The 417100-nt window shown below is 60.0% G+C and carries 346 protein-coding genes, 8 tRNA genes, 1 other RNA gene, 5 pseudogenes and 1 riboswitch; of the genes and pseudogenes, 208 read left to right on the plus strand and 152 right to left on the minus strand.

Annotated elements, in window-relative coordinates:
• Positions 1-582 precede the first annotated feature (582 nt).
• The 3 genes from ACB042_RS05775 to ACB042_RS05785 all read right to left on the minus strand — a co-directional run bounded on the left by ACB042_RS05775 (position 583) and on the right by ACB042_RS05785 (position 3476).
• Positions 583-1323: a YebC/PmpR family DNA-binding transcriptional regulator gene (locus tag ACB042_RS05775; RefSeq protein ID WP_005337681.1), complete on the minus strand. Its 741-nt coding sequence runs from the start codon at positions 1321-1323 to the stop codon at positions 583-585.
• Between the two features lie 102 nt (positions 1324-1425).
• Positions 1426-3192 carry an aspartate--tRNA ligase gene (gene aspS / locus ACB042_RS05780; RefSeq protein ID WP_005337684.1) on the minus strand — a complete coding sequence of 589 codons (1767 nt, stop codon included), beginning with the start codon at positions 3190-3192 and terminating at the stop codon, positions 1426-1428.
• 32 nt (positions 3193-3224) lie between these two features.
• Positions 3225-3476, minus strand: a complete 252-nt coding sequence (locus tag ACB042_RS05785) for an FmdB family zinc ribbon protein (protein ID WP_005337686.1) — start codon at positions 3474-3476, stop codon at positions 3225-3227.
• Positions 3477-3638: 162 nt separating this feature from the next.
• Here ACB042_RS05785 and ACB042_RS05790 point away from each other — a divergent pair, with 162 nt between their 5' ends.
• The 6 genes from ACB042_RS05790 (at position 3639) to ACB042_RS05815 (ending at position 9835) form a co-directional block, all read left to right on the plus strand.
• Positions 3639-4487 carry a DUF72 domain-containing protein gene (locus ACB042_RS05790; RefSeq protein ID WP_371178020.1) on the plus strand — a complete coding sequence of 283 codons (849 nt, stop codon included), beginning with the start codon at positions 3639-3641 and terminating at the stop codon, positions 4485-4487.
• Between the two features lie 275 nt (positions 4488-4762).
• A complete protein-coding gene (gene cmoA, locus ACB042_RS05795) occupies positions 4763-5509 on the plus strand; it encodes a carboxy-S-adenosyl-L-methionine synthase CmoA (RefSeq protein WP_371178021.1) in 747 nt (248 codons plus the stop codon).
• Entirely contained in the window at positions 5506-6483 is a 978-nt protein-coding gene (gene cmoB / locus ACB042_RS05800) for a tRNA 5-methoxyuridine(34)/uridine 5-oxyacetic acid(34) synthase CmoB (protein WP_201950298.1), read from the plus strand. The genes cmoA and cmoB overlap by 4 nt, the downstream gene beginning before the upstream one ends.
• 52 nt (positions 6484-6535) lie before the next feature.
• Positions 6536-7324 carry an ATP-dependent zinc protease gene (locus ACB042_RS05805; protein WP_371178022.1) on the plus strand — a complete coding sequence of 263 codons (789 nt, stop codon included), beginning with the start codon at positions 6536-6538 and terminating at the stop codon, positions 7322-7324.
• Between the two features lie 3 nt (positions 7325-7327).
• Positions 7328-8866, plus strand: a complete 1539-nt coding sequence (locus tag ACB042_RS05810; protein WP_005337699.1) for an inactive transglutaminase family protein — start codon at positions 7328-7330, stop codon at positions 8864-8866.
• A gap of 3 nt (positions 8867-8869) precedes the next feature.
• On the plus strand, positions 8870-9835 hold the full coding sequence (locus ACB042_RS05815; protein ID WP_005337700.1) for an alpha-L-glutamate ligase-like protein: 966 nt from the start codon (positions 8870-8872) through the stop codon (positions 9833-9835).
• 248 nt (positions 9836-10083) lie between these two features.
• Here the strand turns inward: ACB042_RS05815 and ACB042_RS05820 are convergent, their stop codons facing one another.
• The gene (locus ACB042_RS05820; RefSeq protein WP_005337701.1) at positions 10084-10686 is read right to left on the minus strand and encodes a peroxiredoxin C; all 603 of its coding nucleotides are present in this window, start codon (positions 10684-10686) and stop codon (positions 10084-10086) included.
• Positions 10687-10832: 146 nt separating this feature from the next.
• On the opposite strand from ACB042_RS05820, the gene ACB042_RS05825 reads away from it, so the two are divergent.
• From ACB042_RS05825 to ACB042_RS05835, 3 genes are all read left to right on the plus strand, one after another.
• On the plus strand, positions 10833-11741 hold the full coding sequence (locus ACB042_RS05825; protein ID WP_005337702.1) for a hydrogen peroxide-inducible genes activator: 909 nt from the start codon (positions 10833-10835) through the stop codon (positions 11739-11741).
• Positions 11742-11932: 191 nt separating this feature from the next.
• The gene (locus ACB042_RS05830; protein ID WP_005337703.1) at positions 11933-12382 is read left to right on the plus strand and encodes a C40 family peptidase; all 450 of its coding nucleotides are present in this window, start codon (positions 11933-11935) and stop codon (positions 12380-12382) included.
• Positions 12383-12693: 311 nt separating this feature from the next.
• Positions 12694-12870 carry a hypothetical protein gene (locus tag ACB042_RS05835; RefSeq protein ID WP_005337704.1) on the plus strand — a complete coding sequence of 59 codons (177 nt, stop codon included), beginning with the start codon at positions 12694-12696 and terminating at the stop codon, positions 12868-12870.
• A gap of 152 nt (positions 12871-13022) precedes the next feature.
• Here the strand turns inward: ACB042_RS05835 and dsdC are convergent, their stop codons facing one another.
• A complete protein-coding gene (dsdC, locus tag ACB042_RS05840; protein WP_371178023.1) occupies positions 13023-13967 on the minus strand; it encodes a DNA-binding transcriptional regulator DsdC in 945 nt (314 codons plus the stop codon).
• A 222-nt stretch (positions 13968-14189) separates the two neighbouring features.
• Between dsdC and dsdX the strand changes: the two genes are divergently transcribed.
• The 3 genes from dsdX to ACB042_RS05855 all read left to right on the plus strand — a co-directional run bounded on the left by dsdX (position 14190) and on the right by ACB042_RS05855 (position 17360).
• On the plus strand, positions 14190-15527 hold the full coding sequence (gene dsdX, locus ACB042_RS05845) for a D-serine transporter DsdX (RefSeq protein ID WP_279486856.1): 1338 nt from the start codon (positions 14190-14192) through the stop codon (positions 15525-15527).
• 16 nt (positions 15528-15543) lie between these two features.
• Positions 15544-16875, plus strand: a complete 1332-nt coding sequence (locus ACB042_RS05850) for a D-serine ammonia-lyase (protein WP_371178024.1) — start codon at positions 15544-15546, stop codon at positions 16873-16875.
• A gap of 308 nt (positions 16876-17183) precedes the next feature.
• Positions 17184-17360 carry a hypothetical protein gene (locus tag ACB042_RS05855; protein ID WP_005337712.1) on the plus strand — a complete coding sequence of 59 codons (177 nt, stop codon included), beginning with the start codon at positions 17184-17186 and terminating at the stop codon, positions 17358-17360.
• A gap of 72 nt (positions 17361-17432) precedes the next feature.
• Here ACB042_RS05855 and icd read toward each other — a convergent pair whose 3' ends face one another.
• Together icd and ACB042_RS05865 are read right to left on the minus strand one after the other, a co-directional pair.
• Positions 17433-18686 (minus strand): NADP-dependent isocitrate dehydrogenase, encoded by a 1254-nt coding sequence (icd, locus tag ACB042_RS05860; protein WP_204483122.1) that lies wholly within the window; start codon positions 18684-18686, stop codon positions 17433-17435.
• 156 nt (positions 18687-18842) lie between these two features.
• On the minus strand, positions 18843-19718 hold the full coding sequence (locus tag ACB042_RS05865; RefSeq protein WP_252412228.1) for an AraC family transcriptional regulator: 876 nt from the start codon (positions 19716-19718) through the stop codon (positions 18843-18845).
• A gap of 129 nt (positions 19719-19847) precedes the next feature.
• On the opposite strand from ACB042_RS05865, the gene manA reads away from it, so the two are divergent.
• The 7 genes from manA to ACB042_RS05900 all read left to right on the plus strand — a co-directional run bounded on the left by manA (position 19848) and on the right by ACB042_RS05900 (position 31123).
• Positions 19848-21047, plus strand: a complete 1200-nt coding sequence (manA, locus tag ACB042_RS05870) for a mannose-6-phosphate isomerase, class I (RefSeq protein ID WP_371178025.1) — start codon at positions 19848-19850, stop codon at positions 21045-21047.
• An 861-nt stretch (positions 21048-21908) separates the two neighbouring features.
• Positions 21909-23549 (plus strand): methyl-accepting chemotaxis protein, encoded by a 1641-nt coding sequence (locus ACB042_RS05875; RefSeq protein ID WP_371178026.1) that lies wholly within the window; start codon positions 21909-21911, stop codon positions 23547-23549.
• A 523-nt stretch (positions 23550-24072) separates the two neighbouring features.
• Positions 24073-25965, plus strand: a complete 1893-nt coding sequence (locus ACB042_RS05880; RefSeq protein ID WP_371178027.1) for a PTS fructose transporter subunit EIIC — start codon at positions 24073-24075, stop codon at positions 25963-25965.
• Positions 25966-26369: 404 nt separating this feature from the next.
• Complete coding sequence (locus tag ACB042_RS05885) at positions 26370-27860, plus strand: SulP family inorganic anion transporter (RefSeq protein ID WP_371178028.1); 1491 nt, start codon at positions 26370-26372, stop codon at positions 27858-27860.
• 19 nt (positions 27861-27879) lie between these two features.
• On the plus strand, positions 27880-28725 hold the full coding sequence (locus ACB042_RS05890; protein WP_371178029.1) for a universal stress protein: 846 nt from the start codon (positions 27880-27882) through the stop codon (positions 28723-28725).
• 220 nt (positions 28726-28945) lie between these two features.
• Positions 28946-29698 (plus strand): DNA/RNA non-specific endonuclease, encoded by a 753-nt coding sequence (locus ACB042_RS05895; protein WP_371178030.1) that lies wholly within the window; start codon positions 28946-28948, stop codon positions 29696-29698.
• 321 nt (positions 29699-30019) lie between these two features.
• On the plus strand, positions 30020-31123 hold the full coding sequence (locus ACB042_RS05900; protein ID WP_181223693.1) for a YdcF family protein: 1104 nt from the start codon (positions 30020-30022) through the stop codon (positions 31121-31123).
• Positions 31124-31204: 81 nt separating this feature from the next.
• On the opposite strand, the gene ACB042_RS05905 is transcribed toward ACB042_RS05900, so the two are convergent.
• Positions 31205-31579 carry a DUF805 domain-containing protein gene (locus ACB042_RS05905; RefSeq protein WP_129503665.1) on the minus strand — a complete coding sequence of 125 codons (375 nt, stop codon included), beginning with the start codon at positions 31577-31579 and terminating at the stop codon, positions 31205-31207.
• 366 nt (positions 31580-31945) lie between these two features.
• On the opposite strand from ACB042_RS05905, the gene ACB042_RS05910 reads away from it, so the two are divergent.
• Positions 31946-33871: an FAD/NAD(P)-binding protein gene (locus ACB042_RS05910; protein ID WP_157162302.1), complete on the plus strand. Its 1926-nt coding sequence runs from the start codon at positions 31946-31948 to the stop codon at positions 33869-33871.
• The gene (locus ACB042_RS05915; RefSeq protein ID WP_279486848.1) at positions 33868-35073 is read left to right on the plus strand and encodes a cytochrome c; all 1206 of its coding nucleotides are present in this window, start codon (positions 33868-33870) and stop codon (positions 35071-35073) included. Before ACB042_RS05910 ends, ACB042_RS05915 begins: the two co-directional genes overlap by 4 nt.
• A gap of 88 nt (positions 35074-35161) precedes the next feature.
• Here ACB042_RS05915 and ACB042_RS05920 read toward each other — a convergent pair whose 3' ends face one another.
• The 3 genes from ACB042_RS05920 to ACB042_RS05930 all read right to left on the minus strand — a co-directional run bounded on the left by ACB042_RS05920 (position 35162) and on the right by ACB042_RS05930 (position 37089).
• On the minus strand, positions 35162-35497 hold the full coding sequence (locus tag ACB042_RS05920; protein ID WP_005353195.1) for a DUF3634 family protein: 336 nt from the start codon (positions 35495-35497) through the stop codon (positions 35162-35164).
• Between the two features lie 106 nt (positions 35498-35603).
• Positions 35604-36572 (minus strand): nucleoside hydrolase, encoded by a 969-nt coding sequence (locus ACB042_RS05925; RefSeq protein ID WP_371178031.1) that lies wholly within the window; start codon positions 36570-36572, stop codon positions 35604-35606.
• A 223-nt stretch (positions 36573-36795) separates the two neighbouring features.
• Positions 36796-37089 (minus strand): hypothetical protein, encoded by a 294-nt coding sequence (locus ACB042_RS05930; RefSeq protein WP_005353197.1) that lies wholly within the window; start codon positions 37087-37089, stop codon positions 36796-36798.
• A gap of 212 nt (positions 37090-37301) precedes the next feature.
• Here ACB042_RS05930 and ACB042_RS05935 point away from each other — a divergent pair, with 212 nt between their 5' ends.
• The 4 genes from ACB042_RS05935 to ACB042_RS05950 are packed head-to-tail and all read left to right on the plus strand — an operon-like array spanning position 37302 to position 41081.
• Complete coding sequence (locus ACB042_RS05935; RefSeq protein WP_021230685.1) at positions 37302-38747, plus strand: coniferyl aldehyde dehydrogenase; 1446 nt, start codon at positions 37302-37304, stop codon at positions 38745-38747.
• Positions 38748-38758: 11 nt separating this feature from the next.
• Complete coding sequence (locus ACB042_RS05940) at positions 38759-39379, plus strand: TetR/AcrR family transcriptional regulator (protein WP_064337669.1); 621 nt, start codon at positions 38759-38761, stop codon at positions 39377-39379.
• On the plus strand, positions 39360-39878 hold the full coding sequence (locus tag ACB042_RS05945) for a hypothetical protein (RefSeq protein ID WP_040094758.1): 519 nt from the start codon (positions 39360-39362) through the stop codon (positions 39876-39878). The genes ACB042_RS05940 and ACB042_RS05945 overlap by 20 nt, the downstream gene beginning before the upstream one ends.
• Before the next feature lie 18 nt (positions 39879-39896).
• Positions 39897-41081 (plus strand): iron-containing alcohol dehydrogenase, encoded by a 1185-nt coding sequence (locus ACB042_RS05950; protein ID WP_371178032.1) that lies wholly within the window; start codon positions 39897-39899, stop codon positions 41079-41081.
• 3 nt (positions 41082-41084) lie between these two features.
• Here ACB042_RS05950 and ACB042_RS05955 read toward each other — a convergent pair whose 3' ends face one another.
• Positions 41085-41390 carry a hypothetical protein gene (locus ACB042_RS05955; RefSeq protein ID WP_371178033.1) on the minus strand — a complete coding sequence of 102 codons (306 nt, stop codon included), beginning with the start codon at positions 41388-41390 and terminating at the stop codon, positions 41085-41087.
• A gap of 194 nt (positions 41391-41584) precedes the next feature.
• Here ACB042_RS05955 and ACB042_RS05960 point away from each other — a divergent pair, with 194 nt between their 5' ends.
• From ACB042_RS05960 to ACB042_RS06005, 10 genes are all read left to right on the plus strand, one after another.
• Complete coding sequence (locus tag ACB042_RS05960; protein WP_005337747.1) at positions 41585-41845, plus strand: GNAT family N-acetyltransferase; 261 nt, start codon at positions 41585-41587, stop codon at positions 41843-41845.
• Positions 41832-42422: a nucleotidyltransferase family protein gene (locus tag ACB042_RS05965; protein WP_371178034.1), complete on the plus strand. Its 591-nt coding sequence runs from the start codon at positions 41832-41834 to the stop codon at positions 42420-42422. Before ACB042_RS05960 ends, ACB042_RS05965 begins: the two co-directional genes overlap by 14 nt.
• Positions 42423-42492: 70 nt before the next feature.
• Positions 42493-44316 carry a SulP family inorganic anion transporter gene (locus tag ACB042_RS05970; protein WP_005361668.1) on the plus strand — a complete coding sequence of 608 codons (1824 nt, stop codon included), beginning with the start codon at positions 42493-42495 and terminating at the stop codon, positions 44314-44316.
• Between the two features lie 121 nt (positions 44317-44437).
• On the plus strand, positions 44438-45799 hold the full coding sequence (locus tag ACB042_RS05975; protein WP_371178035.1) for an MATE family efflux transporter: 1362 nt from the start codon (positions 44438-44440) through the stop codon (positions 45797-45799).
• Positions 45796-46407, plus strand: a complete 612-nt coding sequence (locus ACB042_RS05980; protein ID WP_371178036.1) for a hypothetical protein — start codon at positions 45796-45798, stop codon at positions 46405-46407. The genes ACB042_RS05975 and ACB042_RS05980 overlap by 4 nt, the downstream gene beginning before the upstream one ends.
• A 276-nt stretch (positions 46408-46683) precedes the next feature.
• Positions 46684-46899, plus strand: coding sequence for a YdcH family protein (locus ACB042_RS05985; protein ID WP_005337763.1), 216 nt, complete (start codon positions 46684-46686; stop codon positions 46897-46899).
• Between the two features lie 162 nt (positions 46900-47061).
• The gene (locus tag ACB042_RS05990; RefSeq protein WP_371178037.1) at positions 47062-48255 is read left to right on the plus strand and encodes an extracellular solute-binding protein; all 1194 of its coding nucleotides are present in this window, start codon (positions 47062-47064) and stop codon (positions 48253-48255) included.
• A complete protein-coding gene (locus tag ACB042_RS05995) occupies positions 48252-50390 on the plus strand; it encodes a diguanylate cyclase domain-containing protein (protein ID WP_371178038.1) in 2139 nt (712 codons plus the stop codon). The genes ACB042_RS05990 and ACB042_RS05995 overlap by 4 nt, the downstream gene beginning before the upstream one ends.
• A gap of 138 nt (positions 50391-50528) precedes the next feature.
• Positions 50529-51188: a YceH family protein gene (locus ACB042_RS06000; RefSeq protein WP_108541993.1), complete on the plus strand. Its 660-nt coding sequence runs from the start codon at positions 50529-50531 to the stop codon at positions 51186-51188.
• Between the two features lie 85 nt (positions 51189-51273).
• A complete protein-coding gene (locus ACB042_RS06005) occupies positions 51274-51831 on the plus strand; it encodes a HutD family protein (protein WP_042057881.1) in 558 nt (185 codons plus the stop codon).
• Positions 51832-51957: 126 nt separating this feature from the next.
• On the opposite strand, the gene azu is transcribed toward ACB042_RS06005, so the two are convergent.
• Positions 51958-52398 carry an azurin gene (gene azu / locus ACB042_RS06010; protein WP_005337768.1) on the minus strand — a complete coding sequence of 147 codons (441 nt, stop codon included), beginning with the start codon at positions 52396-52398 and terminating at the stop codon, positions 51958-51960.
• 335 nt (positions 52399-52733) lie between these two features.
• Here azu and ACB042_RS06015 point away from each other — a divergent pair, with 335 nt between their 5' ends.
• The 7 genes from ACB042_RS06015 to ACB042_RS06045 all read left to right on the plus strand — a co-directional run bounded on the left by ACB042_RS06015 (position 52734) and on the right by ACB042_RS06045 (position 63408).
• Positions 52734-53780 carry an FAD:protein FMN transferase gene (locus ACB042_RS06015; RefSeq protein ID WP_371178039.1) on the plus strand — a complete coding sequence of 349 codons (1047 nt, stop codon included), beginning with the start codon at positions 52734-52736 and terminating at the stop codon, positions 53778-53780.
• Positions 53781-53880: 100 nt separating this feature from the next.
• Positions 53881-54843, plus strand: a complete 963-nt coding sequence (locus ACB042_RS06020; protein ID WP_371178040.1) for an IS1595 family transposase — start codon at positions 53881-53883, stop codon at positions 54841-54843.
• A gap of 136 nt (positions 54844-54979) precedes the next feature.
• The gene (locus ACB042_RS06025; protein ID WP_005361691.1) at positions 54980-56626 is read left to right on the plus strand and encodes a tetratricopeptide repeat-containing response regulator; all 1647 of its coding nucleotides are present in this window, start codon (positions 54980-54982) and stop codon (positions 56624-56626) included.
• Between the two features lie 66 nt (positions 56627-56692).
• Positions 56693-57655 carry an ion channel gene (locus tag ACB042_RS06030; protein WP_371178041.1) on the plus strand — a complete coding sequence of 321 codons (963 nt, stop codon included), beginning with the start codon at positions 56693-56695 and terminating at the stop codon, positions 57653-57655.
• Between the two features lie 235 nt (positions 57656-57890).
• The gene (xthA, locus tag ACB042_RS06035; RefSeq protein ID WP_323910177.1) at positions 57891-58697 is read left to right on the plus strand and encodes an exodeoxyribonuclease III; all 807 of its coding nucleotides are present in this window, start codon (positions 57891-57893) and stop codon (positions 58695-58697) included.
• 397 nt (positions 58698-59094) lie between these two features.
• Positions 59095-60294: an efflux RND transporter periplasmic adaptor subunit gene (locus ACB042_RS06040; RefSeq protein ID WP_335838096.1), complete on the plus strand. Its 1200-nt coding sequence runs from the start codon at positions 59095-59097 to the stop codon at positions 60292-60294.
• Between the two features lie 9 nt (positions 60295-60303).
• A complete protein-coding gene (locus ACB042_RS06045) occupies positions 60304-63408 on the plus strand; it encodes an efflux RND transporter permease subunit (RefSeq protein ID WP_371178042.1) in 3105 nt (1034 codons plus the stop codon).
• Positions 63409-63468: 60 nt separating this feature from the next.
• Here the strand turns inward: ACB042_RS06045 and ACB042_RS06050 are convergent, their stop codons facing one another.
• The 3 genes from ACB042_RS06050 to ACB042_RS06060 all read right to left on the minus strand — a co-directional run bounded on the left by ACB042_RS06050 (position 63469) and on the right by ACB042_RS06060 (position 66325).
• Complete coding sequence (locus ACB042_RS06050) at positions 63469-64554, minus strand: HlyD family secretion protein (protein WP_005361696.1); 1086 nt, start codon at positions 64552-64554, stop codon at positions 63469-63471.
• Positions 64551-64949 (minus strand): hypothetical protein, encoded by a 399-nt coding sequence (locus ACB042_RS06055; protein ID WP_225315416.1) that lies wholly within the window; start codon positions 64947-64949, stop codon positions 64551-64553. The genes ACB042_RS06050 and ACB042_RS06055 overlap by 4 nt, the downstream gene beginning before the upstream one ends.
• Positions 64950-65140: 191 nt before the next feature.
• Entirely contained in the window at positions 65141-66325 is a 1185-nt protein-coding gene (locus ACB042_RS06060; RefSeq protein WP_123172752.1) for an OmpP1/FadL family transporter, read from the minus strand.
• A 392-nt stretch (positions 66326-66717) separates the two neighbouring features.
• On the opposite strand from ACB042_RS06060, the gene ACB042_RS06065 reads away from it, so the two are divergent.
• The 4 genes from ACB042_RS06065 to ACB042_RS06080 all read left to right on the plus strand — a co-directional run bounded on the left by ACB042_RS06065 (position 66718) and on the right by ACB042_RS06080 (position 72611).
• Positions 66718-67218 (plus strand): hypothetical protein, encoded by a 501-nt coding sequence (locus ACB042_RS06065; RefSeq protein WP_080768687.1) that lies wholly within the window; start codon positions 66718-66720, stop codon positions 67216-67218.
• 296 nt (positions 67219-67514) lie between these two features.
• A complete protein-coding gene (locus ACB042_RS06070) occupies positions 67515-69011 on the plus strand; it encodes an efflux RND transporter periplasmic adaptor subunit (protein ID WP_371178043.1) in 1497 nt (498 codons plus the stop codon).
• A gap of 73 nt (positions 69012-69084) precedes the next feature.
• On the plus strand, positions 69085-72213 hold the full coding sequence (locus ACB042_RS06075) for an efflux RND transporter permease subunit (protein ID WP_371178044.1): 3129 nt from the start codon (positions 69085-69087) through the stop codon (positions 72211-72213).
• Positions 72214-72257: 44 nt separating this feature from the next.
• Positions 72258-72611, plus strand: coding sequence for a copper-binding protein (locus ACB042_RS06080; RefSeq protein WP_371178045.1), 354 nt, complete (start codon positions 72258-72260; stop codon positions 72609-72611).
• Between the two features lie 118 nt (positions 72612-72729).
• Here ACB042_RS06080 and ACB042_RS06085 read toward each other — a convergent pair whose 3' ends face one another.
• The 5 genes from ACB042_RS06085 to ACB042_RS06105 all read right to left on the minus strand — a co-directional run bounded on the left by ACB042_RS06085 (position 72730) and on the right by ACB042_RS06105 (position 77574).
• Positions 72730-73647, minus strand: coding sequence for an iron-siderophore ABC transporter substrate-binding protein (locus ACB042_RS06085; RefSeq protein WP_236302341.1), 918 nt, complete (start codon positions 73645-73647; stop codon positions 72730-72732).
• 83 nt (positions 73648-73730) lie between these two features.
• Positions 73731-74534, minus strand: a complete 804-nt coding sequence (locus ACB042_RS06090) for an ABC transporter ATP-binding protein (protein ID WP_076495127.1) — start codon at positions 74532-74534, stop codon at positions 73731-73733.
• Positions 74534-75571, minus strand: a complete 1038-nt coding sequence (locus ACB042_RS06095) for a FecCD family ABC transporter permease (RefSeq protein ID WP_371178046.1) — start codon at positions 75569-75571, stop codon at positions 74534-74536. The genes ACB042_RS06090 and ACB042_RS06095 overlap by 1 nt, the downstream gene beginning before the upstream one ends.
• 7 nt (positions 75572-75578) lie before the next feature.
• Positions 75579-76595 (minus strand): FecCD family ABC transporter permease, encoded by a 1017-nt coding sequence (locus tag ACB042_RS06100; protein ID WP_371178047.1) that lies wholly within the window; start codon positions 76593-76595, stop codon positions 75579-75581.
• 175 nt (positions 76596-76770) lie between these two features.
• Entirely contained in the window at positions 76771-77574 is an 804-nt protein-coding gene (locus ACB042_RS06105; protein ID WP_371178048.1) for a siderophore-interacting protein, read from the minus strand.
• A gap of 324 nt (positions 77575-77898) precedes the next feature.
• Here ACB042_RS06105 and ACB042_RS06110 point away from each other — a divergent pair, with 324 nt between their 5' ends.
• The gene (locus ACB042_RS06110) at positions 77899-79416 is read left to right on the plus strand and encodes an HD domain-containing phosphohydrolase (protein ID WP_167566457.1); all 1518 of its coding nucleotides are present in this window, start codon (positions 77899-77901) and stop codon (positions 79414-79416) included.
• Positions 79417-79516: 100 nt separating this feature from the next.
• Here ACB042_RS06110 and ACB042_RS06115 read toward each other — a convergent pair whose 3' ends face one another.
• Together ACB042_RS06115 and dnaQ are read right to left on the minus strand one after the other, a co-directional pair.
• The gene (locus ACB042_RS06115; RefSeq protein ID WP_371178049.1) at positions 79517-80782 is read right to left on the minus strand and encodes a TIGR03503 family protein; all 1266 of its coding nucleotides are present in this window, start codon (positions 80780-80782) and stop codon (positions 79517-79519) included.
• Positions 80779-81513: a DNA polymerase III subunit epsilon gene (gene dnaQ, locus ACB042_RS06120; protein WP_064336501.1), complete on the minus strand. Its 735-nt coding sequence runs from the start codon at positions 81511-81513 to the stop codon at positions 80779-80781. The genes ACB042_RS06115 and dnaQ overlap by 4 nt, the downstream gene beginning before the upstream one ends.
• Before the next feature lie 79 nt (positions 81514-81592).
• Between dnaQ and rnhA the strand changes: the two genes are divergently transcribed.
• Positions 81593-82057 carry a ribonuclease HI gene (gene rnhA / locus ACB042_RS06125; RefSeq protein ID WP_005353268.1) on the plus strand — a complete coding sequence of 155 codons (465 nt, stop codon included), beginning with the start codon at positions 81593-81595 and terminating at the stop codon, positions 82055-82057.
• On the opposite strand, the gene ACB042_RS06130 is transcribed toward rnhA, so the two are convergent.
• Positions 82045-82767 carry a methyltransferase domain-containing protein gene (locus tag ACB042_RS06130; RefSeq protein ID WP_216961837.1) on the minus strand — a complete coding sequence of 241 codons (723 nt, stop codon included), beginning with the start codon at positions 82765-82767 and terminating at the stop codon, positions 82045-82047. The two genes, rnhA and ACB042_RS06130, sit on opposite strands and share 13 nt — an antisense overlap.
• Positions 82768-82839: 72 nt before the next feature.
• Here ACB042_RS06130 and gloB point away from each other — a divergent pair, with 72 nt between their 5' ends.
• Positions 82840-83604 carry a hydroxyacylglutathione hydrolase gene (gloB, locus tag ACB042_RS06135; RefSeq protein WP_362786974.1) on the plus strand — a complete coding sequence of 255 codons (765 nt, stop codon included), beginning with the start codon at positions 82840-82842 and terminating at the stop codon, positions 83602-83604.
• Between the two features lie 70 nt (positions 83605-83674).
• Positions 83675-85228: a LysM peptidoglycan-binding domain-containing protein gene (locus tag ACB042_RS06140; RefSeq protein WP_331378094.1), complete on the plus strand. Its 1554-nt coding sequence runs from the start codon at positions 83675-83677 to the stop codon at positions 85226-85228.
• A gap of 160 nt (positions 85229-85388) precedes the next feature.
• On the opposite strand, the gene astE is transcribed toward ACB042_RS06140, so the two are convergent.
• Positions 85389-86414 (minus strand): succinylglutamate desuccinylase, encoded by a 1026-nt coding sequence (gene astE, locus ACB042_RS06145; RefSeq protein ID WP_019446601.1) that lies wholly within the window; start codon positions 86412-86414, stop codon positions 85389-85391.
• Between the two features lie 294 nt (positions 86415-86708).
• The gene (locus tag ACB042_RS06150; RefSeq protein ID WP_005337823.1) at positions 86709-86918 is read right to left on the minus strand and encodes a DUF1127 domain-containing protein; all 210 of its coding nucleotides are present in this window, start codon (positions 86916-86918) and stop codon (positions 86709-86711) included.
• 525 nt (positions 86919-87443) lie between these two features.
• On the opposite strand from ACB042_RS06150, the gene ACB042_RS06155 reads away from it, so the two are divergent.
• Positions 87444-88337, plus strand: coding sequence for a DNA replication terminus site-binding protein (locus tag ACB042_RS06155; protein ID WP_201989088.1), 894 nt, complete (start codon positions 87444-87446; stop codon positions 88335-88337).
• A 155-nt stretch (positions 88338-88492) separates the two neighbouring features.
• Here ACB042_RS06155 and ACB042_RS06160 read toward each other — a convergent pair whose 3' ends face one another.
• From ACB042_RS06160 to ACB042_RS06170, 3 genes are all read right to left on the minus strand, one after another.
• Complete coding sequence (locus tag ACB042_RS06160; protein WP_371178050.1) at positions 88493-92368, minus strand: SNF2-related protein; 3876 nt, start codon at positions 92366-92368, stop codon at positions 88493-88495.
• Between the two features lie 431 nt (positions 92369-92799).
• A complete protein-coding gene (locus tag ACB042_RS06165; protein WP_371178051.1) occupies positions 92800-93885 on the minus strand; it encodes an ATP-binding protein in 1086 nt (361 codons plus the stop codon).
• On the minus strand, positions 93882-94610 hold the full coding sequence (locus ACB042_RS06170) for a response regulator (RefSeq protein WP_100653372.1): 729 nt from the start codon (positions 94608-94610) through the stop codon (positions 93882-93884). Before ACB042_RS06170 ends, ACB042_RS06165 begins: the two co-directional genes overlap by 4 nt.
• A gap of 157 nt (positions 94611-94767) precedes the next feature.
• Between ACB042_RS06170 and ACB042_RS06175 the strand changes: the two genes are divergently transcribed.
• Complete coding sequence (locus tag ACB042_RS06175) at positions 94768-95925, plus strand: efflux RND transporter periplasmic adaptor subunit (protein ID WP_371178052.1); 1158 nt, start codon at positions 94768-94770, stop codon at positions 95923-95925.
• Between the two features lie 15 nt (positions 95926-95940).
• Complete coding sequence (locus ACB042_RS06180; protein ID WP_371178053.1) at positions 95941-99087, plus strand: multidrug efflux RND transporter permease subunit; 3147 nt, start codon at positions 95941-95943, stop codon at positions 99085-99087.
• A gap of 86 nt (positions 99088-99173) precedes the next feature.
• On the opposite strand, the gene ACB042_RS06185 is transcribed toward ACB042_RS06180, so the two are convergent.
• Positions 99174-99263, minus strand: a tRNA-Ser gene (locus tag ACB042_RS06185).
• Between the two features lie 439 nt (positions 99264-99702).
• On the opposite strand from ACB042_RS06185, the gene ACB042_RS06190 reads away from it, so the two are divergent.
• The 3 genes from ACB042_RS06190 (at position 99703) to ACB042_RS06200 (ending at position 103703) form a co-directional block, all read left to right on the plus strand.
• On the plus strand, positions 99703-100611 hold the full coding sequence (locus tag ACB042_RS06190) for a L,D-transpeptidase family protein (RefSeq protein WP_371178172.1): 909 nt from the start codon (positions 99703-99705) through the stop codon (positions 100609-100611).
• A gap of 39 nt (positions 100612-100650) precedes the next feature.
• Positions 100651-101640 carry a DUF481 domain-containing protein gene (locus ACB042_RS06195; RefSeq protein WP_371178054.1) on the plus strand — a complete coding sequence of 330 codons (990 nt, stop codon included), beginning with the start codon at positions 100651-100653 and terminating at the stop codon, positions 101638-101640.
• 350 nt (positions 101641-101990) lie between these two features.
• Positions 101991-103703, plus strand: coding sequence for a methyl-accepting chemotaxis protein (locus ACB042_RS06200; protein ID WP_069527875.1), 1713 nt, complete (start codon positions 101991-101993; stop codon positions 103701-103703).
• 76 nt (positions 103704-103779) lie between these two features.
• On the opposite strand, the gene htpX is transcribed toward ACB042_RS06200, so the two are convergent.
• From htpX to bioB, 5 genes are all read right to left on the minus strand, one after another.
• Positions 103780-104652, minus strand: a complete 873-nt coding sequence (gene htpX / locus ACB042_RS06205) for a protease HtpX (RefSeq protein WP_005337890.1) — start codon at positions 104650-104652, stop codon at positions 103780-103782.
• A gap of 113 nt (positions 104653-104765) precedes the next feature.
• Positions 104766-105443: a dethiobiotin synthase gene (gene bioD, locus ACB042_RS06210; protein WP_252656436.1), complete on the minus strand. Its 678-nt coding sequence runs from the start codon at positions 105441-105443 to the stop codon at positions 104766-104768.
• Positions 105444-105502: 59 nt separating this feature from the next.
• Positions 105503-106318: a malonyl-ACP O-methyltransferase BioC gene (gene bioC / locus ACB042_RS06215; RefSeq protein WP_371178055.1), complete on the minus strand. Its 816-nt coding sequence runs from the start codon at positions 106316-106318 to the stop codon at positions 105503-105505.
• Entirely contained in the window at positions 106311-107507 is a 1197-nt protein-coding gene (gene bioF / locus ACB042_RS06220) for an 8-amino-7-oxononanoate synthase (protein ID WP_371178056.1), read from the minus strand. The genes bioC and bioF overlap by 8 nt, the downstream gene beginning before the upstream one ends.
• Positions 107504-108592, minus strand: coding sequence for a biotin synthase BioB (bioB, locus tag ACB042_RS06225; protein ID WP_371178057.1), 1089 nt, complete (start codon positions 108590-108592; stop codon positions 107504-107506). The genes bioF and bioB overlap by 4 nt, the downstream gene beginning before the upstream one ends.
• Positions 108593-108785: 193 nt before the next feature.
• On the opposite strand from bioB, the gene bioA reads away from it, so the two are divergent.
• Positions 108786-110060, plus strand: coding sequence for an adenosylmethionine--8-amino-7-oxononanoate transaminase (gene bioA, locus ACB042_RS06230; protein ID WP_371178058.1), 1275 nt, complete (start codon positions 108786-108788; stop codon positions 110058-110060).
• A 176-nt stretch (positions 110061-110236) separates the two neighbouring features.
• On the plus strand, positions 110237-111049 hold the full coding sequence (locus ACB042_RS06235; RefSeq protein WP_371178059.1) for a HAMP domain-containing protein: 813 nt from the start codon (positions 110237-110239) through the stop codon (positions 111047-111049).
• A gap of 9 nt (positions 111050-111058) precedes the next feature.
• Here the strand turns inward: ACB042_RS06235 and ACB042_RS06240 are convergent, their stop codons facing one another.
• A complete protein-coding gene (locus tag ACB042_RS06240) occupies positions 111059-111403 on the minus strand; it encodes a hypothetical protein (protein ID WP_005359354.1) in 345 nt (114 codons plus the stop codon).
• Positions 111404-111603: 200 nt separating this feature from the next.
• On the opposite strand from ACB042_RS06240, the gene asnS reads away from it, so the two are divergent.
• From asnS to ACB042_RS06260, 4 genes are all read left to right on the plus strand, one after another.
• Positions 111604-113004, plus strand: coding sequence for an asparagine--tRNA ligase (gene asnS / locus ACB042_RS06245; protein ID WP_005337914.1), 1401 nt, complete (start codon positions 111604-111606; stop codon positions 113002-113004).
• A 110-nt stretch (positions 113005-113114) separates the two neighbouring features.
• Complete coding sequence (locus tag ACB042_RS06250; RefSeq protein ID WP_371156267.1) at positions 113115-113870, plus strand: substrate-binding periplasmic protein; 756 nt, start codon at positions 113115-113117, stop codon at positions 113868-113870.
• A 374-nt stretch (positions 113871-114244) separates the two neighbouring features.
• A complete protein-coding gene (locus ACB042_RS06255; RefSeq protein ID WP_005337916.1) occupies positions 114245-115588 on the plus strand; it encodes an anaerobic C4-dicarboxylate transporter in 1344 nt (447 codons plus the stop codon).
• A 173-nt stretch (positions 115589-115761) separates the two neighbouring features.
• Complete coding sequence (locus ACB042_RS06260; RefSeq protein WP_371178060.1) at positions 115762-116418, plus strand: hypothetical protein; 657 nt, start codon at positions 115762-115764, stop codon at positions 116416-116418.
• 124 nt (positions 116419-116542) lie between these two features.
• Here the strand turns inward: ACB042_RS06260 and ACB042_RS06265 are convergent, their stop codons facing one another.
• Positions 116543-117682 (minus strand): M20 family metallopeptidase, encoded by a 1140-nt coding sequence (locus ACB042_RS06265; protein ID WP_371178061.1) that lies wholly within the window; start codon positions 117680-117682, stop codon positions 116543-116545.
• A 134-nt stretch (positions 117683-117816) separates the two neighbouring features.
• Entirely contained in the window at positions 117817-119193 is a 1377-nt protein-coding gene (gene dcuC, locus ACB042_RS06270) for a C4-dicarboxylate transporter DcuC (protein ID WP_005350454.1), read from the minus strand.
• A gap of 285 nt (positions 119194-119478) precedes the next feature.
• Between dcuC and ACB042_RS06275 the strand changes: the two genes are divergently transcribed.
• The 8 genes from ACB042_RS06275 to ACB042_RS06310 all read left to right on the plus strand — a co-directional run bounded on the left by ACB042_RS06275 (position 119479) and on the right by ACB042_RS06310 (position 126832).
• Positions 119479-119793 carry a hypothetical protein gene (locus tag ACB042_RS06275; RefSeq protein ID WP_005337929.1) on the plus strand — a complete coding sequence of 105 codons (315 nt, stop codon included), beginning with the start codon at positions 119479-119481 and terminating at the stop codon, positions 119791-119793.
• Between the two features lie 317 nt (positions 119794-120110).
• On the plus strand, positions 120111-120461 hold the full coding sequence (locus tag ACB042_RS06280; RefSeq protein WP_005337930.1) for an ArsC family reductase: 351 nt from the start codon (positions 120111-120113) through the stop codon (positions 120459-120461).
• A 19-nt stretch (positions 120462-120480) separates the two neighbouring features.
• On the plus strand, positions 120481-121608 hold the full coding sequence (gene dapE / locus ACB042_RS06285) for a succinyl-diaminopimelate desuccinylase (RefSeq protein ID WP_371178062.1): 1128 nt from the start codon (positions 120481-120483) through the stop codon (positions 121606-121608).
• Positions 121605-122294 (plus strand): M15 family metallopeptidase, encoded by a 690-nt coding sequence (locus tag ACB042_RS06290; protein ID WP_371178063.1) that lies wholly within the window; start codon positions 121605-121607, stop codon positions 122292-122294. Before dapE ends, ACB042_RS06290 begins: the two co-directional genes overlap by 4 nt.
• A complete protein-coding gene (locus ACB042_RS06295) occupies positions 122291-122437 on the plus strand; it encodes a hypothetical protein (RefSeq protein WP_005337933.1) in 147 nt (48 codons plus the stop codon). Before ACB042_RS06290 ends, ACB042_RS06295 begins: the two co-directional genes overlap by 4 nt.
• Before the next feature lie 279 nt (positions 122438-122716).
• Complete coding sequence (locus tag ACB042_RS06300; RefSeq protein WP_279489399.1) at positions 122717-124444, plus strand: potassium/proton antiporter; 1728 nt, start codon at positions 122717-122719, stop codon at positions 124442-124444.
• A 43-nt stretch (positions 124445-124487) separates the two neighbouring features.
• A complete protein-coding gene (locus ACB042_RS06305) occupies positions 124488-125591 on the plus strand; it encodes a beta-N-acetylglucosaminidase domain-containing protein (protein WP_371178064.1) in 1104 nt (367 codons plus the stop codon).
• A 32-nt stretch (positions 125592-125623) separates the two neighbouring features.
• Positions 125624-126832 carry a sodium:proton antiporter gene (locus ACB042_RS06310; RefSeq protein ID WP_005350441.1) on the plus strand — a complete coding sequence of 403 codons (1209 nt, stop codon included), beginning with the start codon at positions 125624-125626 and terminating at the stop codon, positions 126830-126832.
• 73 nt (positions 126833-126905) lie between these two features.
• Here the strand turns inward: ACB042_RS06310 and ACB042_RS06315 are convergent, their stop codons facing one another.
• On the minus strand, positions 126906-127538 hold the full coding sequence (locus tag ACB042_RS06315; protein WP_042080279.1) for a LysE family translocator: 633 nt from the start codon (positions 127536-127538) through the stop codon (positions 126906-126908).
• A gap of 232 nt (positions 127539-127770) precedes the next feature.
• Between ACB042_RS06315 and ACB042_RS06320 the strand changes: the two genes are divergently transcribed.
• Positions 127771-129393: a methyl-accepting chemotaxis protein gene (locus ACB042_RS06320; RefSeq protein ID WP_371178065.1), complete on the plus strand. Its 1623-nt coding sequence runs from the start codon at positions 127771-127773 to the stop codon at positions 129391-129393.
• A 118-nt stretch (positions 129394-129511) separates the two neighbouring features.
• On the opposite strand, the pseudogene ACB042_RS06325 reads toward ACB042_RS06320, so the two are convergent.
• The 7 genes and pseudogenes from ACB042_RS06325 to ACB042_RS06355 form a co-directional block, all read right to left on the minus strand.
• Positions 129512-130839, minus strand: a pseudogene (locus ACB042_RS06325) (IS4 family transposase).
• Between the two features lie 125 nt (positions 130840-130964).
• On the minus strand, positions 130965-132440 hold the full coding sequence (locus ACB042_RS06330; RefSeq protein ID WP_371178066.1) for a YfcC family protein: 1476 nt from the start codon (positions 132438-132440) through the stop codon (positions 130965-130967).
• 162 nt (positions 132441-132602) lie between these two features.
• A complete protein-coding gene (gene fabV, locus ACB042_RS06335; RefSeq protein WP_304520705.1) occupies positions 132603-133796 on the minus strand; it encodes an enoyl-ACP reductase FabV in 1194 nt (397 codons plus the stop codon).
• 150 nt (positions 133797-133946) lie between these two features.
• Entirely contained in the window at positions 133947-134534 is a 588-nt protein-coding gene (locus ACB042_RS06340; protein ID WP_371178067.1) for a histidine phosphatase family protein, read from the minus strand.
• 154 nt (positions 134535-134688) lie between these two features.
• Positions 134689-135342 carry a transcriptional regulator gene (locus ACB042_RS06345; protein ID WP_005334376.1) on the minus strand — a complete coding sequence of 218 codons (654 nt, stop codon included), beginning with the start codon at positions 135340-135342 and terminating at the stop codon, positions 134689-134691.
• A 64-nt stretch (positions 135343-135406) separates the two neighbouring features.
• Positions 135407-136696, minus strand: coding sequence for a serine dehydratase subunit alpha family protein (locus tag ACB042_RS06350; RefSeq protein WP_236340597.1), 1290 nt, complete (start codon positions 136694-136696; stop codon positions 135407-135409).
• A gap of 22 nt (positions 136697-136718) precedes the next feature.
• Positions 136719-137102 (minus strand): Rid family detoxifying hydrolase, encoded by a 384-nt coding sequence (locus ACB042_RS06355; RefSeq protein WP_005344164.1) that lies wholly within the window; start codon positions 137100-137102, stop codon positions 136719-136721.
• 251 nt (positions 137103-137353) lie between these two features.
• Between ACB042_RS06355 and ACB042_RS06360 the strand changes: the two genes are divergently transcribed.
• The 3 genes from ACB042_RS06360 to ACB042_RS06370 all read left to right on the plus strand — a co-directional run bounded on the left by ACB042_RS06360 (position 137354) and on the right by ACB042_RS06370 (position 141404).
• Positions 137354-138649 (plus strand): amino acid permease, encoded by a 1296-nt coding sequence (locus tag ACB042_RS06360; RefSeq protein WP_021229327.1) that lies wholly within the window; start codon positions 137354-137356, stop codon positions 138647-138649.
• Between the two features lie 193 nt (positions 138650-138842).
• Positions 138843-140849, plus strand: coding sequence for a methyl-accepting chemotaxis protein (locus ACB042_RS06365; RefSeq protein WP_371178068.1), 2007 nt, complete (start codon positions 138843-138845; stop codon positions 140847-140849).
• 267 nt (positions 140850-141116) lie between these two features.
• Positions 141117-141404 (plus strand): hypothetical protein, encoded by a 288-nt coding sequence (locus ACB042_RS06370; RefSeq protein WP_021229329.1) that lies wholly within the window; start codon positions 141117-141119, stop codon positions 141402-141404.
• An 80-nt stretch (positions 141405-141484) separates the two neighbouring features.
• On the opposite strand, the gene ACB042_RS06375 is transcribed toward ACB042_RS06370, so the two are convergent.
• Positions 141485-141673, minus strand: coding sequence for a hypothetical protein (locus ACB042_RS06375; protein WP_005334402.1), 189 nt, complete (start codon positions 141671-141673; stop codon positions 141485-141487).
• 236 nt (positions 141674-141909) lie between these two features.
• Here ACB042_RS06375 and ACB042_RS06380 point away from each other — a divergent pair.
• Positions 141910-143907 (plus strand): annotated as a pseudogene (locus ACB042_RS06380) (alkyl/aryl-sulfatase).
• The gene (locus tag ACB042_RS06385) at positions 143904-144428 is read left to right on the plus strand and encodes a hypothetical protein (protein WP_371178069.1); all 525 of its coding nucleotides are present in this window, start codon (positions 143904-143906) and stop codon (positions 144426-144428) included. The pseudogene ACB042_RS06380 and the gene ACB042_RS06385 overlap by 4 nt, the downstream one beginning before the upstream one ends.
• A gap of 84 nt (positions 144429-144512) precedes the next feature.
• Here the strand turns inward: ACB042_RS06385 and speA are convergent, their stop codons facing one another.
• A complete protein-coding gene (speA, locus tag ACB042_RS06390; protein ID WP_005344160.1) occupies positions 144513-146414 on the minus strand; it encodes a biosynthetic arginine decarboxylase in 1902 nt (633 codons plus the stop codon).
• A gap of 1014 nt (positions 146415-147428) precedes the next feature.
• Here speA and pepT point away from each other — a divergent pair.
• Both pepT and ACB042_RS06400 read left to right on the plus strand, forming a co-directional pair.
• Positions 147429-148652 (plus strand): peptidase T, encoded by a 1224-nt coding sequence (gene pepT, locus ACB042_RS06395; protein ID WP_371178070.1) that lies wholly within the window; start codon positions 147429-147431, stop codon positions 148650-148652.
• 210 nt (positions 148653-148862) lie between these two features.
• Positions 148863-150572: a lysophospholipid acyltransferase family protein gene (locus tag ACB042_RS06400; protein ID WP_371178071.1), complete on the plus strand. Its 1710-nt coding sequence runs from the start codon at positions 148863-148865 to the stop codon at positions 150570-150572.
• 114 nt (positions 150573-150686) lie between these two features.
• Here ACB042_RS06400 and ACB042_RS06405 read toward each other — a convergent pair whose 3' ends face one another.
• From ACB042_RS06405 to ACB042_RS06420, 4 genes are all read right to left on the minus strand, one after another.
• A complete protein-coding gene (locus ACB042_RS06405; RefSeq protein WP_019445942.1) occupies positions 150687-150995 on the minus strand; it encodes a SelT/SelW/SelH family protein in 309 nt (102 codons plus the stop codon).
• Positions 150996-151071: 76 nt separating this feature from the next.
• The gene (locus ACB042_RS06410) at positions 151072-152196 is read right to left on the minus strand and encodes an adenosylhomocysteinase (protein WP_005361782.1); all 1125 of its coding nucleotides are present in this window, start codon (positions 152194-152196) and stop codon (positions 151072-151074) included.
• Between the two features lie 182 nt (positions 152197-152378).
• Entirely contained in the window at positions 152379-153116 is a 738-nt protein-coding gene (locus tag ACB042_RS06415; RefSeq protein WP_371178072.1) for a hypothetical protein, read from the minus strand.
• Positions 153116-153676, minus strand: a complete 561-nt coding sequence (locus tag ACB042_RS06420) for a YceI family protein (protein WP_279486809.1) — start codon at positions 153674-153676, stop codon at positions 153116-153118. The genes ACB042_RS06415 and ACB042_RS06420 overlap by 1 nt, the downstream gene beginning before the upstream one ends.
• A 109-nt stretch (positions 153677-153785) precedes the next feature.
• Between ACB042_RS06420 and ACB042_RS06425 the strand changes: the two genes are divergently transcribed.
• The gene (locus ACB042_RS06425) at positions 153786-154685 is read left to right on the plus strand and encodes a LysR family transcriptional regulator (protein ID WP_371178073.1); all 900 of its coding nucleotides are present in this window, start codon (positions 153786-153788) and stop codon (positions 154683-154685) included.
• A 58-nt stretch (positions 154686-154743) separates the two neighbouring features.
• Here ACB042_RS06425 and ACB042_RS06430 read toward each other — a convergent pair whose 3' ends face one another.
• Positions 154744-155172, minus strand: a complete 429-nt coding sequence (locus ACB042_RS06430) for a hypothetical protein (protein WP_371178074.1) — start codon at positions 155170-155172, stop codon at positions 154744-154746.
• Positions 155173-155239: 67 nt separating this feature from the next.
• Here ACB042_RS06430 and ACB042_RS06435 point away from each other — a divergent pair, with 67 nt between their 5' ends.
• Entirely contained in the window at positions 155240-156970 is a 1731-nt protein-coding gene (locus tag ACB042_RS06435) for a formate--tetrahydrofolate ligase (RefSeq protein WP_371178075.1), read from the plus strand.
• Positions 156971-157094: 124 nt separating this feature from the next.
• On the opposite strand, the gene ACB042_RS06440 is transcribed toward ACB042_RS06435, so the two are convergent.
• A complete protein-coding gene (locus ACB042_RS06440; protein ID WP_371178076.1) occupies positions 157095-158750 on the minus strand; it encodes a methyl-accepting chemotaxis protein in 1656 nt (551 codons plus the stop codon).
• 411 nt (positions 158751-159161) lie between these two features.
• Positions 159162-159818, minus strand: coding sequence for a GTP cyclohydrolase I FolE (gene folE / locus ACB042_RS06445; RefSeq protein WP_115522773.1), 657 nt, complete (start codon positions 159816-159818; stop codon positions 159162-159164).
• Between the two features lie 308 nt (positions 159819-160126).
• On the opposite strand from folE, the gene moeA reads away from it, so the two are divergent.
• Positions 160127-161353 carry a molybdopterin molybdotransferase MoeA gene (gene moeA, locus ACB042_RS06450; protein WP_371178077.1) on the plus strand — a complete coding sequence of 409 codons (1227 nt, stop codon included), beginning with the start codon at positions 160127-160129 and terminating at the stop codon, positions 161351-161353.
• Positions 161350-162105: a molybdopterin-synthase adenylyltransferase MoeB gene (gene moeB, locus ACB042_RS06455; RefSeq protein ID WP_216961767.1), complete on the plus strand. Its 756-nt coding sequence runs from the start codon at positions 161350-161352 to the stop codon at positions 162103-162105. The genes moeA and moeB overlap by 4 nt, the downstream gene beginning before the upstream one ends.
• Before the next feature lie 70 nt (positions 162106-162175).
• Here the strand turns inward: moeB and ACB042_RS06460 are convergent, their stop codons facing one another.
• From ACB042_RS06460 to moaA, 16 genes are all read right to left on the minus strand, one after another.
• A complete protein-coding gene (locus ACB042_RS06460; RefSeq protein WP_371178078.1) occupies positions 162176-162952 on the minus strand; it encodes an alpha/beta fold hydrolase in 777 nt (258 codons plus the stop codon).
• A gap of 85 nt (positions 162953-163037) precedes the next feature.
• Complete coding sequence (gene modC, locus ACB042_RS06465) at positions 163038-164138, minus strand: molybdenum ABC transporter ATP-binding protein (RefSeq protein WP_371178079.1); 1101 nt, start codon at positions 164136-164138, stop codon at positions 163038-163040.
• On the minus strand, positions 164135-164815 hold the full coding sequence (modB, locus tag ACB042_RS06470) for a molybdate ABC transporter permease subunit (RefSeq protein ID WP_005334429.1): 681 nt from the start codon (positions 164813-164815) through the stop codon (positions 164135-164137). Before modB ends, modC begins: the two co-directional genes overlap by 4 nt.
• 111 nt (positions 164816-164926) lie before the next feature.
• Positions 164927-165655, minus strand: coding sequence for a molybdate ABC transporter substrate-binding protein (gene modA, locus ACB042_RS06475; protein ID WP_043821148.1), 729 nt, complete (start codon positions 165653-165655; stop codon positions 164927-164929).
• Between the two features lie 87 nt (positions 165656-165742).
• Positions 165743-166216: a molybdopterin synthase catalytic subunit MoaE gene (gene moaE, locus ACB042_RS06480; RefSeq protein ID WP_371178080.1), complete on the minus strand. Its 474-nt coding sequence runs from the start codon at positions 166214-166216 to the stop codon at positions 165743-165745.
• 2 nt (positions 166217-166218) lie between these two features.
• Positions 166219-166464: a molybdopterin synthase sulfur carrier subunit gene (gene moaD, locus ACB042_RS06485; RefSeq protein WP_005353453.1), complete on the minus strand. Its 246-nt coding sequence runs from the start codon at positions 166462-166464 to the stop codon at positions 166219-166221.
• Positions 166461-166985, minus strand: a complete 525-nt coding sequence (gene moaC / locus ACB042_RS06490; RefSeq protein ID WP_371178081.1) for a cyclic pyranopterin monophosphate synthase MoaC — start codon at positions 166983-166985, stop codon at positions 166461-166463. The genes moaD and moaC overlap by 4 nt, the downstream gene beginning before the upstream one ends.
• 9 nt (positions 166986-166994) lie before the next feature.
• On the minus strand, positions 166995-167501 hold the full coding sequence (gene moaB / locus ACB042_RS06495) for a molybdenum cofactor biosynthesis protein B (RefSeq protein ID WP_120415734.1): 507 nt from the start codon (positions 167499-167501) through the stop codon (positions 166995-166997).
• 242 nt (positions 167502-167743) lie between these two features.
• A complete protein-coding gene (locus ACB042_RS06500; RefSeq protein ID WP_005353459.1) occupies positions 167744-168334 on the minus strand; it encodes a cytochrome c3 family protein in 591 nt (196 codons plus the stop codon).
• Between the two features lie 11 nt (positions 168335-168345).
• Positions 168346-168801: a nitrate reductase cytochrome c-type subunit gene (locus ACB042_RS06505; protein ID WP_069526770.1), complete on the minus strand. Its 456-nt coding sequence runs from the start codon at positions 168799-168801 to the stop codon at positions 168346-168348.
• On the minus strand, positions 168801-169676 hold the full coding sequence (napH, locus tag ACB042_RS06510; protein ID WP_371178082.1) for a quinol dehydrogenase ferredoxin subunit NapH: 876 nt from the start codon (positions 169674-169676) through the stop codon (positions 168801-168803). Before napH ends, ACB042_RS06505 begins: the two co-directional genes overlap by 1 nt.
• Positions 169673-170410 (minus strand): ferredoxin-type protein NapG, encoded by a 738-nt coding sequence (napG, locus tag ACB042_RS06515; RefSeq protein WP_058059905.1) that lies wholly within the window; start codon positions 170408-170410, stop codon positions 169673-169675. Before napG ends, napH begins: the two co-directional genes overlap by 4 nt.
• A gap of 16 nt (positions 170411-170426) precedes the next feature.
• Positions 170427-172916 carry a nitrate reductase catalytic subunit NapA gene (gene napA, locus ACB042_RS06520; protein WP_371178083.1) on the minus strand — a complete coding sequence of 830 codons (2490 nt, stop codon included), beginning with the start codon at positions 172914-172916 and terminating at the stop codon, positions 170427-170429.
• Positions 172917-173017: 101 nt separating this feature from the next.
• Positions 173018-173272, minus strand: a complete 255-nt coding sequence (locus ACB042_RS06525) for a chaperone NapD (RefSeq protein WP_031227438.1) — start codon at positions 173270-173272, stop codon at positions 173018-173020.
• 29 nt (positions 173273-173301) lie between these two features.
• Positions 173302-173844, minus strand: coding sequence for a ferredoxin-type protein NapF (napF, locus tag ACB042_RS06530; protein WP_139436526.1), 543 nt, complete (start codon positions 173842-173844; stop codon positions 173302-173304).
• A 240-nt stretch (positions 173845-174084) separates the two neighbouring features.
• The gene (gene moaA, locus ACB042_RS06535) at positions 174085-175080 is read right to left on the minus strand and encodes a GTP 3',8-cyclase MoaA (protein ID WP_043821348.1); all 996 of its coding nucleotides are present in this window, start codon (positions 175078-175080) and stop codon (positions 174085-174087) included.
• A riboswitch (molybdenum cofactor riboswitch) is annotated at positions 175068-175208 on the minus strand. (Overlaps the previous gene by 13 nt.)
• A 78-nt stretch (positions 175209-175286) precedes the next feature.
• Between moaA and narQ the strand changes: the two genes are divergently transcribed.
• From narQ to ACB042_RS06550, 3 genes are all read left to right on the plus strand, one after another.
• Positions 175287-176999 (plus strand): nitrate/nitrite two-component system sensor histidine kinase NarQ, encoded by a 1713-nt coding sequence (narQ, locus tag ACB042_RS06540; protein ID WP_236357018.1) that lies wholly within the window; start codon positions 175287-175289, stop codon positions 176997-176999.
• Entirely contained in the window at positions 176999-177637 is a 639-nt protein-coding gene (gene narL / locus ACB042_RS06545) for a two-component system response regulator NarL (protein WP_005334471.1), read from the plus strand. The genes narQ and narL overlap by 1 nt, the downstream gene beginning before the upstream one ends.
• Before the next feature lie 103 nt (positions 177638-177740).
• Complete coding sequence (locus tag ACB042_RS06550; RefSeq protein WP_005334473.1) at positions 177741-178316, plus strand: LON peptidase substrate-binding domain-containing protein; 576 nt, start codon at positions 177741-177743, stop codon at positions 178314-178316.
• A gap of 249 nt (positions 178317-178565) precedes the next feature.
• Here ACB042_RS06550 and ACB042_RS06555 read toward each other — a convergent pair whose 3' ends face one another.
• The gene (locus tag ACB042_RS06555) at positions 178566-180662 is read right to left on the minus strand and encodes an ATP-binding protein (protein WP_371178084.1); all 2097 of its coding nucleotides are present in this window, start codon (positions 180660-180662) and stop codon (positions 178566-178568) included.
• A gap of 31 nt (positions 180663-180693) precedes the next feature.
• Positions 180694-181878 (minus strand): FIST signal transduction protein, encoded by a 1185-nt coding sequence (locus ACB042_RS06560; RefSeq protein WP_139740203.1) that lies wholly within the window; start codon positions 181876-181878, stop codon positions 180694-180696.
• Positions 181879-181991: 113 nt separating this feature from the next.
• On the opposite strand from ACB042_RS06560, the gene yvcK reads away from it, so the two are divergent.
• Positions 181992-182906, plus strand: a complete 915-nt coding sequence (yvcK, locus tag ACB042_RS06565; protein ID WP_005334480.1) for a uridine diphosphate-N-acetylglucosamine-binding protein YvcK — start codon at positions 181992-181994, stop codon at positions 182904-182906.
• Positions 182907-182945: 39 nt separating this feature from the next.
• Here yvcK and ACB042_RS06570 read toward each other — a convergent pair whose 3' ends face one another.
• From ACB042_RS06570 to lpcA, 3 genes are all read right to left on the minus strand, one after another.
• A complete protein-coding gene (locus ACB042_RS06570) occupies positions 182946-183281 on the minus strand; it encodes an Hpt domain-containing protein (RefSeq protein ID WP_019446543.1) in 336 nt (111 codons plus the stop codon).
• A 291-nt stretch (positions 183282-183572) separates the two neighbouring features.
• Entirely contained in the window at positions 183573-184382 is an 810-nt protein-coding gene (locus ACB042_RS06575) for a class II glutamine amidotransferase (RefSeq protein ID WP_236562085.1), read from the minus strand.
• A gap of 164 nt (positions 184383-184546) precedes the next feature.
• Positions 184547-185125 carry a D-sedoheptulose 7-phosphate isomerase gene (gene lpcA, locus ACB042_RS06580; RefSeq protein WP_371178085.1) on the minus strand — a complete coding sequence of 193 codons (579 nt, stop codon included), beginning with the start codon at positions 185123-185125 and terminating at the stop codon, positions 184547-184549.
• Positions 185126-185380: 255 nt separating this feature from the next.
• Here lpcA and fadE point away from each other — a divergent pair, with 255 nt between their 5' ends.
• A complete protein-coding gene (fadE, locus tag ACB042_RS06585; protein ID WP_139740201.1) occupies positions 185381-187837 on the plus strand; it encodes an acyl-CoA dehydrogenase FadE in 2457 nt (818 codons plus the stop codon).
• Between the two features lie 179 nt (positions 187838-188016).
• Entirely contained in the window at positions 188017-189291 is a 1275-nt protein-coding gene (locus ACB042_RS06590; protein ID WP_111901417.1) for an amidohydrolase, read from the plus strand.
• An 81-nt stretch (positions 189292-189372) separates the two neighbouring features.
• Here the strand turns inward: ACB042_RS06590 and ACB042_RS06595 are convergent, their stop codons facing one another.
• Together ACB042_RS06595 and ACB042_RS06600 are read right to left on the minus strand one after the other, a co-directional pair.
• Positions 189373-189720 carry an RnfH family protein gene (locus ACB042_RS06595; protein ID WP_005353535.1) on the minus strand — a complete coding sequence of 116 codons (348 nt, stop codon included), beginning with the start codon at positions 189718-189720 and terminating at the stop codon, positions 189373-189375.
• Positions 189713-190147, minus strand: a complete 435-nt coding sequence (locus ACB042_RS06600) for an SRPBCC family protein (RefSeq protein ID WP_005334496.1) — start codon at positions 190145-190147, stop codon at positions 189713-189715. The genes ACB042_RS06595 and ACB042_RS06600 overlap by 8 nt, the downstream gene beginning before the upstream one ends.
• Before the next feature lie 169 nt (positions 190148-190316).
• Between ACB042_RS06600 and smpB the strand changes: the two genes are divergently transcribed.
• From smpB to fdhF, 5 genes are all read left to right on the plus strand, one after another.
• Entirely contained in the window at positions 190317-190805 is a 489-nt protein-coding gene (smpB, locus tag ACB042_RS06605) for an SsrA-binding protein SmpB (RefSeq protein ID WP_005334498.1), read from the plus strand.
• 166 nt (positions 190806-190971) lie between these two features.
• Positions 190972-191331, plus strand: a transfer-messenger RNA (tmRNA) gene (gene ssrA, locus ACB042_RS06610).
• Positions 191332-191624: 293 nt separating this feature from the next.
• Positions 191625-195869, plus strand: coding sequence for an ATP-binding protein (locus tag ACB042_RS06615; protein WP_371178086.1), 4245 nt, complete (start codon positions 191625-191627; stop codon positions 195867-195869).
• Positions 195862-197073 carry an EAL domain-containing protein gene (locus tag ACB042_RS06620; protein WP_005353540.1) on the plus strand — a complete coding sequence of 404 codons (1212 nt, stop codon included), beginning with the start codon at positions 195862-195864 and terminating at the stop codon, positions 197071-197073. The genes ACB042_RS06615 and ACB042_RS06620 overlap by 8 nt, the downstream gene beginning before the upstream one ends.
• 526 nt (positions 197074-197599) lie before the next feature.
• Positions 197600-201766: a formate dehydrogenase subunit alpha gene (fdhF, locus tag ACB042_RS06625; protein WP_371178087.1), complete on the plus strand. Its 4167-nt coding sequence runs from the start codon at positions 197600-197602 to the stop codon at positions 201764-201766.
• A gap of 95 nt (positions 201767-201861) precedes the next feature.
• Here fdhF and ACB042_RS06630 read toward each other — a convergent pair whose 3' ends face one another.
• The 3 genes from ACB042_RS06630 to ACB042_RS06640 all read right to left on the minus strand — a co-directional run bounded on the left by ACB042_RS06630 (position 201862) and on the right by ACB042_RS06640 (position 207518).
• Entirely contained in the window at positions 201862-202719 is an 858-nt protein-coding gene (locus ACB042_RS06630; RefSeq protein WP_371178088.1) for an aldose 1-epimerase, read from the minus strand.
• Positions 202716-204167, minus strand: a complete 1452-nt coding sequence (locus ACB042_RS06635; protein ID WP_120415720.1) for a sugar porter family MFS transporter — start codon at positions 204165-204167, stop codon at positions 202716-202718. Before ACB042_RS06635 ends, ACB042_RS06630 begins: the two co-directional genes overlap by 4 nt.
• 72 nt (positions 204168-204239) lie before the next feature.
• Positions 204240-207518: a DUF5107 domain-containing protein gene (locus ACB042_RS06640; protein ID WP_371178089.1), complete on the minus strand. Its 3279-nt coding sequence runs from the start codon at positions 207516-207518 to the stop codon at positions 204240-204242.
• A 119-nt stretch (positions 207519-207637) separates the two neighbouring features.
• On the opposite strand from ACB042_RS06640, the gene ACB042_RS06645 reads away from it, so the two are divergent.
• Positions 207638-208834 (plus strand): ROK family protein, encoded by a 1197-nt coding sequence (locus tag ACB042_RS06645; RefSeq protein ID WP_371178090.1) that lies wholly within the window; start codon positions 207638-207640, stop codon positions 208832-208834.
• A 39-nt stretch (positions 208835-208873) separates the two neighbouring features.
• Here ACB042_RS06645 and ACB042_RS06650 read toward each other — a convergent pair.
• Positions 208874-208949: transfer RNA gene (locus ACB042_RS06650), tRNA-Thr, on the minus strand.
• Between the two features lie 89 nt (positions 208950-209038).
• Entirely contained in the window at positions 209039-209779 is a 741-nt protein-coding gene (locus ACB042_RS06655) for a phosphatase (RefSeq protein ID WP_371178091.1), read from the minus strand.
• A 469-nt stretch (positions 209780-210248) separates the two neighbouring features.
• Between ACB042_RS06655 and ACB042_RS06660 the strand changes: the two genes are divergently transcribed.
• The 5 genes from ACB042_RS06660 to ruvC all read left to right on the plus strand — a co-directional run bounded on the left by ACB042_RS06660 (position 210249) and on the right by ruvC (position 218220).
• A complete protein-coding gene (locus ACB042_RS06660; RefSeq protein ID WP_005334507.1) occupies positions 210249-210902 on the plus strand; it encodes a TetR/AcrR family transcriptional regulator in 654 nt (217 codons plus the stop codon).
• 48 nt (positions 210903-210950) lie between these two features.
• Positions 210951-213290, plus strand: coding sequence for an acyl-CoA dehydrogenase (locus ACB042_RS06665; protein ID WP_236280821.1), 2340 nt, complete (start codon positions 210951-210953; stop codon positions 213288-213290).
• Positions 213291-213455: 165 nt separating this feature from the next.
• Positions 213456-216518: an efflux RND transporter permease subunit gene (locus ACB042_RS06670; protein ID WP_371178092.1), complete on the plus strand. Its 3063-nt coding sequence runs from the start codon at positions 213456-213458 to the stop codon at positions 216516-216518.
• Between the two features lie 15 nt (positions 216519-216533).
• Entirely contained in the window at positions 216534-217583 is a 1050-nt protein-coding gene (locus ACB042_RS06675; RefSeq protein ID WP_371178093.1) for an efflux RND transporter periplasmic adaptor subunit, read from the plus strand.
• Between the two features lie 115 nt (positions 217584-217698).
• Positions 217699-218220 (plus strand): crossover junction endodeoxyribonuclease RuvC, encoded by a 522-nt coding sequence (gene ruvC, locus ACB042_RS06680; RefSeq protein WP_005334512.1) that lies wholly within the window; start codon positions 217699-217701, stop codon positions 218218-218220.
• A 143-nt stretch (positions 218221-218363) separates the two neighbouring features.
• Here ruvC and ACB042_RS06685 read toward each other — a convergent pair whose 3' ends face one another.
• Both ACB042_RS06685 and malX read right to left on the minus strand, forming a co-directional pair.
• Positions 218364-219554, minus strand: a complete 1191-nt coding sequence (locus ACB042_RS06685) for a MalY/PatB family protein (RefSeq protein WP_371178094.1) — start codon at positions 219552-219554, stop codon at positions 218364-218366.
• A gap of 87 nt (positions 219555-219641) precedes the next feature.
• Entirely contained in the window at positions 219642-221213 is a 1572-nt protein-coding gene (gene malX, locus ACB042_RS06690) for a maltose/glucose-specific PTS transporter subunit IIBC (RefSeq protein WP_371178095.1), read from the minus strand.
• A gap of 281 nt (positions 221214-221494) precedes the next feature.
• On the opposite strand from malX, the gene ACB042_RS06695 reads away from it, so the two are divergent.
• On the plus strand, positions 221495-222532 hold the full coding sequence (locus tag ACB042_RS06695) for a Mal regulon transcriptional regulator MalI (RefSeq protein WP_371178096.1): 1038 nt from the start codon (positions 221495-221497) through the stop codon (positions 222530-222532).
• A 124-nt stretch (positions 222533-222656) separates the two neighbouring features.
• On the opposite strand, the gene ACB042_RS06700 is transcribed toward ACB042_RS06695, so the two are convergent.
• Positions 222657-223901 (minus strand): NADH:flavin oxidoreductase/NADH oxidase family protein, encoded by a 1245-nt coding sequence (locus ACB042_RS06700; RefSeq protein ID WP_371178097.1) that lies wholly within the window; start codon positions 223899-223901, stop codon positions 222657-222659.
• 220 nt (positions 223902-224121) lie between these two features.
• Between ACB042_RS06700 and ACB042_RS06705 the strand changes: the two genes are divergently transcribed.
• The 9 genes from ACB042_RS06705 (at position 224122) to ACB042_RS06745 (ending at position 229396) form a co-directional block, all read left to right on the plus strand.
• Entirely contained in the window at positions 224122-224586 is a 465-nt protein-coding gene (locus ACB042_RS06705) for a MerR family transcriptional regulator (RefSeq protein ID WP_371178098.1), read from the plus strand.
• 96 nt (positions 224587-224682) lie between these two features.
• Complete coding sequence (locus ACB042_RS06710) at positions 224683-224946, plus strand: hypothetical protein (RefSeq protein WP_371178099.1); 264 nt, start codon at positions 224683-224685, stop codon at positions 224944-224946.
• A gap of 357 nt (positions 224947-225303) precedes the next feature.
• Entirely contained in the window at positions 225304-225762 is a 459-nt protein-coding gene (locus tag ACB042_RS06715) for a hypothetical protein (RefSeq protein ID WP_371178100.1), read from the plus strand.
• A gap of 56 nt (positions 225763-225818) precedes the next feature.
• Positions 225819-226535, plus strand: a complete 717-nt coding sequence (locus ACB042_RS06720; RefSeq protein ID WP_371178101.1) for a sugar isomerase domain-containing protein — start codon at positions 225819-225821, stop codon at positions 226533-226535.
• A gap of 105 nt (positions 226536-226640) precedes the next feature.
• Entirely contained in the window at positions 226641-227180 is a 540-nt protein-coding gene (locus ACB042_RS06725; protein ID WP_236340498.1) for an AAA family ATPase, read from the plus strand.
• Between the two features lie 27 nt (positions 227181-227207).
• Complete coding sequence (locus ACB042_RS06730; RefSeq protein WP_371178102.1) at positions 227208-227666, plus strand: hypothetical protein; 459 nt, start codon at positions 227208-227210, stop codon at positions 227664-227666.
• Between the two features lie 49 nt (positions 227667-227715).
• Positions 227716-228240: a hypothetical protein gene (locus ACB042_RS06735; protein WP_371178103.1), complete on the plus strand. Its 525-nt coding sequence runs from the start codon at positions 227716-227718 to the stop codon at positions 228238-228240.
• Positions 228241-228289: 49 nt separating this feature from the next.
• The gene (locus tag ACB042_RS06740) at positions 228290-229081 is read left to right on the plus strand and encodes a hypothetical protein (RefSeq protein ID WP_371178104.1); all 792 of its coding nucleotides are present in this window, start codon (positions 228290-228292) and stop codon (positions 229079-229081) included.
• 48 nt (positions 229082-229129) lie between these two features.
• A complete protein-coding gene (locus ACB042_RS06745; protein ID WP_371178105.1) occupies positions 229130-229396 on the plus strand; it encodes a hypothetical protein in 267 nt (88 codons plus the stop codon).
• Between the two features lie 40 nt (positions 229397-229436).
• Here the strand turns inward: ACB042_RS06745 and ACB042_RS06750 are convergent, their stop codons facing one another.
• The 5 genes from ACB042_RS06750 to ACB042_RS06770 are packed head-to-tail and all read right to left on the minus strand — an operon-like array spanning position 229437 to position 232291.
• Positions 229437-229928: a Dps family protein gene (locus ACB042_RS06750; RefSeq protein ID WP_005334596.1), complete on the minus strand. Its 492-nt coding sequence runs from the start codon at positions 229926-229928 to the stop codon at positions 229437-229439.
• 4 nt (positions 229929-229932) lie between these two features.
• Complete coding sequence (locus tag ACB042_RS06755) at positions 229933-230370, minus strand: PaaI family thioesterase (protein WP_258721808.1); 438 nt, start codon at positions 230368-230370, stop codon at positions 229933-229935.
• Positions 230371-230419: 49 nt separating this feature from the next.
• The gene (locus ACB042_RS06760) at positions 230420-230761 is read right to left on the minus strand and encodes a carboxymuconolactone decarboxylase family protein (RefSeq protein WP_005353600.1); all 342 of its coding nucleotides are present in this window, start codon (positions 230759-230761) and stop codon (positions 230420-230422) included.
• A gap of 4 nt (positions 230762-230765) precedes the next feature.
• Positions 230766-231752 (minus strand): SLAC1 anion channel family protein, encoded by a 987-nt coding sequence (locus ACB042_RS06765; RefSeq protein ID WP_139493462.1) that lies wholly within the window; start codon positions 231750-231752, stop codon positions 230766-230768.
• Between the two features lie 35 nt (positions 231753-231787).
• Positions 231788-232291, minus strand: coding sequence for a NifB/NifX family molybdenum-iron cluster-binding protein (locus ACB042_RS06770; RefSeq protein ID WP_213390308.1), 504 nt, complete (start codon positions 232289-232291; stop codon positions 231788-231790).
• A gap of 757 nt (positions 232292-233048) precedes the next feature.
• On the opposite strand from ACB042_RS06770, the gene ACB042_RS06775 reads away from it, so the two are divergent.
• From ACB042_RS06775 to ACB042_RS06825, 11 genes are all read left to right on the plus strand, one after another.
• Positions 233049-234956, plus strand: a complete 1908-nt coding sequence (locus ACB042_RS06775) for a fructose-specific PTS transporter subunit EIIC (protein ID WP_371178106.1) — start codon at positions 233049-233051, stop codon at positions 234954-234956.
• Positions 234957-235535: 579 nt separating this feature from the next.
• Positions 235536-236942, plus strand: coding sequence for a hexose-6-phosphate:phosphate antiporter (gene uhpT / locus ACB042_RS06780; RefSeq protein WP_005334609.1), 1407 nt, complete (start codon positions 235536-235538; stop codon positions 236940-236942).
• Positions 236943-237161: 219 nt separating this feature from the next.
• Positions 237162-237467, plus strand: a complete 306-nt coding sequence (locus tag ACB042_RS06785; protein WP_005334611.1) for a PTS fructose transporter subunit IIB — start codon at positions 237162-237164, stop codon at positions 237465-237467.
• Positions 237467-238234, plus strand: coding sequence for a PTS sugar transporter subunit IIA (locus ACB042_RS06790; RefSeq protein ID WP_371178107.1), 768 nt, complete (start codon positions 237467-237469; stop codon positions 238232-238234). Before ACB042_RS06785 ends, ACB042_RS06790 begins: the two co-directional genes overlap by 1 nt.
• A gap of 106 nt (positions 238235-238340) precedes the next feature.
• On the plus strand, positions 238341-239264 hold the full coding sequence (rluE, locus tag ACB042_RS06795) for a 23S rRNA pseudouridine(2457) synthase RluE (protein ID WP_371178108.1): 924 nt from the start codon (positions 238341-238343) through the stop codon (positions 239262-239264).
• The gene (locus tag ACB042_RS06800; RefSeq protein WP_371178109.1) at positions 239264-239755 is read left to right on the plus strand and encodes an NUDIX hydrolase; all 492 of its coding nucleotides are present in this window, start codon (positions 239264-239266) and stop codon (positions 239753-239755) included. The genes rluE and ACB042_RS06800 overlap by 1 nt, the downstream gene beginning before the upstream one ends.
• A 157-nt stretch (positions 239756-239912) precedes the next feature.
• Positions 239913-241019, plus strand: coding sequence for a tRNA 2-thiouridine(34) synthase MnmA (gene mnmA / locus ACB042_RS06805; RefSeq protein ID WP_043850388.1), 1107 nt, complete (start codon positions 239913-239915; stop codon positions 241017-241019).
• A gap of 23 nt (positions 241020-241042) precedes the next feature.
• Entirely contained in the window at positions 241043-241657 is a 615-nt protein-coding gene (hflD, locus tag ACB042_RS06810) for a high frequency lysogenization protein HflD (RefSeq protein WP_069528207.1), read from the plus strand.
• Between the two features lie 121 nt (positions 241658-241778).
• The gene (gene purB, locus ACB042_RS06815; RefSeq protein WP_064340945.1) at positions 241779-243149 is read left to right on the plus strand and encodes an adenylosuccinate lyase; all 1371 of its coding nucleotides are present in this window, start codon (positions 241779-241781) and stop codon (positions 243147-243149) included.
• A 139-nt stretch (positions 243150-243288) separates the two neighbouring features.
• On the plus strand, positions 243289-244419 hold the full coding sequence (locus ACB042_RS06820; RefSeq protein ID WP_371178110.1) for a JmjC domain-containing protein: 1131 nt from the start codon (positions 243289-243291) through the stop codon (positions 244417-244419).
• 183 nt (positions 244420-244602) lie between these two features.
• Positions 244603-245016: a hypothetical protein gene (locus tag ACB042_RS06825; RefSeq protein ID WP_151285804.1), complete on the plus strand. Its 414-nt coding sequence runs from the start codon at positions 244603-244605 to the stop codon at positions 245014-245016.
• A 96-nt stretch (positions 245017-245112) separates the two neighbouring features.
• Here ACB042_RS06825 and ACB042_RS06830 read toward each other — a convergent pair whose 3' ends face one another.
• The 6 genes from ACB042_RS06830 to ACB042_RS06855 all read right to left on the minus strand — a co-directional run bounded on the left by ACB042_RS06830 (position 245113) and on the right by ACB042_RS06855 (position 251095).
• Positions 245113-245652, minus strand: coding sequence for a GNAT family N-acetyltransferase (locus tag ACB042_RS06830; protein WP_005353625.1), 540 nt, complete (start codon positions 245650-245652; stop codon positions 245113-245115).
• Positions 245653-245658: 6 nt separating this feature from the next.
• Positions 245659-247299 (minus strand): GNAT family N-acetyltransferase, encoded by a 1641-nt coding sequence (locus tag ACB042_RS06835; RefSeq protein WP_371178111.1) that lies wholly within the window; start codon positions 247297-247299, stop codon positions 245659-245661.
• Complete coding sequence (locus ACB042_RS06840; RefSeq protein WP_371178112.1) at positions 247299-247913, minus strand: glutathione S-transferase family protein; 615 nt, start codon at positions 247911-247913, stop codon at positions 247299-247301. The genes ACB042_RS06835 and ACB042_RS06840 overlap by 1 nt, the downstream gene beginning before the upstream one ends.
• 36 nt (positions 247914-247949) lie before the next feature.
• Positions 247950-248588, minus strand: a complete 639-nt coding sequence (gene pdxH, locus ACB042_RS06845; RefSeq protein WP_144716109.1) for a pyridoxamine 5'-phosphate oxidase — start codon at positions 248586-248588, stop codon at positions 247950-247952.
• Positions 248589-248759: 171 nt separating this feature from the next.
• On the minus strand, positions 248760-249083 hold the full coding sequence (locus ACB042_RS06850; RefSeq protein WP_144716110.1) for a hypothetical protein: 324 nt from the start codon (positions 249081-249083) through the stop codon (positions 248760-248762).
• A complete protein-coding gene (locus tag ACB042_RS06855) occupies positions 249080-251095 on the minus strand; it encodes a reprolysin-like metallopeptidase (protein ID WP_323930260.1) in 2016 nt (671 codons plus the stop codon). Before ACB042_RS06855 ends, ACB042_RS06850 begins: the two co-directional genes overlap by 4 nt.
• 527 nt (positions 251096-251622) lie before the next feature.
• On the opposite strand from ACB042_RS06855, the gene ACB042_RS06860 reads away from it, so the two are divergent.
• From ACB042_RS06860 to ACB042_RS06870, 3 genes are all read left to right on the plus strand, one after another.
• Positions 251623-251904 carry a putative quinol monooxygenase gene (locus ACB042_RS06860; protein WP_144716112.1) on the plus strand — a complete coding sequence of 94 codons (282 nt, stop codon included), beginning with the start codon at positions 251623-251625 and terminating at the stop codon, positions 251902-251904.
• A gap of 138 nt (positions 251905-252042) precedes the next feature.
• The gene (locus ACB042_RS06865; RefSeq protein WP_371178113.1) at positions 252043-252327 is read left to right on the plus strand and encodes a GNAT family N-acetyltransferase; all 285 of its coding nucleotides are present in this window, start codon (positions 252043-252045) and stop codon (positions 252325-252327) included.
• A gap of 112 nt (positions 252328-252439) precedes the next feature.
• Positions 252440-252688 carry a DUF3297 family protein gene (locus ACB042_RS06870; protein ID WP_005338226.1) on the plus strand — a complete coding sequence of 83 codons (249 nt, stop codon included), beginning with the start codon at positions 252440-252442 and terminating at the stop codon, positions 252686-252688.
• A gap of 127 nt (positions 252689-252815) precedes the next feature.
• Here ACB042_RS06870 and ACB042_RS06875 read toward each other — a convergent pair whose 3' ends face one another.
• Positions 252816-254093 carry an FAD-binding oxidoreductase gene (locus ACB042_RS06875; protein WP_040096050.1) on the minus strand — a complete coding sequence of 426 codons (1278 nt, stop codon included), beginning with the start codon at positions 254091-254093 and terminating at the stop codon, positions 252816-252818.
• Between the two features lie 45 nt (positions 254094-254138).
• Positions 254139-254741: an HTH-type transcriptional regulator PuuR gene (gene puuR / locus ACB042_RS06880; RefSeq protein ID WP_371178114.1), complete on the minus strand. Its 603-nt coding sequence runs from the start codon at positions 254739-254741 to the stop codon at positions 254139-254141.
• A 416-nt stretch (positions 254742-255157) separates the two neighbouring features.
• Between puuR and ACB042_RS06885 the strand changes: the two genes are divergently transcribed.
• From ACB042_RS06885 to ACB042_RS06915, 7 genes and pseudogenes are all read left to right on the plus strand, one after another.
• Positions 255158-256621, plus strand: a complete 1464-nt coding sequence (locus tag ACB042_RS06885) for an NAD-dependent succinate-semialdehyde dehydrogenase (RefSeq protein ID WP_371178115.1) — start codon at positions 255158-255160, stop codon at positions 256619-256621.
• 124 nt (positions 256622-256745) lie between these two features.
• Entirely contained in the window at positions 256746-258035 is a 1290-nt protein-coding gene (gene gabT / locus ACB042_RS06890) for a 4-aminobutyrate--2-oxoglutarate transaminase (RefSeq protein WP_371178116.1), read from the plus strand.
• Positions 258036-258401: 366 nt separating this feature from the next.
• Positions 258402-259750: pseudogene (locus ACB042_RS06895) on the plus strand (APC family permease).
• Positions 259751-260288: 538 nt separating this feature from the next.
• Positions 260289-260555, plus strand: a complete 267-nt coding sequence (locus ACB042_RS06900) for a hypothetical protein (protein WP_021230505.1) — start codon at positions 260289-260291, stop codon at positions 260553-260555.
• On the plus strand, positions 260555-261901 hold the full coding sequence (locus ACB042_RS06905; protein ID WP_021230506.1) for an APC family permease: 1347 nt from the start codon (positions 260555-260557) through the stop codon (positions 261899-261901). The genes ACB042_RS06900 and ACB042_RS06905 overlap by 1 nt, the downstream gene beginning before the upstream one ends.
• Positions 261902-262208: 307 nt before the next feature.
• Positions 262209-263357 (plus strand): sodium:phosphate symporter, encoded by a 1149-nt coding sequence (locus ACB042_RS06910; RefSeq protein ID WP_005359054.1) that lies wholly within the window; start codon positions 262209-262211, stop codon positions 263355-263357.
• A 174-nt stretch (positions 263358-263531) separates the two neighbouring features.
• Positions 263532-264002, plus strand: a complete 471-nt coding sequence (locus ACB042_RS06915) for an FKBP-type peptidyl-prolyl cis-trans isomerase (RefSeq protein ID WP_005347462.1) — start codon at positions 263532-263534, stop codon at positions 264000-264002.
• A gap of 54 nt (positions 264003-264056) precedes the next feature.
• Here the strand turns inward: ACB042_RS06915 and ggt are convergent, their stop codons facing one another.
• Together ggt and rdgC are read right to left on the minus strand one after the other, a co-directional pair.
• On the minus strand, positions 264057-265838 hold the full coding sequence (gene ggt / locus ACB042_RS06920) for a gamma-glutamyltransferase (RefSeq protein ID WP_371178117.1): 1782 nt from the start codon (positions 265836-265838) through the stop codon (positions 264057-264059).
• A gap of 191 nt (positions 265839-266029) precedes the next feature.
• Complete coding sequence (gene rdgC / locus ACB042_RS06925; protein ID WP_005347467.1) at positions 266030-266941, minus strand: recombination-associated protein RdgC; 912 nt, start codon at positions 266939-266941, stop codon at positions 266030-266032.
• 177 nt (positions 266942-267118) lie between these two features.
• On the opposite strand from rdgC, the gene ACB042_RS06930 reads away from it, so the two are divergent.
• The 3 genes from ACB042_RS06930 to ACB042_RS06940 all read left to right on the plus strand — a co-directional run bounded on the left by ACB042_RS06930 (position 267119) and on the right by ACB042_RS06940 (position 272632).
• The gene (locus tag ACB042_RS06930; RefSeq protein WP_005338252.1) at positions 267119-267547 is read left to right on the plus strand and encodes a GNAT family N-acetyltransferase; all 429 of its coding nucleotides are present in this window, start codon (positions 267119-267121) and stop codon (positions 267545-267547) included.
• Between the two features lie 103 nt (positions 267548-267650).
• Positions 267651-268877, plus strand: coding sequence for an exonuclease SbcCD subunit D C-terminal domain-containing protein (locus ACB042_RS06935; protein WP_371178118.1), 1227 nt, complete (start codon positions 267651-267653; stop codon positions 268875-268877).
• The gene (locus ACB042_RS06940; RefSeq protein ID WP_216958680.1) at positions 268874-272632 is read left to right on the plus strand and encodes an AAA family ATPase; all 3759 of its coding nucleotides are present in this window, start codon (positions 268874-268876) and stop codon (positions 272630-272632) included. The genes ACB042_RS06935 and ACB042_RS06940 overlap by 4 nt, the downstream gene beginning before the upstream one ends.
• 92 nt (positions 272633-272724) lie before the next feature.
• Here ACB042_RS06940 and ACB042_RS06945 read toward each other — a convergent pair whose 3' ends face one another.
• Positions 272725-273489 (minus strand): class III extradiol ring-cleavage dioxygenase, encoded by a 765-nt coding sequence (locus ACB042_RS06945; RefSeq protein ID WP_216958682.1) that lies wholly within the window; start codon positions 273487-273489, stop codon positions 272725-272727.
• Positions 273490-273656: 167 nt separating this feature from the next.
• Positions 273657-273899, minus strand: coding sequence for a hypothetical protein (locus ACB042_RS06950; RefSeq protein WP_371178119.1), 243 nt, complete (start codon positions 273897-273899; stop codon positions 273657-273659).
• A gap of 308 nt (positions 273900-274207) precedes the next feature.
• Here ACB042_RS06950 and pykF point away from each other — a divergent pair, with 308 nt between their 5' ends.
• The 5 genes from pykF to ACB042_RS06975 all read left to right on the plus strand — a co-directional run bounded on the left by pykF (position 274208) and on the right by ACB042_RS06975 (position 283267).
• Positions 274208-275620 carry a pyruvate kinase PykF gene (gene pykF / locus ACB042_RS06955; RefSeq protein ID WP_031227651.1) on the plus strand — a complete coding sequence of 471 codons (1413 nt, stop codon included), beginning with the start codon at positions 274208-274210 and terminating at the stop codon, positions 275618-275620.
• Between the two features lie 150 nt (positions 275621-275770).
• Entirely contained in the window at positions 275771-279100 is a 3330-nt protein-coding gene (gene mscK / locus ACB042_RS06960) for a mechanosensitive channel MscK (protein WP_128836218.1), read from the plus strand.
• 407 nt (positions 279101-279507) lie between these two features.
• The gene (locus ACB042_RS06965) at positions 279508-279912 is read left to right on the plus strand and encodes a hypothetical protein (RefSeq protein ID WP_371178120.1); all 405 of its coding nucleotides are present in this window, start codon (positions 279508-279510) and stop codon (positions 279910-279912) included.
• Between the two features lie 53 nt (positions 279913-279965).
• Positions 279966-281996 (plus strand): M13 family metallopeptidase, encoded by a 2031-nt coding sequence (locus ACB042_RS06970; RefSeq protein WP_371178121.1) that lies wholly within the window; start codon positions 279966-279968, stop codon positions 281994-281996.
• A gap of 338 nt (positions 281997-282334) precedes the next feature.
• Positions 282335-283267 carry a diguanylate cyclase domain-containing protein gene (locus ACB042_RS06975; protein WP_371178122.1) on the plus strand — a complete coding sequence of 311 codons (933 nt, stop codon included), beginning with the start codon at positions 282335-282337 and terminating at the stop codon, positions 283265-283267.
• Between the two features lie 99 nt (positions 283268-283366).
• Here ACB042_RS06975 and crr read toward each other — a convergent pair whose 3' ends face one another.
• The 4 genes from crr to cysK all read right to left on the minus strand — a co-directional run bounded on the left by crr (position 283367) and on the right by cysK (position 287359).
• Positions 283367-283876: a PTS glucose transporter subunit IIA gene (gene crr / locus ACB042_RS06980; protein WP_005338264.1), complete on the minus strand. Its 510-nt coding sequence runs from the start codon at positions 283874-283876 to the stop codon at positions 283367-283369.
• Positions 283877-283918: 42 nt separating this feature from the next.
• Positions 283919-285646 carry a phosphoenolpyruvate-protein phosphotransferase PtsI gene (gene ptsI / locus ACB042_RS06985; protein ID WP_021229076.1) on the minus strand — a complete coding sequence of 576 codons (1728 nt, stop codon included), beginning with the start codon at positions 285644-285646 and terminating at the stop codon, positions 283919-283921.
• Between the two features lie 46 nt (positions 285647-285692).
• Positions 285693-285950, minus strand: coding sequence for an HPr family phosphocarrier protein (locus ACB042_RS06990; protein WP_005338266.1), 258 nt, complete (start codon positions 285948-285950; stop codon positions 285693-285695).
• Positions 285951-286390: 440 nt separating this feature from the next.
• Complete coding sequence (cysK, locus tag ACB042_RS06995) at positions 286391-287359, minus strand: cysteine synthase A (RefSeq protein WP_047440293.1); 969 nt, start codon at positions 287357-287359, stop codon at positions 286391-286393.
• 159 nt (positions 287360-287518) lie between these two features.
• Between cysK and ACB042_RS07000 the strand changes: the two genes are divergently transcribed.
• The 18 genes and pseudogenes from ACB042_RS07000 to exeN all read left to right on the plus strand — a co-directional run bounded on the left by ACB042_RS07000 (position 287519) and on the right by exeN (position 306501).
• Positions 287519-288361, plus strand: coding sequence for a MoxR family ATPase (locus ACB042_RS07000; protein WP_005350058.1), 843 nt, complete (start codon positions 287519-287521; stop codon positions 288359-288361).
• Positions 288362-288364: 3 nt separating this feature from the next.
• Entirely contained in the window at positions 288365-289528 is a 1164-nt protein-coding gene (locus ACB042_RS07005) for a VWA domain-containing protein (RefSeq protein ID WP_279485906.1), read from the plus strand.
• Positions 289529-289582: 54 nt separating this feature from the next.
• The gene (locus ACB042_RS07010; protein ID WP_371178123.1) at positions 289583-290704 is read left to right on the plus strand and encodes a beta-ketoacyl-ACP synthase III; all 1122 of its coding nucleotides are present in this window, start codon (positions 289583-289585) and stop codon (positions 290702-290704) included.
• 49 nt (positions 290705-290753) lie between these two features.
• The gene (locus ACB042_RS07015; RefSeq protein WP_371178124.1) at positions 290754-292199 is read left to right on the plus strand and encodes an HD domain-containing phosphohydrolase; all 1446 of its coding nucleotides are present in this window, start codon (positions 290754-290756) and stop codon (positions 292197-292199) included.
• A 290-nt stretch (positions 292200-292489) separates the two neighbouring features.
• Positions 292490-294058 carry an ExeA family protein gene (locus tag ACB042_RS07020; protein ID WP_371178125.1) on the plus strand — a complete coding sequence of 523 codons (1569 nt, stop codon included), beginning with the start codon at positions 292490-292492 and terminating at the stop codon, positions 294056-294058.
• Complete coding sequence (gene gspB / locus ACB042_RS07025) at positions 294058-294753, plus strand: type II secretion system assembly factor GspB (protein ID WP_371178126.1); 696 nt, start codon at positions 294058-294060, stop codon at positions 294751-294753. The genes ACB042_RS07020 and gspB overlap by 1 nt, the downstream gene beginning before the upstream one ends.
• 227 nt (positions 294754-294980) lie before the next feature.
• Positions 294981-295814, plus strand: coding sequence for a GspC family type II secretion system variant ExeC (exeC, locus tag ACB042_RS07030; protein ID WP_005359021.1), 834 nt, complete (start codon positions 294981-294983; stop codon positions 295812-295814).
• A 21-nt stretch (positions 295815-295835) separates the two neighbouring features.
• Entirely contained in the window at positions 295836-297875 is a 2040-nt protein-coding gene (exeD, locus tag ACB042_RS07035; RefSeq protein WP_371178127.1) for a GspD family T2SS secretin variant ExeD, read from the plus strand.
• Positions 297875-299380 carry a GspE family T2SS ATPase variant ExeE gene (gene exeE / locus ACB042_RS07040; protein WP_368149815.1) on the plus strand — a complete coding sequence of 502 codons (1506 nt, stop codon included), beginning with the start codon at positions 297875-297877 and terminating at the stop codon, positions 299378-299380. The genes exeD and exeE overlap by 1 nt, the downstream gene beginning before the upstream one ends.
• A gap of 1 nt (position 299381) precedes the next feature.
• Positions 299382-300602, plus strand: a complete 1221-nt coding sequence (gene exeF / locus ACB042_RS07045) for a GspF family T2SS innner membrane protein variant ExeF (protein WP_005338296.1) — start codon at positions 299382-299384, stop codon at positions 300600-300602.
• A gap of 97 nt (positions 300603-300699) precedes the next feature.
• On the plus strand, positions 300700-301131 hold the full coding sequence (gene exeG, locus ACB042_RS07050) for a GspG family T2SS major pseudopilin variant ExeG (protein ID WP_005338297.1): 432 nt from the start codon (positions 300700-300702) through the stop codon (positions 301129-301131).
• Between the two features lie 38 nt (positions 301132-301169).
• On the plus strand, positions 301170-301742 hold the full coding sequence (gene exeH, locus ACB042_RS07055; protein WP_236367994.1) for a GspH family T2SS minor pseudopilin variant ExeH: 573 nt from the start codon (positions 301170-301172) through the stop codon (positions 301740-301742).
• Positions 301743-301824: 82 nt separating this feature from the next.
• Entirely contained in the window at positions 301825-302184 is a 360-nt protein-coding gene (gene exeI / locus ACB042_RS07060; RefSeq protein WP_005338301.1) for a GspI family T2SS minor pseudopilin variant ExeI, read from the plus strand.
• A pseudogene (gene gspJ, locus ACB042_RS07065) lies at positions 302181-302828 on the plus strand (type II secretion system minor pseudopilin GspJ); the annotation flags it as partial. The gene exeI and the pseudogene gspJ, both read left to right, overlap by 4 nt.
• Before the next feature lie 112 nt (positions 302829-302940).
• Positions 302941-303942 (plus strand): GspK family T2SS minor pseudopilin variant ExeK, encoded by a 1002-nt coding sequence (gene exeK / locus ACB042_RS07070; protein WP_371178128.1) that lies wholly within the window; start codon positions 302941-302943, stop codon positions 303940-303942.
• Positions 303943-304064: 122 nt separating this feature from the next.
• Positions 304065-305249 (plus strand): GspL family type II secretion system protein ExeL, encoded by a 1185-nt coding sequence (gene exeL / locus ACB042_RS07075; RefSeq protein ID WP_371178129.1) that lies wholly within the window; start codon positions 304065-304067, stop codon positions 305247-305249.
• Positions 305246-305737: a GspM family type II secretion system protein ExeM gene (gene exeM, locus ACB042_RS07080; protein ID WP_371178130.1), complete on the plus strand. Its 492-nt coding sequence runs from the start codon at positions 305246-305248 to the stop codon at positions 305735-305737. Before exeL ends, exeM begins: the two co-directional genes overlap by 4 nt.
• A complete protein-coding gene (exeN, locus tag ACB042_RS07085; RefSeq protein WP_371178131.1) occupies positions 305734-306501 on the plus strand; it encodes a GspN family type II secretion system protein ExeN in 768 nt (255 codons plus the stop codon). Before exeM ends, exeN begins: the two co-directional genes overlap by 4 nt.
• 139 nt (positions 306502-306640) lie before the next feature.
• On the opposite strand, the gene ACB042_RS07090 is transcribed toward exeN, so the two are convergent.
• Positions 306641-306728 (minus strand) — tRNA-Ser (locus ACB042_RS07090).
• A 208-nt stretch (positions 306729-306936) separates the two neighbouring features.
• Here ACB042_RS07090 and ACB042_RS07095 point away from each other — a divergent pair.
• The 3 genes from ACB042_RS07095 (at position 306937) to ACB042_RS07105 (ending at position 310383) form a co-directional block, all read left to right on the plus strand.
• Positions 306937-307593 carry a Bax inhibitor-1/YccA family protein gene (locus tag ACB042_RS07095; RefSeq protein ID WP_005338308.1) on the plus strand — a complete coding sequence of 219 codons (657 nt, stop codon included), beginning with the start codon at positions 306937-306939 and terminating at the stop codon, positions 307591-307593.
• A gap of 249 nt (positions 307594-307842) precedes the next feature.
• Complete coding sequence (gene yccS, locus ACB042_RS07100) at positions 307843-310008, plus strand: YccS family putative transporter (protein ID WP_257697777.1); 2166 nt, start codon at positions 307843-307845, stop codon at positions 310006-310008.
• 24 nt (positions 310009-310032) lie between these two features.
• Positions 310033-310383, plus strand: coding sequence for a TusE/DsrC/DsvC family sulfur relay protein (locus ACB042_RS07105; protein WP_019446869.1), 351 nt, complete (start codon positions 310033-310035; stop codon positions 310381-310383).
• Positions 310384-310496: 113 nt separating this feature from the next.
• Here ACB042_RS07105 and ACB042_RS07110 read toward each other — a convergent pair whose 3' ends face one another.
• The 3 genes from ACB042_RS07110 to ACB042_RS07120 all read right to left on the minus strand — a co-directional run bounded on the left by ACB042_RS07110 (position 310497) and on the right by ACB042_RS07120 (position 312976).
• A complete protein-coding gene (locus ACB042_RS07110; protein ID WP_371178132.1) occupies positions 310497-311411 on the minus strand; it encodes a Gfo/Idh/MocA family protein in 915 nt (304 codons plus the stop codon).
• A 128-nt stretch (positions 311412-311539) separates the two neighbouring features.
• Complete coding sequence (locus ACB042_RS07115) at positions 311540-311791, minus strand: hypothetical protein (protein ID WP_371178133.1); 252 nt, start codon at positions 311789-311791, stop codon at positions 311540-311542.
• Between the two features lie 234 nt (positions 311792-312025).
• Positions 312026-312976 (minus strand): transposase, encoded by a 951-nt coding sequence (locus ACB042_RS07120; protein ID WP_371178134.1) that lies wholly within the window; start codon positions 312974-312976, stop codon positions 312026-312028.
• Positions 312977-313227: 251 nt separating this feature from the next.
• On the opposite strand from ACB042_RS07120, the gene ACB042_RS07125 reads away from it, so the two are divergent.
• The 3 genes from ACB042_RS07125 to ACB042_RS07135 all read left to right on the plus strand — a co-directional run bounded on the left by ACB042_RS07125 (position 313228) and on the right by ACB042_RS07135 (position 316708).
• Positions 313228-314727, plus strand: coding sequence for a histidine-type phosphatase (locus ACB042_RS07125; RefSeq protein ID WP_371178135.1), 1500 nt, complete (start codon positions 313228-313230; stop codon positions 314725-314727).
• 372 nt (positions 314728-315099) lie between these two features.
• Positions 315100-315576: a hypothetical protein gene (locus ACB042_RS07130; protein WP_236301740.1), complete on the plus strand. Its 477-nt coding sequence runs from the start codon at positions 315100-315102 to the stop codon at positions 315574-315576.
• A 322-nt stretch (positions 315577-315898) separates the two neighbouring features.
• The gene (locus ACB042_RS07135; RefSeq protein ID WP_371178136.1) at positions 315899-316708 is read left to right on the plus strand and encodes a GIY-YIG nuclease family protein; all 810 of its coding nucleotides are present in this window, start codon (positions 315899-315901) and stop codon (positions 316706-316708) included.
• Positions 316709-316835: 127 nt separating this feature from the next.
• Here ACB042_RS07135 and ACB042_RS07140 read toward each other — a convergent pair whose 3' ends face one another.
• From ACB042_RS07140 to ACB042_RS07150, 3 genes are all read right to left on the minus strand, one after another.
• Positions 316836-319199: a YgiQ family radical SAM protein gene (locus ACB042_RS07140; RefSeq protein ID WP_371178137.1), complete on the minus strand. Its 2364-nt coding sequence runs from the start codon at positions 319197-319199 to the stop codon at positions 316836-316838.
• Between the two features lie 175 nt (positions 319200-319374).
• Entirely contained in the window at positions 319375-322491 is a 3117-nt protein-coding gene (locus tag ACB042_RS07145; RefSeq protein ID WP_371178138.1) for an efflux RND transporter permease subunit, read from the minus strand.
• Positions 322491-323540, minus strand: a complete 1050-nt coding sequence (locus tag ACB042_RS07150; RefSeq protein WP_040065810.1) for an efflux RND transporter periplasmic adaptor subunit — start codon at positions 323538-323540, stop codon at positions 322491-322493. The genes ACB042_RS07145 and ACB042_RS07150 overlap by 1 nt, the downstream gene beginning before the upstream one ends.
• Before the next feature lie 197 nt (positions 323541-323737).
• Here ACB042_RS07150 and ACB042_RS07155 point away from each other — a divergent pair, with 197 nt between their 5' ends.
• Both ACB042_RS07155 and ACB042_RS07160 read left to right on the plus strand, forming a co-directional pair.
• Positions 323738-325276: a diguanylate cyclase gene (locus ACB042_RS07155; protein WP_371178139.1), complete on the plus strand. Its 1539-nt coding sequence runs from the start codon at positions 323738-323740 to the stop codon at positions 325274-325276.
• Between the two features lie 46 nt (positions 325277-325322).
• Positions 325323-326198: a patatin-like phospholipase family protein gene (locus tag ACB042_RS07160; protein WP_100654262.1), complete on the plus strand. Its 876-nt coding sequence runs from the start codon at positions 325323-325325 to the stop codon at positions 326196-326198.
• 68 nt (positions 326199-326266) lie between these two features.
• On the opposite strand, the gene ACB042_RS07165 is transcribed toward ACB042_RS07160, so the two are convergent.
• Together ACB042_RS07165 and ACB042_RS07170 are read right to left on the minus strand one after the other, a co-directional pair.
• Complete coding sequence (locus tag ACB042_RS07165; RefSeq protein ID WP_236272529.1) at positions 326267-327607, minus strand: APC family permease; 1341 nt, start codon at positions 327605-327607, stop codon at positions 326267-326269.
• 200 nt (positions 327608-327807) lie between these two features.
• Positions 327808-328074 (minus strand): DNA-binding transcriptional regulator, encoded by a 267-nt coding sequence (locus ACB042_RS07170; RefSeq protein ID WP_005338367.1) that lies wholly within the window; start codon positions 328072-328074, stop codon positions 327808-327810.
• Between the two features lie 258 nt (positions 328075-328332).
• On the opposite strand from ACB042_RS07170, the gene ACB042_RS07175 reads away from it, so the two are divergent.
• The 3 genes from ACB042_RS07175 (at position 328333) to ompA (ACB042_RS07185) (ending at position 331563) form a co-directional block, all read left to right on the plus strand.
• Complete coding sequence (locus tag ACB042_RS07175; RefSeq protein ID WP_371178140.1) at positions 328333-328929, plus strand: hypothetical protein; 597 nt, start codon at positions 328333-328335, stop codon at positions 328927-328929.
• A gap of 308 nt (positions 328930-329237) precedes the next feature.
• A complete protein-coding gene (gene ompA, locus ACB042_RS07180) occupies positions 329238-330257 on the plus strand; it encodes a porin OmpA (RefSeq protein ID WP_013723997.1) in 1020 nt (339 codons plus the stop codon).
• Positions 330258-330564: 307 nt separating this feature from the next.
• Entirely contained in the window at positions 330565-331563 is a 999-nt protein-coding gene (ompA, locus tag ACB042_RS07185) for a porin OmpA (protein ID WP_144715934.1), read from the plus strand.
• A gap of 99 nt (positions 331564-331662) precedes the next feature.
• On the opposite strand, the pseudogene ACB042_RS07190 reads toward ompA (ACB042_RS07185), so the two are convergent.
• Positions 331663-332486 (minus strand): annotated as a pseudogene (locus tag ACB042_RS07190) (hypothetical protein).
• Positions 332487-332610: 124 nt separating this feature from the next.
• On the minus strand, positions 332611-334326 hold the full coding sequence (locus ACB042_RS07195; protein WP_058055721.1) for an NAD-dependent malic enzyme: 1716 nt from the start codon (positions 334324-334326) through the stop codon (positions 332611-332613).
• Between the two features lie 274 nt (positions 334327-334600).
• Here ACB042_RS07195 and ACB042_RS07200 point away from each other — a divergent pair, with 274 nt between their 5' ends.
• Entirely contained in the window at positions 334601-335365 is a 765-nt protein-coding gene (locus tag ACB042_RS07200) for an ABC transporter substrate-binding protein (protein WP_144715932.1), read from the plus strand.
• 87 nt (positions 335366-335452) lie between these two features.
• On the opposite strand, the gene ACB042_RS07205 is transcribed toward ACB042_RS07200, so the two are convergent.
• The 9 genes from ACB042_RS07205 to ACB042_RS07245 form a co-directional block, all read right to left on the minus strand.
• Positions 335453-335863, minus strand: coding sequence for a hypothetical protein (locus tag ACB042_RS07205; RefSeq protein WP_013723543.1), 411 nt, complete (start codon positions 335861-335863; stop codon positions 335453-335455).
• A 159-nt stretch (positions 335864-336022) separates the two neighbouring features.
• Entirely contained in the window at positions 336023-336994 is a 972-nt protein-coding gene (locus ACB042_RS07210; RefSeq protein ID WP_005334792.1) for a formate dehydrogenase subunit gamma, read from the minus strand.
• Positions 336991-337617 carry a formate dehydrogenase FDH3 subunit beta gene (fdh3B, locus tag ACB042_RS07215; protein WP_005334799.1) on the minus strand — a complete coding sequence of 209 codons (627 nt, stop codon included), beginning with the start codon at positions 337615-337617 and terminating at the stop codon, positions 336991-336993. The genes ACB042_RS07210 and fdh3B overlap by 4 nt, the downstream gene beginning before the upstream one ends.
• Positions 337618-337621: 4 nt before the next feature.
• The gene (locus ACB042_RS07220) at positions 337622-340498 is read right to left on the minus strand and encodes a formate dehydrogenase subunit alpha (RefSeq protein WP_371178141.1); all 2877 of its coding nucleotides are present in this window, start codon (positions 340496-340498) and stop codon (positions 337622-337624) included.
• A 23-nt stretch (positions 340499-340521) separates the two neighbouring features.
• The gene (locus ACB042_RS07225; RefSeq protein WP_371178142.1) at positions 340522-340725 is read right to left on the minus strand and encodes a transcriptional initiation protein Tat; all 204 of its coding nucleotides are present in this window, start codon (positions 340723-340725) and stop codon (positions 340522-340524) included.
• Between the two features lie 117 nt (positions 340726-340842).
• Positions 340843-341460, minus strand: a complete 618-nt coding sequence (locus ACB042_RS07230; RefSeq protein ID WP_100653243.1) for a molecular chaperone — start codon at positions 341458-341460, stop codon at positions 340843-340845.
• A 9-nt stretch (positions 341461-341469) separates the two neighbouring features.
• Positions 341470-343206 carry a 4Fe-4S binding protein gene (locus tag ACB042_RS07235; RefSeq protein ID WP_371178143.1) on the minus strand — a complete coding sequence of 579 codons (1737 nt, stop codon included), beginning with the start codon at positions 343204-343206 and terminating at the stop codon, positions 341470-341472.
• A 103-nt stretch (positions 343207-343309) separates the two neighbouring features.
• Complete coding sequence (locus ACB042_RS07240; protein ID WP_371178144.1) at positions 343310-343903, minus strand: DUF3306 domain-containing protein; 594 nt, start codon at positions 343901-343903, stop codon at positions 343310-343312.
• A complete protein-coding gene (locus tag ACB042_RS07245; RefSeq protein WP_279505546.1) occupies positions 343896-344474 on the minus strand; it encodes a DUF3305 domain-containing protein in 579 nt (192 codons plus the stop codon). Before ACB042_RS07245 ends, ACB042_RS07240 begins: the two co-directional genes overlap by 8 nt.
• A gap of 511 nt (positions 344475-344985) precedes the next feature.
• On the opposite strand from ACB042_RS07245, the gene ACB042_RS07250 reads away from it, so the two are divergent.
• The 3 genes from ACB042_RS07250 (at position 344986) to ACB042_RS07260 (ending at position 347675) form a co-directional block, all read left to right on the plus strand.
• A complete protein-coding gene (locus ACB042_RS07250) occupies positions 344986-345627 on the plus strand; it encodes a hypothetical protein (RefSeq protein WP_371178145.1) in 642 nt (213 codons plus the stop codon).
• A gap of 308 nt (positions 345628-345935) precedes the next feature.
• Positions 345936-346793, plus strand: coding sequence for a formate dehydrogenase accessory sulfurtransferase FdhD (locus tag ACB042_RS07255; RefSeq protein ID WP_371178146.1), 858 nt, complete (start codon positions 345936-345938; stop codon positions 346791-346793).
• 15 nt (positions 346794-346808) lie between these two features.
• Positions 346809-347675, plus strand: coding sequence for a helix-turn-helix transcriptional regulator (locus ACB042_RS07260; RefSeq protein ID WP_162519626.1), 867 nt, complete (start codon positions 346809-346811; stop codon positions 347673-347675).
• An 80-nt stretch (positions 347676-347755) separates the two neighbouring features.
• Here ACB042_RS07260 and ACB042_RS07265 read toward each other — a convergent pair whose 3' ends face one another.
• Both ACB042_RS07265 and ACB042_RS07270 read right to left on the minus strand, forming a co-directional pair.
• Positions 347756-349858, minus strand: coding sequence for a HAMP domain-containing sensor histidine kinase (locus ACB042_RS07265; RefSeq protein ID WP_162519652.1), 2103 nt, complete (start codon positions 349856-349858; stop codon positions 347756-347758).
• A 25-nt stretch (positions 349859-349883) separates the two neighbouring features.
• On the minus strand, positions 349884-351239 hold the full coding sequence (locus tag ACB042_RS07270; RefSeq protein ID WP_058055711.1) for a sigma-54 dependent transcriptional regulator: 1356 nt from the start codon (positions 351237-351239) through the stop codon (positions 349884-349886).
• A 255-nt stretch (positions 351240-351494) separates the two neighbouring features.
• Between ACB042_RS07270 and ACB042_RS07275 the strand changes: the two genes are divergently transcribed.
• The 6 genes from ACB042_RS07275 to ACB042_RS07300 all read left to right on the plus strand — a co-directional run bounded on the left by ACB042_RS07275 (position 351495) and on the right by ACB042_RS07300 (position 357330).
• Positions 351495-352337, plus strand: a complete 843-nt coding sequence (locus ACB042_RS07275) for a substrate-binding domain-containing protein (RefSeq protein ID WP_371178147.1) — start codon at positions 351495-351497, stop codon at positions 352335-352337.
• Positions 352338-352401: 64 nt separating this feature from the next.
• Positions 352402-353103 carry an ABC transporter permease gene (locus tag ACB042_RS07280; protein WP_005347674.1) on the plus strand — a complete coding sequence of 234 codons (702 nt, stop codon included), beginning with the start codon at positions 352402-352404 and terminating at the stop codon, positions 353101-353103.
• Positions 353104-353137: 34 nt separating this feature from the next.
• Complete coding sequence (locus ACB042_RS07285) at positions 353138-353833, plus strand: energy-coupling factor ABC transporter ATP-binding protein (RefSeq protein ID WP_005334830.1); 696 nt, start codon at positions 353138-353140, stop codon at positions 353831-353833.
• A complete protein-coding gene (gene mobA, locus ACB042_RS07290) occupies positions 353805-354449 on the plus strand; it encodes a molybdenum cofactor guanylyltransferase MobA (protein WP_115521203.1) in 645 nt (214 codons plus the stop codon). The genes ACB042_RS07285 and mobA overlap by 29 nt, the downstream gene beginning before the upstream one ends.
• A complete protein-coding gene (locus ACB042_RS07295; RefSeq protein WP_371178148.1) occupies positions 354446-356209 on the plus strand; it encodes a bifunctional molybdopterin-guanine dinucleotide biosynthesis adaptor protein MobB/molybdopterin molybdotransferase MoeA in 1764 nt (587 codons plus the stop codon). The genes mobA and ACB042_RS07295 overlap by 4 nt, the downstream gene beginning before the upstream one ends.
• A gap of 62 nt (positions 356210-356271) precedes the next feature.
• On the plus strand, positions 356272-357330 hold the full coding sequence (locus ACB042_RS07300) for an FUSC family protein (RefSeq protein ID WP_371178149.1): 1059 nt from the start codon (positions 356272-356274) through the stop codon (positions 357328-357330).
• A gap of 76 nt (positions 357331-357406) precedes the next feature.
• Here ACB042_RS07300 and ACB042_RS07305 read toward each other — a convergent pair whose 3' ends face one another.
• The 9 genes from ACB042_RS07305 to ACB042_RS07345 form a co-directional block, all read right to left on the minus strand.
• Positions 357407-358780: an HD-GYP domain-containing protein gene (locus ACB042_RS07305; protein WP_371178150.1), complete on the minus strand. Its 1374-nt coding sequence runs from the start codon at positions 358778-358780 to the stop codon at positions 357407-357409.
• An 87-nt stretch (positions 358781-358867) separates the two neighbouring features.
• Positions 358868-359422: a DUF3332 domain-containing protein gene (locus ACB042_RS07310; protein WP_005334841.1), complete on the minus strand. Its 555-nt coding sequence runs from the start codon at positions 359420-359422 to the stop codon at positions 358868-358870.
• A 180-nt stretch (positions 359423-359602) separates the two neighbouring features.
• The gene (locus ACB042_RS07315; protein WP_139460456.1) at positions 359603-360904 is read right to left on the minus strand and encodes a methyl-accepting chemotaxis protein; all 1302 of its coding nucleotides are present in this window, start codon (positions 360902-360904) and stop codon (positions 359603-359605) included.
• Between the two features lie 90 nt (positions 360905-360994).
• Positions 360995-361474 carry a GNAT family N-acetyltransferase gene (locus ACB042_RS07320; RefSeq protein WP_139741054.1) on the minus strand — a complete coding sequence of 160 codons (480 nt, stop codon included), beginning with the start codon at positions 361472-361474 and terminating at the stop codon, positions 360995-360997.
• Positions 361475-361571: 97 nt separating this feature from the next.
• Positions 361572-362015: a DoxX family protein gene (locus ACB042_RS07325; protein ID WP_139741053.1), complete on the minus strand. Its 444-nt coding sequence runs from the start codon at positions 362013-362015 to the stop codon at positions 361572-361574.
• Positions 362012-362764, minus strand: a complete 753-nt coding sequence (locus ACB042_RS07330) for a DNA-binding domain-containing protein (protein WP_100653228.1) — start codon at positions 362762-362764, stop codon at positions 362012-362014. The genes ACB042_RS07325 and ACB042_RS07330 overlap by 4 nt, the downstream gene beginning before the upstream one ends.
• Positions 362757-363605: a DUF692 domain-containing protein gene (locus ACB042_RS07335; protein ID WP_371178151.1), complete on the minus strand. Its 849-nt coding sequence runs from the start codon at positions 363603-363605 to the stop codon at positions 362757-362759. Before ACB042_RS07335 ends, ACB042_RS07330 begins: the two co-directional genes overlap by 8 nt.
• A gap of 72 nt (positions 363606-363677) precedes the next feature.
• Positions 363678-363941, minus strand: a complete 264-nt coding sequence (locus ACB042_RS07340) for a DUF2282 domain-containing protein (protein ID WP_005334862.1) — start codon at positions 363939-363941, stop codon at positions 363678-363680.
• Between the two features lie 433 nt (positions 363942-364374).
• Positions 364375-364575 carry a YbfA family protein gene (locus ACB042_RS07345; RefSeq protein ID WP_005334863.1) on the minus strand — a complete coding sequence of 67 codons (201 nt, stop codon included), beginning with the start codon at positions 364573-364575 and terminating at the stop codon, positions 364375-364377.
• Between the two features lie 213 nt (positions 364576-364788).
• On the opposite strand from ACB042_RS07345, the gene ACB042_RS07350 reads away from it, so the two are divergent.
• Positions 364789-365082 (plus strand): hypothetical protein, encoded by a 294-nt coding sequence (locus ACB042_RS07350; protein ID WP_005347702.1) that lies wholly within the window; start codon positions 364789-364791, stop codon positions 365080-365082.
• A 48-nt stretch (positions 365083-365130) separates the two neighbouring features.
• On the opposite strand, the gene ACB042_RS07355 is transcribed toward ACB042_RS07350, so the two are convergent.
• Positions 365131-365204, minus strand: a tRNA-Cys gene (locus tag ACB042_RS07355).
• A 57-nt stretch (positions 365205-365261) separates the two neighbouring features.
• Positions 365262-365337 (minus strand) — tRNA-Gly (locus tag ACB042_RS07360).
• A 249-nt stretch (positions 365338-365586) separates the two neighbouring features.
• Here ACB042_RS07360 and ACB042_RS07365 point away from each other — a divergent pair.
• From ACB042_RS07365 to ACB042_RS07415, 11 genes are all read left to right on the plus strand, one after another.
• Positions 365587-369024 carry an ATP-binding protein gene (locus ACB042_RS07365; RefSeq protein WP_371178152.1) on the plus strand — a complete coding sequence of 1146 codons (3438 nt, stop codon included), beginning with the start codon at positions 365587-365589 and terminating at the stop codon, positions 369022-369024.
• A gap of 415 nt (positions 369025-369439) precedes the next feature.
• Positions 369440-371125, plus strand: coding sequence for an ABC transporter substrate-binding protein (locus ACB042_RS07370; RefSeq protein ID WP_005353816.1), 1686 nt, complete (start codon positions 369440-369442; stop codon positions 371123-371125).
• 118 nt (positions 371126-371243) lie between these two features.
• Entirely contained in the window at positions 371244-372227 is a 984-nt protein-coding gene (locus ACB042_RS07375) for an ABC transporter permease (RefSeq protein ID WP_005353818.1), read from the plus strand.
• Between the two features lies 1 nt (position 372228).
• A complete protein-coding gene (locus ACB042_RS07380; RefSeq protein ID WP_005347708.1) occupies positions 372229-373149 on the plus strand; it encodes an ABC transporter permease in 921 nt (306 codons plus the stop codon).
• Entirely contained in the window at positions 373146-374165 is a 1020-nt protein-coding gene (locus ACB042_RS07385) for an ABC transporter ATP-binding protein (RefSeq protein WP_019446723.1), read from the plus strand. The genes ACB042_RS07380 and ACB042_RS07385 overlap by 4 nt, the downstream gene beginning before the upstream one ends.
• 11 nt (positions 374166-374176) lie before the next feature.
• On the plus strand, positions 374177-375169 hold the full coding sequence (locus tag ACB042_RS07390; RefSeq protein WP_005353824.1) for an ABC transporter ATP-binding protein: 993 nt from the start codon (positions 374177-374179) through the stop codon (positions 375167-375169).
• A gap of 114 nt (positions 375170-375283) precedes the next feature.
• Positions 375284-377017: a glycoside hydrolase family 9 protein gene (locus ACB042_RS07395; protein ID WP_371178153.1), complete on the plus strand. Its 1734-nt coding sequence runs from the start codon at positions 375284-375286 to the stop codon at positions 377015-377017.
• A complete protein-coding gene (locus ACB042_RS07400) occupies positions 377010-377882 on the plus strand; it encodes a BadF/BadG/BcrA/BcrD ATPase family protein (protein ID WP_139442167.1) in 873 nt (290 codons plus the stop codon). The genes ACB042_RS07395 and ACB042_RS07400 overlap by 8 nt, the downstream gene beginning before the upstream one ends.
• Positions 377867-379732, plus strand: a complete 1866-nt coding sequence (locus tag ACB042_RS07405) for a beta-N-acetylhexosaminidase (protein WP_371178154.1) — start codon at positions 377867-377869, stop codon at positions 379730-379732. The genes ACB042_RS07400 and ACB042_RS07405 overlap by 16 nt, the downstream gene beginning before the upstream one ends.
• 212 nt (positions 379733-379944) lie before the next feature.
• The gene (locus ACB042_RS07410; protein ID WP_371178155.1) at positions 379945-381498 is read left to right on the plus strand and encodes a methyl-accepting chemotaxis protein; all 1554 of its coding nucleotides are present in this window, start codon (positions 379945-379947) and stop codon (positions 381496-381498) included.
• Between the two features lie 66 nt (positions 381499-381564).
• Positions 381565-381921 carry an MGMT family protein gene (locus tag ACB042_RS07415; RefSeq protein ID WP_371178156.1) on the plus strand — a complete coding sequence of 119 codons (357 nt, stop codon included), beginning with the start codon at positions 381565-381567 and terminating at the stop codon, positions 381919-381921.
• A 16-nt stretch (positions 381922-381937) separates the two neighbouring features.
• On the opposite strand, the gene ACB042_RS07420 is transcribed toward ACB042_RS07415, so the two are convergent.
• Entirely contained in the window at positions 381938-382102 is a 165-nt protein-coding gene (locus tag ACB042_RS07420) for a hypothetical protein (protein ID WP_005334891.1), read from the minus strand.
• Between the two features lie 108 nt (positions 382103-382210).
• Positions 382211-384832, minus strand: a complete 2622-nt coding sequence (gene topA / locus ACB042_RS07425; RefSeq protein WP_100653220.1) for a type I DNA topoisomerase — start codon at positions 384830-384832, stop codon at positions 382211-382213.
• 354 nt (positions 384833-385186) lie between these two features.
• Between topA and astB the strand changes: the two genes are divergently transcribed.
• From astB to ACB042_RS07450, 5 genes are all read left to right on the plus strand, one after another.
• Positions 385187-386524 (plus strand): N-succinylarginine dihydrolase, encoded by a 1338-nt coding sequence (astB, locus tag ACB042_RS07430; protein WP_371178157.1) that lies wholly within the window; start codon positions 385187-385189, stop codon positions 386522-386524.
• Between the two features lie 241 nt (positions 386525-386765).
• Positions 386766-386850 (plus strand) — tRNA-Tyr (locus tag ACB042_RS07435).
• A 39-nt stretch (positions 386851-386889) separates the two neighbouring features.
• Positions 386890-386974: transfer RNA gene (locus tag ACB042_RS07440), tRNA-Tyr, on the plus strand.
• A 44-nt stretch (positions 386975-387018) separates the two neighbouring features.
• Positions 387019-387103, plus strand: a tRNA-Tyr gene (locus ACB042_RS07445).
• Between the two features lie 142 nt (positions 387104-387245).
• Positions 387246-387536 carry a hypothetical protein gene (locus ACB042_RS07450; RefSeq protein WP_042082561.1) on the plus strand — a complete coding sequence of 97 codons (291 nt, stop codon included), beginning with the start codon at positions 387246-387248 and terminating at the stop codon, positions 387534-387536.
• Here ACB042_RS07450 and ACB042_RS07455 read toward each other — a convergent pair.
• Positions 387510-390827, minus strand: coding sequence for an ATP-binding protein (locus ACB042_RS07455; protein WP_371178158.1), 3318 nt, complete (start codon positions 390825-390827; stop codon positions 387510-387512). The two genes, ACB042_RS07450 and ACB042_RS07455, sit on opposite strands and share 27 nt — an antisense overlap.
• A gap of 248 nt (positions 390828-391075) precedes the next feature.
• On the opposite strand from ACB042_RS07455, the gene ACB042_RS07460 reads away from it, so the two are divergent.
• Positions 391076-391714 carry a response regulator gene (locus ACB042_RS07460; protein WP_371178159.1) on the plus strand — a complete coding sequence of 213 codons (639 nt, stop codon included), beginning with the start codon at positions 391076-391078 and terminating at the stop codon, positions 391712-391714.
• Here the strand turns inward: ACB042_RS07460 and ACB042_RS07465 are convergent.
• From ACB042_RS07465 to ACB042_RS07480, 4 genes are all read right to left on the minus strand, one after another.
• Positions 391711-392916 carry a hypothetical protein gene (locus tag ACB042_RS07465; protein ID WP_371178160.1) on the minus strand — a complete coding sequence of 402 codons (1206 nt, stop codon included), beginning with the start codon at positions 392914-392916 and terminating at the stop codon, positions 391711-391713. The two genes, ACB042_RS07460 and ACB042_RS07465, sit on opposite strands and share 4 nt — an antisense overlap.
• Positions 392903-395320, minus strand: coding sequence for a TcfC E-set like domain-containing protein (locus ACB042_RS07470; RefSeq protein ID WP_371178161.1), 2418 nt, complete (start codon positions 395318-395320; stop codon positions 392903-392905). The genes ACB042_RS07465 and ACB042_RS07470 overlap by 14 nt, the downstream gene beginning before the upstream one ends.
• Before the next feature lie 64 nt (positions 395321-395384).
• Positions 395385-395873 (minus strand): CS1 type fimbrial major subunit, encoded by a 489-nt coding sequence (locus ACB042_RS07475; protein WP_042082566.1) that lies wholly within the window; start codon positions 395871-395873, stop codon positions 395385-395387.
• Positions 395874-395918: 45 nt separating this feature from the next.
• Positions 395919-396623, minus strand: a complete 705-nt coding sequence (locus ACB042_RS07480) for a hypothetical protein (RefSeq protein WP_371178162.1) — start codon at positions 396621-396623, stop codon at positions 395919-395921.
• Positions 396624-396902: 279 nt separating this feature from the next.
• Between ACB042_RS07480 and ACB042_RS07485 the strand changes: the two genes are divergently transcribed.
• From ACB042_RS07485 to ACB042_RS07495, 3 genes are all read left to right on the plus strand, one after another.
• A complete protein-coding gene (locus ACB042_RS07485; protein WP_371178163.1) occupies positions 396903-397640 on the plus strand; it encodes an EAL domain-containing protein in 738 nt (245 codons plus the stop codon).
• A 256-nt stretch (positions 397641-397896) separates the two neighbouring features.
• On the plus strand, positions 397897-399258 hold the full coding sequence (gene yegQ / locus ACB042_RS07490; protein WP_005353849.1) for a tRNA 5-hydroxyuridine modification protein YegQ: 1362 nt from the start codon (positions 397897-397899) through the stop codon (positions 399256-399258).
• Position 399259: 1 nt separating this feature from the next.
• A complete protein-coding gene (locus ACB042_RS07495) occupies positions 399260-399508 on the plus strand; it encodes a YfhL family 4Fe-4S dicluster ferredoxin (protein WP_371178164.1) in 249 nt (82 codons plus the stop codon).
• A 75-nt stretch (positions 399509-399583) separates the two neighbouring features.
• Here the strand turns inward: ACB042_RS07495 and ACB042_RS07500 are convergent, their stop codons facing one another.
• A complete protein-coding gene (locus tag ACB042_RS07500; protein WP_371178165.1) occupies positions 399584-399976 on the minus strand; it encodes a DUF1090 domain-containing protein in 393 nt (130 codons plus the stop codon).
• A 158-nt stretch (positions 399977-400134) separates the two neighbouring features.
• On the opposite strand from ACB042_RS07500, the gene ACB042_RS07505 reads away from it, so the two are divergent.
• A complete protein-coding gene (locus ACB042_RS07505; RefSeq protein WP_005334901.1) occupies positions 400135-400488 on the plus strand; it encodes a DsrE/DsrF/TusD sulfur relay family protein in 354 nt (117 codons plus the stop codon).
• Positions 400489-400663: 175 nt separating this feature from the next.
• On the plus strand, positions 400664-401746 hold the full coding sequence (locus ACB042_RS07510) for a diguanylate cyclase (protein ID WP_371178166.1): 1083 nt from the start codon (positions 400664-400666) through the stop codon (positions 401744-401746).
• Between the two features lie 34 nt (positions 401747-401780).
• Here the strand turns inward: ACB042_RS07510 and ACB042_RS07515 are convergent, their stop codons facing one another.
• Entirely contained in the window at positions 401781-403004 is a 1224-nt protein-coding gene (locus tag ACB042_RS07515) for an MFS transporter (RefSeq protein WP_371178167.1), read from the minus strand.
• A gap of 196 nt (positions 403005-403200) precedes the next feature.
• Positions 403201-404208 carry a protease SohB gene (gene sohB / locus ACB042_RS07520; RefSeq protein WP_103250804.1) on the minus strand — a complete coding sequence of 336 codons (1008 nt, stop codon included), beginning with the start codon at positions 404206-404208 and terminating at the stop codon, positions 403201-403203.
• A gap of 222 nt (positions 404209-404430) precedes the next feature.
• Between sohB and ACB042_RS07525 the strand changes: the two genes are divergently transcribed.
• The gene (locus ACB042_RS07525) at positions 404431-405186 is read left to right on the plus strand and encodes a YciK family oxidoreductase (protein ID WP_040069067.1); all 756 of its coding nucleotides are present in this window, start codon (positions 404431-404433) and stop codon (positions 405184-405186) included.
• 132 nt (positions 405187-405318) lie between these two features.
• Positions 405319-406233: a LysR family transcriptional regulator gene (locus tag ACB042_RS07530; protein WP_127005871.1), complete on the plus strand. Its 915-nt coding sequence runs from the start codon at positions 405319-405321 to the stop codon at positions 406231-406233.
• 15 nt (positions 406234-406248) lie between these two features.
• On the opposite strand, the gene ACB042_RS07535 is transcribed toward ACB042_RS07530, so the two are convergent.
• A complete protein-coding gene (locus ACB042_RS07535; protein WP_103250803.1) occupies positions 406249-407421 on the minus strand; it encodes an MFS transporter in 1173 nt (390 codons plus the stop codon).
• Between the two features lie 181 nt (positions 407422-407602).
• Between ACB042_RS07535 and ACB042_RS07540 the strand changes: the two genes are divergently transcribed.
• Together ACB042_RS07540 and ACB042_RS07545 are read left to right on the plus strand one after the other, a co-directional pair.
• Positions 407603-408745 (plus strand): MalY/PatB family protein, encoded by a 1143-nt coding sequence (locus ACB042_RS07540; RefSeq protein ID WP_371178168.1) that lies wholly within the window; start codon positions 407603-407605, stop codon positions 408743-408745.
• 81 nt (positions 408746-408826) lie between these two features.
• Positions 408827-410251 carry a TAXI family TRAP transporter solute-binding subunit gene (locus ACB042_RS07545; RefSeq protein WP_371178169.1) on the plus strand — a complete coding sequence of 475 codons (1425 nt, stop codon included), beginning with the start codon at positions 408827-408829 and terminating at the stop codon, positions 410249-410251.
• A gap of 124 nt (positions 410252-410375) precedes the next feature.
• Here the strand turns inward: ACB042_RS07545 and ACB042_RS07550 are convergent, their stop codons facing one another.
• Complete coding sequence (locus tag ACB042_RS07550) at positions 410376-411290, minus strand: LysR family transcriptional regulator (protein WP_005353868.1); 915 nt, start codon at positions 411288-411290, stop codon at positions 410376-410378.
• A 170-nt stretch (positions 411291-411460) separates the two neighbouring features.
• Here ACB042_RS07550 and ACB042_RS07555 point away from each other — a divergent pair, with 170 nt between their 5' ends.
• The 4 genes from ACB042_RS07555 to ygjK all read left to right on the plus strand — a co-directional run bounded on the left by ACB042_RS07555 (position 411461) and on the right by ygjK (position 416938).
• The gene (locus tag ACB042_RS07555) at positions 411461-412717 is read left to right on the plus strand and encodes an adenylosuccinate synthetase (RefSeq protein WP_005362191.1); all 1257 of its coding nucleotides are present in this window, start codon (positions 411461-411463) and stop codon (positions 412715-412717) included.
• A gap of 196 nt (positions 412718-412913) precedes the next feature.
• Positions 412914-413450 (plus strand): YbhB/YbcL family Raf kinase inhibitor-like protein, encoded by a 537-nt coding sequence (locus tag ACB042_RS07560; protein ID WP_005353872.1) that lies wholly within the window; start codon positions 412914-412916, stop codon positions 413448-413450.
• 11 nt (positions 413451-413461) lie between these two features.
• Positions 413462-414262: a helix-turn-helix transcriptional regulator gene (locus ACB042_RS07565; protein ID WP_371178170.1), complete on the plus strand. Its 801-nt coding sequence runs from the start codon at positions 413462-413464 to the stop codon at positions 414260-414262.
• Between the two features lie 195 nt (positions 414263-414457).
• Positions 414458-416938 (plus strand): alpha-glucosidase, encoded by a 2481-nt coding sequence (ygjK, locus tag ACB042_RS07570; protein ID WP_371178171.1) that lies wholly within the window; start codon positions 414458-414460, stop codon positions 416936-416938.
• The last annotated feature ends 162 nt before the right edge of the window (positions 416939-417100 follow it).

Below are 417100 nucleotides of genomic sequence, written 5' to 3' on the forward strand. Positions count from 1 at the left end.
GAGCGGCCGCATCATGCGTTGAAATACAGAACCCCCGATGCGGTACATAGGGGGTTCTGAGTAGAGAAATGCTAGTTGAAAATGTGTAAACCTATTTCAGGACTAGACACCACTTATCACAGAGCTCCTCTCTCCAGCCGATTGCGGTAGTGCAGCCCCTAACTTCCCAACCAACCAACTCGCCCCAGCCAATCCGCTATCAACATCCCAACCTGTCACTCTGTATTGATGGGCACCTGTGATAACAAGAGCACGCTCCATCACCTCCTATCCCCTACCCTCAACGAATTACCCTGACGGGCAGATGTGAGCAGTCAACGCCATCTCAAGAGCTAAAGGTGTGATAAACAGGATAAGCGGAACCTCGCTAACGCAACGCAGCAGAACTGCCGACTGGCGTACGTGCAGGGCCAACCGACTGGCATGAATAGAGCAATGATAATGCGCAGAGAAAGCGGGAAAGATTGTCAGTGAAGAGAATTGTTGTGCCGATTGCTCAACCGACACATCAGCAGTTGCCACGATGCAAAGATAAAAAAATGGCAGCCATCAGGCTGCCATCGGGAGAGCACGATTCAGCGATCAGAGGGTCGCAGCGACTTCATCGGAGATGGAGCCGTTGTGGTAAACCTCTTGCACGTCGTCCAGATCTTCCAGCATGTCAATCAGACGCATCAGCTTGGGTGCAGTCTCGGCATCCAGCTCCGCTTCGGTGGAGGGGATCATGGTCACTTCGGCGCTCTGGGCCTTGAAGCCGGCAGCTTCCAGACCGTCCAGCACGGTACCGAAGTCGTTCGGGGTGGTGTACACCTCGATGGTGCCATCCTCTTCGGTGACCACGTCATCGGCGCCCGCTTCCAGCGCGGCATCCATCAGGGCATCTTCGTCTACGCCCACGAAAGTCAGCAGACCTTTCTTGCTGAACAGATAGGCAACGGAGCCGTCGGTACCCAGGTTGCCACCGCACTTGCTGAAGGCGTGACGCACTTCGGCTACGGTACGGTTACGGTTGTCGGTCAGGCACTCTACCATCACGGCAGAGCCAGCCGGGCCGTAACCTTCGTACACGATGGTCTCGAGCTGTTCGCCATCGCCACCACCGGCGCCACGCTGAATGGCACGGTTGATGGTGTCGCGGGTCATGTTGTTGGTCAGGGCGGCAGTCACCGCAGCACGCAGACGCGGGTTGTTGGCCGGATCGGCATCACCCAGACGCGCGGAGGTAGTGATTTCGCGGATCAACTTGGTGAAGATCTTGCCACGCTTGGCGTCCTGAGCGGCCTTGCGGTGTTTGATGTTGGCCCATTTACTGTGACCTGCCATAGAGACTCTCCGTTATTTTTTAAATGTCAGTAACACTGATCATGACTAACCCAAGGGAAACACAGAGGCCGCACGGCGGCGGCCTCCGGTGCCGGTATCGGCTTACTCGTCGCCCTTGACGGTGGTTGCAATCGCCAGCTCACCCAGTTGGGCGGCATTGGCAAGGCTGGGGGCGTCTGTCATCAGACAGGCAGCCGCGGTCGTTTTCGGGAAGGCGATGACATCCCGAATGTTTTCGGTGCCGGTCAGCAGCATGCTGAGACGGTCCAGACCGAAGGCCAGACCGGCGTGCGGCGGGGTGCCGTACTTCAGGGCATCCAGCAGGAAGCCAAACTTCAGGCGTTGCTCGGCCGGGGTGATACCCAGGATATCGAACACGGTGGATTGCATCTCGCTGTTGTGGATACGGACAGAGCCGCCACCCACTTCGTAGCCGTTGATCACCATGTCGTAGGCGTTGGCGTAAGCACCCACAGGGTTGGCTTTCAGCTCGGCCGGGCTCATGTTGCTCGGCGCGGTGAACGGGTGGTGCATGGCGGCCAGACCACCTTCACCATCTTCCTCGAACATCGGGAAGTCGATGACCCACAGCGGTTTCCAGCTGTTCTCCAGCAGACCCAGATCGCGACCCACTTTCAGACGCAGGGCGCCCATGGCATCGCAGACCACTTTCTTGCTGTCAGCGCCAAAGAAGATAATGTCGCCGTCGGCTGCGCCGGTACGGGCCAGGATCTCGCGCACGATGGCGTCAGAGAGGAACTTGGCAACCGGAGACTGCACGCCTTCGATACCATTGGCCGCTTCGTTGACCTTCATCCAGGCCAGGCCCTTGGCACCGTAGATGCCGACAAACTTGGTGTATTCGTCGATCTGCTTGCGAGAGAGCTCGGCACCGCCCGGGACTTTCAGGGCAGCCACACGGCCTTTCGGATCGTTGGCGGGGCCCGCGAACACGGCGAACTCGACAGCAGTCAGCAGATCGGCCACATCGACCAGTTCCATCGGCAGACGCAGATCCGGCTTGTCGGAGCCGTAGCGACGCATGGCTTCGTCGAAGGTCATGATCGGGAAGTCGCCCAGATCCACGTTCAGGATGTGCAGCCACAGTTTGCGGATCATCTCTTCCATCACTTCACGCACTTGCGGCGCGGTCATGAAGGAGGTCTCCACGTCGATCTGGGTGAATTCCGGCTGGCGGTCAGCACGCAGGTCTTCGTCACGGAAGCACTTGACGATCTGGTAGTAGCGATCGAAGCCGGACATCATCAGCAACTGCTTGAACAGCTGGGGTGATTGCGGCAGAGCGTAGAACTTGCCCTTGTGCACGCGGCTCGGCACCAGATAGTCACGGGCGCCTTCCGGGGTGGCCTTGGTCAGCATCGGGGTCTCGATATCGAGGAAGCCGTGCTCGTCCATGAAGCGGCGTACGAAGGCGCTGGCCTTGGCACGGGTCTTCAGGTACTTGGCCATCTCGGGACGACGCAGATCCAGGTAGCGATACTTGAGGCTGATCTCTTCGCTGTTGACCTGATTGAAGTCCAGCGGCAGCGGCTCGGCACGGTTGATGATGTTGAGTTCGTGAGCGAACACTTCGATGGCGCCAGTGGCCATATCGCTGTTGCGCTGGGACTCGGGACGGGTGCGCACCACGCCGGTCACCTGGATGCAGAACTCGCCGCGCAGCTCGGAGGCCAGGGCGAACGCGTCCGGCTTGTCCGGATCGAAGAACACCTGAACGATCCCTTCCCGGTCGCGCATATCGATAAAGATCAGACCGCCGAGATCACGACGACGATGAACCCAACCGCACAATGTAATGGTCTGCCCTGCATGGGCCTCATTGACCTGTCCGCAATAGATAGAGCGCATGGACTTCTTCCTTCGAAATTGTAGAGAGACGGTTAACCTTGGGCCGCCGGGCACGACTGGCAAGCACCGTCTGTCTCACAGCTGGCCAGATTCTTTTTCTTACCCGGTTTGAAATCAGTCTCGTACCATCCGGTTCCCTTGAGCCGGAAGCCTGCCGCCGATATCAGCTTGACCAGATTCGGCTTGCTACAGGCCGGACAGTCGGTCAGGGGGGCATCGGAAAGCTTTTGCAGTTTTGCCAATTCATGGCCACAGACGTCGCAACGATATTCGTAGATAGGCATGGGTCACAAGAAATTGAAAAACAAAAGGGCTGGCATTATAGAGGAAAACCCCCTTTTGGGTAAAATGGCCAGCAGCCTCCTTTCGCCAGTTTTTTGCACTCGATGGCAAAAAGCGGGCAAAAAATCGGCACGAATGCACCAAGAGCGAAGAGAATAGCCATCATGAGCCTCTATTTGGGCCTGCCACAGTGGTCCCACCCCAGCTGGCCCGGCCAGTTGCTGGGCCTTGGCGCCAAGCCTGCCGAACACCTCGCCCACTACGCCACCGTGTTCAATTCGGTGGAGGGCAACACCACCTTCTACGCCCTGCCGCCCCCCGATACGGTACAGCGCTGGGCCGATGCGGTGCCCGATCACTTTCGTTTCAACTTCAAATTTCCGCAAACCATCAGCCACCAGAGCGATCTGGTGAGCGCAGACAAACAAGTCGCCGACTTTATTCGCCTGCTCGCCCCGCTGCACGACAAGCTGGGGCTGCTCACCCTGCAGTTGCCCGCCCGTTTTGGGCCAGAGGGGCTGGCCAGACTGGCGGCCTTCATCGATCGGCTGCCGCGGGCGTTTCGCTACGCCCTCGAGGTGCGTCACCCCGACTTTTTCGCCAAGGGGGAGGCCGAGCGGGCCTTGAACCGGCTGCTGATGGAACAGGGTGTGAACCGGGTGATGCTCGACAGCCGGCCACTCTTCTCGGTGCCAGCAACCACGCCAGCCCTTGTCGATGCCCAGGGCAAGAAACCGCGCCTGCCGGTGCATCTGCTGGCCACCGCCAACGCCCCCATGGTGCGCTTTATCGGCCTGCCGGACCCGGCGGCCAATCACCCCTTCCTACCCAGCTGGCTCCCCCACTGGCGCCAGTGGCTCGCGGAGGGGAAAGAGCTCTACCTCTATATACATACTGCCGACAACGCCCAGGCACCTGAGCTGGCCCGCCAGATCACCCGCTTGCTGGAGCAGGAGATGGCCCCCTGGCCGGGGGAAAACGATCGCGCACGGCAGGGAGTGCTGCGCTTTTAGCCAACCCATTCTGCGGCCATCGTTTCGCTGCAAAAAAAGTGCTTTTTTGTGGCGTGGCAAGCCCTGGCGTCAAGACAAACGGCCATCAATCCTCTACACTACCGCCCCAAGTAAGGGTCCGGAACATGGCCCGTACGAACAGGAACGGTCCAAAGGATTTCACGACCAGCCACCCCGTTCGTAAACAGGTGATAAATCTACTCTGATGGGTGTCACCCAACGACTCAATTGAACAATACAGCCGGGTGATGTCCCGACTGTCAGGTTGCGCCAGCATGCATACCAAAGATCAAATTTTTGCCGCCCCGATCGCCCGATTGGGAGACTTCTGTTTTGACGAACAGGTCGTCGACGTATTTCCCGATATGATCCAGCGCTCGGTGCCGGGTTACAGCAACATCATCTCCGCCATCGGCATGATGGCCGCCCGCTACGCCCAACCCGAGAGCCGACTCTATGATCTCGGCTGCTCACTGGGCGCCGCGACCCAGGCGATGCGTCGCCATGTCAGCCAGCACGGCTGCCGCATCACCGCGGTGGATCTCTCCCATCCGATGATCGAGCGCGCCCGCGCCCACCTCTCCGGTTTCAAATCCGAGGTGCCGGTGGAGCTGGTGGAAGCAGATATCTGCGACATCGAGATCGAGAACGCCTCCGTGGTGGTGCTCAACTTCACTCTGCAATTTGTCGAGCCAGAAAAACGGGCCGCCCTGATCCAGCGCATTCACGATGGTCTGCGCCCGGGCGGGATCCTGATCCTGAGCGAAAAGTTCCGCTTCGAAGATGAACCGGTCAACGAGCTGCTTATCGATCTGCATCTCGACTTCAAGCGGGCCAATGGCTACAGCGAGCTGGAGATCAGCCAGAAACGCACCGCCCTTGAGAACGTGATGCGCACCGACAGCCTGCCGGTGCATCAGGCCCGTCTGCGGGATGCCGGTTTCGTCCATCAGGATCTCTGGTTCCAGTGCTTCAACTTCGGCTCCATGATTGCCATCAAATCCAGCGACGCCCAGCCATGATCGACTTTGCCAATTTCTATCAACTGATTGCCAAAAACCGGCTGAGCCACTGGCTGCATACCCTGCCCGCCCAGCTGCACGCCTGGCAACATGACAACCAGCATGGCGACCTGCCGCGCTGGAATCGCGCCCTCAACAAGCTGCCGCAGGTGGCTCCCGGCAACATCGAGCTGAAAAGCCGGGTCGAGATTGGCTCGGCCGAGAGCCTTGGCGAAGGTGAGCGCAAGAAGGTCGAGAGCCTGCTGCGCCACTTCATGCCCTGGCGCAAGGGGCCGTTCACCGTGCACGGCATCCATATCGATACCGAGTGGCGCTCTGACTGGAAGTGGGATCGGGTGCTGCCCCATATCAGCCCGCTCGAAGGCCGTTACGTGCTGGATGTGGGCTGCGGCAGCGGTTACCACCTCTGGCGCATGGTGGGTGAAGGGGCTCGGCTTGCAGTCGGCATCGACCCGAGCCCGCTGTTCCTCTGCCAGTTCGAGGCCATTCGCCACTTCGCAGGCAATGATCAGCGCGCCCACCTGCTGCCGCTCGGTATTCAGGAGCTGCCGGAGCTGCGTGCCTTTGATACCGTCTTCTCCATGGGGGTGCTCTATCACCGCAAATCCCCCATCGAGCACATCGAGCAGCTGCGCAATCAATTGAAAGATGATGGCGAGCTGGTGCTGGAGACGCTGGTGATTGATGGCGGGGTCAACGACGTGCTGATGCCCACCGATCGTTACGGCAAGATGCGCAACGTCTGGTTTATTCCCTCAAGCCACGCCCTCAAGCTGTGGGTCGAGCGCTGCGGCTTCACCGACGTGCGGATAGTAGACGAGAATATGACCAGCACCGACGAACAGCGTCGTACCGACTGGATGATTAATGAATCCCTGAGTGACTATCTGGATCCAGACAATCCGGCACTCACGGTAGAAGGACACCCGGCGCCGAAACGTGCCGTACTGATTGCCCGCAAGGCCAAAGACTAGCCGATGGCGATTCAGGAAGTTACACTGACCCAATTCCAGGAAGCACAGTTAAATGAATGACATGAAAAGCAAATTAAAAGGAATGACCCTGCTCTCCCTGCTTAGTCTCGGCGGGTGTGTCAATATGGAAAAAGCGCCTCAGGTCCCTGTTCTGACGCTGGCCGAGCTTCGTAGCGAGCTGAGCCAGAGCGAGCAACGCCTGCAAACATCCATGGAACAGCAACAGAAGCAGTATGTGCAGCAACAGCACCTGCTGGTTCAGCTCAACACAGATGTCACCAATATGAAAGAGTCCGTCAAGCAAGTAGACCACAAGCTCGCCACCCTCCCCTCCGAGCCGCCCAAGCCGATGGCCATCCCCACCGAGAAGTGCCCGGCCCCCAATCAGGGTCACACCATCGATGGCAAGCTGATGGTCGGTGAAGCCGAGTGGATCTGGGTTGATGCGGCCAACGACGCCTTCCAGGCGCGGGTCGATACCGGTGCGACCACCTCCTCCATCAGTGCGCAGGAGATCACCATTTTCGAGCGCAACGGCAAAAACTGGGTGCGCTTCTTCCTGAGCCATCAGGAAGTAGACGACAAGATCCAGATCGAAGCGCCGCTGGTACGCCATGTACGGGTGCGTCAGGCCTCTGCCGACGATCTGGACCGCCGTCCGGTAGTGCGTCTGGCCGTGCGCATTGGCGACATGACCGAGAAAGCCGAATTTACCCTGAAAGACCGTAGCGACATGACCTTCCCTGTGCTGCTGGGTCGCGAATTTTTGAAAGACATCGCCGTGGTTGATGTGGCCCGCGAATATATCCAACCCAAACCCAAGCTCAAGGATGTGAAATAATCCATGGTTTCCCGTAAGCCGTTCTATTTGCTGGTAGCCCTGCTGTACATTGTCGGCCTGGGGATGACGATCTATCACCATATCGCGTTGGATGTACCGCTGACGCCCGGTGAAAAGCGCCAGATCTGGTCCATCGAAGCCAAGCTGGAGTTTGAGGCGACCGGTGAGCCGGTGATCGCCTCTCTGGCCATTCCGGGCACCCAGCCCGGTTTCACCCTGATGAACGAGAACGCCGCCAGCCCGGGCTACGGCCTCTCCTTTGTCGAGAAAGATGGCGATGCCCGCGCCGAGTGGTCCATCCGCACCGCCTCCGGCCGTCAGGAGCTCTACTACCGCGTCGACATGATGGCGGATGCCCACGCCAAACCGGCCGCCAATCCGCAGCCGCCTGCCATCGAGAAGCAGATCGAGAGTGAGCCTTATGCCACCGCGATGAAGCAGATCCTCGAGCGGGCACAGGAGCGCTCTGCCGACGGCTACACCCTGACTCGCGAGATCATCAAGGAGATCGAGAAGCAGGAGCAGAACGCCGAGCTGCTGAAAAAGCACAAGAGCCGCGCCAACCTGATCGCCGAGCTGCTCAACAATGCTGACGTGCCGACCCGCGTGGTGCATGCCCTGAATCTGGAAGATGGCCGCCGTCGTCAGGAGCTGGTGGATTACCTGCAGGTATTCAACAGTCCGACCGACTACAAGCTGTTCAACCCGCAAACCGGTGAACAGGGTCGTCCGGCCAACCTGCTGCTGTGGGAATACAACTCCGGCGCCCTGCTGGACGTAACCGGTGGTCACAACTCCCGTGTCAGCTTCTCGATGATCGAACAGGAGCAGCCGGTCAGCGTGGCACTGGCGCAGAAGTTCGAAAAATCAGAGATGATGAACTTCTCCATCCACAGCCTGCCGCTGGAAGAGCAGACCCTGTTCAAGGGCTTGCTGCTGATCCCGATCGGCGTGCTGATGGTGGTGTTCCTGCGGGTGCTGGTGGGGATCAAGACCTCAGGTACCTTTATGCCGGTGCTGATCGCGGTCGCCTTTATCCAGACCTCGCTGGTCACCGGTCTCATCGGCTTCCTGCTGATCGTCGGCACCGGTCTCATCATCCGCTCCTATCTGTCTCGGCTTAACCTGCTGCTGGTCGCCCGAATATCGGCCATCATCATCATGGTTATCTCAATGATAGGTATCTTCTCCGCGTTCGCCTTCAAGCTGGGGCTGACCGACGGCATGAAGATCACCTTCTTCCCGATGATCATCCTCTCCTGGACCATCGAACGGATGTCCATCCTGTGGGAAGAAGAGGGCCCGAAAGAGGTGTTCCGCCAGGGCGGCGGCTCTCTGCTGGTTGCCGTCATCGCCTATCTGGCTATGGATAACGAGCTTATTCGTCACCTCACCTTCAACTTCCTCGGCCTGCAGCTGGTGCTGATGGCGACCGTGCTGTTGATGGGTAACTACACCGGCTACAAGCTGAGCGAATTGAAGCGCTTCAAGCCGCTGGTGGACGAGATGAAATCTGGCGTCACCCCGGGTAAGGACAAGTAACCGATGTGGTTCTGGGAAAAATACACCACCCCGTGGAGCCTGTCCCAATCAGGCATCCTCGGCATGAACAAGCGCAACCACTCCTACATCAGCCGCTACAATCCGCGCAGCCTCTATCCGCTGGTGGATGACAAGCTGCAGACCAAGCAAATTGCGCTGGATGCAGGGGTTACCGTGCCTGAGCTGATCGGTACCATCCGTGCCCAGCACGATGTGGGTCGCATCACCGAGCTGGTAAAAGATTGGCCGGGCTTCTGCATCAAGCCAGCTCGTGGCTCGGGCGGCAAGGGGATCCTGGTGATCCTGCGTCAGGAAGATGGCCTCTTCTATAAACCCAACGGCAGCGCCTCCAACGGTCAGGATCTGGAGCGCCATGTCTCCAACATTCTGGCGGGGCTCTATTCCCTCGGCGGCAAGCCCGACGTGGCACTGGTGGAAGGCCTCATCAACTTTGATGATGTGTTCGACGGCTACTCTTTTGAAGGGGTACCCGATGCCCGGGTCATCATCTTCAAGGGGTTCCCGGTGATGGCGATGATGCGCCTCTCCACCGCCGCCTCCGACGGCAAGGCGAATCTGCACCAGGGCGCTGTGGGGGTGGGTCTGTGCCTGCGTACCGGTCGTGCCCTGCGGGCAGTGCAGTTTGGCAATCCGCTGCGCCACCATCCGGATACCGGCCTCGACCTCTATGAGCTCAAGGTCCCACACTGGGATACCCTGCTCACCCTCGCCGCCTCCTGCTACGAGATGTCGGGTCTGGGCTATATCGGCACCGACATGGTGCTGGACAAGTTCCGCGGCCCCATGCTGCTGGAGCTCAACGCCCGTCCCGGTCTTGCCATCCAGATCGCCAACGGTCGCGGCCTGGTGCCCAATCTCAAGACCATCGAGAAGCTGGGGCAGGTGAAGATGAACGTGGAGCAGCGGGTCAATTTCGCCAAGGATCACTTCGGGATCTTTGAGGAATAGCTCCTCCGCTTGTGAACTGAGCGCGCCTATGGCGCGCTTTTTTATGGCTCATGTTTGTCTGTCGGCATATCCCCCATCCAGCCATAGGGGCAGCACCTCATTTCGAAACAACGAGTACGCCAGCGAACGGCTGCTTGGAATAGCGATGGAGTGAGAAGAGTGTGACCGCAATGTCAGGGGATGGATAAATCTCAGGTATAAAAAAACCGGCGCCAAGACGCCGGTTCTTCAAGGAGAATACGACCCGATTACAGGGAGTCAGCATTCTCGGACAGGTATTTGGCAACGCCGTCCGGAGAGGCTTGCATACCTTTTTTGCCTTTTTCCCACTGAGCCGGGCACACTTCGCCGTGCTCTTCGTGGAATTGCAGGGCATCGACCATGCGCAGCATCTCGTCGATGTTGCGGCCCAGCGGCAGATCGTTGACAACCTGATGGCGAACGACACCGTTCTTGTCAATCAGGAAGGAGCCACGGAACGCCACGCCGGCTTCCGGATGCTCAACGTCATAGGCTTTGCAGATTTCGTGTTTCACGTCGGCGATCAGCGGGTACTTGACCTGACCGATACCGCCATCTTCCACTTTGGTGTTGCGCCATGCATTGTGGGAGAATTGGGAATCGATGGAAACACCGATCACTTCCACGCCACGCTTCTGGAACTCTTCATAACGGTGATCGAAGGCAATCAGCTCGGACGGGCAGACGAAGGTGAAATCGAGCGGATAAAAGAAGACAACGGCAGCTTTGCCTTTGATGTGGGATGACAGGTTGAATGAATCAACGATCTCGCCATTACCCAGAACAGCTGCGGCGGTAAAATCGGGTGCGGGACGGCCTACCAATACCATATTCAATTCCTCTTTATGTGAAGTGAACAATCCGGTGAGGATTGGGCTACCTAGAGCCAAGTCCATCTAATTCAAGCGACAAACTATAGACCCGGTGGTAGATTAGTTAAATCAAATTAAATAGATAGCATTAATCGGGTTTTTCTATGCAACGTTGGCCCAGCCTCAAACAGCTGCAATATCTGGTCGCTCTCGATGAGCACAAGAACTTCAACCGCGCCGCCAAGGCCTGTCATGTCAGCCAGTCGACCCTGAGTACCGGGATCCAGACGCTGGAGGACATGATGAACCTGCAACTGGTGGAGCGGGACCACAAGAGCTTCATTATGACCCCGGTCGGCATGGAAATCGTCGAGCGCGCTCGCAATTTGCTCTCCGATGCACGGGATCTCATGGAGCTCGGGCAACATCAGGGCGGCGTGATGCAGGGGACGGTACGTCTTGGCTGCATTCCCACCATCGCCCCCTTCTTGCTGAGCAAGCTGCTGAAAGAGTGCAGCAAAACCTATCCTGACCTCGAATTGTTGCTGCGTGAAGACACCACCAGCAATCTGCTCAAGCAGCTGGAACAGGGTCAGCTCGACTTGCTGATCCTCGCCCTGCCCATCGAGATAGGTGGATTTCACTGCAAGACCGTCGGTCAGGATCCGTTCCACATGGTGATGCCCGCCAGCATGGCGGCCGGTCTGCATACCCCGTTCGACTACAAGGAGCTGCCCAACCAGAGCATCTTCCTGCTGGAGCGGGAGCACTGCCTCACCGAGCACGCAGTGAGCGCCTGCCGCCTGCGGGACAAGAGCAAGATCAACCCGTTTGCCGCCACCAGCCTGCACACCCTGGTGCAGATGGTGGAAGCGGGTCTTGGCACCACCTTCCTGCCGCAGATGGCCATCGATGCCGGCATTCTTGCCAACTCCGATCTGGTGGCCATCCCGCTGCCGGGAGAGACCTCCTATCGCGAGATTGGGCTGGTCTGGCGCCCTAGCACCACCCGGGTACAGACCTTCTACAAACTGGCCGAGCTGCTTAAACCGCTGATCAGCCACAACGAGTGACAACAAACGCCAGCCCTCGGGTTGGCGTTTTTCAGTTCCCCGCCACATTTTTCCTCTCGGAGACTAGGTCTGGAGCCAGATCCCTGTTTATGATGGAAAAGTTGTCGCGCCCCCTACCGCCAGAACGATTTGGCAGGACATGGCGCTCGATAAATGTCTCGTTTGGTAGACCCGTCCGTGGAGAGAGCCCGATGTATCGCAAGCTGCTGCTATCCCTGCTGACTCTGCTGCTGGCCGCCTGTTCCAGCACGCCGGAGCCGCCTCCGGCCCCCCGGCAGAGCAGTGCCTTTGATGGCTTCTACCAACAGTGGCGCGGTGTTCCCTACCGCATGGGCGGCGCCAGCCGCGCCGGGCTAGACTGCTCCGCCTTCACCCAGCTCGCCTACAGTCAGGTGCTGGGCTTCAACCTGCCAAGAACCACCGAATCTCAGGCCAGCATTGGCAAACCGGTGGATCGCTACCGGCTGCAACACGGGGATCTGGTCTTCTTCAAAACCGGCTGGCAACAGTACCATGTGGGGGTCTACACAGGTGCCGGCGAGTTTATTCACGCCTCCACCAGCAAGGGAGTGATCCGCTCCCGCCTCGACAACGTCTACTGGAACAGTCGCTACTGGCAGGCACGTCGGGTGACCCAGTAGCCGGCCACACGCCAGCTTGCGGCACAAGTTGCGTGCCGATACTCTCCGTCAATCCCTGTCGCGATGTCGGGACACACAACCCGCGCTTATAACTCAATTGGCCCCAAAGCCTGCATATCACACCATTTTGTGATAAGGTGGTGGCCAATTTTTAACACTTTCGCCTTTTTCTCATACGCTCTCTGTCCTGATTGACAACAAGCGCGGCGATAACAAGCAACGCGCGGCGAAAGTGGAGTGTGGCGCAACACTGCCGGACGGGTGGCCCACAGCTGCAGTATCAAGGGTTAAATAGATAAGGAGATCGTGCAATGAAACAGTATCAAAGCTGGCTGGGGCAATACCTGATGAGTCGCCGTGACGGTGACCACGCCATGGCATGCGAGATGGCGAGTTCCATCTGCGAGTTCTGGCAGCAGCAGGGTGATGAAAACGAACTGGACAAGTGGCAGCAGATTTACCAGAACCATCTGGAAAAGACCACCTGATCCCGACCGTTGCCTTGCTGCCAGCCACCCGGTGTTGGCAGCAAGGCTATTCCGCTGACCCCCTCTCCTATTTTCCCGCCATGTTAAACCGCTACCTCCGTTAACTCGCATGTTGCCGCCTTCATTTTGGTCTCTCGCCTGACAACCGCAGCTCATTCCATCTCGGCAGCCATTTCCTGCGCCCAGTCGATAAAGGCCTGGATCTTGGGACACGCCCGATTGGGCAGGGTCGCCATGTAATAACGCTGCTCGCACTTGATCTCCAAGCCGGGGAAAGGGGCCACCAGCTCGTTCTGTGCCAGTCGCTTGCTCACCAGATTCTTGCGCCCCATGGCGATCCCGGCGTGATTCATGGCGGCGATGATGGCGAGATCCGAACGATCAAAACCCATGCTCAGCTGACATGCCTCGAGGCTGACCCCGGCGTGGCGAGCCCAGCAGCTCCATTCATCGGTATCCGAGTCAAATCCCCATGCCTGCCGATCATGAAGCAGACGGCACAAGGACAAGTTGGCGGGATTGCCGACAAGCCCGTGCTGCTCGGCATATTCCGGGCTGCAGACCGGCAGCATGAACTCATCCATCAGCGGGTGGATGGCAAGCCGCTCCGGGCTCTTCTCATCGAAATAGAGGGTCAAATCGATGCCATAACCATGCAGGTTGATGTTCTCGTTACCGGTGATGATATTGAGCTCGATCTGCGGATGCAGGCGGGAGAAATCCGCCAACCTGGGCGCCAGCCAGCACTGGGCGATGGAGGGACGCGAATAGATGGTCAGGGTACCGGAGAGCTCCTGATTCTTGATCTCCAGGATCTCCTGATTGATGAACTCCAGCGAAGATTTGAGCGCCCAGAACACCCGCTGCCCATCCGCCGTCAGTACCACCTTGCGGTGAAAACGCTCAAAGAGCTTGAACCCCAGCTCCTCTTCCAGCGCGCTGATCCGGTGACTCACGGCACTGGGACTCAGCGACAATTCATCAGCTGCCATGGCAAAGGATCCGTGGCGGGCGGCTGCCTCGAAGGTGTGCAGCTTGGCCAGCTGGTAGCCGCTCAGCAGCTTGTTGCGCGATATGTAATTATCCCCGTTATACATTCATCCCCCTCTTCGCAATGGCCGCCGATGATACACCTACAGGCCACCTTCAGGATGAAACCAAAAGACCCAAAGAGTGTGATTTCGATAAATTGTGACCAATGTAGCGCCTTTGAATCACCTCAGTTCACCCAAGTGGTCGATTTCATCATTTGTCAGCCCCGCCTCATTTTCATTCAATAGCGCATAAACAATCACACACAACAGATGTCGAGGCGCAGTATGAGTTCAGAGGTATGGGTCATCGCTACCTTGCTAAGTAGCATCGTTCTTATCGTGGTCACCATAGTGAAGGGCAAGGTGCATCCTTTCCTTGCCCTGCTGCTGGCCAGCTTCTATGTCGGCACCCTGATGGGGATGGAGCCCCTCAAGATGGTCAGCGCCATGGAAGATGGCATTGGCGGCACGCTAGGCTTTCTCGCCGCCGTCATCGGTCTTGGCACCATACTTGGCAAGATGATGGAGGTGTCGGGGGCTGCAGAGCGCATCGGTCTCGCCCTGCAGAGATGCCGCTGGCTTTCGCCTCAGGTCATCATGGTGCTGGTGGGTCTGGTGTGCGGCATCACACTGTTTGTCGAAGTCGGGGTGGTGCTGCTGATTCCGCTGGCCTTCTCCATCGCCCGCAAGACCAGAACCTCGCTGCTCAAGCTGGCCATTCCGCTCTGCACCGCCCTGATGGCCGTGCACTGCATAGTGCCGCCCCACCCGGCAGCCCTTTACGTCACCAATCAGCTGGGGGCTGACGTCGGCTCGGTCATCGTCTATGGCCTCGCGGTCGGCCTCTTTGCCTCGCTGGTGGGCGGTCCGCTGTTCCTCAAGCTGCTGGGTAACCGGATTCCATTCAAGGAGGTACCCGCTGCCTTTGCCGACATCAAGGCCCGCGATGAGGCAACTCTCCCGACCTTAAGCGCCTCGCTCTTTACCGTGCTGCTGCCCATCATGCTGATGCTGGCCAAGACGGTCGCCGAGCTCAATATGGAGCATGCCAGCCACCTCTACACCGTGCTGGAGTTTATCGGCAACCCCATCACCGCCATGTTTATCGCCGCCTTCACCGCCTACTACGTGCTGGGGATCCGCCAGCAGATGAAGATGGAGGGGTTGCTCAACAAGACCGAGGAGTGCTTCTCCTCCATCGCCAATATCCTGCTCATCATCGGTGCGGGCGGCGCCTTCAACGGGGTGCTCAAGGCAAGCGGGCTGGGCGATAGTCTGGCCACTATCCTCTCCCAGTTGGATATGCACCCGATTCTGCTGGCCTGGCTGGTGGCCATCGTGCTGCACGCTGCCGTGGGCTCCGCCACCGTCGCCATGATGGGCGCCACTGCCATCGTCTCCCCCATCATGGCGCACTACCCGGATATCAGCCCGGAGATCATGACCCTGGCCATCGGCTCCGGTGCTATTGGCTGCACCATGGTGACTGACTCTCTGTTCTGGCTGGTCAAGCAGTATTGCGGCGCCACCCTGAACGAAACGCTCAAGTACTACACCACCGCCACCTTGGTCGCCTCCCTGATGGCGCTGGCCGGTACCTTCCTGCTCTCCTTTATCGTGTAACAAGACCGAGAACACTATGAAAAACATCGACGTCCAACAGCTCACAGCGCAATTTCCACTGGTGCAATCCCTGATCGCGCTTGAGCCAGTCACCTGGTTCAACCCCAACACCACCACTCTGGCTGCCGGTCTGCCCTATGTGGGGCTCGATAACCGCAATGTGGCAGACGCTTCCGCCCGCTTGGCCCGCTTTGCCCCCTACATGTGCGAGGCCTTCCCCGAGACCCGCGCCAGCAACGGCATCCTGGAGTCCGAGATCGCCGCTATTCCGGCGATGCAAGCTACGCTCAACCAGCGCTACGGGGTCGAGGTCACCGGTCGACTACTGCTGAAAAAAGACAGCCACCTGCCCATCTCAGGCTCCATCAAGGCCCGTGGCGGTATCTACGAGGTGCTGACTCACGCCGAACAGTTGGCGATCAAGGCTGGTCTGCTGCGGGAAGAGGATGACTACCGCAAACTGTTCAGCGACGAGTTTCGCCAGTTCTTCAGCCAGTACAGCATCGCAGTGGGCTCCACCGGCAACCTCGGCATGTCTATCGGCATCATGAGCGCCAAGCTCGGCTTTACCGTCACCGTCCACATGTCAGCCGATGCGCGGGAGTGGAAGAAGCGCAAGCTGCGCGAACACGGCGTCATCGTGGTCGAATATGCCGAAGATTACGGGGTGGCAGTGGAACAGGGACGCAAAGAGGCCGAGCGCGATCCCAACTGCTTCTTTATCGACGACGAGAACTCCCGCACCCTGTTCCTCGGCTACTCGGTGGCGGGCGAGCGGGTGAAAAAGCAGTTCGACCAGATGGGCATCAAGGTAGATGCCGACCACCCGCTGTTTGTCTACCTGCCTTGCGGCGTGGGTGGCGGCCCGGGCGGCGTGGCCTTTGGTCTCAAGCTCGCGTTCGGAGACAACGTCCACTGCTTCTTCGCCGAGCCCACTCACTCCCCCTGCATGTTGCTGGGGGTCCACACCGGATTGCACGATGCCATTGCGGTGCAGGATCTGGGCATCGATAACCTCACCGCAGCCGACGGCCTCGCGGTAGGTCGCGCCTCCGGCTTCGTCGGCCGCGCCATGGAACGACTGCTCGATGGCTTCTACACCCTGAGCGATCAGGAGATGTATGACCTGCTCGGACTGCTGGCGCGCGATGAGCTGATCACACTCGAGCCCTCCGCTCTGGCTGGTATGGCCGGCCCGTGGCGGGTGGCAGCCCATCCCGAGTGGCTCACCGTGCGAGGTTTCGATGCCGCAACCATGGCACAGGCCACACATCTGGTGTGGGCCACCGGCGGTGGCATGGTGCCCGCCGAAGAGATGGCAAAGTACCTGGCCAGCGCCAAGATCTAGGCTGTTTTGCCACATTTATCTGCAAATCAACCCGCCATCACGGCGGGTTTTCTGTTGTGGGAACAAGGGGATGGGGCTGTTCTGTCGCAGTCCATGGCGACAATTTCCCCAAGTTGGTCAGTTTGTGCTAAAATGGCGCTCATTTTTTGACATCTCGCGTCACGTTCGCCGCCAGATTGCCCATCGGGCTCTCTGCCCGGGTCGTGACTTTGCACCATCATGCCTGATGATGTTCCCCCCAGGATGAGCCGACAGGCTCCCGTCAAGGTGGGCACCCTCAAGGGCACATGAGATAAGGAGATCGGGTAATGAAACAATATCAAAGCTGGCTGGGAGATTATCTGATGAGCCGACGTGACGGAGATCACGCGATGGCTTCGGAACTTGCCAACACCATCTGCGCCTTCTGGAAGGCCCAGGGTGATGAAGCAGAAACCAGCAAATGGCAGCAACGCTATCAGCAACACGTAGAGCAGGCGCAATAAGCACCTGCACTCTTTCGCGATAAAAAAACCGGCGCACATGGCGCCGGTTTTGCGTTTCTGGCAAGCAGCAGATTACATCTGGTCGATCATGTCCTGAGCAAACTGGGAGCAGGAGCGCAGGGTGGCCCCTTCCATCAGACGCTCGAAGTCATAGGTGACGGTCTTGTTGCGGATCGCCGCTTCCATGCCCTTGATGATGAGATCGGCCGCTTCAACCCAACCCATGTGGCGCAGCATCATCTCGGCGGAGAGGATCAGGGAGCCCGGATTGACCTTGTCCTGACCGGCATACTTAGGTGCAGTACCGTGGGTCGCCTCGAACAGGGCCACACCGTCACCGATGTTGGCACCCGGCGCGATACCGATACCGCCTACCTGAGCGGCCAGCGCGTCGGAGATGTAGTCGCCGTTGAGGTTCATACAGGCGATGACGTCATACTCGGCCGGGCGCAGCAGGATCTGCTGCAGGAAGGCGTCGGCGATGACATCCTTGATGACGATGGTCTTGCCGGTTTTCGGGTTCTTGAAGGAGCACCATGGGCCGCCATCGATCAGCTGGGCACCGTACTCGTTCTGGGCCAGGGCATAGCCCCAATCCTTGAAGGCACCTTCGGTGAACTTCATGATGTTGCCCTTGTGCACCAGAGTCACGGAGTCACGATCGTTGTCGATGGCATACTCGATGGCGGCACGCACCAGACGCTCGGTACCGGCCTTGGACATCGGCTTGATGCCGATACCACAGGACTCGGGGAAGCGAATTTTCTTCACGCCCATCTCGTTTTGCAGGAAGGCGATCACCTTGTCCGCTTCGGCACTGTCGGCCTTCCACTCGATGCCGGCGTAGATGTCTTCGGCGTTTTCGCGGAAGATCACCATGTCGGTCAGATCAGGACGTTTCACCGGGCTCGGGGTGCCGTCGTAGTAACGCACCGGGCGCAGGCAGATGTAGAGATCCAGCTCCTGACGCAGGGCTACGTTGAGGGAGCGAATACCGCCACCGACCGGCGTGGTCAGCGGGCCCTTGATGGCCACGCAATATTCACGAATGAAATCCAGGGTTTCGGCCGGCAGCCAGGCACCTTCGCCATAGACATGAGTCGATTTCTCGCCGGTATAGATCTCCATCCAGGCGATCTTGCGCTCGCCCTTGTAGGCTTTCTCGACCGCAGCATTCACCACATTCAACATGGCCGGGGTTACGTCAACACCGATGCCATCCCCTTCAATAAACGGAATGATCGGATGGTTGGGAACCTGCAGCTTGCCGTTGGCATCGACTGTGATTTTCTGACCTTGGGTCGGGATTACTACTTTACTTTCCATCGGCATCTCCTAACTTCCGTTTGTTATCAACTTGTTTGTTGCGCGCGGCCATCTTAGCCCATTCATTTTCATAATAAAACGACAAGAAAGCATGTCAGACCAAAGAGGTAGCCACCCGCCAGTGCGCCGTCACCACGCCTTCCCGACCCAGCCCCGTTATCCCTCCAGCTCGCTGGCCGCCGCCTGCGGCTGACTCAGGGAACGGTACTGGGAAGGGGTCAAGCCGGTCTTCTGTTTGAACACCCGGCAGAAGTAGTTCACGTCACTGTAACCGCAGCGACTGGCCACCTCTTCAAGACGAAAGCGGTACTTTTTCAGCATGAATTTGGCCCGATCGATCCGCACCCAGCTGATGTAATCGGCAAGGCGCATATGACCCTGCTCGCGGAACAGGTGGGAGAGATGGCTGGCTGAAACGTTGAAGCGGTGGGCAATGGAGTCACGGGTGATGGGACGGTGAAAGTTCTCCTGGATATAGATGCAGATCCCGTGAAAGAGCTCTGCCCCCCGTGGCCGATCCGTGGCGGACTCCAGCAACAGCTGACGGGCACTCGCCAGCAGGGCCTGCAGCAGGTGATCATCGGTGGGGGAGCGACCGGGATCCTCGGTCAGTACGTTCAGCGCCGCCAAAATGTGTTCGATCACATGGCCCGCCCGCGCCATGATGCTGTGCTTTTGCACATCGAAGAAATCGGGATCTTCACGGCGCTTGCTCACCAGGCTGAACCCCAGCTGGCGTTTGCCAAACAGCAGGCTCAGCACCGAGCAGTCGGTGGTCCAGAGCGGCTTGTTCCAGCCGTTGGGAGGGATATAGAGCGCCTGTCCCGGCAATACACTGATCTCTCTGACCCCCTCCTCCCTGTCCCAAATTTGGTTGAGATACTCGCCGCTAAAGACCAGCTCGAGGCGGGGAAAGTTGACCTGATAGCTGAAACCGGGTGGCACCCCCTGTTCACTGGCAAACCAGATTTGGTCAAATGGAACCTGTTCGCTCAGGGCTCCGTCGAGCAGTTGGCTGAAGATGAGAGACATGGTGATCCTGATCAAGAGAGAGGCAAGCGGTTGCGGCGCGCACGACCGCCCATGTTATAGTCCGGTCCACAGCAGTAATGCCACCCTTTTCTGCACCCGATTTTCTTCAAACTAGACGAGGCGTCCCTTATGAGCAGTAGCGATCTGCCCTCCTTTCTGTTGATGCAAAACCCGATTCAAGGCTATGACTGGGGCAGTCATGACTCCCTCACCACCCTGTTTGGCATTCCCAACCCACAAGGCAAACCCCAGGCCGAGCTGTGGATGGGCGCCCATCCCAACGGCTGCTCCGAGGTAACGCTGGCGGGCAGTGTGCAAAAGCTCTCTTCGGTGATCGACCGGGCCCCGGCCGCCGCGCTGGGTGAGGCCACCTTCGCCCGTTTTGGCAGCCTGCCGTTCCTGTTCAAGGTGTTGTGTGCCGAGAAGGCTCTCTCCATTCAGGTGCACCCGAGCAAGGCTCAGGCCGAAGCGGGCTTTGCCAAAGAGGAGGCCGCAGGCATCGATATCAAGGCGAGCAATCGCAACTACAAGGACCCGAACCATAAGCCGGAGCTGGTCTTTGCCCTCACCCCCTATCAGGCGATGAACGGCTTTCGCGCCATTCCCGCCATTCTGGCACTGTTCGAGCGGGTCAATCTGGCGGCCATCGCCGATCTGACCGCAGCCCTTGCCGCCAGCCAGAATGAAGCGGGCCTGCAGCACTTCTTCCACCAGCTGCTGGTACTGGAAGGGGCGCGTAAGGACGAGGCGTTGGAAGGGCTGCTGGCCTATGCCGCCGCCCATCAGGATGAGGAGACGTTTGCCCTCATCACCAGTCTGGCGGCCCAGTACCCGGGAGATGTGGGCCTCTTCTCGCCGCTGCTGCTCAACGTGGTGACGCTTGAGCCCGGTCAGGCGATGTTCCTCGATGCCTGTACCCCGCACGCCTATGTGCGCGGCACGGGTCTCGAGATCATGGCCAACTCGGACAACGTGCTGCGCGCCGGCCTCACCCCCAAATACATCGATGTGGCAGAGCTCTTGGACTGCACGCGCTGCCAGGCCAAACCGGATGACCAGATCCTGCTGGCCCCCCGCTGTGATGGCGCGGTACAGCACTTCGACGTGCCGGTACCTGACTTCACTTTCAGCGTCTACCCAGCTGGCGAGCATCAGCTCACCACTGCCAGCGCCGAGATCCTGTTTGCCATCGATGACACAGTGACCCTCAAGCAGGGCGAACAGTCACTGCGTTTGGAAAAGGGGCAATCTGCCTTTATTCCTGCAGCGACTGGCAATTATCAACTGCTGGCCGAAGGGCGGGTCGCCCGCGCCGGCAACCGCTGCTAATCAACATAAGAGCCGACTCTCGTTGGAGGGGGAAGATGCCTCCCCCTCCCAACAGAGCAATATGGCCTACCAGTCAAGTCAGTCTGTATCTCTACTGCTCTCTTATGCCTACTTTCCTTCAGGCATCTCGCTCTGAAGCCCATCCCTGACTGCATCCTGCCCACAACCAGCTCCACAGGTTTGTCGCCTGAGCTTGGCGCACCCCTGATGCAGATGACTGGGTCTGCTGATACGAAGAAAATTCCAGCCTGCACAAGCAACGGCGACACTCTGAGTATCCGAAAATGGAGGCAATAAAAATAACAACTCTACTCTCTACTATTTTCACCCCCTGATGAAAGCTAAAACAGCACATAGATGCATCGCCATTAAACCTTTCCCCAGCCATCATCATTCGGTCTGTAAACATTTGGCACACGTAGTCATACAGAACCATTGGTAATGAAAATGAAAGGAATCTATTTTGAATTTTCGAGATGCGGCCCTATTTTTTAGTCGTTCTATAATTTAATTCCAAGCAGACCATTCGATCTTTGCTGAGAATAACAGCATAAGAAATCAAAATTAAAACACTGATATATAAACAGATTTACTTTTAACTCTACTTTAAATTGACGTAATCCGTAAAAAAGCCAGGCCGCATTAACTGACAATCCAATCAATTTAAAGGCAGGATAATGAGAGATTTGATATTTATTTTTTGATATGCCAGCCAAACCTCATTGCAGTAAAGAAATAAACCTTAAATACCCTCTGTGATTAAGATCTCTTTTATTTGATTTATTTTTAAGGTATCACATCTATTCGCCGCTATAAATTTCACACAAAGATCCCCTGACAAAAATAGATAAAAGAGGATATATGCTGACAAAAATGACAATTGGGCAAAAGCTGACCATGGCGTTTACCACTCTCGCTTTGTTGATGCTGGGTTTTGCCTGGTTTGCCACTTTACAACTCTCCAATATTTACCGTGACGCCAGTGAGGTCAGCGACAATATCGTTCCCTCCATCCGGGCATCCAGCCAGATGCATGTGTCCTTGCTGGACGCGCGCCGTGCCGAACTGAATATGGTGATAGATGCACTGGGCAAGGATCTCGACTCCCTCAACAGCAGCACACAGTCTTTCGAAGCGGCAAAGAGTCAGTACATGGCCGCCGAGCAACGGTATGGATCGATGCCTTTTGTGTCGGAGCGAGATCGCAACATGTTTGCAGAGCTGAAAACTGCAGCAGCCAAATATTTTTCAGCCCATGGTGACTTGGAAACAGCCATACGGCAGGGAGATATTGCCAAGGTGCAGTCGCTGATCAAAAACGAATCTCGTGCAGCCCTCGAGCAGGCAGGACAGGATGGTCTGGAGCTGCGCAAGGAGAACGATCGGGTCGCCAACCTGCTGACCAAGCAGAGTGAGGCTTCCTATGAACGGGCAAAACTGCTGAGCACTACAGTCGGTGCGCTAACCTTGCTGTTCGTCGTTATTGTGGCCTGGCTGCTGATCCGGCAGATCCGCAATCCTGTGATGACCCTGCTGGAGCAGACCCGCCAGGTGGCGGCAGGCAACCTCACCAGCCAACTCGACATGAAGCAATTCTCCCATGACGAGCTGGGTAAGCTGGCTGAGGGGTTCAACGAGATGCAGTCCAATCTGCGCATGCTGGTCAACGAGGTCTCCAGCTCGGTAGTGCAGCTGGGCGCGGCCGCCGAAGAGATCAGCGCGGTGGCACAGCAATCGGCCAACAACATGGGCGCCCAGCAGCATGAGCTCAATCAGCTGGCCACAGCCATGAACGAGATGCAAGCCACGGTACAGGAGGTGGCCCGCAACACCAACGACGCCGCCAGCGCAGCGACGTCGGCCAGCGACACAGCCGCACAAGGCAGTGAGACCGTCAATGACTCAATCGGCAGGATTGAAAAGGTGGCTACCGCCATCGAAGAGACTGCTCTGGTGATCCGCCAGCTGGGTGATGACAGCCGAAATATCGGCATGGTGCTTGAAGTCATTCAGGGGATTGCCGAGCAAACCAACCTGCTGGCACTGAATGCGGCAATCGAGGCAGCCCGAGCCGGTGAACAAGGTCGTGGTTTCGCCGTAGTTGCAGATGAAGTCCGCACTCTGGCCAAACGAACCCAAGACTCCACTTCCCAGATCAACCACATCATCTCCGAACTGCAGCAGCGTGCTAACGAAGCGGGCGTCACCATGCAACAGAGTCAGGATATGATGTCCGAGACGGTCCACACTGCTCGCGAAGCGGGAGCCTCTATTGCCGAAATAAGCAGCTCGGTTAACAGTATCTCCCACATGAATATTCAGATTGCCACCGCAACTGAAGAGCAGGGGGCGGTAAGCGAGGAGCTCAATCGCAATGTAGTCAACATCAGCAATGCCTCGGAAGAGGTGGCGACCGGCGCCAAACAAATGGCTCAGGCTTGCAACGACCTCAACCTGTTGGCAACACAACTGCAAGAGGTTGTACGCAAGTTTCGGACATAACACCCGATTCTCCTCCCCTCATTAATCAGCTCAATAAGGCTGAAGCACTAAACAGCCCGCCATTCATAAAAGTGGCGGGCTTTGTCAAACAAGGAACCATACAAAACCCGAAGACACCCATGCTGCACATAACAAGTGATCAGTAGATGGATTAACTCACATCAAGAGCAGCCCTCCCTCTTTCTGATTGTTCTCTCAACGCGTTTTGCCAGCACCTTCACATTTTCCGCCCTCAAAGCAGCACACAAATCTCCATACCTCCGAAGGCGAAACCTTTTCGTTGCACTCATGTAAGTAGCAAGATCAATTCATAATTCATTGTTTTTATTTAAAAAAAATAAAGCATCGGTATGAGTTGGCTTTTATGATGATATGCGAGCTGAGTCACATGGCGACTTTCACAGCACAAAAATCCAGTAAACGGCACATTTGTCCGATTTCGGCACCGCGCCAACGGGAGAACAATATCCAGGTCAATTGTTCCCCCCATCATGCGGCTCGGCAACGGAGCCAGGAGAGTAATATGTTACCCACCATGACCAACGGCAGACTAATCTGCCTGGAGTTGAAGGCCACCAGCAAGGAGGCTCTATTCGACGAGATGGCACAGATGCTGGCGCGCGATGGCGCCGTGTCTGATCAACAGCAATTCGTCAAGGATATCTGGGCCCGCGAGCAGCTGGACTGCACCGGCTTCGAGCAGGGTGTCGCCCTGCCCCACGCCAAGAGCAAGGCGGTCAGTCGTCCGGCCATTGCCATCGGTGTCAGCCGCCAAGGTATCGAGTACGGCGCCGAAGATGGCAAGCCGACCCAGCTGATCTTCATGATCGCCTCCCCGGATGGCGGCGCCAACCACCACATCGAAGTGCTGGCCGAGCTCTCTACCCGTCTGCTGGAGCCGGGCTTTATCGAGCAGATGAAAGCGGCCACTACCGTCGAGCAAGCCCTGACTCTGCTCAAGCAAGGCCCGAAAGCGGAAAAACCGGCGCCAGCCGCCAAACCGGAGGCCTCTGCTCCGGTTGAACCCACCGATCGCACCTTCAAGGATCGCCTCAATACCATGAAGCAGCACCTGCTGTTTGGTACTTCCCACATGATCCCCTTCATCGTGGCGGGCGGTGTGCTGCTCTCCCTGTCGGTGATGATGAGCGGCAAGGGCGCCGTACCGGAAGCGGGCTTCCTCAAAGACATGGCGACTATGGGTATCGCCGGTCTGACCCTGTTTACCGCAGTACTGGGTGGCTACATCGCCTACTCGCTGGCTGACAAGCCGGGCCTAGCCCCGGGCATGATCGGCTCCTGGATTGCCGTTCAGCACTATCAAACCGGTTTCCTCGGCGCCATTCTGGTGGGCTTTATCGCAGGTTTCGTGGTCAATCAACTCAAGCGGATCAAGCTGCCTGACTCCATGACCTCCCTCGGTTCCATCTTCATCTATCCGCTGATCGGTACATTCCTAGTGTGTGGCATCGTGATGTGGGGGATCGGCGCCCCGATCGCCGCCATGATGGAAGGGATGAACTACTGGCTCTCCAGCATGGCGGGCTCCGGTAAAGTGATGCTGGGTGCCATTCTGGGTGGTATGACTGCCTTCGATATGGGCGGCCCGGTCAACAAGGTTGCGACCCTGTTTGCCCAGACTCAGGTCAACACCCAGCCCTGGCTGATGGGCGGTGTCGGCATCGCCATCTGTGTGCCGCCGCTGGGTATGGCACTGGCGACCTTCATGTCTCCGAAGCGTTACAAGAAAGAGGAGCGTGAATCCGGCAAAGCGGCCGCCATCATGGGCATGATCGGTATCAGTGAAGGGGCCATCCCGTTTGCCGCTGCTGACCCCATGCGTGTTATCCCGGCCATCGTCGCAGGCGGCATCGTCGGCAACATCACCGGCTTCATGATGCACAGTATCAACCACGCCCCCTGGGGTGGCTGGATTGTCCTGCCGGTTGTTGAAGGCAAGATGGGTTACATCCTGGGCACCATCCTCGGCGCCCTGACCACTGCCATCATCGTCAACATTCTGAAAAAACCGGTGAGTGAAGAGGAAGAGGTCACCACCACAGATAGCGACTATCAGGTGATTGAAGGGGAAGGGGAAGCGGACGTACTGGCCATCACCGCCTGCCCGTCCGGTGTGGCCCACACCTTCCTCGCCGCCAAGAGCCTGCAAAAGGCCGCCGCCAAACAGGGGATCAAGATCAAGGTCGAGACCCAGGGCGCCAACGGCATCATCAACCGCATCACCGCCAAGGATGTCGCCAACGCCCGCTGCGTCATCTTCGCCCATGACGTGGCGATCAAGAACCGCGAGCGCTTCACCGATATCGAGGTCATCGACGTGAAAACCAAGGAGGCGATCCACAACCCAGAAGCGCTGCTGGCCCGCACGCTGGGCAACAAGGCAAACGCCGCCTGATAGCAGTCAGACCAACCAGTACAAGGGGCCCATCGCGGGCCCCTTTTCGTTGCCTGCCGGGCAACTCATCATTAGGGAGTCCACTCCTGTTTACCTCAGAGTGCAACCGCACGCTGTTGTGGCCCATCGTTCAGATGTCAACGAACAGATTGGCTAACGCCCCCGGCACGGATCTGCTATTATCCGCGGCCTTATGATCAAGACCCATACTGGCGTGACTGTAACGCCGCCATAACCCCGCCCTTTGCGGCACCTGCCGCCTGACTCTGGTTATCACAACCGGAGCGTGTTTGTTTATCCGTCATATACCAATACAACAATGTGATCCTGCCCGAACGCCATCTGACCCCCAAGTCAGTGGATGCTCTGTGCTATGGCTCCTCAACAAGCGAGAAAATCCCCCCATGCTGGAACGTGCAAGACAAGAGTGGTTCTCCAACATCCGTGGTGACCTGTTAGCCGGCACAGTAGTGGCACTGGCGTTGATTCCGGAGGCCATCGCCTTCTCGATCATCGCCGGTGTCGACCCCAAGGTCGGCCTCTATGCCTCCTTCTGTATCGCCGTGGTTATCGCCTTTGTCGGCGGTCGCCCCGGCATGATCTCGGCCGCCACCGGCGCCATGGCGCTGCTGATGGTGACCCTGGTGAAAGAGCACGGCCTGCAATATCTGCTGGCGGCCACCCTGCTCACCGGGGTACTCCAGATCGCAGCGGGTTACCTGAAGCTCGGCAGCCTGATGCGGTTTGTCTCCCGCTCAGTTGTCACCGGCTTCGTCAACGCCCTGGCGCTCCTCATCTTTATGGCCCAGTTGCCTGAGCTCACCAACGTCACCTGGCAGGTCTACGCCATGACGGCGGCGGGCCTTGGCATCATCTATCTGTTCCCGCTGATCCCGCTGGTGGGCAAGCTGGTGCCTTCTCCGCTGCTCTGCATCGTGATCCTGACGGCAGTCGCCATCACCATGGGCATCGATATCCGCACCGTGGGCGACATGGGCGAGCTGCCCGATACCCTGCCCATCTTCCTGTGGCCGGAAGTACCGCTCAATCTCGAGACACTGGCCATCATCTTTCCATATTCCGCAGGTCTGGCCGTGGTCGGTCTGCTCGAATCCATGATGACGGCGGCCATTGTCGATGACCTCACCGATACCAGCAGCGACCGTAATCGCGAGTGCAAGGGCCAAGGAATTGCCAATATCGGCGCGGGCCTGATGGGTGGCATGGCGGGCTGCGCCATGATTGGTCAGTCCATCATCAACATCAAATCCGGTGGCCGTGGCCGCCTCTCCACCTTTGTTGCTGGCACTCTGCTCATCCTGATGGTGGTCTTCATGGATGAGTGGATCCGCCAGATCCCCATGGCAGCATTGGTGGCCGTGATGATCATGGTCTCTATCGGGACGTTTTCCTGGGAGTCGGTTCGCAATCTCAAAAAGTACCCGCTCTCCACCAATATCGTGATGATCGCAACTGTGGCTGTGGTCGTCGCTACCCATAACCTGGCGCTCGGGGTATTTGTCGGGGTGCTGCTCGCATCCCTGTTCTTTGCCAACAAGGTTGCCCGCTTCATTCTGGTCAAGAGCGACAGCGAGCGCCATGGCGAGGTACGTACCTATCAAGTTCGGGGCCAGGTTTTCTTCGCCAGTGCCGAGCAGTTCTTTGCCGGATTTGACTTCAAGGAGGTGGTTGAGAAAGTGGTGATCGACCTCACCCATGCCCACTTCTGGGACATCACCGCCGTCACCGCACTGGACAAGGTGGTCATCAAGTTCCGCCGTGAGGGCACAGACGTTGAGCTGATTGGTTTGAACGAAGCAAGCGCCACTATCGTTGACCGCTTTGGTGTGCACGACAAACCGGAAGAAGTTGAAAAGCAGCTGGCTGGCCACTGATCACAAAAAGGAATTCATCATGACAAACATTTTCGCCTGTATCGATGGCTCCCCGGCCATGACAGCGGTGTGCGATGCGGCGGCATGGGCCGCTACCAACACCGGGTTACCCGTCACCCTGCTGCACGTACTGGAAAAGAACGAGTTTGAAGGGCAGGCCGATCTCTCCGGCAATATTGGACTTGGCAGTCGCGAGCAGCTGCTCAAGGAGCTCGCCGAGCTGGATCACCAACGCAGCCGTCTGGCCCATGAGCAGGGACGGATGCTACTCGAGAGCGGCAAAGAGTATCTTGCTGGCTTGGGGATGTCAGAGGTCGATACCCTGCAACGCCACGGCCAACTGGTCGAGACAACCCAGGCACTCTCATCCGGTATGCGAATGTTGGTCATGGGCAAGCGGGGCATGACCCATGCCCACGAGCTGATTGGCAGCCATATCGAGAACGTCATCCGCACCCTGACCAACCCCATCATGGTGGCGCAGCCGGGCTTTCAGGCCCCAAGCCGCTTCCTGTTTGCCTATGACGCCAGCCCGACCGCCAAGAAGGTGCTGGAGTTGATCGCAAGTAGTCTGCTGCTCAAGGGGCTTGAGTGTGAGCTGGTGATGGTCGGCGAACCGGGTGACGAGCACGAACGCCAGCTGGCAGAGGCCAAGCAGGTGTTGAAAAGTGCGGGTATCAGGGGTGAAGCAATGCTGCTGCAAGGCGATGTGGTGCCCGTTATCTGCCAGTATGCCACCGATGTGGGCTGCGAGCTTATCGTGATGGGGGCCTATGGCCACTCACGCATTCGACAGTTCATCGTGGGGAGCACCACCACGGGGATACTGAAAACCAGCCATACCTCTCTGCTATTGCTGAGATAGCGACCATTCAAGGGGCCCATCACGTGCCCCTTTTCGTTGCCGACCGAGCAACCGCACATCATCCCACCGACCAAGCCACTGATTTAAAACATATTAACCAGTCACATCACGGATCTTGGCGAGCCGTCACAGAACGGTGAAGTGTAAAAAAACAGCAATTGAAGCGCTAGTCAGATCTCATGTCAAATGGCTCCGCCTACTAAACTGGAGCATCACAAAAATGATAAAAATCAATAAATTGGTTCTGGCTGTTACCCTCACCCTCACTGCCACCCCCTTGCTGGCCGCCCACTGGACGTGTGGCGACCACGTGCGCTTTGGTCTGCCCTCCGAATCGGATCAGAAGCTCTGCCGTGAAGGATATGCCGTCGGCTACAACTACGACTACAAGGTGGCGGACTGGGTCTCCTACCGAATGACCGCCCAGAGCGCACAGGGCACAGTGCCGCGCAAGGATGCCTTCGCCGAGGACAGGGAGATCCCGGTCGCCTATCGCGCCACCCTCTCCGACTACAAGGGCTCGGGCTACGATCGTGGCCATCAGGCCCCGGCAGGGGACATGAAATCGAACAAGAACACCATGAAAGAGAGCTTCCTGCTGAGCAACATGACACCGCAGATCGGGGTGCTCAACCAGAAGGCGTGGCGCGTGCTGGAGGACAAGGTGAACAAGTGGGCGGTCTCCCGCAAGGATGTGCAGGTGATCACCGGCCCCATCTTTACCGGCTCTGAAGAGTCCATCGGTCAGGGTGTGGCGATCCCGAGTGCCTACTACAAGATCGTGATGGACCCGGCCAGACTGCAGGCCATCGCCTTTATCCTGCCGCAGGAAGAGGTGCCCATCAGCCAGATCGCCGACTACCGGGTCTCGGTACGTGAGGTGGAGGAGCAGACCCAACTCAACTTCTTCAGCGATATGCCCGAAGAGCAGCAAGAGACGCTGGAAGCCCGCATCTCCCCGATGTGGAACTGACCGCGAATACTCATCAGCAGATAGATTGACACCCCAGCTCTCTTGAATCGCGATAGAGGGAGGGGCCAGCACCCCTCCCAGCAGGGGGAGTTACGCTCCCCCTGTCCCTTTCAGATGGCTGCTGACCCGTTGCGGCCATTTTTGCGGCCACAGGTATGGCATCACCCGACGACCCGCCCCGACTCACAGTTTGCCACGCCGTTAACTGGTATATTGCCCTCTCTTTGGCACTAACAGACTGAATTGACGCACATTTGCCTTATCCCATCGGCCCGCAAACCGGAGCCCACGGCGCGATTCAGCCCGACAGAGGACCTTTTGATGAAACAGACCCTTCTTGCCCTCACCCTCGGCGGCCTGCTCGCGCTCTCGCCCCTCACCCTGCAAGCGGCCGAGAGTTCGATGCAGATGGAGCACGACCTCAATACCCTGGTCAGCAAACGCCAGGCGGTGGACATGCTGCTCGGCGAAGCGCTGCAGATCTACAAGTCGCCAGCCAAGATCTCCCACGCCGGTTTTACCGCCAAGATGCCGAGCAATATGGAGCTGGTGACCGAGCGGCTGCTGGCCGCCTACCAGCTGGAACCCTACCGCACCGACCTGCTCATCTCGGCGGCCAACGCCCAGATCTACAACGGCAACCTGAGCCGCGCCATCACCTTGCTGGAGCAGGCGCAGGCCGTCGCCCCCGATGATCTCGACATCAACAGCTATCTCGCCATCTGGCAGCTGGTGAAGGGCAACAAGGATGCCTCCCGCAGCTATCTGGCGAAAGTGGCGGATCGCAACAGTGGCCGCGCCGCCGATCTGGAGGAGATCATCGCCCGGGTGCAGCGGATCACCGCCGCCCCGCTGCAGACCGAACTGACCGAGGATCAGGTCAAGGCCAGCAGGGAGGGCAAACGCGCCATCGTCACCCTGGGCTACGCCCTCAATCCCGACGGCAGCATGGACAAGATCCTGCTGGGCCGCCTGCAAACCACCCTTGAGCTGGCCAAGGCCGACCCGGAAGCGCTGATCATCCTGACCGGCGGCGTGCCCCAGAACCGCCAGACCGAGGGCAAGCTGATGGCTGACTGGCTGGCCAACCACGGCATCGACCGCAGCCGCCTGATTGAAGAGAACTACGCCACCAGCACGGTGGACAACGCCCTCTACAGCGCCTATGCCCTCGCCCGCCACCAGATTGACTATGCGGTGCTGGTAAGCTCCGCCAGCCATGTGCGCCGCGGCCAGACGGTGCTGGAAATCGCCTGCGACCAGATTGGCCCGGCCAACATCAAGGTGGCGAGCGTCAGCTACCCCGACAAACCCCTCGAGGAGCTGGCCACCCCGAGCGAGAGCGAGCTGCTCGGCATCTACCGCGACGCCCTGCGCACCTACGGCATGTGGAGCTACCGCTCCGCCCCGCTGATCGAGCGTTGATCGGCCATCAAAACGAAAAAGAGAGGGAGGCGTGATGCCTCCCTCTCTTTTATTGACCGATGATTGGCCAAGCCTCGCCCGTTAGCTGACGATAAAGCCCTGTGAGGGGCCCGCTTTGGGATCATCACCGAAGCGGTTTGGCCCCTGCTGGCCATTGCAGACCATAAAGTAGATAAGCACCAGGGTGCCGATAATGGGGATAAGCCCGAGCAGCAGCCACCAAGCGCTGCGGTCGGTATCGTGCAGACGACGGGCCGCCACCGCCAGCGATGGCAGCAGCACAGCAAGCGAATAGATGGAGCTGATCAGCTCATTGTCGCCGCCAATCAGCTTGTCCACCATGCCGAGCAGCAGCATAACGATGACGTTGCACAGCACAAACATCCAGTATTCGGTGCGACGGGCCCGCCCGCTGAATACCGCATATTGCTTGAGGACCGAGATATACCAGTTCATTGCGCCTCCTGAGTGGCCTTTATGCCTATGAATAAAAAGAGCGTCGATAAAACAAGTAGTTAAGAGCTTAGCGCGATCATCCCCCGGAGTCGACAATGATGCCCGAACGCCTCCCAAACTAATCAGCTGCGGCAATCATTGACCGACCGAGCCGAAAGATAATTTGCCCTGCAACAGGGCAAATCACCCCCATCAGCGCATCACTCTCGTCACAAGCAGGAAAATGGTGCTTAATAATCCATTAGCAATCGTATGGACTCAGCGTGAGGATAGCGGTAGATTCGGCGCCCAATCCTGAACAGGATCTGTGTCTCCCTCCCATAATGAATCCACTTATTCATTACTTCTCCTAACACAGGGATAGCCATGAGTATTACACGCAGAGATTTTCTCAACGGCGTTGCCATCACAATTGCGGCAGGCGTCGCTCCCATCAATCTGCTCAAGGCTGCCGAAGGCGGCAGCACGCTGGCGGATAAAACCCTGGCCTACCCGCCCGCCCTCACCGGCCTGCGCGGCAACCACCCGGGCTCTTTCGAACCGGCCCACAGCATCGCCCGTGACGGCAAGCAGTATGATTTTGCCAATATTCCCCTTGAAGGGGAGGTCGATCTGGTGATCGTCGGCGCCGGGATCAGCGGTCTGGCCGCTGCCTGCTTCTATCAGCAACTGCTCGGCACGGATAAGAAGATCCTGCTGCTCGACAACCACGATGACTTCGGTGGCCACGCCAAGCGCAACGAGTTCACCACCCCCGATGGCCTGCGGCTGGGTTACGGCGGCAGTGAATCCCTGCAATCACCGCGTTCGGTCTACAGCCCGGTGGCGCTCGGTCTGCTCAAGGCGCTGGAGGTCAACATCGACGAGCTGGCCGCCGGTTTCCAGCAGACCTTCTATCCGGATCTGGGGCTGAGCCGCGGCGTCTATTTCGACGAGAAGCACTTTGGCGTCAACAAGATAGTGAACGGGGATCCGGGCCACAACGTGGCGGACGATATCCCCCGCGATCGCCTGAACGGTCGTCCGCTGGCAGAGTTTATCGGTGACTTCCCGCTGGATGATGCCGACAAGGCCGCCCTGTTGGCCCTGCACGAAGCGAAGATAGACTACCTGAGCGGCATGACCCGCGAGCAGCAGGACGAGTGGGTGACCCGCAACAGCTACACCACCTTCCTGCGCGATAAAGTGGGCCTCAGCGAGCGGGCGATCACTTACTTCCAGCAGCGCACCAACGACTTCCAAGCGGTCGGCATCGACGCCACCGCCTGCGCCGATGCGCGCCTCTGCGCCTTGCCGGGGTTCGACGGCCTCAATCTGACGCCGCTGGATGCCGAGGAGCAGGCGGAGCTGGACGATCCCTACATCTTCCACTTCCCCGATGGCAACGCCGGTCTCACCCGCCTGATGGTACGCAAGCTCATTCCGCAGGTGGCGCCGGGTCACACCATGCAGGATGTGGTGTTGGCCAAGTTTGACTACAGCAAGCTCGACCTGCCGGAGCACAAGGTGCAACTGCGCCTTGGCAGCACGGCGTTGCAGGCCAAAAACGTGCGCCTAGCCGATGGCAAGCTGGCGGTGGATGTCACCTACATCAAGGAGGGGAAACTGCACCGGGTGCGGGCCAAGCAGTCGATCATGGCTGGCTACAACATGATGATCCCCTACATGGTGCCCGAGATGCCGGAGCCCCAGAAGGAGGCGCTGCGCCAGAACGTCAAGGCGCCGCTGGTCTACACCAAGGTGGTGATCAAGAACTGGCAAGCCTTCGTCAAGCTGGGGGTGCACGAGGTCTACTCTCCCGCCGCACCCTACAGCCGAGTCAAGCTCGACTATCCGGTCAGCATGGGTGGCTATGAGCATCCCAAGAGCCCGGATCAGCCGATGTGCCTGCACATGGTCTATGTGCCGACCCTGCCGGGCAGCGGCCTCTCGGCCCGCGAACAGTCCCGCAAGGGGCGCGCCATGATCCTCGGCATGCCGTTCGAACAGCATGAGCAGATGATCCGCGAGCAGTTGCAGGGGATGCTCGGCAGCGCCGGTTTCAACCATGAGCAGGATATCCTCGCCATCACGGTCAACCGCTGGTCTCACGGTTACTCCTATGTCACCAACACCCTGTTTGATGACGAAGCGCAGTGCGAAAAATGGATTGAACTGGGTCGCCAGCCGATCGGCAACATCACCATCGCCAACTCGGATGCAGGCTGGAGCCCCTACGCCCACGCCGCCATCGACGAAGCGTGGCGCGCCGTCAACGAGCTGGTAGCCATGAGCAAGGGAGGTGCCCAATGAGCCGCGCCCTGTCACTGACCGCCAGCGCCCTGCTGCTGGCCCTGCCCGCCCTTGCCGCCAACGCAGCCCCCGCCATGTCGGCAGGCGAATACGTGGCCAAGCTCGGCGATTGCGCTGCCTGTCACACCAGCGAAACCAGCAAGCCGCTGGCGGGCGGCAAAGGGTTCCCGACCCCCATCGGCACTGTATTTGCCACCAACATCACCCCGGACAAGACCCACGGTATCGGCAACTACAGCCTGCCGGAGTTCATCAAGGTGATGCGTGAAGGGGTGGCCCGCGATGGCCATCGCCTCTATCCGGCCATGCCCTACACCGCCTACGCCAAGATGAGCGATAAGGATCTCGAAGATCTCTATCACTATCTGATGAAGGAGGTGCAGCCGCTGGACATCGCCAACAAGGAAAGTGACATCCCCTGGCCCCTCAACATGCGCTGGCCGCTGATGGGCTGGAACTGGATCTACCACGATGACAGCCGCTTCACCCCGGTGGCGGGCAAGAGCGAAGAGTGGAACCGCGGCGCCTATCTGGTGCAGGGTGCCGGTCACTGCGGCAGCTGCCACACCCCACGCGGATTGGGGATGCAGGAGAAAGCGCTGACCGAGGCGGATCCCGTCTACCTGAGCGGGGCGGCGCTGGATGGCTGGTATGCCCCCGATATCCGCGGCAGCCGTTACAGCAAGCAGGCGCTGATCGACCTGCTGAAAACCGGCCGCAGCCAGCATGAAGCGGTCGCGGGCCCCATGGGGGAAGTGATCACTCACAGCAGCCAGTATTTCAGCGACGCCGATCTGGCCAGCATCGCCACCTATCTGACCGATCTGAAAGATGAACCGGTGGCGGAGAAAGGGGCCCGCGCCTACGCCAGTGCAAGCGGCAAGGCGGACTACGCCATGTACTGCTCCACCTGTCACGGGGTCAACGGCCAGGGCAATGACCACGTCATCCCCTCGCTGGTCAACAACCGCACCGTGCTGGCGAGCGATCCGTCGAGCCTGATCAATGTGCTGCTGCACGGTGCCGAAACACCGGTCACCCACGACCATCTGGGTTACCACATGCCGGGCTATGGCTGGACCATGGATGACGAGCGGCTCGCCGAGCTGGTCAACACCCTGCGCGCCTCCTGGGGCAATGAAGGCACCGCCGTCAAGGCGGCGGCGGTCAAGACCCAGCGCGAGCTGCACGGCAAGGAGTAAGGGCTGTCAGCCCTCTCTTGGCCAAGTGCCATAAAAAACGGGCCTCCACTGGAGGCCCGTTTGCTATTGATGAACCAGGTTCCGGTGCTTATCCCTTGCGGGATTTTGGCCCCGGCAGTGGCGCCGTTGGCTGGCGGTAATCGCCATAGGGGAAGATATTGCGAAACCGCTGGGCCACCGGCTCGGGGATGGATCGGGAGAAGATCAGCTTGACGCCATCGCCATCGCGCTGCCCCACAATGCGACCGCGCACCGTGTCGTGGCGCAGGATCTGCTTGGCATGCTCAATAAAGGCGGGTGACACCTTGCCCTGCTTGACCACTACCTTGCCGGGGGCAAGACGGATCTCGAACAGGGCGCCACGCCCCAGCTTCATCAACCACCAGATCAGCGCAATCGCCACTATCAAGGAAATCCAGGCCATCTTCATCCCTCCCAAGCTCTTGATATAAGGCAGTATAAGCGGCCGTGCGCTCCGATTGTTTGGCGCCGATCACAGCTCCCGCGTCAGCGCAATAGCGCCTCTTTGCTCAGCAATCCTTGCCCCAGCCCACCAGCGTCTCGCGATAGAGCGCCAGCAAGGCTTCATCGCGCACCGCCACCCCGACCTGCTGCGGGCGATAGGCTGCCCAGTCATCGTGGGAATGGCGTTTGCCATCGAACTTTTGCAGGGTGTGGCCGATGGCAGGGCCGCTGGCAATCACCCGCACCGGCCCCTCGCGCAGGGTAAAGAGGGTCGGGTCAATGACATAGGCGATGGCGGACGGATCGTGAACGTGGCAACCGGAGAGCCCCAGCTTCTCGGAGTAGAAGCGCAGGTAGAAGCGGCTCACATCCCACAGGAAGCGGCCCGGCTCCCCCGCCTTGTCTCTGAGTTCATCCAGATAGGCGCTGCTGAAGAAGCTCTGCTGGGTCACATCCAGCCCGATGATCACCACAGGCCAGTCGGCGGTAAAGACCCGGTCGGCGGCATCGGGATCGTCGTGGATATTGGCTTCGGCATAGGGGGTGACGTTGCCGCGATGGCCGTTGACGCCAAAGGCGCCGCCCATCACCACCACCTGTTTCACCAGCGAAACAATCTCGGGCGCCTGTTGTAGCGCCAGCGCCAGATTGGTCAGCGGGCCGATAGTGACGAGGGTGATCTCCCCTGGCGCGGCTTTCACCGCCTCGACAATATATTGCCAAGCGGGGCGAGGATCCGGAGCGATAGTCACCTCCCCCGCCTCCATGTCGCCAAAGCCGCTCGGGCCGTGGACTATGGTGGTGGGGCCGACCGGCTCGCGCAGCAGCGGGGTGGCAGCGCCTTTGGCCACATCCGCCTTCATGCCGTACTTCTGCTTGAGCCAGAGGGCGTTGCGGGTGCCATTGTCGATGGTGGCGTTACCAAAAACTGTGGTGATGGCGAGCAGCTCGATGGCGGGGTGGGCCTCGGCAAACAGGATGGCCATGGCATCGTCGATACCCGGGTCGGTATCCAGAATGATTTTATGGGTCATGAGAAATTCCTACGGTGACAAACCCTGCGACAAAAGGGAGAGTCTACCCGGCTGACGCCCCCGTATCCCGGTATGGGATCACAGACCGGGCCTTTGCTCCAGGCAGCGGGGGCGCTGCTGGCGACAATCTGCACAAAAAACGGCGCGGCCCTGTTGCCAGCGCCGCGCCCTTTATCGTTGTTCGTTATCTGCTATCTGGCAGTGATCTGCCTGACTACGCCCCTTAGTGCTTGCGATGCCAGCGCGGTGAGGTCGCCTTCTCCCCCCAGGGGGTGACGCAGGGGAGCAGCGCCCCTTCAATCACCATCTCGCTGCCTGCCAGCGCTTCGGCGATCTTCTGGTGCAGCACCCGCAGTACCTTGCCCTCGTGCTCGGCCAGAGAGTGGCCCGCGGCAAAGAACTCCGGCTGATATTGCAATGCCAGCTTCTGGGCGAATTCGTAGGTGTTGAAGCAATCCGGCATCCGCTCAACCACATCTTCAAGCCGGGCCAACAAGCTGTTCAGTTCCCTGGTCATAGTGCTCTCTCCGTGTAGGTTCATAGCCAAAAACTACCCCTTATTAGATAAGCCACCAACGAGCAAACCACAAAAGTGTGGGGAGACACACAGTTCTCTCTTGCGTCTGGCTCGCGGTGAACGGCAGACAGCTTGCCAGCTTTACATTCCGGTAACAAACAGCTAGATTTAGACCGACTAATCAGTCGGTCATTTTTCATGCGGAGAACAACATGGGTGCGGCGCAGCTTCAACACACTCCTGAGGATATCCTCGCCATCAAATTGTCCCTGCCGGATCAGCTGGCACGGCTCAAGCGGGCGAGTCTGGCTCATCCCATGCCTACCCTGGCCGAGCGCCGGGCGCAGCTGACCAAACTCAAACAGGCGTTGCTCGCCCACAAGGGGCAGCTGTGCAAGGCGCTGGCGGCAGATTATGGTCAGCGCAGCCACTACGACAGCCTGATCGCCGATGTGCTGCCCTGCATCATGCAGATCAACTACACCCAGAAGCGGCTCAAGCGCTGGATGCAACCCCACCGCCGTCACACCGGCCTGCTGCTGGCCCCCGCCAAAGTAGAGGTGCACTTCCAGCCGCTCGGGGTGGTCGGCATTATCGTGCCGTGGAACTTTCCGGTGATGCTGAGCCTCGGCCCCCTCATCACCGCCATCGCGGCGGGCAACCGGGCGATGCTGAAACTCTCCGAGTTCACCCCTCATACCAATGCCGTGCTGCGCACCATGCTCACCAGCGTGTTTGACGAAAACGAGATCGCCATCATCGAGGGAGATGCCCAGATGGCGGCGGCGTTCAGCTCACTGCCGTTCGATCACCTGCTCTTTACCGGCTCCACCATGGTGGGCAAGCTGGTGATGGCCGCCGCCGCGCCCCAGCTCACCCCCCTCACCCTTGAGCTGGGTGGCAAGAGCCCCTGTCTCATCGCCCCCGACATGCCGGTCGCCACCGCGGTCGAGCGGATGATCTTCGGCAAGAGCCTCAACGCCGGGCAGATCTGCGTCGCCCCCGACTATGTGCTGCTGCCCCGCAGCGAGGTGGATAACTTTATCGCCGCCTATCGCCGCCACTTCAGCAAGCTCTACCCGCAGGGGCTCAATAGCGCCGACTACGGCGCCATCATCAACGACCGCCAGTATCAACGTCTCGTCAGCTGGCTGGATGAAGCCGAGCAGGCGGGTGCCCAGCTCCACCCCTGTGGCAGCCCGGCCCGCGACGACCAGCGTCGCCTGCTGGTGCCCCACCTGCTGACCGGGGTGCCGGGTCAGTGTCAGGTGATGCAGCAGGAGATCTTCGGGCCGCTGCTGCCGCTCATCCCCTACGACACCCTGGAGGAGGCGCTCGCCTATGTGGCTGAGCGGCCCCGCCCGCTGGCCCTCTATCTGATGAGCTTCGACCCCGAGCTGCAAGCGCGAGTGACCCGGGAGACCCACTCCGGCGGCATGGCGATCAACGAGAGCCTGTTTCAGGTGGCGGCCGACGATGTGCCGTTTGGCGGCATCGGCGCCTCCGGCATGGGCCACTACCACGGCCACGAGGGGTTTCTTACCTTCTCCAAGGCGAAAACCGTGCTGACCCGCGGCAAGTTCACCACCGGCTCCCTGATCCATCCCCCCTACCACAGCTGGATCCAGAAGCTGATGATGGCCTTCTTCCTGCGCTGATGGAGATGACCATGAACCAGGCTATCCCGCAGCCACAAAACATGACCGACAAGCGCCGCCAGATCCTGGATGCCGCCCTCGCCCTCTGCGCCGAAGATGGCCTGCAGGGGGCCGCCACCGCCCGTATCGCCAAGGCGGCCGGGGTGGCCAACGGCACTCTGTTCCACCACTTTCCGAGCAAGGAGGCGCTGATCCTCGCCCTCTATCAGGATGTAAAGACCCGGATGGGGAGCGCCATCCATGAAGCAGATCCCACCCTGCCGCTGTACGACCAGACCCGCCACTACTGGCAGCTGGCGATGGAGTGGATGCAGGCTAACCCCAATGAGCTCAAATTTGTGCTGGGCTTCTTTCACTCTCCGCTGCTGGCCAGACCGGCCCGCAGCCAGATCCTGAACGATGCCCTGCGCTTTCTGCCTGCCCTGCTGGCAAAGGGGCAGGCCAGCGGCGAGCTGATGCAAGCTCCCGCGCCACTGTTGCTGGAGGTGTGTCAGGGCCAGTTCCTCGCCTGCGCATCACTGTTTGTCGATCAACCGGAGCTGGGAGAGGACGACTACTGGCAAGCCAGTGCGTTCGCCCTCTTCTGGTCAGCCATCTCAGGAGCCAATCCTCATGCAAACACGGATGTTTGAACCTGCGGCAGCCCTTGGCCGCCGCCTCTGGATCACCACTCTGCTCTGGGTGGTGGGTCGTACCCTCTGCCGCGCCGCCCGCACCGACGAGGCAGTACGCCGTGAATTGGCGCCGTTGCCGGACGGGCTGGCTATTCGCCTCGAAGTGGGCGGCATCGGCTACGCCATGAACATGCACAAACAGGGGGGGCGCTGGTATCCCGGTGCGCCAGCCGCCCCTCATGCCACCATCCATCCGCTGCGGGTACGCTTCAAGCATCCCAATATCGCCTTTCGCGCCCTGAGTTTTCGGCTCGGGGTCAATCAGGCATTTGGCGAAAACCGGCTGCTGGTGGAGGGAGACCTGACCGTTGCCATGCATCTGGTGCGGGGGCTTGAGCAGTTGCAGTCCCTGATCCTGCCCGCTTTTATCGCGCGGCCGCTGCTGCGCCACTATCCCGCCCCGACCAACAAGATCGGCCGGGCCTGCAACATCTATCTGGGTCTGGTGACCGGCTAACGCGCAAGGAGCCTTGAAATGAGCCGCTATTACGATTTCTTCTGCCCGGTCAAACTGCTGGCCGGTGAACAGGCGCTGGAGCAACTGGCCAGCGAGCTGACCAGCCTCGGGGCCCGTCGCCCGCTGCTGCTGACCGACAAGGGGGTCAATGCCACCGGCCTTGCCACCCTGCTGGCCAATGTGCTGGCCGAAGGGGAGCTGCCGGTCGCCGCCATCTGGGACGAGATCCCGGCCGACTCTTCCACCGCCGTGGTGGAGCGGATCGCCAAACGCTATCGCGAGCTCGACTGCGACAGTCTGGTGGCGCTGGGGGGCGGCTCGGTCATCGACACCGCCAAGGCGGTCAACATTCTCACTTCCATGGGGGGGGATCATCTGCTCGACTACTCGGGCGCCGGTTGCCTGACCCGTCCCCTCAAGCCGCTGGCGGTGGTGCCCACCACGGCGGGCACAGGCTCAGAAGTGACGCTGGTGGCGGTGATAAAGGATGAGGCGAGCGGGCGCAAGGTGCCCTTCACCTCCCCCTTCCTGCTGCCCCAGCTGGCGGTGCTCGACCCGCGCCTGACCCAGGGACTGCCCCTCAATATCACCGCCGCTACCGCCATGGACGCCATGACCCACGCCATCGAGGCCTTTATCGGCACAGCGAAAAACCCAGTGAGCGATGCGCTGGCCCTGATGGCGGTGGAGAAGATCGCCAGCGCCCTGCCGCAAATCATCCACGACCCGCAAAACAAACAGCTGCGGCTGCAACTGGCGGAAGGCTCCACGCTGGCTGGCATGGCTTTTTCCAACTCCATGGTGGGGCTGGTGCACGCCCTCGGCCACAGTCTGGGAGCCCGCTGCCATCTGCCCCATGGGCTGTGCATGAACCTCTTTTTGCCCACCGTGCTCGACTACAACCGCCCCGAGGTGGATAGCGAGCTGGCCCGGCTGCTGTTGCCGCTGGTGGGGGCAGAGCGCTTTGCCGCCACCCCGCCCCATCAGCGGGCGGAGGCGACCATCACAGCCATTCGCACCCTGCGCGACACCTTGTGGCAAGCGGTCAAGCTGCCGCGCACCATGAGCGAGGCAGGGGTAAGCGATCGCTCGCTACTGACCGAGATCCGCGATCTGGCGGTCAACGACGGCGCCCTGCTGTTCAATCGCAAGGACGCCGACCGTGAGCAGTTACTCACCCTGCTCGAGCGAGCCTGGGCCTAGTGGCTAATCGGCCGCAACCTCACAAATAAACTGGAATGGCGCATCAGGATGGTGCGCCAACAATGAAAAGAGTTGATCAAAATCCTCTTGGTTCTTTTTGCTCGCGTGGTTGTGGCTATACCAAATAGCCCCCGTATCCCCCATCCACAATGAGATTCTCCTGGCCAACAACAGCCGAATTTTTCTATTTTTACCTGCCGTTTCAAACTGAACCTTGAGTTCAGGGTTGGATGCATCAGAAATCGCAATCTGCCGCTGATCCGGGCTGTTCTGACTTTGAGCCAACACCTTCCGGGTAACTTTCAACATTACCGTGTCCATTTTTACCTCTTCCGAACTTGCTGATTATTGCCACATCGATTCGTGCCAAGACAAAAGCCAGAGAGCAAGAGCTGGCTCAATAATCCTGATAACAATCGATACATCATCCACTATCTGTTCTATACCTTGGCTAACAGTTATGTTGTGCCGAGAGACCCAACTTTATGCCAGAGGTGCCCACCATGAGCGACATCATCCATCAGGCCAACCAGCAGCAGTTCATCTGTATGGTGGAGGGGAAAGAGTCGAGACTGCGCTACCGGCGGCTCGATGCCAAGACCATCGACGCCTACAGCACCTTCGTGCCCCCCGAGCTGCGGGTGCAGGGGATTGCCGATCAGCTGGCACGCGCCTTCTTCAACTGGACTCAGGCGGAGGGGCTCACTATAGTGCCGAGCTGCCGCTACATTGATGTCTGGTTACGCCGCAATGCCAACAACTGAACCTCTGAACTCCGCCCTCGAACAGCAATTCCAAGCCAAAACAGAAGCCCTGCTGCGGGCCGATCCGCAGCGGATGGCCTGCCTGCAAGCCGCGGCCGAGCTCAATCTGCCCGACTGGGCGCTGGGGGCCGGTTTTATCCGCAACCTCATCTGGGATCACCTTCACCACAAGGCGGTGCCCACCCCGCTCAACGATATCGACCTTATCTATCTCGATAAAAGCGACCCGCAAGGGCTGGCCGAAGCGGAGCACGAAGCTTGGCTCGCCAAACGCCTGCCCGGCCAGCAGTGGGAAGTGCGCAATCAGGCTCGCATGCACACTCGCCAGCTGGTAGCGCCGTTTGCCAGCAGCCTTGAGGCGCTCAGCCACTGGGTCGAGGTGCCCACCTGCATCGGCGTACGCCTCACCCGAGATGGCGAGTTCGAGTGGCTTGCCCCCTACGGCTTTGCCATCAACTGGTCGCTGCAAGTGAGTGCCAACCCCAAATGTCGCCAGGACAAACAGATTTTTACCCAGCGCATCAAGGAGAAACGCTGGCAGGCTATCTGGCCTGACCTTCAGGTAAACTGGCCATAACCTGATTGCAATCTTTCGATAACCTTGGGCACACTAGGGAAAAGCTGGTTGTAACTCAATGGGTTAAATAATGCGCGACTTCTTCTCTCTCGAACGCTGGCTACCGGGCCTCGCCGCCCTGCTGCATTACCAGCGCGCCTGGTTGATGCCAGATCTTCGCGCCGGACTCTCGGTGGCGGCAGTGGCACTGCCCGTCGCCATCGCCTATGCCGAGCTTGCCGGGGTGGGTGCCATCGTCGGTCTCTACTCCTGCATCCTGCCCATGCTGGTCTACGCCCTGTTTGGCACCTCCCGCCAGCTGATTGTCGGCCCTGATGCCGCCACCTGTGCGGTCATCGCCGCCGTGGTGACGCCGCTAGCCGCAGGCGACCCCACCCGTCACTGGCAACTGGTGATGACCATGACCGCCATGACCGGCTTCTGGTGCCTGATTGCCAGCCGCTTCAAGCTGGGAGTGCTGGCGGACTTTCTCTCCCGCCCGATCCTGATGGGGCTGCTCAATGGTGTGGCCATCACCATCATGGTGGGCCAGCTCTCCAAGATCTTCGGCTTCACTTTCAGCGAACGTTACCTCATCGAGCGGATCGCCAGCGGGGCCACCTATATCACCCAGACCCATCTGCCCACTCTGGCCATGAGTCTGGTAGCCCTGCTCACCTTGCTGCTGGCCAAGCGCTACAAACCGGCATGGCCCTCCTCCATGGTGGCCATGGTGGTGACCGCTGCGCTGGTGTGGGGCTTTAATCTCGGCCAGTTTGATATCGCCACCCTGGGGACGGTGGGCTCCGGCCTGCCCGCGTTCCAGATGCCGGAATTTCCCCCCGGTCTGATGCGGGAGCTGGTGCTGCCTGCCCTTAACCTGGCCATGGTGAGCTTCGTCTCCATGATGCTGACCGCTCGCAGCTTTGCAGCCAAAAACGGTTATGAGATAGACGCGGACAAGGAGTTTCGAGCCCTCGGTATGGCGAACCTCGCCTCGGCGGTCTCGCAAGGCTTTGCCATCAGCGGCGCGGATTCACGCACCGCGGTCAACGATGCCAACGGCGGCAAGAGCCAGCTGGTCTCCATCATCGCCGCGGCGGTGATCGCCCTCATCACCTTCTATCTGACTGCGCCGCTCAAATATATTCCCACCGCCGCCCTCGGGGTGGTACTGGTGATGGCCTCTCTGTCGCTCACCGACTTTCGCGGACTGTGGGCGCTGCGTAACTCCGATCGCTCCGCCTTCTGGCTGGCGCTGGTCACCTTTATCAGCGTGCTCACTATGGGGGTGATCCCGGGGATCACCCTTGCCGTGTTGCTGGGGCTATTCCAGTTCCTGCGCAATGTGATGCGCCCCACCGACCAGTTGCTCGGCATGGATGACGAGGGGGTAGTGCGTACCCTGGGGGATAACGAACAGGCCAAGGCGATCCCGGGTATTCTGGTCTATCGCTTCAACTCGCCGCTCACCTACTTCAACGCCCCCTACTTCAAGCGGCGGGTGCTGGCCCTGCTGGTGCAGGATCCCCGAGCCCCGAAGTGTCTGGTGATCGATGCGGTCGCCTGCTTCACCCATCAGGACATCAGCGTGATGAGCATGGTGGGAGAGCTGCACAAAGAGCTGAAACGGCGCGGCATCCATATGGTGATGGCGGGTCGCCACGGCCAGATGACTCACTGGCTAAAGCAGGCTGGCGTACGGGTGGGCGATGAAGGGATCATCCTCTGCCCCGACATGTATCAGGCGCTGCGCCTGACCCGCTGCTATCGCGAGCCGGTGTTCAAGGATGATGCGGTGGTGGAGAGCACCACTGATGCCATCCGCTCGAATTGGCCGCAGGATGATGCCCTGCCCGACTCGGCGCGCCTCACCCTGCCAAGCGAACAGGAGGCGGGCGCCACGCCTGCCTGATCCCTTGGCCTGCTCCCCTGGCCGGTGCAATCCTGCACAAGGATTGCACCGGCCTTGGCCTTGGTGTTAAATGCGCCCCCAGAGGACACTCCCCCGTGCCCTCCCAGCTGTTGGACATGCCATGCAATCTCAATCCCACGCAGGCCCGGGCACGCTATTTGCGCTGACCTGGCCGCTCTTTATCGATCTCGCCCTGCACTTTCTGACCGGTGCCCTCAACACCTTCATGGTGGGTCACGTCTCCTATCAGGGAGTGGCGGCGCTGGCGGTCGGCAATCAGGTGTTCGATCTCGCCATCACATTGTTCAGCTTCGTCAGCATCGGTACCAGCGTGGTGATCACCCAGTATCTGGGGTCAGGCGATCGGGAGAAGAGTCGGGTGGTGATCCACACCGCCATCGGCTTCAACCTGCTGATCGGTCTGGTGGCCGCCATCGGCGTGATAGCAGGCGCCAGCACCATGCTGGCGCTGATGAACCTGCCTGCCAACCTGATGAGCGACGGGACGCTTTACTTGCAGATCATCGGTCTCTGCCTGTTACCGGAGGCCGCGGCCCTCTGTCTGGCAGCCACCCTGCGCGCTCACGGCCACACCCGTCAGGCGATGTATGTGACCCTCATCGTCAACCTCATCACCTTCGTCGGCAACCTGCTGCTGCTCTACGGCTGGTTCGGCCTGCCCCAGCTTGGCGTCGCCGGTGTCGCCATCAGCACGGTCGCGGGCCGACTGGTCGGCGTGGTGCTGCTGGTGTGGCTGGTAGCCCGCAAGACCGGCATTCGACTGGTGGTGCGCGATATCGTCCACCCCAGCCGGGAGATGCTGGGCAAGGTGCTCCATATCGGCCTGCCGGCGGCAGGGGAGAACCTCTCCTGGATGCTGCAGTTTATGGTGGTGACAGCCTTTGTCGGACTGCTGGGGGACAAGGCGCTGGCGACCCAATCCTACTTCTTCCAGATCTGCCTGTTTATTTTGCTGTTTGGCCTCTCCATCGGCCTTGGCAACGAGATCATCATCGGTCATCTGGCAGGAGCCAGGCAGTTCGATCGCGCCTATCAGCAGTTGCTCAAGAGCCTCAAGCTGGGGTTGGCAGTTACCTGCGTCATCGCCGTGGCGGCGGCCCTCAATGGCCGTACCATCATCAGCCTCTTTACCGATGATGCCGACATCATCACCCAGGTGGCGCAGCTGTTTCTTATCAGCCTTATCCTCGAGCCCGGCCGCACCTTCAATCTGGTGGTGATCAACGCCCTGCGGGCCACCGGGGATGCCCGTTTCCCCCTCTACATGGCGTTGCTCTCCATGTGGGGAATTGCCGTGCCACTCTCCTATTTCCTCGGTATCATGCAGGGTTATGGACTGGTCGGTATCTGGCTGGCGCTGGCCTGCGACGAGTGGGTGCGCGGTCTGGCCATGTTCTGGCGCTGGCGCAGTCGTCGCTGGCAAAACAAAATTCTTGTTGAAACAAAAGCGGAATCACAATGAAGAAGATAGGACTCTTGCTGGCTGCCATCCTGCTCAGCCCCCTGGCCATGGCACAAACTGCCTCTGCCGCTCCCAAGGCTCAAGCCACCCAGACCTGGTATGTGGCCCCCATCGCCATCGATGAAACCAGCGACGCCCAGAAGGCGCTGACCAAGGACTTCATGGCCCAGATGATCAAGACCATCAAGATCAACGAGTACCAGACCGGCAAGGCGGTGGGCAACACCAAGAAGCCCAAGTGGCTGATCCGCACCAAGCTGATCCCCGCCAGCAACGAGCCGCTGGTCGGCAAGAAACACCCGCAGGGTCTCACCTACGGCAAGGGCAATCCGACCCAGGAAATCGTCGGCGAGCTGCTGATGAACGGCACCCTGGTGGCCCACATCGGCCAGGGCTGGCGCGAGCCTATCGTCCCGGGCACGCCGGTGGCTGACAAACTCTCCATCGCCAACTATCGCTACGCCATCGGGGATCAGGCCAAGTCGGCGGATCTGGAGGAGCTGGCCGCCCAGATTGGCTTTGAGGCGGGCAAGGTGATACACCGCGACGGCAAGCCGCTGCCCGAGAAGAAAAAGAAAAAAGAGCAGGCGGATGAAGATAAAGAGTAACGTTGCCTGCATCCATAAAAAGGGGCCACTCGGCCCCTTTTTTGATCCTGCACCCTCACGCCAACCCTGCCCCTGTTGTGACTTGTCGCACAGTTTGGCTCACCATTCAGATTGACAAATCACTTATCTTGTTTTGATTCAACAAGTTATAAATATCCCGCCGAATACCCCAAATCATTGCCCCCAAATCCGATCAGGATCACATTTATCCCCGGCACTAAGGGGTAGCTTTGGTCTTACAGGCACAATCAAACGAAACCAAGGAGGCTCCATTACATGTTCCCAGAGTACAGAGAACTCATCTCGAAACTGAAGAGCAGTGATGTCCATTTCCAGAAGAAGTTTGACTTGCACAACGACCTGGATGCGGAGATTAGAAAGTTGGAAAAGCATCACGCCAGCGACTATAGCGCCGAGGTGAGAGATCTGAAAAAACAGAAACTCAAACTGAAAGAGGAGATATACGACATCCTCAAACAACATCCACAATAGATGCCTCGAAGAATATGCGGATAAGCAATTTATCCCCCAGCCCGGCCCACGCGCCGGGCTTTTTGTTGTTTCAGTCAATTAGTTGACACCCGAGCCTACCGATCTTGCCGGTAGTTTGTTACATTTTTCCCTTGGAATTCAGGGAATAACGGTGATGATAACATGAGCAGAAAACGATCTTTTTATCATCTCTTGCTGCTTTGCCTGTTCGCATTGAGCCACCCCCTGCAGGCTCAGGAGCCTGAACTGGAGCTGTGGCACTCCCAGCAAGCCGGTTACGTGATCGACGACGTGATCGCCCGCTTCAATCAGGAGGGGAACCACAGAGTGCGGGTCACCCAGATTGAGCCGGGCAAGATCAAGGCGGATCTCCTGCTGGCAGCTCAGGCCAGGGGGCTGCCCGATCTGATGCTGATCCCCTCCGATTTTATCGGCCTCTATCGCCAGATGACCCTCGCTCCCCTCCCGGCCGAGTGGTTTTCCCCCGCGCTGATGGCCAGCGCCTTGCGTTATGTCACCCTGGATCGGCAACGCTGGGGCATGCCCATGATGCAGGGCAACCATCTGATGCTGTTTTACAACAAGGCGCTGGTCTCGACTCCGGTGACCCAATGGCAGCAACTGACAGCTATCACCTCGGCCCTCAAGGCCAAGGGGGTCTACCCCGTCAGCTGGCCCTATCACGACATGTACTACTTCGCCGCCTTTTTACACACCTTTGGCGGCTCGCCGGTGACCGAAGGGCGCATCACCCTCGACAACCCGGCCATGGTGCAGGCACTGGAGGCCTACCGCACCGTCGTCAGCGAACAGTGGGTCGATCCCGAGTGCGACTATGACACCGCCCTCGCCCGCTTCAATGAGGGCAAGAGCGCCTACCTCATCAATGGGGACTGGGCCTTCAACGATCTGGTGAAGAACATGGGGGATAAGCTGGGCGTTGCCCTGCTGCCCCGCTGGCAAAGCCATCCCATGCACTCCATGAGCGGCGCCTACGTGATGGGAGCCTCCCGCTGGGCGATGGATGATGAGGATCGGCAACCCGTCATCAAGGCACTGATAGCCTTTATCCAGCGTCAGGATATTCAGCAGTTCATCTATCATCAGGGGGCGCTGCTGCCGGTCAATCAGCAGGCTTTTACCGCCATCAGCCGCCGTCCCACGCCTCAGGAAAAAGTGCTGCTGGAGCAGTTTACCCTCAGTACCCCCATGCCCTCCGACAGCGCCATGTCCATCGCCTGGCAAGCGATGGAGAAAGGGTTCGAGCGCTTTAAAGAGGGGATCAGTGCCGCCGACACCGCCCGCTATATGCAGCAGTTGGCCGATCAGCAGTACAGGCAGGTCAAAGCACCATGAAACATCGCACCTTTCGGCTTGGACCGACCCTCATCATCATCCTGTTCACCGTCGCCCTGCTGCCGGCGCTGCTGGCCAGCACTGTGCTGCTGATCCGCCAGCACCAGATCATCGCCCAGAGCGAGCAGTCACAGCTGGAGCGGGCCCTCACCAGCATGACCCGCGAGGCCCGCTTTCGCAGCGAGCTGATCGGCACCCAGATCAATCAGCTCAGCCAGGATCGAGTACTCCATCAGGCCCTCGACAACTTCCTCTTCTCCAGCCATGCCCGGCTGGCGCTTGCCACCTTTATCAAATCCAACATCCTGCTGACCTCGGCCTACCTCATCGATGACAAGGGGTTGGTGGTGGAGTACATCAATGGCCAGGCCTCCCACCTCGAGTCGAGCGACCTGATGCCGCAGCTGATGGCCTGGGGCAAGACCCGCGAGGCGAAACAGGGCAAGCATCTGCTGCTGCCCGTCGATGATCCCGTGCTGGTCGACGACATGGAGCAAAACCGCAGCGGCGGGCTGGCGCTGGTAGCCCCCATCTATCGCAACCACCAGCGAGCAGGGGTGATGCAGACCCCTTCCGGCTTTGTGATGGCCATCCTCCCCTGGCGACAGATGGCCCAGTTGCTGGAGCCCTATCTCAAGGGGAGCGAATATCTGGTGATCTCCCAGGGCGAGAACCCTCTTTACGAAGGGGCTCACCAGAGCGCCAACGCCATGGATGACAGGGAGCCAAGCAAGTTGGCGCAGCCCCTGGCCATTGGCTGGCCCCAGCTGGAGCAGGAGATCACCCCCACCATCACCCTCTACAGCTACAGCAATGACAGGGTCAGCGAGCTCAATAAATCCCAGCAGTTGCTGACCGTCAGCATCGCCCTCATGTTGCTGCTGGTGGCCATCGGCTGCGTCTGGCTCACCCGCTGGCTCACCCGACCGCTGCGCTCTCTGGCCGCGCTGGTGCGCAGCTATGGCAAGGGCAATTACCAGCAACGGCAGGCGCCGCTGCGCTTTGTGGAGTACGACGAGGTGCGCCAGTTGCTGCAGGAGATGGCCAGCACCATCTCGGATCAGGTGCGGGCGCTCTATCAGCAAAATGAACAGCTGCAGCAGGCCAATAGCGAGAAAGAGGCCTTCAACCAGCGGCTGCTCGGCTTCAACGATGAACTGGAGCAAGAGGTTGCCTCGCAAACGACCGCCCTGCGCTCGGCCCTGAGCCGGGAGGAGCGCAGCCGCCATATCCTGCAATCCTGGCTGCAGTTCGGTCTGCACCAGCAGCTGGATATCGATATTGCCGAGCTGGCCAGCTCTGCCCTGCTGCAGCTCTCGCAGCTCTATCCCGGCCACCGCTGGGGGCTGGTGATCCGCCGCGATGGCCAGCCCCACTACTCCCTGACCCAGGGGGTCGATGCCCCCTTGCGGGATGCCTTGCAGGAGAAACTGGCTCAACTGATGGATGAGGAGGTCAAACACTCCGAATGCCAGTGGGATAACGCACTCTGGAAGATCATGACCCTGCCCGGTAGCCAGAGCGGCGTGCTGTTTGGCTATCTGATGGTGAGCGCCGAAGGGCTGGAGTCCGAAGACAGGGCCATCTTGCGGCTGTTTGCCAAGCAGTTGGCGGTGGGCATCGAGGGGCGCCTTTTCACCGACGAGCTGGCGCGGGTCGCCCGCACCGACAACCTCACCGGACTACCCAACCGACAGGCGTTCGAAGAGACCTTCCACCACTATCAGGCGGTGCTGGCGCGCCATCCGGAGCGTCACCTCGCCCTCTTCATGCTCGACCTCAACGGCCTCAAGCGCACCAACGACCAGTATGGGCACGAGGCAGGCGACGCCCTGCTGATCCAGATGGCTCGCCAACTGCGCACCCTCTGCCGTCAGGATGAGAAGATTTTCCGCATCGGCGGCGACGAGTTCGTGCTGCTGGCGGAGGCGGATCACCTCGCCAGCCAGCTGCTGGCAGGTAGACTTGAGGCAAGCCAGCAGCACGCCATCGTGCAACATGGGGAGCACAGCTTCCCGCTGCGTTTTGCCATCGGCTGGAGCAGCAGCGACCAGACCCCGCTGGCGGAGCTGAGCCGGGTGGCGGACGACGCCATGTATGCCAATAAGGCGCGCTTCTATCAGGGGCAGCGCTAAAAGCGGAGACCTCTGGCGTTGGCGAGCCTTTCGCCAACGCCCTGATCAGCTCGCAAAAATGGCGCGCAACGCTAGACGCGGCGCGGACCATGACTAAGATAGGGGCTCTTGATGTCTCGATTTGGAAGGGAGTTGGAAATGGAGTTAGTACTTGGCCCACTGGAAGCCCGCGTCATCGGCTGTCTGATTGAAAAAGAGATCTGCACCCCGGATCAATATCCCCTCTCCCTTAATGCACTGGTCAATGCTTGCAACCAGAAGAGCAACCGCGAGCCGGTGCTGGATCTCTCCGAGCTCGATATCCGCGCCGTGGTAGACGAGCTGATCCGCAAGCGGCTGGTGGTCAACACTGCAGGCTTCAACGCCCGGGTGCCCCGCTATCAGCACAGATTCTGCAACACCGAGTTTGGCGAGCTGAAATTCAGTGCCCAAGAGCTTGGCATCGTCTGCGAACTGCTGCTGCGCGGCCCGCAAACCCCGGGGGAGCTGCGCTCGCGCACCAACCGCCTCTGCAGCTTCGATGATGTCACCGAGGTGGATGCGGTGCTGACCCAGCTCATCGAGCGTGGCCCCTACGTGGTCAAGCTGCCGCGCGAGCCGGGCAAGCGCGAATCCCGCTATGCCCACCTGTTTAGCGGCGAAGTGGATATTCAGGCGATGATGGATGCTGCCCCCGCCGCGGCCTATGCCTCCCCTGCCGCCGACCGTCTGAGCGAGCTGGAGCAGGAGGTAAACGAGCTCAAGAGCCGTCTCGCCGCCATGGAAGCGCGGCTGGCTGCGCTGGATGGTCAGGGCTGATCGCCTTTACCATCGCCAATCTCTATCAGGGAGCCGGGGCAGATGTCCCCGGCTCCCTGCGTTTTTTTATCGTGAGGAAGTGCCCGTGATCACCCTGATTAAAGAGTCTGACCACCAGAAGATGCCCTGGAAAAACCAGCAGGGCACTACCAGCCAGATCCTCATCTCCCCCAAGGGGAGCAGCCTTGCCAAACTCGACTTTGACTATCGACTGAGCTCGGCCCCCATCAAGAGCGCGGGCCCCTTCTCCCCCTTTCCCGGCTATCAGCGCATTTTGCTGCCGGTGAGCGGGGCAGGCTTTGTGCTCAACGGCCACCCCTACGCCACCTTCGAGGCGGCGCACTTTAGCGGCGATGAGGAGACCCACTGCGAGTTGCTGAAAAAAGAGGTGACCGATCTGGGGCTTATCTACCATCCGGATCGCATCAGCGCCAACGTGCGGGTGCTGAACCTCCCCTTCCCGCTGACCCTTACCCTCGAGCCAGAGAAGACCTACCTCTGTCACCTGCTGAGCGGCCAGCTGGCCGTGCAGGGCAAAGAGGTGGCTATCAACGAGACGCTGGTAGTGACCGGGGAAGAGAGCATTCACTTCGAATGCCAGAAGAAGACCGCCATCGCCTTCTTTACCCTGCAGGCCAAATAGCGCTGGCGTGGGCTCGCAGCCATGCCATGCCATGCCATGCCACGCCACACACAAACAGCAGAAATGAAAAAGCCGGGAAATCCCGGCTTTTGCTATTGAGGCAACCAGCTCGTGCCGGTCAGCGCCTTAGTTGACCTTGAAGGAGCCCTTCATCATGGCGAAGTGGCCGGGGAAGGAGCAGAAGAAGGTGAGATCCTTGCCCGCCAGACCGTCGGTCTTGAAAGTGACGCTGCTGCTCTCGCCGCCGCCGATCAGCTTGGTGTGAGCCAGCACACGGGGATCATCCTTGGGCAGATAGCCGTTCTCGGCCCCGGCGCTCATCCCGGCAGTCGCCACGGTCTGATAGTCGGCGGTGCTGGCCAGCACCCAGTTGTGACCCATGGCGGTCACAGGCAGCTTGCCGGTGTGGTTCAGGGTGACCGTCACCTCCTTGCAGGTGGCCGGCACGCTCATCTCTTTGAGGTTGTACTGCATGGCATCATTGCCTTCGATGACCAGTGCACACTCATCCGCCAGTACGGGGGCAGCCAGGGTACTCAGAAACAGCAGGGTAATCGCCTTTTTCATCATCTTCTCCTTTGATTGGCAATGGATGGCAACGACTTGGCGGATGCGGTGAACGCTTCGCAAAGATGCCGTCTAAATCGACCTTCATTTTACTCAATTGTCTTCAATCGGCTATGGCTTTTGGCTAAAGCTGCGGGCCAGGTCACCAGACGGTGCTCTACTCGCCACTATCTCCCTCACGGATGGACGATACGACCCGCTCCCGCCATAGGTTCAAACCTGTTTAATTTTTTCTGCTCTTTTCCCTCCGATTGCCCCTATCAGGGCTCGCCCGGCGGGCGCCCCTTGGCTAAGCTAGCGCCCCGATATGAACCTTCTCCAGATGAGAGCGCCGGATGATTGCGATAACCCCCGTGGCGGCCCTGCGCGGCCTGCTGCTGACCCTGCTGCTGGCGCTGGCCGGCTGCCAGCCCACCCCGCCAGCCCAGACCCGTATTCAGGGCAAGACCATGGGCACCTACTATGTGGTGACCCTGAGCGATAGCTACCCCGGTGGGGAGCCCGCCCTCAAAAGCGACGTAGAGAGCCTGCTGGCCCGGATGAACAAGGAGATCTCCACCTACGATCCGGGCTCGCTCATCTCCCGTTTCAATCAGGGGCCCGCCAATACCCCGTTTGCCATCCCGCCCGCCATGGCCATCATAGTCCAGCAGGGGATTGATGCCGGTAAGTTGACCGACGGCAAGCTGGATGTGACCGTGGGGCCTCTGGTCAATCTGTGGGGCTTTGGCCCGGACAAACGGCCGGTCAAGCGGCCCGATGAGGCAGCCATCGCCGCCGCCCGCCACAAGGTGGGGATCGACAAGCTGAGCCTGACCCCGCAGGGGGATCACTTCCTGCTCGAAAAAACGATCCCGGATCTCTATCTCGACCTCTCCACTCTCGGCGAGGGGGCTGCCTCTGACGAGATTGCCGCCCTGCTCGAAGGCAAGGGGGTACACAACTACCTGATCGAAGTGGCCGGTGCGGTGCGCAGCAAGGGCAACAACAGCAAGGGCTCGCCATGGAAAGTGGCCATCGTCGAACCCTCCGATCAGCCGGGGGCGTTTTCCGATATCGTCATCCCCAACGGCATGGCGCTCAGCACCGCGGGCAGCTATCGCAACTACTACGAGCTGGATGGCCAGCGTTACTCCCATATCATCGATCCCGCCACCGGCCAGCCGGTCACCCACAAGCTGGTCTCCGCCAGCGTCATCACCCCGACCGCGCTGGAGGCCGATGCTCTCGATACCGCGCTGATGGTGATGGGGCCTGAAGCGGGGATGGCATTTGCCAAACAGCACCAGCTGGCGGTCTATCTCATCATCAAGACCGAACTGGGGTTCAAGGCTGAGTACACGCCGCAATTTGCTCCCTATCTGGCAGAGAAAAAACGGTGAGTTCAAGGCCCTGGCAACAGGGCCTTTTTCTTTGGCTCTGTCCCAATTACGTGTTGAAAGGCTAATCTTGAAGTAGGCCATCACCTTGAGGTCTACCATCATGGATACCCCAGCCTTTCAACACCTGCTGTCTCTGTTTCCCCAGTTAACCCTGCGCCAGCGTCGTGTTGCTCAGCAGGAGCTCACTGCACCCCACACCATTACCTCGCTCAATACTCAGTTACCGGCATGCAGTGGCTGCCCCCATTGTCAGGCCGATGTTACCCAGCTGGCGCCTTGGGGATGGAGTTGGGGGCTGCGCCGCTACCGTTGCAAACTGTGTCTGCGCACCAGCACCGTTCTGACCAAGACGCCCTTGGCCAGATTGCGTAAAGCACAGTGCTGGGAAGACTACGCGCAAGCCCTCATCGAAGGACTGACTGTCCGCCAGGCTGCGCGGTGCTGTGGGGTCAGCAAAAACACCGCGTTCCTCTGGCGTCACCGCTTCTTGCGCGCGATGGCAACCCATCAGGCCACCCGGGAAGAGGGCATCGTTGAGGTTGATGAGACCTTCTTCCTTGAATCGTTCAAGGGGCAGCGGGGACTGCCGCGTCCACCACGTCATCGCGGTGGTAAAGGTCGAACTCGTGGAACCGGGCCAGATTACATCCCGGTGATGGTGGTACAAGACCGTGCAGGCCACCATGCGGATTTCCAGTTGGAGAAAATAGATGCCGAGACGGTCATCGCGGTGTTGAAGCCGCTGGTGTCACCGGATGCGGTGCTGTGTAGCGATGGAGCGGGTGTGTATGCCTGTTTCAGCAAAGAACGGGGTGTAACCCATCAGGTGGTGCGCAATCGTCAAGGCGAACGGGTGGTCGGTGCGTATCACATCCAGCACGTAAACGGGTATCACCATCGGTTGAAAGAGTGGATGGAGCGGTTCCATGGCGTGGCGACGCACTACCTGAAGAACTACTTGGGTTGGCGCCGGATGCTGGAGCGTTACGGGAGGGGTGTGAATATCAAAGCATGTTTGCATGAGGCGCTGGGGCGCCCCATGCAACACGTAATTGGGACATAGCCTTTTCTTTCACTCATCGCGGTCAAAAGGCGGACAAACGGAGATGGTTCGCAATCGACAACTTGGCCAATTGCCTCTTCGGGCGCTTTGGTGGCACACTTTCTCCCATCAGCCCGCAGCGCCTCGACCCAGACAGATGCAGACACCTGAACAAGAGCCAGAAAAAAAGAGCCCAGCCAAGCCACAACGCATTCTGATGGTCAATGAGCAGCGCTCGTTTCAGGTGATGATGAAGGCGATGCTGCTCAATCTGGGTATCAGCAACATCACCTACTCCAATACCGCCGAGGATGCGCGGCGCCGCTGCCAGAAGGGCAGTTTCGACATCTATCTCATCGATTACGATCTCGGGGTTGGCGAAAATGGTCGCCAGCTGCTCGAAAGCCTGCGCGACAAAGATCTGATCCCGCCCCAGAGCGTGGTGATCATGGTGAGTGGCGACAGCTCCCGCGCCATGGTACTGAGCGCGCTGGAAGCCGAGCCCGACGAATACCTGATGAAGCCCTTCTCTCAGGAGCAGTTCTCGTTTCGCTTGAAGCGTGCCCTCGCCCGGCGCAATGCGCTGGCCAGCGTCTTTACCGCGCTGGCCGATGACAATCTGGCAGCCCTCATTACCGCCTGTGCCGAGCGGGCCGATGCGGTGCCCCGTTTTGCCAACTACTGCCGCTGCCTGCAGGCCGATACCCACCTCAAGCTGGGTCAGGCACAAGAGGCACGCGCCCTGATGCGCCAGCTGCTGGCCGGGCAGGAGAACAGCTGGGCCCGCCTGACGCTGGGCAAGGCGTGCAACACCCTGGGGCTCCACGAAGAGGCGGTCAGCCATCTGCAGGCGACCCTCAAAAATACCCCGCTGATGGTGGAGGCTCACCTCTGGCTGGCGGAATCCCTGCTGGCCCTTGGCAATGACGAGCAGGCGCAGCAGGAGCTCAGACGGGCGGTGGATATCTCCCCCCAGTCGGTGCAACTCTCCCGTCGGCTGGCGGAGGTGTGCCTGCAGCGCCACGACTACGCCCAGGCCAAGGATGTGCTGATGTCGCTGATCGACCTGTCGCGCAACTCCATCCACCGCACGCCCCATTATCTGGGGGCCTATATCCAGACCCTGACCCTCTACGCCCTCAACAGCAACGACAGCTACCACATCGCCAACCTGCAAAAGCAGGTCAATTCTGCCCTGTCGCGCATCCGCGATTCGCTGATGATGTCGGAGTTCAACTACCCGGTGTTCGAGCAGATCTGTCAGGCCCGGGTGCAGATTGCGCTGGGGGAGCTGCTCAAGGGCAAGAAGATGCTCTATCGCGCCAATCAGAACTGGCTCGATGAACCGGCCACCATGCCCCCCGCCCTGCTTGGCGAGACCATCCTTGCCCTCTATCAGCTCGGCGAGTTTGAATATGCAGAGAGCCTGCAGGGGCTGCTGGCAGAGGACGAAGATCGGCTGCTCACCACCTGCATTCAGGCAACCCGGGATGACAAGACGGTGCTGGAGCGGCGTCAGCGCTACCAGCAGCTCAACGATCTGGGGATCAAGGCCTATCAGAGCGGCGAGCTGGAGCAGGCCCTCGGCCATTTTCGCGAGGCCCTGCGCCGCGCCCCCGCCAATACCGGTGCGGCTCTCAACAAGATCCAGGTGCTGCTGCAACTGATGCAGAAAAACCGCAAGAGTCCGGAATTTGGTGCCGAGTGCAAAGACACCCTGGACGTGCTCGACGGCATCCCCCTCAACCCGGCCCAGCAGGAGCGTTTTCGCAAGCTGCGTCAGGAGTTCAACCAGTTCAGCTAAGACGCCGCCGCGCCCCCCTTTCCCCGCCTATGCTGAAACCAGTTCGGCAATGAGAGGGAAATGAAGATGGCGATGTGTCGTTATCTGGTGGCCGATGGCCGCCACTGCAGTGAAGAGGCTGGCGAGCACGATCTCTGCCACTGGCATGATCCCCACCATACCCATCAGGGAGCTCACACCGCCGAGGCGCTTGAACAGTACGTCCGCGCTGGCGGACTCTGCCACGGCCTGCAGCTGTCACGGGCCAATCTGGCTGGCCTCAATCTGGTCAACAAGGAGTCCGATCAGGGATTTTTGCTGGAGCAGTGCAACCTCTATCGCGCCAACCTGCGCGGTGGTCACCTCTACGGCCTGCGCATGAAGGGCGGCAGCCTGATGAAGGCCGATCTCAGTGATGCCAACCTCCAGTGCGCCACCCTCGATGACGTCAACCTGCTCGGCATCCGCTGGCACAACACCCGGCTCGACAACATGCAGACCGGCAAACGGGTGATGCAGGATCGCAAGGGGCGCCGCGAACGGGATCCCAAACAGGCGCGCATCTGGTTCAAGGAGGCGGAAGAGACCTACCGGGATCTGCGCAAAGCCTCCGAGGCACAGGGGATCTTCACCATGTCCGGCAACTATATCCAGCAGGAGCTCACCATGCGCCGCCTGCAACTGCCGTTCTGGTCGACCCAGCGCTTCACCTCCTGGGTGGTCGATCTCTTCTGCGGCTATGGCGAGGCCCCGATGCGGGTGGTGCTCTTCTCGTTGCTGCTCATCTTTATCTGCAGCATTTTTTACTTCTTCTGCGGACTGCATTTTCAGGGCGAGCACCTCATCTACCAGCCCGGTGCCCCGCTCGAGCAAAATGCCATCTTCCTGCTCGAATGCCTCTACTACAGCGTGGTCACCTTCACCACGCTGGGGTACGGCGACTTCACTCCGGTCGGGCTCTCCAGGATCTTCGCCGCCTTCGAAGCCTTCACCGGCAGCTTTACGCTGGCGCTGTTTGTGGTGGTATTCGTCAAAAAGATGACCCGCTGAAAACCTGTCCACGATCCTACTGCGAGGTGTGATCAAGGCTCATGTGCTGCTCGGAATCCTCATGTATACATATACAATCCGGTTCCTGCGCTGCGCTTCACCTTGCTGACAACCTCTCGCGACGGATCGTGAACAGGTTACCAAGCAGCTGCACCAGTCACAGCCCCCGAACTTGCATCCACCGCCGATTCCTAGTCCAATAGCCACTTATAAAAATGACATGAGCATCCCGGACATGAAGATCATCTCTTTCAATATCAACGGCCTGCGCGCCCGTCTGCACCAGCTGCAAGCCATCATCGACAAGCACCAGCCCGATGTGATCGGCCTGCAGGAGATCAAGGTGCACGATGAAGCCTTCCCGCTGGCCGATGTGGAGGCCATGGGCTATAACGTGGAGTTTCACGGCCAGAAGGCCCACTACGGGGTCGCCATCATGAGCAAGCAGAAGCCGGTCAAGGTGGAGAAAGGCTTCCCCACCGATAATGAAGAGGCCCAGCGCCGGATGATCATGGCCACCTTCGAGCGCGAAGACGGCTCTCTCATCAAGGTGATGAACGGCTACTTCCCGCAGGGTGAAAGCCAAGATCACGAGACCAAGTTCCCGGCCAAGCAGAAGTTCTACGAGGATCTGCAGCACTACCTCGAGACCAACCACACCCCGGACGACCAGCTGGTGCTGATCGGGGATATGAATATCTCCCCCACCGATCTCGACATCGGCATCGGCGAGGCAAACCGCAAACGCTGGCTGCGGGATGGCAAATGCTCCTTCCTGCCCATCGAGCGCGAATGGATGGAGCGACTGAAAGGGTTCGGCCTGACCGACACCTTCCGCGCCGCCAACCCCACCGAGTGCGAGCGTTTCTCCTGGTTTGACTACCGCTCCAAGGGCTTTGACGAGAACCGCGGCCTGCGCATCGACCTCATCATGGCCTCCGACGCCCTCAAGGACAAGGTGACCGAGACCGGCATCGACTACGAGCTGCGCGGCATCGAGAAACCCTCCGACCACGCTCCCATCTGGGCCTGCTTCGCCTGATGCGGCGCAAGATTAACCGATGAGCCGCGACGAATTCGTAAATTGTGAAGCGGCTCGCGGTTGCCCGCGATAAAAGGGCGTAAAAAACCCATCCAGACAAGGTGCCTTATGGCACCTTATTTTTTGCAGCAAGGAGTGGCTGGCGTGATACGGTTGCGAAGAGCCCGGGCCCGGGATGAACATCCCCGAAGCCCCCCGCCCAAATCGGAAAAGTCAGACTTTTTTCGTCAATCGGCAACCCTAATTGCCACTTTGAGAAGGTTGTGTTCAAGGTTGCCGCCCTATCATCTCCCATTCCAATCATAAATAAGTTGTTTTTTTAATCATGAAGTTAATGATGTGTATGGAGAAACATGCTGAACGCAGCAGCCGAAATCGATCCAACAGGAGTGTGATGATGAAGGTGCCCAATGCCGGAAGAGAGGTTTACAAACGCAGCTTGCTGACCCTGGCGCTGATCAGCGGTCTGAGCGCCTGTGGCGGCGAGACGAACCAGACGGCCCAGACCATGCCCGCCGTCCCTGTGGTGGTCGCCGAGGTCAAGCTGACCGATGTGCCGCTCACCACCGAGATGGTGGGAGAGACCGCCGGTTTTCGCGAGATTGATGTGCGCTCCCGGGTCAGTGGCATCCTGCTCAAGCGCACTTATGTGGAAGGCCAGCCGGTTACCGCCGGTCAGGAGCTGTTTCTGATTGACCCGGAGCCCTACAAGGTGGCGCTGGAGCAGGCCAAAGGGACTTTGGCTCAGGAGCAGGCCCGTCTCAACAAGGCCCGTGCCGATCGGGATCGCATCATTCCCCTCTTCAAGCGTCAGGTGGTGAGTCGCAAGGACTATGACGACACCATCGCCAACTATGAAGCGGCCATCGCCAGTCATCAGGCCGCTCAGGCCAAGGTGAAAGAGGCGGAGCTCAACCTCAGCTACACCCAGGTGACCGCCCCCATCAACGGCATGGCGAGCAAGAGCTCCCAGTCCGAGGGGAGCCTTATCTCCACCAGCGGCGACAACGGCCTGCTCACTACCATCACCCAGTTTGATCCGCTCTACGTCAACTTCTCCTACTCGGAGCAGGATCGCCTCAACTTCGAAAACTCGGTAAAGAAAGGGGTGATTGAAGCGAAGGATGCCACCACCTGGCGCACCCATATTCGTCTGGCCGATGGCTCCCTCTATCCGGAGGCGGGCAAGCTCAACTTCTCCGACAACCGGGTCGATCCCCAGACCGGCACCATCCGTGCCCGTGCCATCTTCGACAACAAGGACGGCGTACTACTGCCCGGCCAGTTTGTCCGCATGACCATCGATCTGGGCCTGCGCAAAAACGCCATCGTGGTGCCGCCGCGCGCCATCGTCCAGTCCCAGGCTGACCGCATGGTGATGGTGGTCGATGCCGACAACAAGGTGGTGCCCCGTCCGGTGACCCTGGGCGCGGCAGTCGACTCCGGCGTGCTGATCGAGAGCGGCCTGCAGGCTGGTGAGCGCTATATCGTCGAAGGCTTGATGAAGGCTCGCCCCGGCGCCGTGGTAAAACCTGTCTCTGCCGACGAGATGAAGGCGATCACCGGCAAGGTGGTCAGCCAGTCTGCGGCCAAGTAAGGAGCCCGTATGTTTTCCAAGTTCTTCATAGAACGCCCCATCTTCGCCAGCGTGATTTCGATCATTATCGTGCTGGGCGGGTTGGCGGCGATGCGGGCGCTCCCCATCGAGCAATATCCCCAGATCACCCCGCCGGTGGTCTCGGTCACGGCGTTTTATCCGGGCGCCACCCCGGAGGTGATCTCCCAGACCGTGGCTGCGCCGCTGGAGCAGCAGATCAACGGCGTCGAGCGGATGATCTACATGCAGTCGGGGTCGGCCTCCAACGGCCAGATGAACCTCAACGTCTACTTCGAGATCGGCACCGATCCGGATCAGGCCACCATCAACGTCAACAACCGGGTCTCGGCCGCCATGGCCCAGCTGCCGGAAGAGGTGAAAAAGCAGGGGGTGACGGTCAAGAAGAAATCGACCTCCATCCTGCAGGTGGTCACCCTCCAGTCACCGAACGGCTCGTTTGATACCACCTATCTGTCGAACTACGCCCTGCTCAACATCATCGACGAGCTCAAGCGGATTCCCGGCATCGGTGATACCACCTTGTTTGGCGGTACCGACTATGCGATGCGTATCTGGCTGCGGCCGGATCGACTGGCCCAGCTCGAGCTCACCCCGAGCGACGTGATTGGCGCCATTCGCGAACAGAACACCCAGTTCGCTGCGGGCAAGATCGGAGCCCAACCCACCACGGCCCCCATCGACTTCACCTACACGGTGCAGACCAAGGGGCGCCTTGAGGATGTGAAGGAGTTCCAGAACATCATCGTCCGCTCCATGCCCGATGGTTCCAAGATCCGGGTCCGCGATGTCGCCCGGGTCGAGCTGGGGGGCAAGGATTATGATCTGGTCGCCCGCGCCAACGGCAAACCGGCCATCGGTATCGCCACCTATCTGCAGCCGGGCGCCAACGCCGTCGCGGTTGCCGATGCGGTACACGCCACCATGGAGCGACTCAAGGAGCGCTTCCCGCAGGATATCGAGTACCAGATCCCCTACGACACCACCGAGTTCGTGAAGATCTCCATCGAAGAGGTGGTACACACCCTGTTCGAGGCGATCGTACTGGTGTTCGTGGTGGTCTATCTGTTCCTGCAGAACTTCCGCGCCACCCTGATCCCCTGTATCGCGGTGCCGGTGTCGCTCATCGGGACCTTCGCCGGCATGCTGGTGCTCGGTTTCTCCATCAACCTGCTGACCCTGTTCGGCATGGTGCTCGCCATCGGTATCGTGGTAGATGACGCCATCGTGGTGCTCGAGAACGTCGAGCGGATCATGAGCGAGAAGAAGTGCTCCGCCAAGGAGGCTGCCATCCTCGCCATGCAGGAGGTCTCCGGTCCGGTGGTCGCCATCGTGCTGGTGCTCTGCGCCGTGTTCCTGCCGGTCGCCTTTATGGGCGGCATGACCGGGGTGATGTACAAACAGTTCGCCATCACGGTCGCGGTCTCGGTCGCCATCTCCGGTCTGGTGGCACTGACTCTCTCCCCGGCCCTCTGTGCCGTGTTGCTCAAGGAGGGGCACCACAAACCGGCCCGTTTCTTCGTCTGGTTCAACAATAAATTTGACCAGCTGACCCGCGGCTATGTACGGGGTGTGGCCTTCCTCAACCGTCGGGTGGGGGTCGCCTTTGCCATCATCGCCGTGCTGATCCTCTCCATCTACGGCCTCTTCCTGAAAGTGCCGGGCGAACTGGTACCGAACGAAGATCAGGGCTACCTCATCTCCGCCGTCATGCTGCCGGATGCGGCCGCGATGAGCCGGACCCAGGCGGTAGCGGATCAGTTCGACAAGATCGCCATGGCCAACCCCCATGTGAAGGATGTGATCACCTTCTCGGGCTTTGACATTCTATCCAATGCCATCATCAGCAACAGCGGCATGACCTTCATTACCCTGAAGGACTGGAGTGAGCGTCAGGGGGCCGGACAGGACTCCTTCTCGCTGGCCAAGACCTTCCAGGGCTTGAGCCTGATGGGGCTGGCGGATGGCTTTGTCGCCTCCTTCAACCCGCCTCCCATTCAGGGGATGTCCACCACAGGTGGCCTTGAGGCCTATCTGCAAAACCGTGGCACCGGCAACGCCCAGGCCTTCTCCGGCGAAGTACAGCGCTTCCTCGAAGCGGCCAAGGCGCGCCCGGAGTTTGCCAGTGTCACCAGTACCTACCGCGCCAACGTGCCACAGGTCTATCTGGACCTGGATCGCGAAAAAGCCAAGGCACTGGGGCTGCCGATCAACGCGGTATTCGACACCATGCAGGCCACCTTCGGTCAGGTCTATGTCAACGACTTCAACCAGTTCGGCCGTACCTACCGGGTGCAGTTGCAGTCCGAGGCAGACTATCGCGCCAAGAAGAGTGACATCCGCAACGTCTATGTCCGCTCCGACAAGGGGGAGATGATCCCGCTCAGCAGTCTGGTGACGGTGCGTGATGCCACCGGCCCCGAACTGGTCGAACGCTTCAACATCTTCCAGGCCGCCAAGATCATGGCCCAGCCCGCCCCTGGCTACAGCTCGGGTCAAGCCATCGCCGCGCTGGAAGAGGTCGCCAATGAGGCTCTTGGCAACGACGCCAAGCTGGAGTGGACCGGCTCAGCCTATCAGGAGAAAGCGGCCGCAGGCAGCGCAGGCATGGCCTTTGGTTTCGGTATCGTGATGATCTTCCTGATTCTGGCCGCCCAGTATGAACGCTGGAGCCTGCCGTTTGCGGTGATCACCGCCGTACCGTTCGCCCTGTTCGGTGCCCTGCTCGCCACCTGGCTGGTGGGGCTGACCAACAACGTCTACTTCCAGATCGGGCTGGTGACCCTGGTGGGCCTTGCCGCCAAGAACGCCATCCTGATCGTGGAGTTCGCGGTGATGAAGCACGAAGAGGGGATGAGCCTCATCGAGTCGGCACTGGAGGCGGCACGCCTGCGTTTCCGCCCCATCGTGATGACCTCGCTCGCCTTCATCCTCGGCTGTGTGCCGTTGGTCACCTCCAGCGGGGCCGGTGCGGCAAGCCGTCACGCCCTCGGCTGGCCGGTCATCGGTGGCATGCTGGCGGCCACCTTTATCGCCATCTTCTTTATCCCGCTCTTCTTCCGCCTCATCATGAGAGGATCGGAAAAAAGGGCCTGACTATTCCGGTAAAGCTCACCAAGCCCCTCCCTCACGGAGGGGCTTTTTTATGTCGGTCCATTACATCGCAAACAGATAGGCCTTCATCGCCTTGAGGCGTACGGTGGCGGCACCGATGATGTCGATAAAGCCAAGAAGCGGATGGGGTTTATGTGCCGAAATCCAGGCTGAGCCGGTTGCCCCAATTGGCAAGTCCACACCATCCGGCACCAGCATGTCGAGCACCACTGTCCGGCCATGGCTCGACATGTTGTTGCCCACATGCTGCCGTACATCCTGATCCCCCTGCGCAACACTCATCTGGGCCTCCCCCGTACCAGTAAGTACTGAGTGCACCCGTGCCCGAAAGATGCGCCCGGGATAGGCATCTACATAAAACTCGGCAAACTGGCCTGGTGCTATGTTGCGAAAACTCTGATCCGGAATGCGAAACTCCAGAAACTTGCGAGAAGTGTCGTATAGGTGCATGTTGCCGGTACGGGAACCGCTGGCAATATTGACTATCGAGACCTGGCCATCAAACGGAGCCCTGATCACCTTCTCTTCATTCCGTCGCTCCTGCAAGGCCAGCTCTGTCTCTAGATTCAACACCTGAGCTTCAATCGCCTGAACCTTCGCTTCACTGGCACTCAGTTGCGCCAGATCGCCATCAATTTGGGTCTGCAGCTGGTCACGGCTCTGAATACTGGCAAAGTTACCCAACTGGGTCAGCCGAGCCAATTCCTTGTGATTGAGGTTCAGTCGTGACTGGATCGCTCGCTGCTGGCTTACCTCTGACGCCACCTGGGCATGCTGGGCGTCAATCTGATAGCTCAACGCCTGAGACTTACCGTTACTCTCCCAGTCCGCAAGACTATAAATGGGCTGACCACGTGCAACACGCTGATTATGCGCAACATAAATCTGATCTATCTGATGAAACTGGTTGATGCCTAGTAATGGTCCCAACACCGCATGAGGTGCCTTAACTGTCGCTGAATCGGTAAAATCCACCGGAGCCAAATGGCGAGAAGTAGTCAACAAACCAAGCGCCAATAACGCGCCAATTGCGGTACTCCAAAAACCAGTTTTTAGGTTCCAAGGCAATATGTTCAGCTTGACCAGCAACCACACGATCAGGATATAGGGCAGCAGGATCTCTTTCATGATGCCTCCCCCTCATGACGACCACGTCGAATACCATGGCCGATAATAAGGCTCATCCGCTCGCTCAGCACATCCCAACGAGCAAAGGCGATGATGACGGCAAGCACCCACCAGGTCTTGTCGATAAACAGTCCGCACAAGGAGAGCGCAAACACCAGGGTGATATGCACCGACTCAGACACCTTGGCACGATGCACAGCGATCTCATGCAGTTGCCACAGCAGATAGACCAGATAGAGGACCACATAGAGAGTGATCACAGTAATCACCCCCATAAAGATCTCGGAATCAAGCAGTACCATGATGGCTGGCAAAGCATGGTTGAACTTGGTCGCCTCAATTGGATAGATGTGGGCACCTTTCGAGAAGAAGACAACCAGAGCGACCGTGACCAATATAAACGTCAGGCGCCAAAGCCACCGCGCTAACGCAGAGGTTGATTGTGATGACATTTGATGTTGTTCCTTGAGTAACGGATGAGCAAACAAGTGGACCTCACGAGCCACCCAGCTAATAACGCGCCGGATCGGCGCGACGGCTAGGATGGAGAAGCCCCCAACCAGTGAAGGCTTGCAAGGCTCACAACTCAGAACTGGTGTTGCACACCGATGTTGAAGAAGTTCAGGTAGCTGTTGTTGTAGCTGCCGGACAAGTGCGGGCGACCGATCCCGTCCTGATCCACTGGCATATCACCCAGCCAGGCCAGGGTATAGCTGGCTTCCACCTTGGTGGCTGGGCTCAACTGATAACTGGCCCCCAGACCCCAGCGCCAACCAGAACCCACTGGAAGCATCACAGTACGGTACTCATCACTCACGGCACTACTGTCATAGCCTATTCCGCTGCTCAAACGCAGTGCAGGGGTGACATCAACCTGTGCCCCCAGGCTGGCATGCCATGTATCCTTGTAATTCATATCAATGGTTTGGCTGCCCATGGCAGATGCCACACCGATATCGCCAAAACGGGACCACTGCTGCCAGTTGGCACTGGCCAGCAAGGCCCACTGGTCGTTGAGCTGGTGATAGCCACTTAGCGTAATGGTCTGCGGAATCATGATCTCGACCCCTAGACCTGCCACATCAGCACGTGGGAAGAGCTGATCTTCCAGCTCCCACTTCAGTTCGGAGAAGTAGCTCAGGCCGATACGGGAGTGCTGATCCAGCTCGTAAAGTACCCCGAAGGAGGCGCCATACGCCCAGTCGCTGTTGGAAAATTCCCGCCCTTCCCCCATCCCGGACGTCAGATCCACAGAGGCTTCCAGCGAACCATTCATGGCGATCAGGCTGGCTCCCACTGACCAATTTGAGTCAATGCGGTACGCCAGACTCGGAGCAAAGGCGATGCCGGTCAGCTTGGCCGACTGGGTATAACCACGACCATCCCAGCCATCGCCATAATCGATACCCAGACCGTGACTGCCAAAAACGCCGATACCTGCGACCCATTGATCGTCGATGGCATGAGTCAGATAGAGACTGCCGAGCGGCGCGGTCTGCAGGGCATTTCCACCGTTGTTACCGCCGTTGTCCAGATCCAGCTCAAGGTCGCCGTATACCACACCGCCATTGACCTGCAACTGGGTACCTTCCAGTTTGGTCATACCGGCCGGGTTGCTTGCGATAGTATCTGCCCCTTGGGCACGGGCGGCAGACCCTGCGTTGGCCAGCGCACTGTTGGCAGTGCTGGTCTCGTAGAGGGCAAGGCCGCCAGCCATGGCTGATGGACTCAGCAAAGCGGCAAGCATCAGCGACAGCAGTCGTGGCTGCATTTCAATACTCCTGAATAGTGAACATGGTGAGCACCCGGCAAGGTGTGCTGCTCAAAAACACGGTTTGACTCTTTGATTGTCAGCATCCGGGAGACCTGCGGCTTTATACTGCTCGCTCATGGCGTCACGGGATGGATAAGGTCGGCAAGCACTCCTGCCGCAATCATTTATGCCGGAGCAAAAGAGTGAACCATCACGTCATCGTGGTAACTGACAGGGGGCATCCTAACGGGATGAGGGGCATGCTTCATTAGGGTTTGGCATACGCAATGGTTAAGCATTGCTTAAATATCCCCCCCAACACAGCACCTCTATTACATCACCGGCGCCATTGACCTTCACCTCGTGGCAAGGTTTACAGTCCCGCCATCTGCTCCCGAAGGATGCCCGGATTGTCACTCACCCAGCTTGCTGCAAGATTGCCCTCTGTTGCTCTGGCCCGGCTATTGCTGGCGCTGCTGCTCGTCTGCAATCTGACTCTCTGCATCAGCTGGCATGGTTCTCCCCTCTCCTCCGAGCCGACCCCAAGCAGCGCCCAGTCGATGGTGATGTTCGATTCATCCATGGCGATGGCGGATGGCGATATCTCTCATGCAATGCCTGCTATGGATCACCCGGGCGATGTCATGCCTCTCTCCTGCCATCAGGGAGACGAGGGGTCAGCCATGGGCGATGAGTGCCAGATGCAGACCGGCGTCAATGCTCTCTCCTTCGGCGCGATGACTCTGCTTGGGGTACTGGTCGCTCTGCTGCTCTTTCCCTTGCTACTTGGCAACAACGTCGCAGCGTCACTGCTTGATAACTGGTTGCGGGATCCCTTCCTGCGATCCCGCGGTACTCACCCTCCCTCCTGGCCGCGCCGACACCTGATGCTGTCGGTGCTGCGCCACTAGAAAGATCTTCTCTTGCGGCAGCGGCAAGCCTTGGCTTGCCCGTCTCCTGCCGCCTTGCCTGACCCTGTGCCCTGGCCAAACCGGCCCGCTCACAGGGAGCCGTGCGCGCTGATACAGCTGCGCCCCGTTTGCCGCCAGCCCCTTGGGTGATGCCTTGCACCTCACCCGACCGGCGGCCTGCACAAGAGAAGACGTATTATGTCACCAGCCCACTTTTCACCGTTCAAGGTTGCTGCCTTCGCGGGCGCCTTATCCTCCTGCACTTTCTGCATGCAGATCCGCGCCGGAGGCCAGTCATGAACAAGACCGTCCTGATGTCGGCCCTGCTGCTCGCCCTCGGCGCTGGTGGCGGCTACTGGGCCGCCAAACAGACCTCCGATGGCGCCAGCGCCAAAGAGAAAACGCCGCTCTACTGGGTCAACCCCATGGATCCCCGCGACAAGCGCGACGGCCCAGCCAAGGACAACATGGGGATGGACTTTATCCCCGTCTATGAGGAAAAACAGGGCGGCTCACCGGGCACCGTCACCATCAGCCCCGAGATCCAGCAGAACCTGGGGGTGCGACTGGCTAAGGTCGAGCGACTGCCTATCCACCAGCAGATCGAGACGGTGGGCTATGTCGGGTATGACGAGGATCGGCTGGAGGCGATCAACGCCCGCATGGCGGGCTGGATCCGCACCCTCGCCATCAAGAGTGAAGGGCAGCAGGTGAGCAAGGGGAGCCTTATTTACGAGCTCTACGCGCCGGATCTTGTCAACGCCCAGCACGAATACCTGCTCGCCCTCAACACCGCCAACCCACTGCTGCTGCGCGCCGCCGAGGGCAAGCTCAAGTCCCTGCAGGTGCCGGCGGATCAAATCGCCGCCCTCAAGCGCACCCGTCAGGTGCGCGAAACCATCAGCATTTACGCCCCCAGCAGCGGCTATGTCTCCGAGCTCAAGGTGCGAGAAGGCCAGTATGTGGAGCCCGCTGCGGCGCTGTTTAACATCAGCACCCTCCAGCAGGTGTGGGTCAGTGCCGAGGTGTTCGAGCGTCAAGCCGCCCAGCTGAAAGTGGGGGATCCGGTCACCATGACCCTCGACTATGCCCCCGGCCGCAGCTGGCAAGGTAAGGTGGATTACCTCTATCCGACCCTGGATGCCGCTACTCGCACCCTCAAGGTGCGGCTGCGCTTTGACAACCCGGACGAGTTTTTGAAACCCAATATGTTTGCCAAGGTGAGCATTCGCACCGGGCAGGGAGAGCCGCAATTGGTGGTGCCGAGCGAAGCGGTGATCCGCACCGGCAGTCAGGACAGGCTGGTGTTGGCGCTGGGGAATGGCAACTTCAAGTCGGTCGCCGTCACTCTCGGCCCCCAGTTTGGCGACAAGGTTGCCATCAAGGCGGGGGTGGAAGCGGGTGACAACATCGTCAGCTCGACCCAGTTCCTGCTCGACTCCGAGTCGGCCATCGATTCGGACTTCCAGCGCATGACGGCGGTGCGCCCTGCACAGGTGTGGACCCAGGGCGAGGTTGAAAGCATCGATCTGGCCAACCGTACCCTGATGGTCTCCCACCAGCCCATCCCCGAGTGGCAGTGGCCCGCCATGGAGATGGAGTTCACCGTCGCCGAAGGAGTCGACATCAGCAAGCTGGTCGAGGGGCAGACCCTGCACCTGCAGGTGATGCAGGAGGGGGATGAGTACCGCATCACCACCATCCATCAGGAGAAGGCACCCGCTACTGACGGCGAAGGCATGGACCATAGCCAGCATCAGATGGCGATGCCAGAGATGGAGAAGAAGTCATGATCCCTGCCATCATTCGCTGCCTGACAGGCAACAGCTCTCCGCTCTCTGCACCCAATGAGCAAGGAGCCCAACCATGATCTCCTCGATTATTCGCTGGTCCATCGGCAACCGCTTTCTGGTGCTGCTATTGACCCTCATGCTCACCGCATGGGGGCTCTGGTCGGTCAAGCAAACCCCGGTGGATGCCCTGCCGGACCTCTCCGACGTGCAGGTGATCATCAAGACCTCCTACCCGGGCCAAGCGCCCCAGGTGGTGGAGGATCAGGTCACCTACCCGCTCACCACCGCCATGCTGGCGGTGCCGGGCGCCACCACGGTGCGCGGCTACTCTTTCTTCGGCGACTCCTTCGTCTATGTGCTGTTTGACGACAACACCGACCTCTACTGGGCCCGCGCCCGGGTACTGGAGTATTTGAGTCAGGTTGCCCCGAACCTGCCCGCCTCCGCCCGTCCCCAGCTCGGCCCCGATGCCACCGGGGTGGGCTGGGTCTATCAGTACGCGCTGGTGGACAGAACCGGCAAGCACGACCTCAGTCAGCTCACCTCGCTGCAGAACTGGTTCCTCAAGTACGAGTTGCAGACGGTTGAGGGGGTCTCCGAGGTCGCCACAGTCGGTGGCATGGTGCGCCAGTATCAGGTGCGGGTCGATCCGGACAAGCTGCGCGCCTACGGCATCCCGCTCTCCCTTATCGAGACAGCCATCAAACAGGGCAATCAGGAGACAGGCGCTTCCGTCATCGAGATGGCGGAAGCGGAGTACATGGTGCGCTCCAACGGCTATCTGAAAAGCGTCGAGGATCTGAAGCAGATCCCGCTCGGCACCACGGTACGCGGCGCCCCGCTGCTGCTGGGTGACGTGGCGGATGTGGTCACCGGCCCCCAGATGCGGCGCGGCATCGCCGAGCTCAACGGCGAAGGGGAAGTGGTGGGCGGCATTATCGTCATGCGCTACGGCGAGAATGCCCAACACACCATCGATGGGGTCAAGGCGCGGCTGGCGGAGCTAAAAAGCAGCCTGCCAGAGGGGGTGGAGATCGTCACCGTCTACGATCGCTCCGACCTTATCCAGCGCGCTATCGACAACCTCTCCGGCAAGCTGCTGGAGGAGTTCGCGGTGGTGGTGCTGGTCTGCCTCGCCTTCCTGTTCCACCTGCGCTCGTCCCTGGTGGTGGTCATCTCCTTGCCCATCGCCATTCTGGTGGCCTTTATCGTGATGCATCTACAGGGGATCAACGCCAACATCATGTCGCTCGGGGGCATCGCCATCGCCATCGGCGCCATGGTGGATGGCGCCATCGTGATGATCGAGAACGTCCACAAACATATGGAGCGGGAGGCGCTCACCGACAAGAACCGCTGGCGCATCATCACAGAGGCGAGCATAGAGGTGGGGCCCGCCATCTTCTTCTCCCTGCTCATCATCACCATCAGCTTCCTGCCGGTGTTCGCGCTGGAGGCGCAGGAGGGGCGGATGTTCCACCCGCTCGCCTACACCAAGACCTACGCCATGGCCGCCGCTGCCGCGCTCGCCATCACGCTGGTGCCGGTGATCATGGGTTACTTCATCTGTGGCAAGGTGCTGGCGGAGCAGGCCAACCCGCTGAACCGTGGCTTAAGCCAGGCATATGTGCCGCTGCTCAAAGCCGTGCTGGCCCGTCCGAAAACCACTCTGGCTGTCGCCGCCGTGGTGACAGTGGCGGGCTTCTGGCCACTCAAGTACTTGGGCTCCGAGTTTATTCCGCCGCTCGATGAGGGGGACATCATGTATATGCCCACCACCGCAGCCAATATCTCGGTGGGCAAGGCGCGAGAGATTTTGCAGCAGACCGACAAGCTCATTCGCACCGTGCCCGAGGTGCAGAACGTGTTCGGGAAGGCGGGGCGCGCCGAATCGGCCACCGACCCCGCCGATCTGGTGATGATGGAGACCAGCATCCAGCTCAAGCCCCGCGATCAGTGGCGCCCCGGCATGACCCCGGAGAAGCTCAAGGAGGAGCTAGACTCCCTCATCCGCTTCCCCGGCCTCACCAACGCCTGGGTGCCCCCCATCAAGACCCGCATCGACATGTTGGCCACCGGCATCAAGACCCCGGTCGGTATCAAGATAGCGGGGCCGGATCTCAAGGTGATTCAACAGCTCGGCCAGCAGCTGGAACAGATCGTCGGCAAGGTGGAGGGCGCCTCATCGGTCTACGCTGAGCGGGTGGCCGGTGGCCGCTACGTCAAGGTGGATATCGACCGGCTGAAAGCAGCACGCTATGGCCTCAACATCGCAGATGTGCAGGCGGTGCTCGCCACCGCGGTGGGCGGCATGGAGGTGGGCCAGACCATCGAGGGGCGCGAGCGCTATCCCATCAACCTGCGCTATCCCCAGAGCTATCGTGACTCGGTGGCGAGCCTTGAGCTGCTGCCGGTGGTGACCCCGAGCGGGGCGCGCATCGCGCTGGCGGACGTGGCCCGGGTCTACATCAGCGACGAGGCCCCCATGCTGCGCAGCGAGAATGCACGCCTCAACGGCTGGGTCTACGTCGACATTCGCGGCCGCGATATCGGCTCCTTCGTCGATGAGGCCAAGGCCGAGGTGAACAAACAGCTGGTGCTGCCGGCAGGCTACGCCCTCACCTGGTCTGGCCAATACGAGTACATGGAGCGGGCCAAGGCGCGCCTCGCCTACGTGGTGCCGCTCACGGTCGCCATTATCGTGCTGCTGCTCTATCTGGCGTTTCGCCGCGTTCAGGAGGTACTGCTCATTCTCACCACCTTGCCGCTGGCGGTGGTGGGGGGGATCTGGACCCTCTGGCTGCTCGACTTCAACCTCTCGGTGGCGGTCGGGGTGGGCTTTATCGCTCTGGCGGGGGTGGCGGTGGAAACCGGCGTCTTGATGCTGGTCTACCTCAACCACGCCTGGGACGATCTCGTTGCCAGCGGCAAGCCGGACAAGGCTGGTCTGCATCGGGCGGTGATCCACGGCGCCGCCCTGCGCCTGCGTCCCAAGATGATGACGGTGGTGACCATTATCGCCGGCCTCTTGCCTATCATGTGGAGCCACGGCACCGGATCCGAGGTGATGCAGCGCATCGCCGCCCCCATGATCGGCGGCATGGTGAGCGCGCTGGTGCTGACCCTCTTGGTGCTGCCCGCGGCCTACTACCTGTGGCGCAGTCGCAGCCTTGGCAAGGGCGCGAACCCGCAATCCGAATAACCCGATTTCACGCTCCATATTGACTGAACGATGAGGAAACCATCATGAACTACAAGACGCTGACCCTGACCCTGCTGCTTGGCCTTGCCACCCAGACCAACCTGCAAGCCGAAGAGATGATGCACCATGAAGGACACGAGATGAGCCAGACGGGTGAGATGAGCGAACAGGCCGCAATGGTGATGACCAAGGGGGTCATTACCCGCCTCGATGAGGGGAGCGGCAAAGTCGGCATCAAGCACGAGGCGATCGAGAATCTCAAGATGCCCGCCATGACCATGGTCTTTCAAGTGGCAGCTCCGGCCCAGCTCAAAGGGCTCAAGGTGGGGGATGCCATCCACTTTCATGCCGAAAGCCAGAGCGGCAAGCTCACAGTGACAGCCATCCAGCCGCAATAAACGGCTCTGGCTCGCCGAAGAGGTCACGATAGACAGTGACAACGCAAGAGGGAGGCATCAGCCTCCCTCTTCTTTGGTCAACCTGTTCATGTGGTCAACCTCTGGCACGCGATGGCACTCAGCTGCGGGTTGCCAGCAACTGCTCCACATCCTCGATCACCTTGAGGGCCGCCTGCGGGCCGCCGCTCGAAGTCCAGAGCGACCCGTCCACGGCGCCAAAGCGCTTGGCCTTGATCACCGGCAGCTGCTGGAACGCCGGGGTCTGCTCCGCCTGACGCATGGCATCCACCGCATCACCACTGGCGCTCAGAGTGCCGACCACCAGCCAGTCAGCATCCAGCAGATTGAGGGACTCCAGACTCAGCGCCGGTGAGTGGGGTGCGCCAGTACCCTGCTGCTTGCTTGGGCGTACCAGCCCCATCGACTCAACCACGCTGCTGGCAAAGGTGCCCTGATACATAAAGCTCGGCCCCTTGGGGTTCCAGCGCACTATGCTGATGCTCTCCCCCTGATGCTTGGCCAGCTTGCTGCGGGCCTGAGTCAGCCGCTCGGCATACTGCAGCAAGAAAGTATCCCCTTGCTGGTCGCGGTTGAGGGTGTGGGCGGTGCGGCGGAAGCTATCCTGCCACGGCTCACCCCACTTGCTGGTCACCACGGTCGGCGCGATCTCCCCCAGCAAGGTCAGCAGCTCGGGACGGGTCTGGCCGGTCAGGATAAGGTCGGGCTCCAGCGCAATCAGCGACTCCAGATTGGGACTGTCGAGATCGCCGATCACCTGGATCCCCATGCCCGCCTTGTTCAGCAAATAGCGGGGCAAGGTGGGTTGACCACGGCCATTGACGGCGCCGATGGGGGTCAGCCCCAGAGTCAGGGTGCTGTCGAGTTCGAGCTCGCTCAGCACCACCACCCGCGTTGGCTGGGCTGGCACCTGCACCTTCTGGCCAAACGCATCGGTCACTTCACGCATCTCCTGCGCCTGAACCAGCGGCGCGGCCAGCATCAGGATGGCTGCTGCCAGGGCGGCAAAACGCTTCATCATCTTACTCCTTCTCGTTGCGCGGCCCGGATAATCGGCCACGAGGATACACTCGGTGGGCCCACAGAGCAGGCCCATATGACTCAACTCGCCGAACGCAGGGTGCGGCCATGTTCGTGGCGACGGGGCACGATAATGGGCGCCCCGTCGCCGGGGGCATGCAGAATGTCGACACTGGTCTGGTAGAGCCGGTCGATTAGATCCTTGGTCACCACCTCCCGGGCCGGGCCCATAGCGGCAATGGTCCCCTCGCCGATGGCGATCAGCTCGTCACAGTAGCGGGCCGCCATCGCCAGATCGTGGATCACCAGCAGCACGGTTTTGCCCTCGGCAGTGATGCGATGGATCGCCTCCATCACCTCGGTCTGGTGACCGATATCGAGGGCGCTGGTGGGCTCGTCGAGCAGCACCATGTCGCTGTCCTGCGCCAGGATCATCGCAAGCCAGGCCCGCTGCGCTTGCCCGCCGGAGAGAGACGCGGCGCTCTGCTGCCAGATGCTTTCAAGCTGCATCCGCTCGCAGGCAATACGCACCATGCGGGCATCCTCCTCACCCCACTGATTGAACCAGCCCTGATGAGGGTGGCGGCCATACTGCACCAACTGCTCCACCAGAATGCCGGCAGGCAGGGTCGGCCGCTGGGGCAGATAGGCGAGCTCCCGCGCCAGCCCCTTCATGGGGTAGCTGGCAAGCGGCTTGCCCTTGAGCAGGATTTCGCCGCGTTGGGCTTTCATCTGGCCGGATAGCAGCTTGAGCAGGGTCGATTTGCCGCAGCCGTTGGGGCCGACGATCCCCACCAGCTTGCCTCTCGGCACGCTGAAAGAGATGTCCCGCAAAATGGGGGTCTGCTGATAGGCGAAGTGGAGGCGATTTACGGTGAGCGTCATCAGTCAGCCCTCTGGCGATCGTTAACGAGAAGAAACAGCAGCAACAGGCCGCCGAGAATGCGGGTCATGATGCCGGTCGCCACCTCGTGGGGGCTGGCCAGCACCCGGACCAGGGTATCGCTGGCAAGCAGCAGCAGGGCGCCGCTAAGCGCCGCCAGCCAGAGCGGCACCACCCGGTCTTTCACCAGCCAGGAGGCAAGAATGGGGGCCGCCATGGCGATAAAGACCACGGGGCCGCCGATGGCGGTGCCGAGCGCCGCCACCAGAATGGCCTGGGCCAGAATGCCCAGTTGTACCCGATCGCCGTTGACGCCAAGCCCTCTGGCCATCTCGGGGCCAAAGCGCAGCACCGCCAGCGAGCGGGAGAGATAGACGATCCAGGGGCAGAGCAGCAGCAACAGGATGGCAATCGGGGTGATGGTGCTGTAACCCACGGCGATAAAGCTGCCCATATTCCACAGATAGAGGGAGCTCAAGTGCAGCAGGGCCTGGCTGGACATCACAAACTGGCCGAGCGCCTCGAACAGTTCGGAGAGACCGATACCGATCACTACGAACAGATAGCCCTGCTCACCCGGTTTGCGGCAGAGGGCATAGAGCACCAGCGCCGCGAAGATGGCGCCGATGGGGGCCGCCCACCAGGGCCAGCTGCCCACGGTCAGGTAGAGGGAGAAGATGATGATGGCCAGAGAGGCGCCGTTGTTGACCCCCACCATGTCGGGTGTGGCCAGCCGGTTGCGAACCAGAGTCTGCACCAGACAGCCGGAAAGCCCCATGGCCGCCCCCGCCACCACGACCCCAAGGATACGCGGCAGCCGGATCTTGAACAGGGTGAGCTGCTCAAGCCGCGTCCCCTCCCCCAGCAGAGTGTTGACCACCCCGGCAAAGCCGAGTTTGCCGCCGCCAACGCTCAGGGCCAGCAGAGCAAGCGCCAGCAGCGCCATGGCCAGCAGAGCCAGCCAGCGCCAGCTCGGCAGATGGATCAGCAAAGAGCGGTTGCCGGCCCGCAGGCAGAGCATATCGGTAGGTGTGCGCATCAGCCCCTCACTTGACAGTCAGCAGGGTACGAAAGCCCCCGCGATGAACAATGGTGATCAGTACAGGCGCGCCAATCAGGGCCAGAATAACCCCGTTTGGCAGCTCGAACGGCTGGATCAGCCAGCGCGCCAGAATGTCGGCCAACAGCAGAAACAGCATGCCGAACAGGGCGGAGAAACAGACCTGCACCGACAGCTTCACCGGCTCCACCAATCGGCCACAATAGGCGGCCAGAAAGCCGACAAAGCCGATAGGGCCGGCGATGGCGATGGCACTGGCGGTAAACAGGGTGGCGGCCAGCAGCACGCCAATTCGCACCCGGTTTGGGCGGATCCCCAGCGCCTGGGCCTGACTATCCCCCATCTGCATCAGGGTCAGCTGGCGACAGAGCAGCAAGGTGATGACAAACGCCGCCAGCACGAAGGGCAGCACGGCGATGATGGCATCGAGATTGGCCGCCGACAGGGAGCCGAGGTTCCAGAAGCGGTACTGCTCCAGCACCATCTTGTTGGAGAGCAGCAGAAAGCTGGAGAGACCGCCGAAGGTGGCGGAGAGCGCCACCCCGACCAGAATAAGCTTCAGCGGATTGGAGCGGCCAATCATCATGCCTAGCCCCAGCACAATCACGTTGCCGAGCAGCGCGCCGAGGCCGGCCCAGAGCAGATAGCCGTAGGCGGACTCCACCCCGAACCAGGTGAGCCCCACCACCAGCGCAAAGACGGCCCCGGCGTTGACCCCGAGCAGACCGGGCTCCGCCAGCGGGTTGCGGGTCGCGCTCTGTAACAAGGAGGCCGCCAGAGATAAAGAGGCGCCGACCACCATGGCACAGAGGGTGCGCGGCAGTCGCAAGGTATTGAGCACCATGGCGAGCTTATCGTCACTCGCCCAAGGCGCGTCACCCATCAGGTAGCCGAACACCTCGCGGGCACCATAAACACCCGCACCGGTGGCGAGCGAGAGGCAAAACAGCGTGCAGAGAAGGAACAATGCCAGCCAGAACAGAGGGGTCTGGTACTTAACCACCCTTTACGACTCCTTGCGTTGGGTCTGACAACATGCAGCCAAACCGACGTGAAAACAGGGCGCTCTTGTGTCAACGGAAATAACAACGCCGCCCGGACGAATACCCGGACGGCGCAATACTAAATGCAAATCATTTTTATTTGCAAGAGTAAATCAGGTATTCTTTCGCATCCGCTTAATTATCCATCACATCGTGACGGGTCTGGTGATAGGCCTCTTCACTCTTGCCCCGACGCCAGTACGGCACGGCGTAGAGCGACTGGCGATCCACCTCAAGCACGGAACGAAAATGGCGGCGCAGCGGCAGCACCAACGCCTCTTCCCCACCCAGCCAGAAGAAGCCGCCATCGCGCACCAGCGGCAGAGCAATCACATGCTCCAGCAGGCCGCTGGACTCGGGCTCGCCGACAAACCAGTGACAGCGCACCCCGACCGGTAGCGTCAATGGTTGAGCATCGGCCTGATCCGGCACCAGAATCGCAATTTCCCCGCTGGCATCTGCAGGCATCACCTCACACATCGCCATGATGGCGGGCAAGGCGGTGAGATCCCCCACCAGGCAGTAGTGATCGGCCGGTTGCAGCATGGGATTGGGGCCACCCGGCCCGGAGAGGATCACCTTCTCTCCCGGCTTGGCATGGGTGGCAAAGGCGCTGGCGGGCCCGCCGTCACCGTGCAGCACGAAGTCGATATCAATTTCCTGCTCATCACGGCGAAACGCGCGGATGGTGTAGGTGCGGATCACCGGCTTGTCAGCCGGGTCACTCCAGCGCGGGCCGCTCGGGGTCATGGCAGGCAGCACCGGCTCTACCTGATGGGGCTGGGCCAGCATCACCTTGATATGGGCCCCACCGCAGGTAAAGGGATAGTCAGCCAACTCGCTGCCACCAAAGGTGATGCGACGCAAATGGGGGGTGATCTGGGTGATGGCTTTGACAGTCAGCAGACGGGGACGATTGGGAGGCAGAGATGGGGACACGATGGGGCTCCTCGTTGAGTGTGTCGCCCATGCTACACGCAAATAGGAATCACTATCAAATAAGATTATTTCTCGTCTAATAGCTACAAATCGAATTCAAACGCCCCCAACTACTGGCGTCCACACCCCAATCCAGACATAGGCTTTATGCACGCTAGCTCCATGATTGGGCAAAGAAAGCAGCCGGACAACGCCACCGTCACAAAGGGTTCCATTTGCTTATTTCGACCATAGTTTTTCGAGATCAAATTTTATTTCCCAATAAGTTTCCTATCCTTAGTGAAGCAGTTAATGTAAGCACAGGATGCCAAACAGGATTGTATGATGGATGACCAGATCCTGATTATTGATGATGACGATCTCTCCCTCCCCGACGCACAGCAAGCGGGCTGGAAGGTGATGATTGTTGACGATGAGCCTGAAGTGCATCGCATCACCAAAATCACCTTGAACAAATTCGAGTTTGACAATCGCCCCATCGATTTTCTGCATGCCTATTCCGCGGCGCAGGCCAAAGAGTTGCTGGCCACCACCCCGGACGTTGCCCTGTTGCTGCTGGACGTGGTGATGGAGGTCGACCACGCCGGCCTCGATGTCGTCAAATACGTCCGTGAAGACCTGCAAAACAAGATGGTACGCATCGTGTTGCGTACCGGCCAACCCGGCCAGGCGCCGGAAGATGACGTGGTCACCAATTACGACATCAACGACTACAAGGATAAAACCGAGCTCACCTCCCAGAAGCTGCGTACCCTGCTGCGTGCGAGTCTGCGTTCATATAGAGATATCCGCACTCTGGAAAGCAACCGTCAGGGGCTGGAAAAAGTCATCGAAGCCTCCAAGGGGATCTTTGAGAAACGGGCCCTGCGCCAGTTTGTCGAAGGCGCCCAGGAGCAGCTCAGCGCCTTGCTCCATCTGGGGGAAACCCAGATATACGACGTCAAGCAATACGCCTATGAGGTGAAGGATCAAGTATTGGAGCCCCTGCTCCCCGGCCATCCCGCCATGCTCCTTACAGAAGCGCCGGAGATCCTGCGCCAGGCTATGAGCAAGCGCAGCAACGTCTATAACGCCACCCAGATGGTGCTCTACTGCCAGAATCCGCGCCACCACCTGCTGTTCCACATCGAGACCACCCGCCAGCTCAGCCAGATCGATACCAGTCTGCTGACCCTGTTTACCGAAAACATCATAGTGGCGCTGGAGAATATCCGGCTCAATGAGGTGATCGCCGACAACCAGCGGGAGATCATCTATCGCATCGGCGAACTGGTCGAAACCCGTTCAAAAGAGTCAGGGCTGCACGTCAAACGGGTCGCGCTCTATACCGAACAGTTCTGCCACCTGATGGGCATGAGCGAAGAGCAGAGCGAGCTGGTGAAACGTGCCTCGCCGCTCCATGACATTGGCAAGGTGGGAATTCCCGATGCCATCTTGCACAAGCCGGGCAAGCTGACACCGGAGGAGTGGGAGATCATGAAAACCCACGCCCAGCTCGGGCAGGATATGCTCTCCGGCAGCGATCTGGCGCTGTTTCAGATTGGTGCCACCATCGCTGGCAATCACCATGAGAAATGGAATGGCAGTGGCTATCCCCGTGGTCTGAAAGGGACGGATATTCCGCTGGAGGGGCGGATTGTGGCGCTGGCTGATGTATTCGATGCCCTGGGTTCGGACCGCTGCTACAAGAAGGCGTGGCCGCTGGACAAGGTGCTGGCCCTGATTGAAGAGGAGAAGGGGCAGCATTTCGACCCCCAGCTGGTCGAGCTGATGATGGCCAATCTGGACAAGTTCCTCGAGATCCGCGAGCAGAACAAGGATGTCTATATCGGCGAACACTGATAGCCAGCTTGTTCTGTTTATGAACTAAAAAACCGCCCTGCTTATCAGGGCGGTTTTCTATATCTGGCATCACGTCACTTCAGAGCGAGAAGTACGAGAGTTACTGCTCTGGCAGATTGAGATCCAGCTTGGCAGCAGGTTGTCCAGCTTGCTGACTCTCGGCCTGTGCAGCGGCCAGAGCACGCTTCAGGGCACGCCGTTTTTGTATCACCACAAACCCGACCCCACCCAATACCGCCAGCAGCACACCACCACCCGCCAATGCCCAGATCAGCCAGCCCATTTCCTCCTCTGCCGGAGCTTCATGGGTCGCCTCGGCACTGGAGGCCGGTGCGGCGGCCGACACCACCTCTACAGGAGGCGGCGGTGGCGGGAATACATTGAAGGTTTTCACCGGCAACTCGATTTTCAGCTCACGGCCGAGGCGAGTGGTGCCATAGAGGGTTGCTTTCACCTCATGCTGACCGACCTCCTTGATGTTGGAGAGATCGATATCAAGCTTGGGATCGCTGGCGATCTCGCTGAACTCGTAGAGGCCGCCCACATTGCTGGTCACACTCCCCTTGACCACCACGGAAGTAGGATCCAGCTCATCACGGTCGATTAGCAGTGAGAGCTTGGCACCCAGCTCATCCGAAGGCGGCGACAAGTTATAGCTGAACGGATAGGGGTAAAGCAGCACATCTTGATAACGGGCACGGACAAACACCTGATTGCCCGTGCTGAACATGGCGCGGTACTTGCCACCGGGAATATCCTGCAGCGTCACTTCCGCCGTCATGATGCCATCGCCTGGCACCTCATCTAGCCCCTTGCCATCATCGCGATAGTGGCCAAGCACTTGATCCAGCACGATCTCTTTCTTATCGGCATCGCTGAACGATTGCAGCTTGACGGTCATGCCAAGGTCAGAGAGATAGTATTTATCTTTCGGCGGCTGACCATTGATCAGCAACCACGCCTTGAGCTTGACCACCTCCCCCTGATAGAGCTGCATCGGCAGGGCGGCGATATCGAGCCGGATATCGGAGAGAATGCGCACCCGGTTGTCGGGATCTACCTCGCCAATCGCCTGCCAGGGGCCCGGCATGGGATTGCGCAGGGTAATGAGATCATGCTCCGGCAACGCCAGCCAACCCACATCTGCGGGTTTGACCTTGCCCACGTAAAGCTTGCTGCCATCGGGGCGAACCAGGATCACGGACGGGGTGCCCGGCTTGCGCTTGATGATGAAGGTTATCTCCTTAACCCCATAATCGATGCGAAAGCGGTTATCCAGCAGCGGAATATCGGAAGGGGCAAATACCTCGGTCGCCGTCGCCCCCAGCGAGAGCAACAGCAGCAGACCGGCACACCACTTGCTCATTGCCGCCACAGACAACTTCCTCCTTTCTTCTGTACCAGGTCCAGTCTCGCCTCGTGCAGGGCCTGAACCTCGGTGCTGGCACGCACCACCTTGAGGGCGGGTCGGTTGCTCTCCAACCGGCGAATACTGGTGTCCTGATTGCTTTCGTTTTCGTTGCTTTCGGTGGCCAGATTGAGTTTGGTCTGGCCGCCGGTCATCAGCAGGTAGACGTCCGCCAGGATCTCCGCATCTAGCAAAGCCCCGTGCAGGGTACGGTGGGAGTTGTCGATGCCGTAACGATCGCACAGCACATCCAGGTTGTTGCGCTTGCCGGGGAAGAGATCCCGCGCCATCGCCAGGGTATCTGTGATGGTGCAGATATCCGCCGTCTTGAAGTTGAGTCCGAGCTTGCTGAACTCGTAGTCCATGAAGCTCACGTCAAACGGCGCGTTGTGGGCAATCAGTTCGGCGCCGCGGATGAACTCGAGGAATTCGTCGGCAATCTGGCTGAACGACGGTTTGTCACGCAGAAACTCGTCGGTGATACCGTGCACCTGGATCGCTTCCGGGTCGACCAGACGATCAGGCTTGATATAGACGTGATAGTGGTTACCGGTCAGCTTGCGGTTGATCACCTCCACACAGCCGATTTCGATAATGCGGTGCCCCAGATAGACAGGGCCACCCGCCGTATTCATACCTGTGGTTTCAGTATCCAGAATGATCTGGCGATTCAGTTGGGGTGTGTTCATGATCCAATCTATGTCAAACTTCGGCTTTACTTACTCGCTAGTTTACCCCAAGCCTCATGTTAAAACAGATTGATTGCTCATGTTAAAACAGATTGATGTCTATACCGACGGCTCCTGCCTCGGCAATCCGGGTCCGGGTGGTTACGGGGCCGTGATGGTCTACGGCAAGCACCGCAAAGAGATTTCTGCCGGATTCAAGTTGACCACCAATAACCGGATGGAGCTGATGGCTGCCATCATGGGGCTGCGCACCCTCAACGAACCGTGCAAGGTGCGCCTCACCACCGACAGCCAGTATGTGCGCCAGGGGATCACCCAGTGGATCATCGGCTGGAAGAAGAAAGGGTGGATGACCGCCAACCGGCAACCGGTCAAGAACGTCGATCTCTGGAAGGAGCTGGATGCGGAAGTGGGTCGCCACCAGATTGAGTGGCTCTGGGTGAAGGGTCACTCCGGCCACCCGGAGAACGAACGGTGCGACGAACTGGCCAGAGAGGCCGCCTGCGGCAAGGATCTGGCCGAGGATACCGGCTACCAGCCCTGACGGGCCATTCCCGGTGTAGTGAGGGACTTTGGCAGTTGCCAGCGCCGCCGCACCGGGATCAGTGGAAAGCGCCTTTTACGGGCCGCAATCACGTATACCGATGCAAATGCCCTGCAATAATCCCGCCCGATACTCTCCCGCCACCAACTGTGCCAGCTCTGTTTACCCATAAACGAGTAACCGAAACGCTCGTCGAACATCACCTCGCATCCCAGCAGATGCAGCCAGTCCGTCACCCGCCCCGGGGTAAACATCCGTGCCGACCAAGGCATTCTGCGCCGCAAGAACGGCACACAATGACCGATCCCGACCAGACTCATGGGGTTATAGCCACTGATGATCAGCCAGCCATCGTCGGTCAATACTCTTTCGGCTTCGCGCAACACTTGGTGGGGATCGGCGGAGAAATCGAGGCAGTGAGCCAGCAGGCAGGCATCGACGCTGCCGGTCCGCACCGGCAGATCGAGGGGATCGCCATACATGTCGAGCAGCCGTCCGCCGGGGGCGACCCCGATCTGATGACGAATGGAGGAGCGCTTGCAGGAGAGTTCAGCGCTCAGGGCGCCAATTTTCAGCAGATGATACCCAAACAGATTGGGGCACCAGTTGTCGAGCCGATCCTGGATCTCGGCCGCCACCCAGTCCCCCATAGGCAATGCAGACCAGCTGGTCGGGATCTCGATTTGTTGTTCGGTACGTGCCACCTGCATAATAGGGCTCAACTCGGGGTTTCGAACGCCATCCTGTTATATAAGATACCCTCCCTAAAGAGAAGCAGACTCATGTATCCAGTGATCACAGTTCCAGCCTTTAATGACAACTACATCTGGTTGATCCGCCACGAAAATCACTGTCTGGTGGTCGATCCGGGCGATGCCGCCCCCGTGCTGGAGCGGCTCGAGGCATTGGGGCTGGTGCTCGATGCCATCCTGCTGACCCATCACCATAACGACCATGTCGGGGGCGTCACCGACCTGCTTGCCCACTTCCCCCACGCCCGGCTCTATGGCCCCAAACTTGACCCGATGCCGGATCACCACGGTCAGTGGCTGGAAGATGGCGATCAGATCAACTGGCACGGCCTCGCCCTCGAGGTGATCCATGTGCCCGGGCACACTCGCGGCCACATCGCCTACCACGGCAACGGCATGCTCTTTTGTGGCGATACCCTCTTCTCGGCCGGTTGTGGCCGCCTGTTTGAAGGGACGCCGGAACAGATGTACCACTCGCTGCAACGACTCGCCGCCCTGCCCGATGAAACACTCATTTATTGTGCCCACGAGTACACACTCTCCAACCTGCGTTTTGCATATGCGGTCGAGCCGGACAACCCGGCGATCCGCCGCCAGATCGGGCTGATCAGCAAACTGCGGCAACAAGGGCTGCCAAGCCTGCCAACCCGGCTGGGTGACGAACGCACTTTCAACATTTTTCTGCGCTGCGAACAGGATTCAGTGAAATTTTCTGCTGAAAAGCATGGGCTAAAATGCGTGGAAAATCCGGTAGATACCTTCACCATCCTGCGTCAGTGGAAGGACGTTTTTTGAACAAACCTTGATCAGGGGGCCATTGCCCCTTATGATGCGAGCTGTTTTTCCTAAAAATGACCGGAACGAGATGAAGGTACGAACGGCCTTATTGGCAGCGCTGTTGCTCAGCGGCTGCCAAAACCTGAGCCATCAGGATGACCGGGCGCTAACGGCAATCGAGCCGATCAAGTCCCCCCAGGTCAAGAAAAAAGCGCATAAAAAACACTCTTCCCATTTCCTGTTTGGCGATGAACAGCTGGACGAAATGGAAGATACGGACAATCTGTGGGTGCGTATCAGCGATGATATGCAACTGGAAACTCCGGACAACCCGCGCATCCGCCAGCAACGTGAGTGGCTGTTGCGCAATGATAAGCATCTGGCGACCATTGCCAGCCGGGCTGAACCCTACCTCTATCTGATGGTAGAGGAGATTGAACGGCGTGAGCTGCCAATGGAGCTTATTACTGTCCCGATGATCGAAAGCATGTTTGATCCTCATGCCCGATCCCGCAGCAATGCCGTCGGACTCTGGCAGTTTGTGCCAGCGACAGGCAGAAACTTCGGTCTGCGCCACGACAACTGGTATGACGGACGGCGCGATGTGCTGGCCTCCACCAATGCGGCGCTCGACTATCTGGAGTACCTGAACCGCTTCTTTGACGGTGACTGGCTGCAAACGCTGGCCGCCTACAATGCCGGTGAAGGTCGGGTGCGCAACGCCATCCAGCGTAACCAGCGCGCAGGCAAACCGACCGACTACTGGTCGCTCGATCTGCCGCGCGAAACCCGGATGTATGTGCCCAAGATCCTCGCCATGGCTGACATGATCAGCAATGCGGACAAGTACAATATCCAGTTGCCGGTGCTCGCCAACGAGCCGAAGCTGCGAGTGGTGGAGACCGGCAGCCAGATCGATCTGAATGTAGCCGCCCAACTGGCAGGTCTGCGCACGTCACAGCTCAAGGAGGTCAATCCGGCCCTGAGCCGTGGCGTGATGTCGCCCCGTGGCCCTTACCGCCTGCTGGTACCGGTAGAATATGCCGATACCCTGGAACTGGCACTGGCCGATCTGCCCAAGAGCGAGCGTATTCGTACCCGCTCCTATCAGGTCACCAGTGGCGATACCCTGTCGCGTATCGCCCAGAATCATGGGGTCAGCGTGAACGAGCTGAAGCTGGCCAACAATCTGCGCAGCAACAACCTGCGTCGCGGTCAGCAACTGGTGATCCCGACCCACGGTCAGGTCAGCAGCAAGGCCAGCTCCGCCAGCAAACCGCAGCAGCTGGCAAGCCGTGGCAGCAGCCAGAAGGCCAAAATCAGTTACAAGGTGCGCTCGGGTGACAACCTGTGGAGCATCAGCCAGGCACACGGCGTCTCCCACGAAGAGCTCGCCAAGTGGAACGGTCTGAATGCCAAGTCGGCGCTCAAGCCAGGCATGAAGCTGGTGGTCTATCCCAAGCAAGGGAAGAAGAGCGACAAATCGATGGTGTATCAGGTTCGCCGTGGCGACTCCATCTCCTCCATCGCGGCTCGCTTCCAGGTGGCCATCAACGATGTGATGCGCTGGAACCAGCTGGATAAAGGGGATTACCTCAAGCCCGGTCAGGAGCTGACCCTGTTTGTGAAGAACAACAGCTAAGCCTCACCGCTTGAACCCGATAAAAAACGGGGCCAGTCATCTGACTGGCCCCGTTTTTTATTACTGCGGCTAACCGCTGCTGTGTCTGAGCCACCGACTAAAACAATGGCTTGGCGCCGCCTGCGGATGCATCACCGCTCTGCAGGCAAAACTATCACCGCTATTCCCAGAGCCTTGTCGGCACCACCATCAGCACGGTGCGCTGGCCGATCGCCACATTGGCATTGGGGAAGACCACCGCCTCACGCGGCTTCTCAACGGTGTAACGCAGCTCACCATCCTCGGCCAGCACGAACCCTTGGGGGAATTCGGTGAAGTTGTCCACATCGCTGGCGAACAGGAAGCGAAAGTCCGCCGATTTTTTGGTGATCACCCGATCGATGGCAAACAGGGTGAAATCATCCGCCCGCCACGGCTCCAGCGCCACCTCATCCTGAGTGACCAGCTCCTGCAGCGCTTGGCGGGTTTCGATAAAGCGGGTCATATCGTTCTCGCCAAACGGGCGCACCTTGCCCAACTCCACCGTAAAGGCGTGGGCACCATGCTGGCGGGAGCTGTAGTAGCTGAAGGTCGTGGTCGGGCTGGCGGAGAGCAGAATAGTACGCACCCCGCAGGCGCCGAGGAACTGCACCTGCTCGCGGCAGTGAGGGCGCTCGTGGGGGAAGGGGTAGACGGCAAACTTCTCGTGGCGCGAACCGCGAATGGCGGTGTGCAGATCGTAGTGGTAGCGGGGACGAGCCGGATCGGCAAAGAAGCGGCTCACATACTGCTCGAGGCGCATGGCGCGGATCCGCTCCCGATTGCAGAGCCCCTCCCCCTTGCTGTGTGCTCCGGAGAAGAGCCGGTTCATGTTCTCCTCCACCTCCCGCAGCCCCAGATTCATCGCCGCCGGATTGCCAAACAGGAACAGCACCCGATGGCGGGCGCTCAGCTCGCCTGAGAGCAGACGACTCAGCAGCTGGTTGCAGATCTCGATGGGGGCAGTCTCGTTGCCGTGAATACCGCAGGAGAGGACGATATCCTTGCGTCCTCCCGGCTGGTCGCCCGCGCCACTGGCAGGCTCCAGACAGAGCACGCCCGTATCCCAGACGCAGACCCGCGCACCATCGGGCAGGGCAAATTCAAAGGGCTCAAGCTGCCACTCATGGCTGCGGGTCAAGGCCAAAAAATCGTGCTGGGGAATCATCCGTCTCACCCTCTTTCGCTGGAACACTATGGCCGGATTATACGCAAGGCATCGCTGCTTAAAATCGTTTTTTAAACAAATTCAAACATTAATGATACAAGTATGATAACAATCGAACGACGACAGCAATGACGGTAGCGATGTGGAATAAAGAGGAGAGGAAAAAGGATCAACAAATAACAGGGGGAAAACGGGGGAGGATAAAACAGACAATGACAGACCTGGCGGCCGGGCGCCACAGGGGCAGAACAGCAAACGACTCAGCAGAAAAACAAGGCATCCATGCCCGGCAGATCAACCACGCCAGAACGGCTTGGTGGTCTCTTGATAACGGTCAGCTTCGTTCAGGCCGATGTCTTTGAGCAGGTACTCGGGCAGCTCGGAGAGCTGGCGACGGCTGCGGCTGCGCTCCAGCCAGGTCAGAACGGTCATTTTAACGCGAGCAACCAGATTCAATTGGCTGGAATGCTGGTAACCGGTTTCGGTATAAGTCATGTTGGCCATGATGTGGCTCCTCTGAATATTTGTTTACGCACTGGGCTTTATTTGATGCGCAAAGCTTAGTCAGGGAGTCAGACCGACTCAATTGACGAATTTTGATACGTTACATTAGTAAATCTAATGTCTAAAAACGGCAGAGTTTAATTTTAACGCTTTGATTTTAAACAAATAATTATTTTAACGGTTGGCCAGCAGAGTCGCACAGCATATTGTGCTGCATGGCACCCATCTATATATGCATTTTACTGCTTTACATATGCAGGGGTGGACAAGGTGTGAACAGCTGGCAACAGCGGAGTTACACATGATTGTTAATTTGATGATCTTGTGGCGATCTTTATTTAACACCCTGAAACATAAATAGAACCATCACCACATCCCCATTCAGAGGCGCACATTGCCCCCTCCTCAAAGTGCCTCTTGGCACTCCAATCGCATGCTGGTATGTTTATTTATACAGTAGTTTTGCTCCCCGCAGCGATGTCATACCTGATCTCGTCAACAGCGGGTCAGACCACAGGATCATCGATGGATACCTTTACCCCGACCGCCGCCCTGCGTCAACAGATGGCCGCCATTGAAGCCTCTCTCAACCAGCTGGCCGATCTGCTTGGCCAGCTCGACCTGCAGGAGGCCCATGTCTATCCCCTCCCCCCGGTGCCACAGGGGGAAGAGCACGACCCGATCGAGCAAATTGAGGTGGGCTATCTCAACGGTGAAGCCGCGCTGGCGGCCACCCTCGCAGCCTATCGGGATCACAGCGCCCGTCCCGGCTGCTCCACCAAGGCGACTCATCGGCTGCCCGGCTGGTTGCGCTTTCCTGCCGCCGCAGCCCCCTTGCTGCAACCGCTGATCGACCAAATCAACCAGCACAAGCTCGATTTCAAGGCGCTGGTGCAGCAGGCGGGGGGACGTGACGAGAAGTTCGAGCTGGTACATACCGCCCTGCCCGGGGTGATCACCCTGCAGGTCTACCGCAAACTGACCCTGCTGGCGGGGGAGCTGCAATCCCTCGGCTTTACCTGGGCTGACAAGCAGACCATCAATCGCCTCAGTCGCGAACAGGTGCTTGAGATGCTGGAGCGCAGCCGCCGCTACATACCGGCCCTCTCCAACAACGAGGAGTGGAGCAAGATGGTGGATCAGGAGGTGTACGACATTCGCCGCCTGCCGGCCGATGCCGAGCTGCGGATCCGCCGCCCGGTCAAGACCCACCCGATGATCAACCTGCTCTGGCTGGAGCGCACCCCGCGCAAGCAGCAGATCAAGGCGAGCCTGCCTCTGCTGCTCTGCTCGGATACCCCGCCCGCGGTCACCCATCTGGGCAACTATCCCCCCAAGAGCCGTCAGGCGCGGCGAGATCGCAAGATTGGCGGTGAGCCCATCATCGAGCGGCTGCACCTCTATCTCTATCAGGGGTGACTGGATCAGGGATAGTTGGTTCAGGGATAACCGGGCCGCCTTGCCGCGATAAACGAGTACCCCATATCTGCGTCCCAAACGAGAAAGGGGATAACATCTCTGGATGTTCTCCCCTTTTCTGTCTCGATATGCGGTATGAAAGGTGGCGTCGCCAATCAGCCCATCAGCAGGGCCCGCAGGCTCTCCACATCCAGTCCGCGCACCTCGGACTGGCCGCTCAGCAGGCCATCGGCCAGCGCCCGCTTCTCGTCGTGCAGAGCGACGATCTTCTCCTCCACCGTCTGCTCGCACACCAGCCGGTACACGGTCACCGGCTGGGTCTGGCCCATCCGGTGCGCCCGATCGCTCGCCTGATCTTCCACCGCCGGGTTCCACCAGGGATCGAGGTGCAGCACGGTATCGGCCTGGGTGAGGTTGAGGCCGGTCCCCCCTGCCTTGAGGCTGATGAGGAACAGCGGCACCTCCTCGTGGCGAAAACGCAGGATGGAGTCCTGACGGGACTTGGCAGAGCAGCCCCCATCCAGATAGCAGTAATCCCAGGATTTTTGCTCGATGCGGGCACGCAACAGGCTCAGCAGATCGACGAACTGACTGAACACCAGCACCCGATGACCGCCGTCGATCGCCTCTTCCAGCAGGGCCATCGCCTCATCCAGCTTGCTGCTGGTCTGCGACCACTCGGGCATCACCAGCTCCGGCGAACAGCAGAGGCGGCGCAGCCGGGTCAGGCCACTCAGCACATGCATCAGGGCGCGGCCATCGGCGCTTTGCACCTGCTGCACCACTTCCCGCCGGGTCGCCTCGTAGAGCTGGCGCTCCTCAGGGGAGAGGCTGATGTGGTGGATGATCTCGGTCTTGTCCGGCAGTTCGGTCAACACCTCCTGCTTGAGGCGGCGCAGGATAAAGGGGCTGATCACCGCCCGCAGCAAGGCCATGTGCTGGGGATCCTTGACTGCCTTGCCAAAGCGGCGTTTGAACTCGCCGAGGCTGCCGAGCAGCCCCGGGTTGATAAAGGTGAAGAGGCTCCACAGCTCCCCCAGATGGTTCTCGATGGGGGTGCCGGAGAGGGCGAGGCGAAAATCGCCGTCGAGCTGGAACAACAGCTTGGCGCGCTGAGTACCGGCGTTTTTGATCTGCTGCGCCTCATCGAGCACCATGCTCGACCAGCGGCGGGACTTGAGCGCCTCCGCCAGACTGCCGAGCATGCCGTAGTTGATGAGGATCACCTGACCGACCTTGGCCTCGCGAATAATCCCCTCCCGCTCGGCCGGGTTCTCGAACACCACCACATCCAGCTCGGGGGCAAAACGGGTCACCTCCTCCTGCCAGTTGGTGACCACTGACTTGGGCACCACCACCAGCGCAGGGCCAAGGTGCTGGCGCATCCGCAGCACGATAAGCGCCTGCAGCGTCTTGCCCAGACCCATGTCATCGGCCAGACAGGCACCAAAACCGTGATGGGCCAGGGTCGCCATCCAGCGCACCCCCTCTTTCTGATAGTCCCGCAGGGAGGTGAGCAGTTCGTCCGGGCAATCAACCTCCTGCTGCCACTCCTGCTGCAGGGATTGCCACGCTGCATCCCCTTCGGTGGTAATGACCGAGAGCAGACGAGTGAGCGGATAGGCCAGCTTGTTGTTGATGCGCTGCTCTTCATCGAGCATGGCCCCCAGCATGGTGAGCCGCTCCACCAACTTGTCGCTCAGCATCAGGCTGGTCTTCTCGTCGAGCTGAACGGTGCGCTGCCCCGGGGTCATCTGGCGCAGAATAAGGCGCAGATCGAGGATCTGGTGCTCATCGAGCGCCAGTGCCCCTTCGACCTGGAACCAGTCCTGCCGCCGCTCGATGCGCAGGCTCAGAGCCGCTTCATCAAGGCTCTTGAGGCGAGCGCTGTCCTGATGCCAGTGAATGACCACACCGGCATCCACCAGCTCGGGCAGGGCATTGACCAGCGCCAGCGCCTGTTCCCCCTGCAGCAGCCACTCGCTGCCGGGCAGGCCGATGGGCAATTGATTGCGCAGCAACTGGGCCTGCCCCTTCTCTGCCGCGAGATCCCGCTGCCAGTAGTGGTACGCCTTGATCCCCTGCCGCACGATCGCCTCCCCCTTGCCAAGGGGCTGGGGCGGCAGATCCTCAAAGCGGGTCACCAGCTTGACCGACAGCTGACCATCCTGCCAATCCAGTTGCACCGAAGGAATGCCCGGCCAGGGAGCCAGTTCGGCGTTGCCGCTAAGCCCCGCAACCTGACTATGCCAGGGCAGCTCGGGAATGGCGTCCAGGGTGCGTTGCAGCTCGGCCAGCCCCTCGGCGGGCAGCAGCGGGATGGATTCGAGCGCTGGCAAGCGGTCGAGCAGCGGCTGCGGGGTGAGGATGAGCTGCCACAGGTCCTGCGCCAGCGGCATGATATGGGCCCCGCGGGCGGCCGCATCGGGGCAGAGCTGCGCGCTCATCCCCTGCTCGGTGGCCACCACCTGCAGCAGGGGGGCGCTGATGGCCAGTTGCAGCTTCTGCCCCTTGGCGTTGAACAAGCGGGGGTGATCGGCCAGCGGCGCCCAGACATCCCGCGGCAGTCGTCCCATCACCCGTGGCAGGGTGCGGACCAGTGCCCAGTCGTGCTCGTCGAGCATGGCGGCATACTGGGTAGAGAGCAGGGCCGGATCGACCCGGCGACCGGCGGTCCACTCCCCCTTGGTACTGAGTTTCTGGATCTTGCACTCCAGCTCGGGGCCGTCAGCATGGAGCAGCCACACCAACCGCTCCTGCGGCTTGCGTACGCCACTGGAACGTCCCAGCCCCTGCAACCAGTTGAGCCAGCTGGCAGAGGCCGCGGTTTTATCCTCGTCCCCGTCATCATCCTGCTCGTCACTGCCCTCTTGCGCACTCTCCTCACTGCCGCGCAGTTGGCACAAGGGCGCCCCTTTGGCCGCCTCGCCCAACAAGATGCGCAGCAGATCCTGACAAAAGGCCATCAGGCGATGATGGGGTTCGGCATCGAGCAGATGGGAGAGATCCCACTTGTGCAACATGGCCACCTGCGGGCTCTGGGCACCGTGACGGGCCAGCGCACAGAGATCGAGCCAGAGATAGCCCCAGTGGAGCTCCTCCACCGGCAGCTGCAAGGTATCGAACAAGCCGACTGCCTGACCGTGGCGATCGCCCGCCCACTGGCTGAGCAGATCGGCAAGCAGGGGGAACTGGCCAGTCAGACTGCGCTGCCACTTCTTGCGCTGTTCGCTGGCGATGACGGGATCGGCCTGCTGCAACCAGCCAAGCCAGAGCAGGGCGCTGAATGAACGGGGCCACTGGCCCGCTTCACCCTCATCGGTTGCCTGCCACTGGCCCAGCGCGGTGAGCAGTCGCTCGCCAAGCGGGCCGCTCTGGCTCTGCTGGGCCAGCGCCTGCAGGGCTGGCCAGCCGGGGGCGGCATCCTGATCCTCGCCGGTTAGCGAGGTGCTCTCGCCATCCCCGCAGAGCCAGCGCCACTCCGCCTCGAACGCTTTGGCCCGGGCCTGCACCTCGGGGGCGCAGCGCACCAGCGCATTGGCCAGCGGCCAGCGCTCTTCATAGGGGGCATCGAGCAAGAGTTGCAGCGAGAAGTGCTCCAGCAACATTTGTTGCCAGGCGGGGCTGGAGCCCGCCAGCAACTGGTGAGCGTCCGGGGTATCGAGCAGGGTCAGCAGATCGCTGGCCGAGAAATAGGTGGGGATCTCCCCCGCTTTGCCGCGACAGAGCTCGCGCACCACCGCATGGGTGAGATCCTGCCCGGTCAATGAGGGCACCCGGCTCCAGTCCGGCGCCGGGCAGAGACCGGCCCGCACCCCCAGGATCAGCGCCAGCGTCCCCTCGGCGGTCAGGCTCCACTGCTGCTCCCCGCGCAATCTGACCAGCCCCGCATCCTGCAGTCGGGTCAGTTTATCGATCAGGGCATGGCCTATCGCCAGTTGTTCTTGCAGCAAACGGGTACTGGCAACGCGCTGCAATTGCAGGGTGGCGAGCAGGGCATAACTATCCGAAGAGAGGGTGGACGCAGACATCAAGACTCACGGGCAAGTGCAAAAGCGGAATTTTAACGGTAAAGCGCCAGCGGCTCGACCCTTTACCGTGAAATAACTCAAAAAAAAACGGCCATCCATGATGACCGTCGAAAGTAACGAAGGAAATAGCCGGATCATCCGGTTACCTCCCACAGCGGGAAAATCGGGAGCGCTAGCCCCTAATTCGTGGAGCCAATGCTAGAGGTTGGCGCCCGAAAAAGCTTTGAAGCGGATCACAGTTGAAAAGGATTTCTGAAAACGGTTTCAATTTTTAGCGGCAAAAAACCATGATTTCGCGCCAAATGAGCCATGTCCCAACCCCTCCTGCTCACCCGGCACAAGCGGTGAAAACCCTATGACGTCGCTTGTCGAACGCCCCTGTGCGGGCAACTGTCAGCTGTATAGCTTCATCAGAACCTGCCGCCCGTAGGTTAGGTTTCAGGGCAACCGGACATGGCCGAGATGGGCCAGGAGAGCACGAATCTGCTCCCTCCCTGCCCGGTAGCTTGGCAAACCGCGCTGCCGCCGTGCGCCTCGGCAATCGCCTTGACCACGGCGAGTCCGAGTCCGCTGCCGCCACTCTTGCGCGAGCGTGACGGATCTCCGCGACGAAACGCATCGAAGATACAGGCGGCGACCTCCTCGCTGATGCCAGGCCCCTCATCTTCCACACTCAGGACGCACACACTCTCCAAGCGATGCAGCCGCACGGTCAGCAGGCCCGGCAGCGCGTGCTTCTGGGCATTTTCCAACAGCGCCATCAGGGCCTGACGGATGCGAAACAGATCGCAGCAGACATGAAGTTCGCTATCCAGCTCCCGCTGCAACACAAATCCGCTCGCCGCCAGAGGGCTGGCAAATGCCTCAAGCACCACGGCAAGCTCGTCGGCCAGCCTGACCTCGGCCCGCTGCAACTCCAGATGACCGCTGTCGTTGAGGCTCAATACCCGCAAATCCTCGATCAGGTGATTGAGCCCCTCCACTTGGCGCAGCAATCCCTCGAAGAGTTCGCTGCTGGGAGGAAATACCCCTTCGGCCAGCCCCTGCAAGCGGCCGCGCAAAATGGTGACGGGAGTGCGCAACTCGTGGGCAATGGCGGCATTCCAGAACTCCCGCTCGCGGGTCATGCTCTGCAGCCGCTCGGCCATGGCGTTGAAGTCGCGCACCAGTTGCGCCGTCTCCCCGATCGCCTGCTCATCCTCCGGCACGCGGGCATCGAGTTTGCCCTCGGCCACCTCGCGCAGGCTGGTTGCCACCGAGTTGAGGGGAGTCAGGATGCGGCGAGAGAGGCGAACCGCCACGTACAGCGCCATCCCCAATGCAATGAGAATGGTGGAGCCGATCCATAACATCTCGACTCTGGAGGGCACCCAGGTCTCGGAGATGCTGCCCGGCACAAACGCCACGGCGATGCCATAAAACACATAGGTGCCGATCACCGCGAGGGAGATGATACCAAGCGTCATCAAGCCCAGAGAGCGGATGATCTGCCTGCGAAGGCCGGGCGCCGATCTCATGCATCGCCCCCGAAGCGATAGCCAACCCCCCAGACACTGGCGGGGACCCCCTGAATGCCGTGTGTCTCCAGTTTTTTGCGCAACTTGCTGATGTGGCTATCCACCGTACGCTCCTGGGTATCCCCCTCCGGCAGGCAGTGAGTCAGCAGTTCGGCGCGACTGAACACCCGTTTCGGCGCCCGCATCAAAGAGGCGAGCAACTTGAACTCGGTCAGGGTCAGCTCCAGCACCTGCTGCTGGTCATCGCGGAAAATGCTGGCCTCGTGGCTCTCCAGATCGATCTGAAACTGGCCGACCCGCAGCACATTCGCCGTGGCAGGCTTTACGGCCCGGGTGCGCCTGAGCACGGCCTGCACTCGCGCCACCACTTCGGCCGGATTGAAGGGTTTGACCACATAGTCATCCGCCCCCATGCGCAGCCCCATCAGCTTGTCGAGATCCTGATCGAGGGCGGTCAGCATGATCACCGGCGTATCGCCGCGCGCCCGGATCTCGCTGAGCACCTGCCAGCCATCCAGTTGCGGCATCTGCACATCCAGCAGCAGGAGATCGGGTTTGAATGCCTGATGCATGGCCAGCGCTTCACGGCCATCGGCGGCGTGCAGGGAGCGCAAGCCATGACGTTGCAGGTAAGCGGCGAGGATGTCGGCGATCTCGGCTTCATCCTCTGCAATCAGTACCAGTGACTGGCCCGCCGGGCTGGCGGGAGCATTGAGATGGGACATAGTCGGACTCGAAAAAAGGTGGCGTTGAACTTTATCATCGCCTCCATGGATTCTCCACAAAGCCTCGAATTATTCGCAATAGCCCCTCGCCATAATGGCCGCTCGATGCACTCTTCGGTCACATCACACCGGAGAGACGGTTTAACGAGGTGAGTGGATGATGTTTGTAAAACAGCGGTATGCGGGCGCCCTGCTCGCCGTCATTGCCGCATTCGGGTTGGCGGGGTGCGATGCCGCGCCGCAAGAGCAGGAGGCACCCGCCCTGCCTCAGGTATCGGTGCTGACTCTGACTGGTCGGGAGCTGGTCATCAGCGAGGATCTGCCCGCCCGGGTGGCAGCACTGCGCAGCGCCGACATTCGCGCCCAGATCAGCGGTATCGTGCAGCGCCGCCTGTTCGAGCAGGGCGCAGAGATCAGCGCAGGTACCGTGTTGTTCCAGATAAACCCGGCCCCCTTCAAGGCCGATGTCGACAGCGCCGCCGCCGCATTGCAACGGGCCGAGGCCGTGCTGGCCCGCGCTCGCATCCAGATTGACCGCCTGAAGCCGCTGCTGCGCACCGACGCCATCAGCCGCCAGACCTATGACGATGCGGTCTCCCAGCGGGATCAGGCGGCCGCCGATGTAGCCCAGGCCAGGGCGACCCTGGCCCGGCACCAACTGAACCTGCAATTTGCCAGCGTGGAGGCCCCCATCGCCGGACGCATCGATCAGGCGCTGGTGAGTGAAGGGGCCCTGGTGTCGCCCACCGATGCCACCCCCATGGCCAGGATCCAGCAGATTGATCAGGTCTACGTCGATGTGCGCCAACCGGCCTCCGTGCTGGAATCCCTGCACCAACAGGCTGGCTCAACGGCACCGGAACTGGCGGTAGAGATCCTCGGCAGCAATGGCACACCGCTGGGAATGCAGGGGCGCATCCTCTTCTCCGGCATCGAGGTCGATGCCGGGACCGGCGACGTGCTGCTGCGGGTGCTGGTGGACAATCCCGAGAGGCGGCTGTTGCCCGGCCTCTATGTGCAGGCGCGCATCCCCCGTGCCCGCTATGCCAACGCCCTGACCGTGCCCCAGCAGGCGGTAGTTCGCACCTCGGGTCAGACCAGCGTGTGGGTGTTGGATGGCCAGGGGCAGGCACAGCTGGTTCCGGTCAACACCGCTGAACTGGTGAATAGCCAGTACCGCATCGCGTCCGGGCTCAGTGCCGGGCAACAGGTGGTGATCGAAGGGATCGACCGTCTGACCCCGGGGGTTCAGGTCATTGCCTCCCCCTGGCAACCACCCGCCGTCAGCCAATCGGCTGACGGTGGCATTCGCTGAATCGGAGAGTTATCCATGCCGCAGTTTTTTATCCATCGCCCGGTGTTTGCCTGGGTGATCGCCCTGTTCATCGTGCTGGCAGGGGTCATCGCCATCCCCAAGCTCCCCATCTCCCGCTATCCCTCGGTGGCGCCGGTGTCGGTGACCCTCTATGCCGCCTATCCGGGTGCCACGCCGCAGACCCTGAACGATGCGGTGGTGAGCCTTATCGAGCGCGAGCTGTCGGGAGTGAAGAACCTGCTCTACTTCGAGTCGTCGGTGGACGCCTCGGGCAGCGCGCAGATCACCGCCACCTTCAAGCCGGGCACCGATCCGGAGCTGGCCCAGATGGACGTGCAAAACCGCATCAAGGCAGTCGAACCTCGCTTGCCACAAGCGGTGCGGCAGACCGGCCTACAGGTGGAGTCCGCCTCATCCGGCTTTCTGATGATGGTCGGCATGACCTCACCGGATGGCCGCTTCGATGAAGTTGCCCTCAACGACTACATGGCACGCAATATTGTGCAGGAGCTGCGCCGCATCGACGGGGTAGGACGAGTGCAGCTGTTCGGCGCCGAGCAGGCCATGCGCATCTGGGTAGATCCGGCCAAACTCGCCGCCTACGGGCTGACCATCAGCGAGGTGGCACAGGCCATCGAGCAGCAGAACATCCAGATTGCACCGGGACGTCTCGGTGACGAGCCCGCCCTGCCTGGCCAGCGCCTGACGGTACCCCTCACGGTTCAAGGGCAGCTGACAACCCCCGAGGCGTTCGCCGCCATCGTGCTGCGAGCTGGTGGTGATGGCGCCAAGCTGGTGCTGGGTGATGTCGCCCGGGTCGAGCTGGGGGCGCAATCCTACGCCTTTTCCAACCGGGAGAATGGCGTGGCCGCCACCAGCGCCGCCATCCAGCTCTCCCCCGGCGCCAACGCCGTGCGTACCGCAGATGCGGTACGCACCCGTCTCGCCCAGCTCGCCCCCACCCTGCCGGCGGGCATGGCCTATTCGATCCCTTTTGACTCGGCCCCCTTCGTCAAGGTCTCCATCGAAAAGGTGATCCACACCCTACTGGAAGCCATGGTGCTGGTGTTTCTGGTGATGTTTCTCTTCCTGCAGAACCTGCGCTACACCCTGATCCCGGCCATCGTCGCCCCCATCGCTCTGCTTGGCACCTTCGCGGTGATGCTGCTGGCCGGTTTTTCGATCAACTCCCTCACCATGTTCGGCATGGTGCTGGCCATCGGCATCATAGTCGACGACGCCATCGTGGTGGTGGAGAACGTCGAGCGCCTGATGGCCACCCGGGGGCTGTCGCCCCGTGAGGCGACCGCGCAGGCCATGAAGGAGATCACCGGGGCGGTGATCGGCATCACCCTGGTGCTCACGGCGGTGTTCCTCCCCATGGCGTTTGGCAGCGGCTCGGTGGGGGTCATCTACCAGCAGTTCACCCTGTCGATGGCGGTGTCGATCCTCATTTCGGCCTTCCTCGCCCTGACCCTGACGCCCGCGCTCTGCGCCACCTTGCTGCGTCCGGTCAGTCCGGATCATCATGAGAAGCGCGGCTTCTTCGGTGCCTTCAACCGGGGTTTCGAGCGATTCACGGCAGGCTACGGTGCGCGGGTAACCCAGCTGGTCGGGCGCAGCGGACGGATGATGGCAACCTTTGCCGCCCTCTGCGCCGTGCTAGCCATCGCCGCCACCCAGCTGCCCTCCTCTTTCCTGCCAGACGAGGATCAGGGCTACTTCATGACCTCCATCCAGCTGCCGACCGGCGCCACCAGCGAGCGTACTCTTGAGGTGGTCAAGGCCTTCGAGGCTCACGTCGTCTCTCGCGAGGCGCTGGACACCAACCTGGTGGTGCAGGGCTTCAGCTTCTCCGGCGCAGGCCCCAATGCGGCCATGGCCTTCACCATGCTCAAAGATTGGGATCAGCGTCATGGCGCCACGGCAGCCGAAGAGGCAGATCTGGCACAAGCGGCTATGGCAAACATTCCTGAAGGCACGGTAATGAGCCTGCTGCCGCCCGCCATCGACGAGCTGGGCACCGCCTCCGGCTTCACCCTGTTCCTGCAAGACAGAGCCAACCGGGGGGAAGCCGCGCTGCTGGCCGCCCAAGCACAACTGCTGGAACTGGCCGCTAAAAGCCAGGTAGTCAGTGATGTGTATCCCGACAATCTGCCTCCCGGCGAGAGCATTCACCTCGAGATCAACCGACAAAAGGCCGAAGCCATGGGACTCTCGTTCGCCAGCGTGAGCAGTACCCTGTCGGCCGCGATGGGGTCGCTCTACGTCAACGACTTCCCCAACGGCGGGCACATGCAGCAGGTCATTCTGCAGGCCGACGCGTCGGCACGCATGCAGCTCGATGATGTGCTCGGCCTGCGGGTGCGCAATGCCAGCGGCGGCATGGTCCCCTTGCGGGAGGTGGTGACACCGGAATGGCGCGAATCGCCGCAACAGATGATGCGCTTCGATGGCTTCCCTGCCGTGCGTATTGCCGGGGGGGCAGCGCCCGGCATCTCCAGCGGAGCGGCGATGGCGGAGATGGAGCGTCTGGTGGCGCAATTGCCGCCAGGCTTCGCATTGGCCTGGACGGGACAGTCGTTGCAAGAGCGCCAGTCGGCCGAGCAGGCCCCCCTGCTGATGCTGTTGTCGGCGCTGGTGGTCTTCCTGGTTCTGGCAGCACTCTATGAAAGCTGGTCGATCCCGCTCTCGGTGATGCTGGTAGTGCCGCTGGGCCTGCTCGGCGCCGTCGCGGCCGTGATGCTGCGCGGCATGCCCAACGACGTCTTCTTTAAAGTAGGCATGATCACCATCATCGGTCTATCGGCCAAGAACGCCATCCTCATCGTGGAGTTTGCGCGCCAGTTGCACAGTGAAGGGCGCTCGCTGCTTGATGCGGCTGTTACTGCTGCCCGCCTGCGCCTGCGCCTGCGCCTGCGCCCCATTCTGATGACGTCACTGGCCTTCACCCTCGGGGTGGTGCCCTTGATGCTCGCCAGTGGCGCCAGCGCGGAGACCCAGCACGCCATCGGCACCGGCGTGTTTGGCGGCATGATCAGCGGCACCCTGCTGGCCATCTTCTTCGTACCGGTCTTTTTTGTCTTCATCATCGGGGCGCAGCAGCGTCTGTACTCTTGGCAGGCACGGCGAGCATCCAACAGCATTAACCCGGCTCGATGACCACAGATACACGGGCGGCCGGATAGTCCCTCAGCACATCACCAAAAGAAAAAGCCCAACCTGCTAAACAGGTTGGGCTTGGTATGTGGCGGAGAGACAGGGATTCGAACCCTGGGTGGCATTGCTGCCACAATTGATTTCGAGTCAATCCCGTTCGGCCACTCCGGCATCTCTCCGTGGGGAGAGATTTTTACCCAAGCAGGGCCGAGGATGCAATAAAAATTTCTTAGATATCAAATGGCTGAATCAGATATCTGGGAGCAGGCTCACAATGCGGCGCGTGCTGTTCGCGTTGCTAGGCCACCCTGCATCCACCCGACATTAACCCTCTCGCACACCCGGCCATTATCCATATCGTGATATTGCCCCATTGCCATGAGTCGTCTCTTTTCCCTGCTTGGCGCTCAAATTTATGGGTGATGCCGATTTTGGCCGGTTTCCTATGTATCCCCACATCATTGCTTGTGCGCAGCAAGCTGGTAATCATGGGCTGATTGAGGAACAATCGCGCCATTCTGGCGGCTGTGTTGATGATGTTCCGCCCCGATTGAACTGATGGATCTCCTTATGCGATTGCCGAAACTCAAGCCCCTACCCTTAACGCCCGCCCTTTCCATGCTGCTGGCAGCGATCCTGCTCTGCGCCGCGCCGGCAGAGGCCAAACGCTACCCGCTGCCACCTGCCGGGAGTCGCCTCATCGGTGAGCTGGAGGATTACATCATCCAGCAGAATGAACATCTGGAACTGGTTGGAAAAAATACGCAAATTGGATTTTTGGCGCTGCTTGAAGCAAATCCGGGTGTAGACCCCTATTTACCCAAGCCGGGAACCCGCTTGACGCTGCCCACCCAGATGCTGTTGCCTGATGTGCCGCGCGAGGGGATCGTCATCAATCTGCCCGAACTGCGCCTCTACTACTTCCCCAAAGGGAAGAAGGAGGTCATCGTGCTGCCCATCGGGATTGGTGATATCGGCCGCGAGACTCCGGAGATGACCACCACCGTCATCGAGAAAAATCCCAACCCGACCTGGGTACCCGGTCCCATGGTGCGCAAATCCTGGCTGGAGCAAAAAGGGATCACCCTGCCCGCCGTGGTGCCCCCCGGCCCAGAGAATCCCCTTGGCAAGTTCGCCATGCGCCTTGGCTATGGCAAGCGCGACTACCTGATCCACGGCACCAACAAGGATTTTGGCGTTGGCCTGCGGGTAAGTGCAGGCTGCATCCGGCTGCGACCTGACGATATCGAGGCCCTGTTCAAGATTGTGCCGATCGGCACGCCGGTGCGGGTCATTAATCAACCGGTCAAGGTAGCCATCGAACCGGATGGTCGCCGCTGGCTGGAGGTACACTCCCCGCTCTCCCGCACCGAAGAGGAGCTTGAAAATGGCGCCCCGCTGATGCTATCACCGGCCGTAGAAAGCTTTATCAGCGCACCTGATGTGATGCAGGATGAGGTGACGGCGGCGCTGGAGAGCAAAAATGGCCTGCCCCGCCCCATCAGCAGCCAACTTGTCAGTGGCTAAGTCACCAGCGCCCGAGTCACACCGGAGTCACCTTACCTCATGAAATTCCTGCCCCTCCTACTCCTGTTGGCCTGTCACTCCTTGTGGGCCAAGGACATTCTCTGGATGAACAATGGCGATCGTCTGACCGGCAACATCGAGGAGGTGACCGAACAGTCGGTGCGCATCGCCCTGCCCTACAGCGGCGCAGTCACCGTCCAGCGGGAGGCCATCAAACGCTGGCGCATCGATAAAGAGGACAACCCCAAGGCAACGGCAAAGGGTGGGCTCAAGCTGTTCGAGGACGACCAGGATGAACGCAACGCCTGGCTCTGGACCGGCAGCGGCGATCTCAATGTCAAACTCAAACAGAATGACAAGCAGACCAACAACGTCAACCTCAAGTGGAAAAGCGAGCTGGCCAATCTGGACTGGCGTTACAGCTTCTCCGGTGAATATACCTATGAGACCGCTGACAACGTCACCGACAGCCATGATTATCAGCTCAACCCTACGCTGGACTACTTCTTCAACCAGCAGTGGTTCTTGCGCACCTCACTCGATGCCGAATATGACATGCTGGATAAAGATCGCTATCTCTACATGGACTATGGCTCGGGGCCTGGCTACCGCTTCTGGAACGACAAACGCCGCCGACTGGAGCTGATGGCCCAAGGGGGATTAAGCCGACTCTACTTCCGTGAAGATAGCGAGGTTCCCAAGATTTTTCTGGGTGAACGGGTCATTGACTACCCCTTCGCCGGTTTTAACTGGGATTATCGCCAACCTTTCTCCCTCTGGCAGGAGAAAATGGAGCTGTTCAGCCAGGGGCGCTATCTGAAATATCTGGCACAAGCCTCCCCCTATTTCACCCGTAATCAGGATCTGAAAGGCAGCATAGGATTGCGCTACTACTTCAACGACCATCTGCGCCTCTCCTGGTCGAGTGAGCTGGATTGGGAAGATGCTGACATCCTTGTCGACACAGGCAGCCCGGAACCCCGGGAGAGCGAACTAAGACACCTGCTCAGCCTTGGCGCCAGTTTCTGAGTCGATTGCAAACAAGGTACATGTTCTATCGCCTCAATGAATTAGAGAAAATTCATTTTTATATATTTCTCCACTAAAACTTGCATTGGTTTTCCCCACTTTTCATGGAGGCGATAAAGCCCCCGCCTCCAAGCAAGAGAAAATCAGCAACCCACTCACTGTAACTTGGTAAGGGAATTGACCCCGGTCATCTTTATCCACACTTGTTCACCTGATCCGCCCTTAATTTGTCCCCACGGCCTTCATCAGTGAGTTTCCCTTCCTATACTCTCAGAGCAAAAAGCCTTGCCAGCCATTGACTTGGCGATGCTCCATACGACACTCAGCCATAGGGAAAGGACGCCCATACCATGGAACAGAACAAGCCCGCCTTTCAGCTCAACCTGCTGCTATCCGTCATCACCCTGATCCTGCTGTCACTGGTGTTTTTCGCCTACAGCTGGGCGGGTAAACAACTGGAAGAGAGTTATCGACAACAATATGTCTCCTACCTGCTGGCCGACGAACTGCGCCAATCCTCCGATGATCTGACCCGACTCGGTCGCACCTATGTCATCACCAAGGATCCAGCCTACGAGCAGCAGTACATGCGGATCCTGGCCATTCGCAACGGCGAACAGCCGAGGCCGGATGGCTACAACCGTATCTACTGGGACTTTGTCGCCGCCAACGGCCAGAATCCCCGCCCCGACAGCAATGTTCGCCGTGGCCTGATCGACCTGATGAAGGATGCCGGTTTCACCGACGGTGAGCTCGCCAAACTGAACGAGGCCAAAAACAACTCGGATGCCCTGGTCAACACCGAGGTCGCCGCCTTCAAGCTGGTGCAGCAGACCGATGGCGATCCGGTTGCCAACCAGCAAAAAGCCATCGCCATGATGCATGACAAGGCCTATCACCAGAACAAGGGGCGCATCATGTCCCCCATCGATGACTTCTACGTGATGATGGAGCAGCGCAACCACGAGGCAGTCGAGAGCGCCATCGCCAATACCGACATGCTGCGCTATCTCTTTATCGCCCTCGGTCTGGTGTTGATGTTCTTCCTCTGGCGCACCTATCGCTCCCTGCTCGATCTGGTGGGCACCTCGGTCGAACAGCTCAAGACCGATCTCCATATGATGGCGGAAGGGGACTTCTCGCGCCCCATCAAGGTGCCGCCAGGATCGAAAGAGAGCCTGATCGGTCTGCTCGGCGGTATGCAGACCACCCTCAAGGGGATCATCGCCAAGGTCTCCCACTCCACCGAGGAGTTGTCCCACTCTGCCGACAGCATCGCCCAAATTGCCGAGCAGACCGCCCAGTTTGCTACCGATCAGCAAACCAGCACCCAGACCATGGCCGCCGCCATCGAGGAGCTGGTGGTGAGCATCAGCCACCTCTCCGACAACGCCACCCATGCTGACGAGCTGAGCAAGGTCTCAGCCAATACCCTGGAGGAGGGTTCGGGGGTCATTAAAGAGACGCTTGGCAGCATCGAGAATATCTCCACCACTGTGGGGGATGCAGCCAGCACCATCTCCGAGCTCAACGGCCATACCCAGCAGATTTCGGAGATCATCGGGGTGATCCGCGGTATCGCCGATCAGACCAACCTGCTGGCTCTCAACGCGGCCATCGAGGCAGCGCGGGCCGGTGAACAGGGTCGCGGCTTTGCGGTGGTGGCCGACGAGGTGCGCAATCTGGCCAGTCGCTCGGCGGCCTCAACCCAGCAGATCACCGGGATGATTAGCAAAATCCAGAGTGGGGCGGATGCCTCCATCCGCAGCATGGAGAACACGGTCAACAACGTCTCTCGCGGGGTCACGCTGGCCAACCAGACCGGCGAGGCGATCGCCAGCATCCAGAGCCACGCCTCCAACCTCACCGGCTTGATGGGAGAGATCAGCCACACCCTGCGCGAGCAGTCGACCGCCGCCAACGAGGTAGTCTCCACCGTCGGCAACATCACCTCCCTCTCCGAGCAATCGGGGGATGCCGCCCGTCACGTGTCGCAAGAGGCGGCCAAGCTCAAGCAGCTGTCACGGGTACTGCGCCAGGAGATGGGGCACTTTAAGCTTTAAAGAACGCTGAAAAGCAAAACGGCTGCCCGAAGGCAGCCGTTTTTTATTCAGGGTATTCCCCGTCATTCAGCATCTATCAACCACGCAGGGCGGCGATACGCTGCTCGATGGGCGGGTGGCTCATGAACAGCTCGCTCATGGAGCGCTTGCCGTTGATGCCAAAGGCCATCATTGAGCCTTCCAACTGAGGCTCGGCACCGCGGGAGAGGCGCTCAAGGGCGGCAATCATCTTGTCGCGACCGGCCAGCTTGGCGGCACCGGCATCGGCACGGAACTCACGCTGACGGCTGAACCACATGACGATGATGGAGGCCAGAATACCGAACAGCATCTCCAGCACGAACACGGTGATCATGTAGGCAAAACCGCCGGTACTGCTGCTCTCTTCCTCGTTGTTGGAGCTGAAGAAGTTGCTGATCACGCCAGCCACGATCCGGGCGAAGAACATCACGAAGGTGTTCACCACCCCCTGGATCAGGGTCAGGGTCACCATGTCGCCATTGGCCACGTGGCTCACCTCGTGGGCCAGTACCGCTTCCGCCTCGTCACGGCTCATGCTGTAGAGCAGGCCGGAGGAGACCGCCACCAGCGAATCATCGCGGCGGGCACCGGTGGCAAAGGCGTTCATCTCGGGAGAGTCGTAGATCCCCACTTCCGGCATCTTGATACCCGCTTCGCGGGCCTGACGGGCCACAGTACTCACCAGCCAGTGCTCGGTCTCGTTACGGGGTTGCTCGATGACCTGGACGCCATAGCTGCGCTTGGCCATCCACTTGGACATCAGCAAGGAGATAAAGGAACCCCCAAAACCGAACACGGCACAGAACACCAACAGCCCGGAAATGCTGGACTTGTTGATCCCCAGAACCGAGAACAGGATATTGAGTACCACCCCCAGCACCAGCATGACGGCCAGGTTGGTCACCAGGAATAGCATAATTCGCTTCATATAGACTCCTTGTGAAGATAAGGGACATGACCGGGGATCACTCGGGATCCCCACCTGATCATGTTAATGTCGACATTCTAGGGAGATTCGATGAATGTTCGCTGAATATGCCGTCAAAGTAGCGGCGAGATATCGAGACGCCCCTGCAAATCGGCTTCAAGCGGATTGTTTATAAACGGAATTTCGCCGAGGAAGGGGGCAGGCAGCAAGCCCCTCAGGGTGTCCAGATTTTCCTGATAATGGCTCATGGAACCATGGAGCCGATTAATTACCCACCCCGCCACCGGCAGCTGATCGTTGCGGATGGCGGCAAAGGTGAGCAGCGCATGGTTGAGGCAACCCAGCTTGGCCCCCACCACCATGATCACCGCCATGTTCTCCTGCTTGACCCAGTCCGACAGCAGATGCTTGCGATCGAGCGGCAGATACCAGCCCCCCGCCCCTTCCACTACCGCCAGTTCGGCCCCGGCCTGTTCAATCTTGCGTAGCCCTTCGCTCACCCCCTGCATGGTGATAGGCTGGCGCGCCTCGCTGGCGGCAATGTGGGGCGCAATCGGCGGCTCATAGGCGAACGGATTGACCACCTCATAGGGCAGCGGCAGACTCGCCGCCTCCTGCAACAGAACGGCATCCAGGTTGCGCAGCCCGTCCGGAGTGCGGGCACATCCGGCCGAGACCGGCTTGTAACCCGCGCACTTGATTCCCTGTGCGCTGAATTCACGCAGCAGGGTGCGCGCCACCAGCGTCTTGCCCACATCGGTATCGGTGCCGGTGATAAAGAATGATTTCATACGGTTCTCTCCTTGGCAGGGCCCATTGACTACCCTGCACACACTGCGTTTCCCGGCGCTCAGCGAGGCTTGCTGAGACGGCCGAGGCATACCCGATAACTGGCGACCAGCCTGCCATCGGGCTGGCGAAACGCCTCATACGCCTGCGTCAGCTGCTGCAATCTGGCGCGACCGCTCAGACCGGCCGGGGCGGCACTCCCCTGATTGTCATTGACCTGATTGGCCCCAATCCCCTTGAGATCGCGCAACAACTGCGGCAATTCAAGATAGGCGAGATCCCAGGTGATACAACGCAGCTCGGGAGCAGATACCCCGGCGCTAGCCAGCGCCTGCTCCAATTGTGGCAGGCTGAGGAAGCGATTGACATGGGCGTGACTATCAAGCTGCTGCCAGGCGGCTCGCAACTGCCAGAGCGACTCATCGAGCAGGGTTGAGAAAAAGATCTGGCCGCCCGGTTTGACCACCCGCAGCAGCTCGCCAAAAGCCTGGGCCGGACGCTCGCACCACTGCAGCGCCAGACTGGAGAAAACCCAGTCGAACGCGTTATCGGCGAAAGGAAGCTGCTCCGCATCGCCGCAGAACAGGCGAGCACCGCTGCCACGCAAGGCGGCCTGCGCCAGCATACCGGGGGCAAGATCCAGCCCCACCAGCTGGTGACAACGGTTCGCCAGTTGGGGCAAGAAAAAGCCGGTGCCGCAGCCCAGATCCAGCCCGCTCACCGTCAGATCAGTGCCAACCGGCCTGCTCGGCATCCATTCCAGCAACGCCTGACCCACCTCCTGTTGAAAGCGGGCGTGGGCATCGTAATGACGAGCGGCGGCGCCGAAACGGCGAGCAAGCTGCGCCTTGTCAACCGTTTGAAAACGCTCAGTCATGGTGAGCCTCCCCAAGCGTTGTAACTGCAGGGCAGACACCCAAGGCATCGAACAGGCGATCCACATCCTGCTCGCGGTGAGCCGCGCTTAAGGTAATGCGCAGCCGGGCCGTACCGACCGGCACCGTGGGCGGGCGGATGGCGCTCACCCAGACGCCGCGCTCCCGCAGCCGTTCAGCCAGTTGCAGCGCAGCACTGCTCTCCCCCACCAGCAGCGGCTGGATCGGGGTATCGCTCGCGCCAAGCTGCCAACCCTGATCCTTTGCCCCTTGCCGGAAGCGAGCGATCAGCTGGCCAAGATGGGCGCGGGACTCATCAGCCTCGCGCACCAGTTCGATGCTCTTGCTGACCGCGCAAGCCTGCGCGGCGGACATATGGGTGCTGTAGACATAGTGGCGGGCGAAGTTGACCAGATACTCCACCAGCTCGCGGCTGCCGCCGACAAAGGCACCGGCAACCCCAAGCGCCTTGCCAAAAGTGCCCATCTGGATGTGTACGCTGGCAGGTGGAACCCCTTGTGCCGCCAGCGTGCCGCGCCCCTCGGGCCCCAGCACGCCGAGGCCGTGGGCATCGTCGATCATCAGCCAGTTGCCGCTTTGGGCGGCCAGGGTTGTGAGCTCAGCCCAGGGGCCTTGATCCCCGTCCATACTGAACACCCCTTCCGACACAATCAATCCGCGATTTGGCTCAAGCTGCCGTTCAAGGGCCGCCATGTCGTTGTGGGCAAAGCGCTTCATCTTGCAGGGGAGCTGGCAGCCCATCTCCTGCAAAGAGGCGTGGTTGAGTTTGTCCTGCCACAGCAGATGCTCCTTGCCGAGCAGCGCTTTGAGCACCGCCTGATTGGCAGAAAAGCCGCAGTTGAACAGCAGCACCGCCTCCATCCCGAGCCACTCGGCCAGGGTCTCCTCAAGCTGTTGGTGGGCACGGCTGTACCCGGTCACCAGTGGCGAGGCGCCGGAGCCCGCACCATAGCGCTCAATCCCCGCGTTGAAGGCGGCCTTGATGGCGCCGTGATCTGCCAGTCCCAGATAGTCGTTGGCGGAAAAGTTGAGGTAGTCGCGCCCTGCAACCCTGAGCCGCCCGCCACTCGCCCCGTCGGTCGCAATGCGGTTGCGCAGCAGACCCACCTGCTCGCGCCCGGCCAGAGCCGCGCCCAGCGCAAAGGGGCCCGTTACTGCAGGGCCGTTCATGACCGCACAGCCCCTGAACGGGGACGGGTGGCGTCATAAAACATTTCGGCAGGTTCGCTCTGGCGGCTCACCTCGGCCAGCAGCTCCTCTTCTTGAACCTGATCCGGCTTCTGGGCCCGCTGGGCGGGGCGAATGCCGAGCCGCTTGAACAGCTGCATGTCGCTGTTTTCGTCCGGGTTGGGGGTGGTCAGCAGCTTGCAGCCGTAGAAGATGGAGTTGGCCCCAGCCATAAAGCACATGGCCTGCATCTGCTCGTTCATCTTCTCCCGCCCGGCAGAGAGGCGCACATGGGAGGCGGGCATCATGATCCGTGCCACAGCGATGGTGCGGATAAATTCGAACGGATCGAGGTTCTCCTCGTTCTCCAGCGGCGTTCCCTTCACCTTGACCAGCATATTGATGGGCACGCTTTCGGGATGTCGGGGCAAATTGGCGAGCGCCATCAAGAGGCCCGCCCGATCTTTCGCCTGCTCGCCCATGCCGACGATACCACCGGAGCAGACCTTCATGCCGGCGCTGCGCACATGCTCCAGGGTATCGAGCCGATCCTGATAGGTGCGGGTGGAGATGATCTCGCCGTAAAACTCCGGCGAGGTGTCGAGGTTGTGGTTGTAGTAATCAAGCCCCGCAGCGCCAAGACGCGCCGCCTGATCGGCGGTGAGCATCCCTAGCGTCATGCAGGTCTCCATCCCCAGCCCGCGCACCTCCTCGATCATCCGGATGATGTAGGGCATGTCCTTCTCTTTGGGGTTGCGCCAGGCGGCCCCCATGCAGAAACGGGACGAGCCATTGGCCTTGGCTTCGCGGGCCCGCTCCAGCACCTTCTCCACCTCCATCAGCCGCTCGGCCTCAAGACCGGTGTGGTAACGGGCGCTCTGGGGGCAGTATTTGCAATCTTCCGGGCAGGCGCCGGTCTTGATGGAGAGCAAGGTGCTCACCTGCACTTCATTCGGGTCAAAGTGGGCGCGGTGGACGGTCTGGGCCTGAAACAGCAGATCGTTGAATGGCAGGGCAAACAGGGCCTGAACCTCGGCTAGGGTCCAGTCATGACGAAGGGCGTGACCGCCCGCGGTGAGAGCATTCATACATGGCTTCCGGTTGTTATTAGTGGGATCCTGCGCCCGCCATCTTGGGATGGACGGCCACAAAACCCGCCGCCGGGCCTGCGCGCTCAGGGTGATGCGCAGTGCCAAGTGGCTGAAATTGTTGGCTAGTGTAGAGAGCACGCGTAGACTGTCAACACCGACCAGATCAAGTAAATTGACAACAGAACAACAAATGACCAATCAAGAATTCGACCTGCACCACATCTGGCACCCCTATACCTCACTCACTCACCCCCTGCCCTGCTATGAAGTGGCCAGCGCCAAAGGGGTGAAGATCACTCTCAGCGACGGCCGTGAACTGGTGGATGGCATGAGCTCCTGGTGGGCTTGCGTGCACGGCTATCAGGTGCCGGAGCTGGACGCCGCCGCCACCGCCCAGCTCGGCAAGATGTCCCACGTGATGTTTGGCGGCCTCACCCACGCCCCGGCGGTCGAGCTCTGCCGCAAGCTGGTGGAGATCACTCCGAAGGGGCTTGATCGGGTATTTCTGGCCGATTCCGGCTCGGTGGCAGTGGAAGTGGCGCTCAAGATGGCCCAGCAGTACTGGCACGCCAGGGGGACGCCCAGAGCCAAATTTGTCGCCCTGCGCAGCGGCTATCACGGCGATACCTTTGGCGCCATGAGCGTCTGCGATCCCGATGGCGGCATGCATGAGCTCTACAAAGGATTCCTGCCGGAACACTATTTTGTCGATGCGCCGAGCTGTCGCTTCCACGCCGAGTGGGACGAGCAGTGCGTGGTGGAGCTGGCGACACTCATGGCCGATCATCACGAGGAGATCGCAGCCATCGTGCTTGAGCCCATAGTGCAGGGCGCTGGCGGCATGCGCTTCTACCATCCCCGCTACCTGCAGTGGGTACGCGCCCTGTGCGACGAATTCGGCGTACTGCTCATAGCTGACGAGATTGCCACCGGCTTTGGCCGCACCGGCCAGCTGTTTGCTTGCGACTGGGCGGGGATCACCCCCGACATCATGTGTCTGGGCAAGGCGCTCACTGGCGGCTACCTCACCCTCTCGGCGACCCTGACAACCGAGCATGTCGCCCATACCATCTGTAACGGCAAGGCCGGCGTCTTTATGCACGGCCCCACCTTTATGGGCAACCCGCTTGCCTGCGCGGTGGCCAACGCCTCCATCGATCTGCTGCTGACCTCACCTTGGCAGGAGCGGGTGCGCACCATCGAGCATCAGCTGCGAACAGAACTGGTAGAGCTGACCCTGCACCCGGCGGTCGCGGATGTGCGAGTGCTCGGCGCCATCGGGGTGGTGGAGATGAAAGAGCGGGTGGATGTGGCGCGCATCCAGCGCAAATTTGTCGAACTGGGCGCCTGGATCCGCCCCTTTGGCAAGCTGGTCTACTTGATGCCCCCCTTCGTCATCACCCCTGAAGAGCTGCGGGTATTGACCGGCGCCATCCGTCAGGCCATCGCCGAAGGCGAGTTTTAATGCATGCAGCGGGCGGCCATCGCTGCCGCCCGTTTGACTACCGGCATTTGATATATAATAAGGACAACTTTATCCACTTCAGTGCAGTTTCACTTGCCGTAATGTGAGCAAAACACCAGACCTGAGGCCCCAAGAGGGGTAAACTGCTGCGGTTTTACTATCAAGAAAGACTGCTCATGCGCCTCTCCATTGCTGCCAAAATCAACTTTTTCCTGCTCTTCATCTTCTCCATGGTACTGGTCTTCTCCGCAGCCTATCAGGCAGTGCGCGAGCGCGATCTCATCCTGACCCTCATCAAGGAGCAGAGCCGCGAGCAGACCGAAGCCTATTTCGACGGTCTCAACATGCTGATGCTGACCGGCAAGATGGATGCCCGCGATACTATGCGCGGCAAGTTTCTCGACCACGCCCATGTGGAGGATGCACGCATCGTTCGTGGCGACGCGGTGAGCAAACAGTTCGGGCCGGGACGGGAGACCGAACAGGTAAAGGATGAGTTTGATGAGCTGGCACTGGCGGGCAAAGGGAGTCTGGAGGTGGTGCACAACGGCATGCACAGCCGTCTGGTAGTGACCCGACCGCTGCTGGCCAAGAAGGATTTTCGCGGCACCGACTGCACCAGCTGTCATCTGGTGCCGGAGAACACTGTGTTAGGAGCGGTGCGCTTTGACTACTCCCTCGATTCGCTGTTTACCCGGGTCGAGCAGAATATTCTCACCTCGGCGCTCATTCTCACCGGCATCTTCGGGATGGGACTGCTGCTGACCCTCTGGGTCATCCGCACCTGGATCGTGCGCCCCCTCAACCAGTTGACCCGCTCCATGGAAGAGGCCACCGACCTGCACGACTTCGGACACCGGCTGGAGGGGGATGACGGCGACGAGATTGGCCGGGTGGCGGTGGCCTACAACCAGATGCTCGACAGTGTGGAGCGCCAGCTCGGCAAGCGCACCAAGGCCAGCAGGCAGGAGCCGGATCAGCCCCACTGAGGCGGGCGCTTAACCGACGTAGTAGAAAAGCAGACTGGCGATCAGCACCAATAGCAGGATGGCCAGATTGACATGCCGGGAGTCATCCTGACGGCGGCTGCGCTTGCGCTCCAGCAGCAACACCGCCAGCGTCAGGGCGCAACAGCTCCAGAGCCCGTAGACCAGCCAGGGGGTAAGGGCCGGGTCCCAATAATCGCGCACCTCGATCCCGCCATAGACCAGAAAACCGTAGGCGATTTCGGGACGGGCATAGTGGTAAAGGGAGAGCAGCACGATAAAGCCGCCCCAGCAGAGCATCACCAGCCCCTGCAACACCCGTGTCAGCCAATCTGGCCCATGCCGCCGATCTTTCACCCACCTCTCCTGCGCCCGTGACACTCTTGTTGAGTGAACCATGCCGAAAACCCCACCAGAGTCCGACATTTTTGCTTGTTTATCAAACCCGCGCGGGTAAGATTGACGGCTTAGTCTGCCATGGTGGGCCATCTGTGCCCGGGCCAGACTCCCTAGTGTTGCAAATAGCGCTGCAAGAACAAGCTGGAGACAATATTTCGATGACGCACGCATCCGTAGTAGATGTGCTGGCCGGTAAGTATCCGGTCGGCACCACCCAAACTGTCAAAGGGTGGATCCGGACTCGCCGTGATTCCAAGGCGGGGATCTCATTTTTGGCCATTTCCGATGGCTCCTGTTTCCATCCGGTACAGGCAGTTGTCCCCAATACCCTGGCCAATTACGAGAATGAAGTGCTGCGTCTGACCACTGCCTGCTCCGTGGAAGTGACCGGCGTGGTTGCCGCCTCTCAGGGCAGCGGCCAGGCTTTCGAACTACAGGCGACCGAGGTGAAGGTAGTCGGCTGGGTCGAAGATCCGGACACCTACCCGATGGCCGCCAAGCGCCACAGCATCGAATACCTGCGTGAACAGGCCCACCTGCGCCCGCGCACCAACATCGTTGGCGCCGTGACCCGCGTTCGTCACTGCCTGGCGCAAGCCATCCACCGCTTCTTCCACGAAGAGGGTTTCCTCTGGGTTGCGACCCCGCTCATCACCGCCTCTGACACCGAAGGTGCCGGCGAGATGTTCCGCGTCTCCACTCTGGACATGGAAAACCTGCCGCGCACCGACGCCGGCAAGGTGGACTACAACGAAGATTTCTTCGGCAAAGAGGCTTTCCTGACCGTATCCGGCCAGCTGAACGCCGAAACCTATGCCTGCGCCCTCTCCAAGGTCTACACCTTCGGCCCGACCTTCCGCGCTGAAAACTCCAACACCAGCCGCCACCTGGCCGAGTTCTGGATGGTTGAGCCGGAAGTGGCCTTCAACGATCTGGAAGATAACGCCGCACTGGCCGAAGCCATGCTGAAGTATGTCTTCAACGCCGTACTGACCGAGCGTCGCGACGATCTGGAGTTCTTCGCCCAGCACGTGGACAAGGATGCCATCGGCCGTCTGGAGCGTTTCGTCTCCTCCGACTTCGCCCAGATCGACTACACCGACGCCATCGAAGTGCTGCAAAACTGCGGCAAGAAGTTCGAGTTCCCGGTCTCCTGGGGTATCGATCTCTCCTCCGAGCACGAGCGCTATCTGGCCGAGGAACACTTCAAGTCTCCGGTGGTGGTGAAGAACTACCCGAAAGATATCAAAGCCTTCTACATGCGCCTCAACGACGACGGCAAGACCGTTGCCGCGATGGACGTACTGGCACCGGGCATCGGCGAGATCATCGGTGGTTCCCAGCGTGAAGAGCGTCTGGACGTGCTGGATGCCCGCCTGGCCGAGATGGGCCTGAACAAGGAAGATTACTGGTGGTACCGCGACCTGCGTCGCTTCGGTACCGTGCCGCACTCCGGCTTCGGTCTGGGCTTCGAGCGTCTGGTGGTCTACGTGACCGGCATGGGCAACGTCCGCGACGTGATCCCGTTCCCGCGTACTCCGCGTACCGCCGAGTTCTGATCAGCGGCATCTTGCCACTGCATTGCAAAAGCCGACCTGTGGGTCGGCTTTTTTATTGTCACCGTTATGGGTGATACTCAGGATCAATCGGCACAAGGAACTCGTCGCCTATGGGATATCGCCTGCTGCTCTCGCTACTGCTGTCCTGCATGCCTGTTCAACTGTGGGCCGAGCCCGTTCGTCTGACCACCCTGGAGTGGCCCCCCTACACCAGCCAGAGCCTGCCCGATGGCGGCCTCACCGGTCATATCGTCAAGCGCGCCTTTGCCGAGGCGGGACTGGAGGTGACGTTCGACTTCTACCCCTGGCAGCGGGCGGTACGGCTGGCGGCCGACCCGACCCAGCCTTACAGCGGCTATTTTCCCGAGTACCTCTCCGACACCCTGCCCACCCTGTGGCGCAGCTCCGCCAGCGTGGGCGACAGCGTGCTGGGTATGGCGCAGCGCTCAGGCCCCCCCATCCCCTGGCAGCAGCTCACGGATCTCGCCCCCTACCGGATCGGCGTGGTGGAGGGATACGTCAACACCCGTGAATTCGATGCCCTGATGGCCAGCAAGCGCCTCAACACTGCCGCCGTCGATTCCGACCTGCTCAACCTGCGCAAATTGCAGCGCGACCGGCTCGATCTGGCGGTGGTCGATCGGGATGTCTTTCACTGGCTCATCAACCATGATCGCAAGCTGAGCAGCGCCGGATTGCAATTTCACCCGAAGATCCTCGAACACAAGAGCCTGCACATCATGTTTCGCCCCGATCAGCAGGCGTTGCAGCAACGGGTGGCGCAGGCCATTGCCAGATTGGATATTGCCAAGCTGAGCGAGGATTATCAGCGCCGCTATCTGCAGCAAGCCCCTGCGGCCAAGTGAGTCAACCCGCTGAAGTCAGCCCTTGCTGGCAAAAATAGCCTGAGCGCTGGCTTTTTCACCCTCTTCTGCCGCAATCGAGCCCTTTTTATGCCCCTCCCCTGCAGCCCTGTTGCCGCTCTGCTCTACCGCCATGACCACCCGATGGCTTGGCCCCGAGTGATACCACTTGGTGACAAAAATGATGTTTTTGTTAGTACGTGGTTTTTAAGTGGTTTAATCAAAAATTCATCGAGTTATTGAAGTAACTCAATTTTTTCACTTTTTCAGGGGAGCAGAATAGCAACTAACCCTTTTGGGCTAAATAAAACAGACAATGACAATTCATGGTTCAGGCTACCCGCGGCAATATGGGTTGAATCACACGAGGTAACGGAATGATCTTGATGGAATTTTTAGTGGTACTCGGCTGCTTGCTGCTGGGTACCCGCTTTGGGGGCATGGGACTCGGTCTCATCAGTGGTATCGGTCTCTTCCTGCTGACCTTCGTCTTCGGCCTGGTGCCGGGCGAACCGCCTGTTCAGGTAATGCTGACCATTCTGGCGGTGATCGGCTGTGCCGCCACCCTGCAGACTGCCGGTGGCCTCAACCTGATGATGCAAGTGGCCGAACGTCTGCTGCGCCGTCACCCGCAATACATCACTATCCTGGCGCCGCTCACCACCTGGACCCTCACCTTCCTGTGCGGTACCGGCCACGTGGTCTACACCATGTTCCCCATCATCGCTGACATCGCGCTGCAGAAGAACATCCGTCCCGAGCGCCCGATGGCCGTGGCCTCCGTTGCCTCCCAGATGGCCATCTGCGCCTCCCCGGTCTCCGTTGCCGTGGTCTCCATGGTTTCCATTCTGGCGGCCGGTCACGGTATCGGTCAGGCTTACGGCCTGCTCGACATCCTGATGATCGCCATCCCCTCCTCCCTGACCGGCGTTATCGTGGCAGCCCTGTGGAGCCTGCGTCGCGGCAAGGATCTGGACAAGGACGAAGAGTTCCAGGCCAAGATCAAAGACCCGGAGCAGCGTGCCTTCATCTACGGTGGTGGCGAGACCCTGCTCAACACCAAGTTCCCGAAAGAGGCCTACTGGTCTACCTGGATCTTCTTCGCCGCCATCGCTGCCGTGGTATTGCTCGGTGCCAACGAAGGTCTGCGTCCGGTGTTCACCATCAAGGACAAAACTGGCCCGCTCTCCATGAACCTGGTGATCCAGATGATGATGCTGATCGCCGGTGCCATCATCCTGATGCGCTGCAAGGTCAAGCCGGGCGAGATCGCCAACGGTGCCGTCTTCAAGGCAGGCATGGTCGCCATCTTCTCCGTATTCGGGGTTGCCTGGATGAGTGAGACCTTCTTCCAGGCCCACATGCCGCTGCTCAAAGAGACCCTGGCCCATGTGGTACAGGCCCAACCCTGGACCTACGCCCTGGTGCTGTTCCTCATCTCCAAGCTGGTAAACAGCCAGGCCGCCGCCCTGACCGCCATCGCCCCCATGGGTCTGGCGCTGGGTGTGGAGCCGAAGCTGCTGATCGCCTTCCTGCCGGCGAGCTACGGCTACTTCGTGCTGCCGACCTACCCGAGCGATCTGGCCTGTATCGGTTTCGACCGCTCCGGCACCACCCGCATCGGCAAGTTCATCATCAACCACAGCTTCATCATTCCGGGGCTGATCGGGGTGGTGACCTCCTGCTCGCTGGGCTTTATCCTCACCAGCATCCTGCTCTAATCGCAGCGGCGTTTACCACGCTATTGCAATACAGGCCCCCGCTTCGGGGGCCTGCTTTTTTCCCGCTCTGTGACCCCAACCATTTCCCCGCCGCCATTTCCGGACACAATACCTTTACCTCTGCCCACGCCGCTGGGTAGCATGCCCCCTCGTTCACCACCGGAATCTCATCCATGTCTCGCGTCATCCTGCTCTGGAGCGGTGGCAAAGATGCCATGCTGGCCCTCTGTCATGCTCGCCAAGCGGGCCATCAGGTGATGGCACTGGCCACCTTTGCGCCGCCAGAGCCCCGATTTCTCGCTCACCCCTTGCCGCTGGTGCGCCGTCAGGCGGAAGCCCTCGGGCTGCCCCATCTGCTGGTCACCATAGAAGCGCCGTTCGATCTCGGTTATGAGCGGGCACTGGCGCGGCTCAAGGAGGAGTGGGCCCTCGACGGGGTGGTGACCGGCGATATCGACAGCGTGGGCGGTGCGCCTAACTGGATCCGCGAGCGCTGCCGCCCGCTTGGTCTCACCGTCCACACCCCGCTCTGGCAGCAATCTCGTCAAGCCTTGCTGGCGGATATGCTGGCGCGCAGCATCGTCGCCCACCTCTCCTGCGTCGATACCCGGGTGCTGGCTCCCGAGTGGACTGGGCGCACCCTTGATGCCGCCACCCTCGCCGAGTTGCAACAACTGGCCGAGCGCGAAGGCTTCGATGCCTGCGGCGAGCAGGGGGAGTACCACACCATGGTGACTGACGGCCCGGGCTTTGCGGCCCCGCTGCGCCTCGATGGCTGGCTGGTGGCGCGGCAGGATCACCTAGCCTATCTGGCCGAGCCACTGGGGTAACGGCCTCAGGCCATCTGGCCCGCTCACTCAGCGCGCGAAAAATTGAGATAAAAAAACGGGAGGCAACAGCCTCCCGTTTGGATTTGAGCGGGCCAATAACGACCCGAACAAGGGATAAACCGGCTTATTTCGCCAGCTTGCCCAGCACCCGCTGCAGCAGGCGGATGCGCGGCTCGATGCTCTCCAGCAGCAGGAACTCCGCCTCCGAGTGGAAACCGCCCCCCATGGGGCCGAAGCCATCCAGCGACGGCACCCCCGCGGCGGCGGTGAAGTTGGCATCCGAGCCGCCACCGGCTTCCAGCCAGTTGAAGGGGATACCTTCCTCTTTGGCTGCCTCCTCCACCAGCGCCATCAGCACCTCGGTGTCACCGCTCGGTCGCATCGCCGGCTTGAAGGTCTGGCGATCCACCTCGACCCGACAACCGGCGAGGAAGGGATTGTTGGCCATAAAGGTGAGCCGGTCGTGTACCGCAGCGGCCTCTTCGTTGCTCCAGAAGCGCAGATCGACGATCGCCTCGGCAAAGTCCGGCACCACGTTAACGCCAGTGCCACCCTGTACCACGCCGACGTTCATGGTGGTGCCCGTGGTCATGTTGACCTGCTCGTTGATGGCCAGTACCCAGTGCGCCAGCTCGGTGATGGCAGAGATCCCTTCGGTGAGGGCCGAACCGGCGTGGGACGCCTTGCCGTGGAAGGTGATGCGGTACTTGGCATTGCCCTTGCGGGCGCTGATGAGATCCCCGTTGGGACGCGCCGCCTCGGCCACCAGCACGCAGCCGCTCTGTTTGGCCTTCTCCACCAGCCAATTCTTGGACCAGGGGGAGCCAATCTCCTCGTCGCAGTTGCAGCAGACCAGCACCTTGAGCCTGGCCAGCTGTGCCGGATCCATCTCTTTGAGGGCATACCAGGTGGAGAGCAGGCCGCTCTTCATGTCCGAGACGCCGGGGCCAAAGGCCTGATTGCCTTCGATTTTCAGCGGGCGCTTGGCCGCCGTCCCCTCGGGGAAGACGGTATCCATGTGGCCCACCAGCATCACATCGTAGTGATCGGCCCCTGGGGCATTGGTTGCCTCGAGGCAGGGGCCGCACTCGGCGGCGAACTGGTGACGAGTCACCTGCCAGCCGATGGCCTCATATTTCTCGGTCATGATGTCGGCCACTTTGGCCACCCCGGCCGGGGTGCGAGTACCGCAATCGAGGTTGATGAGCGGGGCCAGATCGGCCAGATAGCTATCGAGGGAAAACGGGCTCTTTACAACTGTCATTATCTTCTCCATGCAACAATCAGCATTGATGGCCGATCGTCTATTGCAACAATGCGACACAGTGAGAAAAAGGCGGGCAGCCATGCCACCCGCCCGACCGGTAAATTCCAAACACCACTACATAACCCACATCACTACATGAACAGCAGATAGTTGAGGGTCAACGCCGTCACCAGCGCCCCCGCCATCGGCACGCTGGTGCGCTTGACCACGGTAAAGGGCGATACCTTGGCAATCCCCGCACAGGCGATCAGTACCGCTGCGATGGGGGAGACGGTGCGGCCGATACTGGAAGCGAGCTGCATCGGCAGCAGCATGGTCACCGCAGGTACGCCAAACTTGGCTGCCACCGCCGGTGCCAGGGTCGAGAAGCTGAGGAACGCCGCATTGCCGGAGCCCATGATGACCGCCGCCACCATGATCAGCGCCACCATCACCAGCGTCATCAGACCGCTGCCGATACCGGCATTGCTGGCAGAGTGCAGCAGGGTATCGATGGCGCCGATGGCCTTGAGGGATTCGGCAAACAGCTCGGCACAGACGATGAGCGCCACCACGGGGCCAAACACCTTGCCCATGCCGTCGAGGAAGCTCGACAGCCCGGCAAAAGCGGTACGCACCGAGCGGCTACGCAGCAGCTCGCACAGCATGCCGATAAAGACCGACAGCAGCATGGCCACCTCCACGCTCATCTTGATGTCGCTCACCAGCAGCTTGGAGAAGGTCATCATCAGCACGAAGGGGATGATCGGCAGCAGGGCATACCAGGTGGGCGCCTGCACGCTCTCGGTGCCCTGTTCGTCCAGCTCGGCGTGATCGCCACGATGGAGCGCAGGATCCCAGCCATCCTTGCGATCGCAGTGACGCTGCCAGAAGAAGTGCAGAACCATGGTCACCAGCAGCATGGGGGCCACCAGCCAGATCTGGTAGTCAACGAAATAGCTGGTCGGATCCATGCCGGATTGGCCAGCGGAGAAGATGGCGTTGGTCTGGGTCGGGCCAATCTCGAACGCCTGGGAGGTGGCGATGACACCACAGGCGGAGGCCGGGCTGATGCCGAGGTTGCGCATCACCGGATACATGGTGACCATCAACAGCAGGCCAAGGCCGGTAGCGGAGGTGACGAACAGGGAGACGAATACCGCCACCAGATAGCAGATGGAGAGCATCAGGTAGCTGGACTGGATGCCTGCCACCGGTTTGACCGCCACCCGCACCAGCGCCTGAGAGGCCCCGATATGGGACATGTAGGTGGCAAAACCCGCCACCGCCATGATGGTGAGGCCGAGCCCAGCCGCGCGGTAGGAGAAGATCCCCTTGAACACTTCGAACAGGTCGAACAGGGCGAAGCCGGTGCTCTTGTCAGCGGGGAGAATGGGGTGCAGCCCCAACCAGTAGGCCACCGCAAAAATGGCCATGCCCGCCAGCGCCAGCACCGCCTGCGGGTTGTAATCCTTGATGATGCCGTAGACTACGGCGACCAGAACGAGCAAGACGAATAAAAGTTCCAATATTCACTCCTGATAAATTTATCGAAGAGCGAAATCTAGTGATCTGACCACTATTTGCCTTTGATCCCTATCAATAAAGGTGCCGTCACCGTGATTCATTAGCATAATATGTCGGCCATGTAACAATTTTTCGTTATTTCAACTGCCAGAAAACCTTTATCACCCCATATCCGGGAATTGTGTGACGCGACTCCCCTCTTTTTTGCGTTGGATCAACATCTGACGGCGCCGAACTGGCGAAGATGCGCTTCGACACATAGCGACCATTTCGCGCCGGAGAGAGTTATGACAAGCCAAGCCACCGCAGGTGCTTCGACCTGCGACTACAAGCTGTGGGACATCCTCGTCGAGTCTGCAAAGGAACGCACTACCATTCGTTACTCCAAACTGGCCAAGCAGGCCGGGCTGGAGCAGTGCCAGGATGAACTGCGCACCCTGCTGCAACGCATCCGCATGTACTGCACCGAAAACAACCTGCCGATCCTCTCCGCCATCGTGGTGGACGACGTGGGCAAATACACTGGCCTCTCTTCCAGCCTGCCTGATGCCCCCTGGGAACGGGCCCGGGTCTTTGACCATGAGTGGACCACCCTGCACTGATTGAGGTGCTTGATGATGCCGACCAAAACGCGCCCGCTGGCGCGTTTTGGCTATCTGGTGTTTGCCCTTTCTCTTTTTCTCCTGCAATAGTCGATCTTCTCCCGCAATACCCAACCCCATCGGGCACGCCCACCGTACTGCTTCTGACCTTGTGTTCAAAATCGCCGCTCAGGTGTGACCAGTTCCGGTAAAACCCGCGAGCCGGACCATCGGCGTTGCCATGGGATTGCCACAATGCCAGAATCGGGCCCTTGCACTGCGTTGATTCGGATTTTCGGGCACGGCCACGGCCAGCGCCCACAAGAGAAGGACTCCCCATGGCCATCACCCTCTATGGCATCAAGAACTGCGACACCATCAAGAAAGCCCGCAAGTGGCTGGATGAGGCCGGTATCGACTACCGCTTTCACGACCACCGCGCCGACGGCCTGAACCCGGACGATCTGGACAGCTGGCTGGCAAAACTCGGCTGGGAAGCCCTGCTCAACAGCCGCGGCACCACTTTCCGTGCCCTGCCGGATGAGGCCAAACAGGGGCTCGACACCGCCAAGGCACGCGCCCTGCTGCTGGAACATCCGGCCATGATCAAGCGCCCGCTGCTCGACCGTGACGGCGAACTGACTCTGGGTTTCAAGGCTGATCACTACCAATCCCTCTTTTCCCGTTAAGGACAACTAAGGACAACTGATGTCGGATGTCATCGCACTGGCCAAGGATCTGATCCGCCGCCCCTCCGTTACCCCCCTCGATGAAGGGTGCCAGACCCTGATGGCGGAGCGCCTCGCCAGGATCGGGTTCGTTATCGAGCCCATGGTGTTTGAGGACACCACCAACCTCTGGGCCCGCCGTGGCAGCGAGGGGCCACTGTTCTGCTTCGCCGGCCACACCGACGTGGTGCCCGCCGGGCCGCTGGACAAATGGCACACACCGCCGTTCGAGCCGACCATCAAGGATGGTGTGCTCTACGGGCGCGGCGCCGCCGACATGAAGGGCTCGCTGGCTTCCATGGTGGTGGCGGTCGAGCGCTTCGTGGCCGAGCATCCGGATCACGCCGGGTCCATCGCCTTTCTCATCACCTCCGATGAGGAGGGGCCCTTTATCAATGGCACCACCCGGGTGATCGACACCCTGGAGGCCCGTAACGAGAAGATCCGCTGGTGCATCGTTGGCGAGCCCTCCTCTACCGCCGTGGTAGGGGATGTGGTGAAGAACGGCCGCCGCGGCTCCATCACCGGCGATCTGCTGGTGCGTGGAGTGCAGGGCCATGTCGCCTATCCCCATCTGGCGGACAACCCCATTCACAAAGCCGCGCCAGCGCTGGCGGAACTCGCCGCCACCGTGTGGGATGAGGGCAACGCCTACTTCCCCCCCACCAGCTTCCAGATCGCTAACATCTCAGCCGGCACCGGCGCCTCCAACGTCATTCCGGGCGAGCTGCAGGTGCAGTTCAACTTCCGCTTCAGTACCGAACTGACCGACATGGATATCCGTGAGCGGGTCGAAGCGCTGCTGGATAAACATGGCCTCGATTATCAGCTGAGCTGGACCCTCTCCGGCCAGCCGTTCCTCACCGACACCGGCGCGCTGCTCGATGCGGCCGTGGCGGCCATCGAGGCAGTGAACGGCCAGCGACCGGCCCTGCTCACCACCGGCGGCACCTCCGACGGGCGCTTTATCGCCCCCACCGGCGCCGAGGTGATTGAGCTCGGTCCCGTCAACGCCACCATTCACAAGGTGAACGAGTGCGTGAAGGCGGACGATCTGGATCTGCTGGCGGACATGTACCAAGGGGTGCTCGAGAGATTGCTGGCATGACGCAGGAACAACTGCTGGGGCTCGACGAGAGCCACCTTATTCTGGTGGGGCGCGGCCCCCATCGTCTGACCGCAGCCACCGCGGCGGCCTTCAACGACATGCAGGTTGCGGCCGCCTATGAGGGGTTCAACCTGCAGGCGGCCTCCAGCTGGCGCAGCTTCGAGCGCCAGCTCGCCATCTGGAATGGCAAGTGGCGCGGCGAGCGGCCGCTGCTCGATGCCAACAGCCAGCCCATCGATGCCCTGCAACTAAGCGAGGTGGAGCGGCTGCACGCCATCCTGCGCTGGAGCGCCCTGCCCGGCACCAGCCGCCACCACTGGGGGACCGATCTCGATATCTACGACCCAGACTGCCTACCCGCCGATACCAAACTGGCGCTGGAGCCGTGGGAGTATGAAGCCGGGGGCTGGTTTGCGGATCTCAGCGTGTGGCTCAGCGATCATATGAGCGACTTCGGCTTCTTCCTCCCTTATGCCAAGCCGGTCGGGGCAGAGAGCGGGGTCGCCTACGAGCCCTGGCATATCAGCTTCTCGCTGGAGTCCGATGAGCAGCGGCTCGATCCCGCGGCACTGGCGCTTTGCCTGCAACAGGCGGATATTGAAGGTAAGTCGACCATATTGGCCAATCTTGATGAAATTTTGGCCCGTTATGTCACCACCTGTCCTGACGAAAGGAAAATCCCATGAATCTCTGGCTGTGGATAGGGTTGCCGCTGCTGTTCCTGCTCGGGCTGTTTCTCAATGCCATCAAAGACATGAAACGGCTGGAGAAGCAGTTGCCCAACTACAAGGACAAGATCCGCGAAGTGAAGGATGACGAGGACGACTGAATCCCGCCCCATCCCGTGGGGAGCGCCCTTATGCTCCCCTCTCCTTCTGCTGTGCCGTTTCGCTTTTCCCCGCCTTATCCTCCCTGCGCATCCTGAAATCGACGCTCCTTTGACTCCGCTTTCGATAACCCCGTCACTGTCAGAATATGGCGCGGCCATGCTGAAAAAAGGGATGAAAAATGTAAGAAAGTGCAAATTGATGCACAAATAAGCCACACAAGGGGGGCCTAACTGCATATAATGTGCCTACTTTGCACATTACCAGGAAGGAGTTCGCCCTTGGATGCCGCTACCATCAACAGTTTCTTTTTTGTCGCTGCCCTGTTGGTGGGAGCCAGCGTACTGTTGAGCGCCCTCTCTTCCCGCCTCGGTATTCCCATTTTGGTTATCTTCCTCGCCGTCGGCATGCTGGCCGGTGAGGATGGCCCAGGTGGTATCCACTTCGCTGACTACTCCATCGCCTATCTGGTAGGCAACCTGGCGCTTGCCATCATCCTGCTCGACGGCGGCATGCGCACCCGGGTCTCCTCGTTCCGGGTGGCACTCTGGCCTGCCCTGTCGCTGGCGACGGTCGGGGTGGCCATCACCACTGGCCTGACGGGGCTTGCCGCCGCCTGGCTGTTTGACCTCAACCTGATGCAGGGGATGCTGATCGGCGCTATTGTCGGCTCCACCGATGCGGCGGCGGTCTTCTCCCTGCTTGGCGGGCGCAGTCTCAACGAGCGGGTGAGCGCCACCCTGGAGATAGAGTCAGGCAGCAACGACCCCATGGCGGTGTTTCTCACCGTCACCCTGATCGAGGTGCTCGCCACCGCCCAGCAAGGGCTGGATGGGGGCTTCCTGCTGCTGCAACTGGTCAAGCAGTTTGGTCTTGGCGCCGGGATTGGCCTTGGCGGCGGCTGGCTGCTGTGGCGCCTTATCAACACCGCCCGTCTGGCGCCGGGACTCTATCCGCTGCTCACCGTCAGCGGCGGCCTGCTGATCTTCGCCCTCACCACGGCGGTCGGTGGCAGCGGTATTCTCGCCATCTATCTCACCGGTCTGTTGCTCGGTAACCTCACCCTGCGCAGCCGCAGCACCACATTGTCGGTGCTGGACGGTCTGACCTGGCTCAGCCAAATCGGCATGTTTCTGGTGCTGGGGCTGCTCGCCTCCCCCCACAAGTTGCTGCCCATCGCCCTGCCCGCGCTGGCGCTGGCGATGTGGATGATCCTGTTTGCCCGCCCGGTGTCGGTCTGGATCGGGCTGTTGCCGTTCAAGAACTTCGCCCCGCGCGAGCGCTGGTTTATCTCCTGGGTCGGTCTGCGCGGCGCCGTGCCCATCATTCTGGCGGTGTTCCCCATGATGGCGGGGCTGCCCAACGCCCAGCTCTACTTCAACGTCGCCTTCTTCGTGGTGCTGGTTTCGCTGATTTTGCAGGGCAGCTCGCTGCCGCTGGCTTCAAAACTGGCGCGGGTGGAGGTGCCGGCACCACCGTCGCCCATCAACCGCTCCGGGCTCGAGATCGATCTCGACAGCCAGTGGGAGACCTTCGTCTACCAGCTTGGGGAAGAGAAGTGGTGCATCGGCTCGCCACTGCGGGATCTGCAGATGCCCACCGGCACCCGGATCTGCGCCCTGTTTCGTGGCCGCGAGCTGCTCCACCCCTCGGGCAGTACCTGTCTGCAGGCTGATGACATCCTCTGCGTGATCGGTCACGAACGTGACCTCCCCGCCCTCGGCCAGCTGTTCAGTCAGGCGCCGGAGCAGGATCTCGGCCCCCGCTTCTTCGGTGACTTCCTGCTGGAGGCGGCGGCACGGCTGGTGGATCTCGCCCCTCTTTACGGGCTGGATGTGAGCGAGGTGGCGGATCAGACACTGGGTGATTTTATTGCCAGTCAGTTGGGCGATAATCTGGTGGTCGGTGACAACATCGAATGGCAGGGCCTGATCTGGACCGTGGCCGAAATGGACGAGAGCGTGCCGGGCAAGATCGGGGTGCGCTTTCAGGAAGAGGACCCGGTCTGACCGACCGACCCGTATCAAGTCCCCAGCAAGAAGGGAGAGTGTTATGCCATATCAAAGTTTGCTGTCCGGCCCCCTGCCCCCCGCTGCCAATCTGGGGGTCATTGAAGGCTTTTTTGGCAAGGGATGGAGCTGGCAGGCCCGCGCCCGCTACGCCCAGTGGCTGCCACGCCACGGCTACGGCTTCTATATCTACGCTCCGAAAGAGGATGGCTATCTGCGCAAGCACTGGGCCCTCCCCTGGCCCGAGCAGCAGCTGGCCGATCTCGCCGAGCTGGCGCGCCAGTGCCGCGCCAACGGGCTCGCCTTCGGGGTGGGCTTGAGCCCCATGGGGGCGCATCACGACTACGAGCGGCAGCGCCCGGCACTGCTTGAAAAAGTGCGCCTCATCGACGAGATGCTCCAACCCGATATTCTGGCGGTGCTGTTTGACGACATGAAGGGGGATACCCCGGACCTGGCCCGTCACCAGCTCACCATCGCCCACGATATCGCGGCCCACAGCAAGGCGACCCGCCTCATCTTCTGCCCCAGCTACTACTCGACCGATCCGGTGCTGGAGAAGGTGTTTGGCACCATGCCTCCCCGCTATCTGGAGGAGCTTGGCGAACAGCTCGACCGCCGTTTCGAGATCTTCTGGACCGGTCCCAAGGTCTGCTCCAGCGAATATCCGGCCAGTCACCTCAAGCAGGTGGCCGAACTGCTCGGCCGCAAGCCCTTCCTGTGGGACAACTACCCGGTTAACGATGGCAGCAAGGCGAGCAGCTACCTGCATCTGCGCGCCTTCGAGAATCGCCCTGCCGAACTGGCGGATCTGGTCTCTGGCCACGCGGTCAACCCGATGAAACAGGCAGCGCTCTCCGCCCTGCCCCTCGCCACCCTGCCGATGAGCTACCGACTCGGCAAGCAGTACGACCCCGACAAGGCGCTGCATGCCGCCCTCAACGCCACCTGCGGCCCGCAGATCTCGGCGATGATCGAGGCAGACCTGCCGCTGTTTCAGGATCTGGGGCTGGCACAGCTCACCCCAGAGCAGATTGCCGCCCTCAAGGCGCGCTATCTGCCGTTTCGTGACCAATCCTGCGTCGACGAAATCGTGCGCTGGCTGGACGGGGAGTATGTGTTCGACCCCGACTGCCTGACCGATTAAACCACCCCTGCGGGGGGCAGAAAGGAGGTTGTATGGATGCACACCTGCTTTACCAGAATCTGGCGGTGATCGCCGCCTTCTTGCTGGTCTACAGCCTGATCGCGGGGCGCTTCGAGTCAAAGCTGGTCAACGGCCCTCTGCTCTTTCTGCTGACCGGCTGGTTGCTGGGGCCGGGAGGGCTGGAGCTGCTCTCCCTCTCTATCGACAGCGCCGGCATCAAGCTGCTGGCCGAGCTGACGCTGGTCATCGTGCTGTTCAACGATGCCGCCAACACCAACTGGCAGGTATTGCTGGCCAACCGCCAACTCCCCATCCGGCTTTTGCTGATTGGCCTGCCCCTCACCCTGCTCTGTGGCGCCCTGTTTGGCCACTGGATCTTCCCCGACCTGCCACTGCTGGAGATGGCCATTCTCTCCACCATTCTTGCCCCCACCGATGCAGCGCTCGGCAAAGCGGTGGTAAGCAACCCCGCAGTGCCGGCACCGGTGCGTGAAGGGCTCAATCAGGAGAGCGGCCTCAACGACGGCATCTGCGTACCTGTGCTGCTTCTGCTGCTGGCCCTTATCGCCCCCACCGAGCAGCACGCAGGCACCGCCACCTTGGCCATCACCCTGATGCTGGAGGAGATCGGTATTGGCCTGCTGGTCGCCTTTGTACTGACCAGCCTCACCATCCGGCTGCTGAAGATCTCCTATCTCAATGGTTGGCAACTGCCACTCTGGCGTCAGCTCACCATGCCGGGGCTGGCCCTGCTCTGCTTTGCGCTGGCCCAGACGCTGGGTGGCAGCGGCTTTATCGCCGCCTTTGTCGGTGGCCTCTTTATCGGCCACCGCCTCGGCGAGCACAAGCACGCCTATATGGACAGCTGCGAAGGCTACGGCGACCTGCTCTCCGTGGTGATCTGGATGGTGTTTGGCGCGACCCTGATGCCCATTCTGCCGGAGCTGCTGCACTGGCAATACTGGCTCTATGCCATTGCCAGCCTCACCCTGCTGCGGATGGTGCCGGTTTGGCTCAGCCTCATCGGTACCGGCCTCAAGCCGGAGCTCAAGCTCTTTATCGGCTGGTTCGGCCCGCGGGGCCTTGCCAGTATCGTCTTTGCGGTGATGGTGCTGCAAAACGAGCCTGCCCTGATTGGCCAGCGCCCCATCATCGCCACCGTGCTCTGCACCATCATATTGAGCGTCATCCTGCACGGCCTCACCGCCAACCCCTGGGTCGAGCGTTTCAAGCCTCGCTGAGCCACCCGGCGCCCATTAAAAATGCCACCGACCGGTGGCATTTTTCTTGTATGGTGCGGGTCACTGACAGCTCTTACCCGAGCGCCAGCCAAACTCCCACCCCCAGCATCAGAGTACCGGCGATGCGGTTCATCAGAGTGACGTTGCCGCTCTTGGCGAGGAAGTGGCGCAGAGTGCGGCCACCGCTGGCGTAGAGCAGCAGGCAGGAGAACTCGATGATCAGGATCAGCGCCACCAGCGCGCTGATCTGCGGCGCCATCGGCTTGTCGGCAGAGATAAAGGGGGGCAGCAGGGAGATCATGAAGGCCCACCCTTTGGGGTTGGCGATGGCGGTGACAAAGCCCTGCAGCGCCAACCCCATGGCGCTGGTCTGTTGACCGGCCGAGAGATCCGCCGGAATGGCCATCTTCCCTTTAGCCTGCCACATCTGGATGCCAAGCCACACCAGATAGGCGCCCCCCACATATTTGAAGGCGGCGAAGATCCCCGGATAGTTGAGCATGATGGCTGCCACCCCGATCACCGACAGCACCGAGACCAGCCCGACCCCGATCAGCTCCCCCCACATCATGTGCAGGGTACGGCGCACCCCCAGGCTCATCCCCAGGGTCATCGACAGGGTCATGCACATGCCGGGGGTCACCGAGACAAAGAAAAAGGTCGGGATAAACAGAGCCAGAATGGCCGGATCGATCCAGCTGGACACAACACACCTCCATATGACGAGAGCGGGAAATCACGAAAACGGGACAGGATTGACACAACTCAGCCAGTTGTACCACATATTCAGGGGATAAAGCGCTCAATCATGCCTAAATGGCTCCTTTCTAACAAGAAAAAACCTTTTCTTCAGCACATTTCAGCAATAAAAGCCTGTGACAGCTCCTGACGTGCATGTGTAAGATGTCGGCTCCTCCAATTCCGGATTAGAGCCATTTATGTCATTGAATAATCTATCAATACGTGTCCAGGTCTTGATACCTTTGCTGCTGGCCAGCCTGCTGATGATGGTGATGATCGCCATCAGCAAACAGGGTCTGGATGAAGCCATCAATGACATAGATGAGACGACCCAGACCGTGGTCCAGCACAAGGACGATATTGCCAAACTGATCCACGCCACCTACCGGCTGCGTACCAGCGCCATCTATGGCCTCTACGATGCCAAGCTGTTTGCCGCTCTGCCCGCAAACCTCAACAGCGCCGAGCAGGAGATCAACGCCATCCTCGGCCGTCTGGTGCTCCCCGGTGCCGAGCAGGATAACCGTCAGGTCGCTGCCGCCCTGCAGGCCTACCTCAGCCATACCCGCAACAACATGCTGCCGCTGCTGGCGCAAAAACATCAGGGTGGCGGCGATCCGGTCGCCTACGAGGCGGCTCGCCTCCATTTCCGTGAGCTGGGTGAACAGCTGATCAAGCAGATCGACAGCATGTCCGCCCACATCAACCAGCTGATCCAGCAAGAGCTGGCCGAAGAGCAGGCCCACTACGACGCCACCCTGCTGCGTACCCTGCTGCTCACCGCCGGTACCCTGCTGGCGGCGCTGATCTGTGGCTGGGTCCTCTCCGGGCGCATCGTCAGCCCCATCGGTCAGTTGCAAGAGGTGATGCACGCCGTGGCGCAAGGGCGCTTCAACGTGCGCGCCAAAGCGGAGGGCAACAACGAACTGACCCGTCTGGCCAAAGATATCAACCTCACCCTTACCCAGCTCGGCAACACCATCGAGAACCTGACCGGGATCAGCAACAGCGTCGCCTCCGCAGCCACCGAGCTGGCCGCCGTGATGACCCAGTCCGAGGCCAATGCAAAGCAGCAGCACAGCGAGATCGAACAGGTCGCCTCCGCCGTGACCGAACTCTCCAGCACCGCTGACAACGTCAACCACAACGCCGCCATCGCCGATGAGCTGGCGCGGGATGCCAATGGCCGGGTCGAACAGGGGCTCGCCCTCTTTACCGAAAGCATCGCCGCCAACAGCCGGATGGCGGGCAGTCTGGAAGATGCCGCCGCCATCGTGGCTCAGCTCAAATCCCAGTCCGAGCAGATCGGCAAGGTAATTGAAGTGATCCAAGGGATCTCCGAGCAGACCAACCTGCTGGCGCTCAATGCCGCCATCGAAGCGGCCCGTGCCGGTGAAACGGGTCGTGGCTTTGCGGTGGTGGCCGACGAGGTAAGAATGCTGGCGGCCCGTACCCAGGACTCCACCAAGGAGATCCAGGCCATCATCGAGCGGCTGCAGAGCCAGTCCCAATCCGCCAACAACGGCGTGCAGGAGACTCTGGAGATCCTCAGCCATAACCAGCGCTTGTCCGCTCAGGTGCAGGACCTGCTGAGCGGCATTACCGGTGCCGTGCGCCAGATTAACGACGCCAACGCCCAGGTCGCCACCGCCGCCGAGGAGCAGTCCTGCGTCACCGCCGACATCAACCGCAACATCACCAATATTCACGAGATCGTGAGCCAGAGCTCCGCCGGCATCAGCCAGAGCGCCAGTGCCAGCAACGAACTCTCCCAGCTCGCCGAGCAGCAACGCAAGCAGCTGGCCCAATTCCAGCTGTAAGCGCACAAAGTGAACCAGACAAAAAGGCCCGCAAGGGCCTTTCTTGTTGGTTAGCTGATACGGTATATGGCTTATACCTGATGGAAGTAAAAAGGCTCCCGCGGGTAATGCCTGTCAGTTAAGCCTGACTGGCATTGTTTTTATTGGCTTTTTGCACTGCATACTTTTGTGGTCTTGCCTTCACACTGCGGGGGTAGCTCCGCTCCCTTCGCTCCGGTAATACAAACTGCCCCGCCTGTTTATCCAGCTCCGCCACCCGCTTCGGGATACTCCCCGGTGACAGCTACGGCATGCAGCTCAGTTCATGGATGAGATAGACCGACGCCATGTGAAAACTCAGCTGACTCGCTGTATATCCCTTCAAGCTCGCCGCCATCTTTACCATCTGGCTGCGCAGCAGGTTGTACGCCAGCAACACACCCCATAGCTCTTGCCGTATTCCCGCCGCCTTCTTGCTGCGCAGGGTCAGCCGGTGCTGTTGCAGGCTGTGCTTCATCTCCCTATAGCCCAGCCCGATTTCCCAACGATGACCATACAAGTCGACGATATCGGCGCCCACAAAGCGCATCGGGTCGACCATCGAGGTCAGCACCTGCTGCTCTTTGCCGTTGATAGTGCGAGTCAGCAAGCGGGCTTCTAGCGTTTCTGGCAGTTGCGGCCACTTCTTCCTCGCCTGTGGGCTGGTCTTGAGATGCACCAGCACATCCTGACGCCCCAGCTTGTGCACCACCTCGTATCGGGTGCCCTTTTTGAGCGGCAGCAACCAGTGCCGCTCAACGCCCGCCCTCTGCCATGCGTGGAGCAGCCGAGGGAGTAAAACCCCTTGTCGAACAGGGTGAGTGAGTGGTCCGGTGTGCGCGCGATGAGTTGCTCGGCCAGTACCATCTCGTTGACGGCGCAGCTCTCCATGACCGCCTGAACAAGCAGGTGACTGGTCAGCTCCATCTGGCAGAGCATGCGCACCTGCAGATAGGCGGTCTCCCCATGCTGGGTACCGGGCTTGGCAAAGGCAGCGGCATTGTCCGGGGTATCAGGCGTGCGCCACATCACGCCATCGACGGCGAGCAGTTGCAGCCCGGCCCAGCCGGGGTGGTTGGCCTGCTGGTGCCAGCGCGAGGCGGTCTCGTGAAACAGCCGCTCGATGCTCTTGTCCCCCAGTTTTTGGCGAGCTTGCAGAAAGGCGCTGGGAGCAACAAAGGGACGGTCGCCGGGCAACAGGATATCGAGCTGATTGACCAGCTGAGTCATGGGAACGTGGCGGAAGATAGCCATGCAGATGATGGCCCAGACCAGACGCTCCATGGGCATGCGGCGACGACGCAGGGTTGCGACGCCCTCTTCGCCGAGCAGGGAAGTGATGAGTTCGGGGGGAATGAGGTCGGAGAGTGACTCAAACTGAGCAGTATTACTGGCGTGGAGGAGGTCGAGAGCCTGGTCGATACGCATAAAAAATCCGAAATCAATCAACAGGTTTCGGATTTTCACACAACAGAAGGATCGGTCAATGGATCCTTAACTGATCGGCATTACCCGCGGGAGCCTTTTTGTTATCTGTGGTTTTATTCGTGCCATCAGCCGTGCAGCAGGGCACCGGCCACCAGTACCGCCATGGTGATGAGAGCCACCCCGATGATAAAGGGCAGCACCCAGCGCACGAAGCGATCGTAGGGGATCTTGGCCAGCGCCAGACCAGCCACCAGATGTGCGGCGGTGGGGGCAAACAGATTGATCCAGCCGGAGGCGGACTGATAGGCGGTGATCACCAGATCCCGCGAGATGCCGGAGAAATCAGCCAGCGGCCCCATCAGCGGCATGGAGACGGTCGCCAGCCCCGAGGTGGAGGGGATGAAGAAGCTCAGGATAATATGCACCAGATAGGCCATCAGGATGAAGACCGACGAGGAGAGTCCGGTCACCAGCCCTTCGGCCCAGCGTAAAATGGTGTCGATGATGACGCCCTGCTCCATCACCACATAGATGCCGCGCGCCACTGCTACCACCAGCGCCACCCCGATAAGATCCCGAGCGCCGCTCAGGAAGGTCGCCACATAGTTGGATTCCGGCATCCGGTTGATCAGCGCGATCAGAATGGAAGCGCTGAAAAACAGAGTCGAGAGCTCGTCAAACCACCAGCCAAAGGTGGGCAGCACGTCGATCCCCAAGTCCGACCAGGGCACCACCGCATAGATCATCAGCAGGAAGGTGCCGAAGAAGACCAGCATGGTGAGCTTCTGCTTGCCGGTGAAGGCAAGGTTGCCGCTCTTCATCTGGGAGAACTCGTCGTCATAGGTGATGTCGGCCAGCACTGAGCGGGATTTGTCCTGTTGAACCTGCTTGGCGTAGCGCATCACGAACCAGGAGGCGAAGATCACCAGCAGCAGCCACTGGATGACCCTAAGGCCAATCCCCTCACCGATGGGGATACCGGCAAAACCGGAGGCGATGCCGGTGGCAAACGGGTTGACGGTAGAGGCGAGCACCCCGACCCCGGAGCCGAGCAGGATGATCCCCGCCGCCACCATGCGATCGAAGCCCGCCGCCATCATCACCGGCACGATCAGTGCCCAGAAGGCTACCGTCTCCTCCGCCATGCCGAAGGTGGAGCCGCCGAGGGCAAACAGGGCGATCAGTACGGGAATAAGCAGCCGCTCACGGCCGGCAAAGCCGCGCACAATGGCCCCCACCCCGGCATCGAGCGCACCGCTTTGCATGGTCACCGCGAGAAAACCACCGATGATGAGCACGAACAGCGCCACGTCGGCCGCCTTGTGAAAGCCCTGAATGGGGGCCTTGAGCACCTCGAATACCCCTTGCGGGTGAGCGGGGAGTTCGGTGTAGCTGCCGGGCACCGGCAACAGCCGCTCGTCGCCGCTGTAATCGGCCACGGCCGCTGCCGCCACCGGCTGCTGGGTCTTGGCGGTGACATAGTCATATTTGCCCGCTGGCAGCACCCAGGTGAGGGCGGCCATCAGGGCGATGATAATAAAAAGCAGGGTATAGACAGTGGGAAGTTGGCGCTTCTTGGGCGCCTCGTTTGGAGTGGTCATAGCTTCCGTACCTCGGCAATGCCGTCTGTGATCCGATCAGCGCAAGACTAGCGGGTTTGATATGGGAAAAAGGTGATCGCTGATAATAAAATTCCGCAAATTAGCGGAATGTTTGCCAAAAAAACAGGGCCCCGCGGGGCCCTGCTTTCACTTGAGTCAGACTCAGAGCTCGACCACGTCGAATTTCACGTCCGGATTTACATCCGCATCGTAATCGACCTCGTCCAGACCAAAACCGAACAGGCGCAGGAACTCCTGCTTGTAGCCGGTGTAATCGGTCAGGTCGGAGAGGTTTTCGCTGGTGATGGATGGCCACAGGTCGCGGCAGGTCTGCTGCACATCTTCGCGCAGTTCCCAGTCATCCATGCGGATGCGAGCCTGCTCGTCCAGCGCCATGTCGGACGCGTAGAGACGGGTGCGCATCATGCGGTCCACCTGCTCCATGCAACCCTCGTGAATGCCCTTCTCCTTCATGATCTTGAAAGCCATGGAGATATAGAGCGGCATCACCGGAATGGCGGAAGAGGCCTGGGTTACCACGGATTTGAGCACGGCCACGTGAGCGGTGCCGCCCTTGGCGGCCAGATCGCCACGGATGGCGGCAGCGGCGCGGTCCAGATCTTCCTTGGCGCGACCCAGAGTGCCATGCCAGTAGATTGGCCAGGTCAGATCGGTACCGATGTAGGAGTAAGCCACGGACTTGGCGCCGTCAGCCAGCACGCCGGCATCACGCAGGGCAGCCATCCACAGCTCCCAATCCTGACCGCCCATCACTGTGATGGTGTTCTGGATCTCTTCCTCGTTCGCCGGCTCGACGGTGGCGGTGATGATCTGGTCCTTGTTGGTATCGATGGCGGTTGTGGTGTAGACCTCACCGATCGGTTTGAGGGCAGAGCGCACCACTTCGCCGGTTTCCGGCATCTTGCGCACCGGAGAGGCCAGGGAGTAGACCACCAGATCAATCTGACCCAGATCCTGCTTGATGAGCTCGATCACCTTGGCGCGGCACTCGTTGGAGAAGGCATCGCCGTTGACGCTCTTGGCGTAGAGGCCCGCCTCTTTGGCTGCCTTGTCGAAGGCTGCAGAGTTGTACCAGCCAGCGGTACCGGTCTTGGACTCGGTGCCCGCCTTTTCAAAGAAGACGCCGAGGGTGGCGGCACCGCTACCGAAGGCAGCCGCAATCCGGGAGGCCAGGCCATAACCGGTGGAAGCGCCGATCACCAGCACCTTCTTGGGACCATTCTCGATGGTGCCCTTGGCCTTGGTATAAGCGATCTGGCGACGAACATTGGCTTCACAACCGACCGGATGAGTGGTGGTGCAGATAAAGCCGCGAACCTTGGGTTTGATGATCATATGGGGTCTCGGATCCGTTTAATGGATGAAATCGGGGCATAAGATACCTCATCTTGCCGCGATAAGGTGCTCTGATGTGTTGAACTGCGGCAAAAATGGGCATCCGAAGGTGGCAATCATGGTCCATGCCATGGTGCCACCTCACGGCAATTAGCAGGCAATGCGGGTGATGTGGCCATCCTGCAGCTTATAGAAGGCATCTTGCGGCAACTCCTGTGACCAGGTCGCCTCATAGTCGAGATCGGCATAGACGCCACGTAGCATGGCACCGAGCAGACCGTGGGAGATGACGATGGCCCGCTCGGCGATGGCAGGATCCTGCAACCATTGGTGTGCCCGGCGCTGAATGCTCTCGAAGCTCTCGGCCCCCGGAGCCTGCAGATACCAGTCCCCCTTGCCGGTATCGAGCTCGGGGTGGGCAAGACGCAGCGCCGGGATCTGGCAGCTCTCCCACTCCCCCATCCCCAGCTCCATCAAGCGATCGTCCCAGACGATGCGATCCGCCGCCAGCCCCAACTGCTCGCACACCAGCAGCGCAGTCTGACGGGCACGCCCGAGCGGGCTGGCATAGACGGTCCAGCGGGCAGGATCCGCCAGTTCGCCAGCAAGGCGCCGCCCCATGGCGATGGCTTGCGCCTCCCCCTTGTCGGTCAGATCGGAGTTGCAACGCCCCTGCAGACGCTGCTCAGCATTGAAGCGGGTCTGGCCATGGCGCAGCAGATAGATGAGTCGAGACATGATTTCTCCAGCACGTTCAGAGAGATAGAAAAACAAAGGGGGGAGATGATAGCAGATGAGCCCGAAGGATGGCCCAAACAGAGAGGCTAAAGCGGGCGTAAAAAACGGGTCAAGGCTGACCCGTTTGCTGCCAATTTGGCCAGAGTGTATCGGCTCAGCCCTTCTTGATCTCCCGCAGATAGCGGTAGATGGAGTGGACCGAGATCCCGAGCTGGCGCGCGGCAATCTGGGCGCTGTCTTTCAGTTCGAAGATCCCCATGTCGTGCAACTGGTTGACGATGACCCGAGTCTTCTGGGACGGAGGCACCGCCTCGTTGCCGCGCACCTCGGCACTGACGGTATCTATGGTGCTGTTGAGCGCTTCGTCGATGTTGCGGGCAAACACCTCCGGGGTGGCATGGCTCTCGTGGGGATGCATGCACTCCGGCATCATGGTGCGCAGCACAGATTGCAACGGGGCATCCATGTCGCTGTTGATGCAAAGCAAGCCGATGGCCCTGTGCTCCCCGTTGCGGATCACGGTAGTGATGGAGCGCAGGGTCTTGCCGGTGGCACACTTGGTCATGTAGGGGCTGGAGATATCCTGCCCGCTCTTGAGCTTCATCATCGCCAGGTTGGTGATGGGAGCGCCGACACTGCGGCCGGTGATATGGCCGTTGGCAATCTTGACGATCGAGGGATTGCGCGCATCCAGACTGTGGAGCAGCACTTCGGTGTGCTGGCCATACATGGCGGCGATGCCATCCACTATGTTCTCCATCGACTTGAGGATCTCAAAATCGCTCGGACTCAACTCTTGCAGCTTCACAATGGGACCTTCTTGCAAGGGTTGCTGCCGGACAATGGGCGCCGGGCAGCAACCGACAGGGACATCAGGCGGACATGATATCAATAATGGTGCTGTCTGTGGCAGACATGCCCTCCTTCACCATCTGGCCGACGTTGCGGATGGTCTGATCCACGTCGCCGGCGACGATCCCCTGCCCCGACACCGAGTGGCTGTTGAGAGCCATCAGGAAGCCGCGCACCGCCGCACCGGAGGAGGTACTCACCTTCATGGCGCAGGAGGCTTTCGCCCCGTCGCACACCATACCGGCACTGTCGCTCAGCACATTCTGGATGGCGAAGCAGGATTGCTCGAAGCTGCCGCCCGCCAGATAGACCATGGCCATGGAGGCAGCCGCGCTGGTCACGGTATTGCCACAGAAGGCCGACAGCGGCGGATAGTGGGACTTGATATAGATGGCGCCCAGATGGCTCATGATGAGGGCGCGAGCCAGCTGCTCTTCGCTGGCCGCAAAGCGCTCGGCAATTACCATCACAGGAATGGTGGCGGCAATGCCCTGGTTGCCGCTGCCAAAGTTGCTCATGGCTGGCAGGGTCGCGCCCCCCATGCGGGCATCGGAGGCAGCCGCCGTCATCATCACGATGCGGTTCATCACATCCTCGCCGATAAGACCGGCATTGATGTTCTGCTGCATGGTGCGCCCGATCTCGAGACCATAGGGGTTGTTCATCCCCTCGGCGGAGAGCTTGCCGTTAAGCTCGGAGGCTTTGAGGATGAACCTGATCTGCTCGAACTCCACCTGGGTGGCGAACTCGTAGATGGCGGCGATGCTGATATCGACGCCATCGCAGATGGAACCGGTGGCGCCGCCCTGGCTCTGATCGGCGGTGAAGGTCACCTCGCCATCGCGGCGCTGCTCGACGATGCGGGTATGACCGCCACACAGGGTCACTTCGGCGCTGTGCTCTTCACCCTTGTCATCAGTGCCATAAACGGTCACGCGGCAGAAGATAAACTCGGGGGCGGCGGTGCGGCTCACCTGCACCTTGCCAGCATCGATCAGCTGCTGGGCACGCTCCACCTGTGCTGGCTGGATCGCGGCCAGCACCTCCAGCCCGGCGTCGGCGTTACCGCCGATGGCTCCGGCCGCAGCCGCAATGGCCAGACCGATCTTGCCGGTGCCCGGCACATAGACACCCATCGAGTTTTTATAGAGATTGTCCGACACTGCAACCTCGAGACGACCGGGCTCACAGCCCAGTTGCCGGGCGGCGACAGCCGCGGCATAGGCGGCGGCGATTGGCTCGGTACAACCCAGCGCTGGTTTGACAACCTGTTGAATAATCTGCAGATACTGCTGCCACGCTTGTTTCATCACTTGAACCTTTTTATCAGCATTAACGAGCGATATGGGCGATCGCTTCCACTTCAACCTTGACGCCCATCGGCAGATCCTTCACTGCGAAGCAGCTGCGCGCCGGACAATCTTTCTGGAAATAGGCTTTATAGACCTCGTTGAACGCGGCAAAATCGCTGATCTCGGCGAGGTAGCAGGTGGTTTTGAGCACGGTATCCAGCGAGCCGCCAGCGGCTTCCAGCACGGATTTCAGGTTTTCCAGTGACTGGCGGGTCTGGGCGGCAATCCCCCCTTCCACCACACCACCCTGCTGCTTGCAAACCGGCAACTGACCGGAAGTAAAGATGAGGTCGCCATAGGCAGTGCCGTGGCTATAGGGACCGATAGCGTCAGGTGCCGCTGCTGCTGTGATGATGCGTTTCATATAGCCACTCCTGTTTGTGCAATTTTTTTTGCAATCATGAATCTCATTCCGCTCAACATTATTTGCTTTTTATTTTATCCATTCAACAAAAAGATACAAAAATGGCGTTTAAAGGCACCTTTCGGCCTCAATATAAACCGTGATCACCATCCTGATTTGAACAAAAGTACTCTTATGGGCATTGTTTATGACAGTTTCACTCAACTATATTTGCGCCGCTTTCCCACATCCCTACAAAAAAGAAGGTTTTAATGGACGCGCATAGCACTACACTCGCCAGCCCCGTGATGGGCACGCTGGAATGGAAAGAAGCGGTTCGCTTCGACAGCACCGACTGGGGCTGGATCATCATGAGCATCGGCATGGCCATCGGCGCAGGGATCGTCTTCCTGCCGGTACAGGTGGGTCTGATGGGCTTGTGGGTCTTTCTGCTCTCGGCGGTGATCGGCTACCCCGCCATGTACATGTTCCAGCGCCTCTTTATCAACACCCTGGCCACTTCGCCGGAGTGCAAGGATTACCCCAGCGTCATCACCGGCTACCTCGGCAAGAACTGGGGTGTGCTGCTCGGCGCGCTCTACTTCGTGATGCTGGTGATCTGGGTCTTCGTCTACTCCACCGCCATCACCAATGACAGCGCCTCCTTCCTGCAGAGCTTCGGCGTCACCGACGGCCTGCTCTCCGAAAACCCGCTCTACGGTCTGGTGCTGATCTGCGGTCTGGTGGCACTGGCCTCGCGCGGCGAGAACCTGCTGTTCAAGATCTCCACCTTTATGGTGCTGACCAAGATCAGCGTGGTGGCGGTGCTCGGCCTGATGATGGTGGACAAGTGGGATGCGGCCAACATCACCGCCATGCCCGCCGCCGGTGACTGGATGAAGGATGCCATCATCATGCTGCCCTTTACCCTCACCTCCATCCTCTTTATCCAGAGCCTGAGCCCCATGGTGATCTCCTACCGCTCGCGGGAAAAGTCGCTGGAAGTGGCCCGCTTCAAGGCGATGCGCGCCATGAATATCGCCTTCGGCATCCTGTTCGTGGTGGTGTTCTTCTACGCGGTCTCCTTCACTCTGGCCATGGGTCACGATCAGGCGGTCAAAGCCTCCGAAGAGAACATCTCCGCACTGGCCATGGTAGCCCAGGGGATGCCCGGCCAGACCCTCAAGCTCCTGAGCCTCACCCTCAACATCTTTGCGGTAATGACCGCCTACTTCGGCGTTTACCTCGGTTTCCGTGAAGCCTGTCAGGGGCTGGCAATGAACCTGCTGCGCCGGGTGCTGCCGGAAAACCGCATCAACAAAGGATTGGTGGGTAAGGGCATCATGGTGTTTACCGTCATGCTCTCCTGGGGGGCCATCGTGCTCAACGCACCGGTACTGAGCTTCACCTCCATCTGCAGCCCCATCTTCGGCATGGTGGGTTGCCTCATCCCGGCTTATCTGGTCTATCAGGTACCGGCGCTGCACAAGTACAAGGGCACCTCCCTCTACATCATCATCGTCACTGGCCTGCTGCTCTGTGTCTCGCCCTTCCTGGCGTTCAACTGATCGGTGTCCCCTTATCGACCGCGGGTCACCTTCGGGTGGCCCGTTTTCTATTGGTGCGGCTGACGGCGCCCCCGCCCGGAAGTAAAAAGCCAAGGGGATCACAACTTGCAACCGGCCATCACCCAAGGGAGGCCGCTCGGAGTACTATTCAGGCAACACGAATCACGCCCGCACTCAGGTATCGAGGCTTAACATGAAATGGATTTTCAACCCCGCCATCCGGCTGGGCAACCAGCTCTCCTTCAAATACAAATTCCTGCTCTGGTCCTGCCTGATGCTGCTGCCACTAGCCTACAGCATGGCCAATCTGCTGGGGCGACTGCAGGATGACAACGTCCAGGCCAACCGCGAGCTGGCGGGATTGGTCAATCTCACCCCCGTGCCTGCTATCGAGCAAGCCCTGCTCACCCATCGCAATCTGGTAACCCGTCACGCCTATGAAGTGGATCCGGTCGGTGATGATCAGGTCAAGGCAGCCGCACAAACAGTTGCTCAGAGCCTGCAAGCCTTTGCTGACACCCGCCAGAACACCCCCTCCTTTGAGGTGATCCAGCAGGGCTGGGCCGCCCTGCAGAGTGAAGCGGGCAAGCTGGAAGTGGAGCAGAGCAACCTGCGCCACGACAAGCTGCTGACCGAGGTGCGCCACCTCTACAAGCACATTACTGCCAGTAGCAGCCTGATCCAGGATCCGGCGCTCGGTACCTACTACATGGTGATCCTCGCCAGCGAGCGGTTGCCGCAGCTGCGCGACCTGCTGGCTCAGGTGCGGGATCGCGCCGCCACCATCGCCGATTTCGGCCTGTTTCAGGCCGAGGGCTACAGCGGCCTGCGTTTTCGTCTAGACCTTATCAGCGCCACTCTGCAAGAGCTGGAGGCCGATCTGACCCTGCTCTACCAGATTCAACCCGCCTACCGCGCCGAGCTGGGTCAGCAGACCGATGCTCTGATACAGCTGGTGCGTCAGGGGGTCGAGACCATGGAAAACAAGATGATGAAGGATCAGCTGGTGCAGCTCTCCACCAAGGAGGTGCAGGCACTGGGGGATAAGATGGACGAGGCCATCACCGCGCTGGCAGGCGAGGTGCGCCAGCGGCTGGAGGCCGACCTGCATCAACGGCTGGCCGCCAACCAGCGCCACTTCTGGTGGGTCACAGCGCCGCTGACCGCCAGCTTGCTGCTCTACCTCTACCTGATGATCGGTGCCTATCTCTCCCTGCGCGACACCGTGGGGCGGGTGCGTGATATTGCCGCCCGAGTCAACGCCCAGGACCTCAGCCAGCATATCGAGATCGTCGGTCAGGACGAGCTGGCCGCCATCAGCCGGGATTACAACGTGACCCTGGAGACCCTGCGCACCCTGATGCTGCGAGTGCGGGAAAATGGCGTCACAGTAGTGGAGAGCGCCACCGAGATCGAAGCGCGCACCTGCCGCTCGCAGGAGGTCATTGCCGATCAGCAAGGGGAGACCCATCAGGTCGCCACCGCCATCAAGGAGCTGGCCGCCACCTCACAAGACATGGCAGGCAACGCTCTGCAAGCCGCCCGCATGACCCAGGAGGCGCAGAACGTGGTCGGTCAGGGCGAGGATGTGGTGGAGCGCACCATCAAGGCCATCGACCATATCAACCGCGAAGTGCTGCGCACCGCCGACACCATAGGCCTACTGGAGCAGCAGTGCAGCCAGATTGGCGGCGTCATCAGCGTGATCCGTAGCATCGCCGAACAGACCAACCTGCTGGCCCTCAACGCTGCCATCGAAGCGGCCCGGGCCGGTGAGCAGGGTCGCGGCTTTGCGGTGGTGGCCGACGAGGTGCGGTCTCTTGCCAACCGCACCCAGGGGGCCACCGTCGAGATCCAGCAGATGATTGAACAGCTGCAATCCGGCGCCCGCGCCTCGGTCACCGCCATGTCGGCGGCCAGCCATGAAGCGCAGGAGGGGGTCGGGCTGGCGCAGGAGGCAAAACAGGCTTTCGGCGCCATCACCGAGAAGGTGGATCGAATGGTCGATACCAACGCCATCATCGCCAGCGCCATCGAGCAGCAGGGCGCCGTGGTCAACGAGATCGAACGCAACGTGGTGCGCATCTCCGATGGCAGTGACGAGGCGCTGCAAGTGGCCAACGCCGCCCGCGATGCCGCCCGCCAGATCCACCAGCTCACCGAACAGCTGCGCGCCATGATACAGAGCTTCGTGCTGTAACAGATCGCTGACAAGCCGGGCTCAACGTGAGCCCGGCATTATCCCGGTCTCGCCCTTGCCCACAACATCTCGGTTGCTCGGATCATCCAGAAAATCTCTGCGGCCCACTTGCCGGGTAAACGCCAACAAAGTAGTCTCGAACGAAAACAAAATGCGGCATTCCCGACACGCACTGTCTGCGACGTCGAGGCAAGCAAGCCGCCTGCGAGCCACAGATTAAACCCAGCGTCACGTCATTTATCACCCGCTTCAAGCGAGGATTTACCCATGGCCAGATACCAGTTTTTTACCATTCCGGCGTCCAATCGGCAGCAATACACCTTTATCGACATGGCATCTCCGACTTTTCTGAGTGAAAAGGCGGCACTGCTGACCCAAGGATTCGAGGTGGAGGAGGACTTTATTGACGCGACCAGTCCACGGGAGGCCGTCGAGAAGTACCAGTCCAATTTTCTCTATGTGGCGGACGAGATTGGCAAGTCTGATAGCAGCTATGCCGCGGCCGTCGCCATGCTGGAGATTGGCAAGGGGTTATTGGGCAATAAAACCCGCTGAGATAAGGTACAACGGTGAAGAGTGGTGGCCATCGTGGCAACGCGCCCGATGGCCATATGGCAAGACATCAATTCGGTGATTTAGAAGCGTCCCAGCTGCTGGAGCATCTCGATCAGCTCCTCTTCGCTGCTCGGCTCATAGGCCAGCTGAAGGCTCGGCGCAGCGCCTCCCATCAGCATGTAGACGTTGGTGCTGCAGTGGTCGTAGTGATACCACTTACCGTCGATACAGACGTCGGTATAGCATCTCGGGTCCCTTTTCAGTTCCATATGTATATCCTTTTGTTACATCCCATCAACATCACTCCTGACCGTAAGACAACCCGCTGCGACCTATCTTGATACAGATCAAGATGTGCAACGGCTGTGCTCCTGAGGGCGCAATGCCTGCTGTTTTCCTCCCGGATGGCGTTGTGTAGCGCAAGTCCCCCCTTTCTTCTCTTCCCTGACTTGAGCCTGACTACACTTAGCCCTGTCGACCCACACCACCATCTGGAGTCATACCGATGAAACCGAGGCTTTCCACCCCCACGATTTTCTCGCTCTTGCTCTGTGGCGCACTGCTTGTGCAGCCTGCACTTGTGCAGTCGGCCAAGGCCGCCATCGACCCCAAGCCTGCCAGTGAATTTACCATCAAGGCAAACCAGCAGGTGCTCAATACCCTGCCCTTCAATGACAAGCAGGATTTCGAGGATGCCCAGCGTGGCTTTATCGCCAAACCAGAGACCCTGATCATCAAGGATGACAAGGGCAACGTGGTGTGGGATCTGGAGCAGTACAAGACCTACATCAGCCTCGACAAGACCGCGCCGGACAGCGTCAACCCCAGCCTGTGGCGCAATGCCCAGCTCAACATGCAGTACGGCTTGTTCAAGGTCACCGACAAGATTTACCAAATTCGCGGCTTTGATCTCTCCAACATCACCTTTATCGAAGGCAACAAGGGCTGGGTGGTGTTCGATCCGCTGATCTCCCCGCAAACCGCCAAGGCGGCGCTGGCCTTCATCAACAAGACCCAAGGGGAGCGCCCGGTCACCGCGGTGGTCTACAGCCACTCCCACGTGGATCACTACGGCGGTGCCGCCGGTCTGTTCAACTCGCTGGACGAGGTGAAAAAGAACGACGTCGAGATCATCGCGCCTGAAGGATTTACCGAACACGCGGTGTCGGAGAACGTCATCGCCGGCAATGCCATGGCTCGCCGCGCCGTCTACATGTACGGCGCCCTGCTGCCGCGTAACCCGCAGGGGGGCGTCAATGGCGGTCTGGGGCAAACCACTTCCACCGGCGTGCCCTCGCTGCTGCTGCCAACCCGATTTATCACCAAAACCGGTGAGACGCTGACGGTCGATGGCGTCAAGATGGTCTTCCAGATGACCCCGGGCACCGAAGCCCCGGCCGAGATGAACACCTGGTTCCCGGACAGCAAAGCATTGTGGATGGCCGAAAACACCACCAACACCATGCACAACATCCTCACCCTGCGCGGCGCCCAGGTGCGCGATGCGCTGAAGTGGGCCAGCTTTCTCAACGAGACCATCGAAACCTAGGGTGATCAGGCCGAGGTCAAGTTCCAGAGTCACCACTGGCCACGCTGGGGCAATGCCAATATCGTCGACTACTTCAAGAAGCAGCGTGACCTCTACAAATACATCCACGACCAGTCGGTGCGCCTGATGAACATGGGCTACACCGGCGAGGAGATCTCCGAGCAGATCACCCTCCCCCCCGAGCTCAACGACTTCTGGCCGAACCGCGGTTACTACGGCACCCTGCGCCACAACAGCCGCGCCATCTATCAGCGCTATATGGGCTGGTACTCCGGCAACCCCTCCGATCTCGACAACCTGCCCCCAGAAATGGTCGGCCCCAAATATATCGAGTTCATGGGGGGCGAGCAGGAGGTACTGAAAAAAGCCAAGGCCTCGTTCGACAAGGGGGAATATCGCTGGGTAGCAGAAGTGCTCAAACATCTGGTGTTTGCCAACCCGAACAACACAGAGGGCAAGCTGCTGCTGGCAGATACACTGGAGCAGCTGGGCTATCAGGCTGAATCCGGCCCGTGGCGCTCCGTCTATCTGCAAGGCGCCTATGAGCTGCGCAATGGCGTTCCTAATGTTGGCGGAACAGTCACCGCCTCACCGGACACCATCCGGGCCATGAGCCCCAGCATGCTGTTTGACTATCTCTCGGTGCGCATTAATCCCGAGAAAGCGGCGGGCAAGAAGATGGTCATCAACATGGCATTCACCGACATAGAGGAGAAACATACCCTGAGTCTGGAGAACTCGGTGCTCAACCACACAACCCGCTATGCCGCCAAGCCTGATGTGACCATTACCCTGAGCAAGAAGACGCTGGATGATATCCAGCTCGGTCAGGGCACCATGGAGCAGAAGATCGCCAACGGCGAGATCAAGATCGAGGGTGATCAGCAGACGTTCAGCGACTTCGTCACGCTGCTCGACAAGTTCAACTTCTGGTTCAACATAGTGACGCCATGATGCAACGCACCTTGCGCGCATGCATGGTCCTGCTCTGCCTCATCCCCAGAATGGGGCAGAGCTGTGGTTATGATGCCCTTTATCCCAATCCGTTCGAACAGAGCTGGCCGGGGACGGTCAATATTGCCATGGCGACGGCGACTGCGGTGAGCCGTGAGCAGTTACCCCCCTTGGCAGCCCTGACAGGCGAAGCCGGCTTCTCCCGTAGCCAGGCATGGCTCCAAACCCTCAAAAGTCGACTCCAGCAGGCAGGGGTAGGCGGCGGGATCTCCATCCTGCTTATCGACTCAGGACTCTGGTCCAGAGTACGAGGCAAGGAGTCCCTACTGCTCCAGTTACACACCAGCGGCCCAAACCCCAAAGACCGGGTGATGCTGCTGAGTGAAGCCGCCATCAACGCCATGTTGAATGGGTCGCTCACCATCGAGCAGGGACTGCAATTGGGTATTGTGGAGCTGCAAAGAGACGACAATCAGCAGTTGCAGCGGGATCTGCACAAGGCGCTGAGCTCGCAGACCTGACCACCACAGGAGAAACAGATAGGACAAAGGGAGGCAAATGCCTCCCTTTTTTATGCCTTCACGGCGAACGTCAAGCGCGGGCGCTTATTCATCTTCCAGATAGGCGTAGCCTTGCAGGCCCAGCTCCAGCTCGTCGAGCAGGGCTTTGCGAGTGGCATCGTCCAGCGCCGGGTGAGCGGCAATCCGCTGGTAGTTTTCGCGGATCACGGACGGATCGATGTTGACGTAACGCAGCAGCTGGTCGACGGTGTCGCCGCGCACCACGTTGCGAATGTCCATCTTGCCCTCTTCGTCCAGCCACACTTCCGCGCAGTGGGTGTCACCGAACAGGTTGTGCAGATCGCCGAGGATCTCCTGATAGGCACCGACCAGGAAGAAGCCGACGTGGCACTCTTCGTTCTCGCCGTAGACCGGCATTGGCAGGGTGCTCTCGACCCCCAGACCGTCGACATAGTGCTCGACCTGACCGTCGGAGTCACAGGTGATATCCATCAGGATACCGCGACGGCTAAGCGGACGATCGAGACCAGCCAGCGGCATCACCGGGAATACCTGACCGATACCCCAGGCATCCGGCAGAGACTGGAACAGGGAGAAGTTGGCAAAGCACTTGTCCGCCAGCTTTTCACTCAGCTCGTCAGCCAGCGCACGGTGGTTGCGGTTGACCGGGTTGAGCATCTCTTTGAGTGCCAGACAGGTGTTCTGGTGCAGCATCTCGGCCCAGGCACGCTGTTCAAGGTTCAAGAGGCCCATGGTGTACTGGGTATTCACGTCACCCAGATCGGCTACCGAGTCATGGAAGATCTCCAGCAGGGAGGGATCTTCGCTGCGCAGATCCAGCCAGCCTTTCCACATGTTCTGCAGAATGGTCGGTGCATCTTCGTCCGGCGCGCTGATATCGTTCATCTCCACCCCTTCGGCACCAATGATATTGGTAACCAGCACGGCGTGGTGGGCGGTCAGGGCACGGCCAGACTCGCTGATGATGGTCGGGTGCGGCAGATCGAACTCGCGGCAGACATCGCCGATGCCCCATACCACGTTGTTGGCGTACTCGGAGAGGCTGTAGTTGGCGGAGCAGTGGCTCTGGGAACGGGTTCCCTCGTAGTCCACCCCCAGGCCGCCACCGACGTCCACGACTTCGATGTTGGCACCGAGGCGACGCAGTTCAGCGTAGAAACGGCCGCACTCGCGAATGCCGCCCTGAATGTCGCGGATGTTGGCGATCTGGGAGCCCAGATGGAAGTGCAGCAGTTGCAGGCAATCCAGCTTGCCCAACCCGCGCAGACGCTCGATCAGCGCCAGGATCTGGGAGGCGGAGAGACCAAATTTGGACATGGAGCCGCCGCTCGATTCCCACATGCCGGAGCCGGTGGAAGCGAGCTTGGCACGCACCCCGATGTTGGGCTTGATGTTGAGACGCGCTGACTCGTCCAGCACCATCTCCAGTTCGGAGGGCTTCTCCACCACGATGTAGACCTTGTGGCCCATCAGGTTGCCCAAGAGGGCGTGGCGGATATATTCGCGGTCTTTGTAACCGTTGCAGACGATCACCGAGCCTTGCTCATGGTGATGGGACAGCACGGCCAGCAGTTCCGGTTTGGAACCAGCTTCCAGGCCAAGCCGGGGCTTGTCGCTGTAGGACTGGCTGATGGTCTCGATGACACGACGCTGCTGGTTTACCTTGATCGGGTAAACGCAGAGGTAGTCCCCTTCATAGCCAGACTTCTCGATGGCCTGACCAAAGGCGTTGAACAGCGCATCGACCCGACTCTTGAGAATGTCGGGGAAGCGCAGCAACACGGGGGTGGTCAGCCCGGACTGACGCAACTGTTCGATGGCGTCAGAGAGCACGATATGCGCGTCAGGGCGTGATTTGTCGGGGGCGACGGTCACATGACCGGCGTCATTGATATTGAAAAAACCCGCACCCCAGTAGGGAACGTTGTAGACCTTCAAGGAGTCCTTGCTGGACCAGTTAGTCATGGGCTATGCCTCGCAAATGAGCGACCCAAAGTCGCCTTCGTTACCCTCAATCACATCCAGACCATCTAGTGCAGAGTACGGCGAGCGCTGCCATCACGAGACGCAGCCACCCAAACCAACCCTTTGCACATCGCGGCAAGCCAGAGGCTGCCTGGTGGATCTTGGGGAAGTAACGAGTCTTGATGTGGGGCTGGTGGCTTTACATCAAGCTCAACGGTATGCGGTGCCACTATGCCGTGGCGCCGCGGTACTTTGATGACAGACGACATCAGCCACGCCGTCAGTTCATCATTCGGCAGCGATCCCGACAGAAGGAGAGGGTTCCAAGGAAGAGAAGCGAAGGCGCCAGCACGCATGCGTGTTGATAGACGACAACAACCACAGCCCACCTCACCGTCAGTGACCGCCCATGACAAGGGAAGATGATGAGCCGGTGGCCCACTCGGTCAAATGAAGGATGAGAGTCTGTTGTTCTCCCTGATACCGGAGCCTAACCGGTATTAAAGAAACCATTCCCCAGCAGTGTCTGTCGTTTCTGCGTGCCTCGCCCTATAGGCGTATGATCGGTTGGGTTTCTGGCGGCTCTGCCTGCTTCAGGGTTGCCCTTGGATCGGCGCGGAGTGTACACACTTACCGCGGGCAGTGACAATAAAAAATAGTGTTCAAAATCCCCTTTTAATAAGTCGATCAAATCTTGCTGGCGGGCAGGCGGGCTCTGGGATGGCGCAGGTTATGCGACAACCCGGTTTCCCCTTGAAAAGTGTGCGAAAACGCCATGGTTGGGCTGACGCCTTGCTGTGCGGTCGCTGAGGGGAATTTGGCCGCCTCCGCCAGCGCCTAAATATTGCAATAAATGCCACATTTATGCGCTCTCCCTCCCGGACGTTGCCCCGCGCGCCGCACATTCGCCGCTCTTCCCTTGCGTCAAAAAATGGGAAAAACCTGCGCTGACGCAATGAGTGCCCCGCACGGATTGGCCACAATGACCGCTCACAATCGGTTAGAGGCTGACGAATGGATACCCTGCTTGAGCGTTTTCTGCGTTACGTAACTTTTCATACCCGCTCCGATGAGACCAATCCAGCCTGCCCCAGCAGCGAAGGCCAGCTGATCTTTGCCCGCGCCCTGCAAGAAGAGATGAAGGCGCTGGGGCTGAGCCAGGTCACCCTGGATGAGCACGGCTACCTCACCGGCTGCCTGCCGGGCAACCAGCCGGACGCCCCCGCCATCGGCCTGATTGCCCACATGGACACCGCCGACTACGAGGCGGAGCACGTAGTTCCGCAAATCATCGAAAACTATCAGGGCGGCGACATCTGCCTTGGCAAGGGTGACGAGGTGCTCGCCATCCGTGACTACCGCTTCCTGAAAAACTACCTGGGTCAGGATCTCATCACCACCGACGGCACTACCTTGCTTGGCGCCGACGACAAGGCGGGTATCGCCGAGATCCTTACTGCCATCGACCACCTGCAAGCGCACCCCGAGATCCCACGTGGCGATATCTGGGTCGGCTTTACCCCGGATGAAGAGATTGGCCGTGGCGCCAACCTGTTCCCGCTGGAGAGATTCCCGGCCAAGTGGGCCTATACCGTGGATGGCGGCGAACTGGGCGAGCTGGAGTATGAAAATTTCAACGCCGCCAGCGCCACGGTGCGTTTTATCGGCAATAACGTCCACCCCGGCACCGCCAAGGGGAGCATGATCAACAGCCAAACCCTGGCCGCCCGCTTCCACGCCGCCATGCCTGCCGAGCAGACCCCGGAGTGCACCGACGGGTATGAGGGCTTCTTCCATCTGGCCCAGATGAGCGGCACCGTGGAGGAGAGCACCCTGCACTACATCATCCGTGACTTCGACGACGAGCACTTTGCCGCACGCAAAGCCGAGATGCAGAACCGGGTGGCAGCCCTGCTGGCCGAGTATCCGAAGGCCCGCATCGAGCTGACCCTGACCGACAGCTATCGCAACATGCGCAGCCAGATCGAGCCGCACATGCATATCGTCGAGCTGGCCAAGGCCGCCATGGAGGCCGCCGACGTGGTGCCGAAAATCAAGCCCATTCGCGGCGGTACCGATGGCGCCCGCCTCTCCTTTATGGGTCTGCCCTGCCCCAACCTCTTCACCGGTGGCCACAACTTCCACGGCAAGCACGAGTTCATCCCGCTGCAATCGATGGAGAGATCGGTCGCCACCCTGGTGGAGCTGGTGCGCCTCACCGCAGCCTGGCGCGGTTAATCGGTAGCTGTCATTACCAGGGCAAAAGGGGGGTGCCGGTTTACCGGCTCCCCCCCTTGCTATCTGGCCATCACCCATCAGGAAAGGGAAACCGGGGAGAGTCGCGCAGGGGCAACTGGCTGCCACTGCCATCAAACTGTCATCCCGCTGACATGTCGCGGGAACAGTGTCACATCATGCTGGGAGCAACGGATCGCCGGAGCCCCCCAGATGTTCACTATCGATACCCTGCTGACCCAGCACTTCCCCCGCCTGCTTGGCTACCCCCTGCTCACCCCACTGTTAAAGCGGCTGTTGGGCTGGCTGCTCAACGAACGTGCCTTTGCCGACTTTGCCACCCGCTACCCGCACCTGCGCGGCCTCGACTTTGTCGAGCAGGCGCTGACCCAGCTCGATTTCGACTATCGGGTCAGCGAGGCGCAACTGGAGCATATTCCCGCCAGCGGCCGGGTCATTCTTGTTGCCAACCACCCCATCGGCTCGCTGGACGGACTGGCGCTGCTGCAACTGCTCGGTCGCATCCGCCCCGATGTGAAGATCGTCGCCAACCAGCTGCTGGCACAACTCGCTCCGCTGCGCCCTTTGCTATTGCCGGTGGACAATATGGAGGGCAAGACCGATCGACAGGCCATCCTCGCCATGAACGAGCACCTCGCCCATGAAGGGGCGCTGGTGATCTTCCCCGCAGGCGAAGTATCCCGGCTTGGCCTCAAGGGGGTGAAAGATGGCCCCTGGCAGGCAGGCTTTATCAAGCTGGCCCAGCGCACCCGCACCCCGCTGGTGCCCATCCATCTGGGAGGACGCAACAGCCTCTGGTTCTATCTCGCCTCCTGGCTCAACAAGCCCGCCTCCGCCCTGTTGCTGGTGCGTCAGCTGTTTCGCCAGCAGGGGCAGACCCTGCCGGTGACCATAGGAGCGCGCATTCCGCTCAGCAGTTTTCAGGAGCTGCCCGCCAAGACGGCGGCGCGGCTGGTGCGCAACCACCTCTACCGGATTGGCCGTGGCAAGACAGGGCGTCTGCAGACCGAGGCCCCCATCGCCCTGCCGGAGGATCGCCGCCAGCTCAAACAGGCCATCGAAAGCTGCGAGCAGCTCGGCACCACCCCGGATGGTCAGGGGATCTACCTCTACCGCCGCCATGAACTGAGTCACTCGGTGATCCTGCGCGAGCTGGGGCGACTGCGGGAGATCGCCTTTCGCGCAGTGGGGGAAGGATCCGGCAAGCGGCGGGATCTCGATGGCTTTGACAACGACTATCACCACCTGATCCTCTGGGATCCGGCCCGACTCGATATTATCGGTGCCTACCGGTTCGCCCCGGTGGCCGAGCTGCTGGCCAGCAAGGGGAAGGATGGCCTCTACAGCCACACCCTGTTCGGCTTTGAGGATAAGCTGCTACCCCGGCTGGAGCAGGCCATCGAGCTTGGCCGCAGCTTTATCCAGCCCGCCTACTGGGGCAAGCGGGGGCTCGATTATCTCTGGTTCGGCATCGGTGCCTATCTGGCCCGCTATCCCCGCTACCGCTACCTGTTTGGCCCGGTGTCGCTCTCCGGCAGCCTGCCGCCGACGGCCAAGGATCTGCTGGTGAGCTTCTACCGCCAGCACTTTGCCCCCGAACTGGCTCTGGCCCCCTCCCGCCGTCCCTACCCCGAGACGCAGCCTCTGTTCGAAGGGGTGGATTATGGCGCCGACCTCAAAGCGCTCAAGGCCCGCCTCGACAATCTGGGCTGCGCCATCCCTACCCTCTACAAGCAGTATTCCGAGCTGTGCGAGCCGGGCGGCGTCCAGTTTATGGATTTTGGCATCGACCCCGACTTCAACCACTGCATCGACGGGCTGGTGTGGGTCGATGTGAGCCGCATCAAGTCCCACAAGCGGGCCCGCTATATCGGCAGCCATCAGGCCGAGCCGCGCTTATAACCCTGCTGGAGCCAGGCAAACAGCCAAATGCAAAAAAGGAGAGAGAGGCCATGGCCTCCCTCTCCTTTCGCTCTCATGCTCAGCACCTTTTCGAGGCGCTCGGCCCATCTGGCGTTACTCGGCCGCCTTGCGATCCGAGTGGCCGAGATCCCGCTCAGGGGCGATGACATCGCGCACCCGCTGCTTGATCTCCTTGGCCTCGGGGAAGCCGTCATCGACCACCCGATCCCACACCTGCACCCCGCCCACCAGAATGCGAAACTCCCCCTTGCTGGCCGGCACCAGCGCCACCTCCCCCAGATCGCTGTCAAAGGTGGATAGCAGCTCCTGCGCCAGCCAAGCGGCGCGCAGCATCCAGCGACAGAGGGTGCAGTAGCGGATTTCGATGCGGGGTTTGCTGATCAGGGTTTCAGACTCGGTCATGAGTGACTCCATAAAAAAGCGACAATGGCGGGAAGTGGCGTACCGCTGCCCAATGGCCGATCCCGGTTTGGTCAAATCAGTGCTGATCAACCCCATGAAAATCGGCCAGCCAATGGCGGGCAATGGTACGCATCGCCGATTCTGGCAGCTCGAACAGGCCGGGTGCAAGAGGGCCTGCCGCCAGCATCCGGATCCCTTCCATGATCTCCGCCAGCACCAGATAGACATATTCACCAATCACGGCGCCATGGACGAAGTTGACCGCCTCGCCCCGGTTGAGCAGGTAGATCTGGGTACCATCCGGCCGGTTGAGGGCCAGCACATGGGGGCACACCTCTTCGCTCGGCCACGGCAACTGGGCCAGCGAGAAGGCAAACTCGTCGTCGGCCGAGGTGACCGAGGCCACCATGGTGCCGGGGCGCAGCGCCTGCAGATCCGCCAAATCCAGCGAGCCGTTGCCGGTAGAGCAGATCACCAGCTCGGCGCGGCTCAAGGCTTCAGCCTTGGTGATCAAGCGAAAACCGTGAGAGAGCGCTTCGACCTGTCGCAGCACATCTGTTTCCACCAGCCCGAGATGGAGGTTGCGACAACGCAGGTCACGGGCGATGCTGCGCCCCACCTTGCCATAGCCAAACAGCACGGCTTCGCAGACGTTGAAGGTACGGTTGAGGTTGCGGGCCAACGACTCCGCGGAGTAGACCACGCTCAAACCAATCTGGATATCCTCGGCCTGCTTGAGGGGACTGCGCGCCACCGACACCACAGGGGTCGCCAGCACCTCCTGCTCATAGCGCTGGTGGCCGTTCTCGGTCATCTCCACCACCCCTAGGAAACGGGGGCCGAAGTATTCACTCAAGATCACCTGGGTTTTGGCAAAGTAACCGCCTATATCGAGGATCAGCAACCGCTCGTGGGGGGCCACCAGCGGCGCAATCTGCTGGATGATGCTGTCGGGTTCATTGGTCCAGCGCCGGTTGAGGGGCAGCACCGGATAGTGCTGGGATACCCACTCCAGGGTCGGACCGTGTACCGATTTCGGTTTGGGCAAAATGGCGCCAATCCGTCCAATCTGACCGAGAGCGTCGATAAAACGGGGGCGATCGGGAAGCAGGTGAGTGACCAGCAGAATGCAGAGACCATCGATACGTCCCTGTCCGGTGAAATGGCGAAAAAACAGATGCTCAGATCCTTGACTGCGCAACTGTGGCCTCCTTATGTGCCGCAAAGCAGGCAAACAGAACCCGGCGCGGCCGGGTTCTGTGTGTGTCCAAATAAAATGAAAATCCTTTTTATCTGAAACACATATGGGGCTCAATCATTATCTGCCAAGAGTATGAGCGAGTATGCAAAAATGACTGTAATTGCCTGTTTTTCATGCAAAAATCAGTACAAAGAAGCAGCAGGCCACACCCACCATAGGCTGAGCCCGGTTCCCGCGGCAGCGAGCAGGATCAGCCCACCCCAACGCACTGGCCAGGGTGTGTCACGTAACGCCCACTCCAGCAGCGGCAGCAACCAGACCGGCAGCAACACCACCAGCGGCACCTCCACATATTGCCAGGCCAGCATCTGGACGAAGGCGAGGGCCAGCGCCAGACCGGCTGGGGCTACCTTGATGCCAACAAAGGTGGCAAGCAGGGCGCGAAAACCGGCGAAAGCGGCCAGCGCACCAGCCAGCTGGGCAATCAGCAGGCTGCCATCGATGCCGATCACCAGCGCCAACCAGATAAAGCCGAGGGCAAACCCGAGCCCCTCGCGGCTGTCACCGCGCAAGGTGCTCCAGCCAAACCAGAGGATGGCGGGCAGTAGCGCCAGCCAGATCCCGGGTTCGCTCGCCAGTACCGAGGCCAATCCCTGCCACCACACCAGCGCACTGAACACCGCAAAGAGCAGCAGCGAACCGCGCTGATCGTTCACCTGAGCCGCAATGGCGGGCACCAGCAGGGTCAGCGGCAGCCACTGCCACGCCTTGGCCGGAATACCATAGAGACCGCCGAGCAATGAGCCCACCAGCCAGAGCGCCAGCGCGCCCCACAGATAACCCAGTCGCGGCCAGCGCCACGATAGCAAAGCGGCTCCCAGAGGAGCCGCCAGGGTTTGCAGCAGAAGTTCCGCGCCCATTACTTGCGCACGCCTTCGACAAACAGGTTGATGTTCATCTCGTCCGGGATGCCGGGCAGCATGTAGCTCACGCCAAAGTCACTGCGCTTGATGGTGGCGGAGGCGTTGAAACCGCTGCGGTAGCCGCCCCAGGGATCCTTGCCTTCGCCAATTTTGACCAGATCGAAGGCCACTTCCTTGGAGACACCGTGCAAGGTCAGGGTCCCTTTCAGTACGCCTTTATCCTTGGTGCCCTCGTAAGCGGAGCTGACGAAGGTCATCTTGGGATACTGCTTCACGTCGAGGAAGTCAGGGCTGCGCAGGTGCTTGTCGCGGGCCTCGTGATTGGAGTCGACGCTGGCGGCATCCACTTCAAAGCTCGCCTTGGCGGCCGCCGGGTTGGCGTCATCCATGCTGAAGGTACCGCTGAAGGTGTTGAAGCGACCCACCAGCTCGGAGAAGCCCAGGTGACCCACCTTGAACTGCACTGTGGTGTGCGCCGCATCCACGTCGTAATCCGCAGCCATCAGGGGGGTAGCCATAAACAGGCAGGAGGCCAGCAGAGCCTTGGTCATTTTCATCCGTTCGTTCCTTCATCTTGGGGTTCACATCAGTGGTTAAAATGCTAACCTCGTTCTGAAGATGAATAATCAGTGATTTATTAAATTCATTATTTACTGAGGATGGAAAATGGATCAGATCGCCGCCATGCGCACCTTTATCAAGGTGGTGGAGTGCCAGAGCTTTACCAAGGCCGCCAACCAGCTCGGCATCTCGGTCGCCATGGCCTCCAAACTGATGCAGCAGCTGGAGGAGTCCCTCGCCACCCGGCTGCTGTCGCGCACCACCCGTCAGGTCAATCCCACCGAAGCGGGCCAGTTCTACTACCAGCGCTCCCTCGCCCTGCTGGCGGAGCTGGAAGAGACCCACAGCCAGCTGACCCACCACAACCAGCAGCCGAACGGCACCCTCAAGCTCTCGGTGCCGATGGACTTTGGCTATCTGCACCTCTCCCCCGCCCTGCCGCTGTTTCGCCAGCGCTTTCCCGATCTCAAGCTCGATATCGAGTACAGCGACCGGCGGGTCGCGCTAGTGGAAGAGGGGTTCGATCTGGCGCTGCGGATCGGCCACCTCAGCGACTCCTCGCTGGTGGCGCGCCAGCTTGCCACCATTCGGGTCGAGCTTTGCGCCAGCCCCGCCTATCTGGCACGCAAGGGCAGACCGGAAAAACCCGAGGATCTCAAGCTGCACGACTGTCTGATCTACACCCTGACCCAGCCGGAGTGGCACTTCAAACGGGGAAGCGAGCAGCAGAGCATCCGGCCACAGGGGCCGCTGCGGGCCAACAACGGGGTGGCGCTGACCCGCGCCGCTTGTGATGATCAGGGCATCATATTGCAGCCCACCTTTATCGTGGGGGAGGCGCTGCGGTCAGGGCAGCTGGTCAGCCTGCTGCCAGAGTGGGACAAGGGAGATGTGGGACTTTATGCGGTCTATCCGCACCGCCGCTTCGTCTCGGCCAAGGTGCGCTGCTTTATCGAGTTCGTGCAGGAGCGCTATCTCGCCCCGCAACAGTGGGATAAGCCGTGATGATTGCCAGAGCAGAAGATACGGCCTGACTGTCCGGCCTGCTGGTCCGGCTTGAAACCTAACGCTGGCCGGATGCGGTGGTGGATGCGGCAACAGGGGTGAGCTTGGCTAGCAGACGCTCCTGCTCGAGGCTTAACTGCCAGCGTGGCAAACGGGTGCGTATCGCCGACAACTGCTGCTCACTGAGGGCATAGGGGAGCGCCACTTCAATCTCGGGGCAGTCAAACATGGCGGCCAGCTGCAGGATCAAAATGAGGTTTGCCTCGTCTGTCTTGTGTTTGTTGACCCGTTTGCGGATCTCGTGGCGCAGCTGGGTTTCGGGGTCCTGGGTCATCGCCTGCCAGCCGAAACCGAACAACGGCACCAGCGAGCTGACAATCCCCAGCGCCGTCATCGGCTGCTTGGGGGGATGATAGAGTGCGTTGAGATCCAGCAGAACAGGATTCTGACGAACCTCACCCTCACCAAATAAAATCGTTTTCGTCATTGGATTACCCGTTATATTCCACTAGACTGCGCCGCATATTTTACCCCGATATGCCAACGAGGTGCTGATGCTAAGCGATATCGAGATCTCCCGCCAGTCCCCCCGTCTCTCAATCCACGCGCTGGCCGAACGCCTCGCCATCCCCCAGCACCTGCTCAGCCCTCATGGCCACTACAAAGGCAAGCTCAGCCTCGACCTGCTCACGTCTCAGCCCAAACAGCGCGGCAAGCTGGTACTGGTGAGCGCTATCACCCCGACCCCGCTCGGTGAAGGGAAAACGGTGACCACCCTTGGCCTCTCCATGGGGCTCAACCATATCGGCCAGCCCAGCATCGCCACTATCCGCCAGCCGAGCCTCGGCCCGGTATTCGGGGTCAAGGGAGGGGCCGCTGGTGGCGGCCACGCCCAGGTGGTGCCGATGGAGGAGATGAACCTCCACCTCACCGGCGATTTTCACGCCCTGACGGCGGCCCACAATCTGGCGGCTGCAGCCCTCGATGCCCGCCTGTTCCATGAGCGCAAACTCGGCGACCAGTTCACCGCCAAAACCGGCCTGCCACGGCTCGATATCGATGCCGATAACATCCTCTGGCCGCGCACCCTCGACATGAATGACCGCGCCCTGCGCCACCTCACCATAGGTCAGGGCGGCGCAGCCGATGGTGTAGAGCGCAGCGATCGCTTCGTCATCACCGCCGCCTCCGAGCTGATGGCCATTCTGGCGCTGGCGAGCGATCTGAAAGACCTGCGCCAGCGCATCGGCCGCATCCAGCTGGCCCGCGATATTCACGGCAAACCCATTACCGCCGAACAGTTGGAAGTAGCGGGCGCTATGACGGTGCTACTCAAGGACGCGCTACAGCCAACCCTGATGCAGACCACAGAGCAGACGCCGGTGCTGGTGCACGCCGGCCCCTTTGCCAATATTGCCCACGGCAACTCCTCGGTGATCGCCGATCGTATCGCCCTTGGCCTGACCGACTATGTGGTGACCGAGGCGGGTTTTGGCTCCGACATGGGGCTGGAGAAATTCTTCAACATCAAGAGCCGCCAATCCGGTATTACCCCCGCCTGCGTGGTGCTGGTGGCCACGGTGCGCGGTCTCAAGGCCAACAGCGGTCTGCTGGATATCCGCCCGGGCCAGCCGCTACCAGCCAGCCTGCAGGGGGAAGATCTGCCGACCCTCAAGCAGGGCTGCGCCAACCTCGCCTGGCATATCCGGAACGCCCGCCGCTACGGGGTGCCAGTGGTGGTCGCCATCAACCGCTTCCCCACCGACAGCGAGGCCGAACTGGCGCTGCTGGCCCATGAAGCGCAGCAAGCCGGTGCCTGTGGTGCGGCCATCTCCAACGCCTTCACTCAGGGTGGTGCCGGTGCCAGAGAGCTGGCCCGCGCCGTGGTCGCCGCCTGCGAGCAACCCGGCAAGGTGAAACTGCTCTACCCCGACGAGGCGAGCCTCGATGCCAAGCTGGCAACCCTGGTGGAGTGCGGCTACGGCGGTCGCGGAGTGCAGCTCTCCGACAGAGCGCGCCAGCAGCTGGCCCAGCTCTCCGCCGAAGGGTGGGATCACTTGCCCATCTGCGTGGCCAAGACGCCGCTCTCCATCAGCCACGACCCGGCCCTCAAAGGCGTGCCGACCGATTTCGAGGTGCCCATCGACGAGGTGAAGCTCTGCGCCGGTGCCGGCTTCGTCTATGCGTTGGCGGGCCCCATCATGACCATGCCGGGGCTGGGCAGTCTGCCTGCCTATCGCCATATCGATATCGATGAGAACGGCGAGATAGTCGGCCTGAGCTGAATGGTCAGATAAAGGGTTTGGTTCCGGCTGATTAGGCTGCGCTAATCAGCACTGCAATAAAAAACTGCCAGAAACAACAAGGCCCCGTCACTGGACGGGGCCTTTTGCTATCTGCCAAACGCTCTTAGAGGGTAAAGCGCTGGGTCATATGGTGCAGGGTGTTGGCCAGCTTGCTCAGCTCGACGCAAGCCTGGGCGATCTGATGAGCGCCCTGGGCATTCTCGTCAGCGGCATTGTGAATGTTGACGATGCTGCGGTTGAGCTCTTCGGTCACCGCGTTCTGCTCTTCGGTGGCGGTGGCGATCAGGGTGTTCATGTCAGTGATGCGCACCACGGCACCATTGATGGTCTCGATACTGGTACCGGCATCCCGTGCCAGACCGACACTCTCCTGCATCTGGTGACGACTCAGCTGCATGGCGTTGCCCGCCTCGGCGGCGCGGCTCTGCAAGAGCTCGATCATCTTGCTGATCTCGGCGGTGGAGTCCTGGGTACGCTGGGCCAGGGAGCGCACTTCATCCGCAACGACCGCAAAACCACGACCCTGCTCACCGGCACGGGCAGCTTCGATGGCTGCGTTAAGGGCCAGCAGGTTGGTCTGACCGGCGATATCGCGGATCACATCCAGCACCACGCTGATGTTGGCGCTATCGGCCTCCAGCTGCTGCACCACTGTGCCCGCCTGTTCAATCTTGACCGACACCTCTTCGATGCTGGCGATGGAGCTGCGAACCACTTCGCTGCCAGCAGCAGAGGTGCGGGAGGCATCCTTGGCGGCGCTCATGGCATCCGTGGTGTTGCGGGCCACTTCGTTGACGGTGGACTGCATCTCGTTCATGGCGGTCGCCACCTGGGAGACTTCGTTCTGCTGGATGGCCATGCCGCTGGCAGACTGGCTGGAGATGGCGCTCACCTCCTCCACTGCGCTGCTGAGTTGGCTCACGGAACCGGCGATCTCGCTCACCAGATCGGAGAGGGAGCCCTGCATCCGGTTGATGGCGGAGCCCAGCTGACCCAGTTCATCACGGTTGAAGCGGCTGTCACGGATCCACTGCTGCAGTTCGCCCTGACCCAGATCGCCATTGGCAATACGCTGGGCCTGACGGGCCAGCATGATCAGCGGGTCGCGGATCTGGCGGGTCAGTACCACGGAGAGCACCACCACAAGGATCAGACCGAGCACCAGCGCGATGGTGACACTCAGATTGGCGGATTGATAAGAGTCGACAATATCGCTGCGGGATTCAGACGCATAACCATGGTTAATCTGGATAAGGGAGGCCACTGACTTGCTCAGCGCGGTATAAAGGGGAATCCCCTCCTCAAGGAAGATCCGTTGGGCTTCGGCAAGTTGATCGCTGTCTTGCAGTTGTTGGACTCGCTGGTGCAGGGCGACGTAACGATCCCAGTCAGATTTCACCGCATCGAAGGTACGGCGCTCCGCCACATCCTCAGGCCAGATCGTCTTGTCATGGGCAATCAGCTGCTGCGCGATCGCGTTAAGCTGCTGACTGGCAATATTCCGATATTCAGCCCTTTTCAGCGGCTCGGCGGCCACCACGAAATAACCCAGCTCATAACGACGCAACTCACCGAGAGAATCCCCGATCGCGCTGGTGCGATTGACCGCTGGCAAGATGCTGTCGGTAAACCGGATGGCAACATCATTCATGTTGCCAAACTGGACAAGGGCAAAACCGCCGATAAAGGCGACCATCAAACCGAGCACGGCAAAGCCGGCGGTGAGTTTTTTACCTATGGTCATGGAACTGGTATTCATGGGATATCCTGGTGGTCGTTAAATTCGTAGCACTCGTCCGGTTCACGCCCTCCTGGCATGAACTATCTGGCCACCTGTTCAGTGGCGCACCATCCAACCTTGATGAATATCTCTGAATTCCATGAGGGGCAGCGAGAGCCGTGAGGGGGCGCTAGAGTAACCGGATCGTGGCGGTTCGGAAAGAGTCTGTCCGGTTACTTTTTGTAAGGTGAAAGCGAGGTTTTTTTCGTGTTCGATTAAATATATCGCTCAGATGAATAAATCGAAAAAATGCATAACGTTTGCATAGGGCAAGCCATGCGGGCCAAGCAGTGGCAGACCGCCACTCTCATCCTGAACCAATGAAAAACGCCAGCAATGGCAGCTGGCGTCTCGTTTATTCAGCATGGCGGTTACAAAACAACCGCCATCTTATCCGCGCAGGCCACCGAGGAATTCGGCCCGGGTATCGGGCTGGGTCTTGAACACCCCGCCGAGGGAGGTGGTGGTGGTGTAGGAGGTGGAGTCCATCACCCCCCGCGCCTTGACGCAGTAGTGGGTCGCCTTGATGCTGATAGCCACGTCCTTGGTACCGAGCAGGGTCTGCAGCGCCAGCAGGATCTGCTGGGTCAGCCGCTCCTGCACCTGGGGACGGCGAGCGAAGAATTGCACGATACGGTTGATCTTCGACAGGCCAATTACCTTGCCACGAGGGATATAGGCCACATGGGCCAGCCCGTCGATGGTGACGAAGTGGTGTTCGCAGGTGCTGGTGAGGCTGATATCCCGCACCATGATCATCTCGTCCACCTGCATCTTGTTCTCGATCACCGTCACCTTGGGGAAGGTGGAATAGTCGAGGCCTGAGAAAATCTCGTTGACGTACATCTTGGCGATGCGGTGCGGCGTCTCGGCCAGACTGTCATCGGTCAGATCCAGCCCCAGCGTCTCCATGATGGAGCGCATATGGCCTTCGATCTTCTCCCGCTTCTGCTGGCTGTTCAGCTCGTTGGTGACCAGGGGGGTTTCCAGTCCCTGGGCTTCGAGGGCAGCCCTGACCAGCAAGGCTTCCGGACTTAAGGTTGTCATTATCTTCTCTCCCACGCTCAGGGACTGTGAGGGCAGCTCAAGGAGCAACCCCTTATGTTATGGCGGCGTACAGGGCCGACGGTATCGCTGTAATGGTCGCCACACGGGATGTGACGGCCATCTGTTATGGCGGCATAGTAAACGGCCATTGCCGCCAAGATTCAAGTCAACTTGTGCGTCACCTCATACTTTATAGCCATCTCACCCCGTTTCAGCGCCGATTACCCCGAGAATCCTTGAGATAACCTGCCCATCCCCGGGGATTTTTGTGATAATCCCGCCTTCAATCATAGAAAGAGGTCATGACGATGGGATTTGATACCAGCGGACTACTCCCCTTAAGCGATGCCCTGCAAGGGATGCTGGAACAACTCGCCTGCTGCTGCGACAGCGAGCAACTGCCCCTGCCAGAGGCCCTTGGCCGGGTTCTTGCCAGCGACATCGCCTCTCCCCTCGCCGTGCCCCCCTTCGACAACTCCGCTATGGACGGTTACGCCGTGCGCCTTTCGGATCTCGCCAGCGGCACCCCGCTCATCATGGCGGGCAAGGCGTTTGCCGGTCAGCCCTATCAGGGCGAGTGGCCCGCCGGCCACTGCGTGCGGATCATGACCGGCGCCCCGGTTCCCGCAGACACCGATGCGGTGGTGATGCAGGAAGAAACGCAGGCCGACGGCGATCGGATCACTTTTCTGGCACAACCCGAACCGGGCCAGAATATCCGCCGCGCCGGCAGCGATATCGGCAAGGGCGCCTGCGTGCTGCCAGCCGGTACTCGCCTCACCCCGCGCGAAATGCCACTGCTGGCCTCCCTCGGCATCGCGACCGTGCCGGTACGCCGACCGCTGAAAGTGGCCATCTTCAGCACCGGCGATGAGCTCAAACCGGTCGGTACCCCGCTCGCCCACGGCGATATCTATGACTCCAACCGCTATGGCGTGCGGGCCATGCTGGCGCGCATGGGCTGCGACTGCCTCGACCTTGGCATCATCCCGGACGATCCGGCCCAGCTGCGCGCCACCTTTATCCGCGCCGATGAAGAGGCCGATGTACTCATCACCACCGGCGGTGTCTCGGTAGGGGAAGCGGATTTCACCAAACAACTGCTGGACGAGCTCGGCGAGATTGGCTTCTGGAAGCTGGCCATCAAGCCGGGCAAGCCATTTGCCTTCGGCCGCCTGCCCCACGCCTGGTTCTTCGGCCTGCCGGGCAACCCCGTCTCCGCCATGGTCACCTTCGATCAGCTGGTGCAACCGGCGCTGGCCAAGCTGGCGGGCCAGCACTTCGAGCGGCCGCTCCAGCTGCAAGCCATTGCGGCCGAGCCACTCAAAAAGAGCCCGGGCCGACTCGACTTCCAGCGCGGCATCATGAGCCAAGGGCCAAACGGCCTCGAGGTGCGCAGCACTGGCTCGCAGGACTCCGCCGTGTTCAGCTCCCTGTCGCGAGCCAACTGCTACATCGTTCTTGAACGGGAACGGGGCCGCGTCGCCGCGGGCGAGACGGTCACCGTCGAACCCTTCGGGGGATTGCTGCTGTGAGCGAGATCCTGAGCGACGCCGAACTGCTGCGTTACAACCGCCAGATCATCCTCAAATCCTTCGACTTCGAGGGGCAGGAGGCGCTCAAACAGGCCCGTGTGCTGGTGATCGGTGCCGGTGGCCTTGGTTGCGCCGCCAGCCAGTATCTGGCGGTAGCCGGAGTTGGCCAGCTCACCCTGGTCGATTTCGACAAGGTGGAGCTATCCAATCTGCAGCGTCAGGTGTTGCACAACGATGAGCGCATTGGCCACTACAAGGTGGACTCTGCCGCCCAGTCGCTGCGAGCCCTCAATCCCTGGCTCAACGTCGAGACCCACGCTGCCGTGGCCGATGAGGCGCTGCTCGATACCCTGTTGCCCCAACACCAGCTGGTATTGGATTGCACTGACAACCTGGCCATTCGCAACCTGCTCAACCAAAAGGCACGCCAGCATGGCGTGCCACTGGTCAGCGGCGCCGCCATCCGGCTGGAGGGACAGCTGTGCAGCTTCACCTGGCAGGAAGATGAGCCCTGCTACGCCTGCCTCAGCGCCCTGTTTGGCGAGCAGGCCCTCACCTGTGTCGAGGCGGGAGTGCTCGCTCCCGTGGTGGGGCTGGTGGGCAGCCTGCAAGCACTGGAAGCTATCAAACTCTTGGCAGGCATGGGCAAAAGCTACAGCGGCCGCCTGCTGATGATCGACAGCCTAAGCGGCACTTTCCGCGAGATGAAGCTGCCCAAGCGCCCCGACTGCCCCGTCTGCTCCCATCCTTGACGCAAACGGGATCAAAAAAGCCGAACCCTGTGGTTCGGCTTTTTGGTACCTGCACCTAACAACCCCTTCCTCAATGGGTCGTGAGGATCCGTTGCAACAGGTGATTAAAGCCCGAGGGATCTTCCGCGGGCCAGGCGTGGTGACCGTTGGGGGTGTGGATGGTGGCGTTGGGCAGGGCGGCAAACTGCTCTACCCGTTTGGCCAGCGGCAGGTAGTCGTGACTGGTGGAGATGATGGCCACCGGCTGCCAGATGGCGCCGAGCCGGGCACGTACCGACCAGCCCGGTAGCGCCTCCAGCAGCGCCTTGTAGGTTTTCTTTTTATTGCGCACGAAACGCAGCCGGAAGGTATGGCGCACCTGCGCCAGATCCGGGCCCGGGAAGAGCTCGCGTCCCAGCCACCAGGCGAGCGGGCGCATGCCAAACCAGCGCAGCCATTTGAGGCGCTGGGCGTAACGCTCCTGCTCTTTGGGGGTCTCCAGCAGAAACTCGCTAAAACCGTTGACCAGCACCAGTCCCTGCACCTTGTGGGGCAGTTGCAGCGCCAGCTCCAGCGCGACCATGGCCCCCAGCGACAATCCCACCACCCAGGCGGGTTCTGGCTGTGCATCGAGCCAGTTCACCACATCGTCTGCCAGGGTCGCCACATCGAACGGCCCCTCCTGCATGCTCTGGCCGTGGCCGCGCAAGTCCAGCGCCACCACCCGGTAGTGCTCGGAAAACCGTTCGATCTGCGCCTGCCAGTCGAGGCTGGAGGAGCCCAGCCCATGCAGCAGCAACAGCAAGGGGCCCTCCCCCGCACTGCGCAGGGCAAGACCGTTGAATTTCATCACCTGATTGCGGCGCATCAGTGTATTGCCTCTCGACTCATCACCTGAACCATCTCTTGTTGTTATGTCACCCGTGGTTATCCTGCCACGGCACGGCGCCCAATCAGCCTTCGCTGACCAGACTCACCGCCTTGATATAAGCGTAGATCTGCTGATCCGGCGCCAGCGCCAGCCGCCTGGCTGAGCGGCTGGTGATCCGGGCCAGCAGTATCTGCTGACCCAGCGCCAACTGCAACAGGGTCTGGCCGGGGCGCACCTCGCGCACCGCCAGCAGACGGGTGACGAGACAGTTGGAGAGACTGGAGTGCTCGATGGGGGCTGTGGCAATCACCACATCGCGCCCGGCCACCTTGATCTGCAAGGGGCCACTCTCGTCCGGCACATGGTTCATGGTGACCCGCAACTGCTGCTCACCAAGCTGTAGGGTCGCCATCTGTTCGTCGTCATCGTAGTGGGCCAAGGTCGCATCCAGCATCACCCCGGCATCGTCGCGACTGGCGAGTGACAGGTCGGTACGGGCGAAAATCTCGCTCGGCCTGCCTTGCGCCTCCACCCTGCCACTTTCCAGCAGCACCAGCTGATCGCAGAGCAAACTCACCTCCTCCATGGCGTGGCTGACGAAGATCATCGGGATGCCGCTCTCCTGCTGCAACCCCTTGAGCACATGGGCCTGATGGATGCGGCTGCGCCGATCGAGCGCCGAGAAAGGCTCATCGAGCAGCAGCAGATCAGGCTCGGCCAGCAGCGCCCGCCCCAGCGCTACCCGCTGGCGTTGACCGCCAGAGAGGGCATGGGCAGGCTGTCCCAGCAGATCGGCAAAACCGAGCCGAGCCGCCAGCGCTTCGGGCTGCCAGCGCCCTCGCCCCTTGCGGGCCGCCAGTTGCAGATTGCCGAGCACCGTCAGATGGAGGAAGAGCCGCGCGTCCTGAAACACCAGCCCGATCCGGCGCGCTTCGGGCAGCAGTTGAGCATACTCCCGATCGCGCCACCGCAAGCGATCCCCGTTTTGGCGATCGAGCCCAGCGATGATGCGCAGCAGTGTGCTCTTGCCGCAGCCGGAGGGGCCGAACAGGCCGAGGATCCCCCCCAGCTCGAGGGTCAGAGCGCAATCGAGGGTAAAGGAGCCAAACTCGCGCCGGACATGGAGGTTCAGGGCATGGCGGTGCGGCACGTTCACAGGCGGCATAGTGGCGGGCTGGTTCATCCAAACACTCTCCGCTGTCGGCGCTGCAGCACCCCGTAGACCAGCACCAGCATCACCAGCGAGAAGGCCATCAGGCCACCCGCCAGATAGTGGGCTTGTCGGTAATCCATCGCCTCCACATGATCAAACAGGGCGATGGAGAGCACTTGGGTCTCGCCGGGGATATTGCCGCCAATCATCAGCACCACGCCAAACTCCCCCAGGGTGTGGGCAAAGCCCAGCGCTGCCGCCATCACGAAGCTGGGCAGGGTCATCGGCAAGATGATGTGGAAGAAGCGCTCCAGCGGGCCGAGCCCCAGGGTCGCAGCAGCTTCCAGCTCCTTGTTGCCCATGTTGACGAAGGCGGAGGTGAGCGGCTGCACCACGAACGGCAGCGAATAGAGGATGGAGGCAAACAGCAGGCCGAGAAAGCTGAAGGCGAGCGGGGCGCCAAAGGTGTCGCGCCACCAGGCGCCGAAACCATATTCGGGGGAGAAGGCCAGCAGCAGATAGAAACCGAGCACCGTTGGCGGCAGCACCAGCGGCAGCGCCACCAGCGCCTCAACCAGCGGCCGCAGCCGGTTCTGACTGCGCGACAGCCACCAGGCCAGCGGCGGTGCCAGCAACAGCAAAATCGCTGTGGTGCAGGCCGCAAGCTTCAGGGTGAGCCAGACCGCCAGCAGATCCCCTTCACTCATTGCCGACCTCCCGGTTGATAAATGCCCCCAACGGCATGGTCTCTATCCTCATTGCAAAGAGTGGCCGACCCGAAGGCAGACCACTCAGGGTATCGCATCAGGCCCATCCCCTTATTGGGGCAAGGCGTAACCCGCAGCCTTGATCTGCGCCTGACCCGGCCCCTTGAGCCAGGCCACCAGCGCCTCGACCGCGGCGCCTTTTTTCAATACCAGCCCCTGCTGCTCGATGGGGGGATAGAAGCTCGCAGGCACTGCCCAGGCTTCACCAGTCTTGCCCGCTTCCACCAGATTGGCCCAAGCGACAAAGCCCAGCTCGGCATTGCCGGTGTCGACAAATTGCCAGGTCTGGCCGATGTTGGCGCCGGTCAGCAACCGGTACTGCTTGGGATCGATTTTGAGATGGGTGAGGGTCGCCATGGCGGCAGCACCATAGGGAGCAGTGCGGGCATTGGCGATGGCGAGGTTGCCTTTCCAACTGCGCAGGGTCGCCTCGTCAGGGGCCGGCCCCCCCTTCTTCCACAGCCCCAGCTGGCCGATGGCGTAGGTGAAGCGATCGCTCCCCTTGCCCTCTTTTTCCAGCTTCTCGGGGGTCGCCGCATCGGCGGAGAGGAAGAGGTCGAACGGTGCGCCGTGACTGATCTGGGTGTAGAGCACTCCGGTGGCGGCAGATGAGATGGCCAGGGTGTGGCCGGTCTTGGCGGTAAACTCCTTGCCAATACGCTCTATGGTGCCCTTGAAGTTGGCCGCCACGGCCACCTTCACTTCATCGGCCTGCACGGCACCGGTATGCAAAGTGGCGGCGCAGACGCCTGCGATGACAACAGATAACAGCGGTTTCATTCCCTTTCTCCTGATGGGGCTCGCACATCCGCGCCCCTTGGCGGGGCCGTGGTTCCCGTTGAACCTGTGCCCCTCGTGATGAACAGGTCAGGCTTGCCAGCGGGCAGCGGCGGCGTTGTCGCTCTCCTTGGCCTCGACCCAGCGTTGCACACCCTCGGCGGTCAGCTCTTTTTTCCAGAACGGCGCCCGGGTTTTCAAGAAATCCATGATGAAGTGACAGGCGTCAAAGGCGGCGTCGCGGTGGGCACTACTCACCGCCACCAGCACGATCTGATCGCCAAGCCACAACTCGCCGATACGATGAATGAGGGTACACTCCTGCAGCGGCCAGCGGCGACGGGCCTCCTGCACGATATCGGCCAGCGCCTTCTCGGTCATGCCGGGGTAGTGCTCGAGGGCCAACCCCTTCACCTCCTCCCCCTGATTGAAGTCGCGAACCTTGCCAACGAAGGTGACGATGGCGCCACTGTCGGGGCGGGTGGCGAGACGGGCATATTCGTCCGCCAGCGAGAAATCCTCCCGCTGCACCACAATGCGATCGGTTATGATTGCCTCGCTCATCCTTAACCTCCGGTCACCGGTGGGAAGAAGGCCACCTCATCGCCATCGTTGATAGGCGTGTCGAGGGGCACCAGGGTCTGGTTGACCGCCACCAGCAGTTTGCCAGCCTCGAGAGCCAACGCCCACTTGTCGCCGCGTTCACAGAGCGCCGCGCGCAGTTGTTCGGCAGTGGCGTAGTCGCACGGCAGGCTCAGCTCATCGCAGGCCACCAGCTCTCTTACTTGCGCAAAAAACAGTACCTTGATCATGCTTGCTCCCCGCTATTTGACCCCAGCTGGAAATGGCCGGACTTGCCGCCCTTTTTCTCTACCAGCCGCACCTGCTCGATCACCATGTCTTTTTGCACTGCCTTGCACATGTCATAGATGGTCAGCGCCGCTACCGACACCGCAGTCAGCGCCTCCATCTCCACCCCGGTCTTGCCTGATAGCTTGCAGAGGGTGCGAATATGCACACGATTCTGCTCGGCCAGCGGCACTATCTCCACCTCGACTTTGGTCAAGGCCAGCGGATGGCAGAGGGGGATAAGATCGGAGGTCTTCTTGGCGGCCATGATGCCGGCGATGCGGGCGGTGGCGAACACGTCACCCTTGTGGTGCTGGCCGCTCAGGATCAGCGCCAGCGTCTCGGGGGCCATGGCAACAAACGCCTCGGCGCGAGCCTCACGTTCGGTCACCTGCTTGTCGGTCACATCCACCATATGGGCTTCGCCGCTCTGGTTCAGATGCGTCAGGTTGGGCTGGGTCTGCTTGGGATCGGTCTGGTTCATCGTTTGCTCTCATAGGTGGGAGACAAAGTTGCACGGCTTGGTGCGGGCATCGAGCTGATCGCGGATCAGTTGCTCCCAACCCAGCCGGCAGGCGCCGGTGGAGCCGGGCAGGCAGCAGATCAGGGTGCGATTGGCGAGTCCCGCCAGTGCACGGCTCTGCATGGCGGAGCCTTTAATCTCGGCAAAAGAGAGCTGACGGAACATCTCGCCAAAACCCTGTACGGTGCGCTCGAACAGCACACCGACCGCTTCCGGTACCCGGTTCTGTTCATTGAAGCCGGTACCGCCGTTAATCAGTACCACCTGCACCCCCTCATCGGCGATCCACTCGCTCACCCGCGCACGGATGCGAAACAGGTTGTCCGGGCAGAGCGCCCGATCGGCCAGCTGATGGCCCGCGTCGGTAAGGGCCGAGACCAGATAGTCGCCCGAGCTGTCATCGGCGGCGGTGCGGCTGTCGGAGACCGTCAGCACGGCGATCTTGAGGGGAATAAATGCGTTGTGTTTCTGTCCCATCGGGCAGCTCCTTGTGGCTATGGGCCGTCAACGAGGCAGGAAGAGAAGGGGTATGAGAGGCCAGCTGTCAGGGCGCTAAAACGGACGCAGACAGAGGTGACCAACTTGCTCAAGCGTGTGACGGCGGGCTGATTCTATCAAAGGTTTCACGAGATATGGGATTTAAAAGACACACAAATCTGATGCTTGTCCCATATATGAACAAAACGCAGGCCGGGTAAACCCGGCCTGTCGTCGCAGGATCAGAACCCTTTCACCCCGGTCATGTCGGGCAACTGGTGAGCAATCCCCTTGTGACAGTCGATGCAGGTACTTTCACCACTGGCCAGATTGGTAGAGTGCATCTTGGCGGCACGCTGCCCCTGCAGGGAGAAGTCCATATACTCGAAGTTGTGGCAGTTGCGGCACTCGCGCGAATCGGTCTCTTTCATTCGTTGCCACTCCCGCTCCGCCATCTCGCGCCGGTGCGACTCGAACTTCTCGCGGGTATCCACCTTGCCGGTGATCATGCCCCACAGCTCCTTGGAAGCCTGCACCTTGCGGATGATCTTGTAGGTCCACTCGTGCGGTACGTGGCAATCCGGGCAGCTGGCCCGCACGCCGGAGCGGTTGGCGTAGTGGATGGTGTCGCGGTACTCCTCAAACACGTTGTCCTTCATCTCGTGACAGCTGGTGCAGAAGGCCTCGGTGTTGGATGCTTCCATGGCGGTGTTGAAACCACCCCAGAAAATCACGCCACCGAAGAAGCCCATCAGCAGGATGACCCAGAGAGCCGCCTTCGATGGTGACTTGAAGGTGGTCCACAGACGCTGGATAAAGCCGGGTAATTTCATCTATGGATTCCTCAGTTCAGCGCTTCAACCGGTTTAAAGGTATTTTCCACCAGCGGCTTGGCATCCGCTTGCGGTACATGGCACTGCAGGCAAAAGTAGCGACGCGGCGACACTTCACCCAGGGTCAGGCCGTCGCGGGTCTCGAAGTGAGTCGGACTGATCTTGGGGGCCTTCATGGCGCTGGCATTCTTGAAGCTGTGGCAAGCCAGGCACTTGTTGACCTTGGTGTCCACCTCATAGTTGCGAATGTCATGGGGGATCAGCGGCGGCTGATGCATGTACTGGCGATCGTAGGGCGCGCCATCCTTGCGGAAGTTTTTCAGGGGTGCGGCGGTGGCATCGGTCACCAGATCGGTGGCGCCACGCTCGGACTTGAGGCCACCGGTACTGTTGGTGATCTCGGGGACCGCTGCCATCAAGGATCCCGCCATCAGGCAGGCCAGCATTGCTCCAATCAGCTTTTTCATTATTTGTTCTCCGACGTTTTTTCTGCCTTGACGGCAAAACCTACAGTGATTTCAAAAACTTGTTCCGCGCAGACATCGATGCAGCGGCCACAGTTGGTACACTCCTGAGCCGCAATCAAGGGCCCGTGACCGCGCTTGGCACCGTGAACAGGCCCGCGCAGGATGGGACGCTCCGGGCAGACCGCATAACAATCCATGCAGTTGTTGCACCGCTCGCGCCCCTTGGCAGAAATCTTGATAAACCCGACCCGGTTAACCAGGGCATAGAAGGCCCCCACCGGACAGAGATGACCGCACCAGCCCCGCTCAACCACGAAGAGATCGAACAGGAACAGCGCCACCAGCAGGGCCCAGCCCGCCCCCATGCCAAACAGCAGACCGCGCATGGCGAGCGACACCGGATTGACCAACTCCCACGCCATCACCCCGACCACCGCTGGCACCACCAGCGCCATGGCCAGCAGCCAGTAGCGGGTCGCACGGCTGAACTGGCCGTTGCCCTTGAGGCCAAGGCGCCCCCTGAGCCAGGCTGCGGCATCTGTGATGAGGTTGACCGGACAGACCCAGGAGCAGAACACCCTCCCCCCGACCAGCCAGTAACCGGCCAGCACAATGGCAGCCCCCAGCCAGAGGGTGGTGATGGGCCAGTGACCCGCCGCCAGCGACTGCAACAGCGTGAGGGGATCGGTCAGCGGCACCGTCTCCAGCAACAGCGAGCTGGAGAGGTTGCCCTTGAGGATCCAGATACCCGCCAACGGCCCCAGCCAAAACAGCCCGAGCACGCTGAACTGACTCAGCCGACGCAGCAACAGGAAGCGGTGGGAACGCCACCACCCCAGCTTGATGCGAGCATCTTCCCCCAGATAACGACTCATAACCCCTCCGGTTTGCGGGTGGGCAGGGTGAGCCTGTCGCCGATGAGCGACTTGTTCCCCGCCTTGGCCTTCTCTTCCCAGCCGAGCCGGTAGTGATGACCCAGCTCACCTTTGGCGAGCTGGCGTGGCACCACCTTGATGGCCGCTTCCTCCAGCACGCAGGCATGCTCGCACTTGCCACAGCCGGTACAGACATCGCTGTGAACCGTGGGCAGGAACATGGCGTGTTTGCCGGTACGCTGGTTATGCTGCAGCTCAAGAGTGATCGCCTTGTCAATCAGCGGGCAGACCCGATAACAGACATCGCAGCGCAGACCCAGATAGTTGAGGCAGGTCTCGTGATCGATGAGCACTGCTACCCCCATCCGGGCCTGATCGATGTCGGTCATCTGCTGATCCAGCGCCCCGCTCGGACAGGCCACCACACAAGGGATGTCATCACACATCTCGCAGGGCACGGCACGCGCCTTGAAATAAGGGGTACCAGTGGTCACAGGGTCAAACAGCCGGGCGAGCTTGAGGGTGTCGTAGGGGCAGGCCTCAACGCAGAGCCCGCAACGCACGCAGGCGCTGAGGAACTCTGTTTCATCGAGAGCGGCGGGCGGACGCAGCGCCTGGGCAGGCACAGCTTGTGCCTGCTGGCGGGCCACGCCACCGAGCCCCACGCCAAGCAGGCCCACACCGCAGGCCCCCTTGGCCATGTCGGCCAGAAACTGGCGACGACTACGACTCATCTCGCACTCCCCCGCCTTAAGCCTTCATCACCTTGACGGCGCACTTCTTGTAATCGGTCTCTTTCGAGAGCGGATCGGTGGCGTCCAGGGTCAGCTTGTTGACCAACTGGCTCGCATCGAAGAAGGGCATGAAGACCAGTCCTTTCGGCGGACGGTTGCGACCACGGGTCTCGACACGGGTCTTCACCTCGCCACGGCGGGAGGAGACGATCACCTCTTCACCACGGCGCACGCCGCGAGCCTTGGCATCGTCCGGGTGCATGAAGAGCACCGCATCCGGGAAGGCGCGATAGAGCTCGGGTACCCGACGGGTCATGGTGCCGGTGTGCCAGTGTTCCAGCACGCGACCGGTAGAGAGCCACAGATCGTACTCTTTATCCGGCGACTCGGCGGCGGGCTCGAACGGCAGGGCGAAGATGACCGCCTTGCCATCGGGCTTGCCATAGAAGCGCACCCCCTCGCCCGCTGTCACATAGGGGTCGAACCCTTCGCGATAGCGCCACAGAGTCTCTTTGCCATCTACCACAGGCCAACGCAGACCACGGGCTTCGTGGTACTGATCGAACGGCGCCAGATCGTGACCGTGGCCACGACCGAAGGTGGCGTACTCTTCGAACAACCCTTTCTGGACGTAGAACCCGAAGTGCTCGGCCTCGTCGTTCAGCAGACCTTTGCTCTGCTCTTTCGGGAACTGGTTGACCTGACCGTTGGCATAGAGCACGTCGAACAGGGTTTTGCCCTTCACTTCCGGCATCTTGGCAATCAGCTCAGCCGGCCACACTTCCTCAACCTTGAAGCGCTTGGAGAACTCCATCAGCTGCCACAAGTCGGACTTGGCCCCTTCCGGCGCTTTCACCTGCTGGTGCCAGAACTGGGTGCGGCGCTCGGCGTTACCGTAGGCCCCCTCTTTCTCCACCCACATGGCGGTGGGCAGGATGAGGTCAGCGGCCTGGGCGGTAACAGTCGGGTACGGGTCAGAGACCACGATGAAGTTGCGCGGGTCGCGATAACCCGGCAGGCGATCGGTATTCATGTTGGGACCGGCCTGCATGTTGTTGTTGCACATCACCCAGTAGGCGTTGAGCTTGCCATCCTTGAGCATGCGATCCTGCAGCACGGCGTGGTAACCCACCTGTTCCGGGATAGTGCCTTCCGGCAGTTTCCAGATCTTCTCGGCGATAGCGCGATGCTTGGGATCGGTCACCACCATGTCGGCCGGCAGACGGTGGGCAAAGGTACCCACTTCACGCGCGGTGCCACAGGCAGAGGGCTGGCCGGTCAGTGAGAAAGGACCATTACCCGGCTCGGAGATCTTGCCGGTCAGCAGGTGGATGTTGTAGCAGAGGTTGTTGGCCCAGACGCCACGGGTATGCTGGTTGAAACCCATGGTCCAGTAGGAGACCACCTTCTTGCCCGGATCGGCATAGAGCTTGGCCAGCTTTTCCAGCTTCTCTTTGGAGACGCCGGAGAGCTTGGAGACCGACTCCACATCGTAATCCGCCACGAACTTGGCAAACTCCTCGAAGGTCATCGGAGTGGCATCGCCGCTGTCCGGGTTCTTCGCTTTCTGCTGCAGCGGATCGGTCGGGCGCAGGCCGTAACCGATGTCGGTGGCCCCCTTCTTGAACACGGTGTGCTTGTTGACGAAGTCCCAGTTCACCTTGTCGTTCTGGATGATGTAGTTGGCGACATAGTTGAGGATCGCCAGGTCGGTCTGCGGGGTAAACACCATGCCGTTGTCCGCCAGCTCGAAGCTGCGGTGCTCGAAGGTCGAGAGCACGTGCACCTGCACATCCGGGTTGGAGAGACGGCGATCGGACATCCGCGACCAGAGGATGGGGTGCATCTCGGCCATGTTGGAGCCCCACAGCACGAACGCATCGGCCTGCTCGATATCGTCGTAGCAGCCCATCGGTTCGTCCATGCCGAAGGTACGCATGAAGCCGACGACCGCAGAGGCCATGCAGTGACGAGCATTGGGGTCAATGTTGTTGGAGCGGAAACCGGCCTTCATCAGCTTGGCGGCAGCGTAGCCTTCCCAGACGGTCCACTGGCCGGAGCCGAACATGCCGACGGCGGTCGGCCCCTTCTCTTTCAGGGTCGCCTTGAACTTCTCGGCCATGATGTCGAACGCCTGATCCCAGCTGATGGGGGCGAAGTCGCCATCCTTGTCAAACTGGCCGTTCTTCATCCGCAGCATCGGCTGGGTGAGGCGATCCTGGCCGTACATGATCTTGGAGAGGAAGTACCCCTTGATACAGTTGAGGCCACGGTTGACCGGTGCATCGGGGTCACCCTGAGTCGCCACGACCCGACCATCCTGAGAGCCCACCAGCACGGAGCAGCCGGTACCGCAGAAGCGGCAGGGAGCCTTATCCCAATGGATGGCCGTCTTGTCGGTACTGGTGATGAGATTGGCTGCCAGCGTGGGGGCACTGACACCGGCCACGGCAGCGGCAGCTGCCACCGCGTTGGCCTTCATAAAGTCGCGTCGACTCAGCTTCATGGCATATCCTCACATTGCTTATCGCGTAATAGTTGTCGAATCTGTCGAACGGGAGCCAGCCATCAGCGGCAGAGGGCACGCCCGGCATCCCATCACTCTTTTCAGTGACCGCCCAGTTCATCGAACTGGTGGTAAATCAGGGCGGCTGAGAGCACACCCGGCATCGCCTGTATCGCATCAATGGCCGCCATGATCGGCCGCTGGCTCGGACCTTCCAGGGTCACGACCAGCTTGCCCTCGTCACTGACGGCGTGGATCTCGGCCCCTTCAAGGGCGCCAATCTGCTCGGCGAGCTGATGGCGCAAGGGGGGCTGGGTCAGCACCACCAGACTCGATACATGGAACTCCTGATCCATTGTGGCTTCTGTGTCACACGGCTTCTGACTCATTCTGACTCCTGCTTGAGGGTGGGCTGGCTCGCACCACCGGATGGGGCGGCTCGCCCGTCGACCTTGATGCTGCCAACCGGACAATCCTGCACACAGGCGCCGCAGCCATTACAGCGATCCGGCTCGACCGTCGGGGTGGGCACACGCCCCAGCACCGGAATAAAACGAATGGCATTGGGCTCACAGCTGTCCTGACAGCGCTGGCAGAACACCTGACCATTGGCCAGACAGTTGGCCTCGATATGGGCCTTGTAGTGCCAGGGAGACTCGCTGGTCGGGCGAAACACAGGCGCCTTGCAGACCGTGACGCACTCGGTGCAGAAGGTGCATTCGCCACGCTGGAAATCGACCACCGGAAAACCGCCCTCGCCATTCACCAGGATCTGCTCCGGACAGGCCGCCAGACAGTCTCCGCAGCGGGTGCAGTCGGCGACAAATGCCGACCAGTTGACTGACCAGGGCAACTGCACCGGCGGTTCGGCAGTTCTCAGCCGCCCCCGGAACAGGCCGCGGCGGGCAAGATCGATCTCATCCGGCATGTTGACTCCTGTTCTGGTGAAAAAGGGGACAGTGCGAGTCCATGATTGGCATTCTTGATACCAATTATAAGAGTGGGTGTATATTGCGGCCCTGACAAGGTAAGGGATATACCACCAGGGAGATAAACAGGGGGGATTCTTGCGCCAGATCAAAGCCTTGCAGCGCAATAAAAATGGAGGTATCGGTTAAAATACCTCCATGTGAGGATTGCTATTTAATCGTTGGCGATTTTTTTGCGGTTATCCGCCGATCGAGGCGAGATGAGGGGTGATGCCGGCATTGCCCTCATGGAGACGATGGGTGGCACTCTTGCCCGCCAGTGCCGCGCGAATGCGCTGTTGCAGCTCATCGGATTGTGCATCTGCGCCGAGCAGATCCCGCAGGTCAATGCCGTTGTCACCAAACAGGCACAGATGCAGCTTCCCCAGCGAGGAGACCCGCAGCCGGTTGCAACCGGCACAGAAATCCTTGCTGTAGGGCATGATGAGCCCCACCCCACCTTGCGAATCGGGGTGCATAAAGACCTGCGCCGGACCGTCATCCGAGCCCCGCAACTGCTGCACCCAGCCGCTCTCCAGCAAGCGCTGTTTGATCTGCTCGCCGCTGACATGGTGGTCACGAAACAGGGTATCCATCTCGCCGGTCTGCATCAGCTCGATAAAGCGCAGCTCGATAGGCTTGTGCCTGATCCAGCCCAGAAAGGCATCGAGCTGGTAGTCGTTGAGCCCCTTGAGCAGCACCGCATTGATCTTCACCGATTTGAAACCGGCGGCCAGTGCTGCTTCGATCCCCTCCATCACTTCGGCCAGCTTGTTCTCGCCGGTGATCTGGTGAAACTGGCGCGGGTCGAGACTGTCGACACTGACATTCAGCGCATTGAGTCCTGCATCAAACCACTCCTGAGCCCGCTCCTTGAGGCGATAGCCGTTGGTGGTCATGGCGACCTTCTCGATGCCCGGGGTGGTGGCAATCACCTTGACGATCTCGGTGAAATCGCGGCGCAGGGAGGGCTCGCCCCCCGTGATGCGCACCTTGCGGGTGCCCATGGCGGCAAAACCGCTGACCACGCGGCGGATCTCGTCAATCGAGAGAAAGGGTTGACGCCCCGCTTTGTGACCTTCGGGGGGGCGATAGCCGTCAGGCAGGCAATAGGTGCAACGGAAATTGCACACATCGGTCACTGACAGACGCAAATAGTAAAAACGACGGGAAAAACCATCTTCAAGTGGCAACATAAACACCTTTCCAAATACGGGAGGCCAGGGCATTTCTTTCCTGACCCTTACAGCTCGAACATCGGCTGACGGCTGGTTTCCCCCTATCGCTAGGACTTAGGCAAAACCGCTCGGAGTTCATCTAGTTTTTCGATGCTAACACAAGTTGGAGTACACTCCCACGCATCTTGCGGGGTCCTTATCACTATTCAGAGGTGCGCATCAGTATGGGAAAACGGTTCAGGGTCCATTCGGTCAGCAGTGCCATTGGCCGCGCCATGGTGTTGATCCTCTTCATGGCCAGCCTGATCGCGCTGGTCGCCATGGTCACCCTCTTCTACTCGGTACCCGATGCCAAGGCGATCAACCTCTCCGGTTCGCTGCGGATGCAGGCCTACCGGATGGCCTACGAAATCGAGCGGGGCGACAGCGTGCTGGGGCGCCTCTCCCAGTTTGAAGAGACCCTGCACGCCGAAGAGCTGCAGGAGACCCAGCGCTGGATCACTCCTGCCTCCCTGCGTCGCACCTATGGCGAGGTGCTCGGCCAGTGGCAGGTGATGCGCCAGCACATCGAGGATCGCACCCCCAGACGGTACACCGATAACACCGAGCAGTTTGTGGCGGCCATCGACAATTTCGTCAATCAGATGCAGTACCACGTGGAATTCAAGGTGCGGATGCTGGCACTGGCGGAGGGGCTCGGCCTGCTGGCCATCATCACCATCGCTTGGTTCACGGTGCGCTTCACCCGCCAGCAGGTGGTCGCCCCCCTCAACCAGCTGGTCTACTGCGCCCGCCAGATCCAGCGGCAGGATTTCGATCTTAAGCTGCCCGCCCACGGCGAAAACGAGCTGGGGGAACTGTCGCGCGCCTTCGTCACCATGGCCGACGAGCTGGGCAAACTCTATCGGGAGCTGGAAAACAAGGTGGAAGAGAAAACCGCCAAGCTGCAGCAGGCCAACGATACTCTCTCGTTTCTCTACTCGACCGCCCAGAAGCTGCACGCTGCCCCGCTCAGCACCCGTACCCTTATCAAACTGCTGGACCGCGCCGCCGCCCACCAGCATATCGACCACATCCGGCTGACCCGCTTCGAGCACAACGCCATGCCGGTCTACATCTCGGGGCGCACCGGCTGGCCCGGCGATCTCGATGCGGTCGCCAGCTTTTATCTGCAGATGGATGAGCAGGAGTTCGGCCGCCTCGACATCATCAGCCAACACCCCATCGATGAGCGGTTGATTAAAAACTTCACCATGCTGCTGGCTCAGGTGCTGCACAAAGACCAGACCCTGCTGCAACAGCAGCGACTGCTGCTGATGGAGGAGCGGGCGGTGATCGCCCGCGAGCTGCACGACTCGCTGGCGCAGGCCCTCTCCTATCTCAAGATCCAGTCCACCCTGCTCAAGCGCTCTTACACCAAGGGGCAGCATGACAAGGCGCAGGAGGCGATGCAGCAGATCGACGAGGGGCTTAGCAATGCCTATACACAGTTGCGCGAACTGCTCGGCACCTTCCGTCTCACCATTGGCGATGCCAATCTGGGGGAAGCGATCCGCGTCATGCTTGATCAACTGCAGCCTCAGACCCAGGCCGAAATCCGGTTCCATTACGGACTGGCCGACAACGACCTGGAGGCGGGCCAGCATATCCACATTTTGCAGCTGATCCGTGAGGCAGTGCTCAATGCCATCAAACATGCCAACGCGCAAGTGATTGATGTTAGCTGTGAGACCCTCGCCAGTGGTAACATTGAGGTTCAGATTTCAGATGACGGTGTCGGGATCGGACTCGCCAGCTCGGCGATCAACCATTACGGGTTGAGCATCATGAACGAGCGCGCCAGCAAACTGCACGGTCTGCTGACCATCAACGAGCAGCAACCACAAGGCACCTGCGTGCATCTGACCTTTCCCACCAGTCTAGCGAGAGACGCCTGATGGACGAGATGAAATACACAGTTCTGGTCGTAGATGACCATCCCCTCATGCGCAAAGGGATTGTGCAGTTGCTGGCTCTGGAAGAGAACATGGAGGTGACCGGTGAAGCCTCCAACGGCACAGATGCCGTGGCGCTGGCCAAAGAGTCCGAGCCGGACCTGATCCTGCTCGACCTCAATATGAAGGGGCTCTCCGGCCTCGATACCCTCAAGGCGCTGCGGGCCGAAGAGATCACCTCCCGGGTGGTGATCCTCACCGTCTCCGATGCCCGTCAGGATGTGGTTGCTTTGCTCAAGGCCGGTGCTGACGGCTACCTGCTCAAGGATACCGAGCCTGATCTGCTGCTGGCCCAGCTGGCCGACGTGATGACCGGCAAGCAGATCCTGAGCGAACCGCTGCGCCCCTATCTCGAAAACATCTACGAGCTGGATCACCTGCAGCAGAAGCTGGAAAGCTTAACGCGTCGCGAAATGCAAATCCTGCGCGAAATTGCAAAAGGCCTCTCCAACAAACAGGTCGCCTCGGTACTCCATATCTCCGAGGGAACGGTCAAGGTTCACGTGAAGAGCCTGCTGAAGAAACTCGAGGCGCAAAGCCGCGTGGAAGCGGCTGTCATGTATCTGGAGCAGCGCAACTAAGCGCCCTCAACCGCCCGAAAAGCCACCCTCCGGTGGCTTTTTTCATTCTCTGGCACAGTCGCTGCATTGTCATATTCAGCAACTACTCAATGGAGGATGGAACATGAAACTACAACCTTTGGCACTGTTCCCCTTGCCTTCCCACATACTGCCGGGCGGCAAGCTTCCTCTGCGTCTGTTCGAGCCACGCCACCTGCAGATGCTCAAGGAGTCATTCATAAACGATCAGGGCTTTGGCATCGTGATGGAAGAGTCGACCACCTCGGGACAGTCCGGCCGCATTCTGCCGGTGGGCACCCGGGTCAAGGTGACCGACTTCTACACCCTCAATGATGGCCTGCTGGGTGTGACGGTGCTGGGACTGGAGCGCTTCTGCATCCACGAGATGGAAACAGACGAGATGGGCCTGCGCCGGGCCAAGGTGGAGATGCTGCCCAACTGGCCGAGCACCCACTCAGATTTCAACGACAAGCTGCTGGTCAATCGCCTGCGGGAAGTGTTCGAGCAGTATCCGGAGCTTGATGAGCTCTATCCGGACAAGCGCTTTGAAGATGCCGCCTGGCTCTGCCAACGCTGGCTCGAGATATTGCCTATGCCGATTTATGAAAAGCAGATGCTGATTGCCAAACAAAACAGCGAAGCGGCCCGTAAATTCCTGCATCGCCTGATTTCACAATGACAAAAACAGCGTTGCAAAATGCAATTATTCCAACAATGAAAATGTGAAATTCGCATTTTGCGAGTGAGTAGGAACGCAAAACGCCATAACAAGAGAGAGCCGCTGCGCTAAACGGCCAAAATTGAACACAAAAGAGTCCTAAAAAAGTTGGCACAGATTTTTCATATAGATTGATACAACCCGATTTATCCCGTGCTCTCTTCAGTATTTGCTGAAGAACTGGTCAACCCACAAAGTTGACCATTTTTTTTATCCGCGCGTCGGCAATCGCTGACCAAAGTGACGCTGCAAACACTCTCTCAACCGTGACAAGGTGATAGGCTTGGCGAGAAAGTCATCCATCCCCTGCGCCAGACAGCAGGCCTTGTCCTCCGCCATCGCATTGGCCGTCAGGGCAACGATTGGCATAGTGCATCCCAACTCACGCAAGCGCCGGGTCGCTTCCAGTCCGTCCATCAGGGGCATCCGCATATCCATCAGGATCAGATCCGGGAGCTGCTCATCCACCTGCGCCAGCGCCTCCAGACCATTGGCAGCCAGCCGTACCTTGCCCACCAGTTTTTGCAGCATCAGCGATACCACCAGCTGATTTACCGGGCTGTCCTCCACCACCAGCACATCCAGTGGCAGCAGTGCCGAAGCCCCCTCCTCCCGCTGCGGCTGGCTATGACAAGGCAGCGCCATACCGGGCAGCTCGAACCAGAAGCAGCTTCCCTTGCTCGGCTCGCTCTTCAGGTGGATCTCTCCCCCCATAAGCGTCACCAGACGCTTGCTGATGGCAAGACCGAGGCCGGTACCGGAAAAACGCCGGGTGGCCGAGTTGTCGACCTGGGAGAAGGGTTCAAACAACAGCGCCTGATCCGCATCAGCGATCCCGATCCCGGTGTCGGAGACCGAGATCAGCAGCTTCTCATCCTGCCAACCCAGATGCAGTGTCACCTGCCCCTGTTCGGTAAATTTGAGGGCGTTGTCCAGCAGATTGCCCATCACCTGAGACAGACGCATCGGATCCCCCTGCAACTCCCGGGGGACCGACTCATCGACCCGATAAACCAGCGCGATCCCCTTGGCGGTCGCGCGAGCTTGCAGCGGCTCGACCAGAGATTGGCAAAGCTGGACGGGTTGCAGGGTCTCGCAGTGAAACACCAGGGTTTGCGACTCGATTTTCGAAAAATCGAGCACGTCGTCGATGATGGTTTGCAGCAATCTGGCCGAGTGGGTGGCATGGCGCAGCAGGCTCTGTTGCTCCGGCGCCAGCTCGGCATGCTGCACCAGATCGAGCATCCCCAACACCGCATTCATGGGCGAGCGGATCTCGTGGGTCATCATGGCGAGAAACTGGGACTTGGCACGGTTGGCCGCTTCGGCCTCATCCCGTGCCCGCGCCAGCTCCTCTTCACGGCGGATCTGGTTGCTGATATCCCGGGCAGTGCCGCGATAACCAATAAACAGGCCATCATGGTCAAAGCAGGGCTCGGCGCTCACCTCCATCCAGCAGGGGCCGTGTTGCAGCGCAACCTGCATCCGCACCCCTCGCACCGGCTGGCGCAGCTCCAAAAGCTGCAGGTATTTCTGGGCATCGCAGCTCTGCTTGTTGCAGACGTAGTCATAGAGGGTCGGCCGGGTCGCCTGCGGGGTCATCTCATCCAGATAACCCGGCTCTGAGGCATAACTGAGGCGATGCTCGGCATCTGTCTCCCAGAACCAGTCAGAAGCCATGGCGGCGAAGCTGCGAAAACGGCGTTCGCTGGCCTGCAGCGCCTCGGTTTTTACCGCGACCTGCTCCTGCAAGCGGGCCCGATAGGTGATGTTGACCAGCGCCTGGGCGATAAGCGGACGGCAACGCTCCATGGCGGCCTTGCTGGTGAGATCGAAGGTGCCCGCCCGAGCGTGGCGGCAGATGAGGGTGGCGGTAAAACCGGGGGCCTGCAGCCCGGTCAGCATCACGCTGGCCCAGCCCGGCTCGCTCGCCAGCGGCGCCAGCTCGGGCAGCTGTGCGGGATCGTAAATCACCAGAGTTTCACCCGAGATGGCGCGGGCAAATGCCGGGGTCATGCGCCAACTACGGGCTGATAGCATTGGCTCGGTACTGAGGTGGGTACTTCCCTGCTCCCCTTCCCAGGCCACCACATCAGCGTGCTCAAAGCCGATAAAGGGTTTGAGCACCTGGATAAGGCTCTCCAGCACCTGCTCCAGCGTCTTGGCATCGGCGAGGGTAGCAACCCCACTCAGCAGGGTCTGGGACTCGTGACGATACTTGGCCTCGCGCTCGCGGCAACGCATAAGGTCGACCAGCGTGGTCTGCAATTTGTCGCCGAGGGCTTCCAGTTCACTGTTGCCAATCATCTTGTTGCCTGCTCTGTTATGTTCTGCCGACTCAACGGGTCAGGAAAATCACGCTCGATACCATCAGGTTGCCGTGGGCCAGCTCGCCATTGGGCAGCCGCCCCTGCTCGCCGAAGGTAAAGGGGGTGATAAAGGGGATCTTGCCGAGGCGAGCCTGGCTCTGCTCGACAAATTGGCACAACATATCACCTAGCGCCAAACGGCAACCAGCACAAAAGATGATGAGAGCGCCGATAGGCTGCAATTCCACATCGACCCCATACCCTGGCTCGACGCGCATGGCATTGAGGCTGCGCTGCAACAACCCTTCCTGACTGCTGTACATCAACAGCAGACGCTCCCCTTGCACCACATCGGTAAAGAGCCGCAGCCCGCCCTGTTCGGTTACCGCTTCGGGATGGGAGAGTTTGTAGTAAGGAATGCCATCCAGTGCTCCCACCTGACGAGCCAGCGGGGTGAGCGTGGTCTCCCGCAAAATCGCCCCCACCGGCCAGGGCTGCTCGCGCCCGCACCAGCGGGCATAGACCTCGGCGGCAGGCTGATGATCGATGGTGAGTACCTCCCGCCCGTTGCAGGCGGTGATCTCGCCGCTGAATTCGGCAGGCACATAGCCCGAATGAAACTGAAAGGCCAGCTGGCAATCAGGATAGAGCACCGCCAGACCGATGCCATCCTGGGCCACCGCCTCATCCCAGCAGAGTTGCCAGTCACCGCTGACGCTGCTATCAGCCGCAGATCCACCGACCACCGGCACCGAGGCACCGAGTTCGGCCTCGATACCGGCCAGCAGCCCCTCTTCCTTACCGGGACTGGCATGAAACAGGATCAGCTGGGGCAGCTCGCCCGGCCGACCACAGTCGCTCATGGCTCGGCGCAGCAACTGCCGCACATCCACCCCGTCACCGCTGGCACCGGCTACCCCGAATGCCCCTTTCTCATCGTACAGAGCAGCAACGGCCAGCCCATATCCGTCTCGGGCGTGGTGTCCCATCTCGGTCATGACACCACCGCAAGAGCTGCACCCAAGCAGGCGGGTCGTCGGGAACTGGCGTTTGAGCACGTCGCGCAGTATCGCCCCCTCATGGGCTTGGGTAAAATAGAGTAACAGCAGGGAGGGGGCCTGATCGGCATGGTGGCGCAGCTGCGCGCAGATATCTTGGGCCGCCAGCGATGAATTCTGGGCGAGGGAGTGAACGGTCAGAAATTTCAACACCATCTCCTTGTTTTATCGAATGGCAGCCTCAAGCAAAAATCATACCTTTATCAAACAATTATCTCGCTTCGCTTGCTAACATAGCGGTCAACTGAGACCAATGACAGGACGCCCATATGTGGCAAAAAAACATCAATGACTTCGATCGGGTCGTTGCCATCGGTGGTGGCCACGGCATGGGACGAGTGCTTTCGTCCCTCTCGTTTCTCGGTCAACGGCTCACCGGCATCGTCACCACCACAGATGATGGTGGCTCGACCGGACGCCTGCGCAAGAGTCAGGAGTGCATCGCCTGGGGCGATCTGCGCAACTGCCTGAACCAGCTGGTGACCGATCCCAGCATCGGCAGCCTGTTGTTCGAGTACCGCTTTGCCGGCAAAGGCGAGCTGGCGGGCCACAACCTTGGCAACCTGATGCTGCTGGCGCTCGATAATCTCTGTGTCCGTCCTCTTGATGCTATCAAGCTGATCAGTGACATGCTCAAAATCGAGTCACAATTGCTACCCATGTCTGAATTTCCCACCGATCTCTGCGCCCATATGGAGTGTGGTACCCAGATCCTGGGAGAGGTATCCATCGATCAACTGGCAACCCCTCCCCTCTCCCTCGGCCTGATGCCGGAAGTGCAAGCGACCCGGGAAGCGGTGCTGGCACTGCAGCAGGCGGACATGATCATTCTGGGGCCGGGCAGTTTCCTCACCTCCATCATGCCGCCATTGCTGCTGGCCGAGATCGCCCAGGCCATCAACGAGAGCAGCGCCATGCTGGTTTTCGTCTGCAATCTGGTGGCGGAAAACGGCCCTGCCAGTCAGCTGGATCTGATGAGTCAATGTCGCTGGCTGGAATCCCGGGTCGGTCAGGGTCGGCTGGATGCCATCCTGGCCCCACAGGGCGCGGGTGATGCGGGGGACTGGCAAGGGCGTGTGATCGAAGCCGAGCTGGGCGAGCTTGAGCTGCCCCATCGGCACGATCGGTTGAAGCTGAAACTGGCGCTGGACCGGATCATCCAGCAACTGCTCAACCAGCGTTAGGCAACGGTCACGGCGCCCCGGCATCCCAGCATGGCGCCGTTACTGATAATCGGCAAGAAACGCGAGCACCTGGGGCAAGGAGGCCTCCAGCAGTTGCAACTGGCGCTCTGCCTCGGCCACATCGGCCTGCTTGCTGGCCATCTCCAGCGCCATCACCTGCTGATAACTCGGTATGGCGCCATAGCTGCCACAGGATGATTTCATGCTGTGCGCCACCCGAGCCAACGCCTCCCACTCCCCCTGCTCGTAGAGGGGTCTGAGCTGACTCAGCTGCTCGCCCACCTCTTCAATAAAGACTGCGATGACCACGGGCAGCATATCCGGACCGATATCCTCTGCCAGCTGCTGCAACACCTTGCGATCCACCCACTCCATGCGAGGCTCCTCCAGAACGGTATTCAAACAGACCATACTATAGATAGTTTTCGATGTCGTGGCTCACGGCCAGGCAGTGATGAAGCACCCGATTGGATGGCTCAGGGAATAAAGTGGCAAAAAATGTGATCAGTATCGAAATAGCGATGCTGAAATGCACGTCAAGACAACAACCTTATTGCCACAAATTAACAATTGATCAACACTCAATGCCGTCAGAGTGATGATGCTCAGCAACACCTCTCATCCCTTTTGCCTTTTATGGCTGCTGCGAAGAACCAGGGTAGGTATCTACCCTGGTATTTTTTTATCTTGCTCAAGCGCGACCTGGTTGGTCGCCACCCGCTCCCCCATGCGAAACAGATTGAATTCACCGGGCGCCATTTTGACCCAATTCTCATTGCCGGTCAGCGGACGGGTAGTGATCAGGGTGACCACATCGTTGGGGGTGGTCTCCCTTTGAAAGTCGATCACCACCTCCTCATCCAGCAAACTAGCCTCGCCAAAGGGCGCACAGCGGGTCAGCCAGTGCAGGTTGTTGGTGCAGTAGCTCATCACATACTCCCCGTCCGAGAGCAGCATGTTGAATACCCCGAACGCTCTGAGCTCGTCACACAAGGTGGCGAGATAACGAAACATGGCGGGAAAGTTGGCTGGACGCTTGGGATATTTTTGCTCCAGCCGATCGAGCAGCCAGCAGAAGGCGTGTTCGCTGTCGGTATCCCCCACCGGCCGGTGGCGGCCGGTTGGCAGCTTCTTGTAGCCGGTCAGCTGACCGTTGTGGGCGAAGGTCCAGTAACGGCCCCACAGCTCACGGGTAAAGGGGTGGGTATTTTCTAGTGACACGCAGCCACGGTTGGCCTGCCGAATGTGGCTGACCACAGCGCAGCTCTTGATGGGCAGCGCCTGTACCAGTCTGGCGATGGGAGATTGGGCGCTGGGCTCGGGATCCTTGAAGGTGCGAAAGCCCTTCCCCTCGTAGAAGGTGATCCCCCAGCCATCCTTGTGGGGCCCGGTCTTGCCGCCGCGCAGCATCAACCCGGTAAAGCTGAAGCAGATATCGGTCGGCACATTGGCACTCATGCCGAGCAGTTCGCACATATCCGGCAGACTCCTTTCATGATTTGGCTTGTGTCATGTTCGACCAGCACGCTGGTTCGACAGACAGCAGGGGAAGGCGCAATCCCTTCCCCTGTGACTGGCAACAACCGGCCGATGGCGAACCATGCTACCGGCGTTGCCCTTGTCTGGTGACGATGGCTTGATTACTTGGCCATCTCTTTTTCGACCAGCTGGATCAGGATGTGGATCACCTTGATGTGCACTTCCTGAATACGGTCGGCATAGCCAAAGTGCGGAACCCGGATCTCGACATCCGCCAGACCCGCCATCTTGCCGCCATCCTTGCCGGTCAGGGCGATCACTTTCATCCCTTTGGCGCGGGCAGCCTCGATGGCTTTCAGGATGTTGCCGGAGTTACCGCTGGTGGAGATACCAAGCAGCACGTCGCCACGGCGGCCGACCGCTTCTACGTAGCGGGAGAAGACATAGTCATAGCCAAAGTCGTTGGAGACGCAGGAGAGGTGGCTCGGATCGGAGATGGCGATACCGGCATAACCCGGGCGGTTCTCGCGGTAACGACCGGTCAGCTCTTCGGCAAAGTGCATGGCGTCACAGTGGGAGCCACCGTTGCCACAGGAGAGCACCTTGCCCTCTTCTTTGAAAGAGTCAGCCAGCAGTTTGGCGGCCGCTTCGATGGTTTTCAGGTTCTGCTCATCAGCCAGGAAGGCCTGCAGCACGCTGGCAGCTTCGGTCAGTTCATTGCGGATCAATTCTTGGTACATGATGTCTCTTCCACTGTTTTTAGTGTGCGTGTAGATCGCGGCTATTCTCGCACAAGCGAATCGCACAGTCGCCCCCCTGCGAGCCACAGCGCTGGCGGCGCGTGAGCGTTATGGGGATCACAGAGAGAAGGTAATGAAGATGTAAACAGCTTGATAACTTTGTGCGTATGAATTACAACAGGGGCCATATCCAACAGGTCAGACCTCTGGATCAGTTACGCCACGTTGGCAACCTAACCACGCAAGGAGCAAGCAATGACGACGACCCTCACTCTGCTCGGGGTGATCCTGGTTATCGGAGCCCTGGCCTATCGCCGGGCATCCCTGTTCATCTCCACCCTGGTCACCGGCGCCGCCCTGGTGCTTGGCACCATCTATGGTCATGTGCCCTTGCTGGTATGGGCGCTGTTCGCGGTGATTGCCATCCCGCTCAATCTGGTGGAATTTCGCCGCAATCAAATAACCAAGCCGCTGTTCAAGATCTACAAATCGATCATGCCGGAAATGTCCCGCACCGAGAAAGAGGCGATTGAAGCGGGCACAACTTGGTGGGAAGCCGACCTGTTCGCGGGCAACCCAGACTGGAAAAAGCTGCACGCCATCCCGGTCAGCACCCTCTCTGCCGAAGAGCAGGCCTTTATGGATGGCCCGGTCGAGGAAGTGTGCCGCATGGTGAGCGACTGGGAAGTGACCCACGAGCGCGCGGATCTCTCCCCCGAGGTGTGGCAATACCTGAAGGACAACAAGTTCTTCGCCATGATCATCAAGAAGAAATATGGCGGTCTGGAGTTCTCGGCCTACGCCCAGTCCTGTGTCCTGCAAAAGCTGTGCGGTGCCAGCGCCGTGCTCGCCTCCACCGTTGGCGTACCCAACTCGCTGGGCCCGGGCGAACTGCTGCAACACTATGGCACTGACGAGCAGAAGGATTACTACCTGCCCCGCTTGGCGGTAGGCAAAGAGATCCCCTGCTTCGCCCTGACCAGCCCGGAGGCGGGTTCTGACGCCGGCTCCATCCCCGACTTCGGTGTCGTCTGCAAGGGCGAGTGGGAAGGAAAAGAGGTGCTCGGTATGCGCCTCACCTGGAACAAGCGCTACATCACGCTCGCCCCTATTGCGACCGTGCTGGGTCTCGCCTTCAAACTGCGTGACCCCGAGCACCTGCTGGGTGAAGAGGAAGAGCTCGGCATCACCTGCGCCCTCATTCCCACCCACATCAAGGGGGTCGGCATCGGCCGTCGCCACTTCCCGCTCAACGTGCCGTTCCAGAACGGTCCGACCCAGGGCAAGGATGTGTTCGTCCCGCTCGATTTCATCATCGGTGGCCCGGCCATGGCCGGTCAGGGCTGGCGCATGCTGGTCGAGTGTCTGTCGGTCGGTCGCGGCATCACCTTGCCCTCCAACAGCACTGGCGGCGTCAAGATGCTGGCCCTGGCGAGCGGCGCCTATAGCCGCATCCGTCGCCAGTTCAAGCTGCCCATCGGCAAGATGGAAGGGATTGAAGAGCCGCTGGCCCGCATCGGCGGCAACGCCTACATCATGGGCGCCGCAGCCAACCTGACCGTGACCGGTATCGACCTTGGCGAGAAGCCGTCAGTCATCTCCGCCATCGTCAAATACCACCTCACCGACCGAGCCCAGAAGTGCATCATCGATGCCATGGACATCCACGGCGGCAAGGCCATCTGCATGGGCCCCAACAACTATCTGGCCCGTGGCTATCAGGGTGCGCCCATCGCCGTTACGGTAGAAGGGGCCAACATCCTGACCCGCAGCATGATCATCTATGGTCAGGGCGCTATCCGCTGCCACCCGTATGTACTGCCGGAGATGCTGGCCGCCAGCCACCCCGACAAGGAGCAGGCGCTGAAGGATTTCGACAAGGCGGTATTCAGCCACGTCGGCTTTGCCATCAGCAACCTGGTGCGCAGCTTCTGGCTGGGTGTGACCGGCGCCCGCTTTGCCGCGGCACCGTACAAGGATCAGACCAAGGGCTACTACCAGCAGCTCTCTCGCCTCTCGGCCAACCTGGCGTTCCTGTCAGACATGGCGATGGGCACCCTGGGTGGCGAGCTCAAACGCAAGGAGCGGGTCTCCGCCCGCCTTGGCGACGTGCTGAGCCAGCTCTATCTCGCCTCCAGCGCCCTCAAGCGCTATCAGGACGAGGGACGCCAGCAGGCCGACCTGCCGCTGCTGCACTGGGCACTGCAAGATGCCATGTTCAAGGCACAAGAGGCGATCGACGAGCTGCTGCGCAACTTCCCGAACCGGTGGATTGGCCTTGCCCTGCGTGCCGTGGTGCTGCCGCTTGGCCGTGACCTGAACCGTCCGTGCGACAAGCTGGATCAGCAGGTTGCCCGTCTGCTGCAAACCCCGAGCGAGACCCGCAGCCGCCTGGCCAAGGGCCAGTATCTGACCCGCGAAGAGGGCAACCCCTTCGGCCTGCTGGAGCAGGCCCTCGATGACGTACTGGCCGCCGAGCCGCTGTTCGAGAAAGTCTGCAAGAGCGATGGCATCAAGCGTCCCTTCATGGCGCTGGACAAGGTGGCCGACATTGGCCTGGCCGCTGGCGTACTGACCCAGAGCGAAGCGGAGCTGCTGCGCCGCGCCGAGGTAAGTCGCCTGCGCACCATCAATGTCGATGATTTTGACCCCATCGATCTGGTGGCCAACAAGAAGCTGTTTGAAGCCTCCGCTTACCATCACGCGGCCTGATAACCAGCTATCGACAACGCCTCCCTTGTGGAGGCGTTTTTTATGGGCGCTCGCCACTTTTTACGACCCCCACTGCCACCACTGGCACGCACAGCTCCCCCGACCAGCTGCTGGCCCCGTGTGGTCAGCCGGGAAAAAAGGCACAATAGCCGACATATCGAATCACCAAGGAAGCCAAGATGACCCTTGAGCACCTGATCCTGTGGCGCCGCGACCTGCACCGCCTGCCGGAAGCGGCCTGGAAAGAGTTTCGCACCACCAGCCTGATTGCCCACCACCTGAGCGAGCTAGGTTATCGCATCGTGCTCGGTGACAAGCTGCTGGCCAGCAATCTGATGATGGGGCGTGATGTGGATGTGGCGGCTGAGAAGGCTCGCGCCCGCCGTCAGGGAGCCCATCCCGACTGGCTGGAGCGGATTGGCGATGTCACTGGCCTGATGGGAGAGCTGGACACCGGCCGTCCCGGCCCGACCCTGGCCTTTCGCTTCGACATCGATGCGGTGGAGGTGGAAGAGTCCGACGCTGAACAGCACCAACCGCAGCAGGAGGGTTTTGCCTCCCACAACAAGGGGTGGATGCACGCCTGCGCCCACGATGGCCACACCGCCATCGGCATGGGGCTGGCCAGCAGCCTGATGGCGATGAAAGAGCAGCTATGCGGTCGCATCAAGCTCTTCTTCCAGCCCGCCGAAGAGGGGTGCCGCGGTGGCAAGGCGCTGGCTGCCGGTGGCACACTCGATGACGTGGATGCCCTGCTCTCACTCCATATCGGCATTCACGCTGGCAGCGGCGAGCTGGTGATCAACCCCACCGAGTTTCTCTGCTCCACCAAGTTCGACGTCCACTTTATGGGCACCGCCGCCCACGCGGGACTCGAACCCAATGCCGGCAGCAATGCGCTGGCAGCCGCCTGCATGGCCACCACCGCCATGCTCGGCATTCCCCGTCACCGCGACGGCATGACCCGCATCAACGTCGGCCAGCTTCACGCTGGCAGCGGCCGCAACGTCATCCCCGATCATGCAGAGCTACGCGGTGAGACCCGCGGTGCCGACAGCGCGCTCAACGACTACATGTTCAGTCAGGTACAGCGCATCGTCGAAGGTACCGCCCTCGCCCACGGTGTCACCTATCGCATCATCAAGCAGGGTGAGGCCATTGCCCTCGACAACAGCCCGGCACTGCAGGCCGAGCTGGCGGCGCTGGCCCGCAAGCAGGGGCTCGCCACCATCCAGACTCGCCGCTTTGGCGCCAGCGAAGATGCCGGTTTTCTGATGGAGCGGGTGCAAAAGCAGGGGGGCGAAGCGGCTTACCTCATCCTGGGAGCCGATCTGGCGGCGCCGCACCATCACAACGAATTCGATTTCGATGAGCGGGTGATGCAAAGCGGGGTAGAGCTGCTGGCCGCCTGGGCCCGTGCACGACTGGGTGTGGCAGAAGCAGCCCTCTCTTGATATCCCCTTGGCAAGCTCACCGGCTAACGGGATCAAAAAAAGGCGCCTCGGCGCCTTTTTTCTGCAAGAAAAACCTGAGCGCTACTCGCGGTGCTTGCGATGCACATCGGGGCGACCACCGGTCACGCTATCGGCTCTCCCCTCCTCTTTGGCCTTCTCGGCCCGCTTTTTGCGCATCTCGCGGGGATCGGCGATGAGCGGGCGGTAGATCTCGATACGATCGCCGTCGTGCAGCGGCTCGCTCCCTTTCACCGGGCGGCTGTAGATACCGAACTTGTTGACCGCCAGATCGATCTCGGGGTGTTTTTGTACGATGCCGGACTGCTCGATGGCCGCCAGCACGCAGGTCTCGGGCGCCACCCGCAGGGCAATCACCGTCTGCTGCTGCGGCAAGGCATAGACAACCTCGATGTTGAGCTGGTCAGACACCGTATACCTCCTTCGCCCGGTTGGAGAAGGCGGAGACCATGGAGCTCACCAGGTCGCGGAACACCTGACCAAATGCCACCTCGATAAGCTTGGAGGTAAACTCGAAATCGAGATCAAACTCCACCTTGCAGGCATCCACATCAAGCGGGGTAAAGGTCCACCAGCCCGCCAGCTTGCGGAACGGGCCATCCACCAGCTCCATCCTGATCTGACGGTTCACATCCAGCTGATTGCGGGTGGTAAAGGTCTTGGCAATCCCCGCCTTGGCCACATCGACCGACGCCATCATGTAGTCATCGCCCGCCTCGTGGACACGGCTGCCAACACAGCCGGGCAAAAACTGCGGATAGGCATCCACATCGTTAACCAACTTGAACATCTGTTCTGCACTGAACATCACCAGGGCACTGCGCGTAATTCGGGGCATGGCTTTTCCTCATCCAATCGGCGCGATTTTATCACCATGTTTGGGGTTGTGGAGGTAAAACCTCAGCCAAACCGCTCAGAAAGCCACCACTTGACCTGCTGCGCGTTTTACAGCCGCCCCTGCCTACGTATAATACGAGCCTCCTAGTCATTGCCGGAAATCGCCCGTCATGAGCAAAAAAAACAGTAAAAACAAAGCCGGGTCCAGCACCATTGCACTCAACAGAACCGCGCGCCACGAATACTTCATCGAAGAGAAGATCGAAGCGGGTCTGTCCCTGCAAGGGTGGGAAGTCAAATCCCTGCGGGCGGGCAAGGCCAACATCAGCGAAGCCTATGTCATCTTCCGCGATGGCGAGGCCTATCTGTTCGGCTCCAGCTTCCTGCCACTGCAAGCGGCCTCCAGCCACGTGGTATGTGACCCGACCCGCACCCGCAAACTGCTGCTGAGCCGTCGTGAACTCGACAAGCTCGAAAGCCTGATCGCCCGTCAGGGCTACACCATAGTTCCCCTCGCCCTCTACTGGAAACAGTGCTGGGTCAAGGTCGAGATCGGCCTGGTGAAGGGCAAGAAAGAGCACGACAAGCGCGAAGATACCAAGGCCCGCGAATGGGATCGGGAAAAAGCTCGCATCATGAAGAACAAGCATCGCGGCTAACCTGCGACTGGCAGGATCAGGACGCCAGTTCACCTTCCCCCGGCGCAGCTGGCTCTTCAGGCTCAGCTGCGTACAATAAATCGGCAAACAGACTGGCTGCCAGAGGGAATGGGTATCAACGCCTTGCTATGACAGCATTTTTGCGTACAATCGCAATTAACAACTTGGGGCTGATTCTGGATTCGACAAGATTCACGAAACCCAAGGTGCATGCCGAGGTGCGGTAGGCCTCGTTAATAAACCGCAAAAAAATAGTCGCAAACGACGAAAACTACGCACTAGCAGCTTAATAACCTGCATAGAGCCCTTCTACCCTAGCTTGCCTGTGTCCTAGGGAATCGGAAGGTCATCCTTCACAGGATCGTGTGGAAGTCCTGCTCGGGGCGGAAGCATTAAAACCAATCGAGCTAGTCAATTCGTGGCGTGTCTCTCCGCAGCGGGTTGGCGAATGTAAAGAGTGACTAAGCATGTAGTGCCAAGGATGTAGTAATTTTGGACGGGGGTTCAAATCCCCCCAGCTCCACCAAACGTTTGGAAAGGGCCACCTCGCAAGAGGTGGCCCTTTTTATTTGTCCACGTCCATGTTGTTTACCGATATCAAACTGGTTGGATTTTTTCCAATATCCCCCTTGAACTGGCCTTTGGCAAAAAAATCAGGCGCATCACCGCGCAGGCTTTATCATCAGGTTGCCATCCCGGTACTAGCCGGACTCACAGCCGCACATTGGCATGTCGTGGCCCAATATTGAGTAAATTGAAGTTGGCCGCTGCATTTTAATGCACTTACAATATGCGCCCAATTCTGTTGGATTCCTTCTGATGCTCCGCCAATGTGATCGTCTATTCCTGTTTCTCCTGCTACTGCTCTGGGGCGTGGCGGCGCACGCCATTACCAGTCTGAATGAAGACGAGTTTGATCTGTCTGAACGCGCCTGGCTGTCATCACACCAGGAGCTGGTCATCGGCATGCCGATGATGGGTGACCCTCCATACAGCTATAAGGATGCAGATCAACGCTTTACCGGCCCAGTCCCCGACATTGCGCAGCAGATTGCCAGAACGCTCGGGTTGACCCTGCGCTACAAGGTTTACCCCTCCTACGTGGATGCGCTAACCGGGCTTGGCCACGGCGCAATCGACATACTGGTGAACGACCAGCCAAGCGAACAATGGCGATCCAATATTGTCTCCCTCCCGTTTTTGCTCTCCATGCCACGCGGCGTGCTGCTCAACAATGGCAAAACGAAGTTGTCACGACAGGATGCCCATGGTTTGCACTGGATCTGTGTCACGGGAGTCAATGCTTGCAGTGAATTGAAAAAACTGGGATTTCCCCGTGTGACCGAGGCAGAGAGTCGCAGCGAAGCAGCCTTTATGCTCAAAAAGCGCATGGCTGACGCCTATCTTGCCGACATGCCGTCACTGGTGATGATGAAAGATCAGCACCCCAAGGCTGGCTTCACCATTGCCACTCCGAAATGGGTAAGCGGCACGTCTCTCTCTATCAATATGCACAAGAGCGACCCGGCACTGGTCAGCCTGGTGAGCAAGGCATTCAACGAGATACCGGTTGAAGATCGTCGTCATATGCTGGCAGCTACCACGACTAGCCAACATGCGGACTCAGGAGCGGTGAAGTCTGTGCAGTTTACCCCTGAGGAGCAGGAGTGGCTCAACCAGCATCCTGAGCTCACTTACGGCGTCTCCCCGGACTGGACCTCCATGAGCGAATTCAATTACCGGGGCCGACTGGTCGGGTATGTGGCGGACCTGATGGCGCTGATGCAGCAAGTCTCCGGGCTGAAGTTCTCTCTGGTTCGCACCAATAGCTGGGGTGAAACCCAGAATATGCTGAAGCTGCGGCAGATCGATTTTATTCCGGCCATCTCCCCCAACCACGATCGCGGCCAGTTTGCGCTGTTCACCCCCGGCTATCTGTTTGTCGATCGGGTCGTTATTGCCCCCAAACGCAGTGCCGATATCACCGATCTCTCACTGCTGCGAGGGAAACGGGTCGGCATGGTGCATGGCTCGCTTGATAAAGATCTACTGACCCACATCGGCGCCCATCCGGTAGAGGTCAACAATGACAACCGCTTGCTGGAACTGCTGGACACGGGCGATGCCGACTACGTGATGGTCACCCTGCCATCCATCAACAAGCGGGTGAGCGAACGCTATCAGGTGGTCTATGCCGGCAAAGACTTGCGCCTGCCGATCGCCATGGCCACGCGCAAAGATCCCATGCTGCAGCGGATCCTCACCAAGGTGCTCTATTCGATACCGCCGGAGGAGCTCAATAAAGTGGAGAGACGCTGGCTCTCCATGAGCGTGCAGACCGGCATCAATAACGAAACAGTGCTGTTCTGGTTCGTAATGAGCGGCGCAACTGCCACCCTGCTGTTTACCCTGTTCTGGGCCTGGAACCGTACCCTGAAACGGGAGATCGTGCAGCGACAACGGGCCGAGAAGACGCTCAATGAACAGTTGGTGTTCATCCAGACCCTGCTCGACTCCCTGCCTAATATGGTGGCGCTGCGGGATCGCGATCATCGCCTGACCCTCAGCAACCGGGCATACCGCGAGCTGTTTGTCGGTGATGGGGAAGAAGGTGATCGCTGGGGCTATATGACCGAGGACGAGCGGCAACAGATGTTGCGCGAGGAGCGTGCGGTCTGGGAAACCGGCGAGATCTTCCAAGGATCGGGTTATACCCAGCGCGAGGGAGATGTGCCCCTTCACGTGGTCTACGTCAAGTTGCCCTATCGCGCAGCAGACGGCGAGATTCAGGGGGTGCTGACGGTATTGACCGATGTCAGTGCCCTCAAGGCCGCCGAAAACAAGGTGCGGGAAGTGGAGGGCAGGCTGCGGGACATCACCGACAGCATGCCGGGTCTGGTCTATCAATATCTCTGGCAAGGGGCCGGCAAGGGGAAATTCCTCTATCTGTCCCAGGGGGCCAGCGACATTCTCGGGATGACCCACCAAGAGTTGATGGCAGCCGAGTCTGGCGGCGTGATCCTCGGCTTGAACGATGAGGCTATGGCCACCTTTATCGATAAGGTGGCCAAACATGCGCAAACCCTTGAGCCGCTCGATATGGAGGTGCTGGTGCCCTCTGTTCAGGGGGAGCGCTATATCCAGATCCGCGGCAACTTTGTGGCGCAACAGGGCCATGATCGCCTGCTCAATGGCGTGGTGCAGGACATCACCGCTATCAAGCAACAGGAGCATGAGCTGCGTGAGGCGCGCGCCGCGGCCGAGCAGGCGATGCAGGCTCGCAGCCTTTTTCTGGCCACCATGAGCCATGAGCTGAGAACCCCCATCTCGGGCATGCACGGCATGCTGGAGCTGCTGCGCATGAGTGAGCTCAATGATGACCAGCGCTATCTGCTGCGCAATGTGGAGAGCTCGGCCAACCACCTGCTCTATCTGGTCAACGATATCCTCGACTTTTCCAAAATAGAGGCGGGTCAGCTGCACCTCAATCGCCAATCCTGCCGTCTGCAACCAGTGGTGTGCGATGTGATCCGCGGCCATGCCGCACTGGCCTACAGCAAGGGGCTGAAGGTCACGCTCCAGTGGGAGGATCAACTCCCCGACTTGGCCGATATCGATCCGGTCAGAGTGGGCCAGGTGGTTTCCAATCTGCTCAACAATGCGGTGAAGTTCACCGAGCAGGGCGCCATTTCGATCCAGGTCAGCTGTCACGACCAGCAGCTGGTTATCGCGGTGACAGATACCGGCATCGGCATCGCCGAAGAGAAGCAAGCGCTGCTCTTTACCCCGTTCGAGCAGGTGGAATCAGATATCAATCGCCGCTTTGGTGGCACCGGTCTGGGCCTGGCCATCTGTGATCAGCTGGTGAAGAAGATGGGCGGCACCCTGACGGTCAAGAGCCAGCTCGGTGAAGGGGCCTGTTTCCGCTTCAGCATCCCGCTGCTCAATGTCCTGTGGGAACCACCCGCACTGGCGGGCAGCGAATGGTGGTGGCTGGGTAGCGATGCCGCCTTGCAGGCCACCATGGCACGGCTCGGCGCCCGGTTGAGCCCCCTCGATATCCACCAGCTCACCGCCGATCTCGACGGCCTGCTGTTGGCGGAAGAGGCCGCGCTGGAGTCCAGTCTGGGGAGCGATTGGCACACCTTGCTGCAGTCCGGCACTCTCAAGGGGGTCATCCTCTCCCCCCGCGAAGCGTTGCGGGGACGCATAGGCTCGGAGAACTGGTGGCGCCTCGGCCAATCCCCCCTCTATCCGGATCTGTTGCTCGAAAGCTGCCGCGAGCTGATCACCGGGCGAGCCGTGACCACCCATGCCGCCAGCATCGAAAAACTGGGCGGGCGAGTACTGGTCGCCGATGACCATCTGGTCAATCGCGCCCTGCTGACCCGTCAGCTGGCGATTCTGGGGGTGGAGTGCGAGGTAGTGGAAGATGGCGAGAAGGCGTTGCACGCCTGGAAAACCCGGGATTTCGCCCTGCTGATCACCGACTGCCACATGCCGCACATGGATGGCTACACCCTGACCCGCCACCTGCGGGAACAAGGGGAGCAGGCCCCCATCATCGGCGTTACCGCCGATACCTCGGAGGAGGCGGCAGCCAATATGACAGCAGCCGGCATGAACGGCATGCTGTGCAAACCCTATTCGCTGGAGTCACTGCGCCAGATGCTGCTGCGGTGGTTGCCCGCGACTACGATCACAGAGAGAGTGCCCGCACGACAGGCCATCAATCTCGACATGATCGGTCGCTGGCAAGATCTGTTTGGCGATGAAGGGATTGCCAAAAGCATGGCAAGGGAGTATCTGGCCTCCAACCGGAAAGATTGCCACGCTATGATGAGCGCGCTCTCCTCCGATGATAGCCAGGAGCTGGTGGAGATCGCCCACCGCATCAAAGGGGCAGCCAGAATGGTCGGGGAGCTCTCCCTGGCCGAGCAGGCGGCGCAACTGGAATCGGCGGCCCGCCTCAAACAGTTGAGCGAGCTCGCGCTGCTGACACAGAGAGTGGAAGAACAGATGAACAATATTGAACGTGAAATGGGATTGTGGCTCGATGAGTAGAACGGCAGACGAGTTGGTCATCATGGTGGTCGAGGATCACGGGTTTCAACGCAAGACCCTGATGCACCAGATCCGGGCGCTCGGTTATCAGCAACTGCTGGAGGCCGCAGACGGCATCGAAGCCCTGGCGCTGTGCCAGAGCCACACTGTCGACATCCTGTTCTGCGATCTGCGGATGCCCGGCATGGATGGCATGGCGCTGCTACGCCGCCTCTCGCTGGGTGGCTTTCGGGGCGGCATCATCCTCTCCAGCGCGCTGGAAGATGACGTGGTGGAGGCCGTGCTGCGCATGAGCGCGGCCTATGGCCTCCATGTGCTGGGTCGCATCGAGAAACCCTCCAGCCCGCAGCGGCTGCGCCAGTTGATCGACTCCTGGGCACCCAAGTCGGCCCCCTCGGGCAAGGACGATGGCCTCGTCCTCTCGGTGGACGAGCTCAAACGCGCCCTCGACAACGACCAGTTGCTGCCCTGGTATCAACCCAAGGTCGGCTTTGCGTCCGGCCAGTGGGTGGGGATGGAGGCGCTGGCCCGCTGGCAGCATCCGGAATACGGGCTGATCTCCCCCGGCATGTTTATCCCGCTGGCGGAAAACAACGGCCTTATCGATCAGCTGACCGATGTCATCATCAACAAGTCGCTGCAGGATTGCCATCTGTGGGGACAGACCGGTCTCTCCCTCAATCTGTCGATGAACCTCTCCACCACCTCGCTGATTGAGGGAGACCTCTGCCACTTTCTGATCAACCAGTGCCAGCGCTGGGGCGTCAATCCCGAGCTGATTACCCTGGAGGTGACCGAAAGCTCGTTTGTCGAGGATATCGGCAAGGCGCTGGAGGTGCTGACCCGGCTGCGGATGCACGGCTTTGGCCTCTCCATCGATGACTTCGGTACCGGCTACTCCTCGATGCAGCAGCTGGCGCTGCTGCCGTTTACCGAGCTCAAACTTGATCGATCTTTTGTCGATCGCTGCTATGCCGACCCCTCCCGTCTGGCCATCATCGAGTCGAGCATCGAGCTGGCACGCAAGCTGGGGCTGAAATCAGTCGCCGAAGGGGTGGAAGATGTGCAGACCTGGCAACTGCTGGCCAAGCTGGGGTGCGATATCTGTCAGGGCTTCTTCACCGCCCGCCCTATGCCGCGCAGCGAACTGCAGCACTGGCATCAGATCTGGCAAGCCCGACTGCCCACCCTGATATCCGGCTGATCTCCTGCGACCAACCCTTCGTGCCAACAGCGCACCGACCGGCAACGTGCATGGCCGCCTTACAAAAGGTGGCCATTTTCTTTGTCTAGGGCTCGCCACTCACTGCATGCCCTCCCCCTCTCCAGCAACCGTCTATCCAGCCGAGTGCCCCCCTTTGCTCTGTATGCGCCGCATGCCTTGAGTCACCATTTATGCAAAATAAGTTGCATCACAAATGGTGCTACTGGCGGATAACACCTCCCGCGAGCGAGAGCAGCCTCTCTTCTGCCAGATGCATCAACTGACAATAAAGCAATGAAAAACCTGTTTTAACAGAAATAACTCTCAATGGAACTCTATGCCGATGAGGTAGACAAGACAACCTGAAATCGTTTTCTCTTTTGAACAATAAGCTGTCTAAAATCAAATAAAGTTGTAAATAATCTTTGTTATGGTGAGCGTATAGCAAGCGGCCTCCCTGTCGCTTCCCCTGCTGGCTCCGCCAGATGCAGCATTTTCTGCGCCTTGAAAGCGAGTTTATGACGCCATGATCACCATCACCCTCGATGGGGCTCAGTTGACGGTTGACCCGACCAGAACCCTGCTCCAGATAGCAAAACAGCACCAGACTGATATCCCCTCCCTGTGCGGTGACAACACCAGTGCCCCCAAGACACCGTGCGATCTCTGCGTGGTGGAGATTGCCGGTCTCGGCATCCGCCGTGCCTGCGAGACGCCCCCCGAGGCAGGGATGGTGATCACGACCCAAAGCGAGGCCCTGCGCGCACACCGCCAGCAGGCGCTCGGCCGCATCCTCGCAGATCACTACGCCGATTGTGAAGCCCCCTGCCAGCGCGCCTGTCCGGCCGGGGTGGACATTCAATCCTATCTGCATCACATCGCCATGGGGGAGCACGAGGCGGCCATGGCAGTCATCAAGCAGACCCTGCCTATACCCCTCTCCATTGGCCGGGTCTGCCCCGCTTTTTGTGAGGCAGAGTGCCGCCGCGCGCTGGTGGATGAGCCGCTCGCCATTCGCCAACTCAAGCGCCATGCCGCCGATCTCGATCTGGCAGAGGTTGCCCCCTATCAACCGGCAAAGAAGCCCGCCAAGGGCAAGCGGGTGGCCATCATCGGCAGCGGCCCGGGCGGCCTCACCTGCGGTTACTATCTGGGTTACGAGGGGTTCGAGGTCGATCTGTTCGAGGCGATGCCCGAAGCGGGGGGCTGGCTGCGCTACGGTATCCCCGAATACCGGCTGCCCAAGGCGATCCTCGATCAGGAGATAGCGCTGATGTGCCAGAGTGGTATGCGGATCCACACCCAGCAGCGACTGGGCAACCAGATCACCCTCTCGGCACTGTGCCGCGACTATGATGCGGTCTGTCTGGCCGTCGGCGCATCCAAGGCGGTACCGATGGATTACCCGGGCAGCACCCTGGCCGGTTGTTATCTCGGGGTCGATTACCTCAAGGATCGGATGCTGGCCAAGCGGCTCACCACTGGCAAGAAGGTTGCGGTGATCGGGGGTGGTAATACCGCCATTGACTGTGCCCGCACAGCGGTACGCCTTGGCGCCGAGACCACCCTTATCTATCGCCGCACCCGCGCCGAGATGCCCGCCGAAGCCTACGAAATCGACGAGGCGGAGCACGAAGGGGTGCGCTTTTTGATGCTCACCAATCCGGTAGAGAATCTGGCCGATGAGGCTGGTCGCGTCTGTCAGGTGCGCCTCGAGAAGATGGCCCTCGGCGAGCCGGACGCCTCCGGTCGCCGCCGCCCGGAGCCCACCGGCGAGTTCTTCCTTGAAGAGTTTGATACCGTGATTGCGGCCGTGTCGCAGCAGCCGGATCTCAGCTTTATGGAAGGGGAGCCCCTCACCCTCCCCTTCACCCGCTGGCAGACGCTGGAGTCCCATCCCGAAACCATGCACAGCGGCCACGGCAACCTGTTCGCCATCGGCGATCTGCGCAGCGGGCCCGCCACCGCCATCGAGGCGGTCGCCGATGGCCGCAAGGCGGCGCTGGCCATCGATCAGTTCCTCCACGGTGACATGATCGACCCGGTGCGGCCCTTCAACGCCTGCAAGGCTCCCACACTCAAGCAGGTCGATCCCGCCCAGTTTGCTCACCTGAAAAAAGTCGCCCGCACCATCATGCCCCATCTGGCAGAGCAGGATCGCGAGGGCAGCTTTGCCGAGGTGGAGCGCGGCCTCAGTGACCAGGATGCCCGCAGCGAGGCCAGCCGCTGCCTCGAGTGTGGCTGTCAGGCCAACACCGATTGTGCACTGCGCGACTACGCCACCGAATACAAGGTCGACCAGCGCGCCCTCGATACCAGTCAATGCCAGAAGTTTGCAGTGGATAACAGCAGCGAATTTATCGTCTTTGATGCCAACCGCTGCATCGGCTGCGGCCAGTGCGTGCAGGTCTGTGGTGAGCAGGCGGTACAGGGGGTGCTGCGCTTTGCCAAGAACAGCGATGGTACCCTCTCGAACCGGCCGCAGTTCGACACGGGACTCTCGATGGGCGACTCCCACTGCGTGCAATGCGGCGCCTGCGTACAGGTCTGCCCCACCGGCGCACTGGTGGATGCCCGCGACAAGTCACAGGGGCGCACCGAACTGCTCACGCCGGTCAATACCATCTGCACCTACTGCGGAGTGGGCTGCGGTGTCACCCTCTACGTCGATGAGGCGCGCAACCGCATCCGCTATGTGGAGGGGAATCGCAACTCGCCGGTCAATCAGGGGCTGCTCTGCGTCAAGGGGCGCTTCGGCTTTGACTTTATTCAGAGCGAGGAGCGCCTCACTACCCCGCTCATCCGCAAGGATGGCAAGCTGGTGCCCGCCAGCTGGCAAGAGGCCATTGCCCTGGTGGCCGAGCGTTTCACCGCCCTGCGCCAGCGCTATGGCAGCGATGCGCTGGCGGGTTTCTCTTCGGCCAAAACCACCAACGAAGAGAACTACCTGTTCCAGAAGTTCATGCGCCGGGAGCTGGGCACCAACAACGTGGATCACTGCGCGCGGCTCTGCCACGCCTCCACCGTTACCGGGCTGGAGGCATCGCTCGGCAGCGGCGCCATGACCAACGACATCCCGAGTATCGATCACTCGGATCTCATCTTCATCATCGGCTCCGACACCTCGGCGGCCCACCCCATCATCGGCTCCCATATCAAGCGGGCAGTCACCACAGGTAAGGCGCGGTTGGTGGTGGCCGATCCGAAACGGATCGAGATGGCGGACCACGCCAGCCTCTATCTGGCCCACCGTCCCGGCACCGACGTGATGCTGCTCAACGGCCTCATGCAGCAGATCATCCAGAACAACTGGCACGACAAGGCCTATATCGCCGCGCGGGTGGAAGGGTTCGAGGAATTGCAAGCAGAGGTGCTCTCCCCCGCCTATACGCCGGACAAGGTGGCCCTCGTCACCGGCGTACCAGCCGAGCAGGTGATCGAGCTCGCCCGCCTCATCGGCACCGCCGAACGCACCGCCATCTACTACTCGATGGGGATCACCCAGCACACCACCGGCCACGACAACGTGCGGGCCATCGCCAACCTGCAACTGCTGTGTGGCAACATCGGCATTGAAGGGGGCGGCATCAACCCGCTGCGAGGCCAATCCAACGTGCAGGGTGCCTGTGACATGGGGGCCTTGCCAAACTGCCTGCCCGGCTATCAGAAGGTGGCCAACCCCGAGGTGCATGCCCGCTTCGCAACCGTCTGGCAGCAGCCAGACTTGCCGCGCACGCCCGGCCTTACCCTCACCGAGACCATCGATGCCGCCTGCGCGGGCAGCATCAAGGGGCTCTACGTGATGGGAGAGAACCCGGTGCTGAGCGATCCGGATCAGCACCACGTCATCGAAGGGCTCAAGCAGCTGGAGTTTCTGGTGGTGCAGGATATCTTCCTCTCGGAAACCGCCCAGCTCGCCGATGTGGTGCTCCCCTCATGCTCCTTTGCCGAGAAGAGCGGCCACTTCACCAACACCGAGCGGCGAGTTCAGCGCATCTCCCCCGCCCTCAAGGCACCGGGCGACGCGCGGGAGGACTGGTGGATCATCCAGCAGATCGCCAACGCCATGGGGGGCGACTGGCACTATCAAAACCCGCAGGAGATCACCGCCGAGATCTGCCAAGTCACCCCGCAATACGCCGGCATCCAGTGGGACAAGGTTGGAGCACAAGGGCTGCAGTGGCCCTGCAACGACGCGGCGCCCGAAGGCACTCGCCTGCTCCACGCCAAGCAGTTCACCCGTGGCAAGGGGGAGATGGTCGCGACCCCGTTCCGCTATGCCGCCGAACTGCCCGACGAGACCTATCCCATCGTGCTCACTACCGGCCGCCTGCTGGAGCAGTTCCACACCGGCACCATGACCCGCAAGACCAAGGGGCTCGACAAGCTGGCTGGCCCGCGGGTGATGATGAGCGTGGTGGATGCACAGCGGTTGGGGATCAGCAACAGCGAGCAGGTAAAAGTCACCAGTCGCCGCGGCCATATAGAACTGCCCGCCTTCGTGACCAAACGGATGCAACCTGGCGTGGTCTTTATCCCGTTCCACTTTGCCGAAGCCCCGGCCAACCGGCTCACCATCAATGCCACCGACCCCCACGCCAAGATCCCCGAGTTCAAGGTGGCAGCGGTGCGCATCGACAAGCTGACCAGCCAACACAACTCGACACCACAGCCAGAGATGGAGATAGCCTGACCGGAGATCAGTTAACACGCAGGATAATCCGCCATAAAAAGAGCCACCCGACGGGTGGCTCTTTGCGTTCACCAATACCACAAGCCAGATCATTATCAGCCCCCGGACGCCACTGTCAGGGTCATACCGATACTCATGCGGTCACCTCTGGCGAGTAGCCGCAAACCGGGGTGACCGGCCAGGTGGTGGGCATTGGCGGCGTGACTCTGGGGCTCCATACAGACGAAGCCACTCCCCTCATCGGGCTGATAGAGCATCAGGAAGGCACACTCGCTTGAAACCAGCAGCCGCTGCTGGCGGGCAGGATGGTCAATCTCGGCGTGACCGCGCCAGCCGCCGTAACAGTGGTTGAGCCACCCTTGCGGGCGAGCCCACAGGCGAAAATCGAGGTGTGGCGCCAACCTGCTCGACCAGTCGGTCGGCAGATGCTCCGCTCCCTCTTGCCAGACGCCGCTCGCCAGAAAACGAATCTTTGTCTGCTCGTCGCGCCAGAAGAAGGGGTGAAAACCTGCGCCGTAGAGACAGGGGCACTCCCCGAGATGGGTCAGGCTGATCCGCGCCACCAGGCTCACCCCCTGCAGCCGATAGTCTATCTCCGCAAGATAGTGAAAGGGACCATTCTGGCTGTTGAGCTGCAAAGTCACCGAGCTGTCGGTCAACGCCACCGGTTGCCATCGCTGTAGCCAGCCATCCCCATGCAAAAAGAAATCGGGATCGAGCTCGCTCGCGGGCAATGCACACGCCTCCCCCCACAACTCAAAACGGTTGCCTGCGACCCGGTTGGCCAGCGGCAACATGGGAAACAGCGCGCTCTGGCCGGGATGCCAGGGCTGCGCCAGGTCAGTGTCGCGAAGCAGTGGGCGCCCTTTGTCATCCTCCAGACCCAGCAGGCAGGCCCCTTGTGCAGAGACCCGCATCCGAAGATGCGGGTTGCCCAATGTGTAAACCGTCATGCCGAGGCGCTCGCCTTGGTCGGCGTCAGTTCGACCTTGCCCTGGGCCAGTTGGGCTTCCAGTGCCTCCAGCGTCACCCCTTTGGTCTCGGGCACCTTGCGATAGATAAAGATGAGACCGGCAAAACAGATAAGGCCATAGAGCAGGAAGCTGCCCGCAGCCCCCAACCCGGCATTGAGCAGCGGGAAGGTGTAGGTCAGCACGAAGCAGGCGATCCAGAGCGCCAGCGTACCGGCCGACATCGCCAGCCCACGCACCCGGTTCGGGAAGATCTCCGAGAGCAACACCCAGGTGACCGGCGCCAGAGTCAGGGCATAGATGGCGATCGCCGCCAATACCAGCAGCAGCACCGGCATCCCCAGTACGCCTGTGGCATAGGCCGCCGCCATCATGCCGTAGATGATGGTCAGCCCCGCCGAGCCAATCAGCATCAGCTTGCGACGGCCAATCTTGTCCACCATGGGCAGCGCGATCAGGGTAAACAGCAAGTTGATAAGACCGGTGGCGACGATGGATTTGAGGGTGCTGTTGATGTCAAAGCCAGCGGAGGCAAAGATCTCCTGCGCATAGTTGAAGATCACGTTGATGCCGCACCACTGCTGGAAGACTGCCAGTACAATCCCGATGATGAGGATCGGCCGCACCGAGGGTTTGCCCAGCTCCGCCAGCGAGACCTTGTGGGTCTCGCCCACCAGAGTCTGGCGGATATCGGCCAGGGTCTGCTTGGCATAGGCATCCCCGCCAATCTTGCCGAGCATGCGGGAGGCTTTCTCATACTGACCATCTTTGGCCAACCAGCGCGGCGACTCCGGCACGAAGAACATCAACACCAGAAACGCCAGCGCAGGTACCAGTTCGGCACCGAACATCCAGCGCCAGCCGGACTGACCATTCCAGGTCGCCAGAATATCGGCCTGAGTCGCATTGCTTGCCACCGGATCGGCGATCATCAGATTCACCAGCTGAGCCGCCAGCACACCGATGACGATGGTGAGCTGGTTGATGGCCACGAACTTGCCGCGCTTGTTGGCCGGGCTGATCTCGGCGATGTACATGGGCGAGAGCGCAGAGGCCAGGCCGATGCCGATCCCGCCGATGATGCGATAAACCACAAACAGATCGAAGTTGCTGGCCGCAGCCGTGCCCCACGCCGAGATGGTGAAGAGGATGGCGGCCAGGATCAGCGGCTTCTTGCGACCAAAGCGGTCGGCGGACCAGCCGGAGATGGCGGCCCCCAGCACGCAGCCCACCAGCGCCGAGCTCATGGCCCAGCCGGACTGGGCCGGATCCGTGATGGCGAAATAGGCCTCATAGAAGGGCTTGGCCCCGCCAATCACCACCCAGTCATAACCAAACAGCAGGCCACCGCAGGCGGCCACCAAACAGATCATCCAGATGTAGCTCATATTGAGCCCATTTGTATCTAATTGATTTTTCGTGCGTTCCATGACTCATCCTTATCATCTTGTCGATTGTAGGGTGCAGTGGCGCCCCTCACCGTGGCGGGGCGCCGGTTTTTGTTATGAGTGGAGTGACAGCTCGCGGCAGATCAGGGCAAAGAGGTGCCCCTTGTCGTGAGCCGGGTTAAGGATGAGCAGCTCTCGCAAGGTCTGTTCACAACCATCCCGCTGACCCAGCCCCAACAGACCGAGCGCTCTGACCAGCAGACAGTGCTGGCGATGTTTGTGCTGCGGGTCGTCATCCAGCACGATGAGATCCGGCAGTGAGACGGCGAAGAAGTCCGCCTCGATCGACTCGCCCATCGCCTGCTCGGCCCAGCCGACCATTCCTTCAAAGAGACGCTGCGCCTCCGCAACCCGACCAAGACGTGCCAGCGCCATCCCCTGATAGAAGAGATAATCCACCGGCTGATCGTTGTAGTAGCGGCTGGCCCCCAGCGAACCCTGACCCAGACAGGCCAGTTGCAGGCACTGGGCCGCCAGACTCTGGTTGTCACAGGCCAGATGGCAGAGCGCCAACAGGTAGTGGATATCGTTGTCGGTCTGTCCTACCAGACGCCCCTCCCCCAGATTGAGGGGGTAGTGCAGCGCCTGTTGCAGCAACGGAATAGCCTGCTCGTGGCGTCCCTGAGTCATCAACACCAGCGCCCGGCGCTGCTGATTGATGAGGTACTGGCCGGTCACCTTGCCCTCGCCCCCCTCCCAGGGGTGGAATTCGCGCAGCCGCAAGATCTCGGCCGCCGCTTCCAGCTGACCGGTGATGTGATAGAGACTGAGCAGTTCGGCGGTCAGATCATCGCGCTTGAGGGCCACCTCACGATGCGCCTCCAGCAGCGCCAGCCGCTCGGCGGGTGCCATGGCGCAGCGCTTGTGCAGCTGATCCAGTTCAAACAGCAAACGGGCATCATCCGGCTTGAGGGAAAAGGCCCGGCTCAGACACTGCTCGGCCGCCACCGGATCGCCGCTCTTGTTGAAGTGATAGATGCCAAGGTTGCGCCAGGCCGGGGCAAACCCGGGCGCCTGCTCGCACACCTGCTGCCACAGGGCAATGGCTTGCGGGTAGCTGCGCTTGCTGTAGTGGAAGCAGCCCAGCAGGTAGCTGGCAAACCAGCTGTGTGGCAGTTGCGCCAGCATGGCCACCTCGCCAAGGGTATTGGGGAAGCGCACCTTGCGGCCAAAGGCCTGCTCGGCTCGCGCCAGCAGGGCATCCTGCGCCTCACCTTCCGGCAACAATGCAGCCTGGAACAGCAGCGGCAGGGTCTCCTCTACCGGCAGTGTTGAGAGCAGTTGCTGCGCCAGCTCGGGACGTCCCAATGCCAGCAGATTGCTCGCCAGGAAGCAGAGATTCACACCGCGCCCGTTGCACAGGGTGCGCAGCGCCTCGAGATCGCTTGGCTGCTCGCTTGCCAGCCAGCGCAGGAAGGCCAGCTGATAGTGAAGTGGATAACGAACGCGCTGCTCGTCGATATAGGCGATGGCCACCTCCCGCTGGCCAGACTCCAGCAGCGCCAACCCTTTGAGGGCGATAGCGCCGTAGTGGGTGCCGTTGACGGCAAGACTCTTCTCGACAAATTGCAGTGCCTGCGCGGGATCCCGGCGCACCATGGCGATGCGGGCCAGCCCGAAGAAGCCGCTGTCGCGGCAGTTACCGCTCCAGGTCGCCTTGTAGAAGTCATCGAAGGCGGCATCGAACTGCCCCAAACGCTCCTCGATGTGGCCACGTAGCAAGCTCGCCTTGCCACACTGGGGGTTCTTGTTGAGGCGATGGGCGCGGGTCAGCGCCTGATTGACGTAGGCCAGCGCCTGCTCATAGTTGGCGCGGTTGTACTCCAGGGTTGCCAATGCCAGATTGCAGCGATAGTCGCCGCCATCGAGCTCCAGTGCCCGCAGGTAGTAATCAAAGGGCGAGCGGCTGGCGTGCAGATACTGCTCAAGATGCTGGCCGATGAAGTAGAGCTCGTCGACCGAGTCGAGATTGACGGCGGGCTCCGGCGCGGTGGCAGTATCAGGTAGGGCTTCGCCTGCGGGCTGATGCTCGAGATAGCTCAGGATCGGCTGGCCCTGCTCATCCAGCAGGCGTACCTGCAAGCGTCCCTCGCTGGTGATGGCCTGCGGCTCAAGCCAGGCCTGACCCGGCTGCAGATCCAGAGGCTGCGTAAACAGTACTCCGCTCTCGTCACTTACCTCGAACTGGGCCCCGCAAAGCGGCGCCACCGCATAGACTCCGCAGACGAGGCCGTCATCGCTACGCTCCAGCTTGATGGCGGCGCGGGTGTTGGCATTTTGCAGGGTGCCGAGGGTGTTGTAGGGCAGGAAGTTCTGCACAAACACCTTCTCCTCCCCCGCATCCAGCCAGGTAAAGTCAGGCTGGTTGTCGGTATAGACCCCGGTCATCAGCTCGATGTAGGGGCCGTTGTCATCGGTCAGGTTGCGATCCCAGGCCAGACCGAAGTCACAGTTGCCCCAGCTCCACTGCTTCTTGCCCGGCGAAACTTGGTGATCCGCCACGTGCAACAGGCCGCCCTGCTCGTCATGGCAGTAGGCACCGACAAAGTCGTAGTCAGACTTGTCCGCCATATAGGAGGTGGGTACCGGAATATTGCGGTAACGGGAGATATCGACCCCGGCGGAGTAGTCCACCTTGTAGTAGGTGCCGCGGGCGATGGGGAAGGCACTGACGTCGCGCTTGCCGTGATCGTAGACGGCGGTCACATCGGGCGGGAAGACGCTCTGGTGGGCATCGCCCCCTTTCACCGCCGGGTTGGACCACCATAGAAAGTGGCGCGGCGTGTCGTTGCCGTTGAACACCTTGCCAGTGATCTCGATGAGCGCCTTGTCGGGATAGAGGGTAAACCCTGCCATCACCTGCATACCACGCATCGGCTCCACCTCGCCGAGCCAGACGGTCTTGGCGCCGCCCTCCCGTTTCGTAATGGTGAAGTCCACCGGCATGAAAGTGGTGGGCCTGTGGTGCTGGGGCCAGTTGAACTCGATGCCGCCGGAGATCCAGGGCCCCACCAGCCCCACCAGCGCCGGTTTGATCACCTCGTTGTAATAGACGAAGTCGCGATTCATAACCTTGTCGTAGGCACGGTGGATACGCCCACCCAACTCCGGCAGCAGCATCACCTTGATAAAGTCGTTCTCCAGCCAAACCGCCTGATAGGACTTCATCTGCTTCTGGCCGGTGAGGGTGTCGATCACCCCATAGGGATAGACAGCCCCCGAGGAGCCCTGATAGACCCGCTTCTCGAGAAACATGGGGTTGGGATCTTCGGCGCCTACCTCGTAGGTCGGCAGTGAGATGGTCTCTACCCAGACCTTGACATCAGCTCTCATTAATCTCGCCTCACTCAACATTTGTTAGTAAAGTTTTCAGTGAGACCAGATTAGAATGGTTAAACCTGCATTAATTGCTGAAAGATCACGCAATACAGTAAGCGGAGTTTAGTGAAGCGATGAGCATAGGGTTGAACAACCAGAAGGTCCGCCACCACAACAAGCAGGTGCTGCTTGCCCTGCTCTATCAGTTAAAAGAGGCGAGCAAGTCCACCCTGGCGCGCCACTGCGAGCTCTCCATTCCGGCGGTCAGCAAGATCCTTGACAAGTTGGTGGCCGATGGCGCCATCAGCCACAGCGATCAGAACCTCTCCCAGCGCGGCATCAATGGCGGCAGCTACCGCATTGCCAGCGGCCAGGGGGCCATTCTTTGCCTCAATATCAGCCCCACCCATCTGGAGAGCATCCTGGTGGATAACCTGATCACCCCGCTGGATGAGTTCAGCGACCAGAAGATTGCCCCGCAAACCCCCGATGAACTGCTGCACCTGATTGAAGCGCACTACTACCAGCACAAGCGCCGCCACAAGGGACTGGCGATCCGGCTGGCCTTGGCGGTACACGGTCAGGTCAACCCGGCGACAGGGGTATCGCAAACCATGCCGCAAGCACCCTGGCATGCGCCGGTCGAGCTCAAGTACCTGCTGGAGGAGCGGCTGGGTTGCGAGGTGATGGTGGATAACGACTGCATCATGCTGGCGCTGGCCCAGAAGTGGCAGGACCGGGAAGGGAACGGGGATTTTTGCGTCATCAACGTCGATTACGGCATCGGATCGGCCTTTATCATCAACGACCAGATCTACCGGGGCGCCCTGTTTGGCAGCGGCCAGATAGGCCACACCATCATCAATCCGGACGGCAGCGCCTGTGCCTGCGGCCGCTATGGCTGCCTGGAGACAGTCGCCTCGCTGTTTGCCATCAAGAAACGGGCCCGGGTCTTTCTCAAACAACAAGCCAATGCCGACAACCCGGCGCAGACTGGTGTAGAGCTGGATACCGCCCAACTGCTCACACTCTACCATCAGGGGGATGCCATGATCCGCGCCCTGGTGGACGAAGGGGCCCGCGCCATTGGCCTGAGCCTCTACAACTTCCTCAATATCCTCAACATCAACCGCATCTGGCTCTATGGCCGCAGCTGCCACTTTGGTGAAACCTGGCTGCAAACGATCGTCAGTCAGACCGGCGCCAACCCGTTCGACTGCAGCGATGCGGTCAACGCCACCCATATCCGTTTCGGCCAGCTCAGCCGCGCCCAGCAGGTGATGGGGATTGGCTACCTCTATGTGGAGCGAGCCTTGGCAAAAGCCATGTAAAAAGGGCAGGTTTCACAAATGAAACCTGCCCTCACGATCTGGTGCCGATAAGGGGAATCGAACTCCTGACCTTCGCATTACGAATGCGCTGCTCTACCAACTGAGCTATACCGGCTTGTTGCTATCCACATTCATGAAAAATGACCGGCAAGTCAATTGAGCCAGCTCGATTTTATGAGTTGGCTCATGGTGTTAGAGCCCGCTTTACAGATCGACAAACTCGGGGATATGGGCGCGGCCGCGGCTTTCGAGGAAATCGAGCAGGGCGCGGGGAGAGCGCACCAGAATCCGCTCCAGCGGGAAGCCCGCTTCGGTCACCAGACGGTGGCAATGGTCAAAATCGCCGAGGCTGAAAGCGACGTGGGAATCGGAGCCGAAGGTGAGGTAGGCCCCCAGATCTCGCGCGGCTTCAACGATGGCGCGACAGTTGCCTTCACTACCCGGGCGCGAGTGAATGAAGGAGGAGTTGTTGATCTCCAGCGCCACCCGATAGTCCGCAGCCGCCTTGACCACAGCCTGAATGTCGATGGGAAATGAGGGGTTGCCCGGGTGGCTGATCATATCGACCCGGCCGCTCTTGATGGCGTTGATCATCGCCTGGGTATGGGTTGCCTGATCGCAGGGAGGGAATACCTGCTCATGAAAACCCGCCATGATCATGTCGAGGCGCGACTCATAGCGCTCGGGAAAATCGATCTCCCCGTCGAGGTTTTTGATGTTGGCCTCGATACCCCGCAGGATCCCCACCCCGTCCACCACTCTTGGCAATATCGGCAAGTTGGCAAAATGCCAGACATGAGGGGCATCGGCCATCTCGGGGCCGTGATCCGTGGTGGCGAACAGCTTGATCCCTTTGGCTCTGGCAACAGGCAGATAGTCGTGGATGGTGCTGTAGGCATGGGTGCTGGCAATGGTGTGAGTGTGGGTATCGACCGGGTACTTCATCTTCTCTCCCCTCATATTTTGAAAGGGCAGCATAGCAAAGAGCGGCAGCTTGGGCCACGCCAGTGCTTGCCACACTTTGTCACAAAATACCGCGAAGCTGACATAGTCTGAGGGGCTCTGGCTGGCATACTGCCCCCGTCGATACATGCCTGAACTAGCATCGACAGTTTGCCGTCAGGATGACGCGAACTCACTTTCCCCACCGTCGCGCCCTGCGGCGGTTTTTTTTGCCTGCCAGCCGCAAACCGGTAACAGACGCGCAAAAAAAAGGCCCAACTAGCATGGTGCAGGTTGGGCGAGACTTAATGTTTAATTGCAGTGGCATAAATATAGAGTCCTGCTTTTTGACTAAGTTCCGCCCACTTTGCTTTTTTCATCGAAAAACATTCCGCTAACACTCATTCACATTCTCTTGACACTTCACGTTATGAAACGTACTTTTTAAACATTCGTTTAAGTGAGGTGTCCAGTGAGTAAAATCGATACCAAAAACCGTATTCTCGACGCCGCTGAAGTGCTGTTTGCCGAGCGGGGATTCGCCGATACCTCTTTGCGTCTGATCACCAGTGAAGCCGACGTCAATCTGGCGTCGGTGAACTATCACTTCGGCTCCAAGAAGGAGCTGATCCAGGCGGTGCTCGACCGCTATCTGAGCCTGTTTATGCCCGATCTCGATGCCCGCCTGCGGGTACTGATGGAGCAGGAGCAGCTGACCCTGCTGCAACTGTTTGAAAGTTTTGTCGAGCCGCTGATGAAGCTCTCGGCCGTGCGGGCCAACGGCCCGGCCATCTTCATGCAGCTGCTTGGGCGCGGCTATATCGACAGCCAGGGCCACCTGCGCCGCTTTATCACCGCCCACTATGGCCCCATTTTGCAGCGGATCACCCAGGCTATCTCCAAGGCCAATCCAGCCCTGTCGCCCGCGGATCTCTTCTGGCGCCTGCACTTCACCCTGGGCACCGTCGTCTTCACCATGGCCTCTGCCGATGCGCTGCGCGACATCGCCCTGGCCGACTTTGGCCAGCAGCTCGATGTAGAAGGGCTGGTGCGCAACGTTATTCCTTATCTGGCGTCCGGAGTCGGGGCGCCCGTGGAGTCGACCAGGCTCTCCCTGGCCGTGTAACAACCAACAATAAATCAACGGAAACAGTGAAATAGAAGGAACTTCGGTATGATCACATTGCTTGTCCTGCTGGTGCTGGCGATAGCCGTTGTGCTCGGCGTACCCTCCATCCGTAAAAAGGTGGTAACCCGTCCGGTGTTCGGCATCTTCAAAAAGATACTGCCGCCCTTGTCAGCTACCGAGCGGGAGGCCATGGAAGCCGGCTCCGTCTGGTGGGATGGCGAGTTGTTTCGCGGCAACCCCGACTGGAAAAAACTGCACGGCTACGGCAAGGCCGAGCTGACCGCAGAGGAGCAGGCCTTTATCGACAATCAGGTCGAAACCCTGCTCGCCATGGTTGATGACTTCAAGATCGTCAACGAAACCAAAGACCTGCCAGAGCCGGTGTGGGACTATCTGAAGAAGGAAGGCTTCTTCTCCCTGATCATCCCGAAATCCTACGGCGGCCGCGAATTCTCGGCGATTGCCAACTCCACCATCGTCACCCGTATCGCGACCAAGAGCCTGAGCGTGGCTGTCACCGTCATGGTGCCGAACTCTCTCGGCCCGGGTGAGCTGCTGATGCACTACGGCACCCAGGCCCAGAAAGATTTCTGGCTGCCGGGGCTGGCCAATGGCAAAGAGGTGCCCTGCTTCGCCCTGACCGGGCCGGAAGCGGGCTCCGATGCGGGCGCCATTCCTGACAAGGGGATCGTCTGCAAAGGGATGCACAAGGGTGAAGAGGTGCTGGGTATTCGCCTCAACTGGAACAAGCGCTACATCACCCTGGCGCCGCGCGCTACCGTACTGGGGCTGGCGTTCAAACTCTATGACCCGGAAAAACTGCTGGGTGACAAGGAAGAACTCGGCATCACCTGCGCCCTCATCCCCACCAGCCACCCGGGCGTGCGTGTCGGCGATCGCCACTACCCCATGGGTCTGGCGTTCCTGAACGGCCCGACCTTCGGCAAGGATGTGTTCATTCCGCTCGACTGGATCATCGGCGGCCCGGATTACGCCGGTCGCGGCTGGCGCATGCTGGTCGAATGCCTCTCCGCCGGTCGCGGCATCTCGCTGCCTGCCCTGGGCACCGCTTGTGGTCATATGGCTAGCCGTACCGTGGGAGCCTACTCCTATGTACGCAAGCAGTTCGGCATGTCCATCGGCAAGTTTGAAGGGGTGCAAGAGGCGCTGGCTCGTATCGGCGGCCTCACCTATCAGCTGGAAGGGGCCCGTCGTATGACCGCAGGTTCCCTGGACTTGGGTCAGGCACCGGCCATCGTCACCGCGATTTCCAAGTACCACATGACCGAAATGGCGCGTCAGATCATGGATGACTCCATGGACATCCACGCCGGTCGTGCCATCCAGCTGGGCCCGAAAAACTACACCGGCTACGCCTACATGGGTATTCCGGTGGCCATCACGGTGGAAGGGGCCAACATCCTGACCCGCAATCTGATGATCTTCGGGCAAGGGGCTACCCGCTGCCACCCGTACGTGTTTGCCGAGCTGGAAGCGGCGGCCGATACCGACGTGGAACGCGGTCTCGAGAAGTTTGACGCCCTGCTGATGAAGCACATCGCCTTCGGCGCCGGCAACTTCTTCGGTTCCCTGTTCCAGGGGCTGACTCTGGGTCAGTTCAACAGCGCGCCGGTAGCTGGCGAAACCGCCCGCTACTACAAACAGCTGTCCCGTATGAGTAAAGGGCTGGCCCTGTGCGCCGACGTCTCCATGCTGATGCTGGGTGGCGATCTCAAGCGCAAGGAGATGATCTCCGCCCGTCTGGGTGACGTGCTGAGCCACCTCTACCTGGCCTCCGCCACCCTCAAACACTACGAGGATCAGGGCCGCATGGTCTCCGATCTGCCATTCGTGCAGTACGCGGTAGAGCGCAACCTCTATCTGATTGGCAAAGCGTTCGAGGGCTTCTTCCAGAACTTCCCGAACAAGGTGGTGGGTGCCGTACTCAAGCGGGTGGTATTCCCGTTCGGCGTCGGTTACAAGATGCCGGCCGACGATCGCTGCCACGCCATCTGTCTGGCCATGATGAAGCCGGGCGAGTTCCGCGACCGTCTGACCGCTCTCTGCTATGTCGGCAAAGACGAGGCAGATCCGGTCGGCCTGATGGAGCGCGCCTTCCAGGCCATGGTCGCCGTGCAGCCCTACGAGAAGAAGCTGGTGCAGGCCCAGAAAGAGGGCAAACTGCCCCGCAAACTGGCGCTGCCGGAGCTGGTTGCCGCTGCGCTGACCGGTTCCATCTTGAGCAAGGACGAAGCGGACAAACTGCTGGCCGCCGATGCCCTGCGCTACGAAGCGATTCAGGTAGACAACTTCGCCCCGGGCGAACTGGAAGGCTTCTCCCAGCAAGCAAACAAGCAGCCAAACAAGGTCGAGCACGCCGCCTGATCCCTTGGCAAACCTGTACAAAACCGGCCCTCGTGGCCGGTTTTTTGTTTGTTAACCATGCATTTACAATCTGGGAGAATTCCAGTTAAATGCTTGAGTCCCTTTGCAGGGGCTTTGGAAGCAAGGCCAGCGGAATGGCCGATAACAACAACTCAGGAAGAGTGAATGAACCTCGCCAAAACGGCGATCGAACGCCCCATCTGGGTGGCGGTCTCGATCGTGCTGATTTTCCTGCTGGGCCTGCTCAGCATCCGGGGACTGCCGATCCAGCTGTTCCCCGACATCGACCGTCCACACCTCAACATCTCGGTGAGCTGGCGTTCAGCCTCGCCGCAAGAAATGGAGTCGGAGATCACCGACCCCATCGAACAGGAGATGCAGGGGGTGCAAGGGCTCAAGAGCCTTGTCAGCAACAGCTATCCCGGCTTTACCGAAATCGACATGGAGTTTGCCCTCGGCACCGACATGCAGCGGGCCCAGCTAGATGTGATCTCGCGATTGAACCGGGTCTCGGGACTACCGGACAAGATTGGCGGCCCCTACGTCAACAACTACAGCAGCAACGATACCCTCACCTTCTTCTTCATCCAGCAGCTGCCCGGCGCCAAAGGGGTGATCGATGATCATCAGGCGTTGATCGAGGCGCGGGTCAAACCCGAGCTGGAACGCATCGAAGGGGTCTCGACGGTCGCAGTCGAGGGGATCAACGAGCGCCAGATCCAGATCCGTTTCGACCCCTATCGCGCCGCCGAGCTGGGAGTGGAGATCCCGGTACTGGCCAGCCGCGCCACCACTGGCTGGGACGTGTCGGCCGGTACCCTCAACATCGGTCGCTGGGAGTACAAGCTGCGCTTCGCCGGTCGTTACGATGTCGAGACGCTGGGGGACAAGGTGGTGGACTGGCGCGATGGCCTGCCTATCTATCTGCGGGATGTAGCAGAAGTAAGGGTGGCCAGGGAAGAGAACCCGGTGCTGCGGATCCAGAACGGCAATACCGCCATCGCCGCCCAGATCTTCAAGGAGAGCGGCGCCAATGCCCTGGCCTCCCTTGAGGCGATCAAGGCCCGGGTGAACGAGCTCAACCGCGAGGTGCTGGAGCCGGTCGGGTTGCACATGGAGCAGTCGTTCGATGCCTCCCTCTACATCAATCGCGCCGTCAGCATGGTCACTGCCAACCTGGGGCTCGGGGTGCTGCTCTCCTGCGCCATCCTCTGGATCTTCCTGCGCCAGCTCAAGGCGACCCTGATGATTGCCCTCGCCATCCCCATCAGCATCATGCTCACCTTCTGCCTGCTCAAGGTGATGGATCGCACCCTCAATATCATCTCGCTGGCGGGCATCGCCTTTGCCGTCGGCATGGTGCTCGACGCCGCCATCGTGGTGCTGGAGAGTATCTACCGGCGCCACGAGCGGGGGGATTTGAGCAAGGCGGAGGCGGCGCTCGAAGGTACCCGTCAGGTGTGGACGGCGCTGGTGGCCTCCACCCTCACCACGGTCGCCATCTTCCTGCCGGTGCTGCAGCTCAACGATGTGGAGGGTCAGCTGTTTGCCGATCTGGCGCTCACCATCGCCTGCGCCGTGACGGTCTCCATGCTGGTCGCCGTCATCGTGCTGCCTGCGGTGGCGGCGCGCTGGATGGGGCGTGAAACGCTGACCGATCCCTATGAGTCGCTGTGGCAGCGCACTACCCGTCACGTGATCCGCTGGACCTCGACCTCACGCCAGCGCTGGACGGTCATCACCCTGATGATGAGTCTGCCGGCCCTGGCCACCTGGGCGCTGCTGCCCAAGATGGACTATCTGCCGGACGTGAAACGGGACGCGGTGGATGTCTGGATGAACTTCACCCCCGGGGTCAATCTCAAGGCGCAGCGCGAAGAGGTGATCGATACCCTGATCGCCCGCCTCGCCCCCTACATGAAGGGGGAGAAAGAGCCTGCCCTCAAGAACTACTACATCTTGCGCTACCCGGGGGGCGCCCAGATTGGCGTGCGCCCCAAGGACGAGACCCGCATCAAGGAGCTGGAGAGCCTGTTGATGAAACAGCTGCTGGTGGGTATTCCCGACACCCGGGTGTTCGGCGGTCAGGGGTCGCTGTTTGGCGGCTTTGACAGCGAGAACGGCGTCTCCCTGCTGCTGCAGGGAGGCAACCTGCCCGAGCTCTATCAGGCGGCCCGAGCCAGCATGGGGATCCTCAGCAAGGACCTGCCGGGAGCACAGATCCGGCCCGAGCCGAGTCTCGACTTCACCGCCCCCGAGCTCAAACTGGTGCCGCAAGATCGGCGCCTCGCCGAAGTGGGTTGGGATCGCACGCCCCTGCCCACCATCATCCAGACCTTTGGCGACGGCTTGCGGGTTGGCGAGTATTTCGACGGCGAGGATCGGCTCGACATCATGCTGATGGGACAGAGCTCCGCCAATCCGGACGAACTGAAGGCCGTGCCGCTGGCCACCCCCTCCGGGCGCATCGTTCCCCTTGGCGAGCTGCTGCGGGTGGAGCATGACATGGGCCCGGCCAGCCTCTTCCGGGCCGATGGGCGGCGCAGCATCAGCCTGCAGATAGCGCCCCCGGCGGGTATGACCATGGAGCAGGTGATCGACACCCTGAAAAACCGCAGTTTTGCCGCCATCCGCCCCCTGCTGCCCGCCGGTGGCGAGCTGCGCATTGCCGGCAATGCCGACAGCCTGCAACAGGCGCTCGACAATCTGGGGACCATCTTCCTGTTCGCCGTGGTGATCCTGCTGGTGCTGCTGTGGGGGGTGTTTGCCTCCATCAAGGATGCCCTGCTGGTGCTGCTCACCCTGCCCCTTGCCTCGGTTGGCGGCGTGCTGGCGCTGCAACTGAGCGGGCTGCTGGTGCCGCTGCCGATGGATCTGCTCACCATCATCGGCTTTGTCATCCTGCTGGGACTGGTGGTCAACAACGCCATCCTGCTGGTGCATCAGACCCGCACGGCGGAGCGAGACGGCATGAGCCGCCAGCTGGCGGTGGCCGATGCCCTGCAAAGCCGGATGCGCCCCATCGCCATGACCAGCCTCACCAGCATCTTCGGCATGCTGCCGCTGATGCTGAGTCCGAGCGAGGGGAGTGAAATTTACCGCGGGCTCGCCACCGTCATTGTCGGCGGCATGAGCTGCAGCACCCTGTTTACTCTGATCCTGTTGCCTGCCTTCCTGCGTCTCGGGGAGCAGGTGGCGATCCCACAACCCCTACGCCAGCGGGCCTGAGCAAGGAGCTCATCAATGACACATATGATTACCCGAATATTGGCTGGCGCTGTGCTGATTGCAGGCAGCGCGCTACCGGTATTGGCCGATCAGGGCAAGATGGTGACCCTGGCGGATGTGACCCAAGGGGATGTGGCTGCCAATATCTGGGTCAGCGGCACAGTGGCGAGTCGCCAGCAAGCGTCGCTCAGCGCCGAAGTGAGCGGCCGGGTGGAGTGGATCGCCGAATTTGGCAGCCGGGTCAAAAAAGGGGATGAGCTGCTGCGCCTCGACAGCGCGGCACTGCGCCTCTCGCTGGAGCAGGCTCGCGCCGAGCAGGCGAAATGGCAGAGCAACTTGCGCTTCGCTCGCGCCGAATCCCAGCGGATCACCCGACTGCACCAGCAAAAGAGCGCCTCCCAGAGCCAGTACGACAAGGCCAGTTACGATGTGGAGCAGGCCGCACTGGCTGAGCGACTGGCCGCCATACAGGTGAACCAGATTGAGGAGCAGCTGCGCCGCAGCCACATCTATGCCCCGTTCGACGGGGTGGTGAACAACCACTTCATCCAGCCCGGCGAGCATGTGGACGCGGGCGAGCAGGCGCTGGAGCTGGTCAACCCGGATCAGCCGGATATCCGCCTGCAGGCCCCCATTCTCTGGGCCCAGCAGCTGGCGCCGCAAACCCGGCTGCGGGTGGAGGGGGAGCAGCTGAGCGGTCACGGCGTCTATTACCAGCGAGCCGCCAGCGCCGATCCCAAATCGCGGCTGATCGAGCTGCGCCTCAAACCGGAAGCGGGCACCTTCATCATCGGCTCGCCGGTACGGGTTGCCCTGCCACTGGGGGAGCAGCAGAGCATGCTGCTGCCCCGGGACGCTCTGGTGCTCGGCACCGATGGCAGCGTGGTCTATCAGGTGGCGCGAAGCGGCAAGGCGCTCACGGTTAATCGGGTGCCGGTCACCGTGCTGTTTGGCGACAGCCAGCAGGTGGCGGTGAGCGGCGCCCTCAAGCAGGGGGATCGGGTGGTGGTGCGCGGCGCGGGCAGCTTGCAGGATGGCGACACCATAGAATTGTTCAAGGGGTAGCCACGCCCGACGCAGGCTGGCCAATCTTTGCCCGCTTGACCCGGGACATACAGCCAAACGGGCCACAGTTTGCTATCTTGGCGGCCATCACTCGCGTTTAGAGCAATCAACACCCATGAGCATTATTTTGGGCATCGATCCGGGATCGCGGATCACCGGATACGGGGTTATCCGGGTCGTGGGCGGCAAGGCCGAATACCTGGGCTCTGGCTGCATCCGCACCGATTGCGGCGAGCTGCCGGAGCGCCTCAAGCAGGTCTATGACGGGGTATGCGAGATCATCACCCAGTTCAAACCCACCGAATTTGCCATCGAGCGGGTCTTTATGGCCCGCAACGCCGACTCGGCCCTGAAACTGGGGCAGGCCCGGGGCAGCGCCATCGTCGCCGCGGTCAACGCCTATCTGCCGGTGAGCGAATACTCTGCCACCCAGATCAAGCAGGCAGTGGTGGGCACCGGCGGCGCCGCCAAGGAGCAGGTGCAACATATGGTGACCCATCTGCTGAAACTCTCCGCCACCCCGCAGGCGGATGCAGCAGATGCCCTTGGCGTCGCGCTCTGCCACCTGCACACCCGCCAGAGCTTGATCAAGATGGCCGGTCGCGCCAGCAGCTCGGTACGTGGCCGCTATCGCTGAGCCCTTATGTCGTCCACGACTCATCTCGGTATCGCTAAATAAAAAAACCGCCCCGGAACTCCGGGGCGGTTTTTTATATTTCCCCACATAACGGGGCCATCACTGATGGCCCCGTTATGTTTCTCATGTTGAATGGATTTGCTCTACACCACCTCCCCTAGCGCGCCGATCAGAGCGTCGAGTCCTTGGTCAACCTTCGAGCGCGGGCAGCCGACGTTGAGGCGGATATAGCCTGTGCCTTCAGGGCCATAGGTGTCGCCGCGCATGATGGCGACCCGGTATTTCTCCACCAGCAAGGTTTGCAGCGCATCCATCCGTTCGGTGGAGTCGATGCCAAGACCGCGCAGGTCAATCCAGGCGAGATAGGTTGCCTCGGGCACCCGATAGTCGATGGCGGGGAAGGCCGGGTTGAGCCGCGTCGCCACATGGGCGAGGTTGCTGTGCAGATAGCTTTTCAGGGCATCGAGCCAGGCTGCGCCATCCCGATAGGCGCTGATATGGGCTAGCACCCCGAGAATGGGGGGCGATGAGAGGCCGTGGGCCGCCTTGAGCCGCTGCAGATAGGCGGTCCGCGCCGCTGCGTTGGCAATAAAGGCATAGGCGCCGCCAAGGGCGGGAATATTGAAGGATTTGGAGCCCGAGCTTACCAGCGCCCAGTGATCATCCGGCGCCACCTCGCTCCACGGCAGGTAGCGGGCAAAGCTCACATCCATATGGATGTCGTCCGAGATGACCTTGATCCCGTGGCGCTGGCAGATGGCGGCCATCCGGCCCAGTTCATCCCGCGTCCAGACCCGGCCAGTGGGGTTGTGGGGGCTGCAGAGCAGCAAAATCCGGCAATCGGGGCGGGCTGCCTGTTGCTCGAAGCAGGCCCAGTCGATCTGGTAACTCCCCTGCTCTTTTTTAAGCGGGCAAGGCAGCAGCACCCTGTCGTTGGCTGCCAGCATATTGCCGAAGGCATCGTAGGCGGGGGTATGCACCAGCACCCCCTCCCCCGGCGCCGACCAGAGGCTCACCAGCTGGGCAATCACATAGATGACCGAGGGGCCGTAAACCAGCGTCTCGGGGTCGAGGCTCGCGCCGTAGCGGTGGGCAAACCAGTCGCTCACCGCCCCCTTGAAGTCGTCGTGATTCCAGCGGCTGTAGCCAAATACCCCGTGCTCAAGGCGGGTTGCCAGGGTCTGGCGAATGCAGGGGGCGGTCTCGAAATCCATGTCGGAGATGGTAAAGGGGAGCAGATCGGCATGGCCAAAACGGTCGGCCACATAGTCCCACTGGGTGCAGTAGGTGCCGTGGCGGTCGACCACGCGGTCGAAGTCATAAATATCGTGCATGAAGTTTCTCCCTCCATAAACAGGAGACATATTGGGAGAGGCAAACAAGGGGGGCTTGCGCCCCCCGTTCGGATCTTATTGGCCGGTTCAGGCCCCCATCAGGCTCTGCAGCTGGTTTTTCACCAGATGCACCTGCGGGCCGATCACCACCTGCAGGTTGTGCTCGTCGAGCTTGATCACCCCGATGGCGCCGTTTGCTTTCAATACCTTGTCATCGACCCGGCTCATGTCCTGCACCGACATCCGCAGGCGGGTGATGCAGTTATCGAGCGCGAGGATGTTATCGGCACCGCCCAGGGCGTTAAGGATGATTTCACCGTTGTAACCGCTGTTGCCAGCCTTCTTGCCTGCGGGCTGGGCAGCCTCGCTGGTCTCGATTTCGCGACCCGGGGTCTTCAGGTTAAAGCGCACGATGGCGAAGCGGAACACGCTGTAGTAGATGGCAAACCAGATGGCGGCCGCGACCGGCACCAGATACCACTTGGTGGCGGTGCCTTGCAGCACGCCGAACACCAGAAAATCGATGAGGTTGCCGTCGGTGTTGCCGATGGTGACACCGAGCAGCCCCATGGTCATAAAGCCGAGCCCGGTCAGGATGGCGTGAATGACGTAGAGCACCGGCGCCACGAACAGGAACAGGAACTCGAGCGGCTCTGTGATGCCACCGATGACGCAGGCCACCACGCCGGAGACCAGCAGCGCCTTGATCTTGCCGCGATTTTCCGGACGGGCGCAGTGATACATGGCGAGCGCCGCACCCGGCAGGCCGCCGAGGAAGGCAGGCATCTTGCCCTGCGAGAGGAAGGAGGTGGCAGAGACCGAGAAGCCGGAAGTGTCGGCGCAAGAGAGTTCGGCGTAGAAGATATTGAGGGCGCCGCTCACCTCGTGACCGCATACCAGCGATGTGCCGCCCGCTTCGGTAAAGCGAATAAGCGCCACCAGAATGTGGTGCAGACCGAGTGGCAGCAGCAGGCGCTCACCGGTACCGAACAGGAAGGGGCCGAAGGGACCGGCGTGGGAGATGAGCGCCCCGATGCCGTTGATGCCGGCAGCAAACCAGGGCCAGGCGAACGGCACGACCAGACCGACTACACCCAGCACCAATACAGTGATGATGGGCACGAAGCGGGCGCCGCCGAAGAAGGCGAGCGCATCGGGCATCTTGTAGGTGTAGAAACGGGCGTGCAGTTTGGCGACGATCACCCCGACGATGATAGCCCCCAGAATACCGGTGTCGATGGAGCTGATGCCGAGGATCGATTTCACCCCGTAGGCCTTCTCCGCCGCCGCGTCACCGATGACGTTGGCCACGGTGAGGTAGAAGTTGATGGAGAGGTTGAGCGCCGCATAGCCAACGAAACCGGCAAAGGCCGCGACCCCCTTCTCTTCCCGCGCCAGCCCGAGCGGAATGGCCACCGCAAACATCACCGGCAGGTAGATAAAGGCTACCAGCCCCACCTTGGTCATCCAGAGGAACAGCAGTTGCAGCACGGTATTGTCGAGGAAGGGCATGCTCTGCTTGACCGCATCGCTGGTGAGCGAGCTGCCGACACCGAGCAGGATGCCCGAGAAGGCCAGCAGGGCGACCGGCAACATAAAGGTCTTGCCGAGGCTCTGCAGGAACTCCCAGATGGTGGATTTGGCTTGAGGCTTGGCCATGAAACGGCTCCTTGTGAATAGACAGCAATATCTGCGGCTTTCCCAGTGGCTGCTCGTAGCAATCTCGAAGCAGAGGCGCGGGTCAGCATCAGGTTTTGCCGGATGATAAAACGTTTTATCAATTTGCAAGTGCCGACAGGATCACAGAATAGGGGGGCTGGCTGGCAGCAGGATCCAAATTTGTGAGCCGGATCGGCCCAATGGTGATGTAACGTTTCACTTGAGCATCTGAGCAGGTATGCTGGGGCCTCGCTTTCAACTGTCCGTCATCCGTTCGCCCTATGTCGCCCAAATCCCTCTCTGCCAAAGCCACCAAGATCACCGATGTCGCCCAGCGGGCGGGAGTGTCGGTCACCACCGTCTCCATGGTGCTCAACGACAAGGGGCGCATCTCCCCGGCCACCGCCGAGCGGGTGCAGCAGGCGATAAAAGAGCTCAACTACGTGCCCAACAGCGCCGCCGCCAACCTGCGCAGCCAGCAATCCAATCTGGTGGGGCTGATCCTGCGCGACATCACCGACCCCTTCTATACCGAGGTGACCGCCGGGGTGAGCGAGGTGCTGGAGCAGCAGGGCTATCTGCTGTTTCTGACCCAGTGCGGCCACAGCCCGGAGCGGCTGCAGCAGAGCATCCACTCCCTGTCACGGCAGGGGGTGGCGGGCATCATCTTCAATCCGGTGCGCGGCGCGGCGGCCAAGACGCTGGAGACCCTGCTCGACTCCGAACTGCCGGTGGTATGCGCCGCCCGCTCCTACTATCGGGATGACGTGGACTTTATCGGCCCCGACAATACCCACGCCGCCAAGCAGGCCACCACCTACCTTATCGAGCAGGGGCACCGCCATATCGCCTACGTCGGCGGGCGGGCCGACTCCCTCACCCGCGCCGAGCGGATCGGTGGCTACTGCGCCAGCCTGTTGCAATATGGCCTGCCCTTCAAACCGGAGTGGGTACTCGAGTGCGAGCGCACCCAGCGCAGCGCCGCCGACACCATCGCCCAGCTGCTGCACCAGCACCCCAAGGTGACCGCCGTGCTCTGCCACTACCCCGAGGTGGCGCTCGGCGCCATCTATGGTGTCGAGGCGAGCGGCCGCACCGTGGGCAAGGACAACTACATCGGCCAGCAGGTGGCCCTGCTCGGCTTTGACGATGTGGCGGAGGCCGAACTCACCTCTCCCGCCCTCACCTTCATCAGCTCACCGGCCCGCGAAATCGGCCGTCAGGCGGCAAAACGACTGCTGACCCGGATGCAGCAACCCGAACTCGCCCCCAACCGCCATATCATCACCCCCAATCTGCAAAAACGGGAGTCGGCCTGAGCTGGCTGGACAAGACCGAGCTCGCCCCACCCGCCATATCATCACCGCTCACCAGCAAGCCGCAAAAGCGGGAGTTGGCCTGAGTTGGCCTGGCTGGCTCGCCCGCCTGCGAACCACCCTCTCTTCACTTTTCCTGCGCCTTGATCCAGCGCCGATAACGGGCGTTGCCAAGCAAGGTTTGCCACTGCTGGCAAGCCAGCGCCAGCGATGGCGCAACCTTGGGGTGGCTCGGCTGACCTCGGCCCAGCCGCCGCAGCTGGTATTTCACCATCGCCATATAACCTACCGAAGCCAACACCTTGTTGCGCCAGGAGATGGGTCTGAGCTCGGCGCTTGCCGCCTGCTCACGGCGCCATCTGGCAGGCAGATCCGGGGCGATGGCAAGCGCGGTGGCCATGCCGACGACCGCCACTCCGCTACCGAGCACTTGTTCCACCACCGGATAACGGCGGATCCCCCCGGTCACCATCACGGGCATATGAGCGGCACTCACTATCTCTTCGGCAAACGTCAGAAAATAGGCTTCCCGCGCCAGGGTACGGCCATCGCGGGCCTGACCGTGCATGGCGGGCGCCTCGTAACTGCCACCGGAGAGTTCCACCAGATCCACCCCGAGCGGGTTGAGCATGTCGACCACAGATCTGGCATCTTCGGTACTGAAGCCTCCACGCTGAAAGTCGGCGGAGTTGAGTTTGACCGACAGTGAGAAGCGCTCCCCCACCTGCTCACGGATCCCCTGCACTATCTCCAGCAGCAAGCGGGCACGATTCTCAAGGCTGCCGCCCCAACGATCGCGGCGCTGGTTGGTGAGCGGCGAGAGGAACTGGCTCAGCAGATAGCCGTGCGCAGCGTGGATCTGCACTCCGTCAAAACCGAGACGCTGTGCCAACAGAGCCGTATTGATAAAGCGTGCTTTCACCTCGGCAATGTCGGCTTCGCTCATGGCCCTGGGCGGAGAGAACTGTTTGGAGAAACTGCCGAGCGCCATGGGCACGACGGAAGGTGCCAGGGTAGGTTGCCCCAGTGCCGCCGGCATCTGGCGACCGGGGTGGTTGATCTGCATCCAGATCTGGGCGCCCCCGCTTTTGGCTGCTTCGGCCCAGGCCCTGAAACGCCCGGCCAGCTGTGGGGATAGCTCCAGGGTGTCGAGCACCACGCCCCCCGCTCCCGTCATGGCATGCCCATCCACCATCACATTGCCAGTGATGATAAGGCCAGCACCACCCTCAGCCCAGGTGCGATAGAGGCGGATCAGCGCCTCGGAGGGGGCATGGTCACGGTCAGCCATGTTCTCTTCCATGGCTGCCTTGGCGAGGCGGTTGATAAGCTGACTGCCATTTGGCAGGGTCAGGGGAGTAAATGGGTTCATGGCGATCTCCTCGGTAGTGAGGACCCCACCATAAGTTTGAAGCTGACTTGAAGGTCAAGCCCTTTGTCGAGATGCCGCTACGACCAAGGAAAGGCTATCCACCCACCCCTTGCTTGCTCAGGGCCGTTGACATTCAAGCGGGCTTTAACCCTAGAATCTCCCGGCACTCGCCCCTCAGCCTTAACGTCAGGGGCCATCAACCCGCAGCCCAGGAGGCAAGATGAAGATCGGTGAACTGGCCAAACAGACCGGCATGGCGGCCTCGGCTATCCGCTTTTACGAAGCCAGGGGCCTGCTCAACAAGGTGCAACGGGGGGACAACGGCTATCGCGACTACCCGCCCGAGACGGTGCCGTTGCTGACCATCATCAGCCAGGCACAACAGGCAGGCTTCTCCCTCGACGAGATCAAGCAGCTGGTACCGGCGGATATCAGCACCTGGCAACACGCCCCGCTGCTGGCGGCACTCAAGGCCAAGGTGAGCGACATAGAGGCGCTGGAGGCCAGGCTTGCCCACAGCAAGCAGCAGTTGCAGACCCTGATCCGGCTGGTGGAGTCCAAACCCGACGAGATGCCCTGTGAAGAGAACGCCGCCCGGGTATTGGCCAGCATGGGCATACCCTCTCACAAGCACGTCGCAAAGGCTGCCACCACGGCCAAGTCTGCGTCACGCCACAAAAGGTGATCCTGTTCACAACCGGCACACTCCCTCGACCAGAGAGGTTGAGAGCCAAGTGGAGAGGAATATGATGGGAGCCTCCCTCTCTTCACGAGCCCCTTTATGAGCAACCCGCACGACCAGAATCCGCCGACTGAAATCCATCGCTGTGACAAATGCGGCGAGCGTACCCACCATATCGTGGTGCTGGTCGCCCGCGATCACAGCCAGGATGTGATGCCCAAAGAGCCGCGCAAAGCCTTCTGGCAAGCCTTTACTTCCAGCAGCATCACCAACTGGGCGTTTGGTGAAACACTGGCCTACCAGACCACCCATGTAAAACATCTAATTTGCGAACGCTGCGGGGAGAAGTTTCTGGAGTATTGATGGCTCCAGTCTGTCATCCATCACACAACCAACCGAATAAACTCCCGTCATCAAGCAAGTAGTTTGTTGATCCTTGGCAGGTTTTTACCTGCTGCCGGTTTTGCATTGCCCCCACCTTGATTACCATGGCTCACTTGGCAACCGGGGTTGGGAGGGACGTTGCCGAGATCGCTCTGGCCACCATAGCACCATCACCTCCCGCCACATCACCGGTTAACAGCAGCAGAGTGGAGGCTGTCGTCCAGGGGCGGTAGCGTGCCAGCAAGAAATGGGATATAGCGATAATTTCCTCGTGACCGTCCAATTACGTTTCGACAATCCGACCGACAAAACTGAACAATCAAAGCGGTAAAAAACATGATCGATCACAAGCGATTCCAGAGATTGGTACAACAGCTCTACTCGACGGTAGAGGAACTTGAAAAAATGTTTCCGGGGCGACACTTTACGCCCGATGGCCATATGGTCGGCAGTATTGGCGAATGTCTGGTTGCTGATGCTTACGGGTTAGAATTGATGAATGCATCAAACAAGGGATATGACGCTTTATCTCCATCCGGGCTGCAAGTTGAAATCAAAGCAACGCAGGCAAAATCAGTCGCCTTCCGCAGCCAGCCAGAACACACCATCGCCATCAAAATTCTTCCCAACGGCACATTCGAAGAGATTTTTAATGGCCCGGGAAACTTGGTATGGCAGCAGTTTGACGGGAAACCCCTGCCCTCAAATGGTCAATACCAAATTTCTCTTAACAAGCTCAAAGAATTAAACAAGCAGGTTGATAAACCTCAGCGGATCTTAAGAGTCATCCAATAGAACCCGTTCACAGGATGAGGTGCCCCTCTCCGGCAACAGAAAAGGATCCCGCCGTTATGTTTGAGTACGTCGAAAAACTGCAAGCGCGCATTGCTACCATGGTCAGTCAGAACGAAGCCGGGATCCGGCAGGCGGCCCACTGGTTTAGCGAGGCTATCGTCCACAACAAGATGATCCATATGCTGGGCACCGGGCACTCTCATATGGTCGGGCTGGAGGGGTTTATCCGTGCCGGTGGCCTTGGCAATATCAACGCCGTGCTCGACTCCACCGTCACCACAGCCGATGGCGCCCTGCGCAGTTCGGCGCTGGAGAAGCTGCCGGGGCTTGCCGCCATCCTGTGGGAGGAGCAGCCGATTGCGCCGGGGGATCTGATGGTGGTCATCTCCAATTCGGGACGCAACGCCCTGCCCATCGAGTGGGCCCAGCTTGCCAAAGCACGCGGCCACAAGGTGATCGCTATTACCTCGGTGGCGCAATCGGCACAAAATCCGAGTCGTCACCCTTCAGGCCAGAAACTGATGGAGCTGGCCGATCTGGTACTGGACAACTGCGTGCCGCCGGGCGATGGCCTGTGCGAAGTCAATCATCGGGTCACTGGCGCCTTCTCCTCCATCTCCGGCATGGTGCTGATCAATACGCTGGTAGTCGAAGCGCAGAAACTGGCGCTGGCACAAGGCGTCACCCCGCTTATTTTCTCCAGCCAGAATGTGGATGGCTTTAATAACGATGATGTTTACCGCCATTTCCAAGGGCGATTGAAGTCAATGTAAGCAATTAAGATATTTTCGCGGTAAACGTTGGGCTTCACTTCGTTCAGCTCCAACCTACGATGTTTGGCCCAACATACGAGATGTTCCAGAAAAGAGCACTCATAGATGAAACGTATTCTGATTATTGGTAACTCCGGCTCAGGCAAGAGCTGGTTGGCGGCTCGATTGGCTGAGGGGTTAACTATCCGCGAGGTCAATCTGGACACCATTGTCTGGCAGAAGGGCGGCTTTAACCAAAAACGGCCCCAGCATGAGATTGACCATGCCATCCAAACACTTGCTCAAGAGCCATCATGGGTGGTCGAAGGGGTATTTGGTGCCCTGGCCGAGCAACTGCTTGATGCCGCTGATACCCTGCTTTTTCTGGATCTCGACTGGTCGGTATGCCGTGATTCACTGCTATCACGCGGATCACAAAGCGCCAGGCAACGGGATGCAGTGGCAGCGGAAAAGAACTTTCAACAACTGCTGGTGTGGGCATCGGAATATGGGCAGCGAGCCGGCAAAAGCTCCAGCCACTTCCATCGCGAGCTGTTTGATCGATTCCCAAACGACAAGCACCATTTCACGACTCGGGCAGAGGTAAATCTCTATCTTAACCAACTAGTAACTAGCCATTGGAGTTTGAGCGCTGGTCACAACTAAGGTGGCTAGTTCCTGTAGAGGATAAATATGGGGCGTAGAACAGAGTTAATATGTGTAGCATCAGGCATCATCAATTCTTTTGCGAGTAGAAACAATGATATAGATGGATACTGGGGATTAGGAAAGCTGTACAAAACTCTTGAATCTGAAGAGTCAAAAGTCGTTTCTATAGAGTTGATTACCAAAGTCGTAACTCCAGATATAAATGAATTGAAGCTCATGTCTCAATCATATTCAGAATTGCTTACTAAATTTGTATGTAATAAGAAAACACCTATCCACTGGATAATTTCTGTCACAATAACATCTGAATTTGAAGCAGAATATCAACACCACTACCATTTCTGGCGTCGTGATCTTGGTAAACCTTGTAATCTGACTTGCACTATTGTTGATGATATGGGTAATAATCATATGGCTAAGGCATACGTTAACTGCTTCCCACACAATCCACATAAAGAGCTGAGAAGTTCAAGAGTTAAATGACTTTTAAAAACTTAGTGTAAATAAAGAGTTAAACACCAAGGTAAATACTATGAAATCACGCGTTATCTACTTATTGCTTTTCCTCGGATTATCCAATCAGCCCTCATTTGCTAATGAAGCCAGCTCTCAAGTACTCCCACGAAAAGAGGACTACCCGGCACCACCTGTATATAAAGGTAAGCCAGCCAAACTTTCACTAGAATCTGAATTGGCCAGAACATTCCGAACCCGACTTACCGCGGCCTTGTCACAAAAGCCAGTATATGCTGGTGAATATGTACTGACAGGCTGGGGATGTGGTTCATCAGGTTGTTATGATCAAGTCCTTGTCAACAAACGCACGGGTAAGGTACTGGATGCGGCATTTAATGCCTATAGCTCATATGATGTGAGTAATAATTCTGATATCCGTGTGGGAGAATGGATAGAATCTCCCCAAATTGATAGCCGCCTTCTCACAACGGTTAAAGTTGAAAACAGTCAAGACGGAAAGTCTTTTGTTTATTACACAAACTATTACATTGTTGATAAAAACCAGCTCACACTTATAAAAACTGTCCAAGACAGTAAATAAAATACGAAAGCAACACTTTTCAAAAGCTCACGCAAAAGAATAAATCACCATGAAATATCTTGTCATCATTACAGCTTTATTGCTGTGTTTCTCCGTCTCAGCAAAGAGAAACTCATCTTATATGATTAGCGGAGTCAAAATTGAAATACAAAAAGAAAATGACTGTTATTATTTATTGGCTGCCGGAAAAGAGAAAGAAACTCTGATATGTGTTGATGATGAACTGCAATCTGACATTATCATAAAAGATTTCAATTTTGACGGTTACAAAGATATTGCAATATCTAGCTCTCTCGGCATGGTAAATACCGTCTTTTATGTATTCTTGTATGACCATATAAATGCAGCATTTAAAAAGTTAGAATTTGCGGACTATAAAATGCCCACCTCGGCCTGTGGGGATCTCTACAACCTTGCAGTTCGATCAGACGCTCTTTCTTTGGTTAGTTCTTGCCGCTCCGGCCCTGTATGGTATTACGACACTTACCAATATAATTCTCAGGGTGAGCTCTGGCTATATAAAACAACAGAGTATCAAATCCAAAACTCCGAGATTGAGACCTTCCCTCTTTACGAGCACACATTTAATAATAAGGGGGATAAACTGGACACCGTGGCGATTAACTTTGATGGCAAGAAAACTCTCTGGCCAGTCACATCCGAGAAAGTTTTTCTCTACTCATCGCCGGAAAAAACATCAAAGACCAAGGCCTATCTAATTCATAATGACAAAGTTGAAATCCTTGAGCAGAAAGATGATTGGATTAAAATTCGTTTTGCCTCCAGAAAAGGCCCGCTTATCCGCTGGCTTTATCTTCCAGAGACAATCGCCAAAAATTAATGAGCCCCCTGTTTTTAGTTTTATCACACATCACGCCAACATATAAAAATGATCCAACAAAAACAGACGCCAAAACCTGACCATATATTTTTCAGAAAATTTATATCCTATCTGGCTATTACCATGCCTATCGGCCTGATCCCGGAATTTATTCGGCAGGATTTTCATCTGGATTTGCTCTCATGGCAGGAGGGCGGCCGCCTCACTCTGATCATGATTGGCGTCGCGGCGGCAATGGCGGGAGTTGACTGGCTCGTGCATCGCTATCGAACCAAACGACAGCAGCCAAAGGACCCGGTTGGACCAAACAGGTAAGGGAAGATCGGGCTGCCGAAGATATGGCAGCCCCGTGCCATCAGGAGAGCATGCTTCTTAGCATCCAGGCGGTTTTTTCATGAATATCGATGCGCTGGGTCAGCACATCGGCGGTGGGCTGGTCATTGACGGCATCGACCAGATCGAACAGTTTTCTGGCGGTTCTCGCCGTGGCTTCTTGCGCCAACACCAGATGTTTGAGCATTTCACTGGCACAGGGCACCCCTTCTACCTCCTCAATGGAGGAGAGACGGACAAACTCCTTGTATGTGCCGGGAGCGGGAAAGCCCAATGCGCGGATCCGCTCGGCGATAACATCCAGCGCATTCCACTGCTCGGTGTATTGATCCATAAACATATTGTGCAGGCTGTTGAACTGCGGGCCGGTTACGTTCCAGTGAAAATTGTGGGTCATCAAATAAAGGGTGTAACTATCGGCAAGCAGTGCCGACAATCCATCTGCAATTTTCTTGCGATCGGCGGCTGAAATACCGATATCCATTTCTGGTAAAACCACACTCTCTTTTTTCATCACGCTAACTCCTGTCATTGGCTTTCGGCTTGATAAATTTGGCCGATGCTTTTGCAACAATCATCCCGCCGACCGACGCTACGGCATTCAGGCGATAGATACCGTGACGCTGGTCGACTATTCTGGCCGACAGCGCTACTTTGCTGCCGATATCGATGGGAGCAATAAAACGAACGGTCAGCTCCGCTGTTAATCCTCTTATTCCCCGTTGCAGCAACGCATGTGTCATCACCGCATCGAGCAGGGTGCTGGTCATGCCGCCATGCAAAATATCGCTGTAACCCTGATGGCGCTGGTTGGCAATAAACAGCCCTTCCGTCGTCCCTTCCTCCCCCTGATAAAAGCGAATTCCCAGTGAATCCGGGTTATGAGTGCCACACACCATGCAACGGGCGTGGGACATCATGGTCTGTTGATAGTTCTCTGATTGATATTCATCCACTTGATCTATTCACTCGCTATTTGGCCACTCGCATGTTGAGAACTGAGTGCTAGGAGAGCAGCTCTTCGATGGCAGCATGTGCCTGGGTGCCATAGATGATGGAGGGGCCGCCTCCCATCAATACCGCGACATCCACGGTGGCAATCAGCTCCGCTCGCGAAGCACCGGCCTTCACGGCCCCGGCAACATGGGCGGCAATGCAGCCATCGCAGCGGGAAGCGATACCAATACCGAGAGCGATCATTTCCCGATATTTCAGCGCCAGCGCCTCGTCCTCTTTCATAACGGCTTTGTGCAGCGCAATAAACGCATTCATGGTATCCGGGCTGCTCTTGCGATAAGCAGAGCCAAGCTGGTGTTGTTCTTTATTGATCTCTCGATAATTTTTCATCACGTTATTTCTCCGGTGTGAAAATCTCACCTTTATAGAATGACTGCACTGTCATGCTGATTAACCAGATGATCAATACAATCAGGGCACACACCACTATTTTGGCCAGATAATATGGAATGATATTCCCGGTTGCGTCGGCAAACATGGCCGAGGCTGCGGAAAATGCCGCCAGTGGAAATGAGTACGCCCACGAAGAGAGAAAGAATTTCAGTTTCAAAAAAGTGAGGGTGTTGTACATCAGCAAGATAAATACAAACAGCGCAAAATAATAAATGACATGGGCAAACAGATCGCCGGAGCTGGCTATTTCGCTATACGAGATAAATCCGATGGAGGGCGGTGCCAGCAGAATAAACATGGTGGGCATCAGCTTCTCGGGCAGACTCTCATGAAAGAACAGCCGATAGAGCACTATGGTCAGCAGAGAGAACCAGAAAATAAGGCCAATGCTGAAGAAGAACAGGCTGATCTCGTGAAAGCCAAGCGGCATGCCACCCAGGGGCACCACGATATTGCCGACAATCGGTATAAACCATGCCGGGTTGGTATGGGTGATTGTGAAATGGTCGCGATGGATCCAGTTGCTCATGATGTAGAGGGTGAAGAGCAGCTGCAAGCTGGCGCCCACCGACCAGAGGGCCAGCGCTGCATCATGCCAGCTGGCCCAGTAGGCGGATTGCAGCAGCAAGCTGATTGAGATGGTCGGGAAGAAATTGATCCTGACCGGGTGTTTCAGCTCATGCAGGAACTCGTCATTGTGTCTGAGGATTTTCCAGCCATACATCACCAGAAACGTCACCAGTAGCAGGGAAGACAAGACCCCGAACAGGAACCCTGCCGACTGCAACAGCAGCAGATCCGGAAATGCCTTGCGACAGGCAATTGCCGCCCCCGTCAGCCCCATGATGATTGAAAACAGTGTGACAGGCATATGTGCAATCTTGGTTATGGAGGGGATTTGCTTACCCTCTTGATTCAGGTTTTCCATCAACTTTCCCCTCCAGTTCGGCCTAACGGTTGTGCTTACTCTTCACAACATTTCTTGTGGTTGCGCTGACGGTTACCCTGACAACCCTGCTGTTGTCCGGAGGCTGACTTGCAGCAACCCCCTTTGCCAAGGCGGCCACGGGGAGCGCATTGACGGCTTCCCTTGCCGTGATGGCCAGCCCCCTCGGCGCAGCGCGATGCACTGCCCTGTTCAGCGGATGTCAGCTCGGTCAGATGGCCCGACTCATTGCTCAGCATGTCGGCCATAGCGAGACGCCCCTGACTGGCCTGATAGACGGCAAGCCCGCTGCCCAGCAGCTTGCCAAGCATCTTGCTACCGATATTTTTCAGCACGATACGACGGGCTCCCTGCGCCTGGAGCAGCTCCGCCAGCGCACTTTTGCACTCGTTGCCAGCCACCGGATTGGCGATTTCTGCCAGGGTGCTCCCCTGTTCATCTACGAATACAAAGCGCTCTGCCTTGGCAAAATGTCCTGCGATATGGTCGTCATTCATCGGAATGGCTGTGATGATGGTCATTTGACCTCCTGCTATCACTGTTGATATTCCAGCCCTGCCCCTTACCACTCTGCACTCGTCCCCTTGTTCAGGATCTTCCCGCAGGCTTGCCGGTTGGCATGGCCATGTTCCCAGCCTCTTGCAGCAACCAGATGAAGAGCCGTACGCATCAACTTTTACTGGTTTAGTCACGCATCATTCGGCTCGATAAGCGTCTGATCATGATGCCGCCTTAATTGGCATATGCCATGTATACGCTCAGTTTATGGCATATGCAACAAACTATTTTTTCCAACGAAGAGGTTTGGGGACTCATTAAAGCTCGCCCTGGCATCATTCCAGGGCGCGCCAATCCGCTATCAGCGAGGGCAAAAGGCAGGGGGAGAAATGGCGCATAAAAATCCTAATCCTCCCGGCGAAATGGCGACTTTTTGTGAGAAGGGTCACATCTGATGGCGCCGTTTAACCACATATAAATCCAGACCCTGCTGATGATTAATTTATTGATATGGCGCATTACAAACCTGACGGTGAGCATGACATCAATTCATTTATCTGTTTTTAAAGAAAAAATGGATGGTCGGCTGAAAATGGCGAGTCCTGCCTGAAACGGGATCTTCATCACATCGCGTTTTGCTGCGCACAAAAATCCAGTGATTAGCACATTTGTCCGATAGGGAGGGTGCGGACGAGCCGCGATAATGATCAGGTCATTTTTATCTAGTACGTCGATACGTACTCACGCATAGCTTCCGTCACCGGAAGCGGGGAGAGCGCTATGATCACCACCTTGATCAATGAACATCTGATCAACCTCGATTTGAAAGCGACGCGTAAGGAAGAGGTCTTCACCGAGATGGCCCGTCTGCTGGCGTCGCAAGGCAAGGTCAGCGACGAGCAGGCCTTTATCAAGGATCTGTGGGCCCGCGAAGAGCTGGGCAACACCGGCTTTGAAGAGGGCGTAGCCCTGCCCCACGCCAAGAGTGCGGCGGTCTGCAACCCGGCGGTCGCCATCGGCATCAGCCGCAACGGCATCGAGTACGGCGCCGAAGATGGCAAGCCGTCCCACATTTTCTTCATGATCGCCTCCCCCGATGGCGGCGCCAACCACCATATCGAGGTGCTGGCCGAGCTCTCCGGCAAGCTGATCGAAGAGGGCTTTATCGCCAAGCTGCTGGCGGCGAAAACCCCGGCCGATGCGCTGGCGCTGCTGCTGGCCAAGAAAGAGGAAGCGGCTGCCGCACCTGCGGCCAACAAGGGGCTGATCATCGGTGTCACCGGCTGCCCGGCCGGTATCGCCCACACCTATCTGGCGGCCGAGTCGCTGGAGCGCGCCGCCAAGGAGCTGGGTTATGAGGTGAAGGTGGAGACCAACGGCTCCATCGGCGTCAAGAACAGCCCGACCGCCGACGAGATCGCTCGCGCCACCGCCATCGTGGTGGCCTGCGACAAGCAGGTGGACATGGCCCGCTTTGCCGGCAAACCCCTCATCAAAACCGGCGTCAAGGCCCCCATCAAGGATGGCAAGGGTCTGATTGAGCAGGCCCTGAAAGCCCCCGCCTATGTGACTGGCAAAGAAGATAAAAAAGGTGAAGAGAAGAGCGCGGGTGGCAGTTCCGATCTCTATCGCTACCTGATGAACGGTGTGTCGCACATGATCCCGTTCGTGGTGACCGGCGGTCTGTTGATTGCGCTGGCACTGGCCATCGGCGGCAACCCGACCCCGAGCGGCATGCAGATCCCGGAAGGGAGCATGTGGAACCAGATCCTCAACGTCGGCGTGGCCGCCTTCACCCTGATGATCCCTATTCTGGCAGGCTATATCGCCTACGCCATCGGTGATCGACCGGCACTGGCACCGGGCTTTATCGGCGGCTGGATCGCCAACAACGGCAGTTTCTACGGCGCTGACGCCGGTACCGGCTTTATCGGTGCCATCATCGCGGGCCTGCTGGTCGGCTATCTGGTGCGTTGGATTGCCACCCGTCAGTACCACAAGATGGTGCAACCGCTGGTGCCGATCCTGATCGCCCCCATCGTCGGGTCGCTCTTTATCGCTGCGGTATTCATCTTCATCATCGGTGCCCCGATTGCCGACATGATGACTGGCCTCAACGCCATGCTGCTCTCCATGAGTGGTGGCAGTCTGGTGCTGCTGGGTATCGTGCTGGGTGGTATGGCGGGCTTTGATATGGGTGGCCCGGTCAACAAGGTGGCCTTCCTGTTCTCCGTCGGCATGATTGCCTCCGGTCAGACCCAGTTTATGGGTGCCATGGCTTGCGCCATCCCGGCTGCGCCCCTTGGCATGTCGCTTGCGACCGTGCTCGGTCGCAAGCTGGGTATCTTCGATGCCTCTGAAATCGAAGCAGGCAAAGCTGCTGGCGCCATGGGTCTGGTGGGGATCTCCGAAGGGGCGATTCCGTTCGCCGCCCGTGACCCGCTGGCCGTGATCCCGGCCAACATTCTGGGCAGCATGACCGCCGCTGTGATGGCCTTCCTGTTTGGCATCACCAACAGCGTTGCCCACGGTGGCCCCATCGTGGCCCTGCTGGGTGCGGTCAACAAGCCGCTGCTGGCCCTGCTCTGCATGATCTGCGGTGCCATCGTCACCGGTGTGGTGGCGGTTGCCCTGAAAAAGCTGCGGGTAAAAAAGAGTGACAGGGTAACCCTGGCCAAGGCGGCCTGAGGCCTCCATCGCCATGTCGGCTCGTAGAGCATAAAAAGAGGCCACCCCACGGGGTGGCCTCTTGTTTTTTGGGATGGCTGGCGGGCCGTATTTCCCAATATCGCCCCCCGAGAAATGGTGGTCAACAAGCACTCTTCCTCGTCTCTCCCTTCACCTCTCTCCTTGCCTTTCCCTTGCTCCCTTCTGGCCTATCCATCCCACCAGCCCAGACCTCACACAGAGCGCCAAACTGGCTGAAATGGCAGCAATCCGGCGTCAGCGGTGTGATGTTTCTCACGCTTTGTCCGCGAAAGCGCAAAAACTAGGAAAATTTCCTAGCCCCACTAGGGATGGCTCTCAAGCCATTTTTTGCCCCTCTTATTAGAGTCACCCCACCTGATGTCGTGACCCGCACCGCGACGGGCAATGTGCCCCGTCATCCCGTGCCGGGCCCGGGTTTATATGGATGGAGCGTCGAGCGCAGCAACGGCTGACAGCCCCGACGTTCCGTTCCCCCTTCCGTGGCGTGACCTCGAACAACCTATCTACAAATGAGGGGCGCGGCGGAAATACCGTCTATCTCGCAGAGGATGAACGAAGATGTTGAAATTGCTCCAACAGGTCCGGGTCCCCACCCTCGACCTGCCGGTCGAAGCCCGGCGCAAGCTCTGGTTCAAGCCGTTTATGCAATCTTATCTGGTTGTATTTATTGGCTATTTGACCATGTATCTGATCCGCAAGAACTTCAACATTGCGCAAAATGACATGATCCAGGAGTACGGTCTCTCCATGACCGAGCTTGGCATGATCGGCCTTGGCTTCTCCATCACCTACGGGGTGGGCAAGACCATCGTCTCCTACTATGCCGACGGCAAGAACACCAAGCAGTTCCTGCCGCTGATGCTGATCCTCTCCGCGCTGTGCATGCTGGGCTTCAGTGCCAGCATGGGCGGCACAGGTTTCAGCCTCTACTTCATGATCTTCTTCTATGCCCTGAGCGGTTTCTTCCAGAGCTGTGGTGGTTCGTGCAGCTACTCCACCATCACAAAGTGGACCCCTCGCAACAAGCGCGGCACCTATCTGGGTATGTGGAACCTCTCCCACAACGTGGGCGGGGCCGGTGCGGCCGGTGTGGCGCTGTTCGGTGCCAACTACCTGTTTGATGGCAACGTGCTCGGCATGTTTATCTTCCCCTCCATCATCGCACTGATCGTCGGCTTTATCGGCCTGCGCTTTGGTAGCGATTCGCCGGAAGCCTATGGCCTTGGCAAGGTGGAAGAGCTGTTTGACGAAGTGGCGAGCGAAGAGGATATCGCCACCGAAGAGCAGAAGCTGACCAAGTGGCAGATCTTCGTGAAGTATGTGCTGCTCAACAAGGTGATCTGGCTGCTCTGCTTTGCCAACATCTTCCTCTACGTGGTGCGTATCGGTATCGACCAGTGGTCTACCGTCTATGCCCACCAGGAGCTGGGCTTCTCCAAAGACGTGGCTATTCAGGGCTTTACCTTCTTCGAAGTAGGCGCACTGGTCGGCACCCTGATGTGGGGTTACCTCTCCGATCTGGCCAATGGCCGTCGTGGTCTGGTGGCTTGCGTGGCACTGGCGCTGATCATCGCGACTCTGGGTCTCTACCAGCATGCGACTACCCAGTTTATGTTCCTGGGCTCCCTGTTCACTTTGGGCTTCCTGGTGTTTGGTCCGCAACTGCTGATCGGCGTCGCCGCTGTGGGCTTCGTCCCCAAGCAGGGCATCAGCGTAGCCGATGGCGTCAAGGGCACCTTTGCCTACCTCATCGGTGACAGCTTCGCCAAACTGGGTCTGGGCATGATCGCCGATGGCACCCCCATCTTCGGTCTGACCGGCTGGACCGGCACCTTCGCGGCGCTGGACATCGCAGCCGCCGCCTGTCTGGTACTGATGGGTTGTGTCGCGGTCGCCGAGGAGCGCAAGATCCGCCGCATCAAGCGCGAACTGAAAGCCGCCGAGCTGGCCGCCCAGACCGCCTGATAGCCATAACAACAGACGCAGATTGTTCAGGGCCACCCACAGGGGTGGCCCTTGTTGTTTAGAGCAACCAGACACCCGACTGGCCCGGCATGAGCCTGCACAGCCGTTCAAGGGACGGGCATATCCCCATCAAGATCCCACTTTTCATATGCGCTTTTGGTAAAAGCCCCCAGCTGGCGCTATCTTGTTGCTCCCCCTTGTCAGCATCACAGAGAGCAGATGAAGATCGTCGCCGTCACCGCTTGCCCGACCGGTATTGCCCATACCTATATGGCTGCCGATGCCCTGCAAAAAGCCGCCACTGGGCTGGGACTCAAGATCAAGGTCGAGACTCAGGGCGCCATGGGCATGGAAAACATGCTGACCGCCCGCGATATTGCCAGCGCCGACCTGGTGCTGATTGCCTCCGATATCGAGATTGAGCAGAAAGAGCGCTTCCTCGGCTGTACCATCCATCAGGTGAGACTGGAAACCGTGCTGCTGGATGCCAACGCCGTACTCAAGGCCCTGCCGATCCCGGCCTGATGCTGACCCGCGAAATCACCTTCTACTGCCAGCAGGGGTTGAGCATCACCCAGGCCAAGCAGTTGAACCGGCTGGCGGGGATGTTCAAATCCACCATCCGCTGCGCCAACCTCACCCGGCGCCAGACCGTTGCCGCCAGCAACCAGCTCTCCCTGTTGACCCTCGCCACCCAACCCGGCGATCTCTGCCAGTTGCAGATTGAAGGGTGCGATGCCGAGCTCGCCCACATGGCCTTCACCTGCTGGTGCGGCGAACTGGGTCAACCGCTGGTGCGCCCGCGCACCGCCGCGCTGGCGGAGTTGCGACTGGCCAACGCTCTGCCCGACTACCATTTTGCCCTGCGCCAGCTGGCCCACAGCCCCGAACCGCTGACCAAGGCCGAAGCCCTCGAGCATCTGATCGAACTGCTGCCCGCCGAGCTGATCAGCGACCGCGCCACACTAACCGCTGCGGTAGAGCGGCGCGAGCAGGTCTCGGCCACCATCATCCGCCCCGGCCTTGCCATGCCTCATGTATTGAGCGAAGGGATCAGCCAGCCAACGCTGGCCCTGCTTAGCTGCAAGGAGCCCATCGAGTGGGGCTCTCAAATCGGGCCGGTGCAGACCATTATTCTGCTGGCGGTGCCGGTTGGCAGCGGACGGGAGACCCTGCGCCCCCTCACCCGACTGGCGCAGGCGATGATCGATGATGTGGTCAGCCACGCCCTGCTGTTGGCGGGCTCGCCCCCCGCCCGTCAGGCTATCGTCATCGAGAGCCTGCTGAGCTAGGCGAATTGGCTCTGGGCACTGCTTGTTGTGACGCCACAGCCATTCATCCTGCCCTCAGCACCCTGTGGTACACTCGCTGCCATCGTCTGTCTGAAGTGTGTATCCGATGAAATCTCCCCGCTCCCGTCTCTCTGTCAGCCGCGCGCCGCGCGATAACGCCCCGCGCACGGCGGCCAAACCAGCCGCACCCCGCCATGCATCCCCCCGCAAACCGGAGCTGGCACCCGAGGATCGCAAGCTGCTCCTGCTGAACAAGCCCTACATGGTGCTCTGCCAGTTCACCGACGAGGCGGGCCGCGAGACCCTCAAGGATTACATCAAAGAGCCCGGCATCTACGCCGCAGGGCGGCTCGATCGCGACAGCGAGGGACTGTTGCTGCTCACCAACGACGGCAAGCTGCAGGCGCGCCTCACCCAGCCGGGGGAGAAGACCCCCAAGACCTACTGGGTGCAGGTAGAAGGCATCCCGAGCGAGGAGCAACTGGCCGCCCTGCGCGCCGGTGTCGAGCTCAATGACGGCATGACCCTGCCCGCCGGGGCGCGCATCATGGATGAACCTGCGGTGTGGCCGCGCAATCCGCCCATTCGCGAGCGCAAAGAGATTCCCACCAGCTGGCTGGAGATCAAGATTATCGAGGGGCGCAACCGGCAGGTACGGCGGATGACCGCCCATATCGGCCACCCCACCCTGCGCCTTATTCGCTACGCCATCGGCGACTGGACCCTCGATGGTCTGGCACCCGGCGAGAGCCGCAGCCTGCCCGCCCCCGAGCTGACGCCGCTCTCCAACAGCCGCCCGCGTCCCTCCTCATCCCGTTCAGGCGCTCATACCGCCAAACCGGCCAAACCGGCAGGGGAGGCGCCACGGCGGGCTAGCCAGTCGAGACGGGACGAGCGTCCCCGCAGCACTCACCCAACCGAGCGCGCAGCCACGAACCCGACCGGCGGCAAACCCCGCAGCAGCGGGCGAGGAACGGCACGCAGACCCGCCCGTACGGGCAATCCCGATAGCAGCGACAAGGAGTCATGATGAGCAATCAGGCAGAGCAATCGGCCACCAGCCACGCCCGCATGGAGGCGCGCCTGACTGTCGCCGCCCTGGTGCAGTGGCAGGGGCGCTTTCTGGTGGTGGAAGAGGAGATAAAAGGCCAGCGCCGTTTCAACCAGCCCGCCGGCCATGTGGAGCCGGGGGAAAACCTGCTTGAAGCGGCTTGCCGCGAGCTCAAAGAGGAGACGGGGCTGACCGCCACGCCGACCGCCTGGCTTGGTACCTATCTCTTCAAACCGGCCGACAGCGATGCCACCTATGTGCGCACCGCCATCATCTTCGACCTTGAAAAAGCGCCCGGTCAGCACCATCCAGAGGATCCTGACGGCGATGTGCTGGCTTGCCACTGGCTTACGCTGGAAGAAATAGCGGAATGCAAACCGGCCCTGCGCAGCCCCTTGGTGTGGCAGTGCATTCAGGACTATCTGGCGGGGACACGGCTGCCACTGTCGGCACTCAAGGCCTTTATCTAAGGCCATTTGACACTCTTTTTCGGTGACAAAGGCCAACAACAGAAAAACGATTTCCTGCTATCAGGCTCCTGATAGGAACTGCGGCATGGATATGTGACCGGGGGCGCAAAACTCTGGTAGAATACGCCCCGTTTAAACGAACTGGTAACTTCGACTAATGACAGACAACAGCCAAATCAAGGTGATCGTCGGCATGTCCGGCGGCGTGGATTCTTCCGTCTCGGCCTACCTGCTCCAGCAGCAGGGCTATCAGGTCGAAGGCTTGTTCATGAAGAACTGGGAAGAAGACGACACGGACGAGTACTGCTCTGCCGCCCAGGATTTGGCTGATGCCAAGGCCGTCTGCGACAAGCTGGGGATGAAACTCCACACCATCAACTTCGCGGCCGAGTACTGGGACAATGTGTTCGAGCACTTCCTCGAAGAGTACAAGGCTGGCCGCACGCCAAACCCCGATATCCTTTGCAACAAGGAGATCAAGTTCAAGGCGTTCCTCGAATTTGCCGCCGAAGAGCTGGGTGCCACCTACATCGCCACCGGCCACTATGTGCGCCGTGACGACAGCACCGGCCGCCCTCGCCTGCTGCGCGGTCTCGATACCAACAAGGATCAGAGCTACTTCCTCTATACCCTGAGCGAGAAGCAAGTGGGTCAGAGCCTGTTCCCGGTTGGCGATCTGGAGAAGCCCGAGGTGCGCCGCATCGCCGAGCAGCTGGATCTCATCACCGCCAAGAAGAAAGACTCCACCGGCATCTGCTTTATCGGCGAGCGCAAGTTCAAGGACTTCCTGGCCAAGTTCCTGCCCGCCCAGCCCGGTAACATCGAGACCGTGGATGGCAAGGTGATCGGCGAGCATCAGGGTCTGATGTATCACACCCTGGGCCAACGCAAGGGGCTCGGCATCGGTGGTCGCAAAGATGCCACCGAAGAGGCCTGGTATGTGGTCGACAAAGAGGTCGAGCGCAACGTGCTGGTGGTGGCGCAGGGCGAGCATCCTCGCCTCTACTCCGACGGCCTGATTGCCAGCCAGCTGCACTGGGTGGATCGCACCCCCATTCGCGAGCCGCGTCGCTGCACCGTCAAGACCCGCTACCGCCAGCAGGATATCCCCTGCCTGATCCAGCCCATCGACGACGAGACCATACGGGTCATCTTCGACGAGAAACAGGCTGCGGTGACCCCGGGCCAGTCCGCCGTCTTCTACGACGGGGAAGTGTGTCTGGGCGGCGGCATCATCGAACAACGTTTCAGCCATCCGGTTTGAATCCTTAACAGAAGGCAGCAGACGTGAGCGATAAATTCCAAGATAGAACCATGGCCTTTGCCGGCATCTGCCAGGCCGCGTATCTGGTGCAGAAGGTGGCCCGAGACGGCAGCTGTGACGAGGCCGCCCTGCGCGAGAGCCTCTCCAGCATTCTGGTGACCAACCCGAGCCAGCCGCTCGAGGTGTTCAACAACACCCATCTAGCCATTCGCGACGGCTACCGTGCGCTGGTCGAACAGCTGGGTGCCGACGGCAGCCAGAAGAATGCCGAGTTGACCCGCTACGTGGTGAGCCTGATTGCGCTGGAGCGCAAGCTGGCCAAGCGCAAGGACATTCTCAATATGCTGGGTGAGCGGATCAGCCAGATCGGTCGCCAGCAACAGCATTTCGACCTGCTCGACGAGCAGATCCTGGCCAACATGGCGAGCATCTACAGCGATCTTATCAGCCCCATCGGGCCGCGCATTCAGGTGGCAGGCACCCCGCTGTTCCTGCAGCAGCCGCTGGTGCAGCACAAGGTGCGCGCCCTGCTGCTGGCAGGCATCCGCGCCGTGGTGCTGTGGCGCCAGCTCGGTGGCAGCCGCACCCAGATCATCTTCGCTCGCAAGAAGATGGTGGAACTGGCCAAGCGTTACTAATCATTGGCTTGCGCGCAGGGAGAGGGAGACAAGGTGAACAGCCGCACATCAGCCTTGATACACCCCGACCGGCGCGCAAGTGAATACGGATCCCCCACACCAATCATCAGGAGTTCACCCCATGGAGCTGTCCGCGCTGACTGCTGTTTCCCCGATTGACGGTCGTTATGGCGACAAGGCCGATGCCCTGCGCCCTATCTTCTCCGAATTCGGCCTGCTGCGTTTTCGCGTTGAAGTCGAGGTTCGCTGGTTGCAGAAACTGGCCAGCCACGCCGGGATCCCGGAAGTCCCTGCCCTGAGCGCGGCCGCCAACGCCCTGCTCGACGGCATCGTCAGCAACTTCAACGAGAGTGACGCCGCCCGTATCAAACAGATCGAGCGCACCACCAACCATGATGTGAAAGCGGTGGAGTACTTCCTCAAAGAGAAAGTCGAAGTGAACCCGGAGCTGGCGGCTGTCAGCGAGTTCATCCACTTCGCCTGCACCTCGGAAGACATCAACAACAACTCCCACGGTCTGATGCTGAAAACCGCCCGCGAAGAGGTCATCAAGCCTTATTGCGAGAAGCTGATCGGCGAGCTCAAGCGTCTGGCTCACGAGTACCGTGACATGCCGCTGCTCTCCCGCACCCACGGCCAGCCGGCGACCCCGAGCACCATGGGCAAGGAGATGGCCAACGTCGCCTACCGTCTGGAGCGCCAGTTCAAGCAGATCATGGCGGTGGAGATCCTCGGCAAGATCAACGGTGCGGTCGGCAACTACAACGCCCACCTCAGCGCCTACCCGGATGTGGACTGGCACCAGTTCTCCGAGGAGTTTGTTACCTCCTTGGGCCTGACCTGGAACCCCTACACCACCCAGATCGAGCCGCACGACTATATCGCCGAGCTGTTCGACGCCATGGCCCGCTTCAACACTATCCTGATCGACTTCGACCGCGATGTGTGGGGTTACATCTCCCTGGGCCACTTCAAGCAGCGCACCATCGCCGGTGAAATCGGCTCCTCCACCATGCCGCACAAGGTCAACCCCATCGACTTCGAGAACTCCGAAGGCAATCTGGGTCTGGCCAACGCCGTGTTCCAGCATCTGGCGAGCAAGCTGCCTATCTCCCGCTGGCAGCGTGATCTGACCGACTCTACCGTGCTGCGCAACCTGGGTGTGGCAGTGGGTTACTCCCTGATTGCCTATCAGGCGACCCTCAAGGGCATCTCCAAGCTGGAAGCCAACGACGCCGCCATGGCTGCCGATCTGGATGCCAACTGGGAAGTGCTGGCCGAGCCGATCCAGACCGTGATGCGCCGCTACGGTATCGAGAAGCCTTACGAGAAGCTCAAGGAGCTGACCCGTGGTCGCCGCGTCGATGCTGAAGGGATGCGCACCTTTATCGACACCCTGGAGTTGCCGGAAGCGGTCAAGGTCGAGCTGAAGAAGCTGACCCCGGCCAACTACATCGGTGACGCCCAGCGTCTGGTTGATCTGCTGAAGTAAGCCAACCGGCAGTGACGAAGGGGCCCTGTGCACGATACGCCACAGGGCCCCTGTTATTTTCCCTGCCACGGCAGGATCCCGAGTGGCTTTTCCCAAGCCCGCCTTGGGCAAAACCTCTTTGCGAGACACGAGAAACAGCATGTACGAACTCAATCTGGATATCGCTCACTTCCTTGAGCACTACTGGCAGAAGCGCCCGCTCCTTATCAAGGGTGGCTTCAAGGACTTTCAGGATCCCATCAGCCCGGACGAGCTGGCGGGTCTGGCCATGGAAGAGGTGGTAGAGTCCCGCCTCGTCACCCGTTTCGACGGCAGGTGGGATGCTGCCCACGGCCCCTTCGAATCCTACGACCATCTGGGCGAAGAGAACTGGACCATTCTGGTACAGGCTTGCAACCACTGGGCTCCCGAGGTGAACGAGCTGGCGGTGCCGTTCCAGTTCATTCCGGGCTGGCGCTTTGACGATGTAATGGTGAGCTTCTCCACCCCCCATGCGGGTGTCGGCCCCCACATCGACAATTACGATGTGTTTATCACCCAGGGTCTGGGCAAACGCCACTGGCGGGTTGGCGATGCCAAGCCGCTCAACGAGTTCGCCGCCCACGCCGCCCTGCTGCACTGCGAGCCGTTCGAGGCGATCATCGACGTCATCATGGAGCCGGGCGACATCCTCTACATTCCGCCAGGATTCCCCCACGAAGGCTACGCCATCGAGCCCTCCATGAACTTCTCGGTGGGTTTCCGCGCACCAGATGCCAAGGCGCTTATCTCCTCCTTTGCCGATCATCTGATCGACAACGAGGTGCGTACCGAGCGTTACGGCGATGCCGATCTCAAGCCCCGTACACGTCACGGCGAGATCCAGCCCCACGAGCTGCACCGTCTGCGCGAGCTGATGCAGCAGGCCCTCGATGACGAGACCCTGTTCAAGGAGTGGTTCGGCACCATGATCTCCGAGGCCAAGCACGATCTGGACGTCAATCCGGTCGAGCCGGACTACAGCGCCGAGGAGGTAGCCGACCTGCTGACCCAGGGCGAACCTGCCATCAAGGTGCCGGGTCTGCGCACCGTCTGGTTTAGCGGCCAGAGCCAGCAGTGTTTCATCGACGGCGAAGCCTGGACGCTGCAGAGCGAAGACGCGGCAGCCATTTCGCTCCTGTGCGACAAGGACATCATCACTCAGGCCGACATGGTGGAGCTGGCCGATCAGGCCGGTTTCCTGCAACTGCTGACCCGTCTGGTCAACCGCGGTTACTGGTTCTTCAACTGATCCGGCGGTAACTGAAGGATAAAAAGGCGTCTTATGGCGCCCTTTTTGTCACTCAGATGCGGTTCAATTAACAATCGATGCGCGAAACTGAACCCACTCTTGATGAACCGACAAGTGGTGATTTATTGAACTAAGATCGATGGGTATCATGCGTCCGTCCCTGTTCAAAAGAGAAGCGCCACCATGCAAATCACCTCCAGGCCCATGCCGCTGCCTGATTACGGCAAATACCCCTCCTCTCCCGCTGTCACACCCGAGCAGGTCAGTCAGGCCCGTAACGAAGCACTGACCAAGAAGGATGAATTGCAGGCACAGAGCGAGGAGAAAGCAACGGCTCGCAGAACCCTGGCGGTCTCTTATACGGCTAACCAGCAAGATAAAGCCGTGGTGGAGCGCTACCTGGAGGCCAGCGGTCAGGAGAGCGACAGCAAGTCGGGCCCGAGCACGGCTGATATGTATCAGGCTGCGACTCGCTACCAGCGCCAGCAGAATCTCAGCGACTACATGCAATTCCAGCAGAGCCCGCTCGCCCAGCAGATGGGTGACATGGTGGGCGAAGATAATCGCAAGGGCACCCAGCTCGACATCATTGCCTGAGCCAATTTGCTCGAATTAGCCCGGCAGGGATCAATACAAGATGAAAAAGCCCTCAATGAGGGCTTTTTCGTTATAGCTTGTCGCTGCGACGTCTCGCTATAAATGGGACTCTTCTGCCTGCGCATCCGGCAGCTCGTCGGGGAGTTCATCAAACAGGGGGTGATAGAGCACCTCACCCTGCACACCCGCAAAACCGCGCTCCTGCAGCTCCATCGCCATAAAGCAGTCGGCAGGCACCTCATAGATGCAGTGCAGGCCAAACTCGCTAGCCGGGCGGAAACCGAAACGGCTGTAATAGGCCGGATCCCCAAGTACAACCACCCCTTTCCAGTCCATTTCGAGCGCCGTATCAAGCCCTTCACGGATAAGATCCGAGCCAATCCCCTGGCCTTGCCAGTCGGGATGAACCGCGACCGGCGCCAGACCGAGCCAGGGCCCTTCCATGCCGTTAATGGTGATCGGGCTTAGCATCAGGTGCCCCATGAACTCGTACTCTTCCTCTTCGACCATGGTCACCACGGCAGCGCCACATTCGCGCAGGCGGTTGACCAGTTCGGCCTCATCGGAACGACCGAAGGCGGCACTCAGCAGCTCATAAACCGGCAGCATGTCACCGGGGCGCTCGGTTCTCAACATCAGGTATTACTCCTCGTACAGCAGAGCGGGCATTATTCCACACAACGGCTGGTCATTCTGAGTACCTTTGTCCAAAAATGGGAGGGTGCACTCAGGAAAACGAGCTGCAAACTGCTGCTGCAAGGCGGTTAGCGTAGCCGGGGTGACCCTGTTCATCGCCTCGTGGTAGGCCAGCCAGAGGGCGGGAGCCTCCCGCGCCAACCGCTCAAAGGTCAGTTCGGGCGTTTGATGCCAACAGCCATCCAGCTCGTCGACCAGCTCCGGCAGCTCCACCAGCAGCCGTAACTGCTGATAGCGTATCTGCGAAGAATCACCGTTGCCGCCCAGCGCCTGCGCCATCAATTGTTTGAACCAGTGGCGCCGTGATGCGCGCTCCTCGCGGCTGAGCAGCTCGGGCCCTTGACGCTGCAGCGCGGCCAGTTGCAGCAACCACGCCAGCCCCTGTTCATCCCTGTCTTTCAGCAAGACGCCGCCAAGATGGGACAACTGCTCCGGTTCGGCCTGCTCCAGCAGATCGACGGGATAACAGTGCAGCGCCAGCAACCTCTCAAGATGCGGTGAGCAACGCAGAAAACAGGGCTCCTCCCCCGCGCCCCTCTCATCCACAAAGAGCGAGATGGCCAGCTTGCCGTTGGCACTCTGCCGATCCAACGTTACAGGATCCCACAGGATCACCACAGCGATCCGCTCATCTGCCAGCCAGCAGGCAATCTCCTCGGCCAAGGGATTGGGTAAGGAGGGTGCGCGATCCAGTCGCCAGTAGCTCACCTCGCACGGCTGGCGACCACTGATATGGCGCCGCCCGCGATAGTACATCCCCAGTTTTGCCATCACCCGGCCGGAGGCTAAATTGTCTGGCATATGGCGAGCCGTCAGCGCAGGCAGTTGCAGTTGGGCAAAGGCGAACGCTTTGACCAAGCTTGCTGCCCGGGTCGCCAGACCGCGATTTTGCCAGGGCACGCCCACCCACCAGGCGAGCTCGCCATTCCAGTGCAGGGAGATCACCCCAAGCAACGCCGCACCTTGCTCCTCTGGCAAGGTGATGGCCCAGCTCCAGCCAAGGCCAAGCGCCGCCTTGCGCCAGCTGAGCGCCAGCCAGTCGCGGGCCCCCTCCGGCGGATAGGGGTGAGGAATATTGAGGGTGTAGCGCGCCAGCGCCTCGTCGCTGCAGTAGCGCACTATCTCGCGCTCATCGTCGGCCTGCAGTTGTCGCAATACGACACCTGATAGCGAATGCCCCTCAGCCAGGGTCGGCACCGTCACGCGGCGCGCCAGCAGGCGATTGAGCACGGCGCCCAAATCAGCCTCGGGGGTGAGCGGCAGATCGGCCCCCACAGAGCCAAGGGTGAGCAGTCCCTGCTCCTTGGCGAGGGTCAATAGGGAGGTAGAGGCACTGATCAGAACCTGGCGGCTGGGATCAACATGAAAATCCGCCAGCAGATCCCCATCGAGCCAGGCAGCCAGCAGAGCCCCCGGGCAGAGCACCCCGTCAGGAGGACTGCTCGCCCAGGGAGCATCGGTTTGATCGAGGGCGGCGGCCGCCTCTTTGCCGAGCAGCAGGTGCCAGCGATGACCTTGCTGCTGCCAGTGCAGCAACAGCGCAGCCCACTGCGGTTGCCACAGACTGGCCTCGATCAGCAGTTCCATCAGCTGGCCTGACAGGCCGCTGGCAGCGTCAGGTGACGGGGATGGGCTTCGATACGGGCGATCCAGCTACGGATAGCGGGCCACCCCTGCAGAGAGAAGATCCCCTCCTCTGCCACATGGGTGTAGGCATAAAGGGCGATATCGGCGATGGTCGGCGCATCACCGCACAGGTAGGGGCTCTGTTTCAGCTGCTGCTCCATTACCGCCAGCGCCTTCTCGCCACCGGCTTTCAGACCGTCGAGCCGCGCCTCCTGCGACTCGGGTCGGCCGAGATAGTGAACGATAAAGCGGGCCACCGCGATGTAGGGCTCATGGCTGTACTGCTCAAAGAACATCCATTTGAGCACCTCGGCCTGCAGGCGCGGATCGGTTGGCCACAAGGCACTGCCTTGCCCCAGATAGAAGAGGATGGCGTTGGATTCCGCCAGTGTATCGCCCTGGCCAATCTCCAGCACCGGGATCTTGCCGTTGGGGTTCATGGCCAGAAATGCGGGGATATGGGTATCCCCCGCCTGAATATCCACCTCAACCCACTCAAGGGGCAACTCCAGCCAGCGGGCCAGCAGCCACACCTTGTAACAGTTGCCGGAACGCAGATCACCATACAGACGCATGCACACTCCTTGTGAAAACAGATTTGAACAGCGCGATCAGGGAGCCAGGCGCTCAATGTGCCAGCCATCCCCTTCGCGGGTGTAGTAGAAGCGGTCGTGCAGCCGGTGCTCGCCCCCCTGCCAGAACTCCACCGTCTCGATCACAACTCTGAATCCGCCCCAGAAGCTCGGCAGCGGCACTTCGCCATTGGCAAACTTCTGCTTGAGCTCGAGGAACTTGGCCTCCAGCACGCCGCGGGCCGAGATGCGGGTCGACTGTTTGGAGACCCAGGCAGCGATCTGGCTGTCCTTGGGACGGCTGTGGAAATACTTCATCACCTCGAAAGTGCTCATCTTCTCCACCCGACCGGTCACGTGAACCTGCCTGTCCAGCGTGTGCCAGGGGAAGAGCAGGCTGATACGGGGATTGCCTTCCAGCTGCTGCGCCTTGCGGCTACCCATGTTGGTGTAAAAGACCATCCCCTGGACATCGTAGTGCTTGAGCAGCACAGTGCGCTGCCAGGGCTGACCATCGGCATCCACCGTCGCCACCACCATGGCGGTGGGATCGGTCAGTTTGGCCTCACAAGCCTGCGCCAACCACTTCTCGAACAGCGCCAGCGGCTCGGCCGGCAGATCGGCCCGATGCAGCCCGCCACGGGTATACTCACGGCGCAGATCAGCAACATCCATCATCTTGATTTTCCTTCTCTCTTTGCCGCCCATGCGGCCATGCGTGCTGGCATTGTGCGACGAGCACGCCATGGGTACAAGCCTTGTGACCAGCAAATGGCTGCTGCAAAAAAAGAGGGAGGCTCACGCCTCCCTCCTTGATATACCCTTCGCACGATCTTGGTACGCGCAGGCTTATTGCCTGCCAGCGACAGCAGGACAATGCGCCAGCATGCGCCGGTTGTAATCGGCCGCGTAGGCCGCCAGCTTGGCCTGGGCCTCTTCCTGTCCGGGCTTGATGACATCCCCCAGACCGTCGAGGTAGCGCACACCGCAGCGCGCCTTGGCCGAGGCCTGCTGCTCCGGCGCGATGCCGGGCACCACCTCGCCGCGCCCGGCCCGCACGATCAACCGGTAATCCTGCTTTGCCAGGCTGGCGCTGACCGCCTGCTCCAGAGTATCGGCATCGGCCTGACAGCCGCCAAGCAGGGACACCAGCATCAGCCAGCCAACCCTCATCCGCGCCTCCGTTGCCAACCCAGCAGGGCCAGCGCCAGAGTCCAGAGACCGAGGGCACCACCGCCGCCGCTACCGCCCGAGCTGCCGCCGCTTTGGACAACCGGCAGCTTGGAGGGACTGATCGCGAAGAAGATGTTGTCGCTGCAGGCCACCTTCAGGCGGGCAGAGCTGGCCAGATCCGCCGGCAGGGTGACAGTGGCGGCGCCGCTGTTGGGCTGGCTGACCGCCAGACTGCTCCAGCTGGTTCCCTCGTTTTGGGTGATGAACAGGTCTACCTTGCTGCAGCTGATCGGCGCCAGTGTGGTGCCGGCCACATCCCAGCTGACAGCCAGGCTTGCCCCCGGCGTCAATGCCACCCCAATCGGGGCGGTCAACCGGAAGGCACTGCCAGTGTTGATCACCTGGACCTTCATATCGTCGCTGGCGACACCGCCCTTGCCGTCACGCACCGTCAATCGGAAATTGAGATCCCGGTTAGTGGTGGGCCATGCCTCGCCCTTGGCGAGCGAGCCTGAGAGCAGGGATGGCAAGCTCGGCAAAATCCGCTCCGGCGAGCCGGTCGGCGACACGAAGCGGAACAACGGACGGGAGCCGTCATCGATCATGTCAAGAGCACTGCTGGACGGGTCACCCAGATCAATCTGCTCCCAAGTGTAGGTAAGGGGATCCTTGTCCAAATCGGCGCCGGCCCCCTTGAGCACGAACGGCGTGTTGGCGGGAATGATATAGCTGGCTCCGGCCACCGCCTGGGGCGTGTTGTTGACGAGATTCAGGGTGGTGCCACAGGCCGGCACGGTCGCCATGTGCGCCCGCATCTGCTCGATAGATTTGCTGTGAAAATAGGGATCGCTGTGGGGCTGGATGTTCTCATCCCCGCAGATCCCGGCATAGGCCATGATGGAAGTACCGCTGCCCGGCTCCCAGGCTTGTGCCGCCTCCCGGTTGCCACCGCCGCAACTGCCAGTGGTACCGTTGAAGGTGTGGTCGGCACCAAACTGGTGGCCGATCTCGTGAGCCACGTAGTCGATAAAGAAGGCATCCCCCACCGGCTTATCGGAGCCCGTCATCCCGGCCGACTTGTCCGCGGTGCACAGCACGCCGAGCCCGGCCAGGCCACCTCCCCCGGTATTGACCACATGCCCGATATCGAATGCGCCCAGCTCACCATTGGCGAAGGCTTCTCCCTGTACCAGGACGTTCTTGCTGGTGTCATCAGCCTCATAGATGCTGCTCACGCCGCTCACGTAGTCAGGGTTATCGCCGTTGTAGAAAGGGTCTGTTACCGGATCGGTAAAAATCACAGAATCGTTGCCGCTGGCCAGCACGAACTCGGCCCCCACATCTCGCTGGTACACCTCGTTGACCCGGTTGAGCAGGGTAGTAATGGCCGCCAGGGCCAGCACTTGGGAGCCGCCATGATATTGGGTGTACTCACCTGCGGCCGAGATAGCGATGGTGTAACGTTTGCGAACATTACCATCCACTTGCACCTTGCGAGCCAACGTTTTGGCGTCAGCCCCGATCACCTTGTCGGCGTCTTCTTCCAGTCGGCTGTAGGCATCCTGCTGGTAGTAAACTGCATACCCCTCGGCATTGCGCAGCGGATCGACAAACACCATCTTGCCCTGATGGCTGAACATGGCGTGGAAACCTTGCGGCCCCAGATCGAAGCGTCCGGTATTGACTGGATGAGCCGGGTTGTACCCCTTGAAGGTGCGGATCTGAGGATACTTGGCTGCAAGGTCTGCGGGCAGTACATTGTAAGCTTCCAGTGCAAAGGTAACCTCCCCCCCATCAGGCAGTGGCAAGGTCAGCTTGCTGGCCCCCGCTTGCAACCCGGTAAAATAGTCGAGCGGCACCTTGGCGACCCGGAACTGATGAGCCCGTACCTCATAACCCTCGTCTGCTGTTGCTCTGGCGGCAACCGTGCTCCATTCGCTGGCCATCAGGCTGGTTGAGCCCAGCATGCTGGAAACCAGCAAGGCCACCCTAGAGTATTTCGTCACATGCATTGTTTTTAGTCCTTGTATTAATGCAATCGCCTGAATTGCGGCCTGTACTTTATTTTTATTCGGCCACATCAATACAAAGCTGAAGCAACCCTTTCCACCATTCCCGAGTGGGAGTGTTGCGCCAACCTCGCCCCCCTATCATTGCGCATTTTGGTCAATTTTAGAATACATCTCTTGACAAGAAAGCTATCTCTACCTTTTTAGTTAAAATAGACAAATAAGTATTTTTATTGCTAAATCACATAACTGTTCATAGAACAAATAAACTTAGATACATAAACCACATGGCTCTATTTCGAATTAATCACCATCTTTTATTAACTTTAAATAAACACCTGCATGTGAATACCATAATGAGGTTATAAAAACACTATCCAAACTGAATATAAAATGACTGCGATCCACAGAAATTGGTACAAATACTCTGTCGAGGTGAATGTTGTCTCCACCTTGAATACTGAAGTAAATCGCACAAAAATATAAACCACGAGCAGTAAAAACCATTAATATAAATTAAGGGATATAATGTGGGCAAAGTGATTTTACAGGGATTTATTATTGTGCCTCTCTCCGAGCTTACAATAGTCAAGAGTGGGCTTGATGCCCATATCTGTTTAACTCGTGCGGAAACCGGCTGCCTGATCTTTAAGGTGACTCAAGATCCTCTCAATCCCTGTCGATTCGATGTATACGAAGAGTTTGTTGATGAGGCGGCTTTTCAAGCGCACCAAGCCAGAGTCAAATCCTCCCGCTGGGGGAAAATAACCGTCAATGTCGAGCGACACTATACGGTAACAGGGATTGCATAAATCACAGCCTTGTCATTTTGGCCAAGGTGGTGAACCGGGAGTGGCGCAGAACTCTCCCCCCTCTCGCTACCGCGAATCCCCGATTACGCTGCGCTTATCGAGCCTGCGTTACTTCCACTCTTTGTTATTAAGGCCACTATGATCCGCCCATTATTAACAACCGATCTGGATGCCGCCGTCGAGCTCTGGTATCAGGGCTCTGTTGCCGCCCTGTTTATCTCCCCAACTCACCAATCACACGGGTTGGGTCGCCAACTGCTCGAACACCTCAAAGCCCAATATGACCGGCTCGAGTTGACGGTTTACGCCGAAAATGAGCAGGCGCGGCGCTTCTATTGCCGCAACGGTTTCAAAGAGGGTGAGCAGCAGTTGTGCGAGCATAGCGGCCGCCCCGAGCTGGTGATGCATTGGCAACGAGGATAAACGGGCCGCCCATAGCGATGGAGAGCACGCTTTGCCTGTTTTGTGGCCGCCTTGAATGCCATGACGGCATTCTCTACAATGACCCACTTTTTATTCATTTCGGGTTATATCGATGAGCGATACCAGCACCAAACCGGCTCTGCCGGATCACCTCTCCTGCAATCCCCGCAGCCCTCACTATGTGGCCGCCTGCTTCGAGCACCCGATCGGTATTCGCCTGAACGGCAAAGAGCGCACCGATGTCGAGGAGTACTGCATCAGCGAAGGTTGGGTGAAGATCCCCTCCCCCAAGGCGCTGGATCGCCGTGGTCAGCCCATCCTGATCAAGCTCAAAGGCACCGTTGAAGCCTTCTACAGCTAATCAGTGCGCTGCTGCTTGATAAACAACAAGGCCACCTTCGCGGTGGCCTTGTTGTTTCCGGTATTGGTGCTGGCGTCAGCGTTATCTAAGCGGCAACCACCAGCCCACATTTCTCGCTGGGCAGCTCTTATACCCCCAAGCGGTCGCGCAGGGTGTACCAGGCGGCGCCCGCGGCGGTGAAGGGGATGCGGAACAACCGACCACCCGGGAAGGGGTAGTGCGGCAGTTTGGCAAAGGCATCGAAGCGCTCCGCCTGACCGCTCAGCACCTCGGAGAGCAGCTTGCCAGCCAGATGGGTACAGGTGACGCCGTGGCCGCTGTAGCCCTGCATGTAGTAAATGTTGGGGCCGATGCGACCAAACTGCGGCAGCCGTGACAGGGTGAGCAGGAAGTTGCCGGTCCAGGTGTACTCCACCTTGACGTCGGCCAGCTGCGGGAAAGTCTTAAGCATCTTGGGGATGATCAGCCGCTCGATATCCGCCGGATCCCGCGCCCCATAGACCACGCCGCCGCCATAGAGCAGCCGGTGATCGCCAGAGGTACGGTAGTAGTCGAGCAGGTAGTTGCAATCCTCCAGACAGTAGTTCTGCGGCAGCAGTGAACGGGCCCGCTCCTCTCCCAGCACCTCGGTGGCGATCACCTGGGTACCGCAGGGCATGCTCTTGCTGGCCAGTTCCGGCACCAGATTGCCGAGGTAGGCATTGCCCGCCACCACCACAAAGCGCGCCTTCACCGCCCCCTTGGCGGTCTTGACTAGTGCTGGTTGACCCGGGGTGATGCTGGTGACGGCTGATTGTTCGAAGATCTGCCCCCCCTGGATGCGGATGGCTTCCGCCTCCCCCAACGCCAGATTGAGGGGGTGGATATGGCCGCCGCTCTTGTCGAGCAGGGCGCCGACATAGCGATCGCTCGCGACCACCTCGCGCACGCCTTTGGCATCGAGCAGCTCCAGCTGGTCGTTGCCCCACTTCTGCCAGCGGGCGTATTGGGATTTGAGCTCGTGGAACTGCTTCTCGGTCTCGGCGGCAAAGACGCCCCCCTCCTGCAGATCGCACTGGATGTTGTAGCGCTTGATCCGCTCACGGATGATCTGGCCCCCCTCAAACAGCATGGAACCGAGCAGCCTGGCCTGATCCGGCGGGCAGTTCGCTTCTATGGTGTCAATGTCGCGGCTGTAGGAGTTGACGATCTGGCCGCCGTTGCGGCCGCTGGCGCCAAAGCCGACTCGTGCGGCCTCCAGCACCACCACCTTGTAGCCCTTTTCTACCAGATGCAGGGCGCTGGAGAGGCCGGTATAGCCCGCCCCGATGACGCAGACATCGCACTCCAGCTGTTCGGTCAGTGTCGGATAGGGCGCGTGTTTATTGGCGCTGGCTGCGTAGTAACTGTTTACATGTTCGGTCATGATCCCTGTTTCCTTACCGGTTCGGTTGCCAAACTACTGTCAGGATTAAAAGCTCGCCGGGGTGTGGGCGCTGACGATGCGACAGGTCTCCCCCGACGGATTGCTGAAGCTGTGGGGCTCGCCGGTGTCGATCACATAGCTGTCGCCCGCCTCCAGCTGATAACTCTGGCCCGCCACCGTCAGGATCACCGACCCCTCCAGCACGGTGCCGACCTCTTCCCCCTGATGGGTCACCTGACCTCCGGTGTCGGTGCCGGGGGGATAGGTCTCCAGCATAAAGCCGAGCTGGCGGCGGTTGTTGCCGTTGTGCACCAGCTTGAGGGAGACCCCCTGACTGCCCAGCTCGATCAGCTGATCAACCTTGATCACCACCTCCGGAGTACGGCTCTCCTCCTCGGCGAAGAAGCGCGACAGCGGCAGGCCGTAGATGGTGAGCAGCTTTTGCAGGGAGGCGACCGAGGGGCTCACCTTGTCCTGCTCGATCATGCAGATGGCACCGTGGGTCAGTCCGCTCAACTCGGCCGCTCGCCGCTGGGAGAGCCCCAGCTGATGGCGTACCGCCGCCAGCCGTTCCCCCATGGTGCGCGCCCCAGCGTGAGCAGCACTCAACGGTCGAGCCACGCCCTCCCGGCTCTGTGGCCCGCTCACCGCAAGCCGCCTCTTGCTGCGCTATCTCTGCATCCTTGCATCATCAGCCTCTCCTGCTTGCGCGTGATCGCATCGGATCAGGCGCTGCCTGTTTACCCTGCTGGTTAAAATAGCCGACCAGCTTTCCCTTGCCGTTCACTATGTTACACAGCGAAACCGTTCATTATTTTGCACACCTGATTTACCATCCCCCGGTCATCTGCCCACTTGCAGCCTGCAAGCGAACCGGAGAAAGCGCGCTACACAGCCCATTTTCTAGCATGGCGCCCCCCAGCAATTCAAATATATTTAACACTTGAAAAACATTTCAGCTCAAATTATGGTCTTCCTGTGCTTATTATTTTATACGGCAGCGGCGCAGGAAGGGTCGGCTCACTCCGGCAACCAGCTGCTCTGACCCACACTCGAGGCTTCTCATGTCAGGAACAACATCCCACTCCAGCTTGATCACATCCCGCGCCTATATAGATGGACAGTGGTGCGAGGCCGCCAGCGGCCGCACCTTCGAGGTCACCAACCCCGCCAGCGGTGCCGTCATTACCCAGGTGCCCGACATGGATGCCGAGGATACCCGCCGCGCCATCGCGGCCGCCCACGCGGCGCAACCCGCCTGGGCAGCGCTGACCGCCAAGGAGCGCAGCAACAAGCTCTACGCCTGGTTTGCCGCCATCACCGCCCACAGCGACGAGCTGGCCCGCATCATGACCTGCGAGCAGGGCAAGCCACTGGCGGAAGCAAAGGGCGAGGTGGCTTACGGCGCCAGCTTTATCCAGTGGTTCGCCGAGGAGGGCAAGCGCGCCTATGGCCGCACCATTCCGGGCTTTAGCGGCGATCGCCGGTTGGCCACCATCAAGCAGCCGGTCGGGGTGGTCGCAGCCATCACCCCGTGGAACTTCCCCATTGCCATGATCACCCGCAAGGCGGGCCCGGCGCTGGCCGCCGGTTGCACTATCGTCATCAAACCCGCCGCCGAGACCCCGCTCTGCGCGCTGGCACTGGCACTGCTTGCCGAGCAGGCGGGCATTCCCGCCGGTGTCATCAATATCGTCACCAGCCATCAGGCGAGCGCGGTGGGCAATGAGCTGTGCAGCAATCCGGTGGTGCGCAAGCTCTCCTTCACCGGCTCCACCCGTATCGGCAAGCTGCTGATGCGCCAGTGCGCCGACACCATGAAGAAGCTGTCGCTGGAGCTGGGTGGCAACGCCCCCTTTATCGTCTTTGACGACGCCGACCTCGATGCCGCGGTGGCCGGGGCGCTCGCCTCCAAATACCGCAACGCCGGGCAGACCTGCGTCTGCGCCAACCGGATTCTGGTGCAGGCCAGCGTCTATGACGCCTTCGCTGAGAAGCTGACTGCCGCCGTCAAGGCCTTCAAGGTGGGGGATGGCATGGCGGAAGGCACCCAGATCGGCCCGCTCATCAACCCCGCCGCCGCCAGCAAGGTGGCCGAGCTGGTGCAACAATCGGTCGCCGCCGGTGCCGAAGTGCTGCTGGGGGGCGAAGCTCACCCCGCCGGCCCCCTCTTCTACCAACCCACCATTTTGGGCAAGGTGGATAAAACCAACCCCATCCTGCAGGAGGAGATCTTCGGCCCGGTCGCCCCGCTGGTGCGCTTCGAGACGGAAGCTGAAGCCATCGCGCTGGCTAACGATACCCCTTATGGGCTCGCCGCCTACTTCTATGGCCGCGATATCGCCCGTGTCTGGCGCGTCGCCGAGCAGCTTGAATACGGCATGGTCGGCATCAACGAGGGGATCATCTCGACCGAGCTGGCCCCCTTTGGCGGGATCAAGGAGTCGGGGTTGGGCCGGGAAGGGGCCGCCGAGGGGCTGGAGGAGTATCTGGAGACCAAATACCTCTGCTTTGGCGCCATTCGCTAGGGCAGCAACAGAGAGACAAGGCGCCGCCGATCTGGCCCGATGGGCTGATCGGCGGTGATGGGCGCCAAAACGCCTGCCACATTTTCAGGGAATATCGGGGGCTGCGGCCCCTCAGGGAGGAAAGATGAGTCAGTCAGAATCAAACAAGGCGTGGCAAGCGCGCCGCGAAGCATCAGTGGTCAATGGCGTTGGCACCCTGCTGCCGGTCTTTATCGACCGAGCGCAAAATGCCGAGCTGTGGGATGTGGAGGGCAACCGCTACATCGACTTTGCCTCCGGCATCGCCGTGCTCAACACCGGTCACAACCACCCCAAAGTGGTGGCGGCGGTGCGCGAGCAGCTGGAAAAATTCAGCCACACCTGCTTTCAGGTCACCCCCTACCCAGGCTATATCGAGCTTGCCGAGAAGCTCAATGCCCTGGTGCCCGGCCCGACCCCGAAGCGCACCCTGTTTCTCTCCACCGGCGCCGAAGCGGTCGAGAACGCCATCAAGATTGCCCGCGCCCACACCGGTCGCAGCGGCACCATCGCCTTCAAGGGGGGCTTTCACGGCCGCACCATGATGGGCATGGCGCTCACCGGCAAGGTAGTGCCCTACAAGACCGGCTTTGGCCCCTTCCCGGGGGAGGTCTACCACATCCCCTTCCCCGCCGATTATCTTGGGGTGAGTGAAGAGGATGCCCTGCACGCCCTCGAGCTCTGCTTCAGCGCCGATATCGAGCCGAGCAGGGTTGCCGCCATCATCATCGAGCCGGTACAGGGAGAAGGGGGCTTCTATCCCGCCTCCCCGAGCTTTATGCAGAAGCTGCGCAGCATCTGCGACCAGCACGGCATTCTGCTCATCTGCGACGAGATCCAGAGCGGCTTCTGTCGCACCGGCAAGACCTTCGCCACCGAGTATGCCGGCATCGAGCCGGACATCATGACCCTGGCCAAGAGTCTGGCGGGTGGCTTCCCCCTCTCCGCCGTGGTGGGCAAGGCGGAGATCATGAACTCGGCCAAGCCGGGGGGCCTGGGTGGCACCTATGCCGGTTCCCCCATCGCCTGCGCCGCCGCGCTGGCGGTCTTGCAGGTGATCGACGAGGAAAAACTCAACCAGAAAGCGCTGGATCAGGGGGATCAGATCAAGGCGGGGCTGGAACGCATAGCCGAGCGTTTTGACTGCATAGGTCAAATTCGCGGCCCCGGTGCCATGGTGGCCATGGAGCTGGTGAAACGGCGTGATGCCAGTCAGCCTGATCCCGACCTTACCAAGCGACTGGTGGCCGAGGCGGGCAAACGGGGTCTGGTCCTGCTCTCATGCGGGGTGCGCGCAAATGTCATCCGTTTTCTCGCCCCCCTGACAGCCCCTGCGGCAGTGATTGACGAGGGGCTGCAACTCCTTGAAAAATCACTGGAGGCCGTGCTGGCCTGACCAGCAGGAAAGTGACCACTTACCTGTGCAAATAAATGCAATTTTGCCCCCTTTTTTTCTTGTCAAGGGGGCCCTGCAAATGCACAATGCGCCGCCACTGAAAGAACCGATGTAAAACAATGGCATCGGTTCTTTTTTAGACAGTGAACAAACCCATAAACGAGGCCGGATCACCCCCGGAAAAGATAGCGAGATTGGCAGCAGTCTCCCGACACCAAGTCTAGTGAGGAACAACATGGGGCATCTCAATGCTTTCCAACCGGCCATGGCCGGTGTGCGCCGCCCTGGCGCCCTTGATTCCCGGGCCTCTCTCCCGGTTTCGTTGATGGACCGTGCCACTCTGGCACTGCATGAGGAACATGCATAATGGCGGCCCAGCAGGTTGGTCTGAAAAAGACCCTCAAACTGTGGCAGGTCGTGGTTATGGGACTGGCGTACCTCACCCCCATGGCTGTGTTCGACACCTTCGGCATCGTTACCGAGATCACCGAAGGCCATGTGCCGACCGCCTACCTGTTTGCCCTCATCGGTATGCTGTTCACTGCCCTGAGCTACGGCCATCTGGTGCGCAAGTTCCCGTCAGCCGGCTCTGCCTATACCTATGCCCAAAAGGTGTTTCACCCCTATGTCGGCTTTATGGTGGGCTGGACCTCCCTGCTCGACTACATGTTCATGCCGATGATCAACATGCTGCTGGCCAAGATCTATCTGGAAGCCCTCTTCCCGAACGTGGAGCCCTGGACCTATATCTTCGGTCTGGCGGCGGTGATGACCGCCCTCAACCTGCGCGGCATCAAGCTGGTGGCCAACTTCAACAGCCTGATCGTGGTAATGCAGTTCAGCATCATCGCCATCTTCATCGGCCTGATCGCCTGGGGCGTTCACAACGGTGAAGGGCTGGGGACCGTGGCCAGCAGCCGTCCCTTCTTCTCCGAGCAGATCCAGGTATCGCCGCTGTTGATGGGGGCCTCCATCCTCTGTCTGTCGTTCCTCGGTTTTGACGCCATCAGTACCCTGTCGGAAGAGACCCCGGACGCGGATCGGGTAATCCCCCGCGCCATCGTGCTGACGGCGCTGATCGGCGGTGTGCTGTTCGTCACTACCTCCTACTTCCTGCAGCTCTACTTCCCGGACATCTCCCGCTTCCAGCATCCGGATGCGGTATTGCCGGAGATCGCCCTCTATGTCGGCGGCAAGCTGTTCCAGGCGTGGTGTTGGTCTGCACTACGGTGGCGGTGCTGGCCTCGGGACTCGCCTCCCACGCCGGTGTATCGCGCCTGCTCTACGTGATGGGTCGTGATCGCGCTCTGCCCGCCCGCTTCTTCGGCTACATCCATCCGAAGTGGCAAACCCCGGCGTTCAACGTGCTGCTGGTCGGCCTGCTGGCCCTCTCTGCGGTGTCGCTGGATCTGGAGATGGCGCTGGCGCTGATCAACTTTGGCGCCCTGGTGGCCTTCACCTTCGTCAATCTGGCGGTGATTGCCCACTTCTATGTGAAGCTGGGCCGCAACAAGAGTCTCAAGGATCACCTGATGTATCTGCTGCTGCCGCTCTGTGGCGCCGCCTGCATCGGGGTGCTGTGGCTCAACCTCGAGCCCTCTTCCTTCGAGCTGGGGCTGATCTGGGCGGCGCTAGGGGCCATCTACCTGTTCCTGCGCCTCACCGTGTTCCGCATCCCGCTGCATACTGCCGACAAGGTGGAGATCGCCCAGTAACCGCTGGCGCCCCTCCCCCCGATAGAGAACAAGGAGCCCGCGGGCTCCTTGTTGTTTTTGCGATGCTCTGGTTGCCAGCTGCACGGGTTGCCAGAAATGCGGTTTCTGCAGGAAGTGTGACTGATTTCAAATAACTACCCAGCCGGGCTGCTCGCCGGGCCATGGCTCAAGCCGCGTTGCCTTCTATCCTCAGTCATTAATGTGAATGGATATGCAACCTCTCTTTTTCCACTTCACCCCCTCCCATCCCCCGCCAGCCGATAAGCTCGCTGGACTCGAGCCCGGGGGAACGCCGGCAAATATGATCAGGATCAATGTTGAGGCGCTATGCACCCTGCAGCCCCGATTTGCCGATTTTTCATACGCCACGACAGGGTTCTCTCCCCCCCCGAAAAAGGGGGAGCGGCTCGGGGACGGCTGCAGGGGGCGAGTGACCACTTACCTGCCCCGTGCGTATGCAAAAAAATGCGTTAATCCGCCCTTTTTTGCTTGTCAAGGGGGCTGACCGAATGCACAATACGCCGCCAATAAAGGACCGATGTTCACTGCGACATCGGTTTTTGTATTTTTGAAGTGCAGTACAAACCCACCACAAGAGGCCGGAACGTTTCCGGAAGTGATATTCGAGATTGCCAAACAATCTCCCGACGTTGAGAGGATAACAATGGGGCGTTTTAATGCTTTCCTGCCGGTACAGCCCGGTATGCGCCTCCCCGGCGCCCTTGATGTACAGGCTTGCGAATCCATCGTATCCCTGCGCTCGTTGCAAGCACGTGCTGCGGCACTGATTGAGGAGAAAGCGTAATGGCATCGCAAAACGCCAAGCTGCTCAAGACCCTTACCCTGACACAAGTGATTGTGATGGGTCTGGCCTATCTGACCCCCATGGCTGTCTTCGACACCTTCGCCATCGTCGGTGACATCACCGATGGCCGGGTCGCCACCGCCTATCTGCTGGCTCTGGGTGGCATCCTGCTCACCGCTTTCAGCTACGGACATCTGGTACGCAAGTTCCCCTCTGCGGGCTCTGCCTATACCTATGCCCAGAAGGTGTTCAACCCCTACGTCGGTTTCATGGTCGGCTGGTCATCCCTGCTCGACTACATGTTCATGCCGATGATCAACATTCTGCTGGCCAAGATCTACCTGACCGCCATGTTCCCGGGCGTCGAGCCCTGGGTGTTCATCTTCGGTCTGGTGACCGTGATGACCTTCCTCAACCTGCGCGGCATCAATCTGGTGGCGAACTTCAATGGCCTCATCGTGGTGATCCAGCTGGCCATCATCACCCTCTTTATCGGCCTGATGGCGTGGGGCATCTACCACGGCGAAGGGGCTGGCACCCTGATGAGCAGCCGTCCGTTCCACTTCGAGTCAGCACAGCTGGTACCGCTCTTTACCGGTGCGACCATCCTCTGCTTCTCGTTCCTGGGCTTTGACGGTCTGAGTTCCCTCTCCGAAGAGACTCCGAATGCCGGCAAGGTGATCCCCAAGGCGATCGTGCTGACTGCCCTTATCGGCGGCATCATCTTCGTGGTGGTCTCTTACTGCCTGCAGCTCTACTTCCCGAGCCTCGCCCGCTTCCAGCATCCGGATGCGGTACTGCCGGAGATCGCCCTCTACGTTGGCGGCACCTTCTTCCAGTCCGTGGTGCTGGTCTGCACCACGGTGGCGGTACTGGCCTCCGGCATGGCGGCTCACGCCGGTGTGTCGCGCATCCTCTACGTGATGGGGCGTGACCGCATGATCCCGGAGCGGGTGTTTGGCTACATCCACCCGAAATACCGCACTCCGGCCATCAACGTGCTGATGGTGGGCGGTCTGGCCCTCTCCGCCGTGTCGTTTGATCTGGATACCGCGCTGGCGCTGGTCAACTTCGGCGCACTGGTGGCGTTCAGCTTCGTCAACCTGTCGGTGATCGGTCAGTTCTGGGTGCGCGAGAAGCGCAACAAGACCCTCAAGGATCACGTCATCTACCTGTTAATGCCGTTGCTCGGCGCCGCCACCATCGGTGCTCTGTGGATCAACCTGGAGCAGAGCTCGCTGGAGCTGGGCCTGATCTGGGCTGGCCTCGGCGCAACCTATCTGTTCCTGCGTCTGGCGGTGTTCCGCATCCCGTTCCGTCAATACGAGGAAGCAGCTGACGCCTGATCCTTTGCGGATAACGGATAGACAGAAGGGGAGCCATGGCTCCCCTTCTTGCTATTTGACGGGCTGAATATGGGGTTCGACTATTGCCACTCTCCCGCACTTGCTTGGTCGGCAAGAAACAGACAGGGTGGATGGCGCCACCAGCCATATTTCTCGCCATCCCCATCATCTATTGACGAGCAAACCACCAAAGCAAGTCATAAAACCATCATAAAAGTGTCACCTTGTCATATTTCTGTCATTAACCATTGATTAAATGCGCGGGTCATCAACAACCCAAGACGGAACGACCGTCTCAAGAGGCTTTATGCAACACCATCACTCCTTGTCACAGCCGCCCGCGACCCGCGCCCTGTTCAACTGGATGAGTGTCATCGTACTGGTCTACCTGATCCTGGTTGCCGTGGGCGCCATCTCCCACGGCTTCAAAGATTTCTCCGGCGGCGCCGAGGGCGCAGCCCAGATCTTCGCCTTTGCCAACAACCCCTTTGTCGCCCTGCTGCTGGGTATTCTCGCTACCGCGCTGGTGCAATCCTCCAGCACCGTCACCTCGGTGATCGTCGGTCTGGTGGCTGGCGGCCTGCCCATCAGCATGGCTATCCCCATGGTCATGGGTGCCAACCTCGGCACCACCATCACCAACACCATCGTCTCCATGGGCCATGTGCGGGATCGCGCCGAGTTCCGCCGCGCCTTCGCAGCCGCCACCGTGCACGACTTCTTCAACCTGCTGGCGGTGTTCATCTTCCTGCCGCTGGAGCTGATGTTCGGCCTGCTGCAACACAGCGCCGAGTGGCTGGCCAACCTGCTGGTAGGCTCCGCCAACATGTCGATGAAGGGCATGGATTTCATGAAGCCGCTGACCGCACCGGCCCAGCAGCTGATTGACAGCGCTGTTGCCTTCCTGCCGGGCAAGGGTGCCGCCATCGCGACCATCGTCATCGGTATCCTGCTGATCCTCGCCTGCGTCACTTATCTGGGCAAAGTGCTGCAACAGGTACTGGTTGGCCGTGCCAAAGAGGTGCTGCACAAGGCGCTGGGCCGTGGCCCGCTGACCGGCATCACCTCCGGTGCGCTGGTGACCATTATGGTGCAATCCTCCTCCACCACCACCAGCCTGATGATCCCGCTGGCCGGCGGCGGCGTGTTCAGCACCCGTCAGCTCTACCCCTTCACCCTGGGGGCCAATATCGGTACCACCATCACCGCCCTGCTGGCTGCCACCGCCATCAGCGGAGCCGGTGCCCAGCTGGCCCTGACCATCGCGCTGGTCCACGTGCTGTTCAACCTCTTTGCCGTAGTCATCATCTATGGCATCCCCTTCCTGCGCGACCTGCCGGTGCGCGCCGCCGAGGGGCTGGCCCGGGTAGGCAGCGAGAACAAGCTGCTGGCTCTGGGTTATGTGACGGGTCTCTTCTTCGCCCTGCCCGCCCTGATGATGGTGGCCGCCAAGTAAGCGCCGCCGCCATGACAAGGGGCGAGTCACCGACTCGCCCCTTTTTGCGTCTGCGTCTCCGAGCTTTGCCTGCCCGCTCACATCCTCCCGCCCTGTGGCTCGCCATCAGGAGCGGTGCGCGATAAGATGGCGCCCTCATTGCACTTTTTACATTTCATGGAACAGGAAAAACCGATGAAATTCATACTGATCGCGCTGCTCATCGCCGGTGTGGCCTACTACTTCTACTCCAGCAGTAACAACAAGAAGCTGGCGGCTGACAACGTGCGGATTGGCGCCGAGTTCCTCGCCAGCAACAAGGAGAAGCCGCTGGTGACCACCACCGCCTCCGGCCTGCAGTACGAAGTGCTGACCCCGGGCACCGGCACCGTTCACCCCACCGCCACCAGCAAGGTGAAGGTGCACTACGAGGGCAAGCTGCTGGACGGCACCGTCTTTGACAGCTCGGTCGCCCGTGGCGAGCCCATCGAGTTTGGCCTCAATCAGGTGATCGCTGGCTGGACCGAAGGGGTGCAGCTGATGGTGGAAGGTGAGAAGACCCGTTTCTACATCCCTGCCAACCTCGCCTACGGCGACCGTGCCGCTGGCAAAATCCCGCCGGGATCAGTCCTGATCTTCGACGTGGAGCTGCTGGGCATCCAGTAAGCGCACCATCAGCAACAAGGCCAGCATTATGCTGGCCTTGTTGCTATGGGAGCGTCACTCCCCCTTGGCGATCCCTTCCCGGCGCGGATCCGCAGCGCCAAACCAGCCGCCAGTGTTGCGCTCAACCCCCTGCAGGCCGGAGGTCTGCTCGTTCAATACCACCTCGTGTCCCCTCGCCTTCAGCCCCTCGACCACCGACAGGGGGGTGCGTCCCGCTTCCAGCTCGGTGGGGCCGTTGCGGCTGCCAAAGTTGGGCAGGTTGATGGCCTGTTGCAGGTTCAGGCCCCAATCCTGAGTGCCGAGCAGGGTCTTGCCCACGTAGTTGATGATGGCGGAGCCCCCCGGCGAGCCCAGCGTCATGGTCAGCTCGCCACTTGGCTTGTCAAACACCAGCAGGGGTGACATGGAGGAGCGGGGCCGCTTGCCCGGCTCCACCCGGTTTGCCACTGGCAGACCGGCGGCATCCACTGAAGTGAAGGAGAAATCGGTGAGTTGGTTGTTGAGCAGGTAGCCGTTGACCATCTGACGCGATCCGAAACCATCCTCGATGGAGCTGGTCATGGAGATGGCCATCCCCGCCTTGTCGACGATCGAGATATGGCTGGTAGAGGGGAGTTCCGGAGTCACATCCTTGCCCCGCGCCAGCGCCAGTGGCGGCGTGCCGGGCTTGGCAATCCCCATGGAGTGCTGACCAACAAGCTTGCCCCGCTCGGCCAGATAGCCCTTGTCCAGCAGCCCCTTCACTGGCACGCTGACAAAATCGCTGTCGGCGACGTACTGGTTGCGATCGGCGAAGGCGAGACGCGCCGCTTCGCTGTAGAGGTGGATAGCCTCGCTGGAGGCTGCCAGTCCCCCCTCCTTCGTGGTGATCGGCTTGAGGGCCGCCATATCGCGGCTCTCCAGCATGCCGAAGATCTGGCCGAGCGCCAGGGTTCCGGACGAGGGAGTGGGAAAGCCGCAGATCTTGCTCTGGCGATAGTCAAAGCAGAGGCCATTCCGCACTTTGGCCTGATAGCTGGCCAGATCGGTGGCCGCCAGTACTCCGGGATTGGTGGGATGCTGGCGTACCTTGGCCACCATAGCATCCGCCAGCGGCCCCTGATAGAAAGCATCCGCCCCCTCTGTGGCCAGAGTGCGCAGCACCTTGGCCAGCGCCGGGTTGGTCAGCCGGGTGCCTGCCATTTTGGGGCTGCCATCCGCCTGATAGAAGTAGGCTCGCGCCTGCGGATCCCGTGCCAGATAGGGATCCTTGGCCAGCAATGTGGCCAGCCGTGGACTTATCACAAATCCTTGTTCTGCCAGCGTGATGGCGGGCTCGAACAGCGCAGCCCAGGGTAGCTTGCCATAACGTTGATGGGCCAGTGCCAGAGCGCGCAGGGTGCCGGGAACGCCGACCGAGCGGCCCCCGACCACACCGTCATAAAACGCCAGCGGCTTGCCATCTTGCATAAACAGCTGGTCGGTGGCGGCAGCCGGCGCCGTCTCGCGGCCATCCACCGCACTCACCTTGCGGCCATCCCACACCAGCAGCAGCGTCCCGCCACCGATCCCGGAGGATTGCGGCTCCACCAGCGTCAATACCAGCTGCACCGCAATGGCGGCATCGACGGCACTGCCACCGGCCTTGATGATTTGGTAGCCCGCATCCACCGCCAGCGGGTTGGCGGCCGCCACCATGAAGTCATGGCCCTGCCAGCCCTGCTTGTCGGTCCAGCCACTGGCCGCCTCCGGCGCAATCAGGGTCTGGGCTGGCGGGGTGTAGTGAAAGCCGTTGTCACTGGCACAACCGGCCAGCAGGGCAAGGGCGACAGCCAGCCCCAGAGGTTTGCGCAACATGACACTCTCCTTGTCTGTTTTATGACCATAAAGAAGGACTATGTCACGATTGGCGCTGATAGCTCAAGTTATTGAACAAGATCAATATCTTACTCATCTATCAATAATGGCTATCCGTAACAGACATAAAAAAACCGCCCGAAGGCGGCTTTTACGATGGGATGGCAGAGGCCAAACAGGTGCATGTCCGGTTAGATGGACTGCTCTTCGCCACCCAGGGCGGCAAACAGCGCCGGGATAAACTGGGACAGCTCGGCGGTGACCAGCGCGAAGTCGGCATCCAGACGGGCGGCCGGATCTTCGCTGGTGACGTCGTCGTTCTGCTCGCGCAGCTCTTCGCTGAATTTCAGACGCTTGATGGAGAGATCATCCCCCAGCACGAAGCTGACTGTCTCGCCCCAGTTGAGGGCCAGCTTGGTCACCAGCTTGTCGTTGGCCAGGTGGTTCTTGATTTCATCCGTCATCAGATCCTGCTGCTTGCAGCGGATGATGCCGCCGTGCTCCATGGCACTGCGCAGCTCAGCTTCATCTTCCAGAGTGAAGGAGGCAGGCAGATTGCCCTCGTTCAACCACTCGGTCATGGTGATCTCGGGCGGGTTCTTGAGAGCCACCGGCACCACCGGCAGGGAGCCGATGGATTTGCGCAGCAGCGCCAGCAGATCGTCCGCCTTCTTGGCAGAACCTGCGTCCACCACCATCAAATTGTCGGCCGGATTGATCCAGGCGAAGGTCTGGCTGGTACGACTGAAGGCACGGGGCAGCAGGGTGTGGAGGATCTCCTCTTTCAAGGCCTCCTTCTCTTTCTTCTTGAGGGCGCGTCCCTGTTCGAACTCGATCGCCTCTACCTTCTCGGCCAGCATCTCCTTGACCACGGTACCGGGCAGCATCTTCTCCTCTTTGCGGGCGCAGATGAGGATGTGGCCGGAGGCAGAGTGGGTCAGGGTTGAGCCGAATTTGCCAAGGGGCTTGACCCACCCGAAACGGGAGATGTCCTGACTGCCGCAAGGGGTGAAGGCACAGGCTTCCAGCTGGGTTTCCAGCTGATCCACGGTCAGGTCAAAGGGGCGGGTAAAGCGATAAATCTGCAGGTTTTTAAACCACATGGCGTCCTCGGTCTCTAGATTGTCCGGCGGGCATTGTACTAGAGAGGCGCTTTGTGATCAGCCAATCATTCTCGCTAAATAAAGGGCGATCGACCTCACAGGGTCTCATTTATGTCACCTGTTTGTTCATCAAGTTCTCCTAGACTGCGAAAGTAAATTGTTAATAAGGATGAAGGTATGTTGCGGCCCAGTCGCCCGGAAGACATGGAAGAGATCGTCGAAATCTGGTTGCTGGCCTCCCTGCAGGCCCACGATTTCGTCGATGCCTCCTGCTGGTGGCAGGCCCAGGAGGATCTGCGTACCCGCTATCTCGATCGCGCCGCCATCTGGGTGTTCGAGGAGCGCGGCGATCTGCTCGGTTTCATGGCACTGGTGGACAACTATCTCGCCGCCCTGTTCGTACGCCCCGACCGTCAGGGCCGCGGCGTCGGCCACGCCCTGCTGCAGGAGGCCAAGCGTCAGGGGGCGTCGCTCCACGCCCGGGTCTTTGTCGAGAATGATCAGGCGGTGCGTTTCTATCGCCGACACGGCTTCGTCATCGAGGCCGAGGAGTCCGATCCCCTTACCGGCCACCCCCAATACCGGATGTGCTGCGAACCTGCCTGAATCGATGCCAGCCCCCTGTTTTACTTGAAAAAAGCACGGGGCATCCTCATCTTGTCACCATCGGGTGCCACAGGCACCGTCCCTGCAACCGGGCTGCTTTCCAATGAAAATCCTCCATACCGCCGACTGGCACCTTGGCCACCAACTTCATGGTCATGACCGCCGTTTTGAACACGATGCCTTTCTCGACTGGCTGAGCGACACCCTCAAGGCGCGCGAGATTGACGCTCTGCTGGTAGCGGGTGATCTGTTTGATACCGCCAATCCCCCCGCCAGCGCCTGGCAACAACTCTACCGTTTTCTGGCGCGGCTGCGCGCCGAGATGCCCCACCTCAACATGGTGCTGATCGGCGGCAACCACGACTCCCCCTCCAAGCTCGATGCCCCCCACGAGCTGCTGCGCGCCTTTGATCTGCATCTGGTGGGCAGCATCAGCCGCGACAGTGAGGGCAAGCTCGAGACCGACCGTCTGCTGGTACCGCTGCAAGACCGGGAGGGCAAGATCGCCGCCTGGTGCGCCGCAGTGCCGTTCCTGCGCAGCAGCGATCTGCGGGTAGAGTCGTTGGAAGAAGGACAAGACAGGCTGATCGAAGGGGTTCGACAGGTCTACGCCGAGGTGCTGGCCGAAGGGCGCGCTCGCTGCGGGGAGGCGCTGCCGCTCATCGCCATGGGCCACGCCTATCTGGCGGCGGGCCAGCTCTCGGAGCTGTCGGAGCGGCGGGTACTTGGCGGCAACCAGCATGCCCTGCCCGCCGAACTCTTTGCCGGTGCAGACTACACGGCGCTCGGCCACCTCCATCTGGCCCAGAGCCCGGCCGAGGGGGTGCACTACAGCGGTTCGCCACTACCGCTCTCGCTTGCCGAAGCCAACTACAACCATCAGGTGCTGGAAGTGACCTTTGCAGAAGGCAAACTGACCGGATTGGAGCGGATCCCGGTGCCCCGCGCGGTGGAGATGATCCGCCTGCCCCAGAGCACCCTCGACGACGCGCTGAACGCCATCGCATTGCTCGACCTGCCTGCTTGTCCACAAGAGGCACAACCCTTCCTCGAAGTGCGGCTGCTGCTGCCCAAGCCCGAGGCGCGCATCCGCGAGCGGATTCTCGCCGCCATCGCAGACAAACCGGTGCGTCTGGCCCGCATCAGCACCCAATATCAAGGCTCCGGTGAAGGGCTGGCCGATGGCCGCGAGCGGCGCAGGCTCGATGAACTCTCCCCCACCGAGGTGTTTCGCCTCTGCTATCAGCGCCAGTTCGAGGGGGAACCCGAGGCTGGGCTGGTTGCCTCGTTTGAAGAGATCCTGGAGCAGGTGAAGGAGTCAAACCAATGAAAATCTTGTCTCTGTCAGGTGAGAATCTGGCCAGTCTGACTGGCCCCTTCACCATCGACTTTACCAGGGGGGCGCTCGGCGCTGCGGGTCTGTTTGCCATCACCGGCAACACTGGCGCGGGCAAGAGCACATTGCTCGACGCCATTTGTCTGGCCCTCTACGACAGGATGCCGCGTCTGATGGGAATGCGTCAGAATGTCGAAAAAATTGGTCGTGCCGATGAAGACGAAAAAGAAAAATTAACAGCGAATGACGTTAAAAATATCCTCAGCCGCGGCCACGCCAGCGGCTTTGCCGAGGTGCAGTTTCGTGGCTGCGATGGCCGCATCTGGCTGGCCCGCTGGGCGGTGCGCCGGGCGCGAAACCGCTCGGAGGGGCGTTTTCAGGCGCAAGAGCGCACCCTGACCGATGTGGAGTCCGGGCAAGTTTTCTCCGGCAGCAAGCGGGAGCTGCAAGATCGCATCGACGAGTTGGTGGGTCTCTCCTGGGAGCAGTTCCGCCGCGCGGTGATCCTGCCGCAGGGGGAATTTGCCGCCTTCCTCAAATCGGATGCCAACGAGCGCTCCGCCCTGCTCGAACGGATGACCGGTACCGAACTCTACTCTGCCATCTCCATCCAGACCTATGAACGGGCGCGGGAAGAGCAGCAGAAGCTGGCCACTATCGCCCAGCGCCTCGGCGACGTGGCGCTGATGGATGAAGCGACCCGCGAACAGTGGGTAAGCCAGCAGGTGAGCCTCTCCACCACCCTCAAGCACGAGCAGCAACAGCAGCTGCTGATGCAGGACTTGCGCGACCTCAACAGCCGCATTGCCGCCCAGCTGCAGGGCTGCGCCGAGGGACAGGCGGCGCTCGATGCCGCCCTGCAGGCCCACGGCGCCGCGGCCCCCGAGCGCGAGGAGTTTGCCCGTGCCGAACAGGCCCAAGTAGCCCGCGCCGATCACGACGAGCTGGCCCGCCTCACTCTGGAAGTGCAGCAGCAGGAGAAGGTGATCGCAGAGCTTGGGCCGGAGCTTGCCAAACTCGAGGAGCAGACCCAACAGAGCGCGCTGACCGAGCAGCAGCTGCTGGCGGAGAAGATCGCCGCCGAGCGGGAATGGGGCGCCCTGCAACCCGAACTCAAGCGGGCACAAGAGCTCGATACCCGCATCCGGGAGAAAGTGCAGCAGTTGCAGAAGATCCAGCAGGAGGGGGCGCAGGAGCGAGAAGTGCAACTCACGCTGGAGCAGGGCTGGCGCGAGCAGAGCCGACAGGTAGAACTGCTCAAGCAGCAGCATCAGCAGTGGGGACTCTGGCTCGAAGAGCACAAGGAGCTGGCACCGGTTGCTCGCCAGTGGCAGCCCCTGCTCACCGCCATGCAGGATTGGGCCGAGGATGCCGACAAGCTGCAGCAACTGCTCACCCTGCGGGATCACAAGCTGCGCGCCCTGCAACAGTTGCAGCGCCAGCTGGAGCAAGGCCAGCAAGAGCGCGACTACTGGCAACATGAACAAGCTCGGCTGCAACAGCAACAGAACGAGCTGCAGGAGCAGCAGTGGGAGAGCCGCCTCGCCAAGGCGCAGGAGCAGTGGCAGCAGCAAACCGAACAGCTGGGCCAGCTGCGCCAGCTGCTGGAGCTGGCCGATTATGGCCGCAACCACGGCGAACAACATGGCCGCTTGCAGCAGGAGATTGCCCAGCTGGAGCAAGCGCTGGGCAAGCTCGCCACCCTTGGCGAAGAGCTGGCCCCCGCCCGCGAGCGGCTCGCCCTGCAGCGGGATGAGGCGCGCCACGCGTTGGAGCAGTCCCGCGCCATCGCCAGCTTCGAGCAGTATCGCCATATCCTGAGCGATGGCGAACCTTGCCCGCTGTGCGGTTCAGGGGAGCACCCCTACAGCCAGAGCCAGCCCCAGGTGGCGGGGATCCTGGGTCAGCTGGCGGAGCGGGTCAGAAGCCTCGAACTCGAATGGGATCGGCTCAATCATCAATACATCCAGTGCGAGAGCGAGCGTCAGGAGCTGGCCCGCCAGCTGGCGGTGCGTCAGCAACATCTGCCGGAGCTGGAAGCCCGCGCCGAGCAGCTGACCCAGCGCTGGCAACAGCTGGGGGGCGATACCCTGCTGGGTCATCCGCTGCCGCTGCGCCAGAGCCCCATTGAGTGGAACGAGCTGATGAGCACATTGCTTGGCCGTGGCCAGGCGCTGGAGCAGGGGCTGGCCCAGAGCCAGCAGCAGCTGCGTCAGGCCCAGCTTGGTCAACAACAGCTGCAAGGGGTGCGTCAGCAACTGAGCCAACTGGCTGCCCAGCACCAGCAGTTTGACCAGCAGTGGCAAGAGGCCGATCGCCAGCGCATCGCGCTGGAAGGGGAAGTGAAGGGGATGGGCGAGCAGGAAGCGACCCTGCGCCAGCGCCTCGAACAGGGCGCCCACCGCCTCGACGAACAGATGGGCGGCCAACCGTGGCGCCAATGGCTCGGCAGCCAGCAGTGGCACGAGTGGCAGCGAGCCTGCGAAGCCTGGCTGCACGGCCAGAGCGAGTGGGAGCGGCTGGCCAGCGAGATCGCCAGCCTCACCCCCGCCCTGAGTGCGCAGGAGGCGCGCCTGCAGACCCAGCGCGAGCTGCTGCACAAACTCGAGCGGGACTACAAGGAGCACGAGCAGCAGCGGCAGGGGCTGCTCACCAGCCGCGCCGCCTGTCTGAATGGCGAGGAGATCCCGCTGGTCGAGAGCCGCTGGCAACAGCGGCTGCAACAGCTCGCCAGCGAACTGGAGCTGATGCAAAGCAGCGCCCGCGTTCTGCGGGAGCGGCAGACCGAACTCAAGACCCGTCTCACCCATGTGGAGCAGGAAAAGCAGACCAGCAGCCGCCGCAAGCGGGAGGTGCTGGGGCGCTGGGCTGCCCACGCCAGTACCCTCGGCATCGCCGAATACGACCTGCGCCGTCTGCTCGCCATCAGCCCCGATGAACTCAAGGCTCGCCGCACTGCCCTGCAAGGGCTGGAGGATGCGGTTGGCGAGGCGCGCACCCGCCTTGCCGAGCGGCAACGGGCACTGGCACTGGAGGAGAGCAAGCGGGATCGCTATCGCGAGCATCACCCCGAGCTGGCTGCCCTGCCGGATGCAAAGCTGAGCGATCAACTGGCGGCACTCGATGCCCGTTGTCGCGCCCTTGAAGAGCAGCTGTTCGAGTGCAAGAGCAAGCTGGCACAGGCCGAAGCCGCCGCTCTCAAGGCCGGTAGCCTGCAACAGGAGCTGGCCGCCCAGCAGGCAGTGGCCGACCACTGGCAGCAGCTGTGCGATCTGATCGGGCAAGCCAACGGCGCCAAGTTCCGCACCTTCGCCCAGAGCCTTACCCTCGAACGTCTGCTGCTGGAGGCCAACGCCCAGCTCGCCGAACTATCACCGCGCTACCGGCTGGAGCGAGTACCCGGCACCGATCTGGCACTGCAGGTGGTGGATCTCGACATGGGGGATGAGGTGCGCTCGGTGGACTCTCTCTCCGGCGGCGAGAGTTTTCTGGTGTCGCTGGCGCTGGCGCTGGCCCTCTCCAGCCTCTCGTCACGGCAGACCCTGGTCGAGTCGCTCTTTATCGACGAAGGGTTTGGCACCCTGGATCCGGACAGTCTGGATCTGGCGCTCGCCAGCCTAGACTCCCTGCAGGCCGCCGGTCGCCAGATCGGGGTCATCTCCCACGTCCAGACGCTGGTGGAGCGGATCGGCGTGCAGATCAGGGTCGAAGCCCTCGGCGGCGGCGAGAGCCGGGTGGTGGTCCCCTGAGTAGCATCAGTTCCATCACCAATACCATCGGCTCCCCCCCACGCCGTAAACAACAAGACCCCGCCAATTGGCGGGGTCTTGTTGAGAGGTTATCAGCCGAAGCGGTAGGCGCCCATATAGAGGCTGCCGCCATCCCAGCTCTCGTGCAGCCGGGTGGGCGCCACACCATCGGCCGCCCCCAGCGCCACAAAGAGCGGGCGCAGGTGGTCATCGTGGGGATGAGACTCCACCGCTCCGGGGGCCTGCTGGCGATAGTCGAGCAGCGCCAGACGATCCTCGTCGGCCATCTTCTGCTCCAGCCAACCGACAAACTGGCTAGCCCACTCCGGTACTGGCGAGCCTTCCTGTGCCAGCGCCCGCAGGTTGTGGGTGATGGCGCCGGAGGCGAGGATGCCAATCCCCTGACTGCGCAGCGCCCCCAGCACCTCCCCCAGTTGCCACAATTGGGCCGGGGTGAAGCTTGCGGGGATGGAGATCTGCACCAGCGGGATCTCGCTCTCAGGGTCTATCAGGGAGAGGGGCGACCAGACCCCGTGATCCAGCTCGCGCCGCACCGGGGTGGCGGTCAGTCCGGCCAGCGCCAGCTGGTCGCTCACCCCTTGTTGCAGCCACTCGGGGCTGCTGGCAGGCCAGCGCATCCGGTAGAGTGGCTCGGGGAAGCCGTAAAAGTCGTACATCAAGGCCGGTTTGGGCTCGACGTTGATCTGCAACTCGCGGCTGAACCAGTGGGCGGAGATGACCACCAGCCCCTTGAGCTCACCCAGACGCAGGGTTCGCAGAAAGCGGGTGGCGGATTGCTCACGCAGCACCAGATCCGGTGCGCCGTGAGAGATAAACCAGACGGGGGCGAGGGACATAAAGCAGACTCCAACAAAGTATCAGGGGGCGATACCGGAGGGGATATCGCTGTTGGAATCGATTATCCCCCTGCCATTAAAGGTGAACAATCCAGCAAGATAGATAAGAACTATCAACCAACGGCTGATAATTTCACGCTTTCACGACCGGTAAGCAGCAATAGATATCAAGGCTGCGGTGCATCCGGCAGCGATCGGGCTGCACGAAGCGCCATCCGGGTCGCTGCACTGTGATCCTGCCACTCTCGCCACGCCAATCCCTCGGCGGCCGCCTCCCCTTTCACCGGATGGGAGAAGATCGCCAGCAGACCGGCATTATCGGGCCAGTAGCGGGCTGGCAGTGTCTGAACCAGCAGCAGGGCGGCGCCCAGCAAGAGCAGAGCCCATCCGGTTTCATGGCTGTTTTTCATCCCGACCTCCTTCACCCGTGCGCCAATGGACTAACATTTTTGCGCAAGCCGGTGACAAGACGGTGACAGCGGATGGGTGGTCATTTTACAACATCTGAACCTCAACCCGGCCAAACAACCACAGATGGCAACATTTGTATCCCTTCAGCCCGAACCTGTGGCCGTATGCTCTAAAATGTGACTCACAGGAAAACGTTATCCCTGAAAAGAAAACGTTATCTGGTCAAAACGTTGTTTCTGGATCATAAAAAGATTCCAAAAACTGGTGTATATTGCTCGGCGGAAATTCCTTAACCATGAAGATTGACATGAAAAAGACCAAAATTGTCTGCACCATCGGTCCGAAGACCGAATCCAAAGAAATGCTGGCCAAAATGCTGGACGCCGGCATGAACGTCATGCGCCTGAACTTCTCCCACGGTGACTACGCCGAGCACGGCAGCCGCATCAGCAACCTGCGCGCTGTGATGGCCGAGACCGGCAAGCACGCAGCTATCCTGCTGGACACCAAGGGTCCGGAAATCCGTACCATGAAGCTGGAAGGCGGCAACGACGTCGCGCTGGTCGCTGGCCAGACTTTCACCTTCACCACCGACCAGACCGTGGTTGGCAACAAAGACAAAGTGGCCGTGACCTATGCAGGTTTCGCCAACGATCTGCGCGTCGGCAACCGTATCCTGGTTGATGACGGCCTGATCGGTCTGGACGTTATCGAAATCACCGAGCGCGAAGTTATCTGTAAAGTGCTGAACAACGGTGACCTGGGCGAGAACAAGGGCGTTAACCTGCCGGGCGTCTCCATCAAGCTGCCGGCCCTGGCCGAGAAAGACAAGCGCGACCTGATCTTCGGTTGCGAGCAAGGCGTTGATTTCGTTGCTGCTTCTTTCATCCGCAAGAAAGAAGACGTTCTGGAAATCCGTGAGCACCTGAAAGCCCACGGTGGCGAGAACATTCAGATCATCTCCAAGATCGAAAACCAGGAAGGTCTGGACAACTTCGACGAGATCCTGGCTGTTTCCGACGGCATCATGGTTGCTCGTGGCGACATGGGTGTAGAGATCCCGGTTGAAGAAGTTATCTTCGCCCAGAAGATGATCATCGCCAAGTGCAACAAAGCCCGCAAAGTGGTTATCACTGCCACCCAGATGCTGGACTCCATGATCAAGAACCCGCGTCCGACCCGCGCCGAAGCTGGTGACGTGGCCAACGCCATCCTGGACGGTACCGACGCAGTCATGCTGTCCGGTGAATCCGCCAAGGGTAAGTACCCGCTGGAAGCCGTGACCATCATGGCCACCATCTGCGAGCGTACCGATGCCGTGATGCCGTCCAACCTGTCTGCTGCCAACGACAGCAACAAGCTGCGCATCACCGAAGCCGTATGTAAAGGCGCCGTAGAGACCTCCGAGAAGCTGGACGCCCCGCTGATCGTGGTCGCTACCGAAGGCGGCAAGTCTGCCAAGGCCATTCGCAAGTACTTCCCGAAAGCCTGGATCCTGGCTATCACCACCAACAAGAAAACTGCTGCCCAGCTGGTTCTGACCAAGGGTGTGGTTGCCCACGTGGTTGACAGCATCGCTTCTACCGACGATTTCTATCGCATCGGTAAAGAAGCCGCGCTGGAAATCGGCATGGGTCTGAAAGGTGACGTGGTTGTGATGGTCTCCGGTGCTCTGGTACCGAGCGGCACCACCAACACCGCTTCTGTTCACGTTCTTTAATCAGAGCTGAACGAGTTGAAAACGGCGCATGCGGGCGCCGTTTTTTTTGTCCCTCCCCCCTGCTTACCTGACAAGCCCGGTGTTAGAATCCACGCGAATTTAATCTATGCGGGAAATCTCCCGAATATCGCGTAATAACCCGGAAGTTATATGCCCTCAATACGTTTTAAAAGAGTCTCGGCCACCCTGTTGCCGCTGCTCTGTCTCCTCGCCAGCCTCTGCGTGCCGCAAGCCATGGCGCAAGATGTCCCCTCTCGCAACGCAGTTCAGCGAGCGCTTGATGGTCTGGGTAAATCAGAGACCCTGACCGTCAGTCAGCAAGCGGATCAGAAGTTGCTGACCGAAACCCTCGGCCTGCTCGACAGCATCGACAAGGAAGAGGCAAAGGCCAAGACTCAGGCCCAGCGGATCCGCAACCTGCCCACCGAACTCAGAGAGATCAGTGCCAAGCTCGATGCCCTGACCAAGGGCAAGAGTGCCGAGCAGATCAAGAGCGAATACGCCAGCATGAGTCTGGCAGAGCTCGACAGCCGTCAGCCGGAAGTGCTGGCCAACATGCAGGCGGCACAGGAGGCCCTCGGCGCCATCGGCAGCCAGCTCACCAGCTTGCAGACCCTGCCGGAGCGGGCACAGGCCAGCATGAGCCGTGCCTACCAGCGCAGTCAGGAGATCCGTACCCGCCTCAACGCCGGTGAAAGCGTCTCCAGCGCCGAGAAGATGAAGCTCGGTGCCGAACTGGCCCTGCTCGACCTGCAACTGGCCCACCTGCAAAAGGAGCTGGATAACCGTACCAGCATGCAGGATCTGGCGATCAAGCAGCGCGACTACCAGAGTGCCCGTCTCGCCAGCGAAGAGCAGAAACTGCAGCTGTTGCAGGATCAGAGCAGCGCCAAGCGCCTCGGCGATACCGAAAAAACCGCCGAGCAGACCGGTGAACTGGTGGCGACCGAAGACAGCCCGCTGGTGCAAAAAGAGCAGGAGCTCAACCACCAGCTCAGCCAGCAGCTGATCGGTGCCACCACCAGCCTCAACTCGCTGGTCCAGAAAAACCTGCAAGCCAAGAGCTGGCTGGAGCGCGGCATCCAGACCGAGCGCAACCTCAATGAACAGGTGCAGATGCTCAAGGGCAATCTGCTGCTGTCGCGCATCCTCTATCAGCTCTACCAGCAGCTGGAAGCGGCACCCACCATCGCCGTCAAAAACCTGGAAGAGCAGATCGCCGATCTCCATCTGGCCCAGTTTGAACTGAGCCAGCAGCGTGACCAGCTGTTCCAGAAGAACCTCTATCTGGACAATCTGATCGCCGGCAGCAAGGATCCGGTCAGCGAAGAGGACAAGGAGAACCTTGCCAAGCTGCTCGATACCCGCATCAATCTGCTCGATCAGCTCAACCGCCAACTCGACAGCCAGCTCACCAACGCCATCAGCCTGCAGCTGACCCAGCAGCAGCTGGCGCGGGTCTATGCCTCTATCGAATTTACCCTGCAGCAACACATCTTCTGGGTAAGCAGCAACAAGCCCATCGACAGCAAGTGGTTTATCAGCTGGCCCGCCCAGGCCTACAAACAGGCCTCCGACTGGGTATTGAAACCGGACTGGAAACGCTGGCGCGAAGAGCTCTTGGGGATCTCCCTGCTTGCCTTCCCGCTGCTGCTGATCGGCGGCCTGCTGGTCTGGAAACGTCCGGCGCTGGTTGAGCGCGAGAAGAAGATCACCAAGGACCTTGGCCGTTTCCGTCAGGACAGCCAGTGGCACACCCCGCGCGCCCTGCTCTATACCGTGCTGCAACGCCTGCCGGGCAGCATGTTCATTCTGGCTGGCGGTCTGCTGCTCACCTACTGCGGTCTGCTCAGTCCCAAGCTGATGTTCCAGATCACCCTGAACCTCGCCCTCGGTTATCTGGTGTTCAGCGTCTATCTGGCGGTGATGCGCCCGGGCGGCATCGCCGAAACCCACTTCCGGATCCCGAAAGCGGAGCTGCAGGCCAAGCGCAACAGCATGCGCTACATCTGGTTGCCACTGCTGCCGCTCATCATGCTCGCAACCAAGGCGGTGGTTGAACCCTCCACCCTGGGCAACGACGTGATCGGCCAGGCCATGACCCTGACCCTGCTGGGGCTGGCCGCCTATCTGGTGTTCCCCATCTCCCGCGCCCGCATCAAGGGCGAGGCGAGCATGCAGAAGTCGCTGATCGCCATCGCTCTGGCGCTGGCGCCGGTGGCGCTGATCGTGCTGGCCGTGCTCGGTTACTACTACACCGCGCTGAAGCTGACCGGTCGCCTGATCGAATCCTTCTACCTCATCATAATCTGGAGCCTGGTCTACCGCACCGCCCTGCGTGGTCTGGAGCTGGCAGCCCGTCGTCTGGCCTACCGCCGTGCGGTGGCCAAGCGTGAGCACAAATCTTCGGAAGATGCGGAAGGTGGCGAGTCCATCGAAGAGCAGCCCATGGATCTGGAGGATGTCAGCCAGCAGTCCCTGCGTCTGACCCGTACCGTGCTGATGCTGATCTTCGGCGTCGCCTTCTACTGGCTCTGGTCCGATCTGGTCGCGGTCTTCTCCTACCTCGACAGCATGGTGCTGTGGCACCGCAGCGAAGGCACCGGCGCCAACGCCGTGCTCTTCCCCATCAGCCTGAGTGACGTGCTGATTGGCTTCCTGCTGCTCGGCGGTGCCTGGTCACTGGCGCGCAACCTGCCGGGCTTGCTGGAGGTGCTGGTGCTCTCCAAGCTCAATCTGGCTCAGGGGACCGCCTACGCCATCACCACCATGCTCAACTACGTGCTGATCGGCTTTGGCTCCCTGACCGCTCTCTCCATGATGGGCGTGCAGTGGGACAAGCTGCAGTGGGTAGCGGGTGGTCTGTCAGTCGGTATCGGTTTCGGCATGAAGGAGATCCTCTCCAACTTCGTCTCCGGCATCATCATCCTGTTCGAGCGTCCGGTGCGGATCGGTGACACCGTCACCATCGGCTCCTTCTCCGGTACCGTCTCGCGGATCCGCATTCGCGCCACCACCCTGACCGACTTCGACCGCAAAGAGGTGATCATCCCCAACCAGCAGTTGATGACAGAACGGCTCATCAACTGGTCGCTGAGTGACACCGTCACCCGGGTGATCGTGCGGGTGGGCGTGGCGTACGGCTCGGATCTGGAGCTGACCCGCACCCTGCTGAAACAGGCGGCCGACGAAAACAGCCGGGTGCTGAAAGACCCGGCCCCCATCGTCTACTTCCTCACCTTTGGCGCCAGCACGCTGGATCACGAGCTGCGCTTCTTCGTGAGCGAACTGGGTGATCGCAACCCGGCGGTAGACGAGTTGAACCGCAAGATCGACCAGCTGTTCCGCGAGAACGGCATCGAGATCGCCTTCAACCAGATGGATGTCTACATCAAGAACATGCAAGGCGAAGAGCAGAAGGTGGAGTCCAACTCCGCCGCCCTGCCGCCGCCCGCGGAAGATGGCAAGCAGCCAGCCTGATAGCGAACTGCATTAATCTGATAGCAACAGCCGCTCACCCAGGTGAGCGGCTTTTTTATGCCAGTCTATGGCGATAGAGACAGTTATCCATTGCCAGCATGGCTGGCCGCCGCACAACAGGCAGCCATCACCTTTGATAAAATATAAAGAGAAATAAAAGTCTAAAAACAAACACTTGCCCTACACCACTACTTACCGCATGGATGAAACCTGCGCCCTTCTCCCCTCACTGCTTACCCCATACTGTGCTCGCTCCGGCTCTCGGACTTTTATAACTTTTTTTAATTTTATTTGAGTGTCCTCTTCATCCTGACCATTGCAAAGTGGCGCCATTCCAGCGCCGGGCCCTGTGACCACCGCCCGGCTGACACCGACTTGCTCATTTGATAATTGAAAGGATCCGAGAGATGAAACACTCCTTGATGGTAATGGGGTTGGCCGCCTGTCTGGCATTGAGCGGCTGCCAGAATATGGACACCAAGAAAGTCCTGATTGGTGCAGCTGCGCTGGGTGCCATCGGCGCCGCTGGCTATTACGCCGGGAAAAAGCACAGCGATAACAAACACGACCATGATGGCCAGCATGACGATAGCGATGACCAGCATATGGCCACCAGCAAGATGCCCCGTTACTGCTCGGGGGAAGCAGCCAGCAAATTCCATGTCTCCCCGCGCGATATCACCACCGAGTCGGCAGAAGAGAGTGGCCACAGATACAAGGTCTATGGCCAGTACGAGACCGACGATGATGCGGTCGACTTTACCTGCACCTTCAATCACGACGGTCGCTTCCTCTCGGTCGTTCGCAGCTGATTAGCCAGCGGTTACAGCCAATCACCACAGGCTCCCCATACAGGACACTCACGATGAAACAGCAACGCAGCATGATCGCCAGCCTCATTGCGCTGGCCCTGATCGGCCTCGCGCCATGCGCCGGTGCCGCCAGCGGCCACTCCGGGGTGGATCTGGCCAGCATGGATAACAGCGTGCGCGCGGCGGACGATCTGTTTCGCCACGTCAACGGCAACTGGCTGGCCCAGACCCAAATACCGGATGACATGCCGGGGCAGACCATCGGCAATCTGCTGGCGGACAAGTCGCTGGAGGATCGCAAGGTGTTGCTGGAGGAGCTGCTCAAGCGCCCGCAACAGGCCGGAACCTCTCACCAGCAGATCGCCGATCTCTACGCCAGCTATCTGGATCAGGCCGGGCGGGATGCCAAAGGGCTGACCCCCATTCAGCCGCTGCGCGACGAGATCATGGCCATCCATGATGGCGCCTCGCTGGCCACCTACTTTGCCCGGGTTAACAAGCTGGGGGGCGGCGCTCCCTTTGGTATCGGGTTCATGGCCGACAAGAAACAGCCTGACAGCTACGGGATCTACCTGCAGCAATCCGGCCTCGGTCTGCCGGATCGGGACTACTACCTGAAAGAAGATACCGCCAGCAAGACACTGCGGGCCAGCTACGAGCAGTTCATTACCGCCCTGCTCAACCATGCCGGCGTCGAGGGGGCAAGCGAACAGGCCCATCGCATTCTGGCGCTGGAGACCCGCCTCGCCAGCCTGCAGTGGGACAGAGTCAAGCTGCGGGATGACAACCTCACCTACAACAAACTGCCCATCGCTCGCCTCAGTCAGTTGCTGCCCACCCTGGATTGGCAACGCTACCTGACAGAGGCCGGTATCGCCGGGGAAACGGAGACCATCGTCAGTGAGCCGGACTATCTGGAGAAGCTGGCCGCAGTGATGCAGGAGACCAGCATCGCGCAGTGGCAATCCTACTGCCTGTTCCATCTGCTACGCACATATGCGCCCTATCTCGACAGCCAGAGCAATGCCCTGCACTTCGCTTTCTACGGCACAACCCTGAGCGGCATCCCCCGGCAACGGGAGCCCTGGAAGCAGGCCATGGAGGTGCTGGACGACTATCTGGGTCAGGCGGTGGGCAAACTCTACGTGGATCGCTACTTCCCGGCCGAAGCCAAGGCACAGATGGCGACCATGGTGCGCAATCTGATCGCTGCCTATCGCCAGGAGATCGGTGGGCTCGACTGGATGTCTGCACCGACCAAGCAGCAGGCGCTGGCGAAACTGGAGAAGGTACGGGTCAAGATCGGCTATCCCGACCAGTGGCAGGATTACAGCGCAATCGAGATCCGTCCCGATGATCTGGTCGGCAATGCCCAGCGCGCGGCCACGGTGCGTTACAACGAGCACCTTGCCCGCCTCCATCAACCGGTGGATCGGGAGGAGTGGTTCGACAATCCGCAGACGGTGAACGCCTACTACAGCCCGAACAACAACGAGATCGTCTTCCCGGCAGCCATACTTCAACCGCCCTACTTCGATCTGAAGGCGGATGATGCGGTCAACTATGGCGCCATCGGCGCGGTCATCGGTCACGAGTTGAGCCATGGTTTCGATGATCAGGGAGCCAAATTCGATGGCAACGGTGCCTTGCACAACTGGTGGGCTCCGGACGATCTCAAGGAGTTCACCGCCAGAGCGCAAAAACTGGCAAAACAGTACGACCGTTTCGAGCCCACCAAGGGGGAGCATGTCAATGGCCAGCTGACCCTTGGCGAGAACATCGGCGATCTCGGCGGCTTGACCATCGCCCACAAGGCGTACCGGCTCGCCCTAGGCAACCGCCAGCCAGCGGTGCTCGATGGCTTCACCGCCGAGCAGCGCTTCTTTATCGGCTGGGCGCAGGTGTGGAAAGGGAAGTACCGGCCCGAGCTCGCTGCCGTTCTGCTCAAGACAGATCCCCACTCGCCGCTGGAGTACCGGGTCAATGGCGTCGTCGCGAATATGCCGGCCTTCTATCGCGCCTTTGCCATCAAGCCGGGAGACAAGCTCTATCTGCCACCTTCCGAGCGTGTGAAGATTTGGTGACCACCAGTAGGGGCCCTGGCCCGAAAAGCTCCAGCAGATGGACCACCTCCACCTGAGCTGAAGATGACCGACACAGGGAGTGTCTGTTTTACCCTGCCTGGTTTTCCCGACCCACATGTGCCTGACCATGTGGGTTTTTTTGACCCTTTTGCCTCGCCGCTTCTCCTCAGCCTGCCCAGCTTTCACCCGATACGGCCACGGCAAACAACCCCGCCATTTTCTCGCCTTTGCCATTGGCTGAAAAACCGGCGGCGTAACCACCATAAATCGGTTTACCACCACACTGGTCTGACCTATGGTAAAGCATATAAAAGATGCATCGTGGAGCTGCTTTTCCTATGAATGACCGAGAACTGCAACAGATCCTGTTTCGCTCCTTCGATGTGATCCCGCTGCCTATTCTGGTGTCCGAATCCATTGCCCGTCACGATGGCTGCTCACCCGACATGATCCCTCAGCGGCGCCACCGCTTCCTGAATAAAGCCTTTATTGAGCAGTTGGGCTACAACCTTAACGATCTGCCGGACATGGCCTCCTGGTTTCAGGTCGCCTACCCGGATGAAGGGTATCGCCGCACCATCATCGACTCCTGGCACTCCCAGGTGGAACAGAGCTTGTCGCAAGGGCTGGAGGTCGCCGAGATGCCTGCGCTGATCCGCTGCAAGAGCGGTCAGTCACGCTGGTTTATCGTCACTGCCCAGCTGGGAGCCGATGCCATCCCGGATGGCCATATCGTCACCTTTCGCGATATCCACGACCTGCAGTGCATGGTGGAAGAGGTGAGCCGCCTCTCCTGCACCGATCCGCTCACCGAACTGACCAACCGGCGTGGCGCCCAGCAACAGTTGCAGGCCCTTTGGTTGCAGGGTGAGCCCCTCTCGGTGGTGTTGGGAGATATCGACCATTTCAAGCAAGTCAATGACCGCTATGGCCACCCTGCGGGCGATGCCGCGCTCTGCGCCGTCGCCCACGCCATGGCGAGCCAGCTGTTGCCGGGGGAGAGTCTGGCCCGTTGGGGCGGAGAGGAGTTTCTGCTGATCCTGCCTGGTTGCGATATTGAACAGGCAGCACGGCGCGCCGAACACCTGCGCCAGCATGTCAGTACCACCCGCTTGCCATGGCAGGGGAAGCAGCTATCCCTCACCATCAGTCTGGGGTGTGCCAGCATGAAGGGGCAGGAGGGCATCGACTATCTGCTGATGATGGCAGACCGGGCCCTTTATCAGGCCAAGGATCAGGGCCGTAACCGGGTTGTCATCTCGACGGAATAGAGTGATCACCAGAAAGGAAAGCCGACTCGCGGCCATAAAAAAACCGAAGCACAAGGCTTCGGTTTTTTACTGCGCAACTGGCGTGAAGCCAGCCGGGCATTACTTCTTGATACGGATAACCGGGGTCTCGCCCACAGTCACGGCACCAGTCATTTTGATCAGCTCTTTGATCTCGTCCATGTTGGAGATGACAACCGGAGTCAGGGTAGACTTGGCTTTCGCTTCCAGAACGGCCAGATCGAACTCGATGATGGTGTCGCCGCGCTTGACCTGTTGACCTTCCTGAGCGATACGCTTGAAGCCTTCGCCTTTCAGTTCAACGGTGTCGATACCGAAGTGAACGAACAGCTCGATACCGGAGTCGGATTCCAGAGAGAACGCGTGGTTGGTCTCGAAAATCTTGCCGATGGTACCATCGCACGGCGCAACCATCTTGTTGCCAGCCGGCTTGATGGCGATACCGTCACCAACGATCTTCTCGGCGAAGACAACGTCAGGCACATCTTCGATCGGCACGATTTCGCCAGACAGCGGAGCAAAAATTTCGATGCCGCCGGTGTCAGAGCTATCGTCGGAAACCAGTTTCTTCAGTTTATCAAACAGACCCATATAAAGCTCCTAGAGATGATTTGTCGCTGTTTGCAGCCGATCTTAGCAGACTGCTTTCTGCTTAATAAAGTTATCTACGCATGCTTCGATTTCAGCGGCGGTGGCAAAGCTCAGTGCTTGATCAGCCATTGCCTTCACATCTTCGAAGTTGGTGTTGCGGATAAGCTTCTTGATACGCGGTACAGAGATGGCGCTCATGGAGAACTCATCCAGACCCATACCCAGCAGCAGCAGGGTAGCGCGCTCGTCACCAGCCAGTTCACCACACATACCGGTCCACTTGCCTTCGGCGTGGGACGCATCGATAACCATCTTGATCAGGGTCAGGACGGAGGGTGACAGCGGGTTGTACATGGCGGAGATCATCTCGTTACCACGATCGACAGCCAGAGTGTACTGGGTCAGGTCGTTGGTACCGATACTGAAGAAATCCACTTCCTTGGCCAGATGATGAGCCATCACGGCAGCGGCCGGGGTCTCGATCATGATACCCACTTCGATGGATTCATCAAAGGCTTTGCCTTCGGCACGCAGTTCGGCTTTCAGCGTCTCTACGGTGGCTTTCAGGCTACGGAACTCTTCGACAGAGATGATCATCGGGAACATGATGCGCAGTTTGCCGAAGGCAGAGGCGCGCAGAATGGCCCGCAGCTGAGCGTGCATGATGTCTTCGCGGTCGAAGAAAATACGCACGGCACGCCAGCCCAGGAAGGGGTTCATCTCTTTCGGGAAATTCATGTAGGGCAGCTCTTTGTCGCCACCAATGTCCATGGTACGCACGATGATCGGCTGATCCGGCATCGCTTCGGCCACTTCTTTGTAGGCTTTGAACTGCTCGTCTTCGGTCGGCAGCGCGTCACGGTCCATGAACAGGAACTCGGTACGGTACAGACCCACGCCTTCGGCGCCATTGCGGATGGCACCTTCGGTATCCTTGACGGTACCGATGTTGGCGCACACTTCGACCTGATGACCATCCAGCGTGATGGCGGGCAGATCTTTCAGCTTGGCCAGCTCATCTTTCTCGGCCTGGAACTGAGCCTGGAACTTCTTGGCTTCGGTCAGCTGTTCAGCGGTCGGATTGATGATGATCTGGTTGTTGATCGCATCCAGCACCAGCATGTCACCGTTCTTGACGCGCTCGGTGATGTCGTTGGTGCCTACCACGGCTGGCAGCTCCAGGGAGCGGGCCATGATGGAGGTGTGAGAGGTACGGCCACCGATGTCGGTGACGAAACCCAGCACATATTTCAGGTTGATCTGAGCGGTTTCAGACGGGGTCAGGTCTTTGGCGACCAGGATCACCTCTTCGTCGATGGTGCTCAGGTTGACAACGGCGATGCCCAGTACGTTCTTGACCAGACGGGTACCGATGTCACGGAAGTCGGTAGCGCGTTCGCGCAGATAAGGGTCATCCAGCTCGGCCATCATCTTGGCGTACTGTTCGATCACCTCATAGATGGCTTTGTCAGCGGAAGCCTTGTTCTCTTTGATGAAGGATTTGATATCCCCTTCCAGCTCCTCATCTTCGAGCAGCATGATGTGGCCTTCGAAGATGGCCTCTTTTTCCTCACCGAAGGTGCGACCGGCCATCTCTTTGATGGCTTCCAGCTGGGTAGCTGACTTGGTACGAGCTTCGAGGAAACGGTTGATCTCGGCATCAATCTGGTCAGCAGAGATTTTGCCCTGATTGATAACGATTTCATCTTCTTTCAGAAGAAGCGCCTTACCGAATGCGATACCGGGGGACGCAAGAATGCCAGATATCATAATCCTTCCTATTAAAACGACTGTGGGGGAGGAATCTAAAGCTGGATTACTCCAGCTCGTCCATCAGGGCAACCAGCTTCTCAACAGCTTGCTGAGCATCCGGGCCATCAGCCTGGATAGTTACGTTGGTACCTTTGGTCAGGCCCAGGGTCTGCAGCTTGAACAGGCTCTTGGCGCTGGCGGACTTGCCACCGGAGACCACAGTGATCTCGCTTTGGAATTCTTTGGCTTCTTTCACGAACTGAGCTGCCGGACGGGTGTGCAGGCCGTTTTCAGCAGTAATAACAACAGACTTCTCGTACATGGTTTCACCCCATATTATTGATATTTTTTGGTGGATTGGTCGTTTTTGAAGCAACCTGACCCACCGTGTCAGTATGGATATGTTGTAAAGTAACGAAAGCAGACCCGCAATGGTTTAATCCAGGTCAAGTTTCTGTGCAGTAATCGGCGCGCTGGTTGGCAATTTTCAGTTATTGGGCTACAAGCCGCATCAGGACTGGCCTGAAATTATTTTATAACGAAAAATAACACTTTGTTACTTTGTGATACCCAGCCAGCAAACACCGCGTGACGCCGCACAGGATATGAGATTTAGAGCGGAATGTCTGCTTTTTTTCTCACTCCGGAACTTGTTATTTTACCCCAAAAAATAAGGATCAAGTGACACTAACAGGGGTTGAGTCTAGCCCATAAAGAAGCGGCGCTCCTGGGAGCGCCGCTGTTTTGAAAGATTCCGATCAGTTACTGCTGCAGTTCCTGCTCGCTGAACACCCCGGCAAACAGGGCGCTGGAGAGGTAACGTTCCGCCGCACTCGGCAGGATGACCACTATGGTTTTGCCCGCAAATTCCGGCAGCTCGGCAAGACGGCTGGCAGCCACCACCGCAGCACCGGAGCTGATACCGGCCAGGATCCCCTCCTCCTCCATCAGGCGACGGGCCATCTCGATGGCTTCATCGCTGGTCACCTTCTCCACCCGATCGATGAGGGAGAGGTCTAGGTTGCCCGGGATAAAGCCGGCGCCGATCCCTTGGATCTTGTGGGGGCCCGGTTTGATCTCTTCTCCGGCCAGCTTCTGGCTGATGACCGGCGACTCGGCCGGTTCGACCGCGACAGAGACCACCGCCTTGCCCTGGGTCTTCTTCAGGTAGCGGGAGACACCGGTAATGGTGCCGCCGGTACCGACCCCGGCCACGAACACATCCACTTCGCCGTCAGTGGCATCCCAAATCTCGGGGCCGGTGGTCTTTTCGTGGATCTCCGGGTTGGCCGGGTTTTCAAACTGTTGCAGCAACACATACTTACCCGGCTCGGACTCGAGGATTTCGTTGGCCTTGGCAATGGCCCCCTTCATGCCGAGCGGCCCTTCGGTCAGCACCAGATTGGCACCGAGCGCCTTGAGCAACTTGCGGCGCTCCAGGCTCATGGTGGCCGGCATGGTCAGGGTGATGGGATAGCCGCGAGCTGCCGCGACAAAGGCCAGAGCAATACCTGTGTTGCCGCTGGTGGGCTCGATGATCTCCTTCCCCTTGGTCAGGATACCGCGCTTCTCGGCATCCCAGATCAGGTTGGCACCGATCCGGCACTTGACGCTGAAGCTGGGGTTGCGGCTCTCGATCTTGGCCAGCACGCGACCTTTGGTAACACGGTTGAGACGAACCAGCGGGGTGTGACCGATAGTCTGGCTGTTGTCCTCAAAAATTTTGCTCATGGCGCTATCCCTGTGTTTGTTACGACGATGAAACAAGATTACCCTGTGGTTTCTGAATGAGAAGTGACTATTCGTTATAACCATATGGTATTACAACATATAGAGCTTATTCTCTCTGGCCCCTGACTCAGGGCGCCAATCGTCAAAGGAACCGACGTTATGGGATTTTCAGGAAGCAGCCAGTATCTCGCCTCCGATGCATTGAAGATGGCGGTCAATGCCGCCATCACCCTCGAAAAACCGCTGCTGATCAAAGGGGAGCCGGGCACCGGCAAGACGGTACTGGCAGAAGCGGTCGCCGACCATCTCGGCACCGATCTCATTGCCTGGCATATCAAGTCCACCACCAAGGCTCAGCAGGGACTCTACGAATATGATGCGGTGGCCCGGCTGCGGGACTCCCAGCTCGGCGACCCCAGAGTGGCCGATATCAGTCACTACATTCGTAAAGGCAAGTTGTGGCAGGCCTTCAGCGCCGAGCAGCGACCTGTGCTGCTGATCGACGAGATCGACAAGGCCGACATCGAATTCCCCAACGATCTGCTGCTGGAGCTGGATCGGATGGAGTTCGACGTCTACGAGACCGGCGAACGAGTCAAGGCGCGACAGCGGCCTGTGGTCATCATCACCTCCAACAACGAAAAAGAGCTGCCGGATGCCTTCCTGCGCCGCTGTTTCTTCCACTACATCCGCTTCCCCGACAAGGCCGAGATGCAGGCCATCGTCAAACTCCACTACCCCGACCTCAAGGAGAGCCTGCTTGGCGAGGCAATGGAGCTCTTCTTCGAGCTGCGCGAGGTAGAGGGACTGCGCAAGAAACCCTCCACCTCGGAGCTGCTGGACTGGATCCGCCTGCTCTTGGCCGACGATATCGCCCCCGAGGCAATGCGCGCCCGCGAGCCCGGCAAGCTGGTGCCCGCGCTCTATGGCGCCCTGCTCAAGACCGAGCAGGACCTGCATCTCTTCGAGAAGCTCGCCTTTCTGGCCCGGCGCGGCAGCTGACCCATGCTGATCGACTTTTTTACCCATCTGCGCCGCCACAAGCTCCCCTGCAGCCTGCGCGAACTGCTGGACTTGCACGCCGCACTGGCTGCCCGGCTGGTTGCTGTCGATATGGAGGAGTTCTACCAGCTCTCCCGCTGCCTGCTGGTAAAAGACGAGGCCCACTACGATCGCTTCGATCGCGCCTTCGCCGAATACTACGAGGGGCTGGAAGCCATTCCCCTGCTGCCGGAGAGCCTGCCCGAGGAGTGGCTGCGCAAGGAGTTCGAGCGACTGCTGAGCCCAGAGGAGAAGGCGCTGCTCAAATCCCTCGGCGGACTCGACAAGCTGCTGGAAACCCTCAACCAGCGCTTGCGCGAGCAGAAAGAGCGCCACGCCGGCGGCAACAAGTGGGTGGGAACCGGTGGCAGCAGCCCGTTTGGCCATGGCGGTTTTCACCCCGAGGGCGTTCGCATGGGTGGAGAGGGGCAGCACGGCAAGGCGGCCAAGGTATGGGAGGCCCGTCACTATCGCAACTTCAGCGATGACTCGCCGCTTGGCCAGCGCGCCATTCAGCTCGCGCTGCGCAAACTCAGGCGTTGGGTGCGCAGAGGCAATCCCGACGAGCTGGATCTCGACGACACCATAAAAAGCTCTGCCCGCCAGGGCTGGCTCGATGTGAAGCTGCGGCCCGAGCGCCACAACGGGGTGAAGCTGCTGGTTTTCTTCGATGTGGGGGGCTCCATGGATGCCCACGTGGCAGAGGTGCAGCGCCTCTTCTCCGCGTTGCGCCACGAGTTCAAGCATCTGGAGTACTTCTATTTTCACAACTGCCTCTATGACTTCGTCTGGAAGGATAACGCCCGCCGCTTTGAGGAGCGGTTCGATACCCTGCGCCTGCTGCGCACCTACGGCAGCGACTACCGGGTGATCCTGGTGGGGGATGCCACCATGGGCCCCTACGAGATCACCTGGCCGGGTGGCAGTGTCGAGCTGTGGAACGAAGAGTCGGGTCAGGTGTGGCTCACCCGCTTGCAGCAGCACTTTCCCAAACTGGTGTGGATCAACCCCACCCCACGGCGGGAGTGGCTCTGGCATCCCTCTATCAAGCTGATGAATGACGTGGTTGGCGGGCGGATGCATCCGCTGACCCTGGCGGGTCTCGCTGCGGCGATCGACCAGCTGTAACCCTCTCTACCCTATAAACCGACAAGCCGGGAACGCACCCGGCGAGGAGCAAAGATGACCTCTATCGTGATCAGTGGCTCAGGCCTCTATACCCCACCCTTTGCCGTCAGCAATGAAGAGCTGGTGTCCGCCTTCAACCAGTATGTGGATCTCTACAACGAGGAGAACGCCTCCGCCATCGACGCCGGCCAGCTCCCCGCCAAGCAGCACTCCAGCTGCGAGTTCATCGAGAAGGCCTCCGGCATCAAGAGCCGTTATCTGGTGAGTCGCGAGGGTGTGCTCAACCCCGACATCATGCAGCCGCTGCTGGCTGAGCGGCCCGATGAGATGCCCTCCATCATGGTGGAGATGGCGGTGGCCGCCGCCGAGCAGGCGCTGATCGCCGCCGGCCGCGAGCCCGGCGAGATCGATCTGGTGATCGTCGCCGCCTCCAACATGCCGCGCCCCTATCCAGCGCTGGCCATCGAGCTGCAGCATTATCTGGGTGCGAGCGGCATGGCCTTTGACATGAATGTGGCCTGCTCGTCTGCCACCTTCGGCATCAAGACAGCCGCCGACATGCTGGCGGCAGGCACCGCCAACGTGGCGCTGGTAGTCAATCCGGAGATCTGCTCGGGGCACCTCAATTTTCGCGATCGGGATAGCCACTTTATCTTCGGCGATGCCTGCACCGCGGTGCTGCTGGAGCGAGCGGAAGATTGCAAGGTGGCCAACCCGTGGCAACTGGTAGCCAGCAAGCTGGTGACCCAGTACTCCAACAACATCCGCAACAACTTCGGCTTTCTGAACCGGCTGAGCCCGCGCACCCGCTACAGCGACGACAAGCTGTTTCGCCAGCAGGGGCGCAAGGTGTTCAAGGAGGTGTTGCCGCTGGTGTGCGATCAGATAGCCAACCAGCTCGATGAGCAGGGCTGGCCCGCCGAGAGCCTGAACCGGCTCTGGCTCCATCAGGCCAACCTCACCATGAACCAGTTCATCGGTCGCAAGCTGCTGGGCCACGATGCCAGCCAGCAGGAGGCGCCGGTCATTCTTGATAGCTATGGTAATACCAGCTCGGCGGGTTCCATCATCGCGTTTCATCTGTACAATCGCGACCTTCCTGCGGGGGCTCGCGGCGTACTGTGCTCCTTTGGCGCTGGCTACTCCATAGGTAGCCTGCTGCTGCGGCGCCTGTAATGGCGGGCCTCCCGCCGACATAACAATAACCAGCAACATGGGTGGGAATATGCAGAGGATCACGGGGCGTTGCGCCCTGCACTACGGGGTAACCCTGTCACTATTTTGTCTCTATGGCTGGCAGGTTTGCCCGTTTCTCGAGAGTCTCACCCTGCCCCAGTTGCTGGGGCCAACCCTGGTGACGTTCGCCATCATGTTCGCCGTACGCAATTGGCTGCTCTCAAGGCGGCCCCTGCCGCGCAACGGGCTGGACGGGTTTGGACTGGAGGTGGGTTTCTACCTGCTGGGAGCACTGCTGCTCTCGGGCTACAACGCACTGGCTCACGACTTTCCACTGGAGAGTCACCTCAAGGTGCTGCTAGGGATGACCACCCTCGGCTTTCTGGTGGCGGCCGACCTGACCCTAGAGCGGGATTGGAATCGGGCCAGAACACGGCAAGCCGAGCAGAGCCTGGCGCTGAGCCACCCGCTGGCCATGCCGCTGCCACGCAAGTTCACCCTCTTTACCCTGGCGACCCTCACCCTGCTGGGGGGCGTCTTCTTCTTGCTGTTCAACAAGGATCTGGAGTGGCTGGTGACGGTGGAGCGCAGCCTGCCGAGGGTCGATGCCCAGCACTACATCCTGTGGGAGATCGCCTTCGTAATGACGGTGACCTTCTGTTATCTCGCCCTCATTATTCACGGTTATGGTCGCAATCTCGGCCTATCCCTGCGCCAGCAGACCAGCACCATGGCCAGAGTACAGTGCGGTGACTTCGACGCCCGGGTGCCGGTCACCCGGGATGACGAGTTTGGCCTTATCGCAGCCAGCACCAATCAGATGATCGGCGAGCTGAAATCCCGCAGCGACGAGCTCAACCTGACCCGTGATGTGGCCATCCTCGGCCTCGCTTCGCTGGCGGAGACCCGGGACAACGAGACCGGCGCCCATATCATCCGCACCCAGAACTACGTGAAGGCACTGGCGCAATATCTCAGTCGCAACGACCGGGATCGCTACCCGCTCGATGACGCCACCATCGACCTGCTGTTCAAATCGGCGCCCCTGCACGATGTGGGCAAGGTGGGCATTCCAGACGCCATCCTGCTCAAACCGGGCAAGCTGACCGGCGAGGAGTTCGCCATCATGAAGCGCCACCCGCAGATCGGCGCCGATGCGCTGGCCAGTGCCGAGGCGCAGCTGGGCTCCAACTCCTTCCTGCGGCTGGCCCGGGAGATCTCCCTCACCCACCACGAAAAGTGGGATGGCAGCGGCTATCCGGCAGGGCTGGCGGGTGAAGATATTCCTCTCTCTGGGCGCTTGATGGCGGTGGCGGATGTCTACGATGCGCTCATCTCGAAGCGGGTCTACAAACCCGCCTTCAGCCATGAGGAGGCGAAAGAGATCATCGTGAAGGGGAGCGGCAGCCATTTTGATCCCGGCATTGTCGCGGCTTTTCTCGCCTGCGAGGCGCAGTTCAGGGAGATTGCCGCACAGTTTCAGGATCACCACTGAGCAGGCGCATCCCGACCCTTTGCCGTGATGGCTGACAGGGCACACGTGTCATAAAATGCGCGCAAGCGGCATGCGCCACGTCGGGCCGATATTGATATTTCCCTTTATTTACAGATGTTTTTTGTCATTTTGTGATCCGGGTTCGTACCGATGACGCAACCGGGATCACAAGATGGCAGGAAAAGGCCGCAATTTGCCCTCCTGCGCCAATGATGGCTTCCAATGAAAGCGAGGTTTGCTATCATCCGGAGACATTTTTCATCTGTCGCCGGCTACAAAAGAATACCCTCATGTACACACAGTTCTTCGGCCTCTCGGAACACCCGTTTTCCATCTCGCCCAATCCCAAATACCTCTATATGAGCGAGCGCCACGGCGAAGCCCTTGCTCATCTCAACTATGGATTGCAGGATGGCGGCGGCTTTGTGCTGCTAACCGGCGAAGTGGGCACCGGCAAGACCACCGTCTCCCGCTGCCTGCTGCAACAGCTCCCCGCCGAGACCGAGATCGCCTATATCCTCAACCCCTCCCTGACCGAACGGGATCTGCTGGCCGCCATCTGTGACGAGTTTCAACTCCCCTATCCCGAAGATGCCGGGATCAAGCGGCTGTTCGACCTTATTCGCGATCACCTGCTGGCCAACCTGGCGGCAGGCAAACGCAGCGTGGTACTGGTGGATGAGGCGCAGCACCTGCTGCCCGGCGTACTGGAGCAGCTGCGTCTGCTCACCAACCTCGAAACCGACGAACGAAAACTGCTGCAAGTGGTGCTGATCGGTCAGCCCGAGCTGCAACAGATGCTGCGCCAACCCCTGCTGCGTCAGCTGGCCCAGCGCATTACCGCCCGCTATCACCTGCTGCCGCTCTCTCACAGCGATGTGGATGCCTACGTCCGCTTCCGGCTGCAGGTCGCGGGCTGCGTACAACCCATCTTCACCCCGCGCGCCATCAAGACGCTTCATCGCCTGAGTGGCGGCATCCCCCGTTTCATCAACCTCATCTGTGACCGCGCCCTGATCGCCGCTTTCGCCCGTGGCAGCTACAAAATTATCCACAGCGATATCAGCCAGGCTGCCTTCGAGGTCAATGGCGTTCGGGACGAAGGAAGCTGGGCCTCCGGTCTGATGGTGACGCTGGCGGGCGCCCTGCTAGTGGCCGCAGGCTGGTGGGGCTGGCAATTTTTCGGCGTGTTCCCCACCCGTCCGGTAGTCAAGGTCGAGGTACCGGTCACCATCGACGAAACCGCCGAGCAGCAGGAGCAGCTGACCGCGGCGATCAATCAGGCCATCGACCCCGACAGCGCCATGCAGAATCTCTATCGGGTCTGGGGTTATGAACCGGAACCGTTCGAGGCAACCTGTGACAATGCGCCCCGTGCCGGTCTGCGCTGTCAGGAGGGAGAGGCAAGCCTTGACGAGCTGCGCGCCCTGCAGTATCCCGCCATGATCGCGCTCACTGACCAGACTGGCGGTCTCTACTACGCGACCCTGGTCAATCTGGGGCCGAACAAGGCCAGCCTGATGATCGGCGACCAAAGCTGGCAGGTGGATCGCCAGTGGCTCAGCGACAACTGGGGCGGCAGCTACACCCTGCTCTGGCGCATGCCGAAAGGGGGGGTGAGCCTGATCGCCAGCAATGCCGGTCAGACCCAGATCCAGTGGCTCGACAACGCCCTGAGCCGTGCGCTGCAACAACCCGAGCGCAAGGTGCGCCGTTTCGATGGCGAGCTCAAGAACAAGCTGCAGCAGTTCCAGCGGGATCAGGGGCTCACCCCTGATGGCATCGCTGGCAGCAACACCCTGCTGCGTCTCAGCGCCCTCTCCGGTGAACCCATGCCCAGACTGGAGGAGGCCTCCTGATGTCTACCCTGCTCAAGGCGCTGCGCCGTGCGCAGCAACCGCAACTCTCCGCCCATATTCCGGCCATGGGCTTGCCCATGCCCCGGGAAGAGGAGCGCAGCCCACGCCGCATCGGCTGGCTGCTGGCTCCCCTGGCCTTGCTGCTGGGGGCGGGCGCCAACTATGGCTGGCATCTGATCCACCTGCGCCCCATCGAGGAGAAGGTGGAGGTGAAAGAGGTGATCACTCCACCCTTCGTGCGGGTTGAACCCAAGGCAATGGTGACCCGTCCGCTGCCCCCGCCCCTGCCGGAGCCAGTGGTCCAACCCAGAGCAGTGGCCAAAAACGAGGGGACCAGTCAGGGAAATACCCCCGCGCTGAGTCTGGCCGAGCAGCTGATGAAAGCCCTCAATGAAACCCCATTGCAGGAGACGCCACACGCCACCGGCCAGAACAACGTGCAACCGGCCCAGTTGATGACGCTGGGCTCGGCACCCCAGTCGGTGCGCCAGCAGGTACCGCAATTGAGCTATGGCTCTCATGTGTTCTCCTCCAACCCCGCCAAGCGAGCCGTGGTGCTCAATGGCCGGGAATACCGGGAGGGGAGCGAAATCGCCCCGGGGGTCGTGCTCGCCACCATCGACCAGCAATACATAGTGCTTCAGGTCGCCGGACAGAGCGTGACCCTCAAGGCGCTGCAGGATTGGCGAGGATGAGTACGCACCGAGCCCTGATGTTCGCAGGCAAGCCGGATGCACCTCACCTGAGTGCCACTTTTGTGAGCATTCAAAGGTTTACGGTGTGATGAAATATCCATTTTTACGGTTTGGCGCGCCCCGACCCGTTGTGTCACAGCCACCGGCCGTACACAATACGCAGCCGCCCCAGAGCCTGGAATTTGTTGATTAATATGACGCTACGATTCAGGGATGACATCTTGACCATGCTGCTGGCCCAGTGCCGGCGGCTTCCCATGACCAGAGTCACCCAGGTGGCCTTTCTGGCGCTGTTGATCATGCTGGCCCAGCAGAGCGCCGCCCTCACCTGGCGTCTGCTCACCCTGGCAAGCCCGCAAACCAGTCAACCGTGGCAACCCTCCGCCGTGGCGGTCAACGGCCAGAGCAACCCGCGCCTTGAACTGGGCGAGGTGAGCCGACTGGCGCTGTTTGGCAAGGCGATCCCCAAGGCGCAGGCCAAAGCCGCCGTGGCCGCCAATGCGCCGCGTACCCAGCTCAATGCCCAGCTCAACGGGGTGCTGGCCAGCTCGGATCCCGCCAAATCCATCGCCATCATCGCCATGTCCGGCATCCAGAACTCCTATGGGGTCGGTGACATGATTGACGGCACCCAGGCGCGGATCCGGCAGGTCTATCCGGATCGGGTGATCATCGAGCGGGATGGCCGCGACGAGACCCTGATGCTGGATGGCGAGGAGTATGGCAAGCCGCTGCCGCAGACCAACGCCGCCCCCCTTGGATCCCTGCGCAGCGAGCTGATGGCCGATCCGGGCAAGATCACCGATTACCTCAATATTTCACCGGTTCAGGTGGATGGCCGCATGACCGGCTATCGCCTCAATCCGGGCAGCAATCCTGAGTTTTTCAACCAGAGCGGGCTGCAGGCCAATGACCTGGCCATCAGCATCAACGGGCTGGATTTACGGGACAACATGCAAGCCATGCAGGCGATGCAGCAGATGGCTGGCGCAACGGAAATGACAGTGACCGTCGAGCGACAGGGCGAACAGTTCGACATCTATGTGCGCTTGTCAGAATAATGATTTGGAGTCGTACCAATAATGACCACTAAAGGGAAAAGCTGGCGTCTGGCCACTATCGCAGCGGCACTGATGATGACGGGCTCAGCTTGGGCCACCGAATACTCTGCCAGTTTCAAGAACGCCGACATTGAAGAGTTCATCAATACGGTGGGCAAGAACCTCAATAAAACCATCATCATAGAGCCCTCGGTACGCGGCAAGATCAACGTGCGCAGCTACGACCTGCTCAATGAGGAGCAGTACTACCAGTTCTTCCTGAGCGTGCTCGACGTCTACGGCTTTGCCGTGGTGCCGATGGACAACGGGGTGCTCAAGGTGCTGCGCTCGCGGGATGCCAAGACCTCCGCCATTCCGGTGGTGGATGGCAGCAACCCGGGCATGGGCGACGAGATGGTGACCCGGGTCGTTCCGGTGCGCAACGTCTCGGTCCGTGAACTGGCGCCGCTGCTGCGCCAGCTCAACGACAACGCCGGTGGTGGCAACGTGGTGCACTACGAGCCCTCCAACGTGCTGCTGATCACCGGCCGCGCCGCCGTGGTCAACCGTCTGGTGGAGGTGGTGAACCGGGTCGACCGCGCAGGCGATCAGGATGTGGACATCATCAAGCTCAAGTTCGCCTCGGCGGGTGAAATGGTGCGGCTGGTGACCAATCTCAACAAGGATGGCAACCCACAGGGCGGCACCGCCTCCCTGCTGCTCTCCCCCAAGGTGGTGGCCGACGAGCGCACCAACTCGGTGGTGGTGAGTGGTGAGCCGAAAGCGCGCGCCCGCATCATCCAGATGGTGCGCCAGCTCGACCGCGACCTGCAAAGCCAGGGCAACACCCGGGTCTTTTACCTCAAATATGGCAAGGCCAAAGACATGGTCGAGGTGCTCAAGGGGGTCAGCTCCAGCATCGAGGCTGACAAGAAGGGCGGCGGCGCAACCACAGGTGGCGCCAGCATCGGCGGTGGCAAGCTGGCCATCTCCGCTGACGAGACCACCAATGCGCTGGTCATCACCGCCCAGCCGGACGTGATGTCCGAACTGGAGCAGGTGGTGGCCAAACTCGATATCCGCCGCGCCCAGGTGCTGGTGGAGGCGATCATCGTCGAGATGCAGGATGGCGACGGCCTCAGCCTTGGCGTCCAGTGGGGCAATGCCAACGGCGGCGGCACCCAGTTCACCAACTCGGGTCTGCCCCTCGGCAGCGCCATTGCGGCGGGCAAGGATTACCAGAATGGCAAGACCGACACCGCTGCCGGTCTGCTGAAAGAGTTCAACGGCATGGCCGCCGGTTTCTATCACGGCGACTGGGCCATGCTGGCCACGGCGCTGGCCTCCAACACCAAGAACGATATTCTCTCCACCCCGAGTATCGTCACCATGGACAACAAGGAGGCATCCTTCAACGTCGGTCAGGAGGTCCCGGTCCAGAGCGGTTCGCAAAGCTCCACCACCAGCGATCAGGTGTTCAACACCATCGAGCGCAAGACGGTGGGCACCAAGCTGGTGGTGACCCCGCAGATCAACGAAGGGGATTCGGTGCTGCTCAATATCGAGCAGGAGGTCTCCAGCGTCGCCCAGACCCAGGCGACCGGTACTGCCAACCTTGGCCCCACTTTCGATACCCGTACCGTCAAGAACGCGGTGCTGGTGAAAAGTGGCGAAACTGTGGTGCTGGGTGGTTTGATGGACGAACAGACCAAGGAGCAGGTCTCCAAGGTGCCCTTGCTTGGCGATATCCCGGTGCTGGGCTATCTGTTCCGCTCAACCTCCAACACCACCTCCAAGCGCAACCTGATGGTCTTTATCCGGCCAACCATCTTGCGTGATGCGGACGTCTATACCGGTGTCTCCAGCAACAAATACAGCCTGTTCCGCGCCGAGCAGCTCAATGCCGCCTCGCAGGAGGGGTATCTCACCTCCCCCGCCCGTCAGGTATTGCCTGCCTATGGCCAGGATGTGATGGTGTCGCCCGAGCTGCAAAAAGAGATCCAGAAGCAGATCAACGAGATGCGGAGCAGACAGCAAAGCACTGTCGAGACCACCACCCCGTTTGTGCAGAGTAAGCCCTGATGAGTGCCTACCATCTGGATGGAAGCGTCGGGCCTGCGCCACTGCCCGAGCTCCCCTTTGTCTTTGCCCGCAATTTCGGGGTGATCCTGATTGAGCGGGAGGGCGCCCCCGTGCTGCAGTGCCGCCCTGGCGTCACCCCGCAAGCCCTGCTGGAAGTGCGGCGGGTCGCGGGTTGCAGCTTCGCGGTGGAGCAACTCGACAACGAGGCCTTCGAAGAGCTGCTGATGGCTCACTACCAGCGAGACTCCTCCGAAGCGCGCCAGCTGATGGAAGATCTCGGCAACGAGATGGACTTCTTCGCCTTGGCCGAAGAGCTGCCGCAAAGCGAAGATCTGCTGGATGCCGATGACGACGCCCCCATCATTCGTCTCATCAACGCTATGCTGAGCGAGGCGATCAAGGAGGAGGCCTCCGATATCCATATCGAGACCTTTGAGCGGGCACTGGTCATTCGTTTTCGCATCGACGGGGTGCTGCGGGAGATCCTGCGCCCCCATCGCAAGCTGGCATCACTGCTGGTCTCGCGGATCAAGGTGATGTCGCGGATGGATATCGCCGAGAAGCGGGTACCACAGGATGGCCGAATCTCGTTGCGTATCGGCGGTCGCGCCGTCGACGTGCGGGTCTCCACCATGCCGTCCAGCTACGGCGAGCGAGTGGTACTGCGTCTGCTCGACAAGAACAACGTGCGCCTCGAGCTCAAGCAGCTGGGGATGACCGCGGCCAACCGCACCATCATCAGCGAGCTTATTCGCAAGCCCCACGGCATTATTCTGGTGACCGGCCCGACCGGTTCAGGTAAATCCACCACCCTCTATGCGGCGCTGTCTGAAATCAACTCGCGGGATCGCAACATCCTGACGGTGGAAGACCCTATCGAATATGACCTCGAAGGGGTGGGCCAGACCCAGGTCAACACCAAGGTGGACATGACCTTCGCCCGCGGCCTGCGCGCCATCCTGCGTCAGGATCCGGATGTGGTGATGGTGGGGGAAATTCGAGATCTGGAAACCGCCCAGATCGCGGTACAGGCGTCGCTGACCGGTCACCTGGTGATGTCGACCCTGCACACCAACACCGCCATCGGCGCTATCACCCGGATGCGGGACATGGGGATCGAGCCCTTTCTGCTCTCCTCGTCGCTGTTGGCGGTGCTGGCCCAGCGGCTGGTGCGCACCCTCTGCCCCGATTGCCGCGCCCCGCGCCCCATCACCGAGCAGGAGCGCCTCGCCATGGGCATGGAGCTGGCTCCCGATCAGCAGGTGTGGCGTCCGGTAGGCTGCGAGCTGTGCAACCACACCGGCTACCGTGGCCGGACCGGCATCCACGAGCTGGTGGTGATCGACGAAGCGGTGCGAGAAGCCATTCACAGTGCCAGCGGCGAGCTCGCCATCGAGCGGCTGATCCGCGGCCACACCCCCAGCATCCGCCGTGACGGCATCGACAAGGTCCTCAAGGGGCAAACCAGCCTCGAAGAGGTGCTGCGCGTGACCCGGGAAGATTGAGATGGCGGCATTCGAATACAAGGCCCTCGACAACAAGGGGCGCAGCAAGAGCGGTGTGATGGAGGGCGACTCGGCCCGTCAGGTGCGCCAGCTGCTGCGCGAACAGGGGCTCACCCCCCTTGAGGTGAACGAGACCACCGAGAAGGCGAAACGGGAAGCGACCCGCTTCGCCCTGTTTCGTCGTGGTGCCAGCACTGCCGAGCTGGCCCTGATCACTCGCCAGCTGGCCACCCTGGTGGGGGCCGGTCTCACCATCGAAGAGGCACTCAAGGCGGTGGCCGAGCAGTGCGAAAAAGCCCACTTGCGCTCTCTGGTGGCGACGGTGCGCAGCAAGGTAGTGGAAGGTTATTCGCTGGCCGACTCGCTGGGGGCTTTTCCTCATGTGTTCGATCAGCTGTTCCGCTCCATGGTGGCGGCCGGTGAAAAATCGGGCCATCTGGAGAAGGTGCTCAACCGCCTCGCCGACTACACCGAGCAGCGCCAGCATATGCGCACCAAGCTGCTGCAGGCGATGATCTACCCCATCGTGCTCACCTGTGTCGCTATCGGGGTTATCTCGATCCTGCTCACCGCCGTGGTGCCCAAGGTGGTGGCCCAGTTTGAACACATGGGTCAGCAACTGCCGGGCACCACCCGTTTTCTCATCGGCACCAGCGAACTGATGCAGGCCTACGGCCTCTGGTTCCTGCTGCTGATCTTCCTTGGCAGCTTTGTCTGGCGCTGGTGGCTCACCGATGAAAAGCGCCGAAGACGCTGGCATCAGGTGCTGCTCGGCCTGCCGGTGATTGGCCGGGTCAGTCGCGGTCTCAACACCGCCCGCTTCGCCCGCACGTTAAGCATCCTCAACGCCAGTGCGGTGCCGCTGCTGGAGGGGATGAAGATCTCCGGCGAAGTGCTCTCCAACGACTTTGCCAGAATGCGCATTCTTGAGGCCGCCGAACGGGTGCGCGAGGGGACCAGTCTGCGCAAGTCGCTGACCGAGACCAAGATTTTCCCGCCCATGATGCTGCACATGATCGCCTCCGGCGAGCAGAGCGGCGAGCTCGACAGCATGCTGGAGCGGGCGGCAGACAACCAGGATCGGGAGTTTGAATCCCAGGTCAATATCGCCCTCGGGGTGTTCGAACCCATGCTGGTGGTCTCCATGGCCGGGGTGGTGCTGTTTATCGTGATGTCGATCCTGCAGCCGATCCTCGAGCTCAACAATATGGTGAATATGTAAGTTTCCGGCGTTCGGTGGCGCCGCTGGCGGCCCGTCGAACCCACCCAGTGATCACTCTCTGATGGGCCATCCCATCTCATTCGTTACGGAGCAACTCATGAACAAACGTCGTCAATCCGGTTTTACCCTGCTGGAAGTCATGGTGGTCATCGTGATCCTCGGCATTCTGGCCAGTCTGGTGGTGCCCAACCTGATGGGCAACAAGGAGAAAGCTGACCAGCAGAAAGCGGTCTCAGATATCGTGGCGCTGGAAAATGCCCTCGACATGTACAAGCTGGACAACAACCGCTACCCGACCACAGAACAGGGTCTGGACGCGCTGGTGACCAAGCCTTCTATCGATCCGGCGCCGCGCAGCTACCGCGATGGCGGCTACATCAAGCGCCTGCCGCAAGATCCCTGGGGCAACCCGTACCAGCTGCTGAGCCCGGGCCAGTTCGGCAAGATCGACATCTTCTCCATGGGTCTGGATGGTGAAGCCGGTACCGATGACGACATCGGCAACTGGAACCTGAAGGATTTCCAATAAGTGATATGTCGCCACCGCACTCCTTGTGAGCTGACTGCATGAAGCGCTCTCTCTCCTTTCATCGCCAATCCGGCTTTACTCTGCTGGAGGTGCTGCTGGTCGCCATGCTGATGGGACTGGTGGCCACCGCCGTCACTCTCAGTATGGGAGGCGCCAGAGGGGATCGGGAGCTGGACAAGCAGGCGCGTCGCCTGATGGCGACGCTGCAGCTGGCGCAGGAGTATGCGGTGATGGATGGTCGGCTGGTAGGCATTCGCATCGAGGATAACGGCTGGCAGTTTATGCAGCGTCAGGCCAAGGATCGCAAGTGGCTGGCCCTGACTGGCGACAAGCAACTGGGGCCGGTGCAACTGGCCGAGAACATGACGCTGGCACTGGAGCTGGAAGGCTTCGGCTGGCAGCCCGACCCCGACGAGAAAACCGAACAGAAGCGCGACGAGAAGGAGCGCACGCCACAACTGCTTATTTTCCCGGGCGGCGAGCTGAGCCCGTTCGTGCTCACCTTCACCCAGCAGGATGAGGATGCCCGCTACACCCGCATCGTCAAAGGGGACGAGTTCGGCCGCCTCACCCTGCTCACCGGCGATGAAGATGAAGAGGTGAGCGAATGAACGCCCGCGGTATGACGTTATTTGAGAAAGGTGTGATGGTGGCACTACTTCTGTGCCAACCACACCCTCAACAGGTGGCATGATGAACGCACGTGGCATGACACTACTCGAAGTGATGGTGGCGCTGGCAGTCTTTGCCATAGCGGGTCTGGCGGTAATGAAAACCGCCAGCGAACACCTCTCGGCCCTCAACTATCTGGAGCAGAAGACACTCGCCACCTGGGTGGTAGAGAACCAGCTGGTGCAACAGAAGCTCGAAAACAAGTGGCCCGGCGACAGCTGGGTGGAAGGGGATGAGCAGATGGCGGGCAGTACCTGGTACTGGCGCTATCGCGGCGTTGCCACCGCCGACAACAACTTCCGGGCGCTCGATATGGAAGTGCGCACCGAGGCCAAGGCCGAGAACCCGGTCGCCATGATGCGGACCTATATCAGCCGATGACCCAGCTATCCGCCCGCACGCCTCGCCCCGTCCGTCACGCCGGTTTCACCCTGCTCGAAATGCTGGTGGCGATCGCCATCTTCGCCACTCTCAGCATGGGCGCCTATCAGGTGCTGCAGGGGGTGCTCACCAGTGACGAGGTGGCCAAGCGCAAGGAGGCTCGCCTCAACGAATTGCAGCTCGCCTTCACCCTGCTGGAGCGAGACATCACCCAGATGGTGCCGCGCAGCGGTCGCATCGAGGGGGAGAACAACAAGGTGCTGCTGGCGGCCTCCCGTTTCGGCCAGCAGAGCGATGACTGGGGCATGGCCTTTATGCGCAGCGGCTGGCTCAACCCGGACGGCATGCTGCCACGCTCCCATCTGCAGCGGGTCGGCTGGCGTCTCAAGGATCAGAAGCTGGAGCGCCTGAGCTACCTCTATCCGGATCCGGTGATCGGCACCGAGCCGCGCATCCAGCCGGTGCTGACGGGGGTCACGGCGTTTCGCCTCTACTTCTTCGACAAGGGCAACTGGAAAGAGGAGTGGACTCAGCGCAGCGTGCTGCCCCACGGGCTGGCGGTGGAGCTGGATCTGGAAGATTACGGCACCATTCGCCGTCAGTTCCTGATTGGTGCCGGTGGCCAGCGCGCCGAAGAGAACAGCCAGAGCAGCAACCCCGACCAGGGGGGCGGCAACAACAGCAATAACGGGAACAATGGCGGCAACGGCAATACCAATGGCGGTAATGGTGACAGCCAGAACGGAGGGGGCGCCAATGCGGGCTAATCTCGCCGCCCCCGGTCGCCAGCGCGGCATGGCGCTGCTGGTGGTGCTGCTGATCCTCTCGGTGATGGTGATCATTGCCAGCAATATGAGCGGCCGCCTGCAGCTTGAGCTGCGCCGCACCGCCAACATCACCACAGGCAAACAGGCGTGGTGGTATGCCCTCTCGGCGGAAGCGCTGGTGAGCAAGGTGCTGACGCAGGATTTCAAGGACAACCCCGAGGTGGTCAACCTCAGCCAGAACTGGGCCCGCAAGAACACTGTATTTCCGGTGGACGATGGCCAGCTCAAGGGCGAGGTGACCGACCTGCAATCCTGCTTCAACCTCAACAGCCTGAGCGTGGCCTCCAAGGCGGGGAGCGGCGAGGAGCTGGCTCAGCAGCCCTATCCGGTGCAGGTGTTTCGCGAACTGCTCAAGCAGCTGGCGATGGATGATTACGAGGCGGCCCAGCTCACCGACGCCATCCGTGACTGGACCGACAAGGATACTGTGCTGGTCTCCAGCCTTGGCGCAGAGGACGCCTATTACGAGGGGCTCAAGCCACCCTACCTGACCGCCAATCAGTGGATGGTGGGCAAGGACGAGCTGAGGGCGGTGCGCGGGGTGACGGCCAGGGTCTATGCCAAACTGGCACCCTACGTCTGCACCCTGCCCAACGACAAGTTGAAGATCAATATCAATACCCTTGCCCCCCAGCGCCCCGAGCTGCTGGTCGCCCTCTATCTGGGCACTATCGGGGTGGATGACGCCAAGCGGGTGCTGAACGAGCGGCCACAGAAGGGGTGGAAAGAGAGCAAGCTGATGACGGACATGCTCGCTCCGGTCGATTCGGTGAAAGGGCTGAAAGAGGCGCTGGTGGTCAAGAGCGACTTCTTCGAAGCCCGAGTCGTGGCCGAGGTCGGCGACAACCGGGCCTGGCTCGAAACCCTGTTCCAGCGGGGCAAGGACAATAAACTGGTGATGCTGCGCCGCCTCAGTCGCGGCGCCGAATAAACAGCGCACCTGCAGGCCCTCGCCCGCGGGTACGAGAGATGTTGGATGCAGCCTGCGGGCTGCGCACCGGTTGCCAGGGCGCACAACGCCCTTTGCAAACCGGTATCGCAGGAGAGAGATGCGTGAGCGAAAGTCTGGTCATCCGACTGGGGACCAATAAACAACAACCCGTAGCCTGGCTGGTCTGGTCCGGTCAGGAGCAGGAGATCATCGCCTCCGGCACCCTGCCCTCGGCCGATGCCCTGGGCGAGCTGCAGGAGCGAGCCGGTGGCCGCCCCGTGGTCACCCTGGTGCCGGGCAGCGATCTGATCTTCCGGCGCGTCACCCTGCCGGGTCGCTACAACCGCCAGTCGGCGGCGGCCCTCCCCTACCTGCTGGAGGAGCAGATCGCCTCCGACGTGGACGAGCTCCATCTGGTGGTGCTGGCCCACGAAGGGCAACAGGTCGACCTGATGGCGGTGGATCGGCAGAAGATGGCCGAGTGGCTCGGCTGGCTCGATGCAGCTGGCCTCAAGAGCCAGCACCTGCTGCCCGATGTGCTGGCGCTGCCACAGGCCGCTGATGGCTGGTCTGCGCTGCAACTCGGCAATGAGTGGCTGGTACGCCAGGGCCCCTGTCAGGGGATCGTCGCCGACGAGCCGCTGCTGGCTATCTTGCTGGCAACCGAAGCCGAGCCGGTCACCATCCACAGCCATACCCCGGTGCCCGCCATTGCCGCCGCCAACTGGCAGGCGGCGGAGCCCGAACTCCCCATGCTGCTGCTGACCAAGGGGGCCCTCACCTGCCGGGCCAACCTGCTGACCGGCCCCTACCGGCCGCAGACCGAATATGCCCGCTACTGGTTGCAGTGGCGCAAGGTAGCCATCACCGCCGGCCTGTTGCTGCTGGTGGCCCTCGGCCAGCGCGGGGTGCAGCTCTATCAGCTCACCGAGCAGGACAAGGCGCTGAAAGCGGAGATCCGTGCCGTCTATACCCGCATCTTCCCGGGTGAGAGCCGCATCGTGAACGTGCGCAGCCAGATGAACCAGCATCTGCAACAGATGGGACAGGCCCCGCAAAACGGCGTGCTGCTGATGCTCACCGAGCTGGCCCCCACCTTTGCCGAAGTACCCGGTCTGAAACCACAGGTGATGCGCTTTGATGCCAGTCGCCGCGAGCTGAGGCTGCAGGTGACCGCTCCCGGCTTTGCCGAGATCGAGCGGTTCCGTGAGCTGGCTGGCAAGCAATTCGAGGTACAGCAAGGCGAGGTGCGCAGCACCGAGGGCAAGGTAGAGGGCGCACTGGTGCTCAAGGGTAAATCATCATGATGGAAAAATTGCAGAGCTGGTGGCACGGCATCACAGCACGGGAACAGCGGCTGGTGGCCGCAGGCGGCGTTCTACTGCTGGTTGGTCTCTTCTACTGGAGCGTCTGGCAGCCCATCGCCAACCGCATCGCGGAGCGGGAGCGGCAGGTGCAAAACCAGCAGCAAACCCTCGCCTGGCTCAAGGAGAAGGGTGAAGAGGTGCTGGCCAAGCAGGGGGGCTCGGGTCGCCAGATCGACACCAGCGGCACCCTGGAAGGGGTGGTCAACCGCACCGCCTTCAACCACAAGATCAAGATTGCCCGGCTGCAACCCCAGGCGCAGGAGCTGCAAGTGTGGATCGACACAGTCCAGTTCGATGACTTGCTGCTCTGGCTCTCCACGCTGGTGGAGCAGCACGGCATTCAGGTTCAAATCATCGAGATCGCCCGCGAGGATCTGGCCTCGGGTCTGGTCAAGGTCAGACGTTTGCAGTTGAGTCGTCCACAATGAAAAAGCGCATCCTGATTGCCAGCCTGTTTCTGGCCGCCTATCTGGTATTTCTGCTGGCCACCCTGCCCGCGGCACTGGTGGCTCGCCATCTGCCGCTGCCTGCCAACATTGCCAACCTGCTGAAACTGGAAGGGGTGAGCGGCACCCTCTGGAACGGCCAGATTGCCCGACTGCAATATGCCAGCGAATCGGTGAACCAGCTGCGCTGGGATCTCAACGGCTGGTCGCTGCTGCGCTTCGCCCCCGAAGTGGCCATTCGCTTTGGCGATCGCAACGGACTCAATGGTCAGGGCGTTGTCGGCTGGAATGGCGCCGCTTTCGGCCGGGATCTGACCCTCAACGCCCCCGCCCCCTGGTTGCTGAGCCGGGTGCCGATGCGCCTGCCGATCCCGATCACCGTCAGCGGCCAGCTGCAGCTCAAAGTGGAGCAATTTGCCCAGGGCAACCCTTGGTGTGACAACCTCTACGGCAACCTCGACTGGTACAACGCCAGCGCAGATACCCCGGCGGGCAAGCTGGATCTGGCCGATCCTGAGCTGAAACTCACCTGCCTCGACTCCAAACTGGTGGCCGAACTCAAGCAGGGCTCCGATGCGGTGCAGACCATGGGTCGCCTCGAACTGCAACCCAATGGCCAATACCTGTTCCAGGGCACCCTGAAACCGGGCCCGGCCCTGCCAGAGCAGATGCAGCAGGGGCTCCCCTTCCTCGGCCAGCCTGACAGTCAGGGCCGCTTCCCCCTGCGCTATCAGGGGCGGATCTAAGCCATCATTCAAGGTGAAAATGGCTCAGGGACAACCCGAGCCATTTATATCGTCCATGTGACGTGTCCGTTGAAATGCCAAATACGGCAGATACAAAAAAGCCCAAGCGATTGAATCGCTTGGGCTTTCTCTTTGAATATGGCGGAGGAGGTGGGATTTGAACCCACGGATGGTCGCCCATCGCCGGTTTTCAAGACCGGTGCATTCAGCCGCTCTGCCACCCCTCCGAACGGCGTGCATACTACGCTAAGCCCTTGTTCATATGCAATACATATTTCCTGTGGGATAGTGTGCGGGAGCAAAATGGCAGGTGGCTTGAAATTGTTCCTCGTCATCCCTATTTGTTCTACATACAATGCGTAAACATGCAGTAACAAACAGCGATCACGAGGCGGCTGCTCGCCGTCTCACCCGGACATCAAGAGGACACCCAAGATGGATACCCGTTCTATCTACACTGGCACCCAAAGTGCCGTACGCGATACCAACAAGGTGCTGCGTAACACCTATATGCTGCTCTCCCTCACTCTGGGCTTCTCTGCCGTGGTGGCGGGGGTCGCTACCGTGATGAACATGCCGCCGCTGCACTGGGCCGTGTTCCTGATCGGCGTCTACGGTCTGATGTTCCTGACCGAGAAGAATCGCAACAACGGCATGGGGCTGGTCTTCACCTTCGCCCTGACCGGTCTGCTGGGCTATAGCCTGGGCCCCATCATCAACATGTACATGAACAATGGTGGTGGCGAGATCGTGATGACCGCCCTTGGCGGCACCGCGCTCACCTTCTTCGGTCTGTCGGCCTATGCCCTGACCACCAAGCGTGACCTCTCTTTCATCGGCGGCATGCTGTTCGTCGGTTTCTGGGTACTGCTGGTGGCCATGATTGCCAACATCTTCCTGCAGATGAGCGCCCTGAGCCTGGCTCTGTCCGCCATGTTCATGCTCTTCTCCTCCGGGGCCATCCTGCTGACTACCCAGCAGATCGTGCGCGGCGGCGAGACCAACTACATCTCTGCCACCGTCACTCTGTATGTTTCCATCTACAACATCTTCCTGAGCCTGCTGAGCCTGCTTGGCGGCAACCGCAACTAATCAGAAACCCCGCTTCGGCGGGGTTTTTATTGGCGCCGATTTTTGTCAGGATAAGTTGTAAATCAAGGATATGAAGCGAAGTGGCCCTGATTTGGATCAGGGCCACTTCGCGCTTGGCGGGTTACTATCTCGCTCTCGTTTCGATCAAGGGTTTCACCTGTCTCATGCCGATGGATCTCTCTGGCCTGCTGCGCCGACTGCTGATTGATAGTCACATCGATTTTGCTTCGCTCAAGGGTGGTGCCTAGCATGCCCATGGAATTCTCCGGTTTGTTACGCCGACTGCTGACCGATAGTCATATCTACTTCGCTCTCAAGGTGCTGCTGGCCATTCTCGGTCTGCTCGCCTTCACCCTGGCTACCGGCAATATCCAGCTCACCGTGCTGCTCTCCCTCGGGGTAGTGGCGGGCGCTATCGCCGAAACCGACGACAGCCTGTGGGGACGCCTTAAAAACCTCGCCATGACGCTCATCTGCTTCATGTTCGCGTCCCTCTGTGTGCAGTATCTCTACCCCACTCCCTGGCTGTTTGCCATTGGGCTCGCCAGCTCAACCTTTATCTTCGTGATGGTGGGGGCGCTCGGTGCCCGCTATGCCACCATCAGCTTCGGCTCGCTGCTGATCGCCATCTACACCATGCTGGGTGCCGCCAAGGCGCCGGATCTCTTCTACCAGCCGCTGGCCCTCGGCGCTGGCGCCCTCTGGTACGGGCTGGTCTCGTTTATCTGGCTCTGGCTGCTGCCCTACAAGACCCTGCACGAGCAACTGGCCCAGAGCTACTTCGCCCTTGGCCGCTACCTGCTGGAAAAGTCCCGCTTCTTCCCGGCGGACGAGCACGGCGCCCAGGCCATTCGCCACAATCTGGCCCAGCTCAACATCAATCTGGTGAGCGCGCTAACCCTCACCAAGTCGGCCCTCAACGCCCGCCTGAGCCGCCGTCATCCGGCCAGCCCCGAGCTTGCCAGCCTGCTGCGCCTCTACCTGCTGGCGCTGGAAATACACGAGCGCGCCACCTCCAGCCACTATCCCTACAGCCGGCTGGAAGCGGAGCTCAAGCAGGGCATCGTACTGGAAGGATTTCAGGAGGTATTCCTGCAACTCTCCGAGGCGTGCCAGCGGCTCGGTTACGCCATTCTGGTGCACAAGCCCTATGCCCATAACAAGCGCATCCACTGGACGCTGGAGGCCCTTGGCGATCAACTGGAGTTCACCAATCTCAAGCAGCACTACCCGAAAACCCTGTTGACGCCGATGAAGTTCCTGCGCCGCAATCTGGCCAGCATCAACCAGCTGCTCGGCAGCGCCGAAGTGCTGCAAAACCCCGAGCAGCCGGAGCAAGAGCTGCCAGCGCTGGCGCGGCCGCCCCGCCTGCCACTGCTGACCCAGCTCAAGCAGCACCTCACCTTGCACTCCATGGTGTTTCGCCATGCGCTGCGCCTCTCCTTGGGGCTGGTGATCGGCTACGGCATACTGCAAGCCTTTGATCTGGAAAAGGGCTACTGGATTTTGCTGACCGTGCTGTTTGTCTGCCAGCCCAGCTACAGCGCCACCCGCCGCCGACTGGTGCAGCGGATGCTCGGCACCTTCGCCGGCATACTGGTGGGCATTCCGGTGCTCTGGCTCTTCCCCGAGCTGCACGTCCAGCTGGTGGTGATGGGGCTGGCCGCCTTCCTCTTCTTCACCCAAGTGCGCAACAACTACAGCGCCGCGGTCTGCTTTATCACCCTCTACGTGCTGATGGCGTTCAACCTGCTCGATGGCATCGGCTTTGCCATTCTGGGGCCACGGCTGCTCGATACCTTGCTCGGCTGCCTGATCTCCTACGGGCTGGTAGCCTGGCTCTGGCCTGACTGGCAGTACAAGCGGCTGCCGACCCTGATCGCCAACTCGCTCTCGGCCAACGCCCGCTACCTCTCGGCGGTGCTGGCGAGCCTCAAGCAGCAGCGGGACGAGTCCATCGACTATCGGGTGGCGCGCAAGAGCGCCCATCTGGCGGACAGCGAGCTGGCCACCGCCTGGCAGAGCATGCTGGTGGAGCCGCAAAAGCGCCGCCGCTTCCTCGATCTCTGCTTTACCCTCACCTGGCGCAACCACGCCCTGCTCTCCTACATCTCGGCGCTGGGGGCCCATCGCGACAAGCTGGAGGCCATCAGCGGGCTGGATGAGGTGCGCCACCATATCTGCCACACCCTGGAGCAAGCCGCCGGCCATCTGGCAGGCAACCCCTCCAGCTCCATCGGTGGTCAGTGCCCCCTTCTTTGCACGGACAGCAGCCCAGACAGCAGCGAGGAGCAGCTGATGCTGACCCAGCAGCTCAACCTGATCAGCGAGCTGGCGGATCAGCTGCTGCATCTGGCCAACGAGAGCCGGTTGCTCACCGGGGATCAAGGCGCTACCATGCCCGCCCAATCCTGATAGCCCCATTAGCGAGGAGCCCTCATGTCTGCGTCCGAAAAACATCAGCTGGAATTCAACGGCCAACTCATCGAGACCGATGCCAAGGGCTACCTGCTCAACAGCAACGACTGGAGCGAGGAGCTGGCGCTGGTGCTGGCTGCGCAGGAGGGGATCACGCTTGAGGAGCCGCACTGGGAAGTGGTGCGCTTTGTGCGCGCCTTCTATCTGGAGTTCAACACCTCCCCCGCCATCCGCGCGCTGGTCAAGGCGATGGAAAAACAGTACGGCCCCGAGAAGGGCAACAGCCGCTACCTCTACAAGCTGTTCCCGGAAGGGCCCGCCAAGCAGGCGACCAAGATTGGTGGCCTGCCCAAGCCGGTGAAGTGCATCTGATCCCATGCATCTCATCCCATAACAACGGGGGGCCGCAACTGCGACCCCCCGTTGTGTTTGGTGCGCTATCTTCGCGCACCTCGTCTTCATATCTCTCAGACTTCCAGCCAGCCTTATCTCCGCTTGTCAGCCAGCGCCACCAACTGCTCCGCCAGCCGGTGGCCATGCAGGTAGGAGGTAATCAGCTCGCTATCCGCCTTGCCCGATTCAATCTGCTGATACCAGTGCGCCAGCATGGCGGCAAAGCCGCGCTGGGCCAGCACCGGCTGCCAGTCGTTGGGGCTAAGCATCTGCGCCTGCTTGTCGCGGGCGATGCTGCCGCGGGTGCAGTTCTCAAGGTGCAGGGAGAGGTTGTCGCCGTAGGCGTCGATGCGCTCCTCGGTGATCCCGGCGCTGCGGTTCATGCTGCCGCTGATGGCGCGATCGCCGCTCTGCCAGCTGACGCTGACCCCGGCCAGCAGGCTGTTGTCCTTCGCATCCGGGCGCAATACCGCATGAAAGTCGCCGTCCGGCACGCCGCCATAGAAGCAGAGGCTGTCGAGCACATGGATAAAGTCATCAAACAGAAAATCCCGCGCCTTGCCCGGCAGGGCGAAGCGGTGTTTCTGCCAGTTAAGCTCGGTGAGCGGCTGGGCCCGCGCCTCGACCATGGCGGGCAGATAGCGGCGGTTAAAGCCGGTAAAGAGGGCGCAATCTTGCGCGATGGCGAGGTTGGCCAGCGCTTCTGCCTCGGCCAGATTGTCGCACAGGGGCTTGTCGACAAAGGTGGGGATCCCTGCGCGCAGGCACTGCTCGGCCAGCTCGCGATGCACCGCGGTGGCGGCGTGGATCATCACGGCATCGGGGCGGCTGGCCAGCATGGCCGCCACATCGGTAAAGCACTCGGCGACCCGATACTGGCGGGCCAGCTTCTCCAGCACCGATGGATTGCGGGTGCAGAGCAGCGGGGTAACCCGCTCATCGCTCGCCAGCAGCGGCAGATAGGCTTTCTGGGCGATATCCCCCAGACCAATCATGGCAATGCGCATCTCAACTCCTTTTCACTCGATAACGGGACAAGCGGATAACTGCCCGCACCATCGCAGGATTTGTCCCGCAGATCCAGCCTGCCGTTAGCGCACTGGCTGGCGTGTGCAGCTCTCGGCAAACGGCGATGTTATCTCGGCATGGCAAGATCGCAGACCGACTTGATCACCTCGGCCAGCCACTCGATGGCGAGATTGCCCTGACTTTTGCGGTGTCTGCCGACCACCACCTCGAACGGCTGCGGCGCTCCGGCCAGCTCCAGCACGCGAAAATCCCCGAGGGCGGCGATAGCTGATGGAATGCAGGCCGCCACGTCATTGACCGACATAAAGGCTTGCAGCGAGGTGTAACAGGGGAGCGTCGCAGAATCAAATTGGGACACCCACCTTTTTGAGCAAGCCACATCAAATTGGGACACCCACCTTTTGCCCACCTTTTGGAGCAAGCCACTATTAGGCTACTTGCAGGCCCAATAAGGGGTGTGTATCCGAGCTGATGCCTGCAAAAGTAGGCTGGTGGGAGAGATTGTCAGGTTTAGAAAGCAACAGCCCCTGCACAGCCATTTATTGGACTATGTGCAATACCCGGAGCTATCAGCAGGGTGGATACAAAGCTATCACAGCCTTGGTTGATGGCATCGTCGCTGGCCACAGTGGCGGGCAAACTGCTGACATTGATATCTGTCTCCCACCACTCTGATCCCTTGTCGCCTGAACAGCGTCACCTGCTTCAACCAGCGAACAGCATCGAGCCCCAATCGTTCCAGAATGGGTCCAAATTGGGCCGGAATATGACCCCGCTTGTCGGGCCGAATAGCACGACCAGTCCAATCAACCAGCATCAGGTAGTCGCTGAAGGCATAAGGCAGCTCTTCAGGCTTACCCTGGCGGGCAAACGGCAGCAAAAGTGGTGGCAAAACCTCAGTAGTAGCAGGCGCGTCAAGGCGCTGTTTGATACTGGTGTATTCACTCTGCTCTGGCCGATCGGTCAACGCAGCTCGTATCGGATTGAGGTCAACATACGCCATACAGGCCAACAAGGCGGATTCGGTGAGCAAAGCCTGACTCTTGAAGCGCCCCTCCCAGAAATGGCCCTTGCAACCATCTTCCTGCTTGGCCTGACGGGCCAGATTTTCATTGAGTAGCCGAATAAACCAACTTATGGAGTGAAGCCGCTCCCGCCATTGGGCCAGCAATTGTTGCACGACAGCCAGCTCAGGCTCGATCAACATCTCCCCCTGATACCAGCGCCTGACCAAATGCGGCCACTGGAATAGCGCCGCCCAGCGCTCAGCCACCTCCCGCTCACTCCAGTTGGCTGCGGTATCGGGCTCCACCTTGAGCACCAGATGATAATGATTGCTCATCACCGCATAAGCACAAATGCCAATTGCAAACAGCCGCGATAGTTGCCCCAACTTGTCGACCACCCACTGACGCCGATGCTCATAACTCTGGCCAGAATGGGCATCGTCACCACACAGAAAGGCTCGCCGCACACAGCGGCTGACCACATGGTAGTAAGGCGTATCCTGCAAGCTGATTTGACGTGAACGGGCAATGGTCATGGCACATCCCTCAACGGTGACCTCTTGAGTCAAGAGCAGCCCTACGCCACTGTCAAAAAGGTGGGTGTCCCAATAAAGGGAGCCAGTGGTTGGTTGAGCCTCTATTGCCCTCCCTATAGCCATCCTCTGCCCCTCCCCTTGCTTACTGCTTTATCAGAAGTCATCAGCCTGTCATCTGGCTGACATCCAGCGGTCATTTTCAAGCCATAGAGTTTTTCACTTATTTTTCATATGGATAGATAAGGAACATCATGACTTTCCCGCGCTCTTCTTATGTGGCTTTGGCCGTCTCGCTGGTCTTGCTTGGCGGCTGCCAGTCAGAGAACGAATCGTCTGCCGACAGCCAGGGCAAAACCGCCTACCAATACAGCACCAAAGCGGTCTACAGCCCGCAGCAGCAGGCGGAGAGCTACGAGCCAGCGCCCCAGGGGTTCAGCCCGGTCTTTACCGAGATGGTGGCGCGCCACGGCTCGCGCTCCCTCTCCAGCCCGAAATATGACGTGCTGACCAAGCTGGTCTGGGAAGAGGCGCAGCGTCAGGGGGCGCTCACCACCCTCGGGCAGGGGCTGGGAGGCAAGGTCGATCTGGTGACGGCCGCCAACCAGAAACTGGGTTATGGCCTGCTCTCGGCGCTGGGCAAGGAGGAGCACGCCAATCTCGCCACCCGGCTGGCGGCGCGGCTGCCGACCCTGCTCAACAGCAGCGAGCCCCACTGCATCAAGGTAGTCACCTCGGGCAAGGACAGGGCCAACGAAAGCGCCTTCTACTTTATGGAGAGTCTCAAGCGCAACGTGAGCTATGTCAGCGACTCGGCGCAGTGCTACCTCACGCAGGATGACCCCTCGAAGATCGACAAAAAGCTGGTCAACAAGTTCGAGCTTTACTTCCACAAGACCACGCCCGAGGGGGATTACGCCCGCTACCTGCCCGCCTATGAGAGCTACCAGCGCTTTATCGGCGACGAAGATGCCGCAATCGCTCCGGCCCCCGAGCTGGCCATGGCGCTGGATCAGCTTAAAAACCTGAGCAAGACCAAAGAGATGGCTCGCAGCATGCTGGAGCGTATCTACAGCAAGGGCTTTGTCGACTATCTGGCGGGCGGCGTCGAGTTTGTCGCCGTCAACCCGGAGGATGGCGGCATGACCTATGTGCGCGACGAAGTGGATGCCGCCCTGATGCTCTACAACCTCTTTATCATCGGCCCCGGCATGATCCGCGAAGCGCAGGCACAGGGCAGCGAACCCTGGGCGCTGGAGCAGTTCCTCACCCCGGAGGAGTCTGCCTGGTTCTCCTACCTCTCCGATGCGGAAGATTTCTACGAGAAGGGGCCAAGTTTTGCCAACCAGAGCGCCCCCTACGCCATTGCCCAGCCGCTGCTCGACGGCCTGTTTGGCGAGGTGCAGCGTCAGGTGTTGGAGGGCGAGCAGAGCCGACGGGCCACCCTGCGCTTTGCCCACGCCGAAGCCATTATCCCCCTCGCCGCCCTGATGAAGCTGGAAGGGAGCCGTCAGGGGGCCAGTGCGGATCAGCTGTTCAGCCAGCAGAACAACGAGTGGCGCGGCGGCTGGGTCTCCCCCTATACCGCCAATATTCAGTGGGATATCTACCAGAACGGGCAGCGGCAGGTGCTGGTCAAGATGCTCTACAACGAAAAGGAGATCGCCTTTAAAACGGGCTGCCAGCCCTACCGGAGCGGCAGCCACTACTACGACTTCGAGGAGCTCAAGCGCTGCTACGGCTATAACGGCTAACCCTTCGCACGCCGGATATGGCAATCACCAGGGGCGACCAGCTGGTCGCTCCGTTCTACTCCCCTTCCCGCCAGTAACCAACATGGCTACACATGCAGCCTTTGGCGCCATTTGCTGATCCAGTTCAAAAAACGATTAATTTCTGATAGTTGAGCCACTGAAAGGCTCGCCCAAGCAGTTTCGTTTGGCTTACCATAGCCATCCAGAACCCGTTGAGCTGCGATGGGTTGCTGCCAGCGCGGATCAGGGGAGCATATTGGAAGCTGTAATCCACGGGCGGTAGCGTGGGATTTGGTGGCGTTACGCTTCACATTAAAAATGTAGATGTCCCAAATTTACCTTATTTTTCAAACTCTAATCAAAAGGTGAATAATGAATAAAATAATACTATCCACACTTCTTTTGTCTTTCTTTTCTCAAGCAAGCATTATTGATGAGCAAAATGAGTGGTATCTAGCAAAAAATGGTATGTATATAATTCGAGACTCCATAAATGATGGTCTTATCGCTACTTTGGAAAAGTCTCGTGATGGCATGTTAAATATTTACATTCAATATGTAGATATAGATGGTTGTAAAGATAAAAATGGAGTTTCTAGTTCCCATGACCCTCTATATATAAATGGTACGTTAGTGAAGTTTGCTCAAGCATGCAATAATGACTGGAGAACTTTTTATCCTATATCTATGGAAGGAACTAATCATATAATTAGGGAGTTTATGAGGAAAAGTAATGTTGAAGTGATGACGTATGATAAAAGCTTTAAAGCTTTATTTTCCGCAAAAGGGTTCACCAAAATTTATAACGAAAAACAGAAGGAAATTACAATAGAAAGAAATGCCATATAATTCAGGTTCATCTAAAAGCAATAATTTCCATTGTTTTGTCGAGAGTAATACATAGCTTATATGTAGATGGCGAAATTTTCAACACTAACAAGATTACATAATGCAATGATATAATTATTGCTATCACTAAATTGGAAAATATAATTTAAATTCAGTAGCTAGAAATTGGTTAACCTTAAGCCACCCCTAGTAAAATAATCTCAACCGATTGTCTTCCTCAATAAAATTCAGTACACAAGAGAAATATACGACACTTAAATCTGCAGTTGTAAATATTAAGTGCATATGCGCATTATAAATATATTTATTTTCCGGAGCGCTAATGGATATTCCTACCAGTAAAATACTTCCCATTGATAACCTAACTGAGTACAAAATTCATTTTGCAGTTTGGAATGGTGAAGAGCAACCATTGGATGTTTATGTTCGAGATCCAGATGAATGGAAGGGGTGGAATAGTTGGCGAGGTAGTCGAAATGACTTTAGTAGAAAATTCATATTCAGTTTGATTAGATATTATCATCAGTCAGATAAATGGCTCTTTGGTGGGATTTTTGAAGTAACTCATCGCGACTCTGAATCATATAAAGTTCAACTGTGTGACCTTCATAAAGAATACATTGGCCGTCTCCTTATTCATTATCCAGGTCCAGGTGTAAGAGGCAGAGCATTTTATCTAGAAAATCATTTCCATGAATTAACAGTATCACAATTGTTCGATAAGAAATTTGAAGGGGAAGCATTCTGTGGATACGAAAATATTGAGCATGGATTTTCGCAACTTGAAACTATATTCAAGCAAAATAAATCAGACTGGAAAGCTGCTCTTGAGAAGGTAAAAGGTGTTTATTTGATAGTAGATAAAAGTAATGGAAAGATGTACGTGGGTTCAGCTTATGGCGACACAGGTATTTGGTCAAGGTGGACTTCTTATATCAGTACAGGTCATGGAGGGAATGAGGAATTAACAAAACTTATTAATACCCATGGTGTCGAGCATGCACGTAAAAACTTCCAGTTTTCAATACTAGAATTTCGATCAATGAGAACAGACGACGAAACAATTAGAAATAGAGAGCAATACTGGAAAAGAGCACTGCAAACCAATACTTTTGGTTACAATAAAAACTAAACACCTAAGAAAAATATATGTATTTGGCCTCTGGCACTAATCCATAATATAAAAATCAAAGCCCGAAATAGACAAAGGCGACCATCCGGTCGCCTTTTTTATTCCATCACTTTCCCAATCAGGAATATTAACGAGCCGGTCGCTTGGCACCATTGCCTTTAGCCGCAGGCTTGCCGCCTTGAGCGGCGGGTTTGGCTCCCGGCTTGGCAGAACCCGCGCGAGTCGGGGTTTTACTCTTATGGGCGGGTTTGCCAGTCGGTTTGCTATTACCAGCATTCTGGCCCGCACTCTTGCCTTCGCCCTGTGCGGCCGGTTTGCCATTAGCCGCCCCTTTGTGCAGCTGGGAACCCACCGGTTTGCCGCCCGTCGGCTTGTTGCCTGTGCCATTGCCACGCTGGTGACTGATGTTGCTGTGACGGGTCAGGGCCGGTTTCATCCCCTTGCCGCTGGCGGCGCGTTCGTTGCGACCTTCCGCTGGCACCAGACAGCCGGGGCCGTTGCCAATCAGGTGGCCCTTGCCCATGGCGAGCAGGGCTTCGCGGATCATCGGCCAGCCTGCCGGATCGTGGTAGCGCAGCAGCGCCTTGTGCAGGCGGCGACGGCGCTCGCCCTTGGCAACAAACACATCACCACCGGTACGGCTCACCTTGTTTAACGGGTTTTTCTCCGTGTAATACATGGTGGTGGCGTTGGCGAGCGGCGACGGGTAGAAGTTCTGCACCTGATCGAGCTTGAAGCGGTTCTCTTTGACCCAGAGCGCCAGATTGACCATGTCTTCGTCTGTGGTGCCCGGGTGGGCGGAGATGAAGTAGGGGATCAGGTACTGCTGCTTGCCCGCCTCTTTGGAGTATTTGTCGAACAGCTCCTTGAACTGGTAGTAGCTGCCCATGCCCGGCTTCATCATCTTGGAGAGCGGCCCCTCCTCGGTGTGTTCCGGCGCGATCTTGAGGTAGCCGCCGACGTGGTACTTGGCCAGCTCCTTGATATAGCGGGGATCTTCGACCGCGATGTCGTAACGCACGCCGGAGGCGATCAGAATCTTCTTGATCCCCTTGAGGTCGCGCGCCTTGCGATAGAGGTTGATGGTCGGGCTGTGGTCGGTGTCCATGTGCGGGCAGATGGTAGGCCAGACACAGGAGGCGCGACGGCAGGTCTGCTCGGCCTTGGGGCTCTTGCAGCGCAGCTTGTACATGTTGGCGGTGGGGCCGCCGAGATCCGAGATGACGCCGGTAAAGCCCGGCACCTTGTCGCGGATATCTTCGATTTCTTTGAGGATCGACTCTTCCGAGCGGCTCTGGATGATGCGCCCTTCGTGCTCGGTGATAGAGCAGAAGGAGCAGCCGCCAAAGCAGCCGCGCATGATGTTGACCGAGGTCTTGATCATCTCGAAGGCGGGGATCTTCTCGTTGCCATAGGCGGGGTGCGGCACCCGCTGGTAGGGCAGGCCGAATACGCCGTCCATCTCCTCGGTTTCCAGCGGGAAGGCGGGCGGGTTGACCCAGACGATGCGATCGCCGTGAGCCTGCGACAGGGCGCGGGCACAGCCGGGGTTGGTCTCGTGGTGCAGAATGCGCGAGGCGTGGGCGTAGAGCACCTTGTCCTCTTTCACCCGCTCGAACGCCGGCAGCTTCACATAGGTTTTTTCCCACGGCTTGGGTTTGGCCGGCTGCACCAGCACAGGCTGAGCTTCCTGCGCGGCAGGAGCCGCTTCGGTGGCGTCGTCCGAGCAGGGTGCCCCTTCCATATAAGGATTCATGATGGGATCGATGCGGCCAATCTGGTCGAGCTTGCTCGAATCCACCCCTTTCCAGCCCGGCAGCGGCTCCTTGCGGATGACGGCGGTGCCGCGAATATCCTGCATGGTGTCGATGGTCTCCCCCGCTGCGATGCGGTGAGCCACTTCCACCAGCGGCCGCTCGGCGTTGCCGTAGATGAGGATATCGGCTTTGGCATCGAGCAGGATGGAGCGGCGGATGGTCTCGGACCAGTAGTCGTAGTGGGCGATACGGCGCAGGGAAGCCTCGATGCCGCCGATGACGACGGGGACCTCCTTGAAGGCCTCCTTGCAGCGCTGGGTATAGACCAGGGTGGCGCGATCCGGCCGCTTGCCGCCCACATCCCCCGGGGTGTAGGCGTCGTCGTGGCGCAGCTTTTTGTCGGAGGTGTAGCGGTTGATCATGGAGTCCATGTTGCCCGCGGTCACTCCGAAGAAGAGGTTCGGTTTGCCCAGACGCATAAAGTCATCCTTCGATGACCAGTCCGGCTGGGCGATGATGCCGACCCGAAAGCCCTGCGCTTCGAGCATGCGGCCGATGACCGCCATACCGAAACTCGGGTGATCCACATAGGCATCCCCCGTCACCAGAATGACGTCGCAGCTGTCCCAACCCAGCTTGTCCATCTCTTTGCGGGACATGGGCAGGAAGGGCGCCGTGCCGTAGCACTCGGCCCAATAGCGGGGATAGGAGAAAAGGTTGGTAACCGGCTGCATTTTAACCACCTGGAACAATTCGGGTCGCGCATTATACCGGTTGCGACCAAGGGGAGCGATGGCTTTTTGTCCCTATAGATCCCGCGGAATAGGCCGCCGCCCGCAATAGCAAGGGCGCCCGCAGGCGCCCTTGTGATGATGGAGGCTGATTTACTGGCCTCCGTCAGGATTGAGGTCAGAGCGCCGGAGGGTGCGACTCCCCTGCCCCCTTGGCGGCCAGTGCTTCGTCTACCTGCTGATCCCGCGCCCCTGTCATGCCGGCGTGACGGGCGATCAGATGGTAGATGGCGGGCACCACCAGCAGGGTAACCAGGGTTGCCAGCGACAATCCGAAGAAGACCACAGTCCCCACCGCCATCCGGCTCTCGTAGCCTGCCCCCATGGAGAGCATCAGCGGCACAGCGCCGATAATGGCGGTCAGCGAAGTCATCAGGATAGGGCGCAAGCGGCGCACCGAACCGGCGATGATCGCCTCGTCGAACCCTTCGCCCCGCTGGCGCAGCTGGTTGATGAACTCGACGATGAGGATGCCGTTCTTGGTCACCATGCCGATCAGCATGATCATGCCGATCTGGCTGTAGATGCTCATCTCCTGCCCCGTCAGCCAGAGGCCGAGCAGACCACCGAAGATGCCGAGTGGCACCGTCACCATCACCACCGCCGGGGTCAGGGTGCTCTCGAACTGGGCCACCAACACCAGATAGACCACCAGCAGGGCGAGGCCAAAGACCAGCACCATCTCCCCCTGATTGTCGCGGTAATCCTTGGAGTCACCGGCGTAATCCACCGTCATGCCGGTGGGCAGGTTGGCGTTGGCCCAGCCATCGAGGAAATCGAGGGCCTCACCCAGGGTGTGATCCGGGTGCACATCGGCGGTCAGGGTGATCGCTTTTTGCCGCTGGTAGTGGTTGAGGCGGTTGGCGGTCGCCACCTGCTTGACGGTGGCCAGAGTGGAGAGACTGACCATCTCGCCGTTGGCCGCCTTCAGGTAGATGCGACCGAGATCCGAGATGCCGTTGAACTCGGTCTGGTTGCCGCGCAGGTAGACGTCATACTCCTCGCCCCTGTCCACATAGGTGGTCTTGCTCGCCCCGCCCAGCAAGGTCTGCAAGCTGTTGGCCACGGTGGAGACCGGAATGCCGAGCTGGCTGGCGCTGTCGCGATTGATGGTCACCTGCAGCTCGGGGGTCTTCTCGGCGTAGTCGAGATCCGGGCTCAGCATCAGGCCGCTGCCCTGCGCCGCCTGTTGCAGCGCCAACCCTTGCTGGTAGAGCTCGGCATAGTCGTTACCCTGCAGCACGAACTGCACCGGTGCGGTGGAGCCGCCTCGGAAACCGGGCTGGAAGGTGCGGATCATCACATCGGGAATGCCGGAGAGCTTGGCACCCAGCGAGCGGGAGAACTCGGTGGCGGTGACGTCGCGCTCCGCCCAGTCGGTGAGCTGGATGATCACCATACCGGTCTGATCGCCGCCACGGCCAAAGGCGGGGGTGCTGAAGCTCAGCGCCTGCACCACCCCTTTGCCCAGCATCGGCATGATGGCGGACTCCACCTGCTGCATGTTGCGCTTCATCCGCTCGATGCTGGTCCCCTCCGCCCCCTTGACGAAGACATAGATAACGCCGCGATCCTCGGTCGGGGTAAGGCTGGTCGGCAGTTGGGTAAAGAGGGCACCGATACCACCCAGACAGAGCAGCAGCACCAGCGGCGTCCAGCGGGAGCGACGCAGCACCCACGCCAGCAGGTGGCGATAGTGCCCCTCCAGCCAGCCCAGCCCGCGATCGAGCCCTGCGGTGAGCCAGTTCGGTTTATCCAGCGGGCGCATCAGCCAGGAGCCCATGGCCGGGGTCAGGGTCAGCGCCACCAGCGAGGAGCAGAGCACCGCGAGCGAGAGCAGAATCGCAAACTCGGTAAAGAGCCGCCCCACCATGCCATCCATAAAGGCGATGGGGACGAACACCATCACCAGCACGGCGGTGGTGGCGATGACCGCAAAGCCCACCTCGCGGGTGCCGTGCCAGGCGGCCAGCAGGGGCGGTTCCCCCCGCTGCAGATGGTGGTGGATGTTCTCCACCACCACGATGGCGTCATCCACCACCAAGCCGATGGCAAGGATCAGGGCCAGCAAGGTGATGAGGTTGATGGAAAAGCCGAAATACCAGGCACCGATAAAGGCAGAGATGAGCGACACCGGCACCGTAATGGCTGGAATGAGCGTGGTGCGCCCCTGCCCGAGGAACAGATAGAGCACCGCCACCACCAACACGGCGCAGATGGCCAGGGTCTCGTACACCTCGTCGATGGCCTGCTTGATAAAGATGGTGGAGTCGTAATCCACCTCGAGCTTGGCCCCCTCCGGCAGGAAGCGCTGCATCTCGCCGAGTTTCTTCTCGATCCCCTGTGCCACTGCCAGCGGGTTGGCGGTGGACTGGGCGACGATGCCGATACCCAGACTCTCTTTGCCGTTGCGCTGATAGGCGCTGTCTTCGTTCTTGGCTCCCACCTCCACGTCGGCGATATCGGCCAGATAGACGCTCTGGCCGTTGGCGGCTGTGGTGACTTGCAGCTGCTGGAAATCTTCCGCTGTGTGGTAGAGACGGGCGATCTGCACCGCCATGGTCATGGAGTTGTTGCGGATCTCGCCACCCGGCAGTTCGATGTTCTCCCGCTTGAGGGCCTCTTCCACATCGCTCACCGTGATGCCACGGGCCGCCATGTCGGCCGGGCGCAGCCGCACATACATCACCTGGGTGAGATCGCCGGAGAGCGCCACTTCGCTCACCCCGTCCACCAGACTCAGGGGGTCGACCAGCACGCGGTTGGCGTAGTCGGTCATGGCGGTGCGATCCATCTGGCTGCTGCTGAAGTTGAGCCAGATCGCCACATCACCGTTGCCGCTGTCCTTGGTCACCAGCGGCTCGTCCACATCATCGGGCAGCCGGGGCCGCGCGCGGGAGAGGGCATCGCGCACATCGGAGATCCCCTCCACCATGTTCCAGCCGAGCTTGAACTCGACGGTGATCATCGAGCGCCCCTTGCGGGTCATGGAGTTGATGTTCTTGATACCGCTGATGCCGGAGAGCTGATCCTCGATGGGCTTGGTGACCTGACTCTCCATCACCGAGGGGGCGGCCCCCTCATAGGTGGTGGTGATGGAGACCGACGGGATCTGCACATCGGGCATCTCCCGCACCGTCAATTTGCTGAAGGCGACCAGACCAAACACGGTGAGCAGGGCGCTGAGCACCACCGCCACCAGCGGGCGACGTACTGAGATATCGGAGAGCCACATCAGCCGTTTACCTCGGCCAGATCACGCACCTGCACCCCATCACGCAGATTGACCAGCCCCTCGACCACGATGCGATCGCCGACCTTCAGCCCCTCGGTGACCCAGACGGTCTCCCCTTCGGTCTCGCCGAGCACTACAGGCACCCGCTTGACCCGGCCATCGGCCTCAAGACGGTAAACAAAGCGCTGCTCACCGGCATACTCCACCGACTGGGCGGGGATCAGGGTGAGCTGCTGGGCCGGCAGTGCCAGCTCCACATTGAGCAACATGCCCGGGCGCAACTGGCCATTGCCATTGGGGATCATCACCCGCGCCTTGATGTTCTGGGTATCGTTGGAGACGCGGCTGTCGAGGGTGGTCAAGGTGCCGTTGAATTGCTGATCCGGCCAGGCGGTACTGGTGGCGGTGACCGCCATGCCCGGTCGCAGCAGGGAGAGGTAACGCTCCGGCACCGCCAGATCGAGGCGCAGTTTGTCCAGTTCATCGAGATGCAGCAGGGTATCGCCGCTGTTGACCAGCGCCCCTTCGCTCAGATCAATCAGGCTCACGGTACCGGCAAAGGGCGCCTGCAAGGTACGCAGGGAGAGCTCGTAGCGGGCGGCATCGAGGCGGGCCTGCACCTGGGCCACGGTGGCCTCCTGCCCCTCCAGCTCGGATTGGGTCACGGCGCCACGGGCCACCAGCTTGCGCATATCCCCCAGCTTGCGGTTCTCGTCGCGCAGACTGGCGCTCTGCTCGGCCAGCTCAGCCTGCTGCTTGCCCGCATCGAGCGCGATCAGGGTCTCCCCCTTCGCCACGCTCTGACCAGATTGCACCGCAATCTTGACGATGCGACCGGTCACTTCGGGGCTGATGATGACAGAGCGATTGGCTGCCAGCTTGCCCACCAGCTTGAGGGTCGGCTCGGCCAGGCTCTGCTTGACGGTTTGAGTGCGGATATTGACCTGTCTGGTCGGTGCTTTGGCGGCGGGTTCGCTGTGACGCAGCGCCCAGACGCCGGCAACCACGATTAGAAGAAGGCCCAAGCCGAGCCAGATACGCATTTTCATCGAACAGTCCATGAAGAGTGAGAGGGTAAATCCAGATTGGGGCCATTTTAGCCCCAGACTATGCCGTGACTATGTATAAATGTGACAAAACGTAACAAGAGCGGGATAAGCTCACTCTGTTTCAGGTCGCGCCGTTTGTTTTCACGCCACATCGCATACACTAACGACAATTTCCTTCGCAACCCGACTGACTGCCTATGCCCAAAATGTCTGACCACCGCTTTCTCACACGCCTGACCTGGCTCCTGTTCGCCGTGGTCATCCTGCTGATTGGTCTGACCTTGCGGCAAAGCCTGAAACAGATAGAACGCCTCTACCAGAGCGATACTCTCAACAGCGCCATCTACCTGCGGGATCGGTTCAAACAGACCGAAGTGTTTCTGGAGGCGATGCGCGGTCAGGCCGAAGAGCGACTGCGCAGCGACCCCCAGTCGGTGCTCACCCGCCAGCTCTATGGCCATATCGAGGCGCTGCCAGAGGGGCTGGCCCTCGACAAGCTCCCCGGCGATTTACCGGCCGGACTGGCGGGCAACCTCACCGGTGACGGCCCGCTGCCGCCCCCCGGCAGTGCGCGGGAGGCGCAACTTCATTTGGCCCTGAGCCTCTCCCCCTTGTTGTCCACCGCCAGCCAGCGCCTGGGCAGCGAGATCGCCTGGGCCTACTTCACCGGCGTGGACAACTTTATCTACCTCTATCCCTGGATCCCCTCCAGCCAGTTTCGTTTTGCCCGCAGCATCTATGACAAGCACTACTGGCAGGATGCACTGATGTCACCCAACCCCAGCCGGGACACCATTCTCTCCCGCCCCTACGAAGATTTTGCCGGACTGGGCACCATGGTCACCATGTCCCAGCCTCTCTACAAGGACGGCTCGCTGGTAGGGATGATCAGCATGGACATCCTGCTCTCACGCTTGCAATCGCAGCTCAATCAACTGGCACCGGCGCTGGGTGAGTATCTGCTGCTCAATCAGTACCATCAGGTGCTGGCCAGCAGCGCGCGCCAACCCGTGGTGCCGCAAGACCCCGAGCCGACCGACGAATACCAGTGGCAACAAGGGGCATTGCAGCTGACCATGGCAATCCCAGATACCCCGCTGAGACTGGTGCACAGCGTCACCCTGCTGCCACTGGTGTGGGCCATGCTCTGCCAGTCAACGCCGACCCTGCTCGCCATCCTCTTTATGCTGCTGGCCGCCCTCTCCAACCTGAGGTCCCATCGCCTCAACCAGCGGCTCAATTATCTCTCCTGCCACGATGCCCTCACCGGCGCCTTCAACCGCCACTATCTGGTGCTGCTGGAACAGGCGGGAGAGCTGTCCCGGTTGCAAGCGGGGATCCTGATGTTCGATGCGGATCACTTCAAACGGGTCAATGACAACTTCGGCCATGCCGTCGGCGATATCGTGCTGATCCGGCTGGTGCAGATCTGCCAGCAGCAGCTTAGACCCACAGATCACCTGATCCGCTGGGGTGGCGAAGAGTTTCTGCTGCTGATTGGCCGCGCAGATGTAACGCAGCTCGGCGAGCTGGCGGAGCGGCTGAGAAAAGCGGTGGCAGATCATGACTGGGCCGCCATCGAACCCGGGCTGGAGGTCACCATCAGCCTCGGCTATCTGCCCCATCAGGAGAACCTTCCCCTGCACGAAGCGGTGCGCCGTGCCGATGTGGCGCTCTATCAGGCCAAGGCCAACGGTCGCAACCGCAGCGAAAGATGGCAGGGTGACGCCTCCTGACTCTCGGAGTAAGCTGAGCCCTCAACCCCTTTTTTGGAGGACTGTCGTGCCACGTAAACCCCGCGTAGGGCTCGCTCTCGGGAGCGGCGCCGCCAGAGGATGGGCCCATATCGGCGTCATCCGCGCCCTTGAACGTCTCGGCATCAAACCGGATTTGATCGCTGGCTGCTCCATCGGCAGCTTTGTCGGTGCCGCCTATGCCGCCGGAGAACTGGATCGGCTGGAAACCTGGGTGCGCGGCTTTACCCGCCTGCAGGTGGTCAGCCTGCTCGACCCGGCCCTCTCTGGCGGTCTGTTTCGCGGCGAAAAGGTATTTGGCCTTGCCGCCAGCCATCTGGGGGATCCCGATCTCGAGAGCCTGCCCATCCCCTTCGCCTGCATCGCCACCGAACTCGATACCGGCCGCGAGATCTGGTTGCAACAGGGCCCGCTGCGCCAGTCGGTGCGCGCCTCCTGCGGCATGCCGGGGATCCTCACCCCGACCCGGATCAACGACCGCTGGCTGGTCGATGGCGCCGTGGTCAATCCGGTGCCCATCTCGCTGGCCCGCGCCATGGGGGCCGAGGTGGTGATTGCGGTCAACCTCAACACCGATATGCACCAACCCTGGACCGATGAGCCGGATCAACCCGGCAGCGGCGGCCTGCTCAGCCAGTGGCTCAATCGCGGTGAATCGGCGCCAGCCACACCGGGTCTGTGGAGCGTGATGAGTGGCTCCATCAACATCATGCAGGAGCGGATCACCCGTGCCCGGATGGCCGGTGACCCGCCGGAGATCCAGCTCTGCCCGCGCCTTGGTAGCTTCTCCATCATGGATTTTCATCGTGCCAGCGATGCCATAAACGAGGGGGAAGCCTGCGTCGAGCGCAACCTCGATCAGCTCAAGGATGAACTGGGCCGCCTCGGGTTGCTGGGCAGTTAGTTGTCGACATGCAGCGGTTTACACATGAAAAAGCGCCATTCGGCGCTTTTTTCAACTTGCTTACCCGGTTACTCCTTACGGTAGAAGAGCAACCCGAGCAGAATCACCCCCACAGAGACCAGCAGATAGAGTCCCAGACTGGGATTGGTGATACCGCCATACAGAATGATGAGCGCGCCCAGGGTGGCGCAGGTCGGGATCACAAACCGCTTTATCCAGCCCAACTCGGTAAAGGTGCGCATGTACCAGACATAGAGGAACAGATAGAGGCCATAAATCAGCACGATCGGCATCTCGTCCAGGGCGATGTAACGACCGAATGTCTCGTTGATGCTGCAGTACCACAGCACTGAGTAGATCACCGACAACAGCGCTGCCGCGAGGGCCGAGTTGATGGGCATGTGGTGATGCGGTTCGATACGGCTCATCCACTTGGGGGCAGGCCCCTGATTGCGGATCGCCAGCGAGTAGGGAATGCGCATGGTCGCCAGCACCAGACCATTGAGGGTGCCGAGGCAGGAGATAATCACGAACACGGTCAAAATGGTCGAGGCAGTCCCGCCAAACAGGCTGGTTGTCGCGAGATTTACCGCGTTATCCCCTTGCGCCACTATCTCGTCCGTCGGCAAGACGCTGGCGATCCCCAGAAAATAGGTGACGTAGACCACAAAGACTATCAGGGTGCCAATCACCAGCGCTCTGGGCAGATTCTTCTTGGAATCGCGAATTTCGCTGTTGATGGTCACGGCGGCGATCCACCCCTCATAAGCGAAGGCGGTGGCAACCACGGCCGTGGCCAGCGTGCCTCCGGTGCTTCCTATCCCATCCATTGCCTGCACAAAGTTGGTCACGGTGACACCATTGAGCAAACCTGAAATGGTGCCCACAATCGCAACCAGGATCAGCGGGATCAACTTGATCAGGGTAGAACCCACTTGCAGCTTGCCCGCCAGGATCGGGGTATAGAAGTTGATCAGATAGGTGACCGTCATATAGACAGCCGCCAGTATCCAGGTCGCACCAGAGTTGGTCGGATTATCACTGCCGAGCAAGATCATGGTGTACAGAGCGGCGACCCAGGCAAGGATGGCGGAAAGAGGGGCGTAATAGAGTACGCCTTTGAACCACCCCACCAGATAACCAAACATTTTGCCGTATGCCGCTTCGGCATAATCGACGATACCGTTGGACTTTTCGATCCGCTGGGCAAACTCGGCAAACACCAGCGCGCCGAAGATCATCGAAAATGCCCCCAGCGCCCATGCCAGCAGCGCAATGGCCAGATTACCGCCAGTCAGACGCAGTACATCATCGGCCTTGAAGAAGACACCGGAGCCGATCACCACGCCGACCACCATCGCAATGGCAGTCATCAGGCCATAACGTTTATCCAACTCATTACTGCTCATACCCATACTCCATACGATTGCTCATATCATCCTGAATGTAATAGTGTTCGGGTGGCCAGATACCACCAGGGGGCCCACTTTTCGGGGCCGCTTATTCTCGTTGGCCTGCATGGATAATTCAAAGCGTGTTAGATCAAAATATCGATCGGCAACCCAAAAAAAATACCGCCCGAAGGCGGCATTTCTATTCACATCGATGATCACGCCTTGGCGAGGTCATCCGGGCCAATCTGGCCGATTTCGGCGACTTTCTTGTCTGCCAGCAGCCAGAGGGTGAACTTGTGCAGATCCGGGTGGTGCGCCAGGGCAACCAGGAAGGCGCCCCCAACTTCACGGTAACCCAGCTCGTAGTTTTTCAGCGTGGTGGGAGGAACACCCAGCAAATCTGCAAACTTCGGACGGCTCAAACCGACCGCTTCACGGATCTGACGGATCTTCTTGCCAACAGTGACGATATTTGAATTCATAATGTTCCATACTCCGTTTGGCGGATTTACTCCGCCTTTTATTTTTCGCGACGACTCGTAGTCAAGTGTATCAGTTTTGTTCGGACTCGTTATGGTCGAGCCTCTATCTTATGAGCGCCTTTCGGCGACAACCCTTGCCTTCAAGGGGGGATGGTAATCGCTCAGCCGCCTCAGGTAAACAGTCTCGAAAAGAAACCTTTATTGTGGCCCCCCCAATAACTCGTATAATCCGCCGGATACCCATTAAGAGGAATAAGTATGGCGTTTCCCGGCATTATCTCTCGCCTGCACCCCGTATCCAGCACAGAAGAACTGGCACAACAGCGCCTGCAAGGTGAACAATATCGCGCCGAAGCATTCTGGCTTCCGGCCTTGATGTCCAGCCACGCCAGCGAACTGCTGGCCGCCCTGCCGGAGAACTGCAGTCTGTTTCTTGAACAGGCATGCCCGGACCTGGCCCTGCGCAGCCACGACGGCACCTTGCATAACAATGAGCAGCTCATCACGGTAAACGGTCAGGCAATTGCTCTGGCAACCACTCAAGGTGATGGTGGTCTGGTGCCCGAATCGGGTATGTGCGAGATGGCCGACTGGCTGGAGGCGGGACACCGCCACTTCATCTGTTCAGCTGCGGTTCAGCCTGTGGCTCGCGCCATCCTCAACATCTGGCCCCTTGACCCCTATCTGGCCCGACATTTCTTGATGACATTTACCCCCCTGCTGCAGAGCGCAACCCAGGCAGATTACCTTGCGGTCTTCGCCGCCAGAGCGAATCCAGCCAACCCGCATAGCGACTGGGTTCAGGCCTATATGAAGCTGGAGAAGAAACTGCACAGGGCCTATCTGGATCACTAATTAATCTGGATAAACAGCCAGTTAAGGGCACGACACAATTTGCCACAAGGCTCATTTGTGAGCTTGATCATGTTTTAAAATCGGCATAGAGTGCGCCTCGTCATCGGAATGACATCAGTTGCCTGGCAGTGGTTTCTCACGCATTGCGTGCCATGCCAGCGCACTCGACACACCAGGAGAGTGTGCAACCCGGTTCTGCCGGGTCATCTGCCAGACTCGACGCCAGCCGTACGGCGGAGCCTGCAGCTTACATAAATTACAAAGTGTGAAGCACGTGAATAACGTGCGATCTCAACGAGGATTTTTTTATGATGAAAATGGCTCCTTCCATGATCGCCATCGCCATGGCTGCTCTGGGTGCTACCGCTGCTCACGCCGCTGACGACATCTACTTCGGTGCCGGTGTCGGTGCTACTCACTTCAACGGCCTGAACAAGCTGGAAAGCACCAATGTAGGCCAAGAAGACGCGGCTGCTGCCAACGCCTTCATGGGTTACAACTTCACCGAAAACTTCGGTACCGAACTGGGCTACCAGTACACCGGTCGTGGCAACACCGACGGCAACCGTTACGAGAGCCAGGGTGCCACCCTGTCCGGTATCGCCCGTATGCCGGTTGGCAACGACTTCTCCCTGTTCGCTGAAGGCGGCGCCTACTGGGGTCACACCGATGGTCTGGGCACCAGCGACACTAAAGTTTCCCCGCTGGCCGGTGCTGGTGTGACTTACAAGGTAAATGACGCGCTGGATCTGCAAGCTCGCTACCGCTACATGTGGGACGTGGCTGACCTGCACGCCAACGGTGAGCGTTACAAAGCCAACCAGAGCATCGCTACTCTGGAAGCGGTATACCACCCGTTCCGTACTTCCTACGTAGCTCCGGTAGCTGCTCCGGTAGTTGAAGAAGCTCCTGCTCCGGCTCCGCAAGTGGTAGAGAAGAACTTCGCCCTGAACTCAGACGTGCTGTTTGCCTTCGGCAAAGACACCCTGAAGCCGGAAGGCGTTGCAGCCCTGAACGGTCTGTATCAGCAAATCGTTGAGTTCCAGCCGAAAGATGGCAACGCTGTTGTTGTTGGTTACACCGACCGTATCGGTTCCGACGCTTACAACCAGAAGCTGTCTGAAGCCCGTGCCCGTACCGTTGCCAACTTCCTGGTGAGCAAAGGTATGGCTGCCAGCAAAGTTGCCATCGAAGGTCGTGGCGAAGCTAACCCGGTTACCGGCACCAAGTGCAACGGCGTAACTGCTAAAGCTCAGCTGATCTCCTGCCTGGCTCCGGATCGTCGCGTAGAAGTTCGCGTATCTGGCGTACAAGAAGTTCAGCAATAATCTGACCTCGTTCAGATAGTGCGAAAAAAAGGGATGCTGCGGCATCCCTTTTTGTTTGCCTGGTTCTCGCTTGCATCCCTCACTCCCGCCTCCCTGCCCTTGCCTGCCCCGTCTCGAAAGCATAAAGTAGTTGCGCCTGTAAGGTATTGGATAAGCACTAAAAAGCGCTTCTTGTCCGGTCTGTTGTCCATGACGCCAATGCATCATGAGAGTCCAAAGCCTTCGCTATCCACTTTGCTGGCGATTTTTCGCAGCAATAAAAACAAGTGCATTGCCCGACATGGGCTAACACAACGAGGATAAACCGATGAAACTCAAAATGGCTCCTACCCTGATTGCACTGGCGCTCGCCGCCGCAGGCACCACAGCTCAGGCTGCCGATGACTGGTACACCGGTGTTGGTGCAGGTTGGGCTTATGCCCACGGTCTGGATGATTTTGGCAAAGACACTGACAAAGATGCCACTGCGCTGAGCCTGTTCGGCGGTTACAACTTCAACGACTACTACGCAGCTGAACTGGGCTACCTCTACGCCGGTAAAGCGGGCGTTGACGGTGCAGATTTCAAAACCCAGGGTGCAACCCTCTCCGGTATCGCCCGCCTGCCGCTCGGCGACATCTTCTCGGTGTTTGCTGAAGGTGGTGCCTACTTCAATCACGTCAACGGCAATGGCAACAGCGACAACGGCACTGCACCGCTGGCGGGTCTGGGTCTGACTGCCAAGCTCTCCGACCTTATCGATGTGCAGGCACGCTACCGCTATCTGTGGAATCTGGGTGACGAGCAGAAAACCTGGGAGAGCGACATGAGCGTCGCGACCCTGGAGCTGGTGATGCACCCGAACCGTACCTCTTATGTTGCCCCGGTTGCCGCCCCTGCGCCTGAGCCGGTTCCCGAGCCGGTACTGGTCGACAAGAACTTCGCCCTGAGCTCTGACGTGCTGTTTGCCTTTGGCAAATCCACCCTCAAGCCAGAAGGTGTCGCAGCGCTGAACACCCTGTATCAGCAGATCGTTGATGTTCAGCCGAAAGATGGCAGCGCCGTGGTCGTCGGTTACACCGACCGTATCGGTTCTGATGCCTACAACCAGAAACTCTCCGAAGCGCGTGCCCGTACCGTGGCCGACTTCCTGGTTGGCAAAGGTCTGCCGGCTGGCAAAGTTGCCATCGAAGGTCGCGGTGAAGCCAATCCGGTCACCGGCACCCAGTGCAACAGCGTCAAGGGCAAGGCTCAGCTGATCTCCTGCCTGGCACCGGATCGCCGTGTAGAAGTACGCGTCACCGGCGTGCAGCAAGTCAAACAGTAATCCTGTCGTTGTCGAGTCCTGATTTCGGCTAGCATTTCTCTACTCAGAATCCCCGATGTATCGCATCGGGGTTCTATATTTCAACGCATGATACGGTCGCTACACGTTGTAAATATCCACCGCCTCACGCATCATCGCCCCGCTTGCGCCAGGTTTTGCTAGCTTTGCAACAGCAACTCTCCTTTCAATATCACGTTCACCCGATCTGCCAGCGCATTCTGGTAACTGTCATGCCCATCCGTCATCGAACATCTCACCCCGTACCATTAATGCAATGACTGATACTCGAGCAATTACTGCACTCCGCAGTCTGAGTGTTGGATGAGCTACTCGCCGCCACGCCGTTGCTTCAGTGCTTCTTTAGACATAATGGGCACCGACTCGGCGTGTATCCCTTTGGGCAGCACAAGGTGGCTCACTATCTTGCGTGAAATAAACACCCGTCACCAGGGTCAGGTTCTAGCTTGCAGATAAGTAATGTCGGCGATCCACACTTGCTCCAGTGCCACCGGCGTGACCTGCTCTTGCCCCGCCTTGAGCAATTTGGGATGACGGTCGAAGCGGTGAAAACTGTGGGAGGTCTTGTAATACGCCTGCTTGGGCGGCACCAAGTCGCTCTTCAACGCACCAACGACAGCCTCAAAGAGCTGGGCCTCTTGGCTCATCAGCGCCAGCCGCTGCTCGAGCTTTTTAATACGTTGTTCGGGCGGGGTTAGACATGATGATACTCCTGCAGGCGCACACAGAGAATCCGTATGGCTCCAGTCCTGCCGACCATGTTTACGCAACCATACAAGAATGGTCGGGTTGCCCTGAATGCCATATCTAGCTTGTGCCTGCTGACAAGTCAGCTCACCTTTTTCAATCTGCTCGACCTGCGCCAGCGAGTAATCGCGTTGTGTCCGTTTCACACCTTGTCCCATCGGGTTCTCCATTTATGTGGGGAAAAGGTGTAAACCATATTCAAGACGGAACACTGCGGTAAAAAAGGGGATGGCCATACCATCCCCCTTTTTTATCAATATGTTAGTTAAACCAGTGAGTAACCTATACCCGACGATAGGGCAGGTAAACCGGCTCCCACATGTGGTTGAGGATATGCTGCTGCAGATCCTGACCGATCAGCGGGTGGGAGGGATCCCGGCGCACGATATCCTTGAGCACGGCGGTGGCCACATGCACCGAGATGCTGCGCAGCTCGCGAATGCGGGGATAGACGGCCCCTTTCGCCAGATCCACCTCACTCACGCACTCGGCCAGCGCAAAGGCAGCAGTAGTGAAGACATCGGGCGTGATCTCGCGGATCTGGCTGACAATGGCCGCCAGACCTACCCCGGGGAAGATAAAGACGTTATTGCCCTGCCCGACCCTGAACTCCTGCCCCTCGTAGCTCACATCCTTGAACGGACTACCGGTTGCAACGATCGCCTTGCCCTTGCTCCAGCGGTAGATATCCTCCGGCAGCGCTTCACAGTTGGCGGTCGGGTTGGAGAGCGGGAACACCATGGGGCGCTCGCAATGCTGCAGCATCAGCTGGATATGCTCTTCCTGGAAGGCACCGCCCGAGCCGCTGGTACCCAGCAACACGGTAATGGGCACATGACGCAGCACATCGGCCAGATTGGCCTTGCCGGGCACCTCGGTATCCCAACCCGCCAGCAGCAACCCTGGCTTGGCATAGCGGCGCTTGTACTCGTCGAGCCCGTCCCGGTTGTCGCACACCAGCCCCTGGGTATCCAGAATGTAGATGCGATCGCGGGCCGCCTGCGGATCCATCCCCTCGCGGATCATCCCCGCGCAGATCTGATCCGCGACGCCAACCCCACCGGCGCCAGCGCCGTAGACCAGATAGTTCTGCTGGCCCAGGGTCTCCCCCTTGACCTTGACCGCGCCTATGATACCGGCCAGCACCACGGCGCCGGTGCCCTGAATATCATCGTTGAATGACGGCAATGACTGCTGGTAGCGGGCCAGATTGTTGAAGGCGTTGGATTTGCTGAAGTCTTCCCACTGCAGCACGGCATTGGGGAAATGGCGCTTGACCCCCTGCACGAACTTGTCGATGAACTCTTCATACTCCTTGCCGCGAATACGCTTGTGCGGGCGGCCCAGATACATGGGGTCATCGAGCAGTTTCTGGTTGTCGGTGCCCACATCCAGCGCGATGGGCATGCAGCAGGCGGGGTGAATACCGGCACCCAGGGTATAGAGCGCCAGCTTGCCGATGGGGATGCCCATGCCGCCAACACCCTGGTCGCCGATCCCCAGAATGCCCTGGCTGTCGGTGACGACTATGATGCGGATCGATTTGGCATCGAAGTGGCGGGCCTGACTGCCCATGTCATCCACGTTGTCCGGGGTGATGTAGAGGCCGCGCGGCTTCTGGAAGCGGTGGCTGAACTCCTGGCACGCCTTGCCCACAGTCGGGGTATAGATGTAGGGAGTCATCTCCTCCACATGGCGTGACAACAGGGCATAAAACAGGGTTTCGTTGCGATCCTGCAGGGCACGCAGGTTCTGGTACTTCTCGATATCGCTGCAAGCGCTCTTGAACCCCTCATACACTCGCTCGAGCTGGGCTTCAAAGGTTTGTACCTGAGGCGGCAGCAAACCATCGAGATCAAAATCGGCCCGCTCCTGTTCGGTGAAGGCCGTGCCCTTGTTGAGGTATCGATTGTTAAGCAGATCAGTGCCGGTCAGTGCAACGGGGCGAAAATCCTGTCCCTGTGCATCTTTCCACAGCAGATATTGTCCGGTAGCCATAGTCATTCTCTTTGATTTACGTGAAATTGCCGTTCGGCAGGAGAGCAAGACTCATAATGAAATCAATCATATGACGTTTACTCGATCGGTTTTGTGAGCTTGGGCATACCCTGCGGCCAAAATAGGCGTCTGGCGGCCCCGGCGAGACAAATATCCACGGCAAGGAATGAGACTCATGTTAGCATTGCGGGCAACCCAGCCCCTTTCACCGCATCACAGCCGGGAGTGACCTGATGCCCTCGCCTCTGCCAGCCTGCGCCCCCTTCTTCCTGCCATGCGCCTGATCCCGCTGCTTGCTCTGTGGCTGTTTCTGACCAGCCAGTCGGCTCTCGCCGCACCGGGCCGGGTGCTCAACATCATCGTGGGTGAATGGCCCCCTTTCGTCTCCGAGCAGTCAAAACAGCACGGTCCAGTGGCCCACCTTATCAGCGATCTGTTCAAGGAGGCGGGCTATGAGGTGAAGTTCCACTTCGCCCCCTGGGGTCGGGTCTATTCGCTGGCGGCCAACAGCCAGCTCTACGACGCCACCGCCGTCTGGATGCACAAACCGGAGCGGGAGCTGGATTTTCTGTTCAGCGAAGCGGTGCTGCAGGAGCAGTTTGTCTTCTTCTCCCTCAAATCACGGCAGCTGCAGGCCGAGCGCCTTGAACAGATCATCGGCATGCGGTTGGGGGGCGATATCGCCTACAGCTACGGGCCCGAGCTGGACAAGATGGTGGCCGATGGCAAGGTAACCCAACAAAAAGTCACCGACGTGAAACAGAATTTCGGCAAGCTGCTGCGCGGACGGATCGACCTCTATCCACAAGAGCTGCGAGTCGGTCTGGCCGAGTTGCAGAGCCAGCTCGACCCCGCCAGCGCGGCACTCATCACCCACAGTCAGACCCCTTTTCTGCGCAACGACAGCTTCGTGATGTTCCCGCGCAAGATGCCGGATTCAGCCAAACTGCGGGATCAGTTCAATCAGCAGCTGCAGCAGGCCATCGCCAGCGGACGTTATAAGCGCTACTTCGAACGGCTGGCCCGGGGCGAATATTGACCTTAGCGAGGCAAAAACAGAGGGGATAAAACAACGGTGGCGGCCCTTTGTGGCCGCCACCTCTGTGATGCTTGTCAGCTGCTGGCATTAGCCGCTGATGCCCACCTCCAGCTTGAACGGCGTCTTGGCCTTGCTGCTCTCGGCCGCCCCCATCTGGTAGACCCGAATGGTATAAGTGCCCTTGGCGGGCAGGGTTGCCTCAAAGTTGTTCCCTTCGGTAGAACCGATAAACATCGCCTCCCCCTTGCTGCCCGGCGGCAGAATATTGAAGTAGGGCTTGCCGGTCAGGATCACCACCATGCTCTGGCCCTTGTTGGCCGTCAGCTTGTAATCGAGGGTCTGGCTACCCTGAATGGTGCCGTTGATAGTCGCCCCTGACTCCCCCTTCTTGAACTGCACCTGCTGAGTCTTGATCCCGTCAGCCGCCTGCGCCACGCCCGCAATACCACCGAAGAGCGCAGATGCACATACCGCTGCCAGCCATGCTTTTCTCATCATTTGTCATCCCTTGTGTGAATGGAACCCCTGTTACTGTTGCTCAAGGTGGCCCAAAAAACCATCGCCGTTTGCGGCATCGCTCAATCAATTTGCCATCACCATCGACCCGCCATCAAAAGGGGCGCCGCAGCGCCCCTTCTCTTTCCTCTTTGTCGACCATCAGCTTGATTTGCCCGCCTTGGGCTCATCGAGGGTGTGCTTCACCTCTTCATACCAGAGGTCGTGATGCTCCTTGGCCCAGGTCTCGTCCACCTCGCCGGTCACCATCCCCTCCAGCGCCCCTTCCAGCTGGAACAGACCCATGTAGATATGGAAGATAAAGCCGCAGATAAGGATCAAGGCGCCTACGATATGGATAAAGCTGGCCCACTCCATCTGACGGCGCAGCTGGCCGAAGATGGGGAAGTCGAGGAACAGCCCGGTCGCCACCACAATGCCGCCAAACCAGATCAGCAGCCAGAAGATCGCCTTCTCGCCACCGTTGGAGAAGCCCGCCGAGGGGTGACTCCCCTTGTGCTTGCCGAGCATGCCGCCAAACTTCATGAACCACTGCACATCCACCATGTTGACGATGTTGTGGCGGAACCACTTGATGAGCACCCCCATCAGGCAGAGGAAGAAGAGCGGCCCCACGTAGTTGTGGAACACCTTGGCAAACCAGATCCAGTTCTCCCACACCCCGAGGCTCACCACCGGCTTGATGAAGTACTTGCCGTAGATGATGGCCAGCCCCGACCCGGAGAGGGTCAGGAACATGGCCGCCGTGGTCCAGTGCAGCGCCCTATCCAGCCTGCTCCAGCGCTTGAGCTTGCGCCCGGTGCGCGGTTTGGAGAGCTTGGTTTGCCCCACCACCAGGTACATCAGACCGCACATGGCCAAGGATCCGAAGATGGCGATGGCACCGAGCGGCGACACCCACTTGGTCTTCACCTCGAACCAGAGCTGGCCCGGCACCGAGATCAGTACCCCGTGCTCCGGCGAGCGGGAGGTGGTCACCCCCTCCTGCCCATCCTTCACCGCCCGCCAGTAGTCGGCGCCGGCAAAGCCAACCGCCTCTTTCTCGGCATCGGCGAAACTTGCGGTACTCACCAGCAGCAGAGCAGCAAACAGGGCCATTAGCCAGGTTTTCATGCCGCCCCTCCCTGCTTGTTCAGCTTGCTGGCATCGTGGAACAGCTCATCGCCATTACCCCAAGCCGCATCCTTGGCACCACGATAGGCAACCCGCTCGCGGAAGATATCGGAGATCACCTGCGCATCCCCCGCCAGCAGTGCCTTGGTGGAGCAGAGCTCGGCACACATGGGCAGCTTGCCCTCGGCGATGCGGTTGGCACCGTACTTCTGGCGCTCCGCTTCGCTGTGATCCTCTTCCGGGCCACCGGCGCAGAAGGTGCACTTGTCCATCTTGCCCCGATCGCCAAAGGCGGCGGTCTTCGGGAACTGGGGCGCCCCGAACGGGCAGGCAAACAGGCAGTAGCCGCAACCGATGCAGAGATCCTTGTTGTGCAGCACGATGCCGTCGTCGGTGTGATAGAAGCAGTCGGCCGGGCAGACCGCCATGCAGGGGGCGTCGGTGCAGTGCATGCAGGCGACCGAGATGGAGGTCTCCCCCGGCAGGCCGTCGTTGAGGGTCACCACCCGGCGGCGCTGGATGCCCCACTCGAGGGCATCGTCGTTCTCGTTCTTGCACGCCGTCACACAGCCGTTGCACTCGATGCAGCGCTTGGTGTCACACATGAATTTCATTCTGGCCATGGGATCAGGCTCCTACTTTGCGAAAACGGCACAGGGTGACCTTGGTCTCCTGCATCTGGGTGACCGGGTCATAACCATAGGTGGTGACTATGTTGACCGACTCCCCCAGCACATAGGGGTCAGACCCTTCCGGATATTTGGATCGCAGATCCTTGCCCTCGAAGTGGCCGCCGAAGTGGAACGGCATAAAGGCGAGCCCCGGTTTGACCCGCGGGGTCACCAGCGCCTTCACTTTCACTCTGCCTCCTTCCGGCCCCTCCACCCACACATCCTGACCGTCGCGCACACCGACGTCGTTGGCATCCGCCGGGTTCATCTCGACGAACATCTCCTGCTGCAATTCAGCCAGCCAGGGGTTGGAGCGGGTCTCATCGCCGCCCCCCTCGTATTCGACCAGACGGCCGGAGGTGAGAATGATCGGGAACTCCTTGCTGACATCCTTCTCCTGCACCGAGGCGTACTGGGTCGGCAGGCGCCACAGGCTCTTCGAATCAGGCCAGGTGGCGTAGTCGGCCAGCAAGTCGCGGCGCGGGGTGTAGAGCGGCTCGCGGTGCTTGGGCACCTGATCCGGGAAGGTCCACACCACGCAGCGCGCCTTGGCGTTGCCGTAGGGGACGACGCCGTGCTTGATGGCCACCCGCTGGATACCGCCGGAGAGGTCGGTCTTCCAGTTCTTGCCCTCGGCCTCTTTCTTTTCGGCCTCTGTCAGTTCATCCCACCAGCCGAGCTGCTTCATCAAGTCGGCAGTGATCTCGGGATAGCCGTCTTCCACCTCACTTCCCTTCGGCCAGGAGTCTTCGGCGAGCAGCGAGACGCCCTGATACTCGATGCCGAAGCGGGCGCGGAAACCGCCGCCCCCTTCCGACACCGGAATGCTGGTGTCGTAGAGGATATGGCTGCCGGGATGTTTCATCTCCGGGGTGCCCCAGCAGGGCCAGGGTAGACCGTACACTTCGCCACTGACCGGGCCGCCCTCGGCCTTGAGGTTGGTCTTGTGGAAGGTGTGCCAGTTCTGCTGGTGCGCCTTGAGCCGCTCCGGGCTCTGGCCGGTGTAGCCCACGCTCCACATGCCGCGGTTATATTCGCGAGTGATGTCTTCCAAGAGCGGCTGGTTGTTCTCCACCTTGATGTGCTTGAACAACTGGTCGGCAAAGCCGAGCTTCTTGCTCAGCAGATACATGATCTCGTGGTCGACCTTGGATTCGAACAGGGGTTCTATCACCTTGTCACGCCACTGCATGGAGCGGTTGGTGGCGGTGACGGAACCATAGGTCTCGAACTGGGTGGTGGCCGGCAGCAGGTAGACGCCGTCGGTGCGATCGTTCATCACCGAGGCGACGGTGGGGTACGGGTCGACAATCACCATCATGTCGAGCTTTTGCATCGCCTTCTTCATTTCCGGGCCGCGGGTCTGGGAGTTGACCGCATGGCCCCAGTAGAACATGGCGCGGATGTTGGAGCCCTGCTCGATCAGATCGGCGTTCTCCAGCACACCATCCACCCAGCGGGAGACCGGAATGCCGTTGTTGTTCATCGGCAACTTGCCGTTGTAGGCCTTGTTGTCGAAGCGCGCCTTGATCCACTCGTAGTCGACATCCCACACCCGGGCCCAGTGCTTCCAGGAGCCCTCTTCCAGCCCGTAGTAGCCGGGCAGAGAGTCGGAGGTGACGCCAAAATCGGTGGCGCCCTGCACGTTGTCGTGACCGCGGAAGATGTTGGTGCCCGCCCCGCTCTTGCCCACGTTGCCGAGGGCCAGTTCGAGGATGCAGTATGCGCGGGTATTGTTGTTGCCGGTGGTGTGCTGGGTACCGCCCATGCACCAGACCACGCAGCCGGGACGGTTGTCGGCCAGCAGCTTGGCGGCGCCATGAACCTGCTGCTCGTTGAGGCCGGTCACCCGCTCAACTTCCGCCGGAGTCCAGCGCGCCACCTCTTTTTGCACCTCGTCCATGCCGTAGACGCGGGTGCGGATGAACTCCTTGTCTTCCCAGCCGTTCTTGAAGATGTGCCAGAGCATGCCCCAGATAAAGGCGACGTCGGTGCCCGGACGCAATGAGAGGTACATGTCCGCCTTGGCGGCGGTGCGGGTACGGCGCGGGTCGACCACCAAAATCTTGCAGCCGTTGCGCTCTTTCGCCAGCAGGATGTGCTGCATGGCGACCGGGTGGGCCTCCGCCGGGTTGGAGCCGATAAACATGATCGACCTGCTGTTGTGCATGTCGTTCAGGCTGTTGGTCATGGCGCCGTAGCCCCAGGTGTTGGCGACGCCAGCGACCGTGGTGGAGTGGCAGATCCGCGCCTGGTGATCCACGTTGTTGGTGCCCCAAAGCGACGCCATCTTGCGAAACAGGTAGGCCTGCTCGTTGGAGTGCTTGGCTGAGCCGAGCCAGTAGACGCTGTCGGGGCCGGACTCCTTGCGCAGGCGCAGCACTTCGTTGCCCACCTCTTCGATGGCCTGATCCCAGCTGATGCGCTGCCACTTGCCGCCCACCAGCTTCATCGGGTACTTGAGGCGACGCTCACCGTGGCCATGCTCGCGCAGGGCCGCACCCTTGGCGCAGTGACCGCCAAGGTTGAAGGGGTGATCAAACGCCGGCTCCTGACCGGTCCAGACGCCGTTCTGCACCTCGGCATAGACGCCGCAGCCCACCGAGCAGTGGGAACAGATGGTACGCTTCACCTCGACCGGTACTCCGGCCGCCACAGTTTTGGCTTCGGCCCGCTGCATCATGGCTGGGGCCAGCCAACCGGCGGCCACGGCGCCACCGGCCACCAGACCCGAGTTGACCATAAAGGCGCGGCGGGTCAGCCCCTGACCGCGAATGGCCTCATTGCCCTGCTCGCCCACTTGGGGCTGCTCGGCACGTTTTGTCAGTTTCATGAGTTCTCCTTCACTGATCCGGCTCAGTCGGTGCCGCGCAGGGTGCGATAAAAGTCGTGAACATGGGGGGTCTCCCGATAGCCCTTGTCAGGCTCGGTGTCGTGGATCAGCACCTCTTTGCCCACCACCCGACCGGTGGCACCGGCCAGCACGCCTATGGTGGCGACCACGCCAACTCCCTTGATCAGATTGCGGCGGGACGGGTCTTTCAGCTGTTCATCGCTCATTCTTGTGACCTCTGTTGTTGTTCTTGCTGGCGCCTGCGCGCCAGCTTCGCGTCCAATGGGATATCTCGTCTGCTCGTTTTGTTATGTGCAGCTCTTGTTATGCGCAGATAAGAGCATTCAGCCCGGCACCACGCAGGCGCCAAACGGCAGGCGCAATTCGTTTTCCAGCTTGAAGAAATCTTCGGCAAGGGCGCCGACCGCCCGGTAGAAGCTGCCCCCTTTCGCCTGTTGCTGATCGCGGCAGCAGGCGAGTACCCAGGGGGCAAGGTGGCGCTCATAGAAGCGGTTGCGCTCCGGGTGCTGCTCGCCAATCAGTACCGCCATCACCTCACAGAGGGCGGCGAGATGATCTTCCGGCTCGCACACTCCGCTCTGGCGCTCGAAACCCAGCGACTGCAGATCTGCGCGCAGCACCGCCAGCGGCAGCTCCATCAATGAGCCGGTGAGATACCAGGAAGCAAACGGCACGATCTCCCCGCGCCCCAGCCCGATAAAGAGCTCCTGATACTCCTCGGCAAGCTCGTTTTCGTGGTGGCTGCTGGCCGCCAGCTGCACCAGCCCCAGCCCTCTGGCAAAGGGGCCCGGCATCGGCTGCAACCCTTGCAGCCAGCCGAGCTGTTCGCCACGGGGGGCGGCGCGCCAGAGGCTTGCCAGCAGGGCGTAGAGATCGGCGCTGCTCTGTTCCAGTTCGGTCATGGTCAGTTCGCCCGCCTTTTCGTTATGTTGTTCACTCATCACTGGCCCTCACACCTTGAGCTGGGAGACGGGATCCGCCGCCAGCGCCGCAAACACATCCTTGACCCGACAGTCCTCGCACATCAGCAGCCGCTGGGCGGCCTCGTTCTGGAAGTGGGAGTGACCGGCCAGTTTTTGCTGGATGCGGCGGATCATCGAGGCGGGCGCGAACGGCTTGGAGCAGCGAATGCAGCAGGCCGCCTCTTCGGCTTTGAGGCTCTGGACGGCGCGGCGCACCTCGGGCACGGGTTGCAGGCGGGGCACCAGCACGATGGCCTGCTCGGGGCACGCCTTTTCACACATGCCGCACTGGATGCAATCCTGCTCGATAAAGTTGAGGCCCGGCGTATGGCCCACCGCATGCAGGGCGCGGCTCGGGCAGACCGCCACACAGCCCATGCAGAGGGTGCAGTCAGCGTCTTTCAGCTCCACACTGCCGTATGGGGCGCCATGAGGTACCGCCAGCGGCTCGCAGCGCCCTTCGTTGGCCTGCCAGAGGGCATCGAATGCGGCAAACAGGTTCTCCCGTTTGTCCCCTTTCAGCGGCTTCTCCAGCAGGGCAACGGTGGGCTGGCCGGAAACAGGCTCACCAGCATCTGCGTCAAACAGAGCAATGCGATCGGCAGCAAGCCCAGCACCCGCCAACAGCACGGCGGCGCTCGCCAGCTCCCGCTCAACCAATGCCCGCACACTTGCGGGAGCATCATCACCGAGCGCAATGCACACCGCACTGGCGCCATAGGCGAGGGCGGCGAACCAGCTCTCGATACCCAAACTCGCGCTCTCCTCCACCCAGACTGGCAGCCAGTTGGCAGGCAAACGGGTGAGTTCGGCTTCCACCCATTCGCGCTCGTTTTCGCCGGCGATCAGCAGTCGAGGCGCTTCGCCGCCCGCATCCCGGTAGTGCTTGAGCAATCGGAACAGATAGTCGCCGCTGGTGTTGGCGTCGGGCTGGTGATAGGCAATCGCCCCAGTCGGACAGGCCGAGGCGCAGCTACCAAAGCCCTGACAGAGATGGGGATCGATCTGGATCCGACCATTGACGGGCTTGAGGGCATCGGTCGGGCAGACATCGAGACAGCGGCTGCAACCGGGCACGCCGCGGGCGGTGAAGGCGCACGCCTCGGGGTCGAGGCGAAAATAGCGCGGTTTATCGAAAATACCGGTCAGTGCACAGAGCTCGGCAAGCCGTGCGGCCAGCACATCGTCATCAACCAGATGCAGATAGCCGACCGGCGGGCGCTCCAGCGCAAACAGCGGGGCGCGGCCCAGATCGGCCACCAGGTCAAAGCGCGGTTCCCGTGGCTGTTCACTGACAGCAGCCGCTTGTTGTGGAAAGCCTTGTTGTGGGAAGCAAAGCGCCGCCAGATTAACCCGCGCCCCCTGCCCATTGAGGCCGGTGAGCTGGAACTGGCCCAGATACCCTGTCAGGCTCGGTTCGCGCAGGGTCAGGGCCGCAAGGGATGCGGTGGCATCAAAAATGGTTTCGAGATCTGCCGCCTCGGCATAGTGGACCGCTTCGGTCACCAGCAGGGTGGGCTTCACCCCGGCGGGCAGCAGGCTGGCGGCGCGGCGAATGCGATCTTCCGGGCCGACCAGCAGCAGGCGCCCCTGACTCTGGTAAGAGACAGTGGCCGGGATCAGGTTGTCGGTCTTGACCGTATGCTGCAGGGCATAGGCGCGAGCGCGCGCGTTATGCTCGGCCGCCTCGCGGGCCAGATTTGGCAATGTTTGTTCAGTGCTCACATACGCTCCTGTGCGCGCCACCTCATGGGATGGGCGCTTGTTGGTAAGCCGAGAGAGCAAGAGGCGAGCCAACTCCCCCGGAAAAAAAGTGACTGGCAGGGAGTCAGGATCCTGAGGGTTCCATTCCCCCACCTTTGGTTGGGACATTTTGTCCACCACAGGAAACCAAAATGTCCCGATCGTCGATGTGGGTTTGAGAATGGTTATCAGCCAGCTCGTCGGCGGCAGGTTCGCTGACAACCACCACCGGTTCAGCGGATCCGCTGGCCGGATTGGCCATCTCGCTCTCCGGGGCGGTTACCTGATCCACCAGCCAATTGCGTAGCTCGGCGGTCAGGGCCGCGGGCAGCAATTCGGGCTGGCTGAAATCCTGGGTGTAGTCGTCGAGCCCATCCGGTTTATGGCTGCGAAACATGGCCCGCAGCGCCTCCTTGTCGGGGAGCTTGGCCTTGCCAGGCTGGGGTGTTGTTAGCTGCGGTTCGCCACTCTCTGCCCCCTCAACGGCAAGAGGTTCACAGCCCCCCTTGTTAGTGCTGACTACGGGGCTATCCAGCGTGGCATCAGGAATTTCACCTTCGCCACTGCCTTCAATGGGGGCGGCAACCGCCTCGGGGCTAACCTCTTCCCATGGCTGCAATGCCTGATGCTTGCGCGCCTCACTCTTGCGAGACGACCAGCGTTTGAGGAACTCACTCATGGGCACTGTTTCCGGCCTTGTTTACGGCACAAGTTCCGGCGTCGCTGCCACGCTCGCGGCCATCGGGGCCGGTGGCTTTCACGGCGCCGCAGCTGGCTTGATCTACCGTATCGACACCGAGCTGATCCTGCGCCCGCCCCTTGCCCTTCTTGCCCTTGCGACGGGCCTCCAGCAGCTCGCCGTGACGGCCGATAAAGGCCTCCACCCAGGCTTGCAGCGCCTCGGGCAGCGGGCAGGAGAGCACCTGCCGCTCGCCATCCATATAGGCGGCGGCCACGGTCTGGCTCAAAGTCAGGCCATCGGCCACAAAGCCACTGTCCACGCGGCTTCCGGTCACAAAGAGGCGGGGCGAGCCGGAGCTCAGATTGAAGCGATAATCACCCCGCTCGTCGCGAAACAGGGTAAGGGGCAAGGCACCGGCAGCCTCAGGTTCGGCGGGGTGGAGCGCCGCAATCTCGAAACGGCGGCTCTGCCAGCGGCCAACCTGGCTGTCGATGGCCTTTAACTCCAGTTGCAGCCAGCGCTGCGGGGGCAAGGTATTGGTTGTCTCTTGCACTGTCACGGCTCCCATCAGAAGGTCTCTGCCGGGCCGCCCTCCCCCATGAACCACCCAGTTCGGGGTGGATCAGGGCAGGAGTTTTATGGCGGCCACGGCCATCAATGGGATAAGACTTAGCAAGAGTGGGGCCAAGGCGGGATGTGGCTTTCTTTCGAGGAGAGCAGGATACGTAGCACTTCCAATACGCGACCGTTCGAATACACTTCGCTATTCGAATCTACAGCCCTACGTTTTGCCAAAAAGGTAGGTATTCCAAGTTTTATAAAATATTTGGTTACACCTGTTTTGGACTGGCGGATTAGCTCTAACTTGATGTAACATGCCCCATACGACACCCATAAAAATAAATGCAAGAAATTGCTTGCCAATAAAAAGCATCGGCAACTGCAATTCACTGATGGGAGTCATGATGTTGGTGAGATGAAAATTGATTTAAAATATGAGAGGTCAGATTATATATCTGCTCTTTGATATAAATAATTATCTCACTTTTAACAAGAAAACTAAAAGATGGATTATAACAATGAAGTTTAACACTAAAAAAGTTTTGGCATTCTCTACAGCATTATTGTTAAATAATTCCGCCTCTGCTGGCGACTTCTATATACATGATTCTTTTAGCTCAAATTCACTATCCAACTGGAATATCTACAACCAAACCTCCGAAAAATCTGACATAAAAGAGGAAAATAGCTCTCTAAAAATTGTCACTCGGAACCCGCTGAAGGATTTCAAATTTTCTGGTGTATCAAAAACGTTTGAACCAAAGAGAAATATTTCTTTGAGCACCGTTGTGCAAGGCGATTTTTCAAATTTATCCAACATCAACCCCAGGGCTTACATTCAAATTTCTAATCTAGATGAAACAGAGGGAACATCCCTTGTTATCGGTAGAGATGGGGATAATTTCTGGGTTTCACAAGTTTGTATAAATAATAATGGATGCCTCCCACCCAAAGGACGTTATAGCAATATGTCAAAACTTCGACTCTCGATCATGAAAGTCGATGACATGATTAGAATGTATGTGAATGGCGACTTGGTTTATAGTGGCACGACGTCTTTGCAAGAAGTGAGTAAGGTTGTGTTGGGGGCGGGGGGAGCTAATACACCATATACTTTCCCTGTTTATTTCAATGAGTTCAGCTTGCATAGCGGAAACTAGTTTGATTTTTTAATTAACTGGGCCTTACATAGGTTAACAAAACCTACTTTTAAGGCCCTCTTCTTTATTTGTTACGTGCTGTAAAAATAATCTTCTATATCTCGGTCCACTTAATAGGTATCCAGCGGACTATCCCTTCCCCATCATATTAAGTAAGCTCTATAACCCAGCTCGTTAATCTTCTCGGTGTGGATAATTCCTGTTTCATCAAGGTCATAGGTTAAACCTGTGCCTCGTTTGAAAGTAATCTGGAACAAAACTTGCTGTATCCCTTCCCTTAGATCCCGGCAACCGGTCGCGAGGGGCCCATGACACCGACCTTTATCAAAAGCAATGCTGCCGCCCAGCTCACCATGGCCGTCGAGGTGATGGATGAACAGGGCACGATGAACACCCGCCAAATCGCCTGTGAGCGGCCACTGACGGTCTACCTCAACTGGAAGGAAATCGTAACCCTGATGACGCTGGGGGCTCGCCCCGAGGCTCTGGTGCTGGGTTATCTGAAAAATCAGGGCTTTATCGAGGATATTGCGGCCATCGAGTCGGTGATCGTCGACTGGGAGAGCGAGGCCGCCGCCGTGGTGAGCAGCCAGCAGGCCGCCGATCTCGACAAATCCCTGGAGAAGAAGACGGTCACCTCCGGCTGCGGTCAGGGCACCATGTATGGCAGCGTGATGAAGAAGCTCGAAGGGGTGGTCTTGGCGGCGCCTGAGCTTAAACAGAGCACCCTCTACGCCCTGCTGAAAGCCCTGTCAGCCCATAACGAAACCTACAAGATGGCGGGTGCGGTGCATGGCTGCGCCATCTGTCGCGGCGCCGAAATCCTCTCCTTTGTCGAGGACGTGGGGCGCCACAATGCGGTGGATACTCTGGCGGGCGAGCTCTGGATGCGCGGCGAGAGCGGCCACGACAAGATCTTCTACACCACAGGGCGGCTCACCTCGGAGATGGTGATCAAGGTAGCGCAGATGGGCATTCCAGTGCTGCTGTCGCGCTCCGGCGTCACCCAGATGGGGCTGGATCTGGCCCGCCAGCTCGGCATCACCATGATTGCCCGCGCCAAGGGGCGCCACTTCGAGGTATTCAGCGGCCACGACCATCTCGTGCTGGACGAGAAGCCGCCGGTGCTGGCACCCAGTTCGGCCGGTCGCGGGATGCGGGACTAAGCCATGAATGAATTTATGAACGTGAAGCAGGTGGCCGAATACCTCGATCTCAACGAGAAGAAGGTCTACCAGCTCGCCAACGAGGCGCGTATCCCCGCCACCAAGGCGACCGGCAAGTGGCTGTTTCCGCGCTCCCTGCTCGATCGCTGGCTGCTCGGCAGCTGCCACGAGGGGGTAATGAACGACCGCCTGCTGCTGGCGGGCTCGGACGATGTGCTGCTGCACTACGCCAGCAGCCGCTTGGCCCAGCAGCTCGGCACCCAGGCACTGGTAGGTTACACCCCGTGCGGCACCCGTCAGGGGCTGGCGATGCTGGCGCGCGGCCATGTGGATCTCTGCGCCATCCACTGGGGCCAGGCCGAGGAGGCCCACCTGCGCCACCCGGCGCTGGTGCAGCAATATCAGGGCCACCGGCAATGGGTGATCGTTCATGGATTTCGGCGGGTGCAGGGGCTGGTGCTGCGCCAGGGGCTGCAACCCAAGGAGGCGAAAGAGGCGCTCGACTGGCGCTGGGCCATGCGCCAGGAGGGGGCCGGCAGCCAGCGCGCCCTGCAGGAGTGGCTGCAAACCCAGGGTGAGTCGCTGACCCGGCTGGAGCGCACTATCGAGGTCAACAGCGAGCGGGAGCTGGCCGCCGCCATCAGCCGCGGCGATGCCGATGTCGGGCCCGGCGCCCAGAGCACCGCCACCGAGTTCGGCCTCGACTTCATGCCGCTCTCCCAGGAGTGCTTCGATCTGGTGATGCCGCAGGGTGTCTTCTTTCGCACCCTGCTGCAGCAGCTGATCGGCTGGCTGCAATCCCCCGAGGGGCGTGAGCTGGCGGCCCGCCTTGGCGGCTATGACCTGACCCAGAGCGGCAAGCTGGTGTGGAGCCCGCAGTAAATAACCACTCACCCACAGACAAAACAGCCCGCCAACCATATTGACGGGCTGTTTTTATCACGGGCCTTTTTTAAGCAGCATCAATCGCTTGTCTCACGCCCCTCGGCATTGAGCGCAATGCGCCACCCTTCCAGTTTCGCGGGCTCGCTGCCGCTGGGCAGCAGGGCGTGGCTGCGCAGCCGTACGGTAAAGCAGCTCCCCTGCCCCGGGGTAGAGTCCACCAGCAGCTCCCCACCCCAGCGGCTGATGATGCGGTGGCTCAGGGCCAGCCCCAGACCGGTGCCGGTAGCGCGGGTGGTGAAGAAGGGGTCGAAGATCTTGTCGATAATGGCCGCCTCAATGCCGCTGCCGTTGTCGATCACCCGCACTTCGGCCCCGCGCAGCTGACCCAGTTCATCGACCCAGTCGCGACTCTCGACCCGGATCTCCCCCTGCTCTCCCAGCGCGTGGCTGGCATTGACCAGGAGGTTGATCAGCACTTGCAACAGCTGCTGGCGGTCCGCCTCGATGGGCTGCTGGGCCCTGAGGTCGGCCACCAGCTCCACCTGCTGCTGACGCAGGGCGGAGCGCACCAGGGTCAGACTCTCCTCAATGATGGGGTTGAGGTGCTGCCACACCGGCGCCGTCTCGTAATCGCCGGGGCGAGAGTATTGCAGCAAGCTGCGGGTGATGGCGCGAATCCGCTCGATCTGGGCCAGCACCAGCGCCAGCTCCTCGCTGACCGGCTCGGCCGCCTCCCCCAGCTCCAGCTTCATCAGCTCCACATTGCCGAGGATCACCGCCAGCGGGTTGTTGATCTCGTGGGCCACCCCGGCCGAAAGTTCGCCAAGGGCTGCCAGCTTCTCGCTGATGAGCAGTTGCTGGCGCGCCTCGGTCAGCATATGAATATGATCTTCCAACTCCGCAGTCTTGAGCTCGAGGCTTTGGGTCCGCTCGGCCACCTTCTGCTCCAGCTCGTCGGCGCTACGGGCCATCTGCTGCTGATGCGCCTCCTGCCTGTCCAGCATGGCATCGAACTGGCGACCGAGCTGGGCCAGCTCATGGTCGGGATCGAGCGCCAGCGGACCGATTCGAGCGGACTCCCCGGCCTGCACCTGCCGCACCACCTTGTGCATCCGCTCGATAGGGGAGAAGAGATCCCGCGCGCCGCGATAGACCAGCAGGCCGGAGAGCAGCAACAGCAGCACTACGCCGGAACCCAGCTCCACCAGATTGGTGAGGTAGGTGCGGATAATGGGCCACTCGAGAAAGCCCACATAGAGCATGCCGATCCGCTCGCCCCTGGCTCCCAGCAGCGGCTCGTAGCCAGATACATACCAGGCGTCGTGAACGAAGGCGCGGTCAACCCACATCTCCCCTCGCCCCAGCACCTGTTCGCGCACTGGCGGCGAGACCCGGGTACCCACCGCCCGACCCACCTGACGGCTACTGCTGACCGGTACGTTGGTGCTCACCCGCAGATCGTCGAGAAACAGGGTGACGGTGCCGACGCTGCCATCCGGCAGGGTATTTTTGGCAAACACCTGCCCCTTGAGCTCATCCACCAGCCGGGTGCTGCCGTTGACAAGCTCGCCCCCCTCCAGCACGGCCCAAAGGGAGCCGTCGCGGCCCATCACCGGCGTCAGTGAGAGGCTGATCAATCCCCTGTTCTCCACCACCCTGGTGCCATCCCGCTGCCACAGCACGGCCCGCTTGGCCAGTTGCGGGGAGAGGGCGAGCATCTCCTGCTGCGACCAGACCACGAAGTGGCTGACGCTGCGTCCGGCCGTGAGGGCGGCGCGCTCTTGCGCCGTCAGCTGATCCAGCTCGGGGCCGCGGCGCAAGCGCAGAAAATCGAGACCATAGTTGGCCGCCAGCGGCATCACCCAGTCATGCAGCTGATCCGGCGATTCCCGCAGCCGAAGCTGAAAGGCCCAGGCATCGCGCAGATGCTCCAGATGCTCGGTCTGGCGCTGCTGCTGCACCGTGATGGCGTGGTGGGCCACCCCGAGATCGCTGCGCACCGTGGTGAGCAGGTTCTGCCAGCTGTAGGTGAGGGTCCAGTAGAGGGTGAGCGCAATCATGCCCACCAGAGTGAGCATGATGGGTACCGAGGTGAGCAGCAGCAGGCGCCAGCGCACTTTGGTGCGCACGCAACGGGGCAACAGGGCGCGCATGCAGCGGGAGAGCAGGGTCAGTTTCATCGCCACCCCATCCGATCAGCCTTCCTCATTCGATGGCCCACTCCTTGAACTTGCGATCCAGCGTCTTGCGCGCCACCCCGAGCACCCGGGAGGCGGCCGACTTGTTGCCATCATGGCTGGCCACCACTTGCAGGATGTGGGCTTTTTCTACCTCCGCCAGCGGCCACGCCAGCGGATAACCCTCCTCGCTCGCCCCCTGTTCGGCCGGCTTGCTGCTCTGCCAGTAATCCGCCGGGGGCTTGCCCAGCAGCAGGCAGCGCTCGATGAGATTGCGCAGCTCCCGCACGTTGCCGGGCCAGGGATAGGCCTGCATCGCTACCACATCCTCGTGGGTCCAGCTCAAGGAGCCCATCCCCATCTCGGCGGTGAGCTGGCGGGTAAAGTGGTGTACCAGCGCGGGGATATCGTCGATCCGCTCCCGCAGCGGGGCGACCGGCAGCGCCACCACGTTGAGGCGATAGAAGAGATCTTCGCGAAAGCGGCCCGCCTCCACCTCGGCCTTGAGGTTGCGGTTGGTGGCGGCGACGATGCGCACATCCACCGCCAATTCGCGCTCGGCCCCCACCGGGCGGATGGCCTTCTGCTCCAGCGCCCGCAGCAGGGAGGCCTGCATGGCGAGCGGCATTTCGCCGATCTCGTCCAAAAAGAGCGTGCCCTGATGGGCGACTCGAAACAGGCCGTCGCGCCCCTTGCGGGCGCCGGTAAAGGCCCCCTGCACATGGCCAAACAGCTCGCTTTCCAAAAGCTCCGGCGCGATGGAGGCGCAGTTGAGGGGCACAAAGGCCCCCATACGGCCGGATAGTTGATGCAGGGCACGGGCCACCAGCTCCTTGCCGGTGCCGGACTCCCCCTCCACCAGTACGGCGGCATTGGAGGGGGCCACTCTGGCGATGAGCGTCTTGAGCTCGCGGGTCTTGGCACTGTCGCCGATCAGGGTGGGCGGGAACAGCTTGCTCACCTCCCGGCGCAGCAGCAGGTTCTCCCGCTCCATCTGGCGGCGCTCGATTACTCTGTCCACCGCCTGCACCATCTGATCGAGGTTGAAGGGCTTGAGGATAAAGTCGCTGGCGCCGAGGCGCAGCGCCTTGAGGGCGGTCTCCATATCGCCAAAACCGGTCATGAAGATGATGTCGCTGCGGCGAGTGGCCGGGTCTATGGCTTCGTGCCACTCGATGCCAGAGCGCCCAGGCAGCCGGATGTCGGCGATGATAAGGTCGAAGTGAAGGCGGCAGCGCAGGGCTTCCGCCTCCTCCACGCTGGCGGCAGTCTCAATCTGGGCAAAACGCTTGGCCAGCGCCTTGGCCAGAAAGCTGCGCATGCCGGGCTCATCGTCAACGATAAGCAGGGAGAGGGCAGACCAGCGGCTGGGAGGGAGTGTCATGGAAAAAAGTACCTCGGATGCACGTACGGTCGGTGAATGTCCCGATAACCGGAACCTTAGTGGGACATTTTGTCCTTACCGTATCAAAAGCACCAACACCAATTATTAAAAGCGATAACAAGCTCACCTAATTGATTTTAATAAGCTTCTGTTTTTAAACGGCAAACCGTGAATGCAGCGGAAAAGGAACAGTTTGGCACCCTGCTTGCTTACTCTTGCCCTCTCCTCATCCACCCTGAAAAAAGTTGCATCACGATGACGATAAAAACCAGCCTCAAACGTTTTGCCCTCTCCCTCGCCGCCAGCCTGCTGATCGCCGGTGCGGCCCACGCCGAAGCGGATACTAACGCCACAAAAGCGCCGATCCGCCTCGCCACCACCACCAGCACCGAGCAGTCCGGTCTGCTGGGCTGGCTGCTGCCCCAGTTCACCAAAGAGACCGGTTATCCGGTGCAGGTAATGGCGGCCGGTACCGGCCAGAGCCTGAAGATGGGCGAGAACGGCGATGCGGATCTGGTGATGACCCACGCCCCCTCTGCCGAGAAGAAGTTCGTCGACGCAGGCTTTGGCATCGAGCCGGTGCACCTGATGTACAACGACTTCGTCATCGTCGGCCCGGCAAAAGACCCGGCGGGTCTGGCCAAGCTGCATGACGCGGCCAAAGCGCTGCAAGCCATCAAGGATAAGGGCCAGACCTTTATCTCCCGCGGTGACGAGTCCGGCACCCACATCAAGGAGAAGACCCTGTGGCAAGCCGCAGACGTCAAACCCGAGTTTGCCGGTTACAAATCCATCGGCCAGGGGATGGGCCCCACCCTGACCATGGCCTCGGAGCTCGGTGCCTACACCCTGACCGACCGCGGCACCTGGCTCGCCTACCAGAGCAAGCTGGATCTCGCCGTACTGCTGGAGGGTGACAAGCGCCTGTTCAACCCCTATCAGGTGATCCTGGTCAACCCCAAGCGCTACCCGGATCTCAACACCGAAGGGGCCCGCACCCTGAAGAACTGGCTGGTCTCCGAGCATGGCCAGAAGTTGATCGGCGACTTCAAGGTGGCGGGTCAAGCGCTGTTTGTAGCGGATGCCAACGGGAAATAATGGCAACCCTGACCCCTGCGATAACGTTAATGGCCCTCCCCCGGTTCGCTGAGGGAGGCGCCTGATGCCGACCCTGCTCGACACTACGCTGGCGGCCCTCGCCCTGCTGTTCAGTGGTGACACTGAACTGTGGCAGGTGGTGGGGGTCTCCTTCTCCGTCTCCTGCATCGCGCTGCTGCTGGTGCTGCTGCCCGCCTTGCTGCTGGGCTTTGCCCTGGCCTATCTGCCGCTGCCCGGCCGCTGGCTCTGGCTCTCCTGCATCAATACCCTGCAATCGGTGCCGACCGTGGTGATTGGCCTCTTGCTCTACATGCTGCTGTCGCGGGCCGGCCCCTTTGGCGACTGGAAGCTGCTCTTTACCCAGCAGGCCATGGTGGTGGGGCAGATGCTGATCGCCTTCCCGGTGATCGCCACCATGGCTCACGCGGCGTTTGTCCAGAGCGACCGGCGCGCCTGGGAGACCGCCCTGACCCTGGGGGTCTCCTGGCCCAAGGCGCTGATCGGCCTGATGCACGAGTGCCGCTTTGGCCTGCTGGCCGCCATCATCGGCGCCTTCAGCCGTATCGTCACCGAGGTGGGCTGCTCCATGATGGTGGGGGGCAATATCCTGCACTTCACCCGCAATATCCCCACCGCCATCGCGCTGGAGACCCAGAAAGGGGCCTTCACCCAGGGAGTGGCCCTCGGCATAGTGCTGCTCACCCTAGCCCTCTTGCTCAACCTGCTGCTGACGGCCTGTCGCGGCCACAGCTATCTGAAGAACTGACCATGCCCCCACTGTGTATCAACAGGAGTACCCCATGGCCCTGACCGCCCACCAGCTGACGATGCGCTTTGGCGAGCGCCAGCTGTTCGAGATTGACCGGCTCGCCATCGCACCGGGGGATGCCATCTGGCTGCATGGGGCCAACGGGGTGGGCAAGACCACCTTGCTCAAGATCCTGGCGGGGCTGCTGACCCCCACCCGCGGCCACACCAATCTGCCGGGGCGCTGGCAACAGCGGCTCAACCGGTTGCTCAAGCGGGATCTGGGGCCGGGCCGGGTCACCTATCTGCACCAGACCCCCTATCTGTTCGATCGCACGGTGCACGACAACGTCGCCTGGGCGCTGGATAAACAGCTCGGCAGCGAGATCCGGGTGTTCGAGGCGCTGCGCCGGGTCGAGCTGGAGGGGTTGGCGCGGGAGCACATCAGCATTTTGTCCGGTGGCGAACGGCAACGGCTGGCGATGGCCCGTGCCTGGGCACTGCAACCGGCCTTTCTGCTGATGGATGAGCCCACCGCCAATCTGGATACACATTCGGTTGCCCTGATGGCCGCATTGGCGCAAGATCTGCGGGAACATGGCAGCGGCCTGGTCGTCATCAGCCACCAGAGCAACGCCCTGACCGACCTGTGCGAGCGGCAATGGACCCTCGCCCGTGGCCAGCTGCAAGAGACGACCCCTTTAAAAATCATCGAGCGACATGACTTCAAAAAGCGACAGCCACTCTGATCCCGTTGCCGTATCAGCAGTGATCCTGGCAGGAGGCCGCGCCACCCGGATGGGGGGCGAAGACAAGGGATGGGTAGCACTGGCGGGACGCCCTCTTATCGACCATGTTTTGGCGCGCCTGCGCCCCCAGGTGGACGAGGTGCTGATCAACGCCAACCGCAGTCAGACCCGCTATCAGGCGCTGGCCCCGGTCATCAGCGATGACAACAACGATTATCTAGGCCCGCTGGCGGGCATGCAGGCAGGTCTTGCCGCCGCCCGTCACGACTGGGTGCTGTTCGTTCCCTGCGATGGCCCCGCCCTGCCGCTGGATCTGATGAGCCGCTTTCGCGCCGCCCTGACCCCGGATACCGAGCTGGTGGTAGCCCACGATGGCGACTGGCTGCAACCCGTGGTGGCCCTGCTGCACAAATCCCTGCTCCCCTCCCTCACCGCTGCGCTGGCAGAGGGAGAGCGCAAAATCGATATCTGGTTTGCCCGCCACAATATGGCGGTGGTGAGCTTTGCCGATCAGCCGGATGCCTTTATCAATCTCAACAGCCCTGCCGAGCTGGCCGCCTACGAGGCCCGTCTGCTCGCCCCGGCTATCGACCCCCAACAAGGAGTCACCTCATGACCCCGGCCCCCACTCTTCCCCTGCTCGGCTTCGCCGCCTGGAGCGGCACCGGCAAGACCACCTTGCTGGAGCAGTTGATCCCCCTGCTGGTGGATCGCGGCCTGCGCATCGGGGTGCTCAAGCACGCCCACCACGACTTTGATATCGACCAACCGGGCAAAGACAGCTACCGCCTGCGCAAGGCGGGTGCCCAGCAGATGATGGTGGCTTCCCGCTGTCGTCATGCTCGTATCATTGAGACCGAGCTGGCCGAAGCCGACTTTCGCCAGCTGCTGGCCAGCTTCGATCAGACAGAGCTCGATCTGCTCTTGGTAGAGGGGTTCAAGCACGAACACTTCCCGAAAATCGAGCTGCACCGCGCCGAGATTGGCAAGCCGCTGCTCTTCCCCGAAGACAGCGACATCATCGCGCTGGCCAGCGATCAGCCCCAACAGAGTGGCGAACAACAGCAGACAAGCCTGCCCCGCCTCGATATCAACGATCTGGCGGCCATTGCCGACTTCGTCTGCCGCTGGCTTGACGGCTGCCAGAGCAAGGAGCCGGAGGCGGGCAAGGGCTTTCTCTCGGTCGAGGCGGCCCGCAATGCCATTCTGGCGGCCCTCACCCCGAGCAACGCCTGCAGCGACAAACCGCTGGCCCAGTGCCACGGCGCCGTGCTGGCCGCCGATCTGATAAGCCCCATCAATGTACCGCCCCACGCCAACTCGGCGATGGACGGCATTGGCCTGCGCAGCGACGATCTCGCCGCCGGCCGCTGGCAACTGGTGGGTGAAGTGCTGGCAGGCCAGCAGCGCCACGAGCCTGTGCTGGCCGGTCATGCAGTGCAGATCATGACCGGCGCCCCGCTGCCCCCCGGTGTGGATACCGTGGTGATGCGAGAAGAGACGCACATTGAAGGTGAGTGGGTCACGGTCACCGCACCGATCCGCGCAGGACAGAATGTGCGCCTCGCCGGGGAAGATCTCGCCAAAGGTGCGGTCGCCATCCCGGCCGGTACCTGGCTGGATGCCCCCCAGCTGGGGCTGGCGGCGTCGCTCGGTCAGGCCAGTCTCACTGTGCGCACCCCGCTGAAAGTGGCGCTGTTCAGTACCGGTGACGAGGTGCAGGCGCCGGGCGAGCAGCTCGCCCCCGGCCATATCTTCGACAGCAATCGCTTCACCCTGATGGCCCTTATCCGCGCCGCCGGTTGCGAGGTGATGGATCTTGGCATCATTCCCGATGACAAAACCATTCTGCGCCAGCAACTGGAGCAGGCCGCCGCCAGCGCCGATCTGGTGCTGAGCTCCGGCGGGGTCTCGGTAGGCAACGCCGACTTTATCAAGCTGGTGCTGGCAGAGCTCGGCCAGATCGATTTCTGGCGCATCCAGATGCGGCCGGGCCGCCCGCTCGCCTTTGGCAAGCTGGGGCAGACCCCCTTCTTCGGCCTGCCGGGTAATCCGGTAGCGGCGATGATCTGCGTGCTGCAGTTTGTCGAGCCCGCCATCGCCCGCTTGCAGGGCAAGCTGTGGCAGCCGCTGCGCCTCTCGGCACTGGCGGACGAGAAGATGAAGAGCCGCCCGGGGCGCACCGAGTTTCTGCGCGGCATCTTTCATCAGGACCGTAACGGCCAGCTGCGGGTGCGCACCACAGGGCCACAGGGCTCCGGCATTCTCAGCTCCATGGCCGAGGCCAACTGCCTGATTGAAATCGTACCGGATCAACCCGGGATCGCCGTTGGCGAACGGGTCTGGATCCACCCCCTGCAGGGACGACTGGCCTAAATCCCGACGGGGCGTCGGCCGGATGCACGGCGCCCCGTCACCCACCTGACAGGAGGCAGACCGTGCGTCTTGATGCCCCCCTCTCCCGACTCGATCTGCTGGTCTATGGCCGCTACCGGATCGTCCATGGCCTGCGCATTGCGCTCGCCTTCATGCTCACCTTTCTGCTGACCCGCGAGCTGAAACTGCCGGAGAGCACCTGGCCGCTGATCACCCTGGTGGTGGTGATGGGCCCCATCTCGTTTTGGGGCAATGTGCTCTCCCGCGCCCTGCAGCGGGTGGTGGGCACTATCTTCGGCGCCAGTTGCGGGGTGGTGGCGCTCTATCTCGAGATCTACTCCCTGCCACTCACCCTGATCTGGTGCGGGTGCATCATGTTCCTCTGCGGCTATCTGGCCCTCGGCAAGCGCCCCTATGTGGGGCTGCTGATCGGCATCACCCTGGGGGTCACCATGGGGGCCATGCCGGGGGATATAGAGACGGCGCTGTGGCGCAGTGCCGACGTGATACTGGGCTCCCTGCTGGCGCTGCTCTTTTGCAGCATCTATCCCCAGCGGGCCTACAGCCACTGGCGGCTGCAACTGCACCAGATCCTGCAGCAGTCGGGGCGGCTCTATCACACCCACCTCTCCCCCAATGTGCTGGAGCGCCCGCGCCTCAAGCACAATCTCTCCCAGCTGTTGGCACAGACCGGCAAACTGCGGGCCCTGCTGGCCCCGGCGGCCAAGGAGACACGCCACAGCATCGCCCTGTTTGATGCGGTGCAGGTCACCATGCGCAATACCCTCTGCACTCTGGAGATGCTGGCCAACACCTACTGGAACGATCGGGAGAGCCACTTCCTGATGCAGAGCACGGCTGCGCTGCAAGCCTGCCATCTGGCCACCGAGGAGGCGATCAACCAGCTTGCCCTGATGATGCAAACCGGTGACGGTCGCGGGGCCGATGCCGCCATCGCCCGCCTGCACGAGGTGGCGACCCAGGTATCGCTGCCGCCCAACGCAGAGGCAGCCATCAATGGCTACCTCTGGCTCAACGTCCAGCTGACCGAACAGCTCACCCACCTGCGCCGCCTGCTGGGACTGATCCTCACCCCACCCCATCGCAAGCTGCCCGACTAGGCCCAATGCAAAACGCCCCGCAGTGGCGGGGCGTTTTGCTGTCTGACTGGCCGCTTGGGCCGTTGATCAGTAACTCTTAACTGGCATTGGCCAGCGGCTGCTCGGTGGTGAGGTAGAGGGAGAAATCCTGAATACCCGCCTGCAGGGCGGCAAAACAGTCAGGGTCTATTGCGGTGTCCAGATTCTCCGCCATCATCTCCAGCGCCTGCGGCACGGGGATGGCACCGCGGTAAGGGCGCTTGGCGGTGATGGCATCGAAGATGTCGGCCGTGGTGATGATGCGCGTCTCAAGGGTAATCTCGTCCCCTTTCAGCCCCTTGGGGTAGCCCTTGCCATCGAGTCGCTCATGGTGGGCACCCGCCACTTGCGCCAGCTCCTCGAAGGCGCCGATACGGCTCAGGATCTCCTCGGTATAGGCGGCATGCATCTGCACCGCCGCCCACTCCTGCGCATCGAGCTTGCCCGGCTTATCGAGAATGGCGTTGCTCACCCCGAGCTTGCCCACATCATGGAGCAGGGCGCCCCGCTTGAGCCAGCGTCGACGCGACTCGGACAACCCCATCTGGGTGGCAAGAATGTCGGTATAGAGCGCTACCCTGCCGCTGTGACCCGCGGTATAGGGACTTTTGGAGTCCACCACCTGCCCGAAGGCCGCCGCGATTTCGTCCAGATAATCCTCATCCAGCGCCACCTCCCCCTGCCCGGCCGGGTGGACCAGCACCCACTCGGTCAGTCGGGGATCGGCCAGTCCTTGCCAGAACTCTTCGTCGGCCAGCGCTTCAAATTCCCGAACCAGTGCCGGATCAAACCAGCTGCCGCTGCGCTCGCGCAGCTCCTTGAGCGCCGCATCCGGGCCTGCGGCTGCGTGAAACACATCCACCACCTGACAGAGCAGGGCAATGCGCGAGAAGAGCGGGATCGCCTCGCCAGCCAGTTGCAGGGGCCGACCTTTGCCATTCCAGTGTTCATCAAGGGAGAGGATGCCATCGGCTACCTCGTCACTGAAACGCAGCTGGCGAGCAATATCCGCCCCCCGATGACAGCGGGTCTGGATCAGTTCGTTGGCAATCTGGTCACCGTTGCGAAAGATATGAAACAGGCTGCGAAAACGTCCCAGCAGATCCGCCTGCAAGCCGGTGTGGCCCAGCACAAAGTTGACTACCTCGGAGAGGGAGCCATCCACCAGTTTGAAATCGCGTTTGAAGTGAAGATCGTCGGTGAGATAGAGCTCGCAGATACGGGCGGCATTGCTGCTGCACCCAAGATCCTTAAGCAGGAGCGTGTAGTAGAGCTCATGGCGCAGCCGGGCGTCCAGTCCCAGCCGCTCTCCCAGACGGGAACCTATCCAGCAGCAGCGAATGCAGTGTCCTCTTGGTTGCCCCTCGGTCATATCGAGCGCATGACTGAGGGAACCAATCAACTCCGCCAATCGCAATCCATTCACCGTCATAGTCTACTCCCTTAGACATCATGGCGATTTTGCCAGCAGATTAGGTATACCCCATCTGAAGCTGGATCGATCTGGATTCAGTTGAATTTAGGCAGCAGCCTTGCCCTGATTCGCCCGCTCTTCCAGCTCTGCGCGGCTCAGGGTAGAGACAAAGCGGCCATCGAAGTAGATATCCATCAACTCGCCACGCTTCTCGCCACGCATCATGCTGCGGCGACCATCCAGATAGTGCACCTCCATCTGGGCGGTATGCTCGTCCGGGTAGCTGATCTCTACCTCGCGCACCCCTTGTGGCAGCATGGCCAGCGGCACCTTCTTGAGGGCCGGATCCAGATGCTGGTTCACCTTGATCACCGGATTGGCCTTCATGTCCACCACAGCCGGAGATTTGCCGGTGATGGGGTTCTTGCCAGACCAGAACTCGATGGTATTGAAGACGAACAGGTCAGCGGTCGCGGCCAGACCGTAGACAGGGGAGAGCAGCATAAAGACCCCGGCACGAGCGTAGCGGTTATCCACCACGCTCAGGTTGCCCTTGGTGACCATGCCGGAAAGCCCCATCTGCCCCATACAGCCGCCCAGACCCATGCTCGCGACCATAACCAGCAGGGCCATTGCCCGCCCCTTCTGTTGTAATGCCATCGTGTTCTGTTCCTGCTCTGAAATAAATGAGGCGGCAAGCCTAATCAAGGGGCCAGAAGAGGACAATTCACAATGGCGGGACGATACAGGAGGGGTTCAGATTGGCATATCAAGTGCGCAATAAATAAGCACCGATGGGATTATCATCCGATCGGTGCCTCGTTCAACAACCAATAACCGTCAGGAGCCGATTGCCAGATTGGAGACTGTCTCGGTCACATTGATGGCACCCTGCTCGATCTGTGCCATCACGCCACTCACCTCGCCGATCTGCTCCTTGCCACGCTGGGCACTGGTGGCCACCTCATTGATGTTGCCGGTGATCTGGGCCGTCAGTTCGCGGTTTTTCTGAACCACGCTGGCGATCTCGCCGGTCGAGAGGGAGGTGCGCGCAGCCAGCTGACGTACCTCGTCGGCCACCACCGCAAAGCCGCGCCCCTGATCGCCGGCCCGGGCAGCCTCGATGGCTGCGTTAAGGGCCAGCAGATTGGTCTGCTCGGCAATACTGCTGATGGTCGAGACAATGGCTTCAATGCTTTTCGACTGCTCATTGAGCTGGCCAATCAGGCCGGAAGTGCGACTCACCTGTTCGGAAATGGCGCTGGAGATGGCAACCGATGCCGCCAGCAGTTCAGACCCGGTTTCGGCAAAGCGGGTGGTCTCCTGCGAAATGGTCTGGGCTATGTTGGCCGCCTCGCTCACTGCCTGGGCGCGCTTGATCCGCTCTGTCACCTCACTGGCAAACTTGATCACCTTGACCACCTTGCCGCTCTCATCCTTGATGGGGTTGTAGGTAGCCTCCAGCCAGATCTCGTTGCCATGGCTGTCACGGCGACTGAACAGCCCGGATTTGAGCTGGCCGTGGGCCAGATCGTCCCAGAAGTGGGGTTGCTCGCGATAGAAGCTCTCATCGCAAAACAGCCTGTGATGCTGCCCCTTGAGCTGCGAAAGGGAGTAACCGACGCAGGAGAGGAAATTCTGATTGGCCGTCACAATCTCCCCCTTGGGGGTGAACTCGATAATGGCGAGCGCCCGATCGAGTGCCGAGATGATCGCTTTCTGACGACTCAACTGCTGATAACTCTCGGTAATATCGGAGGCAATCTTGACCACCCTGACCACCTTGCCGTCAAGCTTGACCGGGAAGTAGGTAGCCTCCAGCCACAACTCCCGACCCTGTTTATCAAAGCGTTGGTAAGTGCCACTGTGGCTATGCCCCTGACGAAGCTGTTCCCAAAACTGGGCGTAGGAGGATGACTGGACGTAGTGGGCATCACAAAAAATCCGGTGGTGTTTACCAATCACCTCCTGCTCGCTATAGCCCACCACATTCAGAAACAGCGGGTTCGCCTCGAGGATCTCGCCACTTGGAGTGAAACTGATGGTAGCGACACCGACTTTTACTGCATCAATAAATGCTTGGGCCTGGGCCAACTGCATTTGACACGCTTGTAATTCCGCTTTGAGTTTGAAGTTGAACATCTGCCCTGCCCCTCTATTACCTGGTTACAACTACGTCACATCTGCATGAACTTTAGACGAGAAACCATAGAGATAACGGGGGCCCATCGATTAAGGTGCCAGGTTCCACTCCAGATAGGCCGGATTGGCGACAAAGCCGATCCGCTCATAGAGAGGGCGCCCCTGCTCGCTGGCATGGAGCCACACCTTGCCCAGCTGACGCGATCTGGCGAAGGCTGTAATGGCATCGAGCAGCGCCGTGGCGATCCCCTGCTGGCGCCATTGTGGCCGCGTATACATATTGAGCAGGTACCCCTCCATCCCCGCCAGATTGCCGGGATAGGGTGGCCGTTCAAACAATGCCAGCGTCCCTGCTGCCACGATCTGTTTGCAGCCCTCCTGCGTATCGGCCTCAGCCAGCCAGGATAAAGCACTCTCTTCACTTATCGCCCGGGTGAAATAGTCAAGGGTGGCCTGCCACAAGGCCGGGTCTGCCTGCGGCGTCACCAGCTCACCGACCTCACAAAACAGCTCCATGCGCAGCGCCACCAGTGCGGGAATATCTGCGGCCCTTGCCTGACGAATGATCATTGGCTGCTCCTTTTCTCTCATGGGAAATTTCGCCGGCCGTCATTATGACAAAGAGCGCCTTGTGGCGCTCTTTGTCATTGGGGAAACCACTGATAAATCAATGGCTGCGACGTGTCAGCCAGTGATCCAGGCTCAGCACACCGCCGCCCCAGATGATCAGGGTCAGCAGCATCCAGCCCCACAGCTGGTGATCGTAAAAGCCACCCGCCCAGAGGGTCGGGTAGGAGATCACCGCCATGATATTGAAGCCAAACAGCAGCAAGGCGGCCGGGCGAGTAAAAAGCCCCGCCAGCAGGAAAAGCGGCAGCAACAACTCGGTCGCCGTCCCCAGATAAGCAGCCCACAACCAGGGCAGCAGGGGCACCTGATACTCGGATTCAAACAGATAGAGGGTGGAATCCCACGCCGTCAGCTTGAGCCAGCCTGAAGTGATAAAAACCGACGCGACCCACAGCCGCGCCAGCAACAGCACACCGGTACTGCTCCAGCGCGGCAAATCACCACTTGAGCTGGCCAGCGCCAGCCATTTGTTTGCCATCATGGCATTACCTCCATATCCACCAGCAGACCAAGGGTTATCAGGCGAGTGAGATGTTCACTGGCCGCAGGGTCGGCCGCAAGCAGATCGACCAGCGCCGTACCAGCGAGACAACCCTGTAGCAGCGCCCACTCACCCGCCGTCAGGGGCAAGGGTGCAACCCGGCAATCCGGCTGTTTCTTCAATGCCAACCAGACGGGGGCATCAAGCACCTCCACCGCTTCACCACAGTGCAGCGCCATCTGCCACAGGGCCAGCACCGGATAATCGCTGGCAACCAGCAGCAGATCAGTGGCTGGCAAGAGTCGCAGCCGCTCCCATTGTTGCGGCGATAATGCGGCCAGACGCTCGGCTGGCCAGCAGCGTGATTCCAGCGGCAGCAGACTGGCACGCTCAAGCTGCCATTCGAACTGAGCCAGCGCCTCCAGCCAGGGCAGTCCGGTTGTAGTTGGCAAGCGGGCCAACCATTGGCCAAATCCGGCGCCATAGTGCATGACGCTCCCTTCCCTGAGCGGCTCGGCTAATACGAAGCCACGGGCCGCCGCTGCAAAAAAGTCATCCCCGACCATGGCCTTGACGGCGGGATAACTGCTCGCCAGCACCTCGCCAAGGCTCAGGATGAAGTGGTTGCGATAGACCTGCAGCACAGACTCGGCAGAAAAGAGCCGGGAACTGATGTGAGGGGAAATGGCGTCAGGCGCCCCCAGCAGACCCTCGGCAAAGTGCTGTTGCAGCTGTGCCAGTTCAGCCATGGGCCACCTCCCGTGGTGCACTCATGGCGCACGCCTCATCCAGAATGGCGCCGGCCTGCGCCGCCTCTGCCAGCAAGACCGGCAGCGGCGGGATCTCGAGGTCCCACTCAATCAGGGTCGGAATGACCTGCTTGCGGCAGATCTGGCGATAGAGTTCCCAGACCGGCTCCACCACAGGGGCGCTGTGGGTATCGATATAGAGGGAGCCTTCCGGCAGCTGCTTCTCGGTATAACCGGCCAGATGGATCTCCCCGACGGTGGCGAGATCGATCGCCGCCAGATACTCATCGCAAGAGAAACCGTGATTGAAGGCACTGACATAGAGATTGTTGAGGTCGAGCAGGATGCCGCACTCGCTGCGCTGCTGCAGCTCGGCCAGAAATTCCCACTCGCTCATCTCCCCGGCCAGTTGCAGATAGGAGGAGGGATTTTCAATCAGCATGCGGCAACCCAGGGTCTGTTGTACCTGCTGGATCTTGTCGCTCATGTTGCGCAGGGAGGCTCGGGTATAGGGCACCGGCAGCAGATCGTTGAAGTAACGCCCACCAATGCTGCCCCAGCTGAGATGTTCGGAGATCCGTACCGGTTTGATCGCCGCGGCCAGTGTCGACAACTGCTGCAGATGGTGCGGATCGAGCGGGTCGGCAGAACCGAGGGACATGCCAACGCCGTGAAGACTGACGGGGTAGTGCTGCGCCAGTTCGGCGAGCACCTGAAAACCGTGACTGTGCCGCTCGAAGTAATTTTCACTATGCACCTCCAGCCAACTGACTGCCGGCAGGGTTTGCCGGATCTCATCGTAATGGGGAGTGCGTAATCCGATACCAATCAAAGGGTTCATCGCAAGACTCGCTTTCGCCAATCAGAGAAGATGCAGGGGGCGGCCCGTTGGCCATCCCCTGCCCGATGTCTCTTACTTGGGTTGCAACGAACCGCCGACCAGCTTCTCGCACAGCCCTTTGGGCATCACCACAAAGGCATCACCCTGAGCATCTTCCTTGGCAGTACCGGCGCAGGAGCTGCTCTTGGTCGCACAGTCATTTTTGCTGGCCTTGACCACGCCGTAGCACTTCTCCTTTTCATCGGCAGCCATTGCTGGCGCCGCGATAAATTGGGCGCCCAGCGCCAGCAGACCGGTCATGGCGGAGGCGATAGCAGTGCTTTTTTTAACATTCATGTTCATGTTCCTTTTGATGTCGTTGGATGTTGCTGATATCCCCGATTTGTCGCAACCGGGTACCTGCAATAGAACCGGCAAACGGGATATTCCCTTTCAAAAAAACACAAAAAGAGTTAAAAAACCCAAAGAAACACACTCAATTAATTGATTTTAAACAGCTATTTCATCATTGATAATTTCTCGACGACCACCCATTAATGAACGAGGAAAGTGCCATATGGTGCTTTCATTCCGTTAATCTTCTTCACTGCTTCCATCAAAAGAGATGCGTCAGACATAAAAAAGCCCCGCCAACAGGCAGGGCAGGATGCAACGTTAAAGAAACAAGAAATAAACAAGCGGAGTGCTGTTGGGAGCCAGGAGTTGCGGCAAGCAGATAAAAAAAGAGACAGCTTTGGCTGTCTCTTTTTGCACATGGTGCGAATGGGGTTTAGTAGAAGATCCGCTCACCACGCTCGCTCATTTTGAGCCAAACCGGTTTGGTGCTGGTTTTATTCCAGATCCGGTGCAGATAGCTGTAGAAGCGGGCACGATCGCTGCGAAACAGCATCACGGGGAAAGCCAGAATGCCCACCAGCAATACATAAATGCGACGAAGAATAATCTGAGTCAGGGAAAAGGGATGAAACATGATGTAACTCCTTACTGGTAAGACCACTGAACAAAGATTACCCCACTCCATGTAGGATTACTACATCACCAACGCATTTTTTTTATAAAAAAATGGTGAAAAACGGGAAATACTGAAAACGGGTTACGTCATTAACCAACAGTTAACAAACTTGCGAAAATCGTGCGCTTTGCCACAGTTATCAGGGGAAAAACATGCAGTAGGGAGACACGCATGAAACTGCCGGAAGTGGCACTGCTGGTGCTGATGGTTGCCCTGACACGGGCACAATTGGAGGAGTGGCAACTGAATCGGGAAGATGCCATCGTGCTGGCCGAACGGGGCGTGCCCACCGTCAGCCTGTGGCAATGCGGCACACTGAAGCAACGGATTGCGGATCTCAACCAGCACAGTGCCGAGGTGCAGTTTCAATATCGGGGGCAAAACATGGCGGATGTGAGCCACTATCTCGAGCGCGAGTGGAAACAGGCTGGCTGCGAACAGTTACTGGTACAGCAAGGATACTGACCAAGGCTCAGACTCGAAGAGTGATTATTGAGATAAACAGAGAAAAGATGGAGGCACGTTCCGGAGTCGAACCGGACTAAACGGATTTGCAATCCGCTGCATAACCGCTTTGCTAACGCGCCATGCTGACAAGACTGATTGTCTTGAAAGTGAGTTCCATCGTTGGTGCGATGGAAAATTGGAGCGGGAAACGAGACTCGAACTCGCGACCCCGACCTTGGCAAGGTCGTGCTCTACCAACTGAGCTATTCCCGCGTTACTGCTTTCGTGCCAGTTGCCTGACAACGAGGCGCATTATACGTACCACGAGCGCCAGCACAACCCCTTTTTCGCAATTTAAGCCCTGATGCAGACTGTTTGCTCAGGGTTTAAACGCCTTGCTGCATTTTTCTCCAGCCAGCTGTGACCCACCAAGCGAATTTGGGATAAAGTCGTTGAAATGATTACGCTTTCGTTCGAGACTTGTTCGGCTTAATAACCGGATTCTCAATTGAAAATCACAAGATGAAATGGATCTTCACGCTTCGTGGGCTCAGGCCGCAGTTAATGCTGGCTTTTTTCATGTTGGGCATGGTGCCCTTTTTGGTCATCACCCTCTTCTTCCTATACAGCCACGGCAAGGATCTCACCACCCAGACCTCCAACCATCTGGTCTCCGTCCGTAATATCAAGAAGAGTCAGCTCGAGGATTACTTCAACAACCTCAAAGAGCAGATCATCAACTTCTCCCAGCAGGATTTTGCCGGCAACAGTATCGGCCGTTTCTATGGCTTTACCGGCGCCTTCGAGAAGTTGGGCACCACACCGCAGGAGGCCCGCAGCCGTGCTCAGGCCCGCTATCTGCCAGGCTCCTGGGATCAACTGCGCAAACCGGACAGTCAGGTGGAGATCGAACCCTCCATCACGGCACTTATCCTCGCCGACGAGATGTATGGCCGGGTGCACCAGCGCTTTCATCGCGGCTATGCCGACATGGTGCGCAAGTCCAACTACAGCGACATCTTTCTGGTGGACCTCAACGGTGATGTGGTCTATTCGGTCACCAAGCACCCTAACTTTGCCACCAATCTGCTCTCCGGACCTTATCAGGGCAGTGGCTTGGGCCAGACCTTCGCCAAGATCAAACGCCGCCTCGATGGCGGCCAGAAACCGCAGCAGATCTTCGAGTTCACCGATTTTGGCCGCAACGAGCTGACCGGGCAGGTGGTCGCCTACATGGCGGCGCCCGTGATGCAGTACGACTATGTGCGCGGTGTGGTGATTTTCGAGCTACTGCCGGACAAGCTCAACCAGATCATGGCGGAGCGGGAGGGGCTGGGCGAGACCGGCGAAACCATCCTGATCGGCCCCGACAAGCGGATGCGCGCCGATGCCTGGCTGGCACCGGAGTTCAGCGTCGAGAACAGCTTCAGCCCCAACTTCCGTCCACTGCAAACGCCCCTCATCACCAAGACGCTCTCCGGCGAGCAGGGGGTCGGGCTGTTCCACTCCTATCAGGATGACGAGGTGCTGGCCGCCTACACCCAGGTGAAGGTGTTCGATACCGAGTGGGCCTTTATTGCCGAGATCTCCACCCGGGAAGCCTATGCCCCGATCCGCCAGCTGGAAACTCTGGTGATTGTGCTGGGTGCAGGCTCGGTACTGCTACTGATCCTCTTCTCCCGCTGGCTATCCCACTCCATCACGGCGCCGCTGCGCTCCCTGACCGAAGCGGCCGAGCAGGTGGCCGACGGCGCGCTGGATCACCCCATCGCCATCAAGCGCACCGGCGATGATATCGACCGGCTGGCCGAGGCGTTTCGCCATATGCAGCGTTCGGTGAAGGACAAGATCGAACTGATCGAACAGCAGACCCAGGAGCTGCAACAGCAGGTCAAGCTGACCCACAAGCAGAACCTCAGCCTGCAGCAGGCAGACAAGCTCAAGGATGAACTGCTGGCCAACACCTCCCACGAGCTGCGTACCCCCATTCACGGTATCAAGGGGATGGCAGAGTCGATGCTCGCCAGCCAGCAGGATTTGACCGAAGGGCAGCAAAAACAGCTCGGCCTCATCATCAAGAGCGCCGACGGCCTGGCCCGTCTGGTGGATGATCTGCTGGACTACCATCAGATGCGCTACGGCCAGCTGGAGATCCACTCCCAGCCCGTCTCATCCAAGGGGGTTATCCGGCTGGTGCTGGACCTCTGCCAGCATCTGGTACAGGCCAAACCCCTCACTCTGGTGGATATCAGCCCGGCCGAACTGCCGCCGGTGCTGGCCGACGAGCAGCGGCTTGAACAGGTGCTCTACAATCTGGTGGGCAACGCCATCAAGTACACGCCGCAGGGCAAGGTGGTGCTCAGCGCCATCGTCGAGAACAACTTCCTGCGCATCAAGGTCACGGATACCGGCATCGGCATCGCCCCCGACCATCTGGAGCACATCTTCGAGCCGCTGGTGCAGATGAGCCCGGAGGTAAGCAAGCAGGGGGCCGGCCTTGGTCTCTCCATCACCCGCCAGCTGGTGCACCTGATGGGGGGCGAGTTGTTTGTCGAGAGCGAGCCGAGCGTTGGCTCTACCTTCGCCTTTACCCTGCCCCTTGCCACCGGCAAAGCAGCCAATCTGACTCTCGACAGCCGCCAGATCGAACATCAGCTGGTGCGCCAGCAACCGCTGATCCTGCCGGACTGGGAGAGCGACGATCTGCCCCCTCCCCCCGAGGATGCGCCGCTCATTCTGGTGGTGGATGACGAGCCCATCAACCTGCACATCCTGCGCCATCTGCTGCAGCCCTGCGGCTACCGCATCCTGCCCAGCAGTGACGGCCACGATGCGCTGGCCAAGCTGGCCGATGAGCCGGTGGACCTCATCCTGCTCGATGTGATGATGCCGACCCTTTCCGGTTTTGACGTCTGCCGCCGCCTGCGCCAGCAGCACCCGAAAGATATGCTGCCGGTGCTGCTGCTCACCGCCCTCAACCAGCCCAAGGATATCGAGGAGGGCTTCGGGGCCGGTGCCAACGACTATCTGGTCAAACCCTTCTGCAAGGAGGAGCTGTTTGCCCGGGTCAAGGCACTGCTGGAAGCCAAGGCCGGACGCGCCTCACTGGTGGAAAACCGGTTATTGAAGCAGGAGATCGAACATCGCCTCACCCTGCAGGAGCGACTGCATCAGGATCAGCAGCGCCTGCTGGCCCTGCTCGGCGAAGGGGCCGACCCCATGATCTTTATCGACGAGCAAGGCATAGTGCTGTTTGCCTCCCGGGTGCTGGCGCGCCTGCTGGGACAGGAGCCGGAAGCCATGGAGGGGCAGCCCCTCAATGAGTGGCTCGCCACCCCGCTGCAACATCAGTGGCCCGACCTTGCCAGCGAACGGGAACACAATCTGGAATTTCTGGTGGCCGGGCAAAAAGATGTGCTCAACGCCCGTGCCCTGCCCATCGCGCTCGGAGGACAGGCCGCTTTCGCCCTCACTCTGAGTACCGAGCTGCGCCAGGATGAGAACCGGGTAATGGCGCTGGAGAACGCCCTCAAGAACCTCTCGCGGCAAGCCATCATCGAAGATGAACAGCTGCTGGGCGAGCTGAGCCGCCTGGGTGGCGAGTTCCGTTCGCTGGCCGACGACCTCATTCGCCAGCAGGATGACGAGCCGCTGCGCCGGGCGCTGGTAGAGACCATGCAGCTCACCCTGGATGCCTGGCAGCAGGGGACCGGCAAGGGCAAAATCGTGCTGGCAGAGAAGAGCAAGCTGTGGCGGGTCTATATGGACAGATCCAGCCCGCAGACCCGCACCCTCGACAAATACCTGAGTCTGGACACCCTGCCCAAGTCACCACGCTGGAAGACGGTGGTGGCCACCACCGAGTATGTGCTGGGCCACTGCCCGCTCAATGATCACCAGCGCCAGCAGTTGCAGCACAGCGCACAGACCCTGCGTCAACTCGCCAACCGCAAACCGTGACGCGGCGCCCTAAACGGGCGCCGGATCACAATTGGCAATCTGGTTTCTTTTTATGCAAAACAAAGCCCCGCATAACCCCGAAACCGAGAGCAGATCCAATTCACAAATTTGTCATATACGCCATTTTCACAGCCACTTTTTACGCGAAAGCAAATAACGCAAAGCAATGATTTTAAACAGATAAAAAGGCATTTTGACGAGATTGACGTAACACCGTCAATTTTTACGAAAACAACGAAATCAATAGTTGTTGTTTTCCTGTTAATTCTGGTTTGCTTAGGGCGTTGGAAAACAGAACGACAAAGGTTAGACACCTGACCAACACAGAGGGCCGATTTCATCAGCATGCGAAACCGGTGCTCACACAAAACAAGGCGAACCCTCGGGAATGCCAAAAAATAAGAAAGGAAAACATATGCTTGCCAAAGTATCCAAAATATCTACCGCTGTAATGCTGGGAACCATGATGCTTGCCGGTGCCGCCGGTAACGCCATGGCCGCAGAAAACAAAACCGTGCTGACCATGGTCGCACAGCAGGAAACCGCCTGGGTCAAGAACTTCAACCCCTTCCTGCAAGCGGGCTTGCTGCACACCACCCGTCACTTCATCTATGAACCGCTGGTGATCTTCAACGATATGCAAGGGGGCAAACCCGTCTATCGTCTGGCCACCAACTATGCGTTCAGCGATGACCTGAAATCCGTCACCTTCGATCTGCGTGACGGCGTGAAGTGGTCTGACGGCGAAGCCTTTGATGCCGATGACATCATCTTCTCCTTCAATCTGGTCAAGGCCAACAAGGCGCTGGATGAGCGCTCAATCTGGACCCAGATCAAGAGCGTCGAGAAGCTGGCCCCCAACAAGGTCAAATTCGACCTGACCGAGGTCAACACCAACGTGGTGAACGATCTGGTGCTGGTACCTATCGTGCCGGAGCATCAGTGGAAATCGGTGAAAGATCCGGTTGCCTTCACCAACGACAAGCCGGTTGGTACTGGCCCCTTCACCGAAGTGGACAACTTCTCCGCCCAGCTCTATACCCAGTGCCGCAACCCGCACTACTGGGATAACGCCAACCTGGCTATCGACTGTATCCGCATGCCGCAAATGGCCACCAACGATCAGGTGCTGGCTGCTGTCATGAAGGGTGACATCGACTGGTTCGGCTCCTTCGTGCCGGATATCGAGCGCCTCTACGTCGGCAACGATCCGAAGAACAACAAATACTGGTTCCCGGCCTCCGGTACCGTGGCGTTCAACGTCAACTTCCAGACCAAGAACCCGGGCAATAACGAAGCCTTCAACGACATCAACTTCCGCCGCGCCTTCTCCATGGCGATGGACCGCCAGTCCATGGTGGATATCGCGGGCTACGGCTACCCCACCGTCAACGAGTACCCGTCAGGTCTGGGCAAAGCCTTTGACTCCTGGAACAACCCGGAAGTGGACAAGAAGTACGGCAAGTACAACAAGTTCGATCTGGAAGGGGCCAAGGCCCTGCTGAAAGAGGCAGGCTACAAGGATTGTGACGGCGACAAGTTCCTCGACACCCCGAGCTGCAAAAAGATCGAGTTCAAGGTACTGGTACCGAATGGCTGGACCGACTGGGTCAACACAGTACAGATTGGTGTAGAAGGGCTGCAGGCGCTGGGCCTGAACGCCAAGACCGCTACCCCGGAAGCAACCGTCTGGACCGAGAACCTGATCACTGGTGACTTCGACGTCGCCCTGCAGGGTTACTTTGCCGGTGCCAACCCGCACAAGTACTTCGAGACCGCGTTCCACTCCCGCAACATGGGTGACCGTGGCAACCGCTTCGCTGCGCCCCGTTACAAGGACCCCGAGCTCGACAAGCTGATCGATGACTTCACCCAGACCGCCGATGCGGCCAAGCAGAAGGAGATCATGTTCGCCATCCAGGATCGTGTCGGTGCCAACCAGACCATAATTCCGGTCTTCAACAACCCGACCTGGTATGAGTACAGCACCAAGCGCTTCAACGGCTGGTTCAGTGCTGATAACCCGGTAGCCAAACCTCAGCTCCACCCGGACACCCCTGAGCGTCTGCTGCACGTGTTGTCCCTCAAGCCAAACAGCTAAACAATCCCGGCCCCCTGCGGGGGGCCATCTTCCCCGTTAATCCCCTTCTTGCCAGGCTTTGCCGGGGTTGGGGTAGCTATACCCGACGCGGGGCAGACTTGCAGTAAAAGGTACTATCATGGGATTCATACTGAGACGCTTTTCCTTCTATCTGGTTGCCTTTCTGGTAGCCGCCACCATCAACTTCCTGTTACCCCGTGCCATGCCAGGGGATCCTGTCTCCGTGATGTTTGCCCGTGCTGGCGCCATGATGGAACCCGCCGCCCTGGAAGCCCTCAAAGCCACCTTCGGCTTCGTCGACGGCCCCATCGGCACCCAGTTTCTCACCTATGTGAAGAGTGTCTTCACCTGGGATCTCGGCACCTCGGTGCGCTTCTACCCGCAGCAGGTCTCTGACGTGCTGGGCCGTGCCATCGGCTGGACCCTGTTTCTGGTCGGCACCTCCACCATCCTGAGCTTCTCCATCGGTTCCATCGTCGGCATCTTTGCCGCCTGGTATCGCGGCGGCCGGATGGACAGCATTCTCTCCCCGCTCACCCTGGTGATGCAGGCCATTCCGCCGGTGGTGGTCTCCCTGCTCGCCCTGTTCCTGTTCGGGGTCAGCCTCGAATGGCTGCCCATCGGCTACGCCTACAGCCCGGAGATCAAGGCTGACTGGGGCTGGGAGCACATCAAGAGCATCATGACCCACGCCATCATGCCGGTGCTGACCCTGGCCGTGGTGCAGGTGGGGGGCTTTCTCATCACCATGCGCAACAACATGATCAACCTGCTGGGCGAGGATTACATCACCATGGCCAAGGCCAAGGGGCTCTCCAGCAACCGGGTGATCTTCAACTACGGCGCCCGCAACGCCATTCTGCCCAGCGTCACCGCCCTATCGATGGCGCTCGGCTTCGTCATCGGTGGCTCTCTCATCACCGAAGTGATCTTCAACTATCCCGGCCTGGGCCTGACCCTCTATCAGGGCATTCTGGCCCGCGACTACCCGCTCATTCAGGGGCAGCTGCTCATCATGACCATCACCATGCTCAGCTTCAACTTCCTGGCCGACGTGCTCTACGTCTTCCTGGATCCCCGTCTGCGTACAGGAGGCAAATAAGATGCGTATGCCGACCATTCTCAAAATCCTGCTGGGCAACAAGAAGGCTGCCTGTGGCCTCGCCATCGTGGTTGCCTTCGTACTGATGGCCCTCTTTGCCCCCATTCTGGCCAGCAACGAGCCGACCAAACGGGTGGCTCGCCCGCACCAGCCGCCCAGTGCCGAGTTCGTGATGGGATCCACCCGCATGGGCCACGATATCTGGGCCCAGTTCACCAACGGTGCCCGTATCTCGCTGCTGGTGGGCTTCAGCGCAGGCCTGCTGGTCTGCACCCTGGCCGTCGCCATCGGCATCACCGCCGGTTACTTCGGCGGTCTGGTGGATGAATGCCTCACCTTCCTGATGAACGTGGTTCTGGTGATCCCCAACCTCCCCTTGCTACTGGTGCTGGCGAGCTTTATCGGGGAGGCGTCACCGGCGGTGATTGCCGTGATAATAGGGTTGACCTCGTGGGCCTATGGCGCGCGGGTCATCCGTGCCCAGACCCTGGCGCTGCGCGAAAAAGAGTTCGTCATCGCCGCCGAAGTGCTGGGCGAGCCAGCCTGGCGCATCATTCTGGTGGAGATCCTGCCTAACCTCATCTCCATCATCGGGGTGAGCTTCATCGGCTCCATCATCTACGCCATCGTCACCGAAGCGACCCTGGAGTTCCTCGGCCTCGGCGACCCGACCGTGGTGAGCTGGGGCATCATGCTCTACAACGCCCAGACCTCCAGCGCCATTCTGGTCGGCGCCTGGTGGGAGATCCTGGCCCCCTGCTTCGCCATCGCCACCCTGGGTGCCGGTCTGGCTCTGCTCAACTTCGCTATCGACGAGATTGCCAACCCGCAGCTGCGCTCCCACAAAGGGTTGAGCCGCTGGAAGAAACTCGCGGCGCCGGTCACCACTCCGGTTGCCACAGCACAGGAGAAGACAGCATGAACAAGCATCCCCTGCTGTCAGTACGCAATCTTTGCGTCGACTACATCACCGAAAATGGCGACGTGCGCGCCGTCAACTCGGTGAGCTTCGATATCAGACAGGGCGAGATCTTCGGTCTCGCCGGTGAGTCGGGCTGCGGCAAATCCACCGTCGCCTTCTCGGTGGCCCGGCTGCACAAGCCGCCCGCCTACATCAGCGGTGGCGAGATCCTGTTCAAGGGGGAGAACATCCTCCACTACAACGACGAACGGTTGCGCTCCTACCGCTGGCAACAGGTGTCGGTGGTGTTCCAGTCCGCCATGAACGCCCTGAACCCTGTGTTGCGGATGGAAGAGCAGTTCTGCGACGTGCTGCTGGCCCACAACCCCGGCATGACCCGTTACGAGGCGATCAAGCGCGCCCAGGAGCTGCTCACCATCGTCGATATCCACCCGAGCCGGCTCAAGGACTACCCGCACCAGTTTTCCGGCGGCATGCGCCAGCGGCTGGTGATCGCCATCGCCATGGCGCTCAACCCCGAGCTGCTCATCATGGATGAGCCAACCACGGCGCTCGATGTGGTGGTGCAGCGGGAGATCCTGCAGAAGGTCTATGCCCTGAAAGAGAAGTTCAACTTCTCCATTCTGTTCATCACCCACGATCTCTCCCTGATGGTGGAGTTCTGCGATCGGATCGGCATCATGTATGCCGGTGAGCTGGTGGAGGTCGCTCCCTCCAAGGCGATCCTGACCGCGCCGCTGCACCCCTATACCAGAGGGCTCGGCAACTCCTTCCCGCCCCTGCACGGGCCGAAGAAGGTGCTGGAAGGGATCCCGGGCACCCCGCTCAACCTGCTGGAGGTGCCGGTCGGCTGCCGCTTTCAGGCCCGCTGCGGCAAGGTGCACGATCGCTGCCGTCAGGAGTACACCAAATTGGCCGAGATCCGCCCCGGGCAACAGACCGCCTGCCACCTCTATGAGGAGCAGGGACTGCAACAAGATTCCGTGATCTATCTGGACAAGGCCGCTGGCTGTTAAGGATGTCTGTCATGCAAATCGCCAAAACCGATGCACCCATCATCGAAGTCCAGCACCTCTACAAGGACTTCCCCATCAACTCCAATGCCATCAAGAGTGGCAAGATGCGGGCGCTGTCCGACATCACCTTCAACCTGCACCGGGGCCGCGCCCTGGCGGTGGTCGGGGAGTCGGGCTCCGGCAAGAGCACCATCGCCAAGATCATCGCCAAGATGTACAAGCTCAGTGCCGGGCGCATTCTCTATCGCGGCCACGATCTGGAGGAGTTCAACAAGGGCACCGCCCTGCTGGACTATCGCCAGAGCGTGCAGATGGTGTGGCAAGATCCGTTCGGTTCGCTCAACCCGACCCACACCATCTATCACCACATCGCCCGCCCCCTGCTGCTGCACAGCAAGGTGATCGACAAAAAAGAGCTGCCCGACATGGTCTACGCCCTGCTGGAGAAGGTCGGCCTGACTCCTGCCAAGGCGACCGCGGCCAAGTATCCGCACCAGCTCTCCGGCGGCCAGCGCCAGCGGGTCAACATCGCCCGCAATCTGGCGGTGGAGGCGGAGGTGGTGCTGGCGGACGAGCCGACTTCCATGCTCGACGTCTCCATTCGCATCGGCATCCTCAACCTGATGGAGCAGATGAAGAATGAGCTGGGCGTCTCCATGCTCTACATCACCCACGACATCGCCACCGCCCGCTATGTGGCGGAAGATCTGGCAGTCATGTATGTGGGACACATGGTGGAGTGGGGCGAGGTGGACGAGATCCTGCACCACCCGCAGCACCCCTACACCCAGCTGCTCATCTCGGCGGTGCCCGATCCCGAGAAGAGCATCCACGCCGAGCTGGAGGGGGGCCGCAAGGGAGAGATCCCGCTCTGGACGCCGGAGTCCTGCGGTTGCCCCTTTGCCGGGCGCTGCAATCAGGCGATGCCCCGCTGCAAGGAGGCGCTGCCCCCCATCACCAAGCTTGCCGACAATCACTTCGTGCGCTGCTACCTCTACGAGTGAAGGTGAACCCGATACCGGCCGGACAACCCTGTCCGGCCATGCCTCGATACGGGGCGGCCACAGCCCCGTGATGTGCCTCACCGCCCGTCGGTGAACCACAGGAGTAATACCTTGATGGAACTCTTGATCAATCAGGTGGGCTACGAGTGCGACGGACACAAGGTCGCCCTGTTGCAAACCTCCCCCGCCCCTGATCTCGGCGGCTATGTCAGGCTGCAACGCTTCGACGATGGCCAGATCCTGTTTGAAACCCCGCTGCAACCGGCTGGCAGCGTCCCCGGCTGGCAGGGCCGCGCTTACTGGCGTGCCGACTTCTCCGCCTTCAAGGAGCCCGGCCACTATCGGCTGGAGGCGATCACTGCCCAAGGCATTGTCCGCTCGACCCGCTTTTCCATCGGCCAGGATCTGCTGGCCAGCCGCTGCCTCTCCGACGTCATTCACTACTTCAAGGGGCAGCGCGCCAGCGGCACCTTCGATCGGGCCGACCGCAGCGCCCGCCTGTTTGGCACCGACCTGCACAAAGATGTGCACGGCGGCTGGTTCGATGCCAGCGGCGACATGAGCAAGTACCTGAGCCACCTCTCCTACGCCAACTACCTCAACCCCCAGCAGACCCCCATGGTGGTGTGGGCCCTACTCAAGTGCCGCGAACTCTTGGCCCCGCGCCGCGATATCGACGGGGTGAACCTCTGCAAGCGGCTCAATGACGAGGCGCTGCACGGCGCCGATTTCCTCTGCCGGATGCAGGATGAGTCGGGCTTCTTCTTCATGACCCTGTTCGACAAGTGGAGCAAGGATCCTGCCCAGCGCGAGCTGTGCGCCTATGCCACCCAGCAGGGGATCAAGTCCGCCAACTGGCAGGCCGGTTTTCGCCAAGGGGGCGGCATGGCCATCGCCGCACTGGCCCGCGCCGCCCGCGAGAGCGTCAGTGGCGACTTCGATGCCAGCCGCTACGCCGAGGCAGCCAAACGCGGCTACCTGCATCTGCGTGAGCACAACCTTGCCTATCTGGACAACGGGGTCGAGAACATCATCGACGACTACTGCGCTCTGCTCGCGGCGGTGGAGCTGACCCGCACTTTCGGCGCCGAGTGGCTGAATGAGGCGAGAGCCCGCGCCAGCAAGCTCTGTGCCCGCCAGCGCCCTCATCCTGAGCTGGGTCACTACTGGTCGGCCAACGAGGATGGCTCGCGCCCCTACTACCACGCCGCCGAGGCGGGTCTGCCGGTGCTGGCGCTGCTGGAATATCTGGGCATAGAGCCGGATCAGGGGCACCAGGCCCGGGTACAAACCGTGGTGGAGCAGGCGCTGGCCGCCGAGCTGGCGCTCTGCGCCCGCGCGGGCAACCCCTTCTCCCTCGCCCGCCAATATGTCAAAGGGGTGGATGAAGCGCCGCGCGTCAGCTTCTTTATGCCCCACAACAACGAGTCCGGTTACTGGTGGCAGGGGGAGAATGCCCGCCTCGCATCATTGGCGACCATGGCCTTTGCTGGCGCCCGCCACTTCCCCCGCCAGAGCCAGCCGCTGCTCACTTATGGCCAGCGCCAACTCGACTGGATCCTCGGGCAAAACCCCTTCAACGCCTGCATGCTGGCGGGCCACGGCATCAACAACCCCACCTATACCGCCGGGTATCCCAATGCGCAAGGGGGCATCTGCAACGGCATCACCTCAGGGTTTGATGACGAAAATGAGGTGGCCTTTATTCCGGAGGAGTACAAGGATCGGCTGGATCAGAACTGGCGCTGGGGCGAGCAGTGGATCCCCCACGCTGCCTGGTTTGCCCTGGCTATCAGCTGGCAGAGCGCCCTGAGTGCTCGACATGAGCAGGGAGGTCACCATGATTGAGTTCTGGGTCGGCGTCGATGGCGGGGGCACCCACACCCGCGCCCGCATTCGGGATCGGGCGGGCAAACTGCTCGGAGAGGGGCGCGCGGCCGGCTCCAATCTGGAGCTGGGCATCCCCCATGCCCACGCCAATGTGCTGGCCGCCATCGCCAGCGCCCGCCTTGCCGCTGGGCTCGGCATCGAGAGCGAACAGCAGATGGGGGTCGGGCTGGCGCTCGCCTCCGCCGAGCTGGCCGACTGCTATCACGCCCTGCTCGAGATGCCCTTCCCCTTTGCCAGCGTCAGGCTCACCTCCGATGCCTTCGGTGCCTGCCTCGGCGCCTTTGGAGGCCGTGAGGGGGCCATTCTGATCGCCGGTACCGGCTCGGTGGGGCTGGTCTATCAGGAGGGGCAGATCCGCACCTGTTCCGGCCGCGGCTTCCCCATTTCAGACATAGGCAGCGGCGCCTGGCTGGGGCTGCGCGCCATCCAGCAATCCCTGCTCTGCCACGACGGCATTCTGCCCCCCAGCACCCTCGCCATCCGCTTGATGGATCGCTTCAAGCGGGATCAGGCCGAGGTGGTTCGCTGGGCCGCCCGCGCCATTCCGGCGGACTATGGCCACTTTGCCCCCTGGGTATTCGATGCCGCCAGCGATGGCGACGAGCTCGCCAATCAGCTGCTGGACGAAACCTGCGAACAGCTGCGGATCCTGCTGGAGGGGATGACCCAGCTGGGTGCCAGACAAATCGCCCTGCTGGGGGGGATTGGCACCCGCCTCGCTCCCCGTCTCGGCCAGCTCAACCTGATCCCCCCCCAGGCAGATGCGCTCGATGGTGCCATCCTGTTTGCCCAATCAGAGGATTTTCCATGTCTACACCCCTGATCCACACCCAGGTCGCCCGACGTGACGGCGAGGATGTCTGGTTCACCTTCACCCTCTCACGCATGCCTGATCCCAAGTGGAAGCTGCACTTCTGTCTGGCTCGCCATATCGACCCCGACTCCTTGCAAGGGGGCGAGCTGGAGCGCCAGAGCGGCAGCTACAAAGTGATTGTCCCGAACGCTGGCAGCTGCGAGCTGCGCTTTTGCTGCCGCCAGACCCCCATCAAGAAGCTCTCCGACATGCCGCAGGGCTTTTTCCTCAGCTTGCCGGAGGCGACTACGGGTGCCCAACTGCTGCCGGTGACGCTGGCCGCTCAGGATCTCGGACTGGAGAACCCGCCGGTAGCCCGCCCCGACCTGCCGGATGTCGAGCCCCTGCCCGGTATAGTGCCGCAACCGGCCCATCTGGTACTGCTGGAGGGGAACTTCCGGCTGGCCGAGCGGGCTCATGTCAGCGCCCCCCGTGATGTGCCGAAATTGCTGGCCCACTTCAACGAGCTGACGTCGCTGGCGCTGGAGCAGGATCACGACGCTGAAATCCGGCTGACCGAGGCCAAACTGGCCCCCGAAGCCTACCAACTCACCATCACGCCGCAGGAGGTGGTAATTGCCGCCGCCGACGAAACGGGCTGGCGTCATGGGCTGGTCACGTTGGCCCAGTGGTATCTGCAACATGGGGAGAGCCTGCCCTGCGTCACGCTGGAGGATGCCCCGCGCTTTGGCTTTCGCGGCATTTTTCTCGACTGCGCCCGCCACTTCCACACTCCGGCAACCATCAAGCGCCTGCTCAAACTGATGAGCCTCTACAAGTTCAACCGCTTCCACTGGCACCTGACCGATGACGAGGGGTGGCGACTCGAGATAAAGGCCTTCCCGGAACTGACCGACGTTGGTGCTTGGCGCGGCCACGCTCTGGCGATCGGCCCCCAGCTCAGCGGCGGTGCCGAACCCTATGGCGGCTACTACACCCAGAGCGAAGTGAAGGAGCTGGTGAGCTATGCCGGTGAGCTCGGCATCACCGTCATTCCCGAGATCGACATCCCGGGCCACTGTCACGCCGCCATCAAGGCGCTGCCCGAGCTGCTGATCGAAACGGCAGATCACTCCCGCTACCGCTCGGTCCAGCATTTCGATGACAACGTGCTCAACCCCGCCCTGCCCGGCACCTACCGCTTTCTGGAGACGGTGCTGGACGAGGTATGCGAGCTCTTTCCCGGCCCGCAGATCCACATGGGGGGTGACGAGGTGCCGACCGGGGTCTGGACCGACAGCCCCGCCTGCCAGCAGCTGATGGTCGAGCAGGACTATGCCGACTGCCGCGAGCTGCAGGGCCATCTACTGCGCCACTGCCAGCGCTATCTGGCCGCCAGAGGCAAACAGATGATCGGCTGGGAGGAGATCCTGCATGGCGACAAGGTGAGCCGCAAAGCGGCCATCTGTGCCTGGACCAGCTTTCAGGCGGGGCTGGATGCTGCCGCGGCCGGTTATCCGGTGGTGATGGCGCCCGCCCAGTTCCTCTATCTCGATCTCGCCTGGAGCGCCGATATTCATGAACCCGGCCTCTACTGGGCGGGTACCCTCAATCTGGAGCAGATCTACTCGTGTGACCCTGCCCCAGCCGATTTCCATGCCAACGATAACATCCTCGGGGTGCTGAGCCCCTTGTGGTCAGAATTGATCACCAGCCGTGATCGTCTCGACTACATGTTGTTCCCGCGTATGCTGGCCACGGCCGAGGTGGCCTGGAGCGATCCCGCCCACAAGGGCTGGGAGCACTTCGCCGCCCGCCTGCCGGGTCAGCTGCAGATCCTCGATCAGTTGCAGGTGCGCTACCGGATGCCACAGAGGTAATGTTGTCTCTACTTTGGCGGCCAATCGGCCGCCTTTTTTACGATTAGCCAACAAAACATCAACTTCCCCCTACCATTCATCCGCCATTATTGGCAAAATCCAGCCCCCAATGAAGCTGGTCTGCCTCCTGCTGGCGCGAGCCTGCGGCCACCTCCAGATCTGCCACAATAACAACGACAACATTATCAACAAGAACATCGGAGCGTATTACTATGGCCCGCAGAGATGTCCATACCCTGGATAGCGAAGTGGTGTTTCCTGCCGACGTACAACTGGTCTCCACCACTGACCTGCGCGGGGTGATCACCTACGCCAACCCGGCCTTCTGCGACATCGCAGGCTACCCGGTCGATGAACTGGTGGGACACAACCACAATCTGGTACGCCACCCCGACATGCCCAAGGCCGCCTTCGCCGATCTCTGGGCCCGCCTCAAGGAGGGCAACCCCTGGCGCGGCATCGTCAAAAATCGCTGCAAGGATGGTCGTTACTACTGGGTAGATGCCTACGTCACCCCCATCTACGAAGGCAACAGGATCAGCGGCTACCAGTCGGTACGCTGCAAACCCGAGCCCCAATTCAAGCGCATCGCCGCTCAGACCTACCAAGCCCTGCTCAAGGCCGAGCGCGGCAACAGCAGCAACCTACCCTCTCTTGCCAAAGTACGCACCCCGGCCATTACCCTGCTGCTGCTCGGCCTGATGGGCTGGACCTTCGCCAGCCAAGGGGCCATGACCGTCCTGCTGATGCTGCTGCCCCTGTTGCTTATTGGCGGAGCCTACTGGCGCGAGCTCTTTGCCCTGCCCCACTATCTGCAGCAGCTGGGCCGTGAATATGACAGTCTGACCCGGTTGGTCTACTCCGGTGACAACCCCGGCGCCATTGCCGATTTTCATATCAAGATGCTTCAAGCCCGCATCCGAACCGTGTTGGGACGGATCAACGATGCCACGGCACCTCTGCAAACCCTTGCCATCAATCTGAAGCAGGCCTCTCATCAAGCCTGTCTCGATATCAACGAGCAAGATGCCCAGACCCAGCAGATGGCTACGGCTATGACTCAGATGGCCAACACAGCTCACGAGATCGCCCGCAACATTCAGGACTCCAACGGTCAGGTCAACGAAGCTCGGAATCGTTGTGAACAAACCAACCAGCAGTTGAACCAGACCGAGCAACAGATCGAACAGCTCGCCAAACAGGCAGAGCTGGCGTTCAACTCGGCGGTAGAACTCGCCAGCGAATCCGAACGGATTGGCAGTGTCATGGGCGAGATCCAGGGCATCGCCGAGCAGACGAACCTGCTGGCCCTCAACGCCGCCATCGAAGCCGCTCGCGCCGGGGAGCAGGGCCGTGGTTTTGCAGTGGTCGCCGACGAGGTGCGAACTCTATCGACCCGCACCCACAAGGCGACCGAGCAAATCCAGGGCAGCATCAAGCAGATCCAGCACACGCTGGGACGTTGGAAGGGAATGATGCAGGAGAACCTGCAACAGACCCGCGCATGTGCCGAGATGACCCGCCAGGGCGCCAGCAGTCTACATACCGTGCTGGCAGAGATAGAGCTGGTCACCGAACACTCCACCCAGATCGCCACCGCTGCTGAGCAGCAACAAGCGGTCGTGGAGGAGATCAGCCGCAGCATCCACCAGATATCCGCATACTCCCACGCCAACAGTCAGAAGATGCTGGATGTCGATCACTCCAGTCAGGCTCTGCTGGAACGGGCCAAGCAACTGAAGGGGCTTAGCCAGACCTTCGGCTGAATCATTGCCAGCCCCATGACAGAAGCGCCACAATGGCGCTTCTGTTGTTTTTGACGAATCGGGTTTATGAGCATTGAATCAAGTCCTGTCCCATTGAACAAAACTGCCCGTATCGAAGCGATCATCGCCTTGATCCCGGCAGGTCGGGTGGTCAGCTATGGTCAGGTGGCCGATCTTGCCGGGTTGCCCGGACGGGCAAGACTGGTGGGCAAGGTGCTGCGGGAAACCGACAAGGTACTGCCGTGGCATCGGGTGCTGAGCGCGGCGGGCACCATCTCGTTACCGAAAGGATCGCCAAGCTTTGCCGAACAGACGGGACGCCTGCAGCAAGAAGGGGTCGTGGTGATCGGTGGGCGGGTCAGAATGAAGCAGTGGCAATGGCAGCCCGATCTGGCCGAGCTGCTTTTTCTACTGCCGTTTTGAGGGGATCACAGCCGGATCACTCCAGCGGCGCCAGGATCTCGTCGCTGCGCACCTGCACCGGTATGGTCTCATCCGCGCGCTGCAGCAGCACCAGCAGGCTCTGCCGGTCAACCTCCAGCACATAGGCCGCCCCTTCACGGGTCATGCAGCTCATGCCTGGCCGGATCTCGTTAATCTCCATCTCAACCTCCTTGTCTACTTCGCGATTGACGACAGCTGCACTCCTTGCAGCTGTCTCAGTATACCGCTATCCATAAGCAAAGAGGCCCCTTGTCGGGGCCTCTTTTCATCAGGCTTTTTTAGCCTTTGGCAAACTCTCTTGCCAGGTACCGTTGTCGTAATGAGCGGTCCAACCGGTCGCCTTGCCGTTGACCTCGCTCATCACGTACTGCTCCTTGGTCTTGCGACTGAAGCGTACGATGGCGGGGTTGCCGTCCGGATCGGTGAGCGGGGCACCGGCCAGATACTTGTGTTTGGCGGAGATGCGATCCTTGAAGCGCTTGAGCTCTTCCACCAGCGGCGCGCGGGTCTCGCGGGATTTGGGGAAGTTGCTGGCCGCCAGGAACAGACCGGCAGCCCCGTCACGCAGCACAAAGTGAGCATCGGACTGGGTGCACTTGAGCTCCGGCAGCGGCACCGGATCCTCCTTCGGCGGCGCGATGTCGCCGTTTTTCAGGATCTTGCGGGTGTTCTTGCAGGTCTCGTTGGTGCAGCCCATGTACTTGCCGAAACGGCCGTTCTTGAGCTGCATCTCGGCTCCGCAACGGTCGCACTCGATGCTCGGCCCTTCGTAGCCCTTGAGCTTGAACTGGCCCTTCTCGATCTCGTAGCCATCGCAATCCGGGTTGCGACCACAGACGTGCAGCTTGCGGCTGTCGTCGATGATGTAGGCATCCATCGCTGTACCACAGACACCGCAGCGGTGCTTGGCGCGCAGCGCTTCGGTTTCCGCCTCTTCGCCGTCAGTGGCGGAGACAAACTCGTCGGCAGAGACCAGGTTGATGGTCTTCTTGCAGCGCTCTTTCGGCGGCAGGGCATAGCCGGAGCAGCCAAGGAAAACACCGGTGGTGGCAGTACGAATGCCCATCTTGCGGCCGCAATCCGGGCAGTCGATGTCGGTCATCACCATCTGGTTGGCACGCATGCCGCCCTCTTCGGGCGCCTTGTCAGCCTTCTCCAGCTCCTGGGTAAACTCGGCGTAGAAGGCGTCCAGCACCTTCTTCCACTCAAGGCTCCCTTCGGCGATGCCATCGAGCTTGTCTTCCATCTTGGCGGTGAACTCGTAGTTCATCAGCTCGACGAAGTTCTCCACCAGACGATCGGTGACAATCTCGCCCATCTTCTCGGCGAAGAAACGGCGGCTCTCGACCCGCACATATCCGCGATCAACGATAGTGGAGATGATGGAGGCGTAGGTAGACGGACGGCCGATGCCGCGTTTTTCCAGCTCGCGCACCAGCGCGGCTTCGGTGAAACGGGCAGGCGGCTTGGTGAAGTGCTGGCGCGGATCCAGCTTGATCAGCTTCAGCACCTCGCCCACGGTCACCGCCGGCAGCTGGCTATCTTCGCCCTTGCGACCCATCGGCGGCAGGGCCTTGGTCCAACCGGCGAAGCGCAGGGTACGGCCACGAGCCTTGAGCTCGAACTCACCCGCCTTGACGGTCAGGGTGGAGGAGTCGTACTGAGCCGGGGTCATCTGGCAGGCAACGAACTGACGCCAGATGAGATCGTACAGACGCATGGCATCCGGCTCCATCCCTTCCAGCATCTCGGCAGTCACCTGTACGTTGGAGGGACGGATCGCCTCGTGCGCTTCCTGAGCATTGGCCTTGGCGCCATACAGATTCGGCTCGGCTGGCAGATAGGCCGCGCCATACTGCTCGCCGATATATTCACGCACCGCCTCAACCGCCTCTTTGCTGAGGTTGGTGGAGTCGGTACGCATATAGGTGATGTAACCCGCTTCATAGAGACGCTGGGCCATCATCATGGTCTTCTTGACCCCGAAGCTCAGACGGGTAGAGGCCGCCTGCTGCAGGGTAGAGGTGATAAACGGCGCAGAGGGCTTGGAGCCGGTCGGCTTGTCTTCCCGGTTAACGACCTTGTAGTCGACCCCTTCCAGGGCAGCGACAGCGGCGAAGGTCTCGGCCTGGGTCACCGGCTTGAAGTCGGCACCGTTTCGGCTGACCACTTCCATCCGCAGATCGCTCTTGTCGGCGGTCAGCAGGTCGGCATTGAGATCCCAGAACTCGACCGGTACGAACGCCTTGATTTCACGCTCTTTATCGACGATGAGACGCACCGCAACGGACTGTACCCGACCGGCAGAGAGGCCACGAGCCAGCTTTTTCCACAGCAGCGGGGAGACCATGTAACCCACCACGCGGTCGAGGAAACGACGGGCCTGCTGGGCATTAACGCGGTCAATATTGAGTTCGGACGGCTGGGCGAACGCCTCCTTGATGGCGCTCTTGGTGATCTCGTTGAACACCACGCGCTTGTAGCGGCTGTCGTCGCCACCGATGATCTCGCGCAGGTGCCAGGCGATCGCCTCTCCTTCTCTATCCAAGTCGGTTGCGAGATAGATGGTGTCGGCTTTCTCGGCCAGACTTTGCAACTCGCTGACCACCTTCTCCTTGCCGGGCAAAATCTGGTAGTTAGCCTGCCAGCCAGCGGTCGGATTGATACCCATCCGGGCAAACAGGGCCTTGCGATCCTTGGCAGCCTTCTCGGATTCGCTCAACTTGATGCCGCGAATGACAGGTTTCTTGGGCTCGGTGCTGGCGCTGCCGCTGGTGGGCAGATCGCGAACATGACCAACGCTGGATTTCACCACGTAGTCCTTGCCCAGATATTTGTTGATCGTCTTGGCCTTGGCCGGAGACTCCACTATGACCAGTGATTTGCCCATGCTGTAACTATTATCCTCATTGCACCCGACGGGGTTGGTGTGCGGTTTTGTGGGGCTGTATAAGAGATTTGGCGCGAAAAAGCAATCTTGTGAGCAAATTTGCCTGACCAGCCCGAACCACACGGCTTCTTTTATTGCTTCTTTATTTATTAATGCGAAGGCAACAGGCCAGACGCAACCGCTTTTTCAATTTTCTGCCATACCGCCCCTCTTTTTATATCTGAAACGACATAAAAACGTCTGCTGGTTACCGGCTTGTTACAAAAACACAAAATCTCTTTATAATGGCCCAACCCGACGCATTGTGCGCGGAAGGAACCGCTACCCATCATAAAAATCGAAAGGATGTACTCAATGAAGCACTTCGAGGTCAATTTCGACGGTCTGGTCGGCCCGACTCATAACTATGCCGGCCTCTCCTACGGCAATGTTGCCTCCCAGAGCAATGCCCAGGAGGCTTCCAATCCGAAAGAGGCCGCCAAACAGGGGCTGCGCAAGATGAAGGCGCTGACCGAGCTTGGCATGACCCAGGGGGTACTGGCGCCACAAGAGCGTCCCGACCTCGCCACCCTGCGCCGCCTCGGCTTCACCGGCAACGATGCCCGGGTGCTGGAGCTGGCCGCCAAACAGGCTCCCGCCGTACTGGCTGCCTGCTATTCGGCCTCCAGCATGTGGACAGCCAACGCCGCCACCGTCTCTCCCAGTGCCGATACCCAGGATGGCCGCATTCACTTCACCCCCGCCAACCTGACCAACAAGTTTCACCGCTCCCTGGAGCCCGACGTCACGGGTCGCATCCTGCGCGCCGTGTTCAACAATGATCGCCACTTCAGCCACCACCTCCATCTGCCGGAGAATGACCACTTCGGCGACGAGGGGGCGGCCAACCATACCCGCCTCTGTCGCGCCTATGGCGAGGCGGGGGTCGAGCTGTTCGTCTATGGCCGCAGTGCCTTTGACTACTCCCGCCCGGCGCCGAAGCGCTACCCTGCCCGCCAGACCCTGGAGGCAAGCCAAGCCATCGCCCGCCTGCATGGCCTTGGCGAGGAGAGCGTGGTGTTTATTCAGCAAAACCCGGAGGTGATCGATCAGGGGGTATTCCACAACGACGTGATCGCGGTGGGTAACCAGAACGTGCTCTTCTTCCACCAGCAAGCGTTCCTCAACACCGAAACGGTGCTGACCGAGATCCGCGGTAAGTTTGGCGAGGGGGATTTGCACTTTATCGAAGTACCGACTGCCGAGGTATCCGTGCTGGATGCGGTGAAATCCTACCTGTTCAACACCCAGATCCTCACCCTGCCGAGCGGCGAGATGGCCATCATCGCCCCCACCGAGTGCCGCGACAATCCGGCAGTGTCGGCCTATCTTGGCAAGCTGCTGACGCAGGAGACCCCGATCAAAGCGGTCCACTATATGGATGTGAAACAGAGCATGCGTAATGGCGGCGGCCCCGCCTGTCTGCGGTTGCGGGTCGCCATGAACGATCAGGAACTCGCTGCGGTCAATCCGGCCTGCCTTATCAACGACAGCCAGTTTGCCCGCCTCGATGGCTGGGTCGATCGCCACTACCGTGACCGGCTGACCCTCGATGACCTGCGGGATCCGGCACTGGTGCAGGAGTCCCGCAGCGCACTGGACGAGCTGACCCAGATCCTGAAACTGGGTTCGATCTACCCGTTCCAGCGCTAGATGTGATGCCCGAGAAGACCGCCGACGCTGGCGGTCTTCTGCTATCTGCCTTGTCTTCAGCGCGATCGCCAACTTGCACAGATGCTGTTTTGTGCAGAAAAGCAGCGTACAACTTGCTGATAAGCTTGAATTTTGAGCTGGGTGTATCAAAAAATCGACGAACAGTCATTTTTTACTGCCAGATGCCTCATCAAGGGGTTCACAAAGCCTCTGGATCTGATAGTATGCGCCTCGCACTTGGGGAGGGGTTCCCGAGCGGCCAAAGGGATCAGACTGTAAATCTGACGGCTCTGCCTTCGAAGGTTCGAATCCTTCTCCCTCCACCATTCAAGTGCAAAAGTAGTGACAATCAGGAAATACCACGTGGAGGGGTTCCCGAGCGGCCAAAGGGATCAGACTGTAAATCTGACGGCTCTGCCTTCGAAGGTTCGAATCCTTCTCCCTCCACCATTTCCCTGATTGCAATGGCTGAATACAATTTGCTTTGCCCCTGTGGAGGGGTTCCCGAGCGGCCAAAGGGATCAGACTGTAAATCTGACGGCTCTGCCTTCGAAGGTTCGAATCCTTCTCCCTCCACCATCATTCAAGAAAACCCGGCCTAGCGCCGGGTTTTCGCTTTCTGCCATTCTCATCACATTTTTCCGGCCTTGTCAGATCTGACAGTTGCAATTGCATCCCATCTTGCTCATCGTGGCATTATCGACATCAGAGTGTTCACATCATGTTTGAAGTCTGGGACGAGCATGGTCACGCCACCGGTCTGACACTGCAGGCGCTCAAAGTCAGAATCAGCAACGACTATCAGGGCGATCTGATGGTGCGCTACAGCAACAAGCTGGGACTCCCCACGACCCTCTTTCTGACCATTCATCAGGGCGTTGCCTATCAACGCTTCAAAGCGGGCTCGCCAAAACTGGATTGGGAATGGCTGGCCACTGCAGGCAATGGCCACAGCCCCCGCAATTTTATGAGCGAACAGTTCCCCTTACTCCAGCTCTCCCTCGATAACTGAATGCCCCTCTCTTTCGCTCAATAACGTCAATTCATCGATGATTTGCTGTAATTGGGCACGAAAGCGTGTCAGCTCATCGGTACAAGCTGGCGATCCAAACTGACGGATTTTTTCTTCCAATCGCCATGCCTGTTCAGCCAATTCCGGCGCCATCATCATGCTGATGGTCCCCGCCTGACGATGCACCCAATTGGCCAATGCATTGTCATCAAGTGGCTCCTGCACCATCGACTGTTCAAGCTCCTGGCGAAATAGTGGAAACATCTGCTGCAACTTGTCACCATGACCAAAAAATGCCTCCATAGCTGCAATATCAATCAAGGTTGGCGCGGGTAAGATCTGCCACTTCTGCAACATCTGATGCAGAGCATCCAGCAGCACCGGTTTGCCCAACAGATCGTCCATGCCCGCGGCAAAACAGCGCTGAGCCTGCTCTGGCAAAACATTGGCCGTCATGGCGATGATCAGCTGCCGCTCGCCTTTCTCTGCAGCCCGTATTCTGCGGGTAAACTCGTAACCATCCATCACCGGCATCTGACAGTCACAGAGCACCAGCTCATAGGGATGCTGCGCGACCATCTCGAGAGCCTGCTGGCCATGCTCTGCCACATCGCAGTTCATCCCAAGTTGCCTGAGCTGGCGTATCACCAGCGACTGGTTGAGGGGATTATCCTCCACCAGCAATACCCGGCAGGGCTGCATGGGTGCGCTCTTTCGCATCGCTTTCGTTGCCGTCCCATCGCTCAAGCCAAGCTGGCGATAGCAAACTTCCCGCACCGCATGCCAGGTCATGGGATTGCTGTTGAGGATGTAACCCTCCTCATCACAACGATAACCGAGAGGGGTTGCCAGCGGCAGAACCCAGATGAGCCCGTTGCCCGCCAACTCATGGTCTGTGAAACGCAAATGAGCATCACCAGACTCCAACGTTCGTGTTACCCCCAAGGCATCAAGATGCAACAGCAGGGTGTGGCACAGCTTCTCGTCATGGAGATCGATATGGGCTTGCACGCCATTGAGACGGAGATCCGGCTCTCGCTGTGCCAGCACTGGCAACGTGACCGTCAGGCTGATGAAAGTGCCCAGCCCAGGGGCACTCTCCAGCCGGATCTCGCCACCCATCAAGGTGGCCAGGGTCTGGCAGATACTCAGGCCCAAGCCGGTACCACCATAACTGCGGGTGGTGGAGCTCTCTGCCTGTTCAAAGGCATTGAAGATCCGGCCAAGCGCCTCTGGGCTCATACCGATGCCGCTGTCGCGCACACCGAAGCACAATTGCTGTTGCCCCTCCCCCTGCGACAGCAGTTGCACCGAGATCTCGATAAAGCCCCGCTCGGTAAATTTGATGGCATTGCTGACAAAGTTGAAGAGGATCTGGCGCAGACGCAGCGCATCACCACTAACCCGAGCCGCCACACCGGCATCCGCCCAGAGATAGACGCGCAATCCCTTGCGATGTACTTCGCTCACCGTCATGGTCAGCACGCTGTCAAGCAGCTCCCGGACAAGAAACGGCGCTTCTTCGAGTTGCATCTTGCCTGCCTCCAGCTTGGCGAAGTCAAGCACGTTGTCGATCAGCGCATGCAATCCCTGGGCACCGCGGTTGATAACCTCAACCATCTGGCGCTGATCCTGGGTCAATTCGGTAAAAGTGAGCTGTTCCGCCATACCGATAATGCCATTCATAGGCGTGCGAATTTCGTGGCTCATGGTGGCCAGAAACTCCCCTTTCTGGGTGGCGGCAGACTCTGCTTTGGCCTTGGCTCTGGCCAATGCAGCCTCAACCTGATGACGACGAACTATCTCCTGACGCAGCCGCCAGTAAGCCACCGACAACACCAGAATAAAGAGCGTGATTGCCACCCCGGCGGGCAGCAGGGTACGCACCAGTTTCGCTCTGGGGATACCTTCGCTGTAATTGAGCGCCAGCCAGCTGTTGCGTATCTGGCGCTTCTCCTTGTCGCTCATGCTGGCAAGCACGCGGTTGGTCAAGGGCAGCAAGGGGACGTAAGGCTCACGTACTGCAACGGCCAACTCATCCTTGAAGGGGGTGGGTGCGGCAATATGAAGTCGGTCATCAAACTGTTCGGTGATAAGACGGGAAACCACCACCAGATTGCCGATATAGGCATCCCCCTGCCCTGCTGCAACCCGGGCGAGCCCCTCGCCAGCACTCTTGGTCGTGATCAGTTTAAGGTCAGGCACCATTGCCCTCAGCTGGGGGATCAGCATACTGTCGGTCAGCAACAGCTTTTTACCAGCCAGATCAGAGAGATCCCCGATCGGAATACTACCGCGCGCCGTCACCAGCACCATCGGGAATGATGCGAAGGGTTCGCTGGCATGCCAACCCACCAGCCGCTCGATAATGCGAGCGGGTAATACCGCCAGGTCGACTTCGTGATGCAGCAGTTGCTGTTGCAGGTCAGGCCAATCCTTTACCGATATTCGGCTGTAAGCCAACCCTAACTTCTCTTGCAACACCTTCAGATAATCCGCTATCAAGCCGACCGAGTTGCCCTCCTCATCGAGATGGGAGAAGGGCACCCAGCCGGGGATCAACCCCAGCTTGAGCGGTGGCAGCATCGAGAGCCAGCCACGCTCATCAGGACGCAGTAAAAAATGACTGTGCCCCATAAAGTTGGGCTCCAGGCTCTCCCCCAACCAGCGTTTCTCCAGTTCACTGCGCGCCTCGACCGTTAGCGACTGAATGGCAGTATCAAGCCGGATAGCAAGAGTGTGTTTCTGGCTGGCGACGCCAAGATGCAGGGTTTCCATCAACAAGGGAGACTGGGCAACCACCGCCAACGCCGGGTGACTCTCGATAAACAGATTGGCCACATGAAGGTTGCCGATGTAGGCATCTGCCCGACCTTGCTCAACCGCCAGCAATGCACGGTGCGTATCGACAAAAAGTCGCGGTGTGACATTGGGATAGTGCAGCTTGACCAGCTTCTCGGTCAGAAAGCCTTTTTCGATAGCAATGCTGGCGGACTGCAACCGGCTCACATCCCGAAACAGGGGGCTGTCCTGACGAACCACCACCACGGTCGGCGATGTGTAGTAAGGCAGGCTATAGGTGACACACTGACGCACCTCAGAATTAAATGCATCGAGCAGGATATCCAGCTTGCCACGGCAGGCATCGGCATACATGGTTTTCCAGTCAGGGTAGACCTGCCAGGCAATCCGGTAGTCAAGCTTTTTGGCTATTTCCTCCATCAATTCAACACTGAAGCCAGCGGCGACCTTGCCGTCCCACTGCTGGAATGGTCCCCATCCGCCAGCCAATATGCCCACTTCAATCGTTGGTACAGAATGTACCTCCGCCGAAAATACGGAAGGCGTCAAGGAAAAAACAGCGACAATAATTATGAATCGTTTGATTAATGACATAAGCAAACAATACATAGACATAACGATTCACATATATTTGTCAAAAGATATATGCTCCTAAAAAAATGGGGTGCGCACGGTAGTATAGAAATGTTAGCTTTGGTAGCCTGAATATTACTCACCGTTTTATAAGAGGCTCATCCATGTCCTTCAAGATTATTCTTGCTGATGACCACCCCTTGATTCTGACCGGGATCCGTAGCCTGATTGACCAGATAACACCCCATTGTGAAGTGATCGCCGAGGCATATCAGGTATCTGACTTGCTGAAATTATTGCAACAGCATCATTGTGATCTGTTGATCACTGATTTCAGCATGCCGGGAGATATCCGCTGTGATGGACTGGTGATGATCCAGCAGTTGCGTCGGGATTATCCAAACCTGCCCATTATTGTGCTGACCCAGATCCAGAACAGCGCCATCTTGCAATCTCTTATTCAGGTTGGGGTCAACGGTCTGATACTGAAAAAATCGGTTATCAATGAACTGGCCGATGCCATTCGCCAGATATTGCTCGGTCATCGCTATATTGGTCCTGCGGTAAAAATACTGCTGGCCAATGCCGGAATCTCTGCCCAAGGCGAACCCCACCCGCTTACACCAAAGGAGAGCGAAGTGGTGCGCCTACTTGCCAGCGGCATGTCCGTCACTCAGGTTGCCGACTATCTTCATCGCAGTGTCAAAACCATCAGCACCCAGAAAAAGAGTGCTATGACTCGACTGGGTATTAGCAGCGATAGCGCCCTCTTTGACTATGCCAAAAGCAGCGGACTCTATTAATCAATAGCCGCATCAAATATCAGGGTAACATCACCTTTAAAGGAGGAGCCAGGGTATTTCATCATCTCGGCGACCGTCCCACCCACAATCTGAAATCGAATCGCTCTGGCAGCATTGATAACCGGAATTCCCTGTACAGGAAGTACAAATCTGGTTTTATTTGTAGTCAACAGAAATATTTCATTTATGCTGTTAACATAGTGCGTTTTTAAAGGCACTGTTCGCCCCTTGCTATCTTTTAATGCGCACTCGCCATTAGTAGACCATTGATATTGGCAACGCAGTGAGACAGTAAATGGGGCACTAAACCATATTCGAAAAGGAAGATCTTGCTGCAATATGCTTGGCTCTCGCTTTCCACTATGAATCCAATTACTCCACCCACCTGGTGGCAATAAGGTTACTTGGCTATGGCCATCGCTATCTCCTTTGGGAAAATCAACTTTCAATTGATGACGGACTGTCAGTGTAAATTTAAGTTCATGCTCTGTTCCCCCAGAATAAGTTGCATCACCCAGGTCAATATCCTTATTACGCCCCACCATTATTTTTAAACTACCGGTATACTTTCCGTTTGACATAGTCAATGGATTAGGTGCTTTGATACGAAAGCCATAATTCAGCCAATCGACAGAGTATGATGTTCCATCACCAAGTTGGCTATTGTGATAGCACTCAGACGCACCATTTTGAGCTAAATCATTAATAGAATATAAAAAAAGTTGCCCAGTTACTACAGACCCGAACCACCCCCAAGTACTAAAGCTTTGATAGCAATCACCACCAATAGTATGCATGGGCCATCTATTATTATTGACAATTGGATACTCCATTTTTATTACCTTGGCACCTATATTGGTTGGAATAAACACCAATTCATGGTGTTCTCCATTGTTGCTGTTCGTCAACGTCACTTTTTTAGGACCAGAAAGTCGATAGTAACTTAGGTAGTTCTGTTTACCCTTCGCCGAATTTATTGTTTTTGCTATCGACACTGGGAGTTTTACTATAACCGATGACTCTAGCGGCTTCTGTGGGTCACAATAAGAAATCGGTTGACCGACATCGCACGGAGTGGTGTTGATAAAACGCCCACCACTCACTTCATAGCTCTCAGGTTTATAGTCTGCAGTAATATTAATCACATCAGCCAAAGAAGAGTGACTAAACATCAGTAGAACTAATATTTTAATGGTTTTCATTTTTTACAGTCACACCTGGTGAACATATTAACTCTCCCAATATAATAATCTCCGATGCCTCCGTACGGCTCTGCACTCCTGATGAGTTGTTGCAATGGAGGGTACCATTGTGTTCCACGCTAAATTGCGGCTGTCGTCGGCTCGCTTCCAGCGCAAAGAAGCCATCATTTTCGGTAAATGCCCGCCCTATAGGGTTACTGACCATGGCACCACGCAGCGGCTGGCTTTGCTCGTCCAGCAGGCGACCAATCACAGTAACGGTGCTCACAGCATTCACCTGGCCATAACCCACCCCGCCGCGATTAAGATGGTAGGGGAGCACGGTGGGCTTGATGGTGAGTGATGTCCCTTCGTGATCGGCCATCTCCAGTTGCAAGGCGCCACTTTGCAAGGCTGGCACCGAGACCAGATGGCGACCGGGTCCCAGAGTCTGTAGGCTGCCGTGATCATCGCTGACCTGGATACGTGCCGCCTCATCGTCGGCGTCGATATCGAGGATCATCGCAGCCTCATTGCCCATACCGCCCATCTCTCGAGAACCGAGCGCCAGCTCCCCCTCCCGCCCCAGTGCCACTACGCTCTCCAGATTGATACCGCCAGTCACCTGTTCGTTATAGGAGGAGTGCTGGGCAAACAGGTCCCCTCCCAACCAGGGCGATGCAAAACGGCCATATCCGGATAGACCGGTACCATAGCTGTCGTGGGTGCTGCCGACGCTGACCTGACGAAGCGGCCCCCAATCCACCTCCTGCTGGTAGTTGAGATAGGCGCTGCGCTGGGCACCGCCCGAGCGTGAGGTATTGCTGCCCAGCCCCAGCGACAACTGGCGATCCTCTCCCCCCAAGTTGATAGTGAGACTCAGCGTGCTACCGCGATCCCGCTGTTGCGCTGTGCTCTCGCTGCCGGGGCGATCGAACAAGGTCACCCCCCAGGTCACCCAACGCCCCCAAAGCCGGTCACTGTAGTGCCATCCCACATCAGCGCCGTTGCCGCGGCCAGACTGGTGAGAAACATAGATACCGAGGGAGCCCCACTTTTCCAGCGACTGCTGCAGTGACAGGCTGGACACCGCACTCGCCTCCCCCTGCTTGCGCAGATTAAGCGAATGGCTGGCCACCAGACTGCTGTTGCCATGCCAGTAGATCCCCTGCAGATCGTAACCCCACCCCATGCCGACACTCTGGTTGAGGGAGGCAAAGCCGTGAAGCTGACTGGTCGCCTCCCAATCAAGCGAGAGGGAGTGCTGGGCACGCTTATCCACATACTGGCTACCCGCCCCCACTACCAGCGAGGGAAGCAACAGGTGGTTCACCGCTACGCCGCCACTGGCGCCTTCCAGATCGCTATCTCCCTGCCGCACCAGCCAGCGGGTCTGACGCCCGGCAAAGAGGTTGAAGCGCCACGGCTCCTCCGGCGTCTGCCAGTTGGAGGGTTTGTAGATCATCTCGCGCCAACGACGGGTCTCCTGACCATCCTCCAGCAGCCGCAGCTCTACCTCGTAGATACCGCCGGGAAGCGATCGGGTATCAAGCGCCTGCAGACCGGATACGACCGGCTGGGACTGGATCAGGTTGCCGTCCCGATAGATCTCCACCATGCCCGGTCGTGCCGGTGCCACCTGGATCGGCGCCAGACTGGGCACCCCGCGTTCCCGACGTAGCAGATCCGAGCTGCCCCACATCACGCCAAGCACTGTGGGCGTCGCACCACTGTAGTAGTTGGGTTGACGCACCAACCCCTGCGCCGAGGGAAAGAAGAAGCCGAGACGATAAAAATTGGCCTCATGGAGCCGTTCTCCATAGACCTGAGCCATCCCGAGATCAGTTGGCCCACCCTCTTGCCAGGTGGCATCCCCCTCCATAAAAGGGGTCCACTGTCCCCAGCTGCCCTCCAGCTGCAGGTTGTAGTGACCGTTGCGCTGAGTGCCCTGCACCAGGTTCAGCTGGTTCTGGATCAGCAACCCCTTGCTCTCTTGAGGCAATGTCATAAAGCGCTGATCCCGCGCCTCCTGCTCTACCTCACCGGTCAGTACCGAGAGCTGGGACTCCTCCAGACTATATTGCAATCCCACGATACCTTCGGGACAGGCACGGCTGCACTCGCCGAGCGGCAGGTGCGATCCCAACCTGGTCAGCCAGCGTTCACGCGCCCCCTCGTCAAACTCGCTCTCCTGCACATCCACCAGTGAAAGCAGCTGTACCGAGTTATCCCGCCCGAGCAGCACTTCCCCATCCCCCAGCAGGCGACCGTCGACGGTCACCCGCACCATCAGGGGAACACCAAAAAAGTGCGCTTCAAACCCTTCTGGCAACTGCCGCGCCTGTTGCAGCAACAGTGCCGGGTCTGCCGCCGCCAGTGAGGCAAAGAGCAACGACCCGAGCAAGAGAAGAAGAGAACGAACCATGAAGTGCAACCTGAATGCCTGGAATATCAATTAAAGGGGGCCTGATGACCCCCACATACTCATGTCAGCTGCCTTGAGCAGGCGGTGCCTCCGATTCAAACATCATGCTGACAATCCCCTGATAGTTGCCGGGTTTGTAGCCACCGGTTGGCGCCGCGGCCGGAATAATCTCCAGCCCTACCTGTTTGCCAGTATTGGCATCCGCTTGGTTCAGCAAGTCGGCGGATGTAGTGGTCAGCGCAACGCCTGCCACCTTGACCGTCAAGCCGATACTCTCCTTGCCGCTGGCCATGGTGGCGGGATAAACCAGATAACCCTTGATGGGACCAATGGTGCTCTTCATCTCCAGCTGCTTAGCCAAGGGATCCAGCTTTTGGCTAAAGGGGTTGAAGGTCAGTTTCTGTGGGGTACTCATCCAGTCACCCACGGGTTGCACATAAAAGTGTTCGGTCGGGATCTGCGCCGTTACCGTCACCGTATGCTCGATGCGCTCGGCCGCCATCAGCGATCCGCTCGCCAGCAACAGGGCGGGAAAAAGCGATAACATCTTCATAGCCACTCCTTCAGGTGTGATTGTCGTTCTTGTGATATATCGGGATCAGAGCTTGAACTCCCTGAATACCGATTTTTTCCCTTCGATCAGTTCAAAACGAACCGTCCGGGTTGCCTCTTGACTGACCCGCTTTTTAACGCCGGGCAGCAGATGCATCTTCTCCGGTTGACTGCATGAGCTCTCTTTTTGGTCACACAGTTCCAGATAATCGAGAATAACGGTGGCATTGCCCCGGTTCTCCACATAGAGAACACCGTTTTTACGGTCAATCCGGGTGTCATAACGGGTCTCTTTGGGGGCCACAAAGAGAATGGTGCCAAAACCGGTCATGATGCTGACCCCGGCGCTAATTTGTTGCTGTGGTGGTAATTCGGTTATTTCATCGTCCTGTGGTTTGACCGGCACAAAACGCACCCGAAAATAACGTTCTCGCTCCCGCACTCCCATATAGATAAAACGAGTAGCCTGCATACCACCTGCCGGAATAATCAACCGTGATGGACTTGTCACCAGCTGACGAACGCCCTCCTCCGGTAACTCCCGCTCCTTCGGCACGCCATCGGCATCATATATAATTTCGGCCAGCGTTATTTTGACAAAGGCCGTCTCATCACCAAGATTTCTAACCCGCTTGAGCAGCGTAGTTTTTTCTGCCGACATATAGTCATATAAGGTGCCAACGCTAATATCCGGCGATGCCAAGGCATTGCTGCTGAATATAAGCAGCAATACAGTAAAAATCTTATTCATGAATAATTATCACACTGTAAAAACGATAGAGAGTGGTGCCTTCATTCATTGAAGGCTCCGAAAAATATACGAGCTCCATATATGCAGATCGCCAGATGATCATATTTGGCTCAGCGATTCGTCATTGAGGTCAGTCTAGATAATCCATGCACCGGACTTAATCGGAATAATCTGATACTGCCAAAGTATTTTTTCTGCAAACAATCAGACAATTCCTACAGCCAGCTTTCAACATCCTCCCCTATTATCCGAAATCATCTCAGTCAGCAGGGAAGTGACATGTTTGCGTTTAAAGAAGAGTTTCCGGTCGGTGACATGGCATCCCTGATGACAGCGGACATTGCCGTGCCATTTTATCAGCCAATCGTTGACCGTGATCGCCAGATCATCGGCTTTGAGGCGCTGGCCAGACGCTGGGAACCCCGCCAGCAGCGCTATCAGGGAATAGACTTTCCCTCTCTCAGCGATGACGAGTCCCTGCATGTGGATATCGTTATGCTCAGAGCCATTTGGCGTGATCTGCCCGTGCTGGCACGCCATGCTCCTTGCTCCCTCTCGATAAACCTCAACCCCGCTTTTGAGAGCCCTACATATAAGAACCTGCTGTTACTCACTCTCTTGCAGGCCCGCAAGCTGGGTATCGCAATCTGGTTCGAGGTGGTGGAGTACGCCCCGCTAGAGCGCAAGGAGTTGGCCCTGATCGAGGTACTGCGCAGCCACGGTGCCCATATCGCCTGCGATGACTTTGGCACCCAGGAGTGCAATTTTCAGCGAGTGATGGCGCTCCCCTACGAGATCATCAAGCTGGATCGCTCCCTGCTGCTGCAAGCGACCAAGAGTAGCCATGCCTTGCGCATGCTGACCGGACTGGTGGAGTACCTGCAGCGACTCGGCATGAAGGTGGTGTGCGAAGGGGTGGAAAACCAGACCCATATCGAGATTGCCGATCAGCTCGGCTGTGACTATCAACAGGGTTACGCCTACGCCATGCCCTCCCCCCTCTTCCGTTGGGCCTGAGCGGCGGTTTCATTTCGGCATCCTATCGGCTCGCGCAGCCAACAATGTCCTGCCAAATTGCATGATGACGTGGGGACGAGTACAATCTCGCACCCCGAATATCCGGCGTATCTTCTTTAGATAACCCCGGATATGCCGTCATCGGGTCGCGCTGCATTGAGCCTCCTCTCTGAGAGCTTCTTGCACCGCAACTCAACCACTACGATGCCATCAGGTGGCATCGTCCTGATTTGCAATCAGATATAAAGAGTCCGCCATGTTTAAACCAGAATTGCTCTCCCCCGCAGGTTCCCTCAAGAACATGCGTTACGCCTACGCCTATGGCGCCGATGCCGTCTATGCCGGTCAGCCCCGCTACAGCCTGCGGGTGCGCAACAACGAATTCGATCACGAAAACCTGCAGCTGGGCATCAACGAAGCCCATGCGCTGGGCAAGCAGTTCTATGTGGTGGCCAACATCCAGCCCCACAACTCCAAGCTCAAAACCTTTATCCGCGACATGCGCCCTGTGGTGGAGATGAAGCCCGATGCGCTGATCATGTCCGACCCCGGTCTTATCATGATGATGCGTGAAGCCTTCCCGGATATGCCCATTCACCTCTCGGTGCAGGCCAACGCGGTCAACTGGGCCACGGTGAAGTTCTGGCATCAAATGGGCCTGACCCGCGCCATCCTCTCCCGCGAGCTGTCGCTGGACGAGATCGAAGAGATCCGCATGCAGGTACCGGAGATGGAGCTGGAAGTGTTCGTTCACGGCGCGCTGTGCATGGCCTACTCCGGCCGCTGCCTGCTCTCCGGCTACATCAACAAGCGTGACCCCAACCAGGGCACCTGCACCAACTCCTGCCGCTGGGAGTATAAGGTGCACGAGGGTAAAGAAGATGACGTGGGCCAGATCGTCCACCGTCAGGAGCCGATCAAAGTGCGTCCGGACAACACGCTAGGCCTTGGCAAACCGACCGATGCGCTGGTTCTGCTGGAAGAGTCCAACCGCCCGGGCGAGTACATGAGCGCGTTCGAAGACGAACACGGCACCTACATCATGAACTCCAAGGACTTGCGCGCCGTCGAGCACGTCGAGCGACTGACCAAGATGGGCGTTCACTCCCTGAAAATCGAAGGGCGCACCAAGTCGTTCTATTACTGCGCCCGTACTGCTCAGGTCTATCGCAAGGCCATCGACGATGCGGTGGCGGGTCGTCCGTTCGACCGCAGCCTGATGGGCACCCTCGAGAATCTGGCCCACCGCGGCTATACCGAGGGCTTCCTGCGCCGTCACAACCACAGCGAATACCAGAACTACGACTACGGCTACTCCGTCTCCGACACCCAGCAGTTTGTCGGCGAGATCACTGGTCGCAAAGGTGACATGGTCGAGGTCGAGGTGAAGAACAAGTTCCTGGTGGGCAACAACCTGGAGCTGATGACCCCGCAGGGCAACGTCCGTTTCAATCTGGAGCAGATGGAGAACCGCAAGGGCGAGCTTATCGATACCGCGCCGGGCAACGGTCACGTGGTCTATGTGCCAGTCCCGAAAGATCTGGATGTGAACTACGGCATTTTGCTGCGCAATCTGGGCGACAGCCAGGATACCCGCAACCCGCACACGGCGGCCTGAAATGGCGCTGCTCATCACCGACAAGTGCATCAACTGTGACATGTGCGATCCCGAGTGCCCCAACCAGGCCATCAGCCTGGGTGAGGAGATCTACGAGATCGACCCCAGTCGCTGCACCGAGTGCGTCGGTCACTATGAGAAGCCGACCTGCATCAGTGTCTGCCCTATCGACTGCATCATCTGGGATCCCGCCCACGTGGAGACCGAAGATCAGCTGATGGAGAAGTTTGTGCGGATGCACAAGCAGTAGCTGATGCACAGACCGTAAAACGAAAAAAAGGCCGAGCAATCGGCCTTTTTTGATCCTGCGTGCAGCGGCTGGGCATCACTTGCCGACCAGCCGGATCAGTTTGTCCAGCTCCCGCTGGGCCTCCAGCATCCTGGTCTGGGACTCCTCCAGCCTGGCCTGTCGCTTGGCAATCTTCTCAGGTTTGCCACTGACTCTCGCCTCCTGCAGCTCGAGCAGGCGCTCATCTACCTCGCCGCGCAGTTTGTTAACCCGCTCTTTCTGCTCCTTGAGCAGACCTTCATCGGTACAGTTGACCTTGATATTGCGCGCGGCCTGTTCCAGCCCGGCAATCTGCCCGGCGTTATTGTGTACTTTGGCAAACACCAGCTGGTCGTTGACGGCCTGCAGACGAGCCTTGCAACCGACCGCCTCACTGCCAAAGGCCTGACCCGCCAACAGCAGCAAGCCGGCTCCCAATACTTTCCACATCTCGATTCATCCGGTCTTGTTTGCGAGCTGACCATAAAAACCTCGATCGGCAGCAGGGTCAAGCAAGCGGGAAAAAGGTGCGACAGAAGTTGTGCAACATCACGCAATTGCCACCCTGTTGGTTCTACAATGGCGCTCTTTCCAATCGGGAGTCTGTTATGAATCAACAAATTGTGGTCATTGCCAACGGTGCCCCCTATGGCAGCGAATCCCTGTTCAACGCCCTGCGTCTCGCTATCGCCCTCAACGAACAGGGTGGTGCCAGCCTGAAGCTGTTCCTGATGTCCGATGCGGTGAGTGCAGCACTGGCCGGTCAGGCTCCGGCCGAAGGGTACAACCTGCGCCAGATGCTGGAGATCCTGCTGGCACAGGGCGTCACCATTCGCCTGTGCAAGACCTGCACCGATGCCCGTGGCATTACCGCCCTGCCGCTGATCGAGGGCATTGAGGTCGGCACCCTGCCGATGCTGGCCCAATGGACGCTGGCTGCCGACAAGGTGCTGACGTTCTGAGCACCCTCTCCGGAACTCTTGCCTCTTTAGCTCTCACCTGACCCTCCATGACCCCCGCCACACGGGGGCATTGCGCACGCAGCCAGCCTCACTGACTACACTATCAGTTGCCACGCCAGCTTGTTTGTCCCACCTCACGGACAGCGTAACGCCCAGTAATAAACCGAGGACGACGATGAATCCGACCGAACAGACCCTGCTTGAGCAGATGAGGATCACCGACTTCGAGATTGCCCATCGCAAGGAGTTATTGCTGCTCAATGAACAGGATGTGGCGCGGCTGGCAAGTTATTGCAGCAAGATAGAACCACGGATCGACGCCCTGGTGGATCGCTTCTACCAGCAGCAGACGGCCATCACCGAAATCGCCCTGTTGATCGGGGATGCTGATACCCTCATACGGTTGCGCACCGCACAACGGCGCTATGTGCTCGATCTCTTCAGCGGCCATTACGATCTGGAGTACGTCAACAACCGGCTGCGGATCGGGCTGGTTCACAAGCGGATCGGGGTCGAACCCAAGCTCTATCTGGCCGCCATCAACACCCTCAAAGCCCTGCTGATCGAGGATATGTTCGAGCAGATCCGCGATGAACCGGAGCGCCTCGTCATGCTGGCCGCACTGGACAAACTCTTTCTGTTCGACATCACTCTGGTCTTCGAAACCTACATTCGCAGTCTGGTGTCGGAAATAGAGTCATCCAGAGAGAAGTCGGAGAACTATGCCAAGAGTCTGGAGCAGAAAGTACGCGAGCGTACCAAGCAACTGGAGGAGCTGAACCGCACCGATGCCCTGACCGGATTGCTCAACGTTCGCCACCTCAACGAGCTGTTGCTGCTAAGCCTGCGCACCTGTCAGCGCCGTGCCGAACCCATGGCCATCGCCTATCTCGATATCGACAACTTCAAGAAAATCAACGATACCGAAGGTCACCAGCGCGGAGACGAGATCCTGCGCATCGTCGGCCACTGCATCCGTCAGGTCTTTCGCGCCGAAGACAGCTGCTTTCGTTATGGGGGAGATGAGTTCTGCCTGATCCTGCCCAACTGCAACGAGAGTCAGGCGCGGGATATCTATCTCAAACGATTGATCAACACCGTCAAGGAGCAGCTGGGCGATCTCACCCTCAGTATCGGCATAGTGCAGACCGGGCCGGAGCACTACGACGACGGGCTAAACCTGATCCGGCTCGCCGACGAGAGGATGTACGCAGCCAAGAAGGCGCTCAAAGAGAAGACGCCGGGTAGCACGCACTGAACATTCAGCATCACAGATCCCCGCATTAACCGGGTCAGCTCCGCTCAACCACAGACGTGGCCACTGCGGGACGCTGTACTCTGGCGCCCCACTCGTAAAGCGCAAAAATCGCCACACAAAGCAGCGCCATCAGCACATAGAGCAACTGACCGCTCCACTGCTCGAGGATCCAGCCTCCCAGCAGGGCGCCGGCGGCCCCTCCCAACCCGGCCAGTGCGCTGGCACCAAAGTAGCTACCCTTGAGGTGGGTAGGAGCCATCTGGTCGATCAGCACGTTGAGCAGGGGGAAGAGGATGGTCTCGCCGATGCTGAGCAGCAGCACGGCGCCAAACCAGTGACTGCGCACCATCGGGTCCCCCAGCGCGAAGAGCAGTTGGGCCGCCAGAAAGAGCGCCATGCCGATATGAAGACGCACCCGCACCGGCCAGCGTGACAACAACCGCAGCAGCGGAAACTGCAGCAGCACCACGGTCAGGGCGTTGGTCGCCACCAGCAGAGCAACCAGCTCGGCCACCTGCGGCATACCGGCTCGGGTCAGGTATTGCACCAGCGGCGAGTGAAACTGGGAGTAGACCAGCACCATCAGGAGATTGGCCATCACCAGCAGCAGGAAGGCGCGATCCGCCAGCAACACCTTGATGGCATCCCGCAGTCCGGGGCCAGCAGCACCCGGCTTGCCTGTGCTGCCAGCCCGGCGAAATCCCCAGCCAAAGGCCAGCGCCAGCAGCAAATAGCTCACCACCAGAAACAGGAAGGTCTCCTGCTGGGCGTTGATCCCGAGGGTCACCCCGAGCAGCGGCCCCAGCGCGGCCCCCAGGTTGAGCAGAAAATAGCGCAGGTGCAGTGCCAGCTCCCGCGCCTTGGCCGAGGCCAGACTGTCGGCCATCAACGCCTTGCCGGGGGCATCGATGAGCCCCGACGAGAGGCCGCTGCCCATCACCCCGACTCCGAGCCAGAACACCTCGTGCGAAAAACCGAGCAGGCCGAAACAGAGCATCGCCACCAGACAACCGGCCAGCAGAATGCTGCGCCGCCCGAAGCGATCAGAGAGCCAGCCGCCGTAAAAACTGACCAGGGTAGAGAGGGCCATCGAGCCACCCAGCAACAGGCCGATGAAGGTGGCCGAAAGGTCATACTCCCGATAGAACAGAATGGAGAGGAAGGGCCACACCATATAGTAGCTGGTACGCACCATGAAGGTACCCAGAATGACGATCCAGACCAGCGGGGTAAATTGCCTGAAGGTGCTCCATGACATCGCTATGCTCCATGCCCCGCAGCTCTTACCACAAGATCCTGTCATAAACGGGGAAAGCATTCAGTTGTAACAGAGGGCCTCAATAGAAACAACCCTCGCCAGCAAGGTGCAACCGGATGCAAAAAGGCCAGCCGATGGGCATCGGCTGGCCTTTTTATCGCGGGATTTCCCTCTGGCTAACGCCAGAGAGCCAGGCTTAGCGCCAGGGGCTCTGCTGCCACAGCCGCCCCAATCCGGCTTCCAGCGCCTGCGCGCCCTGCTGCCCCAGCTTCTGGGTCAGGCTTTTTGGCTTGCGATAGCTGATGCCGATCACCTTGTGGTGGCTGGCCTGCGCCAGCAGATAGTCATCACTGGTGCAGAGGGTATCCACCAACCCCAGCCCCTTGGCCTGACTTGCCAGCCAGTGCTCGCCGGTCGTGACCTGATCGATATCGAGTTGCGGGCGGTGTTCGGCCACAAAGGCCTTGAAGCGCTCGTGGATCGCCGCCAGCTCCTCGCGAAACTTCTCGCGCCCCAGATCGTCGTTCTCGCCGAACATGGTGATAGTGCGCTTGTACTGACCGGCAGTGTGCATCTCGAATTCGATATCGTGCTTTTTCAACAACTTGTTGAAGTTCGGCATCTGGGCGATCACCCCGATGGAGCCGACGATGGCAAAGGGGGCAGCCAGGATCTTGTCCGCCACACAGGCCATCATGTAGCCACCGCTCGCCGCCACCTTGTCGATAGCCACGGTGAGCTTGATGTCACGATCGCGCAGTCGCTGCAACTGGGAGGCGGCCAAGCCGTAGCCATGCACCACGCCGCCACCGGATTCGAGCCGCAGCAGTACCTCGTCGCCGGGCTGGGCCACGCCAATCACCGCGCTCACCTCTTCGCGCAGAGAGGCCACCTCTTTGGCATCCATGCTGCCGTTGAAATCGAGCACGAACAGGCGACTGCGCTCATCCCCCGCCTTGGCGCGTTTTTTCTGCTCCTCTTTCTGCTGCTTTTCCATCACCTTGCGCTCGGTCTTGCTGGCGAGCGCGCTCTTGAGCGCAAACTGCCCCTGCTCCAGCTCGCTCGAGAGATCGGTCACCACCAGCTCACCCTTGCGCGCTTTCGGCTGGCGAGTGCTGACGATCATCAGGATGATGGCGCCGATGGCCAGCAGGAAGGTCACTGTCTTGGCCAGAAACAGGCCATATTCGGTCAGAAATGTCACGATGGACTCCAGAATGGATCGGTTTTCGTCACATTCTAGGGAGTTTGGTGGAGGCGCGCAAAAAATCGCAGCCAGTGACCGGAAAAACCAACCCGAGCATCACAACCTCTCTATTTTCTTCACATTTTTCTTGCCGCTGGCTGGTCAAACAGGCGCGCGGATCAGTACACTTGGCGCCGATTGCCATGCACTTATGGCCGGAATTTGTTAACAGGAGTTGTCATGCTCGATTATCAGGCACCCCGCGATCTGCTTAAGGATAAAGTCATTCTGGTCACAGGTGCCGGCGACGGGATCGGCCGCGAAGCCGCCCTCACCTACGCCGCTCACGGTGCCACCGTGATCCTGCTCGGCCGCACCAGCGCCAAACTCGAAGCCGTGTATGACCAGATTGAAGCGGCCGGTTATCCGCTGCCAGCCATCGTGCCGGTGGATCTGAAAGGGGCCACCGCCGCCCACTACCGCGGCATGGCCGAAACCTTCGCCCAGCAGTTTGGCCGCCTCGACGGCGTGCTGTTCAACGCCGGTCTGCTTGGCACCCTCTCTCCGTTTGAACACATTCAGGAGAAGGAGTGGGACGAGGTGATGCAGGTCAACGTCAAATCGGAATTCCTGCTGACCCAGGCGCTGCTGCCGCTGCTACGCCAGACTGCCAAGACGCAGGGCGATGCCTCCATCGTCTACACCTCCTCCAGCGTGGGGCGCAAGGGGCGCGCCTACTGGGGCACCTATGCCATCTCCAAATTCGCCATCGAGGGGATGATGGAAGTGCTGGCCGACGAGCTTGAGAACACCGGTGTGCGGGTCAATACCCTCAATCCGGGCGGCACCCGCACCAAGATGCGCGCCAGCGCCTTCCCGGCGGAAGATCCCATGAACCTCAAGACTCCGGCCGACCTGATGCCGCTCTACCTCTACCTGATGGGGTCGGACAGCCGCGGCAAAACCGGCCAGACCTTTGTGGCTCAGCCAAAATAAACAAGTTGCGTGGCCCAGCCCAAATAAATCAATAAAATACCCAGAGTGTTGTGCGGCAAGGGTTAAATTGAATAGGGGGCACAGGCTCCCTGTTCGAACCACTGACCATCCTATCTCCAATCAGGTTGAACTATGTTTCGTCCCAAGAGCACGTTTGAGCAATGGCGGATCTTTCAGGCGGTGGTCGACTGCGGCGGCTACGCCCAGGCGGCCGAGGCGCTGAACAAGAGCCAGTCCTCCCTCAATCATGCGGTTGCAAAGTTGCAGCAGAGTCTGGGGGTGCCCTTGCTGGAGGTGCGCGGCCGCAAGGCGGTGCTGACGCCGGCGGGCGAGATCTTCCTCAAGCGGGCCCGTCAGTTGAGCCAGCAGGTGGAAGAGCTGGAGAATCTGGCCAACAACCTGGAGCGGCAGTGGGAGCCGCAGATCAACCTCTATGTCTCGGCGCTGCAGCCAAGGGATCGCCTCTATCGGGCGCTGGCCAGCTTCTATCCCCGCAGCCGGGGTTGCCGGGTCAACCTGCACGAACGCATTCACTGCCACTTCAACGCCCTGCAACCGGGGGATCTGATGCTCTCCGAGCACCTGCCCGGCGATCGCACCGGCCTGTTGCTGGACGAGGTGTGCCTGCTGCCCCTCTGCGCCGCCAGCCATCCGCTGGCACAGGAGGAGGGGCCCATCCGCAGCGACGTGCTGACCAGCCACAACCAGATCAGCCTGCATCCCCCCATTCACCGCTCGGTGGACTGGAACGATGCGGATGATACCGGTTGGAAGGCGACCCACTACCACGAAGTGCTCGCCATGCTGCGCCTTGGCCTCGGCTATGCCTGGCTGCCGCGCCATCTGGTAGAGCGGGAGCTGGCGGAAGGTTCGCTCATACAGCTGGATCTGGAGAGCGGCAACGAGCGCCACCTCTACACTTATCTGCTGACCCTCTCCCCCGAATCCCTCGGCCCCGCGACCGAGCTGCTGCTGCGCTGCCTGCGTAACGAGTATCAGGGAGAATCAGCGCCGCTCCCGCACGCCCAGCCCCGGCACGATAAATAACAGCCAGATCCCCCGTCAGACGTTGGGCACCCGCCAGCTGGCGGCCAGTGCTACCAGTGCCAATCCCAACGCCACCATAAAGACCCCGTGGAAACTCCACACCTCCGCCACCACACCGGCGATGGCCCCCGCCATGATGGAGCCGGTGCGGATGCTGTTGGCAAACAGGGTGGTCGCCACCCCGGCTCGCCCCGGCATCAGATCCTGAAAGTAAGACATGCCGATCCCCGCCACGATACCGATGAAGATGGCGTTGAACAGCTGCAAGGCGATCAGGGCGTATTGGTCGGTGAGGGTCACCAGACCTGTGTAAAAGGCCGCGCCAGCCAGCACCGCCAGCAACATCATGGGGCGCTTGCCAAAGCGCGCCGTGTAGTAACCCGCCAGCAGCATGAAGGGGATCTCCAGCGCCGCTGCCGTGCCCATCAGGATACCGGCAAGCTTCTCATCCATCCCGAGCTCGCGAGTGATGTAGAGCGGCATATTGATGAGGTACATGCTGTTGCAGGTCCACATCAGGGTTGAGGCGATAAAGAGCGCCCGCACCGCCGGATCCCGCCAGCTGCTGACCCGCTCTGTCTCTTCGGCCAGCTTGGGCAAAGGGAGAGAGGGGAGCCAGCGCCACACTACCAGCGCACAGAGCAGGTAGGCCAGTGCCGAGGCCAGGTACATCAGCTCGAAACCGTAGCCGATGGCCAGCGCGAAGGCGATGGGCGGGCCTATGACCCAGGCCAGCGAAAACTGGGCCCGCATCACCGAGCTGAACATGTCAGCCCGCCGGTTGCGGCTGTCAGAATACTCCCGCGCCAGCGCAAACAGCTGGGGACTGGCAGTGGCCGCCAGCGCCGCCAGCATGACCCCCAGACTCGCCAGCAGCCAGTAGTTGCGGTTCCAGGCAAACAGCAGGGAGAGCGCCACTCCGGCAAAACAGCAGCGCAGGATCAGTCGCTTGCGATCCCCCTTGTTGTCGGAGCGATGGCCCAGCCACTGGCTGACCAGAATGCCCACCACAGCATTGATGGTATAGAAGAGCCCGACCAGAAAGGGGCGCACCTGCACCTCTTCGGCCAGAAACAGACTTAAGGTAGGCACCTGCAGTGCCACCGCGACGCCGGTCATAAAGGTCACGGCAAGAAATGAAAGAGATACGGGGTCAGGGCGTTTGACCGCCGCTATCGACAAGCTCATAGGGTTACCACTGGTTGGAGGGACGATACGGGCTAACGGGCGGCAGCCGTATGAAAATTCGGCGCCTATCTTATGTCACTATCAAGAGCGGGCTCAAGGATGCATAAGCAGGTGTGCGCCTTGCGAGGGAGGCCGCGACCCCGTAGAGTGAAAGCCCATCCTGCCAGCACAAGGAGTTCGCATGTTTGATTTTGATCAGGAAGTAGACCGCAGTGGCACCATGAGCCTGAAATGGGACAAGTACAAGGGTCAGGATGTGCTGCCCATGTGGGTTGCCGATACCGACTTTGTCTCCCCCCCGTCCGTGATCGAGGCGTTGACCAAACGGGTCGCCCACGGCATTTTCGGCTATTCACGCCCCTCGCCGCGCCTGATCGAACTCATTATCGAACGGATGGCGACCCGCTATGGCTGGGCAATCGAGCCCGAATGGCTGGTGTTCCTGCCGGGCGTGGTGCCGGGGCTCAACCTTGCCTGCAAGGCGTGGAGCCAGCATGGCCGCGGCATCATCACCCCCAAGCCGGTCTACTACCCCTTCCTGCAGGCGCCGGGTTTCAATGATCGTCCCCTGCTCACCGTGCCGATGATTGAGGAAGCAGGTCGCTGGGTGCTGGATCTGGCAGAGCTGGAGCGTCAGGCCCCCGCCGCAGATCTGCTGCTGCTCTGCAACCCCCACAACCCGGGCGGCACCATCTTCACCCGTGACGAGCTGCTGACCATCGATGCCATCTCTGCGCGCCACAATCTGGTGATCTGCTCCGATGAAATCCACTGCGATCTGCTGCTGGATAAAAACGCCCGCCACATTCCCTACGGCGCCATCAGTGCGCAAGCGGCCGAGCGCTGCGCGGTGATGATGGCCCCGAGCAAGACCTTCAATATCGCCGGTCTCTGCTGCTCCTTCGCCATTATCCCCAACGCCCGTCTGCGCTTCAGGCTGCAACAGGCGATGCGCGGCATCAGCGCCGACGTCAACCTGCTGGGCTTTGTCGCCGCCGAAGCGGCCTATGAGGGCGGCGAACAGTGGCTGACCGAGCAGCTCGACTATCTGGCGGCCAATCTGGCCCTGATCCAGCAGGCAGTTGCCCGCTGGCCCGGCGTCAAGCTGGCCAGTCATCAGGCGACGTATCTGGCCTGGATCGATGTGAGCGCCCTTGGCCTTGCCGATCCCATCGCCTTCTTCGAGCAGGCCGGCGTTGGTCTCTCCCCCGGCGCCCAGTTTGGCGACGGTCAGTTTGTGCGGCTCAACTTCGGCTGCCCCAAGGCACGGCTGACCGACGCGCTGGCGCGGATGGAGCGGGCAATCCTCAACAACAAGCCCTGATCAGCCAGCAACGGGATGGGCAAGCCCCATCCCTTTTTCCCTGTGTCATCAGCCAGCGGTCAACTCAGTCAACGGTCAATTATGTCTCTACGGATCTTGCATCACCTTCTGCTCCCACTCTGTGCACTCTCTGCGCTGCTCCCCTTTGGCAGCCAGGCGCTGACTATCGGAACAGGCCCGCTCAACGGGGTCTACTACCCGACCGGTGGCGCCATCTGCCGGGTGCTCAATGCCGGCCATGCCCTGCATGGGGACAGCTGCACTGTGCAGAGCACCCGTGGCTCGATGGCCAACCTCAAGGCACTCGACAAGGGGGACGTACAGCTGGCGCTGGTGCAGTCCGATGTGTTGCACCACGCCCTGCACGGCACCGGCCCCTTCAGCGGGCAGGGGACCAACAATGAGCTGCGCAGCCTGTTTCGCCTCTATCAGGAGTCGTTAACCCTGCTGGCCGCCCCCAATAGCGGCATCACCACCCTGGCAGATATCGAAGGGAAACGGGTCTATCCGGGAAACAAGGGCGCCGGTGAGCAGATCACCAGCCAGGCCCTGATGGCAGCCATGGGATGGCAACCCGGGCAGTTTGCTGCCTATCAGCTCAAATCGGACAGCGAACCGCTGGAAGGGCTGTGCGATGGCTCGCTGGATGCCGCTTTTGTGGTAGCCGGTCACCCCAGTCTGGCGGTCGGCGATCTGATCAGCCGCTGCAAGGTGCGCCTCATCCCCATCGAAGGGGAGCAGATCGACAGGCTGCTCAAACAACACTCCTACTACCAGCGCAGCCGCATCGCCGCCAACCTCTATCCGGGGCAGACCACCGCCATCAACAATATCGGGATGAGTGCCGAACTGGTGGCGCTGGCCAGCCTGCCGGACCCCATCGTCCGAACCGTGCGCGATACCCTGCTGGCCCGGGTCAAACAGTTCAGTCGGCTGCATCCAGCCCTGAGCAAGGTGACCCCCGAGCAGTTGCAGGCGCAAACCGAGCTGCCCCTCCATGCGGGGATGTCGGATCAACCGCCAGCTCCCTTGTCACTGACCCCCGAGCAGTTAACCGCGGAACAGCTGACGCCGGAGCTGTTAACACCAGCGCCATCGGCCTCGGAGGCGGTGCCCACGACAGAGCAGGTGAGTGCCGCCGACGGGATGACAACGCCCATTGAGGCGCCTTCTGACGCGACCGCCACCAGCAGTGCCGCAGTGGCAACAGAAGCAACAGAGGTTAATCCCTTGCCCGAAGAGGCGCTTGAGGTCGCCCCCGAGCTCACTGCTACGCCAACCACCGAGGGTGAGAGCATGGCTCCTTCTGCCGCAGCGTCAACGGTTCCATCACCATCGGCTACCGTGTCGACTCAGTTGCCACAAGGCGCCTCTGCAGCCACTGCGCCGCAAGAGCAGGCAATCCAGCCTGCCAGCAGCGCGGTGACTGGCGAAACCCCACCGCAGGATAAAACCGATACACTGCCCTCCCCTGCCACCAGCGCAGCCACACAGCTGCAACCCTGAATGGTCAGCTCCCACAAATGCATCAGGGCAGCCTCGGCTGCCCTGATTGTTTACGCGCGTTCGATAGTGACGCAATTGATGGCGGCACAGTCACCCCGATAGGCCTGCTCACCTTGCCACCCCGCTACGGCTCCATCACCCGGGTCAGATAGGGGTTGGGCTTCTGGATCTCCTCCTCCACCCAGTGCAGCAACTGCTTGATGGCCCGCGACAACACCTGATTCTGGCGCACCACGTAGCCCAGACTGGTACCGGGAAAGTCGCCGAGGCTGGTGACCGGCGCGGTGAGGTTGAGGCGCGGATGCAGGGAGAAGTCCGGCACGATGGCGACACCAAAGCCCGCCTCGGCCCAATCCAGCTGGGCGTCCACGCTGCCCACCTCCATGATGCGGCAAGGGGGTAACGCCAACAGCGGCAGAGATGGATCGATCAGCGCCCGGGTGCGGGTGTCGTGACCGAGCAGGATCAGGGTCGGCTCATCGAGGGGATCGCTCTCCCCCGCCACCGCCCGCGCCTGCCAACGGGCAAGGCCATGACCCAGCGCGCACCAGGTCACCTGTTGCAGCTCGGTATAGAAGAGTGGCTCGCTGCGCTTTTGCGCCATCACGAAGCCCAGATCCGCCTTGCCCGCCTTGACCAGCTCGGCAGCCTGATCCGAAGTGGTATTGAACAGAGTGAGGTCGATGCCGGGGAACTCCCGCTTGAAGCGCTGGAACGGCTGGATAAGCAGCAGGCGGGAGATAATGTCGCTGGCGGCGATGGCCAGCGTCCCCTGACTCAGCTGGTTGAGGGCATTGAGATCGGACTGGCAGAGCTGCAACTCGGCAATGGTGCGCTCGGCGCTTTGCAGCAGTCGCTCCCCCGCCTGCGTCAGGCGAAACGGGCTGCGCTCGATCAGCCGCACCCGGGTCGCCTGCTCCAGCCGCTTGATATGCAGGCTGACATTGGGCTGGGTCATGTGCAGCTCGGTGGCGGTCTGGCCAAAATGTTGCAATCGGGCCAGGGTGACAAAGGTTTGCAGCCAGTGAATATCCAGCATAAGAGTCCCTCAACCCGCGAGGTGCGGGGCTTGCCAGGCAAAATCGAGCAGTTTGCCGCTTAATTGGCCATAATTATATGGTTCTCTTATCGGAATTATAAAGATAATTAATTTTTCTAATCCGCATCAGGCTCCTAGGATGGACGCCTAACGTCTTAGGAGAAAGAGTCATGTCGTCTATCGTAGTCGTAGGTGCTAACTGGGGTGATGAAGGCAAAGGCCGCATCGTGGATTATCTGGCAGGTCAAGCTGGCGCCAGCATTCGCTTCCAGGGCGGCAACAACGCTGGCCACACCGTGGTCAACGACCTTGGCACCTTCAAGCTGCACCAGGTTCCGAGTGGCGTATTCAACCCGGATTGCCTGGTTGTCCTCGGCCCGGGCATGGTGATCAGCCCCGAGAAACTGACCGTCGAGCTCGAGGAAGTCAAAGCCTCCGGCGTGACTCCGAAGCTGGCCATCTCTGACCGCGCAACCCTGTGCCTGCCGCTGCACGCACTGGAAGATACCCTGGAAGAGCAACGCCTGGGTGACGGCGCCTATGGCTCCACCCGTCAGGGCATCGCCCCTGCCTACGGCGATCGCGTCATGAAAAAAGCGATCCTGGTTGGTTGGCTGAAACAGCCGGACGTGCTGGTCGAGCGCATCCAGTTCATGCTGGACTGGAAACTGCCGCAGATGAAGGCTATCTACCCCTCCTTCGAATTCACCCAGACTGCCCAGGAGATGGCTGACTGGCTGCTGGAAGTCTCTGCACCGTGGATCGACGCCGTCTGCAACGTCAGCATGCCGCTCAAAGCGCTGCAGGCCGAAGGCAAGACCCTGCTGTTCGAAGCGCAGCTGGGCGCTGGCCGTGACCTGATCTACGGCGAATACCCCTGGGTGACCTCCTCCCACGTATCTGGCGCCTACGCCGGTATCGGTGGCGGTCTGCCGGGTCTGCGCCCGGAGCGCGTCATCGCAGTGGCCAAGGCATTCAGCTCCTCTGTCGGTACCGGCACCCTGCTGACCGCCATGGAGAACCAGGACGAGTTCCGCAAGATCACCAACGAGTTCGGTGCCACCACCGGCCGTCCCCGTGATGTCGGTTACTTCGACGCCGTCGCCACCAAAAACGGTGTCGAGCTGCAAGCCGCCACCGAAGTGGCACTGACCAAGCTGGACTGCCTGACCGGTCTGCCGGATCTGAAGATCTGCGTAGCTTACGAAGGTGCCCACACCGAGAACCCGATTTGGCCGCAAACTGCAGCCCTGAAGCCGGTTTACGAGCAGATGGAAAGCTGGAGCGAAGACATCACCGGCTGCCGCACCTTCGAAGAGCTGCCCAAAGCGGCCCAGCAGTACGTGCTGCGTATCGAAGAGCTGCTCGGCGTACCGGTTCCGATGGTTTCCGTCGGCCCGGGCCGTGACGAGATGATCCTGCGCTAAGCCGCACTTCTCATCGTCAAACAAAAAACCGGCATCCCTGATGCCGGTTTTTTTATGGCTGCCGTTTACCTTCTTGCCATAAAGCCACCAAAAGGCTCAATTAACTCACCATTCGAGCTCACATTGAGCCGTTCTGCAATAACATTCTACCCTGCCCTCGTTAAAGTGAACCCGTTACCACACGAGGAGTCACCCGATGAAATTGCTCAAACAGAGTGCCCTGTTGCCACTGCTCTGCCTGACGGCCATGCCGGCCTTTGCCATGACCCTGAAGAGTACGGACATTCACGAAGGCCAATTGATGGACAAACAGTTCAGCTTCAACGGCTTTGGCTGCAGCGGCGACAACCACTCGCCCCAACTGAGCTGGCAGGATCTGCCGGCAGGCACCAAGAGTGTTGCCATCACCGCCTATGACCCAGATGCCCCCACCGGCAGCGGTTGGTGGCACTGGCTGGTGGTGAACCTGCCTGCCACCCAGAGCGAGCTGGCCAGCAATGCCTCAGGCAAGCTCAAGCAGGGATTGGAAATCCGCACCGACTTTGGCAGCCAGGGTTACGGCGGCCCCTGCCCGCCCGCAGGTCACGGCATGCACCGCTATCAGTTCACCGCCTGGGCCCTGCCCCATGATCTCGAGGTGAAGGCCGATACCCCGCCGGCTATGGTAGGCTACATGCTCAACAGCATGGCGCTCGGCAAGGCCACCCTGACCGCCACCTTCGTCACCCCCTAGGAGCCAACCGGATGAGCACTCCCCTGCTGCAACAGAGCCACTATCTCGGGATCCGCCAGCAGCCCCTGCATCGGGTGCTCATCTACGCCCCGACCCTTATCTGGGTCACCCAGGGGAGCAAGCAACTATGGTGGCGCGAGCGACGTCTGTCGTTTGACAGGGAGCGATGGCTGCTGATCCCGGCAGGCCACCAGCTCACCTTCGTCAATCAGCCGGAGCAGGGCAAGTTTCGCTCCCACGCCATCACGCTGCTCACCCCGCCGCCGCCAGAATGGCTGGCCGAGTCAGCCTCTTCCCACGCCGATCTGGAGGAACCTGCCGTCAAGGTCACCCCCGGGCTCGCCTTCTGCTTTGAACTCATCAGCACCATGGCCGAACGGGGACTGAGCGAGGCAACCCAGGCCGAACTGCTGCGCGGCTTCTATGCCGAGCTGCGGGCCGCCAACGCCCTCGGATTGCTCTTTCCCGCCAGCACCATGACCCTCGCAGAGCGGCTGGCCCGCTACCTGGCGGTGGACCCCGGCATCGCTCACACCCTGGAGGCGGTGGCCCCCCACTTCTCCATGAGCCGCGCCTCCATGGTGCGCAAGCTGGCCGCCGAAGGTCGCAGCTTTCGCCAGTTGCTGGCTCAGGTACGCATGAGCCACGCCCTCAACCTGTTGCAACAGGGCCTGACCCCGCTGGAGGTCGCCCTCGCCTGCGGTTATGACTCCCCCAGTCGCTTTGCCGCCCGCTTCAAACAGGAGTTCGGCCTGACGCCCCACCAATACCTGCACACTTGCCCTGCCAGATTGGCGAGCAATGACCAGTAAAATATTACTTAAAACCAATTCTGTGTAACCTGATGTAACCCGGTGATCCCGCTCACATTGCTACCTCTTCAGAGTGTGATCTCGCGCCAACGCTCTCTTTCCCCTTGCCATACAATGGCTACCGAACACCTTTTCACTAAAAATAAGCGTAAAAAATCTTCCTTTTAACCTACATAAACGGAATTGGAGCGAGCAATGTTTCGTAAAACTTTACTCTCGGTAGCCCTCGGCACCGCCCTGTTCGGACTGACTGCCTGCAACGATAACCAGACAGAGAGCAGCACAGTCGCCAAACCGGAGCAGGCCATCCAGTACAAGGACGTGATCGACCGTCGGGGAACTCCGACCCAATTCCGAGACTTTGACAGCTACTCCAACCTCAAATACAACCCGCTGCTCGATCTGGGGGCATGGCACGGTTTCCTGCTGCCTGCCAGCGACAAGGAGTGGGGGGGCTTTACCGGCCCCATGGTCATCTCCGAGGAGTACAGCCTCTTCTTTGCCAGCGAGCTGGACAAGCTTACCCTCAGCGATGCGAGCGGCCGCCCGTTCCCGCTCACCAGCGCCCGCAAGCAGGAGGCGTACGCCATTCCCGGTGCGCTGGTGCAACGCTTCGAGTTCGAGCCCTTCACACTGGAGCTGGAGCTGCGTTATGGCGATGCCCGCACCGCCCTTATCCGCACCCGACTCATCAACCAGACCGATACACCGCTCACCCTCAACCTCAACTGGCAGGGCGAGTTGCTCAATCAATGGGATGCCAAGGATACGATTGCCAGCAAATATCCAGGCTGGACACGCACCATCAGCGAGAGCGACAAAGGAATCGAATTCCAGTTCGGTAAACTGCGCAGCACCTGGAACATCATGCAGAGCGGCAGCGCCCGCTATCGAATCGACCGCACCCTGCCAAGTCGCACCACCCTCGACCAGAAGACACTGGGCTACCAAAGCGACGCCAGCATTACCCTGGCCGCCAAGGGGAGCGAGGATATCTACACCCTGCAGAGCTATCTCCACTCCGCAGATGACGCCAGCCGCCATCAGCAGAGCCGTCAAGCCCTGCTTGCCAACCCGGCCAGCTATTTTGCCGACTCCATCCGCCGCTGGGAGGGCTACCTTGCCAACGGTCTCTCCAATCAGGGGATCCCCGAGTCGGAGCGTCGCATCGCCGTCAAGGCGATGGAGACCCTCAATGGCAACTGGCGCTCCCCGGCTGGCGCCATCCTCCACGACGGGGTGACCCCCTCCAATACCGCCCGCTGGTTCGACGGCGTCTGGGCTTGGGACAGCTGGAAGCACGCCTATGCCATGGCACACTTCAACCCTGAGGTGGCCAAGAACAACGTGCGCGCCATGTATGACTATCAGGTACAGCCGGATGACCCGGTGCGACCGCAAGATGCGGGCATGGTGATCGACGCCGTCTTCTACAACAAGCTGGCGGATCGCGGTGGCGATGGCGGCAACTGGAACGAGCGAGATACCAAGCCGCCCCTCTCCGCCTGGGCCATCTGGGAGATCTACAGCGCCACCAAGGACAAGGCCTTTATCGCCGAGATGTATCCCAAGCTGAAGGCCTACCACGACTGGTGGTACCGCGCGCGGGACAACAACCGCAACGGCATCATCGAATATGGCGCCACCAAGCATGTGGAGCACAACGACGAGTACGGCAATATCACCTTCAAGGTGCAGTACTCCAACGGTATTCCCGCCGGGCTGGATCTCTCCAGCTGTACCAGTGAGGGAGATGGCTGGTATGCCTGCGCCGGTATGCCGCTCTATCAACAGGTGTTGAACGTGGGCGGTTACAGCGACATGGATATCGGTGCTCAGCACGGCGCCGGTTGGGAGTCCGGCATGGACAACGCCGCCCGCTTCGGCTTTATCGAACCGGGCCAGCTGCAACGCTATGCCGACAAGACTTATGGCGGAGATTTGGCCAAGGCACGTCAGGACTGGAACGTCGCCTTCTTTGAAAACCATCAGGACAATGGCGATTTGATCGGCTTCTCCATCGATCAGGAGTCAGTGGAGCTCAACGCCTTCCTCGCCAAGGAGAAACGCATCTTGGCCGACATGGCCGACCTGCTTGGTAAACCGGACGACGCGAGCCGCTACCGCGATGGCGCGACCCAGCTGGCTGGTTACATCAACAGCTGCATGTTCGATGAGGCGTCAGGCTTCTATTACGATCGCCAGATTGGTCAGGGGGATGTGGCTGACGGCAACGGCTGCGTCGGCAAATTGCTGACCGCCCGCGGCCGTGGCCCGGAAGGGTGGAGCCCGCTCTGGGCAGAGGTCGCAGACAAGGAGAAAGCAGCGCGGGTGCGTGAGGTGATGCTCAACGCCCAGGAGTTCAACACAAAGATTCCGCTGGGCACAGCCGCACTCACCAACCCGGCCTACGACCCCAATATCTACTGGCGCGGCCGGGTATGGCTCGATCAGTTCTACTTCGGGGTGAAGGGGCTGGAGAACTACGGCTACCGCAGCGATGCCGAGGCTCTGGTCAACAAGCTATTCAACAACGCAGAGGGCTTGGCGGGCAGCGGCCCCATCCGCGAAAACTACAATCCGGAGACCGGCGCCATGCAGGGGGCAAGCAACTTCAGCTGGAGCTCGGCCCACCTCTATATGCTCTATCGCAACTTCCTGAAACCACAGGCGTAAGCTTGCTCCACCATGCAAAAGGCCTCCGGATGGAGGCCTTTCTGTTTTCACTGTCCCGTCCTGAATATGGTTTACACCTTTCCCCCCAATAAATGGAGAACCCGATGGGACAAGGTGTGAAACGGACACAGCGCGATTACTCGCTGACTTTTAAACTGGCGC

This window comes from Aeromonas sp. S13(2024) (assembly GCF_041402405.1).
Taxonomy (GTDB): domain Bacteria; phylum Pseudomonadota; class Gammaproteobacteria; order Enterobacterales; family Aeromonadaceae; genus Aeromonas; species Aeromonas veronii.

Bases quoted from the DNA above. Each gene is read 5' to 3' on its own strand.
- narL (WP_005334471.1), top strand. From the start codon at position 176,999: ATGGACGAGATGAAATACACAGTTCTGGTCGTAGATGACCATCCCCTC.
- ACB042_RS06170 (WP_100653372.1), bottom strand. From the start codon at position 94,610: ATGTCCCATCTCAATGCTCCCGCCAGCCCGGCGGGCCAGTCACTGGTA.
- ACB042_RS06160 (WP_371178050.1), bottom strand. From the start codon at position 92,368: ATGTCTGCGTCCACCCTCTCTTCGGATAGTTATGCCCTGCTCGCCACC.
- ACB042_RS07505 (WP_005334901.1), top strand. From the start codon at position 400,135: ATGAATCAACAAATTGTGGTCATTGCCAACGGTGCCCCCTATGGCAGC.
- ACB042_RS06320 (WP_371178065.1), top strand. From the start codon at position 127,771: ATGTCATTGAATAATCTATCAATACGTGTCCAGGTCTTGATACCTTTG.
- ACB042_RS06550 (WP_005334473.1), top strand. From the start codon at position 177,741: ATGAAACTACAACCTTTGGCACTGTTCCCCTTGCCTTCCCACATACTG.
- ACB042_RS06820 (WP_371178110.1), top strand. From the start codon at position 243,289: ATGTACGAACTCAATCTGGATATCGCTCACTTCCTTGAGCACTACTGG.
- ACB042_RS06275 (WP_005337929.1), top strand. From the start codon at position 119,479: ATGACAAGCCAAGCCACCGCAGGTGCTTCGACCTGCGACTACAAGCTG.
- narQ (WP_236357018.1), top strand. From the start codon at position 175,287: ATGGGAAAACGGTTCAGGGTCCATTCGGTCAGCAGTGCCATTGGCCGC.
- ACB042_RS05835 (WP_005337704.1), top strand. From the start codon at position 12,694: ATGAAACAGTATCAAAGCTGGCTGGGGCAATACCTGATGAGTCGCCGT.
- ACB042_RS07470 (WP_371178161.1), bottom strand. From the start codon at position 395,320: ATGGTTCGTTCTCTTCTTCTCTTGCTCGGGTCGTTGCTCTTTGCCTCA.
- ACB042_RS07265 (WP_162519652.1), bottom strand. From the start codon at position 349,858: ATGAAACTGACCCTGCTCTCCCGCTGCATGCGCGCCCTGTTGCCCCGT.
- ACB042_RS07270 (WP_058055711.1), bottom strand. From the start codon at position 351,239: ATGACACTCCCTCCCAGCCGCTGGTCTGCCCTCTCCCTGCTTATCGTT.
- ACB042_RS05970 (WP_005361668.1), top strand. From the start codon at position 42,493: ATGCGCGACTTCTTCTCTCTCGAACGCTGGCTACCGGGCCTCGCCGCC.
- astE (WP_019446601.1), bottom strand. From the start codon at position 86,414: ATGATTCCCCAGCACGATTTTTTGGCCTTGACCCGCAGCCATGAGTGG.
- ACB042_RS07540 (WP_371178168.1), top strand. From the start codon at position 407,603: ATGTTTGATTTTGATCAGGAAGTAGACCGCAGTGGCACCATGAGCCTG.
- ACB042_RS05975 (WP_371178035.1), top strand. From the start codon at position 44,438: ATGCAATCTCAATCCCACGCAGGCCCGGGCACGCTATTTGCGCTGACC.
- ACB042_RS06075 (WP_371178044.1), top strand. From the start codon at position 69,085: ATGATCTCCTCGATTATTCGCTGGTCCATCGGCAACCGCTTTCTGGTG.
- purB (WP_064340945.1), top strand. From the start codon at position 241,779: ATGGAGCTGTCCGCGCTGACTGCTGTTTCCCCGATTGACGGTCGTTAT.
- ACB042_RS06280 (WP_005337930.1), top strand. From the start codon at position 120,111: ATGGCCATCACCCTCTATGGCATCAAGAACTGCGACACCATCAAGAAA.
- ACB042_RS06255 (WP_005337916.1), top strand. From the start codon at position 114,245: ATGATCTTGATGGAATTTTTAGTGGTACTCGGCTGCTTGCTGCTGGGT.
- ACB042_RS05880 (WP_371178027.1), top strand. From the start codon at position 24,073: ATGTTACCCACCATGACCAACGGCAGACTAATCTGCCTGGAGTTGAAG.
- ACB042_RS06840 (WP_371178112.1), bottom strand. From the start codon at position 247,913: ATGCGTCTGTATGGTGATCTGCGTTCCGGCAACTGTTACAAGGTGTGG.
- ACB042_RS06670 (WP_371178092.1), top strand. From the start codon at position 213,456: ATGAACCTCGCCAAAACGGCGATCGAACGCCCCATCTGGGTGGCGGTC.
- ACB042_RS06260 (WP_371178060.1), top strand. From the start codon at position 115,762: ATGTCTCGCGTCATCCTGCTCTGGAGCGGTGGCAAAGATGCCATGCTG.
- ACB042_RS06400 (WP_371178071.1), top strand. From the start codon at position 148,863: ATGTTCACTATCGATACCCTGCTGACCCAGCACTTCCCCCGCCTGCTT.
- ACB042_RS06835 (WP_371178111.1), bottom strand. From the start codon at position 247,299: ATGGAACTGCTGATCGAGGCCAGTCTGTGGCAACCGCAGTGGGCTGCG.
- exeC (WP_005359021.1), top strand. From the start codon at position 294,981: ATGCTGCTGGCCCAGTGCCGGCGGCTTCCCATGACCAGAGTCACCCAG.
- ACB042_RS06080 (WP_371178045.1), top strand. From the start codon at position 72,258: ATGAACTACAAGACGCTGACCCTGACCCTGCTGCTTGGCCTTGCCACC.
- ACB042_RS06785 (WP_005334611.1), top strand. From the start codon at position 237,162: ATGAAGATCGTCGCCGTCACCGCTTGCCCGACCGGTATTGCCCATACC.
- ACB042_RS07400 (WP_139442167.1), top strand. From the start codon at position 377,010: ATGATTGAGTTCTGGGTCGGCGTCGATGGCGGGGGCACCCACACCCGC.
- ACB042_RS07330 (WP_100653228.1), bottom strand. From the start codon at position 362,764: ATGGCTGAACTGGCACAGCTGCAACAGCACTTTGCCGAGGGTCTGCTG.
- ACB042_RS06140 (WP_331378094.1), top strand. From the start codon at position 83,675: ATGAAGGTACGAACGGCCTTATTGGCAGCGCTGTTGCTCAGCGGCTGC.
- ACB042_RS07015 (WP_371178124.1), top strand. From the start codon at position 290,754: ATGCAGAGGATCACGGGGCGTTGCGCCCTGCACTACGGGGTAACCCTG.
- pepT (WP_371178070.1), top strand. From the start codon at position 147,429: ATGGATACCCTGCTTGAGCGTTTTCTGCGTTACGTAACTTTTCATACC.
- ACB042_RS07200 (WP_144715932.1), top strand. From the start codon at position 334,601: ATGCGCCTGATCCCGCTGCTTGCTCTGTGGCTGTTTCTGACCAGCCAG.
- exeM (WP_371178130.1), top strand. From the start codon at position 305,246: ATGATGGAAAAATTGCAGAGCTGGTGGCACGGCATCACAGCACGGGAA.
- ACB042_RS07110 (WP_371178132.1), bottom strand. From the start codon at position 311,411: ATGCGCATTGCCATGATTGGTCTGGGGGATATCGCCCAGAAAGCCTAT.
- ACB042_RS06950 (WP_371178119.1), bottom strand. From the start codon at position 273,899: ATGAAAAACAGCCATGAAACCGGATGGGCTCTGCTCTTGCTGGGCGCC.
- fdh3B (WP_005334799.1), bottom strand. From the start codon at position 337,617: ATGGCCAGAATGAAATTCATGTGTGACACCAAGCGCTGCATCGAGTGC.
- ACB042_RS06735 (WP_371178103.1), top strand. From the start codon at position 227,716: ATGAAATCACGCGTTATCTACTTATTGCTTTTCCTCGGATTATCCAAT.
- ACB042_RS07275 (WP_371178147.1), top strand. From the start codon at position 351,495: ATGACGATAAAAACCAGCCTCAAACGTTTTGCCCTCTCCCTCGCCGCC.
- ACB042_RS06295 (WP_005337933.1), top strand. From the start codon at position 122,291: ATGAATCTCTGGCTGTGGATAGGGTTGCCGCTGCTGTTCCTGCTCGGG.
- ACB042_RS06775 (WP_371178106.1), top strand. From the start codon at position 233,049: ATGATCACCACCTTGATCAATGAACATCTGATCAACCTCGATTTGAAA.
- ACB042_RS06350 (WP_236340597.1), bottom strand. From the start codon at position 136,696: ATGAAACAAGCGTGGCAGCAGTATCTGCAGATTATTCAACAGGTTGTC.
- ACB042_RS06760 (WP_005353600.1), bottom strand. From the start codon at position 230,761: ATGAAAAATTATCGAGAGATCAATAAAGAACAACACCAGCTTGGCTCT.
- ACB042_RS07495 (WP_371178164.1), top strand. From the start codon at position 399,260: ATGGCGCTGCTCATCACCGACAAGTGCATCAACTGTGACATGTGCGAT.
- ACB042_RS06930 (WP_005338252.1), top strand. From the start codon at position 267,119: ATGTTGCGGCCCAGTCGCCCGGAAGACATGGAAGAGATCGTCGAAATC.
- ACB042_RS06365 (WP_371178068.1), top strand. From the start codon at position 138,843: ATGAAATGGATTTTCAACCCCGCCATCCGGCTGGGCAACCAGCTCTCC.
- ACB042_RS07515 (WP_371178167.1), bottom strand. From the start codon at position 403,004: ATGTCATGGAGCACCTTCAGGCAATTTACCCCGCTGGTCTGGATCGTC.
- ACB042_RS06435 (WP_371178075.1), top strand. From the start codon at position 155,240: ATGCTAAGCGATATCGAGATCTCCCGCCAGTCCCCCCGTCTCTCAATC.
- ACB042_RS05855 (WP_005337712.1), top strand. From the start codon at position 17,184: ATGAAACAATATCAAAGCTGGCTGGGAGATTATCTGATGAGCCGACGT.
- ACB042_RS05850 (WP_371178024.1), top strand. From the start codon at position 15,544: ATGAAAAACATCGACGTCCAACAGCTCACAGCGCAATTTCCACTGGTG.
- ACB042_RS07210 (WP_005334792.1), bottom strand. From the start codon at position 336,994: ATGAAAACCTGGCTAATGGCCCTGTTTGCTGCTCTGCTGCTGGTGAGT.
- cmoB (WP_201950298.1), top strand. From the start codon at position 5,506: ATGATCGACTTTGCCAATTTCTATCAACTGATTGCCAAAAACCGGCTG.
- azu (WP_005337768.1), bottom strand. From the start codon at position 52,398: ATGAAAAAGGCGATTACCCTGCTGTTTCTGAGTACCCTGGCTGCCCCC.
- ACB042_RS06150 (WP_005337823.1), bottom strand. From the start codon at position 86,918: ATGGCCAACATGACTTATACCGAAACCGGTTACCAGCATTCCAGCCAA.
- dapE (WP_371178062.1), top strand. From the start codon at position 120,481: ATGTCGGATGTCATCGCACTGGCCAAGGATCTGATCCGCCGCCCCTCC.
- ACB042_RS06355 (WP_005344164.1), bottom strand. From the start codon at position 137,102: ATGAAACGCATCATCACAGCAGCAGCGGCACCTGACGCTATCGGTCCC.
- ACB042_RS06700 (WP_371178097.1), bottom strand. From the start codon at position 223,901: ATGAACCCATTTACTCCCCTGACCCTGCCAAATGGCAGTCAGCTTATC.
- ACB042_RS06030 (WP_371178041.1), top strand. From the start codon at position 56,693: ATGGCGATGTGTCGTTATCTGGTGGCCGATGGCCGCCACTGCAGTGAA.
- ACB042_RS07375 (WP_005353818.1), top strand. From the start codon at position 371,244: ATGGGATTCATACTGAGACGCTTTTCCTTCTATCTGGTTGCCTTTCTG.
- ACB042_RS07155 (WP_371178139.1), top strand. From the start codon at position 323,738: ATGCCCAAAATGTCTGACCACCGCTTTCTCACACGCCTGACCTGGCTC.
- ACB042_RS06665 (WP_236280821.1), top strand. From the start codon at position 210,951: ATGATCACATTGCTTGTCCTGCTGGTGCTGGCGATAGCCGTTGTGCTC.
- ACB042_RS07560 (WP_005353872.1), top strand. From the start codon at position 412,914: ATGAAATTGCTCAAACAGAGTGCCCTGTTGCCACTGCTCTGCCTGACG.
- ACB042_RS05930 (WP_005353197.1), bottom strand. From the start codon at position 37,089: ATGACCAGGGAACTGAACAGCTTGTTGGCCCGGCTTGAAGATGTGGTT.
- ACB042_RS06250 (WP_371156267.1), top strand. From the start codon at position 113,115: ATGGGATATCGCCTGCTGCTCTCGCTACTGCTGTCCTGCATGCCTGTT.
- ACB042_RS07535 (WP_103250803.1), bottom strand. From the start codon at position 407,421: ATGAGCTTGTCGATAGCGGCGGTCAAACGCCCTGACCCCGTATCTCTT.
- ACB042_RS07260 (WP_162519626.1), top strand. From the start codon at position 346,809: ATGAACGTGAAGCAGGTGGCCGAATACCTCGATCTCAACGAGAAGAAG.
- speA (WP_005344160.1), bottom strand. From the start codon at position 146,414: ATGACTAACTGGTCCAGCAAGGACTCCTTGAAGGTCTACAACGTTCCC.
- ACB042_RS06635 (WP_120415720.1), bottom strand. From the start codon at position 204,167: ATGGAACGCACGAAAAATCAATTAGATACAAATGGGCTCAATATGAGC.
- ACB042_RS07000 (WP_005350058.1), top strand. From the start codon at position 287,519: ATGGGATTTTCAGGAAGCAGCCAGTATCTCGCCTCCGATGCATTGAAG.
- ACB042_RS05925 (WP_371178031.1), bottom strand. From the start codon at position 36,572: ATGACCCATAAAATCATTCTGGATACCGACCCGGGTATCGACGATGCC.
- ACB042_RS07335 (WP_371178151.1), bottom strand. From the start codon at position 363,605: ATGAACCCTTTGATTGGTATCGGATTACGCACTCCCCATTACGATGAG.
- dsdC (WP_371178023.1), bottom strand. From the start codon at position 13,967: ATGTATAACGGGGATAATTACATATCGCGCAACAAGCTGCTGAGCGGC.
- exeI (WP_005338301.1), top strand. From the start codon at position 301,825: ATGAACGCACGTGGCATGACACTACTCGAAGTGATGGTGGCGCTGGCA.
- napF (WP_139436526.1), bottom strand. From the start codon at position 173,844: ATGCCGGATGAGATCGATCTTGCCCGCCGCGGCCTGTTCCGGGGGCGG.
- ACB042_RS06405 (WP_019445942.1), bottom strand. From the start codon at position 150,995: ATGACCGAGTCTGAAACCCTGATCAGCAAACCCCGCATCGAAATCCGC.
- ACB042_RS06915 (WP_005347462.1), top strand. From the start codon at position 263,532: ATGAAATTCATACTGATCGCGCTGCTCATCGCCGGTGTGGCCTACTAC.
- ACB042_RS07340 (WP_005334862.1), bottom strand. From the start codon at position 363,941: ATGAATGTTAAAAAAAGCACTGCTATCGCCTCCGCCATGACCGGTCTG.
- ACB042_RS07465 (WP_371178160.1), bottom strand. From the start codon at position 392,916: ATGAAAACCATTAAAATATTAGTTCTACTGATGTTTAGTCACTCTTCT.
- asnS (WP_005337914.1), top strand. From the start codon at position 111,604: ATGACGCACGCATCCGTAGTAGATGTGCTGGCCGGTAAGTATCCGGTC.
- ACB042_RS07245 (WP_279505546.1), bottom strand. From the start codon at position 344,474: ATGGGAGCCGTGACAGTGCAAGAGACAACCAATACCTTGCCCCCGCAG.
- ACB042_RS06060 (WP_123172752.1), bottom strand. From the start codon at position 66,325: ATGCAGCCACGACTGCTGTCGCTGATGCTTGCCGCTTTGCTGAGTCCA.
- ACB042_RS07005 (WP_279485906.1), top strand. From the start codon at position 288,365: ATGCTGATCGACTTTTTTACCCATCTGCGCCGCCACAAGCTCCCCTGC.
- ompA (WP_144715934.1), top strand. From the start codon at position 330,565: ATGAAACTCAAAATGGCTCCTACCCTGATTGCACTGGCGCTCGCCGCC.
- ACB042_RS07405 (WP_371178154.1), top strand. From the start codon at position 377,867: ATGTCTACACCCCTGATCCACACCCAGGTCGCCCGACGTGACGGCGAG.
- ACB042_RS06770 (WP_213390308.1), bottom strand. From the start codon at position 232,291: ATGACCATCATCACAGCCATTCCGATGAATGACGACCATATCGCAGGA.
- ACB042_RS06630 (WP_371178088.1), bottom strand. From the start codon at position 202,719: ATGACGGTTTACACATTGGGCAACCCGCATCTTCGGATGCGGGTCTCT.
- ACB042_RS05945 (WP_040094758.1), top strand. From the start codon at position 39,360: ATGCAAACACGGATGTTTGAACCTGCGGCAGCCCTTGGCCGCCGCCTC.
- ACB042_RS06905 (WP_021230506.1), top strand. From the start codon at position 260,555: ATGGCATCGCAAAACGCCAAGCTGCTCAAGACCCTTACCCTGACACAA.
- ACB042_RS06885 (WP_371178115.1), top strand. From the start codon at position 255,158: ATGTCAGGAACAACATCCCACTCCAGCTTGATCACATCCCGCGCCTAT.
- exeK (WP_371178128.1), top strand. From the start codon at position 302,941: ATGCGGGCTAATCTCGCCGCCCCCGGTCGCCAGCGCGGCATGGCGCTG.
- rdgC (WP_005347467.1), bottom strand. From the start codon at position 266,941: ATGTGGTTTAAAAACCTGCAGATTTATCGCTTTACCCGCCCCTTTGAC.
- moaA (WP_043821348.1), bottom strand. From the start codon at position 175,080: ATGTTGCCACTTGAAGATGGTTTTTCCCGTCGTTTTTACTATTTGCGT.
- ACB042_RS07255 (WP_371178146.1), top strand. From the start codon at position 345,936: ATGACACCGACCTTTATCAAAAGCAATGCTGCCGCCCAGCTCACCATG.
- ACB042_RS06910 (WP_005359054.1), top strand. From the start codon at position 262,209: ATGCAACACCATCACTCCTTGTCACAGCCGCCCGCGACCCGCGCCCTG.
- bioF (WP_371178056.1), bottom strand. From the start codon at position 107,507: ATGAACGGCCCTGCAGTAACGGGCCCCTTTGCGCTGGGCGCGGCTCTG.
- ACB042_RS07460 (WP_371178159.1), top strand. From the start codon at position 391,076: ATGTCCTTCAAGATTATTCTTGCTGATGACCACCCCTTGATTCTGACC.
- ACB042_RS05920 (WP_005353195.1), bottom strand. From the start codon at position 35,497: ATGGCCTGGATTTCCTTGATAGTGGCGATTGCGCTGATCTGGTGGTTG.
- ACB042_RS06750 (WP_005334596.1), bottom strand. From the start codon at position 229,928: ATGAAAAAAGAGAGTGTGGTTTTACCAGAAATGGATATCGGTATTTCA.
- ACB042_RS06440 (WP_371178076.1), bottom strand. From the start codon at position 158,750: ATGAATACCAGTTCCATGACCATAGGTAAAAAACTCACCGCCGGCTTT.
- ACB042_RS06200 (WP_069527875.1), top strand. From the start codon at position 101,991: ATGGAACAGAACAAGCCCGCCTTTCAGCTCAACCTGCTGCTATCCGTC.
- ACB042_RS06620 (WP_005353540.1), top strand. From the start codon at position 195,862: ATGAGTAGAACGGCAGACGAGTTGGTCATCATGGTGGTCGAGGATCAC.
- ACB042_RS06165 (WP_371178051.1), bottom strand. From the start codon at position 93,885: ATGAGATCGGCGCCCGGCCTTCGCAGGCAGATCATCCGCTCTCTGGGC.
- ACB042_RS05805 (WP_371178022.1), top strand. From the start codon at position 6,536: ATGAATGACATGAAAAGCAAATTAAAAGGAATGACCCTGCTCTCCCTG.
- ACB042_RS06190 (WP_371178172.1), top strand. From the start codon at position 99,703: ATGCTGCTGGCAGCGATCCTGCTCTGCGCCGCGCCGGCAGAGGCCAAA.
- ACB042_RS07195 (WP_058055721.1), bottom strand. From the start codon at position 334,326: ATGGCTACCGGACAATATCTGCTGTGGAAAGATGCACAGGGACAGGAT.
- bioB (WP_371178057.1), bottom strand. From the start codon at position 108,592: ATGAATGCTCTCACCGCGGGCGGTCACGCCCTTCGTCATGACTGGACC.
- ACB042_RS07480 (WP_371178162.1), bottom strand. From the start codon at position 396,623: ATGAATAAGATTTTTACTGTATTGCTGCTTATATTCAGCAGCAATGCC.
- ACB042_RS07565 (WP_371178170.1), top strand. From the start codon at position 413,462: ATGAGCACTCCCCTGCTGCAACAGAGCCACTATCTCGGGATCCGCCAG.
- moaE (WP_371178080.1), bottom strand. From the start codon at position 166,216: ATGAGCGAGGCAATCATAACCGATCGCATTGTGGTGCAGCGGGAGGAT.
- ACB042_RS07385 (WP_019446723.1), top strand. From the start codon at position 373,146: ATGAACAAGCATCCCCTGCTGTCAGTACGCAATCTTTGCGTCGACTAC.
- ACB042_RS06800 (WP_371178109.1), top strand. From the start codon at position 239,264: ATGAGCAATCAGGCAGAGCAATCGGCCACCAGCCACGCCCGCATGGAG.
- ACB042_RS05905 (WP_129503665.1), bottom strand. From the start codon at position 31,579: ATGAACTGGTATATCTCGGTCCTCAAGCAATATGCGGTATTCAGCGGG.
- ACB042_RS05965 (WP_371178034.1), top strand. From the start codon at position 41,832: ATGCCAACAACTGAACCTCTGAACTCCGCCCTCGAACAGCAATTCCAA.
- ACB042_RS06615 (WP_371178086.1), top strand. From the start codon at position 191,625: ATGCTCCGCCAATGTGATCGTCTATTCCTGTTTCTCCTGCTACTGCTC.
- bioC (WP_371178055.1), bottom strand. From the start codon at position 106,318: ATGACTGAGCGTTTTCAAACGGTTGACAAGGCGCAGCTTGCTCGCCGT.
- ACB042_RS07525 (WP_040069067.1), top strand. From the start codon at position 404,431: ATGCTCGATTATCAGGCACCCCGCGATCTGCTTAAGGATAAAGTCATT.
- ompA (WP_013723997.1), top strand. From the start codon at position 329,238: ATGATGAAAATGGCTCCTTCCATGATCGCCATCGCCATGGCTGCTCTG.
- fdhF (WP_371178087.1), top strand. From the start codon at position 197,600: ATGATCACCATCACCCTCGATGGGGCTCAGTTGACGGTTGACCCGACC.
- moaD (WP_005353453.1), bottom strand. From the start codon at position 166,464: ATGATCAAGGTACTGTTTTTTGCGCAAGTAAGAGAGCTGGTGGCCTGC.
- ACB042_RS07315 (WP_139460456.1), bottom strand. From the start codon at position 360,904: ATGTTCAACTTCAAACTCAAAGCGGAATTACAAGCGTGTCAAATGCAG.
- ACB042_RS06430 (WP_371178074.1), bottom strand. From the start codon at position 155,172: ATGACGAAAACGATTTTATTTGGTGAGGGTGAGGTTCGTCAGAATCCT.
- ACB042_RS07010 (WP_371178123.1), top strand. From the start codon at position 289,583: ATGACCTCTATCGTGATCAGTGGCTCAGGCCTCTATACCCCACCCTTT.
- ACB042_RS06715 (WP_371178100.1), top strand. From the start codon at position 225,304: ATGATCGATCACAAGCGATTCCAGAGATTGGTACAACAGCTCTACTCG.
- ACB042_RS06900 (WP_021230505.1), top strand. From the start codon at position 260,289: ATGTTCACTGCGACATCGGTTTTTGTATTTTTGAAGTGCAGTACAAAC.
- ACB042_RS06975 (WP_371178122.1), top strand. From the start codon at position 282,335: ATGAATGACCGAGAACTGCAACAGATCCTGTTTCGCTCCTTCGATGTG.
- ACB042_RS05955 (WP_371178033.1), bottom strand. From the start codon at position 41,390: ATGTTGAAAGTTACCCGGAAGGTGTTGGCTCAAAGTCAGAACAGCCCG.
- ACB042_RS06045 (WP_371178042.1), top strand. From the start codon at position 60,304: ATGTTTTCCAAGTTCTTCATAGAACGCCCCATCTTCGCCAGCGTGATT.
- ACB042_RS05980 (WP_371178036.1), top strand. From the start codon at position 45,796: ATGAAGAAGATAGGACTCTTGCTGGCTGCCATCCTGCTCAGCCCCCTG.
- exeG (WP_005338297.1), top strand. From the start codon at position 300,700: ATGAACAAACGTCGTCAATCCGGTTTTACCCTGCTGGAAGTCATGGTG.
- ACB042_RS06870 (WP_005338226.1), top strand. From the start codon at position 252,440: ATGAGCGATACCAGCACCAAACCGGCTCTGCCGGATCACCTCTCCTGC.
- ACB042_RS06940 (WP_216958680.1), top strand. From the start codon at position 268,874: ATGAAAATCTTGTCTCTGTCAGGTGAGAATCTGGCCAGTCTGACTGGC.
- ACB042_RS06655 (WP_371178091.1), bottom strand. From the start codon at position 209,779: ATGAAGTACCCGGTCGATACCCACACTCACACCATTGCCAGCACCCAT.
- ACB042_RS06110 (WP_167566457.1), top strand. From the start codon at position 77,899: ATGGATGACCAGATCCTGATTATTGATGATGACGATCTCTCCCTCCCC.
- ACB042_RS06370 (WP_021229329.1), top strand. From the start codon at position 141,117: ATGGCCAGATACCAGTTTTTTACCATTCCGGCGTCCAATCGGCAGCAA.
- exeD (WP_371178127.1), top strand. From the start codon at position 295,836: ATGACCACTAAAGGGAAAAGCTGGCGTCTGGCCACTATCGCAGCGGCA.
- ACB042_RS06570 (WP_019446543.1), bottom strand. From the start codon at position 183,281: ATGGAGTGGGTGGATCGCAAGGTGTTGCAGCAGCTGGCAGAGGATATC.
- ACB042_RS07230 (WP_100653243.1), bottom strand. From the start codon at position 341,460: ATGAGTGAACAACATAACGAAAAGGCGGGCGAACTGACCATGACCGAA.
- ACB042_RS06675 (WP_371178093.1), top strand. From the start codon at position 216,534: ATGACACATATGATTACCCGAATATTGGCTGGCGCTGTGCTGATTGCA.
- ACB042_RS06935 (WP_371178118.1), top strand. From the start codon at position 267,651: ATGAAAATCCTCCATACCGCCGACTGGCACCTTGGCCACCAACTTCAT.
- ACB042_RS07320 (WP_139741054.1), bottom strand. From the start codon at position 361,474: ATGATCATTCGTCAGGCAAGGGCCGCAGATATTCCCGCACTGGTGGCG.
- ACB042_RS06375 (WP_005334402.1), bottom strand. From the start codon at position 141,673: ATGGAACTGAAAAGGGACCCGAGATGCTATACCGACGTCTGTATCGAC.
- ygjK (WP_371178171.1), top strand. From the start codon at position 414,458: ATGTTTCGTAAAACTTTACTCTCGGTAGCCCTCGGCACCGCCCTGTTC.
- ACB042_RS06705 (WP_371178098.1), top strand. From the start codon at position 224,122: ATGAAGATCGGTGAACTGGCCAAACAGACCGGCATGGCGGCCTCGGCT.
- ACB042_RS06525 (WP_031227438.1), bottom strand. From the start codon at position 173,272: ATGGATCAGGAGTTCCATGTATCGAGTCTGGTGGTGCTGACCCAGCCC.
- ACB042_RS05885 (WP_371178028.1), top strand. From the start codon at position 26,370: ATGCTGGAACGTGCAAGACAAGAGTGGTTCTCCAACATCCGTGGTGAC.
- ACB042_RS06590 (WP_111901417.1), top strand. From the start codon at position 188,017: ATGACCCTTGAGCACCTGATCCTGTGGCGCCGCGACCTGCACCGCCTG.
- ACB042_RS06745 (WP_371178105.1), top strand. From the start codon at position 229,130: ATGATCCAACAAAAACAGACGCCAAAACCTGACCATATATTTTTCAGA.
- ACB042_RS06085 (WP_236302341.1), bottom strand. From the start codon at position 73,647: ATGAAGCGTTTTGCCGCCCTGGCAGCAGCCATCCTGATGCTGGCCGCG.
- ACB042_RS06850 (WP_144716110.1), bottom strand. From the start codon at position 249,083: ATGAGGGTTGGCTGGCTGATGCTGGTGTCCCTGCTTGGCGGCTGTCAG.
- ACB042_RS06175 (WP_371178052.1), top strand. From the start codon at position 94,768: ATGATGTTTGTAAAACAGCGGTATGCGGGCGCCCTGCTCGCCGTCATT.
- ACB042_RS06235 (WP_371178059.1), top strand. From the start codon at position 110,237: ATGCGCCTCTCCATTGCTGCCAAAATCAACTTTTTCCTGCTCTTCATC.
- manA (WP_371178025.1), top strand. From the start codon at position 19,848: ATGAGCAGTAGCGATCTGCCCTCCTTTCTGTTGATGCAAAACCCGATT.
- ACB042_RS06945 (WP_216958682.1), bottom strand. From the start codon at position 273,489: ATGTCCCTCGCCCCCGTCTGGTTTATCTCTCACGGCGCACCGGATCTG.
- ACB042_RS07310 (WP_005334841.1), bottom strand. From the start codon at position 359,422: ATGGCATTACAACAGAAGGGGCGGGCAATGGCCCTGCTGGTTATGGTC.
- ACB042_RS06310 (WP_005350441.1), top strand. From the start codon at position 125,624: ATGGATGCACACCTGCTTTACCAGAATCTGGCGGTGATCGCCGCCTTC.
- ACB042_RS07450 (WP_042082561.1), top strand. From the start codon at position 387,246: ATGTTTGAAGTCTGGGACGAGCATGGTCACGCCACCGGTCTGACACTG.
- folE (WP_115522773.1), bottom strand. From the start codon at position 159,818: ATGACAACCTTAAGTCCGGAAGCCTTGCTGGTCAGGGCTGCCCTCGAA.
- napA (WP_371178083.1), bottom strand. From the start codon at position 172,916: ATGAAGCTGAGTCGACGCGACTTTATGAAGGCCAACGCGGTGGCAGCT.
- lpcA (WP_371178085.1), bottom strand. From the start codon at position 185,125: ATGTACCAAGAATTGATCCGCAATGAACTGACCGAAGCTGCCAGCGTG.
- ACB042_RS07020 (WP_371178125.1), top strand. From the start codon at position 292,490: ATGTACACACAGTTCTTCGGCCTCTCGGAACACCCGTTTTCCATCTCG.
- htpX (WP_005337890.1), bottom strand. From the start codon at position 104,652: ATGAAGCGAATTATGCTATTCCTGGTGACCAACCTGGCCGTCATGCTG.
- ACB042_RS06155 (WP_201989088.1), top strand. From the start codon at position 87,444: ATGGATACCTTTACCCCGACCGCCGCCCTGCGTCAACAGATGGCCGCC.
- ACB042_RS06505 (WP_069526770.1), bottom strand. From the start codon at position 168,801: ATGAAAAAGCTGATTGGAGCAATGCTGGCCTGCCTGATGGCGGGATCC.
- ACB042_RS06740 (WP_371178104.1), top strand. From the start codon at position 228,290: ATGAAATATCTTGTCATCATTACAGCTTTATTGCTGTGTTTCTCCGTC.
- ACB042_RS07095 (WP_005338308.1), top strand. From the start codon at position 306,937: ATGGATACCCGTTCTATCTACACTGGCACCCAAAGTGCCGTACGCGAT.
- ACB042_RS06115 (WP_371178049.1), bottom strand. From the start codon at position 80,782: ATGAGCAAGTGGTGTGCCGGTCTGCTGCTGTTGCTCTCGCTGGGGGCG.
- exeH (WP_236367994.1), top strand. From the start codon at position 301,170: ATGAAGCGCTCTCTCTCCTTTCATCGCCAATCCGGCTTTACTCTGCTG.
- ACB042_RS05900 (WP_181223693.1), top strand. From the start codon at position 30,020: ATGAAACAGACCCTTCTTGCCCTCACCCTCGGCGGCCTGCTCGCGCTC.
- ACB042_RS06765 (WP_139493462.1), bottom strand. From the start codon at position 231,752: ATGGAAAACCTGAATCAAGAGGGTAAGCAAATCCCCTCCATAACCAAG.
- napG (WP_058059905.1), bottom strand. From the start codon at position 170,410: ATGAGTCGTAGTCGTCGCCAGTTTCTGGCCGACATGGCCAAGGGGGCC.
- modA (WP_043821148.1), bottom strand. From the start codon at position 165,655: ATGAAACCGCTGTTATCTGTTGTCATCGCAGGCGTCTGCGCCGCCACT.
- ACB042_RS05825 (WP_005337702.1), top strand. From the start codon at position 10,833: ATGCAACGTTGGCCCAGCCTCAAACAGCTGCAATATCTGGTCGCTCTC.
- gspB (WP_371178126.1), top strand. From the start codon at position 294,058: ATGTCTACCCTGCTCAAGGCGCTGCGCCGTGCGCAGCAACCGCAACTC.
- exeN (WP_371178131.1), top strand. From the start codon at position 305,734: ATGAAAAAGCGCATCCTGATTGCCAGCCTGTTTCTGGCCGCCTATCTG.
- ACB042_RS05940 (WP_064337669.1), top strand. From the start codon at position 38,759: ATGAACCAGGCTATCCCGCAGCCACAAAACATGACCGACAAGCGCCGC.
- ACB042_RS07170 (WP_005338367.1), bottom strand. From the start codon at position 328,074: ATGAATTCAAATATCGTCACTGTTGGCAAGAAGATCCGTCAGATCCGT.
- ACB042_RS06855 (WP_323930260.1), bottom strand. From the start codon at position 251,095: ATGCATGTGACGAAATACTCTAGGGTGGCCTTGCTGGTTTCCAGCATG.
- ptsI (WP_021229076.1), bottom strand. From the start codon at position 285,646: ATGATATCTGGCATTCTTGCGTCCCCCGGTATCGCATTCGGTAAGGCG.
- ACB042_RS05790 (WP_371178020.1), top strand. From the start codon at position 3,639: ATGAGCCTCTATTTGGGCCTGCCACAGTGGTCCCACCCCAGCTGGCCC.
- crr (WP_005338264.1), bottom strand. From the start codon at position 283,876: ATGGGTCTGTTTGATAAACTGAAGAAACTGGTTTCCGACGATAGCTCT.
- ACB042_RS07125 (WP_371178135.1), top strand. From the start codon at position 313,228: ATGACTTTCCCGCGCTCTTCTTATGTGGCTTTGGCCGTCTCGCTGGTC.
- ACB042_RS06290 (WP_371178063.1), top strand. From the start codon at position 121,605: ATGACGCAGGAACAACTGCTGGGGCTCGACGAGAGCCACCTTATTCTG.
- ACB042_RS07350 (WP_005347702.1), top strand. From the start codon at position 364,789: ATGAAACTGCCGGAAGTGGCACTGCTGGTGCTGATGGTTGCCCTGACA.
- xthA (WP_323910177.1), top strand. From the start codon at position 57,891: ATGAAGATCATCTCTTTCAATATCAACGGCCTGCGCGCCCGTCTGCAC.
- ACB042_RS06050 (WP_005361696.1), bottom strand. From the start codon at position 64,554: ATGAAAGAGATCCTGCTGCCCTATATCCTGATCGTGTGGTTGCTGGTC.
- moaB (WP_120415734.1), bottom strand. From the start codon at position 167,501: ATGGGACAGAAACACAACGCATTTATTCCCCTCAAGATCGCCGTGCTG.
- ACB042_RS06560 (WP_139740203.1), bottom strand. From the start codon at position 181,878: ATGGTGTTGAAATTTCTGACCGTTCACTCCCTCGCCCAGAATTCATCG.
- ACB042_RS05875 (WP_371178026.1), top strand. From the start codon at position 21,909: ATGCTGACAAAAATGACAATTGGGCAAAAGCTGACCATGGCGTTTACC.
- ACB042_RS05810 (WP_005337699.1), top strand. From the start codon at position 7,328: ATGGTTTCCCGTAAGCCGTTCTATTTGCTGGTAGCCCTGCTGTACATT.
- mscK (WP_128836218.1), top strand. From the start codon at position 275,771: ATGCCCTCAATACGTTTTAAAAGAGTCTCGGCCACCCTGTTGCCGCTG.
- gloB (WP_362786974.1), top strand. From the start codon at position 82,840: ATGTATCCAGTGATCACAGTTCCAGCCTTTAATGACAACTACATCTGG.
- ACB042_RS05865 (WP_252412228.1), bottom strand. From the start codon at position 19,718: ATGTCTCTCATCTTCAGCCAACTGCTCGACGGAGCCCTGAGCGAACAG.
- ACB042_RS07500 (WP_371178165.1), bottom strand. From the start codon at position 399,976: ATGTGGAAAGTATTGGGAGCCGGCTTGCTGCTGTTGGCGGGTCAGGCC.
- ACB042_RS06640 (WP_371178089.1), bottom strand. From the start codon at position 207,518: ATGAGAGCTGATGTCAAGGTCTGGGTAGAGACCATCTCACTGCCGACC.
- ACB042_RS07550 (WP_005353868.1), bottom strand. From the start codon at position 411,290: ATGCTGGATATTCACTGGCTGCAAACCTTTGTCACCCTGGCCCGATTG.
- ACB042_RS06830 (WP_005353625.1), bottom strand. From the start codon at position 245,652: ATGTTGAGAACCGAGCGCCCCGGTGACATGCTGCCGGTTTATGAGCTG.
- fadE (WP_139740201.1), top strand. From the start codon at position 185,381: ATGACGACGACCCTCACTCTGCTCGGGGTGATCCTGGTTATCGGAGCC.
- ruvC (WP_005334512.1), top strand. From the start codon at position 217,699: ATGAGCATTATTTTGGGCATCGATCCGGGATCGCGGATCACCGGATAC.
- ACB042_RS05960 (WP_005337747.1), top strand. From the start codon at position 41,585: ATGAGCGACATCATCCATCAGGCCAACCAGCAGCAGTTCATCTGTATG.
- ACB042_RS06025 (WP_005361691.1), top strand. From the start codon at position 54,980: ATGCAGACACCTGAACAAGAGCCAGAAAAAAAGAGCCCAGCCAAGCCA.
- ACB042_RS06990 (WP_005338266.1), bottom strand. From the start codon at position 285,950: ATGTACGAGAAGTCTGTTGTTATTACTGCTGAAAACGGCCTGCACACC.
- ACB042_RS06695 (WP_371178096.1), top strand. From the start codon at position 221,495: ATGTCGCCCAAATCCCTCTCTGCCAAAGCCACCAAGATCACCGATGTC.
- ACB042_RS07225 (WP_371178142.1), bottom strand. From the start codon at position 340,725: ATGAGCGATGAACAGCTGAAAGACCCGTCCCGCCGCAATCTGATCAAG.
- ACB042_RS07390 (WP_005353824.1), top strand. From the start codon at position 374,177: ATGCAAATCGCCAAAACCGATGCACCCATCATCGAAGTCCAGCACCTC.
- ACB042_RS05935 (WP_021230685.1), top strand. From the start codon at position 37,302: ATGGGTGCGGCGCAGCTTCAACACACTCCTGAGGATATCCTCGCCATC.
- ACB042_RS05915 (WP_279486848.1), top strand. From the start codon at position 33,868: ATGAGCCGCGCCCTGTCACTGACCGCCAGCGCCCTGCTGCTGGCCCTG.
- ACB042_RS07135 (WP_371178136.1), top strand. From the start codon at position 315,899: ATGGATATTCCTACCAGTAAAATACTTCCCATTGATAACCTAACTGAG.
- ACB042_RS06070 (WP_371178043.1), top strand. From the start codon at position 67,515: ATGAACAAGACCGTCCTGATGTCGGCCCTGCTGCTCGCCCTCGGCGCT.
- ACB042_RS07415 (WP_371178156.1), top strand. From the start codon at position 381,565: ATGAGCATTGAATCAAGTCCTGTCCCATTGAACAAAACTGCCCGTATC.
- mobA (WP_115521203.1), top strand. From the start codon at position 353,805: ATGACTTCAAAAAGCGACAGCCACTCTGATCCCGTTGCCGTATCAGCA.
- topA (WP_100653220.1), bottom strand. From the start codon at position 384,832: ATGGGCAAATCACTGGTCATAGTGGAGTCTCCGGCCAAGGCCAAGACG.
- ACB042_RS05990 (WP_371178037.1), top strand. From the start codon at position 47,062: ATGAGCAGAAAACGATCTTTTTATCATCTCTTGCTGCTTTGCCTGTTC.
- ACB042_RS07175 (WP_371178140.1), top strand. From the start codon at position 328,333: ATGGCGTTTCCCGGCATTATCTCTCGCCTGCACCCCGTATCCAGCACA.
- ACB042_RS06090 (WP_076495127.1), bottom strand. From the start codon at position 74,534: ATGACGCTCACCGTAAATCGCCTCCACTTCGCCTATCAGCAGACCCCC.
- ACB042_RS06645 (WP_371178090.1), top strand. From the start codon at position 207,638: ATGAGCATAGGGTTGAACAACCAGAAGGTCCGCCACCACAACAAGCAG.
- ACB042_RS05995 (WP_371178038.1), top strand. From the start codon at position 48,252: ATGAAACATCGCACCTTTCGGCTTGGACCGACCCTCATCATCATCCTG.
- ACB042_RS06875 (WP_040096050.1), bottom strand. From the start codon at position 254,093: ATGACCGAACATGTAAACAGTTACTACGCAGCCAGCGCCAATAAACAC.
- ACB042_RS07420 (WP_005334891.1), bottom strand. From the start codon at position 382,102: ATGGAGATTAACGAGATCCGGCCAGGCATGAGCTGCATGACCCGTGAA.
- ACB042_RS06305 (WP_371178064.1), top strand. From the start codon at position 124,488: ATGCCATATCAAAGTTTGCTGTCCGGCCCCCTGCCCCCCGCTGCCAAT.
- ACB042_RS07410 (WP_371178155.1), top strand. From the start codon at position 379,945: ATGGCCCGCAGAGATGTCCATACCCTGGATAGCGAAGTGGTGTTTCCT.
- malX (WP_371178095.1), bottom strand. From the start codon at position 221,213: ATGGCCAAGCCTCAAGCCAAATCCACCATCTGGGAGTTCCTGCAGAGC.
- ACB042_RS06415 (WP_371178072.1), bottom strand. From the start codon at position 153,116: ATGGGCGCGGAACTTCTGCTGCAAACCCTGGCGGCTCCTCTGGGAGCC.
- ACB042_RS07285 (WP_005334830.1), top strand. From the start codon at position 353,138: ATGGCCCTGACCGCCCACCAGCTGACGATGCGCTTTGGCGAGCGCCAG.
- ACB042_RS07150 (WP_040065810.1), bottom strand. From the start codon at position 323,540: ATGAAAATGCGTATCTGGCTCGGCTTGGGCCTTCTTCTAATCGTGGTT.
- yvcK (WP_005334480.1), top strand. From the start codon at position 181,992: ATGTGGCAAAAAAACATCAATGACTTCGATCGGGTCGTTGCCATCGGT.
- astB (WP_371178157.1), top strand. From the start codon at position 385,187: ATGAAGCACTTCGAGGTCAATTTCGACGGTCTGGTCGGCCCGACTCAT.
- ACB042_RS07120 (WP_371178134.1), bottom strand. From the start codon at position 312,976: ATGACCATTGCCCGTTCACGTCAAATCAGCTTGCAGGATACGCCTTAC.
- exeE (WP_368149815.1), top strand. From the start codon at position 297,875: ATGAGTGCCTACCATCTGGATGGAAGCGTCGGGCCTGCGCCACTGCCC.
- moeA (WP_371178077.1), top strand. From the start codon at position 160,127: ATGGGATTTGATACCAGCGGACTACTCCCCTTAAGCGATGCCCTGCAA.
- ACB042_RS06095 (WP_371178046.1), bottom strand. From the start codon at position 75,571: ATGCGCACACCTACCGATATGCTCTGCCTGCGGGCCGGCAACCGCTCT.
- ACB042_RS07205 (WP_013723543.1), bottom strand. From the start codon at position 335,863: ATGATGAGAAAAGCATGGCTGGCAGCGGTATGTGCATCTGCGCTCTTC.
- ACB042_RS07280 (WP_005347674.1), top strand. From the start codon at position 352,402: ATGCCGACCCTGCTCGACACTACGCTGGCGGCCCTCGCCCTGCTGTTC.
- yegQ (WP_005353849.1), top strand. From the start codon at position 397,897: ATGTTTAAACCAGAATTGCTCTCCCCCGCAGGTTCCCTCAAGAACATG.
- ACB042_RS07165 (WP_236272529.1), bottom strand. From the start codon at position 327,607: ATGAGCAGTAATGAGTTGGATAAACGTTATGGCCTGATGACTGCCATT.
- ACB042_RS07145 (WP_371178138.1), bottom strand. From the start codon at position 322,491: ATGTGGCTCTCCGATATCTCAGTACGTCGCCCGCTGGTGGCGGTGGTG.
- ACB042_RS06970 (WP_371178121.1), top strand. From the start codon at position 279,966: ATGAAACAGCAACGCAGCATGATCGCCAGCCTCATTGCGCTGGCCCTG.
- ACB042_RS06040 (WP_335838096.1), top strand. From the start codon at position 59,095: ATGAAGGTGCCCAATGCCGGAAGAGAGGTTTACAAACGCAGCTTGCTG.
- ACB042_RS06000 (WP_108541993.1), top strand. From the start codon at position 50,529: ATGGAGTTAGTACTTGGCCCACTGGAAGCCCGCGTCATCGGCTGTCTG.
- ACB042_RS07105 (WP_019446869.1), top strand. From the start codon at position 310,033: ATGTCTGCGTCCGAAAAACATCAGCTGGAATTCAACGGCCAACTCATC.
- ACB042_RS06420 (WP_279486809.1), bottom strand. From the start codon at position 153,676: ATGAAAATGACCAAGGCTCTGCTGGCCTCCTGCCTGTTTATGGCTACC.
- ACB042_RS05890 (WP_371178029.1), top strand. From the start codon at position 27,880: ATGACAAACATTTTCGCCTGTATCGATGGCTCCCCGGCCATGACAGCG.
- rnhA (WP_005353268.1), top strand. From the start codon at position 81,593: ATGTTAAAACAGATTGATGTCTATACCGACGGCTCCTGCCTCGGCAAT.
- ACB042_RS05820 (WP_005337701.1), bottom strand. From the start codon at position 10,686: ATGGTATTGGTAGGCCGTCCCGCACCCGATTTTACCGCCGCAGCTGTT.
- ACB042_RS05910 (WP_157162302.1), top strand. From the start codon at position 31,946: ATGAGTATTACACGCAGAGATTTTCTCAACGGCGTTGCCATCACAATT.
- ACB042_RS05785 (WP_005337686.1), bottom strand. From the start codon at position 3,476: ATGCCTATCTACGAATATCGTTGCGACGTCTGTGGCCATGAATTGGCA.
- ggt (WP_371178117.1), bottom strand. From the start codon at position 265,838: ATGTTGCGCAAACCTCTGGGGCTGGCTGTCGCCCTTGCCCTGCTGGCC.
- exeF (WP_005338296.1), top strand. From the start codon at position 299,382: ATGGCGGCATTCGAATACAAGGCCCTCGACAACAAGGGGCGCAGCAAG.
- cmoA (WP_371178021.1), top strand. From the start codon at position 4,763: ATGCATACCAAAGATCAAATTTTTGCCGCCCCGATCGCCCGATTGGGA.
- napH (WP_371178082.1), bottom strand. From the start codon at position 169,676: ATGAGTCGTTATCTGGGGGAAGATGCTCGCATCAAGCTGGGGTGGTGG.
- bioD (WP_252656436.1), bottom strand. From the start codon at position 105,443: ATGAAATCATTCTTTATCACCGGCACCGATACCGATGTGGGCAAGACG.
- ACB042_RS06720 (WP_371178101.1), top strand. From the start codon at position 225,819: ATGTTTGAGTACGTCGAAAAACTGCAAGCGCGCATTGCTACCATGGTC.
- ACB042_RS07510 (WP_371178166.1), top strand. From the start codon at position 400,664: ATGAATCCGACCGAACAGACCCTGCTTGAGCAGATGAGGATCACCGAC.
- moaC (WP_371178081.1), bottom strand. From the start codon at position 166,985: ATGAACCAGACCGATCCCAAGCAGACCCAGCCCAACCTGACGCATCTG.
- ACB042_RS06360 (WP_021229327.1), top strand. From the start codon at position 137,354: ATGGACGCGCATAGCACTACACTCGCCAGCCCCGTGATGGGCACGCTG.
- aspS (WP_005337684.1), bottom strand. From the start codon at position 3,192: ATGCGCTCTATCTATTGCGGACAGGTCAATGAGGCCCATGCAGGGCAG.
- ACB042_RS06330 (WP_371178066.1), bottom strand. From the start codon at position 132,440: ATGACCACTCCAAACGAGGCGCCCAAGAAGCGCCAACTTCCCACTGTC.
- ACB042_RS06340 (WP_371178067.1), bottom strand. From the start codon at position 134,534: ATGTCTCGACTCATCTATCTGCTGCGCCATGGCCAGACCCGCTTCAAT.
- ACB042_RS07295 (WP_371178148.1), top strand. From the start codon at position 354,446: ATGACCCCGGCCCCCACTCTTCCCCTGCTCGGCTTCGCCGCCTGGAGC.
- ACB042_RS05950 (WP_371178032.1), top strand. From the start codon at position 39,897: ATGAGCCGCTATTACGATTTCTTCTGCCCGGTCAAACTGCTGGCCGGT.
- gabT (WP_371178116.1), top strand. From the start codon at position 256,746: ATGAGTCAGTCAGAATCAAACAAGGCGTGGCAAGCGCGCCGCGAAGCA.
- ACB042_RS07140 (WP_371178137.1), bottom strand. From the start codon at position 319,199: ATGCAGCCGGTTACCAACCTTTTCTCCTATCCCCGCTATTGGGCCGAG.
- bioA (WP_371178058.1), top strand. From the start codon at position 108,786: ATGACCAATCAAGAATTCGACCTGCACCACATCTGGCACCCCTATACC.
- ACB042_RS06730 (WP_371178102.1), top strand. From the start codon at position 227,208: ATGGGGCGTAGAACAGAGTTAATATGTGTAGCATCAGGCATCATCAAT.
- ACB042_RS06180 (WP_371178053.1), top strand. From the start codon at position 95,941: ATGCCGCAGTTTTTTATCCATCGCCCGGTGTTTGCCTGGGTGATCGCC.
- ACB042_RS06555 (WP_371178084.1), bottom strand. From the start codon at position 180,662: ATGATTGGCAACAGTGAACTGGAAGCCCTCGGCGACAAATTGCAGACC.
- ACB042_RS06575 (WP_236562085.1), bottom strand. From the start codon at position 184,382: ATGTGCGAACTGCTCGGCATGAGTGCCAATGTGCCGACCGATATCTGC.
- ACB042_RS06725 (WP_236340498.1), top strand. From the start codon at position 226,641: ATGAAACGTATTCTGATTATTGGTAACTCCGGCTCAGGCAAGAGCTGG.
- modB (WP_005334429.1), bottom strand. From the start codon at position 164,815: ATGAGTGAAGGGGATCTGCTGGCGGTCTGGCTCACCCTGAAGCTTGCG.
- ACB042_RS07545 (WP_371178169.1), top strand. From the start codon at position 408,827: ATGTCTCTACGGATCTTGCATCACCTTCTGCTCCCACTCTGTGCACTC.
- ACB042_RS07365 (WP_371178152.1), top strand. From the start codon at position 365,587: ATGAAATGGATCTTCACGCTTCGTGGGCTCAGGCCGCAGTTAATGCTG.
- smpB (WP_005334498.1), top strand. From the start codon at position 190,317: ATGAGCAAAAAAAACAGTAAAAACAAAGCCGGGTCCAGCACCATTGCA.
- ACB042_RS06020 (WP_371178040.1), top strand. From the start codon at position 53,881: ATGGATACCCCAGCCTTTCAACACCTGCTGTCTCTGTTTCCCCAGTTA.
- ACB042_RS07325 (WP_139741053.1), bottom strand. From the start codon at position 362,015: ATGATGGCAAACAAATGGCTGGCGCTGGCCAGCTCAAGTGGTGATTTG.
- ACB042_RS05775 (WP_005337681.1), bottom strand. From the start codon at position 1,323: ATGGCAGGTCACAGTAAATGGGCCAACATCAAACACCGCAAGGCCGCT.
- ACB042_RS07240 (WP_371178144.1), bottom strand. From the start codon at position 343,903: ATGAGTGAGTTCCTCAAACGCTGGTCGTCTCGCAAGAGTGAGGCGCGC.
- pykF (WP_031227651.1), top strand. From the start codon at position 274,208: ATGAAAAAGACCAAAATTGTCTGCACCATCGGTCCGAAGACCGAATCC.
- ACB042_RS07395 (WP_371178153.1), top strand. From the start codon at position 375,284: ATGGAACTCTTGATCAATCAGGTGGGCTACGAGTGCGACGGACACAAG.
- ACB042_RS06265 (WP_371178061.1), bottom strand. From the start codon at position 117,682: ATGACAGTTGTAAAGAGCCCGTTTTCCCTCGATAGCTATCTGGCCGAT.
- ACB042_RS07530 (WP_127005871.1), top strand. From the start codon at position 405,319: ATGTTTCGTCCCAAGAGCACGTTTGAGCAATGGCGGATCTTTCAGGCG.
- ACB042_RS07475 (WP_042082566.1), bottom strand. From the start codon at position 395,873: ATGAAGATGTTATCGCTTTTTCCCGCCCTGTTGCTGGCGAGCGGATCG.
- ACB042_RS07220 (WP_371178141.1), bottom strand. From the start codon at position 340,498: ATGAAACTGACAAAACGTGCCGAGCAGCCCCAAGTGGGCGAGCAGGGC.
- ACB042_RS06195 (WP_371178054.1), top strand. From the start codon at position 100,651: ATGAAATTCCTGCCCCTCCTACTCCTGTTGGCCTGTCACTCCTTGTGG.
- cysK (WP_047440293.1), bottom strand. From the start codon at position 287,359: ATGAGCAAAATTTTTGAGGACAACAGCCAGACTATCGGTCACACCCCG.
- ACB042_RS06600 (WP_005334496.1), bottom strand. From the start codon at position 190,147: ATGCCCCGAATTACGCGCAGTGCCCTGGTGATGTTCAGTGCAGAACAG.
- rluE (WP_371178108.1), top strand. From the start codon at position 238,341: ATGAAATCTCCCCGCTCCCGTCTCTCTGTCAGCCGCGCGCCGCGCGAT.
- icd (WP_204483122.1), bottom strand. From the start codon at position 18,686: ATGGAAAGTAAAGTAGTAATCCCGACCCAAGGTCAGAAAATCACAGTC.
- ACB042_RS05985 (WP_005337763.1), top strand. From the start codon at position 46,684: ATGTTCCCAGAGTACAGAGAACTCATCTCGAAACTGAAGAGCAGTGAT.
- dnaQ (WP_064336501.1), bottom strand. From the start codon at position 81,513: ATGAACACACCCCAACTGAATCGCCAGATCATTCTGGATACTGAAACC.
- ACB042_RS06790 (WP_371178107.1), top strand. From the start codon at position 237,467: ATGCTGACCCGCGAAATCACCTTCTACTGCCAGCAGGGGTTGAGCATC.
- ACB042_RS07250 (WP_371178145.1), top strand. From the start codon at position 344,986: ATGAAGTTTAACACTAAAAAAGTTTTGGCATTCTCTACAGCATTATTG.
- ACB042_RS07555 (WP_005362191.1), top strand. From the start codon at position 411,461: ATGTCGTCTATCGTAGTCGTAGGTGCTAACTGGGGTGATGAAGGCAAA.
- ACB042_RS05895 (WP_371178030.1), top strand. From the start codon at position 28,946: ATGATAAAAATCAATAAATTGGTTCTGGCTGTTACCCTCACCCTCACT.
- ACB042_RS07130 (WP_236301740.1), top strand. From the start codon at position 315,100: ATGAATAAAATAATACTATCCACACTTCTTTTGTCTTTCTTTTCTCAA.
- ACB042_RS06015 (WP_371178039.1), top strand. From the start codon at position 52,734: ATGATTGCGATAACCCCCGTGGCGGCCCTGCGCGGCCTGCTGCTGACC.
- ACB042_RS06825 (WP_151285804.1), top strand. From the start codon at position 244,603: ATGCAAATCACCTCCAGGCCCATGCCGCTGCCTGATTACGGCAAATAC.
- uhpT (WP_005334609.1), top strand. From the start codon at position 235,536: ATGTTGAAATTGCTCCAACAGGTCCGGGTCCCCACCCTCGACCTGCCG.
- mnmA (WP_043850388.1), top strand. From the start codon at position 239,913: ATGACAGACAACAGCCAAATCAAGGTGATCGTCGGCATGTCCGGCGGC.
- ACB042_RS07485 (WP_371178163.1), top strand. From the start codon at position 396,903: ATGTTTGCGTTTAAAGAAGAGTTTCCGGTCGGTGACATGGCATCCCTG.
- ACB042_RS06130 (WP_216961837.1), bottom strand. From the start codon at position 82,767: ATGCAGGTGGCACGTACCGAACAACAAATCGAGATCCCGACCAGCTGG.
- ACB042_RS06865 (WP_371178113.1), top strand. From the start codon at position 252,043: ATGATCCGCCCATTATTAACAACCGATCTGGATGCCGCCGTCGAGCTC.
- ACB042_RS06460 (WP_371178078.1), bottom strand. From the start codon at position 162,952: ATGCGCCGCAATCAGGTGATGAAATTCAACGGTCTTGCCCTGCGCAGT.
- ACB042_RS06965 (WP_371178120.1), top strand. From the start codon at position 279,508: ATGAAACACTCCTTGATGGTAATGGGGTTGGCCGCCTGTCTGGCATTG.
- ACB042_RS05815 (WP_005337700.1), top strand. From the start codon at position 8,870: ATGTGGTTCTGGGAAAAATACACCACCCCGTGGAGCCTGTCCCAATCA.
- ACB042_RS06685 (WP_371178094.1), bottom strand. From the start codon at position 219,554: ATGCACGATATTTATGACTTCGACCGCGTGGTCGACCGCCACGGCACC.
- ACB042_RS07345 (WP_005334863.1), bottom strand. From the start codon at position 364,575: ATGTTTCATCCCTTTTCCCTGACTCAGATTATTCTTCGTCGCATTTAT.
- fabV (WP_304520705.1), bottom strand. From the start codon at position 133,796: ATGATCATCAAACCCAAGGTTCGCGGCTTTATCTGCACCACCACTCAT.
- ACB042_RS06385 (WP_371178069.1), top strand. From the start codon at position 143,904: ATGATGCAACGCACCTTGCGCGCATGCATGGTCCTGCTCTGCCTCATC.
- ACB042_RS07370 (WP_005353816.1), top strand. From the start codon at position 369,440: ATGCTTGCCAAAGTATCCAAAATATCTACCGCTGTAATGCTGGGAACC.
- ACB042_RS06710 (WP_371178099.1), top strand. From the start codon at position 224,683: ATGAGCAACCCGCACGACCAGAATCCGCCGACTGAAATCCATCGCTGT.
- ACB042_RS07305 (WP_371178150.1), bottom strand. From the start codon at position 358,780: ATGACGGTGAATGGATTGCGATTGGCGGAGTTGATTGGTTCCCTCAGT.
- modC (WP_371178079.1), bottom strand. From the start codon at position 164,138: ATGAACCAGCCCGCCACTATGCCGCCTGTGAACGTGCCGCACCGCCAT.
- ACB042_RS07380 (WP_005347708.1), top strand. From the start codon at position 372,229: ATGCGTATGCCGACCATTCTCAAAATCCTGCTGGGCAACAAGAAGGCT.
- yccS (WP_257697777.1), top strand. From the start codon at position 307,843: ATGCCCATGGAATTCTCCGGTTTGTTACGCCGACTGCTGACCGATAGT.
- dsdX (WP_279486856.1), top strand. From the start codon at position 14,190: ATGAGTTCAGAGGTATGGGTCATCGCTACCTTGCTAAGTAGCATCGTT.
- ACB042_RS06425 (WP_371178073.1), top strand. From the start codon at position 153,786: ATGGATCAGATCGCCGCCATGCGCACCTTTATCAAGGTGGTGGAGTGC.
- pdxH (WP_144716109.1), bottom strand. From the start codon at position 248,588: ATGATGGATGTTGCTGATCTGCGCCGTGAGTATACCCGTGGCGGGCTG.
- ACB042_RS06500 (WP_005353459.1), bottom strand. From the start codon at position 168,334: ATGAAATTACCCGGCTTTATCCAGCGTCTGTGGACCACCTTCAAGTCA.
- ACB042_RS05830 (WP_005337703.1), top strand. From the start codon at position 11,933: ATGTATCGCAAGCTGCTGCTATCCCTGCTGACTCTGCTGCTGGCCGCC.